A 443885-nucleotide genomic window follows, 5' to 3' on the forward strand; every position below is an offset into this window, starting at 1 on the left:
ACGCGGCCGGGGACGCCGTCTGGGTGGCCGGCGACGGGGGCGCGCTGGGTCGCCTGGCGGGAGCGACCGGTCGCCACACCGACCACTCGGCTCCGGCGGGCGACACCACGAACCTCGTCGCCGTCGCCGCGACCGAGACGGGCGACGGCGAGACGGTCCTCGTCGCCGACGGCGGCGGCCGGGTCCGCCGTGGCGTCTTCCGGGCGGGCGAACTGGCGTGGGACGACCCCTCGACGCCCGGAAGCGGCGCGAGCGTCGCCGGCCTGACCCTCGCCGGCGAGGCGGGCTACCTCTGTGACACCGCGGGGGCCGTCTTCGAGACGACCGACGGGGGTCGGTCGTTCGTCCGGGTCGGCATCGAGGGCGTCGAGGGGACGCCGAGCGACGTGGGCGGGGCGGGTGTCGTCGCCACCGACGCCGGGGTCTGCTACCGGCACGACGGCGGCGGATGGACCCCCGACCGGCTCGGCGAGGCCGCGCTGACCGGGGTCGAGACGGGTGGGGACCGATGGCTCGCGGCGGCGGCCGACGGCGCGGTCTTCGAGCGCGACGGTGGCGGCTGGACGCGGACAGTGACCCCCGCCAGCGGACTGGCCGGGATCGCGGCCGGCGGCGAGCGAGCGCTGGCGGTCGGGGAGTCCGGGACCGTCGTCGAGCGCGGCTCGACGGTCACTCCGCCCCGTTCGTGACCTGCTCGCGTGCGGCGAGTTCCTCGATGCGGCCGTCGACCTCCTCCCGCAGCTCGCCGACCTCCGCCTCGATACGCTCGTCGACCCGTTCGTCGACGCGCTCGTCCACCCGGTCGTCCACGGCGGCGTCGAGGGTCGCGTCCACCTGGGACTCGACCGTCTCCTCGAGGACCCGCTCGTAGCGCGACATCTTCTCCCAGACCCGCAGGAGGTAGCCCGCGACCAGCCCGCCCTCGAAGGCGGCGATCCGCGGGTCGAAGCTGAACCCGAGGTAGGCGAACCCGGCGATGAACAGTGCTCCGTAGAGTAGTTCGACGTAGAACTGCGTCTGCTTGCCTCCGAATCGTTCGGGCAGCGACATCGTGTCCCGCCCCTAGCCGGGACGCGGCGGTAAGTCCGGGCCACGCAGACGCCGGGCGCTCGGCGCGACGCCCGACTGCGTGGGGGCGCGGGAGGGCGGACCCGGCGGCGCGTGGGGCCGACGGACGCACCGCGGCGACCCGCTCACTGGCCGTTCTCGACCGCGTCGCGCTCGGCGAGCTCCTCGATCCGGCCGTCGACCTCCTCCCGAAGTTCGCCGACCTGCTGTTCGACGCGGTCGTCGATGCGGTCGTCCACCGCCGCGTCGACCTGCTGTTCGACCTCGGCGGCGACCTCGTCGGACACCTGCCGTTCGACCTCGGTCTCGACCTGCGCCTCCGCGGCCTCCGAGACCGTCTCCTCGATGACGCGCTCGTAGATCGACATCTTCTCCCAGACCCGCAGGAGGTAGCCGACGACCAGTCCGCCCTCGAAGGCGGCGACCCGCGGGTCGAACCGGAACACGAGGTAGGCGAACCCCGCGATGAACAGTGCTCCGTAGAGGAGTTCGACGTAGAACTGCGTCCGTCGCTCGCGGAACGGCGTGAGCAGTGACATCGCAGCGGGTCGTTTGCCGATCGCCGGTGAAAAGTTTGACTTTCCGACAGGTTTGGGAACAGTTCCCACTCGTACGGTTTGTCGCCGCGATGGACCGGGACGCGCCGATCCAGGGGGCGGCGTATCCGGACACAATCTACAACACCCCGTATCACCCCATCACGCCGACCCGCTGGCCGGCCTCGAACGCGAGGAAGGCGACGACGCCGGCGACCGTGGGCGTCATCACCCAGGTGGCGACGACCCGCTTCGTGGTCGACGGGTCGTACAGTTCCAGTTGCTGTGCCGCCCAGGAGGAGCGCTCGGACTCGGTGAGGCCCTCGGGCCGGACCAGCGCGGCCAGGGGGACCCGCCGGCTCGCCCGCCCCCAGCCCAGCCCGATGACACAGCAGGTCAGCGTCACGGCGAGGCTCGCGGGGATCCCGGCCCAGCTGAGGCCCGTGATGATGGTGGCCGCCACGACCTCGACGAACAGCGACGCCTCCAGCGAGAGGTCCGTGATCTCCTCGCCGACCGTCTCCATCGTCCGCGAGCCGAGCGCGAACGCGCCGACGCCGATGGCGACGCTGCCCAGCACGACCCCCGGGAACATCTGTAGCTGTCCGGACCCGACCAGGGGCGCGACGGCGTTGGCGACGTTCGAGGCCCCCGCCGAGAAGGCCATGTAACAGCCGATGCCGACCACCAGCAGTTTCGCGAGCCAGTCTTCCTCGCCCGACTCGAAGTCGAGGCGGTCGACGACCTCGTCGTACAGGTACCGGCCGATGAACGCCGACACCCAGAAGGCGACGATGGGCGAGACGATCCACCACATCACGACGATCCCGACCGTCTCCCAGTCGAGGACGCCCAGCGCCGCGCCCATCCCGGCGACGGCGACGACGGCCGTCTCGCTGGTGCTGACCGACACTTTCAGCACGTTGCCGAGCAGGATGCCCAGCCCGATGAACAGCAGGACACCGACGGAGACGAGCGGCGTGAACGCGCCCGGCGGGACGAACTCCGAGCCGAGCGTCCGAACGACGTTCCGCCCGACGGTGACCCCGCCGACGAAGACGAACACCGACATCAGCGCGGCCGCGGTCCGCATCGAGATGACGCCGCTGCCGGTCGCCGGCCCGAACGCCACGCCGGTGGACGAACCCCCGATGTTCACTCCGACGAAGACGGCGACCGCTACGCCCGCGTAGAACAGTATCGACGACATAGGTTGCGTCGACACCTGCCGCTCGTCGGACAAGAGGTGCACGGTTGCAGACGCCTGGAGACGGTGTGTGATCGAATCTCAGGGGACGTACCAGATCCCCCGGTCCCCGTCCAGTACGGACCCGACGAGGACGTGTGGCAGCGCGACGATGCTGATGAAGACGCTCCAGAACGCGACGGCTCCGGGCAGCAGGGCGGTGCCGGCCAGCGGGTTCGGGACCGCCCAGTAGACGGCCGCCAGCACGCCGAACGTGGCGAGCGCGCCGGCGACCAGCACCCCCCACGCCCGCAGCGCGACCGCGCCGGCGTCGGTCCCGCCCAGCAGGTCCCAGTCGTCGCTGCCGGCGGGGTCGGCCTCGACCGCCTTCGTCCGTGCGACCTGCCGGGCCGAGTACCAGAACGGGAAGTACAGGCCGACCGCGACGAGGACGGGCACCGCGGCGAAGTAGCCCGCCAGCAGCGCCGACTCGCCGGCGTCGACCAGCCACGAGCGCCCGCCGCCACGGACGTACCCGAGCGCGACGTGGGCGACCAGCGCCGCTCCGTAGCCGACGCCGACGACCGCGCGTGTCACGTCGAAGTACTGTGTATACGGCGCGAGCGCGCCGGGTTCGACCAGCCCCACCATCAGCGCGCTGAAGGTGTGGAAGGTGTGGGGCCAGAAGACGATCGGGACGAGCATCACCGCACCGCCCCGGACCGCCGCCGCGAGGAACCGCTGGGGACGGGTCCGGAGGTGGTCGGTGCCGCTGGTCGCGGCGAGCACCTTCACCCCGCCGAGTCCCCCCTTCGCCATCGCGACGACCAGCGCCAGCGAGAGGCCGACGACGGGCGCGACGAACAGGAGTCCCACGAAGGCACCGATCGCCGCGAGGTACGCCGCGACGTAGCGCCAGCGGAACTCCGGCCGCCGCCGCCGGAGGTTCTCGAAGTGCTCGTAGCCGCCGTGGGGGAGGTTCAGCGCGACCATCCCGACGAGGTAGACGACCATCTGGGCGCGGAGCGGGACCGTGACGCCCGCGACCCGGGCCGTCAGGAACCCCACCGCCAGCACCACCAGCGCGCCCCGCGAGAGGGCCAGCGACGGGTGGGCGTCCGAGCGCCGGTGCCATCGGTCGAGCAAGCCCGGTGTGAGCGCGCGCATCGACGGACGCTAGGGACAAACTGACAATAAAGGAACTCCCGAATCCAGCGGACTGGGAACGCGGAGCGGCCCGATAAGGGACCGGTCCGTACGCGTCCCGTATGCCCGACGAGCACCCCACGGACGGGACGGTGACGGTGGTCGGCGGCGGGTTCGGCGGCCTCTCGGCGGCCGCCTACCTCGCCGACGCCGGGGCCGACGTGCGGCTGCTGGAGCAGCACGACCGGGTGGGCGGCCACGCGAACGTCCTCGAACGGGACGGGTTCCGGTTCGACACCGGGCCGTCGTGGTACCTGATGCCCGACGTGTTCGAGCGGTTCTTCGCCCACTTCGACCGCGAGCCCGGCGACTACTACGACCTCGAACGGCTGGACCCGCAGTACCGGGTGTTCTGGAAGGACGGCGACAGCGTGACGATCGAGCCGAACCGCCGGAACGTCCGCGAGGTGTTCGAGTCCTACGAGGACGGGGCCGGCGCGGCGCTGGACCGCTACCTGGCGGCCGCCGAGCGGAACTACGACCTCGCGATGGACCGGGTCGTCTACGAGGGCCGGGAGGGGCTGACCGACTACGTCGACACGGACCTCCTGCCGCTTGCGCCCCGCCTGCGCCTGTTCGGGAACATCGACGACTACGTCGCCCGGTACGTCGAGCACCCGAAGCTCCGGCAGCTGCTGGAGTACACGCTGGTCTTTCTCGGCGGGTCGCCCCACAACACGCCGGCGCTGTACAGCATCATGAGCCACGTCGACCTGAACCTGAACGTCTTCTACCCCGAGGGCGGCATCGCCGCCGTCGTGGACGCGCTGGCCGCCCTGGCCCGCGAGCAGGGGGCGGCCATCGAGACCGGCGTGGAGGTCCAGCGCGTCGAGGGCCGAGCGGGGAGTTTCACGCTCCGGACCGACGCCGGGGACCGCGAGAGCGACCTCGTGGTGAGCAACGCCAACCCCGCCCATACAGAGCGGGAGCTGCTCGACGAGTCCGCGCGGGGCCACGACCCCGGCTACTGGGACGACCGGACGTACGCCCCCTCCGCGTTCATGCTGTACCTGGGCGTCGAGGGGGACGTCGCGCCCCTCGAACACCACACGCTCGTCCTCCCGACGGACTGGGACGCCCACTTCGCGTCGATCTTCGAGACGCCGCGCTGGCCCGAGGACCCCGCTTACTACCTCTCTGTGACCTCGCGGACCGACGACACGGTCGCGCCCGAGGGCCACCACGCCGTGGTCGCGCTCGTCCCGATCGCGCCCGGCCTCGACGACGGCCCCGCAGTCCGGGCTCGCTACCGCGAGACGGTGCTCTCGGACCTCGCCGACCACACCGGCGTCGACCTCCGGGACCGCGTCGTCGTCGAGGAGACCGCCTGCGTCAGCGAGTTCGCCGACTACTACGGCGACCCGCGGGGGACGGCGCTGGGGCTCGCGCACACGCTGTTCCAGACCGGGCCGCTCCGGCCCGGCCACCGCGCCGACCTCGACGGCCTCTACTACACCGGGGCCTACACCACGCCCGGCATCGGGATGCCGATGTGTCTCATCAGCGGCGAGCACGCCGCCGACACCGTCCTCGAGGACCACCCCGAGGTCGCCGACGGGACGCTCGCCGCTTCCGACGACTGACGTCGAGTGCGGGGCGCTACCACGCCGGCAACGCCGCCGGAAACCCGGCCACTTTCCCGTCTCCGCGGCCTGCCCCGCACACTGTATGGCTCGCGTCGGCGGTTCGCTCGCGCTACTGCGGGATCGGGAGTTCGCGGCCCTGGCGGGGACCGCGTTCGCCCGCGCGCAGTCGTACTCGACGATCCTCATCGCGCTGGCGCTGTACGCGGAACTGTACGACACCGTCGGCGTCGTCGAGGGCCTGTTCGGCACCGCCTTCGCGCTCGCCCAGTTGCTCGTCGTCCTCCCGCTGGGCCGGCGGCTCGACGTCGGCGACTCCAAGCGCTACCTGCTGGCCGGCTTCGCCGTCAATCTGCTCGTCTTCGCCGGGTTCGTCTTCGTCCAGAACCCCGTCCACATCGTCCTCGTCCGGGTCCTCCAGGGACTGGGTGCGTCGCTGCTGTGGGTCACGGGGTCGACGGTCGTCGGGGAGATCGCGCCCGAGGACCGCCGCGGACAGTGGCTCGGCTCCTACAACCAGTTCGGCTCCATCTCCTCGCTGTTCGGCGACGTGGTCGGGGGCTACCTGCTGTACGCCCACGGCTTCACGCTGACCTACGCGGTCCTGAGCGGGGTGACGCTGGTGGCGTTCGTCCTCGTCTGGCTCTACCTCCGTGACAACCCCGGCGGCCGGAAGGACCCCGCCGAGGCCGGCGGCGTCGAGACGTTCCGGACGCTCCTCCGCCGGCCGATGGTCCGGGCGCTGGTGCTCTTCCGGTTCGCCTTCAGCGTCGGGAAGATGGCCGTCATCATCTTCCTGCCCATCTACGCCAAGACCGCCTTCGGGATCAACGCCTTCGCGATCGGGTGGATCATGGCCGGCGGGAAACTGACGAAGGCGCTCACCCAGGGGTACGTCGGCGACCTGACCGACCGGGTGGGCAACCGCTTCTGGTTCGTCGTCGTCGGCGCGGCGCTGTACGGCCTCGGCACCGCGCTGATCCCGCTGGCCGGCTACCTGGAGGGGACGCTCCCGCTCCTGACGCTGACGGTGGCCGGCAGCCTCTACACCTTCACGGGGCCGTTCCTCGTGCTGTTCGGCGCGTACTCCGTGTTGGGGGTCGCGGACAGCATCCGCCTGCCGGCGAGTATGTCGCTGTTCGTCAGCGAGGGGGAGGGCCACGACGCCGTCGCCTCGTCGCTGTCGCTGCGCTCGATCTCCTGGAAGGTCGGGCAGGTCGCCGGCCCCGTCTTCGTCGGGGCGGTCAAGGAGAGCGTCTCCGCCGAGGTCGCGTTCCTCACCGCCGCGGGCTTCATCGTCGTCGCCACGGGCGTGTTCGCCGTGGCGGCGACGGTGTCGACCGAGCGGGCGGGGCCGGCGGGCGCGCCCGGTGACTGAGTCGGAGCCGAACCTCTTTGTCCGCGCCGGGAGTACGCCGTCGTATGGCCCTGACGGACTACTACGACGAGATCGAACCGGTGACGATGCTGGTCGTCGGCTTCGTCCTGTTCATCATCCCCGAGCCCGCCACCTCCGCGCTGGGGGCCGGCCTGCTGCTGTTGGGCAGCGCGTGGTGGTTCTACGAGTGGAACCGCTGACTACCAGTCGAACGCCTCGTGGACGGCCCGGCCTGCCTCTGGGAGGACCGGCCCGACGACCTCCGTGACGCCGGCGAGGATCGCCGCCGACTGGACCGGCGTGTCGCCGCCGGTGAACGCGCCGATCTCGCGGCCGCTGACGCTGTAGACGACCCGGCCCAGCCCCGCGTGTCGGATGCCGCCGGCGCACATCGGGCACGGCTCCGTGCTCGTGTACAGCACCGTCTCGGCGCGTTCCTCGGGGTCCAGTTCGCGACGTGCCCGCTGTGCGAGGTCCAGTTCCGGGTGGCGGCGCACGTCGTCCTCGGTGACGACGCGGTTCGAGGCCTCCATCACGATCTCGTCGTCGCGGACGAGGACGGAGCCGAACGGTCGGTCCCCCCGGTCGGCCGCCTCGCGGGCCAGTTCGATCGCCCGGCGCATGTGCGTCTCGTGGGCGAAGGCGTCGAAGTCGGTCATTCCGGCGGCTCGACGGGGGCCTCGACCTGTGCCACGTCGACGATCAGCGTGTTGCTCGTGTCGTCGACGGCCTCGACCGTGCCGGCGACGACGAGGTGGTGGTTCGGCGTCGGGCCGGCGGCGACGGCCTGGCCCTCGGTGAAGTCGGCGACGGACTGCTGGAGGTGCAACTGGGCGCGGCAGGCCTCGGGGTGGTGGACCGACTTGAACGTGATCCGGTCGACGGTGACGTCGATGCGCTCGTACTCCCGGGCCAGCGTCACCGTCTCCGTCTCCGCGATGGGGTCGCGGTCGAGGGCGTCGTAGGCCAGCTCCGTCGGGACGTAGCCGCCCTCCGGACCGGAGAGGCTGTCGACCAGTCCCAGCTGGGCCAGGCTCTGCATCTGGTTCTGGACCGTCCCCAGACTGCGGTCGACGTCGTCCGCGACCGTCTGGCCCTTGACGGGGCCGTCGTCCGCACGGTAGCGGTTGACCAGCGCCGTGAGCGTCTGCTCCTGGCTGCTGGTCAGTTCGATCTGGACCATACCGCCCCTACCACGACCGTGGTGAAATGCGTGTGGGTCTGTCCGGACACCGGGAGTCACTCGTCGGTCAGGGCGTCGTCGCCGTGTCGCTCCCGCAGGGCGGTCAGGTACTCGCGTTGCTCGTCGATGCGGTCGGTCGGCTCGGCGTAGACGTCCGCGAACAGGTCCGTCGGGTCGGCGGCGACTTCCTCGGCCCGGTCGACGACGTCGGCGACGTCGTCCTCGATGGCCGCGTTCATCGCGTCCAGCCGCTCGGTGTCGAGCAAGCCGCGGTCCCAGAGGTAGGTACCGAAGCGCGCGAGCGGGTCGCGGTCCCGCCACGCCTCGACCTCGGCCTCGTCGCGGTAGACCTCCGGGTCGTCGGCGGTCGTGTGGGCACCGAAGCGGTACTGGACCAGTTCGAGCAGCGTCGGCCGCGCGGCCTCGCCCGGGTCCAGCGCCCGCTCGCGGGCCGCCTCGGTGGCGACGTAGGTCGCCAGCGGGTCCATCCCGTCGACCTGCACGCCGTCGAACCCGTAGGCGGCGGCCTTCTGTGCGATGGTGTCGCTCGCGGTCTGTCGGTCCCGCGGGACCGAGATCGCCCACTGGTTGTTGTTGCAGACGAACAGGGTCGGCGTGTCGAACACCCCGGCGAAGTTCATCGCCTCGTGGAAGTCCCCCTCCGACGTCGCGCCGTCGCCGAAGTGGACGACGCCGACCCGCTCGTCGCCGCGCTTCTTCGCCGCCCACGACCAGCCGACGGCGTGGGGGAGGTGGCCGCCGATGGAGATGTTCAGCGGGAAGACGTCCACGTCCGCCAGCGCCGCGTTGCCCCGCTCGTGGCCCATCCAGTACAGCAGGTACTCCCACGGGAGGCCCCGCGCCACGAGCGCGCCGTGCTCGCGGTACTGGAAGAAGACGGTGTCGTCGTCGGCCAGCGCGTACGTCGAGCCGATCTGCGCGCCCTCCTGGCCCGCCAGCGGGGCGTACGTACCGAGCCGCCCCTGTCGTTGCAGGCTGACCAGTCGCTCGTCGAACTGCCTGGCGAACCGCATATCGCGGTACATCGAGACGAGCGTCTCGTCGGCGAGGTCCGGCACGAGGTCGGGCGCGACCACCTGGCCGTCGGGGTCGAGCACCTGGAGGCGGTCGTCGGGGGCGCGGTCGAGGAGCGACGCGGGCATCCTGTCGGGTGAGACGGCCCAGGCCGGCAAAAAGGTGTGCGGCGACCCGAGCGCTCTTGCCGGTCCGGTCCCTGGTCCCGTCGATGCCGGTCGTCTCCCGGGACGAGGACGCCGACGCGCTGTTCACGCTGCGCCGGGAGCGGCGGCTGACCCGGACCCACGCGGCGCTGTGGACGGTCATCGTCGCCGCGACGGTGGCCGACGTCCTGCTGACGATGCGCGGGCTGGCGCTGGGCTACCGCGAGGGCAACGCCGTCGTCGGTGCGCTGCTCTCGACGTTCGGGCTCGCGGGGCTGTGGCTCGTGAAGTTCGCCGCGATGGTCTGGCTCGTCGTCGGCTGGGCCGTCCTCTCGGACCGCGACGCGGCCGTCTTCCTCGCGCTGTTCGCCCTCGTCACGCTCGTCGTCGTCGCCCACAACGCCGTGGTGCTCTTCGGCTGAGGGGGCCGGCCGCCGTCCCCGGAGAACACGGGGGTTAAGTACCACTGAGTGTGACCACTGGGTGATGGATAGACGGCGATTCCTCACGGCGAGCGGTGCCGCGGCGGCGGGACTACTGGCCGGCTGTACGGGCTTCGGCGGGTCGGACGAGAGCGGCGGGACCACGACCGGGACGGCCGGCGACGACGGGCCGACGCTGGTGGTCGCGACCTACGGGTCGTTCATCGACGCGCCCTCCTCCAGTCCGGGGGCGTGGCTCAAGCAGCGCTTCGAGAGCGAGTTCGACGCGAGCGTCGTCTGGCAGACGCCGACCAACGAGGTCAACCACTTCATCGAGCGCCGGAAGGCCGGCGTCGACGTCGAGGCGGACGTCTACGTCGGCCTCAGCGCCGACGACCTGGTGCGCATCGACGCCACGCTCGAGGAGGGGCTGTTCGCCGAGGCCGGCGACGTCGGCGACGGCGACGTCAAGGACGGCCTGCGGTTCGACCCCGCCGGCCGGGCCGTCCCGTTCGACACCGGCTACGTCAGCCTCGTCTACGACGGGACCCGGATGACCGCGCCCGACGGCTTCGAGGGGCTGCTGGCCGAGGAGTTCGCGGGCGACCTCATCACGCAGAACCCCAGCAGCTCCGACACCGGCCGGGCGTTCCTGCTCCACACCGTCGAGGAGTTCGGCCCGGACGGCTACCTCGACTACTGGGCGGACCTGCAGGCCAACGACGTCCGCGTGCTGGGGTCGTGGGACGACGCCTACAGCGCGTGGTCGGAGGGCGAGGCCCCGATGGTCACCTCCTACTCGACCGACCGGGTGTACGCCAACCGCTACGACCAGAACCTGGAGAAACACCGCGTCCGCTTCCTCAACGACGAGGGGTACGCCAACCCCGAGGGGATGGCCGTCTTCGCGGGGACGAACCGGCCGGACCTTGCCCGGCAGTTCGTACGGTTCATGCTCCGGCCGGAGGTCCAGGGCGAGATCGCCGTCCGGAACGTCGCCTTCCCGGCGACGACCGACGCCGCGCTGCCCGAGAGCTACGCGAAGTACGCGCTCGAACCCCCGACGCCGGTGACGTTCACCTACGAGGAGCTGCAGGGGTCGGTCGGCGGCTGGATCGAGGACTGGAGCCAGCAGTTCGCACAGAACTGACGTGGCCGACGCCACCGACGGGACGGCGTCCGAGCGCGGTCGCCACCGGCGGGTCCGGGCCGCCGCCGAACGCTGGGCGCTGCCCGCGCTGGCCGCCGGGACCGTCGCGCTCCTGCTGGTCGTCTTCTACTACCCGGTGGCCACGGTGCTCGTCGACAGCGTCCTCGTCGGCGGCCGGCTCACGCTCTCGGTGTACCGGCGGCTGCTGACCGACGTCTTCTACGCGGGCGAGTTCGCCCGTCTGTTGACGGGGACGCCGCCGTCGGTCGTCGTGCGGGCGCTGACCGACCCCGACCCCCGGCTCGGCGTGATCGGGTTCACGGCCTACCAGGCCGCCGTCTCGACGGTCGCCAGCGTCGCGCTCGGCCTGCCGGGGGCGTACCTGCTGGCGCGCTACGAGTTCCCCGGCCGGCAGACGCTGCGGTCGCTGACGATCCTGCCGTTCGTGCTGCCGCCGATCATGGTCGCCGTCGGCTTCGTCGCCACGTTCGGCCGGACCGGGACGCTCAACGGCGTCCTGACGGCGCTCGGACTGGAGCGGGTGACGCTGCTGTTCACGCTGGAGGCCGTCGTCGTCGCCCACGCCTTCTACAACGCGCCGCTGGTCGCGCGGGTGACGACGGCGGCCTGGGAGAGCGTCGACGCGAGTGCCGTCGAGACGGCCCGCAGCCTCGGTGCCGGCCCCCGGCGGGCGTTCCTGGACGTGGTGGCCCCGCAGCTGTACCCGGCCGTGCTGATGGGCGCGGCGCTGACGTTCGTGTTCACCTTCGGCAGCTTCCCGATCGTGCTGGCCCTTGGCGGGTTCCGGCTGGCGACGGTGGAGGTGTTCGTCTACCAGCTCGTTCGCGACCTCCAGTACGCCGAGGCGGCCGCCCTGGCCGTCGTCGAACTGGCCATCTCGCTGGGCCTGCTGTACGGCTACCTCCGCTACGAGGCCCGCCACAGCACGCGGGCGCGGGGCATCCGCCCGCTCCCGCGGCGGCCGCTCCGGCCGCCCTCGCTGTCGGTCGGGGAACTGCTTCCCCGGGTCGGACTGGCGGCCTACGCCGTCGCGGCGCTGGCGGTGTTCGTCGCCCCCGTCGCGAGCATGGTGCTCGCCAGCGTGACCGGCCCGGACGGGCTGACGCTGGCCCACTACCGCTTCCTCGTCGAGCGACAGTCGACGGCGGCGACGTTCCAGGTCCAGCCGTGGGACGCGGTGGTGAACTCGCTGGTCTTCGGCGTCGGGTCGCTGCTGGTCGCGCTCCCGATGGGCGTCGTCGTGGCGGTCCTGACGACCCGCGACTACCGGGGTCGGAAGGTCGTCGACGCGGTCGCGATGGCACCGCTGGCCGTCTCCAGCATCGTCGTCGGCCTCGGGCTGCTCCGGGGGCTGGTGTTCGGCGTCGAGGTGAGCGGCACCCGACTAGCCGTCGGCGGGGCCGTCGCCATCGTCGCGGCCCACGCCGTCTCCGGCTACCCGTTCGTCGTCCGCACCGTCGCGCCCGGGCTGGAGTCGCTCGACCGCTCGCTCGTCGAGTCCGCCCGCGCCCTGGGCGCGCCGCGGGCGCGGGTGCTGACCGACGTCGAGTTGCCGCTGGTCTGGCCCGGCGTCGTCGCCGGCGCGGCGTTCGCGTTCGCGCTCTCGGTCGGGGAGTTCTCGGCGACGGTGATCCTGGCGACCGGCACCGACCAGTTCACGATGCCCGTCGCCATCGAGCGGTTCATCGGCCGCCGGCTCGGCCCGGCGACGGCGATGGGCGTCGTCCTGCTGGTCGTGACCAGCGTCAGTTTCGTCGTCATCGACCGGGTGGGGGGTGCGGACGGTGGGCTCTGAGCCGCCCGCCGTCGAGCTGGACGGCGTGACCCGCGAGTACGGGGACACGACGGCGCTCGACGACGTCTCGGTGTCGGTCCGCGAGGGCGAGTTCTTCACGCTCGTCGGTCCCTCGGGCTGCGGGAAGACGACGACGCTGCGTCTGCTCGCGGGGTTCGAGACCCCCGACGACGGGCGCGTCCGGTTCGGCGGCGACGCCGTCGACGGGGTGCCACCGGAGGACCGGGACGTGGGCGTCGTCTTTCAGAACTACGCCCTGTTCCCGCACATGAGCGTCGGCGAGAACGTCGCCTACGGCCTGCGGTTCGCGGACCCGCCCGGCGGGGCGAGCCGCGGCGAGCGGGTGGCGGAGCTGCTCGACCTGGTGGACCTGCCCGACGCCGCCGACCGGGACCCGGACACGCTGTCGGGCGGGCAACAGCAGCGGGTGGCGATGGCCCGCGCGCTCGCGCCGGGCCCGGACGTCCTGCTGCTCGACGAGCCGATGAGCGCCCTGGACGCGAAGCTCCGGGAGCGCCTGCGGGTGCAGGTCCGCGAGATCCAGCGGGAGCTGGGCATCACCACCGTCTACGTCACCCACGACCAAGAGGAGGCCCTGGCCGTCTCGGACCGCGTCGCCGTCGTCGACGACGGCCGCGTCGAGCAGGTCGGGCCACCGCGGGAGATCTACCGCCGGCCAGCCACGCGGTTCGTCGCGGAGTTCGTCGGCGACAACAACGTCCTGACGGGCCGGGTCGGGGCGGTCGAGACGGGGCCGGACGGGCCGGTCGCGGCCCTGGAAGTTCAGGGCGAGCGGCTGACGGTGGGGCTGAGCGAGGGGACCGACGTGAGCGCGGGCGACCGCCTGACCATCTGTGTCCGGCCGGAGCGACTGACGCTCGGCGAGGGGACGACGACGCTGTCGGCGACGGTCACCAGCGCGGAGTTCCTCGGCGAGTCGACCCGCGTCCACCTCGACTGGCGCGGGCAGGCGCTCCGGCTGCGGACGGTCGACCCGCCGGCGGAGTCGGTGACGGTCGGTTTCGATCCCGGGGACGCCCACGTCATCGGCGTGAACGAGTAGGGGGACGACCCACGCCGCGGACGCGCTGGCCGAGGGGCACAACGTCGACGACGACCGCCGGGAGTGAGCGGACCCGGCCGCCGCCGGGCGTCAGGACTCCTCGACCAGAGAGTCCTCGAGCCGGCGGACGACCGTCCCGTCGACGGTGACGCGTCCGTCCCCGTCGATCGCCACCTCGTGGTCGTGGACGGTGACGGTGAGCGTCCAGTCGACGTTGTCCATCGCCAGCAGCTGCCGGACGGCGTCCGTGTCGACGTACTCCCCGAGGGAGTAGCCGAGCGCGTGTGGCGACGTCCCCTCGACCTCGGCGATGGCCCGCGCGAGCACGACGGTCGGGTCGTGGTCCTCGCTCATGGTTCACCCCGACGCCGCTCCTCCAGGCGCTGACACCCCTCGGTGAGCTGTGGAGGCAACTCCGTGGCGTAGTCCTGCAGCGCCGCGAACACGACCGCGACCTCCTCGAAGGCCGGCCCCCGTTCGACGGTGAACGGCTCGCGTTCCCACCGGACGTAGTCGCCGCGGGCCAGCACCGGGAGGTGCGAGTGGACGAGTTCGACGGTCAGTTCCTCCGGGTCCCGGCGCAGGTACGACGGGTTGGCCGCCTCCGGCAGCGAGAGCGCCCGGTCCGGCGGCGCTTCCTCGAGGGCGACGACGATCTGTCTGCGCGGCTCGGCCGACAGCGTCTGGAAGACCCGGTCCCAGCGGTCGATCATCGCCTGTTTGGCGTCGTCCGCCAGTTGGTTCATAGACCGTACGTAACGCCGGTGTGAGGATTATTAGTTGGTGTTCACCCACATCATCACAGTACAGTGGCGGCGCGGGTCGACACGCGAGCTCCCCACTACCCGTCGGGCGGACCGGGACACACGGACATTCAAGACCCGCCGTCGCCGATAGCCGGCGTGGCACCGACGAGGCGCTCGCTGCTCGCCGGTTCGCTGGCCGCCCTGGGCGGCTGTCTCGGCGTCGGCCCCGGAGACCGGGCGGCGTGTCCGCCGAGCGTCGACACCGACGAGCGCCGTCGGCTGGCGTTCGCCGGGGACGCGATGCTCGGGCGGAACGTCGACGACGAGTGGGACGGCCGCGACCCCGCCGGCGTCTGGGGCGGCCTCCGGGAACGGCTCCGGGCCGCCGACGGGCTCCTGTTGAACCTGGAGTGTTGTGTCTCCGACCGCGGCGAGCCGCGACCCGGCCGGACCTTCCACTTCCGGGCCGGACCCGACTGGGCGGTCCCCGCTCTGGAGGCCGCCGGGACCGTCTTCGCCAGCCTCGCGAACAACCACGTGCTGGACTTCGGCCGGGCGGCGTTCGCCGACACGCTCGCCCACCTCGACGACGCCGGGATCCCGGCGGCGGGAGCCGGCCCCGACCGCCGGGCGGCGTTCGCGCCGACGACGTTCACCGCCGGGGACCTCGACGTGGCCGTCGTCGCCGTCACCGACCGATCGCCGAGTTACGCCGCCCGCGCGAACGCGCCGGGGACGGCCTACGCGCCGCTACGGGTCGACGACACCCTGACCCGGAACTGGGTCGGTGACGCGCTCGCGCGGGCCCGCGAGACGGACCCGGACCTGCTGGTCGCGTCGCTGCACTGGGGGCCGAACTGGGAGGCCCGCCCCTCGGATGCCCAGCGGCGGTTCGCCCGGTGGCTGATCGACCGGGGCGTCGACGTCGTCCACGGCCACAGCGCCCACGTGATCCAGGGCGTCGAGACCTACCGCGGCCGGCCGATCGTCTACGACGCCGGCGACATCGTCGACGACTACCTCGTCAAGGAGGGGCTGCACAACGACCGGAGCTTCCTGTTCGAGCTGGTCGTCGACGACGGGACACTGAAGGCGCTGGACCTCGTCCCCGTCCGGATCGCCGACAACTCGGTGGGGCTCGCCGGCGAGCGCGCGGCTCGGTGGCTCCGCGACCGGATGGGCTCGCTCTCTGCGCCGTTCGGGACGACCGTCGAGCGACGTGGCGCGGGCCTCCGCATTCCACTGGGGGAGTGCTGAGGGCCGGTCGCCGGGGGGCGTCGGCCGGTGCCAGCCGCTGTCACGGAACCCATTTAACGCGGACGCCGCTCTAGCCCGTATGAACTACGACGACGCACTCGACCGAGCGTACGACACGCTCCCCGAACAGCCCGGCGAGGGCGGTGACCGGCTCTCGGTCCCCGACCCCGAGGGACAGACAGACGGCGCGTTCACCCGCCTGACGAACTTAGACGACATCGCCGACGCGCTCTCCCGCGAGCCCCAGCACCTCCACAGCGCCATCCAGCGCGAACTCGGGACCAACGGCCAGTTCGACGGCGGCGAGGCCCGCTACAACGGCTCCTTCGACACGAGCGACTTCCAGTCGGCCATCGACTCCTACATCGCCGAGTTCGTCACCTGCTCGGAGTGTGGCCTGCCCGACACGGTCCTCAAGACGGAGGACGGCGTCGACATGCTCCGCTGTCAGGCCTGCGGGGCCTTCCGTCCGGTCGAGAAGAGCGTCAACACCGGGGGCCAGCAGCAAAAGCCCACGCTGGAGGAGGGCAAGACCTACGAGGTGAAGATCACCGGCACCGGCCGCGAGGGCGACGGCGTCGCCGAGAAGGGGAAGTACACCATCTTCGTCTCCGGGGCCCGCGAGGGCCAGGTCGTCGAGGCCTACATCGACAACATCAGCGGGACGCTGGCGTTCGGCCGCGTCGCGCAGTAGTCCGCCGCGGCTCCGCTTCTCCATCAAGCACTTGCCGGTCGCCGTCGGAGCGCCGTGTATGTCACCGACGAGCGACGGGTCGGGACTTGCCGTCGTCGCGGCGCTCGCGTTCGGACTCGGCCTGGTACAGGCGGCGGCCGGCACGCTCGGCCTGCTCTCCGGCGGTCGCCCGCCCGCGCTCGTGCTGGCGGGCGCGCAGGCAGTGTTGGGCCTCTGCCTCCTCCCGACCGGCGTCGGCGTCCTCCGCCGGCGGCCCTGGGGTCGGGCCCTCGGCGTGGTCGCGTTCGGCGGCGTCGCCGTCGTCCAGTCGCTCCCGCTGCTCGCCGGCGCGACGTTCGCGGTGCCGCTGGTCGGGATCGCGCTCGCAACCGCCTGTTGGCTGTGGCTCCTGCTGGCCGGCGGGGCGTTCCCAGAGGGCGGCGACGACCGGGCGCTGACCGAGGAGACGGACCCACACGAGTTCGTGCGGTGAGCCGGCAGTGACTACGTCCAGAGGTCCGTCGAGAGGTAGCGCTCGCCGGTGTCCGGGAGGACGACGACGACCGTCTCCTCCGGGTTCTCGCCGGCGTACTCGGCGGCGGCGTGCAGCGCCGCGCCCGACGAGATCCCGACCATAGTTCCCTCTTCGGCGGCGAGCCGGCGGGCAGCGGTCCGAGCCTGGTCGGCGCTGGCCGTCCGCACCTCGTCCAGCAGGTCTGTCCGCAACACGTCGGGGACGAACCCCGGCCCGATGCCCTGGATGTCGTGGCTGTCGGGGTCGCCCTCCGAGAGCAGTGTCGAGGACTCGGGTTCGACGGCGACCGAGGTGAGGGACGCGTCCCGCTCTTCTTTCACGTACTCCGAGACGCCGGTGATCGTCCCGCCGGTGCCGACGCCGGCGACGACCGCGTCGACCGCGCCGTCGGTGTCCCGCCAGATCTCCGGACCGGTCGTCTCGCGGTGGGCGCGGGGGTTGGCCTCGTTCTCGAACTGACGAGCGCGGACGGCGTCGTCGGCCGCCGCCAGTTCGTTCGCCCGCTCGATGGCCCCGCTCATCCCGTCGTCGGCCGGCGTCAGTTCCAGCTCCGCGCCCAGCGCCGACAGCAGGCGGCGTCGCTCCTCGCTCATCGACTCCGGCATCGTCAGCACGCAGTCGTAGCCGCGGGCGGCACAGACCATCGCGAGGCCGATCCCGGTGTTGCCGCTCGTGGCCTCGACGACGGTGCCGCCGGGCGGGAGGTCGCCGGACTCGGCGGCCGCCTCGACCATGTACAGCGCGATGCGGTCTTTCACCGAGTAGGGGTTCGCGGCCTCGACCTTCCCCAGCAGGTTCTCGGCGAACGCGTCCAGTCGGACCAGCGGCGTGTCGCCGACGAGGTCGGTGACGCTCGCCGCGACCGTCGGCTCCGTCGGTGCCCGCTGTGGCTGTCGCATACCGGTCGGTAGCGGTCGGGGGCCGCTAACCACTGCCCCGAAGATGTGCGGGCAGCGTCCCGGTGTCAGGCCGACGCCGACCCGTTGGCCCAGGCGCGGTCGGGCCGCTCCGCGAACCGCTGGCAGCCACTCGACAGCGGGCTGGTCACGCTGGCCGAACAGCCGGCGTACCGGCCGTTCTCCAGCCAGAGGACGCGGTAGCCGTGCGCGTCGGGCAGCAGGCCCTCGTCGGACCCGCCCGTCAGCGTCAGCGAGAGGCGGTAGCCGACGGCGGTCTCGCAGTCGGTCGCGGCCTCGTTCCCGCCGTGGGTGTCGAGGTGGACGCGAAACGTGCTGAGGTCCGCGCCGGGCGGTGAGGTCCGCTCCGTCCACACCGAGAGGTCGGCGTCGGGACCCGCAGCCGTGACCGTCCCGCTGCTCGCGATGCGACCGCCGCCGGTGGAGCTGGCGGCGTACTGGAACTCCTCGGCACAGCCGGCACCGGCGCGCTCGAAGCTGGCGACACGAAGCTCCGTCGGACCGGTGTGATCCGAGAACCCCGGGAGGGCGTTCACCGACGGGCCGGCGGCCGCGAGGAGGAGGGCGGCGACGGCGACCGCGAGGAGCGACCGCCGTCGGTCGAGCTCAGGGGGCATACGTGAAACGAGTCCCACGGTCCGGATATGTCTTCCGTCGGCGCGCCGGCTACACCTCGACGGGGTCGATCAGGTCCGGCCGGTCGTTGGCCGGGCTGTTGACCGCCGTGGAGACGGGGTAGGCCCGCAGCGCGCCGTCGTAGGGGTCCAGCAGGTCGGCCACCTCGTCCGTGCCGCCGGTGAGCCACGTCTCCTCCTCCTCGGGGGCGAGGAGCACGGCCATCCGGTGGTGGAGGTCGGCGACCGTCTCGTTCGGTTCGGTCGTGACGACGGTGAACGTCTCGACGACCTCCCGTTCGTCGTCGCCGTAGCCACCGCCGCCGAACTCGCCCAGCCCGGTCTGTCGCTGCGGCGGCTCCCAGCGCTCGTAGAGGCCGGCCATCGCGAACAGGTCGTCGTCGGGGAGCGCGACCCGGTAGGGCTGTTTCCCGCCGTCGCTCCCGGCCCCGTCGACCCACTCGTAGAAGCCGTCCGCGGGCACGAGACAGCGTCGGGCCTCGTAGGCGTCGGCGAACGACCGCCGCTCGGCCAGGGTCTCGGCGCGGGCGTTGATGTACTGGTGGTCCGAGCGGTCGTCGGCCCACGACGGGATCAGGCCCCACTCCATCCGCTGGATGGTGTCGGGTTCGTCGTCGGTCACGACCGGGAGCGACTGGCCGGGAGCGGCGTTGTACCGGGGCTCGAACGCGAAGTCGAACGTCGCGTCGAACCGCCCCTCGATGGCCTCCGGCGGGGCGAACAGGCTGTAGCGGCCACACATAGCTCGGCGTAGGCGACTGCCGACCAAAAGCCTACGCCCATCAACATTTTTACCGCGGCGACCGAGCCGTCTGTATGGAGACTCGACCGCTCGGCGACACCGGGCAGGAGAGCAGCGTCGCGACGTTCGGGGCGATCGCGCTGAACTGGCTGGAACAGGCGGGCGCGAACCACCTCGTCGAACTCGCGCTGGAGTACGGCGTGAACCACTTCGACGTGGCCCCGACCTACGGCGACGCGGAGCTGAAGCTCGGGCCGAAGCTCCGCCAGCACCGCGGGGAGATCTTCCTCGGCTGCAAGACCCAAGAGCGGGGCTACGAGGGGGCCGCGGCCAAGATCGAGCGGTCGCTGGACCGCCTGGGCGTCGACACCATCGATCTCTACCAGATCCACGGGCTGGAGTACGAGTCGGAACTCGACGAGATCACCGGCGCTGACGGGGCGCTGGCGGCGATCCGCGACGCGAAGGACGCCGGCAAGATCGACCACGTCGGCCTGACGAGCCACGCCGATCCCGGGCTCATCACCGACGCCATCGACCGCATCGACGACCTGGAGACGGTGATGTTCCCGCTGAACCCCGTCGTCGCCGGGAAGTCGGGCGAGGAGTACGACTACGAGGCCGTCCTCGAACGGGCCGACGAGGCCGGCGTCGGGACGCTTGGGATCAAGGCCTTCGCCGACGGGTCGTGGCCGCCCGAGGACGACCTGGCCGAGGCCGACCGGCCCTACGCGAACTGGTACCGGCCGGTCGACCGGCCCGACGCGATCCGCGAGCGGTTCGACTTCGCCGCCGCCCGCGGGCTGGACACCGTCGTCACCCCGGGTGACCCGAAACTGGTGGCGATGGTGTTCGACGCCGCCGACCGCTACGAGGGGATGGACGAGTCGACACAGCGGACGCTGATCGAGCGCGCCCGCCACGACGACAGCCCGGTCCCCGAACAGCTCCACCACTGACAGTGGGACGCGACGACCAGTCGTCCGTGCCCGAGACCGTCGAGACCGCACTCGCGGACCGCCCCGTCGAGGGACGCGTCTGTCTGGAGGCCGGGGCCGGCGTCGGCAACGCCACCGCGGGCCTGCTGGCAGCGGGTGCCGAGCGCGTCTACGCCGTCACCGACGATCCCGAACACGCCGCCTCGGTCCGGGAGCGCTGTCGCGACCACGCCGACAGGCTCGTCGTGATCGAGGGCGACCTCCGCCGGACGCCGCTGCCCGACGGGAGCGTCGACCTCGTCACGGCACACGGGCTCTGTAACGTCCTCGACCCGCCGGCGCTGGAGGGGGTCGCGGCCGACCTCACGCGGGTCGCCGCGCCGGACTGTCACCTCGTCGTCGACGACTACGCGCCGCTGCCCGAGGACGCCGCAGTCGCGGACCTCTTCGCCGTCGAGAACGCCGCGACGGAACTGGCGACCGGCCGGCCGATGCTGACGTTCTACCCGGCGTCGCTGCTCCGGTACCTCTTCGACGGCCTCGGCTGGACGTTCGACCGCGAGCGGACGCTGCTCGATCCGGTCCCCTGGACCGCGAGCCACCTCTCGGCCCACGCCGCGGTCACGGTCGACGCCGCCGACCACCTCCCGGTGGCGCTGGGCGACGCCCTCGTCGAGCGGGCCGAGCGCCTCGTCGAGTCCATCGGCGAGGAGTTCACCGGGCGGATGTACAGCCTCGCGATGCGGCTCCCCGAGCAGTGACCGCCGCCCGGTTCTCGCCCCCACTACTCCGTCGGAACCCTCGGACGGTCGCCGTCGTCCCGAGCCGTCGTGCAGGCCTCCGCGACCGCCGTCGGCAGCCCGTCCACGTCCGCGACCGTCGTCCGGCGGGAGTCGACCTCGGGGACGCCCTCGCCCGCGACGGCGACGAGGCGGTCGGCCGCCGAGACGACGGGCCGGTTCCCGTCGCCCACGTCGCCCGCGACGACGACGGCGTCGGCCGCCGCGGCGAGTTCGACCGCACGCTCCCGGGACGCCGCGTCGACGCCGGCGAAGGCCGGGACCGTGACGACCTCGCAGTCCAGCTCCCGGGCGCGCTCGGCGGCGGCGTCGCCGGCCGGGACCACGCCGACGGTCACGGCGGCCCCGGCGGCGGCGAGGCGGGCGACGGCGGCCGCGGCCGCCCGCCCGGTCCCGGCGACGTGGACCGTCCGGTCGAGGGCGGTCCGGTCGGACAGCGGCGTCACCAGCGGCGCGTCGGTGGCCGGCTGGCGGGTCACGAGCGTCTCGGCGTCGAAGGCGGCCGCCAGCGTCTCGTGGGTCAGCACGTCGGCCGGCGGCCCGGCCGCCCGGACCTCGCCGCCGGCCAGCAGGACGAGCTCGTCGCAGTACCGCGCCGCGAGGTTGAGGTCGTGGATGGCCGCGACGGCGGTCTTGCCCTCGCGGACCCGCTCGCGGACGAGATCGAGCGTCCGGACGGCGTGGTTCACGTCGAGGTTCGCCGTCGGCTCGTCCAGCAGGAGGACCGGCGCGGCCTGTGCGAGCGCGCGAGCCAGCAACACCCGCTGGCGCTCCCCGCCCGACAGCGACGTCACGGGCCGGTCGGCGAAGCGCGCGACCTCGGCCCGCTCCATCGCGCGTTCGACGGCGTCGCGGTCCTCGGCGTCCGGCCGGTCGAAGCGGCCCAGGTGGGGGGTCCGCCCCATCTCGACGGCCTGGCGGACGGTGAACTCGAACGACAGCGAGACCGACTGGGGCGTGCTGGCGACCAGCCGGCCGACCGCCCGGGCGGAACAGTCCGCGAGGTCGCGGCCGGCCACCCGAACGGTGCCCGCGTCGGGCGCGAGCGTCGCCCTGAGCGCCCGCAGCAGCGTGGTCTTGCCGGCACCGTTCGGGCCGACGAGGCCGACGATCGAGCCCCGCTCGACGGTCAGGTCCACGTCCGAGAGGACCCGCTGCCCCCCGAGCGCGACCGAGACGCCGGTCGCCTCGACCATCGGGTCCGTCGACGACTCGCCCGCCTCGCCGATCACAGGTCGTGCACCTCCCGCTGGCGGAGGAGATAGAGGAAGAACGGTGCGCCCAGCGCCGCCGTGACGATGCCGACCGGCACCTCGACGGCCCCCGACCGGGCCAGCGTGTCCGTCGCCACGAGGAACGAGGCCCCGGCGACGCCGGCGGTCGGCAGGAGCACCCGGTGGTCCGGGCCGACGACGAGCCGCATCACGTGGGGGACGATGAGGCCGACGAAGCCCACGACGCCGGCGACGGCGACGCCGGCGGCGGTGACCAGCGAGGCCGTCCCCAGCAGGACCCGCTTCGTCCGCTCGACGTCGATCCCGAGGCTCCGGGCGTCCTCCTCGCCCAGTAGCATCACGTTGAGGTCGCGCGCGTACGCGAGTAACACGAGCGTCGGGAGCAGGACCAGCGGCAGCGTCGTCCACACCTCGGGCCAGGTCGCCCCCTTGAGGTGGCCCATCAGCCAGAACAGCGCCCGCCGGATGCTCTCGCCGCTGCGCAAGAGGAGAAACGAGACGACGGCCCCGAGGAACGTCTGGACGGCGACCCCGGCCAGCAGCAGCGTCGCCACCGGCGTCCGCCCGTTCTCGGTCGCGATGAGGTACACCCCGAAGGCGGCCGCCAGCGCGCCCACGAACGCGGCACCGCGGATGCCCAGACCCGTCGGGACGGCCACCGGCGCGACGATGACGCCGACCGCGCCGACGGCCGCGCCCGACGAGACGCCGATGATCGAGGGATCGGCCATCGGGTTCCGGAAGATCCCCTGCATCACGGTCCCGGCGGCCGCGAGCGAGAACCCGACGACCGCACCCAGCAGGATGCGCGGGAGGCGGACCCGCATCACGATCTGTCGGTCGACCTCGTCGACCGGTACCCGGAGGAGCGATCGCGTCGTCACCTCCAGCGTCGGTCCGGAGAGATCGACGGCCGTCGGGACCGCGACCGCGTCGAGCAGGATGGCGGCGATGTCGGTCGGCGGGATCCACACCGGCCCGACGCCGGCGCTGACGATCACGACGGCGGCGAGAAGCACCGCCAGTGCTCCCGACCGACCGAGCGCCCGTCGCCACGCGTGCATAACTACAACCCGACTTGCAGTAGGTAAATATTTATTGCTCCTGTTCCCCCGTGCTGACGATGCGAGGACGCGCACTACTACTCGTTGGAGCACTGCTACTCGCGGCCGTCGCCGGTGCGACGCCGGCAGCCGCCGCGAACGCCGGGCAGACGAGCGGGGATTGCTCGTTCCCGGTGACGATGACCGACGCGACCGGGACCGAGGTGACGCTCGAGGAACGCCCCGAGCGGGTCGTGACGACCAACCCCTCGGCCGCCCAGACGATGTGGGAGATCGGCGGGAAGGAACAGGTCGTCGGGGTGACACAGTACGCGTCGTACCTCGACGGGGCCGACAGCCGGGCGAACGTCTCGGCCGGGTTCGGCGTCAGCGTCGAGGCGGTCGTCGGAGCCGACCCCGACCTCGTCATCGCGCCCAACGCCAGCGCCGGCGACGTGCAGGCCCTGCGTGACGCCGGCCTGACGGTCTACCACCTGTCCCAGGCGACGGACATCGAGGACATCCGTCGGAAGACGACGACCGTCGGTCGGCTCACCGGGAACTGTGCGGGGGCCGCCGAGGCGAACGCCTGGATGACCGCGAACGTCCGGTCGATCGAGAACCTGACCGCCGACGTCGAGGACGAGCCGCGGGTGCTGTACCCCCTGGGTGGCGGGTACGTCGCCGCCGACCGGACCTTCATCGACGCCATCATCGGTGTCGCCGGCGCGGACAACGTCGCCGCCGGGAACTACAGCGGCTACCCGCAACTGAACGACGAGGTCGTTCTCCAACTCGACCCCGAGGTGCTGATCGTGACCGAACGCTCCAGCGGAATCGTCACGCAGGCACCGTACGCGAGCACGACCGCCGGCGAGCGGAACGCGACGGTCCGGCTCCGGACGAGGAACCTGAACCAGCCCGCGCCTCGGAGCGTCGTCAACGCCGTCCACAACGCCACCCGACAGCTCCACCCCGACCGCTACAGCGAGGACAGCTACGTCCCGCGGTCGGCCGTCCAGCGGACCGAGACGACGACTGTGACCGAGACAGCGATCACGACGGAGCCCACCGCGACACCCACCGGCGGGAGCGGACCCGGATTCACCGCCGGCGTCGCCGTCATCGCGCTCTGTCTGTCGGTACTGGCCGCCCGTCGTCGCTCGGGTCGCCGGTAATCGGCAGGAACAAAGGTGTAAAACTTTACTACAGATCAATCGTTTTGATATGATATTTCAGGTTGGAAGAGCAATCAGTAATACGCGGATAGTTGGACATAATACCCGTAACTACAGCGTGAATTTGCGCAAAATTTTTAGTTTAGGGGCGTATTCGTCATCATAGACTACGCGTGATTTCAGATGAGTGATACAAGTTCGCAGGGTCTGATGGACGTACTGTCGCGACGAAACCTTATGCAGACCGCCGCCGGTCTCGGCGTGGCTGCGATGGCAGGCTGCTCGGGGATCGGTGGCGGTGGTGGCGGTGGCGGCGGCGGCATCGACCCCGTACAGGATCGGGTGACGGTCGATCCGGCCGACATCCAGGAGGGCGGGACGTTCCGTGCCGCGCTCGGTTCCGGCGTCGACACGTTCGACCCGCCGGAGAGTTCCTCCGCGAACTCCTCGGTCCACCACAACCTCCTGTACGAGACGATGATCACGACGGACGCCTCCGGGACCATCTATCCGTGGCTCGCCGAGTCCTACGAGCAGACGGAGGTCCAGGACATCCAGCGGACGGCCTACACCGACTACATGAAGGAGGTCTCCTACGCCGAGACCGACGACGGGACCGTCTTCATCGACACGGACCAGCAGATCGTCGTCGAGCACCCGGACAACCCCTCGGACCCGTCCGCCGGCGACACCGCCCAGGTGATGACCGTCGAGGAGGCCCCCGACGCCATCGCCGACGGCACCTTCGGGATGGAGTACGAGTTCCAGCTCCACGAGGGAATCAACTTCGTCAACGGCGAAGAGCTGACCGCCGACAACGTCGTCGCCTCCTACCAGCGCCTCCGTGGCTCGGCGCTGTCCGGCCAGGTCTTCGACTCCCTGCTCGACGTCCAGAGCGACGGCGACTACACCGTCAGGCTCTACGCCCAGATCCCGGACGCTGCCTTCGTCCGTGAGATCGCCGGGTTCAGCATCTACCCGACGGAGATCACGGGCGCACCCGACGAACCGCAGAACGTGCCCCTTGGCGGGATGGACCCGCGCGAGGAGCACGAACCGCTCGGTACCGGTCCCTTCCGGCTGACCGACTACGAGAACGAGAACTACGCGACCTACACGAAGGTCGACGACTACTGGTTCGACACGGAGATGAAAGACTGGTTCGACGGGTCCAGCGAGTTCCCCAACGGACCGGTCGTCGACAAGGTCGACATCGCGGTCATCTCCAGCCCCTCCAGCCGCGCGGCCGCGCTCCAGGAGGGCGAGGTCGACATGGCCCGGGGCCTCTCCTCGAGTACGCTGACCAACTTCCAGGAGTCCGAGGAGTTCCGGACGGCACCGACGGCGGGCGCGGGGTACCTGTTCATGCAGTTCCCCGTGACCCAGGGACCGTGGCAGAACGCCAAGCTCCGCCGCGCGGTGAACAAGCTCATCCCGCGGCCGAGCATCTCCAACAACATCTTCCAGGGCTGGGAGAACCCCGCGTGGGTCCCGCTGCCGCCGCTGGCCGCGGCGACGGGGACGACCGACTACGAGGAGCTGACCGAGGACCTGAAGCCGTACAACACCTACGAGCAGGAGGAGGCCGCGACGATGCTCGACGAGGTCGGCGAGGAGGCCGGCATCGAGTACCCGATCGAGGTCACCATCGAGACCAACTCCGACAACAAGGACCGCGTCCGGGTCGTCGAGCTCATCGCGCAGTCGATGAACCAGGAGATCGACGGGACCCAGTACTTCGACGTCTCGGTCAACACGAAGGAGTTCCTCACCTTCGTCAGCCAGCTCCTGACCGAGAACTACTACAACAAGGGCAAGATCGCCGTCATCGGCCTCTCCGGTGGGTTCGGCCCGCACGGCTACGCCAAGTCCATCCACTCCCCGGAGAACTTCGCCCAGTGTTGTAACTTCCAGAACATCGACATCGAGCGGCTCAACGAGGCGATGCGGAACGCCCGGTACGGTGTCGACGTCGCCGAGGACAAGGAACTCCGGCGTGAGCGGTACAACGACGTCTGGGAGATCGTCCTCGAAGAGAACGCGAACTCCTATATCACTCACAGCACGACCGTCGGTGTCGTCGGCACCGAGGTCAAGGGCTTCAACAGCTACCCGAGCGTCCAGGACATCGTCGGGTACGCGCTGCACAACCCGGCGGACGAACAAATTACGTACCTCGACCGCTAGGCTCGAACCAGAATGAGCCTTCGTCGATTTATCCTCAAGCGAGTGCTGTTGATCTTCCCCCTCCTGTTAGGGGTGTCTATCGTCACGTTCTCGCTGGTGAAGCTCACGCCGGGGAACCCGGTCCAGGTCGCGATCGGACTGAACCCCGACATGGGGCCACAGGAGATCGCCCGCCTCAAGCAACGGTACGGACTGACGAAGCCGGCCTGGCAGCAGTACCTCAACTGGCTGAGCGACATCGTGCTCCACGCGGACTTCGGGACGACCTACGGGGCACGCGAGCAGGAGGTCAGCGAGATCATCGTCAACAAGCTCCCCGAGACCGTCGCCCTGGGTATCTTCGGCTGGGTCTTCGCCGTCGCCATCGCCATCCCGACGGGGATCTACGCCGCCGTCCGGAAGGACGAGCTGGGCGACCACGTCAGCCGGTTCGTCGCGCTGGCGGGGATCTCCCTGCCGAACTTCTGGCTCGGGCTGATGCTCATCCTCATCTTCTCGGTGTCGCTGAACGTCTTCCCGGTGACGGCACCGCGGACGCCGCTGTGGCATCCGAAGACGCTGGCGTTCCTGCTGATGCCGGGGATCACCATCGGGACCGCGTCGGCGTCGAACCTGATGCGGATCATGCGGTCGTCGATGTCCGAGGAGATGAACAAGGAGTACGTCACCGCGGCCCGGGCGAAGGGGCTGCCCGAGCGGACGGTCGTGCTGAAACACGTCCTGCGGAACTCGCTCATCTCGGTGACGACCGTCGCCGCGTTCCTGACGGCCTCGATCGTCGCCGGGTCGGTCGTCGTCGAGACCGTCTTCGGCTGGCGCGGGCTCGGACTGGAACTGATCCGGGCAGTCAGGAACCGGCAGGTCGACCTGATACTGGGTATCACACTCTTTACGGGGACCGCGATCATCCTCGCGAACCTGCTGGCTGACATCCTGTACGCGGTACTGGACCCGCGGATCCGCTACGACTAACTATGTCTACGAAACGAGGACGCATCCAGATAACTGGATTCGACACGGAGCGAGTGACCGACCGCGAGAGCCTGTCGGCCTGGAGCGAAGGGACGGAGCAAGGCGGGACCGAGGGGCGCTGGAAGCGCGCCTGGCGGCGGTTCCGCGAGAACCGCGCGGCGATGCTGGGGGTCTACGTCGTCGCCCTCATGTCGGTGCTGGCACTGCTGTCCCAGCCCGTCGTCGTCTTCGGCATCCCCATCCAGCCGTTCTCCATCGTCCCGTACGAACCGGACCAGATCCTCTACCTGTCGGACCCGAGCCTCGAACGGTTCAACGCGCCGACGCTTGCCCACCCGATGGGGCTGGACGCCAACGGGCGTGACATCCTCTCGCGGCTGCTTGTCGGCGGCCGGATCAGCATCTCCATCGGCTTCGTCGTGGTGTTCATCACCGGCTCGATCGGGATGGCCTACGGCGCGATCGCCGGCTACTACGGCGGGTGGATCGACGAGGTGATGATGCGGTTCGTCGACGTCATCTTCGCGTTCCCCGGCCTGGTGCTGGCGCTGGTCATCGTCGCCCTGCTGGGCGGGGGCTACGTCTCGCTGGTCATCGCGTTCACCGTCCCCGGGTGGGCGAGCTACGCCCGCCTCATCCGCGGGGAGGTGCTGTCGGTCAAGGAAGACGAGTACGTCCTGGCCGCCCGGGCGCTGGGTGCCCGGGACCGCTCGGTCATCTTCCGGCACATCGTCCCCAACGCCCTGGCACCGCTGATCGTGCAGGCGTCGCTGGCGATCGGGACGGTCGTCATCGGCGTCGCCGCGCTCGGGTTCCTCGGGCTGGGCTTCCCGCCCGGCACGCCCGAGTGGGGGACGATGCTGAACCAGACCCGGTCGACCATCATCACCGGACCGGGCGGCACCATCCCCTGGTGGGTGACCATCTTCCCCGGCGGTGCCATCTTCCTGTTCGTGATGTCGATGAACATGATCGGTGACGGCATCAACGACGCGCTAGACGCACAGGAGATCAGCGCCGCCGGCGCGGGAGGTGCCGAATGACGCTGCTGGAGGTGGACGACCTCACCGTCAAGTTCTACACGGAGGACGGGGTCGTCACCGCCGTCGACGACCTCTCCTACCGGATCGAGAGCGGGGAGACCTTCGGCGTCGTCGGCGAGAGCGGGGCCGGCAAGTCCGTCACCGCCCTCTCGCTGATGCGGCTCATCGAGGACCCCGGCCGGATCGAGAGCGGCTCGATCCGGTTCAAGGGCGAGGACATCCTGGAGATGAGCGAGGAGGAGGTCCGCTCCGTGCGGGGCAACGAGATCGCGATGATCTTCCAGGACGCCCAGACCGCGCTCAACCCCGTCTACACCGTCGGCGAGCAGATCTCCGAAGCGATCCGCCACCACCTCGACTACGGCGACGACGAGGCCCGCGACCGGGCCGTCCACCTGCTCGACCGGGTCGGGATCCCCGACGCGGAACACCGCTACGACGACTACCCACACGAGTTCTCCGGCGGGATGCAACAGCGGGCGGTCATCGCGATGGCCCTGTCCTGTGACCCGGACCTGCTCATCGCCGACGAGCCGACGACGGCGCTGGACGTCACCACGGAGGCGAAGATCTTAGACGAGATCCAGGACCTCGCCGACGAGTTCGACACGGCGGTCCAGCTCATCACCCACGACCTCGGCGTCGTCGCGAAGATCTGCGAGCGCGTGATGGTGATGTACGCCGGCGAGACCGTCGAGAAAGCGTCGGTCGAGGACCTCTACTACGACCCCAAACACCCCTACACCGTGGGGCTGATGGGGTCGATCCCGCGCATCGGCGACGAGCGCGAGCGGCTCCAGACCATCCCCGGGACGATGCCGGACCTGGTCGACGTGCCGCCCGGGTGTCCGTTCCACCCGCGGTGCCCGTACGCCGAGGAGTCGTGTGCGCGGACGGAGCCGCCGCTCGTGGACCCCGACACCGGACGGGAGGCCACGCTCGACGACGAGCGAGCGGCCTCCTGTCTCGCCTACACCGGCGACCTCGACGGCGACCTGGACTACGAGGTCCACGTCGAGGGCGAGGAGCCGGTCATCACCGAGGAGGGAACCGATGTCCAGTGACGACCCCATCCTCCGCGTGGAGGGGCTGAAGAAGTACTACGACGCCTCCAGCGGGTTCATCGACGGCCTGCTGGGCGAGTCGCGTGACGTGAAGGCCGTCGACGGCGTCGACATCGACCTCGCCGAGGGCGAGACGCTGGGCGTCGTCGGCGAGTCCGGCTGCGGGAAGACGACCCTGGGCCGGGCACTCCTGCGGCTGACCGAACCCACCGAGGGGTCGGTGTACTACCGCGGCCAGGACCTCACCGAGCTGGGCTCCAGCGAACTCCGGGACCTCCGGAAGGACCTGCAGTACATCTTCCAGGACCCGTTCGCCAGCCTCAATCCGCGACTGACCGTCGGGGACATCATCGGTGAGCCACTGGACATCCACGACATCGCCGACGGCGAGGAGCGCCAGCAGCGCATCTACGACCTGCTGGAGACGGTGGGGCTGAACGCAAGCCACACCAACCGCTACCCCCACGAGTTCTCCGGCGGCCAGCGCCAGCGCATCGGCATCGCCCGCGCGCTGGCGGTCGACCCGGAGGTCATCATCTGCGACGAGCCGGTGTCGGCGCTGGACGTCTCCGTCCAGGCACAGATCCTGAATCTGCTGGAGGACCTGCAAGACGAGTACGGCCTCTCGTACATCTTCATCGCCCACGACCTGAGCGTCGTCGAGCACATCTCCGACCGGATCGCCGTGATGTACCTCGGCGAGATCGCGGAGGTCGGGACGACCGAGGAGATCTTCGAGCCGCCGTACCACCCGTACACGGAGGCGCTGCTGTCGGCGGTGCCCGAACCGGACCCGGCCTGGGAGGGCGAGGAGATCTTCCTCCCCGGGACGGTACCGTCGCCGATGAACCCGCCGTCGGGCTGTCGGTTCCACACCCGCTGCCCGCAGGTCATCCAGCCCGCCGAGTACGACCTCGAACAGCCCGCCTGGCGGTCGGTGATGGACCTGAAACTGCGCGCGGCCGGTGCCGAGGACGTGGACTCCCTGACCGCCGTCACCGAAGACAGCGTCGACGACCCGGTGACGCTGGGTCGGGAGCGGATCGGCGAACTGGTCCGCGAGGAGTTCGACCTCCCCGACCGGCTGTCGGACCCGGCTGCCGAGGACGAGCTCTCCTCGGCCATCGACCGGCTCTCCGACGGCGACATCGAGGGGGCGGCGGCGACGCTCGACGAGGCGTTCGTCTCGCCCTGCGAGCGGGACGAACCCCGCGACGTGGCGATGAGCGACAGTCACGCCATCGCCTGTCACCTCCACGACGACGAGTACGTCGACGACCCGGCCGAGAACGGCGGGACCGACGACGCCGTCGCGGACGACTGACCGACGAAACGTTTTCGCTTCTCCCGCCCGAACGGCCGGTAATGCGCCGCATCTACGAGTCGGACGCCATCGCGCGTGACGACGACGACTCGTTCGCCCCCAACGAGCGCGACGACGACTACTCCCCGTCGGCGATGCGCTCGCTCCCGAGCAGCTCGCTCAGCGGGCTGTTGCTCCCGACGCGGCTCCGACACCGCGCGCTCTCCGTCACCGTCGAGACGCCGGCGTCGACCTACGGAGTGGGCGAGGAGATCCCCATCCGCGTGACCCTGCGGAACCGCTACCCGTTCCCCGTCGTCCTCCGGACGCCGACGCCGCGGCTCTGGAACTGGCACGTCGACGGCGCACCGGAGGCCTCTCGGGTCCCCGAGGCGGTCCCCGAAGAGCCGCGCGAGTTCACGTTCGACCGGAGCGAGCGCAAGCAGTTCCACCGCCGCTGGCGACAGCTGTTCAAGGTGACCGACCGGGAGTGGGAGGACGCCGCCCCCGGGGAGTACACCATCGGGGCGTACCTCGACGTCGACGACCCCGAGGAGAAGGGCCTGGCCGACGAGACGACCGTCCGGATCGAGCGTTAGGGCGACCGCGTGCCGACCGCTCCGCGGTGGGACCGGTCGTCGCGCTCGGCGCGGGGATCGTCGGGAGGCGCGGCGAGCCGGACGGTGACGGTCGTCTGTGCGGCGTCGGCGGTCGTCACGGTGCCGCCGAGGCCGGTGACGATCCAGTCGACCAACCGGAACCCCAGACCGGTCCCGTGTTCGAGCTGTGTCTCCCGGCCCGTCTCCAGCGCGAGTCGCTCCGTGTCCTCGATGCCGTCGCCGGCGTCCCGGACGTGGATCGCGACCCGGCCGCCGTCGCGCTCGACGCGGAACGTGACCGGCGGTGCGCCGTGTGTCGCGGCGTTCTCGCCGAGCTCACGGAGGACGGTGCGGAGCCGGTCGGTCGCCATCACGGCGCAGTGGTCGGGCGCGTCGACGCGGATCCCGACCTCGGGGTGCTCCTCGCTGAGTTCGGCGGCGACGCTCGTGACGTCCGCGACGGCGTCGCGCTGGTCGAGTGGCTGAGGGTCCGTCACCGCCGCCTCCAGAGTCCGGGCCTTCTCGCTGAGCGCCGTGAGGTCCGCGGCCGTGGCCTCGATCCGTCTCGCGATGTCGGCGGTCTCGCCGTCGGTCCGCTCGGCGAGCACCTCGGCGTACCCGCCGACCACGGTCATGTCGTTGCGGAGGTTGTGCCGGAGCACACGGTTCAGGACGCCGACGAGCCGCCGCCGGCGCTTCCGGACGGTGACGTCCCGCTGGAAGCCGACGAAGTGGGTCACGTCGCCGTCCTCGTCCGTGACGGGCGCGAGCGTCACCTCGTTCCAGAACGGGGTGCCGTCGGCGCGGTAGTTCAGTAGCTCCGTCCGGACGGGCTCGCGGTCGGCGATCCCCGCGCGGAGCTCCGCGACCGCCGTCTCGTCCGTGTTCGCGCCCTGCAGGAACCGGCAGTTCCGGCCCAGCACGTCGTCGCGGTCGTAGCCGGTCAGGCGCTCGAACTCGGGGTTGGCGTACACCACCGGCAGGTCGTCGTCGGTCGCGTCGGCGATGGTGATCCCGACCGAGGCCGCCTCCAGCGCCCGGCTCTTGACCCGGAGCTCGCGCTCGCGTTCCCGACGGTCGGTGACGTCCCTGACGATGGAGTGGACGTATTCGTCCCCGTCGAGTTCGACGACGTTGGCGCTGATCTCGACGGGCACCGCCGTCCCGTCGCGGCGGGTGACGACGAGCTGTCGCCCGTCGACCCGATCCCAGGTCCCGTCGTCTTCGGTACACCGTTCGAGGACACGCTCGTAGCGCTCCCGGTCGTCGTCCGGGTGGAGGTCGAAGACGGTCCGTTCACGGAGGGCGGCGCGGTCGTAGCCTGTCAGCTCCGCGGCCGTCTCGTTGGCCTCGACGACGGCCCCGGTCTCGGGTTCGATCAGGAGGATCGCGTTCGGTGCCGTCTCGAGCAGGGAGGCGTACTTGTCCTGCGTGTCGCTGAGTTCGCGCTCGCGGGCCGCGAGTTCGCGCTCGTGGGCCGCGCCGTCGAGCGCGCGGCCGATCAGCCGCGCGACGAGCTCCACCAGCAGCTTCTCCTCGGCGTCGAACTCGTCGCCGCGGGCCTCGCGGGAGACGAAACAGACCGTCCCGTAGGTCTCGCCCCGGACGAAGACGGTGGTCCCCAGGTAGCAGTCGAGCCCGTGCTCCTCGTAGGCGGGGTCGTCGGCCCACCCCTGCGCCGGGGCGTCCGAGAGCGCGACCGCGGCGTCCCGCTCGACGGTGCGCCGACAGTAGGTCGTGGTGTGATCGAGCGTCGAGTCCGGCGGGAACAGGTCCGTCGGCCCGCCGACGCTCGCGACGACGGTGTGGGTCCCGTCGGCGTCGAACCGCTGGACGTGCCCGTTCTCGACGCCGAGCGCGTCCCGCGCGGTCGCGAGGAGCCGGCGCTGGGTCTCCGCCAGCGTCAGCTCCTCGTCCTCGACGACCTCGTACAACTGCCGGCGGACCGCCTCGCTGTCTGTATCGGAGGGCATACTGTGGTGGCCCGGTACCACAGCAAAGGGATCGCCGCAAAAACGTCTGGTGCCTAACTGCTATGTGTCCAGCAAACGGCGTGACCGCCCGGCCGGCGGAGGGCCCGTCGACCCTACTCGCTCCCCCACTCGCGCTGGGTCTTGGGCCGCTCGTCGATGGCCTGGACCGACAGCGGCTGGTCGGCGGCGTTGATGGCCTCCAGGGCCGCCTCTGCGCTCTCCAGCGTCGAGAAGTAGGTGACCGTCTCCTCGACGCAGGCCTCGAGCACGTCCCGGTCACGCGAGATCACGAGGTCGATCTCGCCGTCCTGGATGGCCTGGACGACGGCCTCGGTGTCCGCGTAGTCGTCGAGGTCCTTGGTCTCGAAGTGTTCCTCGAAGCCAAGCACCGGCAGATCGACGAGAGCGGTCCCCTCGAGCGGGATGGGCTTGCCGACGCTCATCTGTGCCTTCTGGTAGGCCTTGCCGAAGGAGCCGGCGGTGCCCATCACCTCGCCCGTGGACTTCATCTCCGGCCCCAGCCGCGGGTCGGAGTCCGGCAGGCGGTCGAACGGGAGGACGACCTCCTTGACCGAGACCTGGTCGGGGATGTGCTCCTCGGCGTCCAGCTCGTCCAGCGACGCGCCGGCCATCACCTGCGCCGCGAGCTTCGCGATTGGGACGCCCGTCGTCTTCGAGATGAACGGGACCGTCCGCGAGGAGCGGGGATTGGCCTCCAGGACGTACACCTCGCCGTCACGCACCGCGAGCTGGACGTTCAGCAGGCCGACCGTCTCCAGGGCCTCGGCGATGTCCTCGACGACCTCGCGGATGCGGGGCATCACGGCCTCGATCTCCTGGGAACGGGGCGGGATCATACACGCCGAGTCTCCGGAGTGGACGCCGGCGGTCTCGACGTGTTCCATCACGCCGCCGATGAGGACGTCGTCCTCGTCGGCGACGGCGTCGACGTCCAGCTCGACGGCGTCGGCGAGGAACTCGTCGACGAGGATCGGCTTGTCCGGGGAGACGCGGACGGCCTCCTCGATGTAGGTCTCTAAGTCCTCGTCGTTGTAGACGACGTCCATCGCACGACCACCGAGGACGTAGCTCGGGCGGACCAGCACGGGGTAGCCGATCTCGTGGGCCAGCTCCAGGGCCTCCTCCTTGCTGGTCGCGGAACCGCCCTCGGCCTGTGCGATCCCGAGGTCCGCCATCAGCCTGTTGAAGCGGTCGCGGTCTTCGGCGAGGTCCATCGCCTCGACGCTGGTCCCGAGGATCTCACAGTCGAGGTCACGCCGGTCGAGTTCGTCCTCCAGGGGCTCGCCGATGTCGACGGAGGTCTGACCGCCGAACTGGACCATCACGCCGTCGGCGTCGGTGGACTCGACGACGTCGGCGACCTCCTCGGCCGTGATCGGCTCGAAGAAGAGCCCGTCGGAGGTGTCGTAGTCCGTCGACACCGTCTCGGGGTTGTTGTTGACGATGTGGGCGTCGATGTCGAGCTCCTCCAGAGCCCGCACCGCGTGGACCGAACAGTAGTCGAACTCCACGCCCTGGCCGATGCGGATGGGGCCGCCGCCGACCACGACGACGCTCTCGACGTCGGGGTCGATCTGCAGTTCGTTGCGGTCGATGCCCGAGATCGGGTCCCGCGTCGAGTAGTAGTACGGCGTCGTCGCCTTGAACTCGCCGGCGCAGGTGTCGACCAGCTTGTAGTCGCGGTCGGTCGTCTCGCTCTCGACGTCCTCGACGGCGATCCCGGAGCCGTCGGTGGCGGCCTCGACCGCCTGGCCGTCGCCGTCGTCGGCGTCGAGGGCGGCGGGCAGCCACGAGCGGTGGGTGTCGTTGAACTCGCCGCCGGCCAGCGCGGTGATCTCCTGGTCGGTGAAGCCGGCCTGGGCGGCCGTCTCGAAGTCGCCCTCCATCGCGGCCTGGGCGGCGTCGGCGATCTCGCCGAACCGCTCGACGTACCACTCGTGGATGTCGGTCAGCTCGACGACCTCCTTCGTGGTGTAGCCGCGCATAAACGCCTCGAAGATGGCGTAGGGACGGTCGGGGCTGGGGCGTTCGAGGTACGCCGACTCGAGCTCGTCGTCGTCGACCTCGTCGAAGTCGACGGCGGGGTCGTACTCCGAGGAGCGCAGCGCCTTCAGCATCGACTCGGGGAAGGTCCGACCGATGGACATCGCCTCGCCGGTCGACTTCATCGCCGTCGAGAGCTCGAACTCCGTGTCGGTGAACTTGTCGATGGGCCAGCGGGGCACCTTCGTCACGACGTAGTCGATCGCGGGCTCGAAGGCGGCGGTCGTCTCGCCGGTGATCTCGTTGTCGATCTCGTGGAGGCGCTTGCCGAGGGCGACCTTCGCGGTGACGCGGGCGATGGGGTAGCCCGTCGCCTTCGAGGCCAGCGCCGAGGAGCGGGAGACGCGGGGGTTGACCTCGACGACCCTGTACTCGCCGCCCGGCGTCCCGTCGTCGCGCCAGGCGTGCTGGATGTTACAGCCGCCCTCGATGCCGAGCTCGCGGATGACCTTCAGCGCGGAGTCGCGCATCTCCTGGTGGCCCTCGTCGGGGATGACCTGCGAGGGCGTCACGACCGTCGACTCCCCGGTGTGGATGCCCATCGGGTCGATGTTCTCCATGTTGCAGATGATGATACAGGAGTCGTCGGCGTCCCGCATCACCTCGTACTCGAGCTCGACCCAGCCGTCGATGGACTCGGTGATCATCACCTCGTTGTTCCGGGAGAGGCGCAGCCCCTTCCGGACGCGCTCTTTGAGTTCGTCCATCTCGTCGACGACGCCCGAACCCTGTCCGCCCAGCGTGTAGGTGGTCCGCATGATGACCGGGAGGCCGCCGACCTCGTCGACGGCGTCCTCGACCTCGTCGACGCTGTTGATGGTGACCGAGCGCGGGACGGGCTCGCCGATCTCCTCCATCCGCTCGCGGAAGAGGTCGCGGTCCTCGGTCGCGTAGATGGTGTCAAGCGGCGTGCCCATCACCTCGACGTCGTGTTCCTCGAGGACGCCCTCCTCGGCGAGCTCGGCGGTGACGTTCAGCCCGGTCTGGCCGCCCAGGCCGGCGATGACGCCGTCGGGCTGTTCCTTCCGGATGATCTCGCTGATGGCCTCGGTGTTGATGGGTTCGAGGTACACCTTGTCGGCCATCTCCGGGTCGGTCATGATGGTCGCCGGGTTGGAGTTGACCAGTACGACGCGTGCGCCCTCCTCCTGGAGCGCCCGACAGGCCTGTGCGCCGGAGTAGTCGAACTCGGCGGCCTGTCCGATCTTGATGGGGCCGCTCCCGATGAGCAGGATCGTGCGGTCTTCCTCGGCTGTCATTGTCCGACCGGAGTCTACACATCGTAATAAGCCCGGCGAAAAGATACGAGTCTCGAAGTCGGATTTCGAATATCGTAATGCGACGGGTTCACACGGGGGAGTGTCCCACCCGCGATCGCTCACCGACGGCTGTCCGTCCGGTCCTGCTCGACCGCGCGACGGCGTGGTGTCGGACCGGAAGGTCGGTGCCGCGATCAGTTGTCGCCGTCGGAGAGGCGGTAGCGGTACGGCTGGTCCTGGATGACCTCGACCTCGCCGGTCTGGGCGCGACGACCCAGTACCGTCGCGACGCGGTGGGCGCTGTCGAACTCCTCGTCGTGTTCCTCCAGCACGCGGAGGATCTCGCGTGCGGTCATCGGCCCGTCGGCGTCGGCGTCGTCGAGCACGGCGCGGATGCGCTCGAACTCGCCGTGGCGGATGGCCATACCTGTCTTCAGTACCCCAAACCTCATATAACACCGTCAGACAGCCGTCAGACGGCGTTTCTCGGGAAATCACCGGACTGCGCGGTGTCCGCCGGTCGTCACCGACTGTCATACGTCATCGCCGCCCGGTCTCCCGAATCGTCCGCCGTCTATATAGCCGTCGCCTCAGTCGACGGGGGTCGCGGTCGGCGTGACGGCCGATGCGTTGCCCCACTGTTCGTCGACCCACGCGGGACGCTCGACGCTCGTCTCGCCGACGGCCGAGTACCGAAACCGGTAGCTGATCGAGACGTCACGGGTCTCGTCCCGGAACGCGAGCGTGAACGACCGGACAAGCCCCGCGGGCGTCACCGACAGGCCGACCGTGTAGTTCTCCAGTCCCGCCGCGTCCGCGGGTGGCCGTGCGACCGTCACCGCCACCCCACCCTCGCGTTCGCCGACCTGCGCCGGACCGGTCGGGAGGTACGCCTCGATCAGCCGCCCGGTGATGCGACCGAAGCCGTCGGTCCCGTCGGTCGGCCCCTCGTACTCGTACCTGACGCCGAGGGGCCGCTGCTCGCGGCGGTACTCCGCCCGCCCGTCAGAGAACACCGTCTGGCTGTACCGCTCGCCGAACCGCTCCCCGCGGTACCGGAACCGGCCGTCCCGACCGACCCGGAGGGCGAACCGACGCTCGCGGTCGCCCACCCGTTCGACGAGGGTCAGCGTGTAGGTGGTGTCCGCGAGCGCGGCCTCGTGTGCGCTCGCGAGGGCGGTCGGACTGACGACCCCGTCCGTGGTGACGCCGGGCGCGACGGTCCGGGTCTCCGGCACCGGCGCGGGCGTGACCGTCGCCCGGTCCCCGGCCGCGAACCCGCCACACCCCGCCAGCAGGAGGCAGGCGACGACGGTGACGGCGCGGCGGTCCATACCGGACAGTCGGACCAGAGCGAGAAGAGCGTGCTGCCGGTCGGGCTGGCGTGCCCGGGGCGACTCACACCGCCGAGTCGTGCCGGTCGTCGAAGCGCCGGGAGACGTGTCTCCCGAGGTTTCGCCCGCGTGGTTCGCGGGTCACGTCGTTCCCCGCTCACACCGACGCGCGAAACTCCCGCTGGAACTCCGACTCGGGCACGACTCACACCGCCGAGTCGTGCCGGTCGTCGAAGTTCCGTTCCGCGCGGTACTCCTCGACGAACGCGCCCACGTCGAACTGGAGCATCTGCTCCTCGAACTCCTCCATCACGGCGTCGTCCTCCGCGTGGCTGACGGCGTGTTCCATCAGTTCGACCAGCAGTTCCACGACGATCTCGTGGAGCCGGCGGGAGTCGAAGTCCGTGACCCACGCCATCGAGAAGCCGACCGCGCCGTCCTCGGAGCTGTCGATGGCCGCGACCTTCTCGGGGAACTCCTCCATCACGATGCCCATCAGGTGGGCCGTGGTGAACTCGTCGTGGTCGTCCGTCGGCTCGACGGTCTCGTCGAGCACCTCGACGAGGAACTCCGGCACCCACCGGGCCAGCGGGTGGGCGTCCAGCACGACGGCGTGACGCTCACCGCAGTCGCAGTCGTAGGCACGGATCCCCATGTGGAGGTCGTCGTGGGTGTCGACGACCTCGCCACAGGGGAGTTCGAGCTCGGACTCGCGCCCGCCGGGCACGCGCGGTTCTGCCATTACCCGTTGTAGGCCCGACGCGAGGTTAAAGGCCGCGGTACGCGAGCCGAGCCGCCGCTCACCAGTCCTCGTGTGGGTCGGCCGTCACCTGCCGGTAGGCGTCGGTGACGACGGCGATGCCGAAGACGGCGACGACCTGTCCGAGGACGGTGGTGACGACCGTCGTCAGGGCCGGGGGCAGCGTCACCGGGAGGAACTGCAGCGGCAGCGTCACGACGATGCCGAGGACGAACAGGACGACGACCAGCCCCGTAACCGGGAGCAGGGCGTCCGAGACCAGCCCGACGCTGTTCCGGACCGCGTCCAGGACGCCGCTGTCGTTCAGTGCGACCTCCTGACGGACGAAGGTGAAGAGGACGGCGACGACGATGCCCGGGATGACGAACAGGACGCTGCCGATCAGTAGCGCGCCGACTGTAACGACGGCGGCGAGGACGGCGGTCAGGGCGGTCGAGCCGAAGTCCCGCGTCACCGTCGACGGCAGCGGTGCGGCTGCCCCGCTCGCGAACGCGCGGATGGCGACGACGCGGAGCAGCTCGGTGACGAGAAACAGCACCAGCACGCCCGCGACGGCACCCGCGAGCGGGACGTCGACGGCCAGCCCCGCTTGCTCGGAGACGGCCTGCATCGCCTGTTCGCGTGCCTGTGCGTCACCGGGGAGTGCGGCGAACAGCCGCCGGTAGAACGCGACGGTGAGCGACTGCGTGACGACGGCGTTGACCAGTCCGAAGAGGACGAACGCCGCGACGAACAGCGCGCCGCGTTCGGACAGGAGGTCGTCGACGCCCGACTGGAGGGCGGAACCGATGTCCAGGGACATATTCGGACGCCCGGTCGGCTGTGTGATAAATCCGGCTACTCCGCGAAACTGCCACGCAGCGGCCGCCGTCGTCCGCTCAGGCGCACTCGCTGCCGTCCGTCACTCCTCGACCGTCGTCTCGACGCCGACCGCCACGTCGAGCCCGTCGGTGTCCAGCGTCGCCGTCGCGTCCCGGGGCCGCCGGAGTTCGACCTCGAGTTCCTCGTCGTCGACCGCGACCTCCACCTCGACCTCGAGGTCGAGACTGTCGTCTGTCATACCCTCGACTCGGAGCGCCAGCGAGAAAAGTCCTCCCGCTCAGGGCCAGTCGTCGCGCTCGTCGCCGTCGTCGTCGCTCGTCGTCGCCTCCGGTGGCTGTGGCTCGCCCAGCTCCCAGCCGGCGGCGTCGGCGGCCTGTTCGACCGGGAGGTACTCCCAGCCGGCCGCCTCCGCGAGGTCGGCGTCGTCCCCGTCGGTCCCGACGAAGACGTGCCGGTCGGTGTCGAACTGCTCGCCGACGTTCTCCAGGCTCTCCTCGCGGCCCCGCGGGCCGGAGAAGAAGTCCTGTCTGATGCGGTGCTTGCGCGTGAAGTTGGTGACGACGTACGTCGGCTGGTCGGAGATGACGCCGACGTACTCCGACCACTGCCGAGCGTCGTTGAACACGCTGTCGGGCTCGGCCAGCTCCTTCAGCGCGTCGAGGTCGAACGCGAGGGTCATGTCGCCGCTGCCGCCGTCCATACCCGGAACTCGGCTGTCGCCGGAAAAAAGCGCGTCGCTTTGACTACCGTCGGCGGCGGTCCTCGTCGCTCAGGGTCTCGGCCTGCTCGCGGATCTGTGCCAGTTCGCGGCTCGCCTCCGCACCGGAGGTGTCGCCGTGGCTCCGGTTGACAGACCAGTCCAACAGCGAGCCGGCGAACCCGTCGCCGTCCGCCGTCTCGCGGTCGCGTCCGGTGCCGTCGTCGCCACTCGCGTCGTCGCCGCCGCCCACGACCCGTCCGAGGAACCGCCGGAGTCGCGAGAGCATACGTCGTACTTACCGGGGAAAGCGGAAAAAACCGAGGGTAGGTCGGGGGGTTACTCCGCGGGCGCGGCGGTCTGGGCCTTCACTTCCTCGAGGTCGACCTCCTTCTCCAGCAGCAGCTCCTTCTTGTCCGCGACCTGTCGCTCCTCGCGGATGAGCTGCTTGAACGCGGACTGCTGGGAGAGGTCGCCGATGAGCACGCCGCCGACCAGCTGGCCGTCCTCGAAGGCGAGCCGCCGCCACTCGCTGTCGGAGTACTTCCGCTCGGCCTCGTCGTCGCCCCGGGTCGGGTGACCGAACGAGAGGAACGGGAAGTCGAAGTGCGTGATGGAGTACGAGGAGACCCACCGGAAGGTGTCCTCCTCGGCGTCGGCGACCATATTGGTGCCGGCGACCGACCCCTGCTCCTTGGCCGAGCCCCACGCCCCGTTCTGCGCGCGGTCGTCGAGGATGGTGTCGTAGAACTGCGTGATGTCGCCGGCCGCGTAGACGTCCTCGAGGTTGGTCTGCATGTGCTCGTCGACGACGATGCCGTCGTCGAGTTCGATGCCCGACCCCGCGAGGAACTCCGTGTTGAAGTCCAGCCCGATGGCGACGCCGGCCCAGTCGCCCTCGTAGCGGTTACCGTCCGGGTCGACGGCGGCCGTGATGTGGCCGTCGTCGTCGACCTCGAAGTGGTCGACGCCGGAGTCGAACACCGGCTCGACGCCGTTCTCGCGCAGGGCGTCGTGGATGATCTCCGCCCCGTCCTCCGAGAGCGCGTAGCGCCACCAGCGGTTGCCACGCATCAGGTACTTCGCGTCGACCCCCTGTGCGCCACAGACGGCGGCGAGGTCGATACCCAGCAGGCCCGCGCCGACGATGATGCCCTGATCGGCGTCCTCGGCGTTCTCGGCGATCGAGCGGGCGTCCTGGAACGTCCAGAAGTGATCGACGCCCTCGGCGTCGCTGTGCTCGACGGGCAGCTGGGCGGGCGTACCGCCGGTCGCGACCAGCAGCTTGTCGTACTCGTAGGTGTCGCCCCTGTGGGTGTGGATCTCGTGGGCCTCGGGGTCGACGTCCGTGACGTGTGTGTTGAGCTGGAGGTCGATGTCCCGTTCCTCGTACCACCCGGGTTCGTGGATGGAGATCGGAGCCTCGGGCAGTTTCCCCTTCGCGAACTCCTTGATGAGAATCCGGTTGTACAGCGCTTCCCCCTCGTCGGTGATGACGGTCACGTCAGCGTCCGGGTCCGCTTCCCGAATCGTCTCGGCCGCGGACGCACCCGCGATGCCGTCACCGATAATCACGTGCGACGTGCTCATATCCGGTGGGTAGGCAATCGTGCCTAATGTGGATTGCTATCTGCGTATCGCCGCTGTGAGCCGGGTTCCGGACCCGGTATCGGCCGCCAGCCGGGGTATTGAAGGCGCTCGCGCCCCGACGGATACGCGATGAAGCTCCGTCAGAACGTCAAGCACTTCGCGGCCAAGCAGGCGCTGACCCTCCCCGTCGTCGGACAGGCGGTCAACGACCGGCTGGTCGACCTCCACACGAACGTGTTCGCCGAGAAGGCCGACGAGGCGCGGGCCGACGAGCGCAGACCGCACCTCGACGACTTCTTCGACGCGACGATGGACACCTACGTCGCGGCGCTGGACGCCGGTTTCCCGGAAGCGGAGGCCCGGGAGATCACACACGTCCAGGCCAACTTCGACTTCTACAACCACGGCTGGACGGAGATGATGGAGTTCCCCGCCGACGAACTCGAAGTGCACTACGAGCGATACGACGAGTTCTTCGAGGCACACGGCATCACTATCGACGACCCGCTGGGCGAGTTCAGGCCCGCCGACGGCGTCCGGGAGGCCCCGTCGACGCCCGAGAAGCTCGACGATCCCGACCACCCCCACGCGGAGGGCGGCTTCGCCGACGACGTCTACGTCGAGACCGAGGACGGCGAGGTCGTGGTCGGCGGGCAGGCGGAACCAGACGAGGTCGACGTCGACGAGGCCCCCGGCGTCGACGGTCGCGCCGACGACTGAGGGCGACGGCTCCCCAGCGGGGCACACTCACTCCGCACCGGCGACGATCGCGACGGTCGCCGCCAGCCCCAGTCGCGGCCCGCCGGTGAACGCGCCGACGACGCCGAACGCGTAGTGCCCCGTCGAGAGGGGCAGCGTCACCTCGTGGGGAGCCTCGACGCTGCCGTCCCCGCCGTCCCCGCCGCCGGGACCGAGCGCCCAGGCGAACTCGCCGCCGGGCGCGACGCTCGTCGGCCGGTCCCCGTCGCCCCAGTCGATGACCGTCCAGCGGCCGGGCTCCCGCCGTGCGAGCACCCAGCCGTCGCGGGCGGTGTGGAAGAAGTCGTCCGTCCCGTTTCGGAGGGCGAACCGTGCCCGCGTAGTCGCCTGCCGTGTCGCGGCGACGGCGACCGTCTCGCGGACGGTCCGAAGGCCGACTGTCGGCCCCGTTCGCTCCGCCGGCGGCGTACAGTAGACCCGGTCGACGTCCCGGAAGAGATCGGGACACTCGGGTTCCGGCGTGGCCGTCGCCGTCGGCGTGGCGGTGGGGACCGGTGCCGGTGTCACCCCGTCCCCGCCGGCGTCCCCGACCGAGGTCGACTGTGCCGGGCAGCCGGCCAGGCCGCCGAGGACACCCGCGAGGCCGGCGAGCGCCTCCCTGCGTCGCATAGCCGACGTACGCACTCGCGGGACAAGAGTCCGTGGACCGACTCGGGCAGCCACGAACTATATGTGTGCGTCTCGCGTTGGCCCGGGTATGCTCCCCGTACTGCAGTTCGGCTCGCTCGGGTCGCCGCCGGCGCTGCTGCTCGGCTTGCTCGCGCTCGCGGTGGTCCTGTTCGTCGGCCGGTTCGTGATGAAGTTCGCGTGGAAGCTGGTGTTGATCGCGCTCGTCGTCGTGACGGTGCTGTGGGTCCTGGGCATCCAGGTGGCCCTCTGACCGTCAGACGCCGGCGAGGAAGTTCCGGACGACGTCGTGACCGACGGCGGTCAGCACCGACTCCGGGTGGAACTGCACGGCCTCGATGGGGTACTCGCGGTGGCGCACGCCCATCACCAGTTCGGTCCCGTCGTCGGTGGTGGTCGTCGCCGTCACGTCGAACGACTCGGGCACCTCGCTGGCGATCAGCGAGTGGTAGCGTCCGCCCTGGAACCCCTGTTCCAGCCCTTCGAAGACGCCCTGCCCGTCGTGGTCGATGGGGAAGGCCTTGCCGTGGATCGGTTCGGGCGCGCGCCCGACCGAGCCGCCGTAGGCGTAGACGGCCGCCTCCAGGCCGAGACAGACGCCCAGCGTCGGCACCTCGGGGCTAACCTCCCGGAGGACGTCCATCGTCACGCCCACGTCGCGGTCGTTCTTCGGGTGGCCCGGCCCAGGCGAGACGACGACGGCGTCGGGGTCGAACGCCCGCACCTCGTCGAGCGTCGCCGTGTTCCGGACCACCTCGGTCGCGGCGTGCTCGGAGACGTACTCGACGAGGTTGTAGGTGAACGAGTCGAAGTTGTCGATAAAGAGGACGCGCCGGTCCTCGCCGGCGACGCCGCTCGTGTCCGTCGCCCGCCCGGCGCTCATCGGTCCACCCCCGCGGGGGCCTCGGCCCCGTCCGGCCCGGCGTCGTCGGCCTCGATCCGCTCCAGCGCCGCCAGCACGCCGTCCATCTTCTGCTCGGTCTCGACGTACTCGCTCTCTGGGTCCGAGTCCGCGACGATGCCGGCCCCCGCCTGGACGGTGATCCGGTCGGCGGTCCCGTCGGCGTCGGGCAGCGCCGCGTCGGCCTCGACCGTCGCCGAGCGGATGACGATGGCGAAGTCGGCGTCGCCGCCCCAGTCGACGTAGCCGACGCCGCCGCCGTAGGGGCCGCGCGGCGACCGCTCCAGCTCGTCGATGATCTCCATCGCGCGGATCTTCGGCGCGCCCGAGAGCGTCCCGGCGGGGAAGGTCGCGCGGGCGGCGTCGAAGGCGTCACGATCGGCGGCCAGCGTCCCCGTGACGGTGGACTCGATGTGCTGGACGTGGCTGTACTTCAGGACGTTCATGAACTCCTGGACTCGTACGGAGCCGGCCTCGGCCACTCGGCGCACGTCGTTGCGCGCGAGGTCGACCAGCATCGTGTGTTCGGCCCGCTCCTTCCCGTCTGCGAGCATCTCGCCGGCCAGCCGCCGGTCCTCGACGGGGGAGTTCCCGCGCTGGCAGGTGCCGGCGATGGGGTTCGAGACGACGTGGTCGCCGGCGACCGACACCAGCGTCTCGGGGCTCGCGCCGACGATGTGGAGGTCGTCGTACCCCAGCAGGTACATGTACGGCGAGGGGTTCACCTCGCGCAGCGCCTCGTAGAACCCCAGCGGGTCGACGTCGCCGTACAGCTCGCGGGTCCGCGAGACGACGCCCTGGTAGATGTCCCCCGAGAGGACGTACTCCTTGGCGCGCTCGACGGCGTCCTCGTACTCGTCCTGCGGCCCGGCGACCTCGGCCTCGCGGCGGAAGCCGCCGGTCGCGGGGGTCTCGGCCTCGCGCAGCGCCCGCTCGACGCGGTCGACCTCGGCCAGCAGTTCGTCGTAGCGGGCGTCGGCGTCCTCGCCCTCGCGCAGGACGGGCGTGAAGACGAGTTCGACGCGGTCCTCGAGGTGGTCGAACCGCAGCGTCGCCGTCGAGAGGACGAACTGGGCGTCCGGGAAGCGGGAGTCGGGTCGCTCGAGACCCACCTCGTCCAGCCAGAGGTCGTAGACGGCGTCGTACGAGAGGAAGCCGACCAGCCCCCCTTCGAGGTGCTGGCGGTCCATCTCCGGGAAGTGCCGGCGCTCGACGTCGGGCATCGCCGCCCGCAGGTCGTCGAGCACGTCGCCGCCGTTCGTGCTCACGAGGTCGGCGTAGCGGTCGTCGAACACCTCGACCTCGCTGTCGTCCCCCGTGACCGTCACGACCGCGCGCGGTTCGTAGCCCACGAAGGAGAACCGGGCGTGGCGGTCGTCCGTCTCCGGGGCGAACGCGCCGTCGGGGTCGCTGGAGGCCACCTTCTCGGCGCTCTCCAGCAGGAAGGTGTAGTCGCCCGCCGTCACGTCGGCGGTCCGGCCCGAGAGGGCGGCGTAGGCGTCGAGCGGGTCGACGTCGGCGTCCAGCGTCGCGGCCGCGCGGACGACCACCGGCCGGTCGGCGTCCCCGGCGGCCGCGACGAACGCCTCGCGGTCGACGTCGAGGGTCACACCGCCACCTCCGGGCGAGTCGCCTCGGCGACGAACCGCGCGACGGCGTCGTGATCCTTGACGCCGCCCGACGCCTCCACGCCGCTGGCCACGTCGACGGCGAACGGCCGGACCGTCTCGACGGCCGCGGCGACGTTCCCGGGCGTGAGCCCGCCCGCGAGCACCACGGGCACGTCGACGGCCGCGACCAGGTCGCGGGTCCGTTCCCAGTCGTGGGTCTCGCCGGTGCCGCCGGCCCCCTCGGCGTCGACGGAGTCGACGAGGACGGCGTCGGCGCGGGCCGCGTAGTCGGCGACGGCGTCGCCCTCGGGGTCGACGACGGCGATCACCTGCTGGTCGATCCGCTCGGCGAGCGCGCCCAGTTCCGCCGGCGAGAGCCCGTCGTGGACCTGGACGGCGTCGGGGCCGACAGCCGCGACGCGGTCGACCGCCTCCTCGACCGTCGCCGGCATCGTCACCAGGACGCTGGTCACCAGCGGCGGGACGCCGCCGACGAGCGACGCCGCGGTGGCCTCGTCGACCTCCCGTGGCGTGTCGACGGGGACGCCGTGGACGACCCCGACCGCGTCGGCCCCGGCCGCGACGACGGCGTCGCGGTCCGCGGCGGTCGTCACGCCACACACCTTCGCGCGGGTCATGCCGCGACCAGGTCCTCCAGCTTGGCGGCGGCGTCGCCCGACTCGATGGCCTCCCGAGCCAGCTCGACGCCCGCCTCGTGGCTGTCGGCGACGCCGGCGACGTAGATGGCCGCGCCCGCGTTCGCGAGGATGATGTCCCGCTTGGCCCCGCCGACGCGACCCTCGACGATGCCCCGCAGGTCCTCGGCGTTGGCCTCCGGCGAGCCGCCCGCGACCTCGGCGATGTCCCGCGTCTCCAGCCCCATGTCCTCGGGCGTGATGGTGTACTCGGAGATGGAGTCGCCGGTCACCTCCGCGACGACCGTCTCGCCGTGGATGGCGATCTCGTCGAGGCCGCTGCCGTGGACGACCAGCGCCCGCTCGACCGGCAGGCGGGCGAGCGCCTCCGCGAGGATCGGCACCAGATCGGGGTCGTAGACGCCGACGACCTGCGCGTCCGCGCCGGCGGGGTTGGTCAGCGGGCCGAGGATGTTGAACACGGTCCGCATCCCCAGTTCCTTCCGTGGCCCGATGACGGCCTTCATCGCCGGGTGGAAGACGGGTGCGAGCATGAAGCCGATCCCGTCCTCCTCGATGGTGTCTTCGACGGCCGGCGGCTCGGCCTCGACGTCGACGCCGGCCACTTCCAGGACGTCCGCGCTCCCGGAGGAAGACGACACCGAGTAGTTGCCGTGCTTGGCGACGGGGACGCCCGCACCCGCCGCGACGATGGCGCTCGTCGTCGAGACGTTGATCGTGTCGTAGTCGTCACCCCCGGTCCCGCAGGTGTCGACCAGCCCCTCGCGGTCGGGGTCGATCGTCCGGGCCGCGTCGCGCATCCCCTCCGCGAAGCCCGCGATCTCGGCCTCGGTCTCGCCTTTCGCCCGGAGCGCGGTCAGCAGCGCCCCGATCTGGGCCTCCGTCGCTTCCTCGAAGACGAGCGTCGCGACCTCGCGTGCCTCGTCCTGTGTCAAGTCCTCGCCGTCCGTGACGCGCTCGATGTACTCCTGCATAATATTCACCGATGGGCAATAGCGTGTTGTGATGTACAAATTCGTACACCGACTTAAGCCTATCGGGGACCGTATGTGTCGAACCAACAGACGACGCGCGGCCGGAGATTCGAAACCTTCAATTGTGCCCCCGGGCAACTGGTGAGTGTACGCGACAGCGAGGGTTCGTGGTCTAGGTCGGTTATGACACCTCCTTGACATGGAGGAGGCCGGCGGTTCAAATCCGCCCGAACCCACTACGCTTCTCTCGACGCTCGGCTTCCGGCACTCCACATCCGCTAGCGGTGCTCTGCTGCCAGTTCCGGTCCTCTCAGCCTGGTTCCGGCCGTCGTCGACGCCTCCCGTGACAGTGAGACACGACGACGGCCGAACGGTGCGGTAAGCCGACACAACCTGCTCTGGACGGCGATACGACGTTCATACCAAAGTATTCTCTATACTACATCCAGTGAGATGACAGACACTGACGACAGCGAGCGGACGACACGACGACGCCGTGACGTGCTACGTGCGCTGGGAACCAGCGGTGCGGTGAGCGGACTGTTCGGAGCCGCCGTCGGGAGCGGGAGCGCACGACCGGGACGTGGTCGTGGCCGTGGCGACCGCGGCGGCGGTGGTCCCGACGGCAGGGGCGTCGGCCCGTGCACGTGCGAGTCGGCCTGTCCCGACGGGACCTTCTGCGGGAAGGTCGACGGCGTCCCCGAGCAGGGGGAGACGTACACATTCTCGGAAGACGGCGAGCGCTACAGCGTCACCGTCGAGACCGTCGAGACCGTCGAGGGCGAGGAGAAGGGGTTCTCGTTCTCGTCGTCAGACGACATCGAGCGGGTCTGCATCAAGGGCGGGCCGGAGGTCGCGTCCTACGAGGCCGACGGCTCCAAGGTGTATTACGCCCCGAACAACCCCAACAGCGGGAAGCGCTACCAGATCAGCAACTTCTCGTTCTGCGGGAGCGGGAGCGAGGGCGGATCCACTTACTACCAGATCGACCTGATCGAGGGCGACGTCATCTGTGGGGAAGACCTCAGTATGAACAACAGATACCACGGCCGACTCCTCGCCGTGCTCGCGGTCAACGGAGAGACCGGCGATCACACCCAGAGCAACACGAATCCGAACAACGACTCGTGTGACTGCCTCGACCTCTCCTCGCAACCCATCTCGTACGAGTCGTCGACGCGGACGGCGACGGTGGACTTCGCGGACATCGCCGACGGCGTCCCGAGCGACCAGCGACACGCGCTGGCCGCCTACGAGATCCTCGACCCGGACGCGACGACGTTCGCCGAGGACGAGGCCGACGGTCCCATCGAGCAGCGGCTGGTGGCCTGTGACGTCGTCGACGGGGAAGAGAAGGACACGCTCACCGTCGACCTCGACGACGGTGGGTGCGAGGTCTGCTGAGACGGCCGGTACTCCGGTCCCTTCGCTCGCCGTCATCCCCGTAGTCGCCGCCTAACGCGCCGCTCGCGTCCCGCCGTGAACCGCTCGACGAGGGGCGGGCCGACTCGGCCGGACCACCGGCCGGACGCGGTAGTGCCGCTCGACACCGCCGGCGAGGCGTACAGTGAGCGTAACAATAGCCGTCAGTCACGTGGACCCGTACATGAGCCTCAGTAGCACACAGATCCTCGTGGCGGCCGCCGTCGTCGTGACCGGTGCGGTGGCGGTCGGAGCGACGACGACCCAGCTCGGGTCGTCGCCCGCGGCCGACGAGCCGGTCGCCGCCGACGGGACGAGTGACGCCAGCGAGACGGCCCTGGTCGTCGACTCGACGCTGCACCGCGAGACAGTCCGCTCGACCGACGGGCTCGGCGTCGACGTCACGCTGAGTAGCGAGGGCGACGAAGCGGTGGACAGGTCGGTCTCGATGCTGTTCGACGAGGACGGCGACGGCGTCTACGAGACGACGGTGGCGGAGCGGGCGGTGACCGTCCCCGCGGAGGGGCAGACGACGGTCTCGTTCGACGTCGCGGGCGACGCCGTGTCCCCGGGTACGCTCGGGTTCAGCGTCGTGACCGAGGCGAACCGGACACTCACGACCGGGACGGTCCGCGTGCTCCGGCCGCCGGAACTCTCGCTGTCGGCCGAGCGCCGGTCGGTGACGACGCTGGCCGGGCGCAACGCGACGCTCTCGCTGTCTGCGACGAACGACGGCGACTACGCCGGGACGGAACCGCTGACGGTTCGGTTCGCCGGTCCCGGAGCGGAAAACGACACGGTCGACCGCGTGACCGTCTCCGCCGGCGAGACGCGGTCCGTCGAAGCGACGCTCCCGACGGCCACGCTCGATCCTGGGACCTACGACTACCGGCTGACGCTCGGGAACGCGACGACCACCGGGACCGTCACCGTCCAGCAGCCGGCGACGTTCCGCGTTGCCGACGTCGACGCGGAGCCGGACGTCGTCCGCGGGACGGCGGCGACGACGAACGTGTCGGTCCGGAACACGGGCGACGTGAGCAGCAGTGCCGTCGTCACGTACGCGGGGCCGACGACCACCGTGAACCGGACGGTCGAGCTGGGTGGCAACGAGACGACGAGGCTGACCTACCGGACGAACACCACGTCGCTCGCCCGCGGGAACTACACCCGCCGCGTCGACACGCCCGACGACGGGGCGAACGCGACGCTCCGGGTGCGGGACAGCGAGTTCGTCGTCCGGAACCTCCGCGGCGTCGAGACGATCTCGATCGGCGAACCGATGGTGTTCAGGGCCACGGTGAAAAACACGGGGGACGCGAACGGCACCGAGCGCGTCGAGCTGTGGATGGACCTCGACGGTGACGACCGACCGGAGCCACACGGGATCGGCGAGCGCGTGTCGCTCGCGCCCGGCGAGACCCGGACGGTCGTCTTCGAACCCGACTACACGGACGACAGCAATCCGCTCAACCGGGACCTCGAAACGAAGTTCGTCCCGTTCGAGCTCGGGACGTTCGTCTACGGCGTCTACACCGACGACAGCAACCAGACCGGCGTCTTCGTGGTCGAGCAGCGGAACGCCGACGGCGGAGCCGACGGGGCCTCGGACGACGGGGGCTCGGACGACGGGACGACCGGAGCGACCCTCGACGAGATCACCGTCGAGAAGTACGGCATCTACTACGAACGCCTCAGCGCGGAGACGAGACGACAGATCGACGAGATCCACGCGCGCCAGCCGTTCGCGGACGGGCTCGTCATCACGGAGGTGCGGACCCGGGAGGAGATCGCCCGGCAGAAGTACGGGCTCGACGTCAAGCGTGGCGACAAGTTCGACTTCCACGGGCTCCCGATGGAGTACCAGCAGCGGATCGAGGCCGACTTCGACGCGCAGTTCCAGTCCGACAGGGGCGACAGGGTCGAGTCCTACGACGAGATCGCACGGGCTGAGTACGGCACCGAGTACGAGAACCTCTCGGCGGCGCGGCAGGCCGCGGTCGAGGAGGCCTACGACGAGCAGTTCGACTGACGGACCGACCCAACTGTTTTGCGCCCGGCCGCCCTCCCCTCCCGTATGACGGACCTGCTATCCGACGCGGAGATCGCGGAGCGCGTCCCCGACGGCTGGGAGCGCGACGGGGACGAGATCGTCCGGACGTACGAGTTCGACGCCTACCTCGACGCCGCGGGCTTCCTGGGGGCCGCGGCGGGCGTCGCCGAGGACGCCTTCCACCACCCGGAGATGACGATCACCTGGGGGGAGGTCGAGGTCCGTCTCACGACCCACGACGCCGGCGGCATCACGGAGAAAGACATCGACCTGGCCGAGCGGTTCGACGGCATCTACGACTGACCGTGCAGCCGGCCGCGCCCGCCGACGCACCGGCCCACTACGTCTTCGGGGTCACGTTCCGGCTGGCCCCCGAGCGCGGTGTCACGGTGGACCCGGACCGCTTCGAGACGACGCTGTACCGCGCGGCCGACCCGCCGGGGGAGGACGGCTGGCTGTTCTTCCGCGACAACCTCTGGCGAGGGAAGCTGGCCGACGAGGCGGAGTTCCGACGGCTGGCCGGGGACGCGCTGGGCGTGCCGGTCGAGTCGGCGTCGTTCAGCGAACTCCGGACGACGCCCGGCCACCTCGACGACCTGAAGGCGGCCATCGCCGACGACCTCGGGGCGTTCAACGCCGACGACGTGACCGAGGTGCTGTCGAAGTACCTGGGCTCCTCGATCCGGGTCGTCGACGCGGAGTGAGCTCACCGACGCGGTATCCCCTCTCTAGGCCCGCGTTATGGACAGAAAGACTATACGGCGCTCGCGCCTACCGTTGTCTCCCCTATGGCCCGTGACTACGACTTCTGGCTGTTCGACCTCGACGGCACGCTCGTCGACGTCGACCCGTCGTACCCCGTCGACGTGATGACGCGAGTCGGCGACAGGCTCGGTCACGGGTTCACCGACGAGGAGTCGCTGACGCTGTGGTACGGCCAGGGCGACGCCCGCCGGTCGGTGCTGTCCGACCGCGGCGTCGATCCCGAGCGGTTCTGGTCGGTGTTCCACGAGGAGGAGGACCCCCAGGCACGGGCCGCGGCGACGTACCTCTACGACGACGCCGAGCGGTTCGTCGCCGCCCGCGAGGAACCGGTCGGGCTGGTCACGCACTGCCAGGACTACCTCACCGCGCCGGTGCTCTCACACCTGGGCATCGACGACTGGTTCGACGCCGTGGTCTGCTGTGACGACGACGTCGGCTGGAAGCCCGACCCCGAGCCCGTCCACCGGGCGATGCGTGACATCGGCGTGGCTCGCGACGGTCCCGCCGGCGCGCTGGTCGGCGACAACCCCGGCGACATCGGCGCGGCCCGGAACGCGGGCCTGGACGGCATCCACATCCAGCGGGAGTCCGTCCTCGCCCGGGACCGCTGCGTGCGTGGCGACCGGCGGGTCACCTCGCTGTTGGACCTCTAGGGGAGGTAGTCCCAGTCCTCGACGGTCCCCTGCTCGCCGGCCGCGGGACCGGTCTCGCCGACCGGCACCGGGAGCCAGCCGTCGGCCGCGGTCGCCGTCCCGAGGTCGGTCCCCGACAGCGGCGTCGCGGCGTCGGGGGCCAACTCGACCGGGACGAACGCGTCCGCCTCGGGGTCGGTCTCGACGTCGCCGACCAGCGTCGTCGTCCGACTCGGGTGATCGCGCAGGGGCGCGCCGCTGAAGGACTTCAGCAGCGGGCGGAGCAACTGGACGGCCCCGACGCGGGCCGCCATCGGCGACTCCGGGAACAGCAGCACCGGGCGGTCCCGGACGACGGCGAGGCCGATCTCCCGGCCGGGCGAGACGGCCACGCGGTCGGCGAAGAGGTCGCCCAGCTCCCGCACCACCTCGCGGACGGCGTCGCCCGGTTCCGTCCCGGTGACGACCACCACGTCCCGGGTGAGATCGCGCTGGACCGCCATCCGTAAGGCGGGCGCGTCGTCGGCGACCACGTCGCGGTACGTGACCTTCCCGCCCCAGCGGTCGGCGTACTGCGAGAGCGTGAACCCCGCCGTCTCGACGCGCTCGCCGGCGGCGGCCCCGCGCTGGACGAGTTCGTCCCCGGTCGGCACGATCCCCACCTGCGGGCGCTGGCGGACGAGCAGTTCGTCGACGCCGGCGGCCTTGAGCAGCCCCACGTCGGCCGGCCGGACCTGCCGTCCGGACTCGAACACGGGGTCGCCGGGAGCGACGTCGGCGTCGGGGACCGCCTCGCGGGCGCTGGCGTCCGTCGCCAGCACGCGGCCCGTGGCGACCGACAGCGGGACCCGGTCGGTGCGGTCGACCGGCACGGCGTAGCTCCCCAGCTGGCGGCGGGCGGTCTCCAGACTGCACTCGTCGGTGTCTCGCGGCGCGGCCCCAGCCATACCCTGGCTTGGTGGCGCGTGACAAAAAGCGCCCCGAGTCCCGGCTCGACCGCGTCCCGAAATCCGTATGCGTTCGTCCCGCGACACCGCCGGTATGGTCCTCGTCGAACTGGTCGGCGTCGCCGCGCTGGCGGTCGGCGGCTACCTCTGTCACGCCGGCTGGCGCGAGCTCCGGACGGTGTATCACGTCCTGCGTGGCGATCCCCACCCGGTCCGCGAACTCGACGGCTACACCGGCCCGGTCGAGGTCGAGGGCACCGCCGCGGCCGACGAGGCCGGCACCGTCACCGCGCCGTTCACCGGCAGCGAGTGTCTCGCCTACACCTACGAGGTCGCGGAGCTGCGCTCCTCCGGGAAGAGTTCGAGCTGGCACACGCTCGACGAGGGGGCCGCCGGCGTCGACTTCCTCGTCGACGACGGCACCGGCCGGGTCCGGGTCGATCCCGACGGTGCCGACCTGCGGCTCGGCGAGCACAGCGTCCGCGTCTCGCCGGGGACGGAGCTGCCGGACCGCCTCGCCGAGTACGTCGCGGCGACCGACGCCGTCGACGAGCAGGACCGGACCGTGAACCTCCTCGTGACCGAACTGCACGTCGGGAACGAACAGCGGTTCACCGAGCGCCGCCTCGACGTCGGCGAGTCGGTGTACGTCTACGGCCAGGCCCGCCGCGGGGACGCCCCGGACTGGGGGAGCGACCGCGTCGACGCCGTCCTCGGGGCCGGCCCGGGCGCGCCGGTGTTCGTCGTCTCCGACACCGGCGAGCGGGCCACGGCGTGGCGCTTCGCCAGGGCGGGGCTCTGGCGCGCCGGACTCGGTGCGGTCGTCCTCCTGCTGGCCCTCCTCGGCCTCGCCTCGCTCCTGCTTTCCTGACCGCTACCGCCGGGTTTACCACGCCGCACACCCTAGCTGCGGCTATGTCAGCCCTGCGCGAAGCGTTGCGGGACCTGCCCGACGCCGTGTTCGCGGACGTACTCGAATCCGAGGACGCGTACCTGCTCGTCCTCGACCTCCCCGGCGTGACCGCCGACACGCTCGACGTCAGCGTGGAGGGCGGTCGCCTCGTCGTCGAGGGCCAGCGCGCGAAGGACGTCCCCCGGGAGTTCCGCTACGTCCGCGAGGACCGCTCGGTGTTCCTCGACGTGGAACTGCCGCTCCCGCCGGACGCGACCGGGCAGGGCGCGGAGGGCACCGTCGACGGCGGCGTCCTCGAACTCCGGCTGCCGAAGGCCAGCGCCGCCCCGAGCACGACGATCCCCATCGACGAGGGCTGAGGACCATTGAACCTCCGCGCGTACTGGCGGTTCCTCGTCGTCGCTCGCCACTTCCTGCCCCTGTTGCTCGCGTACGCCCGCGACCGGAACCGGTTCCTCCTGTTCGGCAGCGGCCGGCAGGTCAGCAGCGAGCAGCGCCGCGAGCGAGCGCGGGCGCTGCTGGACTCGCTGCTGACGCTCGGCCCGACGTTCATCAAGCTCGGGCAGCTGCTGTCGACCCGGCCGGACATCCTCCCGCCGGAGTACATCGAGGAGTTCTCGAAGCTCCAGGACCGCGTCCCGCCGGCGGACTGGGCCGACGCCGAGCGCGTCGTCGAGGCCGAACTCGGCCCGGTCGAGGAGCGCTTCGACGAGTTCGAGACGGAGGCGATCAGCGGCGCGTCGCTGGGGCAGGTGTACCGCGCCGAGGTCGACGGCGAACGGGTCGCGGTGAAGGTCCGCCGGCCCGGGATCGAGGAACTCGTCGAGGCCGACCTGCGGGTCATCCGCTGGTCGCTGCCGATCCTGATGTACTTCATCGACGAGTCGCGGTCGTTCTCGCTGGAGACGCTGGCCGACGAGTTCGCCAAGACCATCCGCGAGGAGATGGACTACGAGCGGGAGGCCCGGATGCTCGGCGAGATCCGGGCGAACTTCGCGGGCAACGACCGCGTCCGCATCCCGAAGGTCCGTGACTCCCACTCGACCCGCCGCGTGCTGACGATGGAGTACGTCCCCGGGACGAAGATCAACGACATCGAGGACCTCGACGAGCGGGGGTTAGACCGGACGGAACTGGCCGAGACGCTCCAGCGGGCCTACCTCCAGATGATCATCGACGACGGCGTCTTCCACGCCGACCCCCACCCCGGCAACCTCGCGGTCCAGGACGACGGGAAACTGGTCTTCTACGACTTCGGGATGTCCGGCCGCGTGGACCCGTTCGTCCAGGACAAGATCGTCGACTTCTACGCCGCCGTCGCCGAGCAGGACATCGACGCCATCCTCGACGCGCTCATCGAGATGGGGACCCTGAGCCCCGAGGCGGACCGCGAGGTGATGGGCGACGTGATGGAGCTGGCCATCGCCGACGCCCGCGGCGAGGACATCGAGCAGTACCGCGTCCAGCAGATCGTCCAGCAGGTCGAGGACACCATCTACGAGTTCCCGCTGCGGCTCCCGTCGAACCTCGCGCTCGTCTTGCGGGTCGCGACGGTCGTCGAGGGGGTCTGCGTGACGCTGGACCCCGAGTTCGACTTCATCTCCGTGGCGACGGACTATCTCCGCGAGGAGGGGTACCTCGCCGAGGGCGTCCGGACCTACGTCGAGGACCGCGCGACCGAGGTCCGGGACGCCGCCGAGTCGGCGGTCCGCATCCCGCCGAAACTGGAGGACACCCTCGACAAGATCGAGCGCGACGAGCTCGAACTGCAGGCCGACATCAGGGACTCCGACCGGCTGCTGGCGACGATGACAAAGCGGCTGGTGCTGGGGATGCTGCTGGCGAGTACGGCGTTCTCGACGGCGTTCCTCTACGCCGAGTCGACGGTGATCGCCGCCGCCGTCGCCGGCGTCGGCGGCGTCGCCGTCGCGGGCGCGCTCTGGTGGTCGTTCCGCTCGAAGAAGGGGGTCCGCGCGAAACCGCAGTTCACCCGCCAGAGTATGCGCGAACGACAGGGCGGCGGTGGCGGCGGTGCCGACGCCGGGACGAGCCTCGCGCCGTCGTCGTTCGACGAGGAGGACTGAGGCGGTCGTTCGGTGACGATGATGGGCGTGCCGTCCCGTCCCTCATTCGATCTCTGTTCTTCGAGGTGCGTCCGAAAGCTGCGCCGGTGTGAACGCTTATTGTACTGGTGAGAGAGTGACAGGTATGGCTCTCGACCGTTCGCCGCGACGGACCGGACTACTGGTGGCGAGCCTCGGTGTGCTGACGACCGCCGCTCACCACTTCTCGGTGTTCCTGTATCCGCAGTACTTCATCGGCACAGACGCCGCGCGCGCGGCGTATCTCGACGCCTGGTTTTCTCTGGTGAGCACGGCCGGTCTCGGTCTCCGGTTTGTCGTGATTCCACTGCTGGCCGCCGTCGGCGGGTTCTATCTCGTCCACGTCGATACGGAACCGATACGGCGAGTCGCTGGCTGGTTTCTCGTCTCGGGTTTCGTCTTCGGGCTGGGCACACTCTTCCTCGATTGGATCGTGGCAGAACCGTCCTTCCAGATGTCACCGGGTACCGCCCTGCAGTACGGGATTCTCACGATGCTCTCTGTCGCACTGCCCGCGTTGGTCGCCGCCACGATCGGGCACCTTTCGGCCGACGGTACCCGCTCGCTCTCTACCTGATCCACCAGACCCGACCGAGACGGACACGGACCAAACGGTCGGTCAGTCGAGACCGTCCAAAACAGCATCGAGAGCCGTCTACGACAGGTCGACGACGCGGTCGGCCCACTCGCGAAACCGAGCCAGCGCCGCCCGCTCGTTCTCCGAGACCGGGTCGTCGACGCCCAGCTCGTCGCTCTCGAAGGCGTTCAGGACCGCCGTCTCCGCCCGGTCGCAGTAGGCGAGCAGTCGGTCCGCCGCCGCGGCGTCGGCCTGACAGGCGATGGTCGCGTCGTTGACGAAGACGGCTCGCGGATCGTCGGGCGCGGCGTCGAACCGGGCGGCGGCCGCGGCGGCGTTCGCCTCGGCCAGCGCGAGCGCGTCCCCGGGCGAATCGCCGTCGGCCCGCGGTGCGTGGGCGTCGACGACGCCGTGGTGGACACCGTCGGGCACGTCGACGAACCGCGTGACGTGGCCGCCGAGCACCGTTCCGTCCCGCTCGACCTCGGGGGCGAAGTCCAGGATCACACAGCCCTCGGGGCCGTTGGCGTCGATCCAGCGGGTCATCGCGTCGGCGGTCTGCCGGGTCTTGCCGGCGTTGGACGGGCCGACGACGAGCGTGGTGCCCGTCAGGGGGATCTCGAGGTCGTCGGCCATCCGCTCAGTCCGCGACGACCGCCGGCTCGGGGTCGTCGGTCAGCCGGTCCCGGACGGCCATCGCCACGAGGCCGAGCATCGCCGCCGCGAGGACCCCGGCGAAGGCCAGTATCGCCAGCGACGCCGGGTCGGCGAGCCCGCCGGCGGCCACGCGCTGGACCCACTGGCCGGCGACCACCGTACTCACGCCGATCAGCAGGACGCCGCCGACGTTCTCCAGCGCGGAGTTGGTCTCGGGGACGGCACCGGGGTCGTTCAGCAGGTAGAGGACGAGCAGGAGGACGAACGGGGTCCCGACGAAGCCGATGGCCAGCGCCTGAACGAGCAGCCCGAACACCGCGCCGGGGATGAACACGCCCAGCGCGCTGACGAGGGCAAAGGCCGCGACCGTCGCCCGGTAGCGGCCGTCCTCGGTGTCCTGTCGCCACCCCATCTTGTCGGCGACGAGGTACGGCGGGACGACCGTGTTGCCACCCAGCGTCGTCACGGCCGCACCCCACAGCCCGAGCAGGAACAGCCACCGCGCGTCCGCCCCGACCAGCGGGCCGAGCGCGTTCGCGGCCCCGACGACGCCGAGGCCCGGGTCGCCGAGCACCGACGCCGCGACGAGGAAGATGGCCAGGCTGGCGATCCCGAACGCGACCAGCATCGACGCGGCCACGTCGAAGCGGGCGAGCGCCGCGTCCTCGACCGTCCAGCCGCGGGCCCGCATCGTGTACGACTGCATCGTGACCAGGGCGATGTGGACCGCGCCGCCGAGGATGCCGGCGGCCAGCAGCGCCCCCTCGACGCCGGCCGGGATCGACGGCACCAGCCCGGCGGCCGCCGCGCCCAGGTCGACGGGGACGACGAACAGCGAGGCGACGAACAGCAGGACCACGAGGCTGACAAGCACCTTCGCGCCCAGTTCCGCGTAGCGGTAGCCGCCGCCGGCCAGCCCGACCGCCAGCACGAGGCTCCAGACGACGGCCCAGACGACCGGGCCGACGCCGGTGACGGCCGCCGAGACGCCCGCGAGCGTCTTCATGATGACCAGCTGGGCGAGGCCGGCCGCGACGACGGCGTCGGCCACCAGCAGCCACGCCCACGCCTCGCCGAGGTGTTCCTCGACGACGGCGACGATGCCGGCCTCGGTCAGCAGGCCGAGCCGCATCGCGAGGTACTGGGCGGTCGCGCCCAGCACCGCCGAGAGGACGACGACCCACAGCAGCGCGTAGTCGAAGCTCGCGCCCGCCGTCACCAAGGCCCCGATGGTCGCCGGCCCGGTGGCGATCGCGCCGGCGAGCCACGTCGGCCCCATCCCCGAGAGGCGGTCCCGAAGCGACGTCGCCGCCATCTCAGACACACCCCGGGAACGACTCGCCGGTCACGTGGTACGTGTCGACCCACTCGGGCGGATCGTCGGTAGTGAGCCGCGAGCGGTTGCGCATGTAGGCGGCGATGTACGCCCGCCGCCAGTCGTCGGTCTCGTTGGGCGCGGTGTAGTGGGGCAGCAGGCAGTGCTGGAAGAGGACGTCGCCGGGCTCCATCGGCAGCGAGACCGTGTCCTCGGGGCCGTAGTCGCGCTCCGAGACGGTGATGTCGGTGTCGTACTCGACGGCCTCGTGGTCCAGCAGCCCGTCCGTGTGCGCCCCCGGGACGACCTGCATACAGCCGTTGTCCGTCGTCGACTGGTCCAGCGCCACCCAGACCGTGACGTGATCCATCGGGTGGATCGGGTAGTAGGCGGCGTCCTGGTGGAACTTCTTGGCGCTTCCGACCCGCGGCGGCTTGAGCATCGCCGCGCTCCGGAGCAGGGAGAGGTTCGGCCCCTGCAGCTCCCGGACCACCTCGAGGACGTTCTCGTCGTGGACCAGCTCCGCGAAGACGTCGTCCTCGCGGACCATCCCGACCCCCTCGAACTTCCGGACCGGCTCCCCGTCCTCGAACGCCGCGTCCTCGGCGTCCGGTTCGAGCATCCGCTCGAACCCCGTCTCCGCGCGCTCCCCGCGGACGTAGGCGTCGATGCGCTCGGTCGCGCGCTCGACGGTCGCCGCGTCGAGGCAGTCCTCGACGACGACGTAGCCGTCCCGCTGGTACTGTTCGAACTGCGCGTCCGTGAGTGGCATACCACTAGCTTCTATCTCCCGGTGATAAGTCTGTCTCACTCGGGCCGCGACCGGGAACGCGTCCGGCGGCGCGAACGACCGCGTGTGGCCATTCCAAACGGTTTATACCGGAACGGGGGCAATCCGGCCGTATGGCAAGAGAGCAGACGGAAGTTCGCGAGCTCGACGAGGGCAGCTACGTGATGATCGAGGACACGCCGTGCAAGATCGACTCCTACAGCACGGCCAAGCCGGGCAAACACGGCAGCGCGAAGGCCCGCATCGACGCCCGCGGCGTCTTCGACGGCAAGAAGCGCTCGCTCTCCCAGCCCGTCGACGCGAAGGTCTGGGTCCCGATCATCAACCGGAAGCAGGGCCAGGTCGTCTCCGTCTCCGGCGACGACGCCCAGGTGATGGACCTGGAGACCTACGACACGTTCACGATGCTGATGCCCGACGACGTCGAGCTGAACCCCGACGACGAGATCGAGTACCTGGAGTACGAGGACCAGCGCAAGATCACCCGGACGTGACGTTCCCCGGCGCGGTCGCCGACCGCGAGGCCGCCGACTACGCCCTCGTGGGCGCGCCGCTGGACGCCTCGACCTCCTTCCGTCCGGGCGCTCGCTTCGGCCCGCGCCGCGTCCGCGAGTTCGCACAGGGGTTCGACGACTACGACCACCACACCGACCGTCACTTCACCGACCTCGGGGTGTACGACCACGGCGACGTCGGCCCCTCGGCCGACACCGCCGACTACCTCCAGTTCCTTCGCAGCGCCGTCGCCGAGTTCGACCGCGATGGGGTCGTCCCGCTGCTGGTCGGCGGCGAACACACCGTCTCCGTCGCCGCCGTCCGGGCGCTCGACCCCGACGTGTTCGTCTGTCTGGACGCACATCTGGACCTCAGAGCGTCCTACGCCGGCGACGACCTCTCGCACGCGACGGTCACTCGCCACGCGCTCGACGTGGTCGACCGGGCGGTCGTGTTGGGGGCACGGACCGGCAGCGAGGCCGAGTGGGACCGGGCGAGCGAGGCCGACGTGACCGTCGTCCCGCCCGCAGAGGTGGCCGACTGGACGCCCGACCTCGACGGTCCGGCGTACCTCTCGGTCGACGTCGACGCCGCCGACCCGGGGTTCGCGCCGGGCACCGGGACCCCGGAGCCGTTCGGCCTCGACCCGACGACGATCCACGAGGCGGTCCGGACCGTCGCGCCCCACGCCGTCGGCTGTGACGTCGTGGAGGTCAACGACCGCGACGACGGCCAGGCGGCGACGCTGGCCGCGAAGCTCCTGCGCGCGTTCGTCTACGCCCACGCCGACGGCCGAGACGGCTCGTCGTAGCGGTTGCCCGGGACGCGCCGATCCCGCGGTCCGGAGGGCGTCCACGCGCTCCGGATGGGGGCACAAGATTCTTTCCGGCGACGGAAGAAGGGGCGACCGATGCGCCGCCTCGCCCTCCACGCAGCGCTCGCGCTGGCGCTCGTCCTGGCCGGCTGTTCGGTCCTCGGGAGCGACCCGGTCCGCGAACAGCGGGCCGTCGACCGGCTGAACGCCACCGAGGAGCGCGCCGAGACCGTGGAATCGTACCGCTACCGCCTGTCGTTCACCGCGACGACCGGGGACGGCGACACCCGCCTCAGCGGCTCCGGACAGGGTGCGGCGAACGTCACCAGCCGCCGCCTCGTCACGAACATGACCGTCGACGGCCGCGAGACCGCGACCTACGTCGTCGGTGACACGGCCTACACGGAGTGTGCGACGCCGGGCGCGTTCTGGGGGAAGGAGAACCTCACGACAGAGGGCGACTGGACCCGCGTCTCGCCGCTGGGCCGACAGCTGGCGCTGCTGTCGACCGGCGACCTCTACTTCAACGGGACGGAGACGGTCGACGGCCGCGAGACCGTCCACATCTCGGGCGAGCCGTCGAAGGACGCGCTCCAGGAGTACCGCGAGGGAGCCAGCAGCGGCTCGCTGTTCGGCGGGCCGAGCGTCGACCGCACTCGCCTCCACCTCTGGGTCGACGCCGAGACGAACCGGCCGGTCCGGTCGCGGTTCGTCGTCACCGTCTCCGGGAACGACGAGACGGCGACGGTCAGGCTGACGACGCGGTTCGGCGAGTACGGCGCGCCCGTCCGGGTGACCGTCCCCGAGGATGCCCGGGACAGCGCGTTCCGGGGCGGCTGTCCCGGATGAGCGGACCGCCGGACGGCCCACAGGTCGGGGCAACCGCGGCGCGACGCCCGGACCGCCGACGCAACCGTTTAGTTACGCTCCGGTGAACCGTCGCGTATGGCACGGGACGAACTCGCGGACGCCAGCGATCACCTCGAATCGGCAGCCGACGAGACCGACAGCGACGCCGCCGCCGAGCGGCTGGGCGAGCTCGCCGACCAGCTCGACCGGCTCGCGACCGCCGATCGAGGCCCGGACCACGGCCGACTGGCACGCATCCAGTCCGCCATCGACGAGGTGCGGTCGGGCGACGGCGCGGACGTGGCCGAGGCCCTCGACGCGGCCGACGACCGCATCGACGACTACCGGGCGGACCTCGAAGGGGTCTGAAACGCCGACCAACGGGCCACCTGTTGAGACTGTCACACGTTAAGGGGCCACACGCGGTAGGTCGGGTATGGACACCGCCATCGACCACGCGGCCCACGAGGAGGGGCGCGGCGGGAACTACTGGCACCTCGACCCGACGCTGCGGCGCGAACTCCGGCGCGTCCTCGCCGACGACGAGTTCGCGTGGGCCGAGTCGCGGCTCGCGGACTTTGGCGAACTCGCGGCGACGACGCTCGCGGACAACGCCGACCACGTCGACAGCGTCGGGCTGACACTCGACACGTACGACCGGTACGGCGACGTCGCCAACCGGGTGAACTACCCGGCGGAACACCGCGAGAGCGAGCGGCTGACCTACGAGTCCGGCATCGTCGCCGACGCCTTCCGCGCGCCGCCCGACCGGGACGAGCCGCTGCCGCTGTCGCACTTTCTGGGGATGCTCTCGCTGCTGTCCTACAGCGATCCGGGACTGGCCTGTCCGGTGGCGATGACCGCCGGCGCGGCGCTGGTCCTGGAGAAGTTCGACGACGGGACGCTCGCCGACTACTACGACGGCCTGACCGCCCGGGACCACGACGACCTCGTCGAGGGCGCGATGTTCCTCACGGAGCGCCAGGGCGGCAGCGACGTCGGCGCGACGGAGACCACCGCCGAGTACGACGACGACGCCGACTGCTACCGGCTGACCGGCGAGAAGTGGTTCTGCTCGAACCTCGACGCCGAGGGGACGCTGGCGCTGGCCCGCCGGCCCGACGCCCCCGACGGGACCGAGGGACTGTCGCTGTTCCTGGTCCCCCACACCACCCGCGACGGCGAGCTGAACGACCAGCTGTACCGCCGGCTGAAGGACAAGCTCGGGACCGTCTCCGTCCCCACCGGCGAGGTGGAGTTCCGCGGCGCGGAGGCGTCCCTCGTCGGCGAGCCCGAGGACGGGTTCAAGCAGATGGCGGAGATGCTGAACCTCGAACGGCTCGCCAACGCCGCCGCGGCCTGCGGGATCATCGGGCGGGCGCTGCTGGAGGCGACGGTCCACGCCGCCGACCGCGAGGCGTTCGGCGACACCGTCGACCGGTACCCGCTGATGCGGGCCGACCTCGTGGACATGACCGTCGACCACGAGGCGGCGACGGCGTTCACCTTCGAGGCCGCGCGGCTGCTCTCCGAACGCGAGCGCGCCCAGCGCGCCGGCGAGTCGGCCGACGACGAGTACCGACTCATGCGCCTGCTCGTCCCCATCGCGAAGCTCCGGACCGGCCGGATGGCCGTCGACACGACCTCCTACGCGATGGAGGTCCTGGGCGGCAACGGCTACGTCGACGACTTCGTGACGAACCGGCTGCTGCGAGACGCGCAGGTGCTGCCGATCTGGGAGGGGACCGAGAACGTCCTCTCGCTGGACGTGTTGCGGGCGCTGGATCGGGAGGACGCCCACGAGCCGCTGCTGGCCGCGATCGACGACCGCCTCGGCTCGGTCGACCACCCGGCGCTGGCCGACGCCGTCGCCGCCGCCCGCGAGGCCGAGAGCGAACTGGGGAGCGCGCTGGCGACGCTGGCGACCGCGGACCGCGACTACGCGCAGCTGTCGGCCAAGCGGCTGGCGCACTTCGTCTTCGACGTGTTCACGGCGGCGCTGCTGCTGGCGGAGGCACAGGACGCGATCGACGAGGGGAACGGCCGGCTCGCGCTGGTGGCTCGCCGGTTCGTCGACCGGGAACTCGCCGACGGCGAGGCCCGCGGGATCACCTCGGGCGACCGGCTCCCCCTGGAGTGGTTCGAACCGGTCGTCCGCCACGAACCGGTCGATCCGGCGACGCTGGCAGACGCCGTGCCCGCCGACGACTGACGGCCGGGTACCCGAGCCGGTCAGTATCGTTCGAGGTCCTGGAGGAGCGCGCCGAGGCGTGCCCGGGTCGTCGTCTCGGCGTCGCCGCGTGGCCGCGGCGCGCTCGCGGTCCCGTACCGGTCGAACGCGGTCCGGATCCGGTAGCCGACGGTCCGCTCGTCCGCGTCGACCGCCGTGTGCTCGGCGGGCGCGTACGTCACGACCCGCTCGTCGGTGACGCTCGCGAGCCGGCCCCGCTCGTCGAGGGAGACGGCGAACCGACAGCCCTCCCCCAGGGACTCGACGGGCGAGGGCAGCGTCGGGACCTGGGCGTAGGCGTCGAGCGCGGTGACCTCGTAGCGACCGTCGGCGACCCGCGTCCACTCGGCCCGGTGGGGCCGGACGAACTCGCCGAGCATCCCGGCGCGGTAGTCGGTGACCTGCTGTGCGGTGGCGTCGTCCCCGAGCCGCGGGCGCTCGCCGACGGCGGTCGTCGGTGCGTCCCAGCTCGCGACGACGGCCCCGTCGGTCAGGTGGACGACGGAGCTCCGGGGCACCTCGTCGGCATCGACGGTGTTCCAGTGGAACAGCCCGAGGATGCCGTTGAACGGGTGTGGCACCTGTCCGGGGGGCGTCCGCGTCGTCGTGTAGACGTGGGTGTGGCGGCGACGGGAGTGCTCGTGCAGTTCCCGAGCGCGGGCGGCGTCGTACCCCGCCTCACCCGCGGAGTCCCGCGTGATCTCGACCCGCGTCACCGCGCGGTGGTCGGCGGCGTAACGGTGTCGAGCGGCGGCGACGATCCGCTCGCGCGGCGTCTCGCCCGACGGCGGCTCGGGGTCGTACGGGCGGAGATCGCCCACCCGGAGGCCGGCGTAGCCGCCGCCGACGCCGACCGCTCCGGCGATGGCACCGAGGAAGCGCCGTCTGTTCATCCGTCCGCCCCCGTCGCCGGCGTCGGCCGCTCGGAGCGGCCCAGCAAGACGCTCCGATCGCCCGACGGAGCTTGCCAGACGACCCGGACCCCGGTCCCCAAGCCGAGCGCGTGTGTCAGGCTGTCGCCCGGCGAGAGCGGGAACTCGGCGGCGGCGTCGCCCTCCCCGCCGACCCAGACCGTCCGGCCGTCGGCGTCGACCGACCCCACGAGCAGTGCGCCGGTGTTCTCGGTCGTCACGCGGTTCCCGCGCTCGAAGCGGACCTCGCAGGTCGAGCCGCCGTCCCGCCAGTCGTATCCCAGCAGGACGTTCGGCGGCGAGGACGGGTACGATTCCGTGGTCGGACCGGAGGGCGCGAGCCCGCAGCCGGCCAGCGTGGCCGGCAGGGCCGCGAGGAGGGCGCGGCGGTACACAGACCGACTTTCGCAGGAGGGGACCTAAGTCTTGCCGCGGTTCGCCGGGGCCGCTCAGTCCCCGTCGCCCAGTAGCTGGTCCGCCAGGATCGGGACGAAGGTCCCGATGTCCGTGACCATCCCCACGGCCTGTGCGCTCCCCCGGTCGAGCAGTTGCGTGACCGTCGAGGGGTTGATGTCGACACAGACGACCCGCGTCGTCGACGGGAGGCAGTTCCCGACCGCCACGGAGTGCAGCAGCGTCGACAGCATCAACACCATGTCTGCCTCGTGGGCCTGCTCGCGGATGGCGTCCTGTGCCTCGACGGCGTCCGTGATCGTGTCGGGCAAGGGGCCGTCGTCGCGGATCGACCCGGCCAGCACGTACGGGCGGTCGTTCTCGACGCACTCGTACATCACGCCGGACTCGATGGTGCCGGACTCGACGGCGGCCTCGATACCGCCCTCGCGGATCACCTCGCTGATGGCGTAGATGTGGTGTTTGTGGCCGTGGCGGGCGTGGTCCAGGGTTTCGGTGTCCACCCCGAGCGACGTCCCGTAGAGGTCCCGCTCGATGTCGTGGACGGCGAAGCCGTTGCCCGCCGAGAGCATGTCGACGTAGCCCTCCCGGACCAGTCTCGCGAGGTCCTCGCGGGCCCCCGAGTGGATCAGCGCCGGGCCACAGACCGCCAGTACCGTCCCGCCCGCCCGCTTCGTCTCCTCGATGGCGGTGGCGACCTTCCGGATGGTCGACTCCGAGGGCCGTTCCGAGGAGACCCCGCCCTGCATAAACCCGAAGGCCCCGCCGGCGTCGCGGGGTCGTTCCGGCGGTTCGACCCTGATGCCGGTGTCGCCGGTGACGACCAGGTCGCCCGCCTCGACGGCGTTGAGGACCTTGGTGTGGGCGCGGGGGTCGTCGCCGTCCTCCACGACGACCGCACAGTCCATCTCCATCCGCTCGACGGGGAGCCACTCGCCGTCGTGACGGATGTACGTCGGGTGGTTCGTCGTCGAGTAGAAGCCGTGGGGGACCACCTGGTCGGCGGGCGCGGGCTCCAGCGTCGCGTCCTTCGGGTCGGCGGGGTTGGCCCCATTCTGGTGGAGTTCGTGGACGATGGACTGGAGCTGCTCGGGGTCGTCGGCCTCGACCAGCAGCCGGGCGTAGGAGGTGTCCTCCTTCCGTCGGCCGATGTCGAACGCCTCGACGGTGAACGAGCCGTCCAGGTCCATAATGATGCCGAAGCAGGTCTGCATCATCCCCGAGTCGATGATGTGCCCCTCCAGTTCGACCTCGCGGGAGACCGTCATACGGGGAGAGTGGGGACAGCCGGGCAAGACGGTTTTGGGGGCTGGGGCTCACTCGCGGGGCTCGACAACGACGCCCGCATCGCGACAGTGCGCCCGGACGCGGTCGGCGAACGGGCCGTCGCCCGGCCAATCGGCGGGCGCGCCGAGGGCGTCGGGGTCGCCGACGTAGCACTCGACGGTCTCGCCGTCGGCGTCGGCGACGGGGATCGACACGCGGACGTACAGCCCGCGGTCGACCCCCTCGTAGGCGTCGAGCGCGTCGAGTGCCGTCGTCCGCAGGAGCCGACCAGCTACCTCACCGCCGGGCGCGAGCGTCGGGTAGTCGCCGTCGACGCGGTGCAGGCCGACGAGGGTCGCCCGTCCCCGGTAGTCGACCGACGGGAGGAGCCGGTCGGCCGTGCCGGGGTCGGTCAGCGTCCCGTAGACGAAGACGGTCGCGGGCGCTGTCACGGACTCAGGCCTCCTCGACGTGGCGGTCGACCGACCAGTCGATCCCCTCTCGCTCCCGGTCCAGACGGTCGAAGAAGCGCCGCAGTCCGTCGGGTTCCGTCGTGGGCAGGACGTGGAGCCGGACGGTCCCGTCGCGGATCGCGACCCGGAACACGTCGGCCGTCTCCTCGTCGCGGACCAGCCACAGCGGCATCGGCAGGTCGTGGAAGTCGCCGAACCGGTAGGGTCCGTCGGCGAGGATGGCACCGACCGTCTCGGCCAGCGCCGCGGTCGACGCCCCGGGGTCGGGCCGGAGTTCGAACTCGGTGCCGCCCTCGTAGGCCACGCCCTCGTCGTAGGGGTAGCGCCGCCGGGGGTGGACCGGGATCGCGAACGAGTGGTCGGTCGTCACGGGCGCTCGGTGTCGAGTACGGCGGCATCGCGTTTAAAATCGCGGGCGGCGTTCGCCACAGCGGCTGGCGAGCGCTGTGCCGCGGACCGGCGCTCGTCGACGGCCACCCGACGGAAGGGCAAGACCGATACCCCCGGTCTCCCTAGCGCGTCCGTGGACGAGACCATCGCGTGGCTCCGGGATCGACCCTACTACGAGGGGCAGATCGTCGACCAGCGAACGGTCCCGGGGCGGACGGCCCGCACCGCCGACTGCGCCGTCCACGACCGGGTCGCCGGCGTGCTGGCAGACGAGGGGATCACGGAACTCTACGCCCATCAGACCGCCGCGATCGAGGCGGTCCGCGAGGGGCGCAACGCCGTGCTGGCGACCGAGACCGCCAGCGGCAAGAGCCTCGCGTACACGGTGCCCGCGTTCGAGCGGGCCCTGGACCGGCGTGCGACCACGCTCTACGTCGCCCCGCAGGTCGCGCTCATCAACGACCAGACGGAGACGCTCTCGGACCTGGCACGGGGACTGGGCTTCGCCTCCGGCGTCTCCGTCGCCCAGTACACCGGCCGACAGTCGAAATCCGAGAAGGAAACGATCCGGGAGCGCCAGCCAACCGTCCTGCTGACGACGCCGGACATGCTCCACTACGGCATCCTGCCCCACGCCCACCGGCTCTGGGACTGGTTCTTCGAGCGGCTGGAGACGGTCGTCGTCGACGAGGTCCACGGCTACCGCGGCGTGTTCGGCAGCCACGTCTCGCTGGTGTTGCGACGCCTCCGGCGGCTCGCCGAGCGGTTCGACAGCGACCCCGAGTGGGTCTGCTGTTCGGCGACCATCGGCAACCCCGTCGAGCACGCCGCCGGCGTCACCGGCCAGCCCGAGGGGTCGTTCGAGCTCGTGGACACCGACGCCAGCGCCAGCGGGCCGCGCCACTGGCTGCTGTGGAACCCGCCGGAGTACGATGGTGGAGAAGGGTGGGGCAGCGGCCGCCGACGGTCCAGTCACGTCGAGACGAAACGGCTGTTCGTCGACCTCGTCGAACGGGGGTTCCAGACGCTGGTGTTCGCCGGGTCCAGACAGACCGCCGAGCGCTACGCCGAGGAGAGCGCCGACGCCCTGCGGGACCGCGGCGAGTACGACCTCGCGAACGGCGTCGGCGCGTACCAGGCCGCGCTCACCGACGAGAAGCGTCGGGACCTCGAAGGGCGGCTGCAGTCGGGGGACCTGCGGGGCGTCTGGTCGACCAGCGCGCTGGAACTGGGCGTCGACGTGGGCGGCCTCGACGCCGTCCTGCTGGACGGCTACCCCGGAACGCGGATGCGGACCTTCCAGCAGTCGGGGCGGGCCGGCCGGGGCACCGATCCGGCGCTCGTCGTCCTGGTCGGCGGCGAGGACCAGCTGGACCAGTACGTACTGCAGAACCCGGCCACGCTGTTCGAGGAGTCCGCCGAACGGGCCGTCACCAACCCCGAGAACGAGCAGCTGTTGCCCGACCACGTCCGCGCGGCCGCCAGCGAGAACTGGCTCTCGCCCGACGACGACCGTCACTTCGGGCCGACGTTCCCGGACGTGGTGGCCGACCTCGAATCGGCCGGCCGGCTGGAACGCCGGTCGACCGACCAGGGGGTGCGCTGGCTCACCAACGGCAGCCCGCAACACGAGATGAGCCTGCGGACCGTCGACGACCGGGAGGTGAAACTGGTCGCCGACGGGGACGTGGTGGCGACCCTGCCCTTCGAAGACGCGCTGCGGGACGCCCACCCGGGCGCGATCTACCACCACCAGGGCCGCCGGTACGAGGTGACAGATCTGGACCTCGCGACCGGCGTCGCCGAACTCGACCGGACGTGGGCGGACTACTACACCCGCGTCCTGCACGACAAGACAATCACCGTCGAGACGGACCTCGACGAGCGGACCCTCCCGGCCCGCGAGGACGTTCCGGTCCGGTTCGCGTCGGTGACGATGCGCAAGCAGATCACCGGCTACGAGCGCCGGGACGGCTCCTCGGGCGAGGTGGTCGGCCGGCGGCCGCTGGACCTCCCCGAGACCACGCTGGAGACAAAGGCGCTGTACTACACCGTCCCGGAGGATCTGGAGTCGGAGATCCGCGGTGCGGCCTACGAGGGGGCCGACGCCGGGGACGCGGTCGCGGACGGCGGCGTCGCCCGCGAGGGCGCGGACGCCGGGGACTTCCCCGGTGCTATCCACGCCGCCGAACACGCGATGATCTCGATGTTCCCCTTCGAGTACCTCTGTGACCGGGGCGACATCGGCGGCCTCTCGACGCCGCGACACCCCCACACCGACGCGCCGACGATCTTCGTCTACGACGGCTACCCCGGCGGCGTCGGCCTGACGAGGGCGGGCTACGGCGACGTGGCCGCGCTGCTGGAGACGACGCTGTCGATGCTGCGCTCCTGTGGCTGTGCCGACGGCTGTCCGGCCTGCGTGCAGTCGCCCCACTGCGGGAACGCCAACGACCCGCTGGACAAGCACGGCGCGATCCACCTGCTGGAGGGGCTGACGGGCGGGGACTAGTCGGCTGGCTCCCGGATCGTCACCTCGCCCGAGAGCTCCGTCTCCGGCGCCGCCGTGAGGTCGATCCCCTCGGCGAGACAGGCGTCGTGAACGCCCCTGACGAACGCCGACCGGACCGTGGGCTGGCGGTTCTTGCGCTCGATCGGGAGCCAGATCCGCGCGGTCAGCACCACCGATCCCGCGGTCAGGTCCGTGACCTCGACCGACGGACGCGGTTTCGCGGCGACGTGGTCCAGATCGCGAGCGACGTTCCTGACGAGGCCGGCGACCTCGTCGAGGTCCGCGCCCGGGTCGACCGCGAACTGGTGTTCGATCCCGACCGGATCGGTCGCCGTCTGGTTCACGACCGCGCTGGTGGCCAGGTCCGTGTTCGGGACGACGATGCGGTCGTTGTTCGCCGTCCGGACCCGCGTGACCCGCAGGTCGATGTCGACGATCGTCCCCGTCCGGTCGTCCCAGACGATGGTGTCGCCGACGTTGAGGTCGGAGTCGGTGACGATGAACGCCCCGGCGACGAAGTTCCCCAGCACGTCCTGGGCCGCCAGCCCGACCGCGACCGTCAGCCCGGCGGCGACCAGCGTCGAGCCCGCGAGCGCCCCGGTGAACCCCGAGATCCCCGCGCCGACGGCGAGAGCGAACACGACGACCCCGAGGTGACTCGCGCTCGAGACGGCGCTCAGGAGCGTCGGGTTCACCTCGGCCCGTCCCAGCGCCCACCTGACGGCCGGTACCACGAGCAGTCGACCGACGGCGTAGACGACCGCCGCGGCCACGAGGAACTGCGCGCCGTCTTCGGCGAGCTGGACGTACGCCTGGGGGATGCTGTCGGCGAGCGGCTGGGGAGACTGCATACCGAGGGTTCGGACGCCCCAGATATGAGAGCTGTCCACCACCATCCGGCGGCCGAGCTACCGGAAGTCGTCGAGTCGCAACTGGTCCTGGTGGAGCCCCTCCGGCTCGTCAGCGCCCAGGAGCCGCGGCAGCGCCGTGGTCGCGAAGGTCAGCCCGACGACCAGCAGGATCGGCGCGAAAAAGAGCCCGTAGAAGCCCAGCACGACCGGGCCGAGCGTGTACGCGAGCATCAGCAAGCCGACGTGGGTCTCCTCGCCGCTGAGGATGGGCCGCAGGAGGAGGTCCGGGATCGTGTCGACGACGACGACGGCGACCAGGAGAAAGCCCAGCACGTACGCCAGCGTCGAGGTGTCGCCGCCCAGCAGGGCCGGCAGCGCCGCGATCCCGGTCAGCGGGACGTAGACGACCTTCATCCCGACGACGGGGATCAGGCTGGCGATCCCGGTCAGCGCGCCCGCCAGCGCCGGATACGGCACCCGCGCAGGGGCCGGGACGAGCGCGTTGTAGCCGCTGAAGGCCGCGATGGCGATGAGCGTGATCGCGAGGACGTTGAGGAGGTTCCCGAACAGCACGGCCTCCAGTTCCTCGTCTGCGGCCTCCAGGTACGTCCGGAGGACGGCGTCGTCGTCGAACCGGAGCAGCCACTCCCGGATGCGGTGCCCGTCCAGCAGGAGGTAGTACGTGACGATGGTGGTGATGAAGAGGTTCAGGAAGAAGTTCGAGACCAGCGTCGTCAGCAGCGACGCGTGGTCGCCCACGAACTCCACGACCGGCGACAGCTGTCCGGTCTGGTACGCCTCGTACAGTCCCTGGAAGGTGAGGTCCGGCATCGTCTCGACGTCGCCCAGCCAGTCGACGTGGGCCGACGCCACGTCGATGAGGGCGTACTGTTCGACGAACTGCTGGGCCTCGACGACCAGCAACACCAGCGCGTAACTCACCAGCAGGAGCAGGGGGAGCGCGAGCGAGGCCATCACGACGACGGCGCGCGCCCGGGCGGGCAACCGGAGCCGCCGGAGGAACTTGTAGTACCGCCGCGTCGAGTAGTAGAGGAACACGGACACCGTCAGCGGCGCGACGAACTGGAAGGCCAGCGCGCCGAGCACCGCCGCGACTGCGAGTCCGAACAGGGCGACGACGAGCCGTTTCTCGTCCATACAGACCCCTGATAGTCAGTAGATATAAACGTGCACACCGCTCGACGGCAGGCGCTCGCCCGATCGTGTCTCACGTTAGCATAGCTCTTATTCCGGAGCGGGACGTACTTCCAGAACGTATGGTGCTCGAAACAGTCACGGAGTTCCTTCGGCCCGACAAGACGTACACGTACGAGTGCAACGACTGCGGGGCGGAGTTCGAGACGACCGCGATGCGCCACGACGCCGAGTGCCCCGACTGCGGCGGTCCGCCCAAGCCGACCTGGCAGTCGTGACCTGTCGGCCGGTCCGTGACGTGACGTCGCCGCCCGGAACGTCGGTCCCGTTTTTACAGCGGTAGCGGGGCGAAATCCCACCCATTCGGGGTGAGATGAAGCCGACACTGCTCACGCGCCGCAGCTCTGTGGCTCGCGTGCCGGGGTCGTCACCGCTCCCGTCGGCCGCCTCGCGCGTCCAGAGTCAGCCGCACTCGGCGGATTCCGGTTCCCGAGTGATCCTACCCCACTCGCTCGTCCAGAATCAGCCTCACTCGGCGGATTCCGGATCCGCGAGTCCACTCACCCAACTCGCTCGTCCAGAATCAGCCTCGTCTTCGTACTCACGACCTCGTCCATCTCGCGGGCACGCGTGATGAGGTCGTTGACGGCCCCGGTGTCGGCGGCGTCGACCACGACCACGATGTCCTCTTCGCCCGAGACCTGCCAGACGAAGTCGACCGCCTGCCACTCGGCGATGCGGTCGGTCACGGCCGCGGTGTCCACGTCCACGTCGACACCGACCTCGATCATCGACTTGACGTTGCCGGTCCGAGTGGCGATGGTGAACCGCTCGATGACGCCGTCCTCGATCAGTTGCTCGACGCGGTTCCGGACGGTTCCCTCGGAGGTCCCGACCTCGTCGGCGATCTCCGTGTAGGGGGTGCGGGCGTCCCGGCGGAGGATCGAGAGGATCTCGCGGTCCAGTTCGTCCATCGAGGTGTGAGGGTACCGCCCCACCCGACTTGAGGATTACGAAAATCGTAACTCGGCTTCGAAAGCAACTCTTATGAACCGGAATACTGTACGCATCTCGTAATGACGGACGCATACGTAGCGCTGGAGGGCGATCGCGTCATCGAGGCGCGCTGTCGCGCTCCGGGGACCGCCCGCGGCGAAGTAGTGTTCACGACGGCGTACACCGGCTACGAGGAGAGCCTGACCGACCCCTCCTACGAGGAGCAGGTGCTGACGTTCTCGTACCCGCTCATCGGGAACTACGGCGTCCGGGAGGAGCGCTTCGAGTCCGACCGCGTCCACCCGCGGGCCGCCGTCGCCCGGGAGATGACCGACGACGTCGCCGAGTGGCTCGAATCGGAGGGCGTGCCCGCCGTCGACCACCTCGACACCCGCGACATCGTCACGGAGATCCGCGACGAGGGGGCGATGAAGTGCGGCGTCGCCGCCGGCCCCGACGTCACCGAGCAGGACGCGCTGGACGAGCTCCACCAGTGCAAGCACATGTCCGACCACACGGACATCGGCGCGCAGGTCTCCGTCGACGACGTGACCGTCCACAACGAGGGCGGCGACGGCGCGACCGTCGCGCTGGTCGACTGCGGCGCGAAGGGCTCGATCATCGAGTCGCTGGTCGAGCGCGACGCCGAGGTCCACGTCTTCCCCTACGACGCCGACGAGGACGACGTGGCCGCGGTCGACCCCGACCTGCTGTTCATCTCGAACGGCCCGGGCGACCCCGAGAACTTCCAGCAGGCCGGCGAACTGGTCGACACCTACGTCGGCGACGTGCCGCTGGCGGGCATCTGTCTCGGCCAGCAGGTCGTCGCCAGCGCGCTGGGCGGCGAGACCGAGAAGATGGAGTTCGGCCACCGCGGCGTCAACCAACCGGTCCGGGACCTCCGCTCGAACCAGGTCGTGATGACGACCCAGAACCACGGCTACACCGTCGCCGACCCCGGCGAGAAGCTCGACGTGACGCAGGTCAACGTCAACGACGACACCCCGGAGGGCCTGGAGAACGACGACCTGGACATCATCACGCGCCAGTACCACCCCGAGGCCAACCCCGGCCCGCACGACTCGCTGGGCTTCTTCGACGACGTGCTGGCGATGGCAGAGGAGTAGGGAGATTCCGAACGGAGTGAGGAATCTCCAGGAAGACGAACGGGGAGCGCAGCGACCCGTGAGGAGTAGGGAGACGCCGAGCGAAGCGAGGGACCGTCGGTCCCTCGAGCAGTCGGGCGGCACGGCCGCCCGACGACGAAGCGAGAGGTCTCCGAAACCGACGCGGCTTCAGGGCCGCCCGGGAAGGCTGACCCGTACCGTCGTGCCGTCGTCGGACGGGGCGAAGGACACGTCGCCCCCGAGCTTGGCGACGCCCCAGCGGACCACCCACAGTCCGATCCCGGTGGAGTGTTCCAGCGCCGTCTCCTGGCCCCGTCGTATCGGGGCCAGTTCCTCCGGCGTGATGCCGGGGCCGTCGTCGTGGATCGCCAGCGTCACGTCGCCGTCGTCTGACTCGACGCTCACGGTCACGTGCGAGCCGTGTTCGAGCGCGTTCTCCATCAAGTTCCCGAGGACGAGTCGGAGGATCGCCGGCTCGGTCTCGCACTTGACTGGGACCGTCGTCTCGACGTCGACGGTGGCGTCGGGGAACCGGACTCGGAAGTCGGCGACGACCGACTCCACGAACGTCGTGACGTCGACCGATTGGCGGCCGGGGGTATCGAGGACGCGCTCGAACTCGCGGGCCTTCTCGCCGGTCGCCAGGAGTCGGTCGGCGCTGCGCTCGATCGTCGACGCGGAGTCGGTGACCTGCCCGTCGTCGGCACGGTCCTCGATGACGTCGGCGTGGCCCCGAATGACGGTCATCTCGTTGCGGAGGTTGTGTCTGATGATACGGTTGAGCACGTCCAGTCGCTGCTCGCGTTCGCGCTCCTGGGTGACGTCCTGGAACACGACAGTCCGGCCGACGGTCCGGCCGCTCGGGTCGGTCAGGGCAGACACCACGACGGAGTACTGCCGCGACCGGCCGGCCTCGCGGACAGTCGCCCACTGGGTCCCGTCGAGGTCGTCGAGCGCGACGGCGACGTAGTCGGTGAGCGGGTCGCCGAGTCCGTCCCGCGTGTCGATGTCGAACAGCGACACCGCGGCGGCGTTTGGCTTGACGATGCGGCCGGCCGTGTCGGTGACCACGACCGGCGTCCGGATGTCGTCGATGGCGTCGCGCTCGGCCGCCCGCTGTGTCGTCGGGCTGGTCTCGAACATATCGCTGCTGAGGAACGCGTAACCGTCCAGCAGGACGTGGAAGGCGAAAAGCGGGGGCGCGAGGTTGAGCGCCGGGACCGGTCCGACGCCCAGCAGCCAGGGGACCAGCCCCGCGGTCGGGGGAGCGGTGCTCAGCGCGACGGCGACCGCCTCGGTCCGGTACAGCGGGCCGTAGCTGACGACCGTCTCGACAAGCAGGAGGACGGCGACGCCGGCACACGTCAGCCCGAAGAGGAGCGTGGCGAACAGCAGGGGTTGGATCCGGTACTGGACCACGGAGAGCCCGAGCGCCGAGGCGGGCTCCGCGCCGGCCCAGAGCAGCGCGTGGAACGGGTGCGTGGCGAACAGGCCGGTCGCGACGGCCGGGACCGCCAGGAGCGCCAGTCGCCGCCAGCCGCGGACGACGGCGGCACGGCCCGTGTACTGTAGACTGAACAGGAGAAACGTCGGGCCGAGCCAGTGCGCGGCGGCCAGCGACAGCGCCTCGATGTGGAGGCGCAACGGGTACGCGAACACCAGCAGGCCCACGCCGTAGGTCAGACACCACGCCGCGACCCCCACGAGCGAGACGGCGAACCACTGGACACCGGCGCTCTGTCGCTGTCGCCGGAGGTAGGTCGCCAGACCGAGTGCCCCCACTCCGGCGACGAGCGACCCACACACGACGACGAGTCCGACCGGTTCCACTGTGTGGGGTGACAGAGCGACGGGCAGACAATAGTCGTTCCGCTCGCAGTCGGAGGGGGCCCCGCCGACGGCGACGCGGGCGGCGTGGACTTTTGTCCGTCCGGATCGAACGCCCGGCTATGAGTTCGGGGTCGCTGCTGGGCCGGGTCAGGAACCCGGAGCACACCGGCGAGAACCGCTGTCGGCCGTGTACCGTGGTCAACGTCGCGATCGCCGCCCTGCTGGCGGCTGCGGCGGCGCTGGTCGCCGTGGAACTCGCCGCCGTCGTCGCCGTCGTCTCGGTGGCGGCGATCGCGCTCCGTGGCTATCTGGTCCCGGGGACGCCGGAACTGACGAAGCGGTACCTGCCCGAGCGGGTCCTGCGGGCGTTCGGCAAGGCGGAGGCTGGCGTCGCCGACCCCGACGACTTCGAGGCGGCGCGACGCGCCCGCGAGTACCACGAGAACTCGGTCAACGAGTGGCTGTTCCTCGCCGACGAGGGTGTCATCACCGGACGGGACGAGGACGCCGAGCTCACGCCGGCGTTCGCGTCGGAACTGGACGGCCACGTCCCGCCGGCCGACGCGGACCTCCGGGAGCCGCTCGCGCGGCTGTTCGACACCGACCCCGACGACGTCGAGATCGACCGCGAGGACTACCCGTCCGTGACCGTCGGCATCCGCATCCGGGAGTGGCCCTCCTGGAGCGCGCTCCGGGTCGACGTGGCCGCGAACCGGGCGCTGTCGGAGTGGACCGACCGCTGGTCGGAGCTGCCGCTCGAACAGCGCGTCGAGTTGGCCGAACGGGTGCGCTCGCTCCGTTCGACCTGTCCCGTCTGTGGCGGCCACGTCGAGCAGTCGAGCGAGGTCCAGACCTCCTGTTGTGGCGTCCACGAGGTCCAGGCCGTGGCGTGTACGGCCTGTGGCGAGCGGCTGGCGGAACTGGACCCGGAGCGACTGGCGGGGCGTATCCGGAACTGATGGACAAGCAGGCGATCCGGGAACGGGTCTGGGACGCGCTCGAAACCGAGGGCGTCGCCCGGTTCCCGTTCCCGCCGCACGGCCGCATCCCGAACGTCGCGCGGGCCGCGGACGCGGCCGAGCGCGTGACCGAGACGCGGGCCTGGGCGGACGCCGAGACGGTGAAGGCCAACCCCGACGCGCCGCAGTTGCCGCTCCGCCGGGCCGCCCTGCGGGCGGGCAAGACCGTCTACATGGCCGTCCCGCGGCTGCGCGATCGGCGGTGTTTCTACGAGCTCGATCCCGCCGAGATCGACGACGTCGAGGCCGCGCCGACGGTGTCGAGCGTCGCCGACCACGCCCGACAGGTCGGCCCCGAGGCCGTCGGGAGCGTCGACCTCGTCGTCTCCGGTTCGGTGGCCGTCACCGAGGACGGCGCACGTATCGGCAAGGGCGAGGGGTTCAGCGACCTGGAGTACGCCGTCCTCCGGGAGCTGGGCCTCGTCGACGACGGGACGCCGGTGGTGACGACGGTCCACGAACTGCAGGTCGTCGGCGGTCCCGACGGCGTCGTCGACGCCGACGTGCCGGTCGACGCACACGACGTGCCGATGGACTACGTGGTGACGCCCGAGCGGACCGTCGAGACGGACACGCCGTACGACCGGCCGGCGGGCGTCGACTGGACGGCGCTGTCCGAGGAGCGGATCGCCGAGATGCCGGTGCTGGCCGCGAGAGCGCCCGACTGAGCGGCCGAGAGCCCGGCGTTACTCGTCCAGCTCGGCCACGCAGTCCCGGATGAGCCCGTCGAGGTTCTCCGGCAGCGTCGGGTGGTAGGCCCGGTCGGGGAGGTCACGGACGTCTAGGCCCATCTCGACGACGATCTGCATCGTCTTGGCGAAGCTGTCGGCGTGGTAGTGCAGGCCCTGCCAGCCCAGCACCGTCCCGTCGTCGGCGTCGACGACGAGTTTCGCCAGTCCCTCGGGGACGTCCTTGGACTTGAAGACGCCGTCGTCGCTGGCCTGCCGCCGGGCGGTCACCACGTCGTAGCCGGCCTCGCGGGCCGTCTCCTCGTTGTGGCCGACGCGGGCGAAGGGGTAGACCCCCAGCCCCGAGAAGATGACGTGGTGGTGGACGTTCTCGTAGGCCTGCGGGGTGCCGCCGGCCTCCTGCCGGAGGATGTTCTCCGCGGCGGTGAACCCCTGCTCCTTGGCGACGTGGAGGATCGGCTCTTTGCCGTTGACGTCGCCGACCGCGTAGACGTGGTCGGCGTCCTCCGTCTGCATCGTGTCGCGGACCCAGTCGCCCTCGTGGGAGATTCCGGCCCGGTCGAGTCCGAGGCCCTCGACGGTGGGCCGGCGGCCGGTGAAGAGGAACAGCTGGTCGGCCTCGTAGGTCGCCTCGCGGCCGTCGTCGAACTCGACGAACAGCCGGACGCCGCCGTCGTCGGTCCGTTCGAGCCGCCGCTCCCGGCAGTTGGTCGGGATCGTCACGTCCCAGTTGTTCTCGTAGATGTCCAGCGCCTCGTCCCCGAAGGCGGGGTCGGCCTCGTCGATGGGCCGGTCATCGTGTTCGATCACCGTGAGTTCCATCCCGCCGGCCTCCGCGAGGTACGGGACCAGCTCCATCCCGATGTAGCCAAAGCCCATCACGATGCCCGAGTCGGGGAACTCGGTGGCGTCGAGCACCTCGGCGCTGGTCATATAGTCCACCTCGTCGATGCCGGGCAGGTCGGGGACGTTGACCGACGAGCCGGTGGCGACGACGACGTAGTCGGCCGCGAACTCCTCGCCGCCGGCCCGGACGGTGTGGTCGTCGACGAACTCGGCGGTGTCGTGGACGAACTCGACGTCGTCCCGTTCGGCCATCTCGTGGATCGAGTCCCGGCGGTGACCGGCCCAGCCCAGCGTGTGGTCGTCTTTCTGTGCGACGACGGCCTCCAGGTCGACGTCCGGGACGTCCCCGACCAGCCGGTGGTCGTGGCGAGCCTGGAACCTGTGGGCACCGGCCGACAGCACCTCCTTCGAGGGCATACAGCCTCTGAGGATACAGAGGCCGCCGCCGGGCTCGCCGTCGTCGATGAGCGTCAGTTCGATCCCGTCCTCGTCGACGAGTTCGCCGGCGACGGCCGCGCCGGCGCTCCCGTACGCACCGATGATGACGACGTGGGTCATACCGGAGGCTAGCGGGGCCGCCGGATAAAGGCTTCAGTGGCGTGTGGGCGGCGGACACGACCCGGGCGGCGGGCCGATCCGCCTCAGTCGTCCGTGTCGGCGGGCCGTCCGGGCCGGGGCTGGTCCATCCCCAGCAGGCCACGGACCGACAGCGGGCGGTTCGCCACGCGGTCCCAGACGACCAGTACGGACGGGAGGACGAGCAGCGACGTGAGGAAGGCGTAGACGATGGACATCGCCGTCAGGATGCCGAACTGGCCGATCGCCGGGAACACCGCCAGCGCCAGCACGCCGATGCCGAACGCGGTCGTGAGCATACTGCCGAGCAGCGCGCCGCCGGTCCCGCGGACGGTCCGGTCCAGCGCCGTCATCAGCGGGTACTCGTGGGTCTCGTCGGCGAACCGGTGGGTGACGTGGACGGAGTAGTCGACGCCCAGCCCGATCGTGATGGCGAGCATCGTCGCCGTGATGGCGTTGAACGGGATCGACAGCAACCGCATCGTCCCCGCCAGCAGGGCGACCGTGACGACGACGGGGACGATGTTGGCGACGCCCAAGGACGGCCGCCCCTCCAGCACGTAGTAGATGAACACGAGGAAGACGAGCGTCCCCGCGAGCGCGATAGCCAGCGACTGGACGGCCGACTCGAAGATGACGTCCGAGACGGCCTGGAACACGACGATGGAGCCGGTCGCGACGGCGTCGTAGCGGAACCGATCGGCCACGTCCCGGGCATCCGCCGTCACCTCGCCGTTGTCGGCACCGGACTCGACGGTGTAGACGACCCGCGTGCTGCGGTAGTCCTCGCTGATGTAGTTCAGCGCCTGCGACCGCGACGACGAGGAGAGCAGGTAGTCGTAGATCTCCCCGAGGTTGTCGTCGGGAACGCCGTTGCCGTCGGCGTCGTTGCGCTCGACGAGCCGGCGGAACTCGGGGTCGCGCTCGGCCCGGCTCTGGACGACCGTGACGATAGAGGTGGACTCCGCGCGCCCGTTCTCGCGGACGAACGTGTCCGGCGGGTCGTCGCCGGCCCGGTAGATCTGTTCCAGCGCCGAGTCCTGCCGCATCGGTCCCTCGACGTAGATGGTCGCCCGCCCGCTCTGGGTCGAGGAGAACTTCTCCTCCAGGAAGTTCGTCCGCTCGGTGACGGTGTAGTCGCTGGGGGCGAACGGCTCCGGGAGGTTCTCGATCCAGTCGGGGTTGTCCTCCGGCGGGAGGAAGTCCTCCTGGGAGAAGGAGGTGGAGACGCCCGTCGCGTAGACGCTCGCACCAGCCGTGAGGACCAGGACCGCGAGCAGGAAGACGACGGGCAGGCGATCCGCGACGACGACGCCGCCGCGGAGGACCCCGCCCAGCGCGGACCCCTCCGATCCGAGCGGCCGGTCGCTGATCGTCGGGATGGGGAACCGCTCGCGGAGCCGGTCCAGCTCCACCTTCGCCGCCGGCAGGAAGATCCCGAAGATGAGGAAGGTGAAGACGATGCCGATGGAGGCGATGTACCCGAAGTCCTGGATCGGTCCCAGCGAACTCGTCAGGTTGGCGGCGAACCCGATGACCGTCGTCCCGGTGACGATGAAGAAGGCCACCAGGAGCTGGTCGGTCGTGATGCGCATCGAGCGGTCGACGTCGGTCCCGGTCGCCTTCTCCTCGCGGTACCGGTTGACCGCGTGGATGCCGAAGTCGATCCCCACCGCCAGCAACAGCGGCGGGATGGCGATGAGCATCTGCGAGAAGGCGATCCCGGCCAGTCCCATGAACCCGAACGTCCAGACGATCGCCATGAACAGGGCGGCCAGCCCAAGCAGCATGTCCGCCAGGTCCCGATACGCGACGGCGAGGAAGAAGAGGATGAAGATGATCGCGGCGGGCACGGTCAGGATCAGCGAGTCGAAGACGACGTTCGAGAACTCCGCCGCGAGGATGCCCGAGCCGAACACGACGATGGTGCCGTGGCCGGCCGACTGGACGGTGAACTGCGCCTGCTGCTGGATCGCCGTCAGCGGGCTGGAGCCGCCCTGGCCGGAGCCGCTGGAGATGCCAGCGGGGATCTCGTGGGTGACGAGCCCGAGCGTCGCCGACGCGGAGGCCGACCCGCGGTTGAAGTCCTCGCTGACCAGCGTCTGGAACTGGCCGTTTGCGGCGGCCCGCCGGACGGCGGCGTCGACCTCGCTCTCGGTCGCGGATTCGAGCGTGCGGATCTGTGCGTCGGTCGTGGTCGCCGTCGGATCGAGCTGTCGGGCGACGATACTGGCCGCACTGGACGTGCCGGTCACCCGCAGGTCCTGGTGCTCTTCGAGGCGGTCCTGGGCGCGCAACATCCGGAGCATCGCGTCCTTCGAGAGGACGTTGTTGCCCTCTTGGATGAGCTGGGTGTTGCCGGTGTCCGGCGAGAACGCCGGCGAGAACTCCGTGTTGACCTGCTCGAAGGCCTCCTCGGCCGGTAGGCCGGTCGTGAACTGGGAGGTGCCGGCGTTCGTCGAGATGTTGCCCAGCCCGCCGCTGAACACCAGCGTCACGACGACGAACGCGAGGATCACCTTCCGGGAGTCCCCGACGATGCGGTCGTCGATCCAGTCGATGTACCGCTGGTGGTCCATCTTACCGGAACCTGAGGTAGCCGCCGATTGCGAACACGCTCACGAGCGCGACCGCGCCGACGGCGATCAGGGGGAGGCCCCCGCCGCCACCGCCGCGCTCGGTCACGTCGACGGCGACCCGGTACGTGTCAGAGACCGGCGTGTCGCCGTCGGGCTCGGTGTACTGGAAGTCCAGCGAGACGGGGTAGGCCTTCGCCATCGCCGTGCCGCTGGCGCTGATGCCGAACCTGAGCGTCGTCGACTCCCCGGGTTCGAGGCGATCGACGTAGGCTTCGTCGTCGCTGACCGAGATGGGCGAGTCGGCGAACAGCTTCGCCGAGATCTCCGTCAGCGGCACGTCCTCGGCGTTGGTGACGGTCAGTTCGACGACGGAGGTGCCGCCGGCCGTCACCGTCGTGTTGGCCGACTGCACGTCGAACTCGTCCTCGCTGGCCGCCACGTCGGCCCGGATCTCGAGCGGGTCGCTCTCCTTGCGGTCGCCGTTGTCGTCCCGGTAGACCGCGACGAAGTCGAACTGGCGCGGGCCGGCGTCGGCGCTCTCGCTGGCGTCGACGCCGAAGCTGACCGTCCCGGACTCGCCGGGTTCGAGGGTGCCGACTGCGTACTGGGTCTCCTGGGGCGAGAGGTTGCTGTGGTCGCTGCGCCAGTTCACCACGAGGTTCTCGACGGTTCGGGGACCCTCGTTGGTGAACGTCGCCGCCAGCCGGCCGTCCTCGCCGGCCTGGAGCGTGGCGTTGACCTCGCCCATCGAGAACTCCTGTTCGGGCTGGGGCCGGAGGCCGAGCGCGAGGCCGTCGTCGACCCCGGCGTCGCCCTCGGGGTCCTCGTACTGGATCGTCGTCGAGAGCGCGTACTCCCGCTGGTCGGCGTCGCCGCTCGCGGTGGCGTCGACGACGACGGTCTTGGTCTCGCCGGCCGCCCACTCGCCGACGTAGCGGGTCGTCGAGCCGGACCCGCCGAACGTGATGTCGGGGCTCTGTGAGCCGACGGTGACGGTGGTGTCGCTGACCGTCACCGGCCCGTCGTTGCGGAGGACCACGGTGTACTCGCCGGTGTTGTCGACGGCCACCGCGCTCGACGTCTCGACGACGGAGAACGACTGTTCGGGGTCGGGCGCGATGCCGACGGAACTGCCGACAGACTGCTGTCGCGCCCCGTCCGTGTCGTCGAACGCCACCGACAGACCGAACTGGTACGGTTCGGGTTCGGCGTCGCCGGAGGCGCTCACGCGGTAGCGGAACGTCCGCCGTTCGCCCGGGTCCCAGGCGTCGACGTACCGGGAACTCGCCGCGCCGCCGCCGACCCGGAGGGCGTCGTTCTCGCTCTCCAGCGTGACTGCGGCGTCGCGAGCGGCCTCCTCGCCGGTGTTCTCGACGGTGACGGCGACGGTGCCGGTCGAACCGACCCGGGCGTCGGACTCGACGTCGGTCACGTCGAAGGTGGCGTCGTCGGACACCCGGACGGTGACGAACTCGGTCGCCTGGACGCTCCGCTCGTCACGGCTCCCGGTCGTCTCCGAGATGTAGCTGGTGTACTCGTAGCTGAGCTTCACCGGGATCCGGTACGTCCCGGGCTCGGCGTCGTCGTCGACGCTGACGTCGAAGCTCACCGTCGTCGTCGGCCCCTGCGCGAGCGACCCGATGGATCGCTCGGAGGTCGTGACCGAGATCGGCGCACCGCCGTCCCGAACGGCGACCTGCAGTCCGCGGGCGGTCGTGACCTCGCTGTTCAGTGCGGGGTTCTGCGCGGACCCCGAGTCGACGGTGCCGGTGTTGACCAGCACCACGTCGAGGGTCGTCTCCTCGCCGGAGGTCACCGTGTTGTCGGCGAGCGTGGCGTCGATGTCCGGGCTCCCGGTGACGGCGGCGGCCGCGGTGCCGGCAGCGACGAGGAGCGCGACGAGCGTCAGCGTCAGTGGAATGCGTGTTCTCATGGGTTTTGTCGTGGAGGGTCGTCGAGATGGTGCCCCGATATCAGATCGCGACGGCCCATCCTGGGCGATGGGTCGGCGGGGCGCTCTGCCCAGCGTCTGTTCTCGCCTCGAACGAACGTTCGGTCAAACATCAACGTTCCGGTCGGCGTTCGCACGAAGCCTTTTTCCCACCCGAACGAATATTCGGTCGGGATGACCGAGGAGATGCCGTTCACCGGCGAGCCCGCCGACTCACACGAAGCCATCATGCGGGCGACGTTCTACGCGCTCCAGGAGCACGGCTACGCGGGCCTCTCTATCCAGCGGATCGCCGACGAGGCGGAGCTGAGCAAGTCGACGTTCTACCACCACTTCGACGGCAAGGACGACCTCCTGTTGTCGTTCGTCGAACACATACTCGACGAGTTCGAGCGGGTCTACCGGCTGGAGTCCAGCGGCGACCCGGCGGCGGATCTCAGGACGTTCTTCGGGCTCATACTCGGGGACTTCCCGGTCACCGACGAGATGCCCGACCAGTGGGAGTTCCTCGGAGCCTACGTCGAACTGCGCGCACAGGCCGTCAGGAACCCCGAGTTCCGCGCGAAGTTCACCGAGACGGACCGGCGGTACGCGGACCGGGTCGCGGCGATCATCGAGGAGGGGATCGAGCAGGGCGTCTTCCGCGACGTCGATCCCGACCGGACCGCACAGTACCTCCTGACCACGCTCGACGGGATCACGATGCAGGGCGTGAGCCGGACCGACGATCCCGTCGGACCGATGCGGGAGTGCCTCGAAGCCTACATCGCGGACGAACTCCTGCTCGACTGAGCCCCGCGGGACGGCGCTATCCCCGTTCGATCTCCTGGTGAGTGGCGACGATCTCGTCGAAGTCGTCCAGCTCCGCCCGGAGCTCCCACTCCAGTTCCGCCGCCCGGTCTTTCAGCGCGCCGTACTCGGCGCTCTCGGCGAGCTGGGTCTCGGCTTTCTCCGCCTCGAGGACGGCGAGCTTCGACGTGATCTCGAAGTACTCGTCGAGGCGCTCGTCCTCGCCGGCGGTGTCGAGGTGCTGGTCGAGCGTCGCGAGCAGCGTCGCCTGGTCGACCGGCTTCCGGAGGTAGTCGTCGAACGACATCTCGAGGATGTTCAGGTCCGGGTCGACGGCGGTCAGCATCACGACGACGCCGTCGTACCCCTGCTCCCGGAGCCGTTCGAGGACCTCGTCGCCGTGGACGTCGGGCATCCGCCGGTCGAGCAGGATCGCGTCGACGCCCGGCCCCGCGGCGTCGAGCGCCGCCTCGCCCCCGTAGGCGACGCTCGTCTCGTAGTGCTCCCGCAGCCGAAGCGCCTGCGTGTCGGCGACGTCCGGCTCGTCGTCGACGACGAGCACGTGGCCCCCAGTCCCGTCTGACACGGTTGCCGATACCGGGTTCAGCAGTATAGGTCTTGTCGACTACGAGCGGTGCGCTTACGGTTCCGGTGGCGTTACTCGGTCGGTATGAGAGAGCGGGTGGTCGAGCGACTCCGCGCCGTCGCCCGTCGAGCCCGCCGGATCGAGCGCCGCGAGCTGCGGGAGTTCCGCCGCTGGGCCGAGACGACCGATCACCTCGTCCACCTCTCGATGCTGGTGTTCGTGCCGCTGCTCATCGGGCTCGTGACGGCCCTGGCGAACGCGGTGGAGACGCTCACCTTCCTCCTGTTCCCGCCGCTGGCCTCCGGGACGTACACGCTGTTCGTCGACCCCCGCGGGAAGTACTCCGAGCCGGTGCGGTTCGTCGCCGGCCTGACCATCGGCGCGATGTGTGGCCTGGGGGCGCTCCGGATCTCACAGTGGCTGCTGTGGTCGCCGCCCGGCCAGTTTCAGGTGGCGGCCGCGGCGGCCGCGCTCGCCGTCTTCGCCACCGGCGTCGTCACGTGGCCGCTGAACATCGAGGAGCCCTCAGCGTACTCGACGGCGCTGCTGACGATGCTCGTCGAGCCGTCGACGCAGGTCCCGTACCTCCTGAGCATCTTCTGTGCCAGCGGCCTCGTCGCCGTCGTGTTCGTCGTCTGGCGCGACCGGTTCTACGACCGGCGGGCGACGGTGCTGTACGAGTCGACGACCGGCGACGACCACGTGCTGGTCCCGATGCGGGGGGAGGTCCCGGGACGGACGGCGATGCTGGCCGCGCGCCTCGCCGGCGCACACGAGGCCGGGAAAGTGGTGCTGCTCGACGTGGTCGACGACGCCGAGGTCGCCGAGCGGGAGCGGGCGCTGCTCGCCGGGCCGCGCGGCAACAGGCAGGTGACGCAGGCGGAGTTCGACGACGTCAGCGAGACGCTGCGCGAGCAGGTCACGCGGCTGGAACAACGCGCCGCCCGGGTGGAGACGCAGGTGGGCGTCCCCTGTCAGGTGGTCGTCGCGAGCGGGGACGAGGCCGACGCGACGGCGACCCTGCGGGCGGCCGAGGCGGCCAACTGCGACCTCGTCGTCGCCCCCTACGAGAGCCGACACGGCGCGCTGACACCGTACCTCCGGCAACTGTTCCGGGGGGACGTAGACGTACTCGTCCACCGCTCCGGGGGCGAGCGCACCCGGTGGAAGCGGGTCCTCGTGCCGGTCCGGCGGGCCAGCGACGTGGCCCACAACATGGTCGACTTCGCGACCCGACTGGCCGCCGAGACCGGACAGGTGGCCGTCGCCACCTGCATCGGGGAACGTGCCGACCGCCGCCGCGCGGAGTCGATGCTCGCGGACCTCGTCGAACCGTTCGAGGGACCGATCGAGACCCGGGTCGCGCGTACCGACATCCAGTCGTTCCTCGGGGAGGCGAGCCCGCAGTACGACCTCGTCGTCATCGGGGCGAGTCAGGACCGCAGCGCCGCCTCGCGGCTGGTGTCGCCGCCGACGTTCGAGCGCCTGGAGCGGGTGGAGACGGACGTGGCCATCGTCGACCGGCGGGGCTAGAGGTCCCGCTCGCGCTCGACGTCCAGCAGGTGGTCCGCGACGTTCTCCATCCCCTCCCGGCCCAGCGCCGACTGGACGAGCAGGTGCCCGCCGATGACGGCGGGGCTGATGACCGTGTCCGCGCCCGCCCGCCGGAGCTTCTCGACGTTCTCGCGGTCGGTCGCGGCCGCGACGATGGTGAGCTCGGGGTTGAGGTTGTTGGCGGTGAGGATGGCCAGCGCGTCCTGTGCGTCGTCGTTGGTGGCGGCGACGGCGGCGCTGGCGTCCTCGATGCCGGCCCGCAACAGCGGGTCCTCGTCGCTCGGATCGGCGGTCAGCACGGCGACGTCGCGCTGTTGCAGGCGGGCCGCCACGTCCGAGTCGGGCGTCACGACCACGAAGTCGGTCTGCCCGGTCAGTTCGTCCAGAATCGGTTCCGTCAGGTCGCCGTAGCCGAGGACCACGATGTGGTCCTCCAGCAGGTCCAGTTGTGCGTCGGTCATGTTTCCGAGTACCTCGGAGAAGCGCTTCTCGATGGCGGGGCCAAGCAGCGACCCGAGCGCGATGGCGAAACTCGCCGTCCCCAGCACGACGACGGACATCACGAACAGCCGGGCCTGCTGGGACTGCGCGCTCACGTCGCCGTAGCCGACGGTGCTTGCGGTGACCAGCGTGAAGTAGAACGCGTCGGTCAGCGACTGCACGCCGCCGAAGTCCTCCCGGAGCGCGTACGTGCCGACGGTGCCGTACACCTGCGCGCCCAGCAGCGCCGCGCCGGCGGCCAGTTGCGTCTGCGAGAGGTCCAGTCCCCGGTCGAACCGCCGCCGGTTCAACAGGAGCGTCGGCAGGGAGACGAGCGACAGCACCACCAGCGGCAGCGAGAACGCCGAGCTCTGGACGAGTCCCTGGAGGGCCGACACCGGCAGCAGGACGACCGTCAGGTACCACGCCAGGCGGAGCCGCCGCCGGAGGCCGACCACGCTCACCAGCAGCGAGAAGCCCGTCAGCGCGCCGGTGAACCCCGCTGTCCGCTGGATGCTCCGGGGGACGTACTCGGCCAGCGGGCCGGCGATGGTGACGTCGGTGATGTTGACGACGCCGGTCGCGAACGACAGCAGGGCCACCGCCGCCGGAAGGACGACCGTCGCGCGCGCACCGAGCCAGTCCCGCGGGCTGTCCATACCCCCCCTGAGTCGGTGGGTCCGTGTAAATGTACTGTCCTGTCCCGGGTCGCCGGGGGCAGGCGTGCGCGCCGGAACGACTTTGGTATCCGATACACTGGGTGGGGACATGGCTTCCCTCCCGGTCGAGATCCTGCTCGGCATCTACCTCGGCCTGCTCGTCGGCGTGGTGCCGGCGCTGGCGTCGTGGGCGCTCGGCTTCGGGTTCAAGTACTTCACCGGAGTGACGCTTCCGGGCTTTGCCGTCGCCGTGCTCGCGATCGCGCTGGCCGGCGTCAGCGGCGGCCTGCTCGCGCTTGCCGACCGATCGATCACGCAGGCCCCCGACGCCGAACGGATCGTCACGGCGATCGTTCTCGTCGGAATGGTGTCGATGTACGCCCACGCGAAGGGCGACCAGATGGGGGCGGAGTTCCCGAAACGCCTCTCGCTGAAACAGCTCCGGGAACAGCGCCTCTCGCGGGACGTGGTGGAACTGATCGGCGGCCGCGACGAGGTGCGGATCACCGTCGTCGGCGAGGTGGCCGACATGGAGGGGTACCCGCCGCTGTCGGAACCGCTGCGGGCGGAGATCCGCGGCGGCGAGTGGACGTTCCCCGCGGACCTCCGCATCGGCGAGCTGGAAGAGCGCCTGGAGGAGCGCCTGCGCAGCGAGTTCGACCTCGGGGACGTCTCGGCCACCATCGACGAGCGCGGCCGGGCGACGGTCGTCGCCGCGCCGCCGTTCTCGGGGCTCTCGAAACGCGTCGCCGACGGCCGGCACGCCGTCTCCGTCGACGCCCTGCTCCCGACCGGGCTGGCGCGCAACGACGAGGTGACGCTGCTGACCCCCGACGCACAGGTCCGTGGCACCGTCGTCAGCGCGAACTGCGCGGACGCGGGCGAGCCGAAACCGGTCGAGACGCCGGACGAGCCGGCGACCGACGCGGAGAAGCCCCCGACCGCGGTCCGGGCCCCGACGACCGACGGCGGCGAGGGACGGCTCACCGTCGCGGTCCGTCGGACGGACGCACAGCCGCTCCTGCGGGCCTCGACGGCGAAGGTCGTCGTCGAGCCGCGGGGGACCCGCCGGGAGTACGAACTCGTCTCGCTGCTCCGGCGAGCGGGCAGCCGCTTCCGCCGGCTCACGGTGCGCGAGGACGGTGCGCTGACCGACCGGACGCTGGCAGCGGCGACGGTGCGTGACACCTACGGGGTGGCCGTGCTGGCGGTCCGCTCGGACGGGACCTGGCACGTCGCGCCGGCGGGCGAGACTGCGGTCGGTGCCGGCGACGAACTGTACGCGGTCGGGAGCCGCGACGCGCTCGACGAGTTCGCGGAGGCGGTCGCGTGATCCCGCTCCAGGCCGGGCTGACGATGGACGAGCCGATCCGTCTCGCGGCGGCGCTGCTCGGCGTCGGCGTCGCGGCCGCGGCGGCCGCGGGCGGCGTCGCCGCCGGCTACCGCTGGTACGTCCGCGAGCGGGTGCCGAGCGGACTGGGGATGCTTTTCGGCCTGACCGTCGTCGCGGCGTACCTCGGGACGACCGGTGCCCTCGGGGAGGTCGTCGTCGGACAGGACGACGTGCTCGCGACGAGTCGCGTCCTGCCGAACCTCGCGGCCTTCGCCGTCGGCGCGACGGGCGCGGCCGTCGGGACCCGGACCGGCGACCGGCTCGGGACGGACATCTTCGCCGCGACCGGCGGCCGGAACGTCGACGCCGACGTCAGCGAGATCGTCCAGACGGTCGGCCGGGTCACGTCGGTCCACCTCCCGGAGGAGATCGACGACGTCGTCGGCTACGACCCGGTCCCCGACGAGACGAAGGCGAAGCTGGCCGGCCGGCGGTTCCTGTTCCCCCGGCGGCTCACCGAGTCGGAGCTGCGCGAACGCCTGGTCTCGCGGCTCCGGACCGACTACGGCGTCGGCCACGTCGACCTCGAACTGGCCGCGGACGGCACCGTCACCTACCTCGCCGTCGGGTCCCGGGCCGCCGGCATCGGGCCGACGCTCCCGCCGGCGACCAACGCCGTCCCGATCCGCGCCGACCCAGCCCACGCCGCCAGTTCGGGCGACCTCGTGCAGGTCTGGTCGACCGAGCCGCTCCAGCGCGTGCTGACGGGGGAGCTGAGGGGCGTCGCCGGCGAGGTCGTGACCGTCGCCATCGACGCCGCCGACACGCCGAAACTCGACCCCACCGAGGAGTACAGACTGGTGACGCTGCCGGTCCAGGACCGGCCCGACCGGGAGTTCGCCGCCTTGCTCCGGGCCGCCGACGAGACGATGAGCACGGTCACCGTCGAGCCGGGCAGCGACCTCGTCGGCCGGCGGGTCGCCGACCTCGGCGTGACGGTCGCGGCCGTCACCACCGAGGACGGGGAGCCGGAGACGATTCCGCCACACGACCGGGTGCTGGCGGCCGGCGAGGTCGTCTACGCCATCGCGACGCCGGACGCCATCCGCCGCGTCGAGGAGGCGGCGGCCGGCGGCGACCCGACCACCGCGGACCGAGCGGAGCCCGGTTCGTCGGCCGACGCGGACGACGAGTCCGGTGGCGAGGGCGGTGACGGCGAGGTGCCGCCGGCCGAGGGCGAAGACGAACCGCCGGGAGCGGACGACGGCCCGCGGACCGGCGATGGACCGGGCGACGAGCGGCCGGACGACGGGACGCCCGAGGGGATCGCCGGCGACGGTCGAACCGATGACCGGCGGCAAGCGGACAGCACCGGCCCGGACGAGGACGACCCCGACCGGAGCGAGGACGCCGCGGGCGACACGGATCGCCCCGACGACCGAGCGCCCGGGTCGCCCGGCGACGACCGGCGGTCCGGGAGCGACGACGGGGACGTCGAGGTCTGGGACCCCGCGGAGCGCGTCGAAGCGCCGGACTCGCCGACCGACGACGACGGCGGATCGGCGGAGCCGGACGACGAGGGGACGGGGATCGACGACGGGCAGACCGACGGCGACGCGGACGCGACCGGGCGTGATGCGGACGAGGCCGACGAGCAGTCCGGCGACGCGTCGTCGGGCCGGAACTGATCGGTACCGCCGTCCCGCGCGACCGGGCGACGGCACGACCGTAGCGGGACCGCGGCGGGCGGTCGCAATCCTCTTGTCGTCGGCCCGGTGTCTGTCGACCATGGAGTGGAAACTGTTCGGGCACCTCCGCGAGGTCGCCGGCGGTGGCGCGGTGGCCGTCGACCCGGGGACGGACCCGACGGTCGGGACGGCCCTCGACGCGCTGCTCGACGAGCGGCCGGCGCTGCGCGAGGAGGTGTTGGCCGACGGCGACCTGGCGGACCACGTCCGGGTCCTCGTCGACGGCGAGGACCCGTTCGCGACCGGCGAAGGCCTGTCGACGCCGGTCGAGACGGACGCGGAGCTGGCGCTGTTCCCGCCCGTCAGCGGCGGGTAGTCACGCCGTCGCGTCGGCCCGGGCACCGGTCACGACGATCCGAGTGCCGTCGTCGTAGCCCGTGTCGATCGTCGCCTCCCAGCCGTGGGTCTCGGCGAGCATCCGGAGGTTCGGGAGCGTCAGTCCCGCCTCGCCGTCCGGCACCGCCTGCCCGTACTCGAAGAAGGGGGCGGGGTCGTCGCGGTCCGGCGGCTCGCCGTCGTCGGTGATGGTGAACCCCTCGTCGGTGGCCGCGACGGTCACGGCGTCGGCCCCGTTGTGGGCCGCGAACGTGAGGCCGCTCTCTAGCAGGTTTCGCAGGCGACTCGGGTCCGCAGCGACCTCGCCGTCGGCGTCGACGGAGACGTCGAGGCCGTCCAGGTCCGCCGCCCGCCGCGCGTCTTCGGTGACCTCCCCGAGCGCGACCGTGTCGACCCGCTCGACGGTCTGTCCGTGGCGCGCCAGCCGCGCGAGGTCGCTGACGATGTTGGTCATTCGCTCGGCCGTCGAGGAGGCCGTGCGCAGCGACTCCCGCGCGGTCTCGACGTCGTCGTCTTCGAGCGCCTCGCCGGCGATGTTGACCCGGCCCCGGACGATCTGGAGCGTGTTGAGCATCTCGTGGCGGATGGCCGCCGCGATCCCCTCCAGTTGCTCGTTCTGCCGGGACAGCTCCCGGCGCTGGCGTTCGACCTGCGTCACGTCCGAGACGACGACCATCCGGCCGATGTCGACCTGGCCGAGCGTGAACGCGGTCGTGCTGACGAGGTGGTACCGCGTCTCCCCGTCCCGCGTGCGTTCGAGGATCTGGTCGTCCGTCTCCAGCGCCCCCGCCACGTCGGGGAGGGCGTCGCCGAGCGGCCTGCCGGTCGCGCCGTCGAGCGCCGGGAACAGGTCGGCGGCCAGCCCGTTGTACTCCCGGATCCGGCCGTCGTCGTCGAGGTAGATCACCGGGTCGTCGACGCCGTCGGTGAGCTGGACGGCCAAGAACTGCGTGTCGAAGACGTAGAGGACGCCGAGGGCGAAGACGGCCACCCCGAGCGGTTCGTAGTTGATGTCGATGAGCCGCTGGCTCGTGAACCCGACGATGTCGAGGACGACGGGGACCCCGGTGAGGCCGACCAGCGCCGCCAGCGGCCGGGTGTCGTAGTCCGCCTCCAGGAACAGCTCGTACAGCATGAAGAACCCGACCGCGACCAGCGCGTACGAGAGGCCGGTCACGACCCAGTGGAACGTCTGGTGTTCGATGGTGAGGTGTGGGAACGGCGTCGTGACGTACAGCGTCCGGAAGTAGAGCCCGTGGATCGGGTTCGTCACCTTCACCGCGACGATCGCGAGGTAGACGGTGACCGCCGCCCGGCGGTAGCGCGTCGTCCGGTGGAAGGACCGACCCGTGTAGGCCGACGCGAAGTAGAGCCACGCGCCCACGGTGGTCAGGCCGACGACGAGGCTGGCGAGGTACGCCGCGTACTTCGTCGCCGACGTCGGGGCCAGCAGGTACGCCAGTTCCAGTGCCGCCCACCCGCCGCTCCCGACCAGGAGCCCCACGAGCCCCCGTCGCGTGTCCGAATCCGAGACCCTCGTCGCCCGCGGCAGGGCGAGCAGACACCCCGCCGTGGCGAGTGCGTACGCACCGACGTACGCGAGATACGCGGTCGAGACACCGAAGACAGCCATCTACGGGTACCAGTCGCTGAACTGATTTGAGTCCTTGGGCCGACCTTCACTTCGTGATAACCGGACGGCGGTCAGGTCAGGTCCGCCGACAGCACGAAGTCCGGCCAGTCGGCCACGTCCGCACGGACGGCGGCGGCCTCCGCCACGTGCCGGGGGGTCTCCGGGATCAGGACCCGCGTGCCGTCGGCGTCGAGGGCCGCGGCGTCGGCCCGGACGGCGGCGAACAGGGCGCGGGCCGCGTCGGCGTCGGCCCACGCCCCGACCGCGTACTCCGCCAGCCGCTCGTCGGCCCCCGGGTCGACCGTCTCCCGGACCCGCGCGGCCATCCCCCGCGTGCCGTCGCCCCGGACCGCGAAGACCGCCTGCTCGTCGGCCAGCCCGTGCAGTCGCTCGCGGGTCAGCTCCGACAGCGCCCACGTCCGGTCCAGGTCCAGCGCCAGCCCCGCGAGGGCCGTCCGGGCGTCGCTGTCAGTCCAGTACTGCCAGGCTGCGTCGGGGTCGTCGGTCACCGTGTACCCGTCGGTCGCCGCGGCGTCCGGGTCGGGGGCAGGGTGGACCCAGCGGAACTCCGTCGTCGGCTCGAACCCGACGGCCAGCGACTGACCGAGGCCCGCGTCGTTCCACGAGAACACCATGTTCCGCCCGACCGTCGCGCCGCGCTCGCGTGCCCACTCGAAGAGGTGGTCGACCATCGCCGACCCGAACCCCCTCCCCCGGTAGTCGGGGTCGACGCGGATGCCCTGGAACCACGCCTCGGTGTCGGTCAGGAGGACCGCCTGACAGAGCCCCGCGGCGGCACCGTCGGCCTCGACGACGACGGTGTGCTGGTCCGGGCCGTCGGTGGCGACCCACTCCTCGAACACGTCGGGGACGTAGTCGGCGGTGTCCGGCCGGTCGGCCCAGACCGCGTCGGCGAACGCCGCCACGTCGTCGTAGTCGTCGGCCCGCGCCTGTCGAACGGTCGCGTCCATACCCGGGCGTCGGCGGCCAGCGGCAAAAACCCACGACAGGCGGCGACGGCTACTTGACCCGGGCGACCGTCGTCCCCGGCGATGGACGGACAGCGTCTGGGTGCGGTCGGAATGGCCGGCGTCGCCGTCGGGAACGCGCTGCTCGCGGTCGGGAACCTCCTCCGGGCCAGCGGTACCGCTCTCGTCGCGAGCAGCGCCGTGGCGGGCCTCTTCGCCGCCGCCGTGGCGGCGCTGTGGTGGCGTCGCGGCGGCGAGTTCGACCTCCAGTCGGACGCGCTCCGCGAGCGGCTGCCGGTGCTCGTCCTCGGCTGTGGCGCGGTCGTCCTCGTCGTCGGTGCGGGGACGCTGGCGCTCGCGGTCGGGTAGCCGTCCGCCGGCGGTCGCGGGCGCGACAGCGACCTACAGCCAGGGCGTCGACCGCCGCTGTATCTCGCCGGCCAGCGGATCGGCCATCGCGTCCTCGACGTCGCCGGCGTTGGCCAGCGCCCACATCAGCTTCACCTTCGCGGTCCCCGGGAGCATGTCCTCGCCCTCGACGACGCCGGCCTCGAGCAGGTCCCGTCCCGTGTCGTAGACGCGGTCACAGACCCGCCCCTCCAGACACTGGCTGGTCATCACGACCGGTACGTCGAGGTCCTCGATGGTCTCGATCCAGTCGGTGTTGACGTGGCCCAGCCCCGTCCCCTCGAGGACGATCCCGGCGGCCCCCTCGGCGGCCGCCTCCAGCAGCTCGGTCGACATCCCGGGCGTGAACTTCACGAGTTCGACCTCGGTCTCGACGTCGTCGTGCAGGGCGAGGTCGACGCCGCCGCGCTCGGCGTACTCGCGGCGGAAGGTGACCTCGTTGTCGCCGTCGACGCTGTAGTCCACCTCGCCGAGCGGCTTCGCGCCGACGGTCTCGAAGGCGTCCCGGCGGGAGGTGTGGTTCTTCCGGACGCGGGTGCCGCGGTGGAGCGCACACCGGTCGTCGGACTCGTCGGCGTGCATACAGACCAGCACCTCCGCGCAGTCGGACGTGGCGGCCTCGACGGCACAGACGGCGTTCATCACGTTGTCCGAGGACGGCCGATCCGCGGAGCGCTGGCTCCCCGTGAAGACGACGGGGACCGGCGTGTCGAGCATGAAGGCCAGCGCCGACGCGGTGAACTGCATCGTGTCGGTGCCGTGCATCACGACGACGCCGTCGGCACCGGCCTCGATCTCGTCCCGGACCGCCCGCGCGAGGTCCTGCCACACGTCCGGCGTCATGTTCTCCGAGAGGATGTTCGCGACCACGCGCCCGCGGTAGTTCGCCATCCCGGCGAGGTCGGGCACCGCCCGCAGCACGTCCTCGGCGTCGAACTGCGCCGTCACCGCGCCGGTGCGGTAGTCGACGGTCGAGGCGATGGTGCCGCCGGTGGAGATGAGCGACACCGTCGGCAGGTCGTCGTCGAACTCGATCTCGGACTGGCCCTCCTCGTCCTGTGCGCTCTCGACGTCGTAGACGTCCGACTCCAGCACCTCGACGTCGGCCCCGTCGCGGTCGACGCCGACGTTGTAGCCGCCGTCGAGCTTCACCACGACGTGCTCGGGCGTGCTGGACGGGAGCAGGACGCCCTCGTAGGACTGGTCCCCGCGCTCGACGCGGACCCGGTCGCCTGCGTTCATAGCCGACCGTTCCCGCCGGCGTGACTTGAACCCACTTGTTCGCGCCGCAAAGGCCATACGTCCAGCGGGCCGACTGTCACGTATGTCCGAGCGGACGGAAGAGCGGACCCGGGAGGCCGAGACCGCCGACGCGACGACCGACACCGGCGTCGACGTGGGTCGGCTGGACGGGTTCGCCACCGAGACGGACGAGACGACCGCCGAGTCCGACGACGGTGGGAGCTACGTCTCCCTGCGGGCGCTGCTGGTCGCCTTCGTCGCCGTCGGCGGCGGGGCCGCAGCCGGCAGTCTCGTCCCGCTCGTCCCGTTCACGGCCCTCCTGGGCGTCGTCGCCGGCGCGTTCGTCCACGGCCTGCTGGCGAGCCACCGCCGCTACGTCGAGACGGCGGTGGCGGGTGCGGTGACGGTCGGCACCCTCGCGGTCACGTCCCTGCTCTCGCAGTTCCTCGTCCGCAGCGTCGCCGGCGGGACCCTCGGCGTCGGCCGGCTGTTCGCCGTCGCCGCCGCCGTCGGCCTGGCCCTGTCGCTGATCGGGCACTACTTCGGCCGCGACCTCCGCGACGGGCTGACCCGGGACCTCTAGGCGAGCGCCCAGCCGTCGGGCGTCCGCTCGAGGACGTCCTCCTCCGCGAGTTCCCGCAGGGCCTCCTCGACGAGCTCCAGCGGCGCTTCCACCTCGCGGGCCACCGCCTCGGCGCTGGACTTCCCGCGGGCGACGGCGCTGACCAGTTCGGCGTACAGGCGGCCGTCGCCGTCGCCGACCTCCTGGTCGAACTGGTCGCGGACGTCGGTGACGCGGCCCTGGACCCACCGCTGGGCGAGCGAGAGTTCGTTGGCGAGCTGTTCGAGACGAGCCAGCTCCCGGGCGAGGTCGCGCAGGTCCTCGTCGTCGCCGTCGTCGACGTCGATCGAGAGGTGGCGACACGCCGAGATGTCCAGCCCCCTGCTGGCCGGATAGGCGCTCTTGGTGCCGAACTCGTAGGGGGAGACTCGGACCTCCAGGCGGAGGTTCCGCGCGATGGAGAAGTACTTCCGGCGCTGGTCGTCGGTCCGGGAGTCGACCAGTCCCGCGTCCTCGAGTTTCTTCAGGTGATCGATGACCGCCTTCGGGCTGACGCCGAGGTACTCGCTGATCTCGGTGACGTAGCAGGGTTTGTGTGCCAGCAGACGGAGGATGCGCCGCCGGTTGGCGTTCCCCAGCAGGTCGAGCAACTCGGCGGAGTCCATTCGCCCGAGGGTAGCGGGTCGCGGTAGAAAAGGGTGTCTCTCGTCGGGAGGACGGCCGGCCGGTGATCGTCCGTGTCAGCCGCCGCCCTCGCCGCTGTTCCCGGGCGCGTCCGCCGAACCGCCGGAGGCACCGTCACCCGGCGGACCGGTCCCGGAGCCGTCGTCGTCGCCCGCCGCCGACTCGCCCCCGCCGTCCCCGGCGTCTGCGTCGTCACCATCGTCCTCCTCGGACTCGTCGGGCGGACCTGCGTTCCCGCCGTCACCGCTCTCGTCGTCGGTGTCGTTCGAGTCGTTCGGTGGCCCCGAGTCGGCGGGTCCCTCACCTGGGTTCGCCGGCGGACCGCGTCGATCGGTCCCGTTTCCCGCCGCGACGTTTCCCGACGGACCGCGTCGATCGGTCCCGTTTCCCGCCGCGACGTTCCCCGGCGGACCGCGCCGATCAGTCCCGTTTCCCGCCGAGACGTTCCCCGACGGTCCACCGCGCTCGCTGGGGCCGACCGCGGACCCGGGAACGTCTCCGGGCGGGCCGCGACCACCGACGGCCACCGCGGCCACGGCAGGCCCGTCGAGTTCGCTCGCGTTCCGCTCGAGCCGCTCGATGCGGCTGTCGTTCACGTTCGCGGCCCGGGCCGCCTCGTCCGTCTGGTTCACGGCCGCCCGGAGCGCGTCGATGCGGGCCGCGAGTCGACTCGTGCGGGCGACGTAGGCGGGCTCCGGGACCGAGCCGTTCTCGAAGCCTCGCTGCAGCGTGGCGTTGCGCTCGCGGAGCCGTTCGAGGCGCTGTTCGAGGCGGTCGACACGGCTGGTCACCATCCGCGTCCGCTGGCGCTCGTCGGCACCCCGGAACCGTGCGCTCCACATCCCGCGCTCGACGCTGTCGTTGGCGGCGGCGGAACTCGACTGGAGGAACGCGGTCAGTTTCGCTCCGAGTCCCCCCTCCGAGCTGTCGTTCGCCGACGCGGTCGGCGTGGCCGTCTCGGTCGGCGTCGCGGTCTCCTGGGCCGCGACCGCGGGGAGCGCGACGAGCGCACCGACGACGAAGACGAGGACGACGACGTGCCGATAACTCATCGCTTCCCAGAAGGGGGACCTGGGGTAAAAATCGAAACATTCGTTCGCTTCGTTCAGACGGCGTCCGAGACGGCTCGAGAGAATGCGAGACCGTTTAATCGCTCCCCTCACCGAGTCTCGGCACGACGTACCACGCGACCCCGACGGCGAGGACCGACAGCGCGACGCTGGCCGCCGCGAGCGGGCCGCCGGGGTCGTACCGCAGCGGCGGGTAGTAACCGAACCCGTAGTCGAGGACGTCGTTCGCCAGCGCGAGGAGGAGAGCAAACGCCAGCGCGCCGCGGGTCGTCCGTGCGTAGTGGGGGATCAACAGCGCCTCGGCGACGAAGCCGAGGTGGGTGACGATGATCCCGAAGTACGCCCACGGGTCCGGGAAGTACGCCGCGAAGCGGAGGTTCAGCGCGACGGCCGTCCAGACGCCCATCTTCAGCAGCCAGACCAGCGCGAGCGTGTGCAGGTACGCGAGCGGCAGCGTGGCCGGGACGTCGTCCAGCGAGCGCCCGGCGAAGGGCAGCAGCGTCGCAAGCGACAGCGTCGTGAGGAACAGCGCGACCGGCGAGTCGGCGTACAGCGGCCAGAGGAACGTCGACACGGCCGGCATCGTCTCGACGTAGTAGCGCACGCCGACGAGGATGCCGACGGCGTTGACGACGAGCAGCCACACCAGGCTCGGCGTGTTCTCGAGGTAGTACCGCGCCCAGCGGCGCGGCAGCGGTCCCCGCTCGGTGTCCATACCTGCGGTGGGACGCGGTGGGGGGAAACCGCTGTCGGTCCCCGACGGCTCGCTCGCGGCGGTCGGATTGCCCGACGGCAAAAGGGTACCGGCGAAGACTTATGTGTGTTACCGATCCACATACACCCGTACCGATGTTCGAACGCTTCTCCCGCGGTTACTACCTCGGGCGTCTCTACGTCCACCCCCGCGACGGGGAGGTCCCCGCGATGTGTCGGGACCAGCACGAGCGCGTCAACGAGCAACTGTACGGTGCGGACGAGGGGCTGACACGGACGGACCTCCCGCTCGTGATGAAGCTCGGCTCGCGCCACTTCGCCGTCCGGGGCGACGAGTCGGTCCCGGCCGACACCCTCGCCGTGCCGGCCGACATCTTGGAGTCCGCGAACGTGGACAATCCGCCGACGCTCAGCGAGGTGTTCCTCGCCAAGGCCGACCACGCGGCACAGCTGCTCTCGGTGGCCGACACCACGGGCGTCCTGCCCGACAGCGCCGTCTAGGGGCAGTCACTTTTAAGCCGGTCGGCGTCGCCGCTCCAGTCGATGCTGGACCGGCTGCTGGGTCGTGCCTCGCTGAAAGACCGCATCGCGGAACTGGAAGAAGAGAACCGCCACCTCGAACGGGAGCGCGACGCCGAGGAGGAACGCCGCGCCGAGGCCGTCACCGAGCGCCAGCGGGCCGAGCAGGAGGTCAACCGGCTGGAGGACCGCGTCACCGAACTCGAGGACCGCGTCGAGCGGCTCCAGTCCGAGAGCGGCGACCGCGCGTTCCGACACGAGGAACGGCTGACCGGCGACCGCGTCGGGGCCGTGCTGGACCGCCTCGCGTCGGTCGACAGCGACCCGGAGGGCGTGTTCACCGCCTACGTCGCCGACGAGAGCGACCTCCCCGAGCCCGTCCGCGAGGCGTTCGGCGACCGGGCCGGGCTGGTCGCTCGGGCCGCACCCTGTCTCGCTGTCACGGACGACGCGGGCCTGCTGTCGGTCTGTCTCTCCGCGCCGAACCCGCCCGCGCCGTTCACGGAGTGGGACGATTCGGTCTCGCTCGACCGAGCGTGGTTCGAGCCAACGGGCCGTCACGCGGTCGCGCTGGTCCGGTCTGACCTGTTCGCACTGGGCGAGTACGACGGCCGCGAGCGGGTCGCCTTCCACGGGTTCGACTCCGAACTCAAGAACCAACACTCGAAGGGCGGCTTCTCGCAGGCCCGCTTCGAGCGGCTGCGCGATCAGCAGATCGCCAGTCACGTCGAGCGCTGCCGGGCCGCCGTCGAGGAGGTCGATCCCGACCGGCTGTTCGTCGTCGGCGAGGGCTCGGTCCTCCACGAGTTCGCCGACGCCGCCGACCTGACGGCCCCGGTCGACGCCACCGGCGACCCCGAGGACGCGCTCGCCGACGCGGTCCGCTCGCTGTGGACCGTCCGGCTCCGAGCGCCGTGACCGGAAAGGTTCAAGCCACCTGCAAGAGCCACGTGGTGTATGGGCAAGCGTATCCTCGTTCCCGTCGACGAGTCGACCCAGGCACGCACGGCCGTCGAGTTCGCCGCCGAGAACAGTCCCGACGCGACGCTGATCCTCCTCCACGTCATCAACCCCGCCGAGGCCGGCTACAGCCCCGGCGCGTCGGTCCCGACCTTCCCCGAGGAGTGGTTCGAGACCCGCAAGACCACCGCCGAGGCGCTGTTCGACGAACTCACCGCCGTCGCCGAGGAGTTCGGTGCCGACGACGTCGAGCGCGTCACCGAGGTCGGTCGGCCGACGACGGCCATCGTGGAGTACGCCGACGAGCACGACGTCGACCAGATCGTGATGGGGAGTCACGGGCGGGCCGGTGTCTCCCGGATCCTGCTTGGCAGCGTCGCCGAGACGGTCGTCCGGCGGGCGACGGTCCCCGTGACCGTCGTTCGGTGACGGCGCTGTCCGGCCGGGGCTCGGCGTGAGAGCGCGGGGCTGGGCTGCCACAGGCGTACCAGACCGCGGCTGAACTGCCCCGAGTCCGCGTACCAGACCGCGGCTGAACTGCCCCGAGTCCGCGTACCAGACCGCGGCTGAACTGCCGCGGTCAGGCGTGCCGTACGATGTGGACGTCGTACCGAGGGTCCTCCGAGACCGGCGCGCCCACGCTGGAGACCGGCGTCGACACCCGACCCGCGTTCTCGCTGCCGATGAAGACGACAGAGGCGTCGACGTCGTGGGCGACCTGTCGGATGGTCCGGACCACGTCGGTCGTGATCGAGGCCATCGAACTCACGTCCTCGGGCACCTCGAACCGGAAGTCGGCGTCGGGGGCCACCTCCCGGACCCGCGCTTCGAGTCGATCGGCGATGGTCTCGGGGTCGAACGGGTCCTCCGGGCCGAGCCAGCCCCGTTCGAGCGCGTAGTCGGGTTCGTCGGGGACGACGGCCAGCGCCAGCACCGACTCGCCGGTGTAGTCGGCGAACTCCGTCGCGCGTTCGAGCGCGGCAACCGAGAGGTCCGAGCCGTCGAAGGGGACGAGCAGCGTCATACCTCGGCCGTCGCCCGCCGGTGAGTTAAGTGTACCCGAGACGCCGCCGGCCCGTGGTCGGAACGACTGCTTACCCTGTACAAGCCGCCGATAACTATACGCTGACGACCCGGAGTCCGTCTATGGCTCTCGAAGATTCGCTCACGTACCCGACGGACGACGACGACTGGATCACGACCGTTCTCGTTGGCGGTGTGCTCACGCTGTTAGGCGTCCTGATCGTCCCGACCATCCTCGTGTCGGGGTATCTCGTCCGTGTGATCCGGAGCCGGGCCGACGGCGAGGCGGGCCTGCCGGCGTTCGAGGACTGGACCGACCTGCTGGTCGACGGCCTGAAGGCGACGGTCATCAGCGTCGTCTACATGCTCGTCCCGCTGGTCGTCGCCGGCGTCGCCGTCGGCGGAGCCCTCGTCTCGTTCGCGACCGGCTCCGACCTCGGGGCCGGCGTCGGACTGTTCGGCCTGCTGGCCGGACTCCTCGTGTCGGGCCTGCTGACGCTCGTGTTCGGCTACCTCGCCGTCGCCGGGCTGGTCAACTTCGCCTGCGAGCGGGAGTTCGGTGCCGCCTTCGACGTCGACACCGTCAGGACGCTGGCGCTGTCCCGCGAGTACGCCGTCCCGTGGCTCGTCTCTGTGGCCGTGTTCCTGGGCGCGAGCGTCGTCGTCGGCGTCCTGAACGGGGTCCCGCTGCTGGGGACCGTCGTCGGCGCGTTCGTGTTCTTCTACGCCTACCTCGTGGCCGCGGACCTGTGGGCGACCGGCTACAACGCCGCGCTCGACGACCGGCCCGAACGACAGCCCGCCAGTTCCGCGGCCGTCTGAGCGTCAGAAGATGTTCGCCTGCTGGTAGACGCTGATGCCGTCCATCGTGATCTCGTAGGGTTTGGTCTCCCGGGAGTGGTTGGCGTTGCGGATCTTCTGGATCTCGACGGCCAGCCGGGTCTCCTGGGTCTCCGAGCGGACGTACTGCAGGACGAACACGGCGTCGGTCAGGTACTCGATGATGCCGTGCCGGGAGGCGTAGGCGTTGGTCTCGCTGGCCTCGGAGGTGAACATCGTCGTCACGCCGGCGGCCTTCAGCGACCGCGTGAAGTCGAACACCTCGGTCCGGCGGCGCGCCTGGTCGTCGTACATCATCTCCAGCAGCGAGACGGAGTCCAGCACCAGCCGATCGGCGTCGAAGTCCTCGACGAGGTCCGGCAGCTCCCCCCGGATGTTGTCGAGGCTGTTGGCCATCTCGACGGGGTCGAGGTCGACGATGGCGAGGCGGTCCTCGGCCTCGTAGCGGTCGAACTCCCAACCGCGGTCGTTGGCCGTGGCCATGATGTCGTCGTGGGACTGCTCCAGGGTGATGAACACGCAGTTCTCGCCCGATTCGAGACCGTGGTGGAGGAACTGGAGGCCGAAGGTGGTCTTGCCGGTCCCGGCAGAGCCGATGGCGACGATGAGATGGCGCTCCGGGATGCCGCCCTGGATCATCCCGTCGAGGCCCTCGATGCCGACGTCGATCCGGGGGATGTCCGAGTCGAAGTCCTCGTCCTCGAACTCCGAATCGCCGCCGAGGTCCGCCTCGCCGCCCGCCGACTCGAACGCGGACCCGAAGTCGTCCTCGAACAGGCCGCCCTCGCCGTCACCGCTGTCGGCGAAGGGACTGTCGCTCCCGTCGGCCGTGCCGCCCAGCGATCCCTCACCGCCGCCCTCGAAGGGGCTGTCGTCCGCCGTGTCCGTGTCGCCGCCGAAGGCGACGTCGGTCTCGGTGCCGAAGGGGGTGTCGCCGTCGCTCCCCTCGAAGGGGCTGTCGTCCGCCGCGTCGCCGCTCTCGGCCGACGACCCGTCGCCGCCCGGGGGGCGATCGCTGTCGCCGTCGTTCCCGGCAGCGCCGGTCTCACCCTCGTCGCCGTCCTCGACGGCGCTCTCGAACCAGTCGTCGTCCTCCTCGGTCATCGCCCCGACCACCGGCCACTGACCCGGGCCATACCCCAGCGTTCTCGTGCAGACGGAAATAACCTTGCCGTCGTGGAGGGTTTAAGCCCGCCCGGCGAGAACGCCCGACCGATGAGGGTCGGACTCGTCGCCCAGCGCGACAACGACCGGGCACTCGCTCTCGCGAACACGCTGACTCGGCGACTGGACGCGGTCGGCGCGTCGGTGGTCGTCGACCCGACCACCGGCGAGGCGGCGACCGACGGCGGCGACTGGGACGGAGCCGTGCCGTCGAGCGTCGACGTCGACGAGATGGCGGCGTGTGACCTCGTCGTGAGCGTCGGCGGCGACGGCACCTTCCTCTACGCCGCCCGCGGGGCGGGGTCGACGCCGATCATGGGCGTCAACCTCGGCGAGGTGGGGTTCCTGAACTCGCTGGCACCGGAGGAGGCCGTCGAGACCGTGGTCGCGGAGGCGGAACACATCCAGAAGACCGGCAGCGCCAGGACCCGCGCGATGCCGCGCCTGCGGGCGGGCGGCGACGGCTGGGCGCTCCCGCCGGCGCTCAACGAGGTCGTCGTCCAGGGCGACCACCGGGGGAGCGGCGGCGGCGGCCACTTCCGGGTCAGCGTCGACGGGGCCACCTACAGCGAGGGCCACGCCGACGGCGTCCTCGTCGCGACGCCGACCGGCTCGACGGCGTACAACCTCAGCGAGGGCGGGCCGCTCGTCCACCCGGACGTGGCCGGCCTCGTCGTGACGGGGATGGCCGACGACGACGGGATGCCGCCGCTGGTCGTCGACGCCGACAGCGACGTGGTGGTAGAACTGACCGACGCCGAGGCCGGCGTCGCCGTCAGCGACGGGCGGGTTCGCGAAGAACGGGCGACGCCGCTCCGCGTAACGCTGTCGCGTGCCGGCGAGCCGGTCAGGCTCGCGGGACCACCGCTCGACTTCTTCACCGCCCTCGACAAGCTCGCCTAGCGGCGACCGACCGCGTACAGGACCGGTGCCAGCGCGACGAGGACGATCCCGAACATCTTGTACTGGAGCGCCGACCCGAGGACGCTCCCGGCGTTCGGTTCGAGCATCGCGGCGGGCAACAGCAGTAACAGCAGGCCGATACCGACGGTGTGAGCCCCCAGCATCCGCAACGACCGCGTCGGGAGGATCCCGACGGCCCCGACGACGAACCCCAGCAACAGGACGTCCCCGACGGTGTACCTCAACAGGAAGCTGTCGACGAGTTGCAGCGGTGGCGCGAGCATTCCTGTTCCGAAATTGACCCCGTTGCAGCCTTTAAAGTTCCGTTCCGTCTCGTCCCGGACCGGCGACGGAGAGGAAAAATAGTTATATGTGGCTGCGAAAGGAACCTGTGTGTCAGAGTCCACTGGGGACGCGACTGTACTCATCGTCGACGACGAGGAGGAGGTCGCCGACGTGTACGCGCTCCGCCTCCGCAATCAGTACACGACGGAGACGGCCTACGGCGGTGAGGCGGCCCTCGACCGGGTCGACGACGACGTCGACGTCGTCCTGCTGGACCGGCGGATGCCGGCGGTCTCCGGCGACGACGTCCTCGACCGGATCCGGGAGCGCGAGGTCGACACTCGCGTCATCATGATCACCGCAGTGGACCCCGACTTCGACATCATCGACATGCCGTTCGACGACTACCTCTGCAAGCCCGTCGAGAAGGAGGACCTCGTGGCGGCCATCGATCAGCAACTGGCCGCCAGCCGCTACGACGACCGGCTCTCGGAGTACCTGGAGGTCACGTCGAAGCTCGCGCTGCTGGAAGACGAGAAGACGCCACAGACGCTCGACGACCACGAGGATATCGAGGAACTCGAAGCGCGCGCCGAGCGCCTGAAATCCGAGATGGACGACGCGCTCGCCTCGTTCGAGGACATCGAGACGGCCTTCGAGGAGATCGACCGGAGCTCCATCTGACCACCGATCACTCCACTGGCGTGAACAGCAGGTAGCCGGTCGGCCCGGTACCGACGCTCCGGAGTCGCATCGCCGTCGTGCCCGTCGCCGTCTCACAGGTGACGACGGTGTCGAGGGTGCCGTCCGTCGCCGCCGCCGCGTCCGCGCCGGTCGCCGCCAGCGCCTCCGACAGCGGTGCGCCGGTCAGCTGGTCGACGGGCACGTCGAAGGTGCCCTCGACGGCGTCGTTGGCGGCGCGAACGACCGGGCCGTGGCCCTCGTCGACGAAGAACACCACGGGGTCTGGGTGGCCCTCGAACAGGTCGGCCGGCTCCGGCGAGGCGGGGGCCGACTCGGAGGCGACGGTCATCGTCTCGTCGGCCGTCGCGGCCCGCTCGTCGGTCCGGAAGAGGTGGAGGACCGCGCCGAGCCCGCCCCCGAGCGCGAGGCCCAGCCCCAGTGAGACCCGGCGACCGAGCGGCAGCCCGACCACCGAGTCGACCACCAGCAGGACGGCACCGAGCCCGACCGCGCCGGCCCCGATCCACCCGACGACGGCGGCCAGGCTCCCCAGTCGGCCGTCGGCGTCACCCCGGCGCGCCGCGTCGTCGGTCATCGGTCCAGCGTTGTCCGCCGCGGCGGATAACGTTTTCCAGATCGGCGAGCCCGGCCCCGGTCAGAGCCGCGTCGCCGCGTCCAGCGAGATGGCGATGGCGCGGTCGACGTTGTCTTTCGCCTTCTCCGGGAGTTCCTCGTCGTCGGTCTCGCCCTTCTGGGTGCCCTCGACGAGGTTGCCGTCGACCGTACAGATCGCGCCGGCGGCCAGCCCCTTCCGGCGGGCCAGCGTGAAGATGGCGGCGGCCTCCATCTCGACGGCCAGCAGGCCCGCCGACTCCCAGTCCGCGACGTACTCGTCGGTCTCGGCGTAGAAGGCGTCGTCGCTGGCGACGGGGCCGACGTGGACCCGGCTCGCGGCGTCGCCGCTCGCCCCGTCCGCGGCCGCGCGATCCTCGTTCGCCTCGGCCGCCTCGACCAGCGCCGACAGCGTCTCGTAGTCCGGTACCGCGGGGACGGTCTCGGCCTCGTAGCGCTTCGTCGTCCCCTCGTCTTTCGCCGCGCCCGTGGCGACGACCATGTCGCCGATCTCGATGCCCGCCTGGAGCGCCCCCGTGGTGCCGACGCGGACGAACGTCTCGACGCCGACGGCGGCCAGCTCCTCGACCGCGATGGCGGCCGACGGACAGCCGATCCCGGTCGAACACAGCGTCAGGTCGGTACCCTCGTACGTGGCGTTGACGACCTTGTACTCCCGGTTCTCCGCGACCGTCTCGCTGGCCTCGCAGTGGCCGGCGATGCGGTCGACCCGGTCCGGGTCGCCCGGCAGCAGCGCCACGTCGTTGAGGTCGCCCGGTTCGACCAGCAGGTGCGGCTGTTTCGCCATACGGAGCGGTTCGACGGGGCTCGGTAAAACCGCCGGGGTTCGCCGGAACAGTGAGGTGGGCGCACCCCTAGGTTGGGAGTATGCCACGCGAGTACTCGCCGCTGCACCCGCGGATGCGCTGGCCGGCGGCCGTCTCCCTCGTCGCCGGGTTCGGCCTCGGGCTGCTGGCGGTGGTCGCCCCGCGCCCCGGCGGGACCGAGCCGCCGGCCGTGATGGCGCTGCCGTTCGGTGCGCTGGCGGCGCTGACACTGTACGCCGTGATGTACCGGAACGTCGCGCGGACGGACTAGAGCTGTGTCACGAGCACCGGGACCACCAGCGCGAGCGTGACGCCGTAGATGAACGCCGACAGCGCCCACTGGCGGACGATCGGGTCGGCGTCCTCGCGGAAGCTCCCGCCCGCCCGCGGCAGGGCGACCCGCTCGAAGAAGGCGTAGACGAACAGCGTCACCGCGAGGACGCCGACGAGGTGCGGGACCGCGGGGACGCCGTTGAGCGGGAGGAGCGTCGGGAGGACGGCCGCGAGCGCGAACGTCAGGCCGCCGTACAGCACCGCCGCGGCGACGCCGGCGACGTGGTGTGCGACGGCCGCCGCCGCGGGCCCCACCTCACCGGGGTCGCGGCGGGTCGCGCCGGCGGCGGCGACGTAGGCCGGCCGGTACCCCTCCGGCTGGACGTACATCGGGATGTTCATCAGCACGGCCGCGAGGACGCCCGAGGCGAGGACGACGACGGCCCACTGCCCGAGCGGGAGCGCCAACATATCCGGCACCTCGGCGTCGGGACCCATCAGGGTTTGGAAGCCCCGCCGTCACACCGACGAGAACAGAAAGAGGACGACGTTGTTGGCCGCCGGGCCGAGTCCGACGGCGGCGACGAACGCGAGCAGCAGGCTCGCTTCGGCCGGTTCATCCTCGACGTACTCGTGGGTCAGCAACACGACGAGGGCGGCCACGACGAGCTTCACCGCGAGGAACAGCCAGCCGGTGCCAAGCAGCGACGCGGTCGGGAGCGTGCCGGCGAACTCCATGATGGCGCGGGGGACCGGCGATCGCTCGCTGATCCCGACGATGTCCGCCCCGATGGCCGTCGAGACGCCGTCGAGCGCGTGGGCGAAGACGACGACGGGCGCGGCGTAGCGGGTCCGGACGACGACCGGCGTCCGCCAGAAGGCGAGCGCGAGGACGATCACGGCGGTGACGACGGCGGCGGCGACGACGGCGACGGTGGACCAGACGAGGGTGAGTAGCCCCGACCGGAGCGCGGAGATGGCGGCGAGGACGATCAGCACGGTCAGGACGCCGAGGCCGACGAGGCCGAGGTTCCGGGTGATCGTCTCCGTGTGGCCCCGCTGGACGCCGACGAACGAGAGCAGGATCCACGTCGCCCCGAGCACGACGTAGGTGGTGAAGTACACCGCCGGGGCTCCGAACAGGGGCGCGAGCGTGGCGTCGTACAGTTCGATGGGCGGCTGGTGGAAGGCGTGGAGCGCGCCGCCGATGGCCATCCACGGCGCGAGCGCGACCACCACCCGCTGGTCGACCGGCGGTTCCAGCGCCACGAGCAGCGCCGTCACCAGAACCGTCCCGGCGACCAGCCCCACGACGTAGGGGACGGGCGGCAGCGCGAACCCGGAAGGCAACACCATATCACTCCCGGTGACGCCGGGAGCCGAAAAGCTTCCGGCACGGCGGCGGGATTTAGGTGGACACCGGCCGATGGGGAGGTATGGACGACGTTCCCGACCGGATCGAGCACACGGTTCTGGGGCCGGCGACGACGCCCGAGGACGTGCGTGCCTGCCTCGACGCCGCCGTCGAGCACGGGATGCGGGCCTGTATTCCCCCCTGTTACGTCTCGCTGGCCGACGACTACGCCGACGTGCCGCTCGCGACGGTCATCGACTTCCCCCACGGGCAGGGCGACACCGCGGCCGTCTGTTCGGCGGCGAAGCGGGCGTGGGACGCCGGCGCGGACGAACTCGACCTCGTCAGCAACGTCGGCCTGCTCAAGGCCGGCGAGGACGAGGCGCTGCGGGACCACCTGTCGGAGGTGGTCGCGGCCGTCCCCGTCCCGGTGAAGGTGATCGTCGAGGCCCCGCTGTTGACCGACGCGGAACTCCACCGGATCGGCGGCATCGTGGCCGACGCCGACGCGGCGTACCTCAAGACGGCGACCGGCTTCTCCGAGGGCGGTGCGACGGTGGCCGACGTGGAACTGCTCAGTCAGTACCGGCCGGTGAAAGCCAGCGGCGGCGTCGGGTCCTGGGCGACCGCCGAGGCGATGTTCGCGGCCGGGGCCGAACGCATCGGGGCCTCCAGCGGCGACGTCATCGTCAGCGAGTGGCGCGCGGAACGCGGGTCAGGGGCGTAGCTCGACCGCCACCGAGGACTGGAGCCACGCGTCCGCGTCGTCGGGGTCGTAGATGAGCAGCTCCTCGTCGACCCGCAGTGCCGCGTAGCGGTCGTCGACCGGCGTCTCGGCGTCGGTAGGTCGTTCGAGGTCGTCGCTCATCAGGTCGGCGTGTCGGTCGCGTTGCCGCCGCGGGACGTGGTTCGGGCGGGCTGTGCCGTGACGGTGCCGTCTGCCTCGATACGGACGCGACAGCCGTCGAACGAGAACTCCACCGCACACCGGGTCGCCGGGGCGAGGAGCCGCGAGGTCGCCTCCGGGTCGACCGCGTCGTACAGCGGTTCTGTCACCGCCGTCGGTCGCCTGTCGGTCGCGGCGGCGACCGCCTCGACGGTGGTCTCGACGATCCTGGTCGTCTCGGAGAGGTCGTCGATCCGTCGCTCTGCGCGGTGTCGGGAGTCGCCGGGGGTCATCACCCGAACGCACACGCCGGAGCGGCATAGCGGCGTTCACTACAAACCTACGGGCCGGTCCGTTCGACACACTATACACTTAGATCGAACGCGACGGAGTCACTCGCGTCCGTCGTACCAGCGCTCCCGACACGACTCGCTGCAGAAGTGGTGGACGCGGTACCGCTCAGCCGATGGTGCGGCGACCGGGTGCCAGGACCGGGGGTCGATGCGACTGCCACAGTGATCGCACCACCGCTCGTGGACGGCTGCGTCGTCCGGTGTGTCGCCGGGCATCGTCGTGCGTGGGCCGAGAGCGGAGTCGCCTCGTGGTGCCGGTCCGTACGGTCCGGGACGGGTAAGTGGCCGCGGCTACGTCCGTAGCGGGCGTCTCGCCGACCACACTATACATTAAACCGCCGCGACTGCTGTCCCGCTCCGACCCCGGTCGGGGCGGGACGACCGCCACTCACTGCCGGTCCTCGAGGAGCAGTTCGAACAGTTTCCGCTGGCTCGCGCGGAGGTGCCTGTTGAACGTCGGCTGGGAGACGTCGAGCGCCTCGGCCACCTCCTCGCCGGTGCTGTCGCGTGGCCACTCGAAGAACCCGCTGTGGTAGGCCGTCTCGACGGCCTCCAGCTGGCGGTCGGTGAGCCGGTCCAGCAGGTCCGCGCGGAGCTGCTGGACGGTTCTGACGGGCCGGTCGCGCTCCCGCTGTGCGTCGAGGCGAGCGCTCGGGTACCGCCGCTCGAACAGCTCGACGAACTCCCGGACGCTCCGGTCGCCCGGGAGTTCCACGACGACCTGGCCCTCGTCGCCGTCCGCACGGACGTCCTGAACCGCCCCGCCGTGGTCGAACACCCGGTCGACGAGCGCGTCGCCGACGACCGTCCACTCGAAGAGGCTCTCGGTCGCGTCGCCGGCGACGTGGCGGACCGACCCGACCGCGGCCTCGTCCGCCAGGCACGACCGGACGCGCTCGGGGTCGGCGTCTCGGACGGTGGCGAAGACGCGCGTGGGACCCTCCTCCCCGGCGAGGACGCCAGCGAGTTCGACGCGGCCGCCGACGGCCTCGGCACAGCGGAACAGCGGCGAGTCCGGGACCCCGACGGTGAACTTCAGCTCGACGCTCCGCTCGCTCATCAGCGCCGCCTTCCGCTCGACGGCGGTGATGGCGTAGCCGGCCGTCTCGGCGAGTTCGCCCAGCATCGCCTGCTCGTCCTCGTCGAGGTGGTCGGCGTCGTCGGTGGCCACCGTCAGGACGCCGTAGGTCGCGTCGTCGTACCCCAGCGGGACGGCGACGAGTCGCCGGAACTCGCGCTCGATCGCCGCCTCCTCCCAGGCCGGGAAGGGCGGGCCGCTCCGACCGGGCTCGACGGCCACTCTGTGGCCCTCCCGGAGCGCCCGCGCGGCCGGCGTGTCGTCGTCGACGGTCGCCGTGACGGCGTCGAGGTAGCCGTCCCCGCGGCCGGCGGCGGCCGCCGGGCGGATCTCGCGGCTGACGGAGTCCCGTCGACCGATCCAGGCGAAGGTGTAGGGACCGGCCGCCGCCAGTTTCCGGCAGACGACCGAGAGGACGTCCTCGCGGGAGTCCGCGCCCACGAACGCGGTCGTGATGTCGCGCATCACGGCGTTGATGCGGTCGAGGCGGTTCAGCCGCTCGTTCTTCCGTTCCAGGGTCGCCGTGCGCTCCTGGAGGCGCTGCTCGCGCTCGATGCGGTCCAGCGCCGTCTCGACGTGGGCCGAGAGGACCCGCGCCAGGTCGACCTGCGTGTCGGTGAACTCGCCCGTCGTCGCCGTGCCGGCCACGAGCACGCCGTGTTCCCCAAGCGGGAGCAGGACGGCGCTGCCCCGCGCCGACGACTCGCCGGTCCCGAGGGTCGCCTCCTCGACCACCGCGGCGTCGCGCTCGGCGAACACCCGCCAGGGCTCCCCGTCGACGGGGTCGAGGAGGAAGCCGTCGCCGACCAGTTCCGTCGCCGCGTCGGTCCGGGCCGCGCGGTCGAGCTGGCCGCGGTCGGCGTCGTACAGGTCGACGGCCGTCAGTTCGAGCCCCAGCGTCTCGCGCGCCGCGCGGACCGCCACCTCGCAGACGGCGTCCCGGTCGGCGGCCGTCGTCAGCTCCCGCGAGACCTCGTTGAGCGTCGCCAGCTGCGACTCGCGGTGAACGCGTTCCGTGATGTCCCGCCCCTCGGCGACGATCAGTTCGACGTGGCCGTCCTCGCCGGGGATGGGACGCAGCGAGAAGTCGATGGTCGCGGTGCGGTCGCGGCCCCGGACCGACAGCTCCCGCCTGACGAACTCGCCGTCGGCGGCCCGCTCGACGGCCGCCCGGACCTGCCGGCGGCTCTCCGGGTGCCCGTCGAGCCAGGGCGTCTCCCACAGCGGTTGCCCCACCACGTCGTCGCGGTCGAGACCGCCGAAGGTCAGGGCCGTCTCGTTGGCCTCCAGCAGAGTGCCGTCGGGGTCGAGCAGCCCCGTGAACTGGTAGGTCTGGTCGAAGACCGCCTCGAGGCGGCGCTGGCGCTCCCGCCGATCGGTCACGTCGGTGATGAACCCCTCGATTGCGACCAGGTCGCCGTCCTCGCGGACGCCGGTCCCCTGTTCCCAGACCCAGCGTTCCTCGCCGTCCGCCCGGCGGATGCGGTAGGTGAGCGTGAACCGCTCGTCGGCGTCCAGCGCCCGCTGGACCTCGTCCCACACGTCCTCCCGATCGTCCGGGTGGATGACGTCCTCGCCCCACGAGACCGCGCCGGACTCGATCGCCGCCGGATCGTAGCCCGTCAGGTCGGCACAGCCGTCGCTGACGAACGACATCGGCCAGCCGCGCTCGTTCTGACAGCGGTAGGCGACCCCGGGGAGGTTGCTCACGAGCGTCGAGAACATCCGGTTTCGCTCCCGGAGCGCCGTCTCGACGCGCTCGCGCTCGGTCACGTCCCGGCCCTCCGGGACGACCCCGATCACCGCCCCGGCGTCGTCGGTGACCGGCGTCAGCGAGAGGTCGACGGTGATCGCCTCGCCGTCGGCACCGACCGCCTCGGCCTCGTACCGGACCGTCTCGCCGCCGGCGGCCGTCTCGAACGCGTCCCGGAGCCGGTCGCGCGCCTCGTCGTCGTCGGCCCACCACGGCGTCGTCCAGAGGGGCGAGCCGACCACCTCGCCGCGCTCGACGCCCGCGAACTCGAGGGCCGTCCTGTTCATCTCGACGACGGTGCCGTCGGGTTCGGCGAAGCCGACGAGGTGGAGCGGCCCATCGACGGCGACGGTCCCGTACTCGCGGAGCTTGTCCGGCGACTCCGAGAGGTCCGTGAGCACGAGACCGTACCCCCGGTGCGTGCCGTTCGCCCGGAGCGCGACGACGACCGTCCGCCCCCAGAACCGCGAGCCGTCCGCCCGCACCAGCCACCCCTCGTCGACCACCTCGCCGTCGGCGTCGGCCCGCGACAGCAGACGCTCGGAGTGGTCGTCGGCCGCGTCCTCCGGGTAGAGGGCCGACAGGGGGAGACCGGCTGCTCGGTCCCGGTCGTAGTCGAGCAGTCGGGCCGCGCCCGCGCTCCAGTCGGTCACCGTCCCGTCGGTGTCGAGGGCGAGGACACCGTGGCGACCGAGCCGCTCACAGAGGAGCCGATAGCGGTCCACCGGCCCGCCCGAACCGTCCGTCCGGAGCCACCGCTCTCCCGGAGTGACGACCGGCGTCCCGTCGCCGTCGGATCGACCGAGGCCCCCGGCCCCACCTCCGCCGGTGTCGCTCGGCGTCGTCAGCATACACCGCAGGTGTGCGGCCCGCATAGTTTCAGCTTGTGGACACGCAATAATAGTACTACCCCCCGAACGGAGCGAATCCGTCGCGCTTTTGCCGACGCCGGAGTAGGGCTAGACGAATGGCCCGCTACCACATCGAGACGTACGGGTGCACCTCCAACAGGGGTGAGACCCAGCAGATCGAGCAGGCGCTCCGGGAGGGGGGCCACCACCCCGCCGACGGCCCCGAATCGGCGGACGTGGCCATCCTCAACACCTGCACGGTGCTGGAGAAGACCGAGCGCAACATGCTCCAGCGGGCCAAAGAGTTAGACGAGGAGACGCCGGCCGACCTCGTCGTCACGGGCTGTATGGCGCTGGCCCAGGGCGAGGAGTTCCGGGACGCCGACGTCGACGCCGAGATCCTCCACTGGGACGACGTGCCACAGCACGTCCTCAACGGCGAGTGCCCGACCGTGACGCCGGACACCGAGACCGTCCTGAACGGCGTCGTCGGCATCCTCCCCATCGCCAGGGGCTGTATGTCCGACTGCTCGTACTGCATCACGAAGCAGGCGACCGGCCGCATCGACTCCCCCTCGGTCGCGGAGAACGTCGAGAAGGCCCGGGCGCTGGTCCACGCGGGTGCGAAGGAGATACGCATCACCGGCCAGGACACCGGCGTCTACGGCTGGGACCGCAATCGCGGCGAGAGCCTGCTGCCCGAGCTACTGGACCGCATCTGCTCGGAGATCGACGGCGAGTTCCGGGTCCGCGTCGGGATGGCGAACCCGAAGGGCCTGCACGGCGTCCGCGAGGAGCTGGCGCGGGTCTTCGCCGAGCACGAGGAGCTGTACGACTTCATCCACGCGCCGGTCCAATCGGGCTCCGACGACGTGCTCGCGGACATGCGCCGCCAGCACGCCGTCGCGGAGTACCGCGAGGTGGTCGCGGCCTTCGACGAGGCGCTGGACTACTGGACGCTGTCGACGGACTTCATCGTCGGGTTCCCGACCGAGACCGAGGCCGACCACGAGGCCTCGATGGCGCTGCTGCGGGAGACCCGCCCCGAGAAGATCAACGTCACGCGGTTCTCGAAGCGGCCCGGCACCGACGCCGCCGAGATGAAGGGGCTGGGCGGGCAGACGAAGAAGGACCGCTCGAAGGCGATGACGGAGCTGAAGATGGCGGTGACGGGCGAGGCCTACGAGTCGATGATCGGCCGCGAGTCCGAGGTGCTGCTCGTCGAGGACGGCACCGACGAGTCGCTGGTGGGCTACGACGAGGCCTACCGGCAGGTCGTGATCGCCGACGCCGAGGAGCGCGGCCTCGAAGTCGGCGACTTCGTCGACGTCGAGATCACCGGCCACAACACCGTCTACGCGTTCGGCGAACCCGTCGAGCGGGCGCGGCTGGCGGACTGATCGGCCGGCATCGAAGCCCGCAAGTGTCGACAGCGCCGAGCCGCCGGTATGCGACGCCGACGCCTGCTGGCGACGGTGGGGACCGCCCTCGGTGCGACCGCCGGCTGTGTCACCGGCGGCGAGAGCCAGCCGCTGACGGTCGCCGGCCCGGGCGAGGACGGGCGTCTGCCGGCTCGTCACACCTGTGACGGTGCCGGAGCGTCCCCGGCGTTCGCCGTCGAGCGCGCCCCGGACCCGACCGCGGCGCTGGCCGTCGTCGCGGAGTCGAACCGCGACGCCATCATCGAGCCCGTGCTGTGGACGCTGTGGAACGTGCCGGCCGACCGCGCCGAGATCCCGGCCGGCCTGCCGCGCGTGGCGGTCCTCGACGCGCTCGACGGCGCACGGCAGGGGGTGGCACCCGACGGCGAGCACGGGTACGCGGCCCCCTGTCCGCCGGCGGACACGACCCAGAGCTACCGGTTCCAGGTGTACGCGCTGGAGACGACGCTCGACCTCCCGACGGACGTCGCGAACGACGACGCGCTGGAGGCGATCAACGGGGCGACCCTCGCCAGCCAGCGGTTCGTCCTCGACTACCGGCGGCCCGAGTGACTACTCTAAGTCCGCCAGCCGCTCGACCTCGTCGTCGTCCTTCCACTCCCCGATCTCTTTGGGGTCGACGTGGACGAACACGTCGTCGACCTCGGGGAGGTCCCGGATGCGCTCGATGACCGCCGTCTCGATGTCGTGGGCCTCCTGCAGCGTCAGGTCCCCCTCGACCTCGATGTGGAGGCTCACGTCGATCTCCGGGCCGACGTAGTGGGCGATGACGTCGTGTGCGCCCTCGACCTGCGGGTGGTCGAGCGCGCGGCGGAGGATCTCCCTGCGCAGCTCCGCGGGCGGTGCGGCCCCGACGAGGTAGGCGACGTTGTCCCGGACCACCTCGACGCCGGTGTAGAGGATGCCGACGGCCACGACCATCGCCGCCAGCGGGTCGGCAAGCGGGAACCCAAGCGACGCGCCGGCGACCCCGACCAGCGCCGCGCCGGCGGTGAGGATGTCGTTGCGGTTGTCGACGGCCGTCGCGATCAGCGCGGGGGAGTTGCGCTCCCGGCCCACGCGGCGGACGTACCGGTAGAGCCCGTACTTCACCGTCCCCGAGAGGACGAGGACGGCGGCCGCCGTCGGTCCCCGGGTGACCGCGACGTCCCCGGACAGCAGTGCGGTCCCGGCGTTCCAGAGCACGGCCCCGCCGGCCACGAAGATCCCCGCGGCGACGAACAGCGAGACGAACGGCTCGATGCGCTCGTGGCCGTGGGGGTGCTCGAAGTCCGGCGGCCGCGTGGTGAGGTAGAGGCCGGCCACGACGACCAGCGAGTAGGCGGTGTCGGCGGCGCTGTTGACCGCCTCGGACTGGACAGCGAGGCTCCCGGTCGTCCACCAGACGGCCCCCTTCAGGACTGCCAGCACGAGGTTCACCCCGAGCACGAGCAGGCCGACCCGACGGAGCGTGCCGCGGCGCGACATCTGTCCGGGAGTGTACGCTGGGGGGCCTAAAGCCCCTTCGGAGGGGCCCCGACCCGGACGGCGGCGTCCTCGTCGTCGAGCGTGGTGCCGTCCTGAGCGGCGAACGCCTGGTGCAGCCGGTCGTAGGTGTCTTCGACGGCCTCGACGATGACCTTCGTGTCGCCGACGACCGGCATAAAGTTCGTGTCCCCCTCCCAGCGCGGGACGACGTGGGTGTGGAGGTGGTCGTCGATGGAGCCGCCGGCCGCCGCCCCGCCGAGGTTCAGCCCGGCGTTGAAGCCGTCGGGGTCCATCGCCGCCTCCAGCGCGGCGAAGGTCCGCTGTTTCAGCCGGGCGTGGTCCAGTAAGGTCTCGCTATCGAGGTCGCCGTAGTCGCCGGTGTGCTCGTCGGGGATGACCATCGCGTGACCGGGGTTGTACGGGTAGTTGTTCAGGAGGACGAACGCGTGGTCGCTCCGGGCGACGACGTTGTGTTCGCGGTCGGCGTCGCCGTCGCGGAAGGCACAGAAGACGCAGTCGACGTCGGAGTTCCCGTCGTCGCGTTCGACCCACTCGATGCGCCACGGCGCGAACACCTGCTCCATACCCGACCCCCGAGTCGGGCGGCCTAAACGACTTCGGCGCTGTGGGCCCTTAAGAAACTGTCGGCCGTTCACCTCCGAGTCGGCGATTTGAGCGCCTGAGTTCGGTCGTTAAACGGTCTCCTCACCGCTCGTCGCTTCTCGCGTTCGTCCCGCCGCCCTCGGTCGATAAACGGTGTAAACCGAGCGGAACGGTTGGGGGTTTTTATGCTGTTCTCGGGCCACGGTCGAGGTAGGATGGCTACAACGAACGACGGTGTCAGTATGTCAGAGGCGTGTTCGACCTGCGAGCGGGAGACGCCCCACGAGGTCAGCGTCCGGATCAACACGGAGAGCACGAAGGCCGAGAACCGGGAGTTCTCCCGGGAGCCCTACCGTGTGAGTACGTGTCAGATCTGCGGCGCGACGACGGAGACGCGCATGAACAACGCGTAAGCCATCCTGCGAGATCTCCACCCCCTTCCGACGCCGCGTGGCACCACCCCCACACTCCTTCAATACGCCGCGTGGCACCACACCCCCTTTCGAGTGACGACCGAAGAGTGACTGGGCGGTTCAGCGACGAGAACGGTGACACGCAGCGGCGCGCGCTCGGACCGACGCTACCGCGACCGCGTCGTCACTTCGACGCCGTCCTCGGTCACGATGACGGTGTGTTCCTTCTGACTGACCAGCGCGCCGTCCTCCTCTTTCAGGACGGGGTAGCCGTGGACGATGTCCTGCTGTTTCAGGCGGCGCAGCGCCATCCCCGACCGCGGGGAGTCGAGCCAGCGGGCGGCGAAGGGCAGCGTCTTGAACTCCTCGGTGATCTGTTCGAGGACCTGCCGGGCGGTTCGGTCCCGGACGGTTCCCTCCCGTTCGAGCGCGAAGATCTCCTCGTCGGCCCCCTCCTGGACTTTCCCCCGACCGTCGGTGGCGAACGGCTCGATCGCCACCACGTCGCCGGGTTCCAGCGTCGCGCCCTGGGAGACCTCGCGGTTCGGGATGTTCGGCGCGGTGTGTTGCTCCCAGTGGCCCAGCCCGTGGCCGGTGAGGTTGACGACGGGGTTGTAGCCGTAGCCGTCGATGACCTCCTCGACGGCCGCGCCGATCTCGCCGACGTCGACGCCCGGCCCCGCGACATCCAGGGCGGCGTCCAGCGCCTCGGCGGAGGCCGCGGCGAGGTCGTCGTGGCCCGAGAGGTCGACGGTGACGGCGGTGTCGGCCAGCCAGCCGTCGACGTGGACCCCGATGTCTAAGTTGACCATCTCCTCGCCGAAGGTGCTGTCGTCGTCCCGTTCGGGCGTCGCGTGGGCGGCCTCCTCGTCGATGGAGATGTTGACCGGGAACGCGGGCTCGCCGCCCAGCTCGCGGATCTTCTCCTCGGCCCACTCGGCGACCTCGAGGTGGGAGGCCCCGACCTCGACCCGCTCGGCGGCCTCGTCGCGGACCTCCGCGAGGATCTCGCCGGCCTCGCGGCACTTCTCGTACTGCTCGGACTCGAAGTCCACGTCGCTCATAGCCGACTGGTGGGCGGCGGCGGCGGAAAGCGTTTGCGTTCGGTCGACCGGCCGGCTACTCGACGACGTACGACCGGTGTTCGCCCCGCGACTCCGTGTCGACGAAGCGGTACCGGCGGCCGTCGTCGAGCGAGCCCGCGAACGCCGCGTCCTCGGCACCGGGGGTGTCGTACACCTCGTCGGCACCCCGGAGACCGTGGTCACGCAGCCGCGATCGGACCGCGTCGGGCAGGTCGGCCTCGGGCGGCACCTCGACGACGACGAGGAGGTCGGTGAAGCTCTTGGCCGTCCACGCGTCGGCGACGCCCTCGCACTGGGAGAGCGTGTCGGCCAGCGTCCGGAGCGTCCCGTGTCGGTCGCTCATCGTCGTCGGTCCGTCGCCCGCACCGAAACGCGTGTCGCCGAAGACGTTCGCCCCGCTCAGTCCGCGTCGCCGGCCCGCGCCGTCTGCATCGCCTCGGTGTTGAACTCGCCGCCGGCGTGACCGGCGTGGTCGGCGACGATCACGCCGGCGCGGCCCCCGGTCGCGTCCTCGAACTCGGCGACGGCCTCCCGCGCGGCCTGTCGCGGGCCGTAGGTGTCCAGCAGGTCGACGGCCCGGCGGGCGAGGCCGAACCGGGCGATGGCCTCGCCCTCGCCGGTGGCGCTGGCACCGCCCCGCTCGTCGGCGTAGAAGCCCGCACCCACCTGCGGCACGTCTCCCACCCGGCCGGCGAGCGCGAACCACCGACCGGCCGTCGACGTGGCCGCCGCCAGCCGGTCGCCGTCCGTCGCGACGGCTCCGACGGTGTCGGTGCCCGCGAAGTGGTCCCGCACCCACGCGAGGTGGTCGCCCGCGTCGCCCTCGGGCGGGTCCGCGTCCTCGTACCGTGTGCGCGTCTCGTCGGTCAGCAGGTCCGCGTCCGTCTCGACGCCGCTCGCGGCCGCGAGGTCGACGGCCCGCTCCCCGGCGACGAGGACGTGGGGCGTCTCGCGGGCGACGACGTGTGCGACGTCGAGCGCGTGTGCGACGTGAGACATCGCACACGCCGCCCCGGTCGTCCCGTCGTCGGTCATCAGCCCGGCGTCCGTGCGGACGACGCCGTCGCTCTGGACCGCCCCGCCGACGCCGGCGTTGAACGCCGGGTCCGCTTCGAGCGGTCTGACGGCCGTCCGGACGGCCTCGACGGGCGTCGCGGCGTCTCGTGCCCGCTCGGCCGCCTCGCTCAGTGTGGCCTGCCGGCCGGCCGGGGCGTCGGGCGCGCTCCCGGCACCGCCGTGGACGATGACGAACATACACGCCGACAGTTGCCCCGGACCCAAAATATACCCGCGGTCCGGCCGCCCGGCCGACCATGCCGACGTTCGAGCGCGGGGAGGCCGACGAGTACGAGGTCGTCGACCGCTGGGCCGACGGCGTGAGCTGGCAGGCGTTCCCCGACGAGACCGGCGAGCGGACGAGCCACGCGATCCGGTGTGCGGACGGCGTCTGGTTGATCGACCCGCTGGACGCGCCCGGCGTCGCGGACTGCTACGCCGACCTCGGCGAGGTTGCCGGCGTCGCGGTGCTGGCGGACTACCACGCCCGCGACGCCGCCGCCTTCGCGGAGCGCCACGGCGTGCCGGTGACGGTCCCGACAGGCCTCGACCGCGTGGTCGAGCGAGTGGACGCCCCGACCGAGCGGGTGACCCACTCGCTGGCGGGGTTCGAGTTGCGGCGGCTGAACCCCCTGCGCGCGTGGCGCGAGACCGTCGCGTACCGCGAGCGCGACGGGACGCTGTACGTCCCCGACTTCCTCTCGAGCGGATCGCTGTACACCGTCGGCGGCGAGCGGCTGTCGATGACCACGCTGAGCCGCCTGTTTCCGCCCCGCGAGACGTTCGCCGACCTCGACCCCGAGCGGGTGCTGCTCGGCCACGGACCGGGCGTCCACGAGGACGCCAGCGCGGCGCTTTCCGACGCCGTCGACGGTGCCCGCCGCCGATTCCCCCGGGCGCTGCTGACACAGGCACCGAGGGAGCTGAAGGCGATGGTCGACGCCGTCCGGTAGCCGGTTGCGGTTCGTTACCACGTCTGCGCCAAAGCGGCAGTCATTTAGGCGCGAATTTCGACTCGCCGAGTATGGGCTACGACTACGAGCAAGTGGAGGTGCCCGACGAGGGCCAGCGAATCGAAGTCACCGACGACGACCAGCTCGACGTCCCCGAGACACCCATCATCCCCATCATCCACGGGGACGGCATCGGGACCGACGTCGGCCCGGCCGCCCAGAAGGTGCTGGAGGCCGCCGCCAACGCCACCGGCCGGGACATCGCCTGGATGCGGGTCTTCGCCGGCGAGTCCGCCCGCGAGAAGTACGACGAGAACCTCCCCGACGACACCGTCGAGGCCATCAAGGAGTTCAACGTCGCCATCAAGGGCCCGCTGACGACGCCGGTCGGTGCCGGCTTCCGCTCGCTGAACGTCGCGCTCCGGCAGAAGCTCGACCTCTACGCGAACGTCCGTCCGACCTACCACCTCGACGGCGTCCCCTCGCCCGTCTCCGACCCCGAGGAGATGGACATGGTCTTCTTCCGCGAGAACACGGAGGACGTCTACGCCGGCATCGAGTGGGAGGCCGGTACCGACGAGGTCCAGGAGGTCAAGGAGTTCGTCGAGGAGGACATGGGCTTCGACGAGACGATGCACGACGGCCCGCTGGGCATCGGCGTCAAGCCGATCTCCGAGTACGGCACCAAGCGGCTCGTGCGTGAGGCCATCGACTACGCCCTCGAGGAGGACAAGGACAGCGTCACGCTGGTCCACAAGGGCAACATCATGAAGTTCACCGAGGGTGCCTTCCGGGACTGGGGCTACGAGGTCGCCGAGGAGGAGTACGACGACGGCGTCATCACCGAGGACGAACTGTGGGAGGAGTACGACGGCGAGGCCCCCGAGGACACGCTCGTCGTCAACGACCGCATCGCGGACAACATGCTCCAGCAGCTCCTGACCCGCACCGACGAGTACGACGTCATCGCGACGATGAACCTCAACGGGGACTACATGTCCGACGCCGCCGGCGCACAGATCGGCGGGCTCGGCATCGCTCCCGGGGCGAACTTCGGTGAGGCCCGCTGTCTCGCCGAGCCGGTCCACGGCTCCGCCCCGAAGTACGCCGGCGAGGACAAGGTCAACCCCACCGCGATGATCCTCTCGGGCCGCCTGATGCTCGAGTACATGGGCTGGAAGGACGCCGGCAAGCTCGTCCGCGACGCCGTCGAGGAGACCATCGCCAGCGGCGACGTCACCTACGACCTCGAACGGCAGATCGAGGGCGGCAACAAGCTCGCCACCTCGGAGTTCGCCGACAAGGTCGTCGAGAATATCGAGAAGCTGGCCTGAGGCCAGTTTTTCGTGCGCCCGGAAATCTCCGATTTCCGGGAACATCGAGGAGCTCGCGTAACGGCCCCACCCCGACCACGTCTTCTTTCGCGCCGACCGACCAGCGGCGCTACACGCGCTCGCTCTCGGTCGTGTTGGCGACCCAGTCCGGCCGCTCGACGGTCGTCGCCCCGAGCCCGGTCACGCGGGCCGTCCGGACGACGTGGACCCGCTCGCCGCGGAAGGCGGCGTCGTACTCGACGCGGCGGGCGACCGCGGTCCCGTCGTAGGCGACCCGCATCCGGACCGAGACGTTCGTCACGTCGTGGACGAACAGCGGCGTGACCAGCTCGTCGCGGTCGGCCAGCCGCGCCCCCGCGAGGACGACGCCGCCGCGGTCGGTCCGGTCGACGACGGTCAGGTCCATCGCGGCCAGTTCACCCTCCAGCCGCGTCCGGTCGGACAGGTCGCGGAAGCGCTCTCCCCCGGCCGCCCAGCGAAGCAGCGTCACCTCGCCGCGCTCGTTCCGGTAGCGGGTCGCGACGGTGGACTCGTTGGCCCAGTAGGTCACGGCGCTCGTCGCGAACCCCGCCCGGTACTGGCTCACGTTCTGTCGGAACCGCCCGGCGTACCGGACCGCGCCGGGCCGCACGCGCCGCACGTGCGTCACGCGCCGCACCAGGTCGCCGTCGCGGTCCCGGAGCGTCTGTCGCGTGGTCAGCGTGTAGCTCGTCGTCTCGAGGGAGCCGGCGTGTGCCCTCGCGAGCGCGGCGGGAACGACGCCGTCCTCGGTCACGCCGGGCGGGTACTGGAGCCCGTCCGTCGGGACGGGAGCCGGCGTGACCGCCTCCTCGGCACCGCCGGTGGTGAACCCCGTACAGCCGGCCAGCACCAGCGCGAGGCCGACGGCGAGCGCGCGGAGCCACATCACTCGGACAAGGTGTGCGAGACGGAAACAGTTGTCGCGGCAGTCAGGCGTCCGTTCCCGTCTGGTTCGTCGATGTCTCGTTCCCCGCCGGGACCCACGCGGGTTCCGTGACCGTCGTCTCGCCGACGTCGACCACCGACAGGTCGAACCGGATCGTCGCCGTTCCCCCACCGCGGGACAGCGACCCCTCGTAGGTCACGACCAGCCGGCGGACGATCCCGTCCCGCACCAGGACCGTCAGCCGGCTGTCCCGGATGTCACCGAACCCGCGCGGGACCGGCAGCGATCCGGGGTCGCCGTCGGTGCCCGTCAGTCGCCGACCGGCGTCCGTCCGGGTCAGGTCGAACCCCTCGACCACGCGACCGAGGAACCGCGAGAGCGTCGGATCGTTCAGGACGAACCGGTTCCCCCGGCGGACAGCCGTCGACCCGTTGTCGAACGTCTGCCGGACGGCGGTCCCCGACGCGTCCCGCCAGAGCGTCCGGTTCGGGGCCGCCCGCGGGAAGGGGCCTGCGTACCGTCTGCTCCGCACGTACCGCTCCCCCTCGCCGACGACGATTCGGTCGCGGAGCGTCCCCGACGAGCCGTTCTCGTAGGTGGCGGTGAAGGACACGCGGATCGTGAACGTCCGGTTCCCGATGCCGCGCCGGTGGCGGCGCGCGAACCGCTCGCCGTCGACGTCGAGGTCGCCCGTCGCCGTCGGGACCGGAGCCGGCGTCGTCGGCGTGGCTGGCTGCTGCCGGTCGGCGGCGAGGGTCTGACACCCCGCGGTCAGACAGAGGACGGCACACAGGAGAACGGCGGGCCGGACGGCGGACACGTCCGAGCGTTCCGGACGGGCCGAGAAATGTCTTGTGTCAGTCGGCCCAGTCCGGGTCGGTCCGGGGCGGGCTGAACACGTCGATGCCGCTGACCGGCTCCTCGGTCCGGTTCTCGGCGCGGTGTGGCTCGCCGCCGGGGATCGCGTAGGAGTCGCCCGGGCCGACGACGAACTCCTCGCCGTCGACCGCGAAGGTGAACGTCCCGCGGACGACGTAACCGACCTGCTCGTGGTGGTGGCTGTGTTCGGGCACCTCGGCCCCGGGCTCGATGTGGAAGTGCTGGACGCTCATCGCCTCGCCGGCGGCCAGCGCCGTCAGGTGGACGCCGTCGACGGCCTCGACCGTCTCGCTGCCGGCCTGTGACACCTCGTGCATACCCGTCGTCTCCACGCCGACCCCCCTAAATCCCCCGGCGGCGACCCGAACGTTCAACCGCCGACGCGCCCTACCGGCAGGTATGTACGCGGTGGTCGGGTGCAGCGACTGTTCGGCGCTGTGGGTCGTCGAGGGCTCGCCGGAGACCACCCGGTGTCCACGCTGTGGCTCCCGGCGGCAACACGCCAAGCGCCGGACGTTCGTCGAGACGGACGACGAGGCCCACGCCCGGGAGGTGCGGGCCTCGATGCTCGCGAACCGCCAGGGCCACGGCGAGGACTACGCCGACCTCGACGACTACGAGACGCTGGGCGAACGGGCCGACGAGGCCGCCGTCGACGACGAGACCTACCTCGACGCGTCGGGGGTCGACAGCGAAGCCGTGGCGGCGGCCGGCGAGCGCGCCGAGCGGGGCGCGACGAGCGGGGGCAGCCGCAAGGAGACGGTGCTGGCGGCGCTGCGCGACCTCGACGCTCCCTCCGAGGACGAGGTGGTCGCCTACGCCGACGAGCGCGGCGTGCCCGCCGACTACACCCGGACCGCACTCGAGAAGCTGGTCCGGGCCGGCGAGGTCAGCGAGTCCCGCGGGGAGTACCGGCTGCTATGAGCACCGCGTCGCTGGACCTCGAACCCGGCCCCGCCGCGGTCGGCTCGCTCGTGGGCCTGGCGGGGCTGCTCTTCCTGCTGGTCCCCGTCGTGGGATCGGTCCCGGTCGCCGGGCGGGCGATTCCGCTGGTCGTCCTCTCGGCCGCGACGCTGGCGGTCGGGTTCGCGCTGGGGGCCCTCGTCTTCGCCCGCCGGGGTCGCCGCCTGTTCGCAATCGCACACGGCGTCTTCGGCGCGGCGTGGACGCTGCTGGTCGCGGGGCCGCTGCTGGGGAGCGAACCGCTGTTCTACGCCGGCGTCGTGGTGCTGCTCGCCGGCTGTGGCTTCCTGGCGAGCGAGTCCCGCTAGAGCCAGCCCAGCGCCCTCGCGAGGCCGACCAGCGCGGCGAGGGTCGTCGCGGCGAGCTTCAGGAGGTGGAGGAGTCGGTGCGCGTGCGCTACGAGCGACTCGGTGTCGCGCCGTGTGGGGGACATGGTGTGGCCGCGCCCGCGGGTGCTGCCCGACGGACGCGTCTCCGACTTGTGGCGCGCGGGCCATAAGCCGGAGCCACACCCGCGGAGCGGAACTGAAAGTGGAGCGGGGGCAAGATGCCGCTACTGCTCGCGCGTCACCCCGTTCCCCGCTCGTCTGCGAGGGCCGACTCCCTCGCTACCGACCGAGATCGGCGTGCGCCGACGAGAGGTGCCGCGAGGACAGCGCCGCCAGCAGGGAGAGTTCGCCCGCGAGCGCGCCGGCGGCGATGACCTCCGCGAGCGCGTCGGCGTTGCTGCCGGGCGGGTCGCCGCCGCCGCCGTAGCCCAGAACGTCCATCGCCTCGGACTGGGTCGGGAGGCCGGTGCCGCCGCCGACGGTGCCGACCTCCAGCGACGGCAGCGTCACGGAGGCGTACAGCCCCTCGGCCCGGTCGTCGACGGTCGTGATGGCGTTAGCCCCCTCGACGACCTGGGCGGCGTCCTGGCCCAGCGCGAGGAAGGCCGCGGCGACGGTGTTTGCGGCGTGGGCGTTGAACCCCAGCGACCCCGCCTTCGCCGAGCCGACGAGGTTCTTCCGGGTGTTGGCCTCGGCGATGGCCGCCGAGGTGGTGTCGAGGCGTTCCTCGACCTGCTCGTGGGGGATCAGCACGTCCGCTGCGACGGTCCGGCCCCGGCCCTCGACGGCGTTGATCGCGGCGGGCTTCTTGTCCGAGCAGAGGTTCCCCGACAGCGCGACCAGGTCCGCGGGCGTCTCGTCCTCGACGACGTCGCAGGCGGCCTCGGTGGCGATGGTGGCCATATTCATCCCCATCGCGTCCTTCGTGTCGTAGGAAAACCGCAGGAAGACGTTGTCCCCGACGACGTAGGGCGTCACGTCCTGCAGTTCGCCGTGGCTGGTCGTCGACTCGGCGGCCGCGGCCAGCTCGTCGACGTGTTCGCGGACCCACGCCGACACCTCGCCGGCCGCTGCGACGTCCTCGACCCGAAAGACCGGGGCGCGGGTCATCCCCGACTTCAGCACGCGGGCCGTCGCGCCGCCGGCCTGCCGGATGGTCGAGACGCCCCGGTTCACGGAGGCCACCAGCGCCCCCTCCGTCGTCGCCAGGGGGAGGTAGTGCTCGCCCTCGGCCGCGCCGCCGTCGATCGGCAGGGGGCCGACGACGCCCATCGGGACCTGGGCCGCGCCGACCATGTTCTCGATGTTGGGCTCCGCGTCGGCCGCGTCGAAGGCGTACTCCCCGACCGTCGAGAGGTCGGCACCCGTCTCCTCCCGCAGGAGGTGCCGGCGGGCCGCGGCGGCCGTCTCGGCGTCGGCGTGCTCTTCGAGTTCGTAGAGGCGCAACTCGCCCTCGCGGACCCGCTCGGCGAGGCGCTCGGCGTCCGTGTCGGTCATACAGGCGCGTCGGGGTGGAGGGCCCTAACAGTTGCTCCTTCGCGGCCGGGCAGATCGGGCTCACTCGTCGGACGGGAGTGCGTAGCAGGCGGTGCCGACGACCAGGTACCCGACGCCGGCGTCCCGGAGGGCCTGCGCCGTCGCGGCGGGGAGCGTCGACCCGTCCGTGTCGTAGTGTGCCCGTTCGATGGCCGCGTGGTGTGACTCGCCGAGGGCGAGTGGCGCGAGCGTGGGACAGTGCTCGTCGTCGGTCGGCCGCAGGGTGTGCACCTGCTCGTAGCCGAAGTCGGCGTGCCGTGTCCGCTCGAAGGCGTAGTACGTGCCGTTGGCCGCGAGGACGGTCCCGTTCGGCCGGTAGCCGCCCGCCGCCGAGGCGAAGGTGTACTCGCCCGACTCGATTGCCGAGCGGGCGTCCTCGCGGTGGTCGGCCGGCAGGGCCGAGACGTTCACGACGGTCTCGTTCCCCGGGTCGTCGACCGCCGACACGTCGTAGGTGTTCTCGTAGCCGCCGCCGCGCTGTTCGGTGTCGATCCGGTAGCCGGTCCCGTCGACGGTGAGACAGCCGAACGCGGCGAGGGGCTCCCAGACGCTCTCGCCGCCGACGGTCGTCGGGGCGTCGTCGGCCGCCAGCCGGACCGAGGCGGCCGCGTCGGGCAGCAGACCGACCGTGGCGGTGAACGGGACGGTGTCGGGCGGCACGGTCGAGAACGGGACGGGAGCCGGCGTGGGGGTCTGCGTCGCCGTCGCGTCGTCGCCGGGCCGGTCGAGACCGGCACAGCCGCCGAGGGCGGCGGCGAGGCTGGCGACGACCGCGCGTCTGGAGGGCATCAGCGGACCGACCGGAGGGCGGGGCAAGTGTCTTGGGGTGTCTGTGGGGAGCAGCCCCTCGCCCGTGCGGAACCGGTTCGGGCGACCGCCGCCGGACGGGTCGGAGGAACGGTTTTCTCCCCCGCCCCACTGGCTCCCGTATGGCCGATCGCGTGTTCACGAACTGCGAGGTCCGCCCGCGCCCCGGATCGGGGGAGACGGCCCGAGCCGTCGCCGTCACCGGCGATCGGATCGCCGCCGTCGGCGACCCGGACGAGATCGCACCGGCGAGCGCCGAGCGCGTCGACTGCGGCGGCGGGGTCCTCCTGCCGGGCTTCGTCGACGCCCACACCCACCTCGACGTGGTGGGGCGCAGGGCCGTCGAGGCCGACCTCGGCGGGGCCGACGGGCCGGACGACTGCGTCCACCGCCTCCTGGCGGCCGACGACGGCGACGGCTGGCTGCTGGGGTTCGGCTACGACGAGGGCGAGTGGGGCGGCCGGCGGCTCCGTGCCGCCGACCTCGACGCGGCGAGCACCGAGCGGCCGGTGGCGGCGTTCCGCGAGGACCTCCACACGGTGTCGGTCAACCACGCCGCGCTGGATCGGCTGGACCTCCCGGAGAGCGGCGTCGAGCGCGAGGACGGCGCGCCGACGGGCGTGCTCGTCGAGGAAGCCGCCGAGGCCGTCCTAGACGCCGTCGCGCCCGACCGCGAGCAGACCCGCGAGTACCTGCTGGCAGCCCAGGAGGTGGCACTCGCCGAGGGCGTCACGGCGGTCCACGACATGGTCCGGCGCTCGCACGCGCCGCGGGTGTACCGGGACCTCGATCTGAGTGGGGACCTCGCGTTGCGGGTCCGGCTGAACTACTGGCGGGACCACCTCGACGCCGTCCGCGAGGTGGGGCTGTCGACGAACCACGGGAGCGAGCGGGTCCGCACCGGCGCGATCAAGACGTTCGTCGACGGGGCACTCGGGTCGAGCACCGCCCGCCTGCGCGAGCCCTACAGCGACGGCGGCGACGAGGACGTCGGCGAGTGGCGACTCCCGCCCGCGGAGCTCCGGGAGCTGGTCGCCGAGGTGGCCGACGCCGACCTGCAACTGGCCGCCCACGCCATCGGCGACGCGGCCGTCGAGGTGGTACTGGAGACGGTAGCGGACGCCGCTGGCGACGACGCGGCGGCCGCGCGCCACCGGGTCGAACACGCCGAGGTACTGACCGGCGACCTGGTCGAGCGGCTGGCCGACAGCGACCTCGTGGTCTCCGCCCAGCCGAACTTCCACCGGTGGGCCGCGCCGGACGGCCTCTACGCCGACCGGCTCGGCGACCGGCGCGTCGAGACCAACCGCTTCCGGGACCTGCTGGACGCCGGCGCGACGCTGGCCTTCGGCAGCGACTGTATGCCGCTGGGACCGCTGTACGGGATCGAACGCGCCGTCACGGCCCCCGGGCCGGGCCAGCGACTCACCGTGGGCGAGGCGGTTCGTGCCTACACTCACGGCGGGGCCGTCGCGGGCTTCGACGAGGACCGGCTGGGGACCGTCGAGCCGGGGAAGCTGGCCGACTTCGCGGTGCTGGCCGAGTCGCCGTGGGCCGTCGGCGACGACGCCATCGCCGACGTCGACGTGACGCTGACCGTCTCCGGCGGCGAGGTCGTGTTCGACGACCGGCCCTGACCTCAGTCCAGTCGCTTCGGGGCGTACGCGTCGGCGGGACAGCGGGAGCGCGCGGCCGCCGGGCCGCGTCCGCCGAGTCGACGGTCTTGTCGACGGCGTAGGCGGTGTACGTGCAGGCCTCGGGGGTGAACTCGACGGTCGCGTACCCCCAGTCGTGGCTGTCGAAGAACGCGACGTGGGGGTTGAGCCGTCGGACGTCCCGCTGAACGAGACGGCGGACCCTGGGGTCGTCCGAGAGATCGAGCAGTTCTCTCAGGTTCTGGCTGGTGGCCGCGGGCGTCGTGAACTCGACGCCGTAGCGGCGATTCCCCTCGATGGTGCCCGCCAGCGCCGTGTGCACGTCGCCGGTCAGCGCCACCAGCGCGGCGTCGTCCTCGTCGGCGGCCCGCAGGACTCCGTCGCGCTCGACCGGGAACGCGTCCCAGGCGTTGAGGAAGTCGATCCCGGGCAGTTCGAGGGGGAAGCCCATCGCCAGCACCTCGTTGGCCCAGCCGGCCCACGTCGCGTCGCAGTCGGCCAGCCGGCCGGTGAACCACTCCGCTGGCGCTCCCCGAGTATCGTCTCGGTCAGGTCGTCGTCGGCCGCCGGGAGCGACCCCGCGGCCCGGGCGCGTGCGACCGTGCGGCGGCCGCGAGAACCGTCCGTCGGCCCTCGTCGATCCCGTCGGTGGGTCCCATACGGACCCGGTCGCACCTGTCTCGCAAAGTTGTCCGAGGGATAGCCGCGCCGTTCCCCGCGACAAGGCGAGCTTATCGGGCCGAGGCGGCGAGTCCGTGCTCCGTCGGTCTCCATCGGGGGCCATCGACCCGAGAGGGCATACACCGACCGGTATTGAAGATAAAATATTTTCAATACTGAGTTCTGAGTGACGAGTCACACACAGGTGGCACAACCGTGGCAGAAATGGAAACGGCTGAGTTCGAAACCGACCTCAGTCTCTTCAAGTACGACAACCTCGAACAGTTGCCCCCGGAGTACCGAGAGCTGAACGAAGACGAGCGAACGGAGCGCATCGAGCGGGCGCTCGGGGCGCTGGGCGACGACGTGGTCGTCCTGGGCCACAACTACCAGCGCCGCGAGATCGTCGAGCACGCCGACTTCGTCGGCGACTCCTACCAGTTGAGCAAGGAGGCCGCCGCCGCGGACGCCGACTACGTGATCTTCGGCGGCGTGACGTTCATGGCCGAGTCCGCCGACGTCATCACGGGCGACGACCAGAGCGTCATCCTGCCGTCGATGGAGGCCTCCTGCCCGATGGCCGGGATGGCCGAGGCCCTGCAAGTCGACGCCGCGTGGGCGGAACTGACCGCGGCGACCGACGAGGAGATCGTCCCGGTCACGTACATGAACAGCTACGCCGATCTGAAGGCCTTCTGTGCCGAACAGGGCGGACTGGTCTGTACGTCCTCGAACGCCGCCGACGCCTTCGAGTACGCGCTCGAACGGGGCGACAAGGTCCTCTTTCTCCCGGACAAGCACCTCGGGGAGAACACGGCCCACCGGCTCGGGATGGGAGACGAGATCGTCGAGTGGGACCCCTGGGACCCCGAGAGCACCAGCGCCGCGGAGGCCGTCGAGCACGACGTCGTCCTCTGGGAGGGGTACTGTCAGGTCCACGAGCGGTTCCGCGAGTCCCACGTCGAGGGGATTCGCGCCGACCACCCCGACGCCAACGTCATCGTCCACCCCGAGTGCCGCCGGGAGGTCGTCGAGGCCGCCGACGTGAGCGGGTCGACGGCGACCATCTGCGAGACCGTCGCCGAGGCCGACCCCGGCGACACCTGGGCCGTCGGCACGGAGATCCACCTGACGAACCACCTCCAGCGGTGGCACCCCGAGGTGAACGTCCTGCCGCTGTGTGGCGACGCCTGTATGGACTGCAACGCGATGCGACAGATCGACCCGAACTACCTGGCGTGGGTGCTGGAGGAGTTGGTCGCCGGGCGCGAGCGCAACGTGATCGAGGTCGCGCCCGAGGAGAAGGAACTGGCACAGGTCGCGCTCGACCGGATGCTGGAGATCTGACCATGGCGGACACGTCCGACGTGCTCGTCGTCGGGTCCGGCATCGCCGGGCTGGCGGCGGCACTCGCGGCCGCACGGAACGGGAGCGACGTGACGCTGGCGACGAAGGCGACCCGGCCCGAGGGCGCGTCCTCGTGGTGGGCCCGGGGCGGCATCGCCGTCTCGCGGGACGACCCCGAACAGTTCAAGCGGGACATCCTCGCGGCCAGCGACGACACCGCCGACCCCGGCGCGGTGGACGTGCTGGTCGAGAACGCGAACGACGCCGTCGAGGACGTCCTGTTCGAGACGCTCGATATCCAGTTCGACCGCGTCGAGCGACGCTCGACGGAGGCGGACGAGCGGGCGGCGACGCCCGCGAGTCGCGCGGCGCTCGATTACACCCGGGAGGCCGCCCACAGCGAGGACCGCATCCTCCACGTCGACGCGGCGACGGGCCGGCACGTCCACGTCCCGTTCCTGAACCACGTCGACGACCGCCCGGACGTCGATCTGCTGGACGACACCGCCGCGCTCGACCTGCTCCGCCACGAGGGGCGGGTCCACGGCGCGATGCTGGAGTCGGACGGCGAGGTGTGGCCCCACTTCGCCGGCGGCGTCGTCCTGGCGACCGGCGGCATCGGCGACCTCTACCCGCGGACGACCAACCCCGATCACGCGACCGGCGACGGCGTGGCGATGGCCGCGCTGGCCGGCGCGGACGTGGCGGACATGGAGTACGTGCAGTTCCACCCGACGGCGTGTGTCAGCGATCCACCCCGTGGTTCGAACGGCAGCGGTGAAGCCGCCGGCGGCGACGGCGTCGCCTTCCTCGTCAGCGAGGCGGTCCGCGGCGAGGGGGCGCTCCTGCGCAACGGCGACGGCGAGCGGTTCATGCCCGACTACCACGAGGCCGCCGAACTCGCGCCCCGGGACGTGGTCGCCCGCGCCGTCCAGACGGAACGCGAGGCCACCGGCGAGGTGCTGCTGGACGTCTCGCCGGTCGAGTTCGCCGACGAGTTCCCCGGGCTCGCCGAGCGCTGCGCGGACCACGATGTCGACTGGACCGACGGCATCCCGGTCGCGCCGGCCGAGCACTTCCTCTGTGGCGGCGTCGCGGTCGACGACCGGGGCCGGACGAGCCTCGGCCGGCTGTACGCCGTCGGGGAGTGTGCCCGGACGGGCGTCCACGGCGCGAACCGGCTGGCCTCCACGTCGCTGCTGGAGGGGCTGGTCTGGGGACTGCGGGCGGGCGAGGACGCCGCCGGCCGCTCGGTCGAGCGCATCGAGGCCCCGGACCTGCTGGAGCGGGACCCCGACCTGCCGGACGCCTTCGCCCGCGAGAAGTTCCACCGCCTGCGCCGGGTGATGGACGAGCGGTTGGGCGTCGAGCGCGACCCCGACGAGCTCGGACGGGCGATGGCCGTCCTCCGCCGGCTCAAAGGCGAGGTCGACGCCTACGTCCGCACCCGGACCTCGCGGTCGCTGTACGAACTGCGCAACGCGAGCGTGACGGCGCTGCTGGTCGCCCGCCACGCCGCCGACAACGACGAGAGCGTCGGCACGCACAACCTCGTGGACGGGGGAGCCACTCCCGCGGACGACTGATGATCCAGGACACAGACGTCGAACGGTGGCTCCGCGAGGACGTGGGCCACCACGACGTGACCAACGACGTGCCCGGCGACACGGCGGGGCGACTGGTCGCCAAAGAGGAGGGCGTCCTCGCGGGGACCGACGCCGCGCGGGCGGTGTTCGACTACCTGGGCGTGACCGTCACCGACTGCGCCGACGACGGCACACGCGTCGAGCCCGGCGACGTCGTCCTCCGGGTCGACGGGCCGGCCCGTCAGGTCCTCCGGGGAGAGCGCGTCGCCGCGAACCTCGTCGGCCACGCCTCGGGGGTCGCCACGCGGACCCGCGCGGCCGTCGACGAGGCCCGGAGCGTCGACGACGCGGTGCGGGTCGCGGCCACCCGGAAGACGACGCCCGGCCTGCGGGGGGTCGAGAAGCGCGCCGTCGCCGCCGGCGGCGGGGACACCCACCGGCTGGACCTCTCGCACATGGTGATGGTCAAGGACAACCACATCGCCGAACTGGGGCTGGAGGACGCCGTCGCCCAATTCCGCGAGCGGGCCTCCTTCGCCACGAAGCTGGACGTGGAGGTCGAGCGGCCCGCGGACGCCCCGCGTGCCGTGGCGGCGGGGGCCGACGTCGTCCTGCTGGACAACATGAGCGTCGCCGAGACCGAACGGGCGGTCGACCTCGTCGCGGCGGCCGACGGCGAGGCACTCACCGAGGCCAGCGGCGGCATCACCGTCGAGACGGCGGCCGACTACGCGGCGACCGGCGTCGACGTGCTCTCGATGGGGTCGCTGACTCACTCCGCGCCGGCGCTCGACTGCTCGTTCCGGACCGGCTAACAGTAGTTGTTAGCGCGATTTTTACTCTGGTGCGTTTCCTGCAACTGAAACGGCCGGATTGGTGCGTACAGACAATCTGCTGAGCGAATTGCGGACTCGCGACAAGTCGGTACTGCTGATTCTGGTGGCGAAATCACTAACCCAACTGAATACGTTGTATTCGATATGAGCTCATCAATCCGAATCTCGGACGAAACGAAAGCGAAGCTGGAAGCCGTAAAGCGTGAAGACGAAACGTTCGACGAGTTACTGGACCGGCTCGCAATCACTCGGACAGAGGAAGACGTTCGGGAAATGGCTGGATTCGCTGAAGAGGGCATCGAGGAACACATGAAACAGAAACGTGAGGACCTCAACGACTCGTTTGAGGGCTGGACAACGGGCCCAGAATGATTCTCCTCGACAATAATATCATCCGAAAGTACGCCCGGCCGGACCCGGATGAAGCTGTTCTCAACTATCTATCGGAGCACCGAACTGAACCGTGGGGTATCTCAGCACTCGTCCTCTTCGAATTTCTGTCCTACTACGACACGCAGTCAAGACAGCGCACGCGGCGAAGCCAGCTGACACGGGCTGTCGACAACGTGGTCAGCTTCGATGCCGACACTGCAGCCGAGGCGGCCAGCATGGAGACCTCACTCGAAGCCGCCGGTGTCTCACTCGACGATGTTGATCTGCTCATAGCCGCGACAGCGCGTCAACACCAAGCGACGTTCGTGACTGCCGACAGGGACGATTTCGACAAAACGCCGTTACACGAACTCATAGAGATCGACATCGTCAACACTTCCTAACTCCGTTTGTTTCGCGCCAATACGTTTGAGCTATCCGCTCACTACGCACGCCTACTGAACAGGCGTTTCATCCCTCTCACTGAATGAAGAAACCGTATTGGCAACTACTGCTGGACCGACTCAGAGGTCCCGGGCGAGCATCGTCTCGTCGACGAGGTCGCCGTCGAGCTCGTAGTGGTCGGCCCGGACCGCCTCGACGGTCCACCCCGCGCCGAGCAGGAACTCGATGGCCCGCTCGTTGCAGGCGGGGACGCTGTTGTACACCTTCCGGCAGCCGCGGGCGGCGGCCCACTCGACGCCCCGCTGGAGCAGGTGGCTCCCGATGCCGTGGCGGCGGTACTCCGAGAGGACGCCCAGCGTGAGTTCCGCCGTGTTCGAGAGGTGGTCGGCGTCGGGCGTCGTGACGTGGCACCAGCCGACCACGTCGTCCTCGACGGTGGCCACGAACAGGACCCGACACTCCGTCGGGTTCCGCCGGACGACGGTCTCCTCGTAGACCAGTCGGTCGGCGACGCTGCTGGCGACGACGTAGCAACACTCGTCCGTGATCGTCCGGATGACGCCGACGACGCCCGAGATGTCGGCGGGTCGGGCGGGACGGATGGTGTAGGCCACGCCGGCCTCGCGGTGCTCGACGGCCTCGCCGCTGTCCAGCGCGACGACGAGGCGGCCCTCGTCGGTCTCCGCGAGGAGCGCGTCCCGCTTGAGGATCGCGAGGTGGTGCTGGAACGACTCCGGATCGGTCCCGACGGCGTCGGCGACGACCGAGGGCTCGACCGGGCCGTGGCGCTCGACGTACCGGTAGACTGTCCGGCGTTCGTCGTCGTCCGCCAGGTCCGTGGGGGACGCCATTTGCGAGTAGTGGTCGCCCGAGTCCCATCAAACCGGGGGCTTCGCGAGGGACTTATCACCGTCGCCGACGGACGCCCGGCCGTGCCACCGACGGTCCGAGCGTGTCCCGAGCACGGCTTCTTCGCGGGCGAAGACTGCCCCGGCTGCGGCAGCGTCGGCCGCGCGGTCCTGACCGGGGATCGACGCCGCCGGCTCTCGAAGTTCGTCTCCGGCGCGCTCCGGCACTTCCCCGAGGACGCCGGACTCGAACTGGACGAGGCCGGCTGGACCGACTTCGACGCGCTGGTCGCGGCCGTCGAGTCGAAGTACGACTGGGCCGACCGGGAGGCGCTGGCCGCCGTCGTCGCGACGGACCCGAAGGGCCGGTTCGAGCGCACCGGCGGCGACGACGACCGGGTCCGGGCGGCCTACGGTCACTCCGTCGACGTGACGCTCGACGACGGCGACGGCCCCGTGCCGGACACGCTGTACCACGGGACCCCGGCCCGGAACCTCGACGCCATCCAGGAGGAGGGACTGCGCCCGATGGGTCGCCAGCAGGTCCACCTCTCGGGGAGCGTCGCCGACGCCCGCGACGTGGGCCGCCGGCACGCCGACGACCCGGTCGTGCTGGCGGTCGACGCGGCGGCGCTGGAGGCGGACGGCCACGCGGTCACTCGCCGCGGCGAGTCGACCTACACCACCGACCGCGTCCCGCCGGCGTACCTCTCGCGACGCGACTGACGCGGTCACGGGACGACGGCGGCGGCCACAGACCCGGTCGCGGGATCAGTCCTCGACCAGCGACTCGCCGGTCATCGCCGCGGGCTTGTCGACGGCAAGCAGCGCCAGCATCGTCGGGGCCAGGTCCGCGAGCGTCCCGCCGTCCCGGGCGCGCTTGCCGCCGGCGGTGCCGTCGGGGCCGAGGTAGACGAACGGGACCGGATTCGTCGTGTGGGCGGTGTGGGGGTCCTCGACGGTCCCCATGTCGTCGGCGTTGCCGTGGTCGGCGGTGACCAGGACGTGCCCGCCCGCGGCGGTGATCGCCTCGACCAGCCGGCCCAGTTGCTCGTCGACGGCCTCGACGGCGGCCACCGCGGCGTCGAAGTCGCCCGTGTGGCCCACCATGTCCGGGTTCGCGTAGTTGAGCACCAGCGCGTCGGGGTCCTCGGACTCGATGACCTCGATGGCCGTGTCCGTCACCTCGGGCGCGCTCATCTCGGGCTGTTGGTCGTAGGTGGGGACGTCCGGGCTCTCGATGATGTGGCGCAGCTCGCCGTCGAACTCCACCTCGCGGCCGCCGTTGAGGAAGTAGGTGACGTGGGCGTACTTCTCGGTCTCGGCCAGCCGGAGCTGTGTCAGGCCGGCCTCGGAGAGCACCTCGCCCAGCACGTCCGCGGGCTGGTTCGGCGGGAAGGCGACGGGCACGTCGAAGGTCTCGTCGTACTGGGTCATCGTCACCAGTCGAACGTCGGGCGGCGAGGTGTCGGCCCCCCAGTCCTCTGGACGGATGTCACCGAGCATCCGGGTGAGCTGTCGGGCGCGGTCCGACCGGAAGTTGAAGAAGACCGCCGCGTCGCCGTCGGCCATCCCGTCGTAGTCGCCGACGACCGTGGGCTCGACGAACTCGTCGGTGGTGTCCCGGGCGTAGGAGTCGGTGGCGGCCGCGACGGCCGTCTCGGCGTGGTGGTCGCCCTCGGCGTCGACGACCGCGTCGTAGGCCCGTCGGGTCCGGTCCCAGTTCTGGTCCCGATCCATCGCGTAGTAGCGGCCCGTCACCGTCGCGACGTGGCTGGTCCCGTGGGCCTCGGCGTGGGCCGCCAGGTCCGCGAGGTACCCCTCGCCGCCGGTCGGCGAGGTGTCCCGGCCGTCGGTGAAGGCGTGGGTGACCGCCTCGGTGCCGCGCTCGCCGGCGAGCTCGATCAGCGCGTGGAGGTGGTCCTGGTAGGAGTGGACGCCCCCGTCCGAGACCAGCCCCAGGAAGTGGACGCGGCCGCCGTGTTCCTCGGCGTACTCGAAGGCCGACAGGATCGTCTCGTTCTCGAAGAACGGCGGGTCGCCCGTCTCGTCGTCCCCCTCGTCGAGCTCCCCCCGCGAGCGGGCGATGCTGTCGCTGACCCGGGCGGAGTCCTGCTTGACGACGCGGCCGGCCCCGATGTTGAGGTGGCCGACCTCGGAGTTGCCCATCTGTCCCTCCGGGAGCCCGACCCGGCGACCGTGGGTGGTCAGCGTCGAGTGCGCGCCGGCGTCCCAGAAGCGGTCGAAGTTCGGCGTGTCGGCGGCGGCCACGGCGTCTCGGACGTTCTCGTCCGGGTTCAGCCCCCAGCCGTCGAGGATGACGAGCCCGACTTGCATACCTGTGGGGTCGCCCGACCCGCGTAATAGCCCTTCGGTCGCTGGCAACCCGTGACCGTCGGTGTCGGCACCGAGCGCTCCGGGTGCGGGGAGACCGACCGGGACGAGAGCACCCCCGACCGCCCGTCTCTGACGAGTCCGGCGCTGGAGTCGCGTCGACACGGACGGAGAGCGGAACCGACCGCTGGCCGCGAACCACGACGTTAAGAGGGTGGGCCGTCACCCTCCGGGCATGACGCGCAACATCCTCTCGGACGACCTCGCCGACAGCATCGTCACCACGGCGCGGACGGCGACGGGGGACTCGCTGCGGTCGGTCACCTACTTCACGCGGGCGAACTTCGAGCAACTATACCTGCGGGAGGACCTCGAACGGGACGCGGACCTCAACGACTTCGTGGGCCACGAGTGGCAGGGCTACAAACAGACCAAGAACGCCTACCAGAACTCCGAGCTCGGGGAGTACAAGTTCACCGTCCGGGCGTTCGAGAACGGCTACCTCCTGCGGGCGACCACGGAGCGACAGGGCGTGCTCATCACCACCGACGGGCTCTCGATGAACTCCTACGAGGAGATCGCCGAGGCCATCGAGCGGCTCCTGCGCGAGGAGTCGGGCAAGGAGTAGCGCTACACCAGACTCAGCGCCCAGTTGACCGCGTTCAGCAGCACGAGCAACGCGCCCTCCAGCCGCGAGAGCGTCGTCTCCGTGTAGAACAGCACCGTCACCAGCACCGTCACGCCGAGCAGCCACGCGGTCCCCTCGACGCCGACCGGCGCGACAGCGAGGGGGCTGACGATGGCCGCGAGTCCGAGCACGCCCAGGAGATTGAAGACGCAACTGCCGACGACGTTGCCCGCCGAGAGCCCGGTCCGGCCACGCCGGGCGGCCGCCATCGAGGTGGCGAACTCCGGGAGCGACGTGCCGGCGGCGACGACGGTGATCCCGATGGCCCACTCGGAGATCCCGGCGGCGAGGGCGATGTCGACGGCCGCGACGACGAGCAGGTGGCCGCCGCCGACGACGAGCGCGAGCCCGACCGCCAGTCGGACAACGTCCAGCGGGCCGGCGGCCTCCGGGGCGGCGGCGACGCCGTCGTCGTCCGCGCTCCGCGCGAGGACGGCGAGGTAGGCGACGAGACAGCCGAACAGGACCGCCCCCTCGACCGCGGCGAGGCGGCCGTCGGCGACGAACGCGAGCAGGAGCGCCGTCGACCCGACCATCAGCAGCGCGTCCCGGCGGACGAACGCCAGCGACGAGGGCAGTGCCTTGACGACCGCGACCCCGCCGAGGATGAACCCGAGGTTCAGGACGTTCGAGCCGACGGCGTTCGCCACCGAGATGTCGCTGCGGCCCGCGAGCGCCGCGTCGATGGTGACGGCGAACTCCGGCGCGGAGGTGCCGAAGGCGACGACGGTGAGGCCGACGACGACGCCGGGAACCCCCAGCCGGCGGGCGAGCCGGCTCGCGCCGGTGACGAACTGCCCGGCCCCGAACCAGAGGGCGACGACGGCGACGGCGACGAACAGAACGTCGAAGAGGACCACGTCAGTACCACCTCGAAGTGGCGAGACTGGATCGGACGTCCGGTGACACGGGTCCCGCTACCGACACCAGCGGCCTAACTGTTGTGGGCCGTGTTTAGTTAAGCGTGAAAAGTGAGGCGGGAGAATTTCTTGCTGGTCTATGGCAGAAATCGCCCGCCTCAGTGGTAGTAGAGGGTGGATTGATTTGGATTTTGTGGAGCGCGAGCGGACACCCGAGCCAGCGATGGCGCTGGGTATTCAATCCCACTTTGCGGGGTTGTCACTGTCGAATACCGTTGAATTACTCGATTGTTTGGGTGTCCAACGCAGTCGCAAAGCAATCCACGATTGGGTGCAGAAAGCCGATTTACAGCCCGAATCGGGGAAATCGCCGACTCAGATCGCGCTCGACGAAACAGTGATTCGCATCAACGACCAGCAGTTCTGGCTGTACGCTGCTGCCGATCCACAGTCGAACGACCTGCTTCACGTCTGCCTCTTTACCACAACTACGACCGCTCTGACGGAAATTTTCCTGCGCGAACTCCGGCAAAAGCACGATGTCGAATCCGCCGTATTTCTCGTTGACGGCGCGAAACACCTCCAAACTGCACTGCAACGAGCTGGCCTCCGATTTCAGATACGTCACCACGGAAATCGGAACGCCGTCGAACGGATTTTTCGAGAGTTGAAGCGCCGAACCTCGTCGTTCTCGAACTGCTTCAGCCACGTCGAACCAGAAACAGCCGAAACGTGGTTGCAGAGCTTCGCTCGATGGCTTAATGCTACTAACTAAACACTACCCTGTTGTGCCCCACCAGAGTTATGCCGGCCCCAGCGGACCCACGCGTATGACGCTGGACCCGGTACACGTCGACGGCATCGCGCAGCTGGCCGGGCAGGTGCGCGAGACCGTCGAGACGAGCGACCAGGACGCGGCCGCCGAGCGGGCCTGGACGGAGTTCCTCGACCCGCTGTACGACGAGGGCGACGAGGTGCTGACGCCGCTTGGCGAGCGGTGCCGCCGGAAGGTCGCCGTCGAGGACATCGCGCTGGCGGACCCACCCTTTCCGACCCAGCACGGGCTGGACTCGGGGACGATCAACCCCACGACGTTCAAGAACGGGCTGGTCATCGACGTGGCCCAGGCCGCGATGAGCGCGACGCCCTCCGACGTCGACCTCCACCGCGGCCGGACGATCATCATGGCCGTCCACTCAAACGACGCGACGGTCACGGTCGGCGGCGACTGGCAGGGCGGGGACCGGGGGTACGCCAAGCGGCGGGTACTGGACGTCCCGCAGGTCGACCGCTACGAGCAGCGGGTCGTCCACGCGCTGGCGCTGTACCTCGCCGAGAGCCAGCACGCCCTGACCAACGCCGAGGTGGTCGAGGACCTGTTCGTACTCGACGGCCCGATCTACCCGACCGGCCTCCTGCGGTGGGCCGACCGCGAGACGGAACTCGCGGAGGTGCTCGCGGAGGACGACCGCCCCAAGACCGTCGTCGGCAACTACGTCGAACTGGTCGAGCGGTTCGTCGAGCGGGACGTCCCGCTGGTGGGGTTCGTCAAGAACTCCTCGGCGAAGGCGATCACGCGGACCGTCCGCAAGAAGGCCAACGCCCCCTGGACGAACGACGACGCCTTCTTCCGGCGGGTGCTGGAGCGCCGGGACGACGACGGCGAGCTGCTGACCGGCTCGCTCACCTGTACCAACTGGTTCCGCTCGAAGACCGGGACCGACCGCGTGATGGCCGCCGACGGGGACGCGATGGGCATCGAGCGGAGCCTCGACCCGGAGGCCTACGAAGTGACGTTCTTCGCGGTCTACGACCCCCGGACGGACCTCGTGTTCCGCGTCGAGGCCCCCTACGCGTTCACCCGCGACGAGGAGCGCCGCGAGAGGCTGACCCGGCAGATCCTCCACGACGTGGCCGCCGAGCGCGGCCCGCCGCTTTCGGTGGCGAAGGCCGACGAGCTCGCGAGCATCGACCGGCAGGGCAGCGAGGAGCTCACCCGCCGCATCGAGCGGGAGTTCGAGACCGACCGACAGAAGAGCTACGACGACACGCGCTGGGGGGCCGTCGACGAGGCGTTCTGAGCGGCGAGGGGCGACGACCGAACGAAGTGAGGGAAGTCGGCCCTCGAAGCGACGCGGCGACCAGCGGGAGCCGCGGAGCGGGAGCGAGGCCGCGCCAGCGGGAGCCGCGGAGCGGGAGCGAGGCCGCGCCAGCGGCCTCGGGATGTCGAGCGGACGTGCCCGCGAGACAGCGACCCGCGACGCGAAACGGTGACCGCCGGGAGCGGTGAACCCCGTCGCTCAGGCGTCCGCGGCCTGGATCACCGACACCTCGACCTCGGCCTCGGGGACCCCGAGACGGGCGAACTGCGTCCGGACGTGGTCTTTCGCGGCCTCGACGGCCGTCTCGCGGTCGCGGAACCCCCGCGGGAGCGGCGACTCGAAGCCGACCCTGACCTCCCGGTCGCCGAGTCGCTGGACCTGGCCGCCGCTCTCGACCTCGTAGAACGCGTCACAGATCCAGACGTACGGCGACCCCTCGTCCGGTGCCCCGCTGAACGACGGCGGTTCCTCACCCGGTTCGTACAGCGTTCCGGTCAGTCCGGCACCCCCGGCCGTCCCGCGAACGTACAGCATACCCGGAGTGAGGCGGCCGGCGGACAAAAGCCTCCCCACGAAACGCTTTTGTCCCGTGCGTGTGGTGCGGTGCCACACGGCACACCTCGCACGGATCGTGCTGGAGCCGTCAGGGGCGGCAGTCCACGACGACCGGGAGGTGATCGGAGGCGAAGTGGTCGTCGTCGCGGTCCGTGACCGCCGCCCGGCTCCTCACCTGGACGTCGTCGCTGACGAACACGTGGTCGATGCCCATTCCGGGAATCAGGTCGTGGAAGTCGGTCCGCGTCGTCGACGGGCCGTGACGGAAGTCGGCGACCGAGCGGGCGTCCCGGAGCTCGCGGCCGTCCGGGAGCGCGTGGCCGGCCGCGCGCTCGTGGGCCGGGTCGCCGGCGACGCAGTTGAAGTCGCCCCCGACCAGCACCGGGTCCCCGCGAGCCAGTTCGTCCATCCGCGAGAGCGCGAGGGCGATCCCGCGCCGGCGCGCCCGCTCGCCCTCGTGGTCGAGGTGCGTGTTCAGGTAGAGGATCGCCTCGTCGCCGGCCCGCTCCCGGAGGCGCGCCCACGTCGCGACCCGGGGGTGTTTGGCGTCCCAACCGACGCTGCCGGGCCGGTCGGGCGTCTCCGAGAGCCAGAAGGTCTCCGTCCCGCGGCAGTCGAACCGCCCCTCGCGGTAGCCGACGGCGGTGAACTCCCCGCCGGCCTCGACGGTGTCACGCGGGTCCCCGACCCACTCGTAGTCGGGCAACAGCACCTCCAGTTCGCGGATCTGGTGGGCCTGTGCCTCCTGGAGCCCGATCAGGTCGGGGTCGTGGTAGCGGATCGTGTCGGCCACCAGCCGACGGCGGTGCACCCAACTGTCCAGCCCGTCCCCGGCCGAGTCGAACCGAACGTTGAACGACATCACCCGCAAGGGGTCCATACCGACCCTGAACCGGCCACCGTCGTAAGGCTTCAGGTTCGCCGCGGGGGGAAAAGGTGTTAGTCCCCGGCTACCCTGTTCCGGGTATGTCCGACCTCGGGGACTTCACCGAATTCGACGGTGGAGACGACGACGGCGATCCGCCGGCCGAACGGGAGTCGACCGCGGAGACCGACGCGACCGACGACTTCGAGGACATCGACACCGGACCGGCCGGCACCGACACCGGCCTGGGCGTCCTCTCGGCGTCGAACGGCCTGCGGATCAGCGAGGAGGACGACGAGTGCGTCCTCCGGGCGTACGTCACCGCCGCCAACCGCTCGGCGGTCCGCATCGGGAAGTACCTCCTCGTCCCCTACCCCGACGGGGAACGGCTGTTCTGTCGCATCTCGGCCCTGGAGTACGCCCAGGAGTTCCGGGCCGACGACGCCACCGAGATCCACGCCCGGCGGGCGATGCGCCAGCAGGGCATCGACGAACAGGACTTCAAGTTCATCGCCGAGCTGGAGCCACTCGCCGTCCTCTACGAGGAGGGCGGGGAGCTGAAGCGCCGGATGACCGACCGCGTGCCGAAGCCCGAGACGGTCGTCCGCGCGGCCACCGACCAGTCGGAGATCAAGACCGGGCTGAAGATCCCCGAGGACGGCGTCTTCCTCGGCCACCTCTCGGTCGGGGGCGAGAAGGTCCGGACCAGCGCCGAACCGCCCACCATCGACTACCGGCTGAAAGACGACTACGAAGACGGCGACCCGCTCGTGTTCCGGCACACGCTCGTCGCCGGCGGCACGGGGTCGGGGAAGACCCACGCCTCGAAGAACGTCCTCCGGCAGTACCTCGGGCGCACCTACGCGATGGGGGACGGCCGCACCCCCGAACTCGCCGTCGTCCAGTTCGACCCCCAGGACGAGTACGCCCAGATGCACGACGACAACCCCGCGATGACCGACGAGTTCGCCCGGCGCTGCGAGCGCGAGGGGGTCGCCCACGGCGGCTACGACGACACCAAGGCGTTCGTCCCGAAGGTCGCGGGGACCGACTACAGCGCCAGTCACCACCGCGCCGAGCAGGTCGAGTTCACCATCCCGTTCTCGCTGGTGTACGAGAACCCCTGGCTCATCGCCGGCTCCAGCCTCAACGACAACCAGTACGGCGCGCTGGTCAACACGTTCCTGCCCCGCTTCGAGCGCCAGTACGGCCGCTCGGGCACCTACGACGAGTTCACCACCTTCCTCGACGACCCCGCGCTGAAGGAGGAACTCCACGAGGCCGGCGACGTCCACGAGGCCACGTTCGACGCCGTCAAGCGGCGGGTCCGCGGCTTCGGCGACGTGTTCGATCAGGACGCCGAGCCGATCACCGAGCAGGTCTCACAGTTCGTCCGGGCCGGCGGCCTGACGGTCATCCCCACCTACCACATCACCGACTCCCGAACGGCCTCGACGATCGTGCTCGCGGTCGCCAGCCTGCTCATCGACCAGAAGCTCTCGAACAGCCCCCGCTACGACCGCATCAAGGAGACCCCGCTCGTCCTGGGGATGGACGAGGCCCACAACTTCCTGACCGACGCCGACAGCGTCCAGGCCCGGAAGGTCATCGGGAAGTTCACCGAGGCCGCCAAGCAGGGCCGCAAGGAGCGGCTCGGGCTGTACCTCATCACGCAGGACCCCCAGGACATCGCCGACCCCGTGTTCAAGCAGATCAACACGACGATGGTGCTCAATCTGGGCGACGAGGACGCCATCTCCGCAGTGAACATCCCCTCGAACCTCGAGTCGAAGGTGCCCTACATGGAGAAGGGCCAGCGCGTGGTCTACTCGCCGGACAACTCCGAACCGGTCGAGTGCATCGGGCTCTCGACCTGCGTGACCCGTCACGGGCGGGACTGAGCGCGGCGGTAGCGGGCGGTCGGCGCGGCCCGCTGTGGCGTCGGTCGGCGCAGTGCCGCCGTCGGGCCGGTCGTCGCGGGTCGCGGGCAAAAGGCCCATGTGTCGGAGTCGAGTTGGTCCGACCGTATGAGTGGGACCTTCGAGCAGTCGCGCGCGACGCCCGGCCGTACCGCGGACCGGAACATCACCAAGATCGTCGGGATGGGGACGGCGCTGGTCGCCGCCAACATCCTCCTGATGCTGGCGCTGTCGTACACTCCCATCGCGCCGCTGGGCGCGGCGCTGTTCTCGAACTTCTTCGTCGGCATCGCCGTCTTCGCCGTCTCCGTCGGGGGCGGCTACTGGGTCGCGAACGAGGGCCTCCAGCGGGACAGCACGGGACTGGCCGGTGCCGGCGTCGCCCTGATCCAGGCGGGCTACGGCCTGTTCGGGGCCGCCATCCTCTACGCCTTCGGGAGCGGCCTGCGCGTGCCCGCGCTGGGCATCACCACCGTCATCACCGGCCTCGTCACCGCCGGGATCACCCTCGTCGTCTTCAGGACCGACCACGACTTCTCGGGCTGGCAGCGCTACTCCTTCGGCTTCTTCATCGGGGGCATCGCCGTCGGCGCGGTCGGGGCCTTCGTCGCTCCCGTCCTGCTGTTCGTCGCCGGCCTGCTGTTCTTCCTGGGCTTCGTCGTCGACCTGACCTACGAGATCTGGGCCGTCAAGGAGAACCGCTACGCCAGCGACCTCCGGAACGCCATCGGTATCTACGTCGCCGTGATGGGCGTGTTCGTCCACGTCCTCCAGTGGGTTCTGCAGGTCCTCTCGGTGCTGGATCAGTAGCGGCCGTCGATCCTGTCACCGACTTCTCGACGACTCTCGTACCCCGAAGCTGCCCGCCGACCGGGGCTCGCCCTGTCGATCGCAGTCGGTCAGCTGCGAGCCGTCCCTTTAGGTAGCCCGGCCGCGACACTCGGCGTATGCGCATCGCCGTCCTCGCCCACGAATCGTTCCCCGACCGCGCCAAGACGGCGGTCGGACTCTTACGCTACGGAGACCACGAGATCCGCGCGGTCGTCGACCGCGAGCACGCCGGGCAGCGCGTCGCGGACCTCCTGCCGGACGTCCAGGACGCGCCGATCGTCGAGTCGATGGCCGACGTCCCCGAGGTCGACGCCCTGGTGATCGGGATCGCCCCGATCGGCGGCGAGTTCGACGAGTCCTGGCGGCCGGACGTCCGGGCCGCGCTCGAGCGGGGTTGTGACGTGCTCTCGGGGCTGCACGACTTCCTCGAAGACGACGCGGAGTTCGTCGACCTGGCCGCCGACCACGGCGGGGAGCTGCGTGACCTGCGGAAGCCCCCCGAGGACCTGACCGTCGCCGAGGGCACCGCCGGCGAGGTGGACGCCCGCGTCGTCACCACCGTCGGCACCGACTGCTCGACCGGGAAGATGACCACCGCCTTCGAGCTGCGGGACGCGGCCCGCGAGCGGGGACTCGACGCCGCCGTCGTCCCGACGGGCCAGACCGGCGTCGCCATCACCGGGTGGGGGATCGTCGTCGACCGCGTCATCGCCGACTACGCGGCCGGCGCGGTCGAGCGACTGGTCGAGACGCCCGCGGAGAAGGACGTGCTGTTCGTCGAGGGCCAGGGCGCGGTCGCACACCCCGCGTACTCCGGCGTGACGACGAGCATCCTCCACGGCTCCGCGCCGGACGCGCTGGTGCTGTGTCACAACGCCGGCCAGGAGGTCGTCCACGGCTACGAGTCGTTCGAGATCCCGCCGCTTCCCGAGTACGTCGACGTCTACGAGCGGCTTTCCGCGCCGGTCGCCGACGCCGACGTCGTCGCGGGCGCGATCAACACCAGCGGGATGGCCGCCGCGGCGGCCGAGCGGGCGGTCGCGGAGTACGCCGACGCCATCGACGCGCCGGCGACGGACCCGGTTCGGGACGGGGTCACCGACGACGTGCTCGACGCGGTGCTATGAACTGGACCGTCGCCCGCCACGACCTGCCGCTGTCGACGCCGTTCGGCATCGCCCGCGGGACCAGCGACCTGGCGGCGACGGTCGTGGTCGAACTCACACACGAGGGGACCACGGGCTACGGCGGCGTCGCGCCGTCGTCGTACTACGGCGAGACCGCCGAGACCACCGCCGACCTGTTGCCCGACCTGCTCGGGGTCGTCGAGGCGGTGGGCGACCCCCACGCCGGCCAGCGGATCGAGCGTCGCCTCCGGGAGCGGTGGCCCGACCGCCCCGCGGCCCGGAGCGCCGTCTCGGGGGCGGTGGCCGACCTCGCCGCCCGCGAGCTCGGCGTCCCGCTGTTCCGCCAGTGGGGGCTGGACCCCGAGGCCGCGCCGCCGACCACCTACACCGTCGGCATCGCCGCCCCCGAGCGGATGGCCGAGAAGGCCCGGGCAGCGAGGGAGGCGGGCTTCGGGCACCTGAAGGTGAAGCTCGGGACCGACGCCGACCGCGAGCGGTTCGACGCCGTCCGGGCGGCGGTCCCCGACGCCGCCCTGCGGGTCGACGCCAACGCCGCCTGGTCGCCCGCGGAGGCCGTCGACGCGGCCGAGTGGCTGACGTCGGGCGGCGCGACGATGCTCGAACAGCCGGTCCCGGCCGACGACCTCGCGGGCCTCCGCCGCGTCGCCGACGCCACCGCGATCCCGGTCTGTGCCGACGAGGCCTGTGTCACCGCCGCGGACGTCCCCCGCGTCGCCGACGCCTGTGACGTCGTCAACGCGAAGCTCCAGAAGTGCGGCGGCGTCCGGGCGGCCCGGCGGCTGCTCCACGCCGCCGACGCCCACGGGCTGGCGACGATGCTTGGCTGTATGGTCGCCTCGAACGCCGCCCTCGCGCCGGCGGTCCACCTCGCACCGCTGGTCGACTACGCCGACCTCGACGGGGCGCTCCTGCTGGAGTCGGATCCCTACACGGGCGTCGCCCTCGACGGGGACCGGTTCGACCTCCGGAGCGTCGCTGCCGGGACCGGCGTCGCGCCGGACCCGGCGTTCGAGGGGGAGTGACGTGGCCGTCGCGTGGTTCCGGGGGTGAGACACGTCCACACGAAAGCCGGGCGTTTTCCGTCGGGAGCGGCAACCCCGCGGCGTGCCCGAACACTGTGACAACTGCGGGACGGAACTGGACCCCTCGCAGGTCCGACACCAGCAGTACAGGGTCGAACACGCCGACGACGACGTGGCGGCGCTCGAGGGCGCGCTCTGTTCGGACTGCTTCTACGAGTTCGAGCAGTGGCTCGACGCCGAGAAGACGACGGTGTAGCGCTCGTACGGTTCGTCGTATCGGTGTACCGGGACGCGCCGACCTCGGTCGCGCGACCCGGAAACGAGCTACGACAGTCCGTATCAGGCGCTACGGACCGCGTCGAGCAGTTCTTCGTAGTCCGGTTCGTTCGTCGGATCGTCGGCGATCCAGGTGTAGCTGACCTCGCCGTCGTCGTCGACGACGAACACCGAGCGGTTCGCGACGCCGAGCAGTCCGAGGTCCTCGATGTCGATGCGCTGGCCGTAGGCCTCGATCGCCTCGCGGTCCATGTCGCTGACGAGGTCGAACGACAGGCCGTGTTCCTCGCGGAAGGCGTTCTGCGAGAACGCCGAGTCCGCGCTGACGCCCAGCACCGTCGCGCCGGCGTCGTGGAACTCGTCGATGCGCTCCTCCAGTGCGACCATCTCGTTGGAACAGGGCGGCGTGAACGCGCCCGGGAAGAACGCGAGCACGACCGGCCCGTCGCCGAGGTGGTCCGACAGCTGGAAGTCCTCAACCTCACCGTTCGCGATCGTGGCCGCGAAGTCGGGTGCGGAGTCACCTGTGGATACCATCGGTCCGTCGTTGGAGCCTCGCACTGTTAAAAGGTCGTGAGCCGGACGCGTCCGTCCCGTTTCCGTGGTCGCTCGCGGTGGGGACGCGTCGACCGGCCGCCCGTCGACCGCGAGGGGCGGGTCGGCAGCTCGACGGGAGGGCGGCGTTTAGAGCCAGTCGGCGAAGGCGCGGTGCTCGCGGCTCCGCTCGAAGTAGTCCCGCTGGGTCTCCTCGATGGCGTCCCCGAGGTCGCGGCCCTCGTCGAGGTACTCGCGGACCCGGCCGACCTTCCAGGAACTGGGCGTCTCGCCGGCCTCGTACCGGCGCTCGATGGGCGCGAGGTACTCCTCGACCTGGTGCTCCGGGATCCCCTGTGCGTCGAGCCCCTCGCGGGCGAAGCGGAACACCTCGTCGTAGACGACCTCGCGGTCGGTCGTCCGCTCGCCGTGGACGGTCACCCACGAGAGGTCGGCGTCGGGGCCGTCCTCGGCGGCGGCGTAGAAGCTCCGGCGGGCCTCCTGCCACGGCAGTTCCGCCAGCGGGTGGTCGGCCGCGACCAGCCCCCGGACGAGCCCGACGGTCAGCACCTGGAAGCCGACGATGTCGGCGACGTGGGGCTGGGTCGGCAGCGGGCGGTACTCGATCCGCAGCGATCGCTCGTCGCTGACGCCGTCGAGCGGCGTCCCGCCGACGACACAGCGGAGCCAGCGCCAGTAGGTGCCCCGCTTGTGGTCGAACTCCCAGACGTCGTCGGCCAGCGAGTCCCGGGGGGAGTCCTCGAGCCACTCCCGGAGGAACGGGGCGAACGTGTCGTCTTCGACCACGCGGTCGACGACGTCCGCCGTCGCGTCGAGGTCGCGTGGCACCCTCACCTTCGGGTTCGCGCTGGTGTTGACCGACTGCTCGAAGGCGGCGACGCGGAGCTCGTGGTGGGTCCGGTCACAGAGCCACTCGCCGTCGACGTCGTCGTACATGTCCGCCGGCAGGAACGGGGAGTTCGCCGCCAGCGCGAGCAGCGGGCCGAGCGTCCGGATAGCCGCGTTGTAGTACGCCGGGAAGGCGTCGCTGTCCGGTATCTGGAGGTGGGGCTGGATCGAGGAGGTCAGCGACTCGAAGAGGATGGTGGGGAACGACCCCTCGTAGCCCGGCACCGAGAAGGGGATCTCGCCGCCGGCGCGGGACAGCGCCTCGTTGTCCAGCGCGACGTACCGCGGTGCCTGCCGCATGTTCTCTGCCAACACGACCCCCTCGCGCTCCTCGTGGGTCGAGAGGTACGTCTCGCTGCCCTCCTCGGGGGGGACGGTCCACATCGCGTCCAACACGAGTTCGCAGTTGTGGTTGCTCGCCTGCTGGCGGGCCTGTTTCGTCTGCATCTCGACGGCGGTGGTCTGGACCTCCAGCCCCGTCTCGTCGAACCCGTTGGGCTCGGTGTTGATCTCGGCGTTGTGCAGGCCCAGTTCCTTGTTCGCCTCGCCCTCGAACACGACGTCCGGCAGGCGGGTGAGCCGCCCCGCCCACTCCTCGGGGTCCATATACGGTTCGTCCGCGTCGGCGCGGGCCTCGACTGCGGGTTCGCCCTCGTCCTCACCCTGTCCCTCGGGGCCGTCGGCCGCCAGCGGGCTGTCGGGGTCGACGTCCAGCGACGGCCCCTCCCCGGTTCCGGGCTCGCCGCCGTCGTCCGCGGCCCCCGCCCCGGCGTCGGATCGGTCGTCGGGCTCCAGCGACGCCCCGCCGTCGTCCGGTTCGAGCGACGCGCCGGTCCCGCTGTCCGGCTCCAGCGACGCCCCGCCATCGGGCGGTTCGGCGGCCGACTCCAGTGAGCCGTCCCACGCGGAACCGCCGTCCCCGCCACCGAGCTCGTCGTCGAGCGCCGCCTCGTCCGGCCCCTCGTCGTCCCCCTCGCTCTCGTCGTCGCTCGGCGGCTCGGGGACGCTGTCGATCGCGTAGGTCTCGATCTCCAGCCCCACGGAGAACCCCTCGTTGTCGAAGGCCCCGGTCGCGATGGCCTCCCGCAGTCGCGCCGCCTGCTCGTCGACCCGCTCGGCGAACTCCGCGTCGGTCTCGTCCGCCAGCGACCGGCACACCAGGTCGACGATGTCGTCCATACCCACTACTGTGACGCTCGATCCCTAATAACTGCCCCGACGCGCGCTCACTCGAACAGGTCCTCGTGGCGGGCGGCGAGGTTGGCGTAGTCGCCCGAGGAGAACGCCTCGAACACCTCGTCGGGGTCGATCGTCGTCTCCGACAGGGGCGTCACCTGCGCGGGGCTGCCGCGGACGAACGACTCGGCGGGGACCTCGTAGCCCGGCGGGACGACGGTGCCCATCGCGACGATGGAGCCCTCGCCGATGACGGCGTCGCTGACGGTCGAGTTGAACCCCACGAGCGCCCCGTCGCGCACCTCGGCGTCGTTGAGGACGGCCCCGTGGCCGACCATCACCTTCTCGCCGACGGTCGAGGCGTGGAGGACGGCCCCGTCGCCGATCGCGGACTCCCGGCCGACCGCCACCGCCCCCACGTCGCCACGGAGGACACAGCCCGGCCAGACGTTGGCGTTCGGCCCGACGCGCACGTCGCCGACCAGCGTCGCCTCGCGGCTGACGTGTGCGTACCCGTGGATGTCCGGCTCCGCCCCCTCGAACGCGTACTCGCGGCTGTCCATACCGACACAGCGTGTGGCGCATCCGAAAAGATACCGGTCAGAGAGGGGGTGTGCCGCCCGTCAGCGGCGTGCGCCAACCCGACCGTCCGCGACGACGACCTCGAACCCCGCGTCGACGAGCCAGTCGCGGGCCGCGCCGTCGCCGTGGAGCAGGACCTCCGCGAGGTCCGACGGTTCGTCGACGTCGGTCGCCAGCTTCCGGGAGTCGACCTCCGACAGACTCGCGCTCACCTCGCGGGCGATCCGGCGGTGGTCGCGGATCGACGCGCCGTGGTAGTCCACGCGGAAGTCGGGGTGGCGAGCCACGACGGCGTTGGTCCCGCCGCCCAGTCCCGGGGCCAACACCACGTCGGCGGTCGGCGCGAACAGCCGGTCGAGCGCGTCGGCGTCGGCCAGCGGGAGGTCGGCCATCACGACCGCCAGCGGCCCGTCGGCGAGGAGATCGTCGACGAGCGCGTCCAGCCCCCGGTCGTCGACCGTCACGGGCACAGCAGCGTCGACCGGTGCGGTCGAGATCACCTCGGGCGTGTGGCCGGCGCTGTCGAGCGCGTCGAGCACGTCCGCGAGCATCGCCTCGGTGAACGCCAGGCGTTCGTCGGCGTCGAGAACGGGCGCGAGCCGCGTCTTGGGGTCGGCCCCCGAGACGGGGACGACGACGCGCATCAGAGCGCGTCGTAGTCGTCGCCCTGCTGTTGCAGGAGGTAGTACCCCCCGCCGGCCAGCAGCAGCAGGACGACGAGCCCACCGCCGACCAGCAGCAGCGTCCGCGTCGTCTGCTGGCTCTGCTGTGCCTGTTCGGCGACGTTCTCGGCCTGCTCGGCGAGGTCGACGGCGTTCTGGAAGTTCTCGCTCTCGTAGGCCGAGACGGCGTTGTCGACGAGCCCCTCGGCCTCCTCGTTGCCGCCGGCGGCCTCGATGGCCGCCTGTGCGCTCTCGATGGCCGCGCGAGCCTCGCGGCTCTCCTGGGTGTAGTGGTGGGCGGTGTCGTTGCGGAACTCGTTCTCGTTGTTGCCGCTGACGCGGGTCAGCGTCGCGACGGTGTACTGCTCCCGGGGCTGGTAGGTGTAGTTCTCGATCTCCGGCGTGGTGCCGACCAGTTCGACGCGCACCTGGTCGCCGTTGTTGTTGATATCCAGCCCCTGGCTGAAGTTCTGGGAGCCGTACGTCTCCTGGCTCACCTGACTGCCGGCGCGGAGCACCGTGACGGTCCAGCTGACGTTCTGCAGGTCGGTGTGGCCCGTCAGCGTCCACTGGTTGGACGTGTCGGTGAAGGGGTCGTCGACGGTGTACGTGACCGACACCTCGGAGCCGACGGCCGACTCCTCGGGGACGCCCTCGGCGGAGACGGTGAACGCCGCGGCTGTCCCGGCGGAGACGAGCAGGCCGACGACACAGAGGATCGCGAGCGCGGCCTCAGAATAGCGGGTCAAGCTCATCCTCGTCGTCTTCGACCAAGTCCTGCAAATTGTCTTCGCTTTGCTCGCGGATGTCGTCGATGTTGTCCTGGGCCTCGATGGCCACCTGCTGGAGTTCCTTGATGCGCGGGACGTTGTGGACACCGGACAGCAGGATCGAAGCGGCCACCTTCGGCGTCTGCATCGGGTAGTCGCCCCCGCGGACCTCCATCGAACCGGTCTGTTCCTCCAGCCAGTTGCGACCCTTCTCGATGCCCTTGCGGTTGAGGTGCTCTGGCGGTCCGGCCATCACCAGCAGCGCGCGCTCGGCCCCCTCGATCTCGCAGGGCAGCGTGAGCCGGCCCAGGGCGGCCTTCCGGACCAGCGACGTGATCCGGTTGGTCGTGTTGGCGGTGTCCATCCCGTCGTCCCCGCCGCCGTCGTCGCCCTTGAACCGGGAGAGGAGCCCGCCGCCGCCGGAGCTCAGTTCGACCTCCTCGGAGGCGTAGCCGACGGTCGAGACGCCGCCGCCGTCCAGCGTGTTGATGATCTCCGAGGAGTCGACGACGCTCTCGGCGATGTTGTCCCCGGCCGAGACCTCGCCGGCCCCGAAGAGGACCCCGAACCGGCGGACGATCTCCTCGTTGATGTGGTCGTAGCCGCCCTCGACGGACTCCCCGGTCTTGCGCCAGGCGTCGTTGTCGAAGACCATGAGGTTGTCCACCTCGCGGACGAACGTCTGGAACGAGCGGGCGGCGTTCAGCGTGTAGATGCCACCCTCGTCGCTGCCGGGCAGGACGCCCAGGCCGTAGACGGGTTCGGTGTAGATACGCTTGAGATGCTTCGAGATGACCGGCGAGCCGCCGGAGCCGGTCCCGCCACCGAGGCCGGCGACCACGAGGAAGGCGTCGATCTCGTGGACCGGGACGTTGTCGATAGCCCCCTGGATCTCGTCGATGTCCTCCTCGGCGATCTCCGCGCCGAGTTCGTTGTCTGCGCCCACGCCGTGGCCCTTCACCCGGGCCTGGCCGATGAGCACGCGATTCTCCTCCGGAATGTTCTCTAGACCGAGCAGGTCGGCTTTCGCCGTGTTGACAGCGACGGCCGAGCGGACGATCCCCGAGTTCGTCCGCTCGTCGTACTCGAGGAACTTGTCCACGATTTTGCCACCGGCCTGCCCGAAGCCGATCATCGCGAGTTTCATTATAGGTACTCCGCTTGAACGTCTCAAGTAGGATTGCGCGTATAAGTTTTTTGCCCGGCTCTCAACGACGAAAGCCTCTATCAGAAACAAGAACGGAGGTCGATCGAACGCGACGGTGTCGCTGAACGGCCCGCAGGCCGGTGTTTCGCGGGTTCGGCGATCCGTCGCCGGGCCGGATCGCCGAACACCTCGTTTCAGCGACTGATTCCTGCCTGATCTGTAATGGTCGTCACGAGAGACCGAGGTGCGAACGGAACGACCGCAGCGACGACGGGTCCCGGCCGAAGGCGACCACGTCGTTGTCCGCCGGCGTGTTGTCGAAGTCCAGCCCCTCGTACTGGTCGCTGCCCATCGGGAACCCCAGGCTCCCGAGGACCGTCAGTCCGACCTTCGCCAGCGGCATCGGGAGCGGGACGACGGTGATGTCCCGGCCCTCGGACTCGAAGACGAGCTCCGTCGCCTCCCTGAGCGAGTGGATCTCCGGGCCGCCGACCTCGTACACCTGTCCGACGTGTTCCTCTCCCCCGAGCGCGTCGGCCAGCATCGGGACGAGGTCGTCGACCCAGATGAGCTGGAAGTGTGCCTTCGTGCCGCCGCCGGGCAGCGGGTACAGCGGGACGCCGGGGGCGAAGATCTGCTTGAGCCGCTTCGTGAAGTAGACGAACTCCCCGCCGTCGCCGAAGACGACCGACGGGCGGAAGATGACCCAGTCCAGCTCCGAGTTCTTCACGACCGCCTCGGCCTGCCCCTTCGCCCGGAGGTAGTGGGTCGGACCGTCGGGGTCCGCACCAAGCGCGCTCATCTGGAGGTATCGGTCGACGCCGTGTTCCTCGGCCGCCCGGACCGCGTTCTCGGTCCCGTCGAGGTGGACGCGGAAGTGCATCTCGTCGCCGCCGTCGGGCTTGAACAGCGGCGACAGCGCCGGGAGGAAGACGACCGCGTCCTTCCCTTCGAAGGCCCCTTCGATGCTGTCGTAGTCCGTCACGTCCCCCTCCTTTCGGATGACCCCAGTCGGGAGGTCCGCGTCGTGGGGGTCCCGCGACAGGGCGGTCACGTCGTGGCCGCGTTCGTCGAGTTCGCGACACAGGTTCTGTCCGATGAAGCCGGTTCCACCGACCACGAGTGTCTCCATATCCGCCCCGTCGCCGGGAATCCCCGTAAAAGTACCCCGCAACTGGTTTGGGCGGAACGGGGCGTCGGCCGCTCTCCGGGGCGCTTACGTGTCCCCGCTCCGACCCCCGGGTATGCTCGTCACGCTGGAGGGACTGGACGGCAGCGGGAAGACCACGGTCTGGGAGCGGCTCCGGGCCGACGACGCCGTCCCGAGCGACGCCGTGTTCACCAGAGAACCGACCGAGAGCTGGTACGGCGACGCCGTCCAGCGCTCCATCGACGACGACGACGCGGACTCGCTCGCGGAGCTGTTCCTCTACACCGCCGACCACGCCGCCCATCTGTCCGACACCGTCCGGCCCGCGCTCACCGATGGGCGACTCGTCGTCTCGGATCGCTACTCGGACTCGCGGTACGCCTACCAGGGGGCGACGCTCGCCGGCACCGGCCACTTCGAGGACCCGCTGGCGTACGTCCGGGACGTGCACGCGCCCTGGACGCGCCCGCCGGACCTGACGGTGTATCTCGACCTCGATCCGGCGACGGCGGCCCGTCGCAGCGGCGCGACGAACAAGTTCGAGGCCGCCGACTACCTCGCGGGCGTGCGCGAGAACTACGAACGGCTCCTCGACGACGACCCCGACCGGTTCGTCCGGGTCGACGCCACCGACGACCCCGACGCCGTGTACGATCGGGTCCGGTCGGCCCTGCTGGACCGCCTCTAGTTCGTCGAGGTCGGCAGGTCCACCTCGTCGGGAGAGGGCATCCAGACGTAGTCGAAGGTCATCCCGATCACCAGCGGCAGGGCGACGGCGACGAACAGGAACGACACCCGGTCGAGCGTGACGAACACGCCGACGGGCACCGAGAGGATCACGCCGAGGATCGTGAGTGCCACCGGACACAGCAGGACGGCGTACACGAGGCCGCCCCATCGGGTGTGCATCCGAACGCGGAAGAAACGGGTCATCAGAGCTGTCACGGCGCTGTTGACGAGGACCATCACGACGAGCCCCGCGACTCCGACGGCGCTGACCATAGGGGACCTAGCGCGTCGACGCTCTTTGCCGTGTCGGAACGGGTCCCGCGATCGCTCACTCCAGGCAGATGTAGGTGCGCGTGTCCGCGACGCCGTCGAGGTCCCGGACCCGCGTCGCCACGGACTGCATCACGTCGTAGACCTCCTGGCCCGTCGCCTCCGCGATGATGTCGTACTGGCCGGCGACGATGTGTGCCTCCGTGATACCCTCGGACTCCCGAACGGCCGTGAGCAGTTCCTCGGATTTGCCCGCGATAGTCTTTATCATGATGAACGCGGTGACCATACCGTGGTATGTGGTGCCACGTAACAAAAAGTTTCGCGGCGTCCCGCGGACGCGGTGTGACCAACAGGGGGCGCGGGGATAACGAACCGGAGACGGCTACCGCGGGCGGGATACTTTTATTCGCCCCGACCGCATACGACACCGTATGAGATTTGTTATCGTGGGTGCAGGACGCGTCGGACTCCGAACGGCGCGTGTCCTGCGTGAGAGCGGGCACGACGTCGTCCTCATCGAGACCGACGAGGGTGCCATCGAGCGCGCGCGCAACGCCGACTTCGAGGTGATCGAGGGCGACGGCGCGCTCGAAGAGACCCTCGAAGCGGCGGACCTCGACGAGGCCGACGCACTCGGCGCGCTCACGGGCGACCTCAACGACAACTTCGTCGCCTGTATGGTCGCGAAAGAACACGGCTGTCGGACCGTGATGCGCATCGACGAGGACTACCGCGAGGAGATCTACCGGCGCTACGCCAGCGAGGTCGACGAGGTCATCTACCCCGAACGACTCGGAGCCATCGCCGCCAAGAACGCCCTGCTGGGCGGGAACATCCGGGCCATCGCGGACATCGCACAGCACCTCCAGCTGGTCGAGTTCACCATCACGGAGTCCTCGCCGATGCACGGCTACACCCTCTCGGAACTGGAACTGCCCGCCGACTCGCAGCTGCTCGCACACGGGAAAGGCGAGACGGCGCTGACGATCCCCGACCCCGACGAGACGCTGGAGGTCGGCGACCACGTGGTCGTCCTCGCGGACTTCGACACGCTCTCGGACGTCCGCAGCATCGTCGCCGGCGAGTCCGGCCGCGCCACCGCACTGGGAGGTGCCTGAGATGGTCACCGCCTACGTGATGGTCAAGGCCCACACCGGGGACGCCGACCGCCTGCGAGACGAGATCGAGGACGTCGACGGCGTCGTCGAGGCTCACATCGTCGCCGGCGACGTCGACCTCATCGCGAAGGTCGAGGTCGACACGCCCGCGGAGGTCAAAGACGTCGCCGCCACTCACATCCAGGACATCGAAGGCGTCGAGAGCACGCAGACGTACATCGCGATGGACTGAGCGGGCACCGCCCACTTCGGGGGTGGGTCCCGCTCCCCCCACGAGAACGACGGGGCCGTCGGTCGCACGAGTCGAGACCCCTACAGCGGCGTCCCGCCGCGGCTCCCCTCGCTGCCACCGGTGCTCGCGGAGTCCATCAGCCCCGCGACGGTCCCGACGTAGTCGTAGCCGGGGACGATCCCCTCGACGTAGGTCCCCTCGACGTACTCGACGAAGGCCTTCGCCGCGTCGGCGGCCTCCCGCTCGCCCCCGAGGCTGAACCGGTAGGTGACGACCACGTCGTCGCCGTCCCGCGCGACCGTGTACGCGTCGAGCTCGACGGCGACGCGGGTCGACTTCGGCGCGTCTTCCAGCCGGCGCTCCAGCGTGTCGAGCCACCCCTCTCGGACGGCCTCACCCACCTCGTCGGCCGTCGCCGCGGAGAGCGACGGGACCCGCACGGTCACCTCGTAGTCGGTCCGCCAGTCCTCGCGCTCGCTCGCGGTCACGCGGCCATCGAACGCCGTCGTCTCCAGTTCGTAGCCGTCGCCGTCGGCGATGAATCCCTCGCGGCCGTCGAAGACGTCCGCGACGTCGGCAGGTACGTCGGTCATACGCCCTGTGTAGCCGTCTTGCGCGGAAAAGCACGTCGTTCGGTACCGTCGCGGATGCGAGGGATGGGATTCGAACCCGATGCAAACGCTCGCTTCGCTCGCGTTTCCGTGCTTCGAACCCATCCAGACGATTCGGCGCGGCGCGCCCTGCGCCGCGCACTCATGCGAGGGATGGGATTCGAACCCATGGACCCCTACGGGAGCGGGTCTTAAGCCCACCGCCTTTGGCCAGGCTCGGCTACCCTCGCGCACCTCCCTCTCGTCGGTCCGACGGAAAACGGGTTTCGGTTACCAGTCGACCGACAGCGTCCCGTCCCCGTTCGGGTCGGGGGCGATCTCCTCGTCGGTCCGGCGGTCCACGACGTGGATGACGCCGCGGTCCTTCTTGGCCGGGCAGGCCTCTGCGGCGGCGACGTTGTGGTCCAACTCCTCCTCACCGAAGAAGTACGTCTCGGGTTTGGCGATGCCGGTGTCGAGGCTCAGCGACCAGTTCGCCGACACCTCGGCGCACTTCCCGGCCCCGAAGCACTTGTTGGCCTCGAAGATGATCTTGTAGGGCTTCTCCTCGACGGGCGGGGCGTCCTGCTCGCCGACCGTACCGGGGTCGACCGGTTCGTCCGCGTCTGCCATTACCGGGCGTTCGTGACGGGCGACCTTTCGGTTGTCGGTTCCCGCAGGGACCCGTCACCCGCCCCAGCCGCCGCGGACGTCGTCGCCGATTCGGGTCCGCCAGTCGTCGAACGCCCCGTCACAGTCCGGCCGGTCGTCGAGGTGGTCGACGAAGCCGGCCCCCGGCGACGCGAGTTCGGTTCCACAGAACGGGCAGGTCGTCGGATCGCTCCACTGGTGGCTCGCTCCCATACCCGACGGTGGCCGACTGCGACGTATCAATCCTGTCGCTAGACAATATACAGCCCCCTAACACACTATATCCACCTTATACGAATCTCTGAGATATGGATCTGTTTCACCCGGCGGCCGTTTTCACACCGCTGCGACGAGGTGTCCGCGCCTCGTCCCCGCCGACAGGCCGCTAAACAGCCTTATATTGTCGTGTCAATATTAGAAGAATCCTCTTGTACGGCGGCTGCCTCCCCTCGTGTATGGCAACGAACCAACAGAGCGGTCCGGTAACGTACACCTGTCGGCGCTGCGGGCACTCACTGACGGTCACCGTCGGCTCGTGGAGCTGTCCCGACTGCGGGTACGCTCCGCGTCACGGGGCGGACTGAGCTCACTCGACGACCGTCACCTCGTCCCCGACGGCCAGCGTCGCCCCGCGGTCCCGCTCGGGGACGCGAGCGATCAGCATCAGCGTGAAGTAGTGGTCGAAGGCCTCGGCGTCGGCCCACTCCGGGAACGTCGCCTCGCGCCGCTCTAGGAACCGCTGGCGGAACTCCGGCGTGGGGTCGCCCGTGTCCGGGTCCCGTTCGGGGACGACACAGCGACCGCAGGGGGTGACGCCCTCGATCCGGACCCCGCCGGCCTCGAAGGCGGGCGCGTCCTCGCCGACGAACCGGTCCTCCCAGAACGCCGGCACGCCCCCGACCTCGACGTTGGCCCGGAGTCGGCGGCGCGCGCCGTCGACCGTCAGCTCCTCGAACCAGCCGGCCAGTTCCGCCACGGTCGCCGTGCTGACCACCGACGGTCCCATCTCGCGGCGGTCGACGTACCCGAGGTCGGTGTCCCGGCGGAGTTCGACCTCGGCGTCGAACACCTCACCGAACCACTCGGCCGCGGCGGTCCGCCCGGCCTCGGTCCCGAGGGCGAACTGCTCAGTCCCGTGGTCGGGAGCCGCCGCCCGGAGCGTCCGCTCGCCGGGATCGTAGTCGGTCTCGACGTCGTGGACGCGGGCGGTCCGCTTGCCGTTCACTACGTCGCCGTCGGCGTCGAACAGCGCGAACTCCCGGTCGTGGGCGAGCGTCCCGCCGGGGAGGACCCGCGCCCGCTCGCGGTCGACGCCGTCGAGTGCCTTCACGGGGTAGACGGTGAGTCGCTCGACGTGTGCCATACGTGGTGCCAGCGGCCCCGCGAGCAAAGCCGTTCTCCCTCGGGACGGGCCGGCGGCTGCCGAACCGACGGGACAGGGGGACCCGATGCCGACGTGGTGAGCGGTCCGTCGGGCCGGCTTGCATCTTCAGGCAGCCCTTTCCTACGGTGGCGAAAACTGGGGTGATACCCCTTCAGCGGCGGGCAGTGGCCCCGAGTCCGATGGCGACAAGGTTACGTGTCGGGTGGTCGAACGCGGTTGCAGACAGATGGTAGAACACACGCGCACCCTCGACTTCAAGATCGCGTTCGCGATCGGCCTCGGCACGATGATCGCGGCCGGGATCTTCTCGCTGTCGGGGACTGCCGTCAACCAGATCGGGTCCAGCGCGGTCATCGCGTTCGTCATCGCCGCGCTGGTCGCGGGGGTGACGGCGGCGGCATACTCCGAGTTCGCCTCGATCTACTCGGAGAACGGTGGCGGCTACCTCTTCTGTTCCCAGACCTTCGAGGACCGCGACCTGCTGACCTACGGCATCGGGATGTCGCTGTTCCTGGGCTACACCGGGACGACGGCGTTCTATCTCGCGACGATGGACGAGTGGATGTTCAAGTTCGTCCTCCCCGAGTGGCTGCACTTCCTGCCCCACGGGACGACGGGCGTGATCGCGGCGCTCCTGCTGGGTCTGCTCAACGCACAGGGGACCGAGGAGTCCGGCGGCTTCCAGCTGCTGGTCACCGGGGCGAAGGTGGCCGTCCTGTTCGGGTTCATCGGCGGGGCGGTCTCGTTCGCGGGGCCGGCACAGGCGACCGGCGAGTTCGCGACGAGCTTCCAGGGCGGCCCCATCGAGATCCTGAGCATCTCCGCGCTCGCGTTCATCACGTTCTTCGGCTTCTCGGCCATCGCGGCCAGCGCCGGCGAGATCATCGAGCCACAGAAGACGGTCCCGAAGGCCATCGCCGCGAGTATGATCACCGTCACGATCCTCTACACGCTGGTCATCATCGCGATGGTGAACGTGCCGGCGGCCGAGGCGGACCTGCTCACCCAGGGCGAGACGGCGATGGGCGAGGTCGCGGCGGTGTTCCTCGGCCCCATCGGCCGGTCGCTGATCGTCGCCGGGGCCATCTTCTCGATGGTCTCGGCCTCGAACGCCTCGATCCTCGCCGCCAGCAGCATCGGGTCGCTGATGGGCCGACAGGGGCAGGCCCCGCGGCGCTTCTCGCGCATCCACCCCGACTACGGGACGCCGTTCTGGAGCGTCCTCACCGCGACCGGGACGATAATGGTGCTCATCGTCGTGTTCATTATGCTGTTCCCGGCGGAGGGCGGCCTCCTGCCCATCCTCGGCCTCGGCCTGAGCGCGCTGACCGGGTTCGCGACGCTGAACCTCCTGCTGCCGCTCGCGGTGGTCAACGTCGCGCTCATCTACTCCCGGCGGAAGTTCCCCGACATCGAGCGGGGGTTCTCGGTCCCCGGCGTGCCGGTCGTCCCCGTCATCGGGGTGCTCGCGAACATCGGCCTCATCTACAACCTCCCGCCCCGCGGGGTCGCCTCGGGGCTCGCGCTGACGGCAGCGATGATCGTCGTGTACCTCGCGTGGGGCGGTGCCCCGGAGACGGAGGACCTGCTGCGGGAGGTCGTCCCCGAGTCGGCCGCCACGCCCAACGGCGGCGAGGACGTCGACGAGGAGTCGGTCTACCGGGTGCTGGTCCCCGTCGCGCGCCCCGACCGGGCGCTGCGCTACCTCAAGCTCGCGGGCGCGATCGCGTCGGCCTCGGAACGGCGGCCCGTCGTCCACGTGCTGAACGTCACGCAGGTCCCCGACCAGACGCCGTGGGAGACGGTCCAGGACACCGCGCAGGCCCGCACCGAGCGCATCCAGGAGGAGCTAGAGGGTGCCGACGTCGACGTCGACTACACGGTCGAGGGCCACACCTGCCGGGACGTGGCCTTCGACATCGTCCAGTCGGCCCGCGACGACGACGCCGACCTCGTCCTGATGGGGTACCCGACCCAGCACCGTGACGTGACCGAGACGGTCGAACGCGAGGCCCCCTGTCCGGTGTTCTTCGCCGGCCAGTCCGTCTCCGCGGCGGACCTCGACGTCATCAACATCGGTGCCGGCGGCGGCCCCCACCACAAGGACGTGTTGCCGCTCGTGAACGCGCTCGGCCAGCAGGGCAGCGAGGTCCACCTCATCAACGTCACCTCCGGCGAGGAGGGGACCGACGAGACGCCCGGCCCGACGCTTGACGCGCTGGAGGGGGTCGAGACGACGCAGGTCCACAACGTCGCCGCCGAGTCCGTCGCCGAGGGACTCGTCACGACGGCCGCGGAGAACGGCGGCGTGCTCGTCCTGGGGGCCTCCCGCGACCGCTGGCTCCGCCAGGCGCTGTTCGGCAGTACGCCCGATCAGGTCATCCAGCTGGCCGAAGAGAGCGACGTGCCGGTGCTGGTCTACGCCAGCGAGACCGGCGTCTCCGGCCGGCTGAGCGAGCGGCTGTTCCCGATCGTCCGCTACGTCAGAAAGCGGTTCCCGCGCCGCGGTTCGACCGGCGGCGGGAGCCCCGAGCGGAACCTCTAGCGGTTGATCTCGACGGACTCGAGCACGATGTCGCTCGTCGGAGCGTCGTTCCGGTCCGTCGCCGCGTCGCCGATGGCCTCGACGACGTCCATCCCGTCGATCACCTCGCCGAAGACGGCGTGGTCGCCGTCGAGGTGGGGCTGGGCCGCCAGCGTGATGAAGAACTGCGAGCCGTTGGTGTTCGGGCCGCGGTTGGCCATACTGACGATCCCGGCGGAGTCGTGGCTCAGATCGTCGTGGAACTCGTCGTCGAACGTGTAGCCCGGCCCGCCCCGACCGGTGCCGGTCGGGTCGCCCATCTGGATCATGAAGTCCTCGATGATCCGGTGGATCTCGATGTCGGTGTACAGCGGGTCGATGCGCTTCTCGCCGGAGTCGGGGTCCTCCCAGGCACCCGTGCCGGGGCCGACCTCGGTGCCCTCGTAGTCGTTCGCGCCCTCGGCCAGCCCGACGAAGTTCTCGACGGTGGTCGGGACCTTCTCGTCGAACAGGTCGATCTCGATGTCGCCCTCTGTCGTGTGCAGCGTCGCGGTCAGGTCGCTCATAGCCGTCCCGACGGCACGGGCGGGGAAAAGCCTGCCCACTACCGGTCGAGGTGCGAGCGCAGCAGGTCGGTCACCCGCTCGGGCGCGTCGAACTGCACCCAGTGGCTCGCGTCCGGCAGTCGCTCGACCCGGCAGTCCGGGACCCACCGCGTCAGCCCCTCCGTCAGCGAGGGGTCGAGCATCCCGTCCTGCTCCCCCCAGACGAGCAGGGTGGGTGCCGCGACCCGCGCGTCGCCGACGCCGCCCTGTGTCAGCGTCAGTCTCGCGTTCCGGCGGAACGCGGCCCGGTAGTAGTTCACCGCCGCTGTCAGCGCGCCCGGGCGGTCGAGGGCGCGCTTGTAGCGCTCGACGTCCGCCGCGGAGAAGGCGTCGGGCCGCACCGGCTGTTCGCGGAACAGCCGCTCGAGGGCCGCGTAGTCGTCCCGGCAGATGGCCCACTCCGGGAGCCGCGGGAGCTGGAAGGCACCGACGTACCACGACCTGACGAGCTGCGAGAACGACGAGCGCAGCGCCCGCTCGTAGGCCGAGGGGTGGGGCGCGTTCAGGACGGCCAGCCGGTCGACCACCTCGGGGCGGTCGATCGCCGTCTGCCACGCGACGAGACCGCCCCAGTCGTGGCCGACGACGTGGGCCGACGCGCGGCCGGCGGCGTCGACGAGGCCGGCCACGTCGGCGACCAGTTCCTCGACGCGGTAGGCCGACACGCCCGCGGGCTTCGCCGAGCGGTTGTAGCCGCGGAGGTCCGGCGCGACGACGCGGTAGCCGGCCTCGGCCAGCGCCGGTATCTGTCGGTGCCAGGAGTACCAGAACTCCGGGAAGCCGTGGAGCAGGAGGACGAGGTCGCCGTCGGTGGGGCCGGCGGTGACGGCGTGGAGGTCGACGCCGTTGGTCGCGACGGTCTCGTGGGTCCAGACCGCGTCCTCGTCGGCGACGGTCGGGTCGGCGGCCACCCCGGTCTCTGTCATACCCGAGCCTCGGGGGCAGACGCGCAAGTGTGTTCGGGAGCCGGCGGGCGACACCTACTTGTCCGCGGCCGGGGACGGAGGGAGTATGACTGACCGGCCACGGGGCATCCTCTCGCCGGCGGACCGGGCGTACCTCCGCGGCGAGGCCGACCACGGGAGCGAGCAGGCGGAGTACGACGCGCGCTACCGCATCCGCGAGCGGGTCCACCACGCGATGCTGGACTTCGCGCTGCTGTTCGAGCGGCTGGCCGACGCCGACCGCCGGCAGGTGTTCGCCCCCGACGACGCCGAGCGCGACGCGTTCACGGAGGGGGTCGTCAACGCTGTCGCGTTCTGTTACCTCGGGCTGGCCGACTTCGACGGGTCCCGCGAGGCGCTGTTCGAGGAGGGGATCCGGCGGGCGGTCCAGCGGGAACACGGCGGCGACGGGGTCTGCACCGTCCGCATCGGCGTCGACCGGCCGACGCCGGCCCGCCTCAGGCGGATCGTCGAGGCCGTCGAGGCCGGCGCGTACCACGAGCTCGACGAGAGCGACCTGCGGGCGCTGGCGTGTTTCCTCCACCGGGGCGAGCGCGCCCCTGAGGACGTGCTCGACCGGCTGAAGGCCGCGCTGGAGGAGACCTGACTACCGCGGTGGCGGGCCGCGCCGACCCTTCCGGCCGCCTCGACCGTGGTCCCGCCGGCCGCCTCGACCGTGGTGACCCTTCCGCCGGTGCCCGCCCCCGCGGCCACGCCGCCGGTCGCGGCCGCGTGGACGGGACCCGGGGACCGGGCGCTCGCCGAGCGTGAGCGTCACCGTGGTCTCCCGGCCGTCCCGGCGGACGGTGAGTTCGGCGGTGTCGCCGGGACTGGCCTCGGTCAGGAGGTAGCTCGTCAGCTCCTCGGTCGAGCGCACCGACCGGTCGTCGACGGCGACGATGACGTCGCCTCCGGTGGGGACCTCCCGGCCGCGCACACGGACGACCCGGTCGCAGCCACGGAGCGTCCCCGCGGCGTCCTCGCCGACGTCGACGACGAGCACGCCCGTCGTGTCGTCGAGTCGGTTGGCCTCGGCGACGGTCGGGGAGACGTCGACGGTCCTGACGTTGAGGTAGGCCGGCCGGAACACGCCGTCCTCGATGAGCGCGGGCACGACCCGCGAGAGGATGACCGGCGCGATGGCGAACCCGATGTTGTCCCCGCCCTTCGCGCGGTTGACGCCGACGACGGTGCCGTCGAGGGTCAGCAGCGGCCCGCCGCTGTTGCCGGGGTTGACCGCCGCGTCGGTCTGGATCGTCTCGGGGATCGTAAAGCCCGTCCCGGTCGGGTTCGAGCGGTTCGTCCCGCTGACGTAACCGACGGTGATGGTGCCGTCCAGTCCCATCGGGTTCCCGATGGCCACGACGCGCTCACCGGGCTCGGGGTTGGCCTCGGCGACCGGGAGGGGGTCGGCGTCCTCGGGCAGGTCCTCGACGGCGACGACGGCGAGGTCGGTGTAGGGGTCGGTCCCGACCACCTCGCCAGTGAGCCACGTCCCGTCGTGGAGGCGCAGTTCGACGTACTCCTGCTCGCCGACGACGTGCTCGTTGGTGACGACGTGGTGGTCGTCGTAGACGAACCCAGACCCGGCACCGCGTCCGGGACCGCGGCCGTCGTCGGTGACGTAGACCGAGACGACCGACGGGATCGTTCCCTCGTACAGTTCTCTGATGGTGGTGTCTTCTGACATCTGTGGGTGGACTGCGCGACCGGGGCACCGCCCCGGGGCAGACTAACCCGTGGTAAGGGGTGACAGTATTTGACTGTTTTGCCGTATCGGACTAACTTCCGTTTTTTCTATCCTGTAATGGCTTCCCTCACTCCCGGAGGAGCCGGAAGCCGATGTCTCGGCCGTGATCCCGGCTGAGGTCGATCCACAGCCGCGCGAGGGCTTCCAGGCGCGTGGCGGCCCCGAGGGCCCCGGCCTCGACGGGGTCGAAGCCGAGGTCGCCGGCCAGCGTCGCGACGGTCTCGCGGGCCGCCCGGTTGTCGCCAGCGACGAACATCGTCGCCCGCTCGCCGCCGATCTCGGGGTCGGTCATCCGGTTCGCGCCGATGGTGTTGAACGCCTTGACTACCCGCGCCTCGGGGGCGGCGTCGGCGACGCGGGCGGCCAGCGACCGCTCGGCCGTCGCCTCGGGGTACTCGTTGGTGGCGTCGACCAGCGGCTTCGCCGCGAGGTGGGTGGCGAGGTCGGCCGCGACCGAGGGCGCGGCGCTGCCCGGCACCGCGAGGACGACGGCCTCGCCGCGCTCGGCGGCCTCACCCCGCGGCAGGACGTCGATCGCGTCGCCGATACCCCCTCCGGACTCCGCGGGCGTTCGCGAGCCCAGGACGACCGCGTGACCGGCCGCGTCGAACCCGCGGGCGAGCGCCGTGCCGACGCTGCCGGTGCCGATGATCCCGATTCGCATACCCGGAGTACGTGTCGGTGGACCAAAACGTTCGTGGCGGGTCCGTTCGGTCGGTGCCCCTCGCCGCCGCGGCGGTGGCTTTATGCGGCGGTCAGTCCCACCGTCGCGTATGCAAGTCGGAGTCCTGACCGTCCCGCTGGGCGGCGAACCGCTCGCGGACGCCCTCGCCTACCTCGACGACCTCGGGGTCGGCGCGGTCGAACTGGGCTGTGGTGGCTTCCCAGGCGACGACCACCTCCCCCGGGACGAGTACCTCGACGACGAAGACGCACAGGCCGAGCTCCGGGACCTGCTCGACGACCACGGGCTGACCGTGAGCGCGCTGGCGACGCACAACAACCCGCTCCACCCCGACGACGAGCGGGCCGACGAGGCCGACACCGAGCTCCGGGAGGCGATCCGGCTGGCCGACCAGCTGGGCGTCGACGCCGTCACCTGCTTCTCGGGCCTGCCGGCGGGCGGCCCCGACGACGAGGTACCGAACTGGATCACCGCGCCGTGGCCCACCGAACACGCCGACGCCCACGAGTACCAGTGGGGCGTCGCCGAGGAGTACTGGTCGGACCTGGCCGACCACGCCGCCGACCACGGCGTCGACGTCGCCATCGAGATGCACCCCAACATGCTCGTCTACGAGCCCCGGGGGATGCTGGAACTGCGCGAGCGCACCAACGACCGCATCGGGGCGAACTTCGACCCCTCGCACCTGTACTGGCAGGGCATCGACGTCACCGAGGCCATCCGCCTGCTGGGCGAGCACGACGCCATCCACCACGTCCACGCCAAGGACACGAAGGTCTACGACGCCAACGCCAGCGAGAAGGGCGTGCTGGACACCACTCCCTACACCGAGGAGGCGGACCGCTCGTGGCTGTTCCGCTCGATCGGCTACGGCCACGGCGAGGCCCACTGGAAGGACGTCGTCTCGACCCTGCGGATGGTCGGCTACGACGGTGCCCTCTCCATCGAACACGAGGACTCCCTGACCAGCGCCCGCGAGGGCCTGGAGAAGGCCGTCGACGTGCTGGACCGCGCCGTCTTCGAGACGCAACCGGGCGAGGCATACTGGGCTGAGTGACGATGACGGACGAACCACTCGACATCGGCGTTCTGGGGTACCGCTTCATGGGCAAGGCCCACGCAAACGCCTTCGCGCGGCTCCCGATGTTCTTCGCGGACGCGCCCGACCTCAACCGCGCGGTGCTGGTCGGCCGCGACGAGGCGGCGCTGGCCGACGCCGCCGACGAACTGGGCTTCGCTCGCACGGCGACCGACTGGGAATCCGTGGTCGACGAGGTGGACGTCTTCTACAACCTCGGGCCGAACCACGTCCACGCCGAGCCCTCGATCGCGGCGCTCGAAGCGGGGACGCCGGTCTTCTGCGAGAAGCCGCTCGCGCCGGGGCTGGACGACGCCGCGGCGATGGCCGAGGCGGCCGCCGACGCCGACGTGCCGGCCGGCATCGCGTTCAACTACCGGTTCATCCCGGCGATCCAGTACGCGAAGAACCTGATCGAGGCCGGCGAGCTGGGCGAGCTCCGCCACTTCCGGGGCCGGTACCTCCAGGACTGGCTGGTCGACCCCGAAGCCCCGTGGTCCTGGCGCAACGACGAGGAGCTGGCCGGCAGCGGCGCGCTGGGCGACCTCGGTGCCCACACCGTCGACCTCGCGCGGTTCCTCGTCGGCGACGTGGCGGCGGTCAGCGGCCACCTGCGGACCTTCGTCGACGAGCGGCCCGTCGACGGGGAAGACGAGACCCGCCCGGTCACCGTCGACGACGCCTACTCCGCGCAGGTCGCCTTCGAGGACGGCACGATGGGCACGCTGGAAGCGTCCCGGTTCGCCAACGGCCGGAAGAACGACCACACCATCGAGATCGAGGGCTCGAAGGGGAGCCTGAAGTTCTCGCTGGAGCGGCTGAACGAGCTGGAGGTCCTGCGCGAGGACTCGCGGGGCTACGAGACGGTCCTGGTGACCGACGAGTCGGACCCGTACATCGACCACTGGTGGCCGCCGGGGCACGTCATCGGCTGGGAGCACACGTTCGTCCACGAGAACTACGAGTTCCTCTCGGCGGTCGCGGAGGGCGGGGACTACGAGCCGAGCTTCGCCGACGGCCTGGCCGTCCAGCGGGTGCTCGACGCCGTCGAGCGCAGCGACGACGAGCGGGCGTGGATCGAGGTCTGACCCACGACCGTATCAGAACGACCGCAGCGATTCGAGGGCGTCGGCGGCGCTCCCGTCTTCGACGGCCGCCCGGGCCTGGTCGAGCCCGTCGCCGATGCTGTCGGCGTCCTCGCGGGCGTAGATCCGCAGCGCGGCGTTGAGCGCGACGGCGTCGGCGAAGCCGTCCTCGCGCTCGCCGGCCAGGACCGCTTCGGTGATCGCGGCGGACTCGGCGGCCACGTCGTCGACCCCGAGGTCCTCGCTCGTGACGTCCATCCCGAGGTCGCCGGTCCGGATCTCGAAGTCCGCGATGTCCTCGTCGTCGGACTCGTCGCCCTCGATCGGCCACTCGGCGACGACCGTCTCGCCGGGGCGGACGTCGTCGTACCCCTCCATCCCCTGGAAGAACAGCGCCCGGTCGACGGTGCTTGACTCGGACTGCTTCAGGGTCCGGACCATCTTCTTGGCGAACGGCAGGTGGTAGAAGCTCCCGAGGTGGACGTCGGCGTTCGCCGGGTTGGCGAGCGTCTCGACGGTGTTGACGAACGTGCGGACGCCCATCGTGTCCCGGCGCTCGAACAGGTCGTCGATCCCGGGGTTGAACCGTGGCTGGTAGTAGAAGCCGAAGCCGACGTCGTCGACCATCGCGGCGCTCTCGGCCGGGTCGAGGTCGGTCCGGACGCCGAGTTCGTCCAGCACGTGCTTGTAGGCGTCCTGCTTCTGGGTCGGGACCCGATCGCCCGAGTGGACCACGACCGGCGTGCCGGCGGCCGCGGCGACCAGCCCGGCGGCCACGCCCAGGATGGCCGACCGGCCCTTGCCGTCGTAGTTCGCGCCGCAGTCGACGGGGTCGGCGTCCGGTTCGGCGGCGACGACGGACTCCTCGTGCATCACGTCGACGTAGGCCCCCAGTTCCTCGGGGTTGTTGCGCTTCCAGCGGTTGGCGAGCCAGAACGCCCCCAGCGTCGTGTGGTCGGGTTCGCCGCCGAGGATGCGCTGGAACGCCTCCCGGGCCTGCGCCCGCGACATATCGTCGGCGGACTTGTGTCCGGAGCCGACGACGTCGGTCATCAGGCGCTTCAGCGGCCACTCGCCGTACTCGCGGGTCGCTCGTGCCATACGAACCCGTTCGGGTGCGAGTTCAAAAGCCCCTGCGCTTTTCCTGCCGCCCGAGAATCCCGGCGACGCCCGAAACCCATACACCACTCCGACCCTAATCCGGGGTGATGAGCCTCCAGTCGGGCGACTGGCGCGAGCGCATCGACGACGTGGACGCCGCCCTCGTCGACGGCTACCAGAGCGGGTTCCCCGTCCGGGAACGTCCATTCGAGGCCGTCGGCGCGGACCTCGGGATCGCGGCCGACGACGCCCTCGAACGGGTCGAGCGCCTGCGCGAGGACGGTATCTTCCGGCGGTTCGGTCCCGTCCTCAATCCGCCGGTCATCGGCTCCTCGACGCTGGCGGCGGTCTCGGTGCCCGACGCGGAGTTCGACGACGTGGCCGCCGTCGTCAACGGCTACCGACAGATCAACCACAACTACGCCCGCGACCACGAGTGGAACATGTGGTTCGTCGTCACCGCCGGCTCGCGCGCGAAGCGCGACGAGATCATCGCCGACGTCGAGCGACGGACCGGCCACGAGGTGCTGGTCCTGCCGATGCTGACCGACTACTACATCGACCTGGAGTTCCCCGTCGTCAACTCGGACAGGTTCGCCCGCGAATCCCTCGACGGCACGGACGCCAGCGCCACCCGAATCAGCGAGGACGCGGCCGCCGACCTCTCGGCGCTGGACCGACGGCTCCTGCTGGCGACCCAGGAGGGGTTCCCGCTGTCGGCGACGCCGTACCGCGACGTGGCCGACGCCGTCGACGCCGACGTGGGGGACGTGCTGGCGGCCGTCGAGCGGCTGCGCGCGGACAACTGCATCAAGCGGATCGGCTGTGTCGTCAACCACGTGACGACGGGGTTCGACAGCAACTGTATGGTCGTCTGGGACGTGCCCGACGACAAGCTGGACGCGTGGGGCCAGCGGGCGGGCGAGCTCCCCTACGTGACGCTCTGCTACCACCGACCGCGCCGGCCCGACCAGGACTGGCCGTACAACCTCTTCACGATGATCCACGGCCGCGACGCCGACGCGGTCGACGCCAAGATCGACGAGCTGGCCGCCGACTACCTCCCGGTCGTACACGAGCGCCTCTACTCGACGGCGACGCTGAAACAGACCGGCGCGCGCTACGACGACATCGTCGGCGAGTCGCGGTAGCGAGCGGGGGCGGAGACCGCGCCGTTCCGGCCGGGACCACGGGTTCCGAAAGCACTAACCGAGTCTCTTCCTTAAGACGGGTCAATGAGTCAGCAACTCCCGGACGTGCAGGCGTCGAGTCCGGACGTGACAGTCGGTCTCAACCGCGTCGGCGTGACGGGCGTGGAGAAGCTCGTCAAACTCGGCCGGCGGGACCGCGATCCCATCGTGCTGATGGCGGAGTTCGAGGTGTACGTCGACCTGCCCTCCTGGCGGAAGGGCGCGGACATGTCCCGGAACATGGAGGTCATCGACGAGACGCTGGAGACCGCCGTCGGGACGGAGGCCTACCGCGTCGAGGACGTCTGTGGCGACGCCGCCGAACTCCTGCTGGAGAAACACGACTACACGACCAAGGCGGAGGTCCGGATGGAAGCGGAGTACGTCACCCACGAGTCGACGCCGGAGAGCGGGATGGCGACCCAGTCGACGGCCGACATCATCGCCTCCGCGACGGCCACCGAGGAGGGGACCCGCGAGGAGATCGGTGCCCGCGTCACCGGGATGACCGTCTGTCCCTGCTCGCAGGGGATGTCCGCCTCCCGCGCCCGCGACACCCTCCGCGGGATGAACGTCGAGGACGAGGTCATCGAGGAGTTCCTCGAGACGATGCCCCAGGCCGGCCACTCCCAGCGGGGTCACGCCACGCTGACCGTCGAGAGCGAGGGCGCGCCCGAGGTCGACCTCAACGACCTCATCGAGGTGGCGCGTGACTCGATGAGCGCCCGCATCTACAACCTCGCGAAGCGGCCCGACGAGGACCACATGACCTTCGAGGCCCACAAGGACGCGAAGTTCGTCGAGGACTGCGTGCGGGCGATGGCCGAGGGCGTCGTCGACGCGTTCCCGGACCTGCCGGAGGACGCGATCGTCACGATGAAACAGTCCAACGACGAGTCGATCCACCAACACAACGCCCACGCGGAGCGGGTGGCGGAGTTCGGCGACCTGGTCGGCGAGGTCGAGGAGTAGGGCGGCGAGCGGGGACCTGGTCGGCGAAGTCGAACCGACCGGTCAGGGCGGATTGATGGTCGTCGCCTCGGCCCAGTGGTCGTCGAACGCGCGGCTGATGTCGGCGGTGAAGTCGGGGTCCTTGAGGTCGATGACGCCGAACGTCTCCTCGCGGCCCATCGGGTGGGGGACCTCGATACACACCTCGACGTCGTCGATGAGTTCGAACGTCGTCGAGACGGCGGGGCTGGCCCGGGCCTGGTAGTTCTCGTAGGGAGCGAGCCGCTCGTAGTACTCCTCGTTGGCCGCCTCCGGGAGGTTCTCGAAGAGGTCGGGCCGGACCAGCAGCGACACCTCGACGCCGCGGTCCAGCGCGGCGACGAGTTCGTCGACGATGCGCTCCGTCGCCTCGACGATGTCGACCTGCCGGGCCGGCGAGGAGCCGACCATCACGATCCGGGAGTCGGCCGCCGCGAGCCGCTCCAGCAGGAGGTCGAGCGTCTCCTCGGGGCCGACCGCGGCCGTCCAGAACGGCTCGTCGACCGGTTCGGCGGTCTCCAGTTGCTCGGCGAGGTCGTCGACGATGTCCTCGTACTGGCTGGCCTTCTCCTGGAGTTCCTGCTTCTTGTCGTCGAGCAGGCGGTCCAGCGCGGTGTCGGGCTCGACGGCGACGTACTTCTTCGGTCGGCTGGCCGTCTGACTGCGGACGAGATTGTACGTCTCCAGGCTGTTGAGCACGTCGTAGATGCGACCCATCGGCACGTCGCTGGCACGTGACAACTCCTTGGCCGTTGTCGGCCCCGTCTCAAGCAGGGACCGATAGGCTCTCGCCTCGTACTCGGAGAGGCCGAGGTCTCTCAGGCTCGCCATACTGTCTCATCCCGGGCCTGCGACAAAAACGAATCGGCTGTTTACCGTTTGTCACCGTTGCACGCTGTCGCCGGCCGGGCCCCACCGCTGGTCGGGTCCCACCGCCGGGTCAGCTTCCGTCGGTCAGGGCCGCCTCGAGGTCGGCGGGGGTCGTCGCCTCGGCCGTGACGGTGCCGTCCTCGTACCGGCGTGCGACGCCGTCGCCGTCGGGGTCGGGGACGACCGTCGTCTCGTGGTCGGCCAGCCGGAGCGCCGCCCGGTGGAGGTCGCTGCCGGCCTCGGTCCCGACGACGATCCGCTGTGGGTCCCGCAAGCGGGCCGCGACCGTCGCGTAGCCGGCCACCTCGACGCCCATCCGCTCGGCCGCGCCGGCGAAGGACTCGACGGCGGCGGTCGCGGCCGCGCGGTAGCGGTCCTGGCCGGTGAGGTGCGCGAGATCGACCAGCGCGTCGGCCAGTTCGACGGTGGCGTCGAGCGGGTGCAGCGACCGGCCACAGAGTCCCGCACCGCTGTCGGGGCCGTCACGGAACGCCCCCGAGTCCTGCTGGCGGTGCTCGATCGTCCAGTCGGCGACGGCCGCGGCCGGCCCGCCCTCGCCCAGGACCTGCCAGCTCGTGGTCAGCCCCTGGAGGAGCCGGGCCTGGTCGAACAGGAGTCCGGCCTCACTGTCGGGGTCGTCGTAGTGGCGGACCGCGCCGTCGTCGACGAGGGTCTCGCAGACGTGCTCGCGGGCCCGCGTGGCGTACTGCTTCGCCCGGTCGCTGTCCGTGTAGGCGTGGACCCACAGCAGGCCGTCGACGGCCAGTCCGTTCCGGTCGGCGAACACCGTGCCGTCGACGTGTGGCGCGTCGGCGTCCTCCCGGTCGGTCGCGCCCAGGTGGTAGTAGTCGTCGTCGCCGGCCTGGCTCCCGGCGAAGCCGTCGCCGGTCCAGAGGTCCGTGGTGAGGTACTCGACGGTACGCTGGGCGGCGTCGCGGTAGGGCTCCCGACCGGTGTACCGGTAGCCGTGGGCGAACGCCCGCACCAGCGCGGCGTTCTCGTCCAGCAGTTTCTCCCGGCGGGGGTTCGACCAGTCCCGGGCCGTCGCGTACCGGAAGAAACCGCCGTCGTAGGTGTCCAGCAGGTGCGTCTGGATCGCCTCCAGGGTCCGGGTCGCCTGGTCGCGGGCCCGCACCAGCGCGAACTCGACGGTCCGGGGCAGCGGGAACTTCACGTCCGACCCCCAGCCGCCGAACTCCTCGTCGAACGCGCCGAGCAGCTGCTCGACCATGTGCTCCTCGATGCGCGCTCGCAGGTCGCCCGCGGGCGGGGCCTCGTCCTGGAGCTGGCGGGGCACCGACCCCGCGTCCGTGCCCTGTGCGTCCCAGGACTCCCGGACGCTGTCGAGGATCCCCCGGAAGCCGTCGGGACCGAGGAACGTCGCGCCGGTGATGACCTCCCCCTCGGGCGTGAGGAACACCGTCGACGGGAACCCACCCATCGTGTACCGCTCGCGCACCCGGGGGTTGCGGTCGGCGTCCACCCTGACCGGGACGAACCCGTCGTTGATGTTGGCGGCGATGCGTGGCTCGCCGAAGGTCCGGCGGTCCATCGCCCGACACTCCGCGCTCCAGGGGACCGTCAGCGACAGCAGGAGCGGCTTCCCGCTCCCCGCGGCGCGCTCGAAGGCCTCGGACCCCCACTCGCGCCACTCGACTTTCGTGTCCGCCGCGAACTCGTCCATACGCCGGTCTCGGAGGTGCGCGTACAAAGGCCCTCGTACTTCCGGACCGACGCCAGGGCCGGAGCCGGTGAGCACCGCCGGGACACACATCAGCGCTTCGCAGCGTCGCAGACCCAGCGACGCGACGAAAGACGGATTTGCGCGACCCGCCAAGGTCGAGTATGGGCACCGACCAGCCCGCCCACGACCACCGCGGTCCCGTCACGCCCGGCGACCGGCCGCCCCGGCCCGGCCGCGTCCCGCTCCTGGACAACACGCTGGCGATGTTCCGGGACCCGCTGGGCTTCTACGACCGCGTCGGCCGGATGGACGCCGACGTGGTCGGGTTCAACGTCGCCGGGACGACCGGCTACTTCGTCACCCACCCGGACCTCGTCGAGCAGGTGCTGGTGACCGACGACGCCCGCTACGAGAAGGGCCAACTGCTGCGGGACGCCCTCGGGGAGTTCATCGGCGAGGGCCTGTTCCTGCTGGAGGGCGAGGAGTGGCGCGAGCAACGCACCGCGCTCCAGCCAGCCTTCTACCGAGAGACGGTGGCCGCCTACGGCGAGACGATGACCGACTTCGCCCGCCGGACCGCGGACGGCTGGGACGACGGGCAGCGGCTCGCCCTCCTGCCGGCGATGCAGACCTACACGCTCCGGGTGCTGGGCAAGACGCTGCTCGACGTCGACATCGAGCGGACCGCCGAGGCGCTGGAGCCCCTGCTCTCGTCGCTGCGAGTCCGGACCGACCCCGGCTCCGTCTCCGCGTACACGCCGCTGTGGGTCCCGACCCCCACGAACCGGGAGGTCCGGCGCGCCCGCGCCGACTTCGAGGCGACGCTGGACGACATCATCGCCGCGCGCCAGGCCGAATCCGCCGACGAGCGGGCGGCCCGCGACGACGTGCTCTCCCTGCTGCTGTCGCTGGACGAGGCGACGATGGATCGGGAGCGGCTGGGCCACCAGCTGCTGACCTTCCTCGTGGCCGGCCACGACACGACGGCGCTGACGCTGACCTACGCGCTGTTCCTGCTGGCGAACGACTCCGGAGCCCAGCGCCGTCTCCACGAGGAACTCGACGCGACGCTGGACGACGACCCGACGCCGTCGGACCTGTTCGACCTGCCGTACCTGGACCGCGTGCTGACGGAGGCGCTGCGGCTCTACCCGCCGGCGTTCACCACCTTCCGCCAGCCCACCGAACCGGTTCGGCTGGGTGGCTACGACATCGAGCCGTCGGCCCAGCTCACCATCCCCCAGTACCTCGTCCACCGCGACGAGCGGTGGTACGACGACCCCGACGCCTTCCGCCCGGACCGCTGGACCGACGACTTCGAGGCCGAGCTCCCCGACTACGCCTACTACCCGTTCGGCGGCGGCCCCCGTCACTGCATCGGGATGCGGTTCGCCCGGATGGAGGCGAAGCTCGCGCTGGCGACCCTGTGTCGCCGCTACCGCTTCGAGGCGGTCACCGAACCGCCGCTGGAACTGGGGATGCGCATCACGCTCTCGCCGACCGAACCAGTCGAAGTCAGGGTCCGCGAGCGGGACTGAGCGGCCAGGCCACGCTCCTGGCGGTGTGTCCCCGACCACTCGAAAGGCGTTTGGGCGCGGGTCTGCAATCGTGGGTATGCTCCGGGTCATCGGGCTGCTCCTGCTCATCCCGCTGTTCGACATCGTGCTCCTGGTGGCGGTGGCCATCCCCTACCTGGGTCCGCTCGTCACCGTCGCCCTGGTCGTCCTCACGGCGCTGGTGGGGATGCTCCTGGTGCGTGCGGAGGGGCGCGCGACGCTCCGTGAGATCCAGCGCAAGCTCGCGACCGGCGAGGTGCCGACCGACGAACTCATCGACGGCGGCCTGCTCGTCGCCGCCGGCGCGTTCTTCCTCACGCCCGGCCTGGTGACCGACTTCGTCGGCCTCCTGCTGGCGGTGCCGCTGACCCGCTACCCGGTCCGGGCGGCGACGCGGCGCTGGGTCGTCCGCCCCTACATCGACGCCAAGACCGGCGGCTTCGCCTCCGGCCAGGTGTACGTCGGCGGCTTCCCGAACGAGGACGGCGGCCCGGCACCCGGTCCGGGCGGCCCCGGCTCCGGCGACGGCGGTCGCTCGGGGTCCGGTGGCTTCGATCCCGACGACGCCACCGACGTCGACTTCGAGGAGTCAGACAACTGAGCCCTGCGGCGGTCTCACACCCGACCCGTGAAACGTTACCCTTTTCTATGGCCCTCGGATACGTTGGAATGCGCTCGCCTGGGCCAATAGCTCAATCAGGTTGAGCGCTCGGCTGATAACCGGGAGGTTCGCGGTTCAAATCCGCGTTGGCCCACCTCCCTTCCGAACGGACTTCAGCCGTTCGGGATTTGGGGCCGCAACTCCCCTACGTTCCAATCTTCGGGTAATAACGATTCTGAGGGAGGGGGTACAAAACGTAATCCGAGTAGTTTCACTACTGGACCCCCTCACCACGTTCGGGACGGTCGCTGGCCCAGCCGGGTCCGTCCGGCTCCCGACCGGACAGCGCTCCCTCGGCGCGCTCACGGCAGGAGGAGCCACACCGTTCTCCCGGTAGCGAGTCGAAGCGCGTAAGACGCCCCTCCGAGATTGGTACGGCATATGAGCAACGACGCGGGCGACGCGCACCCGAACGCGGAGCAGGACGTCATCGCGGTCGACGCCGACGACAACGAGGAGGGGCTCGTCAACCGACTCGACGCCCACACGGGCGAGGGCGTCCGGCACCGGGCGTTCACCGCGCTGCTGTTCGACGAGGACGACCGGGTCCTGCTGGCCCAGCGGGCGGCCGACAAGCGCCTCTGGGACACCCACTGGGACGGCACCGTCGCCTCCCACCCCGTGGAGGGACAGACTCAGGTCGAGGCGACCCGGCAGCGACTGGAGGAGGAACTGGGGGTCACGCCCGACCAGTACGACGACCTTCGGGTGACCGACCGCTTCGAGTACAAGCGCTACTACGAGAACGCGGGGCTGGAGTGGGAGGTCTGTGCGGTGTTGCAGGCGACGCTGACCGACACGTCGCTGGATCCCAACCCCGAGGAGGTCGACGGACTGCTGTGGGTCCCCTACGAGCGCCTGCGCGAGCACCCCGAGTACTACCGACAGCTGCGCCTGTGTCCGTGGTTCGAGATCGCGATGCGACGCGACGACGAGCGGTAGCGCCGAGCGACGGCGAGACACCTCGGCGCACACGGAGCGGGCCGCTCACTCGGAGTGGACGGGGTCGGCCCGACGCGCGCGCTCCCCGTCGGTCGACTCGGGCCAGGGGTCGTCCCGCCCGGGCTCGGCGGCGGGCAGGTCGATCGTGACGACCGTCCCGTCGTCGACCTCGAAGCCGACGGTGCCGCCGACGCCGCGGACCACCCACTTGACCAGCCACAGGCCGACGCCGGAGCCGTGCTGGAGCGGCGTCTCCTCGCCGGACGTGATCACCTCCCGCTCGTGGGCCGCGATGCCGGGACCGTCGTCGCGGACGCGGACGACGACGCGGTCGTCGGCGGCGTCGGCCTCGACGGTCACGGCGACCGTCGGGTCGCCGCCGGCGTGTTCGACGGCGTTGTCGAGCAGTTCCTCGAAGGCGAGCGTCAGCGACGGGCCGCCGGTGATCCAGCAGTCCGCGGGACAGGACAGCGAGACGTCGGCGGCGGGCGCGTCCGCCTGCGTCCGCTCGACGACGGGGACGAGCAGCGTCCGGAGGCGGATCGGCCGGGCGTGCTCGCTCTCCAGGGCCTCCGAGACCCGGCCGATCTTGTCACTGCGGTCGACGATCTCGTCGACGGTCCGCTCGATGCGCTCGATGCGCTCCCGGCCCTCGGGACCGACGCTGTCGGCCAGCAGGTCGGCGTTGCCGCGGACGACGTTCATCTCGTTGCGGATGTTGTGGCGCAGCAGGCGGTTCAACACGTCGATGCGCTGCTCGCGCTGGCGGCGATCGGTCACGTCCCGCAGGCTGACGAGGTGCCCCGAGACGACGCCGTACGCGCGGTACAGCGGCGTCACCCGGACGTCGAAGTAGCGGACCGCGCCGTCGCGGTCGAGTCGTGTCACCGTCTCCGCGTCCTCGCCGGCGTCCGGGACGACGTCGGCAAGCGTCGGCAGTTCGTCCGCGAGCGACCGACCGACCAGCGCCTCGCGCCCGTCCGCGAACAGCCCGGTGGCGGCGTCGTTGACGTCGACGATCCGTCCGCCCTCGTCGACGATGACGACGCGGTCGTCCATCTCCGCGAAGACCGCCTCCCGACCGAGTTCGCGGGTGACCGGGGCGACGTCGAGGAGCCGGCCCCGAAGCAGCGCGACCGAGAGGACGACGCCGGAGACGACGTAGCCGACGCTGGTCGGATCGACGACGGGGAAGAAGAGGTCCAGCGCGTGCAGGGCCTGGGCGACGGTCGGCACCGTGATGGCGAGCAGGAGGGCGACCCCCTGTCCGCGGAACGACCGGTTGCTCCGGAGGATCATCCGCATCAGGAGGAGGCCGCCACCCAGCACCAGCGCGAGCATGTACGCGAGGTGCGCCCAGCGGGCCAGTCCCCAGGCGGGAGCGAGCGAACTGGTGCCGCCGGCGACGGTCGTCGTGGAGCCGGCCCAGACGAGGTGGTGGCTGCCGTTCGACCAGACCAGCGTCACGAAGACCGCCGGCTCGATCAGCAGGAGAGCGAGCCGCCGCCTGGTGAGCCAGTGGGGCTCGCCGGTGTACTCAAGGACGGTCGCCAGCCAGGCGACGGGGACGATCACCGAGAGAGTGAGCTGGATCTGCAGCAGCGAGACCATCGTCGGGATGTCCGCGACGGCCAGCTCCAGCCCGTGGGTGACGGTCCAGAGGCTCGCGGTGACGACGAACGCGGCCAGCGGGCCGGCCCCCGGCCGGTCGCGGTGGAGCCAGACGAGGAAGGCGACCCCCATCCCGACGACCGCCGCCAGCAACACGAGGGAGAGCGAGGGGTGGACCATCCGTCCGCAGGGTGGCACACCCGAATCATAAACGTTCGCGGCCGAGTATCGCTGACGATACTACCGGCGGGCCCGCAGTGCCGACCACACCGCGACGGCACCCAGCAGGAAGGCCGGCACCAGCGGGAGCGCGAGGTACGCGGCCCGCAGGGTCAGTCCCAGCGATCGGACGAACCCCTGTGCGGCCGGGAGGACGAGGAGGGCCGCCGGGACCACGAGGAAGCCGACGACGACCGTCGCGACCAGCGCCCACCCCTCCCAGCCGAACTCGTCGCTGGGATCGGCGCGCCGGGGCGGCTCGCCGCTGGGGCGGTGGACGTGGCCGTCGTCCGTGGACGAGTCGGCCGTCGGGTCCTCCCCCGGCGTGACGGTCACCGTCTCACCGTCGCCGCCACCCTCCGCGGTCGCGTCCTCGGTCATCGTCCGCACCGTCCGGGACGAACACGACCTCGCCGAACCCCGCCAGTCCTTCGCGCGGCTCGTGGCCCCGGGCCGTCTCGCTCGTCGGGAGCGTCCCCCGCCGCTCGGCGGTCGCCCGCTTTTCGCCGGGACCGGAGCTCCCCGCGGGCGATCGGCATCCGCCAGGCGGTCTGGAAGACCAGCGCCTCGTCCCGGCCGACGGTCGGGTCCGGGACCTCCTCGTAGGTGACGACGTCCGTCCCGCCGTGACCGGTGTACTGGACGGCGTACATACCAGTCGCTGGGGTCAGCGCGCGCAAAACGCTGGCGGTCCCGTCGCGGGCGGTACCGGCGATCCGGGCGGCCCCCGGTCAGACCGTCTGCGGACCGGAGCCGGTGGTCGGTTCCGGCCGCTCGATCTCCAGGAGGCTGACCCGGTGGCCCTCGTCGCGCTCGTGTTCACCCCGCTCGTCGGCCGCGACGCCGCGTCGCTCGTACAACCCCTCGAACGTGCACTCGTGGCACGTCACGTGGTACACCCCTTTCATACCGAGACCCTGCTCCAAGACCACAATAAATCTTCTGTCGATAACGGGCCCCCGCTCGGGTGGCCGGAACCGTTTACCCGGACGCGACCGACGGCCCGATATGGTCGATTTCCAGTCCCGCGACACGCGTCGGGGAGTCGACGACGACCAGCCCGAGGGCGAGGACGAGAGCGAGGACGAAACGGACGCCGACGAGCAGGCGGCGGAGCCAGCGGACGCCCGGCAGCCCGCGGACGGGGCGGACACACGGGAGGCCGAGGTCGACGGCGACGACGAGGGGGCGGCGGCCGCCAGCGACGCGGACGGGGAACCGACCGACGACGCTCCGGCGGCGGAGACCGCCGACGACCCGCTGGCCGAGCCGGGGAGCGAGCAGGGGACCGACGGACCGGGCGACGACTCGCCGGCCGACGGGCCGCCCGCGGCCGGTGCGGCGGGGTCGAAGGTCGCCGGCGGCCGGCCGGAGGCGACCGCGTCGCCGGACGACGACGCGGCCCCCGCGATCGACGTGGCCCTGGTCGGCGTCGGGACGGAGGACGGCGGGGCACTGGAGACGGCGGCGGCGGCCGTCGAGTCCTGTGGCCACGCCGTCGCGACGCGCGAACGGCTCCGGCCCGACTACGACGGCGTCCAGCAGTCGGTCGACGCGCTCGTCGGCCGCGACGACGTCGACGCCGTCGTCACCGTCGGCGGCGTCGGCATCACCCCCGGACAGGTGACCGTCGAGGCCACCCACCCGCTCTTCTCCAAGGCGTTGCCGGGGTTCGGCGAGGCGTTCCGCTCGCTGCTGTTCGAGCACATCGGGACCGGCATCGTCGCCGAGCGGTCGACCGCCGGCATCGCCGACGGGACGGTCGTGTTCTGCCTCCCCGACGACCCGGAGGCCGCCCGCCTCGGGATCGAGGAGATCGTCGCCACCGAGGGACCGCGGCTCGTCGACCACCTCTCGGAGTGAGCGCGGCCCGGGACAGCGGATTCGCCGCCGCCGTCCCGACGGCCGTCGGTGCCGAGACCGTTCACACCGGGGTTCCGGGTTCGCCCCACCGGACCGCCGAAGTCTTGCGATTTCATTCGTTTTACGCGAATTAACCGGTCGTCGAGTGGCGCGCTCTCCCGACCGGGAGCTCCGAACGTACGAACGCTGCAGCACCGAATTTGGGGCCGTTCAACGGTCTAAACGGACGTAAAGCGAGCTTAAGCGCTTCCCCCCTTCAAGTGCAACCGGCCACACGCCCCAGATGCAATGTCCGATCGCGAAGCCACCCGACGTGGCGTGCTCAAGGGTATCGGCGCTTCAGTCGCTGCGGCGATGGGCACCGCGGCCCTCTCGGGCTCGGTGGCCGCCGGCAGTCCCTGGGAGTCCGTCGAGTCGCCGACGGGCAACACCGTCCACGACGTGGAGTACACGGCCGCGGGAGCCTACGCCGTCGCCGGCGGCGGCGTCGTCCTCGAACGGACGGAGCTGGGCTGGAAGAAGATCGTCGACGGCGGCCCGACCGGCAACGGCAACAACCTCTACGGCGCGGACGTGACCGACGACGGGAAGGCCCTCTGGTTCGTCGGCAGCTCCGGTGCGATCGGCGAGTACGACGTCGAGTCCGGGGTCCTGACCGACCACAGCGCGCCGATGGACGTGACCAACAACTTCAACGACGTGTCGGTCACGGGCGCGGCCGGCGAGGCCGACGTCTACGTCGCCGGCGACTCCGGGAAGATGTACTACTCCTTCGAGAACGGCGCGAGTCAGACCTGGGAGTACGTCACGCCGGGCTCCGGGTCGGCCATCAACGCCGTCGACTTCTTCGACGACCGCAAGGGCCACATCGTCGACGGCAACAAGTCCGTCTTCGCGACGGCCGACGGGTCGACCTGGGACAAGATCGGTCTGGCCGACGCCAACGTGAACTTCTACGGCGTCGACTCGGACGGCTTCGACGACGTGTGGATCGCCGGCGGCGGCGGGATGATCTTCCACTGGGACGGCGTCGAGTGGACCCCCGCCGACACCGGCGACGCGAGCCTGCGCGACATCGAGGTCACGGACGCCGACGACGACGGCTACGCGGTCGGCGGCGGCGGGAAGGTCTACGACCTCGACGACCGCTGGACGCAGGAGCAGACCCCGACCGGACAGAACCTGAAGGCCGTCGTCCGGGGCTCGACCGACATCGCGGTCGGCTCCGGCGGCACGATCGTCGAGAAGTGACGCCGCCTCGCTCCCGCTGACCGCCACACGCTCCCCCCGATCCCCGCTGGCCCCGAGGGCGGTCCCCCGCCGCCGTGCCCGCGGCTCCCCGCCGACTGTCAGCGGTACGCCCCACGCCGTCCGGATCGGGTCCCCCCGCCGTGCCGCCACCGTCGTTTTGCCCCTCGCCCCCGAACTGGGGCTATGGAATCAGTACAGGTGCAGGGCACCTCGGTCCCCGCGATCGGCCTGGGCACGTGGCAACTGACGGGTACCGACTGCCGGGAGACGGTGCGGACCGCGCTCGAACTGGGCTACCGGCACGTCGACACCGCACAGGCGTACGGCAACGAGCGGCAGGTCGGCCGGGGGATCGCGGCGGCCGACGTCGACCGCGAGGACGTCTTCCTCACGACGAAACTCGACGGGGGCAACCGCGATCCGGCGAGCGTCCGCCGGTCGGTCCACGAGAGCCTCGCCAAGCTCGGCACCGACTATCTGGATCTCCTCCTCATCCACTGGCCGAACGCGCCGTGGATGGTCGACAACGGCGAGACGCTGCGGGCGATGGACCGCCTCGTCGACGAGGGCCTCGTCCGCAACGTCGGCGTGAGCAACTTCCCGCGGGACCTGCTCGACGACGCCCGCCGGCAGTCCGACGCCCCGATCATCACCGACCAGGTGCAGTACCACCCCTACTGGGACCAGCGGGAGCTGCTCGACTACTGTCGCATCCACGACGTGTTGCTGACGGCGTACAGCCCGCTGGCCCGCGGCGGCGTCCTCGACGACCCGGCGCTGGTCCAGATCGGCAACCGCCACGGCAAGTCCCCCGCACAGGTCGCGCTCCGCTGGCTCGTCCAGCAGGACGGCGTAGCGGCCGTCCCGAAGGCGTCGAGTCGCGACCACCTGGCGGCGAACCTCGCGGTCTTCGACTTCGAGTTGACCGACGCCGAGATGGAACGCGTCAGGGACCCCTCGAAGGTCACGACCGGCTATCACTACGCCCGGTCGATGCTACCGTTCTGAGGGGGGTCCGTCGGCCGCCGCGTCGCTCGCCCGCCCGTCGGCCACCGCCTGCCCCTTTCCCCGGTAGTACAGCCAGAACAGCACCGCCAGCGTCAGCGGGAACAGGACGACGGCGGCGACCGCCAGCGGCGGGAAGAGGAGAAAGAGGACGAGCGTGCGCCACGAGACGACGGTGTCGCGTGCCATACCGGCCGTCCGGTCGGGACCGGCACCTGTCTTGTGGTCGCCGGGGCGGTTTTCCGGGTCGGGACCCAACGGTCGGGTATGCCGACCCCGCTGACCGACGGCGTCTGGTGGTACGACCTCCCCGGCACCAACGCCTACCTCGTCGACGACGGGGGGACGCTGACGCTGGTCGACGCCGGGATGCCCTGGCACGGCAGCCGCCTCCTGACAGGCATCAGGGAGGCAGACTTCGCCGTGCAGGCGCTGGACCGGGTCCTGGTGACCCACTACGACCTCGACCACGTCGGCGGCCTGTCGGCGTTCGACCACGTCGACCTGACCGTCCACGTCGGCGCGGCCGACGCCGACCTCGTCACGGGAGAGCGCGCGCCGCCGCTTGGCAACCACAAGGGCGCGCTCCAGCGGCTCACCGGGCCGCTCGTCTCGGCCCCGGACAACCCCGTGGAGCCGGTCGCCGACGGCGACACCGTCGGCAGTTTCACCGTCCACGAGACCCCGGGCCACACGCCCGGCCACGTCTGTTTCGTCAGCGAGGCGCTCGACACGGCGTTTCCCGGCGACCTCGTGCGCGAGGACGGCGGGCAGTTCGTCCCGTCGCCGTGGTTCATCAGCTACGACACCGACGCGGTCCGGCGGAGTATCCGGGAGTTCGCGGAGCGCGCGCCCGACTTCGGGGCCGCCGGGACGGGCCACGGCGTCCCGTTCTCCCGCGGGGGCCGCGAGCGGTTCGACCGGCTGGTCGGGCGGCTCTAGAGCTCCTCGGCGACGGCCGCCGAGGAAAGCAGGTTCGGGTCGACGACGAGGTCGGCCTGCCGGGCGGCGAAGTCCGGCAGCGACCCCTCCGCGTAGACGACGACGCGGACCCCCTCGTTGAGGTCCTTCGCGACGGCGATGGAGGTGGCCTGGCTCATCTCCGTCAGGAGGTAGACGTCGGCCTCGTGGATGCCGGCCTCCTCCAGGCCGGGGCGGTTGCCCACGTCCGCCACGGTGGCCTCGTGGCCCTCCGCCTCGAGCGCGTCGACGATCCCGTTGCCGTTGGGCTCGGCCCCGACGATGACGACCCTCATTCGTACTCGATGGTCGCGGGCGGTTTGTGGGTCACGTCGTAGACGACCCGGGCGACGTTCTCGTGTGCCCCGGTGATGCGGCTCTGGATGCGCTGGAGCGTGTCCCAGTCCAGTTCCTGGGCGCGGGCGGTCATCCCGTCCCGCGATTCGACCGACCGGACGGCGACGACCCAGCCGTGGACGCGGTTGTCGCCCTTGACGCCCGTCGCTTTGCCGATGACCGCCGCGAGCGCCTGCCAGGGCTCGTACTCCTCTAACTCCTCCTCGACGACGTGGTTGGCCTCGCGGGCCACCTCCAGTTTCTCCTCGGTCACCTCGCCGATGATGCGGACGGCGAGGCCGGGGCCGGGGAACGGCATCCGCTCGGAGATGATCTCCTCTAAGTCGAGCTCGCGGGCCACCTCGCGGACCTCGTCCTTGTAGAGGTCCCGCATCGGCTCGACGATGCCCTCGAAGTCGACCACGTCGGGGAGGCCGCCGACGTTGTGGTGGGACTTGATCGTCCCCTCGCTCTCGATGCGGTCGGGGTAGATGGTCCCCTGGACGAGGTACTCGGCCCCCACGTCCTTCGCGACCGTCTCGAACTCCCGGATGAACTGCTCGCCGATGATGTGGCGTTTCTCCTCGGGGTCGGTCTCGTCGCCCAGCGCGTCGAGGAAGCGGTCCTGTGCGTCGACGATCCGCAGCGAGTCCATGTAGTCGAAGGTCTCGCGGATCTGTTCGGTCTCGCCTTTCCGCATCAGGCCGGTGTCGACGTAGACGGGCGTGAGCTGGTCGCCGATGGCCTCGTAGGCCAGGGCGGCGGCCGTCGAGGAGTCGACGCCGCCCGACAGCGCGATGACGGCCTCGGCGTCGCCGACCTGCTCGGCGATCTCGGCTTTCGCATCCGTGATGAAGGAGTCGACGTCGACCATCAGTGGCTCACCTCCCCGGTCTCGACGCCGTGTGGGTCCTCGCCCAGCACGGCCTCCAGCAGGCCGACGAACGGCGGGCTGGCACGCGTGGGCCGGGAGCGGAACTCGGGGTGGAACTGCGTCCCGATGAAGTACGGGTGGTCGTCGGGCGCGAGTTCGAGGATCTCCATACGGTTGTCAGAGCGCCCGGAGAACTTCAGCCCCGCGGCTTCGAGGTCGTCGATGTACTCGGGGTTGACCTCGTAGCGGTGGCGGTGCCGTTCCGTGCAGGACTCGCCGCCGTACAGCGTCGCCGCCAGGGTCCCGGGCTCGATGTCGGTCTCGTGGGCACCGAGCCGCATCGTCCCGCCCATGTCTTCGACCTCGTACTGCTCGGGCAGGATGTCGATGACCGGGTGGGGCGTCTCCGCCTCCAGTTCCGTGGAGTGGGCACCCTCCAGGCCGAGGACGTTCCTGGCGTACTCGATGACCGCGAGCTGGAAGCCCAGACACAGGCCCAGATAGGGAACGTCGTTCTCGCGGGCGTGCTGGATGGCGTCGATCTTCCCCTGGGTGCCCCGCGTGCCGAACCCGCCGGGGACGACGATGGCGTCGGCGTCCTCCATCCGGTCCTCGTGGTGGTCGGGCATCTTCTCGGAGTTGACCCAGTCGACGTTGACGTCGACGTTCTTCTCGAGGCCGGCGTGTTTCAGCGCCTCGTGGACGGAGATGTAGGCGTCCTCGAGGTCGTACTTGCCGACCAGCGCGACGTCGACCTCGCCCTCGGTCTGCTGGGTGACCAGTTCGCGCCAGCGGTTCTCGCGCTCGGGTTCGGGCAGGGCCTCGTCGGCGATGTCCAGCTCCTGCATCACGTACTCGTCTAACCCCTCCTCCTCGACCATCAGCGGGACGTGGTAGATGTCCTCGACGTCGGGGTTCGAGAAGACGGCCTCGGTGGGGACGTCACAGAACAGCGCGATCTTCTCCCTGGTGTCGATGTCGAGCTTGTCCGAACAGCGGCCCACCAGGATGTCGGGCTGGAGGCCGATGCTGCGGAGCTCCTTCACGGAGTGCTGGGTGGGCTTGGTCTTCTGCTCGCCGTTCTTCGAGTAGGGGACCAGCGTCACGTGGGTGAAGAGGATGTCGTCCTCGTCTTCCTCGTGGGCGAACTGCCGCAGCGCCTCCAGGTAGGGCATCCCCTCGATGTCGCCGACGGTGCCGCCGACCTCGATGATACAGACGTCGTTGCCCTCGGCGGCCTCGCGGATGCGGCGCTTGATGTCGTCGGTGATGTGGGGGATGATCTGGACCGTCTTCCCCAGGTAGTCGCCGGCCCGCTCCTTCTCGATGACGTGCTGGTAGGTCTTGCCCGTGGTGACGTTGTGGTCGAAGGTCATGTCGATGTCGAGGAACCGCTCGTAGTTCCCCAGGTCGAGGTCGACCTCGCCGCCGTCTTTCAGCACGTACACCTCCCCGTGCTGGAAGGGGTTCATCGTGCCGGCGTCGACGTTGAGGTACGGGTCGATCTTGACCGCGGTCACGTCGAACCCGGCGTTCTTGAGAAGCCTGCCCGTGCTGGCGGCGGTGATGCCCTTCCCCAGGCCCGACATCACGCCCCCGGTGACGAAGATGAACTTCCGACCCAGCTCCGGGTCGTAGTCCGTTTCGGGTTCGGTCGGCATACCGACGGTGAACCCCGTGCCATCAAAACGGTTTCGGGACCCACGCGCCCGCGGGAGCGACTCACAGTCACCGGACTGGACGGACGGTCACTCGTCGACGGGCTCGGTGACCGACTCGACCACTCTCACTCCGCCAGCGTGGGTCCGTCCCGGTGACCGGCCAGCACGAACTGGCCCGCCGCGCCGGTCCGCTGGGACACCGTCGCCACGCGGACGACGTAGGCCGCCAGCAGCGCGAAGGGGGCGTAGCCGACGGTGTGGGCAGCGATGACCAGCAGGTGGACGTCCGGCAGGTCGTTGAGGTGCATCAGGACGAACGCCAGCAGGGCGATGACGGGGACGGTGACGTACACCAGCCGCTTCGAGAGGGTGGCGAACTCCCGGCCGAAGTACAGCGTCTTGAAGTACTCGCGGGCGGTCCCGAAGTACTCCAGCAGGTCCAGCAGCGTGTCGATGGTGTCGACCGCCTCCTCGGGCAGGTCGTCGTACTCCGCCCGGATGCGTCGCAGGTCGTGGCGCATCCCGCCGTAGTCGTAGGCCAGCGTCGTCCGGACGATGTCGAAGCTGTTCTCGGACTCCGAGAGGCCGTCGCTGACCCGCTCGGTCTGGTCGGCCACGCCGTCGAGGAACTCGCGGACGTCGGCCTGCAGTTCGGCGTCGGCGTCGGCCAACTGATCTTCCAGCGTCTGGACCGTCGTCAGCACGGTGCCGGTCAGCACCGAGAGGAACTGCGCGGGCTTCGTCGGCGTGACCGCGGTGTCCGCCGTCGCCTCCAGCTCCCGGCGGAACTCACCCACCTCGCGGATACGGTCGAGTTGCTGGCCCAGCGGTCGTTGCTCGTTGGAGACGAACAGGGAGTTGATCGAGACGACGATCGAGACCAGCAGGAAGACGCCGCTGAGCTGGGTCGTGAACAGCGGCGAGAGCGTGTGCGTCTCCGTCAGCCCGCTCCCGCCCTGCGTCGAGAGGGCGTGCCCGATCGGCCCGAGCAGGACGTAGAGGACCGCAAGCAGCGCGAGCGTGACGGCGCTGCGCCGGCCGTCGAGCAGGACCCACTCGCGGAGGCGGCGGAGTGGCGTCGGGGTGTGACTCATCGACCGTCGAGAGGGCAGGGTCGGCCGAAAGGCTGTGGGTTTCGGCAGCGCTCGTCACCGGCGGAGGCTCCGGCTGACCGCGACCACGGCGGCGGCCGCCAGCGCCGAGAACACGGCGTCGTCGGTCGCGGCACCGAGCGCGACGAACACGGCGAGCCCGGCGACGAACCCGCCGACCAGGGACAGCACGCTCCGGCCGGCGCGGTGGGCGACGTCGCGTCGTTCTGCGATCGCGATATACCACTATTTTCAGTTACGGGTAGATGAAGACGGGACCAGCTGGTACGGACGACGCTCGGTGGGGTCAGCGGCGACCGCGGAGGAACGACGCCGCGAGTTCGCCGAGCCGGTCGTCCTGGCCCAGGAAGTGGTGGTCGGCCGGGAGCGCCTCGACGGCGTGGCCGAGTTCGCGCGCCCGCTCGACGACCGGCCGCCAGTCGACGGTGTCGTCTCGGTCGCCGTATACGATCTGCACCGGACAGTCGACGTCGGCGAGCGCCGCGACGACCGCCCGATCCCCGGGCGGGGCGAGGACGGAGACGGCCGCGGGTGTCGCGTCCGGATCGGCCGACGCCGCCGTCCGGAGCGCCACGCCGGCCCCGAAGCTGTAGCCGAACAGGGCGACCGACGCGAAGCGGTCGGCGGCCCAGCGGAGCGCGTTCTCGGCGTCTGCCCGTTCTCCCCGTCCCTCGTCCCACTCGCCGTAGTCGAACCGCAGACACGCCACGTCGGGCGCGAGCGCGTCGCTCACCGCCCGGAGCCGACGGTCCGACCGCGAACCGCCGTACTGCGGGTGGGGCGGACACGCGACGACAGCGCGGTCGGCGTCGGGCCGGTCGAGGGTCGCGACGACCCGCCGGCCGCCGGGAACGTGGACGCGTTCGGTCACGGTCGAGCGGTCGGCGGCACCGGCCCTGAATCTGTCGCCGAAGTCGCCAGCTACGTATCGGGGCGGTCCGAACGCGTGGGTATGAGCGACGACACCGACGACCCCGAGTCGCCCGCCGACGGCCGTCCGGAGCGCTACTCGGCCGTCTCCCGCTCCGACCGCCGCCGTCGCAGCGTCCGCCAACTCCTGTTCGTCATCGCCGGGGCTCACACCGGCGCGTTCGTCGGCAGCGTCGTCCCGACCTTCGGCCTGCCCGGCGACGTGGTCTCGGTGGGGCTGGTCGCCGTGCTTCTGGCGCTCCCGTTCGTCGTCGACGCGAAGTGGGACGTCATCGAGGGGGTTTGGCTCGGCCTGGTCGGCGGCGAGACGCCGTGAAAGAAATTTAAGGCGTCCGGCCCGGAGTACCACCTATGGGAATCCTCTCGCGCGCGTCGTACGTCATCCGGTCGAAGGTCAACGCCATCCTCGACCGGTCGGAAGACCCCGCCGAGACGCTGGACTACAGCTACGAGCAACTGCAAGACGAGCTCCAGAACGTCAAGCAGGGAATCGCGGATCTGACGACCCAGAAGAAGCGACTGGAGATCCAGAAGCGGCGGCTGGAGGAGAACGTCGAGAAGCACAACGAGCAGGCCCGCCAGGCCGTCGAGCAGGACCGCGAGGACCTGGCCCGACAGGCCCTGGAGAAGAAGAAACAGAAGATGAGTCAGATCGAGGACCTGGAGGGACAGATCGCCGACCTCCAGAGCCAGCAGGACCAGCTCGTCGAGCAGAAAGACGAGCTCCAGCGTCAGATCGAGCAGTTCCGCACGAAGAAGGAGACGATGAAGGCCCGCCACGAGGCCGCCAAGGCCTCCAAGCGGGTCAACGAGGCGATGACCGGCGCGGGCGACGAGATGCAGGACGTCAACCGCGCCATCGAGCGCGCGGAGGAGCGCACCGAGGAGATGGAGGCCCGGTCGCAGGCGATGGACGAGCTCCGCGAGGACGGCGTCCTGGAGGACCAGATCTCCGACAAGAGCTCCCTGGAGAAGGAGCTGGAGGACATCGAACAGCAGGGTGAGGTCGACGCCGAACTCGACACGCTGAAGTCGGAGATGGGGAAGGCCGACGAGCCCGAGTCCGGCGAGTCGCCGTCTGCTGACGCGGACGGCGATACCAGCGAGGTCGAGGCCGAACTCGAACAGGAGCTCCAGGACGACGCGACCGACGTCGAGGTCGACGAGAGCGAAGTCGAGGCCGAGCTCGACGAGATCAAGGACACGGAGAACAGCTAGGGCGGCCACAGCGCCGCGACCGACGGGGTCGTGACCGCACCAGCGGCAGTTGCAGGGGCGCGCCGACGCGGGCGTCGCCGGTGAACCGGTCGCCGCCGGGGGTGAGGAAGGCGGTGGCGACGGCGAACGTGACCGCGAGCAGGGACGGGAACCAGTCGAGACCGACGCCGCGTGCCGCGCGATGGGCGCGAGGGGGACGGCCGTCGCCACGGGCGTGGTGACGCCGGCTCGCTCAGTCCCAGCTCACGTCCACCGACCGATCGGTGTCCCGGAGGATGAACGGGCCGATCGAGAGGGTCCGCTTGGTGATGGTGACGATCCGGAGGATGTACGCCAGCAAGACCATGAAGGGCACCAGCGCGATGGTGGTCGTCAGCGAGACCAGCAAGAGCGCGTGGCTGACACCGAGCGTCGCTCCGGGGAGGCCGCGGGGATCGAGAAACAGCAACGCGGCGATGCTGACCGTCAGCGCGGGGATGGCGACGTACAGCAGCGTCCGCGAGAGGTTGGACAGCTCCCACTGGAAGTACAGCGTCTTGAAGTGCTCGCGGGCCGGGCCGAACAGCTGCAGCGTCTCGACGAGCCCGTCGAGTTTCGTCCGCACGTCGTCCGAGAGGTGGTCGCCGTACTCCTCGGTGATGCGCCGCCCGGCGTAGATCTTCCAGGAGTAGTTGTAGTTGAGCGCGGCCTTCACCACGTCGAACTCGCCGAAGCTCCCCCCCTCGAGCTGGTCCGTGACCGTCTCGGCGTTGCCGACGATCGAGTCCAGATACGTCGAGACGAGGTCCTCGACGCTCTGGTCGTCGAACCCCTCCGCGTCGACGGTGTCCTGGATGTCCTCGGCCTGTTCTTTGGTCGCCCGGACCAGCGACCGGAGGAACGCCGAGGGCTCGGCCGGGCTGACCGCGGCGTCGACCGTGTCGGCGACGTCACCCCGGAAGCTCATCGCTCCCTCCATCCGGTCCTGCTGGTCCCCGGCGGCCCCCAGTTCCTGCGAGAGGACGAGCTGGCTCAGCGTCAGCACCAGCGTCACGCCGGTGATGGTGCCGGTGATGAGCGCCTGGTACAGCGTCTCGCCGGGGTCGCCCCGGACGAGCAGCGTCTGTGCCGGCGTCGGGTGGAGGCTCCCGCCGACCAGCAGCGCGACGAACAGCACGCCCGAGAAGATGGTCGCGACGACCCAGCGGTCGGCGTCGAGCAGGAACCAGACGAAGCGCGTGTCCTCCGAGACGCGCTCGCGCATCGTGTCGCTGGGCTGGTCCCGATCCCTGTCGCTCATACCCGCCCCGTCGCCGGCCTCGCATAAAAACGCACGCACCCCCGCGGACCCGCGCCCCGCTACCGTCCGGCGAAGAAGGTCACGTCGGTCCGCTGTTGCTCGACCTCCCGTTCGAGGTGGTCCCGGAACTCGGCGAGGTCGATGTCTTTCTCTTCCCGTTCCCTGCGGTCCCGCACCGAGATGGTACCGGCCCCTTCCTCGTCGTCGCCGATGATGAGCATGTACGGCACCCGGTCGTCGTGGGCCTGCTGGATCTTCCGGCCGACGGTCCAGGAACGATCCTCGATCTCGACGCGGAAGTCGTCGAGCTCGGCGGCCAGCTCCTCGCAGTAGTCGATGTTGTCGTCGGAGACCGGGAGGATCCGGACCTGCTCGGGGGCCAGCCACGGCGGGAACTTCCCGTCGTAGTGCTCGGTCAACACCATGAAGAACCGCTCGTAGCTGCCGTACAGCGCGCGGTGGATCATCACCGGGCGGTGGTCCTCGTTGTCCTCGCCGGTGTAGGTCAGGTCGAACCGCTCGGGCATGTTGAAGTCGAGCTGGACCGTCGGCCCGTCCCAGTGCCGGCCCAGGGCGTCCTCGAAGGCGAAGTCGATCTTCGGCCCGTAGAAGGCCCCGTCGCCGGGCTCGACCTCGTAGTCGATGTCCTGCTCCTCCAGGACCGCCTCCAGCTGGGACTCCGCCCGCTCCCAGATCTCGTCGCCGCCGACGGACTTCTCGGGGCGGGTGGCGAACTGGACCGTGTAGTCGAGGTTGAAGGTGTCCAGCGTGTCGAGGATGATGTCGACCGTCGCGAGCACCTCCTGCTCGATCTGGTCGGGGCGGACGAACAGGTGGCCGTCGTCGATGGTGAACGCCCACGTCCGGGACAGGCCCGACAGTTCCCCGCGCTGCTCCTTGCGGTAGACCTTCCCGTCCTCGAAGTACCGCACCGGGAGGTCCCGGTAGGACCAGGACTTCTGGTCGAAGATCGTCGCGTGGCCCGGGCAGTTCATCGGCTTCAGCCCGTACTCCTCGTCGTTGACGTCGAGCAGGAACATGTCGTCGACGTAGTTCTCGTAGTGACCGGACTTCTTCCAGAGCTCCGTCCGGAAGACGTGGGGCGTCTCGACCTCGTCGTAGCCGGCGTCGCGGTTCAGGCCGGCGACGTACTCCGACAGTTCGTTGAGGATCTGCTTGCCGTTGGGCTCGTACAGCGGGAGGCCCGGTCCCGTGGTGTCGTCGATGGAGAACAGGTCCATCTCCTGGCCGATCTTCCGGTGGTCCCGCTCCTGGGCCTTCCGGCGGCGTTCGAGGAACTCCTCGAGTTCGTCCTCGGTCGGGAAGGCGGTGCCGTACACCCGCGTGAGCGTCTCGTTGTCCTCCTCGCCGCGCCAGAAGGCCGCCGAGATCTCCAGCAGGGCGAACCCGCCGATCTCGCCGGTCGACTCGACGTGGGGACCCTGACAGAGGTCGTAGAACTCCGCCTGCTCGTAGAAGGAGACGGGGTCCTCGTCGGCGGCCTCGGTCTCCAGGATGTCCCGCTTGAACGGGTTGTCCTCGTAGCGCTCGAAGGCCTCCTCGCGGTCGAGGAGTTCCCGCTCGATGTCGTAGTCGGCGTCGATGATGTCCTGGGCCTCGGCCTCGATGGTCTCCAGATCGTCCTCGTCGAGGTCGACGTCGGCGACGTCGTAGTAGAAGCCGTCGTCGGTCCACGGTCCGATGGTCAGTGTCACCTCGGGGAACTCGCGCTGGAGGGCCTGGGCGAACACGTGGGCGGCCGAGTGACGCAGCACGTCCACGTACTCGTCGCTGCTCGGTGTGACGATCTCGAGTGCGACGTCGTCCTCGATGGACGTGTGCTTGTCGACCAGGTCGCCGTCCACGACGCCGGCCACCGTATCGGACCCGAGCCCCGGCCCGATTTCGTAGGCGACGTCTTCGACCGTGCTGCCGGCGTCCACCTGGAGCGTGGACCCGTCCGGCAGCGTGACCGTGACCGTACTCATACCCGTGGATACGATAGCGGCCGGGGATAAGTGTATTGAGACGCGCTCACTCCGAGGGGATCGGGCCGTCCTCGGACGCGACGGGATCGGGGACGCTCCCGCCGCGATCGGGACCCCCCGTCTCGGTGCGCTCCAGCGGCGAGAACTCGGTCCCCGTGCCGGCGTCGAGCGCCGCGAGCCGGTCGGCGACGGTCGTGACGCCGCCGTCGCCGGCGTGGGGTGTCACGCAGACGAGGCGGCCGTCGGCGAACTCCGCGAGCGTGACGGCGGGCACCCGCATCGCCCGGTACTGCTCGCCGCTGATCGAGTCGTCGACCTCGCGGACGGCGAAGGCGGGCGCGAGCGACACCCCGTTCTTCGCGGCCCACTCGCGGAACGCCGCCACGCGGGCGACGATTCCCTCGCCGCGCGCCGAGCGGACCGCGGCCCGCGTCGCCGGCACCTGGTCGCCCCAGACCTCGACGGACCTGGCGTCGAACGTGCCGTCCGCGACGAGCGCGTCCACGCGGTCGAGGCGATCCTGCTGTTGCCGGTGGTACCCGTCCGGGAGCAGCGACCGGACGAGCAGCTCCACGCGGCGACGCCCCACCGGGTCAGTCCCTTGCATAGTGTTACCACAGATACGCCGCCGTGAGCAAAAGTATTCTCGTTGACAACTGCTGGTAGACTGCCGCTCGGCTCGAACAGTGTAAACCGCCGGTCCGCCGTGGGGGACTTCCGGCCAGCGCCGGCGGGTCCGACAGGGAGTACTATGTGGGGGCGGGACACACAGAGCGAGTGACGATGTACGACAACGTACTCGTGGCGACCGACGGCAGCTCGGGGACGACGGAGACGCTGGAACACGCCGTCTCCATCGCCCGGGACAACGACGCGACGCTGCACGGCCTCTACGTCGTCGACAAGCGCCGCTACCGCGCCGCGGAGAAAGACGTCCAGGACGACGTCCGGCAGTCCCTGGAGGAGGAGGGGGAGGTCGCGCTGGACGACGTCACCGTCCGCGGCGAGGAGGCCGGCCTCGACGTGACGACCCGACTGGCCGAGGGGATCCCGGACACGGTCATCGGGGAGTACGTCGAGTCGGCGGGGATCGACCTCGTCGTGATGGGGACCCACGGCCGGACCGGGGCCGAGCGGGTCGCCAACCTCGGCAGCACCACCGACCGGGTGCTGGAGAGTTCGACGGTCCCCGTGCTGGTCGTCCACATCGAGTGAGCCGGGCGGTCCCGCGGGCGGTTCTCGCAGGTGATACTCCGGCACCACACCTATACCGGAGCGGGACGGACTGTCGGGCAGAGATTCGATGCCAGTCGCCACCGGCAGTGAGACCCTGGACAGCATCCTCGACGGCGGACTCCCGGCGGAGCGAACGGTCCTGGTCACGGGCGGCCCGGGAACCGGGAAGTCCACCCTCGCGATGCAGTTCCTGCAGGCGGGCCTCGACGCGGGCGAGGACTGCCTGTTCATCAGTACCGAACAGACCTTCGCGGAGCTGACCGACGCCTTCGCCGACTTCGCGTTCGACCTCGACCACGAGAACCTCACCGTCACCTCCGTCCACGCCACTCCCGGGGAGACGGTCGAGGGGGACGAGGGGCGCGAACTCACGCTGGAGACCCTGGAAGGCGGGCAGATGCTCGGCGGCGACTACTCGGCCCCCTTCGAGTCGAAGTACATCACCCGCTACCTCGAACGGTTCGCGCCGGCCGACCGCGTGGTGCTCGACTCCGTCTCGGGGCTGTCGGCCATCGGCGAGGACCAGGACGTGTTCCGGCGCACGCTGCTTGACTTCATCCGCCTGCTCAACGACGAGTTCGGCGCGACGGCGATCTTCACCGCCGAGGAGTCACAGCCGGGACTGATGCAGGACGACGTCAAGACGGTCGCGGCCAGCGACGCCGTCCAGTTCAACACCCACGGCGTCCTGCGGCTCTGGCGGGAGAACGTCGGCGGCGACTACCACCGCTTCGTCGAGGTCGTGAAGATGCGTGGGGTCGACCACGACACGCGCGTCCACGAGGTGTCGTTCACCCACGAGGGCATCCGCGTCTCGCCGCGCCTGCGGACCCACCCCGGGGAGTTCGTCCCCTCCGATCACATGTCGACGGGCATCCCCGGCCTGGACCACCTGATGGGTGGCGGGATCGTCACGGGCGGGACGCTCCTGCTGGAACACGACGGACGGGCCAGCCCCCACTCGATCCTGACGAACCTGATGACACAGGCCGTCGAGGAGGGGATGGCACTGACCATCGTGCCGCCGGTGGAACTCCCGCCCAAGCGCCTGCGGAGCATCATCGACGAGCGCATCGGAGACATGGAGACGATGCTGGCCGACGACCGGCTGTTCCTCGTCGACTTCGCCAACATCTGGGAGAACACCAAGCGGAACGTGTTCAAGCCACAGGAACACGACACCGACAACCCCGCGTCGGTGTTCCGGACGATCGACGACCGGCGCGGCGACCAGCCGATGTTCTCGGCGCTGAACGTCGAGGCACAGCTGCCGGTCCTCGACGAGGACGAACTCAAGCAGATCCGCTTCTGGGAGGAGGAGAACCTCTTCAGGGAGGACGACACGTCGATGTACCTGTTCAATCCGGCGACGCTGGACGACGGGCTGGCGGCGTTCTACGAGAACGGGGCGTGGCAGACCCTGAAGACGTGGCTGACCGACAACGGCCTCCAGTACATCGAACTCCAGAAGTCCCCGAGCGGCTACATGGGATCGACCCGGCTCGTCGAGTACGTCGAGGACGAGCCGTATATGCGGGTCCAGCAGCCCCCGGGTGCCGGGTCGACCGTCGCGACGATGGACGGCGACGGAGGGGACCTGTAGATGGACGCCCGCTTTCAGCCGGGGACGAACGTCCTCGTGACAGCGCCGTCGCTCAGCAGCGAGAAGCGCACGACCTGTCACGACCTGCTCGACGCGGGACCGGCGGGATCGCTGGACGTGCTCAGGGTGACGTACTCGGGCAGGCCCGCCGAACTCGTCGCGGAGTGGCGCGAGCGCCACGGGTCGCTCCCGGGGCGGATGGGGATCGTCGTCGTCGGCGACCAGGCCGGGATGGCCAGCGACGGGGAGACCGACCTGCCCGAGTCGGTGTTCGTCACGACCGCGAACCCGAACGACATCACGGGGCTCGGGATGCGGCTGAACAACTACCTCAGCGACCGGGAGAGCGACCGACAGCTCGTGGCCTGTTTCGACTCGCTGACCGAACTGCTGCAGTTCGCCGACATCCAGTCGGCGTTCAAGTTCCTCCACATGTTCGCCGGACAGTTGCGCGAGGTGGACGCCGTCGGGCACTTCCACATCGACCCGGCGGCCCACGACCGGCAGACGCTCAGCCGGCTGAAGCCGTTGTTCGACGACGCCGTCGACTGCACCTGAGCCCGCGAACTGGAGCCTTTTTGCCGGCCGAGGCCGGAGGGGGAGACGTGATCCCCGGGGCCGACGAGTACGGCGTCGACGTCGACGTCCGCGCGGACGACATCGAGCGCCTGCTGTCCGTGACGCCGGCCGACGTCGACGCGGCCGACGAACTCTCCTTCTGCCGGAACGTGTTCGTCCCGCTGACGACCGCCTGCCGGTACACCTGCACCTACTGCACCTACTACGACCCGCCGGGACAGGCCGACCTGATGACGCCCGAGGAGGTCCGCGAGACCTGCCGCCGGGGGGCCGACGCCGGCTGTACGGAGGCGCTGTTCACCTTCGGCGACGACCCCGACGACCGCTACACCGAGATCCACGACCGGCTGGCCGAGTTGGGCCACGACTCCATCCACGAGTACCTCCGCGAGGCCTGCGAGATCGCGCTGGACGAGGGACTCCTGCCACACGCCAATCCCGGCGACCAGACCCGCGAGCAGATGGCCACCGTCGCCGACCTGAACGCCTCGATGGGCGTGATGCTGGAGACCACGGCCGACGTGCGGGCCCACGGCGGCCCCCGGGCGAAGTCGGCGGGCCAGCGGCTCGCCACCATCCGAACCGCCGGCGAACTGGGCGTCCCGTTCACGACGGGCGTCCTCGTCGGGATCGGCGAGGACTGGCCCGACCGGGCCGAGAGCCTGCTGGCCATCCGCGAGCTCCACGAGCGGTACGGCCACGTCCAGGAGGTGATCGTCCAGCCGGTCGTCGAGAACGAGCGCTGGGACCGCGGCTCGCCCGACCTGGCGACGATGCGCCGCGCGACGGCGATGGCCCGCGCGGCCCTGCCCGACGAGGTGTCGGTCCAGGTGCCGCCGAACCTCGCGCCCGCCCGGGAGGTGACCGACTGCGGCGTCGACGACCTGGGCGGGGTCTCTCCGGTGACCGTCGACCACATCAACCCCGAGTACGAGTGGCCCGCGCTGCGGGAACTCCGGGCCGTCGCCGACAGCGCGGGCGTGCCCCTGCGTGAGCGGCTGCCGGTGTACGAGCGGTTCGTCGACGCGGGACGGCTCCCCGAGCGGATCGCCGCGGCCATCGACGCGGACGACGACGCCGGCCGGCGGTTCCGGTCGGTGTTGGCCGACGGCGAGAACCCCGCCGACGCGTGAGCCGTTCGGCGGTGCCGAACCGGCCCAGTTCGTCCGACGATCCCGGACGACCTAGACGGCTAGGTGAAGAGGTTTTGTTCACTGCCACCCAACTCACTGGATGCCCGGGGCGTGCCTCTGACAGCCAACCCGGGACGACGCCGTCACGGGCCGGTCTCGGCCCGGTTTTTCACCGCTCCCGCTCGACCAGTGGCGTCCCGTCGGCCTTCGGTCCGAGCCGCGGCCCCAGCACGTCGGCGTCGGGGTCGACGGTGCGACGCCGCTCGTAGTCCGTCGACCGCTCGACCGGCGTGCGGCCGACGGCCGAGATCATGTCCGCGTACTCCCTGACGGAACGGAACTCGCCGTAGTCGCCGCCGGCCCGTTTGGTGATCTCCTCGGAGAGGATCGTCCCCATGAAGTCGTCGGCCCCGCAGGTCAGCATCTTCAGCCCCTGCGCGTCGCCGTACTTCACCCACGAGGACTGGATGTGCGTGACGTTGTCGAGGAACAGCCGGGAGACGGCGATCATCAGCTCGTCCTCGTCGGCGCTGGCTCCCCCCGAGACCATCCCGCGCTCGTACAGCGGCGTCGCCTCGTGGACGAACGACAGCGGGACGAACTCCGTGATCGCCCCGGTCCGGTCCTGGAGCTCGCGGACCCGCCGGAGGTGTTCGACCCGGTGGCGGGCGTTCTCGACGTGACCGTACATGATCGTCGCCGTCGTGTCGAGGCCGACGGCGGCGGCCGCCTCCATCGCGGCGATCCACTCGTCGGTCCCGATCTTCCCGGGACAGATGACCTCCCGGACCTCGTCGACCAGGATCTCCGCCGCGGTGCCGGGGACGCTGTCCAGGCCCGCGTCGGCGAGTCGTCCGAACACCTCCTCGTAGCTCCAGTCGGTGCCACGGCGGGCGTGGTAGGCCTCCTCGGGGGTCATCGAGTGGACGTGGACGCCGCCGACGGCCATCGCCCGGATCTGCTCGCAGTAGGTGCCCGGGTCCGTGTCGTACTCCGCCGGCGGCCGGTAGTTCAGGTCGCCCCGGTCGCTCGTCTCGAGGACCTCGCGGTGCTCGTCGTCCAGCGCGAACGCCGGGTGCAGGCCCGACACCGAACACACCTCGTAGATGCCCCGGTCGACGGCGTCCCGGACGATCTCGCGGGACTCGGCGGGCGTCTTCGTGAACCCGTCGTGGGCCTCCTGGTACTCCGACCGGAACTGCTCGGAGCGGTCCTTGAAGTTACAGAACAGACAGCCGGTGTTGCAGGCCGTCGTCACGTTGTTGTTGAGGTTGGCGACGAACGTGACCTCGTCGCCGACCACCTCGGCCCGCCGGCGGTCCGCGGCCTCCAGCACCTGCTCCTTGCGGGCGGGGTCGATCCCCGAGGTGTCGGTCCCGGTGGTGATGAGTTCGACGCCGTCGTCGACGGTGAGACGGTCCCCGGCCCGAGCCTTCGCCAGCGCGTTCTCGAAGGACTGGTCGCTGACGGCGCGGTGGGCGAAGTCGAACTCGCCGTCGGGGACGGCGTCGGGTGCGTCCGCCATCACTCGGGCGAAGGGAGAGGACGGGCAAAAGCGTGCGGGTCGGCGGCGAAACCGGCGGGTGTCGGTGACGCTCAGGCCGACGGGAGGACACCGGTCACGACCCCGGCGGTCTCGGCGACGACCCACGCGAGGAAACCGACGTAGGTCGCGACCAGCAGGTACGCCTCCCGGTCGCTCAGTTCGAGGTCGGTCCGCAGGACGGTAAAGAGCAGGACCGTCGCGCCCGTGAGCACGGCGAACATCGGGACGGCCATCGCGAAGTCGACGAGCTCGGGGCCGGCGATGAGCACGCCAACCGGCACCGCCACGAGCAGGTCGAACGTGTTCGAGCCGAGGACGTTCGCCAGCGAGGCCACGGCCCGGTCGGCCCGGGCCGCGCGGACGCTGACCAGCGTGTCCGGGAGGCTGGTCGCCGCCGCGAGGACGGTCACGCCCAGCAGGAACTCCGGGACTGCGAAGGCCTCGCCGAACAGCCGGAGCGCGTGGACCAGCCGCTCGACGGCCACCAGGATGACGGCCAGCGCGGCCACGAGGAGGGCCCACTGCCGGCCGACGGCGATCTCGTCGGGATCGTCGGCCGGTCGGTGGTCGGTCGTGTCCTGGTACTGGATGAAGACGTAGAGCCCGTACAGCGCCAGCGGGACGAACGCCAGCGGCCGCGTCACGGTCCCCGTCAGCGTCGCGTCGCCGGGGTAGTAGATGACCGCCAGCGCGAACGTCACGAGCAGGACCGAGACCGCGAGCATGTAGAACTGGGCCTCCTTGTACACCAGCGTCCGGTTGGACTCGACGTGCTCGTCGGTCGCGATGCCGGCCACCGCCGGGATGACGAGGACGTTGAAGATGGCCGACCCGACGATGGCACCGACCCCGAGCGCGAGCGACCCCCCAAGCGCCGCGACGACGACGCTGGCCAGCTCCGGGAAGCTCGACCCGACGGCGACGACGACGGCCCCCTGTACCACCTGCGGGAGGCCGTAGTGGGTCGCCAGCCGCTCGCTCGACGCCTCCAGCCAGTCGCTGCCCTTCCAGATGGCGGCGGTCGCGGCGACGATCACGACCCCCTCGACCAACAGGTTCGCGGCCATACAGGGGACCGTCGGGGGACCGACAAAAGTGGTTCCACTCGGTCAAGGACCCTCCAACACTCCCGCAGTCACCGGACACCCGGTAGGTGTATTAGGGGCAGCGTTTACTTCGGCCGTCGCCGCAGTCGGGGCGTGACCGACCACGGACGACGGACGTTCGCAGGCGAGTTGCCCCGCACCGACTTCCCGGCGACGGCGACGGTCGTCGATCGCATCGGGTCGTTCATCCGCGACCGCGTCGCGGCGGCCGACGCCAGCGGCGTCGTGGTGGCGATGAGCGGCGGCCTCGACTCGACGGTGTCGGCGGCCCTGGCCGCCGACGCGCTCGGTGCCGACCGGGTGTTCGGCCTCGCGCTGCCGTGTCACAAGACCGACGCGACGGCCGCCGCCGAGGCGGGCGCACTCGCGGAGAGCCTGGGGATCGAGTTCGAGCGGGTCCACCTGCGGCCGCTGGTACACCAGTTCAGACAGACGGTCGTCCCGGCGCTCGCAGCCGACGACGGCGGGCCGGCCCCCACCGTCGACCGGGCCGTCGGCAACGCCGTCGCCCGGTTCCGCACCGTCTGTACCTACTACGCGGCCAACCGACGGGACCGGCTCGTCCTCGGGACGGCGAACCGCTCTGAGCGACTGCTGGGCTACGTCACGAAACACGGCGACGCCGCCGACCTCCAGCCGCTCGGGGACCTCTACAAGACCGAGGTCCGCGAGGTGGCCGACTACCTGGGCGTGCCCGAGGAGGTCGTCGAGGCCCCGCCGTCGGCCGGCCGGTCTCCCGGTCAGACCGACGCCGACGACCTGGGTGCGACCTACGACGTCGTCGACCCGTTCCTCCGGCGGGTCGTCGACGACCGGGTCCCGGTCGACGCCGCCCTCGACGGCCTCGCGCTGGATCGAGAGACCGCCGGCCGCCTGCACGCGATGTGCCGCGCGACCGCCCACAAGCGGGCCGTCGCGCCGACGCCCGGCGTCGTCGACCGGCCGAGCCGGCCGTTCGCCCCCGAGTGAGAAACGTCTTTGCCCCCGGCCGACAAGCGCCGGTGATGACGAGCGTCAAGGAGTTCCGCGTGGACGAGCGCGCGACGGCCACCGACCTGGGCCGTGGCGCGTTCGTGTTCACCGACGACTACTCCGTCTTCGACTGGGGGAAGATGCCCGACGAGATCCCCGACAAGGGGGCGTCGCTGTGTACGATGGGGGCGTACAACTTCCAGCTGCTGGAGGAGAACCACGTCCCGACCCACTACGAGGGCGTCCGGATCGACGGCCACGACGGGACGCTGGACCTCGGCGAGGCGCTGTCGACCGGAGCCGTCCCCGAGGAGATGGTCATCTCGCTGACGCAGGTGCCGGACCTGCCCTTCGCCGACGGCTCCTACGACTACGACGCCTACCACGACGCGGCCGGGGAGAACTACCTCGTCCCGCTGGAGATCGTCTTCCGGAACCGGGTCCCGGTCGGGTCGTCGCTGCGCTCGCGGACCGACCCCGCCGACCACGGCCTCGACTTCGAGGAGTGGCCCGACGACGCCGTCGACCTGCCGGAGCCGGTGGTGGAGTTCTCCACCAAGTACGAGGAACAGGACCGCTACCTCGACCGCGAGGAAGCCGACCGCATCGCCGGCGCGGCGAGCATCGACCGCCTCGAAGAGCTGGCCCTGGCCGTCAACCACGTCGTCACCGACCGGGCCGCCGAGGCCGGCCTCGTCCACGAGGACGGGAAGATCGAGTGTCTCTACCACGGGGGGCAGCTGCGCGTCGCTGACGTGGTCGGCACCTTCGACGAGAACCGGTTCTCCCACGACGGCCAGCAGGTCTCCAAGGAGGTCGTCCGCCAGTACCACAAGCGCACCCAGCCGGAGTGGGTGGAGGCCGTCGGCGAGGCCAAGCGCCGCGCCGATGCGGAGGGCGTCGCCGACTGGAAGGCGCTGTGTGAGCGCTCGCCGGAACCCCTCGACGAGGCCGTGATCGCGGCCGCTCGCGACCTCTACTGTGCCGGCACGAACGCCTACGTCGGCGGCGACGTGTTCGACGCGCCGTCGCTGGACGCCGCCGTCGACGCCGTCCGGGACCTCTAGGCGATGTCGCGGCTGGTGTCGACGACGACCCGTTCGGTCAGTTCCAGCGCCAGCGTCTCGGTCAGCGCCGAGCCGCCGCGGAACTTCGGGACCGCCAGCAGGGACTCGACGCCGTCGGCGTCGACCGTGGTCCGGAGCGACAGGACCACGTCGGCGACGTGGGTGGTCCGATCGCGCTGGGCCGGCGGATCGGTCCCGTCGAGGCAGTGCAGCACCGCGACCCCCTCGGTGTCCGCGGCCCAGCTCTGGAGCGCCGCGAGGAACGCCCGGTAGCGCCCGGGGTCGCGGCGTTCGAGGACGTCCACGGGGTCGACGACGACCGATCCCACGGCCACCCCGTCGACGATCCGCCGGACCGACCGCAGCGGCGTCTCGTGGTCGACGGCGTGGACCTCGACCCCCGCGAGGTCGACGCCCGCGGCCCCGAGAGCCGTCCGTACCGAGCGCGCGGTCCGCTCGGTCGTGACGTAGTGTGTCTCGCGCTGCGTGGCCAGTCGAGAGAGGAGCAGTTCGGCCTGGCTGTCCGGCGGCGCGGTGAGTGCCACCACCGTCCCCCCGGGGAGACCCCCGCCCAGTTTCCGGTCCAGCGCCCGGACCCCCGTCCGGTGCCGGTCGCGTTCGTGTGACACGGCACGCCGGACTCGGCCCCTCAGGGCCTTTGTAACGCGTCCCGTACCCGTCGCCACGACGCGAGCAAAGAGCGTGAGAACGATCCGTAGGCGGTCGCTTCCGGGCGCGCCGCGTCCCAGCGGTACCGCCCCGGCTCAGTCGTCGGCTTCCGGCTCGGGCTCGTCCGCCACGAACTCGCCGAGGCCGTCGATGGGTCGGTCGGGGTTGGCGTCGTCCAGCACCTCGGGTGCCCCCAACTGTGCGTCGGTCTCGTCGGGGTCGCGGAGCTTCGTGCGGCCGCGGTGGACCGTCACCTCGTCGTCGAGGTGGAGCCCGATGGCCTCGACGAGCGCCTCGGCCTCCAGCGGTTGGCCGATCCGCTGGAGGTCCGCCTCGGTGGCGTCGTCGGGGACGTTGAACGCCCGCTGGGTGATGATCGGGCCCTGGTCCAAGTCCGTCGTCACGTAGTGGGCGGTGACGCCGGCGATGCGGACCCCCTCCTCGATGGCCTGCATGTACGCCGACGCGCCGGGGAAGGCGGGCAGCAGACTCGGGTGGACGTTGATGATGCGGCTCTCGTAGCGGAAGACGACGTCCGGCGAGAGGATGCGCATGTAGCGGGCCAGCACGACGAGGTCGACCTCGTACTCGCCCAGCAGCTCCAGCAGGCGGTCCTCGTCGGGCGTCCCCTTCTCGTCGCCGATGTCGTGGAACGGGACATCGTACTTCTCGGCCAGCGGTTCGAGGTCGTCGTGGTTGCCGATGACCACCTCGATGTCGGCCCCGAGGTCGCCGTTGGCCCACGCCTCGAACAGCGCCTCCAGGCAGTGGGACTCCTTCGTGACCAGGACGGCGATGGACTGGGTCTCCCGGTCGGCGGGGAACCGGACCTGCACGTCGACGCCCAGTTCCTCCCCCAGTTCGTGGAGGTCCTCGCGGAGTTTCCCCTCCGTGGTCACCATCTCCGCGGTGTCGACGTGCATCGTCATCCGGAAGACCCCCTCGCGGACCGCCTGATCGAGGTCCTCGATGTTGATGCCGCGCTCGAACAGCAGCGACGTGACCTCGGCGATGAGTCCCGTGTCGTCGTCGCCGACGACGGTGATCTCCGTGAGGCCGTGTGTCACGCCTGCCACCTCCGGACGGTGTGACGGCTCATTACCACTCGGTTCGGCTGAGGCGATGCAAAAGCCTTCGTTTTCCGCCGCCGTGGCGTCATCACTATACTGCTCCGGTGCAAGGTCGGAGGTGTGAGTGCCGACAGCCCGACTGTTGTCTACGCCGACCCCGACGAGACCGGCCGCGAGACGACGGCCGCGGCGTTGACGGACGCCAGTCTGCAGGTAGTGACGACGCCGACCGTCGCCGAGACGGAACGGGCGCTCGCCGAAAGGCCCGACTGCGTGGTCACGGCCGCGACGTTCCCCGACGGCGACGCCGCCGACGTTGTCACGGCCGTCCGCGACGCGGAGCCGGACTGCCCGTGTGTGGTGTACGCCGCGGAGTCGCCGGCCGACCTCCCCCGCGGCGGCCCCGGACAGGTCGTCGAATACGTCCCACGGACGGTCCCGAACGCGGCGGAGCGACTGGCCGAGATCGTCGCGGCGGCGGCCAGCGAGCCGACACAGGCCGCCTACCCCGTCCCGGCCGACGAGGCCGAGCGACTGGCGGCCCTCCGACAGTACGACGTCGAGTCGCTGTCGGCCGCGGAGACGTTCGACCGCCTGACCGCACTGATCGCCAGCCACTTCGACATCGACGTGGCCTTCGTCGGCCTGGTCGACGAGCACGAGGAGCGGTTCGTCGCCTGCGAGGGCGCGAACTGGCGGACGCTGGCCCGCGAGGACACCATCTGTACCCACACCATCCTCACCGAGGAGGTGATGGTGGTCGAGGACACCCACGAAGACCCCCGGTTCGACGGGAACGAGCGGCTCGACGAGCTCGACATCCGCTCGTACGCCGGCGCTCGGATCACGGACGGCGAGGGCCGAGCGCTGGGCGCGGTCTGCTGTACCGACGACGAACCCCGCTCGTACACGCGCGCCGAGCGGGACGACCTCCGTCGGTTCGCCGACGAGGTGGCCGAACAGCTGCAGCTCCGGCGGCGGCTCGACGGAGGTGCCGGCTGAGATGGCGGCCCAGAAGCCGTCGCCCTACGAGTTCGCCGACCTCCCGCTGTCGCCGGTCGACCCGGGGACGAACCTGCTGGTGGCCGGACCCACGCTGGGCGGGACCCGCGAGGTCCTCCTCCGCCTGCTGCTTGGCGGCGACGGCGTGGTCGTCGTCACCGCCGACACCGGCGCTCGCCAGGTACTGGAGGCCTTCGAGGGGCTGGGCGGCCGGCGGACCGACGGCGTCCGCGTGGTCGACTGCACGCAGGAGGACACCAGCGGCCTCGGGAGCGGCGTCGCCACCGTGGGGACCCCGGCCGACCTCACCGGTATCGGCATCGAGTACTCCAACCACTACGAGCAGGTGTACGCCCGCGGCTACGACGCCGTCAGGACGGGCATCCACACGCTGACGCCGCTGCTGGTCTACAGCGACGAGGTCCGTCCCGTCTTCCGGTTCGTCAACACCGTCACCAGCCGCGTCCGGACCGCCGACGGGCTGGGCCTCTGTGCCATCGACCCCGAAGCCCACGACGACCGCGTGGTCGGCAGCGTCACCCAGCCCTTCGACGGCCGGATCGAGGTCCGCGAGGGCGAGACCGGCCCGGAACTGCGCGTCCAGGGCCTCGAGGACCAGCCGACGACGTGGACGAGCGCCGACGCGCGGGCATAACGCAAGCGTTTTCTCCGGGCCACGCCGCCACGTCAGTAATGACCGCTTTCACCGCCACCGTCACCGTTCGGCTGAAACGGGGGGTCCTCGACCCCGAGGCCGAGACCACCCAGCGCCAGCTCGAACGGCTCGGGTTCGAGCTGGAGGACCTCCGGTCGGCCGACCGCTTCGAGATCGACCTGGCGGCAGACAGCGCCGACGCCGCCGCCGAGCGCGCCGAGGAGATGGCCGAGCGGCTGCTGGCGAACCCGACCATCCACGACTACGACGTGGAGGTAGCCGAGCGGGAATGATCGCAGTAGTGCAGTTCGGGGGCTCGAACTGCGACCGCGACTCCGTACAGGCCCTGACGTCGCTGGGCTTCGACGCCGAGCTCGTCTGGCACGAGGACGGCCTGCCCGCGGACGTCGACGGCGTGATGCTCCCCGGCGGTTTCTCCTACGGCGACTACCTGCGAGCGGGCGCGATGGCCGCCCGCTCGCCCATCGTGGAGGAGGTCCGCGACGCCGCCGCGGACGGGACGCCCGTCCTCGGGGTGTGCAACGGCGCACAGATCGGCTGCGAGTCCTCGCTCACGCCGGGGGCGTTCACGACGAACGAGAGCGCCCGGTTCCAGTGCGAACACGTCCACTGCCGCGTCGAGAACGCCGACACCCCCTGGACCAGCGGCTACGACGAGGGCGAGGTCGTCGAACTCCCAATCGCCCACGGCGAGGGCCGCTACGAGATCGCCGACGATCGGCTCGACGAGCTGGAGCGCGACGACCGGATCCTGTTCAAGTACTGCGACGCCGAGGGCGAGGTCACGCCCGAGGCCAACCCCAACGGCTCGAAACACGCCGTCGCCGGCGTCACCGGCGACGACGACCACGTCGCCGTGATGATGCCCCACCCCGAGCGGGCGTCGCTCGACGACCTCGGGCGTACCGACGGCGAGCGCGTGCTCGACGGGTTCGGGCACTGACCGGCCGAGCGGGCTTCCCGTGACGCGACCGCCGTAGCCGCGGCTGGCGGGGTCACAACAGGGAGGATAGGATGGGTGGGGCCAGTGGAGCGTGTGACGTTCGTCCGCGGCCCCTACGCCCACGTAGTGGCCGATCGGGGATAAACGCCAGCCTACCGGAGTGAAAGTGAAAGTGGCGGACGGAGTGGGTGTGTGGTGCCGTCACACTCATCTCACGGGCACGATTAGTCGTCCGTATGACCTCCGAGGGGGCGGACGACGAGAGCGTCAGGGTGTGGCTCGTCGAGCGGACCTACGGCGACGACGAGCAGAACCTCGTCATCCTCACCTACGCGACGCCGGACGGCCGCCGCGAGTTCCGCAGGGAACGGGCGCTGACCTCCTTCACCGGCGACCACCGCGAGACGCCCGTCTCGCTGGTCGTCGATCCCGGGAACCTCGGGACGGTCGGCGAGGCCGAGACCCGCGAGCGCTACGCCGCCGAGGTCGAGCGGATGCGCGAGAAGCACGCCCCCGACGGGACGCTGTAGTCAGGGCGACCGGAACACCCGGATGGTGTCGCGGTCGGTCGGCTCCCGGATGAGCTGTGCGAGGCCGTGCTCGGCGAAGACGGACTTCCAGTTCCGGTGGTACAGCGGGAACTCGTCGTCGACGTAGCTCACGTCCGTCTCCGCGCGCCCCCGGTCGGGGCTGTTGCCCTCGTTCTCGGCGGTGATCAGCAGGTCGCCGGCGACGCGGGCGACCTCCCCGAACACCCAGGCGTCGTCGGGGTGGACGTGCTGGAGCGTCTCGACGGTGTAGACCACGTCGAAGGCGTCGTCGGCGAGATCGGGCAGGTACGACTCCAGAGCCGTCGTGTGGAAGGTCCCCGTCTCGGCGAGCCGGGGGTAGTGGTCGGCCATCACGTCGAAGGAGTCGTCGTTGATGTCGACGCCCGTCAGGTTCTCGTAGCCCAGGTCCAGCAGGTGCGCGAGGTGTCGGCCCGAGCCACAGCCGAGTTCGAGGATCGCCGCGTCCTCGCCGGCGTAGTGGCCCAACACGTCGCCCAGCGTCTCGCTGACCTCGTTGGGGCCGATGTCGGCGTAGTAGGCCGGCGAGAAGCGGCCGGAGCGGTCGGCCCAGTCCCGCCGGACGTCCTCGGGGTCCATACGTGGGGACAGAACGCGGCGACGCTAAACGGTTTCCGGTCGGCGGCGGCTCGGCGACGGGGCGCTGGGCCCCGGCCGGCGTCAGGGCTCGAACTCGGCCCGCACCTCGAAGTGTCGCACGCGGTCGTCGTACCGCGAGAGGAGGTCCCGGGCCGTCGGCGGGACGTGCGCCTCACCGTAGTCCTCGCCGGCGAACCCCTCGACGGCCTCGATGGACTCGAACCGCATCGCCGTGACGAACTCGACCTCGCCGTCCCGGGACCGCCGCAACACGCGGCCGCCGCGGTAGCCGTCGACGGTCTCGGCGACCTCGGGGAAGAGCTCCCCGGTCAGGAACCGCTCGTACTCGTCCGCGTCGTCCGGGGCCGTCCACCCGTGCCAGATCCGTTCGATCATACCGCCCCTGGACGGCGCTGGACCGTGAAGGCTTGGCCGGTGTCGCCGAGCCGGCGGCTACCGCGCAAGCGGCATCGCGTAGCTCGTCTCGCGGGCCAGCACTTCGTCCCAGGTCCCCTCGCACTCGCAGTCGACCTGCTCGAAGACGCTGGGGTCCTGCCGAAGGTCGAAGTCCTTGATGGCCCGCTGGACCCGGTCGTCGCAGTCCCCGCAGTTGTGCGGGCCGCGGTCGCTGCCGTGGCCGACGGGGTCTGAGACGACGATGACGTCCGCGTCGGCGGTCGATTCGAGCACCTCGGCGACCGACCAGAGCCACGGCGGCCGGTAGCCGCCGTCGTGGTACAGCTCCTCGACCATCGTGTACCGCTGGACGTTGCAGGGGTTCATCGAGACGGTGTGACACCCCTCGACGCCGGCACAGCGGCGCACCGACCGCTGCATGTCCGCGAGGGCCTCGGCCTCCGAGAGGAAGGGCGGTTTCATCAGCAGGTACGCCTTCACGCCCGCGCCGGCCTCGCGGGCCTCGGCACAGGCGGCCTCGAAGTCCGCGAAGTCGAAGTACTTGTTCACGCAGTCGTGGCGCACCCGGTCCGTGGCGGTCTCCAGCCCGACCGCCACGTCGGTCTCCAGGCCGGCGTCGACGAAGTCGGCGACCCGCTCCTCCTCGACGAAATCGGGCAGGGACTCCACGACGATGCGCTCGCGGTCGCTAAAGGTGTCGGCGATGGCCTGCCGGGTCTCGGCGGGCACCTCCCGCTCGTCGAGGAAACTCCCGGAGGTGTAGATCTTGATCAGGCCCGACCGCTCGTCGGCGTTCTCCGCCTCGTGGTCGAGACAGTGCCGGACCTGGGCCATAAGGTCCTCGTGGGCGACGCTGCCGCCCTCGACGCTCTCGGCGACGTAGCCACACATCGTACAGCCGCCGGCGCGGGCCCACCGGCAGCCGCCGGTGTTGAGGATGATCGTCAGGCTCTGGTACACCCCGTCGGGGGTGTTGTCCTCGTCGATCCAGACGCGGGTCGGCTCGCGCGGATCGTAGGTCGCGTCGTTGCGCGACCGCACCTCCCGCATCACCGCGTTGTGGGCGTCCATCCCCTTCCCCGCCTCGTAGACCTCGGGACTGGGCTTGCTCATCACGCCGCTGTTGCCGACGGGCGCGTATATCGCCTTCGTTCGCTAAGGGGTCGCCCGGGCGACGCCTCACGGGTGTCCGAACGCCAGCAGGCGACCGCCGACGGCGGCGTAGGCGGTCCCCTCGGCACCGGCCACGTCGAAGACCGTGTCCTCCGGTCGGTAGACGGCGATCGGCTCGCCGGACCGGTCGTCGACGGCGTAGAGGCTGGTGAAGTCGGCCTCGTCGGGCGTGATCGCCTCCGCGACGGCCATCGTGTCGGTCGCGCCGGCCGGCCAGCCGTTGTTCGAGGGCGTCGCCCAGCGGAAGCGGCGACCGCCCCCCGGCACGTCGAAGGCGTCGACGGCGTTGGCGCGGACGGCGGCGCGAGCGTACAGCGTCTCGCCGTCGGGGGCCAGCAGCGGCCAGTCGCTGTACCCCGACACCCGCCACCGGACGGTGCCGTCGGCGTCGTAGGCCACGGTCTCGTCGCCGAGGCCGTACAGCGTGTCGCCGTCGGCGAGGAACGACTCGACGGGGCGGGTGTCCCGCCAGCGCTCGGTGCCGTCGGGAGCGAACGCCCGCAGCGTCGAGCGGTCGTCGTCGGCCGCGGCGACGACGGCGGCGTCGGCGAGCGGGACGATCTCGCGGGGCTCGTCGGTCGCCGTCGACCACCGCTCCGCCCCGTCGACGTCGAGGCCGGTCACGGTGTCGTACTGGCCGACGGCGACGCCCCCGGCGTACGTCGTCGCGGCCTGGACGCCGGCGAACGACTGCGACCAGCGCACCTCGCCGGTGGCGGCGTCGACGCCCAGCAGCGCCGTCGACAGCGGCTCCTCGGGCGTGTCGTGGGTCGACTCCGGGACGAAAAAGTCCCGCGCGCCGGCGACGACCGTCCCGTCGCGGACGCCCGCGACGGCCAGTTCCCGCTCCCGCCGGAGCGACCACCGTATATCGCCGCTCTCGCGCTCCAGCGCGTGCAGCGCCGTCCAGGCGTAGTCGTCGGTGTTCCCGGCGACGACGTACAGCGTGTCCTCGGTGACGGTGAGCGCCCACTTGTCCCGGGCGTTGGTCTGCGTGAGGTAGGAGCTGGCGACCACGTCCCCGTCGAGGGCCGCCCGCCACCGGAACCCGTCGCCCGCGCGGTCGACGGCGGCGACGGCCGACCGAGAGGCGTCGTCGCTCAGGGTCGCGTAGAGGTCCCCGTCGGCGACCCGTAGTGACAGGGCGTTCCCGAGATCGATGTCGAGCGTCCACGTCGGCAGCCACGCGAGGAGCGAGTCGCGCTCCGTCGCTTCCGGCTCGGTCCGCGTCTCGCCCGGCGTGTCGGTCGCCGGACCGGTCGTGGGCGGCTCCGTCGTCGGCCGCTCGGTCCCCGGGTCCCCGTCGTCGGAACACCCCGCGAGGGCGGCCAGCGCGGCCCCGGCGGCGGTGACGAACTGTCTTCGGGAGGGCATATTCCGCCCTTCCCTTGCCGCCACAAAGGGCCTTCTGGAGGGTCAGCGACGGTTTGACCGATCGACGGCCAGCCACGCGAGGCCGCCAGCGAGGGTCCCGACGGCGTTGGCGAGCGCGTCGAGGGCGCTGGTGTCCCGCGTCGGGACCGGCCCCTGGAGCAGCTCGATACCCGCGCCGTAGCCCGCGACGGCGACGAGGACGGCCGCGAGCGCCAGCGCGGAGCGGGCGTCTCGCCCCCACGACGCCAGCCCCGCGAGCGCGGCGTACCCGAGCGCGTGGACCCACTTGTCCAGCGCGACGCCGAGCACCAGCGGGAGCGCGTCGCCGCCGCCGGTCGGGAGCGGGACGAGCGACCCTACCAGCAGGAGGACAGCGAGGGCGACCGCCGGTACCTGTCGGCGCATCGCCGGCTACCGCTCCTCGACGTGGCGGGTCTGGACCGCGATGCCGCGGGACGAGGAGCGCATCTCCGGCCCGCTCATCTGGGCGCGGCCGACGCCGAAGGCGGCGTCGCCCCGGATCACCACGTCGTCGCCGACGCGGATGTCGTCGCTGGCGTCGGTGACGCCCGGCGCCAGCACCGAGCCGTGGGGGACGAACGGGTCGATGTCGACGGTCTTGGTCGGGACGTCGCTGTCGAGCCACCGGCGCGCGCCCGCCAGCGTCAGCGAGAGCACGCCGTACTGCTGGGCCAGCGCCGCCAGCTGCTCGCCGTCGGCGTCCTCGACCCGGAGCTGTGGGTACCGGCCCGGGGTCGCGATGTCGCCGAACAGCTCGTCGCCCGCGCCGGCCCCGAACTGGTAGTCCGCGACCGCGCGGACCGTGTTGTGCTCGCGCTCCCGTTTCTGGTAGCGGTCCCAGCCCGCCAGTTCGCCCGCTAGCTCCGCCAGCGAGTCGGCCGTCGTCGGGTGGTCGCCGACGGTGTAGGTGAACTCCCGGTCCAGCGCGGCCTCGACGCGCTCGCAGATGTCGCGGTAGCCCTCGCCGGGGACGTGGGCGATGACCTCGGGGTAGTCGGTCCCCGCGAGGTACCGCTCCAGCACGTTGGCGACGAACTCGATCTCGGTGGCGGTCCACCGGCCGGTGACGACGGAGTCGTAGTGCTGGGCGGGGTAGGTGAGCTCGAGTTCCTGCGGGACGACCCCGATGGGCGAGGTCATCGAGACCATGTGTGCGCGCCACTTGACGGCGTCGTGGAACTGCTCGTGGCTCTGTGAGTCGCTGTAGGGCTTGCGGGCCGAACACGGCACGAGGACGAGCGGCCGGTCGTCGAACCGGGGGACGTACCGCTCGGTGACCCGCTCGGCGAACCGCTGGATCTCGACCCGGCGGAGGCTGTCCTCCGTCGCCGCCGACAGTTCGGCCCGCCGGATGAGCGGCGTCCGCTGTTCGAGGTAGCCGTACTCCTGGTCGAGCCGGCGCATCGTCGCGGTGAGCCAGTTCGCCTGCCGGGCCTGCCCCTCGACGTAGTCCCGCAGGCGGCCGTCCCGGACCCGCCGGCGGACCCGCCGGAGTTCGGCGGCCAGCGCGTTGACGTTGTGTTCGGCGCAGGCCGCGCGGTCGAACTCCTCGCGTGGCACCCGACAGGCCGGACACGCGCAGGGCAGTTCGTCCAGGTCCTCGAGGAAGTGGGCCTCGTCGGTCGTCAGGTAGCGGCCCTCCCGGCCCCGAACCACGGCCCTGTGCGGGTCGACGAGGTCCGCCCCGGCGTAGACCAGCGTGGCGACGTTCCTGGGCGTGGCAACCCCCGGGAGGTAGAGGGCGGTGTCGGCCGGCGTCGCTTCTCGTACCGTCGTGACGGCCTCGACGAAGGCGGCGGCGTGGCCGGCGTACCCCGGCGCGCCCGAGAGGACGGTCACGTCAGCGGGGTGGTCGGCGGCCGTCTCGGGCGCGACGACGGCGGCGCTCGGGAAGTCGACGTCGGGGGTGTCGCCGGCGAAGGCCTCGGCCACCTCGTCGGGCGTACCCGCGGGCATCCCGCGGTGGGGCAGCACCGTCACCGCTCCGTCGTCGCCCTCGGGGGGGTCGGGGTCGCCGGCCCACCGGCTCCCAGCGTCGTCGAGCACGCGGTGGACCGCGCCCGGCGTGTCGGCGTCCACGTCGTCGACCAGCGCCGGCGTCGTCACGGACTCGGCGAGGCGGAGTTCGCCGATCCGCGCGGCGCTGTCGCGCTCGTGGACCTCGAAGTAGTCGGTCATACCACCCTCTCGGCCGCGGCCGAGTAACTATCTTGCTCTTCGGCGGACAAACCCCCGGTCCGTTTCCGGGTGTGTAACGTGGTATTATACCACGGATAGCCGAAGGGGACCCTATGTCACCGACGACGCCGGACCTCGACGGCAGCACGGCCTTCATCACCGGGACGACCCGCGGCATCGGGAAGGCCATCGCGCTGGCGCTTGCCGAGCGGGGCTGTGATATCGTCTCGACGGGCAAGACCAGCGAGGCCGACGACTACGGCGAGGACAAGGACCTCGAGGGCTCCATCGAGCAGACCGCCCGGGAGGTGGAAGAACGGGGGGCGGAGGCCCTGCCGATCCAGCTCGACGTGCGCGACCCGGAGAACGTCGAGGCCGCCGCCGAAGAGGCCATCGACCACTTCGGCGAGGTGAACGTCGTCATCAACAACGCCAGCGCCATCCAGCTGGTCCCGACCGAGGAGCTGCCCCCGGACCGGTTCGACCTGATGACCGACGTGAACGTCCGGGGCACCTACCTCACCGCACGCGCCTTCGCGGACCACCTGAAGGATGTCGAGGGGGACGCCTGGGTGCTGACCAACGCCCCGCCCGTGACCGTCGACCGCGCGCCGGGCCACGCGCCGTACTCGTGGTCGAAGCTCGGGATGTCCTTCGTCACGCTGTCGCTGGCCTCGGAGCTTGGCGGCCACGACGTGGGCTGTAACGCCTTCTGGCCGGTGACGGCCATCGACACGCGGGCGACCCGCTACTTCGGGCTGGGCACCGAGGACGACTGGCGTACGCCCGACATCGTCGCCGACACGGTCCTGGAGATCCTCTCGCGGGACCCCGCCGAGTTCACCGGCAACGCCGTCTACGACGAGGAACTGCTCCGTGAGGCCGGCATCGAGGACTTCTCCGAGTACAACCTCACCGAGGGCGACCCCGACCCGATCTCGGCCCGGATGGTCGACCCCGACTACGAGCGGCCGTCGTAGCGCGCGGCTTTTCCCGGTCGGCGGCCAACGGCCCGGTATGATCGGGTCGCGGACCGTCACGGCGGCGGCGGGCCTGCTGGCGAGCCTCGCGGTCAGCGCCGCGCTCTGGTGGTACTTCGACACGCTCGCGGTCTTCCTGGTCGTGCCGTTCGTCCCCTTCCTCTCCCGCCGTCTCGGCGGGGACGAGGACCGGCCGCCGGCCCGCGAGTGCCCGGAGTGTGGCTTCCGGACGCGGTCGCCGGAGTTCGACTACTGCCCGCGGGACGGGCGGCGGCTCGGGGAGTGACCGCGACGGGGGGTTTTTGTTCCCGACGAGTGACACGACCGCTATGGACGCAGACGTCGAGGTCCGCGCGGGCGACCCGGGCGACGTGCCGGCGGTCCAGCGTGTGGCAGACCGGGCCTGGCACGCCGCCCACGACGAGATCGTCGGTCCCGAGGCCGTCGACGCGTTCCTCCAGCGGTTCTACGGGACCGACAGGCTCGCGACGGCCGTCGAGGCCGACGACCGGGTCTTCCTCGTGGCGACGCGCGAGGACGAGGTGGTCGGCTTCGCCGGGGCCGGACCGACCGACGAGGACGACGGGACCTGGTCGCTGTCCCGCATCTACGCCGACCCGGACCACTGGCACACCGGCGTCGGGACGGCGCTGACCGGGCGGGTCCGCGACCGTGGCGGCGACCGCCTCCGCCTGGTCGTGATGGCCGACAACGACGTCGGCGTCGGGTTCTACGAGGCCCGCGGCTTCGAGCGCGTCGACGACCACTACGACGAGTTCCTCGACGTCGACGGTTACGTCTACGCGAAGCGGCTGTGACTACTCCGTCGCCGGCCCACCGCGCCGCCCCAGCGCCCACCGAGCCGTCAGCAGGAGACAGACCGTCCAGAACCCGACTTCCAGGAAGAACGAGGGGGTCCACAGGTAGTAGAAGAAGAAGTCCCCGGGCGGGATACGCAGCGGGTCGGCCGGGCCGACCAGCGGCCAGCCGAGGAACAGCGCGTCGTCGGGCCGGCCGTTGACCACGATGTGGAGCGCGTCGAGGACGAGGTGCGAGGCCCACCCGACGGCCGCCGACAGGCCGGCCCGGCCGGTCAGGGCCAGCGGGACGGCGACGACCAGCAGGAGGCCGCTGTGGCCCACGGAGTGGAAGACGTCGACGACCCCCGCCGACGCCAGCGGCTTGTCGACGAGGTCCGGCAGCGCCGCGCCGGCGACGAGCCACAGCGGCGCGAGCCGCGTGTAGCGGCCGATCACGGCCGCCGCCAGCAGGTGGGTCGCGAAGAGCACGGCGGTCGTAGGCGGCCGTGACAGTTGTGTCTGCCGGCGACCCTACACGTCGACCCGCCGGAGCAGCGCCGTCCCGGCGACGAACGCCCCGACGCCGATGCCGACGCCGACGAGCGTGTCGCTCAGGTAGTGGGTCCCCAGGTAGACCCGCGAGACGGCGATCAGCGCCGCCAGCCCCGCCACGGGGGCGAACGGCAGCGTCGGCGACTCCCGGGCGACCAGGGCGTAGACCGTCACGGCGGCGGCGTGGCCCGACGGGAACGAGTGGGCCAGCCCGCCCCCGTCGGTCAGACAGACCGGCTGGGGCGGGAACGGCCGCTGGACGAGCAGCATCAGCGAGCCGACGACGACGCCGGCGATCGCCAGCGACGCCGCCGTCGCCCGGAGCTCCCGCCGCCAGCCCGCGAGACGGGCGAGGCCGAGGAACACCAGCGCGGCCGTCGCCGACCCCAGTCCCGTCACGGAGGTCATCACCTTCGTCACCGCCGGGTGGCGGGCGGCGAGCGTCACCTCCAGGGCCGCCCGGTCCAGCGCCACGACGGCGTCGACGACGGCCGTCACGAACTGGTCGACGGGACCGGTCTGGAGCGTGACGCCGACGGCTGCGGCCGCGGTCTGGATGGACACTCCCGACTGGTAGGACTCGACCGTGATCAGTCCGGCGTTCGCCGGGCGCTGTCCCGCCACAACGGGCGACAGCGGCTCCACTGGCCGACCGTTTATGCCGCTCCCGCCCAACGACTGGGTATGAGTACCGCCACTGAACCCTCGCCGTCGAACGTCGAGACGCTCGAACCGCTCCACTACGCCGGGATCGCGCTCGCGGTCGTCTCGGGCGCGATCCACCTCTGGCTGGGCGTGAGCTTCGCGCCCAGTCCGCTGGGCATCTCCTTTCTCTTCGCCGGCGTCGTCTTCGTCGCCGCCGCGGCGGGGGTCGCCGTCGGCTACCGCCGGGGGCTGCTGTACCGGCTCGGCGTCCCCTTCACCGCCGGACAGATCGTCCTCTGGTACCTGATCAACTTCGCCGCCGGGCCGAAGTCGTTCCCGGCCGACGTGGGGACCCTTGGCGCGGTCGACAAGGTCGCGCAGGTCCTGCTGATCGCCGTGCTGGTCGCGCTCGTCCGCCGGGAGTGAGTCTCAGACCCGGCACAGCAGGTCGTACTGGTGGGCGACGTAGGTGAGCTCCGCGTCGGCCAGCTGCGCCCGCCGGGTTGCCAGCCAGTCCTCGGCCCCCTCGACGCTGGCGTCCGCGAGCGACTCGGCGACGAACCCGAGGATCGTCTCGAGGAAGTACCGCTCGTCGGCCGGGTACGCGCCGTCTCGGGGCCGGACGACCCAGTCCGACGCGCCGACCGCCAGCAGGTCGCCGTCCCCGTCGCCCAGCCGGGACAGCAGGTGCCGGCCGGCGTAGGGGTCCCGCCCCTCGACGGCCGCGATGCTGTCGTGGTAGGCCCGTTCGACCCGCTCGTCGGCCGGGTGGTCGGGCTGGAACAGCGTGGCCCCGTCGAAGGTGATCGGGAGGTACGCCAGCCCGCCGGGCGCGAGCGCCCGGTCGACGGCCGCCAGCAGGTCGTCCGGCGGGACGAGGTCGGCGAACGCCTGTGCGACGAGGAGGTCCGCCGCCCCCTCGTCGACCGCCAGCGCGTCGCCGACGGTGAAGGACACGTCGAGGCCGGGGTCGGCCCCCGCCCGGAACCCGTCGTCGGTCCGCTCGACCCGATAGCCGTCGGCGGCCAGTTCGTCGGCGCGGGCCTCGCGGCCGTGAGCGACGAGCTCGGGGTCCCGCTCGACGCCGCGGTAGGTCCCGCCCGTGACCCCCCAGTCGAGGAGCCGCGGGACCGTCGCGCCGGTCCCGGGCGCGAACTCGACGACAGCGGGGGCGTCGGGGAGCCGGGCGAGGACCGCGTCCCGGACCCGGCGGTCCAGCGCACGGTCGTCGACGGTCCGCTTGGCGTCGAGGTAGCGGGTGTCGGCGTGGTCCATCGTCACAGCGGCCGCTCGTAGCTCGCCCACGCCACGTCGTCCTCCCACATCCTGACGGTCAGCGTCTCGGCCGCGTCGGGGTCGAGGCGCGCGGCCACGTCGTCGGCGAAGACGCGCGCGAACCGCTCGACGCTGGGGTTGCCCTCGACGGCGGGCACGTCGTTGAGCAGTTCGTCGCGGTAGCGGTCCGCGATCTCGTCCAGCGCCGCCTCGACGGCGTCGATGTCGACGAGGTAGCCGTACTCGTTCACCTCGGGGCCGGCGAAGCGGACGTCGGCCTCGTAGTGGTGGCTGTGGACCTCCCCCTCCGGGCCGGGGTCCGGGACGGTGAGGAAGTGCTGTGCGACGAAGTCACGGGAGACTGCGAGTTCGTACATGGCTCAGTAGGTGAACACGACCGACAGCGCCTCGCGGTCGGCCGCCAGCGTCTCGTAGGCGGTCGCTGCGTCCTCGATGGGCACGCGGTGAGTGACCAGCCGGTCGAGGGCGTGCTCGCGCACCACCTCGACGGCGCGGTCCATCCGGCGCTCCCTCGTCCAGCGGCCACGCAGCGCCGGCGAGAGCGTGCTGACCTGGCTGGACTTGAGATCGACCCGGCCCCGGTGGAAGTGGCCGCCCAGGGCCAGTTCCGCCGGCTTGGTGCCGTACCAGGAGCCGACGACGACGCGGCCGTCGTAGCCGACGGCGTCGACGGCGTCGTCGAGCGCGGCGGGTTCGCCCGACACCTCGACCGCGAGGTCCATCCCGGGCGGATCGCCGCGGTCGCCGAGCGGGGCCACGTCGCTCGGCCGCAGCGTCTCGGTCGCGCCCAGTCGCTCGGCGGCCTCGCGCCGGCGGGCGACGGGGTCGACGACGACCAGCGCGTCCAGCGGGAACGGCGACAGCACCGCCGTCGTCGTCAGTCCGACGGGGCCGGCACCGAAGACGACGACCCGCTCGCCGACGCGCGGCGTCGCGTCCAGCACGAAGTTGACGGCCGTCTCCGCCGTCGGGAACAGCGTCGCCGTCGTCGGCTCGATGTCGTCGGGCACCGGCCGCAACTGGTCGGGGGAGGCACAGAAGTGACTCTCGTGTGGGTTGAACCCGAACACCAGCCGGTCGCGCCAGTCGGGGTCGACCCCGTCGCCGACCTCGCGGACGCGGCCGACCGCCGCGTAGCCGTACTGGACCGGGTAGTCGAAGCGCCCGTCGAGCGTGTCGATGGTCTCGTCGACGGCCAGCTCCTCGGGCACCTCCCCGCGGTAGACGAGCAGTTCGGTCCCGGGGCTGACCCCGGAGACGACCGTCTCGACGAGGGCCTCGCCGGCGTCGGGGGTCGGCGGTCGCTCCTCCCGGACCGTCACGGAGCCCGGTCGGTCGAAGTAGAGGCTGCGCGTGCGGTCAGTCATCGGCGCTGGCCCGGCCGGACGCCGTCACGGGGTCCCCCGTCGCCCGGCCCGCTTCGAGTGCGTGTTTGGCCGCCGATCCCGCCCCCTGTGCCGTCTCGCCGTGGCCGACGCCGACGCGCATCTCGACGCCCGCGGCCTCGCGCACGTGGTCCAGCACCCCGTCGTAGGTCTCGGCGTCCAGCGGCGGGCAGACCGAGATGGCGTTGTCGCCGCCGACGAAGGCCGTGACGCCGCCGTGGTCGCGCATCCGGTCGGTCAGTTCGACGACCGCCCGGCGGATGGCCAGTTCGGCGTCCAGCGCGTGCTGGCTGTCGGTGTACCGGCCGGTGGCGTCGACCACGTCGAAGTGTGCGACGGCGAGCGGCCCCGACGGCTCCCCTCGCCGGTCGACGGCCAGCCGCTCGGTCCGCTCGGCGCTCTGTGCGCTGCCGGTGTCCTGCAGGGCGTCGCTGGCCCGGCCGAGCGCGGCCAGGGGCGTCTCGCCGGTCGCGACGCCGAGGCTCGCGGTCACCGGGTAGCGGTTGGCGACGAGCCGCTGGAACCGTTCGTGGTCCGCGGGGGCGAGGCGGTTCGTCACCGCGACGAGGTTGTCGTACCGACCCGGGAAGACGTAACCGTCGCGGCTGCCCACGAAGTCCGCGAGGTCGGCGTAGAGACGAGCCTGCAGGGCCTGTAACGCCGGCTCCGGGCGTGGCTCCGGCGTCACCGTCCACGGGCCGTAGTCGTCTAACTGCACGAGCGCGAGCTGGACGACCGAGTCGCGTGCCCCAGTCACATAGCGCTATTCGGCTGCGAATGTATTACTCTTCGGACTGTGGGCGCGTCACCGCGACGAGATCCCGGGCGAACACCGCCAGCGACGGGAGCAAGACCGCGGGCGCGACCAGCCGGACCAGCGGCGTCGGCGCGGCCGGGGCGAGGGCAACGGTGAGAAAGCCCATCTGCAGGGCCGCCAGCGGTCGGCGGACGCGGCTGGGCGGGAGGTCACCGACGGCCCCGCCGCGCCGGCGGTGGAGCCAGCAGCCGGCCCGGTAGACGTACCGCGCGGCCGACAGCGAGAGGTACCACGCCGGCAGCAGACCCCACGCGACGGCGACCAGCGGCGCGACGAGGAAGCCGGTCGTGTCCGTCGCCATGTCCAGCCGCTCGCCGAGCCGCGTCTCCGTGCCCACCGAGCGGGCGACGGCACCGTCGACGGCGTCGAGGGCCACCACCGCGCCGTAGCCGAGCGCCGGGAGCCAGCGGAGTCCCGCGGCGGGGTCGACGAGCGCGAACCCGGCGACGCCGGCCAGCAGGCCCGCCCGGAACAGCGTCACGTGGTTGGCCAGCCCGAGCGCGCCGAGGCGGGTGCCGTCGACGCGGGGGAGCGTCGCCCGGTGTCGCCACAGGAACCCCCCGACGTACGCCAGTACCGCGCCGGTCGGGGCGAGCCAGCGCAGCCCCGCCGACTGCGAGAACCGCCCGGAGAGCCACCAGTAGCCGGCGACGAGGCCGACGACGGCGGCGACGACGAGGACGCCGAGCTCGGCGGAGCGACGGCGGCCCGAGACCAGGTGACCGGTCGCGTCGCCGCTCATCCGTCGGTCCCCGCGAGCCGCCGGCGCTCGTCGGCCGACAGTGCGAGGCCGGCACCGGCCAGCGTCTCGACGGCCTCGCGCTCGACCACCGGGACGAGTCCGCGGCCGACGGCTCGGGCGACGGCGACCCGCTCCGGCGCGGTGTCGCGCGTCCGCGCGACGGCGGTCGCCGCCCCGTCGACCAGCGCCGACGGAGACGGGACCGTCAGCAGGACCCGACACCCGCGCTCGCGGTGGGCCGACAGCGCCGACTCGGACGGCGGACTCCCCGCAGCGACCAGCGGGGCCCGTCGGGTCGCCGCCGCGGCCGACTCGACGGCCTCGCCGAGCACCCGGACGTCGCCCCGGTCCCGGGCGCTCTCGGCCGCGTCCCACCGCTCCGCCCGGGCGTCGGCGACCAGCAGCGAGTCGAGCGCGCCGCCCCCGAGGCCGGTCAGCAGTCGCTCGACGGCCGCGTCGACGGGCGTCCGCCACGGCACCCGGCCGGCGACGTGGACCGCCTCGCGGGTCGGTGCGCCGTGGGCCGACAGCGCGTCGCCGACGGTCGCCGCCGCCGCCGGGTCGACGACGAGGAGCCGACAGCCCGCGTCCAGCGCCCGCTCGGCCGTCTCACGGTCGTCGGCCGGCGGGGCGACCCCGACCCGCGGGAGTCGCAGGCTCGCGGGGGCGCTCGGGGGCGACGGCGGCGGTCGCGCGACGGGGAGCGCCGTCGGCGTCGCCGTCGCGCCGCGGGCCGGTGGCTCGGCGGCCTCGCCCGTCTCGGCCGCCCGTTCGACGGCCTCGCAGACGGCGGCGACGTGTGCCCCGCGGCGGGCGGTCCCGCGGTCGGGGTCGCCCCGACGCACCGACCGTGCGAGCGCCGCGGGCCCGTCGGCGTACGACCCCTCGCGTTCGGGGAACTGCGGGGGAGCCGGCGCGTACTCCCGGCCGGACCGGCCGACCCGGACCCGGTCGGCGGCGTCGGCCTGCGCGCCGGCGTCGTCGAGGTACAGCGACCCGTCGTCCCCGTGGAGTTCGACGCCGTAGAACTCCCGGCCCCGGTGAGGGGTGTACAGGCTCGCGGTCAGGCGCACCCGGGGGCCGTCACGGTGGTCGAGGACGGCGTCGACGTGCGAGTCCGCCGTCGGCCCCCGGTCCGCCCGGTCGGGCCACGGCCCCGCGGCGTCGGCCGAGCGGACCCGCTCGACCGGACCGAACCAGGCGACCAGCAGCGTCAGCGGGTAGACGCCGCCGTCCCACAGCGGCCCGGCCTCGAGGAACGCCCCGGGGTCGTCGTGCCACTCCGTGACGCGGCCGACGTGGGCGTCGGCGTAGGCCACCCGGACGGTGCCGAGGCGGCCGTCGGCGAGCAGCCGCGCGGCCCGCCGCTGGCCCGGGTTCCCGGGGTTCGTCGGCGCGCAGGCCAGGCCGAGGCCCCGCCGCGCCGCCAGCGCCACCAGCTCGTGGGCCGCGGCGGCGTCCATCGCGAGGGGTTTCTCGGAGAAGACGTGCCGGTCGGCCCGCAGCGCCGTCCGTGTGACCGACTCGTGGGCGGCGTGGCCCGTGAGGTTGACGACCAACGGCGCGGGCTCGGCGTCGAGGGCCGCCGGCAGGTCGTCGTGAGCCGCCGCGTCGTACTCGTCGGCGGCCCGCCGTGCCCGCCCGCCGTCGATGTCACAGACGGCGGCGACGTCGAGATCGGGGGCGGCCGTCAGCGCGTCCAGGTAGCGGCCGGCGACCGACCCCGCGCCGACGACGAGACAGTCCATACTCGCGGTTGGGGCGCTGTCGGAAAAAGCGCGCACCCTACAGAGATGGGGTTTTCCCGCTCGGCCCCCGAGCGAGCGGTATGGCCCGCGTGGCGGTGGTCCACAACACGCTCGACCTCCGAGGGGGGGCCGACGCCGTCTGTGCCCACGTCTGCGAGGCGCTCGACCGCGATCACGAGGTGGTGCTGTTCACCGTCTCCGAGACCGGGCTCGGGACCCTCGACGACCTGTTCGGGACCGACGCCGACGTGCCCGTCAGGACCCCGCCGGGGACCGCCGTCGCCGCGCCGCTGTTCGCCCGCGCCGACGACGCGTTCGGCCCGCAGCTGGCCCCCCGAAGCGTCGTGTTGGCGCGGTGGCTCCGCCGGCACCTCGCCGCCTTCGACTGCGCGGTCAGCACGGCCAACGAGTTCGCGTTCGGGGTGCCGTCGGTCCAGTACGTCCACTTCCCGCAGTTCAACGGCCACGTCCCGGGTCCGGAGGGACCGGACGGAACGAGCGGCGACGCCGGCGTCGCTGACCGCCTGTGGACACGGCTGTCGGGGCTGGCCGACCGGCGGCTGCCCGCGGACGCGACGCTGCTGGCGAACTCCGGGTACACCGCCGACCACGTCGCGGCCCGGTACGGCCGCCGGCCCGCCGTCGTCCACCCGCCGGTCGATCCCATCTCAGGGGAGCCGTGGGCCGAGCGCGAACGGGGAGTGGTCACGGTCGGCCGGATCGCCCCCGACAACCGGACGCTGGACGCCGTCCGGGCGGTCGACCGGGCGCGCGAGCGGGGCGTCGACCTCCACCTCCACCTCGTCGGGTCGACCAGCGACGCCTACCGCTCGTACGTCCGGCGGGTCGAGCGCGCCGTCGCCGAGCGCGACCACGTCCGCCTCCACCGCGGGGTCTCGCGCGACCGGCTCGAAGCGCTGCTCGGGAGCCACCGCTACGGGCTCAATCCCAAGCACGGCGAGCACTTCGGGATGGCGCTGGCCGAGTACGTCGCCGCCGGGATGGTCGCGTTCGCCCACGACTCGGGCGGGCAGCGGGAGGTGGTCGACGGGGCACCCGACCGCCTGTTCACCGACCCCGCGTCGGCCGCCGACCGGCTCGTCGCGGCCGTCGAGACCGACGCCCGGCCGCGGCTCCCGCCCGACCGGTTCGGAAGCGAGCGGTTCCACGACCGGATTCGGGCGGCCGTGGCGGCTCGGCTCGAGCGGCGGTAGGCGGCGGCGAGTCCCCGCTCAGTCCTGGCGCTCGGCGACCAGCACGCCCACCTGATCGCCGACCATCTCGACCGCCGTCAGCGCGTAGCCGGCGTCGGTGAACGCGTCTACGAGGACGCCGACGGTCGCGGGGTCGTCGACCTCCGGGCTGTAGAACGGCTCCTCGGGGTTCGGTTCGCCGAAGAACATCACGTCGCCCAGCACGATCCGGCGCGGACCGAGGGCGGCGATCGTGTCGATGGCCTCGCGCTTCTCGTCGTCGCCGAGGTGGTGCATCGCGAAGTTCGAGGTGACGACGTCCACGTCGACGCCGTCGGGGACCTGCGGGTCGCGGAACCGGCCCTCGCCGAAGCCGACGTTCCCGACGCCGCGGTCCGCGGCCTTCTCGCGGGCTCGGTCCAGCATCCCCTCGCTGATGTCCCGGCCGACGACCTCGCCGGCGGCGTCGGCGAGGCCGAACGCGATCGCGCCCGTCCCCGTGCCGAGGTCCAGCACCACGTCGTCGTCGGCGGGGTCGGCGTGGGCGACGACGAGGTCGGCGCAGGCCCGGTACTCCGGGGAGTCCTGCTCCTCGTCGTAGTCGGCGGCGTGCTCGGAGAAGCGGTCCGCGTGCTCGTCGAGTGACTTCTTCATACGGGGGCGTTGGCGGCCGGACCACAAGTACGGCGCGGCTCGCGGACACGGCTGTCGATACGAACAGCGGATATTTATTTACGTATTACTAACCAGTTCGAAACGGAGGGTCGGCCGGGCCGTCGCGTGGTCGGCCGGGGGTTCGTAAGATGCTCATCGCGACGACGATCGTGCTACTGGGGTTGCTCGCCGGCATCGCAGCGGCGCAACTCCGGGGGCTGCGGATGGGGGGCGTCATCGTCGTCCCGCTGGTCGCGGTGTATCTCCTGCGGAGTTTCGGCACCTTCCCGGTGTTCGTCATCAGCATCCTCGCTGCGTACGTCGCGATCGGGTTCGTCAAGCAGCGGGTGCCGCTGTACGGCCGCCAGCTGTTCGTCCTCTCCATCCTCGTCGGCGCACTGGTGCCGGTGACGGCCTTCGAGCTCGTCGCGTTCGGCTTCGACTTCCGGGGGGCGGTGGCCGGCGTCGAGTTCGTCGGCAGCATCCTCCCGGGGATCGCGGCCTACAACTTCCACCGCCTCGAACTGGAGGAGCGGGTCCTCGACGCCGTGGTGAGCCTCGCGACGCTGCTGTTCCTGACGGTGGTCGGCATCGGGCTGACCATCTTCGTCGGGCTGACGCCGCTCTCGGAGGTCCTCTCGCCGCTGTTGCTCAGTCCCGAGTCGGACATCGCCATCGCCTTCGGCCTGACCGTCGACCGGCCGCCGCTGCCGGTCATCGCCTCGAACCGCCTGACGCTCGGCCTCGTCGCGCTCGGGATGGCGATCGCCGAATTCCTCCGGGCGCGGTACGGCCTCCGGGTCGCCGGCGTCATCGTCCTCCCGCTGGTCGCGCTCATCGCGTTCCGAAACGTCTGGCTGTTGCCGGTCTGGGTCGTGACGAGCGTCCTCGTCTACGTCGGCGTCCGGTTCGTCCACCGGTGGACGCTCCTGTACGGCCGGGTCCTCCTGGCGGTCGGGATCATCCTCGGCCTGCTGGCGACCATCTCCCTCTCGGTCGTGGTGCCGACCCGGCACGGGCTCCTGCCGTTCTTCGTCGGCCTGTTCGGCGGCATCACCGCCTACAACGTCCACGTCGTGCCGCCGGCGGAGCGCCCGGCGACGGTGGCCGCCACGCTCGCCGTCCTCGTCGTCGTCACGTTCGCCGCGCGGCTCGCCATCGTCCCGCCGCCGAGCGGCGTCCTCCAGGACGTCCGGCAGGTCCACCTCGCGGCGGGCGCGCTGGCGACGGTCCCGGCGCTGGTGGCGATCTACCGGCTGGAGCGGATCCGACCGGACGGCCTCCGCGGGAGCGGGCTCGACGATCACGGGTCCGGGACCGAGAGGGGGGCCGGTCGGCAGTGAGCCGTGACTGGCGGGAGGCCGTCGCCGAGTTCCGCGAACTGGCGTCGGCCGCCGCCGACCGGGCGGAGCTGGCGCGGTTCGCCCGGCTGGCCAAACGGGGCGTCGGCGAGGCGCTCGGGGCCGGCCCGCTCCACCGGCAGCGCCTGGCCGACATCGACACCCGGATCGCCGTCACCGGCGTCCGCGGGAAGTCCTCGTCGGTCCGCTGGCTCCACGACGCCTTCCACGGGCGCGGCTACGACACCCTCGCGAAGGTGACCGGCGACCAGGCCCGCGTCATCCACAACGGGACCACGCGCGAGGTCGGACGGGGGTCCCAGGTCCGCCTCTACGAGAACGAGCGCATCCTCGCCGCCGTCGCCGACGAGGACGTCGAGGTGGCGATCTTCGAGAACCAGGGGATCCGCCAGTACACCACGCGACTCGTCAACGAGCAGTTCGTCAGCCCCGACGTGATCTTCCTGACGAACGTTCGGGAGGACCACCTCGACACGCTGGGGAGCGACCGCGTCCAGATCGCGCGGTCGCTCGCCCGCAGCGTCCCGCAGGGGACCCGCGTCGTCTGTGGCGAGCCCGACGAGCGGCTCCGGCGGTACCTGTCGGCCGAACTCGACCGCCGGGACGCGCCGGTGACGTTCGTCGACCCCCCCGAGCGGGTGCGGTCGGTCCCGGGAGCCGAGATCGTCTACGGACTCGACGAGGTGCTCGCCGCGGTGGGTGAGCCGCCGATGCCGGAGGCGAGGCTGACCGAGTACGTCGAGTCGCTGCGGCCCTCGTGGCGACGCCTCCCGAACGGGCGGGTGTTCAACGCCGCCGCCGTCAACGACGTCCAGAGCACGGAACTCGTCCGACGCGAGCTGGTCGGGGCCACGGGGACGGTGATCGAACCGCTGCTGAACCTCCGGGCCGACCGGCGCGGTCGCACGGCGTCGTTCATCCGGTACCTCACCGCCCTGTACGAGTCGGGGGACATCGAGCGGACCCACGTCGTCGGCGACAGCCAGCGACTGTTCGACCTGAACACGCCGTTTCCCGTCCGGCGACACGACACCGAGCGGGAGTCGGCACCGGCCGTCCTCGACGACGCGCTCGCCGCCGGGCACCCGGTCTTGCTGATGGGCAACACCGTCACCGAGTTCATGCGCGACCTCCAGATGACGATCGACGTGCGCGCGCTCGACGTGGACGGCGAGCGGTCCGAGACGGCGACGGTCGAGGACGACGACGGGTCGGGACTGTTCGGGCAGCCCGAACCAGAGGCCGCCGACGCCGAGGACGACTCGGTGCCCGACGACGTGGGCGACCTCCCGTGGGGTGACGACTGATGCCCGGGGACCGCCGACGGTTCCTGCGCGCGCTCGGTACCGGTGTCACCGCCGGCCTGGCCGGCTGTGCGCGACTGACCGAGGTGTTCCCCGAGTCCGGTCGCGTCGAGGGCGTGCCACAGGCACCCGGCGGTCCGCTGACGGGGCGAGTCCGGGACACGGCCGGTGACCCGGTCGGCGGCGCGCGGGTGGCCGCGCTCGGGGCCGGCGGGCGGTCGCTCGGGGAGACGACCACCGACGGCGACGGGTGGTTCTCCCTCGACACGGGCCGGCCGGTGTGGCTCCGTGTGACGGCGAGCGGCCACGTCGAGCGGGTCGTCGCGGCCACGCCCGGGACCGACGGGGAGGTGGTCCTCGTCGGCGCGGACGGGACCGCCGCGCTCGCGTTCGGCGGCGACGTGATGGTCGGCCGGCGCTTCTACGAACCGCCCTCCGACGACCTGAACCCGCGCGGGTACGTCCGCCCGTCGACCCGGCGGGCCGACCACGAGCGGACGCTCGCCCCGATCGAACCGCTGCTGGGCAGCGCCGATCTGACCTCGATCAACCTCGAATCGCCGCTGACGACCGCGTCCGTGCGCCACCCCGAGAAGTCCTACACCTTCACCTCGCATCCCGTCGCCGCCGACGCGTTGGCCGGGGCCGGCGTCGACTACGCCGCGCTGGGCAACAACCACGCGTTCGACGCGCTCCACGTCGGGCTCGCGGACACGACGCGGACGCTCGACAGCGCCGGGATCGCCCACTCCGGCGCGGGACAGACCCCACAGTCGGCGTGGGAACCCGCGACTGCCGACATCGCCGGCGTCTCCGTCGCGCTGCTGTCCTGTTCGGACCTCGTCGGCGGCCAGTACGACCTCCACTGGTCGGCGGACCGGTCCCGGGGGCGGCCCGCGACGATCACCTCGGACGGGCAGTCCGACACCGTCCCCGCCGGCGCGGGGGTCGCGGAGGCGGGCGTCACGCGCATCGGCCGGCGCGTCGAGCGCGCCGGTGAGCGGGCCGACGTGGTGGTCGTCCAGCTCCACGGCGGCGAGCAGTACCGCCACCGGCCCACCGACCGGATGCGGCGGCTCACCGACGCCGCCGTCGACGCCGGTGCCGACCTGGTGGTCAATCACCACCCCCACGTCGTCGGCGGCGTCGAGCGCCGCCGCGGGGCCGTCGTCGCCTGGTCGCTGGGCAACCTCGTCTTCGACCAGCGGCTCTGGCCGACGTTCCCGACGTACCTGCTGACGGCCTACGTCACCCGCGAGGGCGTCGTTCGGTGGGTGGTCGACCCGCTGCTGATCGACGGGTTCGTCCCCCACGGCGTCGTCGGCAAGCCCAACCGAACGGTGGCCTGGCGGACCGCCGGCCGGTCCGGGGAGCGCGCGCGGGTGACGGCGTCGGGGCTGGCCGGCGGCGGCGGGACGGCCCCGCCCACGACGACGACGGTCTCCCTCGACGGCGGCGCGGTGTACGCCCGGCGGAGCGGGTGGATCCGCGGCGTCGAGACCGGGACCGTGCGGCTCGGTCGGGACCTGTTGCCGACGGGCACCTTCGAGAGCGTCGACGTCGACGAGACCGGCTACGACGGTCCCCTGTGGCGGTTCAGTCGGAACCCCGGCGCGAGCGGTGCGACCTTCGGCGTCGACGGGAGCGGCGGGGTCCGCCTCCGGCGCATCTCCGGGAACTCGGCCGACGTCGTCCTCTCGAACAGCCGCCGGATCCCGGTCGACGGCCCGCTGACGGTGGCGGCCCGCTACCGCACCGACGCGACCGCCGGGCTCGAACTCGACGCCGCGTGGTACGCCGGCACGAGCGGGTCGTCGATCGAGCGAGACACGTGGACGCTCGCCCCGACCGGCGGCGAGTGGGGCGTCGTCGCCCGGGACCTCGTCCCGCCCGACGACGCGACCCACGCGAACGTCGTCTTCTCGCTGTCCCCGCCCGACGCCGGCACGCGCACCGCCTACGTCGACGAGGTCCGGCTCGTACAGTGGGCGGACCGCGACGCGTCCGGCGGCCGCTCGTTCGACCACGTCCGGACCGAGGCCGACGCGACGGTGACGGTGGGCGTCCCGGCGGGCGCGACCGCCGACTGGCGGCGGCTCGACGGCGTGTGACGGCCCGACGGACCGAGAGCGGGCCGCGGCGACCCCTACGGTCGATCCGGCACCGCACACCCCAGCCCGTCGAGTTCCGCGAGCGCGGCGTCGAGGTCCGCCTCGTCGACGAGGACGTGGTCCGTCGAGTACGCCGAGACGACGAAGACGGCCACGTCGGCCTCGGAAAGCGCCGACGCGACGGCCGCGAGGAACCCCACGAGATCGAAGGGGAGCTCCAGGTCGAACGTGAGCCGCCGCCAGCCGCCGGTCGCGGCCTCGGCCGCGGCGACGGCCGGGTGCGACTCCGGGACGACGGCGGTGGTCTCCGACTCGTCGCGGACGACCGCGAAGGCGTCGGCCGGCGGGTCGTCGGTCCGGCAGACGGCGTAGGTCGGGGCCGCGACCCACACGGTCGCGCCGTCGAGGTAGTCGGCGGCGTCCACGCGGCTCACGCCCCCGTGTGGAGGTCCCGGACCGTCACCCGGTCGGGGACCCGGGCGAGCGCCGCGTCGGGCCAGTCGTCGTGGGCCAGCGTGAACTCGGTGTCCGGGTGGAGTTCGACGAGTCGGGCCACGCCGTCGGCGGCCGCCTCGTGGGCCTCGCGGGAGAGGCGCTCCGGCGTCGACGCGGTCAGGGGGTACGTGTCGGCGATCTCCTTGGGATACGGGCCGAACGGCGGCTTGACCCCCCAGGACTCGTCGTAGCGGTCGTCGCTCCCGCCCTCGGTCAGCAGGACGGTGTCGGCCTCGACGGCGAAGCGGTCGAGCCGCTCGTGGTGGCGCACCACCTCCGGCCGGCGGGCGCTCTCCGCGGAGACGTGGAAGAAGGTGTCCTTCGAGACGCGGTCGGTCCGCTCCAGTTGCCCGGCGTGGTCCAGGAGCGTCCGGTAGCCGTCCAGCATCGCGGGGTGACCTCGCGCCCGGGCGTCGACCAGTTCCAGCAGGCTCCCAGAGCGGATGGCCTGTCGGACCCGCCGGATCTCGCCGTAGGTGACGTGGAGGTTGTGCCGGGCCAGCAGCTCCTCGCGCGGGCGCTCGTCGCGGGCCCGCAGGTCGGCGGGCGCGTGCTCGGCACACACCGGGCACTCGCAGGGGAAGTAGTCGAGGTCGTCGACCTGTTCGGTGCCCCGGACCGTCAGGTAGCGGTCGTCGCGGGCGTACAGCGCGTAGGCGGCGGAGTCGAACAGGTCACAGCCCAGCGCCGCCGCCAGCGCGAACATCATCGGGTGGCCGGCCCCGAACAGGTGGACCGGCCCGACCTCGCCGAGGCCGCGCTTGCAGGCGCTGACCACGTCCACGAGGTCGGCGTAGCGGTACTCGTTCATCAGCGGGACGACCGCGCCAAGCGGGAAGACGTCCAGCCCCGTGGCCTTCGCCTCGCGGCCGGCCCGTTCCCGGAGGTCCGGGTACGTCGACCCCTGGACCGGGGCGCTGACGAGCATCTCCCCGGTGTCGACCTCGGTCGCCCGGTCGAGGCGCTCCCGCGTCGTCGCCAGTTCCGCCTCGGCCCGCTCGCGGTCGACGTCCGGCGGCGTCGGCACGTCGACGGGCGTCCCGATGTCGCTGCCGATCTCGCGCTGGAACTCCAGGATCTCCTCGGTCGTCACGTCGATCTCGCCGTACTCGGCGAGCTGGAAGGAACCGGAGTCGGTCATGATGGCCCCCGAGAAGTCGAGCAGGTCGTGCAGCCCCCGCTGTACGGCCGGCTCCCGGAGGTCGTCGGAACCGTGGAGGATGTAGCTGTTCGTGATGAGGATCTCCGCACCGAACTCGGCTTCGAGCGTCGCCGGCGCGACCGTCTCGACGTGGGGGTTGACCACCGGCAGGATCGTCGGCGTCTCGACGGTGACGCCGGCCCGCGGGACCTCGAGTTCGCCGAGGCGGCCCGCCGCGTCGTACGTGCGGACCTCGAAGTTCGTCATAGGCGTCGTCGGCGGGGACCGCGCCTAAGCGTTGTGTTCCCGACTACAGGTCGCCCGGGTCGGTCCGGTCGACGAGGCCGTCGAAGTCGTCGTCGAAACTGAGGACCGTGTCGACGTCGTGTTCGCGAGCCTGTGCGACCAGCGTCGCGTCTGTGAAACTCAGGCTCCGGTCGTCGTGTCGGTCGAACACGTCGACCGCATCGGCGAAGAGTTGCGGCGAGACGTGGAGTATCTCGTAGGTATCGGGATACGAGCCGACACCGCGTACCCGCTCTCCCAACCGTCTCGCCGAGTCGTGGGACCCACCGCGCTTGAGTGTCAGGGTGACAGCCTCGTCGTACACGTACTCGCTGACGAACGGGTGTCCGAGCTCGCCGTCGTACACGGCGTCGAGCGCACCCCTGGCGGTGTCGTGTCTCGACGCGTCGATGTCGTGATCCGCGTACAGAACGCCCGTATCGACGAGGACGGTCATCCGTAGAGGATGTCGTCGATGTCCTCTTCGTCGGTCTCGACGCCGGAACTGAACCGGCCGCGACGCATCGCCTCTTTCTCTGCATCGGTCAGCGGAACGCTCGTCTCCCGGAACGAGTCGACGACCGCCTCGCAGTCGGCGTAGGCGTCGTCGATGAGTCGCGAGAGCAGTTCCTGCTGGGTGACCTTCCGACCGGTCTCCAGTTTGATCTCGGCCTGCAACCGCTCGAGGCGGTCTTTGGCCTCCTCGTCGATCTTGACCGGTGTCGACATCACTACGTAGTAGCGTTCGCTACTGGATAAGTGTTGGTCGCCGCCGTCGCTCGAACGGCGCGTCGTCACCGCTCGAACAGCGCGTAGTACATCACGCCGACTGCGGAGCGGCCGTCCCGCAGGTCGCCCGACCGGACCGCGTCGAGCAGGTCCTCGAAGGACGTGGTGGTGACGCTGATGGACTCGTCGAAGTCGAGGTCCTGCCCCCCGTTCCGGGTACACCCCTCCGCGAGGAAGTAGTGGAACGTCGAGTCGGCGTAGCCGTTGGCCGGTTCGGCCGTGTAGAGGTGTGTGACGGTGTCGGCCTCGTAGCCCGTCTCCTCGCGGAGTTCCCGGTCGACGGCGGCCCGCGGCGCGGGGTCGCCGGCCTCGACGGAGCCCGCGGGGAGCGCGCGGTTGACCCGCTTGACCGCCTGTCGCCACTCCTCGATGACGACCACGTCGCCGTCGCCGGTCAGCGGGAGGACGACGACGCTGTCGCCCTCACGGAGGAAGTCGAAGTCCGTCTCGGTGCCGTCGGGCAGGCGGACGTCCTCGTGGACGACGTCGAACCCCGGACAGGTGTAGGCGGTGTCGGCCGCGAGGGTCTCCCACGCGAGTTCGTCGGACATACGCACCCTGGGGTCGGCGGCGGCATACCGGTGACGGTGCAGGCACAAGACGTACCAGGCTCGGCGGCGAACTCCCGTCCCCGATGCGCGTCTCCACCATCGTCATCCTGTTCGGCGCGGCGCTGTTCGTCCTCCCGATCCCCGGCACGTTCGTCGCCGGTGCACTGGTCCTCCTGGCGGGCGCGGCCGCCCGCTGGCTCGGCTCGTGACCCGCCGGTCGGGAGTCCCCGGACACCCCATCGCAACGGCGCTGCCGGCCGCCGCGACCCCGCGGGACCGCCGAGCCGGCCGTCCGACCTAGAGTTTCTCCATCTCGCGGCCCTGTTCGGTGCGGCGCTGTGCCTGCTCCAGCCGGTTCCGGGCCGCGGCGGTCAGCGGGTCGCCGAGCGCGTCGCTCGCCCGCTCGATGAGCGTCGCGATCCGCCGGAGGCGATCCGCGACGGTCGCGAGCTGCTGGTCGGCCCCCGCGGCGTCGCCGGCGCGCGCCCGCTCGGCGGCGCGCTCGGCCGCGTCGACGACGGCCCCGAGCGCCTGCGAGAGTCCCCTGACGGCGTTGGCCCGCCCCCGCAGCCCCTCGGCGGCGTCGAGGAACGCCGCGACGTCGGTCTGGGTCTCGCGGGCGACGGCGACGAGAAACGTCGCGATGGAGGCCTTCCCCGTCGAGGGGTCGTCGATGCGGACCGCCCCGTCGGCGGCCGGGTCCGGGTTCACGCGGTAGGCCCCGACCGCGTCGTCGCTGTCCCGGACCGCGGTCGTGTACGCGCCGCCGTCGTGGACGTACAGCGTCTCGCTGTCGGCCGGCGGCACCTCGTACAGTCGGCCCCCGAAGTCGTCCTCGACGGCCAGCCCGGTGAGGTCGCTGTCGGCCGCGCCCGCCTCGACGGTGAGCTTCCGGGCGCGCTCGTTGGCCACGAGCGGGACCCGCCCGTCGACGCCGGCCAGCGTCCGGCCGCCGCCGGCCGTGCCGCTGTCGCCGGCCGTCCCGCCCTCGGTCGCGGTCCCGTCGCCGGTGGCCGTCTCCGGGCCGCTCTCGTCGCCCACTCGGACGGTCTCGCTGTAGGGCGCGGTTCCGGCGCGGTTGACCGTCAGCCGGTGGTCGCCGGCGGGCACGTCCCGGACGGCGGCGACGCCCCGGAACGTCGGGACGGCCTCGGGGTCGCTCTCCAGCAGCGCGACGCCCTCGACGCCGGACTGTTCGGTCGTGACGCCCGCGTCCTCGGGCGCTGCCGGATCGGGCACCGTCTCGGCGAGGCTCGCGACGACGGTGTTGACCTCCGGCGGGGCGGCGATGGCGTCGTAGCTGTCCGCCAGCGCCGCCCGGTGGTTCGGTTCCGTGATGTCGGCCGCGGGGTTGTCGTAGCGGGACTGGTTCCACGGCGCACCGGTGGTCGTGATGTGGCTCGCGACGGCGTCCTCGGCCGCCTCCGGGACGGCGAACTCGAAGCTCAGCTGCGGCCCGGTGAAGTCCGCGATGTCCTCGATCTCTGCGGTCGGGACCAGGTCGTACTCGATGTCGGCCTCCGCGCCGCCCTCGCGGTCGGCGTGCTGGAACACGAGCCCGTTCTCCCGGGTCGGCAGCGCGGACGGCGGCGACGACAGCGCGTCGAACGACCGCACCGTCAGCTCGGGCGGGACGAGGTCCGACCGCTCGACCGCCGGGAGCCGGTCGTGCTCGTAGAGTGGCTCGCCCTCGTACTCCGGGATCACGTAGGGCAGCGCCGCCCCCTCGTCGCGCGGCAGGCCGTAGGCGAACGGGATCGTCGCCACGTCCGCCAGCGTCTCGATCGGGTTGTTGGTGATGTCGGCGAGCAGGTCGCCCTCGGCCAGCCGCGTGAACTGGTCCGGGATCTCGTTGATCGACAGCGCGCTGGAGTGTGACCCCAGTTCCGAGAGGATGCGCGGCGTCCGCTCGGGGTCCGGGTCGAGGAACTCGTTGTTGGGGACCTTCCGGGAGTGCGAGCTGGCGACGTGGAGCCGTGGCTCGCCGGTCTCCGTGTCGACGAAGACGTGCAGCACCTCCCAGTCGTGCCAGTGGAAGTTCGTCGTGAACTGGTCGAACGCCGAGTAGAACCAGAACTGGACGACCGACAGCGGGGAGTCCTCGTAGGCGAGCGCCCGGTAGAACACCGTCGGCTCGGGGGGCTGGTCGCCCGAGAACCGCTCGTGGTAGCCGTTCAGCGCGTCGAACCCGTCGACGATCGTCTCGCCGTCCCGCTGGCTGGTGTAGGGTCGGGGGTCCGTCGGGAACCACCGCTCGGCGGTGTCGAAGTACAGCGTCGGCGCGAACCGCTCGGCCAGTTCGCGGGCCCGTCCGTCGTCGACCGGTGTGGCCGTCCCGTCGCCCTCGCTGGCGTCGCTCCCCAGGATCGAACAGCCCGCCACGCTGGCCGCGCCGGCCCCGGCCAGTGCCCCGAGCACCGCTCGCCGGTCGAGTGGCTCGTCGGTCATCGCCGCTCAGCCTCCACCGCCGCGGTCGTCCCGGTCCATCGAGGTCATACCCCGATGGTGTGTGGCCCGGGAGAAATGTCTTCGGGCGGCTACGGGCACGACTCCTCCGACGCGTCGCCCGTCCTGAACCCGTCGGTGTCGAGGTAGCTGTGGGCCACGGTGATGGCGTGGTCGGCGTGGAGCGCGCGCGGCCCCAGCGAGAGGCGACGGTCGGCGGCGTCGGCGAGCAGGTCGGTCTCCGCCGCGGTGAAGTCGTGGTGGTCCGAGAGGACGAACACCGGATCGGCAGGCGGGTCGACGGCGGTGGCCGGGTCGCCGTCCTCGTGGAGTTGGACGACGGTCCCCTCGCGCGCGACGGCGTCGAGCGTGCCCGCGAATCCCCGCCGGGTGAGCGAGACGCCGGGCGACGTCTCGACGGGGACGTGGCCGATCGCCTCCGCCCGCTCGGCGAGCGCGTTCCGGATCAGCGCGGCCGTCGACCGCTCGTCCGGGTTCAGCCGACGGAGGTCGCTCCCCTCGAAGGTGACCGTGTACTCGTCGGCCAGGACGAGGTGACACCGCACGTCCTCGCGGATCGCGTGGCTCAGGAAGAAGGCGCTGTTGACACACCGGCAGAGCACGTCGAGTCGGCCCGCGCCGCCCGCGAGGTCGTCCAGCGAGAACTCGTCGGTGGTGGGGGCGTCGTGGCCGACGACGACGAACTGGCGCATACGAGCAAGAGCGGGGTCCCGTACTTATGTGCGTCGGCGCTCCCGCGGCGTCGTGTTAAGATAAGGATGAGGCGGTCGGTGTTTCGAATGTTCTATGCCCGAAATCGACCGCCTCACCGGTGATAGCGACTGGATCGATTTGGATTTTATGGAGCGAGAGCGGACACCGGAGGGGATCGTTGAAGTGGGTATTCAGTTGCATCTGGCTGGTCTATCGCTTTCGAATACCAAACAGTATCTTGAGAGGTTGGGTGTCAAACGCAGTCGAACGGCGATCCACAACTGGGTGCAGAAGGCTGATCTACAGCCAACCGGCACGAGATCGTCGAATTACATCGCGGTCGATGAGACTGTAATTCAGCTCGGAACCGAGCGCTACTGGCTGTACGCCGCTGTCGATCCCAAGACCAACGAGTTCCTCCACGTACGGCTGTTTCCAACGACAAACTCAGGTCTAACACACGTGTTTCTGCGTGAACTCCGCGAGAAACACGCCATCGACGATGCGGTGTTTCTCATCGATGACGCCGACCATCTCCAAGCTGCACTGTCGCGGTTTGGACTCCGATTTCATATTCGTCGCCACGGAAATCGGAATAGCGTCGAACGTGTCTTTCGTGAGGTAAAACGACGAACATCCTCGTTCTCAAATACGTTTAGCAACGTCGAGCCGGCGACAGCAGAATCTTGGCTCGAAGCATTCGCCGTCTGGTGGAACCGATGCCAAAGTTAACACGACGCTCCCGCGGGGCGCTCAAACGTCGATTGAAGCTACCGCAACGACTCTTTCCCTCCCCCTCCCACACTCAGGCGGGCATCAGGTCCCCGCTGACCTGACCGCCCTCCACAAGACGCAGGCGACGCGAAGCGACAGCCAGTTCTCAGCGCCATGGGTAGGCCGGGCTGTCCGCCTGCGTGCTCTCCACGACGTGCCGTCGTTTTGCCGGCGTGAGACGGGCTCGGCACCAGCGTCGCGTTTGTTTCTATCGGTAGCTACTAAGACCTACGTTGAACCCTACAGAAAGCATATATATACCCCGCGGCTACGACGAGGTGTACCCCTGCCCAAGGTGCCAGCAACGAGTACGCTGGAGCCAGTCCCCGTGCAGGCGTGGTCCCTGCTCCCCTCCACACGGACCAGGTCGACACCGGCGTCACGCCGGTCAGGCAGCTGCGAGCCCCTCCACGCAGTCACGGTGGCCGTCTCCCGCTGAAAGTCGCTGGTGCCGTCCCCGATACAAACTATGACAGAGACAAGCGACAAAATCCGCAGCCTGTTCCTGACAGCGCTGATGGTCTGCTCCGTCGTCGGAGGGACCGTCGCGTTCGCCGGGAGTGCCGCTGCGGCGACCGGCGTCGGGAACGTCTCCGTTTCCGACACGCCGGTGAGCGAAGACAGTACAGTCACGCACAGCAACGTCCAGTTCGACCTCGAAGGGCTGAACGGCGACAGCAGCGACCAGTCCGTCGAGGTCACGCTCTACCTGACGGAGGGCGAGATCCAGGGCGTGAGCACGGTGAACGGCAACCCCGTGAGCGCCTCGAACCAGAACGTCCAGAACGGTAACCTGACGTTCACCCTCCAGGGCGACGAGGGGACCGGTTACGAGAACACCATCACCCTCGGTGACCTCGACGTCGCCTACCCGGCGGTCGAGGGAGACACCTCGACGGAGCTCCGCGTCGACGTCGACGACACCGGTGGCGACGACCTCGACACCGAGGTTTCCTCCTACACCATCGAGGAGTCCGGGGCCAGCCAGGCGGGCGCTCCGGACGTCCGGAAGGCGACCCACTACGTCGACTCCACCGAGGGCGCGATCGTCGAGATCGCGTTCACCGAGAGCGTGAACGCCGACGATCCGTCCATCGAGGTCCTTGACGAGGACGGCAACGTCGTCCTCGACGAGGGCGACATCGACAGTAGCGCCACGAATCTCGACAACGGCCGGCTCGTGCTCGGCGCGAGCGGGACCATCAACGACGTCGAGAACGTGACCGTCTCCGGCTACGAGGACGACGCCGGGAACGCCCTCGACGAGACGACCGTCGACGTCACCTTCGCCCCGACGACCGTCGACACCCGCAACGACGGGGCAGACGGCGTCAACGACGAGGCCTTCCAGGGCGCGTTCGTCGCGCTCGAGGGCCAGCAGGGCGACGAGTTCCAGATCGAGGGACTCGAGGACGGGAACAGCGACGTCGACATCACCCGTGCGACCGGCTTCGGGAGTCAGATCTACGCGCTCGACACCGACGCCCTGGACGCCGGCGACTACGACATCGAGAACACGGACGCCGGGACCAACCGGACCCTCCGGCTCAACGACCTCGGCCTGAGCGTCGACCCCGACGAGGAGACGTTCCAGACCGACGAGAACGTCACCGCGACCGTCGAGTCCGACGCCATCGACCGGCCCGTCGACCTCGATCTCGTCGACGAGGACGGCGAGGTCGTCGAGGAGGTCGAGGTGTCGATCGACGCCGACGGGAACGTCGAGGCCGACCTCGGACAGGCCGAGGCCGGCAACTACACGATCACCGTCGAGGACGTCAACACCGGCGTCAACACGACCTCCGACGAGTTCAGCGTCGTCGAGGCCGGCGACGCGTCCGTCTCGTTCCGCGACAGCGTCTACACGGAAGAGGTCGGCGACGTGGCGGAGATCGTCGTCGAGCTGGAGAACACCGACACCGCGACGATCCAGGTCGGTGACTACACCAACGACAACTACAACATCACCGCGGAGATCGAGGACGGCGACGGCGACGGCCGGGTCACCGTCCAGTTCAACAGCTACACCGCCGGCGTCCCCAACAGCGGTGGTTCGGACGCGCCGAGCACGACCGTGCTGACCGTCGCCGACAGCGACGACGAGATCAGGAACGTCTCGCAGGGCGGGACCTTCACGGGTGCGAACGACCCGCTCGGTGACAACGTCCTCGAGGACAGCGACTACGACGTCCTCCTCGAACAGGGCGACAAGGACGCCTCCGTCGTCGAGTCCGAGGAGGCCGTCGCGACGCTGAACCTCCGGGAACGGTCGACCGAGGCCGCGCGGGTCTGGACGGCACCCGAGAACGACCTCGACGACCTCGACGAGGCGAACGCCTCCGAGGTCTACGGCTACATCGCGTCCGACGAACTCACCCAGACCTCGACGGTCGCACAGAGCGACGCGGTCGTGGTCGAGGTCGAGGCGTCCGGACTCGAGGGCGTCCTGGCGGCCACCGGCGCGGACACCACGCCGGCGTACCTGTCCCGGTCCGGAGCCACGTACCCGTTCTCGCTGACCGTCGAGCAGGTCGAGGACGAGGCGAACGCCGTCTCCAGCGGCATCAACGTCGACGCGCTCGACGACAACGACGTCTCGGTCGTCTACGACGACGCCAACGAGACGCACTTCGTGGTCCTCGACAGCGACGCGGTCACCGAGGAGTTCGACCACGAGAGCGGTGACGAGTACGTCGCCAACTTCACGGTCTACGACGACTCCGAACTCAGCGAGGACAACGTCACGGTCAACGACACGTTCGGTGTCGAGGACCGCGACGCGACGCTGAACGGCGGCAACGACGTCACCGTCTCCGCGGCGGACAACCAGACCATCTCGGGCACGACCAACCTCGCGCCCGGGAGCGAGGTCACCGTCCGCGTCGAGGACGACGAGGACGACACGGCGTTCCTCAAGCAGCCGACCGCGATCGTCCAGCCCGACGGGACGTTCGTGGCGTCGACGTCGTTCACTGACGTCAGTCTGGGGACGAACTTCACCGCACAGACCCGGATCAGCGCGAACGACGTCGGCGACGCCATCGATGGCCGGGTCGTCCAGGGACCCGTCGCCTCGGTGATCGTCACCGACCAGGAGTCCGACGGTGAGACCGTGACGGTCGACAGCGTCACCCTCTCGGAGGGTGGCTTCGTCGCGATCCACCTGAACAACGCCAGCGGCGACGTGATCGGTGCCTCGGAGTACCTCGAGTCCGGGACCCACGAGGACGTCGAGATCACGCTGGACAGCACTCGGAGCGAGGACTTCACCGCGGTGGCGATGCCGCACCTCGACACCGACGGCGACGAGACCTACGACTTCCCGGACAACGACGGTCCGTACACGGCTAACGGCTCGGCGGTCACGGACGACGCGGCGATCACCGTCATCGACGACACGACGGAGACGACGGAGCCGCCGACCACCGAACCGACGACGGAGCCGCCGACCACCGAACCGACGACGGAGCCGCCGACCACCGAACCGACGACGGAGCCGCCGACCACCGAACCGACGACGGAGCCGCCGACCACCGAACCGACCGACGCGAGCGGCCCCGGCTTCACGGCCGTCCTCGCGCTGGTCGCACTGCTGGCGGCTGCGCTGCTCGCGGCTCGGCGGAACGACTGACGGGCACGTCCCGTTCCCGACGACGAATTTTTTTCGACGGCGCGCACCGGCAGTCACTGGTGAGCCCAGCGACGACCGGTCGGAGTCGTCACACCGGGTCGTCGGACGCACCGTGGCTGGGAGGCCCGGCCGGTAGCCGACGCGGTCCGAGAGATCGGCCGCGTGGTGAGTCGGACCCGGCGTCGGCCGCGTGACGGAACGCCGCGACGGGACGCGAGGACCTCACTCGGGACCGTCCGGTTCGACCTCGACCCAACCGGCCATCCCGACCCGGACCAGCGTCCCGTCGTACGCGAACGACACCACGACGGAGTCGTCCCCGCGGAGCGCGTTGAGCGCGGCCACGTCGACGTGGGTCGCGAGCGACGGCAGGTCGGTCGGGTCCCGATCGCGCACGATGCCGACCGTCCGGGTCACGACCACGCTCGGCTTGAGCGCGTCGAAGTCGGTCTCGACGCGGTAACACTCCGCCTCGGGGTCGTACTCGACGGACGGCGGCCCGTCGTCCGAGGAGTCACTCATCCCTCGTCGCCGTCGGCGATCCCCGACCCGAAGTGATTGAACGGCTGGGTGTAGCTCTCCTTGATGATCTTCGTGTTCACGACGTCGAGCCCGATCCGCGTCAGTTCGTCCGTGATCCGGGCGACGTCGTCGGACGTCGTCCCGACGGCCTCGATCTGGATGTTCTCCTGGCCGTTCAGGACCTCCCGCACGGCGATGACCCCGCCGACGTCGAGCGCCGCCTCGGCGAGTTCCTCCCGCTGTGGGTTCGGCGCGCTACAGATGATCTGGACGTACAGCTGAAACCCCGCCCGGTCGTAGTCCACGATCGGTTGGTAGCCGCGGACGACCCCCTCCGACTCGAGCCGTTCAATCCGGTTTCGAACCGTGCTGGCGGAGACGTCGACGTGCTCGGCCATCTCCTGTATCGTGAGGTCGCGGGCGTCCCGCTGGAGGAGAAAGAGGATGCCCTTGTCGATGTCGTCTAGGTCCATACCCACCCAACGACGAGTTCGTATTTTATTTTTTCTAATCTACACGATCTATATTCGTCATACATTCGTATTTCGTTATCTGACTGCGGATATCGCAAACGTATAAACGATTTGTCCCTCTCGGCCGAGTCGTCCCTCGATCGGCCTTGACGTCCCTGCTCGTCGCGGACTGCGGCGGGACGGGGCTGATCGGGGAACGGCGAGCGACCACGAACGGATCAGCGTCGCTCGCCGGTCGGAACCGAGTGAAGAATGGGCCGGCGCGAATTCGAATCGCGGTTACGGCCACCCGAAGGCCGAAGGATACCAGGCTACCCCACCGGCCCGTGCGATAGCAACAGGAGCAAGGGGGAGGGGCGGTTTAACGGTTGCGAATCGGTAGGGGCTTGCGGGACCGCCCCCGACCGCGACGTATGGAGGTCCGAGACGAACGACTCCCGGAAGCGACGTTCGCGACCTGTCTGGAGAACATGCCCCAGCCCTGTGTCGACCTCGTCGTCGCGTCCGGGGACGGCGTCCTGCTGACGCGCCGGCAGAACGAGCCCGCGAAAGGCGAGTGGTTCTGGCCCGGCAGCCGCCTCTACAAGGGCGAACGCCTGGACGACGCGGCCCACCGGGTCGCCGAAGAGGAGCTGGGACTGGCCCCGGTCGAGGTCGAACGCCTCGGCGTCAGCGAACACTTCTGGGACACCGCGTCCGTCGACGGCGTCGACTCGCGGCACACGATACCCGTCGTCTACTGGGTGGAACCGGTTGGCGACCAGTCGGTGACGCTGGACGAGCAACACGACGAGAGCCGCGTCGTCACCGAGCCGCCGGCCGACGCCAACGAGTACGTCGTGGAGTACTTCGAGCGGTTCGACCTGTGACGGGACAGAAGATATTTACCCGAGGACAGTTACTCACGAGCTGAGTAACTATGAGCGTCCTCGTCACCGGCGGCGACGGCTACCTCGGGTGGCCGACCGCCCTGCGCATCGCGAACCGAACCGACGACCGCGTGCTCCTGGTGGACAACTTCGGTCGCCGCGACTGGGTCGAGGAGGTCGGCGCGACCAGCGCCACGCCCGTCGCCGACCCCGAGGAGCGCATCGCCGCCGCCGGGGAGACACACGGGGTCCACAACCTCTCGTTCGTCGAGGGCGACCTCACCGAGCGGAGCTTCGTCGACGAGCTCCTGCAGGTCCACGAGCCCCACACCGTCGTCCACACGGCCGCCCAACCCTCCGCGCCGTACTCCCAGATCAACGGCGAGCGGGCCAACTTCACGCAGCACAACAACATGCAGGCCACCCGCAACCTCGTCTGGGGGCTGGAGGAGAACGGGATGACCGACACGCACCTGATCGAGACGACGACGACGGGCGTCTACGGCGCGCCGGAGTTCCCCATCCCCGAGGGCGGCGCGACGATGGAGAACGACGGCGAGCGCGACGACGTCCCCTTCCCCGCGATGGCGGGCTCGTGGTACCACCTGACCAAGTCCCACGACGCCGCGAACCTCCGCCTGGGCCACCAGCAGTTCGACATCCCGATCTCGGACGTGCGGACGGCCATCGTCTACGGCACCGAGACCGAGGAGACCCGCGCCGACGACCGCCTCAAGACGCGGTTCGACTTCGACTACTACTTCGGCACGGTCGCGCATCGCTTCGCGGCCCAGGCCGTCGCCGGCTACCCCGTGACGGTGTACGGCAAGGGCGAGCAGCGCAAGCCGTTCGTCTCGCTGGAGGACGCCGTCGAGGGGCTCGCCCAGTTGGCCCTCGGTGACCCCGACGACCGGCCCGACGGGCTGACGGTGTACAATCAGGTCACGCGCGCCATCAGCATCGTCGAGATCGCCGAGACCATCGCCGACGTGGGAAGCGAGTTCGAGCTCGACGTCGCCGTCGAGCACTTCGAGAACCCCCGCGACGAGGACGAGACCCACAAGATGGAGATCGAGAACGACCGCTACGCCGACCTCATCGGCGGGCAGGACCAGACCTTCGAGGCCGGCGTCCGGGACATCTTCGAGACGCTGACCCGCTACGCCGACACCATCGAGGCCCACGAGGACCGGTTCCTGCCGGGCGTCCTGGAAGACGAGACCGACGGATGACGGCCGACGTCCTCGTCACGGGCGGCTGTGGCTACATCGGCAGCGACCTGATCCCCCGCCTGCAGCGCGACGACGCGGTGGGCGAGGTCGTCGTCCTCGACAGCCTCGCCTCGGGGTCGCCGCGGGCCCTGCTGGGTGCCGTCGACGACAACCTCGAGTTCCGGCGGGGCGACGTCCGCGAGTACGGCGACGTCGAGAGCGCGATGCGCGGGGTCGACACGGTCATCCACCTCGCCGCGATCACCGGGGCCGACAGCACCCACGACCGCCGCGCGGAGACCTTCGCCGTCAACTACGACGGCACGGAGAACGTCCTGAAGGCCGCCGGCAAGCTCGGCGTCGAGACCGTCGTCTTCGCCTCCTCGTGTAACGTCTACGGCCGCGCGACCAGCACGGACATCGACGAGACGGTCGACCCCGACCCCATCAACCCCTACGCCGAGACGAAGCTCCAGTCCGAGACGCTGCTGGCCGACTACTGCGCGGAGTTCGGGATGGACGGGACCGCCCTGCGGATGGCGACGAACTTCGGCTACTCGCCTGGCGTCCGCTTCAACCTCGTGGTGAACTACTTCGTGTTCCGCGCGCTGACCGGCCGCACGCTGACGGTCTACGGCGACGGCTCGAACTGGCGGCCGTTCGTCCACGTCTCCGACGCCGCCCGGGCGTACGAACACGCCGCCCTCCACCCCGAGGCCTGGGACGAGCTGGTCTACAACGTCGGCAGCGGCGACGGGAACTACCGCATCTCGGAGATCGCCGAGATCGTCGACGAGGAGGTCGGCGCGGTCGACATCACCTACCTGGAGGACGAACACCCCGGACCGTCCTATCACGTCAACTTCGACCGGCTGGAGAGTACGGGTTTCGAGCCCGAGACGACCCTCCGCGAGGGGGTCCGCGACATCGCACGGAGGTTCACCGATGCCTGAACGAGAGCTCGACACGCCACACGTCGCCGTCACGGGCGCGGCCGGCTACATCGGCAGCCGCGTCCTCGCCGAACTGCAAGCACAACACCCCGACTGGGAGCTCACCGCACTGGACAACTTCTACCTGGGACAGGTCCGGTCGGTCGGCGACGTCGACGTCCAACACGTCGACGTCCGGAACCGCGACCGGCTGGAGGACGCGCTGTCCGGCGCGGATGCCGTGCTCCACCTCGCCGCCATCTCCGGCGTCGACGACTGCGAGGAGCGGGCCGACCTCGCCTACGAGGTCAACGTCGAGGGGACCAACAACGTCGCGTGGTTCTGCCGGAAGACCGGCGCGGCGCTCGCCTTCCCCTTCTCGATGGCCGTCATCGGCGACCCCGAGGAGTTCCCGATCACCGTCGACCACCCGCGGGACCCGATGAACTGGTACGGCCGGACGAAGCTGCTGAGCGAGCGGGCCATCGAGGACTTCGCCGCCGGCGCGTTCCCCGCCCACCAGTTCATGATCTCGAACCTCTACGGCGGCCACGAGGTCGACGGGCGGACGGTCTCGAAGGGGACCGTCATCAACTTCTTCGTCGGCCGCGCGCTGGCCGGCGAGACGCTGACGGTGTACGAGCCCGGGACCCAGTCCCGGAACTTCGTCCACGTCAAGGACGTGGCCCGCGCGTACGTCGACAGCGCCGAGCGACTGGTCGAGCAGCTGGCGGCGGGCGAGACCGGCGTCGAGAAGTTCGAGATCGCCAGCGACGAGGACCCGAGCGTGATGGAAGTCGCGGAGCTGGTCCGGTCGGTCGCGGCCGACCACGGTATCGATGTCGACATCGAACTGACTGAGAACCCTCGTGGGGATGACGAGACACTCGTCAGCGAGTTCGGTGTCGAGACCGGTCGGGCTACCGATCTACTGGACTGGGATACTGAACACTGCGTTGAGGAGAGCGTTCGCGAACTGCTTGGCGACCAGTGACTGTCACCGATCGTGGATTTCCGCAGCGTCCCTACCGGTTTGTCACCCTCGTCTCGAGGGGAGCCTGATCGCTCGTAGTCCACTCTCTTGTGAGCATTCACATTCCTGCGTTACTGCTTTCTAGGGGAGCTGTCTTGGGGCCTAAATGACGCGTCTCTACCAATTCCCCGGTGAAGTACCGCGGCAAGATTCCGCGATTCTACTTGATGCTGCTAGAGAAGCGTTGCCGATCAACGGTTGGAACGGCCGATGTTGAACGAGGGCACCGGGAGAAACTGCGAGCAGCAGTGGAGTCAGGGGGTCCCCGAAGCCAGGTCGCCCGAGGTCACACAGGTCGACACCGCACTCGGATTCGATCCGAAAGCGACGCTCCGATCGGATATCGAGTGGCAGCCGTCCCGGTTCGGTCTAGAGATTATGCTCCGTCAGCTGAGGTGGATCCCGCCGGTTATGACATTTCCGACTCAACCAATCGTGAGTGTCCGGTAGACGGTCAGGGTTTCCTCGACCATCTGGGACTCGGTAAATGTCTCCGAGACACGCTCGCGGGCCTGGGCTCCGAACGCCGCCCGCAGGTCATCATCTGACAGCAGTCTCTCGATGGCATCGGCGAGCGCCGATTCGTCGCGCGGTGGGACAGTCAGCCCTGTCTCGCCGTGTTCACTCACCCACGGCACGCCGGTCGGGAGGGCTGTGTTGACGATGGGGAGACTGCGGGCCATCGCCTCAAGCTGGACAATGCCAAACGCCTCGCTCCGCTCAACCGACGGGAATACGAAGATATCGGCGGCCGAGTAGCAGGTCGCCAGTGTCTTGTCGTCGACCCAACCGGTGAAGGTGACACAGTCGTCGACCCCCAGCGACCGCGCGAGGGATTCGAGGGCATCCCGTCGTGGTCCGTCTCCGACGACGAGGAACGTCGCCTCGGCGTCAACTTCGGCGGCCGCACGGACGAAGTACTCGATGCCCTTGTAATAGTTGAGCCGTCCGACCGTCAGGACGACGGGATGGTCGGTCCGGGGTTGGAGGTTGGTGTCAGCTTCTACGTCGGCGTCGCTTCCGTCGGTGTTGACGGCGTCAAGGTCGATTCCCAACGGGACGATCGTCGTCTTGTCGGTGTGAGGCGCGAGAAACGGCGAAGAGTCACGCAGCCGTGGTGATGTCGTGACAATACGATCGACATCAGCCAGCATTCGCTCCAGCAGCGGCTGGTACACCTTCAGCGCTCGTGACTGGCGGACGATGTCGCTGTGGTAGGTGACGACCGTCGGCGCGTCCGGACGGACGAGCAGGTGGCTGACCACCCCTATGGGGTTCGGGAGATGGTAGTGAACGATGTCGGCATAACTTGCGTCCCGGGCCAGCTGGATCGGGAACGTCGGCGCAAGTGGCGTTGACAGCACGGTCCCGAGACTACTCACCCGCCGCACACGGACATCGTCCCTCGTCTCAACGCCACCCCGACCGCGTTCGGTCGCGACGAGGACACGGGCGTCGTGGCCGCGCTTGGCGAACCCCTCGGCGAGCTGGCGGACCACGTGTTCAACGCCGCCAATAACCGGCGGGTAGAGTTTGTTCACCTGAAGTAATCGCATCTGGATGGAACAGTCGATATGGTGTGGCGACTGGGGCAAAACGCTTCGGGTAGCCGTCCGGGCCGCAAGGCGACGCGACCGGGCCGACTGCGGTGATTATATATCGGTGCACGGAAACGGGTGTGCAAGACCAGTATGAGCGACGAGGATATCGGGCAGCGGACGCAACTCCGCGCGCTCTTCCGGACAGCGACCTTCCGTCCAGTCCTGGCCACGGCGGTCGTACTCACGAGTCTCGTCGCCGCCGTCTTCGAAGGTATCGGGCTGGGCTTTCTGATCCCAATCATCCAGACAGCACGCGGGGGCAGGGACGTCGGCGGTATCGCCGGTGTGTTCATCGACATTTATCAGGCCGCCGGCGTCCCGGTCACGCTGGAGTACATCATCGCGGGCGTCGGCGTGGTAATGGCTCTCCGGTACTTCTTTCGGTTCCTCGTTGGGTGGCTGCGAGCTATCCTCCGAGCGACCTACAGCCAGCACCTCCAGACGCGGTTGTTCGACGCGACGCTGGACGCCCGGATCAGCTACTTCGACGACCAGGGTTCCGACGAGATCCTGAACGCGATCCTCACGCAGGCAGGCCAAGGCGGCCAGACCATCGAACAACTGGTCCACATCGTCGAGCAGTCGCTGCTCTGTCTGATGTACTTCACCATCGCCTTGATGCTTGCACCGCGGCTAACGGTCATCTCTGCAATCGTCCTCGGTGTATTCTTGTTCGGACTCAGATCGGTCATCGAATCCGGCTACGACGTCGGCGAGCGTGTAGCCGACGCAAACGAGCGCCTCCAAGAGGCTGCTCAGGCGGGCACCCAAGGTGTCCGCGATGTCCGACTGTTCGGGCTCCGCGAGGAGCTGTACAAGGACTTCCGGGACGCCGTGACAACCGGAGCCGAGTCGGCAATCACCCTCCGGCGCAACCAGGCTGGGATCAACGCCTCGTACCAGTTCGTCGTCGCCCTGACGGTCTTCGGCCTGATCTACGTCGCGCTAGTGTTCACACCACTGTCGCTGGCCGAACTCGGCGTCTTCCTGTTCGCTATGTTTCGGCTCGGCCCCCGAGTGAGTATGCTCAACGACCGGATCTACGATCTAGAGGGGACGCTCCCGCACCTCGTCCGGACCCAGCGATTCCTCGACGAACTGGAGGATACCCGGGAAAAACGCGGGGGCGACCGATCGGTCCCGGCACCGATCGAGCACATCGCCTTCGAGGACATCTCGTTCAGCTACGACGACGAGGAACAGATCCTCAAGAATATCTCTTTCGATGTCGAGCGGGGCGAGTTCGTTGCGTTCGCAGGCTCGTCGGGGGCCGGCAAGTCTACCATCGTCTCGCTGATCGCGCAACTGTACGAACCCGACACCGGCCGGATTACTGCCGACGGCGTACCGATCGGAGAAACGCCAATCGACGAGTGGCGCGACCGTATCTCGATCGTCCGCCAGGATCCCTATATCTTTGACGATAGTCTCCGGTACAACCTCACGGTCGGCAACCGCGACGCCGACCAAGTGGACGTCGAGCGGGTCGCCGAGATCGCTCGGGTGACGGAGTTCCTCAACGACCTCCCCGACGGCTACGACACGAAACTCGGTGACGAGGGCGTCCGGCTCTCGGGCGGCCAGCGCCAGCGCGTCGCCATCGCCCGGGCACTCCTGAAAGAAGCCGATCTGCTCGTGCTGGACGAGGCGACCAGCGACCTCGACAACCGACTGGAGCGGCAGGTGCATAAGGCAATCGAGGAGATGGACCGCGATTACGCGACACTAGTCGTCGCCCACCGGCTGTCGACCATCGTCAGTGCCGACCGGATCCACGTGATGGAGGACGGGCGCATCGTCGAGTCTGGTACGCACGAGGAGCTGCTGGCCAGCGAGGGGCAGTACGCGTCCTTGTATCAGTGATGAGGGGGGCAAGGGGACTCACGTCCGGGAGTGGACCTAACCGAGGAGCCAGCGCGGCACGATGATACAGTAGTGGACGCGAGCAGCCAGCCCAGCAGCGCGGTTGCCAGCACGCCCCCGCCACCAGTGAGAATACCCGCTCAATCAAGCGGTTCGAGTGTCATACCAACGAGCGTGATTAGCAAACATCCCTGCCGCAGTAAGGCTGGGACGTGCCCTGCGGTGGCCATTAGATCATAGCTCGTTGCCAGCACACTACCCGCAACGACCCCAACCGTCGTCAGCGGCGAGGTGCGCCTCGTGTCCACGAACAGTGCGAGGTTGAGCAACGTCAAGCTAAGGCCGACATCGGACTGGAACGGTGCCTGATCGGACCGGGGCCTGAACAGGCGTTACCAACGTCGGCAGCGGGAGCGGGTAGCGGACTGGCCATCCGAACCGCTCCGAACTAGGCCAAGCTCACGAACACACTGACGACCTGTAGCTCTCTGACTCAGAATAAGACGCTGATTATCTTCTGAACGCCGCTAGATAGTGTCTCGAAGAGGAGAAAACGAATTCGAAAGACGCTATCGGCTGTCTGGGGCTCCATCAGTAGGCCGGCGGGTGGCTCGTTGATGTCCGGGTCGTCAGCCCCATAGGGCAGTGCCGGCGTCAAATAAATGGTGGCGGTGTTATCCTGCTCGCTGACGACGACCACGTGGTTGTTTTGGGAGTCGGTGGGTATCGTGTGCGCTTAGGGCGTCAGTCGACGTTCCGCGACCAGACGAACCCGATCCCACTGGCCGCCCGGGCTCCAGACGACGGGCCAGCGGCCGTCGATGTTATGAAGTTCGACGACGCGGTTGCTCTCGGTGTCGGCGACCTTCACCGCGCCGAACCTGAGCCACTGGGCGTTGTACCGGTGGTTGAGGAGATATGGAGAGCGGTTCTGGTTGACGGCATCGGCCACGCCGCCACGACTCCAGTTCAGAACGAGCAGGTGTTTCGCGTTGCGGACACTGACGAGGAAGAGTTCGCCTCCGAGGTGGTCAACATTATTGATGTAGAGCCGGTCGATCCAGATCGGGTCGACGGGTGCGTCGTAGTACTGGGAAGGGCTCCACTGCCAGACTATTCACTCGGTTGAACTATTCAGGAGAAGTATCTTTTCGGCGTCTTAGCGAGGACGAGGTTGCGCGGAAGTAGCAGTTCCACGTCGTGAACTCCCCTGTTGAGTCTCATACGAACGGGAAAGTCCACTACCGACGACGTAGGGTTCTGAATCGGGTTCAGTAACTTGGTAGTCAGTCCGGGGACACGGACTCGGGTAGGGTTCATAGTTACTCTGGTGACCGGTTATCATCGCTGTCAGTACCCCGCGATCGTCTATCACTGTGACATCGTGATAGGCGACATCCTCCTTGTAGCGCTACTGTTCGGTGTCGTTGGGGTCGTAGTCAACGATCAGACTGTCTCCGGAGGGGATCTGAACCTGACAAGCGGGCGGTCAGCCTCAGTCTACTGGGCCGGCGTGAGCGTCCAGATACCACACTGATGCGACGAAAAGGAGTGGGGTGAGACCGATAAGGGTAGGGCCTGTTCGGGGGGCCGTGTTTAGTTAAGCGTGAAAAGTGAGGCGGGAGAATTTCTTGCTGGTCTATGGCAGAAATCGCCCGCCTCAGTGGTAGTAGAGGGTGGATTGATTTGGATTTTGTGGAGCGCGAGCGGACACCCGAGCCAGCGATGGCGCTGGGTATTCAATCCCACGTTGCGGGGTTGTCACTGTCGAATACCGTTGAATTACTCGATTGTCTGGGTGTCCAACGCAGTCGCAAAGCAATCCACGATTGGGTGCAGAAAGCCGATTTACAGCCCGAATCGGGGAAATCGCCGACTCAGATCGCGCTCGACGAAACAGTGATTCGCATCAACGACCAGCAGTTCTGGCTGTACGCTGCTGCCGATCCACAGTCGAACGACCTGCTTCACGTCCGCCTCTTTACCACAACTACGACCGCTCTAACGGAAATTTTCCTGCGCGAACTTCGGCAAAAGCACGATGTCGAATCCACCGTATTTCTCGTTGACGGCGCGAAACACCTCCAAACTGCACTGCAACGAGCTGGCCTCCGATTTCAGATACGTCACCACGGAAATCGGAACGCCGTCGAACGGATTTTTCGAGAGTTGAAGCGCCGAACCTCGTCGTTCTCGAACTGCTTCAGCCACGTCGAACCAGAAACAGCCGAAACGTGGTTGCAGAGCTTCGCTCGATGGCTTAATGCTACTAACTAAACACTACCGTTCGGGGTGGGCACATAACATATTGGCATCGGTAGTTGGCAAGAGCCGCGGACTGAGAATGAAAATACAGCCTTGCTAACTAATCTTTTTTTTTTTATTTACGTTGATATCAATATTCAGGGTAGTACGGGTCGTCCAGCAACTTCATTTGACTACTTAAACTTGCGGAGTTGAATCGTTGGTGGATAACCAGCCCTTCGGAGGGTAACTCTCGGTATACCCTTTTTAATGCTCTGAAGAGCCTCCTTCTGAATATACCTCAGCCGTATATCGGATATGGTCAACTGTTTTATACCGGCACTGTCTAGTTGAGAGATTGAGGAGCGAGGAGGTTGTAGCGAGAAGTGTCCATGCAACTCGCAAACCTCCTCAAAGAGGAGTTAGAGATAGAGAATCAAGACGCTTGGGAGAACGAGCGCACGCCGACACCCGTGCGCTGTTTCGCGGTTCGACTTCACTCAATGGGGTTGTCGTTGCGTGAAGTCGAGGCTGTTTTGGGCTGGCTGGGTGTCGATCGCTGCCATCAAGCGATTTGGAATTGGAAGGAGACGCTGGCCGAGACACAGAGCGACCCGCCAAGGATTTCGCCGACGTTTGTCGCGGTCGACGAAACACAGATTGAGATCGATGGCGAGAAACACTGGCTGTTCGCTGCGATCGACACCAACTCAAAACTGCTCCTGGACGTCGATGTCTACAGCCGCCGCGGCACCGATCCTGCGGCGGCGTTCCTCCACCGCCTCACCGAGAAACACGATGTCGACGAGACGGTGTTTCTGGTTGATGCTGGCGGCTACCTGACTGCCCTCTCTCGTCACGATTTGAGCGGGTGGCTCGACTACCACGACCGAAACTACATCGAGAAATGGTTTCAGACCCTCGCAATGCGGCTCACCCGCTTCCATTCGTACTGGCGGGGCAGTCAGGCCAGCGCGACACGCTGGCTCAGACGCTTCAGACACTACTACAACCGACATCGGCCGAATCAAGCGTTAGATGGACGCACTCCTGCTGAGGAGGTCCAGAACTAGACAGTGCCCAAGAAGACAGGTTCCAACGAAGAATATATTATCAAGTGCCTAATCTCAAATATAGATGGATCTACCCGACAAGCCGGTCCGAAAAGCGATTAGAAACCCCAAAGCAGCGTGCCGCCACGTACGTGAACGAATAGAAATCCAGAACCCGCGACTGTTCGCACGAGCAATCAACCGAAAATTCTATACACGGTTTGGAATGTGGGAATACAATCGGCAGGGAGTAGATATTTTCGAGGAAGAGTGGGATAATCTTATAATTCTTGACGCCTGTCGTCTGGACTTATTTGAAGAGGTGTGGGATTCTCGTGGGCAGTTGAACCAGAAAATATCACGAGGAGCTAACACAGTTGAATGGCTAAAAGCTAATGTTCGCGGACGGACACTGCATAACACGGTTTATATTACAGGCAACGGCCAGATACATCATCAGCGTGAACAGATACAGCCAGATTTTCACGACGTCATTCCGATTTTTGCGTTCGGTTGGAACGAAAGTTCAGGAACAGTAAATCCCGAAGCGGTCACAAGAGAAGCTATTAAAGCCGCTTCAGAATATCCTCACAAGCGTCTTCTAATACACTACGTGCAACCGCATTTCCCATTTATCGGTGCAGATACCGAAGTAGATGAACGGCCTCCCGGAAAACGTCACTACCCCTTTTGGGAGCGTGTATTCACTGGAAAGTATAATATATCCCGGCAAAAACTGTGGAATGCATATCAACAGACACTCGAAATCACAATTCCTTATGTGGAAGAGTTAGTCAAAGAGTTGGACGGTCGGACTGTTATTTCCTCAGACCACGGGAATATGTTCGGAGAGCGTCCCCGACCGATACCGATCCGAGAGTGGGGCCATCCCCCCGGTATCTATACCCGAGAACTCGTTCGTGTACCTTGGTTCGTAATTAATGACGAGAGGAGGAGGGTACACTCCGACGAACCCAAGACGTGGTACGGAGATCTTGATCGGGTCTCTACTGAGTCGAAACTCAAAAATCTAGGATATCTATCATAAAAGAGTTGCGCACAGAAACGATTGTCGTAGTTGCGATTCGATTAGGATGAGAATCTGGTTCAATCTAGGAACTGTTGGTTGTAATAATCAAACAACTTTTCAGATATATTATCCCATCGTAGATTCTCGATTGCAAACGTTCGGGCTCGCTGGCCCAAGGCTCGTCTTAGTTCGGCATCGGAAGATAACTCTTTAATCACATCGGGGAAAGAGCCAATATCAGAGGTTAGAAATACATCATCTGTTCCGGACTCAAACCCCCTGGAACCAAAGGGGGTAGAGACAACCGGCAAGCCATACGCGAGATACTCAGCGAGTTTAATATTCGACCCCCCACCGAGCGTTGTCGGATTGAGACCTATATCGGCTCCCAGTAAGTACGGTTCCAGCTCATCGACAAATCCACAGAGGTGAACGTTCTCTGGCGTATCAGTGTACCTCTGACAGACGCTCCCAAGAATTTCAATATGAATATCATCGCTAGCGAGTTCACCAGCGAAGGAAATTATCTCGTCAATAGCGACGCGATTTGGTTGATGATCCGTTCCGACGAAAATACAAACCACGGAAGCATCATTAATATCCCCTACTCTAAGTCCATTAGATGGGTCAGCAGAATTAGGCACACGAGGTGTACCGTTTCGGCAAACAACGTGCTCCCCGACCTTCCAGCCCCGATCTTGATATCGGCTGATATCACGCTCCGATACGACGACAACGGCATCGCTTTTCTCTACCGCTGCACGCTCTCGCCTTTTTATTGTCCATTTTATATACCGTCCAGGCAGCGAGTCTGGAAGGTAGTTATGATACTCGACCTCATCGTTATGTGAGGAATATATGATTTTTGTTTTATTTTTCTTATTTCGGAAGAAGTATGGAAACAACCAGGGGTACTCTATCTGAATGATATCCGCTTTATTCATAAGGTCGTCTAAATTCGAGTCGTCAGAGATGTGCTTTAGCAGCCGATACTCATTAATAACGAGACACAACCCAATAAGATCGTTATCTATATCAGTTCTGGCTATTTTTTCGTGGATGTTATTATGGACTCGCTTTCTCAGGCCGGAATAGTATATTAGTTCGGTGTAATCATCGCCGATTTGTTTTTTATGTATACCCTCTTTCTCACCGTCCGGTGAGTGTTGAAAAACCCACCTCGTCTTATCGAATCGACCATCAGCACTCAATAATCCGTGAACCCTGTGTTCGCCTCCCGAAGTCGGGGGATACGCTGTATGGTGAGAGATCTGTAGTATTTTCGGCTTTCGCATATTACCGTTTTTCAGCTAATAGATGTACTTCAGTATCTCTTCGGTTTGTTTTGACGATATCGAATCCCAACTCTTGAATGCGAGATTCAAATTCTTGGATGGTCCAGCCGTGGTCTCTGATAGACGAGATGGAATTTTCCGACGGTAGGTGGACTTCTACTGATAAAAGCCGACAGTCTTCACGGGCCAGTGTATTCTCTAGTCCATCAACTACTAATGGTTCTGCCCCCTCTACATCAATCTTCACAGCGTTCGGAGGAGATAAATCCTCACGCTCAATAATCTCATCTCCGCGAAATGTATTGATGACCTCCTCACCATTATCAGAGAGACTCAACATCTGCATACCAGTGTACTCGTGACTCGGAACACGAACTGTCATCATCCCATTCTCATCAGACAACGCCACCTCGTAGACGTTTGCCGATAGATCATTTAGCTCCAGATTCCGTTTGAGCTGCTCAACATTCGGCGGATACGGTTCGAATAGATATGCATTTCCCTCCGTCAGATATTTCGCTGCAAAAACTGAGTAAAATCCTAAATGAGCACCGATATCGTAGAATACATCATCACGGTGAAGGCGGGAGAGCAGATCTGCAAGTTGGTCCCGTTCACTAGACGACGTATTTGCCGAGTACATATTTTTCAGATCTTGACCACCAACTTCGTCTCTAGTGTCGAACCGGCAGGCTAGCCCGTTTATTATGAATTTTTCCCATACTACGTCATCGGTCCACCCCAATCGATCCCCAATTTGGGTATAGATGTATTGTGCCGCTGCTCGCGGATTACGCATACCTTTTCGAAGAGCCTTATCAGGAAGCATAGACGTTCATAAAGGAACGAAACAACGGGCAGTCATCTGTTTCACGCTATCCGTATGGGTGAGAAGATCGACTCACATATAAGCACTTGTGACCACAGTTTGATATCAAAGAGTATCTATGGTTCAAATCTGTATCATACATCCAGATATTAAAGCAAAGGGAGGTGCTGAATTTGTCTTTACAAACGTTCTGCAGGCGCTAACTGAGGAACACAGCCTGACAGTCATTACGGAGCGCGATGTCGACGCCGATTTCTTCCGGGATTACTACGGCATTACCCTCAACGACTTCGAGGTCATTCAGATCAAGGGCGGACTGAAGCTGTTCACCGAGATTTTTAGACGGCGGATCACGAGCGACCGTATCCCCGACTTCAATATGTTCAAAAAGGCGTTGTTCGACCGCTACGCCAGCAATCGGGGACAGGACTTCGACCTCCGGTTCAGCACCTACAACGAGTACGTCCTCGCGCCGCCGTCGATTCTCTACATCCACCACCCAAACTACTACCCGGGTACATTCCCGGACTCGCCTGAGCGCGACGGTTTCAAACGGCGCCTGTACGACGACTTCTCGCGCTGGGTCGCCGGCTTCGACTTCGACGAGCTGGCCGACAGTCGCCTACTCGCCAACTCCGAATGGACGGCTGAGCGGTTTGCGGACCACTACGGTCACCGGCCTGAGGTTCTCTACCCTCCGGTCGACACTACCGGCCTCGATGGACTACCCTGGGATGACCGCGAGGACGGTTTCGTTGCGATCACCCGCATTTCTCCGGACAAGCGCGTCCTCGATGGCATCGAGATCCTCGACGAACTCCGCGAGCGCGGCCACGACCTGCACCTCCACGTCGTCGGGTCGATCACCCACGAGAAGTACTACGAGGAGGTTCAGGCCATCGCGGCCGAAAGACCCTATGTCACTGTCGAGGGCGAACTTCCACGTGAGGAACTCACCGACCTCGTCGGCTGCCACAAGTACGGCTTGCACACGAAGCCGGCTGAACACTTCGGCATCGCGGTAGCGGAGCTCGTCGCTGGTGGGACCGTTCCGTTTGTCCCGGAAGAGGGCGGCCAGCGCGAGATCGTCAGTGTTGACGATCTGAGCTGGAAGTCCACCGCCGAGGCCGTCGACGCTATCGAGGCGGTCGTCACAGATCCTTATCGGCAAGCCGACCTCAGGGCACGGTTGCCTGATGTCGAGGAGCGGTTCGGCTGCGACCGGTTTCGCGACGCGATCAGAGACATCGTCGCAGAGGAACTGGAGCGGACTGGCGAGCAGTGAGCCCTGCCCAAGCAACGTAATTATATACCGACCCGCTGTACGGCAAACGAATGGCCTCTATCGCCGTCTTCCACCCTAACCTGGCGTCGCGTGGCGGCGGCGAAGCCGTCTGTATGAACGTTCTCCAGACGTTGCAGAACGACCACGATCTCACGTTAGTCACTGTCTCGGAACCAAACCTGTCAGCTCTGAATGACTACTACGACACCGATGTCCGGGAGGGGAATGTCGAGATTGACAGAGCCAGGCTCGCAGACTCAGCTATCGACCGGTTGGCGTCTCTCGCGTCGCTCCCTGAGACACGGCTGTGGAAGCTCCGAAGCGCCCTCCTCAAGCGAGTCTGGGAGCCATCGCCGTACGATCTCGTGGTCAGTACGTACAACGAGTTCACCTTCGATATACCGGCGGTCCAGTACATCCACTACCCGAACGCGGCCGGACCGCGCCGGGAACTGGCCGAGTGGGCATACCTCCGTACGGTAGAGTCAATCGATGGTCACGACCCCGAACAGATCCGGTCGTCGATGCTGTTGGCAAACTCCGGATGGACCGCGAGCGTGACCGACGACGTCTACGGCGTGCATCCCAAGATCATCTACCCCCCGGTCGACACCAGCGGGTTCGACCCCCTTCCGTGGACCGAGCGCGAGAACGGATTCGTCGCCGTCGGTCGGGTCGAGCCCACGAAGAACATCCTCCGGTTGGTTCGGATCATCGAACGGGTCCGCAGTCGGAGTCACGATGTCCACCTCCACATCGCCGGACCGCTGGCCGACTCCGCGTATGCACGCCGAGTTCGCCGCCAGATGTCGCACTTGGAGTTCGTCACACTCGAAGGCGAGTTGGATCGGGCAACACTGTGTGACCTGATCGCTAGTCACCGGTACGGTATCCACGGCAAGGAGAAAGAGCACTTCGGGATGGCTATCGCTGAGTTGCTGGCCGGGGGCACTGTCCCATTCGTTCCGGACAGTGGGGGCCAGCGCGAGGTCGTCGACGAGACCGATACGGTGCTGTACCGCTCAGCGACCGACGCCGTCGAAACCATTTGTGGAGTCCTCTCGCTTCCGGACGGCGGGGAACATCTGCGGTCGACGCTCCCCGATATCGACGGCCGCTTTGGCCGTGAGCAGTTCCGCGAGCAAATCGCAACGGTCGTTGATCGGGTACTAACAGAGAACAGTGGATGAGGGGAGACGTCGAGGCTGCTCTCTGGTTCTTGATTCGATCTGGATTGGCTTGCCTGTCACCGGTTGACCGTACACGGCCAGCGACATACCGCTACGTGAGTCGGTCGGTGGTTTTCCGTTCGGGTCTACGCAAGGTGTATGCCTCACGCCTACTCTCCCCAACTTGGGGTGAGAAGATCGTTGCCCGACCTGTCGAGATATTTCTCCGGCGGGAAAGCTGAAAACCGCAGGTGGAGTCCCCACCGGTTTTGTTTTCATCGTCGGTAGACAGGAGATCGATGCCTGATTTACCAAGTCAACCCCTCGTAGGTGATCCCCGCACGCCGCTCGACGATCCGCCGGCCGTCCACGACCACAGGATCGGCCATCGCGTCGAACGCCTCGTCCAGCGCCGCGAACTCGTCCCAGTCGGTCACCACGACGGCACCGTGTGCGCCGTCCAGCGCCTCACCAGCCGAGTCGGCGTACTCGATATCGGGGTACCGCTCGCGCATCGCCTCGACGGCGACGGGGTCGTAGGCGACGACCTCGGCACCGCGTTCGCGCAGCCCCTCGATGACCGGCACCGCGCGCGTGTTCCGGATGTCGTCGGTCCCGGGTTTGAACGCCAGTCCCAGCACCGCGACGCGCTTGCCTGCCACGTCGACGTGCTCGTCCAGCAGTGCCAGCAACCGCTCGGGCTGGGCGTCGTTCAGTTCGACGGCCGCCGAGAGCACCGTCGGGTCGTAGCCGCGCTCGCGAGCCGCGGCGATGATCGCGTCCGTGTCTTTCGGGAAGCAGTTGTGGACTACCAACCCATCAGTCGTAACGAAGGTGTGATTCTCGGCGACTTCCAGTGAATACACGTCGGTCGACGCTTCGGTAACAGTAACATCCGTGATCTTGACCGTCGTGTGGATTCCACCGTCGGTATGGCCGGTCGGTTTAATGTCTCGGTCGTAGGCATCCAACCGTTGCTGAATTTTCTGCTGTTCAGCAGACAGAAACATATCTTTCAAGAGTGCGATCTGTCTCTTCGAACTCACACGGAGGAAGTGCGCTGGCTTCGTGGATTTTGCCGACTGTGACGTTTTGTAACTGGGCACGATACCGAGACTGTGAAGCAGGAACTGCATTCCCTGAATCAAATCCTGACTGACGGAACCGTAATCGTACACAACAGCGTTGGAGTGGCTCGTGTATTCGATATGCCCGTCGCCCCGGAACAGGCCTGACAGGAGCGCTTTCCGGTGGTCGGTTGGCTCTTGATAGGCGAGGTCCGGGATCGCCGCCGTGTACGACCCTGTTCCACACCCGAGCCATTCGAGCAGGTATGCAAAAACTCGACTCGAAACCTCAATTTGTGTCGCTGTGTCTTGCGTCTCGGTCCGATAGCGGATTCCGAGGCGCTCGTAGAACGATTCGACTTCTGAGACGTACTTGTGTTCGTCCGACGGGTGGAAGCTCAGGAAGACGCGCTTCCGAACGTTCGATCCCCGTGTAGAGTCGTCTTCGTGGATGTGGCCCTCACTCAGGTAGTAGCCGATGAACCGCCAGAACTCATCGTCCGCATCAATTATCGCGGGGACGTACGTTTGTCCGCCCCCGACTGTTGTGTAGAGAGACAGATCTTCGCGGTCGATTGGCAACTCGTCTTCATAGGTGAGGAATACGTCCAGTGGGAGGTAGTTACTCCGTACGAGGTCGTGGAGTTTCGAGTAGTCGAACTGTCGGTTGTACTCCGCCAGTGCAGCGCGGAACTCGTCGTCGATAGTCGCCAGTTCGAACGACGGTTTCAGATAGACACTTGAGTTGTCGAATCGGTCGGAAGATGCCACTAGTTCGAGCAAATCAACCGAACCAATCGGGTCGACAGGGAGACTCGTCTGTACTGGGAGGTGGTCGCCAGGCGACAGCGCCTCGGCCTCACGAATCGCCGTTTCGCCGCTCTCGACGGTCACCATCGGATGGTCGCTGGTGACGGTGACCTCCTTGTTCATCTTCGTCCGAACTGTGTAGAGTTCGTCTTCGTATGGGCGCCGCGTTGCCGCCTGGACTGGCTTGAACTCGAAGGTTCCCTGCTCGTCACAACTAAGCACGGATACCTCCTCGACGGCACCGTCAGAAACGTACTGATCAAAGAACTCCGCGAGTGTGAGTAACCTCGTGCCATCCTCGTCTTTTGCCATCACTCGCTGATCGCCAGTGAGGCAACTCCCGCCCCACCCCACGCCGCTCCGCAGGAACCGCTCGCCGATGCGGTCGTCCAGCCCGATGGCCTCGGCCACCTCGTAGGCGTCGACGCCGAACTCCTTGCAGACGTTGCCGATGTCGTTGATGAGGCTGACCTTCGCCGCGAGGAAGGTGTTGTTGGCGTATTTGATCATCTCGGCCTCGGCGATCCCGGTCTCGACGACCGGGACGTCGGCGTCGGCGGCCTCGCGCAGCGGCGCGTACAGGGCGTGCAGGCGCTCGAAGGCGCGGTCGTCGTCGGCACCGAAGACGAGTTTGTCGGGCTGTAAGAAGTCCGCGACGGCGGTCCCCTCGCGCTGGAACTCGGGGTTCGCGGCGACGAGGAAGTCCGCGCCGCGCGTGAGGCCGGCCTCGGCGATGCGGGGGGCGAGCCGCTCCTCGGTCGTCGTGGGGATCACGGTGGACTTGGTGACGACGAGGTGGGGGTCGTCGCCGCCCTCGCCGGCCGCCAGTGCTTCGCCGACCGACGCCGCGCCGGCCTCCATGTACTGCAGGTCGATGCTGCCGTCCTCGTTCGAGGGCGTGGGCAGGGCCAGCATCGTCAGGTCGGTCTCGCGGACCGCGTCGTAGTCGGTGGTCGCGCGCAGGCGGTCGCCGCCGTGGGTCGCGACCAGCTCGTCCAGCCCGGGCTCGTGGATCGGGGCCTCGCCGGCGTTGATCGCGTCGACGATCCCCTCGTCGATGTCGATCGTCGTCACCTCGTGGCCGAGGTCGGCGAGACACGCCGCCACGGTCGTCCCGACGTAGCCGCTCCCGACGATGCTGACGTGCATTGGGGGAGGGTTGGCCACCACCGGGTTTGAGAATTGGGGTCCTACGTCGGCCGTCGGCGACCCTCGGGCCCGGTTCCAGTCCCGGTGCCCTCGGGGAACAACGGCGGGCTTACCAGACCGGGAGAGTGCGTCGGACGGAGATAGCGTCCCTATAACAAGGCCCGACTCCCCCCGAGCCGGGAGCAGTACGAGGCCGTCTCCCGTCACCGTATGAACCACCATAGAGCCGTGTCGGTCGTCACCGCGCTGGCCGTCGTCGCCGCCCTGCCCGTCGCGGCGGCGGCCCTGGGCGGCACCGTGTCGACCGACCCCGCGGACGCCGTCGACCTGGACTTCGAGGAACTGAATCTCGGCGAGGGTCAGAGCCGCGAGGTCGCCGAGGCCGTCCAGCGTATCCACGATCAGTACACCGGCGAGGGCGAGCCCGACGAGACGACCGACGCGTCCGGAGGGGGCGAGCGCGACCGGTCCCGATCGCAGGACGGCCGGGGGCAGCGACAGGCCCAGCAGTCCGCAGACGGCGGCCAGTCCGCGCAGGGGAGCGACGAGTCCTCCGGACTGCGGCGAGTCCCGACCGAGCCGGGCCCCGACTGGCTCCTCGTGGCCGCCGTGCTCGCCGGGCTGGTCGGGGCGGGCGTGGGCTACCGCTACCGCGGGCGACTGGCCGGCTGGCTCCGGAGCCCGAAGGAGGGGGCCACGACCCACCGCGTCGCCAGCCCGTCGAACACCGTCGAGCGGGCGTGGGCGGAACTGCTCGCGGAGGCCGGGGTCGACGACCCCTGGACCCGGACGCCGCGGGAGTGTGCCCAGCGCGCCGTCGAGGCCGGCTACGACCCGGCGGTCGTGACCCCGCTGCGGCGGGCCTTCGAGGACGTCCGTTACGGCGACGCCCCGCCCGAGGGCGAACGGCAGCGGATCGCGCGCGCGGCGCTGCAGGCCGTCGACGAACGCGAGCGGGAGGAGGCGGTCCTGTGAACCGGGCCGGGACTGTCCTTCGACGCGGCGGTCGCACCCTGCTGCTCGCCGCCGGCGTGGCGATCCTCGCCGCCGCGCTGGTGCCCGGCGTCGCGTCGTCGCTCCCGGTCGCGTGGGCCGTCGCCCTGCTGGGGAACGACTTCTGGCTGGTCGCCGTCGTGGCCGCCGTCGCGGCCGTCGTCCTCGGCGTCCTCGCCGCCCGACGGGCGGTCGGGTCGGTCGAGCAGGCCGACCCGCCGGCACCGGAGACGGTGCCCGAGACGCCCCGGCCGGGCGACGACTTCGACGCGTTCGTCGGCGGCGTCCTCCCGCGCGTCCGCGGCCACACGGCCGACACCGGACGCGTCCGGGACGAACTACGGACTGCGGCGGTCCGGGTGCAACGACGGAACGACGGCCAGACCCGGGCCGACGCGCAGGCGCGGGTCCGGACGGGGGCCTGGACCGACGACGACGTCGCCGCGGCGTTTCTCGCCGGGGCGTCCGACCGGCCGACGCTGATCGACCGGGTCGGCCCGCTCCTGTGGGGCGACACCTGGACCCAGTACGCCGCCCGACGGACCGCGCGAGCGCTGCTCGCCGAAGAGGGGACGGCCGACGGCGAGGGGGGCGACCGACGGTGACGACGGTCCGGACGACAGGCCGCTGGCGCGGCATCGCCGTCGTGGCGCTGTTCGCCGTCGCCGTCGGCGTCCTGGCCGACCGACCGGCGGTCCTGCTGGCCGGCGTCGTGGGGGCCGGGTTCGCGGCCTACCCGCACCTCACCGGGCCGCCGACGGTCGACCTCGCGCTCGAACGGGCGGTCAGCGACAGCCGGCCCGGCCGCGGCGAGGCGGTGACGGTGACGACGCGGCTGACGAACACGGGGTCGAGCACCCTGACGGACGTGCGCGTCCTCGACGGCGTCCCGGCCGTGCTGTCGGTCACGGACGGCAGCCCGCGCCACGCAGCGGTGTTGCGGCCCGGCGGGACGACCGAGTTCACCTACGCCGTCGACGCCGGCGGCGGCCGCCACCAGTTCGACACGGCGACCGTCGTCGTCCGGAGCCTCTCGGGTGCGCACGAGGTCGAGACGACCGTCGCCGCCGAGACGGAGCTGGCCGTCGCCGCCGACGGCACGGACGCGCCGCTCCGGCGACAGACCGACCGCCACACCGGCCGCCTGCCGACCGACCGGGGCGGCAGCGGCGTCGAGTTCCACGCCGTCCGCGAGTACCGTTCCGGGGACCCGCTCTCGCGCGTCGACGCGAAGCGGTGGGCCCGGACCGGCGAGCGGACCACCGTCGAGTTCCGCGAGGAGCGGCGGGCCTCGGTCCTCCTGCTGGTCGACGGGCGCGAGCCCGCCCACCGCTCGCGGGCGGCGGGCGAGCCAAGCGCGGTCGCACACTGCCTGGCCGCCGTCGAGCAGTTCGTCGCGGCGCTGTCGGACACCCGCGACGCCGTCGGCCTCGCCGCGGTCGGCCCGGCGCTGTGCTGGGAGGCCCCCGGGACCGGCCCGGACCACCGCCGGCGGCTCCGGACGCAGCTGGCGAGCCACCCGAGCCTGTCGGCGCGGCCGCCCGCCCCGGATGCTGGGGGTGAGCTGGCGACGCAACTGGAGACGCTCCGCGAGCGCCTCGACGGCGGGACGCAGCTGCTCGTCTGCTCGCCGCTGCTGGACGACGACGTCGCGGCGGCGATCCGGGAACTCGCGGCCGCCGGGCACCGGACGACGGTGGTCAGCCCCGACGTGACCGGCGACGGGACGCTCGGCCGGCGGACGGCCGGGCTGGCGCGCTCGCTGCGGCTCACCGACCTGCGGGAGGCCGGCGTCCGGGTCGTCGACTGGGACCCCGAGGAGCCGCTGGGCGCGGTGCTGCTGGCGGACGCCGAACGGGGGGTCGGCGCGTGAGCCGGCCCGTCGACCACCGCCCGACGCCGCTGGGGAGCCTGCTGGCGGTCCTGCTGGCCGGCGGCGCGGTCGGCGTGCTCGCGCCCGCCGCCGGCCAGCGGCTCCCGCTCGCCGGGACGGTCCTCGGGCTGGCCTGCCTCCTCGTCGGCGGCCGCTGGGCGAGCCTCCTGGACGGCAGCCGCGTCGTCGGCCTGGGGCTCGCGGGTGTCGGCGCGGTCGTCGTCCTCGCGTCGCTCGCTCTGGCCGCCACCGCCCCGCTGTCGGCCGGCCGGCGGGCGGCACTGCTCGCCGGCCTCGCCGGCGTCGTCCTCGTGGGGCTGGGCGTCTCTCCCCTCCGCGGGCGGCTCGCCCGCCGGCTCCTCTCGGCGGGCCTCGGTGCGCTCGTCGTCGCCGTCGCGCTGGACGGGGTCTTCCAGCGGACCACCCCCCTCCCGCTGCTGGTCGCCACCGCGGCCGGCGTGGTCGCCTGGGACACCGGCGAGCACGCCGTCGGACTCGGCGAGCAGCTCCGGACCGACGCCGCCACCCGGCGGGTCGAACTGCTCCACGCCGCCGGCTCGGCCGGCTACGGCGCGGCCCTCGTCGGCGTCGCGCTCCTGCTGTTCGAGCGCGGCCCGACCGGCCTCCCGCTGGCGACGCTCCTGCTCGTCCTCGCCGGTGCAGTGGTGCTGCTGGCGGCGCTGTATCGGTGAGCCGACGCGCGGTCGCGACTGCGAGCCGACCGGGGACAACTCACTTCCGACAGGCGGTCACAGGGCCGCCCGTATGCTCGAATCCGACTTCGAGGTCTGTACGGACTGTGGCAACCTCCACATGGAGGGCGGCGCTGCGCCGGATCACGTCGACGAGTGTGCGGTCTGTGGCGGCCGCCTGGCCGAGGTCGAGCTCGACGACCTGATCGGGCTGTAGGCCCGGTCTCGGACGCCGCGGCTACACCGGGTCGGTGTAGGCGACGCTCGGTACCTCGACGCGATCCAGCAGGTCCTCAACGACCGCTCGCGCGTCGACGTCGTCGACGCGGGCGTCGGCGGTCAGGACCAGCCGGTGTGCGAGTACGGCCGGCGCGACGCCGGCGACGTGGTCCGGCGTGACGTACCCCCGGCCCTCGACGACGGCCAGCGCGCGGGCCGCCTCGAACAGCCGCTGGGTCGCCCGCGGCGAGACGCCGGTCGCGACGCGGTCGGCCGAGCGGGTGGCCCGCGCCAGCCGCACGACGTAGTCGCGGACCTCGCCGTCGACGTGGACCGCCTCGGGCACGCGCCTGAGCGCCGCCGGCGAGACGTTCGTGCGCCGCTGGACCGTCGGCGTGGGGTCGTCGCGGGCGGCCCGGCGGTCTACCAGTTCCCGCTCGCCGGCCGCGTCGGGGTAGCCCAGACTCGTCTTCACGACGAAGCGGTCGACCTGCGCCTCCGGCAGCGGGAAGGTCCCGTCCTGCTCGATGGGGTTCTGCGTGGCGATGACGAAGAAGGGGTCGGGCAGCGCGTGGGTCTCCCCGTCGATGGTCACCTGGCCCTCGGCCATCGCCTCCAGCAGCGCGGCCTGGGTCTTCGGGGAGGCGCGGTTGATCTCGTCGGCCAGCACGACGTTGCCGAAGACCGGGCCGGCGCGAAAGTCGAACTCGCGGTGCCGCTCGTCGAAGACGTACGTCCCCGTGACGTCGGCGGGCAGCAGGTCCGGCGTGAACTGGATCCGGGAGAAGGAGAGGCCGAGCGCGGCCGCCAGCGAGCGCGCGGTCAGCGTCTTGCCGGTGCCGGGGACGTCCTCAAGCAGGACGTGCCCGCGGGCGAGAAAGCCGGCGAGCACCGTCGCCAGGGTCTCGCGGTCGACCACCACGGCGTCCGAGACCGCGTCAAGGACCCTCTCACACTGTTCGGCCGCCGCCGCGACGTCCGTCTCCGAACTCATTACCGACCAGACCGGAAGCCGTGGCTTTGTTATCGCCGTCTTATCTGGATACGGGGACGGGTCGAGCCGGTGGCCCCGGGCGTGTCGCGTCCGGGCTCACTCGGGGCGAAGGGCTCACGTGTCGGGTCGCGAGACGGGCCCGCACAGCGCCTCGAGCCCCTCGCGGACCGACACGGTCGGCTCGTAGCCGAGCAGGTCGCGCGCGTCCGAGAGGTCCGCCTCGCTCCGCTCGACGTCGCCCTCGCGGGCCGAGACGTGCTCGATCGGCACGTCAGCGCCCGTGACGTCCCTGACCGTCTCGGCGAGCCTATTGATCGAGACGCTCCGGCCGGTCCCGACGTTGAACGGGCGGCCGGTCGCGTCCGTCGTGGCCGCGAGGCGGTTCGCCCGGACGACGTCGTCGACGTGGACGAAGTCCCGCGTCTGCTCGCCGTCCCCCTCGACCGTCAGCGGCTCGCCGGCCCGGCACTGCCGGAGGAAGACGGCGATCACGCCGGCGTACTCCCCGCCCAGCCCCCGCGGGCCGTAGACGTTGAAGTACCGCAGCGGGACCGTCGGGAGGCCGTACGTCTCGTCGTAGAACCGCGCGTACTGCTCGTTCAGCCGCTTCTCGAACCCGTACGGGCTCTGCGGGTCGGGCGGGGCGTCCTCGTCGACGGGGACCGAGTCCGGGTCGCCGTACACCGCGGCGCTGGACGCGAGGACGACCCGCGCGTCCGCGCGCCGGGCGCTGTCCAGCAGCGTGAGCGTCGCCGACCCGTTCAGCTCGTGGCAGTCGACCGGCTGCTCGACCGACTGGGGGACGCTCACCATCGCGGCCTCGTGGAAGACGAGGTCGACGCCCTCGACCGCTTCGGCGACCGTCGCCGCCTCCCGGACGTCGCCCTCGACGACCGTCACGCCGTCCGGGAGGTTCGAGCGGTCCCCCGCCGAGAAGTCGTCGAGGACCCGCACGTCGTTGTGCGGGACGAGTGCCGCCGCGAGGTGGCTGCCGACGAAGCCGGCCCCACCGGTGATCAGGATCTGACGGCCACTGACGGGCTCTGAGGGCATCTCGGTCGGGGACAGACGGGTCCGACGCTAAGTTATTCACGGGCCTACGGCCGATGCCCGTCCCTAACCGTTCGGTCGGCTCGCGGCGGCCGTCGGTCGCGGACCGGCCGGTGTCGGGCCGGGCGACTGCCGGCCGCGCGTCGGGTCCGCGGGAGCGCGGCGCGTCCGACCGGCGTCTCCGATCGGGGCCCCACCCTGGCGGTCCGGAGGCGACGCTGCCGTCGGCCGGACCCCGTCGGCGCGTTCGGGCTCGGTTATTCGTCGCTTTTCCGACCGCTCACGGGCCGAGAGCCGCTGTCGTGGCAGGCGAAGCACGGCCGACGAGCGCGCCGCGGCGTCGCGGGGTAAGGTCCGTGTTCTCCGAGCGAGCGGCGCGGGAGTGATCCCCGCTGCCGGAAAGCCGGTCGTAACAATACGCTGACTCGAACATACGACTGACGACAGCGGAGGGGACAGCCCCCTCACTGACGAAACGATGACCCAGACACACGCATCCGAACGTGCCGGTGGTCGCGCCGGAGAGCCGGGTCCGGCCGCGTCTTCGGCGACGATCGAACCGGCGAGGGAGACGGCGGCCGGTGAGCGCCCCCGCCCACGACCGCCGACAGCGGTCCCGAGACAGGCCTAGTATGTCGGGCGAGATCCAGCCGTCGGCCGGTGTGACCGAGGCCGGCGAGATGGCGACGAACCTGCCGGCGGTCGGACTCGTCGCGACCGAGTCGAACGCCGAGTGGATCGCCGCCGAGGTCCTGCGCGTCCACGCGCGCGGGCACCGGGCGATCGTCACCGCGGAACGCGACGCGGACCTCCGGGGGCTGACCTTCGCTCGACTGCTCGACGCCGAAGTGGTCGACCCGCCGGCGGACTGTGCAGCGGCCGAGAGCGCCCGCGAGCGGCTGCGGGCGTTCGCCCGCCAGTCCGGCTATCCGGGCCTGGTGTATCACGACGGGCGGGCGGACCCGGTCGACCTCCCCGCGAGCTGTGCGGCCCTCGAGAGCGCCGACGAGTTCGCGGTCGACGCCCGGCTCGCCTCTCCCGTCGAACCGGAGCCGACGGTGCTGGTGGGGATCCCCGCGTACAACGAGGCGTCGACGATCGGAGCGGTGGTCGAGGCGGCGGCCGAGCACGCCGACGCGGTCCTCGTCGTCGACGACGGCAGCGACGACGACACCGTCGCCGTCGCTGAGGCGGCCGGCGCGACCGTGTACGAACACGAGCGAAACGTCGGCTACGGCGGTGCGCTGAAGAGCCTCTTCGAGCAGGCCCGGCGGTGTGGCGCGGATCACCTGGCGATCGTCGACGGCGACGGCCAGCACGACCCCGGCGACATCCCGGCCCTCGTCGACCGGCAGCGGGAGACCGACGCGGACCTCGTCATCGGCTGTCGCTTCGGCGAGACGACCGAGACCGAGATGCCCCGCTACCGGCGGCTCGGGCTGTCCTGTGTCAACCTCTTGACGAACGTCAGTCTCGGCGCGATCAGGCCGTCGACCTGGATCCGGGACACTCAGAGCGGGTTCCGGGTGTACAGCCGGGCGGCCATCGAGTCCCTCGCCGCCGCCGACTCGCTCGGCGAGAACATGGACGCGAGCACGAACATCCTGTACCACGTCCGCTCGAACGGCTACCGGATCGAGGAGGTCCCCACCACCATCGACTACGACGTGGAGGAACACAGCAGTCAGAGCCCGATCGAACACGGGCTCACGCTCGTCGGGAACATCGTCCGGACCGTCGAGCGCGAACACCCCATCCTGACGCTCGGCGTGCCCGGTCTCCTCTGTGTCCTCGTCGGTGCCGTCTTCGGCTACCTGACGGTCTTCAACTACGTCCAGTCGGGGAGCTTCCCGCTGGGGCACTCGATCGTGACGGTCGCGTTCCTGCTCGTCGGCGTCTTCTCGGCGTTCACCGCGATCATCCTGCACTCGCTCCAGCTGTTCCGGGAGTGATGCCGATAAATATTCGCTTACTTACTGCTAATACACGGAAACAGCGCTCCCCGTTCGGGTAACACGTGTCGAAATCAGTATTGTACACACTCCTATCGTTCCGCTCGCTCGAGACATATACAGTATACCGGAGGCTGATCTAGTCGCTATCCGGGACGAGACTCCACTGCTCCGTGGTTTCGGTGGGAGATCGCGCCCAGGGGGATCCCCGTCAGACGGACAGGCCGCGGGCAGCGAGCGGATCGGCGGTTCGGTCGTCCACGCACACGCGAAAGTCGTTCATAACAAATTACATCTACAGACCACTCCGGAACAGACTCGCTGTGACACCCACTGTCCACCCCGCTCCGTGGAGTGAGTCGGCGTGACGGCGACCGCCGCCTTCGTCCTCGGGACGCGTCCGGAGATCATCAAGCTCGCGCCGGTCATCACCGCCTGTGACCGGCGCGGAGTCCCGACCCACGTGATCCACACCGGCCAGCACTACTCGGAGTCCCTCGACGAGGTCTTCTTCGAGCAGCTCGACCTCGATCCGCCCGACGTGAACCTCGGGGTCGGCTCCGGGTCGCACGGCCGCCAGACCGGCGAGATGCTGATCGGCATCGAGGAGCAGCTGCTGTCGGTCGAGCCCGACGTGCTGTTCGTCCAGGGCGACACGAACTCGACGCTGGCCGGGGCCATCGCGGGGAGCAAGCTCGACGTCGAGGTCGCCCACGTCGAGGCCGGGCTGCGGAGCTTCGACCGCGAGATGCCCGAGGAGCGCAACCGCGTCCTCGTCGATCACGCGGCCGAGCACCTCCACGCGCCGACCGAGGAGACGGCGACGCGACTGTGCCACGAGGGGCTCCCCGACGACCGCATCACCGTGACCGGCAACACCGTCGTCGACGCCGTCCGGCTGTCCGACGAGCGGGCGGCGGCGACGAGCACCGTCCTCTCGGAGTTCGGTCTGACGGCCGGCGAGTTCGGCCTGCTGACCGCTCACCGGGCCGAGAACGTCGACGGCCGCGACCGCTTCGCCGACGTGCTCCGCGGCGTGGCCGCCGCCGCGGAGGAACTGGGCATCGAGGTGGTCTACCCCGTCCACCCCCGGGCGGCCGACCGGCTGGCCGAGTTCGACCTCGCGGTGCCCGAGGCCATCACGACCGTCGAACCGCTGGACTTCTTCGACTTCCTGCGCCTGGAGAGCACCGCCGCGCTCGTGTTCACCGACTCCGGCGGCGTCCAGGAGGAGACCTGCATCCTCGGGACGCCCTGCGTGACGCTGCGGTACGGCACCGAGCGCCCGGAGACGGCGTTCGTCGGGGCCAACTGCGTTGCTGGCTGTCGCCCCCGGGAGATCCGCGCCGGTGCGCGCCGGATGTACGGGAAGGCCGGCGACTGGGACTCGCCGTTCGGCGACGGGGACGCGGCCGAGCGGATCCTCGACTGCGTCGGCCTCGACGGTGAGCCGGCGGGACCCGACAGGCGGGAGCGGACGGTCGAGCCCGGGGAGTAGCGACGCCGGCGTCGTTCGAGATCGTCACAATCGTCGTCGACGGACCGAGCACGCCGTAGCGCTCGGTTTGGGGTCGTCGCGACCGTCGTGGCGATTTCACAGGCGTGAGGGTTCCGCAGACACCGGACGGGACAACGACCGAGTCGAGCTATGGAGAGCCAGGGATCGATCCAATTCTCCGATACGCAGGCGAGCACGAGACTGTGAACCGGCGACTCTTTGGGGATGTACATCGCTCCTCCGGATCGGGTTCTCGTCACTGCGAGACCAATCGTAAGGTGCTATCGGGACGAGATTCGATCCCTGCTCGTGTGCCGAGCCGACCGGGTTCCCAGTTCGTTCGTCGGGTGAGCGCGATACTCTCTTTCGGGCGGTAAACCGGATATGAAACTCATCCATCGGTTGAGAAGAGTAGCACGTTGATTCGCCCGAGAGACGGCGAGACAGCGTATGAACACTGTGTGGTGTGGTCAGTTCGGGACTGATGGAGGCCGGACGCGAGTATCCTCTCGGCTGGTCGTCCCGACACGAGCGACCGAATCCGAAACCGTGGCCAGTAAGTACCGAGCCCGGGAGAACTTAGCACGACTGCCCCGACCGAGTGGGGGCGGCTCACTGCCACGGGGAACACGCCACGATGAGTGATTCCGAGCGGGACGTCACGACGGGCTTCCTTTCGATTCTCTCCGGAGAGTTCGGTGCGCTTCTCGTCGGACTCGTCATCACCCCCGTTCTGGTCCGGGAACTGGGGAGCGCACAGTACGGTGCGTATGCCTTCGTCATCTCCGTGCTGTCCGTCCTGCTCGTCGTCATAAACGGTGGCATATCCGATGGCATCCGCAAGTTCATCGCCGAGAAGCGGGACCGCGAGTGGCAGGTGAGCGTTCTCGGGTTCTACACTCGCATCGCGCTGCTCGCCGGAGTGGGCCTCGGAGTGGTTCTCGGGGTCGCAGTGTGGAGCGGCCTCGTCGCGCGGCTCCTCGGCGGCCGATTCGAGCCGTACGTTCTCTCGCTCGCCGTCCTCCTCGTGGCACGCCAACTGTTTCTCACCGCTCGTAGCGCGCTGATGGGGCTCGGCCTCGAATCGCAGAGCGAGCCCCTGGCAGTCGTCCAACGGATCCTGTTCGGGGTGGTGGGACTCGCCCTAGTCTCGCTCGGCTACGGTGTCGTCGGCGCACTCGCCGGACACATCGTCGCGACACTCGTCGTCGGAGTCGTCGCGTTCGCACTGGTCACGAGACGGCTCGAGATCGGCGTCTCGCAGGTCGGGCAACCCGGGGACGTCCCGCGGCGGGAGCTGCTCTCGTTCAACGTGCTGAGCGTGGTTCTGACGCTGCTCATGACCTCGCTCTACCACGTGGATATCCTGCTCCTCCAGCCGCTCGCCGGGAGCCAGGTCACCGGGTACTACCGGGCTGCACTGCTCATCGCGGAGTTCGTCTGGTTCGTCCCGTTCGCGCTGCAGATGGTACTGCTGCACTCGACCGCCGAACTGTGGGCGGACGATCGAACCGACGAGATTTCACGGCTCGCCGCACGCGCGACGCGGTACACGGTCGCGCTCGCGCTGCTCGTCACACTCGGGATCGCCAGCCTCGTCGACGCCTTCGTCCCGCTGTACTTCGGGTCGGAGTTCGCCGTCGCGAGCGACGTGGTCCTCCTGCTGTTGCCGGGTGCCTTCGGGTTCGCGGTCGCCCGTCCGATCTTCGCGATCGGACAGGGGAAAGGCGACCTCCGCACTCTCATCGTCGCGACGGGGGCGGCTGCGCTGCTCAATCTCGTGCTGAACCTGCTGCTGATTCCGCCCTACGGTATGACCGGCGCAGCCGTGGCAACGAGTGTCGCCTACGGTTCGATGCTCGTGTTGCACGTCCTGAGCGCGCGTCGTATCGGGTTCGATCCACTCGGGGACCTTCGACTCGGTGCGGTGACCGTCGCGGGACTCGTGACCGCAGGGGCCGTGTTCGGGTCGGCGGCCGTCCTTGCCTCGCCCCTGCTGTCGTTGCTCGTCGTCCCGCCCGTCGGCGCTCTCGTGTTCTCGTCCGTCGCCGTCCGCGCGGGCGTCGTGACCGGGTCGGAACTCGAGCCGACCCTCCGTCGGGTCCCCGAACCGCTCTCGTCGTACCTGGCACGCGGGATCGACGCGATCGAGGCGGGGTAGTCGCGGCGCGCTCGCTCGGGATGAAACCCTTATTACCGGACGGGGTCGTTCGTCAAGCACACATCTATGGCCGAGCCGTTGCGGACTCGTCTGTCTGCCGGCCTCCTCTCGATCGTCGACCGCGAGGCGGCGGGCTGGGACCGTCGGAGGGTCGGGTACGCGGCGGTGCTCGGGCTCATCGTCCTGCTCGGGCTCTACCTCCGACTCAGACGGCTGGGCGCGGCCCCGCTCTGGATCGACGAGGCCTACACCGGCTGGGCCGCGCGGAACTATCTGAACGGGCTCGGGTTCTCCGACCCGATCGGTCCCTCCTCGCCGTATCGTCGCGCCTGGCTGACGACCTCGCTCCCGATCGCGAAGTCGTTCGAGTATCTGGGCGTCTCCGAGTTCACCGCCCGACTGCCGAGCGTCGTCTACAGCACGCTCTCGATCGGCGTCGGATATCTCCTCGGCCGCCGGTACCACACCCTGCTCGGGTACCTGCTGGCCGCGTTCCTCGCGTTCGACCCCGTCATCCTCGTCTGGTCGCGCGAGGCCCGGATGTACGCCCCGCTGCTGTTCTTCTATCTGAGCTCGGTGTACGTGCTGGTGGTGTGGGTCTCCGAGGCGGACCTGCGGTTCACCAGCGTCTATCCGTATCTGCTGGTCGGGCTCGTCGTGCTCGGGTACGAGACGCAGCGGAGCTACCTCGCACTCGGTGCGAGCACGCTGGCGTTCTTTCTGTTGGTGCTCGGGTCACGGCTCCGTCGTCGTGACGAACGCGAGGTAGCACGGCTCGACACAGAGACCAAGCGCCTCCTCATACTCGCAACCGGGGCGCTACTCGCTGCCGGTGCGTACGTCGCCGTCAGAGGCATCCCTGGCGTCTTACTCGCACCCATCCCCGAGACGTGGCCGGACCGCGGACCGCTGTACTACGGGAAGGTGGTCGTCGTCCACTATCCCGTTCTCGGCGCCCTCTCGTGGCCGGGGATGGCGTACCTGTGGCGACGATACGAGGACGGGCCGCTGCTGGTGCTGGCGTTTCTGCTCCCGCTCGGTGTCGCGACGATCACACCGCGGAAAGCACCACGGTATATATACCATCTCTACCCGCTGCTCGCGCTGTTCGGCCTGACTGTCATCGTCCTCGGTCTCGAACGCGGCTGGCGGGCCGTGACGGCAGACGGGTCGCCGTCGACCGCCGACTCGGCCATCCGCTCTGCATCGCTGCTCTTCGTCGTTCTCCTCGTCGCCTCTCCCGTCGCCGCCTATGGTGTCACGACGTCCCTGTACGACCCGCCGACCCACCCAGAGCGCTCGGACTGGGAGAAGGCCAGCGAGTGGGTCCGTGAGCGGGCAGACGAAGACGACATCATCGTCTCGACGCGGCCGGAGCTCTCGATGTGGTACTACGGTGAGACGGACTACTTTTTCAGGCAGCACGGGGTCAGCTCCGCCGAGTTTCAGAACGGGCGGTACATTCATACTCGCACTGGAGCCGTATACCTCAACGAAACGTCAGACGTACGACAGTTACTCAGCGGTAGTCAAGACGTGTGGCTGTTCGCCGGGAAGAAGTATTATCAGCGTTTCACCAGTCCGGACGCACGCCAACTTGTGCAGTCAGAGTTTCAGAAGCACGAGAATCCTTTATGGGTTAATATGGAAGTGTACCACTACGACGTGACGAACAAGAAGGCTTGACTGTAACCGCAAGACGTTACGATCCTATCGATCAAATTATTTTACTCTGGGCAATATGACAATTACGATCCTTAATAAGGTCTTGATATGCAGTTGCTCCGAATCCATTTCAACCAAATATCGGATTTCATCAGACGGGCGATCGCGTGCTCTTAATCGTAGGAATAAAGCCACGGATTAGTTGATAATATAAATCTAACAACCATAGAAACACATATCGATAGAGTGATTTCAGGGATAGTAGTATCTTTAGATATGATAGACGGTGTGGAAGTCCGGGACCTCCAAGTGAACGCCGACGAGCGAGGCCACCTCGTCGAAATGTTTCGTGAGGACTGGGATGATTACGATCCAGAGCCGGCTATGTCATACTACTCACTCAGTTATCCGGGTGTGACTCGAGCGTGGCATCGTCACACGCGTGGACAGATCGATCACTTTGTTTGCCCGAGTGGACGTATCAAAGTCGGCATCTACGACGATCGCGAAGATTCCCCGACGCAGGGTGAAGTAAACTCGTTTGTTATCGGAGAGCACAATCAACAGGCAATTCGAATACCCGGGGCCTGTTGGCACGGTTTCGCCGTTGTCGGCAACGAACAGGCCATTCTCATAAACTTCCCGACGAACCTCTATGACTACGAAGACCCCGATGAAGAACGGCTTCCGCCGGATACAGACGAAATCCCTATGAACTGGGACGAGATGCCTAACTAACGATGAAAGGCCTCATCCTATCCGGAGGTACTGGGTCGCGGCTTCGGCCGATAACCCATACCGGACCAAAACAACTCGTTCCGGTTGCCAACAAGCCGGTAATTGAGTACGCCGTCGAAGACCTGAAAGAGGCTGGAATCACCGAAATCGGTGTCGTCCTCGGTCACAAGGGCCGTGAAGAAATTCAAGAGCACCTGGGTGACGGCTCAAAGTATGGCGTCGATATCACCTACATTATCCAGGGCAATCCGCTTGGACTGGCCCATGCCGCTGGGACCGCTCGGGATTTCGTCGGCGATGACGACTTCGTAATGTATCTCGGTGATAATATCCTCAATCAGGGCATCTCCGAGCTAGTCGATAGTTTCGAGACCGGTGACTACGGTGCCGGCATCGCGCTGCAGCGAGTCGACGACCCACAGGCTTTCGGTATCGCAGATGTGGACGTGGACGGAAACGTTACTCAGTTAATCGAGAAGCCTGATGATCCGCCGACGGACCTCGCGCTCATCGGCATCTATGTGTTTTCGCCGGCCATCTTCAACGCCATCGAGCGCCTCGAACCGTCCTGGCGTGGCGAGGTAGAGATCACTGACGCCATTCAACTGCTCCTCAACGAAGGCCACAATATCGACTCCCACACTGTCGAGGGGTGGTGGAAAGACACCGGCAAACCCGAAGACATCCTCCACGCGAACAGACTCGTCTTACAAGACTTTGACGCCTCGGTCGACGGTACGGTCGAAGGCGGCGCCGAGATATCCGGTCCAGTCGAACTCGCGGCGTCGGCAACCATCGAGGACGGTGCCGTCGTCAGGGGCCCCGTCTCTATCGACGCCGAGGCGACCATCGAAACCGGCACCTATCTTGGGCCGTACACATCGGTCGGGTCGTCCTGTCGAATCGCCGGCGTACACATCGAGAACACCGTCGTCGTGGGCGAATCGGAGATAACCTGCGACGAGAAAATCGTCGACAGCCTCATCGGCCGGGCGACGACCATTGGGGGCGCGGACGAACTCCTCCCCGAAGGTCGACGGCTCGTCGTCGGCGAGAACTCCGATCTTAAATTCTGACCATGCGTATCATCACACACACCTGTCCGACCTGTGGTACTGTCGTCTCAGCGAACGAACTGGAAGGGAACCGCGTAATGAAGTGTCCGCGGGTTGACTGTGACGAGGTACTCCGATTCGACGATCTTCCCGAGTCAGAGCGGGAGTTCTTCCTCGAAAATATCGACCAGTACCGCCTCTGAGGCCTTACTGGAACGCCTCGGCTATTTGTTCAAGGTCTTCTGCCAACGTGGGCTGTGGTCGTCCCAGCGCTGACTCAACCGTCTCGACGGAGAGACACGTCTCTTTCGGGCGTTTCGCTGGGCGGTCCACGTCGGCCATACTTCCTTCGTTGAGCAGCGCTGGTGAAGTGCCCATCAGTTCACAGATTTGTTCCCCGAACTCGTACGGCGAGACACAGGACCGGCAGGCGACGTGGTAAGTCCCGGTTTGAATGACCTGGCTCAGGTCAAGCAGCGTCGCGGCGGCCTGGCCTGCTCGCGTCGGAGTTACCGCCTGGTCGGTGAACAGCGGTACTTCTTCGCTCGCGTCGAGTCTGTCTCGGACCCAGGCTGGAAAGCCAGTGAGTGCTCCGTTGCCCCCGTGAACTCCGTAGACGAACGAGAGCCGAACGATAATCGGGTCTGGATGCTGCTCTCGAACTGCACGCTCGCCAGCCAGTTTGCTCTCACCGTAGACCTGTATAGGATCCGGTGGCGCGTCTTCCCGGTACGGTGATCCGTCGACGCCCTCAAACACATAATCCGTCGAGACGTGGACGAAATCGATATCCCGGTCGGCACAGGCCGACGCAACCATCCCTGGTGCTGTCCCGTTGATTGCCATCGCCGCTTCAGGATCCGATTCACAACCATCTACGTCCGTCATCGCCGCGCAGTTGACGACGAGGTCGGGTGCCATCTCATCAAGCAGCGTAGCCGTTCCGCTCTCGTCTCTGATATCCAGTTCGTGACACGGCACGCCGATATCGGGTGGGGAAGTGTGGTATGTTCCAACGATGTCGTGTTCCTTGAATTGACATTCTTTGAGGACGTTGCTTCCTAGCAGCCCGTTAGCACCCAATACGAGGAATCGCATACCGGAGATGAGTTCTGAAAAACATAAATACGCACGGTCACACACACGTGGCAATGCGGTTGTTAGTCACCGGGGGCGCTGGATTCATCGGCTCGAACTTCATCCATCACGTTTTGGAAGAGACCGACCACTCCGTCGTAACGCTGGATTCGCTCACGTACGCTGGGTCGAGAGATAATCTCGAAGGGGTACTTGATCATCCGGACCACGAGTTTATCCAAGGCGATATCCGGGATCGGGATCTGGTTTCGGAACTGGTCGCAGACATCGACGGCATCGTCAACTTCGCCGCTGAGTCCCACGTTGACCGGGCTATCGACGGTGCCGAACCGTTCGTCTCAACAAATATTCAGGGGACACAGGTGCTTCTCGATGCCGCGCTTGACGCCGACATCAACCGATTCCTCCAGATATCGACCGACGAGGTATACGGTGAAATTTCAGAGGGGAAATTTAAGGAATCTGATCCACTTGCTCCACGGAACCCCTACGCGGCGACGAAAGCCAGTGCCGACTTGCTCGCCCAGAGTTACTACACGACCCATGGTCTTCCAGTTCTCATCACTCGTACCTCAAACAACTATGGCCCGCGACAGCACAGTGAGAAGCTGATTCCTAAATTCATCCAACGTGCGGCCGCGGGGAAATCACTGCCCGTGTACGGGGACGGCTCGAACGTCCGGGAGTGGATATACGTGGAAGACAACTGTCGGGCGTTGGAGACTGTGCTCGAGTCCGGTTCGGTCGGTGAAGTGTACAACATCGGGAGCGGTGAAGAACTGACGAACCTAGAAGTAACAAAACGGATTCTTGACGCTGTCGGGGGGTCGAAAGACCAGATAGAGTTTGTCGAGGACCGGGCCGGGCATGACCAGCGATACGCCATTAACGCGTCGAAGACGACTGCGCTCGGCTGGGAGCCTGAGTGGTCCTTTGAGGACGGGCTCGAAGCGACTGTCGAATACTACCTAAATGAATAATGTATCATAGAATATGAGGATATGTTTACTAATATAAGGAGCGATATGAGTCACATACAAAAAATAGCTAGACAACTGCTTAGTAAATATGGATTCTGAGTACATAAATGACATAGACGAATTAGTTGAAGAAAAGCCAGAAATAAAAGATGATTTAGAATCAATACTCAAAATAGATAAAAAAGAAAATGATTGGGATTTTGATGATGTTAATGTAGACTCCGGGCATTTCGGCGAAATTGTTTCAAGAGGAATAGTCGCTAAAAACGACGGTGGGTATGAAGTAGTACACCAGGAATTATTATACGATTATCTTAATAACAATATTGGAGATCACAATAACAATACAACATCTGAGCAGATCCAAAATATAAAGGAACACATCAAATTACCAGAAATAAGTATTATTTCCCTTGTTCTCACAGGATTCTTTCTTCGGTTTCAAAAATTGAATGATGCACCGTTCTGGATAGATGAGAGCTTCAGTGTGAGCGTTGCAAGGGGATTTGCAAAATATAACGAATTTGTCCTACTCGGTTCTCAAAACCCATATGCACGTGCACCATTTAACACAATAATTGTATATACATCAATCTCAGTATTTGGAACAGGAGAGTTTGCAGCACGCTTGCCGAGTGTTATATTTGGAACACTCACTATCATTATAATATATTTAATTGGAAAGAGAATAGATTCAGTGGCTACTGGACTGATAGCTGCATCATTTTATTCTATTGCATATTTCGAGATTGCTTGGGCGAGACAAGCACGAATGTATGCACTGTTTCAATTTCTGTTCGCACTCACAATATTCGTGTTTTTGTTGTATTTACATTCTGAATCTGACAGAAATAATATGGTTTACTTAGCAATAGGTGCGATCGTCGTTCTCTTAATGTCACAAACTCATAAAGCATGGATAATTATTATGCCTATTCTGGTGTTCAGTTCAGCGTTATCTATCGTGCCAAAAAATGAAAAGCTCATTTATATACGGTGGGTCTTTTTCAGCTTTACTCTATTTTATGCATTTATATTGGTTGTAGTACAAAACCCTATATTTCCACAATCGATCTACGGTATCGTCGGAATCGATTCATCAAAGATTGGGTATGTAAATGAGGTTCCAATGTTTTTCGTTACGCATTATCCGGTAACTTCCATATTTTGTGTATTTGGCTTGTTCTCCTCCGTCTATTTGAAACGCAGAATTCGTTCAACAGTCCTTATTAGCTTCTGGTTAAGTCTTGGAATGCTTAGCTACTTTATATATTCAATCCAGCCATTCTTCTGGCCACGATATATACATTTTATGACGCCGCTGTTCTTTTTAAATGCCTCGATAGGCCTCAAAGATTCGTTTCAATTCATTACAAAAAATTATCACCTGTCCGACAGTGTTATTCCTGATCGAGATAGCCTTGAATTACGTGTAATCATATCGCTTACGTTCATCGCTATATTGGTATTAGTACTACCCGGATATGGCATAGCAATCGAATCTCCATCCAGTATTCATGAACCTCAGCCGGATTACCGGCAGGCAGCTGATTATTTAGAGAATAATGGATATAGTAAAACTGATACGGTTATATCCACCCGGCCTAATTTATTGTATATTTATGGTATCGATGTAGATTATGTTATGTCTCCCCATCGGGATGAAAGTCAAGACTACTACACTAATGCGTCAACAATAAGAAGTAGAAATGAAGTAGAATCTATTGTTGAACAAAACCAACACGGGTGGATAATTATAAACACGTATCGAGATATCCCTGGCGAACTTTGGATCAAAGAAAATCTTGAATTGGTAAACACGATTGAGCCATACCCTCCTTTTGATTCAAGAAATTATCAGCTATCTTCTGCTCCAGATACAAATGAAGAAATAGTGTACATATACCGATGGGGTTAATAAATAATCGTATCGGAAAATAGCTAATTTATATTATTTGTTTTGGCGATCTCGTTTCATACCCGACTGTAGTTCAGGAAAAGACTCTGGTTGGAATTTAGTTTTCACTTACCAACACATATTACCCATTCAGGCGGGCCGCGCGAATGCAGACGACTTCTCAGTGCAGCTCTGGCAGTACAAGTACTTCAACGACGATACGGGGGCCTCGGACAGAATTGTCGAACTCCTTCAGCGACAGGAGATCGGAGCCGTGGTCGTCAAGCGCTGCACAGAGGTCATAACAGTCCTCGGTAATCCGGTCCAAATTCGTAACTTCGTAGCGGTTGGATTGCTCGGTATCAAGGAGGTCGCTAAGCGAGCTGATGAAGCGTCGGCTTTGACAGTGCTGTTAGAAAATTGTGGTTTTTACAGACGAACTACACCGATTCCTGCCCACGTTTGTTTTGGATGAGAAATAATCTCTTCTGTATCATATTCCTCAACTAACTCAGTCCAAAACTGGTCAACATTACAGTCGGGAGCACTTTCACCCCACGAGAGATGGCGCTCTTCAATATCTTCCACATTCTGTCGTCGTCTTTTGACTACTTCCTCATTATTTGGGTGAGTGACAATATCATGTAGCGCGATAATGCCACCTTCGGAAACTAACTCACTATACATCTCAAAGTCCTGTTTGACTCCTTCATACGTGTGATCTCCGTCGATAAATAGAAAATCAATACCGCCATCAACAAGATCAGAAACTTCATCATATGTGGCAGATTGATGTGAGTCAGCCCTTACGAAATCCATTTTCTTAGAAGGTGAGAATTCCCGGAAGATCTCGGTCTTTTGCTCATCATATCCACCACCAAACCTTCCACCTGGCAAATCCAGGCTTATTAGTCTATTAACGCTGTCAAGATGGCGACTCCAGATGTAGAATGATCCCCCCTTTGCAGTACCGATTTCCAAGACGCTCTGAGGTCGTTCTTTCTCAACGAGGTTAGTTAGGGTCTTGATCTCGTCTCTCAATTGCATCGTGAAAACCTCATAGGGGGGGTAACCGGGTTTGACATCTAACACAGTATCTAAAATATCCTCCAGCCCCTCCTCGGCGTCCATTCGCTCCCGGATCTGGTCCTTCGATTTTTCATATAAAATCTGTCTCCCGGCAGATGTTTGTCGAGCCAGAAAGAGTGAGGTCTTCTGAGCGAGAGGGACCGGCCCCTCCTGTTGTAGAATCTCTAGGGCGGAGTTCACTTTGGATGGCATAACTGGAAGATTGTGTTGTAACCCAATATAAGTACCTGGATTACTCTCTTTCGCATCCTACGTGTTTTATAATGGCTAGCCGACGATTTTCAGGAAATGTCGGACGATGACCTATTCAACGGGCTCGACGTCTCGTGGGAGACTGGCGATTCGTCCGACGCTGAAGACAACTTCGTAGCAGGCACCAATCTAAAGAAGACTTCTGACGAGAGCGTCTACGGCGACCAGCCCGACGTCAAGGTCGCTACGCTTGGTGACCCAATTCCGATTGAGGAGCAGCTACGCGACGCCCTCCAGCGCGGTCTCTCCCCGCGCGAAGCTGTCGCCCGTATCGGGGTGTTCCGCACTACTCGGTTCGAACTCGGTGTTGACGGCCTCGCCCGTGACCTCACCGACACCGAAGCCCAACGTCTGATTCTCGGCCAAGAACTCACTGGTACGCCGTCCTACAGGCTCGAAGAGCAGATGGACGACCACGCGGTCCACGAGGAGATGAATGTCTCCGAGCGCGTCAGTGAGCGCACCATCGACAACATCCGGGACCGCATTCCCGACGAGAAACTCGCACGCTTCGAAACCGCGGCGGAGAACGTCGCGCGGTGGGCCGAAGACGAGAGTGTTGAGATGGCCGATCTTCGTGACGCGCCTGACCCAGAGGCCGTGGCCGACGGCATAGACGCGCCGGAACTCGTGAAGCTCACGCGGGCAATGAAGACGACTGGCTACGCCTGCATCCAACTTGGCCGCACGGACCCGTACTACGACAAGTGGGAGGTGTTCAAGCCGTACGAACTCGCGTCCCACCATAACATCCACCCGAACAACGCCCGTGATAGCCTCCAGCAGAAACCGTACTACTGGGCGCGGAAGACACCGACCTCGAAGGCACTCTGGAATCAGGTACGAGAGTCCTCACGCGGCCAGTTTCGGGCGATGTTCATCTGTGCCTTCGAGCAGTATCTGGACCTGCTCGACCGCTACAATCTGCTTCCCGGCCGGCCCGATCTTGCCGTAGACCTCACCGGGTGGCCGTGGTTCGGAAAGATTGACGACGAAGACATGCCGGACGAAGAATGCGAACAGCCCGGTGCCGTCGAAGGGACGAAGCCCGGCCGGAACTACTCGCACTCGTGGCAGTTCGCCACCGTCTCGCTCGTTGGAACGCCGGTGCCGATGACGTTCGCCGCGCGGTCGGTCGAACGTCGAAACCGCCGGGCCTACCACTTGAACCAGCTACTGAACTACTCGGAAGCGAAGTTCGATGTCGGGCGCGTGTTCCTCGACAAGGACTTCTACACTACGAAGGTCAAGGACGAACTGAAGGAGCGTGACCAAGACTTCGTCATCACCGCGCCGCGGAACATAGGCGCGTTCAAGGACCTCATCGTAGGCACAGAACTCCGAGAGGACTCGTGGAACTCTCAGCCATACGAAGTCGGAATCGGCGCGTCCGACGCCGCCGACCACTATCTGTTCGTGAACCCGTCGGAGAAGCGGCTGAAGCGGGCCGACACCGGCCTCGAAGACCCGAAGAACTGGGAAGCGTTCTACACGAACATCGACCCGGAGAGTGTCGATGGTGGCGGTGCGGCGCTGGCCGCCGACTACCGACTCCGGTGGGGTATCGAAACAGCGTATCGGATGCTGAAACACGACTTCATGCCGAAATCAGCGACGCCGATGCAGAACCAGCGCGTGTTCCTGTTCAACTGGGCGATCCTTCTGAACAACATGTGGATGGGCGCGAACGTACTCGCGGCGGCGAACAAGCGGGACTACGTCCCCCACGAGGCTGACGAGCCGTTGCGAGTGAAGGACGACCAAGGGAACTACGAGTACACGGCGAACGAATTCATGACCGCGCTCGTCAATGATCTTCACCCGACGGACATCGGTGAAGTGGACGACCTCTCAGAAAAGAGTGACATCTTAGCGGACGCCAGCGGCCTTGATCTGTCCACCTGATTCGCCCCCACGAATCGTCGTTTCGAAGTTACGAATTTCGATCCGATTACCGAGAACTGTTATATGGACCCACACTATCCGTTTGTTCCTGATGGCGTCCCTGACAGCGAACTGGAGTTAGATGTGTCCGATACAGAATTGAGCCGCATCAACGAGGCGTTTACCGATAGGGAAAATATCGGGGATGATATGATATATTATATATAATATATGAAGAAAAGATTCGGTTTCTGGACCGTGAGATTGCCAGATTCTTTTCGGGATTGGAAACGTCAGGTCAGTATGGCGACGCGCTGGTAATCGTGGTTTCCGACCACGGGGAAGGGTTCGGACAAAAAGGTGTGCAGAGCCATCAGTAGGATGCCGATCCCATCGATGAATTGGTTCATACACCGCTGCTTATCAAATATCCCAACCAGGAACACGGTGGTAAACACATCTCACATCTCGTTCAACATGCGGATATCCACTGGTGTGTGGCTAACCACGTGGGCCGGTAAACTGATTCTCCGGGGAGAAACCCACTCAGCGATATAAATCGCGCAGTCGTTTCGAAATCGAATACTGCAATTCGTGTTACTACAAAAGGGGGTATGCGATTCAGCGGTACGATGGAACACAAGAGGTTGAGGGGACCATTTCACCGGAAGCACAGTCGACACTCGATGATACATCCTATCCTTCAGTCGAGACACTCGAAGGTGATATACCGGGACTCGACGATAGAGATGCGGTCAAAGTAAAGGACCAACTGGACGCTCTGGAATACAAATAACCGATGTCCTGGCTCGCTCAAGCGGCTTCCTCAATAACCTCGGTGAGCCGTGGCGCCATAGCCTCGTAGCTGTACTGCTCCACACAACGCTCTCTGGCCTTTCGCTCGAACTCGGCCCGCAGGTCCCCGTCGTCTAGCAGCATCTCGATGGCCGAAGATAATTCAGCCGGCGATTCGGGGGTGACCAGCATCCCAGCGTCGGCCAGTATCTCTGGAACGTCGGAAACGGCCGTGGCCACGATTGCTTTTCCCATCGCCATCGCATCGAACAGCTTCGCGGGAAGCTGTCCCTTGGTGCTAAAGACATCTTTCTGTGGAATGGCGAAGACGTCAGCCGCAGCGATCCACTTCGGGATATCCTCGAACGGTTGCTGGCCACGGAATAGCACCTGGTCTCCGGCCCGTGACCGCAACTCCCGTACGTAGTCTGAATCGCTTGCCCCGACAATCAGCAGCGACGCATCCGGCCGCTCCAACTGCTCCATCGCTGTTATCAAATCGTCGAGACCCTTGTGAGGGCGTGGCGTCCCGCTGAACAAGACAAGCTGTTTGTCAGCTGGTAACCCGAACTCAGCTCGGAGTGCCGCTTTATCGTACAGACCAGGGTTGAAAGCCGCTGTATCTCTGACGTGTGGAATCACCGTTCCGCCGAACTTGTCCTGCAAGAAACTGTTCGATACCGTCAGTTCGTCCGCATAGGTGGATAGCCGCTCCAAGACCCGATTGTAGTTCAGCGAGTTCAGATCTGCAAGATGGGGGAAATATTTGATGTGCGACAGGATGCGAGCGTGGTCACGGTCATAGTAAAATCCAGATTCCCAGTCATCGATGTCCAGTACAAGCGGTTTTCGTTCACGGACCACGTGTACCAGTCCCCACCCGAAGCTCGTCATCCTTGGTTTCGACGCGTAGACCACATCACCCGTGATTTGCTTCGATATCGCTGGATATTTTCTCACGAAGTTGTACGCGAACTTGCTCATCGGGACCGATTTATATTTATACTCGTCTGCCACGGGTTCCCAGATTCCGCCGCCGAGTTCCGGGCCGATTATCTCAACTTCGTAGTCCTGCTCAAGCAGTTGCGCGAGGAGATACGCCCGACCGAGACCGTTCTCAGAGAGGTCCGGTGAGAGAATAGAAATCTTCACTTACTACCTGCTTTTGCGTCCTTATACATTTATGAACTACGAAATCCGATACGTATTACAGTGTTCTAACAGCTAAGACTCTGCATCACTGTGCCTTTCGTGACCCGTCTCTCCATACCCAATTTCGCAATCTACAAACCCATACTCGGATATCCTTGAAGATGTTCGTATGAATCTCGTTCGTTCAGCGTTGAAGATCTTTTCAGCGAACGTTGTCTCCTCTGTCCTCTCGTTTCTAGCGATTGTGCTTTTCTCTCAAGAACTGGGTGCGGCACCGCTCGGGACGTATTATCCGTTTCTCGCGTTGCTGGGTCTGCTCGCCATACCTGCGGACTTCGGAATCAGCGCCGCTACGGAGAAACGTCTCAGCGAGGGGAGTGATCCGGGGTCATTCCTTAGTACGGCCTTAGTGCTGAAGCTGCCACCGCTAGTACTCATCGGTACTCTCATTATCCTCGCCCAGACCCAAATAAATCAGTATCTCGGCGAGGATATTGCCCTGTTACTTGTCGTCGTCTTATTCGTGCAGGAAGGGGCCAACATGTCGCTGTCCGTCCTTCGTGGTGAACTCCGGACGGGACAGACGGCTCTCGTACGGATACTCAGACCAGTCGGGTTCCTCACAGTCGGCTACCTCCTCATCGCGCAGGGGTACGGTCTCATAGCCCTCATCTACGGTTATCTCGCTGGCACCGTCGCTATGCTCGTTGCTGGCTGGTGGCGCGTCTCAACGTCGTTCGCCCGGCCGAAGATATCGCACGCCCGCTCGCTGTTTGATTACGGAAAGTTCAGTGTCGTCTCGTCACTCGGTGGCTACTTCTACAGCTGGATGGACGTGGCGATTCTCTCCTTGTTCGTCTCGCTAGAACTAACTGCTACTCGCGCTGATATTGGGGCCTACGAGAACGCTTGGCGCGTTTCGATGATTGTCCTGCTGCTCGGCCGCGCAATCGCGACGACTATTTTCCCCCAGATGAGCAAGTGGGACGCCGAAGACGCGACTGACCGAATAGAAAACGTACTCCCGACGGCTATGCTTCCGGCACTGCTTATTGTCATTCCAGCCTTCGCAGGCACTATCGTCCTGTCCGATGAAATCCTTCGGATACTCTTTGGTCCGGAGTTCACCACGGCGTGGCTCGTGTTGATTATCCTGATGGGTGAGAAAATATTCCAGGCAGTCCACATAATGCTGGGCCGGTCACTCCAAGCACTTGACAACCCAGATCTCGCGGCCTACGCGACCGCCGTCGCGATTACCGTGAACCTAGTCCTGAACGTCGTCCTGATCTGGCAGTTCGGTATCGCCGGCGCCGCGGTGGCGACTGCCATCTCATTCGTGGTCAACACCGGCCTGCATACCCACTACCTGAACAAGTTCATCACCGTTGATTTCCCCGTCGCCGAAATGCTCTGGTCCGTCGCTGCGTCCGTCGTGATGGCATTCGTACTATACAGAATCCAACTCCTGATGACGATCACCGATATCGTTGAACTGTTAGCCGTCGTGACCTGTGGCGTGGTTATCTATGGGCTCGTACTGTTCTCCTCCGAGACGATTCGCGTAAGAGTGTCAGACGCGCTCCGACCCGTGGTAGACGGACTGACGTAACGACGGTTTATCGATACTCAGGTTGACTGGGTGAGTATCTCAGACCGGATAATAGAATATATTTTCGACGCGTATGCTTCCTTCGTAAAGTTATCTCGGACGTGCTCCAGCCCATTGGCCGACAGTCTCTGTGGCAGCGTATCGTCGGTCCGGAGCTCGTCGATGTGGTCCAGAAGTTCAGTGATAGTTGTGTAAAGAAGTCCCGTCTCACCGTGTGTGATTAGTTCGGGTAACGCCCCCGCATCACGCGCGAGGACAGGCGACCCGTAACTCATCGCTTCGACGACAACTCGCCCGAAGGCTTCGGACTTGGATGGGACCAGCGTGACGTCCGTCTCCCGGTAATAATCAGCTACCTCGTCCTGATATCCTTCCCAGTGGACCTGATCCGAGACGCCAAGTTTGTCGGCGCGCGCCTGGCAGCTTTTGATGTACCCGCTGTCGCCATCCCCAACGATAGTCAACTCGATATCAATATCGCGCTCCGCGGCCTCGCCGAGCATTTCGATGGCTTCTATCTGGTTCTTTCCCTGGCGGATGGACCCGACTATTACTATGTCAACTGGACCGGCGATTCCAGACGTTCGAATATTACGCTCATCCAGTTTGTCAGCAGATATTGGACCATTGTAAACAACGCGCTCTCTGGGGTCGTCGAAAAACGAGGTGTACTTGCGCTCAACCGCGTTCGAATTGTAAACAACCGTGCTGGAGCTCCGCTCAATAAACTCGGTCGTGATTCTCTTTCCGAGATCGAACCAGCGGTTGTGGTCTTCCTCAACGAACTCTCGAATGTGCCAGATGTTAGGTACTGAGAGATACTCGGCTACGAGACCGCCCATCGGTGCTGCAATCGTATTCGTGTACACGACATCGATATCGTACTCCTCAAGTGACGACCGCATCAATAGATACCCGATTAGATTTTTCGCCAAATGGGCAGGTCCGAGAACTGGGAAGAATTTCGGCGGGGAAATCCACAGTGTGTATGGCACCTTCAGGTAGTCTACGTCCCTGCGTTCTAATCTTTTAGTTAGTTTCCCCTCCGACGGGACTAGTACTATCGGCTTGATATCCGCTGGACACATCGATATCAAGTCCAGTAAGGAACGCTCTCCCCCATATAGACCAGAAGAATGAGACACAAAGAGGACGGTCTGCTGTTCGGTTTTCACACCGAATCAAACCCATAAGAGGAAAAAATATTGTCGATACTGCGGCCTTCTGAGGGCTGCCCGTCTCAGTTTGGAGCCGAACGCTGTGTTCTGATATCCCGCAGAATTACTGCTAACTCTCTGGCCTTGTCTTCAGCCCAGAAGCCGCGTTCGTCAACGCGAGCGGCGGCTTCGTCCCCCATCGTCTGGCGGAGCGTTTCGTCACTGACGAGCTTGTTCAGGTAGGTTTCCCAGTCCGTACTATTCTCCGCATGGAACCCCGACTTCTTGTGTTCTACTATCTCTGAGAGCATCCCGACTGGCGTAACGACGACTGGCAGTGCGAGTGCCATCATCTGAATCACGGATGTGAATCCGCCTTTGCTCCGTGTCCACCTGTCTTCTGATAACGGCCGGATACCAATATCTGCTTCCGAGAGCGCGTCTAGCCCGGTATCTACACTCCACTCTCGATACTCGACATCGTCGCGGTCGGCAAGTGGCTTCGTTGGAAAAGACCCTGCCGTTATGATGAGGAGCTTCGTGTTCTCGCTGTCCTGTAGCACTCTTTCGAGCGATTCCGAATGTGCCTCCAGATAAATAAGATTTTCAGGATTTCCAATCCATCCGATCGTCGCTTCGCCATCGGCCGCTCGCTGTTGTCGACTCACGTGGGGATCTCGGGGAATTCCCGTGGGGAGTGTGAAGACATCGTCGGCGTACTGCTCTGCGTATGTCCGAAGTTCCGCACTCCCGGCCACTACTGCCGTCGAAGCCGACAAACAACTGTCCAAGAGTGGTTTCCACTTGCTTCTGCCGCCTTCCGATGGTTTCGTCACAAAGAGCGCATCGTCGAAATCATATACAACAGGCGTGAAAAGCCGGAGGAACCGGACGTAGAATCCTGGCAGCGGGACCTTCTGGATAAAGACGATGTCGTAGAATGGGGCCCGAGCGGTCAACAGGAACAGTGCAACCGTGTATCCGACAGCGTTCGGACCAAGGACACGCTTGGTCATCCCTGACAACGACAGCACATCGGTGACAATACCACTACCTTCCAAGGTGGGAAGAAGGTTTAGCACGCGGAAGCGACTACTCGCACGTTCTCTGTCACCGGCTAGAAAAAATAGAACATCCATATGTCTAAGAATCTATGTGGGGGTATTTATTTTGTGTTATTTGAAAGCGATATCGTCGTAGTGTCGTTAAGATACTTTGGTGATCAACGGGTATATTATTCTATGGAACGTATCCGTGGTAACCGATGCATATTGCGATGGTTGCGCCTTTCAGCTATAATAAGAAGGGCACAGTCCGGGCTCGGATGGTTCCTATCGCTTCTATCCTTTCTGAACGCGGTCACGAAGTCAATATCATCGTCCCTCCCTGGGACAACCCCGACGAAGGGGGGCAAATTTATGATAGCGATGGTGTCACAATCCGTCACCTCTCCGTTCCTTGCCAGAACTCACTCAAATTCCCGATTTTAGCCCGTAAGACAGTCGATGTGGTATCGAAACTGTCGCCCGAAGTGGTCCACGCTTTCAAACCAATCGGTATTTCCGGTGCCGTCGCAGCGTATTTCGCTGCTCGCCGGGGCACTTCAGTTGTCCTCGATACTGACGACTGGGAAGGGAATGGTGGACAGAATAGACGTCGAGAGTGGGGGTCAGTCATCAAACGTGTTCTTCATTATCAGGAGGTGTTCACACCCCACGCGGTAGACGCTGTAACAGTAGCCAGCAGGACGCTCCAGACACAGGTCTGGGGACGCAGTGTGCCAGCTGCCAAAACGTTCTACGTCCCGAACGGACAGTCCAGAGACCGAGTCAATATCGAGGACAGAACCGGTAATAAAATTATGGAACGACTCGGGCTAAGTGATGCCCCAGTCGTACTGTTGTACACGCGGTTTTTCGAATATGACATTAGCCGGCTTATACAGATATTCTCACAAATAAAGGCTATGCATCCGTCGACAGTGTTCGTGGTTATCGGAAAAGGAAGAGACGGTGAACACGATGACTTTGCCGCAGAGATTGACCGGGCCGGATTGGCTGATTCGACGGAAATGCTGGGGTGGGTGAAGTTTGACGCGTTACCAGACTATTTCGCCGCTTCTGACGTGGCTGTGTACCCTTTTGCTGATTCACTGATAAACCGCGCCAAATGTCCGGCCAAATTGACCGAGTTGCTCCTTGCTGGACTCCCCGTCGTCGCCGACAAGGTCGGGCAGATATCCGAATATATCCAGCACGATGAATCCGGATTACTGGTCCAGCCCGACACCGTTGACCCGTTCGCCGACAAGGTCACGGCGCTGCTCACAGACGAGAGCAAGCGAGATCAGATCGGTACTACGGCCCGAGAGCGGATACTATCTGAGTACTCCTGGGGACGGCTCACTGACACAGTGGAAGCGGCATACGATTACGCTATCTGAGCCGAGAGCGTTAATCAAGCACTTCTCGAACCCGATACGGCTCCTCGTCCTTCGCGTGCTGGTACCCCTTGATCCCGATGTCGGCCAGGATCCCGGAGATGAAGAACTGGACGCCGATCATCACCATAAACACGGCGAACAGCGGCAGCGCCGTGTCCGAGAGGTTCGCGCCGGCCCCGAACTTCAGCCACGCCGAGTACAGGCCACTGGCCGTGCCGATGACCATCGACAGGATCCCCAACCCACCGAAGATATGCAGCGGTCGGCCGGAGAACTTCTGCCAGAACCAGACGTTCACCAGGTCAAGAAAGCCCTTAGGGAGCCGTTGCCAGGAGTACTTCGTCTGGCCGTTCCGGCGGGGCCGGTGGTTCACCTCGACCTCGGCGATGCGGTAGCCCCGCCAGTTCAACAGCGCCGGGATGTAGCGGTGCATCTCCCCGGAGAGGTCCATATCCTTCGCGGCCGGTCGGCGGAACGCCTTCAGCGTACAGCCGTAGTCGTGGAGGTCCGTCCCGAGGAAGAGCTGCCGGAGTCCCGAGGCGAACCGCGAGAAGAACCGCTTGGTGAAGGGGTCGTCGCGGTCCTTCCGCCATCCGGAGACGCAGTCGTAGCCCTCGTCGAGTTTCGCGACGAGCTTCGGGATGTCCGCGGGGTCGTTCTGCCCGTCGGAGTCCATTGTGACGACGACGTCGCCCTTGGCGTAGTCCAGTCCGGCGTCGATCGCCGGGCTCTGGCCGAAGTTCCCGCGGAACTTCACGACCTTGAATCGGGCGTCGGCGTCGTGGATGTCGGCGAGCGTCTCGTAGCTCCCGTCGGTCGAGCCGTCGTCGACGAAGACGACCTCCCAGCGGTCGTACTCGTCGTCGAGGACCTCCGACAGCTCCGAGGCGAGTGGTTTCAGGTTCCCCTCTTCGTTGTAGACGGGGAGCACGACCGAAACCTGAATCTGCCGCGTCTCGGCGTCCGATCGCTCGTCGGGAGCTGTAAGGGCGCTCACGCTGTGGACACATTACATAACGCCTAACTTATCTCTATTGGTACGAACCGACAGGGGCGGACGGGACGACGGATGAGTTGTGCCAGACGACGATGCGTTCGACGGCGGGTGAGTGGATGAGCGAGCGGCCGCGCCATCGACTCCTGGCGGTTGGTATATTGCTGGCAGTGATCGGTCTGGCGCTCGTGTGGTTCGGGAGCCTGCCGCCGGCACCGGAAGCCGGCGTTTATCCGGAGAACAGTGACGTGGTGGGTGACTACGATACGTACGTCGGTGATGAGGTCGGATTGTGGGGCCCTGTCGTCAGTTCTGACCCGATCCGAATCCGCGTCACCGCCTCGTCGGGTGCGTCGGTCGTCCTCACAGTCGAGGGGGTCGACAGAGAGGTGGCACGGGGTGACGTGCTCTCGGTGTACGGGACGCTCCGACCGGACCAGCAGGTCGAGGCGATCGAGACCGTCCGCAAACCCCAAGATAGCTACTGGCGGACGCGAGTCATCTCGGCACTCGCTGGTCTGTGGGTTCTCTGGCGCGGGCTCCGGGCGTGGCGGCCGTCGCTGGCCCGGGCCGTGATCGAGCGACGGCCGCGTCCGGTCACACCGCTACGAGATTGGATGAGACGCGTCGACAGGGAGGGCGACGATGCCTGACCTCCTGACCCACGTCCTGCTCGCGTACGCGCTCGGGACGCTGCTGGCGGCCCGCCACGACTGGGTGAGGCCGGCGTACGTCACGATGGCGATGGTCGGCGCGCTGGTACCGGATCTGAATCACGTGAGCGCGCTGGTCGCGGACGCGACGGTGTCGGAGATACTGGGCGTCCCCTTCGACTGGGGTGGCCTCCAGACCGGCGGCGGCGTAACGCTCGTACTCCTCGTCGGGGTTACCATCGCCGAACCCGGCGAGCGGTACCGAGTCGGGCCGCTGCTGGCCCTCGGCGCGGTCTCTCACCTCGTCGCCGACGCGTTCATCCGACTCCCGGACGGGCGCTCGCAGTCGGTCGTCTGGCCGCTGGCGCGCTACCAGCCGCCGAGTCCGGGGCTGTATCTCAGCACGGACCTCTGGCCGCTCGTCACGACGGCTGCGCTCGCCGCCGTGGCGTGGTACGCGGTCCGGCACCGCCCACGGACGGAGTGAGCGAACAGAACGCCTATACCCGCGACCGGCGACATACCCACACGACGGATGGCAACAGAGCCGGCGGAGGAGACGACGCACGCGCTGTCGGCCGACAGCGACGCGGCACCAACGCTCAGTGTCGTTCTCCCGACGAAGAACGAGGCGGCCGGTATTGAGGCCTGCCTGACAGCTATCGAAGACGCTATCGCGGAGTTGGGCGTCACCGCGGAGGTCATCATCAGCGACAGCTCGACCGACGAGACGCCGGCGATCGCCCGCGAACACGGCGCGACGGTCGTCGAACCCGACCGGGGCGGCTACGGCTACGCGTACCGGTACGCCTTCGAGCGGGCCCGCGGCGAGTACGTCGTGATGGGGGACGCGGACACGACCTACGACTTCCGGGAACTCCCGAAGCTGTTCGAGCGGGCCCGGGAGACCGACGCCGACCTGGTCCTCGGGAGCCGGTTCGCCGGCGAGATCAAGTCGGGTGCGATGCCCACGCTCCACCAGTACCTGGGCAACCCCGCGCTGACGGCGTTCCTGAACCACTTCTACGACGCCGGCGTCACCGACGCCCACAGCGGGTTCCGCGTCGTCAGGCGTGAGGTCCTCGGAGAACTCGACCTGGAGACCGACGGGATGGAGTTCGCCAGCGAGATGATTATGGCCGCGAGCGCACGGGGCTACCGGATCGAGGAGGTGCCGATCACCTACCACGAGCGGGTCGGCGAGGCGACCCTGAACAGCTTCCGTGACGGCTGGGAGCACCTGCGATTTATGCTCGTCAACGCGCCGGGGTACCTGTTCTCCGTCCCCGGCGGCGTGCTCGCGACGGCGGGCGTCGTCGTGATGGCACTAGCCTTCTTCGACATCCAGCTCGTCGGCCCCGGCGGCGGCCCGGTCTGGTTCGGGATCCGGTCGATGGTCGCCGGCAGCCTGCTGACGATCGCCGGCTACCAGGTGGCCAGTCTCGGGATCTTCTCGACGATGACGACGGACCCGATCCGCCGTCCGTCGGACCCGACGACTGAGTGGGTCCTCGACCACCTCACTCTCGAGCGGGGGCTGGCGACCGGCCTCCTCCTGTTCGGCGTCGGGGTGGCCTACGCCGGTTCGCTGGTCGTCCGATGGCTGCTCGCCGGGTACAACGCGCTGCCGGCGTTGACACACGACATCCTCGCGTTCACGGTCGTCGTCATCGGCATCCAGACCGTGTTCGGCTCCTTCTTCATCGGGTCGATCCGAGACGAAAAGCCCTAGTCGAGCACGCGCCGGTAGACCGTCTCGGCCCGATCAGTCACGTTGTCCCAGTCGAACGTGGCTGCCCGACTCGTCGGCGCGACTGGGGGTCGTACACCAGACAGCGCACGCTCCAGTTCCGTCGACAGCGACTCGACCGTCGGCTCGGCGAGGAACCCCGCGCCGTCGACGACCTCCGTAGCGGCCGAGTTCGGGTGGTCGACGGCCACGACCGTGCAGTCAGCGGCCATCGCCTCGACGAGTGTGATACCGAACCCCTCCCGGACGGACGCCGTCGCGAACACCTCGGCCGCGCGCAAGTGCGCCAGCACGTCGTCGTACTCCTCAAGGAATCCGAGAAACGAGACCCGGTCGGCGATCCCGAGCGACCCCGCGAGCGATTCGAGTCGGTCCCGCTCGGGACCGTCGCCGACGATGCCAACCGCCGCATCCTCGACCGTCGCGGCGGCCTCCAGCAACAGATCCACCCGCTTGGCCTCGACGAGCCGGCCGACGAACAGGACGTCGAACGACGTGTCGGCGGGCTCGATCGCGCGGATGCGCTCGACGTCGACGCCGTTCGGGACGACGTCGATACTGTCCCGGGCCGGCCCGATCCCGGCGAGCCGGTCGGCGGTCACCGAGGAGACGGCGACCGGGTGCTGGGGTACCGCGGCCGTCGCTCGTTCGACGCCGATCCCGGCGATCCCCAGATACCCGAGGTACTCCCACCAGTACTCCCGCCAGCACTCGTGCCACGTCGTCACGAGCGGCACGTCGCGTCGCCACGTCGCGGCCCCCGCGGCGAGCACCGGGAAGTACGGGAACACCGACGCGACGACGACATCGTGGGCATCGAGATTGCGCCGGAGCGGCCCGAGGAGTCGCAGTCCGAACTCGATGGCCTCGCCGATCGACCGGCGATCGTCGGTGTACAGCACTCGTTCGTCGGCGACGGCTCGAAGTCGCAACCCATCGTGAGTCGTCTCCGCTGAGCCGTCCCAGAAGTGCCGACCGTACACTGTCACGGTGTGACCGCGGTCGGTCAGCCGCGTCCCGATCTCGTAGACGCGCTTCTCGGCCCCGCCCGTGACGAACGGATAGACAACGTTCGTCACGAACGCGATATCCATACTGTCACCGTCCAGCCCGCCACGGTAAGGGCGTTCTGGTCCGCCAGCGGCGCTCCTCGAAACTGATTTCCGACCGCGAGGGGTCCACCCAAGCGAACCCTGCCCGCTATGCACGTGTTGCTCGTCGCTCGTGAGTTCCCGCCCGACGTCGTCGGCGGCGTCGCCTACCACGCGTACAACCTCGCACGGGCGCTCATCGAGACGGGACACCGCGTCACCGTTCTCAGTTCGACTGCCGGCGACTACGCCGACGAGACCCACGCGACGCTGCCCGAGGTCGACGTGGTGCGGCTGGACTGTCGGAAGCACGTGAGCCCGCGTGCGTGGTTCGACCGCGCCGTTCGATCAGCGCTCGCCGCCAAACCACCGTGGCTCGACGACATCGACGTCGTCCACAGCCACGAGTATATCCAGTTCGGTCGGCTCTCGCTCGTCCAGCCGGTCGTCCAGAAGATCCACTTCAATCTCGGGCGGAAGTTCGATTTCTTCCCGTTCCGGCGGTACCCGGCGCCCGTTCGGCCGTTCGTTCGAGCTGGCCTCTCCCACGGTGTCCGCCCGCTGGAACGCCGGGTGGAGCGCAACGCGCTGGCGAGCGCCGACGGACTGGTGTTCGTCAGCGATCTCACGAAGCGAATCCAGGAGCAAGACACAGGTTTCTCGGGTCCGACGACGGTGGTCCACAACGGCGTGGACACCGAGCAGTTCAGTCCCGGACCCGAAAGCTATGGGTCGTACTTCCTGTTCGTCGGTGGCGACCAGGCCCGGAAAGGGTACGAGACGGTCGTCGACGCGTTCGCGGCGACCGAGCGACCGCTCCGGATCGCGGGGACGACACGGCCAGCAGGCGATAAGACACCTTCGAACGTCGAGTTTCTGGGCTACGTTGAACAGTCCCGGCTCCCGGAGCTGTACCGCGGTGCGCGAGCGCTGGTGCACCCGGCACAGTACGAACCGTTCGGGAACATCGTCCTCGAATCGCTAGCGTGTGCCACGCCGGTCGTCGTCACCGGGCCCGACCACTGCGGGAGCGCGGAGGTCCTCACCGACGAGGTCGCACGAATCGTGCCGCCCGGCGATCCGGTAGTGCTCGGGGACGCGATCGAGAGCTTCGACGCCAGCGCGTACAGTCCACGAGCCTGTCGACAGCTCGCGGAGCAGTACACCTGGGAGTCGGTCGCCGACCAGACGCTGCAGTTTGCCCGCTCACTCATCGAGTGACCCGTCGGTACAGCGTTCGGTGCTCGTCGGCGGCTGCCGAGAGCGAGTGCTCCCTCGCGTACCGCTCGACGGTGGACGCCAGCCTGGCTCGTTCGGCCTCGTCGTCGAGCAACCGTCGCAGCCGCTGTGCAGCGTCGTCGAGATCCGCGGGATCGAACAGCCACACCGCGTCCCACTCCGTGTGCAGACTGCGGAAGTGTGCGCAGTCGCTCGCCAGTACCGGCACGCCGTAGGCGGCACACCAGTTGAACACGCCGCTCTGGTTGACCGCGTTGACGATGCCGGTCTGCTCGGTCTCGTTGTACGGGAGGACGACGAGGTCAGCCGCGACGAACGCGGCGTGGAAACGGTCGTCGTCGAGGTGGCCGGTCACCCGGAGATTCGGCGGTGCGTCGCCACGGATCGACTCGAAGAACGCCGTGTGTCGCTCGCGTGGCGGCCCACCCGCGAGGAGGAACTCGACATCCGGACACCGCCGTGCGAGCGACAGGAACAGATCGCTTCCCTTCCGGGGACTGACGTACCCGGGTTCGACGACCAGCCGTGTCTCGGCGCCGTATCCGAACGCCCGCTTGGCGTCGGCCGTGTCCATCTCGCGCGTCTCGGTCCGGTCGGCCCCGTGAGGGATGTGGTGGAACGGGCCGTCGCCGACGCTGACCTCGAATCGGTCCTCTGCCTCCCCCGACAGGAAGACCACCCCATCGGCCGTTCGGGCGATCAGGCGATTGATGAGGCGAGCGTACAGGGCCTTGAGCGGGGCCAGCGGCGGTGTGACCAGCGCCCCGTTGAGGGCCTCGTGCATCGTCACGACCAGCGCGAACCCTTGTCGACGCGCCCGCAGCCAGAGCAGCGGGAAGACCAAGAGCGTGTACAACCCCAGGGGCCCGAAGAGGACGTAGTCGAACTGAACGTGGACGACGTCGGTCTCCCCGTCGCCGGCTCGTATCGCCGTCGAGACGAAGGGGATCGGGTTCGCACCATCGAGCGGGAGATATTCGTGGGTCACGCCGTCGTCGTCGGCCAGTTCGTCGCCGAGCGCGTCGGTGTACTGTCCCGTCCCCGACGTGGTCTCCGGCGGCGTCGACACGAGCGTCACGTGCATCGGATCTGGTAGCCGTTGGCCGTCGACGGGCAAAACCGTACTGACGCGCGTCGCGCGAAAGAGGCATAGGGCCGCTCCCAGTACCGTGACCCGATGGCAGACATTGGGGTCGTCCACGCGTCGATCACCGCCGGTGGCGGTGCGGAGGCGGTCGGTGTCCACACCGTCGCGGCACTGATCGAGGCGGGTCACGACGTGACGCTGTACACGACCGACGCCCCCGACTTCTCGGCGCTGAACGAGCGGCTCGGGACGACGGTACCGGGCACCGTAGACATCGTCACGGTCGATGGGGCGACCGTCGCCGCAGTCGAACTCGCCCGACGGGCCGCCCGCCCACTCGGCGTCACGGACTTCCCGCTGCTCCGGCAGACGGTGTTCGAGCGCATCGTCGCCGACCGGTATCAGTCCGCCCACGACACGCTCGTCTGTACGCACGGGGAGTTCTCGATCGGCGACACGGTCGAGTACGTTCACTTCCCCTACTTTTCGCCCGCGGCGATGCGACAGTACGGGACCCGGTTCGAGGAGTCGCTCTATCCGCCGTACCACCGACTCTGTCGGGCGCTCAAGCGACGTGATAGCGGCGGTACCAGGACGACGCTGACGAACTCCACCTGGACGGCGACCGTCATCGCGGAGACGCTCGGCCGGGACGCACGCGTCCTCCACCCACCCGTCGATACTGACGCGTTCGATCCCCCCGAGTGGGAGGCGATGGAGTCCGGCTTCGTCTCCGTTGGTCGGATCCACCCCCTGAAGCGCCAGCAGCTCGCCATCGACATCGTGGACGCGCTGCGTGCCAGCGGTGTCGACACTCACGTCCACATCGTCGGCCCCGTCGGTGACGAGTCGTACCACGCCGACCTCGCGGATCGTGCGTCGACCAGACCGTACGTCCATCTGGAGGGCGAGCTGCCGCGATCGGATCTGACGGCGCTACTCGAGTCCCACCGGTACGGACTCCACACCCGTCGGTACGAACACTTCGGGATGGCGGTCGCCGAGATGGTCGCGAGCGGGTCGCTCCCGTTCGTCCACGCAAGCGGTGGTCAGCAGGCCGTCGTCGGGAACATCGACGAACTCTGTTACAGCGACCGGGCCGACGCCGTCGAGAAGATCGGGACGACGCTGAGAACCCCCCAGTCACACCAGCGGCTACTCGAGGAGCTGTCACAGCGGGCCCAGTTCAACAGTCGAGCTCAGTTCCGAGAGGAGGTGGTGGCCGCAGTCGAAGCCCACCTCACCAGCGAGTAGCAGCCGGCCCCCACCGGCACAGCTCAGTCCTCGACGGTTCTGCCGTTCCGGACGGCCGCCTCCGAGACCGTGACCGTGGAGTTGCCGACGGTGTACGTGCCCGCGTACGGCGTCGTGAACTGGTAGGTGCCGTTTTGACTGACGAAGACCTGTCGAGCGTAGGTCGACTCGGTCCCCTGGGGTGGCAGTGTGACTGCGGTCTCGGCGGTGATCGTCTGTCCGGGCGACGCAGTGCCCGTCACCGTCGCCCCGGGCACGACCTCGAACGCGACGATGTCACCCCCAGTGGAGTGGTACAGGGCACGGTAGTGCGTCAGAGCGGGACGCTGGCCGGTCCGACTGCCGTAGTGGTCGTGCAGTTGCGAGTGGACCGATCCGTTCGCGGACCCCGCCACTGGTCGAACGATGATGAAGCCCACGTCGTCGTTCCTGAACTGCTCGTACCAGCCATCGCCCGTCTGCGAGCGAGCGAACCGCTCGTAGTTCTCCAGAGCATAGCCGTAGGATTCGGTCTCTCCGTTCACGAGGTAGTTATCGGGACGGTTGCTTCCCCAGCGGCTCAACACGTAGTTGTCGGGATACGTCATCCCGCGGTCGTCAGCATACTCACCGACCCACGACGCAGTTTCGTACTCCGCGTCGTTGACCGCGATCTGCTGCATCTTCACCGACGACTGGACGATGCCAAGTCCACCGACCAGCAGGAAGAGGACGACAAGATAGCCGATCGTCCGGTAGTCGAGCCGAGAGAGGGGCTCGATCCCACCGTCCGCTGCAGCACCAACGTCTTCGCTCCTGTCAGTAAGAGAGAGCGGCTGTAAGATGTCGGTCCACGCGGCGAGATGGACGAACGCGATGCCAGCGAACACGGCAAAGAACGGGGACAGCTCACCGGTGAATCGGTTCTGGACGATCGCGAGACCGAAGAACCACCACGCGTACGACGTGACGAGGAGCCAGTCGGGCCGTCGCGCCTGAGAGACCTGTCGCCACGTCCCCCAGACGAGGTACGGTAGCGCGATGAAGAACAGCAGGCCGAAGAGGAATATCGGCGCGACGATGTTCCCCTGACTGAACAGCGACTGTGTCTCGGCGATATCGCTCCGCCCATATCGGGCGAGATAGCTCCCGAACTCGGTCACTGCCCGTGCAACCGGCGGGACGACAAGCGGGACGAGGCCGATCCCAGCGGCACCGATGCCGGCAGTCCCCGCAAAGACCGTCCAGGCGGGGAGATCGAGCTGATCGACGACCACCGCGATGGTGACGACGGTCACGACGCCGACGAGCAGGAGTGCAGGTGCGAGTGCGCGGTAGGGCTGCAGCCAGCCGAGACCTGCGTGGACGCCGTACGAGAGGACGGTCCCGATAGTGAGCAGCCCGATCAGGGGGCCAGTGGTCCGGAGCGGCCGTGCGTCGGCGCGAAGATCGAAGTACGCCCGCGCCACGGCGTAGAACGCGATCGGTAGCAGCAACAGTGGCCCGCCACGCCACGCTGCGGCTTGTGCGGCGACGGTAATGCCACCGCCGACGATCGCGGTCCAACCCGTCAGTGACACGCCGAGTCGTGGGCGGTCGCGATCGAAGCGCTCGTCGACGACCACGAGGACGGCAAGAGCGGTGAGTGACAGCAGCATAAAATCGAACGCGTGATGATCTGCGTAGCCGAGGGCAGTGCGGTAAGCGTGGGCAGGTGTGACCGCGAGCATAACGACCGATGCGATGGCACACCGCACGTCGCCGGTCAGACGGTGCGTGATCCCGTAGGTCGCGGCCGCCGTGACGAGCGCTGCCAGTATCGGATACCACGCGAGGACCGTACTGACTGCCGCTGTGGTCCCACCGAGCGTCGCCGCTCCCCACCACAGCGTCACGATGAGAAGCGTGTCGTGGGTCCGGATCTCCGACGAGAGAAACTCGATAGCGAGGTCCGAGAGGCCACCGAGCGTGAACGCGGACGGTCCCTCCGAGAGGAGTATCTCGACGGCCTCGTGGTACATATACGGATCGTTCCCGGCGAGAACGATCGTTCCGTCCCGGAATACCGCCGGGTATATCAGGGCAGTGCGAACGAGCGCGACGAACAGCAACGCGGCGGCGAGGGCCCCGAGTCTGCGAGTATCGAACGACACGTCGATGTCCGACAGCACGGAAATTCCATCACCGGTGTCGTCGATACCTGAGTCGTCCGGTGCATCCAGCACCTGTGAGAGCGCATCCGGGTCGCGAACCCGGTAGCCGTCGTCGGTCTCTTCGACCAGTTCCGCAGAGACGATCTCGCCGAACGCACCGGAATCGACTGGAACGTCCTGGAACGACCACGGACCGTGTTCGTCCTGTTCGAGAATGGCACGCAGATCACTCCGGAGTTCGGGGCGGTCCTCCAATAGCGTCCGCGCCTGCTCCCGTACCTGCTCGTCCATCGGTTCGTATCTGAGGTAGACCGGTGGAGCATAATAGAGGTACGGTTCCGCGAACGGGAGCGGTCCCAGAAGGCAGCATAAGTAGCAAGTACTTTAGCATCCACTAAAAAACGTGTCTGATATGAAAGCTGTCGTACTCGCCGCCGGGGAAGGCACTCGTCTCCGCCCTCTCACCGAGGACAAGCCCAAGGGAATGGTCGAGGTCGCGGGCAAGCCCATCCTCACGCACTGCTTCGAGCAACTCATCGAGCTCGGGGCCGACGAACTCCTCGTGGTGGTCGGCTACAAGAAACAGGCCATCATCAACCACTACGAGGACGAGTTCGAGGGCGTCCCCATCACCTACACCCACCAGCGCGAACAGCGGGGGCTGGCCCACGCGCTCCTCACTGTGGAGGAACACGTCGAGGACGACTTTATGCTGATGCTGGGGGACAACATCTTCGAGGCGAACCTCCAGGATGTCGTCAACCGCCAGCGGGAGGACCGGGCCGACGCGGCCTTCCTCGTCGAGGAGGTCCCCTGGGAGGAGGCCAGCAGGTACGGCGTCTGTGACACCAACAAGTACGGCGAGATCACCCAGGTCGTCGAGAAGCCCGATGACCCGCCGTCCAACCTCGTGATGACCGGCTTCTACACGTTCACGCCGGCGATCTTCCACGCCTGCCACCTCGTCCAGCCCTCCGGCCGCGACGAGTACGAGATCAGCGACGCCATCGACCTGCTCCTCCATTCGGGCCGGACCATCGACGCCATCCGGATGGACGGCTGGCGTAACGACATCGGCTACCCAGAGGACCGCGACCAGGCCGAGAAACGCCTCCAGGGGGAAGTCGACCCCGAGCTCGCGGCCGAGAACATCGCTAACAGCGATTGAGCAAGCCTAGGAGTCGCTGGACGGCCGACGGCACCACCAGACTGCCGCGCGCGGAGCCATCGGTCGTCGTTCTCGGGGCGGCTCGTGGCGACCCGACGGCGCTCCGAACCCAGAGTCGGCACTCGATCCGCGTTATAGGAAAGATCGGGTTATCGGCGTAACGGCTGTGTTACTATGCCTGTCGTCGCTGGGTGACCGGTATGGGCAAGCTTGGGGCCGTGTCGGCGATCGTGCTGGTCTGTACCGCCGTCGTCGCGGGAGCAGGCGCCGTCGCGGGCGCCCAGACCGCCGGGAACGACGAGACGGCGACCGCCGACATCGAGGTCACCGACGCCGCGGTCGACCAGTCGACGGTGCAGTCGGGGGAGGCGGTCGGCGTGTCGGCGACACTCGAGAACACCGGCGACGCGAGCGGCAGCTTCACCGCCGAACTCCGGATCGACGGCGAGACCGTCGAGACCCAGCGCTCGGAGGTTGACGGCGGTGGGTCGACGGCGGTCGGGTTCAGCTACACTTTCCAGGAGGCAGGTGAGTACGATGTGGCCGTGAGCGGCACGCAAGCGGGAACCGTGACGGTCCGGGACCCGGCGACGTTCGACGTCGAGTCCGTCTCGGTGTCCGAGTCGACGGTCGAGACGGGCGAGCAGGTCGGGATCGACGTCACCGTCGCGAACACAGGGGATACGGCGGGCGAGACCGACGTCAGGCTAGCAGCGAACAGAGACCAGATCGGCTCCCGGACGGTCTCGGTCGCCAGCGGTGAGACGGAGACGGTCTCCTTCGAACAGACCTTCGAGGAGGCCGGGACCTACACGCTCACCGCCAACGGTCAGGCAGAGACCACGCTGACGGTCACCGAACCCGCGGCGTTCACGGTCGAGAGCGCCAGTCTGGGAACCTCCTCGGCCACGACCGGCGAGCCGGTCGAGGTGAGCGCGACCGTCGGCAACACCGGCACCGAGGCCGATGAGTTCACCGCCGAACTGCGGGTGGACGGCGAGGTCCGCGAGACGCGGTCCGTCGCACTCGACGGTGGCGAGACGACGACGGTCACGTTCACGCCGACGTTCGACGCGGCCGGCGACTACACGGTCGCTGTCGGAAACGCGTCGGCCGGCACGGTGACGGTCACGTCGCCGACCGAGAGCGACGGTGACAACGACGAGCCAAACAGCGGGTCCAGTGACCCCGCTGACGACGAGGACGATGCCGACGAGGGGGCGGACGACGCGACGGAGACCCGGACACTACAGGAGGAGACACCGCCTCCGGTCACGGGGCCGCCGACGGTCACGCGGGCGACGAGCGACGGGCGCGTCAGCCTCGGCATCGCCGACGTCCCGGCCGGGACGAGCGTCAGCGAGTCGCTGAACCTCTCGGTCGGCACGACGGAGTCGGTCGCGCTGTCGGCCGTCGAGCTCACGTTCGACACCGACACGCGACAGTTCAACGCCACGTTCGCAGCGCCGGACGACGGCCCGACGGTCCGCGACCGAACGCTGGGCTACGTCGTCGCCGACGCGACGGTGAACGGGTCGTCGGTGTCGGAGGTGCAGTACACCTTCGAGACGACCGCGGCGAGCGACGAAGGCGGGACCGTCCAGGTGTACCAGCGTGCGGACGACGGCTGGACGAAGGTCGAGACCACCCGAACCGGTACCACGGTCATCGCGACGACCACGGGGTTCGCACCGGTGGCCGTCGTCGCGTCGTCGACCGCCCCCCAGAAAGCGACCGACCCGACGGAAGACGCCAGTCAGCAGCCGGGCGAGACGAGCCAGCTGACTGTCACCTCGGCGACGGTCCCGGCCGACTTCGTCCGGCGCGGATACGACGCCACCGTCCGCGCCACCGTCGAGAACCCGACCGACAGCGCGGTGACCGAGACGCTCGCCGTGACCGTCGACGGAGAGCGAGTGACGACCCGGAGCGTGCAGGTCGACCCCGGCGAGCAGCGGACCGTCCGGATCGAGTTCCCGGCCACCGCGGGGAGCGTCAGGGTCGACGGCGTCTCGGCCGGGCAGGTGAGCACGCTTCCAGCGAACGGGACCGCCGAGACGACCAGCGGGAGCGGCCCCGGCTTCGGATGGGTGGCCGTCGTGGTCGCGCTGGGTCTGCTTCTCCTGTCGGGGGCGCGCCGGCAGTGAAACCTGCCGGGGAGAACCCAACGGTTTTTACTTGTCCGGTGGTCCGAACAGAGTGATGAATATTCTCGTCACCGGCGGCGCGGGCTTCATCGGTGGCCACCTCGCCGAGCGGTTCGCGGCGGACGGTCACGACGTCGTCGTGCTGGACAACTTCGACCCGTTCTACGCCATCGATATCAAGCGACACAACGTCGAGGCGGGACGACAGGCCGCCAGTGCGAGCGACGGGAGCTACGAACTCGTCGAGGGCGACGTCCGCGACGCCGACCTCGTCGCCGACCTCGTCGCCGGCGCCGACCACGTCTACCACCAGGCCGCACAGGCCGGCGTCAGACCGAGTGTCGAGGACCCCCGGAAGTACGACGAGGTCAACGTCGACGGGACGCTCAACCTGCTCGACGCCTGTCGCGACGAGGGGGTCGAGCGGTTCGTGATGGCCTCCTCGTCGTCGGTGTACGGCGTGCCCCAGTATCTCCCCTACGACGAGGAGCACCCGACGACGCCCGTCTCCCCCTACGGGGCGTCGAAGCTCGCCGCCGAGCGGTACGCCATCGCCTACAGCGAGGTGTACGACTTCCCCGCGGTCGCGCTGCGCTACTTCACCGTCTACGGCCCGCGGATGCGGCCGAACATGGCCATCTCGAACTTCGTCTCTCGGTGTCTCGACGGCGAGCCGCCGATCATCTACGGCGACGGGACCCAGACCCGGGACTTCACCTACATCGAGGACGTCGTCGAGGCGAACGTCACCCTGCTGGAGGAAGACGCCGCCGACGGCGAGGTCCTCAACGTCGGATCGACGGACAACATCGCGATCAAGGCGCTCGCCGAGGAGATCCGCGACCAGCTCGCGCCCGAACTGGAGTTGGTCTACGAGGCGCGCCACGACGCCGACGCCGAGCACACCCACGCCGACACGACCAAAGCGGGGGAGCTGCTCGGGTACGACCCCGACCACACGATCCGGGAGGGGGTCGGGAAGTTCGTGGAGTGGTACCGGGAGAACCGCGACTGGTACGAGCCGCTGGTCCGGGGTTCCTGACCGTCCGGGGCCGGGCACGCGACACGGCGCCACCGGTGACGGACGAGCACAGAACGGCTGGAGGCTGACCGCCGTCGGTAGCGAACGGAAGCCACATACCCCCGTCGGCCGTACCCGAGTCCGATGTGGCCCTGGGGACACGCCGCCGTCGGCTACCTCGTCTACTCGCTCGGCGTCCGGGCAGCCGGCCGGACGCCGCGGGACCGACCGGTGCTCGCGCTGGCGGTGGGCACCCAGTTCCCGGACCTCGTCGACAAGCCGCTGGGGTGGACGCTCGGCGTCCTGCCGGGCGGTCGGTCGCTGGCACACTCGCTGCTGACGCTGGCGGTGGTCGGGGTCGTGCTGGCCGCGCTCGTGCGACGGCTCGGCGGCCGCGACGTCGCCGTGTCGTTCGTCGTCGGGGCAGTCAGTCACACGCTCGCCGACGGGGTCTCGGCCGTCGTCGCCGGCGAGTACGGGCTGCTCACGTACCTGCTCTGGCCGGTGCTGGCGATGCCGGAGTACTCGACCGAGCCCAGTTTCGCCGCCCACCTCGCGACGCTCGGCCTGGACGGTGCGATGGCGGCGGAGCTGGCCCTCGTCGGCCTGGCCGTCGTCAGCTGGCAACTCGACGGCCGTCCGGGACTGGGCGCGCTCCGGGCGGTCGGGGACCGCTGGCGGTACTGGCGGTCGAGCGCCGAGTAGTCGGCGCTCGACGCCGTTTTCACGGACGATAGCCGGGGCGGTGGACTTATTTTCCGAGCTACGAGAGCGGTAGGTGATGAGGTCCGGGTGGCGATACCGGCTGACCGCCGCAGTCGGGACGGTGGTGTGGACGACCGCCGCCGTCTCGCTGGCCTACCACCCGCTGGTCCAGGCGGGCGTCGGCCTGCTGCCGGTCGTCGGGGACCTCCCGATCGAGTCCGCCACCCGGCAGGAACTCCTGCTGGAGATCGCCACCACGACGGCGGTCGTCGTCGCCGCCTTCGCGCCGCTGTACAAGCCCCAGCCGAGACGCATCCTCGACGTGTGGATGGCCGGGGTCAAGCGGACCGGCGTCGCCGTCCTGGCGCTGGCGACGGTCGGCTACTTCGACTACACCTACCAGCTCCCACGGTCGACGCTCATCGTCGCCGGAGCCACGCTCTGTACCTTCCTGCCGCTGTACTTCGTCGCCATCCGCCGGCGACCCGACAGCGGCGGCCGGACCGTCGTCGTCGGGGACTCGCCCGACCGGGTCGCGGACGTCCTCGAAGACGTCGAGGACGACGTGCTGGGCTACGTGGCTCCGTCGGTGAGTTCGGCCCGACAGCAAGACCGCCAGCTCCTCGCGGGAGCGACCGACGGCGGTCGGCCGGTCGGCCTGGCGGACGTGGACGTGCTGGGCGGCCTGCCGACGCTCGGAACGACGCTGGTCGACCACGACGTCGACACCGCCGTACTGGCGTTCGACCGCCCGGACAGGGCCGCCTTCTTCAGCGCGCTGACCGTCTGCCACGACCACGGCGTCACGGCGAAGGTCCACCGGGACTACGCCGACGCCGTCCTGACCCGCGACATCGGGACGGACCCGCTCGTCGAGGTGGACCTGAACCCGTGGGACGTCCAGGACCGCGTGTTCAAGCGTCTGTTCGACCTGACGTTCGCGGCGACCGCGCTGCTCGCGCTCTCGCCGGTCGTCCTGGCCGTCGCGGTCGCGATCAGACTCGACGACGGCGGCCCCGTGCTCTACCGACAGGAGCGGACCGCCACGCTCGGCGAGACGCTGACCGTCGCGAAGTTCCGGACGATGGTGCCCGACGCGGAGTCGGACTGCGGGGCGGTCGTCTCGCCGGCCGACGACGGCGGCGTCGACGCACGCGTCACCCGCGTCGGCCGCGTCCTCAGACCCACCCACCTCGACGAGGTTCCCCAGCTGTGGACGGTCCTGCGCGGCGAGATGAGCGTCGTCGGCCCGCGGCCCGAGCGCCCGGAGCTCGACGCCGACATCGAGACCGACCTCCACGAGTGGCGGAGCCGCTGGTTCGTCAAGCCCGGGCTGACCGGCCTCGCACAGATCCGTGACGTGACCGGCCACGAACCGCGGCGCAAGCTCCAGTGTGACATCGAGTACATCCGGAACCAGTCGGTGAGTTTCGACCTGAAGATCGTCGTCCGGCAGCTGTACCAGGTCGGGCAGGACGCGCTCCGAGTCCTCGACGGCACAGAGCGTCTCGGATAGCCGGGCAGTACACACCGTGGCGGACGCTACTCCCTGGGAGCCAGCCACGGGAACGACGCACCGGATGCCGATACGGCACCACTATGCCCCGCCGGCGCGTAGGAGGCTGCGGATGGGCGTCACCATCGAGGGACGGACGGGGCGAGCGCGCGTGTTCGAGGGAGTCGTCGTCCTCGTCCTGTTGGCGGCGTTCGAGCTGACGCAGGCGGGGACGAACTGGCTGGGAGTCGGGGCCGCCGCGACCGCGTTCGTCTGGCTCCGCCTCGCGATCGACTACCTTCGCCACCGCCTCCCGTACGGGTGAGAGCGGGCCGACCCTACTCCACGGTGACGCTCCTGGCGAGATTCCGCGGCTTGTCGATGTTCCGGCCCAGTATGTTCGCGACGTGGTACGAGACCAGCTGGAGGGGGGTTCGCAAGGGCGGCCGCCACCCGCTGGTGGGGCGCCGGAATCCAGCACGTGGTCGGCGTAGCGGGCGACGTCGCTCACTGTACCATCCGGGAAGATGTCGGGAGTTCGTCGGCTGGTGTATCAGTTGTAGTCTGCTCAGCTTCAACTCCGATTGAGATAGGCTCAGTATGATCGTAAAGTCCGAAGCTCGATTGCCGAATGGGTCCCCTGTCGGCGTCACCGTCGAATTGCGCTGTAGCCGACAGTTCGTGCCGGGGAGATGTCGCGTCTACCACTGGACACGCGGAGATACGTAAAGCGAATATATCAAATTGATATTACTTCGAGGCTGTTGTCGGCCCAATAACTCTCATCGATGGCGTTGACGGGATCGATGACTGTCTGACCATCGAGCTTCTCTGCAATCCAGGAGGGATCGATATCGGCAAACTCAGTATGTGCGGCACCGAAGATTACCGCGTCAGCACCCTCAATCGCCTCTTCAAGTGAGACGAGATTAAGGGTCGAGTCGGTGGCACGCGGGTCGTGGATAGCCACTGAACAACTGTCACGACCCCCGTCGGTTAGTTGAGGGGTCGCCTCTTTTCTATTGTCGACAAGACGAGCGATCTCCAGTCCGGGACTGTTCCGTGTATCACTGACGTTTCCTTTGTAGGTGATGCCGAGTACAGCGACCGTTTTGTCATCGAGTACGCCAACCTCTCTTTTCAATAATCTAATAATGTGTCTCGGCATTCGGTTATTTATATCACGGGCCGTTTCAATCAGGACTGTCTCATCTGAGCCATCACACAGGAACAACGGGTCAACAGGGAGGCAGTGACCACCTACGCCGGGCCCGGGATCAAGGATATTTACACGCGGATGATTATTCGCGAGGTCGATGGCCGATCTGCTATCAATATTATATTCGGCTGCCACAAGTGAGAGCGTGTTGGCGTATGCGATCTCAACGTCTCTGGCGGCATTTTGTGCCAGTTTTGCGAATTCTGCGGTCGTCGGATCAGGAGCAGCGTGAACTTCTCCACCCAGTATTGGTTCATAAAGTTCTCGGATGGCCGCAGTGGAGCGATCATCGATGCCGCCAATAATACGGTCGTTGTTCCGGAGTTCAGTTAGCGTGTTTCCCGGCATGATTGTTTCAGGGGTATAGCCGAGTCCGAACGCATCACCGTTTATTGTGCTCATATTCGAAAGAATGGGCTGCACGACCTCAACCGTCGTTCCGGGTGGAACCGTCGACTCCACGACGACTGTATCACCTTCCTGGAGGATACCCGATATGTTCTGAGCGGATGATCTGATATATGATAGATCGGCCTGTTCCTCGTTATCGTCGTAGGGTGTGGGAACACAGATTAGATGATAATCTGCTGGTTCGGGTTGTCGACTAGGTGTGAGTGAACCATCGAGCGCGTCCTGAATGTACGCCTCAAAATCAGATTCGCCGACTTCGGGCTCACCGAACTCCAGTTTTCCGATCAGCTCGTCGTCTGGATCAAAACCGATAACCTCGCGATCGTTGTTCGCAAACAGGGACGCGGTTGCCAGCCCAACGAAGCCAAGACCGTGGACGCAGATAGTCATAGGATACAACTGTCCCGGACTTTCTGACCGGTACAGACCTGACCAGTTGGAAATGATGGTTTCAGTGCCTGTAAATGGACAGTCTGTATTTCGAGCATCGCCTGAGAGGTGGGGGATATCAGACTTTGTTATGCAGAAGTTGTTTCGAATGTACAGATAGTCTGTATATTTCTACTGCCGCTTTGAATGTGGAGTAAGACCGGCTACGAGGCCGAGTTCATACCGAAGGTAAACCTATCTGAGTTAGCTGACTAGAGTCCGGATGCATCTATCGGTCGAGTGTCGCTGCACCCCGTCTGACTCGAAAGCGGGCGACAGCTCTGCTGCCGGTAGGGTCGCTCCGCCTCAATAAGGACCACCTTCCGGCCTCAGGTCGTCTAATAACAGCAATCGACGACCGTCCAGTCCAGGGAGTCTCAACTTCACGTACTGACGGACTCGCCGAATGAAGTCCGGCTACGAAGCAGCGCTGGGTATCAACGTAATCCTGTTCTCCCAGGCCGACACCGTATAGTTCTGCGGAACTTATCAATTCTCGTCTTGGAGCACTTTTCGATCCTAATCCACGAACATTCAAGTTATGTGATAGATATCGTGTGGACTCCGAATTACACAGCAGAACGTCTCTCGTCCCGTTTCTCGATTATGCCAACTGCTCCGAGCGATCGTTCGACGGTAGCTTCGCCCGTTGACCCCGACGCTGTCGACGGGTTCTGCTCAACTAGACAGTTTCTCGAAACCTCTCTTCTTGAGTTCTGGATGTCCTCTGTGCCGATTCGCGTATTGTATGGACGTTATTGTCATAACCTTTTATTTTATAATTTATAAATATATACCTGAAAATAGCTACCTAAAGTGGTGTGAGACGGGAACAGGCCATTTCTCACAGTATGCAGTAACTACTTATTGGCTGACACTGACGAGGAGAGGTTATGAGCGAGGCCCCGGTCAACGTCGTTTGGATAACGCTTGAGAGCGTTCGCGCAGCGAACGCGTCTGTGTGTGGATATGAGCGAGAAACGACACCGAATCTCCGTCGTATTGCCGAATCTGACGGTGGCGTGTCCTTCGAGAACTGTTTTTCGGGTTCGATATGGACGCCTGCTTCCAGTGCATCTCTTCTCACAGGTACACACCTGTTTGAGCACCGCGTCGGCTATGATGGGAAGGCGGAGGAACCGCTCCCATCAGAATTTGCTACGCTTCCAGGGTTACTCCGGGAGCGTGGTTACCGGACCGCTTGCCTCTCGCCGAACTCATATATCAGCGAGCCAACCGGTCTCGACAGGGGATTCGATAAGTTTCACCTCCTACTACAGCGGAAGGCACCGTTCGATGGGGAGACTGCCCTCCCGACTCTAAAGTATCTCCTCCGGTCACGAACGTATGGCCCTGGGTTTTCTTTGGATATCGACAAGCACAATCAGACCTATGTGATGCTCAAGACGCTCGAATCGTGGCTGGATTCGTTGGCGTCGGACCCTGCTCCGTTCTTCCTCTATGTCCACTGCCCGAATCCGCATCTTCCGTACACACCACCACAGAAGTGGATTGACAGCTTTACTGACGACATCACGCTCTCTCCGCGCGAGGCGCTCCAGCTCTCGCTGGACACATACGCTGATAGGGACCAGATGATTGGGAGTATCGCCAACGGGTGCCAGTTCACCGGGGACGAATGGGCGGCGTTACGAGCGATGTACGACGCCGAGATCGCGTATGCCGACGAGTTTGTGGGTTCGCTGTTCGACCGGGTTCGAGAATTGGACACGGGGAATACAATATTCGTGGTTACCGGAGATCACGGAGATCTGTTCGGAGAGCGTGGTCTCCTGGGTCACAATCTCGTTCTCCACGACCATCTGACGAACGTCCCGCTAATCATCCACGGCTTGGAAGGGGTCGAACGCGCCAGCGACTCTATGGTACAACACGTGGACATCACGCGAACTATAGCCGAGGCGCTCGGAGTCACTGACAAACAATTCAGCGGCGTCGACCTTCGTAACGGAGGACTGGAATACGCGATCAGTCAACGCGGCTTCGCACACTTTGATGAGTATTTGAATGCCAACCCGTCGTTCGACACGTCGCAGTTCCACAGTCAGCCGACGACTGCGCTCAGGTCTGACTCGTTCAAGTTTGTTAGGAGCGAGGACAAGTCGGCGCTTTACGAGCTGCCCGACGAGGATACCGACACCAGCGACGAGTACCCGGTTGTCCGCGATCGTTTCAACACCCGACTTGACGAGGCGCTCAATAGTATGACGTTCCGGGATGAGTCTGGCCGGGGCGCAGAATACACCGACGCGATGGAACAACAACTCTCGGATCTCGGTTACAAGTAGCAAGTTCCAAGTTGAGCGGCCCTTCGTGCCACTCACATCGGTAAGTCGGACAACGGCTCTATCTGACCGTCAACGGTCTCCACCGCTACCGGTAGACCGTCCTCAGTCTCGAGTTCGGCTCCCCCGCCACTGTCCGACGCAGTCAATAGGTAGCCGAGTGAAACAGGATGGTCTGTGGTCGGGTCTGCCCAGAGAGCGAACGTCGACCGCTCTTGCGCGATGCCAAACCGGGGATAGTACTCCTGGTTCTCAAGCGCGGTGTCGTCGAACGCTACGGCTCGTAGACGCAGTGAACGTGGTGCTGATTCCGCAGTGTTCTCGATTGGTACCTCGATGCGACCGTCGGATATATCGCCCGTGACCGAGACATCTGGATGGAAATGGAGCCGGCTGGTGACCGGTGTCGTCTCGGTGTCCGGACCACCAACTCGGTCCCAGACCAGCCACCAATCGTCCCCGGCGATAAAGAACCGACGGTGCCAGTAGTCTGCTGGTGCCCTCCTGGCAGTTTCATAGTACCCCTCAAACACGTCAACCTCGCCATATCGCACGTCAACGTCGGGGTCGGTTCGAGCCCCCATTAGGTATCGACCGCCGATCTCGATTGGATTTGATGTCCCGACCTGCACGGTGTTGTGTCCCTCAACCCCGCGTGCGTATTGGCGTCGGTTCCCCGCCGCATAGCTGTACGCGCCGGTGTCGGTAATCGTCCGTTGGCCACCGACCCAGAGGACGAAACTGAACAGGTCATTATGAGAGTGGCCCGGGAGGTGCGGAGGGCCGACCGCCCCCCCATCAACAAGCATTCGACCGGATCGGGTGTCGAGCCAACAGTATCCAGACGTCTCTGGGACCTCCTTACATTCGAGACGCACATCCGTCACAGGGACGCCGACTGCACTTGCGTAGTTTAGGCACGCGTCGAGCGGCAGCGCCTGTTCAAACACAGCGTCGTTGAAAAGCGGAATCCGATCGTCCGGTGGATGGATCGCCTGGAGGAACGCTGTCGTACGTCTGCTCGCGTCGCGCAACCAGTCCGGAACCGGTCTGTTACTGGCCGCCAGCAGCGTCCGCGACGCTAGTAGTCGCTCGGTCACTATCGCGTGGTACATCGGGCTCCGCTCAAAGTGACATCCGTCCGCGAGCAATTGTCGTTCTGTCGTACGTGAGAGAACGTCCTTACCTTGGTCGAGGAAATCCTGACCACTGTTGGGGAATAGGACGCCGGCACTGAGAAGCGCAGCACCGTTCTCAATTAGGTGGTTTCCACCGACACCCCACTCGACGTTATCGGACAGAAACAGCGCGTTCTTGAATAGTTCTTCGAGGAGCGGGCGTAACGTGTCGTATGAGCCTGTTGTAGACTCCTCTGCCTCAGCTCCCTCCTTCCAGGCTGCGTATCTTGCCCATATCTGGATCCTGAGCGAGACGGCCCAAGGCGTCCACGTCTTCCGAAGGTAGCCCGGCTCCCCAATATGCGTGGTTGCTATCCAGTCGTCCAACCACGCGTCAAACGTCTTGACCACCCCCGGAGGTGCTTCACCTGGCCCCTCAAACCCCAGAACCGCCCACTTGAGTGGTTCAAATGCGTATAATTTCAGCCGCCAGAGGGCCGGGACGTCGTCGAATCGAGTATCGAACCAATCTATCGCCTCGGCAGGCTGGACACGGATAGTCCGACCGATGAATTCCAGATCTCCGGCTGCCGCACGTCTTGCTCGCTCGCGGAACCGTTCGCGGGTGTCACTGGACAGGCTTGAGCGAATCTGTCTCAGATCAAACTCGAACGGATCGAGATCCACCACAGGGGCTGATGGTACGTCTAGCTCGTAGCGACTGTCAAGAGCGATCGGGAGCCGGGAAAGCAGGGACTCTCGGAACTTCCGCTTTCCCATACCGGCGATCTGAGCGTGCTCCATTCGCGCCAGCGTGTGTCCGTACAATCGGAGCTTTTTCTCACACATATGTCGTCAGCTTTCAGAGGGGGAATCTTGACCAGCGCGACCGCGACTGCTATTTTCAAACTGGTGCAACTCTTCACGGAGTCGACCTGCAATACGCTTCCTGTCATATCTGTCGCTGACGTATTGACGACCCTCGAGGCCCATTTGACTCCGCCGTTCATCGTCCTCGAGAAGTCCATCGAGCGCCGCCGCGATTGCTTCCGGTTCGGCTTCGGTGTGGATTCCGCCGCCCGACTCCCGAACGAACCGTTCAATTTCGCCGCGTCCGGTGACGAGTACCGGTAGCCCACAGGCGAGGTACTCGTAGAGTTTGGTCGGCACAGCATATCTGAGTTCGTCTGTTTCGCGCAGCGGTGCGAGCCCAACCTCGGCGTGGTTGAGAATGTCAGGGATTTCCTCTCGGTCAACAAGTCCGACAAACTCGACGCGGTCGGAGATGCCAAGTTCCTCGACCAGGGCTTCCAACTGAGACTTTGCATCACCATCGCCGACCAGTCGCAACACTGCGTCGTCTCGCGAGACGTGAGTCATCGCTCTGATACACGGTTCCAACGCCTGTGCACTGCCAAGGTTACCCGTGTACACGAGCACCGGTCCGCTGTCCTCACTATCACCGGTACTCGGTGAGGACTCCTGTGGGGCGAACGAGTCTATGTCAGCACCGTTGGGAACCTGACGCAGTTTCCCTTTCAGCTGTGTACCATAGGACTCGACTAGCGCCGCACCCAACGTCGGAGTCATCACCAAGATCCGGTCTGCAGTGTGCAACACGAACCACTGGAACCAGCGACTGATTTTAACCAGTATACTATCTTCGTCGATATATCCCAGCGAGACCGAATTGTCGATCCAGCGGTCGCGCACGTCGACAAAAACCGACTTTCCGAACACGCTGGCAGCGGCACCTGGAATTCCCGTGGTTATTGGAGGTGTCGACGTGAGAACGATGTCGAATGAACGGATGTTGAGTAGCAGCCAGAGGAGCGAGTGCAAGGCAAAGACCAGGTAATACAGCAGTCGGCGCGCAAGGGCGGGATTCTCCTGTCTCGGTTGATAAGTCCACAGTCTGACCACACGAACGCCATCGACGAATTCCTCGCTCGAACGCGTCCAAGACCACTCGAAGTTTCCTGGTGGGTAGCACGGTGTCGGTGCGAGAACCGTGACGGAGGTCTCCGAATCGACGAGATTCACGGACATATCGCTGATCCGTGAGGCGTTCCCACCTTTCTCCGGGGGGAACCGCTGGGTGACTACGACCACGTTGAGTGATTCTGGCATCGTCATCGGAGGAATTGGGCCAGGAGCGGTTCACTACCAGTCCCACCAGCCAGGACTTGCCAGAGCGTACTTACACCGGGCTTAGTCTGGAACAGCCACATTAAACACACGTGTACACCCGGGCAATTTGAATTAGTATAGGTGTCCTACTGCCAGTGGTTGGATGAGGATCACAGCTGGCGAATCGTCTTCCAGTAGCCTGCCTCGGCGTAGGGGGAGTCAGAGAACGATTACACACCAGAGAGCAGGACGAGCGCTGAGCTGTGGGAGTTCACCGTGTTTTCGCTGAAGTTCGCGGAGAGATATCCCCGTGCGGGTGGTCGTAGTCGTCGCAAACAGGCGGATCTGAAGCAGTCGGTTCGTTTCCGGATCGGCGGCGTACAGCTAGAGTTGCTTATCGTTGATGCGAATCCCCGTTTCGTCGAGCGTGACCTGATTCGGAGGTCGCTCAGATTCTGGCTGTAGATCGGCTTTCTGCACCCGACCGTGGATGGCTTGCCGCGACCGTTGGCAACCCCAGAGATCGAGCAGTTCGACGGTATTCGACAGCGACAGTCCCGAAACGTGTGATTGAATACCCAGCTTCATCGCCTGCCCGGGTGCCCGGTCGCGCTCCACAGAATCCAGATCAATCGACTCTCCACGACCGTTGGGGCGGGCGAGTTCTGCCATAGACCGCCAGGAAATTCTCCCGCCTCACGTTACGGTTAACTAAACGCTGCCCGTCTCGCCCTCACAAACACTATCGACAGAGGTGGAAACAATTTCGGCAGTACTCGGTCACCGTGTGTGAGGCTTCTATAGTTCCAATTTACTGACGCTGTCTGCGCCAGTGAGTTACCAACCCGGACACTCGTCCGGAGAATCGCATAAGTGTCCGACCAGTTCTGGCAGCTGCTACGACTGGCGTTCGTCCGAGGTAATTCCAAGGGTCGAAGAGCGGATTAACTACTCGGCGTAGTTTCTCTGTCTTCGAAATTCCCTCTTTGTCCCAGCAGTACGGCGCCTGACGTTCAAGTCTGTGCTGTTTCTTCCAGAAGTCCACTAGTGAGTCGGCATAGGGGTGATAGACGACGAGGTTTGGATCGTAGTATATATCAAATTCTTCGATGACCCGCCTGGCGAGGTCTTTTTCCTCGTGACCCCAGCCAATATTCTCGTCCCAGCCGCCGACTGCTTCGAACACCTCTTTCCTGACACCCATATTATTCCCCCAGAATCGGTCAACGTACCCTGGCTCGTCCCCGAAACTGTAGTGTCCCGTGAAGTGCGTGGCGAAGATGTCGTCTCTGGGATGTATGGTCCGCCCTGCGAAAGCCATTTCGGACTCCAAGATTTCAGCAGCCAGTGACAAATAGCCGGGTTCCACTTCCGAGTCGTCGTCCAGGAAAATAATCTTGTTCGCCTTGGCTCGCGCTATTCCTTCATTACGGGCTTTCGTCACCGGCTCATCATCACGGAGTATTAGCTCGTAGTCCTCGAACGAACACGCCCTGAGAGTCGACGTCACCGGGATCTCTTCTTCTGTCTGTAGCGTCGGAACGACGACAGTAAGTTCGGGCCGCATTCTCTGTCTCGCCACCGGTTTGTAATTCCTCTCAATATATTATTATACGGACGCAATCACAGTAATCATTTTTTACTATAGATGGGCTTGAGAGGGGGGTCCGAGTGTAACGCGTATGTTTAGAGGCACGGACCCGACGGACTGATCTCTGGAACGGTCTTGACTCCCACTCAGTAGATACGCGTACGGTTCTCACCCTGTGACGTGGTACCGGTTTGACCTCCTCTGTTAGATTTCAACCACCGCGTCGCGCGTTTCATCCTATCGCTAGTCGGCACGAGAGGCCAAAGAGACCTATTTTATGTATTAAACGCGGGACGCGGGCAGTTTCTCCGCGCCAACGTTTCGCTCGTAAATTGACCCGGACGGAGTATCTCACATAGCTGATTGGCTACTGCAGAACAGGAACGACTCGTTGAATCATAACGAAAGTGAATGCTACGTATCCAGCAACTCGGATCAGACCGATCCATTTCCACCACCCTGCGTCGGACAGTTGCGGTGCGAACACTTCGCTCATAGCCAGAAACCAGAGGAACCACGCGACAAATATCGTCTCCGGATCGAGCAACCCGAACAATCTCAGGAGCAGCGGTGCGATCGCGAGGAATCCCAGCTGGGAGAGCAGATAGAGCCAGAACTGTTGTCGGACGCGTGATGCGGCCTCGGTGTTCAGTTTGTTCACCATATGTATCGCTGAAGAAGGTCTTATTTACAGACACGTGGTAGGTCAGAGGACTTAGTAACGTCGGACGTGCGGTCTGTCGGACCGAGGTAGAAACCACGTAATTGGAAAAGTGCGTTCGGAATTTCGCTTCGACCTTCTGTCCGCACTGCAGATCCCTCAGGCCAGGTGTCAGATGACTGCATCGACGATCGACCTGAGGTTCTCCTCGATATTCCACTCAAATTTGAATGCGAATACTCCGACTAATGCAGTGTAAACCACGGCGCCGACACCAACGAGGGTCACGAACTCGAGGATTCCTGCTCCACCGGGGAATAACTGGTCAACCCGTCCGACAGCAACAAACATCCCGATGCTGGCTACCAGCGGATACACGATTTCTTCGGCAAAGCGTCGGTACGACCCCTCTATTGAACGAATAATAAGATACGTGTCGATAGGCAGCATCGGGAAGAGATACACCGCCGAAACGAGGAACGCAGTCCCCTCGATGCCAAACCGATTGGTCATCGGAATGACCAAGACCGCGAGGATAGCGACTCTGAGTGCAGAGAGCTTCGTCACGTAGTCGGGGCGGCCAATCGCCTTCCAGAGCGGCCCCATCGTCTTCCCGAGTGCCCTCATAAGCCCGTACCCCGCGAGCAGTTGCATAACGACCACCATCGCGATCCACTCCTCGCCAATAAATGTCAGAATGAATACCTCTGCGACAGCCGCTATGCCGAACGCCATCGGGCAGGCGATGAACATCGTCATTTGCAACATCCGGTAGTACGCCTCACGCATCGCAGCGATATCTTCCTGTAAGGTCGAAAACGCGGGGAACATCACGTTCGCAATCACCTGGGTGATTTCTGTCGCCGGGGCGTTCGACAGTCGGTAAGCTGTCTGGTAGAATCCCAGCGCGGTTGACGTGAGTAGCCATCCGACGACTGCGTCATCGCCCTCGCTGTATAGGAAATAGAGTATCGAGTTTGCCGTAATCCACTTTCCGAAGTTAATGAGTTCCTTTGCGTACTCGATATTAAACTCTGGCCAGGGACGGTAGTCGTGCGCAAGATACGAGAATACGATCCTGAGAAACCGGGCCGAGAGAAGTCCAGCGACCAGTGCCCAGACCGTTGGAGAAACTATCGCCCACGCAAGCGAGACGACAAACCGGGTAATAGATCCGCTCATCTGATAGAGAAACTCCATATGGAAGTTCATATTCTTCTGGAAATACACGACAGCGGGATTCCGAGCGGCTTCCAAAAGCGGTGAGAGAGCGAGAACTTGGACGACGAGAACTGCACGCGGTTCGTTGAATACGGAGCCGACAAGCGGAGCTATCGCGATCATTATCCCCGCGATGAGCGCCCCGCGGCTGAGTTGCATCAGCCACATCGTGTTTATATAGTGGTCGATATCGTTTTCCTTGTCCTGAATTACTGCCGCGTCAAGACCCAGCTTAGAGAATTTGTTGAGTCCGCTCAAGACCAGCAAGGCGATTCCGAGCAGTCCGAAGTCACTTGGATCCAGGAGGTTCGCGAGGATGACGACCATCACCAACTGGAGGCCCCGTCCGACGAAGTTCATAGCCCCCATCCACGCGCCGCTCAGAACTGTCTGCTCAACGATACCTCCGGTCGGGAGTAGTCGTCGGACGAGCGCCCGCAGTTTCTCTTTCATACCTGTCTGTGGATGTCTCGTGCTGGTTCAGCTCCGACGGTGGTCTGGCTCGGAGCTGGCACGGATCGGTGAGTCGATAGGCCAGTCAAGCCTGATCTTTTTAGTTCGGTACGCCACTCAAGTGAGGACCCAGTTTCTTCGTAACCCCGATTCATATCGTATTGTACCAGATATCCACGTGGTGGTCTGGGCCGTACGATTTCCCGACAATATCCGGAAGTCCGTTGCCGGTCAGGTCAACTGCACTCGCTTCGTGTGTCTCGATCCCAGTATAGACAGTCCGCTCCGTGAACTCTCCGTCACCGCAGTTTGCAAAAATGACGTGCCTAGGCTCTTCCTGTTTCCCCAGCCCCATCTCGGCAACGTAGATGTCGAGCCGGCCGTCACCGCTGAAATCCGCAACTTCGAGCGTGTGTGGACAAAAGAAATCGTCTCCCAGCACGTGCTCATCCCATTCAGGCGGGTCGAACCAAGCGACCCGTCCCGGATGTGTCCCTAGATGCGGAGAGTCTCCCTCCGAGAGCACCACCTCTAACTCCCCGTCGTTGTCGAGGTCCGCGACGGCGAGGCGGGTGTTGTCCCACCCAGATGCGATCTGCTCCCGGCGCCAGCCAGCTGCGGTGTCTGGGTCACGGTGGAATATGTGAGGGCCGGCAATAATCTCGGTCTGTCCATCACCGTCGATGTCGACAACCGCTACGCCCTCGACTTCGAGGGTGCCGTCAACTACGTGCAGGCATCGATCCGGCCACGGTTCTTCGCGGGGGTTTGACGGGATATCGTAGTAGAATACCGTCTCATCCTCTTGTGAGAGGCCGACAACTTCGGGGTCCCCGTCGTTATCGACATCGGCGACGAGCAGATCGTGGTACTTTTCGAACCTGCTCGTGAGCAGATACCGGTTCCAACGCGTGCGTGGGTCTGAACCTGGCTCAAACCAGTATACATCCGTGTTGTTCAGTCCCTGTCCAGCCACCACATTAGGACTCCCTGAACCCGTTATATCGCCGACTGCGCCGCCAACGTCAAGCGCGGGAGTGAACGAGACTTCGTGGCGCTCGAACCCCGGGTTTTCATACCAGAATAGATTGGACTCGTCGATCCCGAGCCCGGAGCGGAGCGAACCCGTGGGAACACCTGCTTGCTCGGCGCGCCAGAGATACTCTTTCCCGGGGAACCCGTCACCGTACCCGCCGACGACGATGTCATCACAGCCGTTCCCAGTAAGATCGACCGCGAGACAGAACCCGAGTTTTACGCAGGGTGGTTGGTCGTCGACTCTCTCGTGTCTGAATTCCACCATTATATCGGTACTCACCAACAACTTCAGAGTAGACGCGTAATCAGTAGTCGCCTCCTATATCTAGATCGGCGGGCAGTCCGCTGTCTGCGATGTTATCCATATCCAGTTCGCCGTTCAGATATTGAAAATATTATATGGCGAGTCTTCGACTGTCCGCAACCCGATTACTGTGCTGGATTCGGCTATGTAGCCGGTCATATTATACGTTGTATTTCCCCTCAATTGAACCGACATAATATACTCGGCGGGGACATACTATCTAGTTGAAGAGATGTGGATTCTCAGATCGCTACTGATCAGGACCTCAGTGGGGTCCCGACTGTGAATCATTCAGTCGGCATAGCCGAGTTCCTTTAGACGGTCCTTGACGACACTGTTGTCGACATTCACTTCATTCTCCGACTCTGCGGCGACGATATCCTTCCGCTGACCGGTTTCGTGGATCAGCCACGGCACCTCGACCAGTTCATCGGTGTATATACCTGCGGGGTGTCCGAAACAGCGACTCAAAGTCGGGCCGCTACGCTCTCCGAGGGCCTGCCCGTGGTCTGACGTCACGACAGTTTTCCCCTCAAGTCGCTCGATCAACTCCTTCACGTAGGGTAACGCAAGCTGCAGGTTCTCACGATAGGCTTCGCTAATAACATCTTTCGAAACCGATACTTTCCCGTCCCTGACTTGCTTCCAGAATGCGAGGCTATCGAGGTTAAAATGCTTTTTTCCCGTTGGTCCAATAAAGGGGTAGTGGGGTTGAATGTAGTGAACAACTAAACGCTTGTTGGGGTACTCGTCTGCAGCCCGTCTCGCGTACTCCGTGACAGTCTCGGGCATTACGGTCCGATAATCATCGTTCCAGCCGTTTTCGTCCCAGATATTCACCGTTGCGTGTAACGAGGGAGAAATAGAGTCGTGCCTGTAGAGCTGCGGGTTCGCAGTTACATAGACAACATCGTTCAGCTCCCGATGGCCGAAGTTCGCTTTTAAAAACTCGACAGTGCTTGAGCCGCGAGACTGGCGGCTCTCAAGAGAGCCCGGCAGTGTGTTCTCATCTTTAAATAAGTCGTATCGGCACGCGTCAAGAATGAGGATGTTGTCCCAGTCGGCCGCAAACACGTCAATCCCGTCTCTGTTGTACTCCCACGTGTAGAGCCGTCGGTAGTAAAGCCGGTTCAGTTCACGGCGGAGGATATCGGGATTCCGGATTCCCGTCAGGATCTGGTTCAGTGAGTACATTAGCGAGCCCTATGCCGGCGCGTGGTTATTATAATATCATTCTTAATTGAGACAGTCTGTTGCTGATTTCCGGGGATCTGACTCACCCTTTTTGTACGGTAGATCCGCAACGGACCCTACATCTCCGCACCTACTGTCACGTCTGGCACCGATCCTGGTCGTTAACGGGTGAGCGGTGTCCTCGTACTCAGCTAGGGCTCAGGTACCTCACTCGTCGTAGCCAAGCTTCCGCAATCGGAGTCGGACATCCTCGGTAACTTCGACGTTTGAATCGTTGCTCTCTCTTTGCGTGACCGTCCGCAGGTGTTCGTCGAGTTCCGACCGAAGGGTCGTATATACGTTGTTATACTCTTGCGTGTGGAGCGTGACTTCTGTCTCTTCCCGTCGTCGGTCGTACAGTGACTCCTCACCCGTCTCGAGATCCCGTATCAACTTATACCGGCCGTCGGTTGCCATCACACCACCATCGGTCTTGTCGTAGCTCTCAACGAACACGACTCTCTCCCCCGACTGTTCTTCAATCGACGACAGATCGATTCCAACAGTAGACGCGGGTGGCTTGACCCCAGCAGCCCTGAGTATTGTCGGAACTATATCAGCGTTTGTAACGGGAGTCGACACTTCAATCGGTTCGATGTCAGTGCCTCGGACCAGTAGTGGGATGTGAACGTTCTCCTCGTAGAGCGCACTGCCGGGATGAAAGACGTACTCGTGTTCGTTGAACGCTTCTCCGTGGTCTGAGGTGAAAACAACGAGCGTATTGTCGAGTCCGAGCGTCCGGTCAAGACGGTCCAGCAGGTCCCCGAGTTCCCGGTCGAAATATTCGATCTCTCCCCGGTACAGTCGTTCCAGCGTGGCGATGTCTTCGTCGTCGGCATCGCTGCGCAGGTCGTTGACCTTATGGAACAACTTTACTGCTTTTCGACGGCTGATATTCTCGCTGACGGTCCCCTCGTGTGGGTAGTACGGGTTATGTACGTCCATATAGTGAACCCAGGCAAACACAGGCCGCGAGCACTGTTTTACCCAGTCAATAACGGCGTCGTTGAGTTCCGAAGCCGGTTTATAGAGGTTGCTCCCCAGCTGAACCCCGAGCTTCTTTCCGGCGTTTTTGTACGCCCAGAAGATGGCTCGTGAGAGCCCTCGCATCGTTACCGCCCGTTCAACCATCGTACTGAATCTGGCGCTCACCGCGCTCTCGGTATCGGAGATCCCCCCTGTGTCCCGGCCTAAATAGTAGTCAAATCCACGGTCGTAATTGTATGTCGGACTGAGGTATGTATTCGTATGGAACCCTCCCGTGACATAGCCTGACTCCGACAGTAATTCTGCCACGTGAGGCCTGTCTTGTTCGAATCCGTCTTCCGGTGAATCAAACGTCCACGGATATGTCCCACTTAGGAGCGATAGAAAGGACTGCTTCGTGTAGGGGGCGTTCGCGAACGCGTTTGGAAAACTACGCCACTGATCGCTTATCGAGGAGAGAGTCCCAATCGAGTCCGGCGCACGTGGACCGAAGACGTAGTCCGCTCGCAACGAATCTACCGTGATGAAAACAATATTCTTCATTCGTATCGGCTGTCTGTGTGTTTGGGGATCCCAGTCGTCTCGGCTGATGCCTGAATCGGTATTCCGGATTTTGTCGACTGGAACCGAGGGGTCACAGGCCGTTAGATATCCCCGAGGCGTTTAATAATGCGGATGCTAATCCACCGAGGAGCGCGGATTTCGAGTTATACTCCCCGCCACTACAGGTGCTTACTCCCGGCTGGCGAAGTGGTAACTGCGTATTACCACCAGACAATTTTTGGGCGATATCACCTCTCTCCCGACTTTCGCTACGCTTCTACCAGTGTCGTAGTCGAACAGGAGCGGTCCCCGGGTAGTATATCATTACTGCATTATTAACTGGTAACTAAATAAAGGTAAAACGTCCCTATACTGGTCATTTTTGCGAGTGTGTGGTAGGAACGACTTATTCAAGGTCTCCTTACCTCAGACACTGTATGCAAGAAGACCAATCGCCGAAAGAAGTCGCCACTGCAGACTCCCAAGTGACCCGTCGGCGCGACGGATGTTACGGTAATAAGGAATCCGCCAACGTCGATAAGGACGACCTTACCCGCCGAAATTACTTGGTGGTCGGAGTGATGTCTATCGTGTCGGCGCTCGGGTTCAGTTCCGGACTGGTCGCGACCTCCACGCCTGTTAGCGCACAGTCTGAAACCCACACTCTCGATTTCAGTCGCTACGCACAATGAGTACCGAAAACATCTCAGATTTCGGTGCTGTGCCGAACCCAGATGACCCTGATTTCTCGTCGGCGAAGCAGAATTGGCGAGCAGTCTTAGACGCAGCGAATGCCGCTGGAGATAATGGGACAGTGTACGTGCCCGCTGGCACCTATTATTTCGCGCGCGACAACCGCTCCTCGTTCTTCGAGTTCGGTGGTGCTGAGCCACGCGGTATCTCAATCCGAGGCGATGGACCCAAGAAGTCGACACTCGCGGTCAGTCGACACACCGACGACGACGCCTATCCGATCCAGACGGGCTTCTACTACGCCGACGGAGTCGACCACGGAACTGTCGAGATAGCTGACGTCCGCCTCGACGGAAACTACGAGAACCTCTCGAATCTCCGGGCGAAAGGCGGCGGCTCGCGCTGCATCAATATGAAGGGAGCGGGTGACGCCCATCTCACTCGGGTCCACGTGCGCGGATGGTATCAAGAGGCCATCCTGGGCCGGGATATGCTACGGTCAGTGGATTATTGCACGTTCGAGGAGACAGCCATCGCGGACCATAATTACTCGAACGGTGGTCACATCGGTCACCACATCTCCACCCACGCATCGAAGGGAAACCCTCTCGAAGTGACGAACTCGCTATTCGTCGACTGCTCGGGCAGCGCTATCGACGTCCGTTACAACGAGGGCGAGATCCGAATGCACGACTGCTACGTGTCGGGAACCGGCGCGAACCTCTGTAAACTGAGCGCGAGTTCGCGCTTCGACGTCCGACGCGTCTACCACCGCGCCAACACCCCGTCGCTCGAATCCAAACTCGACGCGATCGACGGCGAAAACTTCTACGGCCGGTGTTTCGTCCAGCGCATCTCCGACCGAGCCGACGCAACACCCACCCTCTACCTCCAGAACGTGGAAACCCGCGATCATATGGGCTATGCGATTCAGGCCGGCGCTGGACAGCTGGTTCTCGAGGGAGATATGGTCGCAATCCACAACTCGACGTTCTCGATCCCCGACGAAGTCCTCCGGGATCACAGCGATAGTTATTTCACGAACGTCAGCGTGGACCGGCTGTCGATCCACGACTGTAAAGAGAACTTGTTCGGGACACAGCACTCCGACGGGACCATCGCCACGCTCACCAGGGATAATAACCAGAGCGGACTCGGGAGTCCCGGAAACATCACCATCAAATCTGACAATCCCGGTGGGACTCCCTTCCAGCCAGCCACCCCTGCAGCGAGCGAGGTCGGAATAGCCGCCAACACCGACGGGTCACCATCGGTTTCCTGGCAGTCACCGACGAACAGCGTCACAGAGGGTGACGTGGTTCATCTTCAAGTGGAAGCGAGCGACAGCGAGGACAGCGACGATTCGCTGACGGTCGAATACCGAACCGATGGCGGCTCCTGGTCGACGATGGCCTACGATTCGAACACCGGGACGTACGAGGCCGACTGGGACACCGCGACGATCTCCGACGGCACGCACACACTAGAGGCCCGGGCAACCGACTCTGCGGGTAACAGTGCAAGCGCAAAAATCGAGATAGCTGTCAGGGGTCCGGTTTTCAACGACTGGACGCCACGCTGGGAGAGTTCCCACGACGACTGGAGTATAATTTCCGGCTCCGAGTTCACTGGCGGGTACGCTCTCGCGTTCGAACACAGCGGGGGCAACCGGACACGCTACGGCGCGTCCTACGACACGGTCGGCAAGCCCGCCGACGTCGAACTGCTCGACAAGTTCCGCGTTCCTGTCTTCAACTCCGACAGCGACCTCGGCTTCCACGCCCGGGCGTACCTCCGTGCGTCGGTTTCCGGCGGGAACGAAAACGGCTACTGGATTGAAGTGGAGAACCGGCGGAACGCCTTCCGACTCGGCAAGTACACAAACGGAAGCACAGCCACCCTCAAACGGTTCGGAACGCCGGTAGAAGATACGTTCTACTACCGACGGTTCCGAGTGGAGGGAGACACGGTGAAAGCGAAGATTTGGCAGGCTGATCAGTCCGAACCGGCCGACTGGGACGTCACCCTAACCGATACGGACCACTCGAACGGCTGGGTCGGACTGGGATCGTACGATGCCGGTCGAGTCGAGACGGACGTGTTCAGTGTCGCGACAGGCGGTGCCTCGGCGCAGTTTGCCGGCGGCGACGAAACGACCAAGCAAGACGAAAGCCCCTCGATCTCGTGGCAGTTCCCGTCAAGTGGGAGTACGCTCGGTGGTACAGTGAGTCTGCGAGCGACGGCAAGCGACAGCGAGGACAGCGACGATTCGCTGACGGTCGAATACCGAACCGATGGCGGCTCCTGGTCGACGATGGCCTACGATTCGAACACCGGGACGTACGAGGCCGACTGGGACACCGCGACGATCTCCGACGGCACGCACACACTCGAGGCCCGGGCAACCGACTCTGCGGGTAACAGTGCAAGCGCAAAAATCGACGCGACGGTCAAAAACGCGCCAGTCGTCGAAGAGTTCAGCGTGACTCAGACGAAAAACCAGGACTGGAACGAGTACGAGATCGACTGGTCGGTCGCGGATTCGAGCGCGGACCTCGATATGGTCGTTTCCACGCTCCGACACAACGGTGCAGTCGTGTCGGCACAGAGCACCCGAATCAGCGGTGACAGCGCGAGCTACCTGCACGCGCTGCGTGACAGGGGCACCGCTGACGAGATTCGACTCACGGTCAACGACACCGAAAACCGGACTCACACCGAGAGCAAAACCCTCTGAAATCGCGCGAACAGCTCGCTTTCGGGACGGAGCATCTGATTACACCCTACGGAGCGTCCGTCTTCGTGACACAACCAATCGTCGTGATCCGGAACACGTGAGCCAAGCTCGAACGAGAGGGGATGCTCCTTCCGCTGGTCCGCGGTCGGTTCACCGTGTTACCGTTATTTGACGCCAGCAGTGACGGATCTGAGAGTATCTAGTCTATACTTTTTCTACTCGAGGAAGATTTGCGGTATATGTATCACGCGGTCATCAGCGCGGCGAACCACCCTGACCCGTTCAATCCGTATCTGGGCGTGTTCAATTACCGTTCTATAAAATCTCTCAGCGAGACGGGCGTCAGAACCGACGTGATCTCCCCGCGTCCGACTGCCCCGCCAGTCGGGCCGTACTCGGAGTTCGGCAACATCCCTGCGAAGTACAGCTATGACACACACGAGGTACACTACCCGCGGTTCGCCTACCTGCTGCCGCAGAAACTGTTCAAATACACACTGTCGTCGTGGTCGATCTCGAGAATGGTGCCAAAGTTCACCGAGCGAGAATTCTCGACGCCAGATATCTGTCACGCTGGCCACATCCACTACGACGGGTATGCGCTGCTCCCATACTGTCGAGATCACAACATCCCGTTGACTGTTATGGGTCGAGGAAAGATTCTAAACAATTACCACACCCTCTCCGAAATCAGTAAGCGGAAAGTCAGGGAGACGCTCGACTATGCGGACCGGATTCTCTGTGTGAGTGAGTCACTTGCCAAGATAGCGGAAGACATCCTCGACGAACCGAAGGCTGTTGTCCTCCCGAACGGGGCCAACCCATCCCGGTATCCGACAGAGAGAAAGGCGCAGATACGTCGCGAGCTCGGGGTGAAGCCAGAGACGACACTGATCCTGTTCTGCGGCGGCTACACCGAGCGGAAGGGAATTCACGAAATCCGTGCGGGGCTGGACCAGATACGGCACGAGGACGTCCAGTTCGTGTTCGTCGGCCACTATGGCGACCTCCGAACTCGTCTTATCGAGGCGCTCGAGACAAGTTCACACGAGGGGTACCAGGTACTCTGGAAGGTTCCGCCGCTGGCCCTGCGGAGGTGGTTTACTGCTGCGGACATCTTTATCCTCCCGAGCCGCGCGGAGGGCAGGCCCAACACTGTATACGAGTCGATGGCTAGTGAGACAGCCGTCATCGCCTCGGATGTATCGGGCATCCCGGAGCAGGTCGTGGACGGGGAAACTGGAACGCTGATCCCGCCTGAAGACCCTAACGCCCTCGCGACAGCTATCAATAACCTCATCAATAACCGAGAGATGCAGAAGCGTATGGGGGTTAATGCCCGGGAGCGACTCGTCTCCGAAGGCTGGACCTGGGAGGCACACGCTGAGCGGCTATCCAGTATCCATAGGTCGATACTCGAGGAGGGTGAGCGACCGTACCCGAGAGAAGAAGGCGAGCGTTCTAGCCCCAATTCACCGCGGTGAGCGGAAGCGACACACCGGACCCCCTCTAGAATTCATTCAGTAAGGGGGCGTAATATATTATCGGTATGAGCCGAGGCATCGGGTCAGGTCCGTGTAACGTGTTTCTGAATGAACCGTTCATACTCGTCAAGCACTGCGTTCGGGGCGAAATCGTTCGCTCGGTCGCGCAGTCTCTCGCTCCCACCGGGGTCGGCTAGTGTTTCCACGACAGCATCTGCCAGTCCAGCGGAGTCACTGACTGGTACGAGCCGCCCGTAGTCCCCGTCGTCAAGGATCTCGCGCGGCCCGCTTGGGCAGTCGGTGGAGACGACCGGACACCCGACCGCTAGCGCCTCGATCAGCACGGTCGGCAATCCTTCGTACCGTGAGGAGAGGAGAAACACGTCCGCCTGATTCATATATTTATATGGATTTTGGACAAAGCCTGGCACGGACACGACATCCGAGAGGCCGCGCTCGTCAATAGTCGTCAGCAACTCCTCCCGGTGCGGCCCCTTTCCCACGATTACCGCCCGGGCACTGGGAACCTGGTTGTGCACCTGTTCGAACGCTCGAAGCCATATTCCAAGATCTTTCTGTCGTGCGTGCCTGCCAACGAATAAGATGACATCGGTGTCGTCATCCATTATAAACTCGTGGTCAACCGGTTCCTGGGCGCTCTCCCTGATCGCAGCCACATCAACAGGATTGTGCAACACAGACAGGTCCTCACTCTCGACTGGTGTCCGGTCGACGATGCTGTCGCCAACGCCACGCGAAACGGCGACAATCCGATCAGCCGCGGGATATAGCCGCGGCACAAGCCGATTAACGACGACATCTTTCGTGGTCCCGTTAGTGCCCTCGCCGAACGCCGAGTGGTGAGTTGGAATTATAGCTGTGTCGACATCCATATATCTATTTATCGCGAGACACACCACGCTCGGATGCGCCAACTGTGGGAACAAGACCGCCGGCTCGCTACGACGGAGATATGTGACGATTGCCGGCAGGTGAGCGGCGACCCCCAGCACGGGGGTCCGAGATGGGGGCAATTCAACGACTGTCACCAGCTCCGAGAGTTCGGACCGCAGTTCACCCTGCAGTCGCGAGACGAGCAAGTCAACCTCGTATCCACGGGTAACGAGGCCATTCACGATCGTGACGGTGACCTGTTCAGCCCCACCGACAGACAGGTCAGGAATGAAAAACGCGAGTCGCGGTCGGTCTTCACCCGTCAGCTCCGCCACTGGCCTCGTCTGGCAGTCCGTGTCGGAGGAGGGCTGGTCTGTGGCGTCCCGGTCACTTGTCGCTGGCACCTCCTCATCCGTGGCGGCTGCCAAACGCCGCAGGGCTGTCAGGAAGGAGCGCTCACTACAGTCTGTTCGGTTTGAGGGAGGACACGTCTTTTCATTCCGAGATCCCGTGATGTTCATTCTCAAAATAGTACGCTCAATAGGGCTTGGTTATAGACCAGTTAGTCGTCGAAGCGGCGTCACAGTCGTAGTGGGCGAGGGTTACGATCACCGCTTACCGAAGGAGTGAGCGGACGTGGTCCAGCGACCGACGTACTAGACCAGCAGTTTCGTACGTCCACTTACCACCGAGCGATGCGACGAGGTGTGCGTGGACTGGCCGATGCAACGGATTTGCCAGAAATGCCAGTACGAAAAATTTTCGTGCCTCGCGGTATCTCCCCGCTCGTGCTGCGGACCGGGCCAGCGACCTGCGCATCGAAGCGAGAAACGTCTGGGTATAATAGAAACCATGTTCCTCGGCCAACGAACGGTGCTTTGCTACGAACAGCGGATATGCAACGTCGCGCTTCTGCTCAAATTTCTTTGTGATGCTGTCCGGTAGGTCGGTCTGGCGGTGGGTTAGCGGGTCTGAGACGGCGGCGAATTCACAGTGCTGGGCCAGCCGGAAAAACCATTCACGGTCCTGCCAAGCGGGAAACCGCTCGTCCGGCAGTCCGGCGGTACTGATGACATCAGTGTCAACCATTACCGACGAGAACTGCCCAAAAGTCTTGCCTGTCAACAGCTCTTTGACAACGTTCCCTTCCGCCGTCGGCCTGGTGACAGTGGTCCCCGTCGGTGCCTCCTTCCGCACGCCGGTGTAGACAACACCCGTTTCAGGGCCAGCCCGCTCGAATGCACTGACTTGCCGGCTGATCTTCGTCTCCACCCACCAGTCGTCGTCGTCCAAGAACGCGATGTACTTCCCCGTTGCCGCACGAATTCCGCTATTACGGGCGACATTCGCTCCCCGATTCTCGTGGTGCCGGACGAACGTCACGGCTTCGAGACGGTCGAAGTCCATCCCCGCCAGCGTCTCCGAGACCGGCGTCGGCGATCCATCGTCGACGATATACAGTTCGATGTTCTCGTACGTCTGGTCGAGAACGCTCTCGATCGCTCGCTCGACATATTCGTTCCGACCGTAGGTCGGAAGGACGACACTCACGAGCGGCCGTCCCCCATCTGCCGATACGCGACGTACGGTCATTGTACTACCGTTTCGGACCCAGGTATTTGAGTAATTCATAGTTACCCGAGGATTCTAATCGTACGGACCGTCGTGTGAGATGTCAGAGGCGAATGAACTTGACACCTAGTTGGATACGATCCACATCTGATTGACTTCCGTGTATTCCCGTACTACGGTCCAAGTATGTTGTTTCTGTTTTATCACGTATCCTCAGCCGTTTCATCTCTTCATAAATATGTGATATATAACTATACGAGACGCCGTCGAACGTATGACGTGCCAGCGGTGTTAAGTCAGTTCCCTCTCGTAAGTAGCCCGACCATAGACTGTGCTATGAACTCGTGTCTTGGCTGAAAATATGGAGGACGATACGGAGTCAATCAGTGATCTCAGCCGCCGAAAGATTCTCACCCTCATCGGCACGTTGTCAGCCCTTCTGGCCAGTATCGTGTTGTTTTTTGACGAGGTCCCGTATGTCGGCGATACTGAGCCGGGTACTGATTCAGAAACTGAAACGCCCGACAAGCGCAACCCAACACGGACGGAAACGCACGAACCAACCCAGACACCAAGCGGCCCACCCGGCGCTGTGAGTATTCGGGAGCACGGCGCAAGGCCAAACCCTAATGATCCGAGCTTGAGCGCCGCGGTGCGGAACTTACGTGCAATCCGGCGCGCGGCTGATGCCGCCGGCGCAAACGGCGATATTTATATTCCAGCCGGAACGTTTTATTTCGGCGCCGAGGAGGAGGGATTCTCGCCGTACGTTATCTTTGGGAAGGAGGATAGGCTACCTCCAGGAATCTCCATCTACGGCGAGAGTGCAGTAAAGTCGACACTCGCGGTCAGTCGACACACCGACGACGACGCCTATCCGATCCAGACGGGCTTCTACTACGCCGACGGAGTCGACCACGGAACTGTCGAGATAGCTGACGTCCGCCTCGACGGAAACTACGAGAACCTCTCGAATCTCCGGGCGAAAGGCGGCGGCTCGCGCTGCATCAATATGAAGGGAGCGGGTGACGCCCATCTCACTCGGGTCCACGTGCGCGGATGGTATCAAGAGGCCATCCTGGGCCGGGATATGCTACGGTCAGTGGATTATTGCACGTTCGAGGAGACAGCCATCGCGGACCATAATTACTCGAACGGTGGTCACATCGGTCACCACATCTCCACCCACGCATCGAAGGGAAACCCTCTCGAAGTGACGAACTCGCTATTCGTCGACTGCTCGGGCAGCGCTATCGACGTCCGTTACAACGAGGGCGAGATCCGAATGCACGACTGCTACGTGTCGGGAACCGGCGCGAACCTCTGTAAACTGAGCGCGAGTTCGCGCTTCGACGTCCGACGCGTCTACCACCGCGCCAACACCCCGTCGCTCGAATCCAAACTCGACGCGATCGACGGCGAAAACTTCTACGGCCGGTGTTTCGTCCAGCGCATCTCCGACCGAGCCGACGCAACACCCACCCTCTACCTCCAGAACGTGGTATCGCATAACCTGACAAGCTACGCAATCCAGTGTCGTATTGGTGAGTTGATGGTAGAGGGTGATCAGGTACTCATTATGAACTCCAATATGCGGAACGATGATGAAGTGTTGCGCGACAGGAACGGCGGTAAATTCAGGGACGTAGCTATCAATCGGCTTTCTGTTCATAACTGTAACGGAAAGGTGTTTGAGACAGAACAGTCCGGAGGGATTGTGAAACGTCTTTTCCGCAGTGGTAATTCCGGGGGCCTCGGTGATCCAGGTGAGATAGTTATTGAGTCAGACAATCAGCGTCCGACACCGTTTGACCCGACTGTTCCCATCGTAGCGGATGTCGGCGTTACGGGATACTACCGTGGTGCCAGTTCACGCTCCTGACGGTGACTCCGTTTTGAGCCGATGAACGGTTCTCGAACTCGATTAGTTTCTCACTCTGTTGCTGTACCGTTGACGAAGTACAGCGTGTAGTCCCCATTATCGTAGATGCGGTTCGTAGTTCGATCACGTTCGAGTCTTCTGAACTCTCCAGGCGTGAACCGCCATTTACTTCTATAATCGGGAAACACCGTTGGATAAACAATACGTCCTTTCCGTGTTATTGTGAGATATACGTCGCTCTCATAGCTTGCACCCAGATACGTGTTGTTCCGATAATTGAAATGGGCTGGAACCGGCTGTCTTGTGAAGTTATTCGATGCACGAACGCCGAACTCGGCATCGTGGTAGCGCTGGTGCGGAATTCCAATAACAGCAAGGTTTTCCGTTCTGTTCCCATTTTCCAGTAGCCACTGCGTCCCCTCAAGTTCCATTTCGGTGACCTGCGGGTTTCGCTCCGATCCAAGGGGCGATTTATACACGCTGAAGGTCGACAACGCAGCTGTCAGTAGCAGCGCAACTGTGATGATAGTCCAGAACCCCGTCTCTGTCCCGGGCCACCGATCGGTCCAGTCGATGTACTCCCAAAGGACATAGAATAACGGTCCCGTAAGCGTGATGGCGCAGATCTTCGCTATCTGGAATGCCCGGCCCGGTCCGACGATCAAGTCCATCAATAGGAATAAAAACCCGCCGACGCCGAAGATAAACAGCGTCCCCGAGAGAATGAGTGAGTACGTGTCGAGGATCATATTTCTCCGGAACATCAGGAATACTGCGGCCGCAACGAAAGCAAGGCCAAAACCGATCAGTAAGAACTCTATGCCGTACTTGAACGTCGCAACCCGAAGTATGTCAATCAAAGGTGGCGAGGCTTCATTTATTGTCGATCGATATCGCGATGCTGGCGTAACGCCGCTGTTGGTCCCCAACAGCGTGAAGTAGAGCTTCCTGAAGCGGACTATAATTCCAACAAAGTTGAAATACCAGGACAGGAATAGTGCAAGTGAGAGCGAAAGAACGTTCGTCGGGCTGGCATATCGCTTCCGTATTCGAGGCGCGTGCCTGCCTGCCAGGGACAGCATAAAAATCCCTATTACGAAAACCGCAGTCAGTGGATGGTACAGCAGCTGCGCAATCAAGACGATAACGAAGGCAACCCGTACCGACCGTGTGGGAGTGCGCTGACCCTTGAAAAAGAGATATAGTGTGAGAGGAATCAACATAACACTCAGGTCGAACGGCCGCATTCCAAGATGTGCAAACCGAAGAACGGGCAGCATCGCGAACGGGAGCCCAAGTAGCACCTCTTTCCTGGATGTAAATAACGTAACGAGCAGATAGAACAGCGACCCGAAATACAACAGCGAGAATACCACCGGGAGGAGCATAGCAACCGTCATCAGATCGAGTCCCGTCGCATCAGCAACAGCAATCGTGAGGAGGTGGGCCGGCGGATATATGTTCGGTCCTATCTCCCCATATGAAAATATATCTATTACGAATCCAATATGTGACATCGGGTCAGTTCGCCCGTACATCGGGTATCCACGGACAAACGGTAACAGTAGGATCAAGAGGTTTGTAAGAATTATAATAGGCAGCCCTAACAACCAGGAGTGATCCTGCTCCGACCTCGCGCTCAAGGCTATCGCAAGGGCCCCAGTGGTCAGCGCGCCTATGATCAGCACCCAAAAGTGTACAGGGTAAGCGGCGTAGAGGGATATCTCGTACTGCTCTGCTGGAGGAGTGACTATCGCGATGGCAGTCGCGGCGAGTAGGAACGTGAGTCCGACGAACGAGAGCCACCTCGATATCCTCAACTGCATATTCCTATTCAGTCCTCTGAGTTTCCTTCACTTGACTGCGGGCTCTCGACCCAGACGTGGACCTGCCGGTAGGCGCGGTCTGAAATCACTCCACCCGTCTCTCCTCTCGGAGGTGGTCCCTTGAACAATAAATACGAGAGTCTGGCGTCATCTTCGGCCGATACTGGACCAACTGTATGCGTGAGCTTAGTCTCCTCGCCAGCCGCGAGACGAATATCAAACGTCTGTAACTGTCGGAACGCGCGGACATTACCCTCTTCGAGCAGCTCTAGTACGGCGACGACTGTGTACTCCGTCTCTCGTCCCTCATAATTCGAAATTCCGATCTGCAGTGTTTCAGGTTCCGCGAGCGTGATTGGGTTCGAGTCGGCACCATCGTCCCCACCGCCGGTAGTGTCGGTGATGAGGTAGAACTCGGTGAACTGTTCTCCCGGGTGGGAGGTTGTCGCCGCATATCCGATACCGGCCCCCGCAATCAGGATGCCGATCGAAAACACGACAGTCACTGATGACGCTCGTCGGTATGCTGTAAGTATACTGGCCCCGTCAGGAGTAGGCCTGATAATTCCGGTCGTAAACCGTTCTGCCGGTGTGACGTTCGTACGTCGAACCGCCGCAACCACCGCTAATGTCATCGTCACTATTCCGATGGTGCTGAGGAAAGTCTGCGGTTGCACCCCCAAGGGGCTGGAAATGAGCACGAGACCAACAATTGGAACTAGACAGACGCTCAACCCAATACTAAGAACCAAGCGTTCAACGATCGAAATTAGGTGCCGTGGTGCCGGTCGCTGGTTTCGCTCTTCGCTGAAATAATATCCGACGCTGTCAAAGGCGTCAATCCCGATATGATGCCCCGGAAAAAGAGCTGATACAACGGCATACCCGGGTATGAACAGGATTGCCAGTAATCCGAGCTCGAACCTAGCCGGTGAACCGCCGATCAGTCCGAGTCCAATACCAGTCGTCCACACCCCGAGTAACGCCACGACGACAAGGTCAAGCGGAAAAAACCTCGAATTTCCCGCCGGTTGCGAGCTTTCTGCCATCACAAATCCACAGCACACACGGCCTCAAGAGTAATTGCCTGTTAATGCTGGCAATCGGAACGGCAGCGGCAGTACGCAAACGATCGTTTACCGTTGAACCATATGTGATTTCCAACTATATGTAATATTTTCGCTTAGTGTTATTTCAACTGAAATTTGCGATGGAACTGTGGTTGTACTCGAGGTCCGTCAGAGGAGGGTTCGAAATTTATGCGTCCATAACAATAACTGTGGGTGAAATATGTTCTATACTGATAATATGAGCATAATAGATAAAATGACGAGACAGACCAAGTCCCGGTTGGGACAGCAGGCGCTTCGATACTACGCTCAGTCTGGATGGCTGGGACTGGTATCAAAATCTACTCAGTTTACGATGACTGACCTACTGAAATTCGATATTGACAGTTATCTCGATAAAAGATGTCTGAGTAGAGACGATATATTTGAATCTTTATCAGACGATAAATTTATGTACTATCATTCAGATGAAGAAGTTCAAATCGGGAGCCCGATCCATCCAGGACCGATACCGAAGGAATTTCGCAACAGGGTAGGTACCTGCCAGCGAGAGCGGCCGTTTGTCTGTGAATTACGAGATATTGACATCACGGGACCGACAGCAAACGTTAAAACGGCGGATGGTAAATATGTCCCCGAGGCTCAAGGAACAAGTAACGTACAGCTGTTCCAGAGCATTCTAATCGAAGAGATATCGAGAGTTGGTCCTTCTCCACCAGCGGATAATATTGACCTAGGTGTTGTTTTCGACAACTCTCGGGCCGATAACTATGCTCACTGGGTTATGGATTTTCTACCGCGGTTGAAAGGTGTAGAGGAGTATATCGAACAAGCAAACAGGGAACCCACAATTATCATCGGTGCCGAGCCGCCGGATTGGAAGCTTGATTATCTAGAAATTTTTGGATACGAATCAGGAAATATATTTCAGTATGACGGTGGGAAATTACATATTGATCGATTGGTGGTCCCGTACGGAAAACGGTATAAGTTATCACTAATTGAGTGGGTGAGAGACAGAGTGCTAGAAAATATAGATATCGATGCAGGGAACTATCCATCTAATATATACATATCTAGAGATGATGCTCTCTGTCGGAGGGTGATCAACGAGAGAGAGCTCATGGAACTGCTGTACAACGAGGGATTCGCAAAGGTTGAACTCAGTAAAATGTCGCTGGAAAATGCAATTCGGTTGTTCGTACAGGCGGAGAAGATTATAGCCCCACACGGGGCTGGACTGGCGGATATTATTTATTCAGATGATGTTTCGATCATCGAACTCTACGGGGCGAAACACAAGCCGTGCTTCTTTCACCTCGCAGAGATTCTCGGACACAGGTATGGCTGTGTTCCGTGTGTGGCACACGGAGAAGATCTGATAGCGAATATAGATCAAATAGAGGAGATGATACAACAAGTGTGAGACTGAGCACGCTACTGCTCACCGGGACGCGATTTAACTCTTCATCAACTTGTATTGAGACAGTTTCAGCCTAGTATCGCAAACGGAAGTTTGAGCTGGAACCAATTAGCGGCCGCTGACAGTGTTGAATCGGCCACTCTATCTCAGCCCGGTTCACTCCACGGTGACGCTCTTGGCGAGGTTCCGCGGTTTGTCGATGTTCCGGCCCAGCTTGTTCGCGACGTGGTACGAGACCATCTGGAGGTGGGCGTTCGCGAGGACGGCCGCGGTCCGCTGGTGTGTCTCGGGGATCTCCAGCACGTGGTCGGCGTAGCGTTCGACGTCGCTCCGCCCGTCGGTGACCGCGACGACGGGGGCGTCGCGGGCCTCGACCTCCTTGACGTTGCCGACGGTCTTGCGGGCCTGCTCGCCGTCGCCGGTGACGACGGCGAACACCGGCGTCTTCTCGGTGACCAGCGCGAGCGGGCCGTGCTTGAGTTCGCCCGAGGCGAACCCCTCGGCGTGCTTGTAGGTGATCTCCTTCATCTTCAGCGCGCCCTCCAGCGCGACGGGGTACTGGTAGCCCCGGCCGATGAAGAAGTAGGCGTCGGAGTCGACGTAGGTCTCGGCGACGGCCTCGGCCGCCGACTCGTCGAGCACCCGCTGGAGGTCGCCGGGCAGGTCCCGCAGCGCGGCGATTATCTCGCGCGTGTCGGTCGTGCTCGTGGTGCCAAGCGCCAGGAGGTTCAGCGCGGCCAGCTGCGAGGAGAAGGTCTTGCTGGCGGCGACGCCGATCTCCGGCCCGGCCCGGATGTAGAGGGCGTGGTCGCACTCGCGGGCGGCCGTCGAGCCGACGGTGTTGGTGACGACCATCGTGCGCGCGCCCCGCTTGCGGGCGGCCCGCAGCGCCGAGAGCGTGTCGGCGGTCTCGCCGCTCTGGGTGACGCCGACCACGAGCGCGTCGCCGATGGGCGGGGTCGCGGTGGCGTACTCGCTCGCGAGGAACGCCTGGGCGGGGATGCCCGCGTCTCGGAACAGGTGGGCGCCGTACATCGCGGCGTGGTAGGAGGTCCCGCAGGCGACGAACTGGACGCCCGTCGGCGAGAGGTCCCCCAGGTCGTCGATGTCGACCGAGCCGGCCATCTCGTCGACGCGCCCGCGCAGGCACTGCCGCAACGCGCGCGGCTGCTCGTGGATCTCCTTGAGCATGAAGTGGTCGTAGCCGCTCTTGCCCGTCTCCTCGGGGTCCCAGTCGACGGTGTCGACTGTCTTCTCGACGCGGTCGCCCGAGTGGTCCGTCACCGTCCAGCCGTCGCCGTCGAGGCGAGCGAACTCGCCGTCGGCGAGGTAGACGACGCGGTCGGTGAAGTCACGGAACGCGGGCACGTCGCTGGCGAGGTACGTGGCTCCGTCGTCGATTCCCAGCACCAGCGGGGAGTCGTTGCGGGCGGCGAACACCGCTTCGGTGCCGGCGACGACGGCGGCGATGGCGTAGCTCCCCTCCAGTCTCGAGACGGCCTCGCGGACGGCGGCCTCGGGGTCGTGGCCCGCCTCGAGGGCGTCCTCGATCAGGTGGGGGACGACCTCGGTGTCCGTGTCGGAGGTGAACGTGTGGCCCGCGCCGACGAGCTCGTCGCGCAGGCGCTGGTAGTTCTCGATGATCCCGTTGTGGACCACCGCCACGTCGCCGTGACAGTCCTGGTGGGGGTGGGCGTTGCCGTCGGTCGGCGGGCCGTGCGTGCTCCAGCGGGTGTGGCCGATCCCGACCGAACCGGCGAGAGACCGGTCGGCGAGTGCCCCGCGCAGCTCGTCGATCTCCCCGGCGGTCTTACAGAGGGCGATGCCGTCGCCGGCCATCGCGACCCCGGCGGAGTCGTAGCCGCGGTACTCCAGTTTCGAGAGCCCGTGGACCAGCGTGTCCAGCGTCTCCGCGCCGCGGCCGACACAGCCGATGATGCCACACATCAGCGGGTCACCTCAGCGCCCTCGGCGACGTTCCCGCGGACCGTCACGCCCGCGTCGAGGGTCACGTTCGGGCCGACCAGGGCGCCCGGCTGGAAGCTCACGTCCCCGCGGGCGCGTGCACGGTCGGCGATGACCGCACCGAGCCGCTGGGCCTCGTAGACGCGGGTGCCGACCTGGACGTCCCCCGGGCCGCCGGGGACGACGGTGGCCGCGCCGAGGTGGACGTCCTGTCCCGTGACGGTGTCCAGCAGCGTCGACCCGGCGTCGACGCGCGTGTCGTCGTCGAGGACGCTCCCCTCGACGACCGCGTCCGCGCCGACGGTGACGTTCGCGCCCAGCGCCGTGTCCGGGCCGACGACGGCGTTCGGGCCGACGGCACAGTCCTGTCCGACCACGACCGGCGGGCGGAGGACAGCCGCATCGTGGACCCGGGCGGAGTCGGCGACCCAGACCTGCTCGTCGACCGCGGTCTCGATCGGGCGACCGCGGGCCAGCACCTCGCGGGCGACCGTCAGCAGGTCCCACGGGTAGGTGGCGTCGACCCACAGCCCGTCGACCTCGACGCCGCGGACGCCGCCCGTCTCGACGAGGTTGGCCAGCGTGTCCGGGAGCCCCAGCTCGCCGTCGGTCCGGGGAGTCTCGTCGATGGCCGCGAAGATCCCCTCTGGGAAGGCGTAGACGCCGCCGTTGATGAGGCGATAGTCGCCGTCGCGGGGCTTCTCGACGAGGGCCGTGATGTACCCGTCCCGCACCTCGACGGCCCCGTAGCGGCTGGTGTCCTGTCGCTCGACCACCGCCAGCGCCGGGTCCCCCGAGTCCGTGTGGGCGTCGGCGACGGTCTCGACGGTGCCGGCGTCGATGAGTCGGTCCCCGTTGAGGACGAGGACCGAGCCGTCGACGCTCTCGCGGGCCTGGGACAGCGCGTGGCCGCTGCCGAGCTGCTTCCGCTGGACGACGTACGTGATCGGAACGCCTCGGTACGAGGGGCCGAAGTGGTCCTGGACGCGGTCGCGCTTGTAGCCGACGACTGCGACCAGTCGCTCGACGCCTGCCTCGACCAGGGCGTCGAAGACGTGCGAGAGAATCGGGCGGTTGCCGGCGGGGAGCATCGGCTTGGGCCGGTGTCGCGTCAGGGGCCGCAGCCGGGTCCCCTCGCCCGCGGCGAGGACCACTGCCGTGTCGATGTCCATACCCGTATCTGTGTGACGAGGGATTTGAATATGGCGACGTTACCGTCTTTTCCATATCTCACCACCACCGACCACGTCAGTCAGGCCGCGAATAATCGACACACCAGCTATTATATGAGTTGAAAGCACCCAGACGTTGTTTTACAGTCGCGTTTCGTACACGATCGGTACGGTCGCGGCTCCGCTCGGTCTCGGGGGCACTCGCCGCGTTCGGTCCCACTCGACCGCCCGTGAGGCTTCCCCTCGCGTCGCTCAGTGCCGCCCTACTTCCACGGCTCCCGTCGGTCGCCGTTTCGCCTCGCGGGCCGCTCACTTCGTCGTAGGGCGGCGAAGCCGCCCGATTGCCCGAGGGACCGGCGGTCCCCCGCTGTTCGCGCCCCTCGCTACTGCTCTCCCATCTTGTCACCGGCCACCCGCCGGCCCTTGGTCGTCAGCGCCACCTCGGTCCGCTCGCGGACGACGCTGATGACGTCGAGTTCGATCAGCCGGTCGAAGATCTCCTCGGTCTTCTCGACGTCGATGCCGACGAAGTTCGGGATGTCGAACGGGGAGACGCCGGAGTGTAAGGCCATGATGACCCGCTTCTCCGTCGAGGAGAGGTCCAGATCGGCGCGGTTCCGCTCGGCGCTGTCCTCCAGCATCGTCCGCAGGACCGTCGCCTGGAACTCGTCGCCGGCGAGGTGGGTCTCGACGCTGATGTCGGCCTCGCTGTGCTCGACCTGGATGACGGTCCGCTCCTCCCCGGCGACCCGCTTCTCCTCGACGGTCAGACCCCCGATGTCCGTCCGCTCGACGGTGACGGCCTGGCCGTCGGCCAGGGCCAGCCGGAGCGCGTCGTCGCTGACCTTCAGCCGCCCCTTCGTCCACTCCGTGTCCTGGACGACGCCGCCCTCCAGGGCCGGGTGCTGGACGAGGACGACGGCCCCGTTCAGGCTCGCGCGGTAGAAGTCCGTCTCGAACGCGGCGTGGTCCGACGCCGAGACGAGCAACACGTCGTCGCCGACGTGGAACCCGATGTAGTCGGAGACGCCGGCGCTCTGCTGGTTCACGTCGAAGCGGTCGGCGATGCGGTCGATGTCCGAGAGCGCCACCTGCCGCTTGTCGTCGGCGATGACGGCGATCCGTTCGGTGGTGAGGACGAGCCGACAGGTCTCCCACTCGGCGTCGGTGAGCCGCTGGCCGCCCGAGACCGCCTGCAGGTACTGGCCCCGCGTGTCGGCGATCTTCTTCTCGGTGTCGCTCATTCCCGGACCGGCCTCTCGGATGGGAGTGGTCGAGGGCGGCTAATATCCCTTTCGCCGCCAGTCTCCCTCCTGAGAACGGCGGGGGCTATCGTGGTTAGCGCCAACACTTATCACCGCGCCACCGAAGGTTCGAACAATGACAGACGGCGATGGGTCCGGTCGCGACGCGGCGGTCGGCGGGCGGGCGACCATCGACCCGCCGGCGTGGTTCGCCGACCAGGCCAACGTCGTGGACCCGGGCATCTACGACGACTTCGAGCGGGAGTGGCCCGACTGCTGGGGGCGGGCCGGCGAGCTCCTTGACTGGGGTCGGGGCTACGACGCCGTGTTCCGCGGCGGGGAGCGCCCGCCCTTCGAGTGGTTCCCGGGGGGGCGACTGAACGCCTCGTACAACTGCGTCGACCGGCACCTCCCCGAGCGCAAGAACCAGCTGGCGCTCATCTGGGAGGGGCACCTGGGCGAGGCCCGGACCTACACCTACCGGGAGCTGTACCGCGAGGTCAACGCCGTCGCCGCGGCGCTGCGAGCGCAGGGGGTCGGCGAGGACGACGTGGTGACGGTGTACCTCCCCGTCGTGCCGGAACTGCCCATCGTGATGCTGGCCTGCGCGCGGCTGGGTGCGGTCCACAACGTCGTCTTCGCGGGCTTCTCGGCCAGCGAACTCGCCGAGCGGATGGAGCGGACCGGCTCGGAGTTCCTCGTCACCTGTGACGGCTACTACCGGCGGGGCAGCGCCGTCGCCCAGAAGAACAAGGCCGACAACGCCCGCATCGCCGTCGAACAGGACGTCTCCGTCGTCGTGCTGGACCGGCTGGGTCGGGACGTCCACCTCGGCGACGACTACCACGACTACGACCGCCTGCGGGCGGCCCACGAGGGCGAGGAGGTCGAGCCGGTCCCGAGAGCGGCGACGGACACCCTCTTTCGCATCTACACGTCCGGGACCACCGGCGAACCGAAGGCCGTCGACCACACGACCGGGGGCTACCTCGCCCACGTCGCCTGGACCGCGCGGTCGGTGCTGGACGTGAAACCGGGGGACACCTACTGGTGTTCGGCGGACATCGGCTGGATCACGGGCCACTCCTACATCGTCTACGGCCCGCTTGCTCTGGGGACCACGACGATGCTGTACAACGGGACGCCGGACCACCCCGACAAGGACCGCCTCTGGGAGCTGATCGAGCGCTACGCCGTCGACGTGTTCTACACCGCGCCGACGGCCGTGCGGACGTTCATGAAGTGGGGGGCGGAACACACCGAGGGCCACGACCTCTCGAGCCTGCGCCTGCTGGGGACCGTCGGCGAACCCATCGACGAGCGGGCCTGGCACTGGTACCACGACCACATCGGCGGCGGGGACTGCCCCATCGTCGACACCTGGTGGCAGACCGAGACCGGGGCCATCCTCGTGTCGACGCTGCCCGGCGTCGACGCGATGAAACCCGGGTCGGCCGGCAAGTCCCTGCCCGGCGTCGCCGTCGACGTGGTCGACCCCGCCGGCGAGGCCGTCGACCCCGGTCGGGCCGGCGAACTCGTCGTCACCCGCCCGTGGCCGGCGATGCCCCAGTCGCTGCGGACCGGCGAGGGCTGGGGGAGCGACGCCGACTACGGCGAGGAGTGGCGCTACTACCCCGAGGACGGCGCGACGATCGACGAGGACGGTTACGTCACCTTCCTCGGCCGGGTCGACGACGCCATCAACGTCTCGGGCCGGCGCTTCTCCACGATGGAACTGGAGCGGATCGTCGCCGGCGTCGAGGGGGTCGCCGAGGCCGCCGTCGTCGGGGCCGACCACGAGACGACCGGGACGGCCGTCTACGCCTACGTCGCGCCGGAGGGCAACTGCGCCGAGGCGGACCTCCGGGACCGCATCCGCGAGGCCATCGAGACGGAGATCGGCACCCTCGCCATCCCCGAGGCGGTGATCTTCACGCCGGACCTGCCGAAGACCCGCTCGGGGAAGGTGATGCGCCGCCTGCTGACCGCCGTCGCCAACGGCGACGAACTGGGCGACATCAGCGCCCTGCGCAACCCCGAGATCCTGGGCGAACTCCAGTCGGCGACCCCGAAGTGACGGCGACTTCGTGTTCGCCCGTGCTTCCGAAACGGCCGGCGGCGGGCGCGGCCGCGGTGCCGATCGAACCCTGCGGTCCGGGCCGACCACCCACTACTATGGGTCCACCGGTCGACGTCCCGGGACAGGGATGGCCCGGACGATAGACCTCTCGGGGGCGTGGCTCGTGTCCCTCTTCTACGCGGTCTCGCTGGCCGCGTTCGTACCTCTCCTGCTCTCGGTGGCGCTACCGCTCGATCCGGGCGGCCTCGTCCTGACCGCTCTGCTCCTGTCCCTGCTGGGGGCGGCGCTGATCGGGCTGTGGCGACGGCGGGCCGGCAGGGACGGGGAGCACCTCGGGACGGACGAGGACCTCGCGTACGACCCGATCGCGTACCCCGGACAGGCGGCCAAACACAGCTGGGCGAAGGCGGTCCGTCGCCTCCCCGGCGGCGGTGACGAGGGGGACTGAGCGCTCGCCCCACCCCACAGCCTTATTTCGGATAGTTGCGAAACACCGAAACGAGATGGGCACCGCGCGCGACCGGCTCGGCTCGCGGGGGTACGACAGGCTCCGGCGAGCGGCCACTACGCACCGCGAAGACCTGGTGATCCGGCTGGGCGGCGAGGTCGGACTCCGGCCGGCGGAGATGACCCGCGTTCGCCTCGCGGACGTCGACGAGACGACCGACCACTACTTCCTGACGGTGCGGGACGAGGACGGGCCGACGCGGGAGGCGTACCTCCCGGCCGGGGTCGAGCACGACCTCCGGAAGTACGCCAGCGGGACCGACGCGAGCGCCGACGAGCCGCTGCTGTCGGTGTCGTCCCGGCGGGTCCAGATGCTCGTCCGCGAGGTGGCCGAGCGGGCCGCGGCGGACGCGCCCGGCCTCGCGGACGTCTCCTCGCGGGACCTCCGCTGGCGGTTCGCGGCGGCCCTGCTTGACGACGGCGTCCCGGCACACGTCGTCTGCGAGCTGGGCGGGTGGGAGCGCCTGGAGCGGCTCGAACCGCTGCTGTCGGACCCGGACCGCGAGGCGGTCGTGCGGGCCGTCGAGGACGCCGGCGAGGTCTCCGCACCGGCCCGCCTGCGGCGGACGATCGGCGTCGCCGCGGACGTGGGCGAGACGCTCGCGGGCGCGGCCACCGGCGAGGAGATCGAGCGGACCGTCTGCGAGCGGCTGGCCGACACCGACGGGTTCCGGTTCGCGTGGGTCGCGGAGGCCGCGGGCGAGGAGCTGACCCCGCGGGCGACCGCCGGCGTCGCCGGCGAGCGCGCCCTCGACGACCTCGGCGACTACGCCGACGCCGCGAACGGGGCGATGGAGAGCCACGAGGTCCGGACCGTCGACGGGCGGGACGGGCCGGTCGCACTGGTCCCCATCGTGCGGGAGGACGCGGCCGCGGGCGTGCTGGCTATCGGCACGGACGTCCCCGTCGCGGAGCCCGAGCGGGACCTCCTGGCGGCGCTGGGCGCACAGGTCGGGGCGGCGCTTGCGGCCGTCGAGCGCAAGCGGCTGCTGCTCGCCGACACCGTGACGGAGCTGAGCTTCGAGTGCACCGACCGCGGGGCCTTCACGGTCGAACTGACGGCCGAACTCGCCTGCGCGCTGGAGCTGTCGGGCGTCGTCCCCGTCGGGGGCCGCTCGCTGCTGTACTACCTCGTCGTCGAGGGTGCGCCGGCCGACGAGACGCTGGCCTACGCCGCCGACCACGACGCCATCGAGGACGCCCGTCTCATCGAGGACTACGGCGACGGGGCGCTGCTGGAGGTTGTCGTCGCGGCCGCGCCCGCGCTGGCGCTGGTCGAACACGGTGCGCGCATCCGCGACCTCGTCGCCGCCGACGGCACCGCCACCGTCACGGCCGAACTGGCCGGGGACGCGGACCTGCGGGAGACGGTCGACGCCGTCGTCGACGCCTTCCCGGAGACGACGCTGACCGCGAAACGGGAGACGGAGCGCCCGGTCGAGACCGACACGGGCTTCCGCGAACGGCTCTCTGACAGGCTCACCGAGCGCCAGGGGACGGTGCTTGAGGCGGCCTACCACAGCGGCTACTTCGAGTGGCCCCGCGGGACCACCGCCGAGGAACTGGCCGACTCGCTGGACGTCTCCTCGCCGACGTTCCACAACCACCTCCGGAAGGCCCAGCAGAAGCTCCTGACGGCCTTCTTCACCGGCGCACCCACCGACCAGCCGGAACGGCTTCGAGAGTAAGTGTCAGCCGGTTATTGAGACAGTTAGACCCCCCGTTTATCAGTCCCCCGTCGGTTGTGGGTGATAGACTATGTCAGACGACGACGTCCAACTGGAGGCTCGACTCGCTGAGCAGGACGTGTTCGAGCCGCCGGAGTCCTTCGTCGAGCAGGCCAACGTCACCGACGAGGGGATCTACGAGGAGTTCGAGGAGAACTGGCCGGAGTGCTGGGAGGGGGCTGCCGATCTGCTGGACTGGGATTCGGACTACGATCAGGTGCTCGACGACTCGAACCCGCCGTTCTACGAGTGGTTCACCGGCGGGTCGCTGAACGCCTCGGCGAACTGTCTGGACCGCCACCTCGACGAGCGCGGCGACGAGGCCGCCATCGAGTGGGTCGGGGAACCGACCGACGAGGACGATATCACGTACACCTACGAGGAACTCCACCGCGAGGTCAACGAGTTCGCGGCCGCGCTGCGCGACCAGGGGGTCGGCGAGGACGACGTCGTCACGATGTACATGCCGATGATCCCCCAGCTGCCCATCGCGATGCTGGCCTGTGCCCGCATCGGCGCGCCACACTCCGTGGTGTTCGCGGGCTTCTCCGCGGACGCGCTCGCGACGCGGATGAACGCCGCCGACTCGGAGTACCTCGTCACCTGTGACGGCTACTACCGCCGCGGGGACCCGCTCGACCACCTCGACAAGGCCAACGAGGGACTGGCCGGCGTCGACCACGACGTCGAGACGGTCGTCGTCGCCGAGCGCCTGCGCGAGGGCGACGGCTTCGACCACGACTACGCCGACAACCAGGTGGCCTTCGACGACCTCCAGAGCGAGCACGCGGGCGCGTCGGTCGACCCCGTCTCGCGGGACGCCGAGGACATGCTCTTCCTGATGTACACCTCGGGGACCACGGGCGAGCCCAAGGGCGTGAAACACACGACCGGCGGCTACCTCGCGTGGTCGGCCTGGACCTCCCAGGCGGTGCTCGACATCAAGCCCGAGGACACCTACTTCTGCTCGGCGGACATCGGCTGGATCACGGGCCACTCCTACATCGTCTACGGCCCGCTGGCGCTTGGCACGACGACGATGATGTACGAGGGGACGCCGGACTACCCGGACAAGGACCGCCTCTGGGAGATCGTCGAGGAGTACGAGGCGACCCAGCTCTACACCGCGCCGACGGCCATCCGGGCGTTCATGAGGTGGGGCTCGGAGTACCCCGACAGCCACGACCTCTCCAGTCTCCGCCTGCTTGGGACCGTCGGCGAGCCCATCAACCCCCGGGCCTGGAAGTGGTACTACCAGAACATCGGCGACGAGGAGTGCCCGGTCGTCGACACCTGGTGGCAGACCGAGACCGGCGGGATGATGGTGACGACGCTGCCCGGCGTGAAGGACATGAAACCCGGGTCCGCGGGACCGCCCCTGCCCGGCGTCGACGTCCAGATCGTCGACGTCGACGGCGAGGAGGTCGAGGCCGGCCGCGCGGGCTATCTCACCGTCCAGAAGCCCTGGCCCGGCATGCTCCGGACGCTGTACAAGAACGACGAGCGGTTCATCGACGAGTACTGGCGCGAGTACTCCGACGTCGACAGCGACGACCCCGAGGACTGGGTCTACTTCCCGGAGGACGGCGCGAAGATCGACGACGACGGCTACATCACCGTCCTCGGGCGCGTCGACGACGTGATCAACGTCTCCGGGCACAGACTGGGGACGATGGAGATCGAGAGCGCCATCGTCGGCGTCGAGGGGGTCGCCGAGGCCGCCGTCGTCGGCGGCGACCACGAGATCAAGGGCGAGGCCGTCTACGCCTACGTCATCACCGAGGACGGGGCCGACGAGGACGAGGCCCTGCGCCAGGCCATCATCGAGGGCGTCGAGGACGCCATCGGTCCCATCGCCCGGCCGGAGGCGGTCATCTTCACGCCGGAACTCCCGAAGACCCGGTCCGGGAAGATTATGCGGCGGCTACTCGAGGACATCGCGAACGGCGAGGACCTGGGCGACACCAGCACGCTGCGCAACCCCGACGTCGTCAGCGACATCCAGGCGAAAGTTAGCGACGACTGAGTGGGGGGCGACCCCGCTTTTCCACCGGCGATCACAGCGACAGCCACAGCACACGCAATCTATGACAGACGACGACACGCACGACGAGACGGCGACCGCGTCGGTCGAGACCGACGGCGGCACCGTCACGGACGCGGCACAGCAACACCGGAACACCGACTACCTGCAACAGGAGGTGAACCTCCTCTCGCCGAGCACGGCGTTCATGCGCGACCACCTGCGGGTGGTCTGGACCGGGTTCATCGCCTGGGCGCTCATCGTCTTCGGGCCGGTGACGCTCACCGCGATCGCCCCGGAGACGATGACGTCGATCACCGTCCCGCCGGGGTTCCCGCTGCACTACTTTTCGGTGGCCTTCGCCGGCCCGACCGGCGCGCTCGTGCTGGCGTTCTGGTACGCCCGCAAACGGGACGCGCTCGACGAGAAGTACGGCATCGACCCCAGCAGCGTCGAGACGAGCAGCCAGGGCGGCAGCGGTGACACCGACGCCGGCGACGCCGCCGCCACCGACGGGGGTGTCGAGCAGTGATCCCCCTGCAGGCGGAGGCGCTTGACATCTCGTTCAAGCTCCTGCCGGCCGTCATCGTCTTCCTGATGATGGCCTCCTTCCTCGTCATCGGCTACGTGTTCAAGGTGGCCGACACCGAGGGGATGTGGGTCGCCGGCCGCGGCATCGGCAACATCGAGAACGGGATGGCCATCGGCGCGAACTGGATGTCGGCCGCGTCGTACCTCGGGCTGGCCGGGCTGGTCGCCCTCTCGGGCTTCTACGGGCTGGCCTTCATCGTCGGCTGGACCACCGGCTACTTCGTCCTGCTCATCTTCCTGGCGGCACAGATGCGCCGCTTCGGGAAGTACACCGCGCCGGACTTCGTCGCCGACCGGTTCAACTCACCCACCGCACGCGCGCTGGCGGCCTTTACCACGCTGCTGATCGCGTACGTCTACTCGGTCGGGCAGGCCCGCGGGATGGGGCTGGTCGGCCAGTACGTCTTCGGGCTTGACATCGTCCCGATGATCGTCGTGATGATGACCATCACCGTCGGGTACCTCGCGCTCTCGGGGATGCTGGGCGCGACCAAGAACATGGCCGTCCAGTACGTCATCCTCATCGTGGCGTTCCTGGCCGGCGTCTACGTCGTCGGGTTCACGCAGGGCTACTCGACGATCCTGCCACAGATCGAGTACGGCGCGCTCATCGACGAACTCAGCCGGCAGTTCTCCGCGCCCTTCGAGAACTCCTCGTACTACGTCTGGATAGCGACGGCGTTCTCGCTCATCTTCGGGACCTGCGGGCTCCCGCACGTCCTGGTGCGGTTCTACACGGTCGAGAACGAGCGGACCGCGCGCTGGTCGACCGTCTGGGGGCTGTTCTTCATCATGCTCCTGTACTGGGGCGCGCCCGCGATGGCCGCCTTCGGCGTCGACCTGTTCGCGGCGGTGAACAACATCTCGCCGGAGGCGGTCTACACCGGCGAGCAGGCGATGTCCGGCGCGGAGGGCGACGTCATCGTCGTGCTGGCGGCGCAGTTCGCGAACCTGCCGCGGTGGTTCGTCGGCCTCGTCGCCGCCGGCGGGATGGCCGCCGCCATCGCGACGACGGCGGGCCTGTTCATCACGGCCTCCTCGGCGGTCGCCCACGACATCTACTCCGAGCTCATCAACCCCGACGCGACACAGCGACAGCAGGTCCTCATCGGCCGCGCGACCATCGTCGTCGTCGGCGCGCTGGTGACGGTGACCGCGTTCAACCCGCCGGCGCTGATCGGCGAACTGGTCGCCTACGCGTTCTCGCTGGCCGGGACCGTCCTGTTCCCGATGTTCTTCCTCGGCCTCTGGTGGGAGAACACCAACCGGCAGGGCGCGCTGGCGGGGATGTCCGTCGGCCTGCTGCTGTGGATCGGCTCGATCTTCAACAGCGTGTTGCCCAGCTACGTCGGCTTCCTCGCCGACGTCGCCGGCGGCCCGAGCCAGGCGATCATCCCGATCTACGCCCAGTTCGTCCCCCCGATCGGGGCCGCGCTGGTCGGGACGCCGCTTGTCTTCCTCGTCACCATCGCGGTGTCGATGGCCACGCCCGAACCGCCGCTGGAGACCAAGCAGATGGTCCGGCAGTGCCACAGCCCCGAACCGATGGGCCAGCAACAGACCGCCGAGGACATCGTCGCCGACGACGGCGGCAGCGGCGGCACCCCTGCTGACGACTAACGATGTACGACACGATCCTCATCCCCACGGACGGTAGCGACACGGCGAACGCCGCGGTCGACCACGCGGTCGACCTCGCGAAACAGTACGGCGCGACGCTGCACGCGCTGTACGTCGTCGACATCGACGCCGTGAACTTCGGGCTCGGCACCGAGCAGGTCGACCGCATCAGACAGGGCAACTTCGGCGAGATGACCGAGTTGGAGGAGAAGGCCGACGCGGCCACCGCCGCGGTCGCGGAGGCCGCCGCCGAACAGGGCATCGACGTCGTCGAGGAGGTCCGGGTCGGCACCCCCCACGACGTGATCGCCGGCTACGCCGACGCCGAGGGCGTCGACCTCGTCGTGATGGGGAGCCACGGCCGCTCGGGCGTCCGGCGGGCGCTGCTCGGTAGCGTCACCGAGCGCGTCCTCCGGTCGACCCACGTCCCGGTGCTGGTCGTCGACGAACACGGGGCGGAGTGACCGCGATGTCGACCAAGGGACTGCTGGAGACGGTCGGCGACCACATCCGGGAGCACCGCTCCGGGATGGTCGTCGACTTCGTGTTCGCGCTGGTCTGGGTGACCGTCGTGACCGTGGTGTTCGACCTCCTGCCCGGCGGGCCGCAGTGGCTCTACTACCTGACGCTGCTGGGCGGCGTGGTCGCCTACTACGGGTTCTTCTGGTCGCTCGAGGCCGTCCGCGAGGGCGAGTAGCCGGTCCCCGGTCGCACGCTCCCGCGGGTCGTCGTCGGCGAGCGGCGACGCTGAGGCTCCCGCTCACGGCTCGCTTCCTTCGCCGTTTCGCATCGAGGTTTCTCGCCGTCGCCCGGAACCTCGCTACGACGCACGGCTCACTCCGTTCGCCGTTCGTGTCTCGTGGTTCTCGCTCGCTTCGCTCACTGCGGACCACGCTACTCCCCGCTCATCGCCTCGCTCGCCATATTCCGGCCCTGGGCGTTCAGCACCACCTCGGTCCGGGTCCGGACCTCGTCGACAGCGCCGATGTCCAGCAGCTTCTGGTAGACCTCCTCGACCTCGTCGGGCGTGGTGCCGACGAAGTCGGCCATCTCGAACGGGGAGACGCCCGAGTACAGCGCCATCAGGACCTGGCTCTCCATCTCGGTGAGCTCGTAGTCGTCCTCGCGGTCCTCGACGACGGCGGCGAACAGGGTCCCGAGCGCGTCCGCGTGGTGGGCCGTCCCCGAGAGGTGGGTCTCGACGCTGCGGTCCTCGTCGTCGGTGTGTTCCACCTCGACGACGGACCGCTGCTCGCCCAACACGGTGCTCTCGCTGGTCTCGACGGTCCCCACGTCCGCGGTGTCGAACGCGGTCGAACCGCCACCGGGAAACTGCAGGCGGACCGCCCCGTCGTCGAGGCGGAACCGGGCCTTGCTCCACTCGGCGTCCTCCTGGACGACGCCGCCGACGACGGCGGGGCTGCGCGCGAGGATGACCGCGCCCAGCAGCGCCGCACGGCAGTACTCGACGGCGAAGTCGTCGACGTCGGCGGCGTCGACGAGGAGGACGTTGTCCCCGACCGACAGCGGGGTGGCGTCGGCGGGCGCGCCCTCCGGCACCGCCGTCCCGTCGGCGACGGTGATCGTCGAGTGCGGGAGGGACTGCTTGTCCCCGTTGGTGGCCAGGAGCAGTCGCTTGTTGGTGACGACGATGCGGCAGGACCGCCACCGCGGGTCCGCCACCTGCTCGCCGTCTCGGACGACGTACTGGAAGTCCCCGGACGTGTCGAGCACCTTGCGTTCGTCACCACTCATAGCCGCCCTAGCCGTCCGTTGTCGCCGAGTCGTATATAAATCCCGCCACGGTCGCCGACGCGCGGATCACTCCGCGGACGGGACAAGGAGCGGCCGGTGGTCGGCGACGTGGTCGTACACCGTCCCGAACACGGGGGCGGAGGCGAGATCGCCGGCGAGCGTCACCGCAATCGTCGGCGGACCCGTCGTCAGATCCCGCCGTTCCCGCCGAAGCCGCCGGCCTCCGCCTTCATCTCCCGCTCCCGCCGGGACTCCTCGTCCTCGTCCTCGTCGTCGCGGTACTGGCCCCACCGATAGAGGAGGGCGACCGTTCCGACGCCGGCGGTGGCCGCGAGCGCGAGCGTGAGTCCGCCCAGTCCGGACGGCGCGAACAGCGCTGCGAGCAGCGCGAGCGCGGCACTCACGATCGTCCCCTTCCACAGCCACAGCGGCGCGACGTCGGCGGCGTCCACGTCGCTCATACCCGTCCGTTCCGGCGGGAGCGTCATATACCCGGCGGCCCGCTACGCCGCCACCAGCAGCCCGCCGACCACGCCCAGCGTCCCGAAGAACGTACAGACCGCCCAGAACGGCACTCGGCGCACGAGTCTGACGAGCGCGTCGACGGTGAGGTAGCCGACCACGGCGCTGACCGCGAGCGCGACCAGCGCGGGGCCGGGGTCGATGGCCGGCAAGCCGGTGTCGAGCAACACCAGCGTGTCGGCGGCGACGACGGCGGGGATCGACAGCAGGAAGGAGAGCCGCAGCGACGACTCGCCCTCGTGGCCGCGCAACAGCAGCGCCGAGACCGTCGTCCCCGAGCGGGAGACCCCGGGGAGGATCGCGAAGCCTTGGAGGCCGCCGACCAGCAGGGCGTCCAGCCAGTCCGGCCGCGTCCGGTCGCCCAGCGAGAGCGCGGCGGCGAACCGCTGGAGCAGGCCCGTCACCACGAGCAGCCCGCCGACGAAGGCGACGAACAGGCCGCCCTGCAGGTCCGAGACGACGGCGTCCAGCGCGAGGTAGGCGGGCAGGCCCGTGACGCCGGAGGCCAGCGTCGCAAGCACGAGAAAGGAGAGGTCCGCCGTCTCGTCGGCGAAGGGAGCCCGCGTCAGGTCGCCGACCGAGGCCAGGATCTCTCGCACCTCGGCCCGGAAGTAGCCCACCGCGGCGACGGCGGTCCCCGCGTGGAGGAACAGGGCCAGTCGGGTGCCGGCGGCGGAGTTCACCCCCGTCAGCGCCGTCGAGGCCAGCGCGACCGCCCCCTCGCTGGAGACCGGGACCCACTCCAACACGCCCTGCAACAGCCCCAGCAGGACGGCGATCAGTAGTTGATTCACACTCGCCCGAGGGACGTGTGGGGACAAAGGCGGTTCGGTCGCGGCAGGCCGTTTCGGTCGCCGGTCGCCCGTTCCGCGAGCGACCGGGGGGTGCAGTTTATCTCGTCTGCGGGCCAACGGGAGATGTGCAATCGGGTGATCTCGCGGCCTCGCTGGCCGGGCTGCCACGCGTACGTCAAGGTCCCCTGAGCCCGACCCGGAGGTCGAAACGCAGTTACGGGCCGGCCGCGTCGGGCCGGTAATGAGCGTACTGGACGACGCCCGGGCCGCCCTCGACACGGGGCCGCTCTGTGACCCCTGCCTCGGGCGGCTGTTCGCCGACCGGAGTTTCGGGCTGACCAACGCCGAGCGGGGCCACGCCCTCCGCGTGACCCTCGCGCTCGAGGCCGACGAGGACTTCGAGGCCGGCGGGGACTGCTGGGTCTGCGAGGGGGAGTGCGCACGCGTCGACTGGTGGGCCGAGCAGGCCGCCACCGCCGTCCAGGGGTACGACTTCTCGACCTACCAGGTCGGGACGAAGGTGCCGCCCCTGCTGGAGGAGAACGACGCCCTGCTGCGCGAGGACGCCGGCCTCGACCCGGATGCCGGGGAGGCGCTGAAGACCGAACTCAACCGCGAGGTGGGCAAGCGCGTCGGCCGCCTGACCGACGCCGAGGTGGAGTTCGGCCGCCCCCACGTCCAGTTCACCCTCGACCTGGCGACCGACGAGGTCGACGTGACCGTCAACTCCGCGTTCGTCTACGGCCGCTACCGGAAGCTGGAGCGGGACATCCCCCAGACGCGGTGGCCCTGCAACGACTGCAACGGCACCGGGCTCTGGCAGGGCCAGCCCTGCGAGGGCTGTGACGGCACGGGCTACCGCTACGACGAGAGCGTCGAGCAGCTGACCGCGCCCGTCGTGAAGGAGGCGATGGACGGCTCCGCCGCCACCTTCCACGGCGCGGGCCGCGAGGACGTGGACGCGCTGATGCTGGAGTCGGGCCGGCCGTTCGTCGTCGAGGTGGATCAGCCCCGGACCCGCGACGTGGACACGACGGCCCTCGAACGCGAGATCAACGAGTTCGCCGACGGGAAGGTCGAGGTCGAGGGCATCCGGCTGGCGACCCACGAGATGGTCGAGCGCGTGAAGGAGCTGGACGCCTCCAAGACCTACCGGATGGACGTCGAGTTCGCCGAGCCGGTGACCGAGTCGGCCCTCGAGGACGCGCTCGCGGAGCTGACCGGCGCGACCGTCGAACAGGAGACCCCCCAGCGGGTCGCCCACCGCCGCGCGGACATCACGCGGACCCGGGACGTGTACGAGGCCGGCGGCGACCTCGTCGACGAGACCCACGGAGTCGTCCGCATCCACGGCGAGGGCGGGCTGTACGTGAAGGAACTGGTCTCCAGCGACGGCGGGCGCACGGAGCCGAGCCTCGCCGGGCTGCTGGGGGTCGACGCCGAGGTGACGGCGCTGGACGTCGTCGACGTGCAGGGCGAGAGCGAACCGTTCGCGAAGTCGGAGTTCCTCCTCGACTAGTCCTCGACCGCCGTCCGCTGCTGGAGCCGTTCGAGGTTCTCGCGAACCCTGTCGAGGACCTCCCCGCAGTCGTCGGCCGCCGACACGAGGTCGTCGTCCTGATCGTAGCTCACCAGCCCGCACTCCTCCAGCGTCGGGACGTGGCTGTGGTACAGCGAGAAGTAGGTGTCCGTGACCCGTTCCTCGGGAATGTCGGCGATGTCCGCCCCCGTCTCCGCCTCGGCGACCAGTTCGGCGAGGTCCGCGAGCGTGATCGTCCGGTGTCGCTGGAGTTCGACCAGGGCGAGACGCCGCTCCTCTGCGGCCAGCGCGCGATAGACGGCGTCCAACTCGGGCATCGTCAGTTGGGTATCTCGCTCCAGCACCTCAACCTTTCGTGTAGCGTTCGCCTGTCGAGCGCCCGAGCGAGAAAGCTCACCTTTCGGCCCGGGCCGAACCCGCCGGGCCGGAGCGGCGGCAACCCCGGCCGGGGGTCCTGACCGACGACCGACCGCAACCGTTTTCGGAGCGTCCGGCGACCCACCGGCTATGCGATTCGGCGTCGACGAGGCCGGCAAGGGGCCCGTGCTGGGGTCGATGTTCGCCGCCGCCGTGCGGGCCGACCCGGCGGCGCTGCCCGACGGCGTCGGGGACTCGAAGGACATCCGCCCCGACCGGCGCGAGGAGTTGGACGCGGCCGTCCGCGCGGCCGCCGACGCGGTCGCCGTCGCCGAGGTCCCCGTCGCCCGCATCGACGACCCGTCGACGGACATGAACACGCTGACCGTCGCGGCCCACGCCGAGGCGCTGTCGGGGGTCGCCACCGACGGCCTCGCCGGCACCGTCGACGCGGGCGACACCGACGCCGAGCGGTTCGGTCGCCGGGTCGCCGACCGGGTGGGAGCGGACGTCGACGTGACCGCCGCACACGGGGCCGACGGGACGGACCCGCTGGTGGGCGCGGCCTCCATCGTCGCGAAGGTGGCCCGGGACGCTCACGTCGCGGCGCTGGCCGAGGCGTACGGCGAGGTCGGCTCCGGGTATCCAAGCGACCCGACGACCCGCCGGTTCCTCGCGTCGTACGTCGAGACCCACGGCGACCTGCCCGACTGCGCCCGGGGGTCGTGGTCGACCTGCGAGGACGTGCTGGCGGCCGCCGAACAGTCGTCGCTCGGCGAGTTCTGAACGGCAAAATTCCGCGAACGCGGCTTGGACCCGGACGGGAGCTGTTTTCGACAGCCCGTACGGCCCTTCCGACACCGGTGCCGGCTGTAGCCGGGTTCCCACCGGCCTTGCCCTCGCGGGCTTTGTCTGGGCTTTCACCAGCGTTTGCCGGCGTGTCGGGTTCCCGAACGCCACTCACGTGACGTCCGGTACTTGGCCTTCGCGCTGCCCCGGCCGGCCGGGACAGAGGTGGGCTGTGGCGGTTCTCCTTCGGAGCGTCGACCTCGGAGCCCTGTTATGAGCCGCTCGGTTGTTGCCCCCAACGCATCCCTTCGCACCCTGATCGGGCGCTCTGAGATGCGTCGTCCGGTGTGTCCCCGCGCTTGCGGGATGTGAACGTACGGCACCGGGGGTAATAAGCTAATCTGAGGAAATGTGGTACTCCCTAGCATACGACGGTTCTCCGCGAGAGACGAACCTGAGAGCTCCGGGCCGGTTCACTCCTCGTCTAACACGAGGTTCCGCAGGATGTCGCCGTAGGCCGGCCGCGTGATGAGCACGCCGATGAGCACGCCGACGATGGTGATGATGGCGAACCCGGAGAGGTCGCCCAGCGACAGCACCATCAGCGGGCTCATCGCGACGATGGTGGTGGCGGCGGCCGCGCCGATGACCCAGAACGCCTTCCGGAACCGGCTCTCGAACACCCGGCCCGTCTCGACTTTCCCCTGCTGGAGGATCTCGTCGGCGATGATGATGAGGTCGTCGACCCCCGTCCCGATGACGGCGATGAAGCCGGCCAGGTGCGAGAGGTTCAGCGGGTACTGGACGAACGCGACGAAGCCAAGTAGCAGGTACACCTCCGAGAGCGCGGTGACGATCATCGGCAGCGCCACCTCCGGCCGGCCGTAGCGGGCGTAGACGACGCCGCTGACCGCGAGCACCGCGAGCAGTCCCGTCACCAGCGAGTTCTGCTGGAAGCGGTCGGCCAGCGCCGGGTCCAGCGAGAACTGCTGGGAGCTCTCGAAGTCCAGCGGCGCGGGGAGGCGACCCGCCTTCAGGCTGAGCGAGAGTTCGCGGGCGTCGTCCAGCCCGCCCTCGCTGACGAGGCCGGTCGACATCCGGAAGCTGGGGTCGTTGGCGAAGGTGCCGTCGGCGAACGACTGCGAGAGGCCCGGCTGGATGCCGCCGATGAACACCGGTTCGCCGTTCAGCGTCGCCACCAGACAGGTGGAGTTGATGCTCTCGACGGTGTCGTGTTCGCCGCGGCTGGCCGAACACCGGACCCCGCTGCCGTCGGCGAACCCGACCCGGCGCATCTCCTGCTGGAACTGCTCGGCGGCCCGCTGTTCGAGCGTCACCGGGACGAACGCCTCGGGGTTGGCTCCCTGTGTCTCCTGTGCGGTCCCGATGCCGGCGAAGTCACCCTGCGAGATGACCTGGTCGTGCTGCCAGGTGCCGTTGGCCCGGTGGACGGCGTAGACCCGGACCACGCCCCGCTCGTCGAGGATGTCGCGCAGCTCCGCCGGTTCGCGGTCCGGCGCGGTGATGCTGATGAAGTTCCGGCCGCCCGGCGCGGAGACCGACTGGACGCGACCGCCGCTGAGCGCGGAGGTCGAGATCTTCTCCTCGATGCTCTCGACCATCGCCGCCCGCGTCTCGGCGGTCACGCCGTCGCGGATCGTCGGCGAGCCGTACCCCTCGGCCTCCAGCGCCGCGCGGAACTCCTGTTCGGTGACGTTGCGCGTGAACACCTCGACGGTGCCGTTCTCGCCGGGTGCGCCGCGGCGCACCTCCACGTCGATGGGATCGACGCCGAGTTGCCGGGCCATCGACAGTTCCGCGCTGGAGCCGTTGGCGGTGATCTGGACGCCCTCGGCGGTCATCCCGACCACGGGCGCACGGATTCGCGTCCCGCCCGACAGCTGGATGCCGTACTGGAGGTTCGTCGACGTGGTGGCGTTGCCGGCCCCCTCGTCGGCCGACAGCCCCGGCGGCGCGCCGGGGACGAACAGCGCGACGGTGCTGACCAGCAGCAGGACCACCAGCAGGGCGATCCGCCAGTTCTCGCGGAGGGCGCTCATCGGTTGACCCCCTCGTACTTGTACCAGCGCAGCAGGGAGACGTTGAGCATGTAGGTGTTCATCAGGTCCGCAGTGAGCCCCAGCACCAGCACGATCCCGATGGAGGCCATCAGCTCGATGCCGAAGATCGTCGCGGCGACGGCCATCACCGTCATCGCGGCGATGGAGGTGACGGTCATCGTGACGCCGGTCCGCATCGCCCGGTAGGTGGACTCGTAGAAGCCGCCGGACCGACGGAGGACGTGGTTCGTCAACAGGATGTCGGAGTCCACCGAGTACCCGATCAGCATCAGCAGCGCCGCGACGGTCCCCAGCGAGAGCTTGATGCCGACGAGGTTCATCACGGCGATGGGGATGACGATGTCCGAGAACGCCGAGACGACGATGGCGAGGCTGGGGACGAACGTCCGGAACAGCCCGAACGCGAGCAGGCTCATCCCCAGGAAGGCGACGCCGAGGCCGACGACGGCGAGGCGCTGGTTCGACGCGCCGAAGAGCGGGGAGGTGGTCCCGCTGGACAGCAGTTCCATCTGCCCGCTCTCGTCGGCGGTCCCCCGAATCGCGTCGATGTTCGAGGAGTCGAACGTGACGATGTACTGGTTCGTCCGGCCCTGTACCCCCTGCACCGACGTGACCGGCTCGTCGAAGGTCTGTCGGATCTCCGACGGGGAGAGCGTCGTCTCGACCGTGACCTCCGATCCGCCCGTGAAGTCGACCCCGAGGGCGACGGGCGAGCCCGTCATCGCCCACCACGCCGCCAGCACCAGCAGCGCGACCGCCAGCACCGCCAGCGGCACCGCCAGCAGCTGGCGGTTGGAGTACTGGGTGTAGTCGACCTCCGGGACCTCGAACGCGACCATATGGGCGTGGGTGTGGCGTGGCCCCGAATAAGCCTTCTTAATCTGCGAGGGGCGACGAGCGAGCGAAACGAGCGAGTCGGCCCTCGAAGCGGAGCGGGGAGTGCGAGGCGCGAAGCGCCTTGAGGGCGAGCGGCGACAGCCGCGAAGCAGCGACCCGCGGAGCAATACGGACGTGTGGCGACCGACCCGAGCGAGTCGCCCCTCGGAGCGACGCGGCGACTGCGAGGCGCGAAGCACCCCGACGGGGAGCGGCGATAGCCGCGACCGCTCAGTCCGGGAGGTAACGGACGCTCACCACGCCGTCGCTCGTCCGGACCTCGACGCGGTCGACGCCCAGCCGGGCGGCCCGTTCGAGGGTCCCCTCGTCGGCGACCACGTCCTCGGCCGCCTCGTCGGTCCCGTCCTCGGGCACCGTCAGGACGTGGAGTTCCCCCTCGCCGGCCCGCTCGACGGTCGTCACCTCGCCCACGGGCTGGTCGGCGGCCAGCTCCGTGGCCTGCGTCGTCGGTTCGAGGTCGGTCCGCTCGACGGGGACGGTCCGCTCGGCGCTCACCTCGACCACCTCGTAGGTCACCTCCATCGGCGGCTCGGCGGCGACGGTGGCCTCGACGACGGCCCCCTCCTCGAAGCCGGGGTTCTCCGAGAGCGTCAGCACCTGTGCGTCGACCACGTCCCGCAGCGTCGCCGACTCGCCGTCGGCGTGCGTGACCAGAAACGTTCCCTCCTTGGGCATAGGCGGCGGTAGACCGGCCCCACCCTTCCCCGTTTCGACCCGGCGCTACCGGAGGAGTCGGTGAGCGACGTAGACGCCGGCGGCGGCCAGCAGCGGCGGGACCAGCCCGGCCAGCTGCGGGAGCGCGTACAGCGCGGCCACGACGGCGTTGCCGGCCGGGTCCCGCGCGCCAGGCGGGGCAGAGATGACCAGTCCCACGTACAGCGACAGGACGAACAGGACGCCCGACAGCGCCAGCCCGCGGTCGTAGGCCACCGACGAGCCGGTCCGGCGGTGGCGGCGGGCGACCAGGAGGACCGGGGCCAGGAGCGGCGCGACGACGAGCAGGCCGACGAACAGGACGAACGATCGCGAGAACGTGAACGTCCCGCCGCGCGCGCCGGCGGTCGCGCCCAGCACCGTGATCAGCCCGAAGACGAACACGAGCGTGATCGCCAGCGACAGCAGGAGCGCGGCGACGAGGTACGCGCGGAACAGCAGCGAGTCCGAGGCCCGGAGCGCGTAGACGAACGCACCCGGGAGCCCGTTGTAGGCGTCGTCGCCCCCTGCCTCCGTCGTCGGCGTCGACATACCCGGGCTTGGGCGACGGCAGGGTTAAGCGCCCCGTTCCCGAGCGGCGGGCCGGGGGGCTCGCGAGTCGGCCACCCCGGCGAGCGCGACCCCCCGAGACCTATGTACGAGGCGGGCGAGCGGACGTCTATGTACGTCGACATCGGCCCCGCGCTCGGCAGCGTCGCCGAGCCAGGGGTCGACGAGGACGCCCTCGACGCGCTGGACGAGCGGGTCGCGGACGCACACGGGCGCATCGCTCGGGGCCGCGAGGCCGACGAGTTCGGCTACGCGGCGCTGAACCTCCCGGACCGGACCGATCCCGGTGCGATCCGGGCGGCCGTCGCCCCCGTCGCCGACGCCGAGTACGTCCTCACGGTCGGTATCGGCGGGTCCGCGCTCGGTGCCAGGACCGTCACGGCGGCGCTGGCCGACGACCCCGACCGCCACGTCGTGCTGGACAACGTCGACCCGGAACACGTCGAGCGGACGCTCGCGGACCTCCCGCTCTCCGAGACAGCGGTCAACGTCGTCTCGAAGTCCGGGACGACGGCCGAGACGCTGGCGAACTTCCTCGTCGTCCGCGAGGCCTACGAGGACCGCGGCGTCGACTGGACCGACCGCACCGTCGTCACGACCGGCGAGGCGGGACCGCTCCGGGCGCTGGCCGACGCCGAGGACCTGCCCACGCTGCCGGTGCCCGACGGCGTCCCCGGTCGCTTCTCCGTGCTCTCGGCGGTGGGGCTGGTGCCGGCCGCGATCCTCGGCCTCGATATCGAGGGGCTGTTGCGGGGGGCCGCCGAGGCGGCCGACGACCTGGGCCCGTCGCTGCACGACTCGCCGGCCTACGCCTACGGCGCGGTGACCTACGCGCTGGAGGAGCGGGGCGCGACGGTCAACGCCGTGGTCCCCTACGCCGAGCGGCTGGAGCCGTTCGCCGAGTGGTTCGCACAGCTCTGGGCCGAGAGCCTCGGGAAGGACGGGCGCGGGCAGACGCCGGCGCGGGCGCTTGGCGTGACCGACCAGCACTCACAGCTCCAGCTGTACCGGGCCGGCCGCAGAGACAAGGTGGTGAGCGTCGTTCGGGTCGGCGACCAGCCAGCGGTGGCGGTCCCCGACGCCGGCCACGAGTCGCTGTCGTACCTCTCGGGGGCGGACCTGGGCGAGCTGCTCGCCGCGGAGTGTGACGCCACCGTCGCAAGCCTCTCGGCGGCCGGTCGACCCGCCGTCGAGATCGAACTCGACCGGCTGGACGCCCGCGGCCTGGGCGAACTGCTCTACTCGATGGCGGCCGCCTGCGTCCTCGTGGGGGAACTGGCCGGCGTCGAGACGTTCACCCAGCCGGCCGTCGAGTGGGGCAAGCGGGCCGCCCGCGCGCTGTTGCGGGGCGATGACACCGAGGAGACGCGGGCCGTCGCCGAGCGGCCGACCCGGCGGATCGGCAGCGACGGCGCGTAACCGAGGGGGTCTTGAACCGCGCCGCCCTACCGGTCCCCAACGGTCGTATGTCTCTCGCTCCCCCATACGTCGACGTCGCCGACGGCCGGACCGTCGTCACGAGCGTCGTCCGTGCCCTGGCGGTGGTCGCGGCCGCGTTCCTGCTCGCCGCCGTCATCGGCAGCATCGCGACGTCGCTCGCCGGCGTCGAGGAACTGGACGCCACGCAGGTGTCGGCCCCGCTGTACGCGCTGTTGAACGGGCTGGCGTTCGTCGGCTTCCTCCTCGCCGCCGTCGGCTTCGTGCGGCTGCGCGACGAGCCCGGGCTCGTCCACGTCCGGTCGCCCTCCGCGTCGACGGTCGGGTGGGCGCTGGTCGGCGTCGTCGCCGTCCTCCTGAGCGCGGTGGTGATGGACGCCGTCGTCGCCGCGCTCTCGGCGCTCGTCGAGTCGCTGTTCGGCGTCGGCGTCGAGACCGGGCAGAACAACATCGTCGAGCAGGGGCGTGCCAACCCCGAGCTGTTCCTCTGGATGGTCCCCGTCTCGCTGCTGCTCGTGGGGCCGGGCGAGGAGCTGGTCTTCCGCGGGGTCGTACAGGGGCTGTTCCGCCGGTCGTTCGGCGTCGTCCCGGGGATCGTCCTCGCGAGCGCGCTGTTCGGCGTCGGTCACTACGCCGCCGTCAGTTCCGGCAGCGCGTGGACCTACATCCTCGTCGCCGGGTCGCTGGGGCTGGTGCTGGGCGTCCTCTACGAGTACACCGAGAACATCGCCGTGCCGGCGCTGGCCCACGGGCTCTGGAACGCCGGGCTGTTCGTCGTCAACTACTACACCGTCACGGCCGGCGTCCCGGTGCCCGGCTGACCGCGTGTGACAGCCGTCTGACGGGAGTTTATCTATCACGCTGTCCGAGAGAGTGGTATGTCGACCCGGTACACGGTCACGTGTGACGACGACCAGGCCCGGGCGATCGCGGTGCTGGCGCGCCGCTACGGCATCAGCGAGGAGGCAGTCATCAAACAGCTCATCGACCGCGGACTGGACGACGTCGAGGAACAGCGGGTCTGAGCCGGGTTTCAGGCGGGGTTCTTCCGCGAGAGCGAACTGCCACAGACCGGACAGCGGTCGTGGTTCTCCTCGAACTCCCGGCCACAGCCCGCACACTGGAACAGCCAGTCCCGCTGCTCGGTGATCCCGTCGCGGTCGATGACCTCGACGGCGACGTCGAGCTTCTCCGCGACGTTCTGCATCGCGTAGTCGTCGGTGACGAGGTGCCCGTCGAGTTCGAACGCCGCCGCCACCAGGCGGACGTCCGTCTCCGAGAGTTCGTCGAGGTCGCCCGTCTCGCGGGCGGCGCGCTCGATGCGCTCGACGGTCTCCTCCTCCGGGATGTGGAGGTGCATCCCCGACCCCTCCAGCGCGTCGAATCGGTACGCGGCCTCGTCTTCCAGTTCCTCGCGGACCAGCGGGATGGTCGCGATCTGCTCCTCCGTGTGGTACTCGTTGATGAACGCCGACGAGTCGAGAACGTACATCTACCGGTCGACGATCATGTGGTCCTTGACTGCCGTCACCTGTTCGACGGGGACGAGCAGGTGGCCCTCCTCGCTGTACTCGAAGTCCGTGGTGTGCAGGGAGTCGGCGGGCTCGATGACCAGATGGTTCAGCGCCCCCGAGGAGAGGTCCATCGTGATGTTGTAGAGGCTACCCAGTTCCTTCCCGTCGCTCCCCATCACGTCCTTTCCGGAGAGGTTCTCGGCGAGTATCTCGGGCATACGCGCCCTTCCGCGCGAGATACCATAAACGCCACGGGGCGTCCGACGCCCGTCAGCCGGGTGTTGCCGGCCCCGGCGACACCCACCGTTATCCGGGTGGGACCCCCAGGGAGAGTGATGACGGACTCTCGACGGCAGTTCCTCGCGGCAGTCGGTGCCGGCGTGACGGGCCTGTTAGCCGGGTGCGGCGGGGGCGACGGTGGGGGCGGGACGGCCACCGACGCGCCGACGGACACCCCGACACCGACCGACACCGCGACGGAGACGCCGACCACCACCGCGACGGAGACGTCGACCGCCACCGCGACGGCGACCGATACCGAGACGCCGACCGCCACCGCGACGGCGACGCCCGCCGGCGACCCGGACCAGCGGGTGGCAGTCGCGCCGGACGGCTTCGTCTTCGAGCCCGAGACGTTCGAGATCGCGGTCGGCGACACCGTCCAGTGGGTGTGGGAGGGCGGCGGACACAACGTCGAGCCGACGGCGACGCCGTCGGGCAGCGACTGGCGGGGGACCCCCGGCGACGACACGTACCCCGAAGGGTACACCCACTCGCACACCTTCGCGGTCGCGGGCGAGTACGAGTACCACTGTGTCCCCCACCAGAGCCTCGGGATGGACGGGTCGTTCGCCGTCACCGAGTGACACAGAACCGGCGGGAGCGCCGGATGACGACGAACTTAACTACCGTCGCCGACAGGTTCCGGTAACTTCTGGGGCCATCTATGTCTGACACCGACGCCACCACAGAGACCGACCACAGCCTCCGGACGCCCATCGTCGCGGTGCTCGGCCACGTCGACCACGGGAAGACCAGCCTGCTGGACCGCATCCGCGGGTCGGCCGTCACGGCCGGCGAGTCCGGCGCGATCACCCAGCACATCGGCGCGACGGCGGTGCCGCTGGAGGTCATCTCCGAGATCGCGGGCGAGCTCGTCGACCCGACGGACTTCGACCTGCCGGGCCTGCTCTTTATCGACACGCCCGGCCACCACTCGTTCTCGACGCTGCGGGCTCGCGGGGGCGCGCTGGCCGACATCGCCGTCCTCGTCGTCGACGTCAACGACGGCTTCCAGCCCCAGACCCTGGAGGCCATCGACATCCTCAAGCGGACCCAGACGCCCTTTATCGTCGCCGCGAACAAGATCGACACCGTCCCGGGCTGGAACCCCAACGAGAACCAGCCCGTCCAGCGGACGATGGACGCCCAGTCCGACCGGGTGCGGTCGGACCTCGACGAGAAGCTCTACGAGATCATCGGCCAGCTCTCGGACAACGGGTTCTCGGCGGACATGTACTGGCGCGTCCAGAACTTCCAGGCCAACATCGGCGTCGTCCCCGTCTCCGCGGAGACCGGCGAGGGCGTCCCGGACCTGCTGACGGTGATGATGGGCCTCTCCCAGCGGTACATGAAAGAGGAGATGGAGATCGACACCACCGGCCCCGGCGTCGGCACCGTCCTCGAGGTCAAGGACACGCAGGGCTTCGGGACGACGCTCGACGCCATCGTCTACGACGGCTGCATCCGCCCGGACGACACCATCGTCGTCGGGGGAATGCAGGGTCCCATCGTCACCGACGTCCGCGCGCTGCTGCGGCCCCGACCCCTGGAGGAGATCCGCACCGAACAGGAGTTCGAACAGGTCGACGAGGTGGCGGCCGCCGACGGCGTGAAGATCGCCGCGCCCGACCTCGACGACGCGATGGCCGGCGCGCCCATCCGGGTGGTCCGCGGCCAGGACGTCGAGGCGGTCGAGGAGGCGGTCCGCGAGGAGCTGGCGGAGATCTCCGTCACGACGGAGGAAGAGGGCGTCGTCGTCAAGGCCGACACGCTGGGCTCGCTGGAGGCCATCTCCAACACGCTCGAGGAGGAGGAGATCCCCATCGTGCGCGCCGAGGTCGGTGCCGTCGCGCCGCGGGACGTCCGGGTCGCCGACACGGCCAACGAGCCGACCAACCGCGCGATCCTCGCGTTCTCCGTCGAGGTGCTCGACGACGCGCGCGACCTCGCCGACCAGGAGGACGTGAAGCTGTTCGAGGACGACGTCATCTACCAGCTCGTCGACGAGTACGACGAGCACGTCACGTCCATCGAGGAGGCCCAGCAGGAGCAGATCCTCGACAACATCACGCGCCCGGCGAAGTTCCGCGTCCTCCCGGACCACACGTTCCGTCAGTCCGACCCCGCCGTCGTCGGCATCGAGGTGCTGTCGGGCGAACTCCGGCGCAACGTCAACGTCGTCAAGTGGAACGGCGACGAACCCGACCGGGTCGGCCAGCTCAAGAGCCTCCAGGACGAGGGCGAGGACGTCGACGCGGCCCGGACCGGCGAGCGGCTGGCGGCCTCGATCGACGGGCCGACCGTCGGCCGGCAGATCCGGGAGGGCGACGACCTCTGGGTGGAGATCCCGGAGAAACACGCGAAGATCCTGGAGCAGGAACTGAAGGAAGACATCTCCGTCGACGAGCGCGAGGCGCTGTCGATGTACCTGGAGAAACACCGGAACCGCGACCCCTTCTGGGGGAAGTAGGCGATCCGGGACTGCGGTCGGACCGTCCGCCCGCGACGACCTCGGCCCGGTCGGCCGCGTCTCACGTCCCGGGCGGCGTTCTGACGTGGTGCCCACACTTCGGGCACTGTCCCTCGTTCATAAATTCCGAGGGGCCGGTCCCGGTCGCCTCGTTGTAGCTGAAGCTGTGGCCGCAGTTCGGGCAGGTCTCCGAGCGCCGTGTCATACGGGACCGTTGGCCGCGGACACACACGAGCCTGGTCCTCGCGTCCGCCGTGCGGTCGCCGGGGTCGCGCCCCGGTAGACGGCGTGTGCGGCCACGGATATTTTGTACTCTGCACCCGTTGCGGGACCCATGAGCGTCTCCGTCGGGAGCCCGATCCGCGTCCTCTGTGTCGACGACGACGAGGCGATGGCCGACGTGACGGCGCGCCGACTGGCGGCGGAGGACGGGGCCTTCGAGCCGGCGACGGCGGTCGGGGCCGACGCGGCGGAGGCACACATCGACGCCGAACCGGTCGACTGCGTCGTCAGCGACTACGACATGCCCGGCCGTGACGGCCTGGACCTGCTGGCGGCCGTCCGCGCCGACCACCCGGACCTCCCGTTCATCCTCTACACGGCGAAGGGGTCCGAGGAGGTCGCCAGCGACGCCATCTCCGCCGGCGTGACCGACTACGTCCAGAAGGACGTCAGCGGCGACCCCCACACGCTGTTGGCCAACCGCGTCCGGCAGGCCGTCGACCGGGCCCGCACCGACCGGGAGATGACGTGGTACCGGACCGTCGTCGAGGCCGTCGACGACTTCGTCTACGCGCTGGACGACGACGGCGTCTTCCAGTTCGTCGCGAACGCGGAGGGCCTGACCGGCTACGAGCCCGAGGAGCTGCTGGGCGAGCGCGTCTCCCTCCTGATGGACGAGGACAGCCGCCAGGCCGCGCGGGACCACATCGACCTCCTTCGGGAGGCCGACCACCGCACGTCGATCCAGTTCGAGCGGGAAGTGACGACCGCCTCGGGTGCGACCGTCCGCTGTGTCGACCACATGGCGTTGCTGCCGGCACCCGAGGGGGAGTTCCGCGGGACGGCCGGCATCGTCCGTCGGCTCACAGACCAGGCCCGCCACCGCGAGGAGCTCCAGCGGGTCGCCGAGACGGTCGCGGCCGACGTGGGCGCTGATCTCGACCGGCTGCGGGCCGCGCTCGACGACGCCGGCGACGGCGACGCCGTCGCGGAGGCCCGCCGGATCGCCGACCGGCTCGACGAGAGCGTCGCCGACCTGGTCGAGACGGTGGAGGCCGAGCCCGAGTAATAATATTTAATTAGCCGGCGCTGCTGCGTGTCGGTACAGTGATCGGAGTCGCCCCCTTCCTCTCGACGGCCGACCTCGTCCTCGCCAGTATCGCCCTGTCGATGCTGCTGGCGGCGTGTGGTGCCGTGGTGACGTCGCTGTCGGTCGTCGGCGCGCTGGCCGCCGGGAGCCTCCCGGCCGGCGGGTCCATCGGCTACGCGCTGTTCTACGATCCGCCGGTCGCCACGGAACGGTAGGTCGTTACTGTGCCGTCGGCGTCGTCTCCTCGCCCATCACCTGCTTGACCTGCAGAGCGGCGGAGGCAGCGATCCCCTGGGCGAGGTCGTCGCGCTCGTCGTCGGAGATGGTCGCGCTCTCGGGGTCCTCGGGCGTGTAGTCGGCGCTGACGACGGAGCCGACCGGCGGCTGGACGGCGATCCTGGCGCGGGGTCCGGCCTCGCCCTCGCTGATCTCGGACCCGACGACGAACTCGCCGGGCAGCAGCTCGCGGGTCCGGGCGGCGACGCCCGCGAGATCGCGGCGCAGCGCCTTCCGTTGGTCCTGCGTGAGCGTCACCGCCTCCGTCTCGTTGCCGAACGGCGTGTTCCCGTACATCGGGGTTCCTGTCCCGGTATGCGGCGTGGTGGTATAAAGCCCGTGGCTCCCGCGAGGGGCTGTCGGTGTCGGCGGTGGAGACGGGACGTCTTCGGACGGCCAGCCGGTGCGCTCCGACTCCCGCCCGGGTGGAAGCGAGTGAGACGCGGGCGCGTTCTCCCCGACCGGCCCGGCGTCTCAGACGACGGGGTGGCTCTCGCCGTAGGTCGCCAGCACGGCCGCCGTGGCGTGGTCGTCGTCGGGCGCGACCGACCGGACGTGGATCTCCTCCTCGACGAACTCCCAGTCCCGGAGGGCCCGGCCAGCGGCCAGCCCCTCGCGGATCTCCGCCCGGACCGCGTCGGGGTCGACACCCTCGACCTCGTAGAAGATCCCGGGGCCGTCGCCGGTGCGCGCCCAGCCGACGCCGGCGGCCGCGCGCTCGCCGGGCGCGGCGGTGGCCGCCGACTGGACGACCTCCAGGGCCTCGCCGGGCGGCCCGAGGTCGGGGGCCGTCCCGACCACCTCGACGGCCGGGCCGGCGGGGATGACCGACGAGAGGGTGAGGAGGTTGTAGTTGTGGACCCCCGCCTCGGCGAGCGCGGCGTCGTAGGACGAGAGTGCCGTCGGGCCGGTGGCGGTCCCCCAGACGACCCGGATGGTGCTCATACCTCGCACTCGACGACCCGGGCGGTAAGGGATTTCGCTTCGCTACGCCGGCGTGAGCGCGTAACACATCCCCGGCCGGTCGGGGTCGCCGTCGACCGCCCGCTCCGTGTAGTAGATCGCGTCCGCCGTCACCAGCGGGGCGCTGCTGACGTGGCCGCGGTTCTCGACGGCCCACGCGAGGTCGCCGGTCGCCCGGTCGACGGCGTAGAGGTGCGTGTCGTAGGACCCGACCAGCACGTGGTCGGGCGTGGCGACGACGCTGCCGATGAGCCAGCCGCCGGTCTCGAAGCGCCACTGCTCCTCGCCGGTGTCCCGGTCGAGGGCGTAGAGGTGGTCGTCGTGGCTGCCGACGTAGACGGTGCCGTCGTGGACCGCCGGCGCACACATCGCGTCCGCGCCGGTCTCGAACTCCCAGCGCATCGAGCCGTCGGTCACGTCGACGGCGGTGATCGTCTCGGCCCACGACGGGACGACGGCGACGCCGTCGTCGACGGCGACGGGAGCCTTCACGTCGTCGCCGGTGTCGTAGGTCCAGGCCCGCTCCAGCCCGGGGAACGTCCACGCGTAGACGCGGCCGTCGTTCGAACCGAAGAGGAGGACGCCGTGCTCGCGGTCCAGCGCCACCGTCGAGTGGGGGTGGTTCGTCGGCCGCGTGTCGCGCCACTGGACGCTGCCGGTGGCGGCGTCGACGGCCGCGACGCTGCCGCTCGGGGCCGCGTGTTCGACCGCGACGTACAGCACGCCGTTGTAGTAGGTCGGGCTCGCGCCGATGGCGTCCCCGAGCTCCGTCCGCCAGCGCCGCCGGCCGGTCTCGACGTCGATGGCCGACACCGCGCCGTCGTAGGCCCCGATGTAGGCCGTGCCGTTGGCGACCGCCGGCGTCCCGTGGCTCCCGCGACCCGCGTCGGTGAACGTCGTCGCCCACCGGACCTCGCCGTCGGTCGAGAGCGCGCGGATGCGGCCGGTGTCGTCCGCGACCAGCAGGTCGCCGGTCGGGGCCAGCACCGGGCTCCCCTTCGCGGCCGTGTGGTCGCCCCGGTTCGTCGGGAGCGACCACCGCTTCTCGACGGCCGCGGGGATCGACCGGTCGGTGTACCCCCGGTTCAACAGCCCCTGCCGGAACTGCGTGGCCGCCGTCTCGTCGAGCGCCGTGTCCGCCAGGGGGTCGAACCCCGACTGACAGCCCGCGAGCGACCCGGCGACGGCGGTCCCCAGGCCGGCGAGGAACGTCCGCCGCGTGTGGTCGTCTGCGTGCACGCCCTGCCGTACCGCGCCGGCCCGCTTAAATTGCGCGACGGCGGCGGTCGCTCAAACCGCGCCCGACCGTCCAGAAAGGGTTTAGAACGGGCACGCGACGACGCACCTATGCGACGACGCGCCCTCCTCGCCGCGCTCTCGGCCGGCGTGTCCGGCCTCGCGGGCTGTTCGTTCGGATCGCCGGGCGACGATCGGGCACACACCGCCGTCGATCCCGCCGAGACCGACACGCCGACACACTCGCAGCCGAACACGGACGCCGACGGCGGAGCACGGACCGGCGACCCGCCACGCCCCGAGGACCCCCGACACGTGGTCGCCCTCGACACCGGCCCCCGGACGTACGCGCTCTCGCCGTACATCCGGGTCGACGACGGCGGCCGGGTCGCGCTGTGGTTCGACCGGACCGCCACGGCCGACCACCCGGCCCGCCTGCGCGGGTGGCTCCGGAACGGCAACCCCTACGAGAACACCTTCGAGGTCCAGTGGATTCCGGCGGTCGGCGACGTCCACGCTCGTCAGCCGCGGGGCCACGACCACGAGGCCGCCCTCCACCTCGCGCCCACCGAGGACAACGCGCTCGCGGCGACGGTCCCCGACGTCACCCGCGACGAGAGCGGCTACTGGCGGGCCGAAGACGTCGGGCCGTGGCTGGTCGAGACCCACCGCCTCGCCCCCGGGGAGTGGGTCCCGCTAGCGTACGACGTGGTCGGCTCGCCCGGGATGTCCGGCCGGCCGACCGGGACCTACGAGTTCGGCGACGGCGCGACCCTGACCGTCTGGGACGCCGCCAGCCCCGGTCCCGACGGCGACTCCCGGTTCGCCGGGCGGTCGGTCCCCGCGATGGACGGCGAGGGGAGCGTCGCGTGGTTCCACCAGGCCGGCCCGGAGACGACGGCGTTCGTCCGGCCCTCTGCCGAGCGCGTCGCGCTGGACGCGCAGGTCGCCTTCGAGATGGTCAACCACAGCCACGAGCGGTTGCAGTGTGGCCACTGGAACCTCCACAAGCTCGTCGACGGCGAGTGGTTCCACGTCGGGCCGACGGTCCACACCTCCGACTGTCGGCTGCTCCCGCCGGGGGGCCGAAAGGAGTGGCACCTGCGGGCGTTCAACGCCGACGCCGTCGGCGGCTGCGACGAACCGGGGCTCACTCGCGGCTACCTCGGCGGCGGCACCTACGGCGTCGTCGCCGGCTACGGCACCCCCGAGCCCGAGAGCGGCGCGCTCGTGGACCTGGTCGGCGACCCGGTCGAGGTGGTGCCGACCGACGACGCCGACGCGACCCGCGACGGCGACACCGTCACGGTCACCCTGCCGGAGTACGGCGACGGGGAACACCCGCCGGACGCGGCGGTGACGCTCCGCCGGGCCGACGCCGCCGACGAGCGGGTCATCGCCGAGCAGGTGATGCGGACCGGCGGCTTCCTGTCGAGCGGGCGGGGCCTCCGGAACTGCCTGCCGTTCCTGACCGAGGGCGTCGCGCGGGTCGTCCTCCGGGCCGACGGCCACGTCGCCGACGCCGTCCTCGGCCACGACGCCGACGGCCGGCGGTTCCGGTTCCGCGGGCGGGCCTACGCCGTCGAGCGCGGGACGGGCCGAGGCGACCGGTGAGCCGTCGTGTTAAGATAAGGATGAGGCGGTCGGTGTTTCGAATGTTCTATGCCCGAAATCGACCGCCTCACCGGTGATAGCGACTGGATCGATTTGGATTTTATGGAGCGAGAGCGGACACCGGAGGGGATCGTTGAAGTGGGTATTCAGTTGCATCTGGCTGGTCTATCGCTTTCGAATACCAAACAGTATCTTGAGAGGTTGGGTGTCAAACGCAGTCGAACGGCGATCCACAACTGGGTGCAGAAGGCTGATCTACAGCCAACCGGCACGAGATCGTCGAATTACATCGCGGTCGATGAGACTGTAATTCAGCTCGGAACCGAGCGCTACTGGCTGTACGCCGCTGTCGATCCCAAGACCAACGAGTTCCTCCACGTACGGCTGTTTCCAACGACAAACTCAGGTCTAACACACGTGTTTCTGCGTGAACTCCGCGAGAAACACGCCATCGACGATGCGGTGTTTCTCATCGATGACGCCGACCATCTCCAAGCTGCACTGTCGCGGTTTGGACTCCGATTTCATATTCGTCGCCACGGAAATCGGAATAGCGTCGAACGTGTCTTTCGTGAGGTAAAACGACGAACATCCTCGTTCTCAAATACGTTTAGCAACGTCGAGCCGGCGACAGCAGAATCTTGGCTCGAAGCATTCGCCGTCTGGTGGAACCGATGCCAAAGTTAACACGACGCCGGTGAGCCGCGGACGACGCCACCGCTACCGCCCGTTCAGGAGTCGGTCGCCAGCCGCCGCCGGAGCGCGCGCGCCGAGTCCGTCCGGTTGATCGGTGCCGTCGCGAACACGGGGAACCCGGCCTCCGTCTCCGCGTACAGGCGCAGGTACCGCGTCTCGGGGGTGACACCCATCTCGTCGACGGGCACTGTACAGACGAGTTCGTCCACACCGTCGCCGTCCACGTCGCGGTGGGTGTGGTCGCTCGGAGTCGCGCCCCGGCCGGTGTTGACCGCACGCCACGACCCGATCCGGGCCGTCGCCGGGTCGACGTCGGTCGGGCCGCCGTACTCCCGGGGCTGGTCGGTCGCCGGGTCCCGCTCGTAGCCGTCGGGCAGCGTCGGCCCCTCGTCGCGCCAGTCCTCGACGAGCCCGCGCAGCCCGTCGAGCCCGACCGCGTCGTCGCGCCACGCGCCGGCCGCCGTCGACAGCGCCGCCTCGGAGACCGCCGCGTCGCCGGCCCCGAGGGCGACCTCGATCGTCTCGTCCGTCCCGTCGACCGACGGGACCCCCCCGGTCCCGGGTTCGACGAGGAGCGGCGGGCGGGCCGCACGGGCCGGCGGGAGGCCGCGCAGCGTCAGCGGCGGGACGACGTAGTTGCCACGACGGGTCGTCTCGAGGAAGTTCGCGATGCCGTTCGCGTCAGGCGTCACCTCGTCCCGGATGTCGTCGTGCTGGATGCGGGCGTCCCCGGTCAGGCCGAACGCCTTCGAGTCGAAGGCGACCCCGTTCATCGCCTGCCGCATATACGCCATATAGGGGTTGAACCGCATCAGCGCCACGAAGAGGTTCCCCGGGCGGTTCTGTTCGACGGTGTCGACGTCCCGCCGGAGGATGACCTGTTCGGCCTCCTGTGGCCCGTCGTGGCCCGGCAGCGTGTCGTAGTCGGTCCCCGACTCCGTGGCCTCAACCTCCTGCCGGAGCGGGTCGTCCTCGGGCAACGCGTCGGTCAGCCGCTCGTTGAGGTCGAAACGCGCCCGAGCGGTCTTCTGGACGTGGCCGACGACGCCCTCGGACTCGGCGTCGGCCTCGGTCGCCTCGGCGACGTCCCGGTCGTCGCTACTGACGTCCCGCATCGGCCGGTCGCCCGGCGCGTTGGAGTTGCCCAGTTCCTCGCCGACGACGCCGGTGTTGTCGGCGTCGTGGTGTGGACTGAACATCCGCTCGCGGCGGCCCTGCGTGTCGTAGTCGTACCACGAGTCGAGGTCGATGTCCAGTTTCGAGACGTGTGCGACGGTCCCCTGGGCGAAGACGCCGGGCGGTTTCGGTTCGACGAGGCGTTGCTCCTCGACCATCGTGGCGTTGGTCTCCCGCGGGACGCTGTTGCGGAACAGGTCGTTGAACCCCATCGAGAGCTTCGCCGCCGGATGGTCGCCCTCGGCGTCCTCGTCGGGGATGTCGGAGGGGTAGACGCCCTCGGGGTCATCCTCGCCGCCCTCGGCTTCGAGGTTGTCGTGGCCGGTGAAGCCGACGCGCCGGGCGGGGTAGTCCGTGGGCTTCGAGAACACGCCCGAGAGGTCGGCGTCGAGCGACCGCGTCTCCCCGCCGACGTCGACCGTCTCGCCCCACAGCAGCGCCTCGGCCGCCAGCAGCACCTCCTCGTGGTCGCTGGCGAGGTGGACGACGGCGTCGTAGCTGTCGGCGACGGGGTCCTCGTGGGGGAGCGTCACCCCCGGCGTGTCGATGAGTGTCTCGGGGCGAAGGAGCCCCGGCTTGGCGAACCCGCTGTCGGGGTCCAGCCCAAGCGGGAGCGACTCGGCGTAGCGGTCGAAGTACGCCGCCGAGTAGCCGACGGTGAACAGCAGTCCCTCGTCGCGCCAGTCGAAGGTCGCCTCCAACTCCCGGAACGCCGCCGTCGCCGCCCGCCGGTCGGCCTCGGTCGGCCGGCCGTCGCCCAGGTAGTCCAGGTGCAAGAGGAGGTGGCGACCCGGCGGGATCGACGTCTCCCGGGTCGGGTCGTACTGCTCGTAGGCGTCCCAGGCGTGCTGGCGGTTCGCGCGCTCGGCGACCGTCACCGGGTCGTCCGTCGTCGCGGCGGCGACGGCCCCCGCCGACCCGTCGAACAGCCCCATCGCGGACTCCAGCGCGCCGACGCCGCCGATGAGCAGCGCCGACTTGAGGAACGACCGCCTGTCGACTCCCGCCGGCGGCCCGCCGGACGAGTCGCCGTCACCCGCCGGCGTCGCGTCGCCGCCGTCTTCCGGATCGCTCGCTCCGTCGTCGGAGTGGAACGGACAGCCCCCCACGTCACTCACCCCCCACGGTCACGTCGGCCGCGCCCGTCCGGACGGTGTCGGCCTCGCTGTCGACGACCGTCGGCGCGAGCGTGTACGTCCCCTCGTCGTCGGTCACGGCCACCTCGTAGCGGAGTGCGAGCGTCCCCGGCCCGATCCCGTCGAAGAGGACGAGCGCACCGCCCGGTGCCACGTCCGCCACCGCCGGCGTCACCGACAGGCCGTCGACGGTCGCGTCCGTCAGCGTCGGCTCGCCGAGTCCGGCCGGGAGCCGCTCGAAGACGTCGACCGGCTGGCGCTCCCCGAGCGTGACGCGAGTCGTCACCCGGAGGCGCTCGCCCGGGTCGGGGGCCGTCGTCGAGAGCCGGCGCGTCGCGTCGAACGACGGGGTCGTGCCGCCGTCGCCGCCCCCGTCTCCCGCACCCGTCTCCGCACGCGCGGCCGCCAGCGCGTGGACGGTGAACGACTCGACGAGCGGGCCGTCCTCCGGCGTGTCGCGCGTGTCGATGGTGAAGCCGACGGCCGCGCTCCCGCCCGTCGGCAGCCGGACGGCGTCTCCCTCGCTCTCGACCGGGCCGCCGTCGGCGTGGAACTCGACGTGTTCCGAGTCGTGTGTGATCCAGAGGACGACCGGCTGTGTCCCCTGGTTCGTCGCGCGGAACGCTCGCTGGACCACCGTGACGGCGTCGTCGTTGACGCCCTCGCCGGCGACGGCGTCGTTGGACGGCGAGAGGTCCAGCGCCAGCTCCCCGTCGTCGACCGTCGCGTACGCCCCGTTCGGCCCCGTGGCCGGTTCCAGCGCCAGGTACGCCGACGCGTCCCCGACGACCGACACGTCGACCGTTCGCTCGGCGGCGACGCTGCTGAACGCCTCGCTGCCGACGACTGTGCTCCCGAGTGCCGACGCTCCCCCGAGCGCCAACAACAGTTCTTTCCGTGACATACAACCCCCGTTTCCCTACCACCCCCTCAGGAGTTTCCTCGGATAAAGGAGTCAGACCGTTCATCGGAGACGGCGGCCGCGGTCTGCGAGCAAACGGTCGTTGAACCAGGCGAGCGGGGCGAAAAGACCGATTGAACCCCGCGCTCCGTCGGACTGCTATATAGCTCGCCGTCCGTCGCTCAGGCGAACGCGACGGGCTGGCTGCCCGTGTCCTCGTCCTGTTCGACCTTCTCCAGCGCGTCGAGGAGGTCCCCCTGCCGGACGGTCGTCCGCCCGTCGCGGATGGCGAACATCCCGGCCTCGGTGGCCAGCGAGGCCAGTTCCGCGCCGGAGAGCCCGTCGGCCTCCATCGCCAGCGCGTACAGGTCCACGTCGTCGCCGAGGCTCATCTCGCCCGTGTGGATGTCGAGGATGCGCTCGCGGCCGTCGACGTCGGGTTTCGGCACCTCGATGAGGCGGTCGAACCGGCCCGGCCGGAGGATCGCGCGGTCGAGCATGTCGAAGCGGTTGGTGGCCGCGATGATGCGGATCTCGCCGCGGTCGTCGAACCCGTCCATCTCCGAGAGCAACTGCATCATCGTCCGCTGGACCTCCGCGTCGCCGGAGGTCTTTGACTCGGTGCGTTTCGCGGCGATGGCGTCGATCTCGTCGATGAAGATGATCGCCGGCTGGCGCTCGGTCGCGAGCTCGAAGAGGTCGCGGACGAGCCGCGCCCCCTCACCGATGAACTTCCGGACGAGCTCGGAGCCGGCCATCTTGATGAAGGTGGCGTCGGTCTCGTTGGCGACGGCCTTCGCGAGCATCGTCTTGCCGGTGCCGGGCGGCCCGTGCAACAGGACGCCGCTGGGCGGGTCGATGCCGACCTCGCGGAACTGGTCGGCGTTGACCAGCGGCTCCTCGACGGCCTCGCGGACCTCGCGGATCTGCTCCTCGAGGCCCCCGATGTCGCCGTAGGTGACGTCCGGCGAGCGCTCGACCTGCATCGCCTGGGCGCGGGCGTCGGTCTCCGGGTCGAGGATCTGCTTGACCGAGAAGGAGTCGTTGATGGCGACCCGGTCGCCGGCCTCCAGGGAGTCCCGGATGGTCGGGGAGACCTCCGTCAGGACCTCCTGGTTGTTGCCGTGTTGCTTGACGACGACCCCGTCGTCGGTCAGCTCCTCGGCGGTGGCGATGTACAGCGAACTGGTCTTCAGCGTCTCGTTCTCCCGTTCGAGCTGGTCGACCTCGTCGGTGAGGTTGTCCCGCCGCTGGCGGGCGCTGTCGAGCTGTTCCGAGAGCTGCTCGTTGACGCGGACGAGCTCTTCGAAGTGGTCCCGGAGCGCCTCGAGCCGCTCCTCTGGAGACATATCGGGGTCCAGATCCAGCCGAGGGCGTTCCGGGAGCGAAGGACTACGCGACATCTGACTGCACGGGTCTACGCGACTGAGACACAAAGTGCCTTTGGGTGGGTCGACTGGTGAAACGTATTTATGCCCTCGGACGCGGGCCGCTCCCGTCCCGCCCTCAGAGCAGGCCGGCGAACTCGTCGAGGTAGTCACCGTACGTCGAGAGCGCCGACTCGACGGGGTCGGGGCTGGCCATATCGACGCCGGCGTCCCGCAGCAGTTCCAGCGGGTACTGTCGGGAGCCACTGGAGAGGAAGTCGACGTACCGCTGGGCGGCGGGCTCGCCTTCCTCCAAGATGCCGTCGACCAGCGCCACGGCGGCGGAGATGCCCGTCGCGTACTGGTAGACGTAGAACGCCCGGTAGAAGTGCGGGATTCGCATCCACTCGCGGGCGATGCGGTCGTCCAGTTCGGCGGGTGCGTAGTAGTCGCCCTTCAGGTCGGCGTAGAGGTCGTCCAGCCGGTCCGGCGTCAGCGGCTCGCCGGCCTCGCTCATCTCGTGAGTCCGGTGCTCGAACTCCGCGAACATCGTCTGCCGGTACAGCGTCGACCGGAACCGCTCGAGGTACTCGTTGAGGACGTGCCGGCGCAGGCGCTCGTCCTCGACGGTCTCCAGCAGGTGATGGGTCAGCAGCGTCTCGTTGACGGTCGAGGCGACCTCGGCGACGAAGATCTCGTAGTCCGAGTAGACGTACGGCTGCTCGTCGCTGGTGTACTCCGAGTGCAGCGAGTGGCCCAGCTCGTGGGCCAGCGTGTACATCGACTCCACGTCGTCCTGGTAGTTCATCAGGATGAACGGCTGGGAGTCGTAGGTCCCGCCGGAGTAGGCCCCGGACTGCTTGTGCTCGGTCTCGTAGACGTCGACCCACCGCGACTCCAGTCCCTCGGCCAGCCGGGACTGGTAGTCCTCGCCCAGCGGCGCGACGGCCTCGGTGACCCACTCGCAGGCCTGCTCGTACTCGACCTCGGGGGACTCCCCCTGGACCAGCGGGACGTAGAGGTCCCACATCCGCAGCTCGTCGGCCCCGATGGCCTCCCGCTTGAGGTCGGCGTGGCGGTGGAGGTGGTCGAGGTTGTCCCGGACGGTGTCGACCAGCGTGTCGTACACCTCGACGGGGACGTTCGGCCCGTCCAGCGCCGCCTCGCGGGCGGTGTCGTAGTTGCGGGCGTTCGCCAGTTTCACGTCGGTCTTGACGGCGTTCTTGTGGGCCGTACCGACGGCGTTGCGCACGGTCGCCCACTCGTCGTAGAAGGCCTCGTACACCCGCTGTCGGAAGGCGCGGTCGGGGTGTTTCTGGAGCGTGGTGAAGTTGTTGAGCGTGATCGTCCGGTCGCCACCGTCGGGTCCCTCGACGGTCGGGAACTCCATGTCGGCGTTTGCGAGCATGTTGTACACCTCGCCGGGCGCGCCGGTGACCTCGCCCAGTTCGGCGAGCAGGTTCTCGACCTCCGTCGAGCGGGTGTGGGGTTTCATCCGGAGCACGTCGTCGAAGAAGTGCTCGTACTCTTCGAGGGCCGGCTCCGCGTCGATCATCGCCTCGATGTCGTCCCACGTCAGGTCCTGGAGTTCGGGTTCGAGGAACGAAGCGGCCGAACTGGCCTCCGAGGACAGCGACTGGGCGCGGGCGGTCAGCGCCTGGTAGGTGTCGTCGGTCGTGTCCTCGTCTTTCCGCATCCGGGCGTAGGAGGCGACGTTCGAGACGGTCCGCATCAGCTCCTCGTAGGTCGCCAGCGTCTCCCGGAGGGTGGCGGCGTCCTCGGTGGCCCGCCCCTCGTAGGCTTCGAGGTCGTCGATCAGCTCCTCGGCCCGCTCGTAGGCGGCCTCCCAGTCCTCGTCGGTCGCGTAGAGGGACTCGAGGTCCCACTTGTAGGCCTCGTCGACGTCGCTCCGCTCGGGTACCGAACTCATAGCCCCGGCTTGGCGGTCGGCCGAAGTAAGCCTTTCCGGGCTACGGCAGGCGGTCGGCGACACAGCCGGCAACACTGGCCGCCGCACGGCGCTCGGCCCGCAGGGCGGCGAAGACGGCCCGCGCGTCGGCGGCCGCGTCGGGGTCAGCGTCGAAGGTCACGCCCGGGTAGTCGACGCCGGTCAGCACCAGCGGGGCCGCCGGGGCGGGCGCGACCCCGTCCGGGCCGTCGACCTCGTCCGCGCCGAGGACGCGGTCGACCTTCGCCGGCGGCGCGTCGCCACGCGCCACCGCGGCGACCAGCCCGACGACCCGACGGACCAGCTGCCGGGGGAACCCGCCGGCCCGCAGGTCGACGACGAGAAACGGACCGTCGCGGGTGAACGACCCGTCGAGGACCCGGACCGTCCCCTCCCCGTCGGGCGTGAGGTTGTGGAAGTCGTGCTCGCCACACAGGGCCGCGAGCGTGTCGCGGGCTCGGCGGTCGTCCACGTCGGGCGCGTGCAAGAAGTACCTGTAGCGCCGCTCGACGGCGTCGTGGGTGGCGTGAAAGTCGTCGCCGACGGCCGCGCTGGCCCAGACCCGGACGTCGTCGGGCAGCCGGCCGTTGAACGCCGACGGCGAGAGCCACTCGGGGGCCTCGAAGGCGACGGTCTGTGCCAGCGCCGAGACGCCGGCGTCGGTCCGGCCCGCCGCGGCGTACCCCGGCGGCGGCCCGTCGGCCCGGTCGCGGACGCCGAGCCGTTCCAGCGCGTCCAGCAGCGCGTCCTCGACGGTCGGGACGTCGGGCTGGCGCTGGAACCCGTTGTAGGGTCGGCCGTCGTACGCGACCCGGTAGGCGCGCATAGGCCCCGTTGCCCGCCCGCGCACTTGGCTGTCCCGACTCCCCGTTCCCGCGGACTGGAAACGACGGACGGATTTAGGCGGCTCGGGCGTCTACGGTCGGTATGGACCAGCCCCCCGGGTCAGTTCGGGAGTTCCCCAGGCCGCCCCGCGAGGCGACCGACCGCGAGGGCCGGACGGTGACCGCCGAGGCCTACGACGGCGACGCCGACCCGCTCGTCGAGATGTACACGGAGTTCGACGCGGGCTCGCGCTCGCAGGGCGTCCCGCCCCGCACCGAGTCGGCCATCCGCGAGTGGGTCGCGGGCCTGCTGGAAGACGGTCTGAACGTCGTCGTCAGACACGCGGGGCGAGTCGTCGGCCACGCCGTCCTCGTCCCCCACGACGACGACGCGGAGCTGGCCATCTTCGTCCACCCCGACTACCAGTCGGCGGGCAACGGCTCCCTCCTCATCGAGGCGCTGTTGGGCTACGGCCAGGAACACGGTCTCGAACACGTCTGGCTGACCGTCTCCCACGACAACCGCATCGCGATCAAGCTCTACGACAAGGTCGGCTTCGAGACGCGGATGCGCGACCGGACCGAGTACGAGATGGAGCGGCCGCTCTAGCGGTAGCCCGGATTCCGTATCCGGAACCGTCGGCGAGCGCGTCCGAGCACGGGGTCGCTACTCCGGCGGCATCCGTCCACTGTCGTCGGCCGTGAGTACCTTCTCCGTCCACTTGGTTATCGGATCGTCGGTCGCCGTCATCCAGTCGAGCAGGGTCGCCTCGAGGTCGTCCCGAACCGACTGGTACTCCGGGTGCTCGGCGAGATTCCGTAGTTCGTCGGGGTCGTGTTCGAGGTCGTACAGCTCGTTCCTGTCGGGCGCGTTGTGGACGTACTTGTACCGGTCGGTCCGGACCATCCGCTGCGAGTAGAGCCCGAACTCCTCGCCGTGATACTCCGCGAACACCGACTCGGGCCAGTCCGCCGGCGTCGTCCCCTCCAACAGCGGGACGAGGCTCCGACCGTCGACGTCCGCCGGCGGTTCGACACCGCCCATCTCGAGGAACGTCGGCATCAGGTCGAGGAGCCGGACGAACTCCGTGCAGTTCGATCCGGGTTCGACGGTCCCGGGCCACCGGACCAACATCGGGATGTGGTACACCTCCTCGTACATCATCGGTCCCTTGTTGAACTGGCGGTGGCTGCCGGTGAAGTCCCCGTGGTCCGCCGCGTGGACCACGGCCGTGTCGTCCCCGAGGTGCTCCTCGATGGCGTCGAGGATGCGGCCGATCTGCTCGTCGATGAACGTCACGAACCCGAAGTACTTGCTCACTGCCTCGGCCCACGTCTCCCAGTCGATGTCCGCGACGCCCCGGTACTCGAGGAACTTCTCGTGGACGCGCGGTTTCCCGTCGAAGGTCTCGTCGAAGTTCCCCCAGCGCTCGATGTCGGCCGGATCGTACATCGAGGCGTACGGTTCCGGGACGAGGTAGGGGTGATGGGGCCCCACGAAGTCCGTCCGGTGAAAGAGCGGCTCGTCGTCCTCGTCGGCGCGCTCTATCCGCTCGATGGTCTGTTCGGCGAGGTAGTACGTCCGGGTCGCCTCCTTCGGTATCGTTGTCTCGCCGGCTATCAGTACCGGGTCGGTTCCCTGGTCGGTGTATATCGGGTCCCGGATCTCGGCGTCCTCGGGGGAGACGCCGAGTTCGCGCTGGTACTCCCGAAAGTCCGTGTCCTCGTCGTCGTGGCTGCCGTCGCCGCCCCCGAGGTAGTCGAACCCGAAGTCCTCCGGGGTCTGGGTGCGGCCGACGTGCCACTTCCCGGCGTAGGAGTTGTCGTATCCGTTCTCCGCGAGCAGTGTCCCGAACGTCGGTAGGTCCGTCGAGAGGTCCTCCTCGATCGCGTCGGGCTCGTGACAGTTGTTGAGCATCCCGTGGTTGTGGGGATACAGGCCCGTCAACAGCGACGCGCGTGCGCTGGTGCAGATGCCGATGGGAGTGTACGCGCGCTCGAAGGTCATCCCCTCCGCCGAGAGGCGGTCGAGGTTCGGCGTCGCGACGCGGTCCCGGTCGCCGCTTGCCACGTCGTACCGTTCCTGATCCGTGAGCAGCAAGACGATGTTCGGTCTGTCGGCCATATCCGGTACGTGCCGGTGAAAGGGAATAGGTGTTCTTACCACGGAGGTAGTACGACGCTATTTAATACGGAGAGACGAACGGGAGCCTATGGATCAGGAGGCGCTCCAGTCGGTCCTCGAGGAAGGTGGCCTCTCGGGGTACCAGGCCGACGTGTTCGTGAGCCTGCTGTGGCTGGAGGAAGCCACCGTCAGCCAGCTGCTCGACAGCTGTTCGGTCCCACAGCCGCGGATCTACGACGTGATCGACGAACTGGAGAGCGAGGGGTACATCGAGACCTACGAGGAGGAGTCCACCCGGGCGCGAATCCACGATCCGTCGATCATCCAGACCGAACTGACCGAGCAGGCGGACCGACTGGAATCCGCCGCGGAGCGGATCGGTACCGTGTGGGAAGAGCCCCCGTTCGGGCGGCACGAGATCAGCGTGCTCAGCGACTTCGACCACGTGGTCGACCACGCCGCGAGCAGCATTCGGAACGCCGAGAACAGCGTCCAGCTGTCGCTCGACGTCCGAGTTTACGTCGACCTGATCGACGAGCTCCGGCGGGCCAAGGACAACGGCGTCCACGTCGAACTCTCGCTCGAAGAGACGGAGTCGTTCCGGTTCGGCGTCGACGACGTCGACGAGTACTTCGAGACGACCGCCTCGGAGGTGAAGCGACGTCACAGCACCGCGCCGTTCATCGCGCTGATCGACAGCCGGGAGGTGTACTTCGGCCTCAGACAGCGTCCGGTCGACAGCTACGGGCTGGTCATCAACGACCAGGCGATGTCCTCGATGCTGTACTGGTTCTACCAGAACTCGCTGTGGGAGATCTGGGAGACGGTCCACTCGGACTCGACGGACCGACGGGCAGCGGAGTACACCGAGATACGACGTTGTATCCGAGACGCCACGACCCGGCTCGAGGCGGATGAGACGGTCGCCGCGACGGTCTACGGGTACGACAGCGAGCAGGGCCGCCAGCGAGAGGTCTCGGGGGAAGTGACCGACGTCGTCTCGCCGAGCGACCCGGGCGACGCGGACATCCAGAGCGACGTGTTCACCGGGCGTGCGACGGTCTTCCTCGATACCGGTGACGCCGAGTACAGCGTCGGAGGGTTCGGGGCGATCCTCGAGGACATCCGGGCGACGCGGATCGTGCTCCACGAGGGACCCGCGGCCGAGTAGTCGTCGGCAGCCGGCCGGCAACGCCGGGACCGCCAGGATCCCCGACGGCCGTCAGGCGAAGTCCTCGAAGGTGGGCCGCTCGCGGTCCCCGGGGAAGTCGTCGACCGGGACCGACACCTGCTCGCCCTCGTCCATCTCCTTGAGCGTCACCTCGTCGTTCGCGAGGTCCTGCTCGCCGACGATGACGACCGTCTCGGCGTTGATCCCGTCGGCGTAGCCCATCTGCGCGCCGAACGACCGGTCGGCGACGTCGGTCTCGACGACGTGGCCCCGCTCGCGGAGGTCGCGGGCGATGCGGGCCGCCGTCGCGCGAGTGTCGCCGACCTGCAGGACGTAGTAGTCCGTCGACAGCTCCTCCGCGGGCCAGGCCCCGGCCCGCTGGCAGAGCAGCTGGAGCGTGGCGTGGCCGACCGCGAACCCGACCGCCGGCGTGGGCTGGCCGCCGAACCCCTCGATGAGGTCGTCGTAGCGGCCGCCGCCGAACACCGAGCGGGAGACCTCGCCCGTCGAGTCGAAACACTCGAAGACGACGCCGGTGTAGTAGTCCAGCCCGCGGGCCGTCGTCAACGACAGCGCGAGGTGGTCCCGGACGCCGAAGTCCCCGGCGGCCGCCAGCACGGCCTGGAGGTTCCCGACGGCGTCGGCGACCGCCTCGGAGCGCTCGGCCAGCGCGTCGAGGTCGTCCTCGCCGACCTGGAGGAGGTCGTCGAACTCGCGGGCCTGTTCGGTCGAGAGGCCCGCCTCGAACAGCAGGTCGAGGTACTCGTCGCGGTCGACCTTCGCGCGCTTGTCGACGGCGCGGATGGCCTCGCGGGTGTCCACCTCGGCGTCGAACGTCGCCAGCAGCCCCGAGAGGATGTCCCGGTGGGAGACCCGGATCTCGAAGTCCGCGCTCGTCAGGCCGAGGTCCGTGAGCATGTCGACGGCGACGGCGAGGACCTCGGCGTCGGCGTCGGGCTCCGAGGAGCCGAAGACGTCGACGTTGGTCTGGTAGAACTCCCGGAAGCGGCCCTGCTGGACCTGCTCGTAGCGCCAGAACGGGCGCGTCGACACCCACTTGATGGGCTTGGAGAGCTCCTGTTGCTTGGCGACGACCATCCGCGCGACGGAGGGGGTCAGCTCGGGCGTGAGCGCCACCTCGCGGCCGCCCTTGTCCTCGAAGCTGTACAGTTCCTCGACGATCTCCTCGCCGCTCTTGTCGACGTACATCGCCGTCGGTTCGAGCGCGGGCGTCCCGATCTCGCGGAAGCCGTAGCGGCGGGCCACGTCCTCCAGCGCGTCCGTCGCCCACCGCCGGGCCTGCATCTCCTCGGGGTAGAAGTCCCGGAACCCCTTCACGCGGTCGTACATACTGCCGGGTACAGGCAGGGCGCGCTTGAACCTGTCCGTTCGGCCGCGACGGTCAGCGACGGCCCCTGACACGGGACTGCGTGTGGTCGGGGAACACCTCGTCGATCGCCTCCTCGCCGTACTCGTCGGCCAGCAGCGCCCGTAGCTCCACCTCGTAGTCGGCCTTCGGTACGTCGGCGCTGGGGCCGGTCTCGACGTCGAGCGCCCGGGCGGCCATCGCGTCGATCGCGCCGCGGCCGACGCCCGCCAGTGGCGCGAGGTAGTCGACGCCGAAGCGGTCCTCGACGCTCTGGGCGGTGGGGCGCTCGATCGTCGGGACCCGGTCGTCCCGCCGGGTGCCGTCGGCGACGGCGGCGAGGTCGTCGGTCCAGTCGCCGCGGGCGACGACCTCGACGGCGTGCTCGTGGACCTGCTGGATGCCGTTGCGGGGGAACCCGTCGTCGCGCATCCGCTCGACGGCGGCGTGGGCCACCTCGGGATCCAGGTCGACGGTCTCGTGGGCGAAGCCGACCGACGCGGCGGCCTCGCGGGCGGGGGCCGGGTCGACGACGCCGAACGTGCCGCTGACGAGGGTCACGTCGTAGAAGGGGGCGAGCAGCAGCGCCGCCAGCGTCGAGTCCTTGCCCGCGCTGTACAGCAGGCCGCAGTGCATCCCGGCCTACCGGCGCTTGATGTCGAAGCTCTTGGAGTCCGGGGTCAGCTCGGACAGCAGCTCCTTCATCTGGTCCTCGTCGATCTGTCCCTGGACACGCCCGCTGCGGGCCAGCGCGACGACCTGCTGTTCGATCTGTTCGCCCACGTCGGGTTTCGACATCTTGACGGTGTTGAGCCGCTTGCGGGCACCGTCGGTGAGGTGCTGTCGCAGGACGGCCTTCTTCTGTGCCTCGGCCTGCTGCTGGGCGGCCTCCTGGGCCTCGGCGTCGCCCTCCTGCTGTTCTTTCAGCTGCTCCATCTTCTTCTCGCGGAGCTCCTCCAGTTCTTCCTCGCTGGGGTCGCCACTCATAGTTGTGAGTAGCTACCGGCCTGTGCCGGAAAACGATTACGGAGCCGCCGATCAGGCGTACCGCTCGAGCTCGGGGCGGTCGAGGTCCTGGATGACCTCGCCGGCCGTGTCGTCCAGCAGGCTGCGGCCCTCGCCGGTGACCCGTCGGCCGTCGCTCTCGCTGGTCTCGACGTAGCCGGCGTCCTCGAGCTGCTGGAGCGCCGTGCGGATGACGTTGCCCGAGCCCTCGGCCTTCTGCTTGGGCCGGACGCGGTAGCGGGTCGACCCCTGCTTTGAGCTGCCGTAGGCGGTCCGGAGGCTGTTGACGCCGACCGGGCCGTCGACGGCGACCTTCCGGAGCAGGCTGGCACAGCGGCGCTGCCAGAAGTCGTCCTGCTCGGGCGGGAGTTCGCGGTCGACGCCGGTCTTGGCGACGGCCACCCAGTCGGGGGCCTCGATGTCGTCCTCGGCTGCGAGCTTCTCGGTGAGGGCCTCGATGAGGTCCTCCGCGGGCGCGTCGTAGAGTGTCGTCATTACGTCTCGATTCCCGGCGGCGTCATTTAAGCGCGTCGTTCCCGGGCGCTGGGCGGCACCGGATCACTTCCCGACGTGGGCCGTCGCCGTGTCCGCCCCGAGGAAGCTGGCGACCACGCCGCCGACGAGCATCGGCAGGAGGTACGTCGCCCCGCGGTGGACCAGCACCGCCGAGGTGGCCGCCGCCGCCGTCAGCGGTCCCACCGTCGAGACCAGCAGCGTCACCAGCACCGCCTCGATGGCTCCCGATCCACCCGGGAGCGGCGTGATGCTGGCGACGTTGCCCAGCGGGACCGCCAGCAACACCGCCGCCACCGGCACCGTGTAGCCGACGGCGTACAGCGACGTCCACAGCGACGCCGTCAGGCAGGCCCAGCCCAGCGCCGAGAGGCCGAGCGTTTGGGCCAGCGTCTGTCTGTCGGTGGCGATGCGGTCGATGGCGACGAAGAAGCCCTCAATCCGCCGCTCGATCGAGGCCGCGGTCGGCGGCGACCGCCACGGTAGAACCCTCCCGACGACCCGGACGATCGGGGTGAACACCCGGACGACGGCCTCCTCCAGTTCGTAGCGGTAGCGCCAGCCGAGATACGCCGCCAGCGGGAGTCCGACGGCGAGGGCGGCGACGGCCCCGGCGGCGAAGACCAGATTGCGGCCCAGCCGGATCGCGCCGGCGGCGACGAACGTGAACCCGACGACGGCGTAACCGATCGACGGGACGAAGTGGACGGTGTCGACGCTGGCGATGGCCGCCAGCCCCGTCTCGTACTCGCTGTCGGCCGCCGAGGAGATCAGCAGCGCCGACAGCGGCTCGCCGCCGGCCTGCCCGAACGGGGTGACGTTGTTCGAGAAGACGGCGGCGACGTAGACCAGGATCGCCGTGTGGGCCGCGACCGGCGTTCGCAGCGCCCCCAGTACCGACCACAGCGCCAGTCCCCACGCCGTCATCCAGAGCGCGGCGATGCCGACGACCAGCGCCAGCGTCGGCGGGTCCGCCCGGGTCAGCGCGGCGATCGTCCGGTCGACGCCGACGAACCAGACGAGGCCGGCCAGGACCGCCAGCGCACCGACGAACCCCAGCACCTGTGCGACGCGGTTGCCGTCCATACCGGGTCGTCGTGTCTCGCGCGTTTGAACCCACCGACAAAGCCACGCGCCGGCAGCCACCGGGGTTTTGTCCCGGGCGGCCGACCGACGGGTATGGACGAGCAGGCGGCGCTGGCGCTGATCGGCGACCGGCTCCCGGCGGCGGGCGACGACTGTGCCGTCGTCGACGGGCAGGTGGTCACGACCGACATGCTCCACGAGCGGACGGACTTCCCCGACGGGACGAGCCGCTACACCGCCGGCTGGCGGGCGGTCGGGGCGTCCCTGTCGGACGTGGCGGCGATGGGGGCCGACGCGACGGCCGCGGTGGCGGTCTACGCGTCACCGGCGTTCGACGAGACGGACCTCACGGCGTTTCTCGACGGCGCGACCGAGGTCTGTGCGGCCGTCGACGCCGAGTACGTCGGGGGAGACCTCGACGGCCACCGGGAGTTCACCGTCGCGACGACGGCCCTGGGGGAGACCGACGATCCGGTGTTGCGCTCTGGGGCGTCGCCGGGCGAGGCGCTGTGTGTCACCGGGACGCTCGGTCGGTCGGCCGCCGCGGTGCGGCTGTTCGAGCGCGGCGAGCCCGAGCGGGCCAACGACCTGTTCCGGTTCACGCCCCGCGTGGCGGCCGGCGTCGCGCTGCGGGAGTACGCGACGGCGATGCTCGACTCCAGCGACGGCCTGGCGCGGTCGGTCCACCAGCTCTGCCGGGCCAGCGACTGCGGGGCCGATCTCTCGGGGCCGCTCCCGGTCGACGAGGCGGTCGAGGCGGTAGCCGAGGACGCCGACGACCGCCGGGAGCTGGGGGCGTTCTTCGGCGAGGACTTCGAACTGGTGTGTGCGGTTCCGGAGGCGGCGCTCGACGCGGCGCGGGACGCGACGCCGTGTGCGCTCCACCGGGTCGGCACCGTCACCGAGGCCGGCGTCACGCTGGACGGCGAGCCCCTGCCGGACCGCGGCTACTCGCACTGAGGCGGCGGGTCACTCCGGGCGGGGGTGGTCGGCGTCCAGCGCCGCGGCGACCTGTCGGGCCGCGCGGTCGGCGGCGCTCGCGCGCTCGTGGTCGGAGAGGGCGGCGGACCCGGTACCGGGTCCGTCGTCGGTCGTGGGAGGGCTGTGGGCGGGCATCTGTACCCGTCCCTACGACCCACACCCACGTATAAACCCCCGACGCTTCGCCCGTTTTCGCGGATTTTACGGCATTTTACGCCGGTCGGCGGGCTACGCGGCGACGATCTCGAAGGGGACGGGGGTGAAACAGGCGACGCCCAGCGCGAACGTCAGCACGCCCAGTGCCGTCCGGCGCGGGCCGAGGCGCTCGTCGACGGTGGGCCGGGCGGGGCCGGCGTAGGCCAGCCCCGTCGAGATGAGCCCCCAGAACACCCACAGCGTCCAGACGCCGAACCCGATCGGCGGCGCGTCCCGGGTCAGGTAGAGGAAGCCCGCCAGCGCGAACAGCGCGCCCGGCACGGCGGCCGCGATGGTCTCCTGGCGCGGCCCGACGATGGCCCGGACGACGTGGCCGCCGTCCAGCTGCCCGACCGGCAGGAGGTTCAGGAAGGTGAAGAACATCCCCGCCCAGCCGGCGAAGACGACGGGGTGGACCGCCTCGCCGGGGCCGTACGTGGCCGCCAGTCCGAGCGCCTCCACGAGCGCGCGCAGGGCCTGCATCAGCAGCGGCTCGTGGAAGTCGATGGCGAAGCCCGTCCCCGCGTTCGCCACGCTGTCGGGGACGGCGATCGGGTCGAGCGTGAACCCGATCACCGTCACCACGGCCGTCGCGACCAGCCCCGCCAGCGGCCCGGCGACGCCGATGTCGAACAGGGCGCGCCGGCTCGGGATGCGCCCGCGGATGTTGATGACCGCGCCCATCGTCCCCAGAAGCGACGGGAACGGGATGAAGAAAGGCAGCGTCACGTCGACGCCGTGGTACCGGGCGGCGACGTAGTGGCCGAGCTCGTGGATGCCCAGCACGCCGAGCATCGCGACGACGAACGGCCACGCCTCGAACAGCCGCAGCGGCTGTTCCGTGACGGGGATGTAGTACCAACTGCTCGCGCCGACGTACAGCGTCGAGGCGATCGTCGCGACGAGGAGGACGACGTTGAGCCACGGGATCCCGTCGTCCGCCGCGGGTTCGGCCACGAGTGCGTACCGCCGCGGGACCAGGCCGCCGACCTCGCGGCCGCCGTCGGTCCGCTCGGCACCGTCCTCCAGCCGGAGGTCGTAGCCGCGCTCGGCGAACAGCGGGCGGAGCTCGTCGACGACGGCGTCGGGCGGGACGAGCGGATCGCCGACGTAGCGAACCGTCCCGCCGTCCTCGCGGACGGCGGTGACGTGGAACACGCCCGCGAGCGCGTCGGGACCCGGCGGCTCCTCGGAGGGGCGACTCATCGACTCGCGATAGGTGATGCGGGCACAAGTATTCCGTGCCCGCGAGAGGGAGTGGGGACCAGAAACGTGATTACGCGGGTTCGACGCGCCAGGTCGTCGCGCTCGTGTACGACCACTTCTCGACTTCGAGATCGGTCGCGCTGTCCTTGAGCTTCACCATCAGCGCGCCGATCTCCTTGGGGGACAGGCCGACCTCGTCTGCGATGAACTTGCTCTTGAAGTACATCTCGCCGTCGGCCGCCTTCTCGGCGAGATAGGACTTGAGCTGCTGTTCCTTGGACGGCGCTTCGTCACCGGAGGGCTTCGTGGTAGCGCTCATATCTGATACCTCACTCACCCCTTGTGACGCAGGGTGCATATAAAGGGGCGAAGCTTCGCGTCGCTTCGGAGCCTTTCACCCCAGATCCCCGTGAAACGGACGTTTTACGAGCGGCTGAGAAATATTTAGACGTTTTATACGACTATCTGAGTGGGTCTTCGGGGAGTGGGCCGACTCCGTCTCGGCGACCGCTTCGCCCCCACGACGCGATGATTTCAGCCGGTATTTTCGGGAATTGTTGCCGCTATCGTCAGACGATACCGTTCGTTTTTCGGCCGCGACCCCGCCGTTTCCGGCCGTGGAACCGTCTGACGGGGCTCTCGGTCCTGGCGCTGTGGCGTGTGGGCCACTGGCCCACCGAGCGGGCTTGACAACCCTTAAGAGCGCGTCGCGGGTACGCCGGGCTAATGAAAGTCGTCGTCTCAGTGGGCGGGAGCGTCCTCGCGCCCGACCTCGAACCGGACCGGGTCGCCGACTACGCGACCGTCCTCCAGGACCTCGACGACCGCGGCCACACGCTCGCCACCGTCGTCGGCGGTGGACCGACGGCCCGGGAGTACATCGGGACCGCACGCGAACTGGGGGCCAACGAGATCGAACTCGACCAGCTCGGCATCGCCGTCACCCGGCTGAACGGCCGCCTGCTCATCGCCGCGCTTGACGACCGGGCCGCACCGACGCCCGCGGAGAGCTACGAGTCCGGCCGCGAGGCCATCCGCCGCGGGGACATCCCCGTCCTGGGCGGGGTCGTCGCCGCACAGACCACCGACGCCGTCGCCGCGGCCTTCGCGGAGTACGTCGACGCCGACCTGCTCGTCTACGCCACCTCCGTCCCGGGCGTCTTCGACGCCGACCCGAACGAGGACGCCGACGCGACCCGCTTCGACAGCCTCGGAGCCGACGAACTGGTCGACATCATCGCCGGTATGGAGATGGACGCCGGGAGCAACGCCCCCGTCGACCTGCTGGCCGCGAAGGTCATCAAGCGGTCGGGCATCCGGGCGGTCGTGCTGGACGGCACCGATCCCGAGCGGGTCGCCCGGGCCGTCGCCGACGACGAGTTCGACGGCACCGAGATCCGACCGGGGGCGTAGGATGGCCGAGGACCCCTACGAGGTCGGCCGCGAGGACGGGCGGGCGTTCTGGGCCGACGCCGTCGCCGACGCCGTCGAGGCCCGCGACCCCGACGACCCCATCGTCATCAAGGGCGGCGTCTCCCCCTCCGGCGTGCCCCACATCGGTCACTTCAACGAGATTATGCGGGGCTACTTCGTCGCCGAGGCGCTCCGGGATCGCGGCCACGAGGTCCGGCAGGTGTTCACCGCCGACGACAAGGACCGCCTGCGCAGCGTGCCCCGACAGCTCGCCGACCTCGACTGGAACGTCGTCGGCCTCGGCCAGGTCGACGCCGGGGCGCTCGGCCGGAACCTCGGCAAGCCCTACACCGACATCCCCGACCCCTTCGGCTGCTGTGACTCCTACGGGGCACACTTCACCACCCTGCTACAGCAGAGCGCCGAACTGGTCGGGGTCGACGTGGAGTTCGTCTCGAACACGGAGCTGTACGCCGACGGGGAGTTCGAGCCGATCACCCGCCGCGTGCTCGAACGCGCGGACCGCGCCCGCGAGGTGCTGGCGAAGTACCAGAACAAGGTCGACGACGACTACGTCCCGTTCGTCCCCCAGTGCGCCGAGTGTGGCCACCTCACCGAGGGCGTCGCCGAGGTCGACCTCGACGCCGGCGAGGTCCGATACGTCTGTTCGGACGTCGAGGCCGGCGACGACACCATCGAGGGCTGTGGCCACGAGGGCGTCGCCACCCTCCGGGACGGGAAGCTCCCCTGGCGCTTCGAGTGGGTCGCTCAGTGGGACCTACTCGGGGTCGACTTCGAGCCGTTCGGGAAGGACCACGCCGAGGGCTCCTGGCCCTCCGGCGAGGACGTCGCCGAGAACGTCCTGGACGTCGAGCCGCCGGTCCCGATGGTCTACGAGTGGTTCACGCTGGAGGGCGAACCCCTCTCCTCGTCGTCGGGCAACGTCGTCACCGTCGACGAGGTGCTCGAAGTCCTCGAACCCGAGGTGTTCCGGTACTTCTTCACGAAGAACCCGCGCAAGCAGCGGGACTTCTCCGTCGAACGGCTCGACCAGCTCGTCGACGAGTTCGACCGCTTCGAGCGGGTGTACTTCGGCGAGACCGAACCCCGCGACGAGGACGAGAAGGCCCTGGTCGAGCGGGCCTACCCGATGGTCGTCGACGAGGTCCGGGAAGACCGGGTCCGCATCCCCTACACGTTCGCCGCCGTGCTGGGGATGACCGACGACCCCGCCCTCCGGGAGGAGATCGCCCGCAAGGAGGGGCACATCCCCGACGACGCCCCCGAGTGGGCCGTCGAGGACGCGCTGGCCCGGGTCGAGCGCGCCCGGGCCTGGGCACGCCGGACCGGCAACGAGTTCGACTACGAGCTCAAGCGGGCCGAGATCCCGGAGACGGACTTCGACGCCGCCACCGAGGCGGCGCTGGACGACCTCGCGGACTTCGTGGCCGAGGGCCACGACGGCGAGGCGATCCAGGGCGAGATCTACGAGACCGCCAAGCGCCACGACCTCGACATCGGCGAGTTCTTCGCGGCCGGCTACCGGCTGCTGTTCGACGACACCGAGGGGCCACAGCTGGGCCCGTTCGTCGCGAAACTCGACCGCGACTTCGTCGTGAAGCGGCTGCGCCGGGAGGCGTGAGCGGGCCGGCTGTGTCGGTCGCCGTCCGGTTCGGGATCGACCGCTCGTGAGGCCGCCGGTCGGTGTGCGTACCGACCGCTGACGATCCCGCAGTAGTGCCCGGAGAGCTACGCGCCGCTTCGGGCCGCGAGCGGGACGAGACGGCGGCCCCGGCGAACGACGACCCCGGCCGCGAACGCGACGACGCCGAGCGACAGCGCTACGGGCAGCCACATCGCCCACGCGCCCTGTCCCGCGAACGAAAGCGGGAGGGTGACCGGAGTGGGTCGTCCGAGCGAGAGCCACCAGAAGTACGTCAGCCGTGCCACCACGGGACCCGAGACCAGCGCCACACTGACCACGAGCCCGCTGTTGTCGTACGCCCACCAACTCGCCAGCCCGAACCCGACGATCACGAGGCCCGGCTCGACGACCGCACCAGCGGCAACCGGGAGAAACGAAACGACCAACACGAGCAGAGAGAGTCCCACCGCGACGAGCACCCCCTGCAACGACCGGTCCAGGTCGGCCCCGAGTGCGGCGGCCCGGAGGTCGGTTCCCATACCCGACCATCGTTCTCGGCGTGGCATATGTCTTGTTCCGGGACCGCCGAGACGGGGATCGCCCGTCTCGGGCAGTCGGCGAGAGCGAGACCGGTCACGGGGAGTGAGGCGAGCCCCCGTCGACGTGCGCCGGGGTACCCAGGCGGGCGCGCTCGAAGAGCGACCGAAGGAGGGGCGACGAGAGAGGGCGAACCCGAACCCTCTTGCTTTGCTGGCCCCACGGTCCGACAAATGGTGAGTACGCTCACGTGGGTTCTCGCCGGCCTCGTCGCCTACACGCTCGCGGCGATGGCGCTCAAGGCCCGCGGCGTGGTCCCCGACTACATCCGGTTCAGCGGTCCCATCACGACCATCCACACCCAGCGTGGGAAGGTCCTCCTCGACCGGCTGGCCCGCCCGAGGCGGTTCTGGCGGGCGTGGGGGAACCTCGGTGTCGGCGTCGCGCTCGTCGTGATGGTCGGCTCGTTCCTCCTCTTCGTGTTGGGCGCACAGCAGGCGATCGTCAACCCCCAGCCGACCGCGCTGAACGAACCGCGGAACGCGCTGGCGATCCCCGGCGTCAACGACTTCCTCCCGCTGTCGGTCGCCCCAGAGATCCTGCTGGGGCTCCTGCTCGGACTGGTCGTTCACGAGGGGGGCCACGGCCTGTTCTGCCGGGTCGAGGACGTCGGCATCGAGTCGATGGGCGTGGCGCTGCTGACCGTGCTCCCCGTCGGGGCGTTCGTCGAGCCCGACGAGGACGAACTGCTCCGCTCGGACCGGGGCACGCAGATCCGGATGTACGCCGCCGGCGTCACGAACAACTTCGCGCTGGCGATCGTCGCGCTGGTCCTCCTCTTCGGCCCGGTCGCCGGCTCCATCGCCGTCGTCGACGGCTTCCCGGTCGGCGGAACCCTCCCCGGGACGCCCGCCGCCGAGGCCGGCATCGGCTCCGGCGACGTCATCACGGCCGTCGACGGCCGGCAGGTGTCGGACCCGGCGGAGCTCCGGGAGGTGCTGTCGTCGACGGACGCACAGCGCGTCGAGGTCACGCGCCGGGACGCCGAGGCGGTGACCGTCCAGCGCGAGGTGGTCGTCAGCAGCGCCGTCGCCAGCGCCCCGCTGACGGGCGGCGACACGATCGTCAGCGTCAACGGGACGAACGTCTCGACGAGCGACGCGTTCGTCCGGGCCGCCGCCCGGCACCCGGTCGCCGAGCTGGCGACCGAGGACGGGCGGACGGTGACGATGCCGACGGGCGGGTACGTCCTCGTGGCCGAGGACGGCCCCCTCGACGACGCCGGGGCCCCGGCCGGTGAGGGCGTCGTCGTCACGGCCGTCGACGGCCGGCGGACGGTCAACGGCACGGCGCTGGCCGCCGTCCTGGCCGACACCGACCCCGAGCGGACGGTGCCCGTCGTCGCCTACGTCGACGGGCAGCGACAGGTCTACGACGTCGACGTCGCCACCAACGAGCGGACCGGCGGCGCGCTGCTGGGCGTGACCCTCGAGCCGGGCGTCAGCGGCATCGAGGTCAACGACTTCGGCATCGACGCCTACCCGGCCGCGACGTTCCTGAGCGTCATCGGCGGCGACTCCGGCGGCGCGGAGACGCCCGACCTGGGCTTCGCCCGCCGGATCTACTTCACGTTCCTCCTGCCGGTCATCGGCGCGGCCCCGGGGACCGGCTTCGCGTACAACTTCCCCGGGTTCACGAGCTTCTGGACGAACTTCTACACCGTCGAGGGGCCCCTGGGCGCGCTCGGGAAGACGCCGGTGTTCCTGCTGGCGAACGCGCTGTTCTGGACCGGGTGGATCAACATCGTCGTCGGGCAGTTCAACTGCGTGCCGACGTTCCCGCTGGACGGCGGGCACATCCTCCGGGCGACGACGGAGTCGGTCGTCTCCCGGCTCCCGGTGCCCGACCGCCGACAGGTGACCACGGCCGTCACCGTCGCCGTCACGCTCTCGATGGTGGCGAGTCTGTTCCTGATGGTGTTCGGCCAGCGGCTGCTGGCGTAGGTTCGTTACCCTCTTACTGCCCGCCGCGAGAGGTGACGGTATGTTCCTGCAGCTCCGCGCGGAGGTCGAGGACGCGCTCGCCGCCGCGCTCGCGGACCTGGACCTCCCGACCGACGACCTCGGCATCGAGGAGCCGCCCGCCGACGTCGACGCCGTGCTGGCCTCCTCGGCGGCGTTCCGGCTGGCCGGCGAGGTGGGCGCGCCGCCGCCGGAGGTCGCCGCCGATGTCGCCGACGCCGTCGACGCCGACGACCTCACCTACGTCAGCGCGGTCGAGACCCAGGGGCCGTACGTGAACTTCCTGCCCAGCGACGCCTACTTCGCGGAGACGCTCGACGCCGCCGGCGACGACGACTACGGTCGCCTGCCGGCCCGCGAGGAGCGCGTCGTCGTCGAACACACCTCGGCGAACCCGACCGGGCCGGTCCACGTCGGCCGGGCGCGCAACCCCATCATCGGCGACGCCGTCGCCCGCGTGCTGGACTACGCCGGCTACGACGTCGACCGCCACTACTACGTCAACGACGCCGGCCGACAGATCGCGGTGTTCACGTGGGCCTACGAGACCTTCGACGAGAGCGACCTGCCCGAACCCGAGCGCGACGCCCCGGAGTACGAGATGGTCCGCTACTACCGCAAGGGCAACACGTTCCTCGAGGAGGCCGACCCCGACCGCGTCGAGACCGCCGAGGCCGAGATCCAGGCCATCCTCCAGGGCCTAGAGGAGGGCGACGAGGAGACCTACGAGCGGGTCGCCGAGGTCGTCGACACCGTGCTGGGCGGGATGGTCGGGACCCTCGAACGGCTCCCCGCGGAGTTCGACGAGTTCGTCAAGGAGACGCGGTTCATGCGGGACGGGTCGACCGACGCCCTCGTCGACCGGCTCAAGCAGCTGGACTGTGCCGTCTACGAGGACGACGCCTGGCAGCTGGACCTTCCGGACTTCGAGAAGAACCTCGTCTTCCTCCGGTCGGACGGGACCTCGCTGTACACGACGCGGGACCTCGCCCACCACGAGTGGAAGTTCGACAACTACGACCGCGCGGTGACGGTCCTGGGCGAGGACCACAAGCTCCAGGCCGACCAGCTCTCGGCGGCCCTGGAGTTGCTGGGCAACGACACCGACGACCTCCGGCAGGTGTTCTACTCGTGGGTGAACCTCCCCGAGGGCGGGATGAGCACCCGCGAGGGGACCGGCATCGACCTCGACGACCTGCTCGACGAGGCCGTCGACCGGGCCCGCGCGGAGGTCGAGGCCCGGCTGGACGATCGGTCGCGGGGCGACCTCGACGAGGCGGACGTCGAGCGAATCGCCCACCAGGTCGGTATCGGCGCGGTCCGCTACGACGTCGTCTCGAAACAGCCGACGAAGGGGATCACCTTCGAGTGGGACCGGGCGCTGGACTTCGAGGCGCAGTCGGCCCCCTACGTCCAGTACGTCCACGCGCGGTGCTGTGGGATCCTGAGCGAGGCCGACGACGCGGAGCTGGCGGCCGACTTCGACGCCCTCGACGAACCCGAGGAGCGGGACCTCCTGCGCGTCCTGGCGCGGTTCCCCGCGGTGATCGACGAGGCCGCCGCCGACCTGGAGCCCCACACGGTCGCGACGTACACCCGCGACCTGGCGGAGACGTTCAACGCCTTCTACCGGGAGTGCCCGGTGCTAGACGCCGACGACGGGACGCGGGCCGCGCGGCTGGCGCTGGTCGCTGCCACCAGACACACGGTCGCGAACGCCCTGGACGCCGTCGGGGTCGCCGCGCCGGACTCGATGTGAGCGGCCCCGCCGTCAGTTGAACAGGCCGAACATCCCGCCGGAGGACTCCTCGTCGTCCTCGTCCGCTCCGGCGGCCGCCTCCTCGTCCTCGACGAACCAGCTCTCCTCGACGATGGTGTCGACGTCCTCGGCCACGGTCTCGCCCTGGAAGAACACGCCCTCCAGGGCCTCGGTCAGCCGCCGGTAGGCGTCGGCCGCGGGGCTCTCGGCGTGGTTGAGCACCAGCGGCTCGTGCCGGGTCGCCTGCGTGTCGTCGGGGACGACCGCGAGCAGCGGGAACTCGAACCGCTCGGCGATCCCGGCGACGTCGGTGTGGCGCGTGACGCGGTTGATGAGCGCGCCGATCACCTCGCCGTCGATCTTCTCGGCCAGCTGTGCGGTCTTGACCGTGTCGCCGACGGCCACCTCGTCCGGCGTGGTCACGAGGACGATGCCGTCGGCCAGCCCCAGCGGCACCGCCACCTCGTGGCTCAGGCCCGCGCCGGTGTCGATGAGCACCACGTCGTAGGCGTTGCGCAGCGTCTTGATGACCTTCCGGAGCTTGGCGGGGTCGGCGTCGGCGAAGGCCTCCAGCGACTGCTCGCCGGGGATGACCGTCAGCCCGCCGGCGGCGTCGGTCAGCGCCTCGCTGACGGCGGCGTCGCCTGCGAGGATCTCGTGGAGGCTCTTCTCGGGCTCGACTTCCAGCATCGCCCCGAGGTTCGCCATCCCGAGGTCGGCGTCGACGACGGCGACGTCGTACCCCATCTCCTCGAGGCCCGCGCCGAGATTGACCGCTGTCGTCGTCTTCCCGACGCCGCCCTTGCCGCCCGCGATGGTGCACACGTACCCCGCCATTCTTTGACTGTCTGACCCCAAGACTGGGAGTCACATAAAGCCGCCTGTCACCTCTCCCCGGGCGGCCCGCCGGGCCTCGCACCGGCGGTTCCGGTCCCGGCCCCCGCCTCGGCCGTCTCGGGACGCCCGTCTCTCGGCGCTCGACGAACCGCGGACGGCTCCCCCCAGTCTCACTCCTCGCTGCTCGCGGCTCGTTCCTCCCCGCTCGACCGTACGGCGGCGCTCCCTTCGGTCGCGCCGCCCTGTCAACAGGTTCTTACACAGCCTCGGCCAACACGAGGTAATGAGTGAGCAGGAACAGGAGCAGTCGGACAAACAGAAATACGAGTTCCGGAAGGTCATCGAGGAACTCAAGGACTACCGGGGATCAGGAACACAGCTCGTCTCCATCTACGTCCCCGAGGACAAGCAGCTGAGCGACGTCGTCGCCCACGTCACTCAGGAACACTCCGAGGCCTCCAACATCAAGTCCAAGGACACCCGGACGGCCGTCCAGGACGCGCTGACCTCGATCAAGGACCGGCTCCGGTACTACGACACCGCCCCGGAGAACGGGATGGTGCTGTTCTCCGGTGCCATCGACCAGGGCGGCGGCCGGACCGACATGGTGACGAAGGTCCTGGAGGGGCCGCCCGATCCCATCCAGTCGTTCCGCTACCACTGTGACTCGGAGTTCCTCACCGAGCCGCTGGAGGAGATGCTGGCCGACAAGGGGCTGTTCGGCCTCATCGTGCTCGACCGGCGGGAGGCCAACGTCGGCTGGCTGAAGGGCAAACGCGTCGAACCCGTCAAGTCCGCGTCCTCGCTGGTCCCGGGCAAGCAGCGCAAGGGTGGCCAGTCCGCACAGCGGTTCGCCCGCCTGCGGCTGGAGGCCATCGACAACTTCTACCAGGAGGTCGCGGGGATGGCAAACGACCTGTTCGTGCCCGAGCGCCACGAGCTCGACGGCGTCCTCGTCGGCGGCCCGTCGCCGACGAAAGACGAGTTCCTCGACGGCGACTACCTCCACCACGAGCTCCAGGACATGGTGCTCGGGAAGTTCGACGTGGCCTACACCGACGAGTCGGGCCTGTACGACCTCGTCGACGCCTCGCAGGACGTCCTCGACGAGTACGAGATGCTCCAGGACAAGCAGGTGATGGAGGACTTCTTCAAGGAGCTCCACGACGGCGACCTGGCGACCTACGGGTTCGACCAGACCCGACAGAACCTCAACATGGGGGCCGTCGAACAGCTGCTCATCTCCGAGGACCTCCGGAAAGACGTCGTCACCTACACCTGCGAGAACGGCCACGACGAGTACGAGCTGATCGACAGCTCGGCGGCGACCGACGATCACGACTGCAGCCGGTGTTCGGCGACCGTCGACGCCGACGACGCCGAGCGCGAGGACGCCATCGACCACCTGATGGAGCTGGCCGAGCAACGGGGGACGGAGACGGTGTTCATCTCGACGGACTTCGAGAAGGGCGAGCAGTTGCTCACCGCCTTCGGCGGCGTCGCGGGCCTGCTCCGGTACTCGACCGGCGTCTAAGCGGTCGGTTCGGTGCCGTCGCTCCGGGGTGTCGAAGTGGGAGTGGGAAGTGGGGACGGGGGTCGACAGCACGTCGTCGGCCCGAGTGTGTGATGCACACCTGGCCGCGTACTACCGTAGCCGCGTCGGGGGTATAGTCTCTGCACCTAACCACATAGGTCCGGTCAGAGCAGCTGTTCGAGCTGCCGGCGGCGGGCCGCGAGGTCGACGTGGGCGTCGTCGCCGTAGCTGTCGGCGAGCCGGTCGACGACGAGCAGCGGGTCGGTGCCCGCTCGCTCGACCCGTTCGAGGAGGGCGGTGATCTCGGCGCGGTGGAGCGCGAGCGAGTCGAGCAGTCCCACCAGCAGGACCATCGGGACCGCCGCCGCGTCGTCGGCCGGCATCGCGTCGTCGACGGCCGTCAGGTCGGGCGGCGACGCCGGCGGGTCCTCGGTCGGCCGCATCGCCAGGCAGGCTCGGCAGACGGTGACGGCGGGCGCGTCGCCCGGGAGGTACTCGCGAAGGTCGGACGGGACGGGGACGGCGACGGTGTCGCCCCCGCAGGCTGGACAGGACATACCGACGCGAGCACGCGCAGAGAGAAAGAACCGTGGGTCCGCACACGGACTGTCGTCGATCGTCTCCGGACCGCGCCGACCTCGGGATCGGCGCGCCCCGGTACGTCGCTACGACAACCCGTGTCAGTCGTCGGCGGCGACCGGCTCGACTTCTTCCTCCTCGTCCTCGTCGAGGGTCGGGTCGTCCTCTTCGGCCTCCTTCTTGGCCTTGATCTTCTTCATCCGGAAGATCTCCTCGCGCTCCTGCTCCTCGAGTTTCTGCTCGATGTACTCCTTGTTGTCGTAGAGGTCGGGCAGGAGCTTGAACTCCAGGGCGTTGACGCGGCGCTTGGTCGTCTCGATCTCGTCGAGCATCTTCTTCATCGCCGTCTCGACCTCGGCCGCGAGGATGATGTTCTCCAGCAGCTCCTCGTATGCGTCGGCCGCCTCGTCGATGCGCGCGGAGGTGCCCATCACGCCGTAGCCGCGCTCGTCCAGGGACTTCTGGACCTTGCTGGACTCGATCTGCGGGACGACGACGCCCATGATGTTCTTCGACTGGGTTGTGAGCTCGGGGTGCTCCTTCAGCGCGGAGGCCGCGCCCCGGACCGCCACGTCGCCCTCCATCGCCCGCGCCATGTCGATGGCCTGCTGTGCGCGTTCGTAGGAGTCGTCGAGGTCCTCGCGGACGTCCTGTGCCTGGTCCAGGATGTCCATAAACTCCATGATGAGGCCGTCACGCTTCTTCTCCAGCGTGTCGTGCCCGCGCTCGGAGAGCTCGATGCGGTCCTCGATCTGCATCAAGTTCTTCCGAGTGGGTTTGACGTCCTTCGCCATTACCGGGCCGTTTCGGGCCGAGGCAGTTAACCGTTTTCAGTCACCCTGACCGCGACAGCCGTCGCTGACGGAGCCTGTGCCGAAAAAACGGGGCTGCACGTCGCGTGGGTCGGCACCCGACCCACTCGGTTCCCGCTCGCGTCAGTCGTCGGCCGGCGTCGCGCCGGTCGTCGTCTCCGCAGCGCCGTCGAGCACGCTGTGGCTCTGCAGGAGGATGAACCCGAAGCCGACCTTCGCGACCAGGTCGATGACCATGAACCCGGCCGTCTCGATGCCGATGCTGACGAGGCCGATCCCCTCGGTCCCGACGAGCCACCAGACCGGGTAGATCAACCAGACCACGGTCACGAGGTTGCGCAACGTCTTGAACGTGCTCTGGGTGTCGCTCGGCAAGTCGCTGACGCGGCCGGACAGCGAGCTGAACAGGAAGTACAGCAGCACCAGCAGGAACGCGGTGCTGATGCCCCACCAGACGAGGCGGGTCGCACCGACCGAGAGGACGGTGTTCCCGGCCGACAGCGTCGCGACGACGCCGGTGCCGATCATCAGCACGTCGAGGCTGACGAGCGTCGCGATGGTGTTGCGGTCCGCACCGGCCAGCAGGCCGAGGTCGTACAGCAACAGCGGCGTCGTGAACAGCCAGTCGGTGTACCGGGCCCAGTAGATCGGGGCCTCGGGATCGTTGGGGAGCTCGACCAACGTCAGGCCGAACCCGAGCGCCATCGCGAGGTAGTTCACGAACGCGATGGCGGTGATCAGTATGGTCGCGATGTAGAACTTCTGCCGCCGTTCGTCGGTCTCGCCCCATCCCCGGCCGATGAAGTACAGCATGCCGAGGAACATCCCTGCTGTGCCGAGCCAAAGCCAAATCGATTCGCTTCCTGGTTGTGGCATAGTACATTCTCAGTTTAGGCTGCACAAGTAAAGTTTACACTACCCAAACGATTGGGTATCGGCCGGCAAATATCGCGCGGATCCGAGCGAGGTGCCGATCGCGTCCGGGACGCGTCGGCTACGCTTCGGCCTCGACGGCCTCGTCCTCGGCGCTCTCCGCGGTCTCGTCCTCGCGGTAGTGCTCCTCGATGAGGTCCTCGTCGATGCGGTTCAGGGCGTCCTTGGGCAGCATCGACAGGAGGTCCCAGCCCAGCTCCAGCGTCTCGTCGATGTCCCGGTCGGTGTCGAAGCCCTGGTCGACGAACTCGTCCTCGAAGCGGTCGGCGAAGTCCAGGTACTTGTTGTCCAGTTCCGACAGGGCCTCGCGGCCGACGATGTTCACGAGGTCGCGCAGGTCCTCACCCTCCGCGTAGGCGGCGAAGATCTGGTCTTTCACGTCGGCGTGGTCGGCGCGGGTCAGGCCCTCGCCGATGCCGTCGTCCATCAGCCGCGACAGGCTCGGCAGGACGTTGATCGGCGGCTCGACGCCCTGGCTGTTGAGGTCGCGGTCGATGTAGATCTGCCCCTCGGTGATGTACCCCGTCAGGTCCGGGATGGGGTGGGTGTCGTCGTCGCCCGGCATCGTGAGGATCGGGATCTGGGTGACGGAGCCCTCGCGACCGTCGATCCGGCCGGCCCGCTCGTAGAGCTGGGCGAGGTCGGTGTACATGTAGCCGGGGTAGCCACGGCGACCCGGGACCTCCTCGCGTGCGGCACCGATCTCGCGCAGCGCCTCGCAGTAGTTGGTCATGTCCGTCAGGATGACCAGGACGTGGTACCCCTTGTCGAAGGCGAGGTACTCCGCCGTGGTCAGCGCCAGTCGCGGCGTGATGGTCCGCTCGACGGCCGGGTCGTCGGCGAGGTTCATGAAGACGACGCTGCGTTCGAGCGCGCCGGTGCGCTCGAAGTCGTCCATGAACTCGTTTGCCTCCTCGGCCGTGATCCCCATCGCGCCGAAGATGACGGCGAACTCCGAGCCCTCGTCGTCGTCGCCCTCCTCTTCCTCCGGGACGGAGGCCTGCCGGGCGATCTGGAGGGCCAGGTCGTTGTGGGGCAGCCCCGACGCCGAGAAGATGGGGAGCTTCTGCCCGCGGACGAGCGTGTTCATCCCGTCGATGGCCGAGACCCCCGTCTGGATGAACTCCTCGGGGTACTCCCGGGAGTAGGGGTTGATCGCCGCCCCGACGATGTCGCGGCGCTCGTCCGGGACGATCTCCGGCCCGCCGTCGATGGGCTGGCCGGTCCCGTCCATAACCCGCCCGAGGAGGTCCTCGGTGACGGGCATCTTCATCGTCTCGTCCTCGAAGCGGACCGAGGCCTCGCGGTCGATGCCCTCGGTCCCCTCGAAGACCTGGATCGCGACGTAGTCGCTGGCCGACTCCAGCACCTGGCCGCGGCGAATCTCGCCGTCGCTGGTCTCGATCTCGACGATCTCGTCGTAGCCGACGGGTTCGTCGGTCTCGACGAACACCAGCGGACCGCTGATCTCCGTGATGGTCTGGTATTCCTTGGTCATTAGTACTTCTCCCGGAGCTGGGACGTGATGTCCTCCTCCAGTTCGTCGATGTACTCGTTGTAGTCCTCCTGGACGCCGATGCGGTTCAGCCGGGGTGCCGCGTCGATGTCGGTGATCTCCTCGACGGGGACGCCGGCCTCGAGTGCCTCGAAGGCCTCGTCGTTGTACGTCTGGATGGCGTCCATGATGCGGTACGTCTTCTCGGGCTCACAGTACGTGTCCACGTCGTGGAAGGCGTTCTGCTGGAGCCACGCCTCGCGCAGGTAGCGGGCGATCTCCAGCGTGAGCTGCTGGTCTTCCGGCAGCGCGTCCTTCCCGACGAGCTGGACGATCTCCTGGAGCTCGGCCTCCTCGTCGAGCGTGTCGATGGCCCACTGGCGGGTCTCGGGCCAGTCCTCGCGGACGTTGTCGACGAACCACGGGTCCAGCTGGTCCCGGTACAGCGAGTAGGACTCGTTCCAGTTGATCGACGGGAAGTGCCGCCGTTCCGCGAGGTCCGCGTCCAGCGCCCAGAACGTCTTGACGATCCGCAGCGTGTTCTGGGTGACCGGCTCCGAGAAGTCCCCGCCGGGCGGGGAGACCGCGCCGATGACCGACACGGAGCCCTCCGTGTCGTTGATGTTCTGGAAGTAGCCGGCCCGCTCGTAGAACTCGCTGAGGCGGGCGGCCAGGTACGCGGGGTACCCCTCCTCGCCGGGCATCTCCTCCAGCCGCGAGGAGATCTCCCGCATCGCCTCGGCCCACCGCGAGGTGGAGTCGGCCATCAGCGCCACGTCGTACCCCATGTCGCGGAAGTACTCCGCGATGGTGATTCCCGTGTACACGCAGGACTCGCGTGCCGCGACGGGCATGTTCGACGTGTTGGCGATGAGGCAGGTCCGGTCCATCAGCGCGTTGCCGGTGGTCGGGTCCTCCAGCTCGGGGAAGTCCTCGATCACCTCGGTCATCTCGTTGCCGCGCTCGCCACAGCCGACGTAGACGACGATGTCCGCGTCGGCCCACTTGGCGAGCTGGTGCTGGGTGACCGTCTTCCCGGAGCCGAAGGGACCCGGAATCGCGGCCGTCCCGCCCTTCGCGATGGGGAACAGGCCGTCCAGCACGCGCTGGCCCGAGATGAGCGGCTCGGTCGGCGTCTCCTTGTCGACCGTCGGCCGCTGCTCGCGGACCGGCCACTGCTGGCGCATCTGGATCTCCTCGCCGTTGTCCAGCTCGACGACCGTCTCCTCGACGGTGTAGTTGCCGGACTCGGTCGAGATCACTTCGCCGCCCTCGTAGTCGGGCGGGACCATCACCTTGTGTTCGATGCTGGGCGTCTCGGGGACGGTCCCGACGATGTCGCCGGGCTCGACCTCGTCGCCGGCCTCGACGGTCGGCTCGAACTCCCAGGTCTTCTCCAGGTCGATGCCCGGCGCGTCGACCCCGCGGTCGAGGTACGCCGAGCCCATCTTCTCCTCCAGGACGTCGAGCGGGCGCTGGACGCCGTCGTAGATGGCGTCGAGCATCCCCGGTCCGAGGTCGACCGACAGCGGCGCACCGGTCCCCTCGACGGGTTCGCCCGGCGAGACGCCGGAGGTCTCCTCGTACACCTGGATGGTGGTGATGTTGCCTTCGATCTCGATGACCTCGCCCATCAGCCCTTCCTGCCCGACGTAGACCACGTCGTTCATCCGGGCGTCGAGGTCTCGCGCCGTTACGACCGGTCCCGAGACGCTTTCGATGATGCCGTCCTCTCGGACGTCGGATTCTGTTGCTTGACTCATAGTTAGTCTTCGTCCATCAGGTCGATCCCGATGGCTCGCTTGATCTGCTCGCGTAGGTTCCCGCTGCCGGTGCCGCCGCCGAGCGTCACCAGCACGGGCTCGACGCTCGTCTCCGCATCCTGTCGGACGCCACGAGAGAGATGCGACAGGTCGTCGTCGTGCATCACGACGATGCCGACGTCGTCGTCGGTGAGCATCTCCTCGACGGCGTCGTCGAGCTGCTCGTCTTTCTGGTCCTGTGGGACGTCCGCGAACTTGCGGACGCCCGCCAGTCGAAAGCCCGTGGTGAACTCCGGGCTCCCGACCACGCCGATCTCCTGGCTCATAGTATCACCAGCTCCTGTTCGATCTCGTCTGGTCCGAGTCCCGCCTCGCGGCCGCGCGCGATGGCGCGGATGTTGTCCACCTCGCGCTCCTTGGCGAGGATGTAGGAGAACACCGGACAGACCGACAGCGGGTAGCGGTTCGACAGCTTGTCCGCGTACTCCAGCAGCGCCGCGTCGAGCGCGCGCTCGAACTCGATGAGGTTGTCGGCCTCGGCCAGCGCGTCCAGTGCCGCGTCGAGGTCGTCCGCGTACGTGCTCTCGCGGACTCGCGAGACGAGTCCCTCGACGTTCGTGGCCAGCTGTGCGAGGCTGTCCTCGTCGAACAGCTTCCCGCCCTCGATGTAGTACTCCGAGGGGTCGAGGTCCGCGCCGCTGCGGGCCAGCCGGAGCGCGTTCCGGAGGTTCCGGAAGTCGACCTCCGCCGTGAGGAACTCGACGTAGAGTCCGGTCGGGCTGTCGATCTCGGGGTTGTCCGGGAGCCCCTCCAGCAGCGTCTCGTAGAACGCGCGGTCGACGGCGTTCTCCAGCGGGACGAGCGTCTCGGTCTCCTCGTAGACCTCGTAGGCCGCCGCCAGCCCCTCGCCGAAGATGGTGTCGTCGAGCAGCTCGACGACGTCCTCGACGCTGCCGGCGTTCAGCAGCGCCTCGATGCGCCGGTCCTCGAACTCGCCGGCGCGGATGAGGTCGTCCTCGACGTCCGAGGAGTCGACGCCGGAGTAGAGGCCGCGGAGGACCGTCTTGACGTTCCAGGCGTCGAACTTCCGGAGGTAGCGGGCGACGTAGTCGTACAGTCGGCCCTCGGACCAGTCCAGCAGGTCGTCGAAGTGCTTCGCGAGGTTGCGGTTGAGCGCGTACTCGATGAGGTCGACGCCGGAGTGGCGCGCGCCGAGGGCGTTCATCTCGGTCTCGTACTCCGTGTCCTCCATGAAGCGGGCGATCTCGCCCGTCCCCATCCGGACCAGCTTCCGGTAGTCGTCGTCGTCGAACAGCGACGAGCGACGGGACCGAACCCGAGCGATGACGTACTCGTAGTTGCTTCCTTGGCCGCTCTGTGCCGTCGTTGGCCCGCTCATTGGTCGTCGAACAGTCGGTCGCTGATTTCCTTCAGGTTGTCTTCCCAGACCTGTTCGAGGACCGAGTCGAACGTGTTGTTCACGCGGACCCGGGCACCCTCGCTCTCGACCACCACGCCGCCGAGGCAGTCGTACTCGCCGGCGAACGTCGCGTCGTCGTAGTCGGTGAGGATGTCCTCGATGAGGCCCTCGTCGGCGGCGCGACCGCGGACCTGCAGGCTGGCACCGTCGTCGAACTCCGCGACGGCACCCTCCAGCAGTTCGCGGGTCAGCTCCTCGCGGCGGTCGCCCTCGAGGTCGGCGATGGCCTGCTCGGCCTCCTCGCGGACCTCTTCGAGGACGTCCCGCCGGGCGTTGAGCCGGGCCTGCTTGGCCTCGAGCTTCGCGGAGGAGAGTCGCTGTTCGCGCTCCCGCTCGATCTCCCGCTCGACCTCGGCCTGTCGCTCCTCGCGGATCTCCTCGGCGTCGGCCTCGGCCTCGGCGACGATCTCCTCGGCTCGCTCGTCGGCGTCGTCCCGAATCTCCTCTGCACGCGCGCGGGCCTCGTCTCGGATGTCCTCTACGACTGTATCAAGGCTCATTATTGGAAAAGGGGGGAGTGTTTAGACGACGAAGACGACGACCAGCGCCAGGATGACGAGTGTCTCCGGCAGGACCGTGAGGATGAGGCCACGGCCGAACATACTGTCGTCCTCGGCGATAGCGCCGACGGCGGCGGCACCGATCCCACGCTCGGCGTACCCGGAGCCGAGGGCGGCGAGCCCGACGGCCAGGGCGGCCGCCGCGGAGGCGGGGATGGCGGGTGCGGCGCTACCTTCCTGCAGTACAGCGTTGACAACGAGTGCGATGTTCTCGATCATATTGAAGTCCTCTCTGGGGTTGCTCGTGTCCGAACAGGCGTATGTGACCCCACGGAGTTCATAAAGCTTCCCAAAAGCGTTCGTCAGCGTCCTGTTCCGCCCGTTTAGCCCCTCTCGTACCGACGAGTGGTACGCGGTGACAGTCCACTGATCGCGGCCCACAGGAAGGGATTCCCGGCAGACGAACGGACGGGACCGACGATCAGTCGTCGGTGGTGTAGTTCCGCTCGTAGCCGAACGGGTTGTAGGCCTTGCCGCCGCCCTCGAAGAACTTCCCGAAGAACTCGACGTACTCAAGACGCACGCCCTGCAGGCCCGCACTGGTGACCCCCAGCACGAGGACGAGGACGTGCCCGAGGACCAGCACCAGCAGGCCGCCGACGACCCCGGCGATGCCGGAGTGCATCAGTCCGGGGAACATAACGGCCTCCTGCCCGTACTCGGCGATGGCCCACTCGGGACCGTGGCCGATGAGGAAGTGGAACTCGCCGTCGTGCGTGTACGCCCCGAAGAACAGGAGGTTGACCACGAAGGCCATCCCCGCCTTCGCCAGCAGCACGGCCGCGAGCCGGGTGTACGACAGCACGTTCACCAAAACGTTCAGGAACTCCACGACCTCGATGATGTCGGCGAGTCCGAGCAGGACGAGCCCGGCGAAGAACGGGAGCAGCCACGCCGAGAACGGCGCGCCGATGACCGGGATCTCGAAGAGGTTGAACGCGGGTACGCCGGCGAAGCCCCAGGCGTAGGGGTTCCCGGCGAAGACACCCTCCTCGGCGGTGTAGAGGAAGTTCGGTGCGGCTCCGTTCGCGCCGGAGAACACCCAGCCCCACAGGCCGAAGAGCATCAGGAGCCACGACCCGCTCTCGGTGATCGCGTCCCAGAGCCCGTGGCCGAGGTTCTCGACGAAGTCGAAGATCCAGCCGGCCGCGAGGTGGACCATCCCGGCCAGCAGGCTGAGCGTCAGCCACGCCAGCGCGTAGTTCGCGTAGGTGGGCTGGAGCCCCTTGTGCATCGGCGGCTTGCCGTTGAACAGCACCTCGCCGACGGTGTGCAGTCCGAAGATCTCGCCGTAGAGGATCCCGAACAGCGCGGTGAACCCACCGGCCCACATCGCGACGCCGCCGAGGCTCTTCAGCACGTCGCTGTCGACGCCGGTGTAGAGTCCGTAGCCGGCCAGGAAGTAGAGGATACCGTACCCGAGATCGCCGATCATGAACCCGTAGAACGCCGGGAAGGTGAGGAAGAACGCGACCGTCGGGTCGAACTCGCCGTACTTCGGGCGGTTGACGACCTCGACGAGGTCCTCGAACGGCTTGACTCCGCGGGGGTTGTCCTGGATGACCGGCGGGTCGTCGGCGCTCATCGTGACGACGCCGCCGTCGGCGACGGCCTCCTGGGAGTCGTCGGCCTCGGTGTCGCCGACGGTGACGTCGCCGGTGTCGTGGTCCTGCGCCCCGGAGTCGATCTCCTCGCGGGAGTGGACGTGGCCCTCGTCGTCGTACTCCGCGACTTCGGTCCGGTCGATGTCGATCGCCGCCCCGACGGCCTCGGTGACGGTCTCCTTGAACTCGGTGTACCTGTCGTTGGGGATCCAGCCCTCGGCGACGAAGGCGTTGGCCGTCGTCGCGAACGAGAGGGGAGCCTCGGCCTTCTGGACCTCGATCGCCAGCTGCTCCTCGGCGGCCAGCAGGAACTCGTCGTAGTCCAGCCGGAGGTCGTCGAGCTCGTCCTCGACGGTGTCGAGCTTCGACTCCAGCTGCTGTTTCTCGTGGCGCAGCTCCTCGAGGTACTCCGTCGGCTCGCCCTCGCCGTCGGGGACTTCGAGCGCGGAGAAGTCCGCGCCGACCAGCGCGTCCTGGAGGTCACTCTCGTCGGCCCGGGCGAAGACGGCGACGACGCCGTCCTCGCTGAACACCTCGAAGGGGGCCAGGTCGGCATCGACGACGGCGTCTCGGACGTCGCCGGCGTCGCCCTCGCCGACCGCGACCGAGAGCGTGTCGTAGTCGCGCAGGAGGTCGAGGTCGATGCCCAGCGTCACGAACGGCTCCATCGTGTCGATGCGCTCCTCGACGTCTCGGAGCTCCGCCTCCAGCTCGTTGCGACGGTCCTCGAGCTCGGTGACCTCCCGGCGGATCTCCTCGAGCTTGCCGTCGAGCGCGTCGTCGGGGACGAGCTGCGAGGAGCCGGCGTCGTCCTCGTCGACGCCCAGGATGGACTGCAGCGACCGGACGGTGACGAGCTTGTCGGCGGCCTCGTCGGCACCCTCGACCGGGTCGCCCGGCTCGAACCCGTCCCACGAGCCGTCGTACTCGGTGACGTGGAGCATGTCGAGGCCGTGGACGGCCTCGATGGTGTCGTCCATCACGCGCTTCGACCCCGTCACCGAGACGCGGCACATCTTCTCAGGTCTGAGCATGTACCGCCTCCTCGAACAGGTCGACGACGTGGTCGACCACCTCGTCGCGGTTGCCGGCGGCCTGCTCCTCGAGTTCCGCGCGGGCCGCCTCCCCCTCCTCGATGAGCTCCTCGCGCTCGGCCTCGATCTCCTCGCGTTCCTCGTCGAGGCGCTCCTGTGCGGCCGCGTCGGCCTCCTCGCGGGCCTGCTCGCGGATCTCGTCGGCCCGCTCACGGGCCTCCGCGATGCGCTCCTCGCGGTCTTCCTCGGCCTCGGCGACGATCTCCTCGGCCTCCCGCTCGGCCTCTTTGATCTCCCTGAGAACGTCTTCCTGTGGCATTTGCTAATCGTGTCTCCCTTGCCTCACGGCCTATTTGGTAGTTGCGAAACTCGCGCGCACACGAGCGGGGCCCGGCGTTGTCGGGAATCCGGGGAATTATCACCGCGAACGCCCAACGAACGGGTAATGGGAGTCCTCGAGAACAAGTCCCGCGCCCGGACGTTCTACAAGTACCTCTCGAAGGTGTACGACCAGGTCAACCCGTTCATCTGGGACGAGCGGATGCGCGACGAGGCCATCGGGATGCTGGACCTCGACCCCGACGACGCGGTGGTCGACATCGGCTGTGGCACCGGCTTCGCCACCGAGGGACTGCTGGAACACGTCGACACCGTCTACGGCCTCGACCAGAGCCAACACCAGCTCTCGAAGGCCTACCAGAAGTTCGGGAAACACGGCGACGTCCGGTTCCACCTCGGCGACGCCGAGCGGCTCCCCTTCAAGGACGACACCTTCGACGTGGTGTGGTCGTCGGGCTCCATCGAGTACTGGCCCAACCCCGTCGACGCCCTCGAGGAGTGCCGCCGCATCGCCAAGCCCGGCGGTCGGGTCCTCATCGTCGGCCCGGACTACCCGAACTCCAGCGTGTTCCAGAAGCTCGCCGACGCCATCATGCTGTTCTACGACGAGGCGGAGGCCGACCGGATGTTCCGCGAGGCCGGGTTCACGGAGTTCGAACACCACATCCAGCAGTCGCGGCCGGGGAGTCCGCGGGCGATCACGACCGTCGCCGACGTTCCCGAGTGAGGCGGCTCCGAACGCAGTGAGGAGCGGCTTTTTCGCCCACGTTTTTCGAGGAGTGGTCGCCGCGGGCGACCCGACGACGAAAAAGGTGGTCCGGCAGTCGCGGCCGGGGAGTCCGCGGGCGATCACGACCGTCGCCGACGTTCCCGAGTGAGACGGGACCGAGCGGAGCCAGCGGAGGGGTCTGCCTCGGAGGTTTATGCGTCGATGGGGACCGAGACGTCGGCCCCGCCGCTGGTGACGTTGACCGTCGCCGGCCCGCGGGGTTCGACGATCCAGAGCGCGCCGTCGGAGCCGGTCCGGCCCACCTGGCGGCCGTCGACGGCGACGCGGGCGTCGACGGCCTGTCCGGTGCCGTTGTCAGACACCGTCACCCGCATCGGACCGGTCTGGTAGGACCGTTGGACGACGACCCGGAGGCCGTCGTTGACGACCGGATCGCCGGTGGTGGTCCTGACCGTCGCGAGGTCGTGGTGCTGGAGTTCGTAGAAGACGTTCGTCGTCCCGCCGTCGAGGTACGCCGTGAGACGGCCACCGGGATAGTCGGCCGACAGCCGGTAGATCCCCGAGGTCCCGTAGGTGAAGAAGCTCGGTCGCTGGCGGTCGTAGAGCCAGTCGTACAGCGTCGAGGCACGCTCGTCGGCGACGTCGAGCCGACTGGTGCCGGGGTCGCCCTCGGCGGCCGCGGCGAACTCGTCGGGCAGACTGGGCGCGCGCTCGTCGCCGAGGCGCGTCTCCCGGACGTACTGGCCGTCGTCGATGACGGCCACCGTGTAGCCGGTCTCGGAGGCCTCGACGTACGCGACGTCGGGCTCGTCGGCACCCCCGAGCGTCGACGCGAGTCGGTCGCCGACCGGCCCGTACAGGACCCTGACGTTCCCCTGCACGTTGTCGAGTCGGGTCCCCATCCCGTCGGTCATACTGTAGTCGGGCGCGATCCGGACGGTCCGCTCGATCGCGGAGAGGTAGCCGGACAGCGCCCGGGCCTCGGTGTCGACCAGCGCCCGGGTCCGGAGGAGGTCCGAGGCCGTCGTCTCGCCGGCGGCGTAGCGTTCGAGCGCCCGCTGCTGGCTGCGGTCCAGCTCGGCCTCCCTGGTCTCGATGGCGGACAGCGTCGAGCGGAGGAGCTGTCGGCGCTGAGCCTCGGACTCCAGCCGGCGGAACTCGGTCGTGAACGCGGCGGCCTCGTGTTGCTGGTGGAGATCGCGGGAGCCGACGGCGACGGCGGCACCGACGTCGATCCCGCTGTCGTTGTACTCGGCCGCCCGGACCTGGTCACCGGGGATCGCGAGGTGGTTGGTCGTGTTCGAGATCTCCGCGATCCTGGGTGCCGGCCCGGACGCTGTCGTCGTGGTCGCCCAGCCAGCGGCGGGCGTGGCCGTCGCACCGACCAACAGGAGTGCGACGAGGAGGGCAAAGCGGGGGCGCATCGTTACTCGGTAGACCACCGCGGTACAAAAATCCCCCTATTGTCGTGAAACGAACGGACGAGCGAGAGGTGCTTAGACGTTTCAAAACGTAATCTGACGTTTCACCGTCGGATAGAAAGGGTTTTCCCGTCGGCAGGACGACAACCGCGTGGTTATGTCCCCGCGGCTCTCCACCGCCCTCTTCGCACTCCTGGTCGCGGCGTTGCTGGTGCCCGCCGCCGGCGGCGCGGTCACCACCAGCGCGTCCGACGTGGGCGTCGCCCAACAGGAGACCCCGACACCCGTCACCGAGAACACCACCTTCTACCTCCAGCTGGAGCCCAACGGGGACGCACGGTGGACCATCACCGACACGTACGCGCTCGAGGACGCCAACGACACGGACGCCTTCGAGCAACTCGGTCAGCGGTTCGAGGACGGCGAGACCGACGCCGGGTGGGAGCGGGCCTTCCGGCAGGCAAACCGGGCCGCGGTGGAGGCCACCGGGCGCGAGATGAACATCACGGGCGTCGAACGTGACTACGTCGTCGGGGAGCGGCGCGGCCAGCTCGTCCTGACGTTCACCTGGACGAACTTCGCGACGGTCGAGGGGGACCGACTGGTCGTCGACGACGCGTTCAACACGAGCGACGGCACGTGGTTCGACGGCCTCACCGCCGACCAGCGCCTGGTGATCTCGGCACCGGCCGGCTACGGCGTCCAGAACTCGCCGCCACAGACGGCCGTCGTCGACGGTGAGTTGCGGTTCGAGGGTCCGCGGGAGTTCGACCCCACGTTCCTGGAGATCGTCTACACCGGCGACCAGGAGCGCACGACCTCGCCGGCGACGGAGACGCCCGACGGGGAGGGACTGCTCGGTTCGCTCCCGCCGTGGCTCGGCGGGGCGCTGGTCCTCGTCGGCCTCGGGGGGGTCGTCTGGTACCTCCAGCGACACAGCGACGCGGACCTGCCGTCGCCGGCCGCGACCGACGACGGGGACGGCGACGACGGCGACGGTCCCGACGACGACGAGCCGACGCCCGCCGCCGAGGGCGCGAACGGCGACACCGAGGCGGTGGACGTGGAGCTGCTGAGCGACGAGGAGCGGGTCGAGCGCCTCCTCGAGGAGAACGGCGGGCGGATGAAGCAGGCCCGCATCGTCAAGGAGACCGGCTGGTCCAACGCCAAGGTGTCGCAGCTGCTCTCATCGATGGACGAGGCCGACCGGATCGACAAGCTCCGCATCGGCCGCGAGAACCTCATCTCGTTCCCCGACGAGGACGTGGCCGACATCGACGAGTAGCTCCCCTGCCACAACACCGATGGTGTTGTTTTCGGTTCGGAAACGTTTATTCGCCGGCCGGACCGACACCGAGGTATGAAAGTCCTTGTCACGGTGAAGGAGGTGGCCGCCGTCGACGACGAGTTCGAGATCGACGGGCTGACCATCGACGACCGCTACGTCACCGCCGACCTCAACGAGTGGGACGAGTACGCCGTCGAGGCGGCCGTCCAGATACGGGAGGCCGGCGACGACGTGGAGGTCGTCGGCGTGACGATCGGCGACGCCGACACCGAGGAGACGATCCGGCAGGCGCTGGCGAAGGGGGTCGACCGGGCGGTCCGCGTGTGGGACGACGCGCTCGCCGACGCGGGGCTGCTGGACCCCGAGACGAAGGCCCGGGTCCTGGCGGCCGTCGCGGCGGAGGAGGACCCCGACCTCGTCCTGACGGGCGTGCAGTCGGCCGACGACGGGTTCGGCGCGACGGGGGTGACGCTGGCCGAGAAGCTCGGGTTCGAGTGGGCCGCGGTCGTCAACGACCTCGACCTCGACCGGGACGCCGGCGTCGCACACGTCCACCGTGAACTGGAGGGCGGCGTCGAGGAGCTGACCGACGTGGAGCTGCCGGCGGTCCTGACAATCCAGACGGGGATCAACGAGCCGCGCTACGCCAGCCTGCGGGGCATCCGGCAGGCCCAGAGCAAGGAACTGACCGAGTACACGCTGGCGGACCTCGGTCTGGACGCCGGGGACGTCGACAGCCCGCTGGAACAGACCTCGCTGTACGAGCCCGAGAGCGAGGGCGACGCCACCGTCTTCGAGGGCAGCGCCGAGGAGACGGCGGCCGAGCTTGCCGGCGTTCTCCGTGACAGGGGGGTGGGTCAATGACGGTCTTGACCGTCGCCGAGCACCGGCGGGGCGAGCTCCGGGACGTGAGTCGGGAACTGCTGACCGCCGGCCGGCAGGTGGCCGACGCGACCGGGGGCGAGTTGCACGCGGCGGTCGTCGGCGGCGACGTCAAGGCCTTCGCCGACGACCTGAACCGCGATGGCGTCGACCGGATCCACACCGTCGACGACGGCGCGGAGTTCAACCACGACGTGTACACGCAGGTCGTCACGCAGCTGGCCGAGGCCGTCGACCCCGACCTGCTGCTCCTGCCCAACAGCGTCAACGGGCTAGACTACGCGCCGGCCGTGGCGAGCCGGCTCGACCGGCCGCTCGTGACCGACGCCGTCGGCCTCTCGATGGGCGAGGAGCCGACCGTCACCCGCGAGCTGTACGGCTCGAAGGTCGAGACGACCATCGACGTCCACGCGGAGCGGGCGGTCGTCACGGTCCGGCCCGCCGAGTGGCCCGCCGCCGAGGGGACCGGGGACGCGACCGTCGAGCCCTTCGACGCCGAGATCGACGAGTCGGCGGTCCGCTCGACGGTCACCGGCTTCGAGGAGGTCGGCGGCGGCGAGGTCGACATCACCGACGCCGACGTGCTCGTCTCCGTCGGCCGGGGCATCGAAGAGGAGGAGAACCTCGACCTCATCTTCGACCTCGCGGACGCGCTGGACGCCACGGTGTCGGCCTCCCGCCCGATCATCGACAACGGCTGGCTGGAGAAGGACCGGCAGGTCGGGCAGAGCGGGAAGGTCGTCACCCCGGACGTCTACATCGCCATCGGCATCTCCGGCGCGGTCCAGCACGTCGCCGGGATGAAGGGGGCAGACACCATCGTCGCCATCAACACCGACCCGAACGCCCCCATCTTCGACATCGCCGACTACGGCATCCACGACGACCTGTTCGAGGTCGTCCCGGCGCTCATCGAGGAGTTCCGGTAGCGCCGGGCCGTCGTCTTCGCTCTCTTCTGCCTACCCTCGGTACGGCTACCCGGACGGGTCGCTGTCTGTCGCGACCGTCGAGACCGCGTGCGATCCCGGACCGTCGTCGCGTCCACCGCTCGTCGGTGACGGCTGGTCCGCTCACCGACCGCACTCGCGCACGCCAGCGCGCCGTGTGACAAGGTACTTTTCCGTGCGGTCCCGAGCGTGGACCGATGGAGTACCTCAAGCGGCGTCGCGACCGCGTCGAGGAGCGGCTGGAGGCGGTGCTCGACGGCGTCGAACCGTCGGAGCTGGCCGAGGAGGTCCGCCACGTCGCGCTCTCGGGCGGGAAGCGGGTCCGGCCGACGGTGACGGTGCTGGTCTGCGAGGCGCTGGGCGGGGAGCCGGCCGACGCCGTCGACTTCGCCGTGGGCATCGAGCTCGTCCACAACGCGTCGCTGGTCATCGACGACATCATCGACGAGTCGGAGCTCCGCCGGGGGAACCCCTCGGCGTGGGCGGAGTACGGCCACGGGCCGGCGATCATCGCCTCCGACGGCCTGCTGGGGGAGGCCTTCGCCCTGTTCTCGGCCGACGAGCGGGCGATGCAGACCGTCTCGGAGGCGATGGTCGAGCTCGGCGAGGGCGAGGCGACCGAACTGGTCGCCCAACCCACCGACGAGGGAGAGTACATGCAGCTGGCCCGCCGGAAGACCGGGGCGCTGTTCCGTGCGGCCGCGGAACTGGGCGCGATCGCGGCCGACGCCGACGCCTACGCCGTCGAGGCGATGGGCGAGTACGCCGAGCGGGTCGGCGTCGCCTTCCAGATGCGCGACGACGTGCTCGACACGACCGCCGACGCCGAGACGCTGGGCAAGCCGACGGGCCACGACGCCGAGATGGAGCGGCCCTCGCTTGTCGAGGTCACCGAGATGACCGCGGCGGAGGCCAACGAGCGCGCCCGCGCCGAGTCCGACGCCGCACTCGAGGCGCTGGCGACGGTGGACGCCCCCGACTCCCAGTCGATGGAGTACCTCCGGGACCTCGCGGAGTTCGTCGTCGTCAGGGACCGGTAAGCCGGGCGTACCCCGGCAAACCGACCACAGGGTTATCTATCCTGACAACGACCCAATAGTATGGCAGACGACAAGCGAGGCCGGGAGCGACAGGCCAAGGCCGAGGAGCGGCGACAGCGCGAGCGCGAGATCGCCGAGGCGATCGAGCGCGGCGACGAACCGGAGCCGCCGGTAGAGGTGGCCGATCTGGCGGCGTTCGAGACCGAACTCGACGACGTGTCGTTCCCGGCGACCGCGGCCGAGGTCGTCGCGGCCGTGGGGGAGTATCGGCTGGACACCGGGACGGGGAGCCACGCCGTCGAAGAGCTGCTGCCGGACACGACCCGAGACCGCTTCGACAGTCCGGCCGCCGTCAGGGTGCGGGTCCAGCGGCCGAGCGTCGCGGCGGCGGTGAAACGCGTCGTCGAGGCCGCCGACGGCCTCCAGGACGCCGACTTCGGGGCGTCCCGGCGCGAGGCCTACGAGAAGACGTTCCGGGCGCTGGCGGCCGTCACCGGCGACGACGAGGACGAGGGGATCGAGGTCGTCGCCGACTGGATCGTCGAGCAGATCCGGGCCGAGGCGAAACTGCCGGAGTCGCGGGCGGTCCGCCAGCGCGCCGCGACGTTCTGCCGACGGAACGGCTACGAGGTCCGGGACGACGAGTGGCTCGGGAAGTAGCCCCGGCGGTCGATCTCTCGGGCCACACGCCGGGCGGCGAGCGACCGTCCGCCTGGAACGCTAGGGCTTAGTGTGCCGGCGGGCAAGAGGTCGCTAATGACAGTCATCGGTATCGTGGGACTCCCGGGCAGCGGCAAGAGCGAGGCGGCCAACGTCGCCGCCGACGCGGGAGTGCCGGTGGTGACGATGGGCGACGTCATCCGCCAGGAGTGTCGCGACCGCGGGCTGGACCCGGCGACCCACCACGGCGAGGTGGCGACGGCGCTGCGCGAGGAGAACGGCCCCGGGGCCATCGCCGAGCGGTCGCTCCCGGTCATCGAGCGGGCACTGGACGACAGCGACACCGTCGTCGTCGACGGCATCCGGTCGGACGTGGAGGTCGCGGCGTTCCGGGACGCCTTCGGGGAGTCGTTCGTCCTGGTGGAGATCGACGCGCCGTTCCAGCTGCGGGCCGAGCGACTCGACATCCGCGGTCGGGACGCCGGCGGCGACGAGGGCGGCGAGAGCCTCGAAGCCCGCGACGAGCGCGAGCTCGGCTTCGGGATGGGCGAGGCGATGGCGATGGCCGACCTCACGGTCGACAACACGGAGTCGCTGGCGGCGTTCCAGCGGAAGATCCGCACGCTCCTGCGGGACGGCCCGGAGGCGTTGCGGCGATGAGCGCCGTCTACAGCGTCGACGTGCGGATCGTCGCGCCGGTCGCCGACACGGAGGTCACCGACCGCGTCGCCGACGCCATACGGAACCTCTTCCCCGAGGCCGACCCCGAGCAGCGGCCCGGCGAACTCGTCGCCGAGGTCCACACGATGGAGGGGTTCTCGGAGGAGCTCCACCGGGCGGAGATCCTGGACACCGCCCGCTCGGTGTTCTTCGACAGCCTGTCGGGGGACACCTTCGCGTTCGACCTGAAGAAGCAGGCGGCCTTCGAGGGCCGGGTGAACTTCGCCGTCGGCGACCCCTCCGAACTGGGCGACATCCACGTCGAGGTGACGGTCCGCGAGCCCGACGCCGAGAGCTACGTCGACTACGTCGCGCCGCCGACCGAGGACGGGACCCCGGTCGACGTGGACGGCGACCGGAGCCCGGAATGAGCGGCGCGACCACCGCACTCTGTCTCGACCTCGACGGGACGCTCGTCCACCTCACGCGCCCGTACAGCGAACTGGTGCTGGACACCTTCGCCGAGCACGGCCTCCCGAGGGACCCCGAGCTCGAGGCGTTCGCGGACGAGCGCTTCGCCGAGGCGTTCGCGGCGATGGACCCGGACGCCCACGAGACGGCCTTCGCCGCCGTCGTCGAGCGGGCGGGTGCAGACGCCGACCCGGCGGCGATGGCCGAGACGCTCCGGGAGATCGAGTACGAGGCCGGGACCGTCCCCGGGGCCGCTCGGGACAGCCTCGAGACGCTGGCCGCGGACAACGCACTCGCCGTCGTGACGAACGGCACCCGCGACTGGCAGCTGGGGAAGCTCGACCACCACGGCCTGACCGACCTGTTCGACGCCGTCGTCGCCTCCTACGAGGCCGGCGCGCACAAGCCCGACGCCGCCGTCTTCGACCTCGTCCGCGAGCGCGTGCCCGCCGACGAGTACGTGATGGTCGGCGACGACTACGAGGCCGATGTCGAGGGCGCTCGCGCGGCCGGGTTCGTCCCGATCCACTACGAGCGTGGGGACGGCGACGGGCCGGGGCTGTGGTCGACCGTCGACGCCCTGCTGTAGGTCAGACGCCGCTGACGAAGATGGCGAGCCACTCGCCGAGTTCGCGCCGGCGGGTCACGCGGACCTCCTCGACCCACTTCACCCACTGGAACCCCCGGCGACCGGGCGCGACCAGCCTGAGCGGGAAGCCGTGGCCGTGAGAGAGCCGCTCGCCGTCGACGTGGGTCGCCAGCACGGCGTCGCGGGCCTCCGAGAGCGGGAGGCTCCACCGGTAGCCGGTCACCGACCGGAACTGGACCCACGCGGCCGCGTCTGCGGTCCCGGCGGCGTCGAGCAGGTCCCCGACGGCGACCCCTCGCCACTCGTGGCCGGAGTACCACCCGCTCGTGCAGTCCAGGATCGCCTCCTCGCTGGCGTCGCCCGGCACGTCGGCGAGCGTGTACGACCGGGCGGTCCCGACTCGCCCGGTGACCGAGAGCCGCCACTGCCCGGCGTCGACCGGGTCGGGATCGTCGGCGACCCAGCTGGTGACCGGGAAGCGGTTGCCGTCGCCGGAGCCCTCCTCGCGGGAGCCGGTGTAGCGGCGGTCGGCCCCCGCCGTGTCGATGGCGTCGTTGACCGGCCGCTGGACGCGCCACAGCAGCGCCCCCGCCGTGACCAGCCCGGCGTACCGCAGCGCGTCCCGGCGGCCGTGGCGGGTCACGTTGCCCGGCGAGTGAAAGCGGTAGCGGAGGTGCCACAGCAACAGCGGCGGGACCAACAGTCCGAGGCCGACGTGGAGGTGAAAGAGGCCCCACGGCCCCAGGTCGAGCGTCCCGCCGAAGATCCACCAGACGCCCGTGGCCAGCGCCGCCGTCGCGTCGACGGCCAGCACCAGCGAGAGCATCCGCCGACCGGTGAGCCGGTCGGGCGCGACCCGGCGGCGCACCCGCCACAGCTTCACGGCGACGAGCGGCAGGAGAACGACCCCCGCGACGGCGTGGAGGTCGATGACCCACGCCGTGCTGGGCGTGCCGGTGAACATCGTCGCCACCCCCGTCGCCAGGAGGACGGCGACGGCGGCGAACAGCCCCCAGTCGACCGCGCGGGCGGAGGGGGCGTACCGGCCGACGTCCATAGGCCGTGTTGGCGCTCGACGCGCTTATACTGCCGGCCACGGCTGCCGGCGAGCGCGGTGCTGGTGCGTCACTCAGTGACCCGTAGACAGGTGTCTCGCACGGCTTATCCGCGGTCGGTCCCGAGTGCGTGTGATGACACTCCAGACGCGCCTCCTCGGCCTGACGGCGCTCGCGCTGGCGGGGGCACTGGCCGGGGACCTCCTCGGTAGCACCGCCCTCGCGGCCGCCGGGTTCGCCCTCGCCTTCCTCGCGCTCGCGGTCCTGTTCGCCGCGATGACTGGTGCGCTCGCCCGCGGCGTAGCGGCCGCCCCCCGGAGCGCCATACGCGAGCCTCGGACCGGCCGCTAACCCGCGCTCAGTACGACCGCTCGGCGACCACGTCGCCGTCGGCGTCCCGGACGGTGACGGTGTCGCCGCCGTTGTTCCAGATCGCGCCGCTCGCGCCCCAGTAGCGCTCGGTCTCGGTGTCGGTGCCGCTGCCGGTGTACAGCGTCAGCCGCTCGCCGGGCGCGAGCGTCGCGTTCTCGAAGGTGTAGCGGTGGTCGGCGGCGTCGGAGACCGTCCACCCCGAGAGGTCCAGCGACGCCTCGCCGCGGTTCGCGAGGACCACGTACTCGCCGTTCAGGTTCTCGTTGTCGTTGCCCGCGGCGTCGGCGTGGACCTCGCTGACGACGAGTCCGGACTCGCTGGGCGTCTGTGTCGCGGTCGCCGTCGGGGTGACCGAGTCGGGGTCGGCACAGCGCCAGAGCCCGCGGCGGGCCGCGCGGGCGTCGGTCTCGGCCCGGAGGAACCGCTCCTTCCGGGAGAAGTCGCTCTCGGTGTAGACGCGGGCGTGCCCGGTCGCCACGAGCCGGTGGTTGAACAGCTGGCCGTCGACGAGGACGTAGGCGAGCAGGCGGTCGTAGTAGCCCCGCCGGTCCGTGTTCGGGTCGAAGGCGATGCCGACCGTCTCCCCGAGCAGGCGGTCCTTGGCGACGTTCGAGGCGGCGACGCCGGCGTCGCCGAGACAGTCCGCACCGGCCGCGGTGTCGGGGACCCCCTCGAACTCCGCCGGGTCGTTCTCGGCGTTGACCTCCGGTGTGTCGACGCCGACCAGCCGGACGGTGTCGCTGGTGCCGTTGTCGTAGGTGATCCGGACCGTGTCGCCGTCGACGACGGCGGTGATCGACACCGTCGCCGCCCGCTCCGGGAGCGGGCCGGCGGTCGGTAGCCCCCGGGCGGTCGTCGCCCCGCCGTCCCCCGCCGTCGGTTGTGCGGGCGCGGAGAGCCCGGCACAGCCGGCGAGCACGAGTACGAGCGCGAGGCCGGCGGCCCGGAGCGGTCGTTCCATCGTCCGCACCTCGGCCCCCAGCGGCACAAGTCTACCGGGCGCAGCTTCTTGTGACTACACCGAGAGGAGTGAGACGATGCTCGTCCCACTGCCCGTCAGGGATGTGATGCAGTCCCCCGTCCAGACGATCGACCGCGACAGCCCCGTCGTGGCGGCGGCGCGGCGCTTGCGCGACGAGGGCATCGGCTCCCTCGTCGTCACCGAGGACGGAGCCCCCGTCGGTATCATCACCGAGAGCGACGTCGTCGCCGTCGCGGCCGCGGAGGGCGACACCCGCAAGCTCACCGTCGCGGACGTGATGTCGACCGCGCTGGTGACCGTCGGCCCCGACGAGGAGATCGACGCGGCCGTCGAGCGGTTCCGCGCCCACGGCATCAAGAAGCTCCCCGTCGTCGAGGACGGCGATCTCGTCGGGATGGTGACGACCACCGACGTCTCCAACTACGTCCCGCACGTCGCCCGCTCCGCGCCGAAGCTGGGCGACCGGCCCGAACGCCGGCGGTTCACGCGCCCGGACACCCTCTACGAGAACGCGGACTGGGAGTTCGAGAGCTACGGCGTCGCCGACGGGATCGACGTGGGCGACCACGTCCGGTTCAGCAAGACCCTCTCGGAACAGGACGTCGAGCGGTTCGCCGAGGTCAGCGGCGACACGAACCGCCTCCACCTCGACGACGAGTTCGCCGCGGGGACCCGCTTCGGCCGTCGGATCGTCCACGGGACGCTCGTCTCTGGGGTCATCAGCGCCGCGCTCGCGCGGCTGCCCGGGCTGACGATCTACCTCTCGCAGGAACTCAGCTACCGCGGCCCCGTCGACGTTGGGGAGCGCGTCACCGCCCACTGCGAGGTGGTCGAGCAGTTGCGCGAGGACCGCTTCCGGCTCTCGACGGCCGTCGACGACGCCGACGGGAACTGCGTCGTCGAGGGCGACGCCGTCGTCATCTCCGACCCGATCCCGGAACGATCCGGGTGAGTGTATGTGTCGTGTTACCTAGTAACAATAATTAAGCCGCGGCCGACCCCACCACAGATATGGACGCAGTCGAACGGCCGTCGTTCGAGTCGAGCGCGGCCAGGGCGGTCTACCAGTACGTCGAACGCCACGGGACTGCGGCGCGCCACCGGGTGCGGGCGGCGACGGACCTCGACACCGACGAGTTCGGCGAGGCCGTCGATCACCTGCTCGCGAAGGGGTACATCGAGGACGACGGCGGGACGCTCGCGCTGTCGCTGAACGTCGGTTCCGTCGAGGGCTACACCGCCGACAGCTTCAGCTACACCATCCGGCCGGCACGCCCCGACGACTTCGAGGCCGTCGTCGCCGCGATCCGGGCCGTCTCCGAGGAGAGCAGCTACGTCGTCGCCGAGAGCGTCGCCGAGCAACTGCTGTACGACGACGCCGTCACGCGCCACAACACGGTCGAGTCGCGGGTGTTCTTCCTCGCGACGGTCGGCGACGACGAGGTGATCGGCTGGTGTCACCTGGACCTCCCGCAGGTCGAGAAGCTCCGCGAGACGGCCCAGCTGACCGTCGGCGTCGTCCCCGACTACCGCGGCGAGGGGGTCGGGTCCAGTCTGCTGGACCGCGGCGTCGACTGGGCGCGAGCCAACGGCTTCCGGAAGCTGTACAACAGCCTCCCGGCCACCAACGAGCGGGCGATGGCGTTCCTCGGCGACCACGGCTGGCACACGGAGGGCATCCGCCGGAACCACTACACCGTCGACGACGATCGGGTCGACGAGGTGACGATGGCGTACACGTTCGAGGAGTGAGCGACGCGGGAGGGTGGCGGCCGGGACGCTGCCGTCCGGCGTAGCCGCCCCGGCGTGGCTCCGACTGCGCCGCGCTCTCGGCGCGACGGCAAGCCTTTACCCGCGTGGTCGCGTACCCGCTGACAACAATGGTACTCGACGATCTCGGGAGTTCGCTCCGTGGGACCCTCGACGACCTCCGGGGGAAGTCCCGCATCTCCGAGGAGGACATCGAGGACGTCGTCAAGGAGATCCAGCGGTCGCTGCTGCAGGCCGACGTCGACGTCTCGCTGGTCCAGGAGCTCTCGGACAACATCGAGACCCGCGCGCTCGAGGAGGACCCGCCGGCCGGCACCACTCCCCGCGACTGGGTGTTGCGGATCGTCTACGAGGAGCTGGTCGATCTGGTCGGGGAGTCGACGGACCTCCCGCTGGAGGAACAGACCATCATGCTGGCCGGCCTCTACGGGTCGGGGAAGACGACCACCGCGGCCAAGATGGCCTGGTGGTTCTCGACGAAGGGGCTCCAGCCCGCGATCGTCCAGACCGACACGGACCGGCCCGGTGCCTACGACCAGGCCAGGGAGATGGCCGAGCGCGCCGAGGTCGACTTCTACGGCGACCCCGACAGCGACGACCCGGTCGAGATCGCCCGCGAGGGGCTCGCAGAGACCGAGGACGCGGACGTGCGCATCGTCGACACGGCGGGTCGCGACGGCCTCAACGAGGAGCTCATCGAACAGATCGAGCGCATCGAGGCCGAGGTGAACCCGGACCGGAACCTGCTGGTGCTGGACGCCGCGATGGGCCAGTCCGCCAAGAGCCAGGCCGCCGACTTCCAGGACGCCATCGGTATCGACGGCGTCGTCATCACGAAGCTCGACGGGACCGCGAAGGGCGGGGGCGCACTCGCCGCGGTCGACGAGACGGACTCGACCATCGCCTTCCTCGGGACCGGCGAGACCGTCAAGGACATCGAGCGGTTCGAGCCCTCCGGGTTCATCTCCCGGCTGCTCGGGATGGGCGACCTCAAGCAGCTCACCGAGCGCGTCGAGCGCGCGATGGAGGAGACCCAGGAGGGCGAGGACGACTGGGACCCCGAGGACCTGATGGAGGGGCAGTTCACGCTGAAGGACATGCGCAAGCAGATGGAGGCGATGAACAACATGGGGCCGCTCGACCAGGTGATGGACATGATCCCCGGCCTGGGCGGCGGCCTGATGGACCAGCTGCCCGACGACGCGATGGACGTCACCCAGGAGCGGATGCGTGACTTCGAGGTCGTGATGGACTCGATGACCGAGGCGGAACTGGAGAACCCCCGCGTCGTCGGCCAGTCCCGCACCGAGCGCATCGCCCGCGGCTCGGGCAAGCCCGAGGAGCGGGTGCGGGAGCTGCTCCAGCAGCACAAGCAGATGGAGCAGATGCTCAAGCAGTTCCAGGGGATGGGCGACGGCGACATGGAGCGGATGATGAAGCAGATGCAGCAGGGCGGCGGCGGTGGCGGGATGGGCGGAATGGGCGGCGGTGGCGGCGGGATGGGTCCGTTCGGGGACTGATCGCCCTGTTTAGGGGGACGAATTAAGGGTTCGGCGCGCGCACCTCCCGGTGATGTACACCGTAGTCGCTGGGATCGACGAGAGTACGGACCGTGCCAGAGAGATCGCGACCGAGATCGTGGACATCCCGATGGACGCCTCGCAGGTCCGCGTGACGCTGCTGCACGACTTCCAGGACAACCCCGAGGGCGCGACGGTCGAGCAGGTCGCCTCCGTCCGCCGCGCGCGGGAGATCCTGGAGGAGGCCGGCATCGAGGTGTCCCTGTCCGAGTCCAGCGGCCGACCGGCCGACGCCATCCTCGAACTCGCCGACGAGGAAGACGCCGACATGATCGTCGTGGCGGGCCGCAAGCGCACGCCGACCGGCAAGGTGCTGTTCGGCAGCGTCACACAGAGCGTCATCCTCGGGACCGAGCGCCCGGTGCTGGTGTGTAGCGGCCGCGAAGCCGACGACTAACCGTACACCTCGCCGACCCGCTCGGCGAGGGCGTCGGGGTCGGTCCGGCCGGTGATTACCTCGACCGGCTCGCCGTCCGCGAACAGGACGAACCCCGGCGCGGCGTTGACGCCCGCGGCCCGGCAGAAGTCCGGACACACCTCGCCGTCGACGCCCCCGACCGGCGCGTCGTCCGGGAACGCCGCCAGCACCTCGTCGAGCTGTTCCTTCATCGCCTCGCAGGGCTCGCAGAACAGCTTCCACACCGTGACGACGGCCCGCTCGCGGTCGACGAACGCCGCCCACGTCTCGTCGTCGAGGTGTTCGACGCCGTCCGGGATCGGCGTCGAGGGACCGATCTCCGTCGCCAGGCGGGCCAGCTCGGTCAGTTCCTCGGTCTCGTAGCCGTCGAGCGTCGCCCGCAGGGTCAGGAAGGTCGCGAACTCCGTGCGGGTGACGCCGAGCTCCGCGACCCGCTCGGCCGCCGCCTCGGCGGAGGGGAGCCCGAACACGTCCGCGACGGACTCGTGGAACTCCTCGTCGGGCATCGTGGCGTACGTGTCGTGGTACACCGCGCGGTCGGCCTCGAACTCGTCGGTCGTGCTGACGCGGTCGGTCTCCGGGTCGACGGCGACCACGTCCTCCGCGACGAGCGTCTCGAGCAGGTCCTCGGGGGAGCGTTCGGCCGCCATCTCAGACCCCCAGGTACCGGTCGCGGGTCTCATCGTCGGCCCGGAGCTCCTCGGCGTCGCCGTGGAAGACGACCTCGCCCCGGTCGAGCACGTAGCACCGGTCGGCGATGTTCATCGCGGCGACGGCGTTCTGTTCGACCAGGAGGACGGTCGTCCCCTCCTCGCTGATGCGCTCGATGGCGTTCTCGACGGCCTCGATGATCTGTGGCGCAAGTCCCTCGTAGGGCTCGTCGAGCATCAGGAGGTCCGTGCTCTGGTGGAGCGCGCGGGCGATGGCCAGCATCTGCTGCTCGCCGCCCGAGAGCGTCCCGGCCTTCTGCCCGCGGCGCTCGTCGAGCCGCGGGAAGAACTCGTAGATCTCGTCGGTGGACATCCCCTCGTCGCGGAACTGCAGCTTCCGCCCCCAGGTGTTCGACTTGTTCCGGACCGTCTCCGCGAGGTGGAGGTTCTCGGCGACGGTCAGGTCGGTGAACACCCGCCGCTCCTCCGGGACCAGCGAGATGCCGCGGACGGCGATGTCCTCCGGCGGCTGGTTCGTGATGTCGGTCCCGTCGAACCGGATGGTGCCGTCCCGTACCTCCGGGGGCGTCGCCCCGGAGATACACCGGAGCGTCGACGTCTTGCCCGCACCGTTGCGGCCAAGCAGCGCCGTGATCTCCCCCTCGTCGACGGTCAGCGAGACGTCCTGGACGATGTGGCTCTCGCCGTAGTAGCCGTCGATGCCGTCGACCTCGAGCAGCGTCATTCCTCGGCACCCCCCAAGTAGGCGTCCTGGACGGCAGGGTCGTTCTGGACCTCCGACGGCGTGCCGTGGGCGATGACCTGCCCGCGGTTCAGCACCACGATGCGGTCGGAGATGTCGAAGACGATCTCCATGTCGTGTTCGACCAGGAGGAACGTCAGGTCCAGTTCGTCCTTGAGTTCCTTGATGAGCGCGACCGTCGACTCCGTCTCGTCCGGGGACATCCCGGCGGTCGGCTCGTCCATCAGGAGCATGTCCGGTTCCGCCGCCAGCGCGATGCCGATCTCCAGCCGGCGCTTGTTCCCGTAGTCGAGGTTCTTGGCGGTCGTCTCCCGCTGCTCGTACAGCCCGACGGAGTCGAGCACCCCCTCGGCCAGGCCCCGCACCTCGGGGTAGGCGTCACGGTGCCGGAGGAAGTTGAACCGGAACGAGCCGTGCTCGGCCGCGAACGCGGCGATGATAGCGTTCTCCTCGACGGAGAGGTCGGGGAAGATCGAGGCCGTCTGGAACGACTTACTCATCCCCCGCTGGACCACCTCGTGGGGGTCCAGGTCGAGGATCGACTCGCCGTTGAACTGGATGTCGCCCTCGCTGGGCTCCAGCTGTCGGGTGACGAGGTTGATGAACGTCGACTTGCCCGCGCCGTTGGGGCCGATGAGGCTCACGCCCTCCCCCTGGTCGATGCTCATGTCGACGTCGTCGACGGCGGTCAGCCCGCCGAAGCGCTTGGTCAGCCCGTCGGTCTGCAGGACCGTCATCAGCGGTCACCCCCGACGTAGTCGCGGATGGCCGTGATACCGCCCCAGATGCCGTCGGGGAACAGCACGACGACGATGACGAACACGAGCCCGAGGATGAGGTGCCAGAACGGGCCGACGACGTCCATCCCGCTGACGATGAACTCGATGTAGAGGTACACCGCCGCCCCGAACAGCGGGCCGAACAGCGACCCGACGCCGCCCAGCACGGTCATGATGACGACCTCGCCGGAGGTCGTCCAGTACAGCGAGCTCAGGGGGACGTAGTTGCCCTCGATGGTGAACAGGCTCCCGGAGATGCCGGCGAACAGCGCGGAGATGACGAACGCCATCAGCTTGTACCGCCAGACGTCGAGGCCGACGAACTCCGCCCGGGACTCGTTCTCGCGGATCGCCTTGAACACGATGCCGTAGGGCGACTTCAGGATGCGGTTCGCCAGCGCGATCGACAGGACGGTGACCGCGCCGACGAACAGGTACAGGGTGTTGCCCGGGAGCATCCCGAGCGGTCCGCCCAGCGACCCGTGGAGGTCGAGGACGCCGAACAGCGGGGCGATGCTGACCGACGTGAAGCCGTTCTCCCCGTTGGTGAGGAACGCCAGCGGCGACGAGGAGAGGTAGAACGCCATCTGTCCGAACGTCAGCGTCAGGATGGCGAAGTAGATGCCGCCCCGGCGCAGCGAGAGGAACCCGACGATCCAGGCCATAAGGACCGCCACCAGCGTCCCGAAGAGGATGACAAGTACCGGCTGACCGCTGACGCTGGCGCTGAAGATGCCGGCCGCGTAGGCCGCGCCCCCCCAGAAGAGCGCGTGGCCGAACGACAGCAGGCCGGTGTACCCGAGCAGGATGTCGAACCCGAGCGCGAAGATGCCCCAGACCAGCACGAGCGTCGCGAGCTGAGTGTAGCCGTTCAGCAGGTTGTTGAACACGAGCGGGAAGACGAGCACGCCGACGGCGGCGATCCCGACGACGGCGAGTTCGCTGTCCTGCAGCGCCGCCAGCCGGTCGCCGAACCCTGGCTCCTCGGACACCTCGGCGGCCGTCGCCGCGTCGCCCGGTTCGTCGCTCATTCGACGCTCACCTCCGACCCGAGCAGCCCCTGGGGCCTCACCAGCAGGATGAGCGCCGCGAGGACGTAGATGCCGACCCGGTTCCAGGCCGCGAACCCGGTCTGGATGAGCACTACCTGTAACGTTCCGAGCAGGAGCCCGGCCAACACCGCGCCCTCGATCTTCCCGACGCCGCCGATGACGACGGTCAGGAACGCCGGCACCAGCTGTTCGGTGCCGATGTTGGGGTTGACGTTCGCGAGCGGGCCGCCGACGACGCCGGCGACGCCTGCCAGCGCCGCGCCGATACCGAACACGACCAGGTACGGGCGATCGAGCCGGATGCCGAGCAGCCGGACCATCTCGCTGTCCATCGTCCCCGCGCGGACGATGAGCCCGAAGTCGGTGTACTCGACCAAGGCGTACACGAACAGCACGAGCACCGCCGTGATGACGATGACGCCCAGCCGCCAGCGCGGGAAGTTCCCGATGATCGGCAGCGCGATGGGACCCGAGGCCCACCCCGGCTGCGGGAGAGACTGGCTGTCACCGCCGATGAGCGCCCGCAGCGCCTCCTGGAAGATGACCGCCAGCCCGAACGTGACCAGGATCTGGTCGGTGTCGGGGCGGTCGTAGAACGGCTGGGCGACGAACCGCTCCATCGCCAGCCCGACGAAGAACGTGACGATCGGGACGACGACGAGCGCGGCGAGGAAGCCGAGCCCGATCCCGAACGTCGTGATCCCCCACTCCGGGAGCATCCCGTTCGTCAGCTGGATCTCCGTCGTGATGAACAGCCCGAGGTACGCACCCAGGAGGTACAGCGCCCCGTGGGCGAAGTTGACGAACTTCAGCGTCCCGAGGATGATAGAGAGCCCGACGGCGAGCAGGACGTAGATGGCACCCTGCTGGAGTCCGTTGAGCAGTATCGTCAGTACCTGCGAGAGCAGGCTCATCGTCGTTCCCCTCCGTGGCTGTCAGCTATCTTGATAGTTTTACACATGAGTATCGGTGTCGTGTGGCATCACACACTTCATAGAGATAAATGCTGATGGATTCTCCGCAGTGCCGCGTTACTCGTCCCCGTACTCGCCGAGTTCGCACTCCGCGGCCGGACCGGAGTCACAGCTGTAGCCGACGTCCTCGCGCGCGGTCAGTTCCACGATCTCGATGAAGTTGCCGCTGGACTGCTCGCTCTCGGGCAGGCCCCGTGCGACCGGAATCGCCCGCTGTGCCTGGTGGTCGCAGGCCCGCATCAGTTCCTCGCCCATCCCGATGTTGCTGTACTCGTAGCCCTCGAGTTCGCGGATGACCTCGGGCGGGTAGAACGTCTCCGCCCGCTCGACGGCCGCCGCGTACTGCAGGGTCTGGGCGTAGGCGAGCTGGGCCGGCCCCGAGGGGACGCGCTCGTACTCCTCCTCGAACGCCTGCGTGAAGCTGTTGGACGGCTCGTTGTCGATCTGGGAGTCCCACGCGATAGTGCCGAACACGCCCTCGATGGCCCCGCCGGCGGCCTGTGCCATCGGGCGGTTGTACAGCGGGACGACGATCTCCATATCCTCGTCGAGCCCGGCGTCGACGGCCTGGGAGACGGAGTTCGCGCCGTCGAGCCCGTAGTGGTCCAGCAGGAGCACGTCGGCGTCGCTGTTTGCCGCCTCCGAGAGGTACGACGAGAAGTCGCTGGTCCCCAGCGGCGTCGGCACGCTGTCGATCTGCTCCCAGCCGATCTCCGTGAGGAACTGGTTCATCGACTCCTGGACCGTCTGCCCCCAGCTGTAGTCGGCGTACAGCTGGTAGAACTGGTTGTCCGAGCCGTACTCGCGCTCCAGGACCGGTGCCAGCGCCTGTCCGGTCATGTAGGCGTTGAACATCTCACGGAAGCCGTACCTGGCGCAGTCCTTCCCGGTGGTGTCGTTGGAGTGGGTCAGACAGGCCATAAACATGACCTTCTCCTCCTGACAGAGCCCCTGGACGGCGATGGCGACGGCGCTGGAGGAGCCGCCGGAGATCATCACCGCGTTGTCACGGTTTATCATCCGCTGTGCGGACTGCCGGGCGGTGTCGGCGTCCGTCGCGGTGTCACCCTCGACGGATTCGACCGTCTTGCCGAGTACGCCGTCGCCGCTGAGGTCCGGGAACGAGTCCACCCAGCCCCCGCCGTTGTTCAGGTGGTCCTTCGCGAGGTTGTACGCCCGGAGCTCGTCCTGGCCCTCCGAGGAGTACGGACCGGACGTCGGGACGTTGAACCCGAAGGTGACGGTGTCGCCCTCCACGGGGAAGTTCCCGAGCGCCGGATACTCCGATCCCCCGCCGCCCCCGCCGCCCCCGCCGTCGCCGGAACATCCGGCGAGACCGGTGAGACCGATCGTGCTTGCCGCGCCAGCCGTCTTGAGCAGTTGTCGCCTGCTCACGGAACCACGTTCCGAAGGCATAGCAGTATACAGCGGAGAGTCTATCATAATAGTTCTGCAAAATAAAATACCGATATTGCGCTGTTCGAGCGCTCTTCGGATTATTCCGAACATATTCGGTCAAGAACAATACGATTATCCCGGCCGAACGCGAACTGAGTTGGTATGCACCCCCACACACGGGCGGTCCTGGCGGTTCTCGTCGCCCTGACGGCCGGTTGTGGCGGGTTCGGTTTCGCTGATATCGATAGTTCCGAAACAGAGACGGTGACGCCGGTCGCCGTGCCGGACGACGCCCGCGGCGCGTACCCACCGGGAGTCGGGCCGACGGGCGTGACCGACCCGGCGGCACTGGGCTGGGCCCACGCGAACCGTCTGGAGAACGCCAGCTACACGCTGGTCGTGAACCGGACCGAACGGTACCGCAACGGTACCCGACACTCGCAGCTCCGGACCCGCGTCCGCCTGGCGGCCGACCGCACGTACCTGACCGACGTCGCCGTCAGGGGCGCGGGCGGCCCGGTCCTGTTGGGTCGCCCGCCCGCGAGCGCGACGTTCTGGTCCGACGGCGACCGGTTCCTGCGCCGCCTCACTCGGGACAACCGGACGGTGTACAACGAGTACACGCCGCCGGACAGCTACGCGGGGACCTGGCCCTACTGGGTGCGGGCGGTCGCGCTCGACGGACGCCCCTCGCGGGACGTCTCGGAGACGGTCGGAGAGTTTCGCACAGAGACGGAGCGGCGAAGCGGCGATCCGGGCGTGGTCGTGGTCGGCGACGGGCTCCGGGACGACCGGTTCCGGGGCGAGCGGGTCACGGAGCCGGCCGACGCGACGCTGGTAGCGCGGGTGACACCGGACGGGTTCGTCAGGCGGTATCGGGTCACGTACGCCGCCCGCACGGACGACGGGACGCCAGTGCGGGTGACCCGGTCGGTCCGCTTCTCGGCGGTCGGTAACACGACGGTCGAGCGCGCCCCGTGGTACGAGCGGGCCGTCGAGGGGGCCTGACTGTCCTCAGTCGCGAGTCGTGTCCCGACCCAGCGCCGCGTTCAGGCCGCAGAAACACGTCGTCGCGTTGAAACCCGCGCCGACGGCACCGAGGGCGGCCAGCAGCGCGGTTCGTCGTCGCCCGCCGGCGAGCGCGCGGACGGCGAGGACGGTCAGGACGACGGCCAGTGCGGCGCGACCGAGGCGGTCGACGCCGCCGACGTTGCGGTCCATATCCGCCCCTTGGACTGTGGCCAGTTAGCTCCTGTCCCGCTCGCGGGCCACCGCCCGCGCGTCCTCGTTGTCGTTGAAGCCGGCGACGACCGCGTCGAGGGCGGCGGACTCGACGCCGCCGGCGCGGGCGACCATCGGCGAGACGCTCACCTCGCACTCGACGAGGGCGCGGCGGTCGCTCCCGACCGGGTAGCGCTCCCGGAGCGCGTCCCGGTCGTGGGCGTCGAAGGGGTTCTCCCAGCCGACGGTGTCGGGCCAGACCACGTCCTGCAGGGCGATGTCGCCCTCCGTCCCGGTGTTTGCCTTCTCGTCGACCCCGCCGTCGGGGGCGTGGTCGACCTCGAGGTCGTAGTCCGCGAGCGGTTCCGTGACCCGCATCCGGGGTTCGGGCTCGTCGACGGGGACGTTGACGTTCAGGAGGTCCGCGTGCTCGAAGGTGTCCCCCGACAGCGCCCGGACGACGAGTTCGGCGGTGACCCGCCCGGGCCGGTCGTAGTCGTAGTCCTCCGGCGGCGACGTGAACAGGTCCCGGGAGTGGTACGCGGAGACGGCGATCCCGGGGACGCCGAGGAAGGCGGCCTCGACGCAGGCACCGACGGTCCCCGACCGGCCGACGACGTAGTTGCCGGTGTTGGGGCCGTGGTTGCAACCCGAGACCACCAGATCGAAGTCGTCGTCCAGCCCGCGCAGCCCGTAGGCAACGCAGTCGGCCGGGGTACCGTCGAGGGCGTACCCCCAGGGGTGGGCGTCGCGGGCGGTCCGGTGGCTCCGCGTGCGGCCGACGCCGCTCTGGTTCTCCCGCGGCGCGACCACCGTCACGTCCGCGACGGCGGTCAGTTCCTCGTAGAGGCTCGCGATCCCCGGCGCGTCGACGCCGTCGTCGTTCGTCAGGAGGACCCGTGGCTCGTCCATCGGGTGGACGTTCGACCGACGGGCGGTGAACGCTTCGGTTTACTCGCAGCGGTACGCGCGGCCGCTCCGTTTCGCCGGCACCAGCTCGTAGGCCGTCAGCGTCTCCTCGGGCCGCAGGTCGCTCCAGACGACGGGATCGGGCGTCCGTTCGGCGCTCTCGGTCAGCGCCGCCACGGCCCTCGGGGCGTCCTGGTAGGCGACCTCCCGCAGGTCGCCCTGGACGAGGACGCTCCGCCAGCGGTCGTCGGTCCTGTCCTGGACGGCCAGCCCGACCTTGCCGTCGCGGGAGCGCCGCCGGTGTTTCTCGCTGTCGGGGCCGCCCTCCAGCTGGACGACCAGCCGGTCCGTCTCGGCCGCGTAGCCGAGTGCGACGGGGACCGGGTAGGGATAGGTGCCGCCGCCGAAGGCCAGCACCCCGACGTCGGCCGCGTCGAGGACCGCCGCGAGTTCGTCGTCGGTCAGGGCCCGGGTGCCGCCGGACTGTCGCTGTGGTGCCATAGTCGACCGTCCGACCCGGACCGACTCAAGCGGCGGTGTGCGTTCTCAGTCGCCGGGAACGGGCCGGCCACCGGCGGCCTTTTGTGAATCGCCGCGGTCACACGAGACGATGACCGTCCGCGAGGTGGCCGCCGAGGCCTATCGGGAGTCGCTGCCGGTGCTGGCACTCAGCGGGGTCGGTGGCCTGTTCGCGGGCGTCGTGCTGGGCGGGATGGACGCGGAGCTGGCCCGGGTGGCCGGCCTGCTGGTGCTGGTGCCGGCGCTGCTCGCGACCCGCGGGAACGTCTACGGGTCGCTGGGGGCGCGGCTCGGGTCGGCGCTGCACCAGGGACTGGTCGAGCCGCGGTTCTCGCCGGCCGACGAGCGGGTCAACGCCGCCGTCGCCGCGGCGCTGGCCAACGGCGTCCTCGTCAGCGGGCTGGCGGCGGTGCTGACCGTTGCGCTGCTCGGGGCGCTCGGGCGGCCCGCAGCCCCGCTGTGGACGCTGCTGGCGATCGCGCTGCTTGCGGGGCTGGTGTCTGGCCTGCTGCTGGCCGTCGCCGTCGTCGCCGTCGTCTTCGTCGGCTACCGGCGCGGACTGAACCCCGACACGCTGGCCGGCCCCGTCGTCACGACGACCGGCGACGTGGTCGGCGTGGCGACGCTGCTGGCGGCGACCCGGGTCGTCCTGGCCCTGGGGGGTGGCTGAGTGGCGAGCGAGTGGTCCGTCCGGGGGATCGTCCGGCGGATGCTCCCGGTGCTCGCGGTCCTGACGGCGATCGAACTCGGGAGCGGGCTCGTGCTGAACACCTTCGAGGCGACGCTCCTGCGGTACCCCACCCTGCTCGTCCTCGTTCCGGTCACGATCGGGATGGCCGGGAACCTCGGGAGCATCCTCGCCGCGCGGCTGTCGACGGCGTTTCACCTCGGCCTGCTCTCGTTCGCCCCGACGGACGACCGGCTGGCCGGCAACGCCGTCGCCACCGTCGCGCTCGCGGTGACGGTGTTCCCGCTGGTCGGGGCCGGCGCGTGGCTGTTGCAGGCGCTGGTGGGCGGCGCTCGGCTCTCGCTCCCGACGGTCGTCGCCGTCGCGCTCGGCAGCGGCGTCGCGCTGGCGGCGCTGGCCGTGGTCGTGACGGTGGCGACGACGTACGCGGCCTACCGCTTCGAACTCGACCCCGACGACGTGGTCGTCCCCGTCGTCACCAACGTCTGCGACGTGCTGGGCGTGCTCGTCCTGTTCGGGGCGGTCCGCGCGCTCGTCGGCTGAGCGGGTGTCAGTCGGCGCTCGGGAAGCGGAGTTCGACGGCGGTCCCGCCCAGGTCGCTGTCGGCGGTGACCGTCTGCCCGCCGGCCATCGTGACCAGCCACGTGACCAGCCAGAGCCCGAGTCCGGTGCTGTGTTCCAGCGCCGTCTCCGTCGCGCCCGCGAGGACGGCCAGTTCGTGGTCCGGCAGCCCCGGGCCGTCGTCGGCCACCCGGACCGTCGTCTGCTCGTCGCCGGCGTCGACCGACACGCTGATCGTCGGGTCCGAGACGTGCGTGGCGGCGTTGGTGAGGAGTTCAGCGACCGCCCGGTCCACCGACGGGGTGGCGACGACGGGCGCTCGCGCGGGCAGGTCACAGTCGACGGCCGCCCGGTCGGCGGCGGACCGCTCGATGCCGCGGTCGACCGCGGCCACGAGGTCGATCCGCTGGCGGGCGGGGCGCTCCCGGAGCAGGGACTCGGCGCGGTGGGCGCGCTCGCTCGCCTCCGAGAGCTGCGCGGCCGCCCGCTGGACGGTCCGGGCGCTCTCGATGATCCCCTCGTCGTCGCCCGCCTCGGCGATGTGTTCCGCCTGTGCCAACACGACGGTCAGGCGGTTGCGGACGTTGTGTCGCAGGACCCGCGAGAGGACGGCCAACCGCTGCTCTCGCAGGCGCTCGTCGGTGATGTCCCGGCCGATCCCGGCCAGCCCGACCACCTCGCCGTCGGCGTCGGTCAGCTGGCTGCCGGTGAACTCGTAGGGGGTCCGGTCGCCCTGCTTGGACAGCAGCGCCGACCGAACCGTCCGGTCCGCGTCCTCGGTGACGACGTCGTCGATGACCTCGGCGACCCGCTCGTGGTGTTCGGGTGGGATGACCGCAAGCGCGTGCATCCCGTCGAGCTCCGCGTCGGTGTAGCCCGTGACCGAGGCCAGTCGGTCGTTCCAGCGGACGAACCGCCCCTCGGTGTCCAGCACGTAGAAGACGTCGGTCAGCGTGTCGATGACCGTGTCGACGAACTCCCGCTCGGACTCCAGTTCCCGGCGGCGCTCGACCCGGTCGGTGATGTCCCGCACGACACAGACGAGGCCGCCGTCGTCGAGCCGTGTCAGCGACAGCTCCTGCGGGAACGTCGATCCGTCGGCCCGCATACCGGTCGCCTCCCCGCGCCACTCGCCGCTCTCGGCGATCGTCGGAAGGACCTCCGACTCGAAGCGCTCGGTCTCCTCGGATTCGTACAGCGTCCGCCAGTGTTCGCCGATCAGCGCCTCGGGGTCGTCGTAGCCGTAGATCGCCGCGTGGGCCTCGTTGACGAGGTCGAAGCGACCGTCCTCGTCGAGCAGCGCGACGCCGTCCATCGACTCCTCCAGCGCGGTCGCGACCCGGTCCAGTCGCTCGGTCCGCGCCTGCTGGTCGGTGATGTCGCGCAGGACGGCGGTGAAGAGGTGGTCGTCACCGGCCGACCGCTCCCCGAAGGAGACCCCCAGCGGGAACTCCGTCCCGTCGCGGCGCTTCCCGGGGAGTTCGATCCAGTCCCAGTCGAGGGCACGGTCCCCGGTGTCGAGGTACCGGTCGACGGCCGCGTGGTGGGCGTCGTGGAACCGCTCGGGCATCACCGCCGTCAGGGACCCCCCTTCCAGTTCGGCGGGCGCGTAGCCGAACAGGTCCTCGACGGCGTCGCTCGCGAACCGGACGGTGCTGTCGCCGTCGATGGTGACGACGGCGAACTCGGTGTTCTCGGTCAGCGCCTCGAACCGCGCCAGCGTCTCCCGGTGGTCGCGTTCGAGTTCCGCGGCCTCGACGACTCCGTCGATCCGGGCACCGAGCAGCGGGGCGCGGTCGGGACCGCCGGCCGTGACACAGTCCGTCGCGCCGGCGTCGAGGGCCGCCGACGCGATCCCCTCGGCCCCGTCGGTCGCGACGAGGCGGGGCGTTTCCGGGGCGCGCTCGGCCGCTCGCTCGACCAGTTCGAGGGCGTCGTCGTCGGGGTCGCGGCAGACGACCACGAGACAGTCCGTCGCCGGGAGTTCCGCCAGTGCCCGCTCCGGGTCCGCGACGGCGGTCACGTCGAACCGGTCCGGGAGGTCCGGGGCGAGCGCCGACGCCACGTCGGGCCCGAGGTCGGCGTAGCACACGGCCGGCGACGGGTCGGTCACGCCCGTCCCTTTCGGGTGCCGGTCCGAAAAACTGTCGGGCGTTTCGACGGCTCTAACTGCTGGCGGCCCCGAGCGTCGACCGTGCAGTCCTTCGTCCCGGCCGGTCCGGTCGTCGCGCTGCTCGCCGCGGTGGCGGCCCGGGTGGCCCGCATCGCGGTCTTCGTCTCGCTTGGGGTGTTCCTCGCGAACCTCGCCGTCGCCTTCGGCCTCGTCGACCGGATCGCCGCCGTCTCCCGGTACCTCACCGGACCGGCGAACCTCCCGGACGAGGTCGGCACCGCGATCCTGACGACGACGGCCTCGCCGACCGCCGGCTACGGGATGCTCGCCGACTTCCGGGAGTCGGGGCTGCTCTCGGACCGGGCGACGCTCGTGGCCGTGACCATCAACACGTTCTTCGGCTTCGCCCAGCACATCGTCACCTTCTACGCGCCGATCCTGGTCCCGATCCTCGGGGCTCGCGTCGGCGTGCTGTACGTCGCGACCCGCGGGCTGGTGGCGCTCGCGATCACGCTGACCGGCATCGCCGCCGGGCGGGTGCTGCTGTCCGGCCACGGCGACCCGGCCGGCGACTGGACCGCCGGCGGGGAGGGCGCGACCACCGACGGCGGGACCCCCGACGCCGTCGGCGAGGACCGGCCGGAAGGCCGGACGGCGGCGGTCCGCGAGGCCGCCACGGAGACGATCGCGAAGGTCCGTGAGATCCTCCCGCGGCTCGCTGCCATCTACGTCGCCGTCGCCGTCCTCGTCGAGTACAGCGACGCGCTGCTCGCTGCCGCGGGCGCTGGCGGTGCGAGCGTCACGAACGCGGCTGACGGCCTGGCGGGGCTGCTCGGCCTGCCGGGCGCGGCCGTCCCCGTGGTCGCCGCGTTCGCGCTGGACACCACCTCCGGGGCCGTCGTCCTCGCCCCGCTGATCGAGAGCGGCACCTTCACCGCCCGGACGGCGGTGGCGACGATGCTGGTCGGCGGCATCGTCTCCTTCGCGGTGACCACGTTCAAGCGCTCGATCCCCTTCCAGTACGGCATCTGGGGCCGGGAGTTCGGATCGAAGGTCGTCGCCGTCAACACCGCGCTCAAGGTCGTCTGGATCGCGGTCGCACTGGTCGTGTTGCTGGTCTGAGCGCGACGAATCCGAAGCCTGAAAGCGCCGACCCGACGACGGGCGGACATGGACCCAGCGGCTCGGTTCGCCTACCTCCTCGGGATGCTCGTCGTCGGCGTCGTCGCCCGGCAGGTCGGCCTGCTGGACGCTGTGCGGACCGAGCGGCTCAACACCGTCGCCTTCTACGTCGTCTTGCCGTCGCTCATCTTCGTCTCCACGTACGACCGCCCGCTGGCGTCGCTGCTCTCGCCGGCGCTGCTGGTCGGCGTCCCCGCCGTCGTCACGGCCACCGCCGGCCTCGCGTGGCTCCTGAGCCGACGGCACGCCGACCCCGGCCGGCGCGGCGTCGCCGTCGTGCAGTCGTACCACACCAACCTCGGCTATCTCGGTTTCCCGCTGGTGGCGGCCACCTTCGGGGCCGACGTCACCGCGACGGCGGGCCTGCTGCTGGGGCTCATCTCGCTCGTCCAGATCACTATGACCGTGCTGGTGCTGGTGACCGTCGCCGACGCCGAGGTGTCGCTGCGCGGGCAGGCCCGGGAGCTGTTCACGAACCCGGTCCTCCTGTCGCTCCTGCTCGCCGTCGTCGTCGGGTGGTACGGGCTCGCCGTCCCCGGGCCGGCCGTGGCGGGCCTGTCGGCCGTCGGCGACCTCGCGCTCCCCCTGGCGCTCGTGCTCGTGGGCGCGTCCTTAGAGCCCGACGTCGGCGACCTGGAACCCGCGGCGACGGGCACCGTCGTCGCACTGAAGCTCCTGTGGATGCCGCTCGTGGCGTGGCTCGTCTTCTCCGCGCTCGGGGTCGAGGCCGCCGTGCTGACCGCCGCGGTGGTGATGCACGCGATGCCGACCGCCGTCTCGACGTTCGTCTACGCGACGGAACTGGGCGGGGACGCCGAGTTCGCCTCGCTGAACGTCCTCGCCACGACCGTCGCATCCCTGGGAACGGTGTTCGTGCTCATCACCTGGTTCGGGTAGCGGTAGCGATTTCCCGGCCGGCGGGCTACCGCCGGTATGGGCTACCACCACCTCGCTCCCGACGACCTCCCCGAGACCGAGGACTACCCCTGCGACCGACGGGGCCTCTCCGACGCGGCCGAACTGCTCTCGCTCCACGCCGCCACCTACGCGATGGCCCCCGGCGAGCAGCTGGCCCGGCAGTACCACTACCACGAGCGCCGCGAGGAGCTGTTCTACGTCCGCTCCGGAACCCTCCACGTCGAGACGCCCGACGGCGAGTTCGTGGTCGAGGAGGACGAGGTCTTCGTCGCCGACCCGGAGAGTCCACACCGCGCGTACAACCCCGCCGACGCCGACGGGTCGGTCCGGGTGCTCGGCGTCGGTGCGCCCAAGTCCGACATCGCGCTGCCGTACGACCCCGACTGACGGCATCCACCCACGCTTTTGCCCCCTCCCCCCGCAGGGTCGGCTATGACGAGCAAACAGGCAGTCCAGCAGGAACTCGTAGACAGCGGCGTCACGGCCGTCCTCCGTGACATCCCCGAGGAGCAGATGGTCGACGTGGCCGAGGCGATCCACGAGGGCGGCGTGACGGCCCTGGAACTGACCGCCGACGCCAAGCGCTGTTCCGACATGATCGCCGCCGTCGACAAGGCCCTCGACGACACGGACGCGATCATCGGTGCCGGCACCGTGATGGACGCCGCCGCCGCCCGCAACGTCATCGAGGCCGGCGCGGAGTTCGTCCTCGCGCCCAACCTCAACGAGGAGGTCATCGACGTCTGCAACCGCGAGGGCGTGCTCGCGATCCCCGGCGTGATGACGCCGACCGAGGCCGCCGACGCGATGGAGGCCGGCGCGGACATCCTGAAGATGTTCCCCGCCTCCACCGTCGGTCCCGGCCACATCGGCGCGCTCCAGGGGCCGCTGGGCGACGTGCCGATCATGCCGACCGGCGGCGTCTCCGCGGACAACGTCGCCGACTACTTCGACGCCGGCGCGGTCGCCGTCGGCGCGGGATCGGCGCTGGTCAACTACGAGGCCATCGAGAACGGCGACATGGAGGGCGTGCGCGAGCAGGCCGCCGAGTTCGTGGCAGCGGTCGAGGACGCGCGGGCGTAGCGAGGGGCGCGCGGAGCGCGGCCCTCGGAGCGCGACCGGGGAGGGACGACCCGCGAGCGGCGAGATGCCGAGCGAAGCGAGGGGGCTCGGGCCGGAACGGCGACCGACGGGAGCCGACACACGAGCGACACGCCGTCACGGACGATCGGGACGACGAGTCACCGCACACGGCCGGACGAGGGAAAGAGAGGTGCGGACGAGGCCGGTCTTCGGAAGCGTCGAACGCTACGCTTCGCCGGTGTTCGTCTCGGTCCCGTGCTCCCCGGTCTCGTTCTCCCCGGTCTCGTTCATCCCGGGCTCGTTCATCCTGGTCTCGTTCGCTCCGGGCTCGTCTTCCGCCGCGGCGTCCTCGGCGGCGGCGGTCTCGTCCGCGCCGCCCTCGCCGGCGGTCGTCTCCTCGGACGCCGACGTCGGCTGGTCGTCGGCAGTGGTCTCGTCGCCGCCGTCCTCGGTCTCCTCGCCGTCGCCGCCACAGCCGGCCAGGGCGGCCAGGCTGCCCGCGGCGACTGTCAGTACGTCTCGTCGGTTGAGTGGTCGTCGTGACATCGCAGTCGACGCGACTCCCCGCCGGTCCGTTACCAGTCGTGCGTTACCGAACTTGTGCTCGGGCTACTCCGAACACGGGTGAGGGTCGGGACTCCCCGAACCGGCCCGGTCGGAGAACCGCGGGACAGCGACGGAGACGGGGGGATCAGGTGCGGCCGGCTGTCGTAAGTCGGACTTGCGTCGGACACCGGGGCGGGGACCCTGTCGGATATCGCTCCGTGGCGGGGGTCGCGACGCTGGTCGGGTCCGATCACGCGCCGGCCCTCCGGAGGAGCCGGCGGCGGGCTACTCGCCGAGCAGGCGGTCGACGATCTCCTCGGGGTCGAACGGGTCGAGGTCGTCGTAGTCCTGCCCGGTCCCCAGGAAGAGGATCGGCTTGCCCGTCACGTGGGCGATGGAGATGGCCGCGCCGCCCTGGGGGTCGGCGTCGGCCTTCGTCAGCACGGCCCCGTCGATCTCGGCGGCGTCGTCGAACTCCCGGGCGCGGTTGACCGCGTCCTGGCCGGCGACGGCCTCGTCGACGAAGACCGTCATGTCGGGGTCGATGTTGCGGTCGATCTTCTCCAGCTGGGCCATCAGGTCGCTGGAGGTGTGCAGCCGGCCGGCGGTGTCGCCCAGCACCACGTCGACGTCGTTGGCCTTCGCGTACTCGACGGCGTCGTAGACGACCGCCGTCGGGTCCGACCCCTGCTCGTGGGCGATGCACTTCTTGCCGAGGTTGTCGGCGTGTTTCCGGAGCTGTTCGTTGGCCCCGGCGCGGTAGGTGTCGCCGTTGGCCAGCACCGTCGAGAGGCCGCGGTCCTCGAAGTAGCGGGCGAGCTTGGCGATCGTGGTCGTCTTGCCGACGCCGTTGACGCCGGTGAAGACGATGACGACGGGCTTGTCGGCCTGCTGGACCCGCTCGTCGAAGTCGAACTGGCCGACGCTGATGACGTCGTACAGCGCCTCCCGGACGGCGTCCCGGACGAGGTTCCCCGTGCTGGAGAGCCGCCGCCGGGTCTGTCCGGTGAGGTTCGCCTCGACGCCGTCGAGGATCTCGTTGGCGACGCTCATCTCCACGTCGCTGGCCAGCAGCGCCAGCTCCAGGTCGTCGAGGTGCCCCTCGAGATCGTCCTCCTCGATGACCGTCTTGCCGGTGGCCATAATCTTGGCCCGCTCCGTGAGACTCCGACCGCCGTCGTCGGCCTCGGCCTCAGCGTCGGCGTCGGGGGCGTCGGTGCTGGCCGCTGTCGCGTCGTCGCCCGCGTCCCCCTCGTCGGGCTCGGAGGGCGACGCGGACGCGTCGGTAGCAGTTTCCGCCGTGGCCGTCTCGGCGGGGTCGCCGGCGTCTGTGGGTGCCTCGGCGTCGGCGGGTTCGTCGACCGCGGCGTCCCGGGATTCGGCCTCCGGGGGTTCGTCGACCGCGTCGTCGTCGACGTCTTCCTCGACGTCCTCGGTGAACCCGCTGAGTTTGTCCTTCAGTCCGTCGAACATCGCGGCCTTACTCGTCGTCCTGCTGCTCTTGTTGCTGCTGCATCATCTGCTGCATCTGCTGTTGTTGCATCTGCTGGGCCTGCTGTTCGAGCTCCTCCTTCTCGGTCTCGACCTCGGCGATCTCGGACTGGAGGTCCTCGATGCGGTCGTCCAGCGTCTCCTTCTTCGTCTCCAGGGAGCTGACGGCCCCCTCCTGGTCGCGCTCGGCGGCGTAGCCGCCGCCCAGCGAGACGACGACCTCGTCGATGTCGTCGACCGTCGCGCGGATGTAGGCGTCGCCGCCGACCGGGACCTGGACCGTCGAGCCGGACTCCAGCGTCTCGATGGCCTCGATGGCCTCGTCGGCCTCGGTCTTCTCCTCGCGGAGGCTCTCGATCTCCTCCTCGATGGCACCGATCTCCTGTTCCATCTGCTCGATCTCCTGGGAGATCTGCTGCATCTGACCGCCACCGCCGCCGCCACCGCCCATCATGCTGCCACCTCCTCGATGGTGATCTGGGTGCGCTTGAGGTTGTGGTGGGAACCGAAGTCGCTGTAGACGTGCTCCTCAGCCACGTCCTCGTTCGGTGCGTCGACCTCGACCTCGAAGTCCTGAGGCCCGTCGCGGGCCGGGAAGTGACCGCGAACAGTGTACGTGCTCATATCCTCCGGTGGGTGCAGGACAGGGAAGTATCTTCCCCTTCCGTGTCTCGTCGGGCCGTCAGTCAGTGCTACCGGCGTTCGGCCCCGTCGGGCCGTGGCTCGATCGGGCGTCGATCCATCCCCTCGCGGACCCGTATCGGGACACTCGCGGACGCGAGTGTCGGAACGACAATCGTTATCCCCCGCCCGACCGTCGTGACTGTCGTGTCGGGGGTGGACGGCGGTCCGTGGTCGTTCCCGCCGGAGCGTCCGCTCAGCGAGTCGCACGCGGTGCTGTGGAGCGTGGTCATCCTCGCGTCGATCTTCGACGTGGTGACGACGATGGTGGGACTGGGGCTGGGACTGGCGGAGGGCAACGCCGTCGCGCGGGCGTTCGTCGCCACCTACGGGACGACGGGGATCGGCCTGCTGAAGTTCAGCGCGCTGGTGGTGGTCGCCGTCGCGTGGGCGGCGTTCGAGGACCCCCGATCGACGGCCGTCCTCGCCGGGTTCGCGGTCGTCTCGCTGGTCGTCGTCGCGCTGAACGCCGTCACGCTGGCGGGGCTGTAGTCACCCCTCCGTGGCGTACATCATATCGCCGCCACACTCCGGACAGGACGACCGGACCACGTCCGTCGTGTAGTCGCACCGTCGGCAGGCGAGCCGCCGTGTCGTGTCGGACTCCCGCTGGGCCATACGCGACCGTACGGTGTGGGTCGTCTTAACAGTTGACACGTCCCCTGACAGCTCCGGGTCTCGACGGCCGGAACCGTCTCGTAGCCGGCGACCCTACCGTCGTCTATGGTCGTGACCCACCGCTGTGTCTGTGGCGCGACGCTGCGGTACCGGCAGGACATGACCGGAACACGCGGCGGGACGGGGCGGACGTGGCAGTGTGCGGACTGCGGGACGCCGGTGCCGGGCCGGGTCGCAGAACAGTTGCGCCACCAGCACCCGTCCTGATCGGATCGAGAGCGCCGAGGCGCGGCGAATCGGGGAGTCAGTCGATGAAACCGAGGGCGGCGTCGATGCGGCCCAGTTCCGGGCCGGAGGTGTCCGAACCACAGACGTAGCCGTGGTCGTTGGCGACCAGCCCCGAGCCGACCAGCGGGCCGCCGTAGTTGATCGTGCCGATGTCGGCGGGCACGTCCAGCAGTTCCTCCAGCGCGTCGAGTTCGCCGTCGGTGGCCTTCGGGTGACAGAGGACGCCCGCGTTGGTCGCGACCGCGGCGGTCCCGACCGTGTTGACGCCGGCGATGACGCCCCGCTCGACGTCGACGCCGAGGCCGTCCCGCACGGCCTGGACGGCCTCGCGGGAGAGGTCCGGGTGGACGTAGGCACCGGAGTCGTTACAGCAGACGACGTTGCCGGCGGCGTTGATCCGTCCCGGCAGTTCCGTGACGGGCACGTCGACGACGTCCCGGATGCGCTCGATCTCGTGGTCGCGGACCCGCGAGGAGACCAGCAGCCCGTTGCCGTTGCCGGTCGCGAGCGCGCCGACGGTGGCCGACTCGCCGACCGTCGTCGGGACCACCGGCGCGTCGAGTTCCGCGCCGAGATCCGCCTGCAGCGACTCCTCGACGTCGGGGCGGACCAGCACACAGTCGTCGGTCGCACGCGCGAAGACACCGACGTACGACGACCCGGAGAACGCTGCGCGGAGCAAGATTTACTCTGCGGTCTCGGCCTCGACGACCGCCTCGCCGTCCTCCTCGAAGCGGGCGGCCCGCACGCGGAGCTTGCTCGGCGGGTTCGAGCGGCCCTTCGCCCACGTCGCCTCGTTGATGGAGGTGTCGATGCGGACGGCCGACTCCTCGACGGAGAAGTGCTGGGCCAGGTGCTCCCGGACGAGCGTCATCGCCTTGTCGGCGCGCTCGTGTTTCGGTTCGGCCTTGGCGTCGCGGAGCGGGACCGTGACGACCCGCTCCTCGAAGTCTCCGGCGCTCATTATTCGTCGGTGTCGTTGCGCCGCCAGTGGCGTCGCTTGTGGTTGCGCTGGACCTCCCGATCGGTCTTGAGCATGACCCAGGCCGGGACGCGGCTGTTCTGGTTGTCGAGCTTGGCCAGTCGCTTCTTCTTGGCCTTGGACTTCTTGCTCATACTGGTCCGTGCCTACCGCGTCGCTGCTTAAATTCCTTCCTTTTCCCGGCGCGATCCGCTCGCGCCGCCGGCACCTTTCGTTATCAGGGTTTGTAACCGGGGACGTAGAGTTAAGTGACAGAATCGGGGGAGTATCGAGCGATGAGACGCCGTGCAGTGTTGCGGTCGCTGGGTGCCGGTGTCGCCGCCCTCGGGAGCGGCTGTGTCGGCGGGGCCGGGGAAGTGATCGTCAGCGTCCAGCGGGACGTGACCGTCGAGCCGGGGCGTGCGTGGACGAGAGAGGACATCCCGGACCTCTCGGCGTCCGGCGGCGGCATCGAGTACATCGTCCGCGCCGACGAGCCGTTCGACGTCTACTTCTTCGCCGACGAGGACGCGTTCGAGCGGTACGACGCCTACATCAAGGGTCGCGAACCGGACGAGACGCCGGCGGGCCACCCGGAGTTCAGTCAGACGGCGTTGCCGAAGGACGGATCGGACCTCTACGAGGCGACGACGAGCGACGGCGGCGCTCGCGAGTCGGTCGAGGCGACCGGGCCGTACTACTTCGCGGTCGACCACTCCAGCTATCGGATGGAGACCCGCGTCGACGAGTACGACGAGCCGCTGACGGCCTTCGTCGACCTGAAGGTCGTCCGGCGGCGCTCGCCCGTCTAGACGAACGCCAGCGGGACCATGGCCAGCGCCCCGACGACGACACCCGCCGTCAGTTCCGGCTTGCCGCCGTGCTCGAGCTCGCGACCGTGCTCCAGGGCCTCGGGGACGAACTCGGTGACGACGAGGTAGACCATCGCGCCGGCGGCGAAGCCGAACCCGAACGGCAGGAACGCCTTCGCGAGCGTCACGAAGTAGTAGGCGACGACCGCTCCCAGCGGTTGGGGGAGCGACGAGAAGATCGCCCACCAGACCATCCGCCACTCGCTGACGCCCAGCGACCGCAGCGGGATGGCGATGGCGGTCCCCTCGGGGACGTTGTGGATGGAGATGGCGACGGTCATGAACACGGCCAGCACGGGGAGTGTCACCCCGTAGACGACGACCGTCTCCGCCGGCGGGACGCCCGCGAGCCCGAGCTCGGCGAACGAGACCCCGACGGCGACCCCCTCGGGGAAACTGTGGACGGTGAGGATCCCGAGGATGAGCAGGAGCTTCTTGTAGCCCGCCTGCTCGAACTGCTTGGGGCTGTGGTCGTACCCCGCCAGGAGGCGGTCCGCGGCCTCGACGAGCGCCACGCCGGCCAGGACCCCCGGCACCAGCAGGGCCGCCGATCCGTAGGCCAATCCCTCGCGGACCAGCCCGAACAGCGACGCCGCGACCATGATGCCGGAGGCCAGTCCCCAGAGCGCCACGTTCCACCGGTCCGAGAAGTCGTCGACGAGGAAGAAAGGGAGCGCACCGAGCCCCGTCGCGATCGCCGTCAGGAGGCCGGCGACGAACACGAAGGCGACGTTCTCGATGGCGACCATACCGGGGGTTGGCCGCTCGCGGTGAAAAGAATTGTCACTTTCGTTACGTATTCGGCCGGCCTAAACCGGTCTAGCTACCTAATACACGTCCGTCGTGCTAGACGGTGATTGAAGGAACGTTTACATACTACTTCGGCAAATAACTTCGTATGTCGGTCGATACCCGGAGAAAGTCACTCGATTCGTACATCATCGACGCGAAAGACGGGACGGACGTCGAACTGGAGCTCGTCGACCCGACCACGGGCGAGACGTACCCGGTCGTCGGCTACGCGGACCGGCTGCTGGCGGAGAAACTCGACGTCTACGACGTGGGCTGTTCGGTCCGCGTCGACATCGCACCGGTCGACGAGGCCCGCGAGCGCTGGGAGGTCACCCGGATGGTTCCGGGGTCGCCGCCGCGGTCCGGCATCGGTCGTTAGTCGAGCGACACGGCCGCGAGCGTGCTGTACTCGGGGCCGTCCGCCCGGAGGACGCTCTCGGTCAGGCGGACCTCCTCGACCCGGAGCGCCCCCACGTCGGGGTCGGCCTCCCGGACGACGCGCTGGACCCGTTCCTTGCCGCCGGCGTGGTCCAGCCGCGCGACGGTCGCGTGGGGGGTGAACTCGTGGTCCTCGGGGTCGAAGCCCATCGCGACGGTCCGGTCCTCGATCGCCTCGTGCAGCGCCGTCAGCTCCGCGTCGCCGTGGCCCTCGCGGACGCCGACCCAGACGACGCTGATGTAGTCGAGCGACGGGAACACGCCGAGGCCGCCGATCCGGGCCTCGAAGGGGGCGACGCCGCTCTCGTCGACCGCGCCTTCGAGTGCCGCCACCAGCTCGTCGACCCGGTCGGCGTCGGTGTCGCCGAGGAACTTCAGCGTGACGTGGGCCTGCTCGGGGTCGGTGAGACGGAGGCCGTCGGCCCCCGCGAACCGCTCCTGGACGGATCGCACGCCGTCGGCCAGCCCGTCGAGGTCGACGCCGACGAACAGTCGCTTGCCCATACCGGACCAAGCGCCCAGCGGTCCCTGAATCCACCGGCCGCGGGACTTACCTCGCTGGCGGCCACAGCGGCCC

Annotated in this window: 453 protein-coding genes, 4 tRNA genes and 4 pseudogenes (1 of these 461 running past the window's edge); 218 read left to right on the top strand and 243 right to left on the bottom strand. The window is 68.4% G+C overall.

Translation table 11 applies throughout. From position 1 onward, the window contains the following. Nucleotides 1–689, top strand: the 3' portion of a protein-coding gene (locus P0592_RS02395) for a hypothetical protein (protein ID WP_276272668.1). The gene continues 469 nt to the left of window position 1, outside the view; 689 of the gene's 1158 nt are visible here — the last part of the coding sequence; its start codon lies off the left edge, out of view; it ends in the stop codon at nt 687–689. Here the strand turns inward: P0592_RS02395 and P0592_RS02400 are convergent. From P0592_RS02400 to P0592_RS02415, 4 genes are all read right to left on the bottom strand, one after another. Further along, the gene (locus P0592_RS02400) at nt 670–1050 is read right to left on the bottom strand and encodes a hypothetical protein (RefSeq protein ID WP_276272669.1); all 381 of its coding nucleotides are present in this window, start codon (nt 1048–1050) and stop codon (nt 670–672) included. The genes P0592_RS02395 and P0592_RS02400 overlap by 20 nt on opposite strands. A 143-nt stretch (nt 1051–1193) precedes the next feature. Then, on the bottom strand, nt 1194–1607 hold the full coding sequence (locus P0592_RS02405) for a hypothetical protein (RefSeq protein WP_276272670.1): 414 nt from the start codon (nt 1605–1607) through the stop codon (nt 1194–1196). Between the two features lie 151 nt (nt 1608–1758). Further along, nucleotides 1759–2814, bottom strand: coding sequence for an inorganic phosphate transporter (locus tag P0592_RS02410; protein WP_276272671.1), 1056 nt, complete (start codon nt 2812–2814; stop codon nt 1759–1761). A 78-nt stretch (nt 2815–2892) separates the two neighbouring features. Then, nucleotides 2893–3957 carry a Brp/Blh family beta-carotene 15,15'-dioxygenase gene (locus tag P0592_RS02415; RefSeq protein ID WP_276272672.1) on the bottom strand — a complete coding sequence of 355 codons (1065 nt, stop codon included), beginning with the start codon at nt 3955–3957 and terminating at the stop codon, nt 2893–2895. 101 nt (nt 3958–4058) lie between these two features. Between P0592_RS02415 and P0592_RS02420 the strand changes: the two genes are divergently transcribed. The 3 genes from P0592_RS02420 (at nt 4059) to P0592_RS02430 (ending at nt 7157) form a co-directional block, all read left to right on the top strand. Then, nucleotides 4059–5579, top strand: coding sequence for a phytoene desaturase family protein (locus P0592_RS02420; protein ID WP_276272673.1), 1521 nt, complete (start codon nt 4059–4061; stop codon nt 5577–5579). An 85-nt stretch (nt 5580–5664) separates the two neighbouring features. Then, a complete protein-coding gene (locus P0592_RS02425) occupies nt 5665–6957 on the top strand; it encodes an MFS transporter (protein WP_276272674.1) in 1293 nt (430 codons plus the stop codon). 44 nt (nt 6958–7001) lie between these two features. After that, nucleotides 7002–7157, top strand: a complete 156-nt coding sequence (locus P0592_RS02430) for a hypothetical protein (RefSeq protein ID WP_276272675.1) — start codon at nt 7002–7004, stop codon at nt 7155–7157. Here P0592_RS02430 and P0592_RS02435 read toward each other — a convergent pair whose 3' ends face one another. The 3 genes from P0592_RS02435 to pdhA are packed head-to-tail and all read right to left on the bottom strand — an operon-like array spanning nt 7158 to nt 9303. Beyond that, entirely contained in the window at nt 7158–7616 is a 459-nt protein-coding gene (locus tag P0592_RS02435; protein ID WP_276272676.1) for a nucleoside deaminase, read from the bottom strand. It abuts the gene before it with no gap. Next, entirely contained in the window at nt 7613–8140 is a 528-nt protein-coding gene (locus P0592_RS02440; protein WP_276272677.1) for a TrmB family transcriptional regulator, read from the bottom strand. The genes P0592_RS02435 and P0592_RS02440 overlap by 4 nt, the downstream gene beginning before the upstream one ends. A 56-nt stretch (nt 8141–8196) precedes the next feature. Next, a complete protein-coding gene (gene pdhA, locus P0592_RS02445; RefSeq protein ID WP_276272678.1) occupies nt 8197–9303 on the bottom strand; it encodes a pyruvate dehydrogenase (acetyl-transferring) E1 component subunit alpha in 1107 nt (368 codons plus the stop codon). A gap of 83 nt (nt 9304–9386) precedes the next feature. Here pdhA and P0592_RS02450 point away from each other — a divergent pair, with 83 nt between their 5' ends. The 4 genes from P0592_RS02450 to P0592_RS02465 all read left to right on the top strand — a co-directional run bounded on the left by P0592_RS02450 (nt 9387) and on the right by P0592_RS02465 (nt 13772). Continuing rightward, the gene (locus tag P0592_RS02450; protein ID WP_276272679.1) at nt 9387–9743 is read left to right on the top strand and encodes a DUF5658 family protein; all 357 of its coding nucleotides are present in this window, start codon (nt 9387–9389) and stop codon (nt 9741–9743) included. A 64-nt stretch (nt 9744–9807) separates the two neighbouring features. Then, nucleotides 9808–10893, top strand: a complete 1086-nt coding sequence (locus P0592_RS02455; protein ID WP_276272680.1) for a thiamine ABC transporter substrate-binding protein — start codon at nt 9808–9810, stop codon at nt 10891–10893. A 1-nt stretch (nt 10894) separates the two neighbouring features. Beyond that, entirely contained in the window at nt 10895–12709 is a 1815-nt protein-coding gene (locus P0592_RS02460; RefSeq protein ID WP_276272681.1) for an ABC transporter permease, read from the top strand. Next, on the top strand, nt 12699–13772 hold the full coding sequence (locus P0592_RS02465) for an ABC transporter ATP-binding protein (protein WP_419181112.1): 1074 nt from the start codon (nt 12699–12701) through the stop codon (nt 13770–13772). The genes P0592_RS02460 and P0592_RS02465 overlap by 11 nt, the downstream gene beginning before the upstream one ends. Before the next feature lie 90 nt (nt 13773–13862). Here the strand turns inward: P0592_RS02465 and P0592_RS02470 are convergent, their stop codons facing one another. Both P0592_RS02470 and P0592_RS02475 read right to left on the bottom strand, forming a co-directional pair. Then, nucleotides 13863–14126: a HalOD1 output domain-containing protein gene (locus P0592_RS02470; protein ID WP_276272683.1), complete on the bottom strand. Its 264-nt coding sequence runs from the start codon at nt 14124–14126 to the stop codon at nt 13863–13865. After that, nucleotides 14123–14518 carry a hypothetical protein gene (locus P0592_RS02475; protein ID WP_276272684.1) on the bottom strand — a complete coding sequence of 132 codons (396 nt, stop codon included), beginning with the start codon at nt 14516–14518 and terminating at the stop codon, nt 14123–14125. Before P0592_RS02475 ends, P0592_RS02470 begins: the two co-directional genes overlap by 4 nt. Nucleotides 14519–14674: 156 nt before the next feature. Between P0592_RS02475 and P0592_RS02480 the strand changes: the two genes are divergently transcribed. The 3 genes from P0592_RS02480 to P0592_RS02490 all read left to right on the top strand — a co-directional run bounded on the left by P0592_RS02480 (nt 14675) and on the right by P0592_RS02490 (nt 16941). Next, entirely contained in the window at nt 14675–15775 is a 1101-nt protein-coding gene (locus P0592_RS02480; RefSeq protein ID WP_276272685.1) for a CapA family protein, read from the top strand. A gap of 79 nt (nt 15776–15854) precedes the next feature. Continuing rightward, the gene (locus P0592_RS02485) at nt 15855–16469 is read left to right on the top strand and encodes a translation initiation factor IF-2 subunit beta (protein WP_276272686.1); all 615 of its coding nucleotides are present in this window, start codon (nt 15855–15857) and stop codon (nt 16467–16469) included. A gap of 58 nt (nt 16470–16527) precedes the next feature. Continuing rightward, a complete protein-coding gene (locus P0592_RS02490; protein ID WP_276272687.1) occupies nt 16528–16941 on the top strand; it encodes a hypothetical protein in 414 nt (137 codons plus the stop codon). An 11-nt stretch (nt 16942–16952) separates the two neighbouring features. On the opposite strand, the gene cysK is transcribed toward P0592_RS02490, so the two are convergent. The 3 genes from cysK to P0592_RS02505 all read right to left on the bottom strand — a co-directional run bounded on the left by cysK (nt 16953) and on the right by P0592_RS02505 (nt 19277). Continuing rightward, nucleotides 16953–17882 (bottom strand): cysteine synthase A, encoded by a 930-nt coding sequence (gene cysK / locus P0592_RS02495; protein WP_276272688.1) that lies wholly within the window; start codon nt 17880–17882, stop codon nt 16953–16955. 65 nt (nt 17883–17947) lie between these two features. Beyond that, nucleotides 17948–18517, bottom strand: a complete 570-nt coding sequence (locus tag P0592_RS02500) for a hypothetical protein (RefSeq protein WP_276272689.1) — start codon at nt 18515–18517, stop codon at nt 17948–17950. Nucleotides 18518–18566: 49 nt separating this feature from the next. Beyond that, the gene (locus tag P0592_RS02505) at nt 18567–19277 is read right to left on the bottom strand and encodes an SOS response-associated peptidase (protein WP_276272690.1); all 711 of its coding nucleotides are present in this window, start codon (nt 19275–19277) and stop codon (nt 18567–18569) included. Nucleotides 19278–19351: 74 nt separating this feature from the next. Here P0592_RS02505 and P0592_RS02510 point away from each other — a divergent pair, with 74 nt between their 5' ends. Both P0592_RS02510 and P0592_RS02515 read left to right on the top strand, forming a co-directional pair. Then, the gene (locus P0592_RS02510; protein WP_276272691.1) at nt 19352–20236 is read left to right on the top strand and encodes an aldo/keto reductase; all 885 of its coding nucleotides are present in this window, start codon (nt 19352–19354) and stop codon (nt 20234–20236) included. 2 nt (nt 20237–20238) lie between these two features. After that, nucleotides 20239–20976, top strand: coding sequence for a class I SAM-dependent methyltransferase (locus tag P0592_RS02515; protein WP_276272692.1), 738 nt, complete (start codon nt 20239–20241; stop codon nt 20974–20976). Between the two features lie 23 nt (nt 20977–20999). On the opposite strand, the gene P0592_RS02520 is transcribed toward P0592_RS02515, so the two are convergent. After that, entirely contained in the window at nt 21000–22211 is a 1212-nt protein-coding gene (locus P0592_RS02520) for a heme ABC transporter ATP-binding protein (RefSeq protein ID WP_336406670.1), read from the bottom strand. A gap of 32 nt (nt 22212–22243) precedes the next feature. After that, nucleotides 22244–23314, bottom strand: a complete 1071-nt coding sequence (gene btuC / locus P0592_RS02525; protein ID WP_276272694.1) for a vitamin B12 ABC transporter permease BtuC — start codon at nt 23312–23314, stop codon at nt 22244–22246. Nucleotides 23315–23373: 59 nt separating this feature from the next. Here btuC and P0592_RS02530 point away from each other — a divergent pair, with 59 nt between their 5' ends. The 7 genes from P0592_RS02530 (at nt 23374) to P0592_RS02560 (ending at nt 31639) form a co-directional block, all read left to right on the top strand. Then, nucleotides 23374–24471: a PGF-CTERM-anchored ABC transporter substrate-binding protein gene (locus P0592_RS02530; RefSeq protein ID WP_276272695.1), complete on the top strand. Its 1098-nt coding sequence runs from the start codon at nt 23374–23376 to the stop codon at nt 24469–24471. A 270-nt stretch (nt 24472–24741) separates the two neighbouring features. After that, a complete protein-coding gene (locus tag P0592_RS02535; RefSeq protein WP_276272696.1) occupies nt 24742–26658 on the top strand; it encodes an ABC transporter substrate-binding protein in 1917 nt (638 codons plus the stop codon). A 12-nt stretch (nt 26659–26670) separates the two neighbouring features. Beyond that, nucleotides 26671–27630 (top strand): ABC transporter permease, encoded by a 960-nt coding sequence (locus P0592_RS02540; protein WP_276272697.1) that lies wholly within the window; start codon nt 26671–26673, stop codon nt 27628–27630. A 2-nt stretch (nt 27631–27632) separates the two neighbouring features. Further along, nucleotides 27633–28673, top strand: coding sequence for an ABC transporter permease (locus P0592_RS02545; protein ID WP_276272698.1), 1041 nt, complete (start codon nt 27633–27635; stop codon nt 28671–28673). Beyond that, entirely contained in the window at nt 28670–29737 is a 1068-nt protein-coding gene (locus tag P0592_RS02550) for an ABC transporter ATP-binding protein (protein WP_276272699.1), read from the top strand. Before P0592_RS02545 ends, P0592_RS02550 begins: the two co-directional genes overlap by 4 nt. Further along, nucleotides 29727–31061, top strand: coding sequence for an ABC transporter ATP-binding protein (locus P0592_RS02555; RefSeq protein WP_276272700.1), 1335 nt, complete (start codon nt 29727–29729; stop codon nt 31059–31061). Before P0592_RS02550 ends, P0592_RS02555 begins: the two co-directional genes overlap by 11 nt. Nucleotides 31062–31102: 41 nt before the next feature. Beyond that, nucleotides 31103–31639, top strand: coding sequence for a DUF7974 family protein (locus P0592_RS02560; RefSeq protein WP_276272701.1), 537 nt, complete (start codon nt 31103–31105; stop codon nt 31637–31639). Here P0592_RS02560 and P0592_RS02565 read toward each other — a convergent pair. The 10 genes from P0592_RS02565 to P0592_RS02610 all read right to left on the bottom strand — a co-directional run bounded on the left by P0592_RS02565 (nt 31636) and on the right by P0592_RS02610 (nt 42138). Next, nucleotides 31636–33612 carry a PAS domain-containing protein gene (locus P0592_RS02565; RefSeq protein ID WP_276272702.1) on the bottom strand — a complete coding sequence of 659 codons (1977 nt, stop codon included), beginning with the start codon at nt 33610–33612 and terminating at the stop codon, nt 31636–31638. The two genes, P0592_RS02560 and P0592_RS02565, sit on opposite strands and share 4 nt — an antisense overlap. A 113-nt stretch (nt 33613–33725) precedes the next feature. Further along, nucleotides 33726–36935 (bottom strand): carbamoyl-phosphate synthase large subunit, encoded by a 3210-nt coding sequence (carB, locus tag P0592_RS02570; RefSeq protein WP_276272703.1) that lies wholly within the window; start codon nt 36933–36935, stop codon nt 33726–33728. A gap of 194 nt (nt 36936–37129) precedes the next feature. Then, nucleotides 37130–37360, bottom strand: coding sequence for a hypothetical protein (locus P0592_RS02575; RefSeq protein ID WP_276272704.1), 231 nt, complete (start codon nt 37358–37360; stop codon nt 37130–37132). 165 nt (nt 37361–37525) lie between these two features. After that, entirely contained in the window at nt 37526–38269 is a 744-nt protein-coding gene (locus tag P0592_RS02580) for a DUF7537 family lipoprotein (RefSeq protein ID WP_276272705.1), read from the bottom strand. 205 nt (nt 38270–38474) lie between these two features. Beyond that, nucleotides 38475–39011: a DUF5815 family protein gene (locus P0592_RS02585; RefSeq protein WP_276272706.1), complete on the bottom strand. Its 537-nt coding sequence runs from the start codon at nt 39009–39011 to the stop codon at nt 38475–38477. Between the two features lie 58 nt (nt 39012–39069). Beyond that, complete coding sequence (locus tag P0592_RS02590) at nt 39070–39831, bottom strand: DUF7847 domain-containing protein (protein ID WP_276272707.1); 762 nt, start codon at nt 39829–39831, stop codon at nt 39070–39072. A gap of 99 nt (nt 39832–39930) precedes the next feature. Beyond that, complete coding sequence (locus tag P0592_RS02595; protein WP_276272708.1) at nt 39931–40089, bottom strand: hypothetical protein; 159 nt, start codon at nt 40087–40089, stop codon at nt 39931–39933. 39 nt (nt 40090–40128) lie between these two features. After that, a complete protein-coding gene (locus tag P0592_RS02600) occupies nt 40129–40551 on the bottom strand; it encodes a DUF7124 domain-containing protein (protein WP_276272709.1) in 423 nt (140 codons plus the stop codon). Between the two features lie 43 nt (nt 40552–40594). Beyond that, nucleotides 40595–40837, bottom strand: a complete 243-nt coding sequence (locus tag P0592_RS02605; protein ID WP_276272710.1) for a hypothetical protein — start codon at nt 40835–40837, stop codon at nt 40595–40597. Between the two features lie 50 nt (nt 40838–40887). After that, a complete protein-coding gene (locus P0592_RS02610) occupies nt 40888–42138 on the bottom strand; it encodes an NAD(P)/FAD-dependent oxidoreductase (RefSeq protein WP_276272711.1) in 1251 nt (416 codons plus the stop codon). A gap of 129 nt (nt 42139–42267) precedes the next feature. Here P0592_RS02610 and P0592_RS02615 point away from each other — a divergent pair, with 129 nt between their 5' ends. Continuing rightward, nucleotides 42268–42858 carry a DUF6149 family protein gene (locus P0592_RS02615; protein ID WP_276272712.1) on the top strand — a complete coding sequence of 197 codons (591 nt, stop codon included), beginning with the start codon at nt 42268–42270 and terminating at the stop codon, nt 42856–42858. Between the two features lie 27 nt (nt 42859–42885). Here the strand turns inward: P0592_RS02615 and P0592_RS02620 are convergent, their stop codons facing one another. Further along, on the bottom strand, nt 42886–43506 hold the full coding sequence (locus P0592_RS02620; protein ID WP_276272713.1) for a hypothetical protein: 621 nt from the start codon (nt 43504–43506) through the stop codon (nt 42886–42888). Between the two features lie 88 nt (nt 43507–43594). Between P0592_RS02620 and P0592_RS02625 the strand changes: the two genes are divergently transcribed. Next, the gene (locus P0592_RS02625; protein ID WP_276272714.1) at nt 43595–43777 is read left to right on the top strand and encodes a DUF8029 family protein; all 183 of its coding nucleotides are present in this window, start codon (nt 43595–43597) and stop codon (nt 43775–43777) included. A 3-nt stretch (nt 43778–43780) separates the two neighbouring features. Here P0592_RS02625 and trpG read toward each other — a convergent pair whose 3' ends face one another. The 4 genes from trpG to trpD are packed head-to-tail and all read right to left on the bottom strand — an operon-like array spanning nt 43781 to nt 47665. Next, nucleotides 43781–44407, bottom strand: coding sequence for an anthranilate synthase component II (gene trpG / locus P0592_RS02630; RefSeq protein ID WP_276272715.1), 627 nt, complete (start codon nt 44405–44407; stop codon nt 43781–43783). After that, a complete protein-coding gene (trpE, locus tag P0592_RS02635) occupies nt 44404–46035 on the bottom strand; it encodes an anthranilate synthase component I (RefSeq protein ID WP_276272716.1) in 1632 nt (543 codons plus the stop codon). The genes trpG and trpE overlap by 4 nt, the downstream gene beginning before the upstream one ends. Further along, entirely contained in the window at nt 46032–46673 is a 642-nt protein-coding gene (locus tag P0592_RS02640) for a phosphoribosylanthranilate isomerase (protein WP_276272717.1), read from the bottom strand. The genes trpE and P0592_RS02640 overlap by 4 nt, the downstream gene beginning before the upstream one ends. Next, nucleotides 46670–47665, bottom strand: a complete 996-nt coding sequence (trpD, locus tag P0592_RS02645) for an anthranilate phosphoribosyltransferase (protein WP_276272718.1) — start codon at nt 47663–47665, stop codon at nt 46670–46672. Before trpD ends, P0592_RS02640 begins: the two co-directional genes overlap by 4 nt. A gap of 161 nt (nt 47666–47826) precedes the next feature. On the opposite strand from trpD, the gene P0592_RS02650 reads away from it, so the two are divergent. The 6 genes from P0592_RS02650 to P0592_RS02675 all read left to right on the top strand — a co-directional run bounded on the left by P0592_RS02650 (nt 47827) and on the right by P0592_RS02675 (nt 52558). Continuing rightward, nucleotides 47827–47901, top strand: a tRNA-Val gene (locus P0592_RS02650). 217 nt (nt 47902–48118) lie between these two features. Continuing rightward, entirely contained in the window at nt 48119–49069 is a 951-nt protein-coding gene (locus P0592_RS02655) for a hypothetical protein (protein ID WP_276272719.1), read from the top strand. A 202-nt stretch (nt 49070–49271) separates the two neighbouring features. Further along, on the top strand, nt 49272–51119 hold the full coding sequence (locus tag P0592_RS02660) for a hypothetical protein (protein WP_276272720.1): 1848 nt from the start codon (nt 49272–49274) through the stop codon (nt 51117–51119). 45 nt (nt 51120–51164) lie between these two features. Beyond that, nucleotides 51165–51443, top strand: a complete 279-nt coding sequence (locus P0592_RS02665) for a 4a-hydroxytetrahydrobiopterin dehydratase (RefSeq protein ID WP_276272721.1) — start codon at nt 51165–51167, stop codon at nt 51441–51443. After that, on the top strand, nt 51440–51844 hold the full coding sequence (gene lwrS, locus P0592_RS02670; RefSeq protein WP_419181124.1) for an LWR-salt protein: 405 nt from the start codon (nt 51440–51442) through the stop codon (nt 51842–51844). The genes P0592_RS02665 and lwrS overlap by 4 nt, the downstream gene beginning before the upstream one ends. An 84-nt stretch (nt 51845–51928) precedes the next feature. Next, nucleotides 51929–52558, top strand: coding sequence for an HAD family hydrolase (locus P0592_RS02675; protein WP_276272723.1), 630 nt, complete (start codon nt 51929–51931; stop codon nt 52556–52558). On the opposite strand, the gene P0592_RS02680 is transcribed toward P0592_RS02675, so the two are convergent. Next, nucleotides 52555–53484 (bottom strand): molybdopterin-binding protein, encoded by a 930-nt coding sequence (locus P0592_RS02680; protein WP_276272724.1) that lies wholly within the window; start codon nt 53482–53484, stop codon nt 52555–52557. The genes P0592_RS02675 and P0592_RS02680 overlap by 4 nt on opposite strands. 94 nt (nt 53485–53578) lie before the next feature. Here P0592_RS02680 and P0592_RS02685 point away from each other — a divergent pair, with 94 nt between their 5' ends. The 4 genes from P0592_RS02685 to P0592_RS02700 all read left to right on the top strand — a co-directional run bounded on the left by P0592_RS02685 (nt 53579) and on the right by P0592_RS02700 (nt 57076). Continuing rightward, nucleotides 53579–54355: a GIDE domain-containing protein gene (locus P0592_RS02685; protein ID WP_276272725.1), complete on the top strand. Its 777-nt coding sequence runs from the start codon at nt 53579–53581 to the stop codon at nt 54353–54355. A 44-nt stretch (nt 54356–54399) separates the two neighbouring features. Next, on the top strand, nt 54400–54756 hold the full coding sequence (locus P0592_RS02690) for an Hsp20/alpha crystallin family protein (protein ID WP_276272726.1): 357 nt from the start codon (nt 54400–54402) through the stop codon (nt 54754–54756). Nucleotides 54757–54762: 6 nt separating this feature from the next. Beyond that, on the top strand, nt 54763–56481 hold the full coding sequence (locus tag P0592_RS02695; RefSeq protein ID WP_276272727.1) for an ABC1 kinase family protein: 1719 nt from the start codon (nt 54763–54765) through the stop codon (nt 56479–56481). A 124-nt stretch (nt 56482–56605) separates the two neighbouring features. Then, complete coding sequence (locus tag P0592_RS02700) at nt 56606–57076, top strand: hypothetical protein (protein ID WP_276272728.1); 471 nt, start codon at nt 56606–56608, stop codon at nt 57074–57076. A gap of 78 nt (nt 57077–57154) precedes the next feature. Here P0592_RS02700 and P0592_RS02705 read toward each other — a convergent pair whose 3' ends face one another. The 3 genes from P0592_RS02705 to P0592_RS02715 are packed head-to-tail and all read right to left on the bottom strand — an operon-like array spanning nt 57155 to nt 59820. After that, a complete protein-coding gene (locus tag P0592_RS02705) occupies nt 57155–57712 on the bottom strand; it encodes a hypothetical protein (protein ID WP_276272729.1) in 558 nt (185 codons plus the stop codon). Nucleotides 57713–57716: 4 nt separating this feature from the next. Beyond that, a complete protein-coding gene (locus P0592_RS02710; protein WP_276272730.1) occupies nt 57717–59048 on the bottom strand; it encodes an NRAMP family divalent metal transporter in 1332 nt (443 codons plus the stop codon). Between the two features lies 1 nt (nt 59049). Continuing rightward, on the bottom strand, nt 59050–59820 hold the full coding sequence (locus P0592_RS02715) for a phytanoyl-CoA dioxygenase family protein (protein ID WP_276272731.1): 771 nt from the start codon (nt 59818–59820) through the stop codon (nt 59050–59052). A gap of 131 nt (nt 59821–59951) precedes the next feature. On the opposite strand from P0592_RS02715, the gene P0592_RS02720 reads away from it, so the two are divergent. The 5 genes from P0592_RS02720 (at nt 59952) to P0592_RS02740 (ending at nt 64208) form a co-directional block, all read left to right on the top strand. Further along, entirely contained in the window at nt 59952–60332 is a 381-nt protein-coding gene (locus P0592_RS02720; protein ID WP_276272732.1) for a translation initiation factor IF-5A, read from the top strand. Further along, nucleotides 60329–61144: an agmatinase gene (gene speB, locus P0592_RS02725; protein ID WP_276272733.1), complete on the top strand. Its 816-nt coding sequence runs from the start codon at nt 60329–60331 to the stop codon at nt 61142–61144. The genes P0592_RS02720 and speB overlap by 4 nt, the downstream gene beginning before the upstream one ends. 99 nt (nt 61145–61243) lie before the next feature. Beyond that, complete coding sequence (locus P0592_RS02730) at nt 61244–61996, top strand: LolA-like protein (protein WP_276272734.1); 753 nt, start codon at nt 61244–61246, stop codon at nt 61994–61996. Nucleotides 61997–62092: 96 nt separating this feature from the next. After that, nucleotides 62093–62365, top strand: a complete 273-nt coding sequence (locus tag P0592_RS02735; protein WP_276272735.1) for a DUF7553 family protein — start codon at nt 62093–62095, stop codon at nt 62363–62365. A 67-nt stretch (nt 62366–62432) separates the two neighbouring features. Beyond that, on the top strand, nt 62433–64208 hold the full coding sequence (locus P0592_RS02740) for an acyl-CoA dehydrogenase family protein (protein ID WP_276272736.1): 1776 nt from the start codon (nt 62433–62435) through the stop codon (nt 64206–64208). A gap of 20 nt (nt 64209–64228) precedes the next feature. On the opposite strand, the gene P0592_RS02745 is transcribed toward P0592_RS02740, so the two are convergent. The 5 genes from P0592_RS02745 to P0592_RS02765 are packed head-to-tail and all read right to left on the bottom strand — an operon-like array spanning nt 64229 to nt 67660. Further along, on the bottom strand, nt 64229–65119 hold the full coding sequence (locus P0592_RS02745) for a hypothetical protein (RefSeq protein WP_276272737.1): 891 nt from the start codon (nt 65117–65119) through the stop codon (nt 64229–64231). Beyond that, nucleotides 65116–65532, bottom strand: a complete 417-nt coding sequence (locus P0592_RS02750; protein WP_276272738.1) for a hypothetical protein — start codon at nt 65530–65532, stop codon at nt 65116–65118. Before P0592_RS02750 ends, P0592_RS02745 begins: the two co-directional genes overlap by 4 nt. A gap of 54 nt (nt 65533–65586) precedes the next feature. Continuing rightward, entirely contained in the window at nt 65587–66819 is a 1233-nt protein-coding gene (locus tag P0592_RS02755) for an ornithine cyclodeaminase, nickel-pincer nucleotide-dependent (protein WP_276272739.1), read from the bottom strand. A gap of 48 nt (nt 66820–66867) precedes the next feature. Beyond that, nucleotides 66868–67269 (bottom strand): gamma-glutamylcyclotransferase family protein, encoded by a 402-nt coding sequence (locus tag P0592_RS02760; RefSeq protein ID WP_276272740.1) that lies wholly within the window; start codon nt 67267–67269, stop codon nt 66868–66870. A gap of 4 nt (nt 67270–67273) precedes the next feature. After that, nucleotides 67274–67660, bottom strand: coding sequence for a hypothetical protein (locus tag P0592_RS02765; RefSeq protein WP_276272741.1), 387 nt, complete (start codon nt 67658–67660; stop codon nt 67274–67276). 153 nt (nt 67661–67813) lie between these two features. Between P0592_RS02765 and P0592_RS02770 the strand changes: the two genes are divergently transcribed. Next, a complete protein-coding gene (locus P0592_RS02770; protein WP_276272742.1) occupies nt 67814–70192 on the top strand; it encodes a DEAD/DEAH box helicase in 2379 nt (792 codons plus the stop codon). Here the strand turns inward: P0592_RS02770 and P0592_RS02775 are convergent. Together P0592_RS02775 and P0592_RS02780 are read right to left on the bottom strand one after the other, a co-directional pair. Next, nucleotides 70189–71043, bottom strand: a complete 855-nt coding sequence (locus P0592_RS02775) for a mechanosensitive ion channel family protein (RefSeq protein ID WP_276272743.1) — start codon at nt 71041–71043, stop codon at nt 70189–70191. The two genes, P0592_RS02770 and P0592_RS02775, sit on opposite strands and share 4 nt — an antisense overlap. A 57-nt stretch (nt 71044–71100) precedes the next feature. Then, entirely contained in the window at nt 71101–72201 is a 1101-nt protein-coding gene (locus P0592_RS02780) for an AI-2E family transporter (protein ID WP_276272744.1), read from the bottom strand. A gap of 119 nt (nt 72202–72320) precedes the next feature. On the opposite strand from P0592_RS02780, the gene P0592_RS02785 reads away from it, so the two are divergent. Continuing rightward, complete coding sequence (locus P0592_RS02785; RefSeq protein ID WP_276272745.1) at nt 72321–72476, top strand: zinc ribbon domain-containing protein; 156 nt, start codon at nt 72321–72323, stop codon at nt 72474–72476. A 282-nt stretch (nt 72477–72758) separates the two neighbouring features. Here P0592_RS02785 and P0592_RS02790 read toward each other — a convergent pair whose 3' ends face one another. Next, on the bottom strand, nt 72759–73172 hold the full coding sequence (locus tag P0592_RS02790; RefSeq protein WP_276272746.1) for an Lrp/AsnC family transcriptional regulator: 414 nt from the start codon (nt 73170–73172) through the stop codon (nt 72759–72761). Nucleotides 73173–73274: 102 nt separating this feature from the next. On the opposite strand from P0592_RS02790, the gene carA reads away from it, so the two are divergent. Then, on the top strand, nt 73275–74321 hold the full coding sequence (gene carA, locus P0592_RS02795) for a glutamine-hydrolyzing carbamoyl-phosphate synthase small subunit (protein ID WP_276272747.1): 1047 nt from the start codon (nt 73275–73277) through the stop codon (nt 74319–74321). Between the two features lie 168 nt (nt 74322–74489). Here carA and P0592_RS02800 read toward each other — a convergent pair whose 3' ends face one another. Next, nucleotides 74490–76151: a histidine kinase N-terminal 7TM domain-containing protein gene (locus P0592_RS02800; protein ID WP_276272748.1), complete on the bottom strand. Its 1662-nt coding sequence runs from the start codon at nt 76149–76151 to the stop codon at nt 74490–74492. Nucleotides 76152–76270: 119 nt separating this feature from the next. Between P0592_RS02800 and P0592_RS02805 the strand changes: the two genes are divergently transcribed. Further along, nucleotides 76271–77110: a DUF8054 domain-containing protein gene (locus P0592_RS02805; protein WP_276272749.1), complete on the top strand. Its 840-nt coding sequence runs from the start codon at nt 76271–76273 to the stop codon at nt 77108–77110. Continuing rightward, nucleotides 77110–77838 (top strand): 5-formyltetrahydrofolate cyclo-ligase, encoded by a 729-nt coding sequence (locus tag P0592_RS02810; protein ID WP_276272750.1) that lies wholly within the window; start codon nt 77110–77112, stop codon nt 77836–77838. Before P0592_RS02805 ends, P0592_RS02810 begins: the two co-directional genes overlap by 1 nt. Nucleotides 77839–77856: 18 nt before the next feature. Here P0592_RS02810 and P0592_RS02815 read toward each other — a convergent pair whose 3' ends face one another. From P0592_RS02815 to P0592_RS02825, 3 genes are all read right to left on the bottom strand, one after another. After that, on the bottom strand, nt 77857–79263 hold the full coding sequence (locus P0592_RS02815; RefSeq protein WP_276272751.1) for a dihydrolipoyl dehydrogenase family protein: 1407 nt from the start codon (nt 79261–79263) through the stop codon (nt 77857–77859). Between the two features lie 83 nt (nt 79264–79346). After that, nucleotides 79347–81860 carry an efflux RND transporter permease subunit gene (locus P0592_RS02820; RefSeq protein WP_276272752.1) on the bottom strand — a complete coding sequence of 838 codons (2514 nt, stop codon included), beginning with the start codon at nt 81858–81860 and terminating at the stop codon, nt 79347–79349. A gap of 1 nt (nt 81861) precedes the next feature. Further along, nucleotides 81862–83793, bottom strand: coding sequence for a COG1361 S-layer family protein (locus P0592_RS02825; protein ID WP_276272753.1), 1932 nt, complete (start codon nt 83791–83793; stop codon nt 81862–81864). A 192-nt stretch (nt 83794–83985) separates the two neighbouring features. Between P0592_RS02825 and P0592_RS02830 the strand changes: the two genes are divergently transcribed. Beyond that, a complete protein-coding gene (locus P0592_RS02830; RefSeq protein WP_276272754.1) occupies nt 83986–84603 on the top strand; it encodes a TetR/AcrR family transcriptional regulator in 618 nt (205 codons plus the stop codon). A 16-nt stretch (nt 84604–84619) separates the two neighbouring features. Here the strand turns inward: P0592_RS02830 and P0592_RS02835 are convergent, their stop codons facing one another. Then, nucleotides 84620–85162, bottom strand: coding sequence for a HalX domain-containing protein (locus tag P0592_RS02835; protein WP_276273905.1), 543 nt, complete (start codon nt 85160–85162; stop codon nt 84620–84622). A gap of 108 nt (nt 85163–85270) precedes the next feature. On the opposite strand from P0592_RS02835, the gene P0592_RS02840 reads away from it, so the two are divergent. Then, nucleotides 85271–86719, top strand: a complete 1449-nt coding sequence (locus P0592_RS02840; RefSeq protein ID WP_276272755.1) for an HPP family protein — start codon at nt 85271–85273, stop codon at nt 86717–86719. Here the strand turns inward: P0592_RS02840 and P0592_RS02845 are convergent. Next, entirely contained in the window at nt 86716–87879 is a 1164-nt protein-coding gene (locus P0592_RS02845; protein WP_276272756.1) for an NAD-binding protein, read from the bottom strand. The two genes, P0592_RS02840 and P0592_RS02845, sit on opposite strands and share 4 nt — an antisense overlap. Nucleotides 87880–87913: 34 nt before the next feature. Between P0592_RS02845 and P0592_RS02850 the strand changes: the two genes are divergently transcribed. The 3 genes from P0592_RS02850 (at nt 87914) to P0592_RS02860 (ending at nt 91276) form a co-directional block, all read left to right on the top strand. Then, on the top strand, nt 87914–89212 hold the full coding sequence (locus tag P0592_RS02850; RefSeq protein ID WP_419181125.1) for a potassium channel family protein: 1299 nt from the start codon (nt 87914–87916) through the stop codon (nt 89210–89212). Further along, nucleotides 89209–90900, top strand: a complete 1692-nt coding sequence (locus P0592_RS02855) for a DUF8167 domain-containing protein (protein WP_276272758.1) — start codon at nt 89209–89211, stop codon at nt 90898–90900. Before P0592_RS02850 ends, P0592_RS02855 begins: the two co-directional genes overlap by 4 nt. Nucleotides 90901–91000: 100 nt before the next feature. Then, on the top strand, nt 91001–91276 hold the full coding sequence (locus tag P0592_RS02860; RefSeq protein WP_276272759.1) for a ubiquitin-like small modifier protein 1: 276 nt from the start codon (nt 91001–91003) through the stop codon (nt 91274–91276). Here the strand turns inward: P0592_RS02860 and P0592_RS02865 are convergent, their stop codons facing one another. After that, nucleotides 91277–92929: a histidine kinase N-terminal 7TM domain-containing protein gene (locus P0592_RS02865; protein ID WP_276272760.1), complete on the bottom strand. Its 1653-nt coding sequence runs from the start codon at nt 92927–92929 to the stop codon at nt 91277–91279. A gap of 71 nt (nt 92930–93000) precedes the next feature. Beyond that, on the bottom strand, nt 93001–93939 hold the full coding sequence (locus P0592_RS02870; protein ID WP_276273906.1) for a GNAT family N-acetyltransferase: 939 nt from the start codon (nt 93937–93939) through the stop codon (nt 93001–93003). Between the two features lie 42 nt (nt 93940–93981). On the opposite strand from P0592_RS02870, the gene P0592_RS02875 reads away from it, so the two are divergent. Next, nucleotides 93982–94266 carry a hypothetical protein gene (locus P0592_RS02875; protein WP_276272761.1) on the top strand — a complete coding sequence of 95 codons (285 nt, stop codon included), beginning with the start codon at nt 93982–93984 and terminating at the stop codon, nt 94264–94266. A gap of 33 nt (nt 94267–94299) precedes the next feature. On the opposite strand, the gene gatD is transcribed toward P0592_RS02875, so the two are convergent. Next, nucleotides 94300–95547, bottom strand: coding sequence for a Glu-tRNA(Gln) amidotransferase subunit GatD (gatD, locus tag P0592_RS02880; RefSeq protein WP_276272762.1), 1248 nt, complete (start codon nt 95545–95547; stop codon nt 94300–94302). Nucleotides 95548–95629: 82 nt separating this feature from the next. Between gatD and P0592_RS02885 the strand changes: the two genes are divergently transcribed. After that, complete coding sequence (locus P0592_RS02885; protein ID WP_276272763.1) at nt 95630–96130, top strand: hypothetical protein; 501 nt, start codon at nt 95630–95632, stop codon at nt 96128–96130. Here the strand turns inward: P0592_RS02885 and P0592_RS02890 are convergent. The 3 genes from P0592_RS02890 to P0592_RS02900 form a co-directional block, all read right to left on the bottom strand. Next, nucleotides 96127–96774, bottom strand: a complete 648-nt coding sequence (locus tag P0592_RS02890) for an ArsR/SmtB family transcription factor (RefSeq protein WP_276272764.1) — start codon at nt 96772–96774, stop codon at nt 96127–96129. The genes P0592_RS02885 and P0592_RS02890 overlap by 4 nt on opposite strands. A 75-nt stretch (nt 96775–96849) precedes the next feature. Beyond that, on the bottom strand, nt 96850–97845 hold the full coding sequence (locus P0592_RS02895; RefSeq protein WP_276272765.1) for a hypothetical protein: 996 nt from the start codon (nt 97843–97845) through the stop codon (nt 96850–96852). Between the two features lie 94 nt (nt 97846–97939). Further along, nucleotides 97940–98578, bottom strand: a complete 639-nt coding sequence (locus P0592_RS02900) for a DUF1405 domain-containing protein (protein WP_276272766.1) — start codon at nt 98576–98578, stop codon at nt 97940–97942. A 134-nt stretch (nt 98579–98712) separates the two neighbouring features. On the opposite strand from P0592_RS02900, the gene P0592_RS02905 reads away from it, so the two are divergent. From P0592_RS02905 to P0592_RS02915, 3 genes are read left to right on the top strand one after another with little or no spacing between them, the layout of a single operon-like run. Beyond that, nucleotides 98713–99078 (top strand): DUF5802 family protein, encoded by a 366-nt coding sequence (locus P0592_RS02905; RefSeq protein WP_276272767.1) that lies wholly within the window; start codon nt 98713–98715, stop codon nt 99076–99078. A 42-nt stretch (nt 99079–99120) separates the two neighbouring features. Next, a complete protein-coding gene (locus P0592_RS02910) occupies nt 99121–100014 on the top strand; it encodes a Vms1/Ankzf1 family peptidyl-tRNA hydrolase (RefSeq protein WP_276272768.1) in 894 nt (297 codons plus the stop codon). Between the two features lie 39 nt (nt 100015–100053). Beyond that, nucleotides 100054–100485 (top strand): universal stress protein, encoded by a 432-nt coding sequence (locus tag P0592_RS02915; RefSeq protein ID WP_276272769.1) that lies wholly within the window; start codon nt 100054–100056, stop codon nt 100483–100485. A gap of 151 nt (nt 100486–100636) precedes the next feature. Here P0592_RS02915 and P0592_RS02920 read toward each other — a convergent pair whose 3' ends face one another. Continuing rightward, entirely contained in the window at nt 100637–101080 is a 444-nt protein-coding gene (locus P0592_RS02920; protein ID WP_276272770.1) for a universal stress protein, read from the bottom strand. Nucleotides 101081–101202: 122 nt separating this feature from the next. Between P0592_RS02920 and P0592_RS02925 the strand changes: the two genes are divergently transcribed. Beyond that, nucleotides 101203–101901: a DUF4013 domain-containing protein gene (locus P0592_RS02925; protein ID WP_276272771.1), complete on the top strand. Its 699-nt coding sequence runs from the start codon at nt 101203–101205 to the stop codon at nt 101899–101901. A 3-nt stretch (nt 101902–101904) separates the two neighbouring features. Here P0592_RS02925 and P0592_RS02930 read toward each other — a convergent pair whose 3' ends face one another. Further along, nucleotides 101905–103023, bottom strand: a complete 1119-nt coding sequence (locus P0592_RS02930; RefSeq protein ID WP_276272772.1) for a KaiC domain-containing protein — start codon at nt 103021–103023, stop codon at nt 101905–101907. 111 nt (nt 103024–103134) lie between these two features. On the opposite strand from P0592_RS02930, the gene P0592_RS02935 reads away from it, so the two are divergent. Continuing rightward, nucleotides 103135–103986, top strand: a complete 852-nt coding sequence (locus P0592_RS02935; protein ID WP_276272773.1) for an NAD(+)/NADH kinase — start codon at nt 103135–103137, stop codon at nt 103984–103986. Here the strand turns inward: P0592_RS02935 and P0592_RS02940 are convergent. Then, nucleotides 103983–104270, bottom strand: coding sequence for a DUF8006 family protein (locus P0592_RS02940; protein WP_276272774.1), 288 nt, complete (start codon nt 104268–104270; stop codon nt 103983–103985). The genes P0592_RS02935 and P0592_RS02940 overlap by 4 nt on opposite strands. Nucleotides 104271–104379: 109 nt before the next feature. On the opposite strand from P0592_RS02940, the gene P0592_RS02945 reads away from it, so the two are divergent. Continuing rightward, the gene (locus tag P0592_RS02945; RefSeq protein ID WP_276272775.1) at nt 104380–104955 is read left to right on the top strand and encodes a response regulator transcription factor; all 576 of its coding nucleotides are present in this window, start codon (nt 104380–104382) and stop codon (nt 104953–104955) included. Nucleotides 104956–104962: 7 nt separating this feature from the next. Here the strand turns inward: P0592_RS02945 and P0592_RS02950 are convergent, their stop codons facing one another. Then, nucleotides 104963–105550, bottom strand: coding sequence for a hypothetical protein (locus tag P0592_RS02950; RefSeq protein WP_276272776.1), 588 nt, complete (start codon nt 105548–105550; stop codon nt 104963–104965). A gap of 60 nt (nt 105551–105610) precedes the next feature. After that, complete coding sequence (locus P0592_RS02955) at nt 105611–106375, bottom strand: nucleoside phosphorylase (RefSeq protein ID WP_276272777.1); 765 nt, start codon at nt 106373–106375, stop codon at nt 105611–105613. An 80-nt stretch (nt 106376–106455) separates the two neighbouring features. On the opposite strand from P0592_RS02955, the gene P0592_RS02960 reads away from it, so the two are divergent. Next, complete coding sequence (locus P0592_RS02960) at nt 106456–106665, top strand: hypothetical protein (protein ID WP_276272778.1); 210 nt, start codon at nt 106456–106458, stop codon at nt 106663–106665. On the opposite strand, the gene P0592_RS02965 is transcribed toward P0592_RS02960, so the two are convergent. Then, the gene (locus tag P0592_RS02965) at nt 106662–107138 is read right to left on the bottom strand and encodes a hypothetical protein (protein WP_276272779.1); all 477 of its coding nucleotides are present in this window, start codon (nt 107136–107138) and stop codon (nt 106662–106664) included. The genes P0592_RS02960 and P0592_RS02965 overlap by 4 nt on opposite strands. 48 nt (nt 107139–107186) lie before the next feature. After that, nucleotides 107187–108023 carry a DUF63 family protein gene (locus P0592_RS02970; RefSeq protein WP_276272780.1) on the bottom strand — a complete coding sequence of 279 codons (837 nt, stop codon included), beginning with the start codon at nt 108021–108023 and terminating at the stop codon, nt 107187–107189. Nucleotides 108024–108103: 80 nt separating this feature from the next. Here P0592_RS02970 and deoC point away from each other — a divergent pair, with 80 nt between their 5' ends. Then, nucleotides 108104–108748 carry a deoxyribose-phosphate aldolase gene (gene deoC, locus P0592_RS02975; protein WP_276272781.1) on the top strand — a complete coding sequence of 215 codons (645 nt, stop codon included), beginning with the start codon at nt 108104–108106 and terminating at the stop codon, nt 108746–108748. On the opposite strand, the gene P0592_RS02980 is transcribed toward deoC, so the two are convergent. The 4 genes from P0592_RS02980 to P0592_RS02995 form a co-directional block, all read right to left on the bottom strand. Further along, on the bottom strand, nt 108737–108889 hold the full coding sequence (locus P0592_RS02980; protein WP_276272782.1) for a DUF7331 family protein: 153 nt from the start codon (nt 108887–108889) through the stop codon (nt 108737–108739). The genes deoC and P0592_RS02980 overlap by 12 nt on opposite strands. Further along, nucleotides 108889–109200 (bottom strand): HalOD1 output domain-containing protein, encoded by a 312-nt coding sequence (locus tag P0592_RS02985; RefSeq protein WP_276272783.1) that lies wholly within the window; start codon nt 109198–109200, stop codon nt 108889–108891. Before P0592_RS02985 ends, P0592_RS02980 begins: the two co-directional genes overlap by 1 nt. 99 nt (nt 109201–109299) lie before the next feature. After that, a complete protein-coding gene (locus tag P0592_RS02990) occupies nt 109300–109476 on the bottom strand; it encodes a DUF7576 family protein (protein WP_276272784.1) in 177 nt (58 codons plus the stop codon). Between the two features lie 172 nt (nt 109477–109648). Next, entirely contained in the window at nt 109649–112966 is a 3318-nt protein-coding gene (locus tag P0592_RS02995; RefSeq protein WP_276272785.1) for a PAS domain S-box protein, read from the bottom strand. A 92-nt stretch (nt 112967–113058) separates the two neighbouring features. Here P0592_RS02995 and P0592_RS03000 point away from each other — a divergent pair, with 92 nt between their 5' ends. Next, nucleotides 113059–114342, top strand: coding sequence for a tRNA (N(6)-L-threonylcarbamoyladenosine(37)-C(2))-methylthiotransferase (locus P0592_RS03000; protein WP_276272786.1), 1284 nt, complete (start codon nt 113059–113061; stop codon nt 114340–114342). 48 nt (nt 114343–114390) lie between these two features. Next, the gene (locus P0592_RS03005) at nt 114391–114936 is read left to right on the top strand and encodes a YbhB/YbcL family Raf kinase inhibitor-like protein (protein WP_276272787.1); all 546 of its coding nucleotides are present in this window, start codon (nt 114391–114393) and stop codon (nt 114934–114936) included. On the opposite strand, the gene P0592_RS03010 is transcribed toward P0592_RS03005, so the two are convergent. Together P0592_RS03010 and P0592_RS03015 are read right to left on the bottom strand one after the other, a co-directional pair. Continuing rightward, a complete protein-coding gene (locus P0592_RS03010) occupies nt 114937–115851 on the bottom strand; it encodes a cation diffusion facilitator family transporter (protein WP_276272788.1) in 915 nt (304 codons plus the stop codon). Between the two features lie 26 nt (nt 115852–115877). Further along, complete coding sequence (locus tag P0592_RS03015; protein WP_276272789.1) at nt 115878–116435, bottom strand: HIT family protein; 558 nt, start codon at nt 116433–116435, stop codon at nt 115878–115880. Between the two features lie 234 nt (nt 116436–116669). Between P0592_RS03015 and P0592_RS03020 the strand changes: the two genes are divergently transcribed. Then, nucleotides 116670–116867, top strand: a complete 198-nt coding sequence (locus tag P0592_RS03020; RefSeq protein ID WP_276272790.1) for a DUF7835 family putative zinc beta-ribbon protein — start codon at nt 116670–116672, stop codon at nt 116865–116867. A 167-nt stretch (nt 116868–117034) separates the two neighbouring features. On the opposite strand, the gene map is transcribed toward P0592_RS03020, so the two are convergent. The 3 genes from map to P0592_RS03035 are packed head-to-tail and all read right to left on the bottom strand — an operon-like array spanning nt 117035 to nt 119206. Next, nucleotides 117035–117931: a type II methionyl aminopeptidase gene (gene map, locus P0592_RS03025; protein WP_276272791.1), complete on the bottom strand. Its 897-nt coding sequence runs from the start codon at nt 117929–117931 to the stop codon at nt 117035–117037. A 55-nt stretch (nt 117932–117986) separates the two neighbouring features. Then, nucleotides 117987–118295, bottom strand: a complete 309-nt coding sequence (locus P0592_RS03030) for a hypothetical protein (protein ID WP_276272792.1) — start codon at nt 118293–118295, stop codon at nt 117987–117989. Between the two features lie 56 nt (nt 118296–118351). Continuing rightward, entirely contained in the window at nt 118352–119206 is an 855-nt protein-coding gene (locus P0592_RS03035; protein WP_276272793.1) for an isoaspartyl peptidase/L-asparaginase, read from the bottom strand. A gap of 59 nt (nt 119207–119265) precedes the next feature. On the opposite strand from P0592_RS03035, the gene P0592_RS03040 reads away from it, so the two are divergent. Continuing rightward, nucleotides 119266–119961, top strand: a complete 696-nt coding sequence (locus P0592_RS03040; protein WP_276272794.1) for a hypothetical protein — start codon at nt 119266–119268, stop codon at nt 119959–119961. A 71-nt stretch (nt 119962–120032) separates the two neighbouring features. Then, the gene (icd, locus tag P0592_RS03045) at nt 120033–121295 is read left to right on the top strand and encodes an isocitrate dehydrogenase (NADP(+)) (RefSeq protein WP_276272795.1); all 1263 of its coding nucleotides are present in this window, start codon (nt 120033–120035) and stop codon (nt 121293–121295) included. Nucleotides 121296–121404: 109 nt separating this feature from the next. Here icd and P0592_RS03050 read toward each other — a convergent pair whose 3' ends face one another. The 3 genes from P0592_RS03050 to P0592_RS03060 are packed head-to-tail and all read right to left on the bottom strand — an operon-like array spanning nt 121405 to nt 123398. Further along, nucleotides 121405–122202: a DUF7537 family lipoprotein gene (locus P0592_RS03050; protein ID WP_276272796.1), complete on the bottom strand. Its 798-nt coding sequence runs from the start codon at nt 122200–122202 to the stop codon at nt 121405–121407. 43 nt (nt 122203–122245) lie between these two features. Next, nucleotides 122246–123022: a hypothetical protein gene (locus P0592_RS03055; protein ID WP_276272797.1), complete on the bottom strand. Its 777-nt coding sequence runs from the start codon at nt 123020–123022 to the stop codon at nt 122246–122248. Nucleotides 123023–123059: 37 nt separating this feature from the next. After that, nucleotides 123060–123398 carry a cupin domain-containing protein gene (locus P0592_RS03060; RefSeq protein WP_276272798.1) on the bottom strand — a complete coding sequence of 113 codons (339 nt, stop codon included), beginning with the start codon at nt 123396–123398 and terminating at the stop codon, nt 123060–123062. Nucleotides 123399–123480: 82 nt separating this feature from the next. Here P0592_RS03060 and P0592_RS03065 point away from each other — a divergent pair, with 82 nt between their 5' ends. Continuing rightward, nucleotides 123481–124005, top strand: a complete 525-nt coding sequence (locus P0592_RS03065; RefSeq protein ID WP_276272799.1) for a DUF5817 domain-containing protein — start codon at nt 123481–123483, stop codon at nt 124003–124005. Then, nucleotides 124002–124352, top strand: coding sequence for a hypothetical protein (locus tag P0592_RS03070; RefSeq protein WP_276272800.1), 351 nt, complete (start codon nt 124002–124004; stop codon nt 124350–124352). Before P0592_RS03065 ends, P0592_RS03070 begins: the two co-directional genes overlap by 4 nt. Here P0592_RS03070 and P0592_RS03075 read toward each other — a convergent pair. The 3 genes from P0592_RS03075 to P0592_RS03085 form a co-directional block, all read right to left on the bottom strand. Beyond that, the gene (locus P0592_RS03075; RefSeq protein WP_276272801.1) at nt 124349–124477 is read right to left on the bottom strand and encodes a hypothetical protein; all 129 of its coding nucleotides are present in this window, start codon (nt 124475–124477) and stop codon (nt 124349–124351) included. The two genes, P0592_RS03070 and P0592_RS03075, sit on opposite strands and share 4 nt — an antisense overlap. Before the next feature lie 175 nt (nt 124478–124652). Then, complete coding sequence (gene hmgA / locus P0592_RS03080; protein WP_276272802.1) at nt 124653–125870, bottom strand: hydroxymethylglutaryl-CoA reductase (NADPH); 1218 nt, start codon at nt 125868–125870, stop codon at nt 124653–124655. A 60-nt stretch (nt 125871–125930) separates the two neighbouring features. After that, a complete protein-coding gene (locus P0592_RS03085) occupies nt 125931–126698 on the bottom strand; it encodes a hypothetical protein (RefSeq protein ID WP_276272803.1) in 768 nt (255 codons plus the stop codon). 140 nt (nt 126699–126838) lie between these two features. On the opposite strand from P0592_RS03085, the gene P0592_RS03090 reads away from it, so the two are divergent. Next, on the top strand, nt 126839–128353 hold the full coding sequence (locus P0592_RS03090) for an amidohydrolase (protein WP_276272804.1): 1515 nt from the start codon (nt 126839–126841) through the stop codon (nt 128351–128353). A gap of 118 nt (nt 128354–128471) precedes the next feature. On the opposite strand, the pseudogene P0592_RS20195 reads toward P0592_RS03090, so the two are convergent. Next, nucleotides 128472–128879: pseudogene (locus tag P0592_RS20195) on the bottom strand (alkaline phosphatase D family protein); the annotation flags it as partial. A gap of 377 nt (nt 128880–129256) precedes the next feature. Between P0592_RS20195 and nadA the strand changes: the two are divergent. The 5 genes from nadA (at nt 129257) to P0592_RS03115 (ending at nt 133576) form a co-directional block, all read left to right on the top strand. After that, nucleotides 129257–130378, top strand: coding sequence for a quinolinate synthase NadA (gene nadA, locus P0592_RS03095; protein ID WP_276272805.1), 1122 nt, complete (start codon nt 129257–129259; stop codon nt 130376–130378). A gap of 2 nt (nt 130379–130380) precedes the next feature. Further along, on the top strand, nt 130381–131964 hold the full coding sequence (locus P0592_RS03100) for an L-aspartate oxidase (protein ID WP_276272806.1): 1584 nt from the start codon (nt 130381–130383) through the stop codon (nt 131962–131964). Next, nucleotides 131964–132779, top strand: a complete 816-nt coding sequence (gene nadC / locus P0592_RS03105) for a carboxylating nicotinate-nucleotide diphosphorylase (protein ID WP_276272807.1) — start codon at nt 131964–131966, stop codon at nt 132777–132779. The genes P0592_RS03100 and nadC overlap by 1 nt, the downstream gene beginning before the upstream one ends. A gap of 165 nt (nt 132780–132944) precedes the next feature. Continuing rightward, the gene (locus P0592_RS03110) at nt 132945–133172 is read left to right on the top strand and encodes a DUF7557 family protein (protein ID WP_276272808.1); all 228 of its coding nucleotides are present in this window, start codon (nt 132945–132947) and stop codon (nt 133170–133172) included. Beyond that, a complete protein-coding gene (locus P0592_RS03115; RefSeq protein ID WP_276272809.1) occupies nt 133169–133576 on the top strand; it encodes a type II toxin-antitoxin system VapC family toxin in 408 nt (135 codons plus the stop codon). Before P0592_RS03110 ends, P0592_RS03115 begins: the two co-directional genes overlap by 4 nt. 120 nt (nt 133577–133696) lie before the next feature. On the opposite strand, the gene P0592_RS03120 is transcribed toward P0592_RS03115, so the two are convergent. Beyond that, on the bottom strand, nt 133697–134428 hold the full coding sequence (locus P0592_RS03120; RefSeq protein ID WP_276272810.1) for a bifunctional helix-turn-helix transcriptional regulator/GNAT family N-acetyltransferase: 732 nt from the start codon (nt 134426–134428) through the stop codon (nt 133697–133699). An 81-nt stretch (nt 134429–134509) separates the two neighbouring features. On the opposite strand from P0592_RS03120, the gene P0592_RS03125 reads away from it, so the two are divergent. Then, nucleotides 134510–135151 carry an RNA 2'-phosphotransferase gene (locus P0592_RS03125; protein ID WP_276272811.1) on the top strand — a complete coding sequence of 214 codons (642 nt, stop codon included), beginning with the start codon at nt 134510–134512 and terminating at the stop codon, nt 135149–135151. 45 nt (nt 135152–135196) lie between these two features. Here P0592_RS03125 and gpmI read toward each other — a convergent pair whose 3' ends face one another. Continuing rightward, complete coding sequence (gpmI, locus tag P0592_RS03130; protein ID WP_276272812.1) at nt 135197–136762, bottom strand: 2,3-bisphosphoglycerate-independent phosphoglycerate mutase; 1566 nt, start codon at nt 136760–136762, stop codon at nt 135197–135199. Between the two features lie 232 nt (nt 136763–136994). On the opposite strand from gpmI, the gene P0592_RS03135 reads away from it, so the two are divergent. Beyond that, nucleotides 136995–137387, top strand: a complete 393-nt coding sequence (locus P0592_RS03135; RefSeq protein ID WP_276272813.1) for a DUF7522 family protein — start codon at nt 136995–136997, stop codon at nt 137385–137387. A gap of 2 nt (nt 137388–137389) precedes the next feature. On the opposite strand, the gene P0592_RS03140 is transcribed toward P0592_RS03135, so the two are convergent. Continuing rightward, nucleotides 137390–138307, bottom strand: coding sequence for a calcium/sodium antiporter (locus P0592_RS03140; protein WP_276272814.1), 918 nt, complete (start codon nt 138305–138307; stop codon nt 137390–137392). A gap of 139 nt (nt 138308–138446) precedes the next feature. Here P0592_RS03140 and P0592_RS03145 point away from each other — a divergent pair, with 139 nt between their 5' ends. Both P0592_RS03145 and P0592_RS03150 read left to right on the top strand, forming a co-directional pair. Continuing rightward, nucleotides 138447–139082, top strand: coding sequence for an IS6 family transposase (locus P0592_RS03145; protein ID WP_276272815.1), 636 nt, complete (start codon nt 138447–138449; stop codon nt 139080–139082). A 55-nt stretch (nt 139083–139137) separates the two neighbouring features. Beyond that, on the top strand, nt 139138–140388 hold the full coding sequence (locus P0592_RS03150) for a DNA double-strand break repair nuclease NurA (RefSeq protein WP_276272816.1): 1251 nt from the start codon (nt 139138–139140) through the stop codon (nt 140386–140388). A gap of 219 nt (nt 140389–140607) precedes the next feature. Here P0592_RS03150 and P0592_RS03155 read toward each other — a convergent pair whose 3' ends face one another. Both P0592_RS03155 and P0592_RS03160 read right to left on the bottom strand, forming a co-directional pair. After that, complete coding sequence (locus tag P0592_RS03155) at nt 140608–140943, bottom strand: DUF7113 family protein (protein WP_276272817.1); 336 nt, start codon at nt 140941–140943, stop codon at nt 140608–140610. Between the two features lie 109 nt (nt 140944–141052). After that, on the bottom strand, nt 141053–141844 hold the full coding sequence (locus tag P0592_RS03160) for an endonuclease/exonuclease/phosphatase family protein (RefSeq protein WP_276272818.1): 792 nt from the start codon (nt 141842–141844) through the stop codon (nt 141053–141055). A gap of 86 nt (nt 141845–141930) precedes the next feature. On the opposite strand from P0592_RS03160, the gene P0592_RS03165 reads away from it, so the two are divergent. The 5 genes from P0592_RS03165 to P0592_RS03185 all read left to right on the top strand — a co-directional run bounded on the left by P0592_RS03165 (nt 141931) and on the right by P0592_RS03185 (nt 147005). Further along, entirely contained in the window at nt 141931–143730 is a 1800-nt protein-coding gene (locus P0592_RS03165; protein WP_276272819.1) for an ATP-binding protein, read from the top strand. 126 nt (nt 143731–143856) lie between these two features. Beyond that, nucleotides 143857–144558 carry a Bax inhibitor-1 family protein gene (locus tag P0592_RS03170; protein ID WP_276272820.1) on the top strand — a complete coding sequence of 234 codons (702 nt, stop codon included), beginning with the start codon at nt 143857–143859 and terminating at the stop codon, nt 144556–144558. A gap of 137 nt (nt 144559–144695) precedes the next feature. After that, nucleotides 144696–145706, top strand: coding sequence for an N-acetyltransferase DgcN family protein (locus tag P0592_RS03175; RefSeq protein ID WP_276272821.1), 1011 nt, complete (start codon nt 144696–144698; stop codon nt 145704–145706). Then, nucleotides 145703–146749: a dipeptide epimerase gene (locus P0592_RS03180; RefSeq protein WP_276272822.1), complete on the top strand. Its 1047-nt coding sequence runs from the start codon at nt 145703–145705 to the stop codon at nt 146747–146749. Before P0592_RS03175 ends, P0592_RS03180 begins: the two co-directional genes overlap by 4 nt. A gap of 82 nt (nt 146750–146831) precedes the next feature. Continuing rightward, nucleotides 146832–147005, top strand: coding sequence for a hypothetical protein (locus tag P0592_RS03185; RefSeq protein WP_276272823.1), 174 nt, complete (start codon nt 146832–146834; stop codon nt 147003–147005). A gap of 83 nt (nt 147006–147088) precedes the next feature. Here the strand turns inward: P0592_RS03185 and P0592_RS03190 are convergent, their stop codons facing one another. The 7 genes from P0592_RS03190 to P0592_RS03220 all read right to left on the bottom strand — a co-directional run bounded on the left by P0592_RS03190 (nt 147089) and on the right by P0592_RS03220 (nt 153937). Next, entirely contained in the window at nt 147089–147562 is a 474-nt protein-coding gene (locus tag P0592_RS03190) for a redoxin domain-containing protein (RefSeq protein WP_276272824.1), read from the bottom strand. Between the two features lie 147 nt (nt 147563–147709). Beyond that, complete coding sequence (locus P0592_RS03195) at nt 147710–149647, bottom strand: glutamate-cysteine ligase family protein (protein WP_276272825.1); 1938 nt, start codon at nt 149645–149647, stop codon at nt 147710–147712. A gap of 47 nt (nt 149648–149694) precedes the next feature. After that, nucleotides 149695–150207, bottom strand: a complete 513-nt coding sequence (locus P0592_RS03200) for a gamma carbonic anhydrase family protein (protein WP_276272826.1) — start codon at nt 150205–150207, stop codon at nt 149695–149697. Nucleotides 150208–150267: 60 nt separating this feature from the next. Then, nucleotides 150268–150870 carry a 2-phospho-L-lactate guanylyltransferase gene (cofC, locus tag P0592_RS03205; protein ID WP_276272827.1) on the bottom strand — a complete coding sequence of 201 codons (603 nt, stop codon included), beginning with the start codon at nt 150868–150870 and terminating at the stop codon, nt 150268–150270. Beyond that, nucleotides 150870–151643, bottom strand: coding sequence for a hypothetical protein (locus P0592_RS03210; RefSeq protein WP_276272828.1), 774 nt, complete (start codon nt 151641–151643; stop codon nt 150870–150872). Before P0592_RS03210 ends, cofC begins: the two co-directional genes overlap by 1 nt. Then, on the bottom strand, nt 151621–152805 hold the full coding sequence (locus P0592_RS03215; protein WP_276272829.1) for a tubulin/FtsZ family protein: 1185 nt from the start codon (nt 152803–152805) through the stop codon (nt 151621–151623). Before P0592_RS03215 ends, P0592_RS03210 begins: the two co-directional genes overlap by 23 nt. A gap of 229 nt (nt 152806–153034) precedes the next feature. Beyond that, nucleotides 153035–153937 (bottom strand): complex I NDUFA9 subunit family protein, encoded by a 903-nt coding sequence (locus P0592_RS03220; RefSeq protein WP_276272830.1) that lies wholly within the window; start codon nt 153935–153937, stop codon nt 153035–153037. Nucleotides 153938–154049: 112 nt separating this feature from the next. Here P0592_RS03220 and tmk point away from each other — a divergent pair, with 112 nt between their 5' ends. Beyond that, entirely contained in the window at nt 154050–154643 is a 594-nt protein-coding gene (gene tmk, locus P0592_RS03225) for a dTMP kinase (RefSeq protein ID WP_276272831.1), read from the top strand. On the opposite strand, the gene P0592_RS03230 is transcribed toward tmk, so the two are convergent. Both P0592_RS03230 and P0592_RS03235 read right to left on the bottom strand, forming a co-directional pair. After that, entirely contained in the window at nt 154640–154957 is a 318-nt protein-coding gene (locus tag P0592_RS03230) for a DUF7991 family protein (RefSeq protein WP_276272832.1), read from the bottom strand. The genes tmk and P0592_RS03230 overlap by 4 nt on opposite strands. 55 nt (nt 154958–155012) lie before the next feature. After that, a complete protein-coding gene (locus P0592_RS03235) occupies nt 155013–155243 on the bottom strand; it encodes an Lrp/AsnC family transcriptional regulator (protein ID WP_276272833.1) in 231 nt (76 codons plus the stop codon). A 145-nt stretch (nt 155244–155388) separates the two neighbouring features. On the opposite strand from P0592_RS03235, the gene P0592_RS03240 reads away from it, so the two are divergent. Both P0592_RS03240 and P0592_RS03245 read left to right on the top strand, forming a co-directional pair. Beyond that, on the top strand, nt 155389–156075 hold the full coding sequence (locus P0592_RS03240; RefSeq protein ID WP_276272834.1) for a potassium channel family protein: 687 nt from the start codon (nt 155389–155391) through the stop codon (nt 156073–156075). Nucleotide 156076: 1 nt separating this feature from the next. After that, entirely contained in the window at nt 156077–156307 is a 231-nt protein-coding gene (locus P0592_RS03245) for an Lrp/AsnC family transcriptional regulator (RefSeq protein ID WP_276272835.1), read from the top strand. A gap of 80 nt (nt 156308–156387) precedes the next feature. On the opposite strand, the gene P0592_RS03250 is transcribed toward P0592_RS03245, so the two are convergent. The 5 genes from P0592_RS03250 to P0592_RS03270 all read right to left on the bottom strand — a co-directional run bounded on the left by P0592_RS03250 (nt 156388) and on the right by P0592_RS03270 (nt 158911). Further along, nucleotides 156388–156900, bottom strand: coding sequence for a DUF5813 family protein (locus tag P0592_RS03250; RefSeq protein ID WP_276272836.1), 513 nt, complete (start codon nt 156898–156900; stop codon nt 156388–156390). Between the two features lie 163 nt (nt 156901–157063). Then, a tRNA-Leu gene (locus P0592_RS03255) sits at nt 157064–157148 on the bottom strand. 40 nt (nt 157149–157188) lie between these two features. Continuing rightward, complete coding sequence (locus tag P0592_RS03260; protein WP_276272837.1) at nt 157189–157530, bottom strand: ferredoxin; 342 nt, start codon at nt 157528–157530, stop codon at nt 157189–157191. A 54-nt stretch (nt 157531–157584) separates the two neighbouring features. Then, nucleotides 157585–157761 carry a DUF7501 family protein gene (locus P0592_RS03265; RefSeq protein ID WP_276272838.1) on the bottom strand — a complete coding sequence of 59 codons (177 nt, stop codon included), beginning with the start codon at nt 157759–157761 and terminating at the stop codon, nt 157585–157587. A 373-nt stretch (nt 157762–158134) separates the two neighbouring features. Then, nucleotides 158135–158911 carry an MOSC domain-containing protein gene (locus tag P0592_RS03270; RefSeq protein ID WP_276272839.1) on the bottom strand — a complete coding sequence of 259 codons (777 nt, stop codon included), beginning with the start codon at nt 158909–158911 and terminating at the stop codon, nt 158135–158137. 247 nt (nt 158912–159158) lie between these two features. Here P0592_RS03270 and P0592_RS03275 point away from each other — a divergent pair, with 247 nt between their 5' ends. Then, complete coding sequence (locus P0592_RS03275) at nt 159159–161477, top strand: amino acid permease (RefSeq protein WP_276272840.1); 2319 nt, start codon at nt 159159–159161, stop codon at nt 161475–161477. Here P0592_RS03275 and P0592_RS03280 read toward each other — a convergent pair. Beyond that, a complete protein-coding gene (locus P0592_RS03280) occupies nt 161474–162022 on the bottom strand; it encodes a peptidylprolyl isomerase (RefSeq protein ID WP_276272841.1) in 549 nt (182 codons plus the stop codon). The two genes, P0592_RS03275 and P0592_RS03280, sit on opposite strands and share 4 nt — an antisense overlap. A 38-nt stretch (nt 162023–162060) precedes the next feature. After that, entirely contained in the window at nt 162061–162987 is a 927-nt protein-coding gene (locus P0592_RS03285) for an alpha/beta fold hydrolase (RefSeq protein WP_276272842.1), read from the bottom strand. Nucleotides 162988–163072: 85 nt separating this feature from the next. Here P0592_RS03285 and P0592_RS03290 point away from each other — a divergent pair, with 85 nt between their 5' ends. Continuing rightward, nucleotides 163073–163612 carry a DUF8102 family protein gene (locus P0592_RS03290; RefSeq protein WP_276272843.1) on the top strand — a complete coding sequence of 180 codons (540 nt, stop codon included), beginning with the start codon at nt 163073–163075 and terminating at the stop codon, nt 163610–163612. Here P0592_RS03290 and P0592_RS03295 read toward each other — a convergent pair whose 3' ends face one another. Both P0592_RS03295 and P0592_RS03300 read right to left on the bottom strand, forming a co-directional pair. Then, complete coding sequence (locus P0592_RS03295; protein ID WP_276272844.1) at nt 163613–164695, bottom strand: S1C family serine protease; 1083 nt, start codon at nt 164693–164695, stop codon at nt 163613–163615. It lies immediately after the preceding gene. 127 nt (nt 164696–164822) lie between these two features. Continuing rightward, nucleotides 164823–165419, bottom strand: coding sequence for an NADPH-dependent F420 reductase (locus P0592_RS03300; RefSeq protein ID WP_419181113.1), 597 nt, complete (start codon nt 165417–165419; stop codon nt 164823–164825). Between the two features lie 109 nt (nt 165420–165528). Between P0592_RS03300 and P0592_RS03305 the strand changes: the two genes are divergently transcribed. Both P0592_RS03305 and P0592_RS03310 read left to right on the top strand, forming a co-directional pair. Then, nucleotides 165529–166497, top strand: coding sequence for a sugar phosphate isomerase/epimerase family protein (locus P0592_RS03305; RefSeq protein ID WP_276272845.1), 969 nt, complete (start codon nt 165529–165531; stop codon nt 166495–166497). A gap of 2 nt (nt 166498–166499) precedes the next feature. Further along, nucleotides 166500–167606 (top strand): Gfo/Idh/MocA family protein, encoded by a 1107-nt coding sequence (locus tag P0592_RS03310; RefSeq protein WP_276272846.1) that lies wholly within the window; start codon nt 166500–166502, stop codon nt 167604–167606. A 12-nt stretch (nt 167607–167618) separates the two neighbouring features. On the opposite strand, the gene P0592_RS03315 is transcribed toward P0592_RS03310, so the two are convergent. After that, nucleotides 167619–168704, bottom strand: a complete 1086-nt coding sequence (locus P0592_RS03315; RefSeq protein WP_276272847.1) for an anthranilate phosphoribosyltransferase — start codon at nt 168702–168704, stop codon at nt 167619–167621. 107 nt (nt 168705–168811) lie between these two features. Between P0592_RS03315 and ahbB the strand changes: the two genes are divergently transcribed. Both ahbB and mptA read left to right on the top strand, forming a co-directional pair. After that, the gene (gene ahbB, locus P0592_RS03320; RefSeq protein WP_276272848.1) at nt 168812–169855 is read left to right on the top strand and encodes a siroheme decarboxylase subunit beta; all 1044 of its coding nucleotides are present in this window, start codon (nt 168812–168814) and stop codon (nt 169853–169855) included. Nucleotides 169856–169939: 84 nt separating this feature from the next. Further along, nucleotides 169940–170866: a GTP cyclohydrolase MptA gene (mptA, locus tag P0592_RS03325; protein ID WP_276272849.1), complete on the top strand. Its 927-nt coding sequence runs from the start codon at nt 169940–169942 to the stop codon at nt 170864–170866. Nucleotides 170867–170908: 42 nt separating this feature from the next. On the opposite strand, the gene P0592_RS03330 is transcribed toward mptA, so the two are convergent. Next, complete coding sequence (locus P0592_RS03330; RefSeq protein ID WP_276272850.1) at nt 170909–171715, bottom strand: TrmB family transcriptional regulator; 807 nt, start codon at nt 171713–171715, stop codon at nt 170909–170911. Between the two features lie 109 nt (nt 171716–171824). After that, on the bottom strand, nt 171825–173438 hold the full coding sequence (locus P0592_RS03335) for a DUF255 domain-containing protein (RefSeq protein ID WP_276272851.1): 1614 nt from the start codon (nt 173436–173438) through the stop codon (nt 171825–171827). A 161-nt stretch (nt 173439–173599) separates the two neighbouring features. On the opposite strand from P0592_RS03335, the gene P0592_RS03340 reads away from it, so the two are divergent. From P0592_RS03340 to P0592_RS03355, 4 genes are all read left to right on the top strand, one after another. Continuing rightward, on the top strand, nt 173600–174976 hold the full coding sequence (locus tag P0592_RS03340; protein ID WP_276272852.1) for a cytochrome P450: 1377 nt from the start codon (nt 173600–173602) through the stop codon (nt 174974–174976). Between the two features lie 76 nt (nt 174977–175052). Continuing rightward, the gene (locus P0592_RS03345) at nt 175053–175595 is read left to right on the top strand and encodes an FxsA family protein (protein WP_276272853.1); all 543 of its coding nucleotides are present in this window, start codon (nt 175053–175055) and stop codon (nt 175593–175595) included. Nucleotides 175596–175675: 80 nt separating this feature from the next. After that, nucleotides 175676–175749, top strand: a tRNA-Ile gene (locus P0592_RS03350). Nucleotides 175750–176036: 287 nt separating this feature from the next. Continuing rightward, nucleotides 176037–176597, top strand: a complete 561-nt coding sequence (locus P0592_RS03355) for an NUDIX hydrolase (protein WP_276272854.1) — start codon at nt 176037–176039, stop codon at nt 176595–176597. Nucleotides 176598–176642: 45 nt separating this feature from the next. Here P0592_RS03355 and P0592_RS03360 read toward each other — a convergent pair whose 3' ends face one another. The 4 genes from P0592_RS03360 to P0592_RS03375 form a co-directional block, all read right to left on the bottom strand. After that, nucleotides 176643–178388 (bottom strand): histidine kinase N-terminal 7TM domain-containing protein, encoded by a 1746-nt coding sequence (locus P0592_RS03360; RefSeq protein WP_276272855.1) that lies wholly within the window; start codon nt 178386–178388, stop codon nt 176643–176645. A gap of 60 nt (nt 178389–178448) precedes the next feature. Beyond that, nucleotides 178449–178808: a DUF7977 family protein gene (locus P0592_RS03365; RefSeq protein ID WP_276272856.1), complete on the bottom strand. Its 360-nt coding sequence runs from the start codon at nt 178806–178808 to the stop codon at nt 178449–178451. Then, complete coding sequence (locus P0592_RS03370) at nt 178805–179080, bottom strand: hypothetical protein (protein ID WP_276272857.1); 276 nt, start codon at nt 179078–179080, stop codon at nt 178805–178807. The genes P0592_RS03365 and P0592_RS03370 overlap by 4 nt, the downstream gene beginning before the upstream one ends. A 78-nt stretch (nt 179081–179158) precedes the next feature. Continuing rightward, on the bottom strand, nt 179159–179335 hold the full coding sequence (locus P0592_RS03375) for a hypothetical protein (protein WP_276272858.1): 177 nt from the start codon (nt 179333–179335) through the stop codon (nt 179159–179161). Between the two features lie 100 nt (nt 179336–179435). Here P0592_RS03375 and P0592_RS03380 point away from each other — a divergent pair, with 100 nt between their 5' ends. The 3 genes from P0592_RS03380 (at nt 179436) to P0592_RS03390 (ending at nt 182549) form a co-directional block, all read left to right on the top strand. Beyond that, on the top strand, nt 179436–180290 hold the full coding sequence (locus P0592_RS03380; protein ID WP_276272859.1) for a molybdopterin-binding protein: 855 nt from the start codon (nt 179436–179438) through the stop codon (nt 180288–180290). Between the two features lie 288 nt (nt 180291–180578). After that, on the top strand, nt 180579–181541 hold the full coding sequence (locus P0592_RS03385; RefSeq protein ID WP_276272860.1) for a WD40/YVTN/BNR-like repeat-containing protein: 963 nt from the start codon (nt 180579–180581) through the stop codon (nt 181539–181541). Between the two features lie 183 nt (nt 181542–181724). Then, nucleotides 181725–182549, top strand: coding sequence for an aldo/keto reductase (locus P0592_RS03390; protein ID WP_276272861.1), 825 nt, complete (start codon nt 181725–181727; stop codon nt 182547–182549). On the opposite strand, the gene P0592_RS03395 is transcribed toward P0592_RS03390, so the two are convergent. Beyond that, nucleotides 182538–182735: a hypothetical protein gene (locus P0592_RS03395; RefSeq protein WP_276272862.1), complete on the bottom strand. Its 198-nt coding sequence runs from the start codon at nt 182733–182735 to the stop codon at nt 182538–182540. The two genes, P0592_RS03390 and P0592_RS03395, sit on opposite strands and share 12 nt — an antisense overlap. Nucleotides 182736–182813: 78 nt before the next feature. Between P0592_RS03395 and P0592_RS03400 the strand changes: the two genes are divergently transcribed. After that, nucleotides 182814–183488, top strand: coding sequence for an MBL fold metallo-hydrolase (locus tag P0592_RS03400; protein WP_276272863.1), 675 nt, complete (start codon nt 182814–182816; stop codon nt 183486–183488). On the opposite strand, the gene P0592_RS03405 is transcribed toward P0592_RS03400, so the two are convergent. The 6 genes from P0592_RS03405 to P0592_RS03430 form a co-directional block, all read right to left on the bottom strand. Next, the gene (locus P0592_RS03405; RefSeq protein WP_276272864.1) at nt 183485–183802 is read right to left on the bottom strand and encodes a DUF7126 family protein; all 318 of its coding nucleotides are present in this window, start codon (nt 183800–183802) and stop codon (nt 183485–183487) included. The genes P0592_RS03400 and P0592_RS03405 overlap by 4 nt on opposite strands. Beyond that, nucleotides 183799–184716 (bottom strand): glutamine-hydrolyzing GMP synthase, encoded by a 918-nt coding sequence (gene guaA / locus P0592_RS03410; protein WP_276272865.1) that lies wholly within the window; start codon nt 184714–184716, stop codon nt 183799–183801. Before guaA ends, P0592_RS03405 begins: the two co-directional genes overlap by 4 nt. Further along, nucleotides 184716–186377, bottom strand: coding sequence for a CTP synthase (locus P0592_RS03415; protein WP_276272866.1), 1662 nt, complete (start codon nt 186375–186377; stop codon nt 184716–184718). The genes guaA and P0592_RS03415 overlap by 1 nt, the downstream gene beginning before the upstream one ends. Before the next feature lie 125 nt (nt 186378–186502). Further along, complete coding sequence (locus P0592_RS03420) at nt 186503–187471, bottom strand: DUF7972 family membrane protein (RefSeq protein WP_276272867.1); 969 nt, start codon at nt 187469–187471, stop codon at nt 186503–186505. Nucleotides 187472–187525: 54 nt separating this feature from the next. Next, entirely contained in the window at nt 187526–187660 is a 135-nt protein-coding gene (locus P0592_RS03425; RefSeq protein WP_276272868.1) for a hypothetical protein, read from the bottom strand. Between the two features lie 115 nt (nt 187661–187775). After that, the gene (locus P0592_RS03430; protein ID WP_276272869.1) at nt 187776–188360 is read right to left on the bottom strand and encodes an alpha/beta hydrolase; all 585 of its coding nucleotides are present in this window, start codon (nt 188358–188360) and stop codon (nt 187776–187778) included. Between the two features lie 81 nt (nt 188361–188441). Between P0592_RS03430 and P0592_RS03435 the strand changes: the two genes are divergently transcribed. Both P0592_RS03435 and P0592_RS03440 read left to right on the top strand, forming a co-directional pair. Next, on the top strand, nt 188442–188735 hold the full coding sequence (locus P0592_RS03435; protein ID WP_276272870.1) for a hypothetical protein: 294 nt from the start codon (nt 188442–188444) through the stop codon (nt 188733–188735). 35 nt (nt 188736–188770) lie between these two features. Then, a complete protein-coding gene (locus P0592_RS03440) occupies nt 188771–189637 on the top strand; it encodes a PspA/IM30 family protein (protein ID WP_276272871.1) in 867 nt (288 codons plus the stop codon). Nucleotides 189638–189869: 232 nt separating this feature from the next. Here the strand turns inward: P0592_RS03440 and P0592_RS03445 are convergent, their stop codons facing one another. The 3 genes from P0592_RS03445 to P0592_RS03455 are packed head-to-tail and all read right to left on the bottom strand — an operon-like array spanning nt 189870 to nt 193511. Then, nucleotides 189870–190916 carry a DUF7972 family membrane protein gene (locus tag P0592_RS03445; protein ID WP_276272872.1) on the bottom strand — a complete coding sequence of 349 codons (1047 nt, stop codon included), beginning with the start codon at nt 190914–190916 and terminating at the stop codon, nt 189870–189872. A 59-nt stretch (nt 190917–190975) separates the two neighbouring features. Next, nucleotides 190976–192904, bottom strand: coding sequence for a threonine--tRNA ligase (gene thrS, locus P0592_RS03450; protein WP_276272873.1), 1929 nt, complete (start codon nt 192902–192904; stop codon nt 190976–190978). 46 nt (nt 192905–192950) lie between these two features. After that, nucleotides 192951–193511 (bottom strand): HTH domain-containing protein, encoded by a 561-nt coding sequence (locus P0592_RS03455; RefSeq protein WP_276272874.1) that lies wholly within the window; start codon nt 193509–193511, stop codon nt 192951–192953. 176 nt (nt 193512–193687) lie between these two features. Here P0592_RS03455 and P0592_RS03460 point away from each other — a divergent pair, with 176 nt between their 5' ends. The 4 genes from P0592_RS03460 to cofG all read left to right on the top strand — a co-directional run bounded on the left by P0592_RS03460 (nt 193688) and on the right by cofG (nt 197455). Then, the gene (locus tag P0592_RS03460) at nt 193688–194119 is read left to right on the top strand and encodes a universal stress protein (protein WP_276272875.1); all 432 of its coding nucleotides are present in this window, start codon (nt 193688–193690) and stop codon (nt 194117–194119) included. A gap of 88 nt (nt 194120–194207) precedes the next feature. Beyond that, entirely contained in the window at nt 194208–195743 is a 1536-nt protein-coding gene (locus P0592_RS03465; protein ID WP_276272876.1) for an ATPase domain-containing protein, read from the top strand. After that, on the top strand, nt 195744–196301 hold the full coding sequence (locus P0592_RS03470; RefSeq protein ID WP_276272877.1) for a DUF7504 family protein: 558 nt from the start codon (nt 195744–195746) through the stop codon (nt 196299–196301). Nucleotides 196302–196348: 47 nt separating this feature from the next. After that, nucleotides 196349–197455, top strand: a complete 1107-nt coding sequence (gene cofG, locus P0592_RS03475) for a 7,8-didemethyl-8-hydroxy-5-deazariboflavin synthase subunit CofG (protein WP_276272878.1) — start codon at nt 196349–196351, stop codon at nt 197453–197455. 169 nt (nt 197456–197624) lie between these two features. On the opposite strand, the gene cofH is transcribed toward cofG, so the two are convergent. Next, nucleotides 197625–198980: a 7,8-didemethyl-8-hydroxy-5-deazariboflavin synthase subunit CofH gene (cofH, locus tag P0592_RS03480; RefSeq protein WP_276272879.1), complete on the bottom strand. Its 1356-nt coding sequence runs from the start codon at nt 198978–198980 to the stop codon at nt 197625–197627. A 71-nt stretch (nt 198981–199051) separates the two neighbouring features. After that, nucleotides 199052–200068: a sodium:calcium antiporter gene (locus P0592_RS03485; protein ID WP_276272880.1), complete on the bottom strand. Its 1017-nt coding sequence runs from the start codon at nt 200066–200068 to the stop codon at nt 199052–199054. Nucleotides 200069–200200: 132 nt separating this feature from the next. Between P0592_RS03485 and nadE the strand changes: the two genes are divergently transcribed. Together nadE and P0592_RS03495 are read left to right on the top strand one after the other, a co-directional pair. Further along, entirely contained in the window at nt 200201–201076 is an 876-nt protein-coding gene (gene nadE, locus P0592_RS03490; RefSeq protein WP_276272881.1) for an NAD(+) synthase, read from the top strand. A 35-nt stretch (nt 201077–201111) separates the two neighbouring features. After that, nucleotides 201112–202146 (top strand): phosphoribosylaminoimidazolesuccinocarboxamide synthase, encoded by a 1035-nt coding sequence (locus tag P0592_RS03495; protein WP_276272882.1) that lies wholly within the window; start codon nt 201112–201114, stop codon nt 202144–202146. On the opposite strand, the gene P0592_RS03500 is transcribed toward P0592_RS03495, so the two are convergent. Both P0592_RS03500 and P0592_RS03505 read right to left on the bottom strand, forming a co-directional pair. Next, nucleotides 202143–202775, bottom strand: coding sequence for an RAD55 family ATPase (locus P0592_RS03500; RefSeq protein ID WP_276272883.1), 633 nt, complete (start codon nt 202773–202775; stop codon nt 202143–202145). The two genes, P0592_RS03495 and P0592_RS03500, sit on opposite strands and share 4 nt — an antisense overlap. Before the next feature lie 135 nt (nt 202776–202910). Next, complete coding sequence (locus tag P0592_RS03505) at nt 202911–203882, bottom strand: formyltetrahydrofolate deformylase (protein ID WP_276272884.1); 972 nt, start codon at nt 203880–203882, stop codon at nt 202911–202913. Nucleotides 203883–204005: 123 nt separating this feature from the next. Between P0592_RS03505 and P0592_RS03510 the strand changes: the two genes are divergently transcribed. From P0592_RS03510 to P0592_RS03530, 5 genes are all read left to right on the top strand, one after another. Continuing rightward, on the top strand, nt 204006–204887 hold the full coding sequence (locus P0592_RS03510) for a GAF domain-containing protein (RefSeq protein ID WP_276272885.1): 882 nt from the start codon (nt 204006–204008) through the stop codon (nt 204885–204887). Nucleotide 204888: 1 nt separating this feature from the next. Continuing rightward, nucleotides 204889–205542 (top strand): DUF7504 family protein, encoded by a 654-nt coding sequence (locus tag P0592_RS03515; protein WP_276272886.1) that lies wholly within the window; start codon nt 204889–204891, stop codon nt 205540–205542. 38 nt (nt 205543–205580) lie between these two features. Then, nucleotides 205581–205835 (top strand): phosphoribosylformylglycinamidine synthase subunit PurS, encoded by a 255-nt coding sequence (gene purS, locus P0592_RS03520; protein ID WP_276272887.1) that lies wholly within the window; start codon nt 205581–205583, stop codon nt 205833–205835. Further along, complete coding sequence (gene purQ / locus P0592_RS03525; protein ID WP_276272888.1) at nt 205832–206506, top strand: phosphoribosylformylglycinamidine synthase I; 675 nt, start codon at nt 205832–205834, stop codon at nt 206504–206506. Before purS ends, purQ begins: the two co-directional genes overlap by 4 nt. A gap of 236 nt (nt 206507–206742) precedes the next feature. Next, nucleotides 206743–207036: a DUF7967 family protein gene (locus P0592_RS03530; RefSeq protein ID WP_276272889.1), complete on the top strand. Its 294-nt coding sequence runs from the start codon at nt 206743–206745 to the stop codon at nt 207034–207036. Here the strand turns inward: P0592_RS03530 and P0592_RS03535 are convergent, their stop codons facing one another. The 6 genes from P0592_RS03535 to arcS all read right to left on the bottom strand — a co-directional run bounded on the left by P0592_RS03535 (nt 207037) and on the right by arcS (nt 212817). Next, complete coding sequence (locus P0592_RS03535; protein WP_276272890.1) at nt 207037–207654, bottom strand: class I SAM-dependent methyltransferase; 618 nt, start codon at nt 207652–207654, stop codon at nt 207037–207039. It abuts the gene before it with no gap. An 81-nt stretch (nt 207655–207735) separates the two neighbouring features. Further along, nucleotides 207736–208050, bottom strand: a complete 315-nt coding sequence (locus P0592_RS03540) for an antibiotic biosynthesis monooxygenase family protein (protein ID WP_276272891.1) — start codon at nt 208048–208050, stop codon at nt 207736–207738. A 57-nt stretch (nt 208051–208107) separates the two neighbouring features. Further along, nucleotides 208108–209184 carry an archaeosine biosynthesis radical SAM protein RaSEA gene (locus P0592_RS03545; protein ID WP_276272892.1) on the bottom strand — a complete coding sequence of 359 codons (1077 nt, stop codon included), beginning with the start codon at nt 209182–209184 and terminating at the stop codon, nt 208108–208110. Between the two features lie 66 nt (nt 209185–209250). After that, nucleotides 209251–210618 carry an outer membrane protein assembly factor BamB family protein gene (locus tag P0592_RS03550; protein ID WP_276272893.1) on the bottom strand — a complete coding sequence of 456 codons (1368 nt, stop codon included), beginning with the start codon at nt 210616–210618 and terminating at the stop codon, nt 209251–209253. Between the two features lie 42 nt (nt 210619–210660). After that, nucleotides 210661–211023, bottom strand: coding sequence for a VanZ family protein (locus P0592_RS03555; RefSeq protein WP_276272894.1), 363 nt, complete (start codon nt 211021–211023; stop codon nt 210661–210663). 6 nt (nt 211024–211029) lie between these two features. Beyond that, nucleotides 211030–212817, bottom strand: coding sequence for an archaeosine synthase subunit alpha (gene arcS / locus P0592_RS03560; protein ID WP_276272895.1), 1788 nt, complete (start codon nt 212815–212817; stop codon nt 211030–211032). Nucleotides 212818–212930: 113 nt separating this feature from the next. Between arcS and P0592_RS03565 the strand changes: the two genes are divergently transcribed. Genes P0592_RS03565 through P0592_RS03575 form a run of 3 tightly spaced genes read left to right on the top strand, consistent with a single transcriptional unit; the run spans nt 212931 to nt 214615 of the window. Further along, nucleotides 212931–213797, top strand: a complete 867-nt coding sequence (locus P0592_RS03565) for an SDR family oxidoreductase (protein ID WP_276272896.1) — start codon at nt 212931–212933, stop codon at nt 213795–213797. A 37-nt stretch (nt 213798–213834) separates the two neighbouring features. After that, on the top strand, nt 213835–214083 hold the full coding sequence (locus P0592_RS03570) for a hypothetical protein (protein WP_276272897.1): 249 nt from the start codon (nt 213835–213837) through the stop codon (nt 214081–214083). Nucleotides 214084–214126: 43 nt separating this feature from the next. Beyond that, nucleotides 214127–214615, top strand: coding sequence for a GNAT family N-acetyltransferase (locus P0592_RS03575; protein ID WP_276272898.1), 489 nt, complete (start codon nt 214127–214129; stop codon nt 214613–214615). Here P0592_RS03575 and P0592_RS03580 read toward each other — a convergent pair whose 3' ends face one another. Both P0592_RS03580 and P0592_RS03585 read right to left on the bottom strand, forming a co-directional pair. Continuing rightward, nucleotides 214616–215086 carry a metal-dependent hydrolase gene (locus P0592_RS03580; RefSeq protein ID WP_276272899.1) on the bottom strand — a complete coding sequence of 157 codons (471 nt, stop codon included), beginning with the start codon at nt 215084–215086 and terminating at the stop codon, nt 214616–214618. A 42-nt stretch (nt 215087–215128) separates the two neighbouring features. After that, nucleotides 215129–215647, bottom strand: coding sequence for a phosphatase PAP2 family protein (locus tag P0592_RS03585; protein ID WP_419181126.1), 519 nt, complete (start codon nt 215645–215647; stop codon nt 215129–215131). A gap of 186 nt (nt 215648–215833) precedes the next feature. Between P0592_RS03585 and P0592_RS03590 the strand changes: the two genes are divergently transcribed. Then, a complete protein-coding gene (locus P0592_RS03590; protein ID WP_276272901.1) occupies nt 215834–216220 on the top strand; it encodes a hypothetical protein in 387 nt (128 codons plus the stop codon). Between the two features lie 3 nt (nt 216221–216223). Here P0592_RS03590 and P0592_RS03595 read toward each other — a convergent pair whose 3' ends face one another. From P0592_RS03595 to P0592_RS03620, 6 genes are read right to left on the bottom strand one after another with little or no spacing between them, the layout of a single operon-like run. Beyond that, nucleotides 216224–217069, bottom strand: coding sequence for a class I SAM-dependent methyltransferase (locus P0592_RS03595; RefSeq protein WP_276272902.1), 846 nt, complete (start codon nt 217067–217069; stop codon nt 216224–216226). A 2-nt stretch (nt 217070–217071) separates the two neighbouring features. Next, complete coding sequence (locus P0592_RS03600; protein ID WP_276272903.1) at nt 217072–217446, bottom strand: 6-pyruvoyl trahydropterin synthase family protein; 375 nt, start codon at nt 217444–217446, stop codon at nt 217072–217074. Nucleotides 217447–217449: 3 nt separating this feature from the next. Beyond that, nucleotides 217450–218457, bottom strand: coding sequence for a zinc-dependent alcohol dehydrogenase (locus tag P0592_RS03605; RefSeq protein WP_276272904.1), 1008 nt, complete (start codon nt 218455–218457; stop codon nt 217450–217452). Next, entirely contained in the window at nt 218450–219232 is a 783-nt protein-coding gene (locus P0592_RS03610; RefSeq protein WP_276272905.1) for a GTP cyclohydrolase IIa, read from the bottom strand. The genes P0592_RS03605 and P0592_RS03610 overlap by 8 nt, the downstream gene beginning before the upstream one ends. A 25-nt stretch (nt 219233–219257) precedes the next feature. Then, complete coding sequence (locus P0592_RS03615; protein ID WP_276272906.1) at nt 219258–220034, bottom strand: CDP-alcohol phosphatidyltransferase family protein; 777 nt, start codon at nt 220032–220034, stop codon at nt 219258–219260. Next, on the bottom strand, nt 220031–221782 hold the full coding sequence (locus P0592_RS03620) for a Gfo/Idh/MocA family protein (protein WP_276272907.1): 1752 nt from the start codon (nt 221780–221782) through the stop codon (nt 220031–220033). The genes P0592_RS03615 and P0592_RS03620 overlap by 4 nt, the downstream gene beginning before the upstream one ends. 80 nt (nt 221783–221862) lie before the next feature. On the opposite strand from P0592_RS03620, the gene P0592_RS03625 reads away from it, so the two are divergent. Beyond that, nucleotides 221863–222996 carry a glycosyltransferase gene (locus tag P0592_RS03625; RefSeq protein ID WP_276272908.1) on the top strand — a complete coding sequence of 378 codons (1134 nt, stop codon included), beginning with the start codon at nt 221863–221865 and terminating at the stop codon, nt 222994–222996. An 18-nt stretch (nt 222997–223014) separates the two neighbouring features. Here P0592_RS03625 and P0592_RS03630 read toward each other — a convergent pair whose 3' ends face one another. Then, a complete protein-coding gene (locus tag P0592_RS03630) occupies nt 223015–223629 on the bottom strand; it encodes a class I SAM-dependent methyltransferase (protein ID WP_276272909.1) in 615 nt (204 codons plus the stop codon). Nucleotides 223630–223778: 149 nt separating this feature from the next. Here P0592_RS03630 and P0592_RS03635 point away from each other — a divergent pair, with 149 nt between their 5' ends. Genes P0592_RS03635 through P0592_RS03645 form a run of 3 tightly spaced genes read left to right on the top strand, consistent with a single transcriptional unit; the run spans nt 223779 to nt 228405 of the window. Next, the gene (locus tag P0592_RS03635; protein ID WP_276272910.1) at nt 223779–224972 is read left to right on the top strand and encodes a poly-gamma-glutamate biosynthesis protein PgsC/CapC; all 1194 of its coding nucleotides are present in this window, start codon (nt 223779–223781) and stop codon (nt 224970–224972) included. After that, nucleotides 224969–226297 carry a Mur ligase family protein gene (locus P0592_RS03640; RefSeq protein WP_276272911.1) on the top strand — a complete coding sequence of 443 codons (1329 nt, stop codon included), beginning with the start codon at nt 224969–224971 and terminating at the stop codon, nt 226295–226297. Before P0592_RS03635 ends, P0592_RS03640 begins: the two co-directional genes overlap by 4 nt. Continuing rightward, nucleotides 226297–228405 carry a CapA family protein gene (locus P0592_RS03645; RefSeq protein ID WP_276272912.1) on the top strand — a complete coding sequence of 703 codons (2109 nt, stop codon included), beginning with the start codon at nt 226297–226299 and terminating at the stop codon, nt 228403–228405. The genes P0592_RS03640 and P0592_RS03645 overlap by 1 nt, the downstream gene beginning before the upstream one ends. Before the next feature lie 35 nt (nt 228406–228440). Here P0592_RS03645 and P0592_RS03650 read toward each other — a convergent pair whose 3' ends face one another. The 5 genes from P0592_RS03650 to P0592_RS03670 all read right to left on the bottom strand — a co-directional run bounded on the left by P0592_RS03650 (nt 228441) and on the right by P0592_RS03670 (nt 231666). Beyond that, complete coding sequence (locus tag P0592_RS03650; RefSeq protein ID WP_276272913.1) at nt 228441–228839, bottom strand: ACT domain-containing protein; 399 nt, start codon at nt 228837–228839, stop codon at nt 228441–228443. Continuing rightward, complete coding sequence (gene tgtA, locus P0592_RS03655) at nt 228836–230308, bottom strand: tRNA guanosine(15) transglycosylase TgtA (protein WP_276272914.1); 1473 nt, start codon at nt 230306–230308, stop codon at nt 228836–228838. The genes P0592_RS03650 and tgtA overlap by 4 nt, the downstream gene beginning before the upstream one ends. 43 nt (nt 230309–230351) lie before the next feature. Continuing rightward, on the bottom strand, nt 230352–230783 hold the full coding sequence (locus P0592_RS03660; RefSeq protein WP_276272915.1) for a type II toxin-antitoxin system VapC family toxin: 432 nt from the start codon (nt 230781–230783) through the stop codon (nt 230352–230354). Further along, on the bottom strand, nt 230780–231055 hold the full coding sequence (locus tag P0592_RS03665; RefSeq protein ID WP_276272916.1) for a hypothetical protein: 276 nt from the start codon (nt 231053–231055) through the stop codon (nt 230780–230782). The genes P0592_RS03660 and P0592_RS03665 overlap by 4 nt, the downstream gene beginning before the upstream one ends. A 65-nt stretch (nt 231056–231120) precedes the next feature. Then, nucleotides 231121–231666 carry an NUDIX hydrolase gene (locus tag P0592_RS03670; protein ID WP_276272917.1) on the bottom strand — a complete coding sequence of 182 codons (546 nt, stop codon included), beginning with the start codon at nt 231664–231666 and terminating at the stop codon, nt 231121–231123. A gap of 83 nt (nt 231667–231749) precedes the next feature. Between P0592_RS03670 and P0592_RS03675 the strand changes: the two genes are divergently transcribed. Next, nucleotides 231750–231875, top strand: a complete 126-nt coding sequence (locus P0592_RS03675; protein WP_276272918.1) for a hypothetical protein — start codon at nt 231750–231752, stop codon at nt 231873–231875. Between the two features lie 88 nt (nt 231876–231963). Here the strand turns inward: P0592_RS03675 and P0592_RS03680 are convergent, their stop codons facing one another. Further along, nucleotides 231964–234114: a hypothetical protein gene (locus P0592_RS03680; protein ID WP_276272919.1), complete on the bottom strand. Its 2151-nt coding sequence runs from the start codon at nt 234112–234114 to the stop codon at nt 231964–231966. A gap of 89 nt (nt 234115–234203) precedes the next feature. Next, the gene (trmY, locus tag P0592_RS03685; protein ID WP_276272920.1) at nt 234204–234824 is read right to left on the bottom strand and encodes a tRNA (pseudouridine(54)-N(1))-methyltransferase TrmY; all 621 of its coding nucleotides are present in this window, start codon (nt 234822–234824) and stop codon (nt 234204–234206) included. Nucleotides 234825–234918: 94 nt separating this feature from the next. Between trmY and P0592_RS03690 the strand changes: the two genes are divergently transcribed. Both P0592_RS03690 and P0592_RS03695 read left to right on the top strand, forming a co-directional pair. Beyond that, complete coding sequence (locus P0592_RS03690; RefSeq protein WP_276272273.1) at nt 234919–235557, top strand: IS6 family transposase; 639 nt, start codon at nt 234919–234921, stop codon at nt 235555–235557. A 511-nt stretch (nt 235558–236068) separates the two neighbouring features. Next, nucleotides 236069–239230 (top strand): DUF7282 domain-containing protein, encoded by a 3162-nt coding sequence (locus P0592_RS03695; RefSeq protein ID WP_276272921.1) that lies wholly within the window; start codon nt 236069–236071, stop codon nt 239228–239230. Nucleotides 239231–239452: 222 nt separating this feature from the next. Here P0592_RS03695 and P0592_RS03700 read toward each other — a convergent pair whose 3' ends face one another. From P0592_RS03700 to P0592_RS03710, 3 genes are all read right to left on the bottom strand, one after another. After that, the gene (locus tag P0592_RS03700; RefSeq protein ID WP_276272922.1) at nt 239453–239752 is read right to left on the bottom strand and encodes a HalOD1 output domain-containing protein; all 300 of its coding nucleotides are present in this window, start codon (nt 239750–239752) and stop codon (nt 239453–239455) included. Further along, entirely contained in the window at nt 239749–240225 is a 477-nt protein-coding gene (locus P0592_RS03705) for an Lrp/AsnC family transcriptional regulator (RefSeq protein ID WP_276272923.1), read from the bottom strand. The genes P0592_RS03700 and P0592_RS03705 overlap by 4 nt, the downstream gene beginning before the upstream one ends. Nucleotides 240226–240478: 253 nt before the next feature. Continuing rightward, nucleotides 240479–240551: transfer RNA gene (locus tag P0592_RS03710), tRNA-Pro, on the bottom strand. A gap of 87 nt (nt 240552–240638) precedes the next feature. Here P0592_RS03710 and P0592_RS03715 point away from each other — a divergent pair. From P0592_RS03715 to P0592_RS03730, 4 genes are read left to right on the top strand one after another with little or no spacing between them, the layout of a single operon-like run. Then, complete coding sequence (locus P0592_RS03715) at nt 240639–241094, top strand: NUDIX domain-containing protein (protein ID WP_276272924.1); 456 nt, start codon at nt 240639–240641, stop codon at nt 241092–241094. 50 nt (nt 241095–241144) lie between these two features. After that, a complete protein-coding gene (locus tag P0592_RS03720) occupies nt 241145–242326 on the top strand; it encodes an NAD-dependent epimerase/dehydratase family protein (protein ID WP_276272925.1) in 1182 nt (393 codons plus the stop codon). Continuing rightward, nucleotides 242323–243258 carry an NAD-dependent epimerase/dehydratase family protein gene (locus tag P0592_RS03725; RefSeq protein ID WP_276272926.1) on the top strand — a complete coding sequence of 312 codons (936 nt, stop codon included), beginning with the start codon at nt 242323–242325 and terminating at the stop codon, nt 243256–243258. The genes P0592_RS03720 and P0592_RS03725 overlap by 4 nt, the downstream gene beginning before the upstream one ends. After that, on the top strand, nt 243251–244231 hold the full coding sequence (locus tag P0592_RS03730; RefSeq protein ID WP_276272927.1) for an NAD-dependent epimerase/dehydratase family protein: 981 nt from the start codon (nt 243251–243253) through the stop codon (nt 244229–244231). Before P0592_RS03725 ends, P0592_RS03730 begins: the two co-directional genes overlap by 8 nt. 464 nt (nt 244232–244695) lie before the next feature. On the opposite strand, the gene P0592_RS03735 is transcribed toward P0592_RS03730, so the two are convergent. After that, nucleotides 244696–245811: a glycosyltransferase gene (locus P0592_RS03735; protein ID WP_276272928.1), complete on the bottom strand. Its 1116-nt coding sequence runs from the start codon at nt 245809–245811 to the stop codon at nt 244696–244698. A 150-nt stretch (nt 245812–245961) separates the two neighbouring features. Between P0592_RS03735 and P0592_RS03740 the strand changes: the two genes are divergently transcribed. Beyond that, nucleotides 245962–247734, top strand: a complete 1773-nt coding sequence (locus P0592_RS03740) for an ABC transporter ATP-binding protein (RefSeq protein ID WP_276272929.1) — start codon at nt 245962–245964, stop codon at nt 247732–247734. A gap of 493 nt (nt 247735–248227) precedes the next feature. Here P0592_RS03740 and P0592_RS03745 read toward each other — a convergent pair whose 3' ends face one another. Beyond that, nucleotides 248228–248434 carry a hypothetical protein gene (locus P0592_RS03745; protein WP_276272930.1) on the bottom strand — a complete coding sequence of 69 codons (207 nt, stop codon included), beginning with the start codon at nt 248432–248434 and terminating at the stop codon, nt 248228–248230. Between the two features lie 126 nt (nt 248435–248560). Between P0592_RS03745 and P0592_RS03750 the strand changes: the two genes are divergently transcribed. The 4 genes from P0592_RS03750 (at nt 248561) to P0592_RS03765 (ending at nt 252078) form a co-directional block, all read left to right on the top strand. Continuing rightward, nucleotides 248561–248863 carry a hypothetical protein gene (locus P0592_RS03750; RefSeq protein ID WP_276272931.1) on the top strand — a complete coding sequence of 101 codons (303 nt, stop codon included), beginning with the start codon at nt 248561–248563 and terminating at the stop codon, nt 248861–248863. 512 nt (nt 248864–249375) lie between these two features. After that, the gene (locus tag P0592_RS03755) at nt 249376–250011 is read left to right on the top strand and encodes an IS6 family transposase (RefSeq protein WP_276272932.1); all 636 of its coding nucleotides are present in this window, start codon (nt 249376–249378) and stop codon (nt 250009–250011) included. A gap of 359 nt (nt 250012–250370) precedes the next feature. Beyond that, nucleotides 250371–251051, top strand: a complete 681-nt coding sequence (locus P0592_RS03760; RefSeq protein WP_276272933.1) for an IS6 family transposase — start codon at nt 250371–250373, stop codon at nt 251049–251051. 64 nt (nt 251052–251115) lie between these two features. Further along, nucleotides 251116–252078, top strand: coding sequence for an alkaline phosphatase family protein (locus P0592_RS03765; protein ID WP_276272934.1), 963 nt, complete (start codon nt 251116–251118; stop codon nt 252076–252078). A gap of 59 nt (nt 252079–252137) precedes the next feature. On the opposite strand, the gene P0592_RS03770 is transcribed toward P0592_RS03765, so the two are convergent. After that, nucleotides 252138–253355: a glycosyltransferase family 4 protein gene (locus P0592_RS03770; RefSeq protein WP_276272935.1), complete on the bottom strand. Its 1218-nt coding sequence runs from the start codon at nt 253353–253355 to the stop codon at nt 252138–252140. A 1-nt stretch (nt 253356) separates the two neighbouring features. Continuing rightward, nucleotides 253357–254154 (bottom strand): FkbM family methyltransferase, encoded by a 798-nt coding sequence (locus P0592_RS03775; RefSeq protein WP_276272936.1) that lies wholly within the window; start codon nt 254152–254154, stop codon nt 253357–253359. 148 nt (nt 254155–254302) lie between these two features. Here P0592_RS03775 and P0592_RS03780 point away from each other — a divergent pair, with 148 nt between their 5' ends. Both P0592_RS03780 and P0592_RS03785 read left to right on the top strand, forming a co-directional pair. After that, the gene (locus P0592_RS03780) at nt 254303–255469 is read left to right on the top strand and encodes a glycosyltransferase family 4 protein (protein ID WP_276272937.1); all 1167 of its coding nucleotides are present in this window, start codon (nt 254303–254305) and stop codon (nt 255467–255469) included. Between the two features lie 50 nt (nt 255470–255519). After that, entirely contained in the window at nt 255520–256659 is a 1140-nt protein-coding gene (locus tag P0592_RS03785) for a glycosyltransferase family 4 protein (RefSeq protein WP_276272938.1), read from the top strand. Nucleotides 256660–256946: 287 nt separating this feature from the next. Here the strand turns inward: P0592_RS03785 and P0592_RS03790 are convergent. Beyond that, nucleotides 256947–257441 (bottom strand): annotated as a pseudogene (locus P0592_RS03790) (UDP binding domain-containing protein); the annotation flags it as partial. A 3-nt stretch (nt 257442–257444) separates the two neighbouring features. After that, a pseudogene (locus tag P0592_RS03795) lies at nt 257445–259664 on the bottom strand (nucleotide sugar dehydrogenase); the annotation flags it as partial. 210 nt (nt 259665–259874) lie between these two features. On the opposite strand from P0592_RS03795, the gene P0592_RS03800 reads away from it, so the two are divergent. The 5 genes from P0592_RS03800 to P0592_RS03820 all read left to right on the top strand — a co-directional run bounded on the left by P0592_RS03800 (nt 259875) and on the right by P0592_RS03820 (nt 263439). Next, nucleotides 259875–260639: a DUF4129 domain-containing protein gene (locus tag P0592_RS03800; protein ID WP_276272939.1), complete on the top strand. Its 765-nt coding sequence runs from the start codon at nt 259875–259877 to the stop codon at nt 260637–260639. Next, the gene (locus P0592_RS03805) at nt 260636–261262 is read left to right on the top strand and encodes a DUF7269 family protein (protein ID WP_276272940.1); all 627 of its coding nucleotides are present in this window, start codon (nt 260636–260638) and stop codon (nt 261260–261262) included. The genes P0592_RS03800 and P0592_RS03805 overlap by 4 nt, the downstream gene beginning before the upstream one ends. Next, on the top strand, nt 261259–262530 hold the full coding sequence (locus tag P0592_RS03810) for a DUF58 domain-containing protein (protein ID WP_276272941.1): 1272 nt from the start codon (nt 261259–261261) through the stop codon (nt 262528–262530). The genes P0592_RS03805 and P0592_RS03810 overlap by 4 nt, the downstream gene beginning before the upstream one ends. Next, on the top strand, nt 262527–263222 hold the full coding sequence (locus P0592_RS03815; RefSeq protein ID WP_276272942.1) for a DUF7519 family protein: 696 nt from the start codon (nt 262527–262529) through the stop codon (nt 263220–263222). Before P0592_RS03810 ends, P0592_RS03815 begins: the two co-directional genes overlap by 4 nt. Before the next feature lie 73 nt (nt 263223–263295). Continuing rightward, a complete protein-coding gene (locus P0592_RS03820; RefSeq protein WP_276272943.1) occupies nt 263296–263439 on the top strand; it encodes a hypothetical protein in 144 nt (47 codons plus the stop codon). Nucleotides 263440–263460: 21 nt separating this feature from the next. On the opposite strand, the gene P0592_RS03825 is transcribed toward P0592_RS03820, so the two are convergent. Both P0592_RS03825 and P0592_RS03830 read right to left on the bottom strand, forming a co-directional pair. Further along, nucleotides 263461–264435 carry an AAA family ATPase gene (locus tag P0592_RS03825; protein ID WP_276272944.1) on the bottom strand — a complete coding sequence of 325 codons (975 nt, stop codon included), beginning with the start codon at nt 264433–264435 and terminating at the stop codon, nt 263461–263463. A 114-nt stretch (nt 264436–264549) separates the two neighbouring features. After that, complete coding sequence (locus tag P0592_RS03830) at nt 264550–265488, bottom strand: NAD-dependent epimerase/dehydratase family protein (RefSeq protein ID WP_276272945.1); 939 nt, start codon at nt 265486–265488, stop codon at nt 264550–264552. 629 nt (nt 265489–266117) lie between these two features. Here P0592_RS03830 and P0592_RS03835 point away from each other — a divergent pair. From P0592_RS03835 to P0592_RS20200, 7 genes are all read left to right on the top strand, one after another. Next, entirely contained in the window at nt 266118–267437 is a 1320-nt protein-coding gene (locus P0592_RS03835) for a glycosyltransferase family 2 protein (protein WP_276272946.1), read from the top strand. Between the two features lie 364 nt (nt 267438–267801). Next, nucleotides 267802–268935, top strand: coding sequence for a non-hydrolyzing UDP-N-acetylglucosamine 2-epimerase (gene wecB, locus P0592_RS03840; protein ID WP_276272947.1), 1134 nt, complete (start codon nt 267802–267804; stop codon nt 268933–268935). 637 nt (nt 268936–269572) lie between these two features. Beyond that, nucleotides 269573–271096, top strand: a complete 1524-nt coding sequence (locus tag P0592_RS03845) for an oligosaccharide flippase family protein (RefSeq protein WP_276272948.1) — start codon at nt 269573–269575, stop codon at nt 271094–271096. Between the two features lie 66 nt (nt 271097–271162). Then, nucleotides 271163–272782 (top strand): glycosyltransferase family 39 protein, encoded by a 1620-nt coding sequence (locus tag P0592_RS03850; RefSeq protein ID WP_276272949.1) that lies wholly within the window; start codon nt 271163–271165, stop codon nt 272780–272782. Between the two features lie 255 nt (nt 272783–273037). After that, nucleotides 273038–273499, top strand: a complete 462-nt coding sequence (locus tag P0592_RS03855) for a dTDP-4-dehydrorhamnose 3,5-epimerase family protein (protein ID WP_276272950.1) — start codon at nt 273038–273040, stop codon at nt 273497–273499. Between the two features lie 2 nt (nt 273500–273501). Then, nucleotides 273502–274575, top strand: a complete 1074-nt coding sequence (locus tag P0592_RS03860; RefSeq protein ID WP_276272951.1) for a glucose-1-phosphate thymidylyltransferase — start codon at nt 273502–273504, stop codon at nt 274573–274575. A 2-nt stretch (nt 274576–274577) separates the two neighbouring features. Continuing rightward, nucleotides 274578–274757 (top strand): hypothetical protein, encoded by a 180-nt coding sequence (locus P0592_RS20200; protein WP_419181114.1) that lies wholly within the window; start codon nt 274578–274580, stop codon nt 274755–274757. Between the two features lie 4 nt (nt 274758–274761). Here the strand turns inward: P0592_RS20200 and rfbD are convergent, their stop codons facing one another. Beyond that, complete coding sequence (rfbD, locus tag P0592_RS03865; RefSeq protein WP_276272952.1) at nt 274762–275652, bottom strand: dTDP-4-dehydrorhamnose reductase; 891 nt, start codon at nt 275650–275652, stop codon at nt 274762–274764. A 53-nt stretch (nt 275653–275705) separates the two neighbouring features. Here rfbD and rfbB point away from each other — a divergent pair, with 53 nt between their 5' ends. Together rfbB and P0592_RS03875 are read left to right on the top strand one after the other, a co-directional pair. After that, on the top strand, nt 275706–276632 hold the full coding sequence (gene rfbB, locus P0592_RS03870; RefSeq protein WP_276272953.1) for a dTDP-glucose 4,6-dehydratase: 927 nt from the start codon (nt 275706–275708) through the stop codon (nt 276630–276632). An 88-nt stretch (nt 276633–276720) separates the two neighbouring features. Next, complete coding sequence (locus tag P0592_RS03875; protein WP_276272954.1) at nt 276721–278550, top strand: ArnT family glycosyltransferase; 1830 nt, start codon at nt 276721–276723, stop codon at nt 278548–278550. 408 nt (nt 278551–278958) lie between these two features. Here the strand turns inward: P0592_RS03875 and P0592_RS03880 are convergent, their stop codons facing one another. Then, entirely contained in the window at nt 278959–279810 is an 852-nt protein-coding gene (locus P0592_RS03880) for a class I SAM-dependent methyltransferase (protein ID WP_276272955.1), read from the bottom strand. Nucleotides 279811–279906: 96 nt separating this feature from the next. On the opposite strand from P0592_RS03880, the gene P0592_RS03885 reads away from it, so the two are divergent. Together P0592_RS03885 and P0592_RS20205 are read left to right on the top strand one after the other, a co-directional pair. Then, on the top strand, nt 279907–281775 hold the full coding sequence (locus tag P0592_RS03885) for a transposase (RefSeq protein WP_276272956.1): 1869 nt from the start codon (nt 279907–279909) through the stop codon (nt 281773–281775). Nucleotides 281776–281996: 221 nt separating this feature from the next. After that, nucleotides 281997–282134, top strand: a complete 138-nt coding sequence (locus tag P0592_RS20205) for a sulfatase-like hydrolase/transferase (protein ID WP_419181127.1) — start codon at nt 281997–281999, stop codon at nt 282132–282134. Between the two features lie 433 nt (nt 282135–282567). On the opposite strand, the gene P0592_RS03890 is transcribed toward P0592_RS20205, so the two are convergent. Beyond that, a complete protein-coding gene (locus P0592_RS03890) occupies nt 282568–283701 on the bottom strand; it encodes a glycosyltransferase family 4 protein (RefSeq protein ID WP_276272957.1) in 1134 nt (377 codons plus the stop codon). A gap of 169 nt (nt 283702–283870) precedes the next feature. Between P0592_RS03890 and P0592_RS03895 the strand changes: the two genes are divergently transcribed. Further along, entirely contained in the window at nt 283871–285313 is a 1443-nt protein-coding gene (locus P0592_RS03895) for a flippase (RefSeq protein WP_276272958.1), read from the top strand. Between the two features lie 17 nt (nt 285314–285330). Here P0592_RS03895 and P0592_RS03900 read toward each other — a convergent pair whose 3' ends face one another. Continuing rightward, a complete protein-coding gene (locus P0592_RS03900; protein ID WP_276272959.1) occupies nt 285331–286488 on the bottom strand; it encodes a glycosyltransferase family 4 protein in 1158 nt (385 codons plus the stop codon). A gap of 65 nt (nt 286489–286553) precedes the next feature. Further along, nucleotides 286554–287486, bottom strand: a complete 933-nt coding sequence (locus P0592_RS03905) for a glycosyltransferase (RefSeq protein ID WP_276272960.1) — start codon at nt 287484–287486, stop codon at nt 286554–286556. Nucleotides 287487–287746: 260 nt separating this feature from the next. Between P0592_RS03905 and P0592_RS03910 the strand changes: the two genes are divergently transcribed. Beyond that, the gene (locus P0592_RS03910; RefSeq protein ID WP_473092231.1) at nt 287747–288913 is read left to right on the top strand and encodes a glycosyltransferase family 4 protein; all 1167 of its coding nucleotides are present in this window, start codon (nt 287747–287749) and stop codon (nt 288911–288913) included. Nucleotides 288914–288923: 10 nt separating this feature from the next. Here the strand turns inward: P0592_RS03910 and P0592_RS03915 are convergent, their stop codons facing one another. Continuing rightward, on the bottom strand, nt 288924–289910 hold the full coding sequence (locus P0592_RS03915) for a glycosyltransferase family 2 protein (protein ID WP_276272962.1): 987 nt from the start codon (nt 289908–289910) through the stop codon (nt 288924–288926). 116 nt (nt 289911–290026) lie between these two features. On the opposite strand from P0592_RS03915, the gene P0592_RS03920 reads away from it, so the two are divergent. The 3 genes from P0592_RS03920 to P0592_RS03930 are packed head-to-tail and all read left to right on the top strand — an operon-like array spanning nt 290027 to nt 292292. After that, the gene (locus tag P0592_RS03920; RefSeq protein WP_276272963.1) at nt 290027–290560 is read left to right on the top strand and encodes an OB-like fold-containing membrane protein; all 534 of its coding nucleotides are present in this window, start codon (nt 290027–290029) and stop codon (nt 290558–290560) included. After that, entirely contained in the window at nt 290553–291047 is a 495-nt protein-coding gene (locus P0592_RS03925) for a metal-dependent hydrolase (RefSeq protein ID WP_276272964.1), read from the top strand. The genes P0592_RS03920 and P0592_RS03925 overlap by 8 nt, the downstream gene beginning before the upstream one ends. 48 nt (nt 291048–291095) lie before the next feature. Continuing rightward, nucleotides 291096–292292, top strand: coding sequence for a glycosyltransferase family 2 protein (locus tag P0592_RS03930; RefSeq protein WP_276272965.1), 1197 nt, complete (start codon nt 291096–291098; stop codon nt 292290–292292). Here P0592_RS03930 and P0592_RS03935 read toward each other — a convergent pair. Beyond that, a complete protein-coding gene (locus tag P0592_RS03935; RefSeq protein ID WP_276272966.1) occupies nt 292289–293404 on the bottom strand; it encodes a glycosyltransferase family 4 protein in 1116 nt (371 codons plus the stop codon). The genes P0592_RS03930 and P0592_RS03935 overlap by 4 nt on opposite strands. Nucleotides 293405–293512: 108 nt before the next feature. Here P0592_RS03935 and P0592_RS03940 point away from each other — a divergent pair, with 108 nt between their 5' ends. After that, nucleotides 293513–294622: a glycosyltransferase family 4 protein gene (locus tag P0592_RS03940; protein WP_276272967.1), complete on the top strand. Its 1110-nt coding sequence runs from the start codon at nt 293513–293515 to the stop codon at nt 294620–294622. Here P0592_RS03940 and P0592_RS03945 read toward each other — a convergent pair. Continuing rightward, entirely contained in the window at nt 294612–295724 is a 1113-nt protein-coding gene (locus tag P0592_RS03945; protein WP_276272968.1) for a glycosyltransferase family 4 protein, read from the bottom strand. The genes P0592_RS03940 and P0592_RS03945 overlap by 11 nt on opposite strands. A 93-nt stretch (nt 295725–295817) precedes the next feature. On the opposite strand from P0592_RS03945, the gene P0592_RS03950 reads away from it, so the two are divergent. After that, the gene (locus tag P0592_RS03950) at nt 295818–296981 is read left to right on the top strand and encodes a glycosyltransferase family 4 protein (RefSeq protein WP_276272969.1); all 1164 of its coding nucleotides are present in this window, start codon (nt 295818–295820) and stop codon (nt 296979–296981) included. A gap of 23 nt (nt 296982–297004) precedes the next feature. Here the strand turns inward: P0592_RS03950 and P0592_RS03955 are convergent, their stop codons facing one another. Then, entirely contained in the window at nt 297005–299404 is a 2400-nt protein-coding gene (locus tag P0592_RS03955; RefSeq protein ID WP_276272970.1) for an STT3 domain-containing protein, read from the bottom strand. A gap of 121 nt (nt 299405–299525) precedes the next feature. On the opposite strand from P0592_RS03955, the gene aglF reads away from it, so the two are divergent. From aglF to P0592_RS03985, 6 genes are all read left to right on the top strand, one after another. Beyond that, a complete protein-coding gene (gene aglF, locus P0592_RS03960; RefSeq protein WP_276272971.1) occupies nt 299526–300281 on the top strand; it encodes a UTP--glucose-1-phosphate uridylyltransferase AglF in 756 nt (251 codons plus the stop codon). 200 nt (nt 300282–300481) lie between these two features. After that, nucleotides 300482–302428 (top strand): CARDB domain-containing protein, encoded by a 1947-nt coding sequence (locus P0592_RS03965; protein WP_276272972.1) that lies wholly within the window; start codon nt 300482–300484, stop codon nt 302426–302428. Nucleotides 302429–302483: 55 nt separating this feature from the next. After that, nucleotides 302484–303470 (top strand): SDR family oxidoreductase, encoded by a 987-nt coding sequence (locus tag P0592_RS03970; protein ID WP_276272973.1) that lies wholly within the window; start codon nt 302484–302486, stop codon nt 303468–303470. Between the two features lie 123 nt (nt 303471–303593). Next, the gene (locus tag P0592_RS03975; protein WP_276272974.1) at nt 303594–304154 is read left to right on the top strand and encodes a metal-dependent hydrolase; all 561 of its coding nucleotides are present in this window, start codon (nt 303594–303596) and stop codon (nt 304152–304154) included. A gap of 76 nt (nt 304155–304230) precedes the next feature. Then, nucleotides 304231–305670 (top strand): sugar transferase, encoded by a 1440-nt coding sequence (locus P0592_RS03980; RefSeq protein WP_276272975.1) that lies wholly within the window; start codon nt 304231–304233, stop codon nt 305668–305670. A 112-nt stretch (nt 305671–305782) separates the two neighbouring features. Beyond that, entirely contained in the window at nt 305783–305974 is a 192-nt protein-coding gene (locus P0592_RS03985) for a hypothetical protein (RefSeq protein ID WP_276272976.1), read from the top strand. A 414-nt stretch (nt 305975–306388) separates the two neighbouring features. Here P0592_RS03985 and P0592_RS03990 read toward each other — a convergent pair whose 3' ends face one another. Next, nucleotides 306389–307669 carry a nucleotide sugar dehydrogenase gene (locus P0592_RS03990; protein WP_276272977.1) on the bottom strand — a complete coding sequence of 427 codons (1281 nt, stop codon included), beginning with the start codon at nt 307667–307669 and terminating at the stop codon, nt 306389–306391. Nucleotides 307670–308601: 932 nt separating this feature from the next. Between P0592_RS03990 and P0592_RS03995 the strand changes: the two genes are divergently transcribed. Then, on the top strand, nt 308602–310017 hold the full coding sequence (locus tag P0592_RS03995; protein ID WP_276272978.1) for a sulfatase: 1416 nt from the start codon (nt 308602–308604) through the stop codon (nt 310015–310017). 32 nt (nt 310018–310049) lie between these two features. On the opposite strand, the gene P0592_RS04000 is transcribed toward P0592_RS03995, so the two are convergent. The 9 genes and pseudogenes from P0592_RS04000 to P0592_RS04040 form a co-directional block, all read right to left on the bottom strand. Then, nucleotides 310050–311981, bottom strand: coding sequence for an alginate lyase family protein (locus tag P0592_RS04000; RefSeq protein ID WP_276272979.1), 1932 nt, complete (start codon nt 311979–311981; stop codon nt 310050–310052). A 6-nt stretch (nt 311982–311987) separates the two neighbouring features. Continuing rightward, complete coding sequence (locus P0592_RS04005) at nt 311988–313262, bottom strand: glycosyltransferase family 4 protein (protein WP_276272980.1); 1275 nt, start codon at nt 313260–313262, stop codon at nt 311988–311990. 276 nt (nt 313263–313538) lie between these two features. Next, a pseudogene (locus tag P0592_RS04010) lies at nt 313539–313934 on the bottom strand (IS6 family transposase); the annotation flags it as partial. A gap of 139 nt (nt 313935–314073) precedes the next feature. Beyond that, a complete protein-coding gene (locus tag P0592_RS04015) occupies nt 314074–314829 on the bottom strand; it encodes a glycosyltransferase family 2 protein (protein WP_276272981.1) in 756 nt (251 codons plus the stop codon). 391 nt (nt 314830–315220) lie between these two features. After that, nucleotides 315221–315517 (bottom strand): DUF8044 family membrane protein, encoded by a 297-nt coding sequence (locus P0592_RS04020; protein ID WP_276272982.1) that lies wholly within the window; start codon nt 315515–315517, stop codon nt 315221–315223. Between the two features lie 168 nt (nt 315518–315685). Next, nucleotides 315686–317188 carry a lipopolysaccharide biosynthesis protein gene (locus P0592_RS04025; protein ID WP_276272983.1) on the bottom strand — a complete coding sequence of 501 codons (1503 nt, stop codon included), beginning with the start codon at nt 317186–317188 and terminating at the stop codon, nt 315686–315688. Between the two features lie 151 nt (nt 317189–317339). Continuing rightward, nucleotides 317340–318491 carry an FG-GAP repeat domain-containing protein gene (locus P0592_RS04030; protein ID WP_276272984.1) on the bottom strand — a complete coding sequence of 384 codons (1152 nt, stop codon included), beginning with the start codon at nt 318489–318491 and terminating at the stop codon, nt 317340–317342. A gap of 330 nt (nt 318492–318821) precedes the next feature. Further along, nucleotides 318822–319724 (bottom strand): alkaline phosphatase family protein, encoded by a 903-nt coding sequence (locus P0592_RS04035; RefSeq protein ID WP_276272985.1) that lies wholly within the window; start codon nt 319722–319724, stop codon nt 318822–318824. 207 nt (nt 319725–319931) lie between these two features. Continuing rightward, nucleotides 319932–321293: a sulfatase-like hydrolase/transferase gene (locus tag P0592_RS04040; protein ID WP_276272986.1), complete on the bottom strand. Its 1362-nt coding sequence runs from the start codon at nt 321291–321293 to the stop codon at nt 319932–319934. Nucleotides 321294–321730: 437 nt separating this feature from the next. Between P0592_RS04040 and P0592_RS04045 the strand changes: the two genes are divergently transcribed. The 3 genes from P0592_RS04045 to P0592_RS04055 all read left to right on the top strand — a co-directional run bounded on the left by P0592_RS04045 (nt 321731) and on the right by P0592_RS04055 (nt 326207). Then, the gene (locus tag P0592_RS04045) at nt 321731–321985 is read left to right on the top strand and encodes a hypothetical protein (RefSeq protein WP_276272987.1); all 255 of its coding nucleotides are present in this window, start codon (nt 321731–321733) and stop codon (nt 321983–321985) included. Beyond that, a complete protein-coding gene (locus P0592_RS04050) occupies nt 321982–324723 on the top strand; it encodes an Ig-like domain-containing protein (RefSeq protein ID WP_276272988.1) in 2742 nt (913 codons plus the stop codon). The genes P0592_RS04045 and P0592_RS04050 overlap by 4 nt, the downstream gene beginning before the upstream one ends. 239 nt (nt 324724–324962) lie before the next feature. Beyond that, entirely contained in the window at nt 324963–326207 is a 1245-nt protein-coding gene (locus P0592_RS04055) for a glycosyltransferase family 4 protein (RefSeq protein WP_276272990.1), read from the top strand. An 83-nt stretch (nt 326208–326290) separates the two neighbouring features. On the opposite strand, the gene P0592_RS04060 is transcribed toward P0592_RS04055, so the two are convergent. Both P0592_RS04060 and P0592_RS04065 read right to left on the bottom strand, forming a co-directional pair. Then, complete coding sequence (locus P0592_RS04060) at nt 326291–327529, bottom strand: glycosyltransferase (RefSeq protein WP_336406668.1); 1239 nt, start codon at nt 327527–327529, stop codon at nt 326291–326293. Between the two features lie 187 nt (nt 327530–327716). Then, nucleotides 327717–328652 carry a glycosyltransferase family 2 protein gene (locus P0592_RS04065; RefSeq protein WP_276272991.1) on the bottom strand — a complete coding sequence of 312 codons (936 nt, stop codon included), beginning with the start codon at nt 328650–328652 and terminating at the stop codon, nt 327717–327719. A gap of 382 nt (nt 328653–329034) precedes the next feature. Here P0592_RS04065 and P0592_RS04070 point away from each other — a divergent pair, with 382 nt between their 5' ends. Then, entirely contained in the window at nt 329035–330555 is a 1521-nt protein-coding gene (locus tag P0592_RS04070) for a right-handed parallel beta-helix repeat-containing protein (RefSeq protein WP_276272992.1), read from the top strand. Between the two features lie 50 nt (nt 330556–330605). Here P0592_RS04070 and P0592_RS04075 read toward each other — a convergent pair whose 3' ends face one another. Continuing rightward, a complete protein-coding gene (locus P0592_RS04075) occupies nt 330606–332381 on the bottom strand; it encodes a hypothetical protein (protein WP_276272993.1) in 1776 nt (591 codons plus the stop codon). A gap of 8 nt (nt 332382–332389) precedes the next feature. Then, nucleotides 332390–333430, bottom strand: coding sequence for a DUF1616 domain-containing protein (locus P0592_RS04080; protein ID WP_276272994.1), 1041 nt, complete (start codon nt 333428–333430; stop codon nt 332390–332392). A 259-nt stretch (nt 333431–333689) separates the two neighbouring features. On the opposite strand from P0592_RS04080, the gene P0592_RS04085 reads away from it, so the two are divergent. After that, the gene (locus P0592_RS04085; protein ID WP_276272995.1) at nt 333690–334877 is read left to right on the top strand and encodes a glycosyltransferase family 61 protein; all 1188 of its coding nucleotides are present in this window, start codon (nt 333690–333692) and stop codon (nt 334875–334877) included. Between the two features lie 153 nt (nt 334878–335030). On the opposite strand, the gene glmS is transcribed toward P0592_RS04085, so the two are convergent. From glmS to P0592_RS04100, 3 genes are all read right to left on the bottom strand, one after another. Continuing rightward, nucleotides 335031–336821 (bottom strand): glutamine--fructose-6-phosphate transaminase (isomerizing), encoded by a 1791-nt coding sequence (glmS, locus tag P0592_RS04090; RefSeq protein ID WP_276272996.1) that lies wholly within the window; start codon nt 336819–336821, stop codon nt 335031–335033. Then, a complete protein-coding gene (glmU, locus tag P0592_RS04095) occupies nt 336821–338011 on the bottom strand; it encodes a bifunctional sugar-1-phosphate nucleotidylyltransferase/acetyltransferase (RefSeq protein ID WP_276272997.1) in 1191 nt (396 codons plus the stop codon). The genes glmS and glmU overlap by 1 nt, the downstream gene beginning before the upstream one ends. A 383-nt stretch (nt 338012–338394) precedes the next feature. Continuing rightward, nucleotides 338395–339255, bottom strand: a complete 861-nt coding sequence (locus tag P0592_RS04100; RefSeq protein ID WP_276272998.1) for a CheF family chemotaxis protein — start codon at nt 339253–339255, stop codon at nt 338395–338397. Nucleotides 339256–339391: 136 nt separating this feature from the next. Here P0592_RS04100 and P0592_RS04105 point away from each other — a divergent pair, with 136 nt between their 5' ends. The 8 genes from P0592_RS04105 (at nt 339392) to P0592_RS04140 (ending at nt 348500) form a co-directional block, all read left to right on the top strand. Further along, the gene (locus P0592_RS04105) at nt 339392–341332 is read left to right on the top strand and encodes an acetate--CoA ligase (RefSeq protein WP_276272999.1); all 1941 of its coding nucleotides are present in this window, start codon (nt 339392–339394) and stop codon (nt 341330–341332) included. Nucleotides 341333–341462: 130 nt separating this feature from the next. Then, a complete protein-coding gene (locus P0592_RS04110) occupies nt 341463–341783 on the top strand; it encodes a DUF8000 family membrane protein (protein WP_276273000.1) in 321 nt (106 codons plus the stop codon). 55 nt (nt 341784–341838) lie between these two features. Beyond that, nucleotides 341839–343530 carry a bacterio-opsin activator domain-containing protein gene (locus P0592_RS04115; RefSeq protein ID WP_276273001.1) on the top strand — a complete coding sequence of 564 codons (1692 nt, stop codon included), beginning with the start codon at nt 341839–341841 and terminating at the stop codon, nt 343528–343530. Nucleotides 343531–343600: 70 nt separating this feature from the next. Further along, nucleotides 343601–345595, top strand: a complete 1995-nt coding sequence (acs, locus tag P0592_RS04120; protein WP_276273002.1) for an acetate--CoA ligase — start codon at nt 343601–343603, stop codon at nt 345593–345595. 61 nt (nt 345596–345656) lie between these two features. Continuing rightward, a complete protein-coding gene (locus P0592_RS04125) occupies nt 345657–346124 on the top strand; it encodes a DUF4212 domain-containing protein (protein WP_276273003.1) in 468 nt (155 codons plus the stop codon). Between the two features lie 65 nt (nt 346125–346189). Further along, nucleotides 346190–347803 (top strand): sodium:solute symporter family transporter, encoded by a 1614-nt coding sequence (locus P0592_RS04130; RefSeq protein WP_419181128.1) that lies wholly within the window; start codon nt 346190–346192, stop codon nt 347801–347803. Nucleotides 347804–347805: 2 nt separating this feature from the next. Beyond that, on the top strand, nt 347806–348267 hold the full coding sequence (locus P0592_RS04135; RefSeq protein WP_276273005.1) for a universal stress protein: 462 nt from the start codon (nt 347806–347808) through the stop codon (nt 348265–348267). A gap of 5 nt (nt 348268–348272) precedes the next feature. Next, nucleotides 348273–348500 (top strand): DUF8119 family protein, encoded by a 228-nt coding sequence (locus P0592_RS04140; RefSeq protein WP_276273006.1) that lies wholly within the window; start codon nt 348273–348275, stop codon nt 348498–348500. A 197-nt stretch (nt 348501–348697) separates the two neighbouring features. Here the strand turns inward: P0592_RS04140 and P0592_RS04145 are convergent, their stop codons facing one another. The 3 genes from P0592_RS04145 to P0592_RS04155 all read right to left on the bottom strand — a co-directional run bounded on the left by P0592_RS04145 (nt 348698) and on the right by P0592_RS04155 (nt 350874). Beyond that, a complete protein-coding gene (locus P0592_RS04145) occupies nt 348698–349558 on the bottom strand; it encodes a CheF family chemotaxis protein (protein WP_276273007.1) in 861 nt (286 codons plus the stop codon). 188 nt (nt 349559–349746) lie between these two features. Continuing rightward, nucleotides 349747–350019 (bottom strand): hypothetical protein, encoded by a 273-nt coding sequence (locus tag P0592_RS04150; protein WP_276273008.1) that lies wholly within the window; start codon nt 350017–350019, stop codon nt 349747–349749. 42 nt (nt 350020–350061) lie between these two features. Continuing rightward, nucleotides 350062–350874: an undecaprenyl-diphosphate phosphatase gene (locus P0592_RS04155; RefSeq protein WP_276273009.1), complete on the bottom strand. Its 813-nt coding sequence runs from the start codon at nt 350872–350874 to the stop codon at nt 350062–350064. A gap of 241 nt (nt 350875–351115) precedes the next feature. On the opposite strand from P0592_RS04155, the gene P0592_RS04160 reads away from it, so the two are divergent. Then, nucleotides 351116–352393 (top strand): tRNA pseudouridine(54/55) synthase Pus10, encoded by a 1278-nt coding sequence (locus P0592_RS04160; RefSeq protein WP_276273010.1) that lies wholly within the window; start codon nt 351116–351118, stop codon nt 352391–352393. Here the strand turns inward: P0592_RS04160 and P0592_RS04165 are convergent. Further along, entirely contained in the window at nt 352390–352731 is a 342-nt protein-coding gene (locus tag P0592_RS04165) for a DUF7344 domain-containing protein (protein ID WP_276273011.1), read from the bottom strand. The genes P0592_RS04160 and P0592_RS04165 overlap by 4 nt on opposite strands. A gap of 190 nt (nt 352732–352921) precedes the next feature. Here P0592_RS04165 and rnhB point away from each other — a divergent pair, with 190 nt between their 5' ends. Then, nucleotides 352922–353557, top strand: coding sequence for a ribonuclease HII (gene rnhB, locus P0592_RS04170; RefSeq protein WP_276273012.1), 636 nt, complete (start codon nt 352922–352924; stop codon nt 353555–353557). Between the two features lie 476 nt (nt 353558–354033). Here rnhB and P0592_RS04175 read toward each other — a convergent pair whose 3' ends face one another. The 4 genes from P0592_RS04175 to P0592_RS04190 form a co-directional block, all read right to left on the bottom strand. Then, on the bottom strand, nt 354034–355620 hold the full coding sequence (locus P0592_RS04175; RefSeq protein ID WP_276273013.1) for a preprotein translocase subunit SecD: 1587 nt from the start codon (nt 355618–355620) through the stop codon (nt 354034–354036). After that, complete coding sequence (gene secF, locus P0592_RS04180; RefSeq protein ID WP_276273014.1) at nt 355617–356480, bottom strand: protein translocase subunit SecF; 864 nt, start codon at nt 356478–356480, stop codon at nt 355617–355619. The genes P0592_RS04175 and secF overlap by 4 nt, the downstream gene beginning before the upstream one ends. A gap of 268 nt (nt 356481–356748) precedes the next feature. Further along, complete coding sequence (locus P0592_RS04185; RefSeq protein WP_276273015.1) at nt 356749–357213, bottom strand: DUF5812 family protein; 465 nt, start codon at nt 357211–357213, stop codon at nt 356749–356751. Between the two features lie 45 nt (nt 357214–357258). Then, entirely contained in the window at nt 357259–357783 is a 525-nt protein-coding gene (locus P0592_RS04190; RefSeq protein ID WP_276273016.1) for a DUF8056 family protein, read from the bottom strand. 129 nt (nt 357784–357912) lie between these two features. On the opposite strand from P0592_RS04190, the gene P0592_RS04195 reads away from it, so the two are divergent. The 3 genes from P0592_RS04195 to P0592_RS04205 are packed head-to-tail and all read left to right on the top strand — an operon-like array spanning nt 357913 to nt 360263. Continuing rightward, on the top strand, nt 357913–359220 hold the full coding sequence (locus P0592_RS04195; protein ID WP_276273017.1) for a glucose-6-phosphate isomerase: 1308 nt from the start codon (nt 357913–357915) through the stop codon (nt 359218–359220). Between the two features lie 47 nt (nt 359221–359267). Beyond that, on the top strand, nt 359268–360059 hold the full coding sequence (locus P0592_RS04200) for a CPBP family intramembrane glutamic endopeptidase (protein WP_276273018.1): 792 nt from the start codon (nt 359268–359270) through the stop codon (nt 360057–360059). 57 nt (nt 360060–360116) lie between these two features. Then, nucleotides 360117–360263: a ribbon-helix-helix protein, CopG family gene (locus tag P0592_RS04205; RefSeq protein WP_276273019.1), complete on the top strand. Its 147-nt coding sequence runs from the start codon at nt 360117–360119 to the stop codon at nt 360261–360263. A gap of 8 nt (nt 360264–360271) precedes the next feature. Here P0592_RS04205 and P0592_RS04210 read toward each other — a convergent pair whose 3' ends face one another. Further along, nucleotides 360272–360730, bottom strand: a complete 459-nt coding sequence (locus P0592_RS04210) for an NOB1 family endonuclease (RefSeq protein ID WP_276273020.1) — start codon at nt 360728–360730, stop codon at nt 360272–360274. Next, complete coding sequence (locus tag P0592_RS04215) at nt 360731–360970, bottom strand: PRC-barrel domain-containing protein (RefSeq protein ID WP_276273021.1); 240 nt, start codon at nt 360968–360970, stop codon at nt 360731–360733. It abuts the gene before it with no gap. A gap of 117 nt (nt 360971–361087) precedes the next feature. On the opposite strand from P0592_RS04215, the gene P0592_RS04220 reads away from it, so the two are divergent. Both P0592_RS04220 and infB read left to right on the top strand, forming a co-directional pair. Continuing rightward, nucleotides 361088–361618 carry a plastocyanin/azurin family copper-binding protein gene (locus P0592_RS04220; protein ID WP_276273022.1) on the top strand — a complete coding sequence of 177 codons (531 nt, stop codon included), beginning with the start codon at nt 361088–361090 and terminating at the stop codon, nt 361616–361618. 80 nt (nt 361619–361698) lie between these two features. Beyond that, nucleotides 361699–363504, top strand: coding sequence for a translation initiation factor IF-2 (infB, locus tag P0592_RS04225; RefSeq protein WP_276273023.1), 1806 nt, complete (start codon nt 361699–361701; stop codon nt 363502–363504). A 61-nt stretch (nt 363505–363565) separates the two neighbouring features. Here the strand turns inward: infB and P0592_RS04230 are convergent, their stop codons facing one another. Further along, nucleotides 363566–363709, bottom strand: a complete 144-nt coding sequence (locus P0592_RS04230) for a hypothetical protein (protein ID WP_276273024.1) — start codon at nt 363707–363709, stop codon at nt 363566–363568. Nucleotides 363710–363838: 129 nt separating this feature from the next. On the opposite strand from P0592_RS04230, the gene P0592_RS04235 reads away from it, so the two are divergent. After that, on the top strand, nt 363839–364795 hold the full coding sequence (locus P0592_RS04235) for a response regulator (RefSeq protein ID WP_276273025.1): 957 nt from the start codon (nt 363839–363841) through the stop codon (nt 364793–364795). 38 nt (nt 364796–364833) lie between these two features. Further along, nucleotides 364834–365031 (top strand): DUF8015 family protein, encoded by a 198-nt coding sequence (locus P0592_RS04240; protein ID WP_276273026.1) that lies wholly within the window; start codon nt 364834–364836, stop codon nt 365029–365031. A 4-nt stretch (nt 365032–365035) separates the two neighbouring features. On the opposite strand, the gene P0592_RS04245 is transcribed toward P0592_RS04240, so the two are convergent. The 3 genes from P0592_RS04245 to P0592_RS04255 form a co-directional block, all read right to left on the bottom strand. Further along, nucleotides 365036–365389, bottom strand: a complete 354-nt coding sequence (locus P0592_RS04245) for a DUF5811 family protein (protein ID WP_276273027.1) — start codon at nt 365387–365389, stop codon at nt 365036–365038. Nucleotides 365390–365566: 177 nt separating this feature from the next. Continuing rightward, nucleotides 365567–366037: a pyruvoyl-dependent arginine decarboxylase gene (locus P0592_RS04250; RefSeq protein ID WP_276273028.1), complete on the bottom strand. Its 471-nt coding sequence runs from the start codon at nt 366035–366037 to the stop codon at nt 365567–365569. A gap of 42 nt (nt 366038–366079) precedes the next feature. Then, nucleotides 366080–367294, bottom strand: a complete 1215-nt coding sequence (locus P0592_RS04255) for an outer membrane protein assembly factor BamB family protein (RefSeq protein WP_276273029.1) — start codon at nt 367292–367294, stop codon at nt 366080–366082. A 108-nt stretch (nt 367295–367402) separates the two neighbouring features. Here P0592_RS04255 and P0592_RS04260 point away from each other — a divergent pair, with 108 nt between their 5' ends. Then, on the top strand, nt 367403–368905 hold the full coding sequence (locus P0592_RS04260; protein ID WP_276273030.1) for a hypothetical protein: 1503 nt from the start codon (nt 367403–367405) through the stop codon (nt 368903–368905). 48 nt (nt 368906–368953) lie between these two features. After that, nucleotides 368954–369592: an IS6 family transposase gene (locus tag P0592_RS04265; protein ID WP_276272273.1), complete on the top strand. Its 639-nt coding sequence runs from the start codon at nt 368954–368956 to the stop codon at nt 369590–369592. A 44-nt stretch (nt 369593–369636) separates the two neighbouring features. Here P0592_RS04265 and P0592_RS04270 read toward each other — a convergent pair whose 3' ends face one another. From P0592_RS04270 to truA, 5 genes are all read right to left on the bottom strand, one after another. After that, nucleotides 369637–371895: a DUF7405 family protein gene (locus P0592_RS04270; RefSeq protein WP_276273031.1), complete on the bottom strand. Its 2259-nt coding sequence runs from the start codon at nt 371893–371895 to the stop codon at nt 369637–369639. Beyond that, nucleotides 371888–372817 carry a DUF1102 domain-containing protein gene (locus tag P0592_RS04275; protein ID WP_276273032.1) on the bottom strand — a complete coding sequence of 310 codons (930 nt, stop codon included), beginning with the start codon at nt 372815–372817 and terminating at the stop codon, nt 371888–371890. The genes P0592_RS04270 and P0592_RS04275 overlap by 8 nt, the downstream gene beginning before the upstream one ends. A 179-nt stretch (nt 372818–372996) precedes the next feature. Then, on the bottom strand, nt 372997–374217 hold the full coding sequence (pan2, locus tag P0592_RS04280) for a proteasome-activating nucleotidase Pan2 (RefSeq protein WP_276273033.1): 1221 nt from the start codon (nt 374215–374217) through the stop codon (nt 372997–372999). A gap of 103 nt (nt 374218–374320) precedes the next feature. Further along, nucleotides 374321–376111 (bottom strand): oligoendopeptidase F, encoded by a 1791-nt coding sequence (gene pepF / locus P0592_RS04285; protein WP_276273034.1) that lies wholly within the window; start codon nt 376109–376111, stop codon nt 374321–374323. Nucleotides 376112–376151: 40 nt separating this feature from the next. Then, nucleotides 376152–376955 (bottom strand): tRNA pseudouridine(38-40) synthase TruA, encoded by an 804-nt coding sequence (gene truA, locus P0592_RS04290; RefSeq protein WP_276273035.1) that lies wholly within the window; start codon nt 376953–376955, stop codon nt 376152–376154. Nucleotides 376956–377056: 101 nt separating this feature from the next. Between truA and P0592_RS04295 the strand changes: the two genes are divergently transcribed. Beyond that, complete coding sequence (locus tag P0592_RS04295) at nt 377057–377563, top strand: GNAT family N-acetyltransferase (RefSeq protein ID WP_276273036.1); 507 nt, start codon at nt 377057–377059, stop codon at nt 377561–377563. Nucleotides 377564–377620: 57 nt separating this feature from the next. Here P0592_RS04295 and P0592_RS04300 read toward each other — a convergent pair whose 3' ends face one another. Beyond that, nucleotides 377621–379078: a sulfatase family protein gene (locus tag P0592_RS04300; protein ID WP_276273037.1), complete on the bottom strand. Its 1458-nt coding sequence runs from the start codon at nt 379076–379078 to the stop codon at nt 377621–377623. Between the two features lie 88 nt (nt 379079–379166). Between P0592_RS04300 and P0592_RS04305 the strand changes: the two genes are divergently transcribed. Then, the gene (locus tag P0592_RS04305; protein ID WP_276273038.1) at nt 379167–380249 is read left to right on the top strand and encodes a TrmB family transcriptional regulator sugar-binding domain-containing protein; all 1083 of its coding nucleotides are present in this window, start codon (nt 379167–379169) and stop codon (nt 380247–380249) included. A gap of 51 nt (nt 380250–380300) precedes the next feature. On the opposite strand, the gene hisS is transcribed toward P0592_RS04305, so the two are convergent. The 5 genes from hisS to P0592_RS04330 all read right to left on the bottom strand — a co-directional run bounded on the left by hisS (nt 380301) and on the right by P0592_RS04330 (nt 384219). Further along, nucleotides 380301–381599 (bottom strand): histidine--tRNA ligase, encoded by a 1299-nt coding sequence (gene hisS / locus P0592_RS04310; protein WP_276273039.1) that lies wholly within the window; start codon nt 381597–381599, stop codon nt 380301–380303. 52 nt (nt 381600–381651) lie between these two features. Next, on the bottom strand, nt 381652–382251 hold the full coding sequence (locus P0592_RS04315; RefSeq protein ID WP_276273040.1) for a DUF7411 family protein: 600 nt from the start codon (nt 382249–382251) through the stop codon (nt 381652–381654). Nucleotides 382252–382257: 6 nt separating this feature from the next. Continuing rightward, the gene (locus P0592_RS04320; protein ID WP_276273041.1) at nt 382258–382602 is read right to left on the bottom strand and encodes a DNA-binding protein; all 345 of its coding nucleotides are present in this window, start codon (nt 382600–382602) and stop codon (nt 382258–382260) included. 51 nt (nt 382603–382653) lie between these two features. Beyond that, nucleotides 382654–383115: a 30S ribosomal protein S19e gene (locus P0592_RS04325; protein ID WP_276273042.1), complete on the bottom strand. Its 462-nt coding sequence runs from the start codon at nt 383113–383115 to the stop codon at nt 382654–382656. Between the two features lie 63 nt (nt 383116–383178). Next, nucleotides 383179–384219, bottom strand: coding sequence for a lysylphosphatidylglycerol synthase transmembrane domain-containing protein (locus tag P0592_RS04330; protein WP_276273043.1), 1041 nt, complete (start codon nt 384217–384219; stop codon nt 383179–383181). A 93-nt stretch (nt 384220–384312) separates the two neighbouring features. Here P0592_RS04330 and thiL point away from each other — a divergent pair, with 93 nt between their 5' ends. Further along, entirely contained in the window at nt 384313–385179 is an 867-nt protein-coding gene (gene thiL / locus P0592_RS04335) for a thiamine-phosphate kinase (RefSeq protein WP_276273044.1), read from the top strand. Nucleotides 385180–385188: 9 nt separating this feature from the next. Here thiL and P0592_RS04340 read toward each other — a convergent pair whose 3' ends face one another. From P0592_RS04340 to P0592_RS04350, 3 genes are all read right to left on the bottom strand, one after another. After that, entirely contained in the window at nt 385189–385335 is a 147-nt protein-coding gene (locus tag P0592_RS04340) for a hypothetical protein (RefSeq protein WP_276273045.1), read from the bottom strand. 93 nt (nt 385336–385428) lie between these two features. Beyond that, the gene (locus P0592_RS04345) at nt 385429–386601 is read right to left on the bottom strand and encodes a site-2 protease family protein (RefSeq protein ID WP_276273046.1); all 1173 of its coding nucleotides are present in this window, start codon (nt 386599–386601) and stop codon (nt 385429–385431) included. A gap of 70 nt (nt 386602–386671) precedes the next feature. Next, complete coding sequence (locus P0592_RS04350) at nt 386672–386920, bottom strand: DUF7123 family protein (RefSeq protein WP_276273047.1); 249 nt, start codon at nt 386918–386920, stop codon at nt 386672–386674. Nucleotides 386921–387327: 407 nt separating this feature from the next. Here P0592_RS04350 and pyrH point away from each other — a divergent pair, with 407 nt between their 5' ends. Together pyrH and lysS are read left to right on the top strand one after the other, a co-directional pair. Then, entirely contained in the window at nt 387328–388014 is a 687-nt protein-coding gene (gene pyrH, locus P0592_RS04355) for a UMP kinase (protein WP_276273048.1), read from the top strand. A 1-nt stretch (nt 388015) separates the two neighbouring features. Continuing rightward, nucleotides 388016–389656 (top strand): lysine--tRNA ligase, encoded by a 1641-nt coding sequence (lysS, locus tag P0592_RS04360; RefSeq protein ID WP_276273049.1) that lies wholly within the window; start codon nt 388016–388018, stop codon nt 389654–389656. Between the two features lie 107 nt (nt 389657–389763). Here lysS and P0592_RS04365 read toward each other — a convergent pair whose 3' ends face one another. Further along, complete coding sequence (locus P0592_RS04365; RefSeq protein WP_276273050.1) at nt 389764–390198, bottom strand: hypothetical protein; 435 nt, start codon at nt 390196–390198, stop codon at nt 389764–389766. Between the two features lie 231 nt (nt 390199–390429). Between P0592_RS04365 and P0592_RS04370 the strand changes: the two genes are divergently transcribed. Further along, nucleotides 390430–392199, top strand: coding sequence for a site-2 protease family protein (locus P0592_RS04370; RefSeq protein ID WP_276273051.1), 1770 nt, complete (start codon nt 390430–390432; stop codon nt 392197–392199). Nucleotides 392200–392239: 40 nt separating this feature from the next. Continuing rightward, nucleotides 392240–393976, top strand: a complete 1737-nt coding sequence (gene argS, locus P0592_RS04375) for an arginine--tRNA ligase (protein WP_276273052.1) — start codon at nt 392240–392242, stop codon at nt 393974–393976. A 12-nt stretch (nt 393977–393988) separates the two neighbouring features. Here argS and P0592_RS04380 read toward each other — a convergent pair whose 3' ends face one another. After that, a complete protein-coding gene (locus P0592_RS04380; protein ID WP_276273053.1) occupies nt 393989–394813 on the bottom strand; it encodes a MinD/ParA family ATP-binding protein in 825 nt (274 codons plus the stop codon). A 283-nt stretch (nt 394814–395096) separates the two neighbouring features. Between P0592_RS04380 and prf1 the strand changes: the two genes are divergently transcribed. Further along, nucleotides 395097–396347, top strand: a complete 1251-nt coding sequence (prf1, locus tag P0592_RS04385) for a peptide chain release factor aRF-1 (protein ID WP_276273054.1) — start codon at nt 395097–395099, stop codon at nt 396345–396347. Between the two features lie 164 nt (nt 396348–396511). Here the strand turns inward: prf1 and P0592_RS04390 are convergent, their stop codons facing one another. From P0592_RS04390 to ahaH, 11 genes are all read right to left on the bottom strand, one after another. Continuing rightward, entirely contained in the window at nt 396512–396904 is a 393-nt protein-coding gene (locus P0592_RS04390) for a DUF6276 family protein (RefSeq protein WP_276273055.1), read from the bottom strand. 123 nt (nt 396905–397027) lie between these two features. After that, nucleotides 397028–397720, bottom strand: a complete 693-nt coding sequence (locus tag P0592_RS04395) for a V-type ATP synthase subunit D (protein ID WP_276273056.1) — start codon at nt 397718–397720, stop codon at nt 397028–397030. 141 nt (nt 397721–397861) lie between these two features. After that, on the bottom strand, nt 397862–398614 hold the full coding sequence (locus P0592_RS04400; protein WP_276273057.1) for a bacteriorhodopsin: 753 nt from the start codon (nt 398612–398614) through the stop codon (nt 397862–397864). A 118-nt stretch (nt 398615–398732) separates the two neighbouring features. Then, nucleotides 398733–400169, bottom strand: coding sequence for an ATP synthase subunit B (locus tag P0592_RS04405; protein ID WP_276273058.1), 1437 nt, complete (start codon nt 400167–400169; stop codon nt 398733–398735). Beyond that, nucleotides 400169–401929 carry an ATP synthase subunit A gene (locus P0592_RS04410; RefSeq protein ID WP_276273059.1) on the bottom strand — a complete coding sequence of 587 codons (1761 nt, stop codon included), beginning with the start codon at nt 401927–401929 and terminating at the stop codon, nt 400169–400171. The genes P0592_RS04405 and P0592_RS04410 overlap by 1 nt, the downstream gene beginning before the upstream one ends. 2 nt (nt 401930–401931) lie before the next feature. Next, complete coding sequence (locus P0592_RS04415; RefSeq protein WP_276273060.1) at nt 401932–402255, bottom strand: V-type ATP synthase subunit F; 324 nt, start codon at nt 402253–402255, stop codon at nt 401932–401934. Then, nucleotides 402252–403328 (bottom strand): V-type ATP synthase subunit C, encoded by a 1077-nt coding sequence (locus tag P0592_RS04420; protein ID WP_276273061.1) that lies wholly within the window; start codon nt 403326–403328, stop codon nt 402252–402254. Before P0592_RS04420 ends, P0592_RS04415 begins: the two co-directional genes overlap by 4 nt. Further along, on the bottom strand, nt 403325–403909 hold the full coding sequence (locus tag P0592_RS04425) for a V-type ATP synthase subunit E (RefSeq protein WP_276273062.1): 585 nt from the start codon (nt 403907–403909) through the stop codon (nt 403325–403327). Before P0592_RS04425 ends, P0592_RS04420 begins: the two co-directional genes overlap by 4 nt. A 21-nt stretch (nt 403910–403930) precedes the next feature. Continuing rightward, a complete protein-coding gene (locus P0592_RS04430) occupies nt 403931–404188 on the bottom strand; it encodes a F0F1 ATP synthase subunit C (protein ID WP_276273063.1) in 258 nt (85 codons plus the stop codon). Between the two features lie 202 nt (nt 404189–404390). Next, nucleotides 404391–406607 carry a V-type ATP synthase subunit I gene (locus P0592_RS04435; RefSeq protein WP_276273064.1) on the bottom strand — a complete coding sequence of 739 codons (2217 nt, stop codon included), beginning with the start codon at nt 406605–406607 and terminating at the stop codon, nt 404391–404393. Continuing rightward, the gene (gene ahaH / locus P0592_RS04440; RefSeq protein WP_276273065.1) at nt 406594–406926 is read right to left on the bottom strand and encodes an ATP synthase archaeal subunit H; all 333 of its coding nucleotides are present in this window, start codon (nt 406924–406926) and stop codon (nt 406594–406596) included. Before ahaH ends, P0592_RS04435 begins: the two co-directional genes overlap by 14 nt. A 126-nt stretch (nt 406927–407052) precedes the next feature. On the opposite strand from ahaH, the gene P0592_RS04445 reads away from it, so the two are divergent. Further along, a complete protein-coding gene (locus P0592_RS04445) occupies nt 407053–407673 on the top strand; it encodes a methyltransferase domain-containing protein (RefSeq protein WP_276273066.1) in 621 nt (206 codons plus the stop codon). A gap of 194 nt (nt 407674–407867) precedes the next feature. Here P0592_RS04445 and P0592_RS04450 read toward each other — a convergent pair whose 3' ends face one another. Then, the gene (locus P0592_RS04450) at nt 407868–409100 is read right to left on the bottom strand and encodes a DUF7096 domain-containing protein (protein ID WP_276273067.1); all 1233 of its coding nucleotides are present in this window, start codon (nt 409098–409100) and stop codon (nt 407868–407870) included. Nucleotides 409101–409254: 154 nt separating this feature from the next. Between P0592_RS04450 and P0592_RS04455 the strand changes: the two genes are divergently transcribed. From P0592_RS04455 to P0592_RS04490, 8 genes are all read left to right on the top strand, one after another. Continuing rightward, a complete protein-coding gene (locus P0592_RS04455; RefSeq protein WP_276273068.1) occupies nt 409255–410382 on the top strand; it encodes a helix-turn-helix transcriptional regulator in 1128 nt (375 codons plus the stop codon). A 75-nt stretch (nt 410383–410457) separates the two neighbouring features. Then, complete coding sequence (locus tag P0592_RS04460) at nt 410458–411249, top strand: electron transfer flavoprotein subunit beta/FixA family protein (protein ID WP_276273069.1); 792 nt, start codon at nt 410458–410460, stop codon at nt 411247–411249. Next, a complete protein-coding gene (locus P0592_RS04465) occupies nt 411246–412196 on the top strand; it encodes an electron transfer flavoprotein subunit alpha/FixB family protein (protein WP_276273070.1) in 951 nt (316 codons plus the stop codon). The genes P0592_RS04460 and P0592_RS04465 overlap by 4 nt, the downstream gene beginning before the upstream one ends. 215 nt (nt 412197–412411) lie before the next feature. After that, on the top strand, nt 412412–413254 hold the full coding sequence (locus P0592_RS04470) for a polyprenyl synthetase family protein (protein WP_276273071.1): 843 nt from the start codon (nt 412412–412414) through the stop codon (nt 413252–413254). A gap of 60 nt (nt 413255–413314) precedes the next feature. Then, entirely contained in the window at nt 413315–413914 is a 600-nt protein-coding gene (locus P0592_RS04475; RefSeq protein ID WP_276273072.1) for a DUF5789 family protein, read from the top strand. Between the two features lie 96 nt (nt 413915–414010). Further along, a complete protein-coding gene (locus tag P0592_RS04480) occupies nt 414011–414574 on the top strand; it encodes an AAA family ATPase (RefSeq protein WP_276273073.1) in 564 nt (187 codons plus the stop codon). Continuing rightward, nucleotides 414571–415005 (top strand): RNA-binding domain-containing protein, encoded by a 435-nt coding sequence (locus tag P0592_RS04485; protein WP_276273074.1) that lies wholly within the window; start codon nt 414571–414573, stop codon nt 415003–415005. Before P0592_RS04480 ends, P0592_RS04485 begins: the two co-directional genes overlap by 4 nt. Then, a complete protein-coding gene (locus P0592_RS04490; RefSeq protein ID WP_276273075.1) occupies nt 415002–415634 on the top strand; it encodes an HAD family hydrolase in 633 nt (210 codons plus the stop codon). Before P0592_RS04485 ends, P0592_RS04490 begins: the two co-directional genes overlap by 4 nt. Nucleotide 415635: 1 nt before the next feature. Here P0592_RS04490 and P0592_RS04495 read toward each other — a convergent pair whose 3' ends face one another. Beyond that, entirely contained in the window at nt 415636–416691 is a 1056-nt protein-coding gene (locus P0592_RS04495) for a molybdopterin-dependent oxidoreductase (RefSeq protein ID WP_276273076.1), read from the bottom strand. Between the two features lie 133 nt (nt 416692–416824). Between P0592_RS04495 and P0592_RS04500 the strand changes: the two genes are divergently transcribed. Continuing rightward, nucleotides 416825–417040, top strand: coding sequence for a hypothetical protein (locus tag P0592_RS04500; protein WP_276273077.1), 216 nt, complete (start codon nt 416825–416827; stop codon nt 417038–417040). A 7-nt stretch (nt 417041–417047) separates the two neighbouring features. Here P0592_RS04500 and P0592_RS04505 read toward each other — a convergent pair whose 3' ends face one another. Beyond that, on the bottom strand, nt 417048–418022 hold the full coding sequence (locus tag P0592_RS04505) for a lamin tail domain-containing protein (protein WP_276273078.1): 975 nt from the start codon (nt 418020–418022) through the stop codon (nt 417048–417050). A gap of 76 nt (nt 418023–418098) precedes the next feature. On the opposite strand from P0592_RS04505, the gene P0592_RS04510 reads away from it, so the two are divergent. The 4 genes from P0592_RS04510 (at nt 418099) to P0592_RS04525 (ending at nt 421790) form a co-directional block, all read left to right on the top strand. Continuing rightward, on the top strand, nt 418099–418995 hold the full coding sequence (locus P0592_RS04510) for a CBS domain-containing protein (RefSeq protein WP_276273079.1): 897 nt from the start codon (nt 418099–418101) through the stop codon (nt 418993–418995). A 59-nt stretch (nt 418996–419054) separates the two neighbouring features. Continuing rightward, the gene (locus tag P0592_RS04515; protein ID WP_276273080.1) at nt 419055–419795 is read left to right on the top strand and encodes a GNAT family N-acetyltransferase; all 741 of its coding nucleotides are present in this window, start codon (nt 419055–419057) and stop codon (nt 419793–419795) included. Between the two features lie 128 nt (nt 419796–419923). Next, nucleotides 419924–421333 carry a signal recognition particle protein Srp54 gene (locus tag P0592_RS04520; RefSeq protein ID WP_276273081.1) on the top strand — a complete coding sequence of 470 codons (1410 nt, stop codon included), beginning with the start codon at nt 419924–419926 and terminating at the stop codon, nt 421331–421333. 52 nt (nt 421334–421385) lie between these two features. Continuing rightward, nucleotides 421386–421790: a universal stress protein gene (locus P0592_RS04525; RefSeq protein ID WP_276273082.1), complete on the top strand. Its 405-nt coding sequence runs from the start codon at nt 421386–421388 to the stop codon at nt 421788–421790. Here P0592_RS04525 and P0592_RS04530 read toward each other — a convergent pair. The 6 genes from P0592_RS04530 to P0592_RS04555 all read right to left on the bottom strand — a co-directional run bounded on the left by P0592_RS04530 (nt 421787) and on the right by P0592_RS04555 (nt 427445). Further along, a complete protein-coding gene (locus tag P0592_RS04530; RefSeq protein WP_276273083.1) occupies nt 421787–422461 on the bottom strand; it encodes a thioredoxin family protein in 675 nt (224 codons plus the stop codon). The genes P0592_RS04525 and P0592_RS04530 overlap by 4 nt on opposite strands. Nucleotide 422462: 1 nt before the next feature. Continuing rightward, nucleotides 422463–423206 carry an ABC transporter ATP-binding protein gene (locus P0592_RS04535; RefSeq protein WP_276273084.1) on the bottom strand — a complete coding sequence of 248 codons (744 nt, stop codon included), beginning with the start codon at nt 423204–423206 and terminating at the stop codon, nt 422463–422465. Then, on the bottom strand, nt 423203–423961 hold the full coding sequence (locus tag P0592_RS04540; protein ID WP_276273085.1) for an ABC transporter ATP-binding protein: 759 nt from the start codon (nt 423959–423961) through the stop codon (nt 423203–423205). Before P0592_RS04540 ends, P0592_RS04535 begins: the two co-directional genes overlap by 4 nt. Then, nucleotides 423961–425034, bottom strand: a complete 1074-nt coding sequence (locus P0592_RS04545; protein WP_276273086.1) for a branched-chain amino acid ABC transporter permease — start codon at nt 425032–425034, stop codon at nt 423961–423963. The genes P0592_RS04540 and P0592_RS04545 overlap by 1 nt, the downstream gene beginning before the upstream one ends. Continuing rightward, nucleotides 425031–425969, bottom strand: a complete 939-nt coding sequence (locus P0592_RS04550; protein WP_276273087.1) for a branched-chain amino acid ABC transporter permease — start codon at nt 425967–425969, stop codon at nt 425031–425033. The genes P0592_RS04545 and P0592_RS04550 overlap by 4 nt, the downstream gene beginning before the upstream one ends. A 117-nt stretch (nt 425970–426086) precedes the next feature. Further along, a complete protein-coding gene (locus P0592_RS04555; RefSeq protein WP_276273088.1) occupies nt 426087–427445 on the bottom strand; it encodes a substrate-binding protein in 1359 nt (452 codons plus the stop codon). A gap of 144 nt (nt 427446–427589) precedes the next feature. On the opposite strand from P0592_RS04555, the gene P0592_RS04560 reads away from it, so the two are divergent. Then, nucleotides 427590–428435 (top strand): hypothetical protein, encoded by an 846-nt coding sequence (locus P0592_RS04560; RefSeq protein ID WP_276273089.1) that lies wholly within the window; start codon nt 427590–427592, stop codon nt 428433–428435. Between the two features lie 6 nt (nt 428436–428441). On the opposite strand, the gene P0592_RS04565 is transcribed toward P0592_RS04560, so the two are convergent. The 3 genes from P0592_RS04565 to P0592_RS04575 are packed head-to-tail and all read right to left on the bottom strand — an operon-like array spanning nt 428442 to nt 430058. After that, nucleotides 428442–428648: a YgaP family membrane protein gene (locus P0592_RS04565; protein ID WP_276273090.1), complete on the bottom strand. Its 207-nt coding sequence runs from the start codon at nt 428646–428648 to the stop codon at nt 428442–428444. A gap of 24 nt (nt 428649–428672) precedes the next feature. After that, nucleotides 428673–429560 carry a 5'/3'-nucleotidase SurE gene (gene surE, locus P0592_RS04570; RefSeq protein WP_276273091.1) on the bottom strand — a complete coding sequence of 296 codons (888 nt, stop codon included), beginning with the start codon at nt 429558–429560 and terminating at the stop codon, nt 428673–428675. 39 nt (nt 429561–429599) lie between these two features. After that, nucleotides 429600–430058, bottom strand: coding sequence for a pyridoxamine 5'-phosphate oxidase family protein (locus tag P0592_RS04575; protein ID WP_276273092.1), 459 nt, complete (start codon nt 430056–430058; stop codon nt 429600–429602). A gap of 109 nt (nt 430059–430167) precedes the next feature. On the opposite strand from P0592_RS04575, the gene P0592_RS04580 reads away from it, so the two are divergent. After that, complete coding sequence (locus P0592_RS04580) at nt 430168–430746, top strand: magnesium transporter (protein WP_276273093.1); 579 nt, start codon at nt 430168–430170, stop codon at nt 430744–430746. A 39-nt stretch (nt 430747–430785) separates the two neighbouring features. Next, nucleotides 430786–431307, top strand: a complete 522-nt coding sequence (locus P0592_RS04585; RefSeq protein WP_276273909.1) for a magnesium transporter — start codon at nt 430786–430788, stop codon at nt 431305–431307. Between the two features lie 7 nt (nt 431308–431314). Here the strand turns inward: P0592_RS04585 and P0592_RS04590 are convergent, their stop codons facing one another. Beyond that, on the bottom strand, nt 431315–433438 hold the full coding sequence (locus tag P0592_RS04590; RefSeq protein ID WP_276273094.1) for a PAS domain S-box protein: 2124 nt from the start codon (nt 433436–433438) through the stop codon (nt 431315–431317). Between the two features lie 81 nt (nt 433439–433519). On the opposite strand from P0592_RS04590, the gene P0592_RS04595 reads away from it, so the two are divergent. The 4 genes from P0592_RS04595 to P0592_RS04610 are packed head-to-tail and all read left to right on the top strand — an operon-like array spanning nt 433520 to nt 436621. Further along, the gene (locus P0592_RS04595; protein WP_276273095.1) at nt 433520–434560 is read left to right on the top strand and encodes a nucleoside recognition protein; all 1041 of its coding nucleotides are present in this window, start codon (nt 433520–433522) and stop codon (nt 434558–434560) included. Nucleotides 434561–434608: 48 nt separating this feature from the next. Further along, nucleotides 434609–435517 carry an AEC family transporter gene (locus P0592_RS04600; protein ID WP_276273096.1) on the top strand — a complete coding sequence of 303 codons (909 nt, stop codon included), beginning with the start codon at nt 434609–434611 and terminating at the stop codon, nt 435515–435517. A 36-nt stretch (nt 435518–435553) separates the two neighbouring features. Beyond that, nucleotides 435554–435925: a cupin domain-containing protein gene (locus P0592_RS04605; RefSeq protein ID WP_276273097.1), complete on the top strand. Its 372-nt coding sequence runs from the start codon at nt 435554–435556 to the stop codon at nt 435923–435925. 45 nt (nt 435926–435970) lie between these two features. After that, nucleotides 435971–436621 carry a bifunctional 4-hydroxy-2-oxoglutarate aldolase/2-dehydro-3-deoxy-phosphogluconate aldolase gene (locus P0592_RS04610; RefSeq protein ID WP_276273098.1) on the top strand — a complete coding sequence of 217 codons (651 nt, stop codon included), beginning with the start codon at nt 435971–435973 and terminating at the stop codon, nt 436619–436621. A 225-nt stretch (nt 436622–436846) separates the two neighbouring features. Here P0592_RS04610 and P0592_RS04615 read toward each other — a convergent pair whose 3' ends face one another. From P0592_RS04615 to rpl18a, 4 genes are all read right to left on the bottom strand, one after another. Continuing rightward, entirely contained in the window at nt 436847–437167 is a 321-nt protein-coding gene (locus tag P0592_RS04615) for a hypothetical protein (protein ID WP_276273099.1), read from the bottom strand. A gap of 285 nt (nt 437168–437452) precedes the next feature. Then, nucleotides 437453–438640 (bottom strand): signal recognition particle-docking protein FtsY, encoded by a 1188-nt coding sequence (gene ftsY / locus P0592_RS04620; protein ID WP_276273100.1) that lies wholly within the window; start codon nt 438638–438640, stop codon nt 437453–437455. A gap of 7 nt (nt 438641–438647) precedes the next feature. Then, nucleotides 438648–439112: a prefoldin subunit alpha gene (gene pfdA / locus P0592_RS04625; RefSeq protein WP_276273101.1), complete on the bottom strand. Its 465-nt coding sequence runs from the start codon at nt 439110–439112 to the stop codon at nt 438648–438650. Then, the gene (gene rpl18a, locus P0592_RS04630) at nt 439109–439282 is read right to left on the bottom strand and encodes a 50S ribosomal protein L18Ae (protein WP_276273102.1); all 174 of its coding nucleotides are present in this window, start codon (nt 439280–439282) and stop codon (nt 439109–439111) included. Before rpl18a ends, pfdA begins: the two co-directional genes overlap by 4 nt. A gap of 204 nt (nt 439283–439486) precedes the next feature. Here rpl18a and P0592_RS04635 point away from each other — a divergent pair, with 204 nt between their 5' ends. Beyond that, on the top strand, nt 439487–439831 hold the full coding sequence (locus P0592_RS04635) for a DUF5658 family protein (RefSeq protein ID WP_276273103.1): 345 nt from the start codon (nt 439487–439489) through the stop codon (nt 439829–439831). Here the strand turns inward: P0592_RS04635 and P0592_RS04640 are convergent, their stop codons facing one another. Continuing rightward, a complete protein-coding gene (locus tag P0592_RS04640) occupies nt 439832–439957 on the bottom strand; it encodes a hypothetical protein (protein ID WP_276273104.1) in 126 nt (41 codons plus the stop codon). Between the two features lie 105 nt (nt 439958–440062). Between P0592_RS04640 and P0592_RS04645 the strand changes: the two genes are divergently transcribed. Beyond that, a complete protein-coding gene (locus P0592_RS04645) occupies nt 440063–440224 on the top strand; it encodes a hypothetical protein (protein ID WP_276273105.1) in 162 nt (53 codons plus the stop codon). Nucleotides 440225–440261: 37 nt separating this feature from the next. Here P0592_RS04645 and P0592_RS04650 read toward each other — a convergent pair whose 3' ends face one another. Genes P0592_RS04650 through P0592_RS04660 form a run of 3 tightly spaced genes read right to left on the bottom strand, consistent with a single transcriptional unit; the run spans nt 440262 to nt 441361 of the window. Beyond that, a complete protein-coding gene (locus P0592_RS04650) occupies nt 440262–440927 on the bottom strand; it encodes a translation initiation factor IF-6 (protein WP_276273106.1) in 666 nt (221 codons plus the stop codon). A gap of 3 nt (nt 440928–440930) precedes the next feature. After that, nucleotides 440931–441209 (bottom strand): 50S ribosomal protein L31e, encoded by a 279-nt coding sequence (locus P0592_RS04655; protein ID WP_276273107.1) that lies wholly within the window; start codon nt 441207–441209, stop codon nt 440931–440933. Further along, nucleotides 441209–441361 carry a 50S ribosomal protein L39e gene (locus tag P0592_RS04660; RefSeq protein ID WP_166966678.1) on the bottom strand — a complete coding sequence of 51 codons (153 nt, stop codon included), beginning with the start codon at nt 441359–441361 and terminating at the stop codon, nt 441209–441211. Before P0592_RS04660 ends, P0592_RS04655 begins: the two co-directional genes overlap by 1 nt. Nucleotides 441362–441502: 141 nt before the next feature. Here P0592_RS04660 and P0592_RS04665 point away from each other — a divergent pair, with 141 nt between their 5' ends. Continuing rightward, on the top strand, nt 441503–442018 hold the full coding sequence (locus tag P0592_RS04665) for a hypothetical protein (RefSeq protein WP_276273108.1): 516 nt from the start codon (nt 441503–441505) through the stop codon (nt 442016–442018). On the opposite strand, the gene P0592_RS04670 is transcribed toward P0592_RS04665, so the two are convergent. Beyond that, nucleotides 442015–442827: a ZIP family metal transporter gene (locus P0592_RS04670; RefSeq protein WP_276273109.1), complete on the bottom strand. Its 813-nt coding sequence runs from the start codon at nt 442825–442827 to the stop codon at nt 442015–442017. The two genes, P0592_RS04665 and P0592_RS04670, sit on opposite strands and share 4 nt — an antisense overlap. Nucleotides 442828–442976: 149 nt before the next feature. On the opposite strand from P0592_RS04670, the gene P0592_RS04675 reads away from it, so the two are divergent. Beyond that, entirely contained in the window at nt 442977–443249 is a 273-nt protein-coding gene (locus P0592_RS04675; RefSeq protein ID WP_276273110.1) for a DUF7999 family protein, read from the top strand. Here the strand turns inward: P0592_RS04675 and thpR are convergent. Next, nucleotides 443246–443812, bottom strand: a complete 567-nt coding sequence (gene thpR / locus P0592_RS04680) for an RNA 2',3'-cyclic phosphodiesterase (RefSeq protein WP_276273111.1) — start codon at nt 443810–443812, stop codon at nt 443246–443248. The genes P0592_RS04675 and thpR overlap by 4 nt on opposite strands. Nucleotides 443813–443885 lie beyond the last annotated feature (73 nt).

This window comes from Haloarcula litorea, assembly GCF_029338195.1.
GTDB lineage: Archaea > Halobacteriota > Halobacteria > Halobacteriales > Haloarculaceae > Haloarcula > Haloarcula litorea.

Coding starts and splice junctions, on each gene's coding strand:
- P0592_RS03250 (WP_276272836.1), bottom strand. CDS start 156,900: ATGACCGACGTACCTGCCGACGTCGCGGACGTCTTCGACGGCCGCGAG.
- thpR (WP_276273111.1), bottom strand. CDS start 443,812: ATGGGCAAGCGACTGTTCGTCGGCGTCGACCTCGACGGGCTGGCCGAC.
- P0592_RS02555 (WP_276272700.1), top strand. CDS start 29,727: ATGTCCAGTGACGACCCCATCCTCCGCGTGGAGGGGCTGAAGAAGTAC.
- P0592_RS04435 (WP_276273064.1), bottom strand. CDS start 406,607: ATGCTCAGACCTGAGAAGATGTGCCGCGTCTCGGTGACGGGGTCGAAG.
- hmgA (WP_276272802.1), bottom strand. CDS start 125,870: ATGACCGACACGGACGCCGAGCGCCTCGCCGAGCGGGTCCGCGAGGGC.
- P0592_RS04660 (WP_166966678.1), bottom strand. CDS start 441,361: ATGAGCAAGAAGTCCAAGGCCAAGAAGAAGCGACTGGCCAAGCTCGAC.
- P0592_RS03160 (WP_276272818.1), bottom strand. CDS start 141,844: ATGGACCCCTTGCGGGTGATGTCGTTCAACGTTCGGTTCGACTCGGCC.
- P0592_RS04250 (WP_276273028.1), bottom strand. CDS start 366,037: ATGAGCACCATCCGGGTCGTCTGGGGGACCGCCACCGGCCCGACGGCA.
- map (WP_276272791.1), bottom strand. CDS start 117,931: ATGAGCGACGTGGACTTCGAGTCCGAGCAGTACGAGAAGTGCCGCGAG.
- P0592_RS04455 (WP_276273068.1), top strand. CDS start 409,255: ATGTCCCCGCGGCTCTCCACCGCCCTCTTCGCACTCCTGGTCGCGGCG.
- deoC (WP_276272781.1), top strand. CDS start 108,104: ATGGACGACGTTCCCGACCGGATCGAGCACACGGTTCTGGGGCCGGCG.
- P0592_RS03630 (WP_276272909.1), bottom strand. CDS start 223,629: ATGAAGAAGTCACTCGACGAGCACGCGGACCGCTTCTCCGAGCACGCC.
- P0592_RS03280 (WP_276272841.1), bottom strand. CDS start 162,022: ATGAGCGACCTGACCGCGACGCTGCACACGACAGAGGGCGACATCGAG.
- P0592_RS03765 (WP_276272934.1), top strand. CDS start 251,116: ATGGATCTACCCGACAAGCCGGTCCGAAAAGCGATTAGAAACCCCAAA.
- P0592_RS03295 (WP_276272844.1), bottom strand. CDS start 164,695: ATGTCAGAAGACACCACCATCAGAGAACTGTACGAGGGAACGATCCCG.
- P0592_RS03235 (WP_276272833.1), bottom strand. CDS start 155,243: ATGGTCACCGCGTTCATCATGATAAAGACTATCGCGGGCAAATCCGAG.
- P0592_RS02440 (WP_276272677.1), bottom strand. CDS start 8,140: ATGGTCCAGATCGAACTGACCAGCAGCCAGGAGCAGACGCTCACGGCG.
- P0592_RS03635 (WP_276272910.1), top strand. CDS start 223,779: ATGCTCATCGCGACGACGATCGTGCTACTGGGGTTGCTCGCCGGCATC.
- P0592_RS03675 (WP_276272918.1), top strand. CDS start 231,750: ATGCGCGTCTCCACCATCGTCATCCTGTTCGGCGCGGCGCTGTTCGTC.
- P0592_RS03845 (WP_276272948.1), top strand. CDS start 269,573: ATGAGTGATTCCGAGCGGGACGTCACGACGGGCTTCCTTTCGATTCTC.
- P0592_RS02705 (WP_276272729.1), bottom strand. CDS start 57,712: ATGGCCGACGACCTCGAGATCCCCCTGACGGGCACCACGCTCGTCGTC.
- P0592_RS03645 (WP_276272912.1), top strand. CDS start 226,297: ATGCCCGGGGACCGCCGACGGTTCCTGCGCGCGCTCGGTACCGGTGTC.
- P0592_RS03245 (WP_276272835.1), top strand. CDS start 156,077: ATGGTCACCGCCTACGTGATGGTCAAGGCCCACACCGGGGACGCCGAC.
- P0592_RS03150 (WP_276272816.1), top strand. CDS start 139,138: ATGACGCTGGACCCGGTACACGTCGACGGCATCGCGCAGCTGGCCGGG.
- P0592_RS03955 (WP_276272970.1), bottom strand. CDS start 299,404: ATGGACGAGCAGGTACGGGAGCAGGCGCGGACGCTATTGGAGGACCGC.
- glmS (WP_276272996.1), bottom strand. CDS start 336,821: ATGTGTGGCATCATCGGCTGTGTCGGCCGCGGCGCGGAGACGCTGGAC.
- P0592_RS03590 (WP_276272901.1), top strand. CDS start 215,834: ATGAGTACCGCCACTGAACCCTCGCCGTCGAACGTCGAGACGCTCGAA.
- P0592_RS04305 (WP_276273038.1), top strand. CDS start 379,167: ATGGATCAGGAGGCGCTCCAGTCGGTCCTCGAGGAAGGTGGCCTCTCG.
- P0592_RS03465 (WP_276272876.1), top strand. CDS start 194,208: ATGCCAGTCGCCACCGGCAGTGAGACCCTGGACAGCATCCTCGACGGC.
- P0592_RS03760 (WP_276272933.1), top strand. CDS start 250,371: ATGCAACTCGCAAACCTCCTCAAAGAGGAGTTAGAGATAGAGAATCAA.
- P0592_RS02425 (WP_276272674.1), top strand. CDS start 5,665: ATGGCTCGCGTCGGCGGTTCGCTCGCGCTACTGCGGGATCGGGAGTTC.
- P0592_RS02730 (WP_276272734.1), top strand. CDS start 61,244: ATGCGCCGCCTCGCCCTCCACGCAGCGCTCGCGCTGGCGCTCGTCCTG.
- P0592_RS02690 (WP_276272726.1), top strand. CDS start 54,400: ATGTCAGCCCTGCGCGAAGCGTTGCGGGACCTGCCCGACGCCGTGTTC.
- P0592_RS04325 (WP_276273042.1), bottom strand. CDS start 383,115: ATGACGACACTCTACGACGCGCCCGCGGAGGACCTCATCGAGGCCCTC.
- P0592_RS03305 (WP_276272845.1), top strand. CDS start 165,529: ATGCAAGTCGGAGTCCTGACCGTCCCGCTGGGCGGCGAACCGCTCGCG.
- P0592_RS02505 (WP_276272690.1), bottom strand. CDS start 19,277: ATGTGTGGCCGCTACAGCCTGTTCGCCCCGCCGGAGGCCATCGAGGGG.
- P0592_RS03615 (WP_276272906.1), bottom strand. CDS start 220,034: ATGAGCGGCGACGCGACCGGTCACCTGGTCTCGGGCCGCCGTCGCTCC.
- P0592_RS03875 (WP_276272954.1), top strand. CDS start 276,721: ATGGATTCTGAGTACATAAATGACATAGACGAATTAGTTGAAGAAAAG.
- P0592_RS03455 (WP_276272874.1), bottom strand. CDS start 193,511: ATGCAAGGGACTGACCCGGTGGGGCGTCGCCGCGTGGAGCTGCTCGTC.
- P0592_RS02920 (WP_276272770.1), bottom strand. CDS start 101,080: ATGACGCTGCTCGTCCCCTTCGACGGCTCGGACCTCTCGGTTGCCGCG.
- P0592_RS04655 (WP_276273107.1), bottom strand. CDS start 441,209: ATGAGCGCCGGAGACTTCGAGGAGCGGGTCGTCACGGTCCCGCTCCGC.
- P0592_RS02575 (WP_276272704.1), bottom strand. CDS start 37,360: ATGGCCATCCGCCACGGCGAGTTCGAGCGCATCCGCGCCGTGCTCGAC.
- P0592_RS04480 (WP_276273073.1), top strand. CDS start 414,011: ATGACAGTCATCGGTATCGTGGGACTCCCGGGCAGCGGCAAGAGCGAG.
- P0592_RS03270 (WP_276272839.1), bottom strand. CDS start 158,911: ATGGCACACGTCGAGCGACTCACCGTCTACCCCGTGAAGGCACTCGAC.
- P0592_RS03265 (WP_276272838.1), bottom strand. CDS start 157,761: ATGGGAGCGAGCCACCAGTGGAGCGATCCGACGACCTGCCCGTTCTGT.
- P0592_RS03555 (WP_276272894.1), bottom strand. CDS start 211,023: ATGCGCCGACAGGTACCGGCGGTCGCCCTCGCTGTCCTCCTGCTGGTA.
- P0592_RS03700 (WP_276272922.1), bottom strand. CDS start 239,752: ATGAGTGACTCCTCGGACGACGGGCCGCCGTCCGTCGAGTACGACCCC.
- P0592_RS03770 (WP_276272935.1), bottom strand. CDS start 253,355: ATGCGAAAGCCGAAAATACTACAGATCTCTCACCATACAGCGTATCCC.
- P0592_RS02930 (WP_276272772.1), bottom strand. CDS start 103,023: ATGACCGAGGAGGACGACGACTGGTTCGAGAGCGCCGTCGAGGACGGC.
- P0592_RS04230 (WP_276273024.1), bottom strand. CDS start 363,709: ATGACACGGCGCTCGGAGACCTGCCCGAACTGCGGCCACAGCTTCAGC.
- P0592_RS03415 (WP_276272866.1), bottom strand. CDS start 186,377: ATGCCGACCGAACCCGAAACGGACTACGACCCGGAGCTGGGTCGGAAG.
- rfbD (WP_276272952.1), bottom strand. CDS start 275,652: ATGCGATTCCTCGTATTGGGTGCTAACGGGCTGCTAGGAAGCAACGTC.
- P0592_RS03690 (WP_276272273.1), top strand. CDS start 234,919: ATGCCCGAAATCGACCGCCTCACCGGTGATAGCGACTGGATCGATTTG.
- icd (WP_276272795.1), top strand. CDS start 120,033: ATGGGCTACGACTACGAGCAAGTGGAGGTGCCCGACGAGGGCCAGCGA.
- P0592_RS04055 (WP_276272990.1), top strand. CDS start 324,963: ATGTATCACGCGGTCATCAGCGCGGCGAACCACCCTGACCCGTTCAAT.
- P0592_RS04475 (WP_276273072.1), top strand. CDS start 413,315: ATGGCAGACGACAAGCGAGGCCGGGAGCGACAGGCCAAGGCCGAGGAG.
- P0592_RS02985 (WP_276272783.1), bottom strand. CDS start 109,200: ATGACCCCCGGCGACTCCCGACACCGCGCAGAGCGACGGATCGACGAC.
- P0592_RS03755 (WP_276272932.1), top strand. CDS start 249,376: ATGGCAGAAATCGCCCGCCTCAGTGGTAGTAGAGGGTGGATTGATTTG.
- rpl18a (WP_276273102.1), bottom strand. CDS start 439,282: ATGAGCACGTACACTGTTCGCGGTCACTTCCCGGCCCGCGACGGGCCT.
- P0592_RS04425 (WP_276273062.1), bottom strand. CDS start 403,909: ATGAGCCTTGATACAGTCGTAGAGGACATCCGAGACGAGGCCCGCGCG.
- P0592_RS03940 (WP_276272967.1), top strand. CDS start 293,513: ATGCACGTGTTGCTCGTCGCTCGTGAGTTCCCGCCCGACGTCGTCGGC.
- pfdA (WP_276273101.1), bottom strand. CDS start 439,112: ATGATGGGCGGTGGCGGCGGCGGTGGCGGTCAGATGCAGCAGATCTCC.
- P0592_RS02520 (WP_336406670.1), bottom strand. CDS start 22,211: ATGGTCGAGGCGACCGGCGTCTCGGTCGCGCTCGGGGGGCAGCGGGTC.
- P0592_RS03925 (WP_276272964.1), top strand. CDS start 290,553: ATGCCTGACCTCCTGACCCACGTCCTGCTCGCGTACGCGCTCGGGACG.
- P0592_RS04035 (WP_276272985.1), bottom strand. CDS start 319,724: ATGTACTCACTGAACCAGATCCTGACGGGAATCCGGAATCCCGATATC.
- P0592_RS03180 (WP_276272822.1), top strand. CDS start 145,703: ATGAACTGGACCGTCGCCCGCCACGACCTGCCGCTGTCGACGCCGTTC.
- P0592_RS02540 (WP_276272697.1), top strand. CDS start 26,671: ATGAGCCTTCGTCGATTTATCCTCAAGCGAGTGCTGTTGATCTTCCCC.
- P0592_RS03720 (WP_276272925.1), top strand. CDS start 241,145: ATGAGCGTCCTCGTCACCGGCGGCGACGGCTACCTCGGGTGGCCGACC.
- P0592_RS03670 (WP_276272917.1), bottom strand. CDS start 231,666: ATGTCCGACGAACTCGCGTGGGAGACCCTCGCGGCCGACACCGCCTAC.
- purQ (WP_276272888.1), top strand. CDS start 205,832: ATGATCGCAGTAGTGCAGTTCGGGGGCTCGAACTGCGACCGCGACTCC.
- P0592_RS04395 (WP_276273056.1), bottom strand. CDS start 397,720: ATGGCGAAGGACGTCAAACCCACTCGGAAGAACTTGATGCAGATCGAG.
- P0592_RS04100 (WP_276272998.1), bottom strand. CDS start 339,255: ATGAGCGACACCGAGAAGAAGATCGCCGACACGCGGGGCCAGTACCTG.
- P0592_RS03725 (WP_276272926.1), top strand. CDS start 242,323: ATGACGGCCGACGTCCTCGTCACGGGCGGCTGTGGCTACATCGGCAGC.
- P0592_RS04490 (WP_276273075.1), top strand. CDS start 415,002: ATGAGCGGCGCGACCACCGCACTCTGTCTCGACCTCGACGGGACGCTC.
- P0592_RS02585 (WP_276272706.1), bottom strand. CDS start 39,011: ATGGCAGAACCGCGCGTGCCCGGCGGGCGCGAGTCCGAGCTCGAACTC.
- acs (WP_276273002.1), top strand. CDS start 343,601: ATGTCAGACGACGACGTCCAACTGGAGGCTCGACTCGCTGAGCAGGAC.
- P0592_RS04665 (WP_276273108.1), top strand. CDS start 441,503: ATGAGACGCCGTGCAGTGTTGCGGTCGCTGGGTGCCGGTGTCGCCGCC.
- P0592_RS03355 (WP_276272854.1), top strand. CDS start 176,037: ATGAGCAACGACGCGGGCGACGCGCACCCGAACGCGGAGCAGGACGTC.
- P0592_RS03705 (WP_276272923.1), bottom strand. CDS start 240,225: ATGGACCTAGACGACATCGACAAGGGCATCCTCTTTCTCCTCCAGCGG.
- P0592_RS04565 (WP_276273090.1), bottom strand. CDS start 428,648: ATGGACCGCAACGTCGGCGGCGTCGACCGCCTCGGTCGCGCCGCACTG.
- P0592_RS03895 (WP_276272958.1), top strand. CDS start 283,871: ATGAATCTCGTTCGTTCAGCGTTGAAGATCTTTTCAGCGAACGTTGTC.
- P0592_RS02845 (WP_276272756.1), bottom strand. CDS start 87,879: ATGGACAGCCCGCGGGACTGGCTCGGTGCGCGCGCGACGGTCGTCCTT.
- P0592_RS04275 (WP_276273032.1), bottom strand. CDS start 372,817: ATGTCACGGAAAGAACTGTTGTTGGCGCTCGGGGGAGCGTCGGCACTC.
- P0592_RS04510 (WP_276273079.1), top strand. CDS start 418,099: ATGCTCGTCCCACTGCCCGTCAGGGATGTGATGCAGTCCCCCGTCCAG.
- P0592_RS02820 (WP_276272752.1), bottom strand. CDS start 81,860: ATGGACCACCAGCGGTACATCGACTGGATCGACGACCGCATCGTCGGG.
- cysK (WP_276272688.1), bottom strand. CDS start 17,882: ATGCGACAGCCACAGCGGGCACCGACGGAGCCGACGGTCGCGGCGAGC.
- P0592_RS03100 (WP_276272806.1), top strand. CDS start 130,381: ATGGCGGACACGTCCGACGTGCTCGTCGTCGGGTCCGGCATCGCCGGG.
- P0592_RS03345 (WP_276272853.1), top strand. CDS start 175,053: ATGCTCCGGGTCATCGGGCTGCTCCTGCTCATCCCGCTGTTCGACATC.
- P0592_RS03005 (WP_276272787.1), top strand. CDS start 114,391: ATGCGACGCCGACGCCTGCTGGCGACGGTGGGGACCGCCCTCGGTGCG.
- P0592_RS02710 (WP_276272730.1), bottom strand. CDS start 59,048: ATGGCGGCGACGTCGCTTCGGGACCGCCTCTCGGGGATGGGGCCGACG.
- P0592_RS03660 (WP_276272915.1), bottom strand. CDS start 230,783: ATGACCGTCCTCGTCGATACGGGCGTTCTGTACGCGGATCACGACATC.
- P0592_RS02905 (WP_276272767.1), top strand. CDS start 98,713: ATGTTCGAACGCTTCTCCCGCGGTTACTACCTCGGGCGTCTCTACGTC.
- cofC (WP_276272827.1), bottom strand. CDS start 150,870: ATGCGCGTCGTCGTCCCCGTCTCGGGGGCCGACCCCAAGACGCGGCTC.
- P0592_RS04330 (WP_276273043.1), bottom strand. CDS start 384,219: ATGGACGGCAACCGCGTCGCACAGGTGCTGGGGTTCGTCGGTGCGCTG.
- P0592_RS03495 (WP_276272882.1), top strand. CDS start 201,112: ATGACGAGCGTCAAGGAGTTCCGCGTGGACGAGCGCGCGACGGCCACC.
- P0592_RS04295 (WP_276273036.1), top strand. CDS start 377,057: ATGGACCAGCCCCCCGGGTCAGTTCGGGAGTTCCCCAGGCCGCCCCGC.
- P0592_RS04470 (WP_276273071.1), top strand. CDS start 412,412: ATGGAGTACCTCAAGCGGCGTCGCGACCGCGTCGAGGAGCGGCTGGAG.
- P0592_RS02805 (WP_276272749.1), top strand. CDS start 76,271: ATGAGTTCGGGGTCGCTGCTGGGCCGGGTCAGGAACCCGGAGCACACC.
- P0592_RS03830 (WP_276272945.1), bottom strand. CDS start 265,488: ATGCCCTCAGAGCCCGTCAGTGGCCGTCAGATCCTGATCACCGGTGGG.
- P0592_RS03290 (WP_276272843.1), top strand. CDS start 163,073: ATGACTGACCGGCCACGGGGCATCCTCTCGCCGGCGGACCGGGCGTAC.
- lysS (WP_276273049.1), top strand. CDS start 388,016: ATGGCCGAGGACCCCTACGAGGTCGGCCGCGAGGACGGGCGGGCGTTC.
- P0592_RS03085 (WP_276272803.1), bottom strand. CDS start 126,698: ATGCCCTCCAGACGCGCGGTCGTCGCCAGCCTCGCCGCCGCCCTCGGC.
- P0592_RS04185 (WP_276273015.1), bottom strand. CDS start 357,213: ATGCCCAAGGAGGGAACGTTTCTGGTCACGCACGCCGACGGCGAGTCG.
- pyrH (WP_276273048.1), top strand. CDS start 387,328: ATGAAAGTCGTCGTCTCAGTGGGCGGGAGCGTCCTCGCGCCCGACCTC.
- ftsY (WP_276273100.1), bottom strand. CDS start 438,640: ATGTTCGACGGACTGAAGGACAAACTCAGCGGGTTCACCGAGGACGTC.
- P0592_RS02490 (WP_276272687.1), top strand. CDS start 16,528: ATGTCACCGACGAGCGACGGGTCGGGACTTGCCGTCGTCGCGGCGCTC.
- P0592_RS03820 (WP_276272943.1), top strand. CDS start 263,296: ATGCTCGAATCCGACTTCGAGGTCTGTACGGACTGTGGCAACCTCCAC.
- P0592_RS02990 (WP_276272784.1), bottom strand. CDS start 109,476: ATGCCCGGCGACACACCGGACGACGCAGCCGTCCACGAGCGGTGGTGC.
- P0592_RS03155 (WP_276272817.1), bottom strand. CDS start 140,943: ATGCTGTACGTTCGCGGGACGGCCGGGGGTGCCGGACTGACCGGAACG.
- P0592_RS03570 (WP_276272897.1), top strand. CDS start 213,835: ATGATCGGGTCGCGGACCGTCACGGCGGCGGCGGGCCTGCTGGCGAGC.
- P0592_RS02675 (WP_276272723.1), top strand. CDS start 51,929: ATGGCCCGTGACTACGACTTCTGGCTGTTCGACCTCGACGGCACGCTC.
- P0592_RS03020 (WP_276272790.1), top strand. CDS start 116,670: ATGGCTACAACGAACGACGGTGTCAGTATGTCAGAGGCGTGTTCGACC.
- P0592_RS02420 (WP_276272673.1), top strand. CDS start 4,059: ATGCCCGACGAGCACCCCACGGACGGGACGGTGACGGTGGTCGGCGGC.
- P0592_RS04190 (WP_276273016.1), bottom strand. CDS start 357,783: ATGTCGACGCCGACGACGGAGGCAGGGGGCGACGACGCCTACAACGGG.
- P0592_RS04350 (WP_276273047.1), bottom strand. CDS start 386,920: ATGAGCGCTACCACGAAGCCCTCCGGTGACGAAGCGCCGTCCAAGGAA.
- P0592_RS03040 (WP_276272794.1), top strand. CDS start 119,266: ATGCCGACGTTCGAGCGCGGGGAGGCCGACGAGTACGAGGTCGTCGAC.
- P0592_RS04260 (WP_276273030.1), top strand. CDS start 367,403: ATGCGACGACGCGCCCTCCTCGCCGCGCTCTCGGCCGGCGTGTCCGGC.
- P0592_RS04550 (WP_276273087.1), bottom strand. CDS start 425,969: ATGAGCCTGCTCTCGCAGGTACTGACGATACTGCTCAACGGACTCCAG.
- P0592_RS03420 (WP_276272867.1), bottom strand. CDS start 187,471: ATGAGTCACACCCCGACGCCACTCCGCCGCCTCCGCGAGTGGGTCCTG.
- P0592_RS03175 (WP_276272821.1), top strand. CDS start 144,696: ATGCGCATCGCCGTCCTCGCCCACGAATCGTTCCCCGACCGCGCCAAG.
- P0592_RS04610 (WP_276273098.1), top strand. CDS start 435,971: ATGACGAGCAAACAGGCAGTCCAGCAGGAACTCGTAGACAGCGGCGTC.
- P0592_RS04315 (WP_276273040.1), bottom strand. CDS start 382,251: ATGCACTGCGGCCTGCTGTACAGCGCGGGCAAGGACTCGACGCTGGCG.
- P0592_RS02475 (WP_276272684.1), bottom strand. CDS start 14,518: ATGAACCAACTGGCGGACGACGCCAAACAGGCGATGATCGACCGCTGG.
- P0592_RS03860 (WP_276272951.1), top strand. CDS start 273,502: ATGAAAGGCCTCATCCTATCCGGAGGTACTGGGTCGCGGCTTCGGCCG.
- P0592_RS03060 (WP_276272798.1), bottom strand. CDS start 123,398: ATGCACGAGGTGTCACAGGCCGGCAGCGAGACGGTCGAGGCCGTCGAC.
- P0592_RS03215 (WP_276272829.1), bottom strand. CDS start 152,805: ATGAAACTCGCGATGATCGGCTTCGGGCAGGCCGGTGGCAAAATCGTG.
- P0592_RS02700 (WP_276272728.1), top strand. CDS start 56,606: ATGGCTCTCGACCGTTCGCCGCGACGGACCGGACTACTGGTGGCGAGC.
- rnhB (WP_276273012.1), top strand. CDS start 352,922: ATGCGATTCGGCGTCGACGAGGCCGGCAAGGGGCCCGTGCTGGGGTCG.
- P0592_RS03930 (WP_276272965.1), top strand. CDS start 291,096: ATGGCAACAGAGCCGGCGGAGGAGACGACGCACGCGCTGTCGGCCGAC.
- thiL (WP_276273044.1), top strand. CDS start 384,313: ATGGACGAGCAGGCGGCGCTGGCGCTGATCGGCGACCGGCTCCCGGCG.
- P0592_RS03695 (WP_276272921.1), top strand. CDS start 236,069: ATGACAGAGACAAGCGACAAAATCCGCAGCCTGTTCCTGACAGCGCTG.
- P0592_RS04580 (WP_276273093.1), top strand. CDS start 430,168: ATGACCGTCCGCGAGGTGGCCGCCGAGGCCTATCGGGAGTCGCTGCCG.
- P0592_RS02655 (WP_276272719.1), top strand. CDS start 48,119: ATGACAGACACTGACGACAGCGAGCGGACGACACGACGACGCCGTGAC.
- P0592_RS03530 (WP_276272889.1), top strand. CDS start 206,743: ATGACCTCCGAGGGGGCGGACGACGAGAGCGTCAGGGTGTGGCTCGTC.
- P0592_RS03075 (WP_276272801.1), bottom strand. CDS start 124,477: ATGTCCCCCACACGGCGCGACACCGAGTCGCTCGTAGCGCACGCGCAC.
- P0592_RS03195 (WP_276272825.1), bottom strand. CDS start 149,647: ATGGACGACATCGTCGACCTGGTGTGCCGGTCGCTGGCGGACGAGACC.
- P0592_RS02500 (WP_276272689.1), bottom strand. CDS start 18,517: ATGCCCCCTGAGCTCGACCGACGGCGGTCGCTCCTCGCGGTCGCCGTC.
- P0592_RS04135 (WP_276273005.1), top strand. CDS start 347,806: ATGTACGACACGATCCTCATCCCCACGGACGGTAGCGACACGGCGAAC.
- P0592_RS02940 (WP_276272774.1), bottom strand. CDS start 104,270: ATGCTCGCGCCACCGCTGCAACTCGTCGACAGCTTCCTGTTGAGGTAC.
- P0592_RS04020 (WP_276272982.1), bottom strand. CDS start 315,517: ATGGTGAACAAACTGAACACCGAGGCCGCATCACGCGTCCGACAACAG.
- P0592_RS04025 (WP_276272983.1), bottom strand. CDS start 317,188: ATGAAAGAGAAACTGCGGGCGCTCGTCCGACGACTACTCCCGACCGGA.
- P0592_RS03405 (WP_276272864.1), bottom strand. CDS start 183,802: ATGAGGGTCGTCATCGTCGGGGCCGAGCCCAACGGCAACGGGATCGTC.
- P0592_RS03445 (WP_276272872.1), bottom strand. CDS start 190,916: ATGAGCGACAGGGATCGGGACCAGCCCAGCGACACGATGCGCGAGCGC.
- rfbB (WP_276272953.1), top strand. CDS start 275,706: ATGCGGTTGTTAGTCACCGGGGGCGCTGGATTCATCGGCTCGAACTTC.
- P0592_RS03170 (WP_276272820.1), top strand. CDS start 143,857: ATGAGTGGGACCTTCGAGCAGTCGCGCGCGACGCCCGGCCGTACCGCG.
- truA (WP_276273035.1), bottom strand. CDS start 376,955: ATGCGCGCCTACCGGGTCGCGTACGACGGCCGACCCTACAACGGGTTC.
- P0592_RS03395 (WP_276272862.1), bottom strand. CDS start 182,735: ATGGCACGCGACACCGTCGTCTCGTGGCGCACGCTCGTCCTCTTTCTC.
- P0592_RS03285 (WP_276272842.1), bottom strand. CDS start 162,987: ATGACAGAGACCGGGGTGGCCGCCGACCCGACCGTCGCCGACGAGGAC.
- P0592_RS04200 (WP_276273018.1), top strand. CDS start 359,268: ATGTCTCTCGCTCCCCCATACGTCGACGTCGCCGACGGCCGGACCGTC.
- P0592_RS03330 (WP_276272850.1), bottom strand. CDS start 171,715: ATGGCGAGCCTGAGAGACCTCGGCCTCTCCGAGTACGAGGCGAGAGCC.
- P0592_RS04640 (WP_276273104.1), bottom strand. CDS start 439,957: ATGGCCCAGCGGGAGTCCGACACGACACGGCGGCTCGCCTGCCGACGG.
- P0592_RS04175 (WP_276273013.1), bottom strand. CDS start 355,620: ATGAGCGCCCTCCGCGAGAACTGGCGGATCGCCCTGCTGGTGGTCCTG.
- hisS (WP_276273039.1), bottom strand. CDS start 381,599: ATGTACGACCGCGTGAAGGGGTTCCGGGACTTCTACCCCGAGGAGATG.
- P0592_RS03595 (WP_276272902.1), bottom strand. CDS start 217,069: ATGGACCACGCCGACACCCGCTACCTCGACGCCAAGCGGACCGTCGAC.
- P0592_RS04030 (WP_276272984.1), bottom strand. CDS start 318,491: ATGGTGGAATTCAGACACGAGAGAGTCGACGACCAACCACCCTGCGTA.
- btuC (WP_276272694.1), bottom strand. CDS start 23,314: ATGCACGCGTGGCGACGGGCGCTCGGTCGGTCGGGAGCACTGGCGGTG.
- P0592_RS04110 (WP_276273000.1), top strand. CDS start 341,463: ATGGCCCGGACGATAGACCTCTCGGGGGCGTGGCTCGTGTCCCTCTTC.
- P0592_RS03905 (WP_276272960.1), bottom strand. CDS start 287,486: ATGACCAAGCGTGTCCTTGGTCCGAACGCTGTCGGATACACGGTTGCA.
- P0592_RS03010 (WP_276272788.1), bottom strand. CDS start 115,851: ATGTCGCGCCGCGGCACGCTCCGTCGGGTCGGCCTGCTCGTGCTCGGG.
- P0592_RS02550 (WP_276272699.1), top strand. CDS start 28,670: ATGACGCTGCTGGAGGTGGACGACCTCACCGTCAAGTTCTACACGGAG.
- P0592_RS02600 (WP_276272709.1), bottom strand. CDS start 40,551: ATGGACGGCGGCAGCGGCGACATGACCCTCGCGTTCGACCTCGACGCG.
- ahaH (WP_276273065.1), bottom strand. CDS start 406,926: ATGCCACAGGAAGACGTTCTCAGGGAGATCAAAGAGGCCGAGCGGGAG.
- P0592_RS03200 (WP_276272826.1), bottom strand. CDS start 150,207: ATGGACAGCCGCGAGTACGCGTTCGAGGGGGCGGAGCCGGACATCCAC.
- argS (WP_276273052.1), top strand. CDS start 392,240: ATGTTCCTGCAGCTCCGCGCGGAGGTCGAGGACGCGCTCGCCGCCGCG.
- P0592_RS03310 (WP_276272846.1), top strand. CDS start 166,500: ATGACGGACGAACCACTCGACATCGGCGTTCTGGGGTACCGCTTCATG.
- P0592_RS04195 (WP_276273017.1), top strand. CDS start 357,913: ATGTACGTCGACATCGGCCCCGCGCTCGGCAGCGTCGCCGAGCCAGGG.
- P0592_RS03980 (WP_276272975.1), top strand. CDS start 304,231: ATGAGGTCCGGGTGGCGATACCGGCTGACCGCCGCAGTCGGGACGGTG.
- nadA (WP_276272805.1), top strand. CDS start 129,257: ATGGAAACGGCTGAGTTCGAAACCGACCTCAGTCTCTTCAAGTACGAC.
- P0592_RS03565 (WP_276272896.1), top strand. CDS start 212,931: ATGTCACCGACGACGCCGGACCTCGACGGCAGCACGGCCTTCATCACC.
- P0592_RS02830 (WP_276272754.1), top strand. CDS start 83,986: ATGACCGAGGAGATGCCGTTCACCGGCGAGCCCGCCGACTCACACGAA.
- tmk (WP_276272831.1), top strand. CDS start 154,050: ATGCTCGTCACGCTGGAGGGACTGGACGGCAGCGGGAAGACCACGGTC.
- glmU (WP_276272997.1), bottom strand. CDS start 338,011: ATGGACATCGACACGGCAGTGGTCCTCGCCGCGGGCGAGGGGACCCGG.
- P0592_RS02680 (WP_276272724.1), bottom strand. CDS start 53,484: ATGGCTGGGGCCGCGCCGCGAGACACCGACGAGTGCAGTCTGGAGACC.
- P0592_RS02840 (WP_276272755.1), top strand. CDS start 85,271: ATGAGAGAGCGGGTGGTCGAGCGACTCCGCGCCGTCGCCCGTCGAGCC.
- P0592_RS02865 (WP_276272760.1), bottom strand. CDS start 92,929: ATGGCTGTCTTCGGTGTCTCGACCGCGTATCTCGCGTACGTCGGTGCG.
- P0592_RS04145 (WP_276273007.1), bottom strand. CDS start 349,558: ATGAGTGGTGACGAACGCAAGGTGCTCGACACGTCCGGGGACTTCCAG.
- P0592_RS03620 (WP_276272907.1), bottom strand. CDS start 221,782: ATGGACTGTCTCGTCGTCGGCGCGGGGTCGGTCGCCGGCCGCTACCTG.
- P0592_RS03190 (WP_276272824.1), bottom strand. CDS start 147,562: ATGGTATCCACAGGTGACTCCGCACCCGACTTCGCGGCCACGATCGCG.
- pdhA (WP_276272678.1), bottom strand. CDS start 9,303: ATGCCCGCGTCGCTCCTCGACCGCGCCCCCGACGACCGCCTCCAGGTG.
- P0592_RS04220 (WP_276273022.1), top strand. CDS start 361,088: ATGACGGACTCTCGACGGCAGTTCCTCGCGGCAGTCGGTGCCGGCGTG.
- P0592_RS02780 (WP_276272744.1), bottom strand. CDS start 72,201: ATGGACGAGAAACGGCTCGTCGTCGCCCTGTTCGGACTCGCAGTCGCG.
- tgtA (WP_276272914.1), bottom strand. CDS start 230,308: ATGACGAACTTCGAGGTCCGCACGTACGACGCGGCGGGCCGCCTCGGC.
- P0592_RS04150 (WP_276273008.1), bottom strand. CDS start 350,019: ATGAGCGACGTGGACGCCGCCGACGTCGCGCCGCTGTGGCTGTGGAAG.
- P0592_RS03210 (WP_276272828.1), bottom strand. CDS start 151,643: ATGAGCTTGACCCGCTATTCTGAGGCCGCGCTCGCGATCCTCTGTGTC.
- P0592_RS20200 (WP_419181114.1), top strand. CDS start 274,578: ATGCGTATCATCACACACACCTGTCCGACCTGTGGTACTGTCGTCTCA.
- P0592_RS02895 (WP_276272765.1), bottom strand. CDS start 97,845: ATGAGTTATCGGCACGTCGTCGTCCTCGTCTTCGTCGTCGGTGCGCTC.
- P0592_RS03485 (WP_276272880.1), bottom strand. CDS start 200,068: ATGGCCGCGAACCTGTTGGTCGAGGGGGTCGTGATCGTCGCCGCGACC.
- P0592_RS02535 (WP_276272696.1), top strand. CDS start 24,742: ATGGCAGGCTGCTCGGGGATCGGTGGCGGTGGTGGCGGTGGCGGCGGC.
- P0592_RS02415 (WP_276272672.1), bottom strand. CDS start 3,957: ATGCGCGCGCTCACACCGGGCTTGCTCGACCGATGGCACCGGCGCTCG.
- P0592_RS02910 (WP_276272768.1), top strand. CDS start 99,121: ATGCTGGACCGGCTGCTGGGTCGTGCCTCGCTGAAAGACCGCATCGCG.
- P0592_RS04585 (WP_276273909.1), top strand. CDS start 430,786: ATGCTCCCGGTGCTCGCGGTCCTGACGGCGATCGAACTCGGGAGCGGG.
- P0592_RS03000 (WP_276272786.1), top strand. CDS start 113,059: ATGGCCCGCTACCACATCGAGACGTACGGGTGCACCTCCAACAGGGGT.
- P0592_RS04045 (WP_276272987.1), top strand. CDS start 321,731: ATGCAAGAAGACCAATCGCCGAAAGAAGTCGCCACTGCAGACTCCCAA.
- P0592_RS04500 (WP_276273077.1), top strand. CDS start 416,825: ATGACACTCCAGACGCGCCTCCTCGGCCTGACGGCGCTCGCGCTGGCG.
- P0592_RS02665 (WP_276272721.1), top strand. CDS start 51,165: ATGACGGACCTGCTATCCGACGCGGAGATCGCGGAGCGCGTCCCCGAC.
- P0592_RS02580 (WP_276272705.1), bottom strand. CDS start 38,269: ATGGACCGCCGCGCCGTCACCGTCGTCGCCTGCCTCCTGCTGGCGGGG.
- P0592_RS03775 (WP_276272936.1), bottom strand. CDS start 254,154: ATGCGTAATCCGCGAGCAGCGGCACAATACATCTATACCCAAATTGGG.
- P0592_RS03885 (WP_276272956.1), top strand. CDS start 279,907: ATGTCGGACGATGACCTATTCAACGGGCTCGACGTCTCGTGGGAGACT.
- P0592_RS03780 (WP_276272937.1), top strand. CDS start 254,303: ATGGTTCAAATCTGTATCATACATCCAGATATTAAAGCAAAGGGAGGT.
- P0592_RS03835 (WP_276272946.1), top strand. CDS start 266,118: ATGTCGGGCGAGATCCAGCCGTCGGCCGGTGTGACCGAGGCCGGCGAG.
- P0592_RS04005 (WP_276272980.1), bottom strand. CDS start 313,262: ATGCCAGAATCACTCAACGTGGTCGTAGTCACCCAGCGGTTCCCCCCG.
- P0592_RS04545 (WP_276273086.1), bottom strand. CDS start 425,034: ATGAGCGACGAACCGGGCGACGCGGCGACGGCCGCCGAGGTGTCCGAG.
- P0592_RS03110 (WP_276272808.1), top strand. CDS start 132,945: ATGAGCTCATCAATCCGAATCTCGGACGAAACGAAAGCGAAGCTGGAA.
- P0592_RS03385 (WP_276272860.1), top strand. CDS start 180,579: ATGTCCGATCGCGAAGCCACCCGACGTGGCGTGCTCAAGGGTATCGGC.
- P0592_RS03970 (WP_276272973.1), top strand. CDS start 302,484: ATGAATATTCTCGTCACCGGCGGCGCGGGCTTCATCGGTGGCCACCTC.
- prf1 (WP_276273054.1), top strand. CDS start 395,097: ATGAGTGAGCAGGAACAGGAGCAGTCGGACAAACAGAAATACGAGTTC.
- P0592_RS02755 (WP_276272739.1), bottom strand. CDS start 66,819: ATGACGGTCTCCCGCGAGGTCGAACTGGAGGGGCACATCATCGACTCG.
- ahbB (WP_276272848.1), top strand. CDS start 168,812: ATGAGCCTCCAGTCGGGCGACTGGCGCGAGCGCATCGACGACGTGGAC.
- P0592_RS02950 (WP_276272776.1), bottom strand. CDS start 105,550: ATGACCGACGACGCGGCGCGCCGGGGTGACGCCGACGGCCGACTGGGG.
- P0592_RS02810 (WP_276272750.1), top strand. CDS start 77,110: ATGGACAAGCAGGCGATCCGGGAACGGGTCTGGGACGCGCTCGAAACC.
- gatD (WP_276272762.1), bottom strand. CDS start 95,547: ATGAACGCAGGCGACCGGGTCCGCGTCGAGCGCGGGGACCAGTCCTAC.
- P0592_RS04410 (WP_276273059.1), bottom strand. CDS start 401,929: ATGAGTCAAGCAACAGAATCCGACGTCCGAGAGGACGGCATCATCGAA.
- P0592_RS04445 (WP_276273066.1), top strand. CDS start 407,053: ATGGGAGTCCTCGAGAACAAGTCCCGCGCCCGGACGTTCTACAAGTAC.
- P0592_RS03460 (WP_276272875.1), top strand. CDS start 193,688: ATGTACGACAACGTACTCGTGGCGACCGACGGCAGCTCGGGGACGACG.
- P0592_RS02735 (WP_276272735.1), top strand. CDS start 62,093: ATGGCACGGGACGAACTCGCGGACGCCAGCGATCACCTCGAATCGGCA.
- P0592_RS03730 (WP_276272927.1), top strand. CDS start 243,251: ATGCCTGAACGAGAGCTCGACACGCCACACGTCGCCGTCACGGGCGCG.
- P0592_RS02925 (WP_276272771.1), top strand. CDS start 101,203: ATGGCTCTCGAAGATTCGCTCACGTACCCGACGGACGACGACGACTGG.
- P0592_RS03985 (WP_276272976.1), top strand. CDS start 305,783: ATGGGCGTCACCATCGAGGGACGGACGGGGCGAGCGCGCGTGTTCGAG.
- P0592_RS03600 (WP_276272903.1), bottom strand. CDS start 217,446: ATGTACGAACTCGCAGTCTCCCGTGACTTCGTCGCACAGCACTTCCTC.
- P0592_RS04450 (WP_276273067.1), bottom strand. CDS start 409,100: ATGCGCCCCCGCTTTGCCCTCCTCGTCGCACTCCTGTTGGTCGGTGCG.
- P0592_RS04460 (WP_276273069.1), top strand. CDS start 410,458: ATGAAAGTCCTTGTCACGGTGAAGGAGGTGGCCGCCGTCGACGACGAG.
- P0592_RS04535 (WP_276273084.1), bottom strand. CDS start 423,206: ATGACGCTGCTCGAGGTCGACGGCATCGACGGCTACTACGGCGAGAGC.
- P0592_RS03090 (WP_276272804.1), top strand. CDS start 126,839: ATGGCCGATCGCGTGTTCACGAACTGCGAGGTCCGCCCGCGCCCCGGA.
- P0592_RS04140 (WP_276273006.1), top strand. CDS start 348,273: ATGTCGACCAAGGGACTGCTGGAGACGGTCGGCGACCACATCCGGGAG.
- P0592_RS04485 (WP_276273074.1), top strand. CDS start 414,571: ATGAGCGCCGTCTACAGCGTCGACGTGCGGATCGTCGCGCCGGTCGCC.
- P0592_RS04085 (WP_276272995.1), top strand. CDS start 333,690: ATGAGCATAATAGATAAAATGACGAGACAGACCAAGTCCCGGTTGGGA.
- P0592_RS04165 (WP_276273011.1), bottom strand. CDS start 352,731: ATGCCCGAGTTGGACGCCGTCTATCGCGCGCTGGCCGCAGAGGAGCGG.
- P0592_RS03825 (WP_276272944.1), bottom strand. CDS start 264,435: ATGAGTTCGGAGACGGACGTCGCGGCGGCGGCCGAACAGTGTGAGAGG.
- secF (WP_276273014.1), bottom strand. CDS start 356,480: ATGGTCGCGTTCGAGGTCCCGGAGGTCGACTACACCCAGTACTCCAAC.
- P0592_RS03575 (WP_276272898.1), top strand. CDS start 214,127: ATGGACGCAGACGTCGAGGTCCGCGCGGGCGACCCGGGCGACGTGCCG.
- P0592_RS03275 (WP_276272840.1), top strand. CDS start 159,159: ATGGTAGAACACACGCGCACCCTCGACTTCAAGATCGCGTTCGCGATC.
- P0592_RS03800 (WP_276272939.1), top strand. CDS start 259,875: ATGAACCACCATAGAGCCGTGTCGGTCGTCACCGCGCTGGCCGTCGTC.
- P0592_RS04670 (WP_276273109.1), bottom strand. CDS start 442,827: ATGGTCGCCATCGAGAACGTCGCCTTCGTGTTCGTCGCCGGCCTCCTG.
- P0592_RS02935 (WP_276272773.1), top strand. CDS start 103,135: ATGAGGGTCGGACTCGTCGCCCAGCGCGACAACGACCGGGCACTCGCT.
- P0592_RS04265 (WP_276272273.1), top strand. CDS start 368,954: ATGCCCGAAATCGACCGCCTCACCGGTGATAGCGACTGGATCGATTTG.
- P0592_RS04575 (WP_276273092.1), bottom strand. CDS start 430,058: ATGGCACCACAGCGACAGTCCGGCGGCACCCGGGCCCTGACCGACGAC.
- P0592_RS03135 (WP_276272813.1), top strand. CDS start 136,995: ATGACGCGCAACATCCTCTCGGACGACCTCGCCGACAGCATCGTCACC.
- P0592_RS02660 (WP_276272720.1), top strand. CDS start 49,272: ATGAGCCTCAGTAGCACACAGATCCTCGTGGCGGCCGCCGTCGTCGTG.
- P0592_RS04505 (WP_276273078.1), bottom strand. CDS start 418,022: ATGGAACGACCGCTCCGGGCCGCCGGCCTCGCGCTCGTACTCGTGCTC.
- P0592_RS03120 (WP_276272810.1), bottom strand. CDS start 134,428: ATGGCGTCCCCCACGGACCTGGCGGACGACGACGAACGCCGGACAGTC.
- P0592_RS04605 (WP_276273097.1), top strand. CDS start 435,554: ATGGGCTACCACCACCTCGCTCCCGACGACCTCCCCGAGACCGAGGAC.
- P0592_RS02775 (WP_276272743.1), bottom strand. CDS start 71,043: ATGCAGTCTCCCCAGCCGCTCGCCGACAGCATCCCCCAGGCGTACGTC.
- P0592_RS04420 (WP_276273061.1), bottom strand. CDS start 403,328: ATGAGCGGGCCAACGACGGCACAGAGCGGCCAAGGAAGCAACTACGAG.
- P0592_RS02610 (WP_276272711.1), bottom strand. CDS start 42,138: ATGAGCACGTCGCACGTGATTATCGGTGACGGCATCGCGGGTGCGTCC.
- P0592_RS04365 (WP_276273050.1), bottom strand. CDS start 390,198: ATGGGAACCGACCTCCGGGCCGCCGCACTCGGGGCCGACCTGGACCGG.
- P0592_RS04515 (WP_276273080.1), top strand. CDS start 419,055: ATGGACGCAGTCGAACGGCCGTCGTTCGAGTCGAGCGCGGCCAGGGCG.
- P0592_RS03165 (WP_276272819.1), top strand. CDS start 141,931: ATGTCCGACCTCGGGGACTTCACCGAATTCGACGGTGGAGACGACGAC.
- P0592_RS04615 (WP_276273099.1), bottom strand. CDS start 437,167: ATGTCACGACGACCACTCAACCGACGAGACGTACTGACAGTCGCCGCG.
- gpmI (WP_276272812.1), bottom strand. CDS start 136,762: ATGCAAGTCGGGCTCGTCATCCTCGACGGCTGGGGGCTGAACCCGGAC.
- P0592_RS04245 (WP_276273027.1), bottom strand. CDS start 365,389: ATGTACGGGAACACGCCGTTCGGCAACGAGACGGAGGCGGTGACGCTC.
- P0592_RS04105 (WP_276272999.1), top strand. CDS start 339,392: ATGACAGACGGCGATGGGTCCGGTCGCGACGCGGCGGTCGGCGGGCGG.
- P0592_RS04390 (WP_276273055.1), bottom strand. CDS start 396,904: ATGTCCTGTCCAGCCTGCGGGGGCGACACCGTCGCCGTCCCCGTCCCG.
- P0592_RS02605 (WP_276272710.1), bottom strand. CDS start 40,837: ATGCTCTCGCGACTCCGGCGGTTCCTCGGACGGGTCGTGGGCGGCGGC.
- P0592_RS04000 (WP_276272979.1), bottom strand. CDS start 311,981: ATGTGTGAGAAAAAGCTCCGATTGTACGGACACACGCTGGCGCGAATG.
- P0592_RS02715 (WP_276272731.1), bottom strand. CDS start 59,820: ATGCCACTCACGGACGCGCAGTTCGAACAGTACCAGCGGGACGGCTAC.
- P0592_RS04345 (WP_276273046.1), bottom strand. CDS start 386,601: ATGAGTCGCCCCTCCGAGGAGCCGCCGGGTCCCGACGCGCTCGCGGGC.
- trpD (WP_276272718.1), bottom strand. CDS start 47,665: ATGCAGGAGTACATCGAGCGCGTCACGGACGGCGAGGACTTGACACAG.
- P0592_RS04235 (WP_276273025.1), top strand. CDS start 363,839: ATGAGCGTCTCCGTCGGGAGCCCGATCCGCGTCCTCTGTGTCGACGAC.
- P0592_RS04075 (WP_276272993.1), bottom strand. CDS start 332,381: ATGCAGTTGAGGATATCGAGGTGGCTCTCGTTCGTCGGACTCACGTTC.
- P0592_RS02825 (WP_276272753.1), bottom strand. CDS start 83,793: ATGAGAACACGCATTCCACTGACGCTGACGCTCGTCGCGCTCCTCGTC.
- P0592_RS02890 (WP_276272764.1), bottom strand. CDS start 96,774: ATGGACTCCGCCGAGTTGCTCGACCTGCTGGGGAACGCCAACCGGCGG.
- P0592_RS03935 (WP_276272966.1), bottom strand. CDS start 293,404: ATGGATATCGCGTTCGTGACGAACGTTGTCTATCCGTTCGTCACGGGC.
- P0592_RS03855 (WP_276272950.1), top strand. CDS start 273,038: ATGATAGACGGTGTGGAAGTCCGGGACCTCCAAGTGAACGCCGACGAG.
- P0592_RS03145 (WP_276272815.1), top strand. CDS start 138,447: ATGGCAGAAATCGCCCGCCTCAGTGGTAGTAGAGGGTGGATTGATTTG.
- P0592_RS03550 (WP_276272893.1), bottom strand. CDS start 210,618: ATGCCCTCCCGAAGACAGTTCGTCACCGCCGCCGGGGCCGCGCTGGCC.
- P0592_RS04400 (WP_276273057.1), bottom strand. CDS start 398,614: ATGCCACAACCAGGAAGCGAATCGATTTGGCTTTGGCTCGGCACAGCA.
- P0592_RS03230 (WP_276272832.1), bottom strand. CDS start 154,957: ATGGTCAGCGCCGTCGGAGTCGCGGGGCTCGTCGTGATGGTCCTCGTC.
- carA (WP_276272747.1), top strand. CDS start 73,275: ATGACGGACGCATACGTAGCGCTGGAGGGCGATCGCGTCATCGAGGCG.
- P0592_RS02860 (WP_276272759.1), top strand. CDS start 91,001: ATGGAGTGGAAACTGTTCGGGCACCTCCGCGAGGTCGCCGGCGGTGGC.
- P0592_RS03535 (WP_276272890.1), bottom strand. CDS start 207,654: ATGGACCCCGAGGACGTCCGGCGGGACTGGGCCGACCGCTCCGGCCGC.
- P0592_RS04415 (WP_276273060.1), bottom strand. CDS start 402,255: ATGAGCCAGGAGATCGGCGTGGTCGGGAGCCCGGAGTTCACCACGGGC.
- P0592_RS04530 (WP_276273083.1), bottom strand. CDS start 422,461: ATGGCGGCCGAACGCTCCCCCGAGGACCTGCTCGAGACGCTCGTCGCG.
- P0592_RS04600 (WP_276273096.1), top strand. CDS start 434,609: ATGGACCCAGCGGCTCGGTTCGCCTACCTCCTCGGGATGCTCGTCGTC.
- P0592_RS03880 (WP_276272955.1), bottom strand. CDS start 279,810: ATGCCATCCAAAGTGAACTCCGCCCTAGAGATTCTACAACAGGAGGGG.
- P0592_RS02970 (WP_276272780.1), bottom strand. CDS start 108,023: ATGGTGTTGCCTTCCGGGTTCGCGCTGCCGCCCGTCCCCTACGTCGTG.
- P0592_RS04340 (WP_276273045.1), bottom strand. CDS start 385,335: ATGCCCGCCCACAGCCCTCCCACGACCGACGACGGACCCGGTACCGGG.
- thrS (WP_276272873.1), bottom strand. CDS start 192,904: ATGAGTACGGTCACGGTCACGCTGCCGGACGGGTCCACGCTCCAGGTG.
- trpG (WP_276272715.1), bottom strand. CDS start 44,407: ATGAGCGCCGGGCGGGCGACGGACACGAGCGGCGTCGCCGGCGAGGAC.
- P0592_RS03740 (WP_276272929.1), top strand. CDS start 245,962: ATGAGCGACGAGGATATCGGGCAGCGGACGCAACTCCGCGCGCTCTTC.
- P0592_RS03015 (WP_276272789.1), bottom strand. CDS start 116,435: ATGGAGCAGGTGTTCGCGCCGTGGCGCATCGAGTGGGTCGAACGCGAC.
- P0592_RS03515 (WP_276272886.1), top strand. CDS start 204,889: ATGGCGGCCCAGAAGCCGTCGCCCTACGAGTTCGCCGACCTCCCGCTG.
- P0592_RS04210 (WP_276273020.1), bottom strand. CDS start 360,730: ATGTACGTTCTCGACTCGTCGGCGTTCATCAACGAGTACCACACGGAG.
- P0592_RS03300 (WP_419181113.1), bottom strand. CDS start 165,419: ATGCGAATCGGGATCATCGGCACCGGCAGCGTCGGCACGGCGCTCGCC.
- P0592_RS04115 (WP_276273001.1), top strand. CDS start 341,839: ATGGGCACCGCGCGCGACCGGCTCGGCTCGCGGGGGTACGACAGGCTC.
- P0592_RS03220 (WP_276272830.1), bottom strand. CDS start 153,937: ATGGAGACACTCGTGGTCGGTGGAACCGGCTTCATCGGACAGAACCTG.
- P0592_RS03965 (WP_276272972.1), top strand. CDS start 300,482: ATGGGCAAGCTTGGGGCCGTGTCGGCGATCGTGCTGGTCTGTACCGCC.
- P0592_RS04520 (WP_276273081.1), top strand. CDS start 419,924: ATGGTACTCGACGATCTCGGGAGTTCGCTCCGTGGGACCCTCGACGAC.
- P0592_RS02615 (WP_276272712.1), top strand. CDS start 42,268: ATGAAGCTCCGTCAGAACGTCAAGCACTTCGCGGCCAAGCAGGCGCTG.
- P0592_RS02590 (WP_276272707.1), bottom strand. CDS start 39,831: ATGTCCCTGGACATCGGTTCCGCCCTCCAGTCGGGCGTCGACGACCTC.
- P0592_RS04320 (WP_276273041.1), bottom strand. CDS start 382,602: ATGAGTGGCGACCCCAGCGAGGAAGAACTGGAGGAGCTCCGCGAGAAG.
- infB (WP_276273023.1), top strand. CDS start 361,699: ATGTCTGACACCGACGCCACCACAGAGACCGACCACAGCCTCCGGACG.
- P0592_RS04465 (WP_276273070.1), top strand. CDS start 411,246: ATGACGGTCTTGACCGTCGCCGAGCACCGGCGGGGCGAGCTCCGGGAC.
- purS (WP_276272887.1), top strand. CDS start 205,581: ATGACCGCTTTCACCGCCACCGTCACCGTTCGGCTGAAACGGGGGGTC.
- P0592_RS03975 (WP_276272974.1), top strand. CDS start 303,594: ATGTGGCCCTGGGGACACGCCGCCGTCGGCTACCTCGTCTACTCGCTC.
- P0592_RS03910 (WP_473092231.1), top strand. CDS start 287,747: ATGGTTGCGCCTTTCAGCTATAATAAGAAGGGCACAGTCCGGGCTCGG.
- P0592_RS04380 (WP_276273053.1), bottom strand. CDS start 394,813: ATGGCGGGGTACGTGTGCACCATCGCGGGCGGCAAGGGCGGCGTCGGG.
- P0592_RS02955 (WP_276272777.1), bottom strand. CDS start 106,375: ATGGCGAAACAGCCGCACCTGCTGGTCGAACCGGGCGACCTCAACGAC.
- P0592_RS03050 (WP_276272796.1), bottom strand. CDS start 122,202: ATGTGGCTCCGCGCGCTCGCCGTCGGCCTCGCGCTGGTGCTGGCCGGC.
- P0592_RS03315 (WP_276272847.1), bottom strand. CDS start 168,704: ATGGCACGAGCGACCCGCGAGTACGGCGAGTGGCCGCTGAAGCGCCTG.
- P0592_RS03665 (WP_276272916.1), bottom strand. CDS start 231,055: ATGTCGACACCGGTCAAGATCGACGAGGAGGCCAAAGACCGCCTCGAG.
- P0592_RS02875 (WP_276272761.1), top strand. CDS start 93,982: ATGGACGGACAGCGTCTGGGTGCGGTCGGAATGGCCGGCGTCGCCGTC.
- P0592_RS02545 (WP_276272698.1), top strand. CDS start 27,633: ATGTCTACGAAACGAGGACGCATCCAGATAACTGGATTCGACACGGAG.
- P0592_RS02595 (WP_276272708.1), bottom strand. CDS start 40,089: ATGACAGACGACAGTCTCGACCTCGAGGTCGAGGTGGAGGTCGCGGTC.
- P0592_RS04540 (WP_276273085.1), bottom strand. CDS start 423,961: ATGACGGTCCTGCAGACCGACGGGCTGACCAAGCGCTTCGGCGGGCTG.
- P0592_RS03470 (WP_276272877.1), top strand. CDS start 195,744: ATGGACGCCCGCTTTCAGCCGGGGACGAACGTCCTCGTGACAGCGCCG.
- mptA (WP_276272849.1), top strand. CDS start 169,940: ATGAGTCAGCAACTCCCGGACGTGCAGGCGTCGAGTCCGGACGTGACA.
- P0592_RS03340 (WP_276272852.1), top strand. CDS start 173,600: ATGGGCACCGACCAGCCCGCCCACGACCACCGCGGTCCCGTCACGCCC.
- cofH (WP_276272879.1), bottom strand. CDS start 198,980: ATGGCGGACGCACCCGACGCCGTCCCCGACGGCGAGTTCGACTTCGCC.
- P0592_RS02405 (WP_276272670.1), bottom strand. CDS start 1,607: ATGTCACTGCTCACGCCGTTCCGCGAGCGACGGACGCAGTTCTACGTC.
- P0592_RS02720 (WP_276272732.1), top strand. CDS start 59,952: ATGGCAAGAGAGCAGACGGAAGTTCGCGAGCTCGACGAGGGCAGCTAC.
- P0592_RS02435 (WP_276272676.1), bottom strand. CDS start 7,616: ATGACCGACTTCGACGCCTTCGCCCACGAGACGCACATGCGCCGGGCG.
- pan2 (WP_276273033.1), bottom strand. CDS start 374,217: ATGTCGCGTAGTCCTTCGCTCCCGGAACGCCCTCGGCTGGATCTGGAC.
- P0592_RS02640 (WP_276272717.1), bottom strand. CDS start 46,673: ATGACCCGCGCGAAGGTGTGTGGCGTGACGACCGCCGCGGACCGCGAC.
- P0592_RS02885 (WP_276272763.1), top strand. CDS start 95,630: ATGTCCGAGCGGACGGAAGAGCGGACCCGGGAGGCCGAGACCGCCGAC.
- P0592_RS03365 (WP_276272856.1), bottom strand. CDS start 178,808: ATGACCGAGGACGCGACCGCGGAGGGTGGCGGCGACGGTGAGACGGTG.
- P0592_RS04070 (WP_276272992.1), top strand. CDS start 329,035: ATGGAGGACGATACGGAGTCAATCAGTGATCTCAGCCGCCGAAAGATT.
- P0592_RS02400 (WP_276272669.1), bottom strand. CDS start 1,050: ATGTCGCTGCCCGAACGATTCGGAGGCAAGCAGACGCAGTTCTACGTC.
- P0592_RS03070 (WP_276272800.1), top strand. CDS start 124,002: ATGAGCACCGCGTCGCTGGACCTCGAACCCGGCCCCGCCGCGGTCGGC.
- P0592_RS02470 (WP_276272683.1), bottom strand. CDS start 14,126: ATGAGCGAGGACCACGACCCGACCGTCGTGCTCGCGCGGGCCATCGCC.
- P0592_RS03440 (WP_276272871.1), top strand. CDS start 188,771: ATGGGAATCCTCTCGCGCGCGTCGTACGTCATCCGGTCGAAGGTCAAC.
- nadC (WP_276272807.1), top strand. CDS start 131,964: ATGATCCAGGACACAGACGTCGAACGGTGGCTCCGCGAGGACGTGGGC.
- P0592_RS04130 (WP_419181128.1), top strand. CDS start 346,190: ATGATGGCCTCCTTCCTCGTCATCGGCTACGTGTTCAAGGTGGCCGAC.
- P0592_RS03750 (WP_276272931.1), top strand. CDS start 248,561: ATGAAGTTCGACGACGCGGTTGCTCTCGGTGTCGGCGACCTTCACCGC.
- P0592_RS03990 (WP_276272977.1), bottom strand. CDS start 307,669: ATGACTATCTGCGTCCACGGTCTTGGCTTCGTTGGGCTGGCAACCGCG.
- P0592_RS03370 (WP_276272857.1), bottom strand. CDS start 179,080: ATGTACGCCGTCCAGTACACCGGTCACGGCGGGACGGACGTCGTCACC.
- P0592_RS02790 (WP_276272746.1), bottom strand. CDS start 73,172: ATGGACGAACTGGACCGCGAGATCCTCTCGATCCTCCGCCGGGACGCC.
- P0592_RS03400 (WP_276272863.1), top strand. CDS start 182,814: ATGCCGACCCCGCTGACCGACGGCGTCTGGTGGTACGACCTCCCCGGC.
- P0592_RS03260 (WP_276272837.1), bottom strand. CDS start 157,530: ATGGCAGACGCGGACGAACCGGTCGACCCCGGTACGGTCGGCGAGCAG.
- P0592_RS04040 (WP_276272986.1), bottom strand. CDS start 321,293: ATGAAGAATATTGTTTTCATCACGGTAGATTCGTTGCGAGCGGACTAC.
- P0592_RS02960 (WP_276272778.1), top strand. CDS start 106,456: ATGCCACGCGAGTACTCGCCGCTGCACCCGCGGATGCGCTGGCCGGCG.
- P0592_RS04215 (WP_276273021.1), bottom strand. CDS start 360,970: ATGCCCGAGATACTCGCCGAGAACCTCTCCGGAAAGGACGTGATGGGG.
- P0592_RS03680 (WP_276272919.1), bottom strand. CDS start 234,114: ATGACCGACGAGCCACTCGACCGGCGAGCGGTGCTCGGGGCACTGGCC.
- P0592_RS02745 (WP_276272737.1), bottom strand. CDS start 65,119: ATGAACAGACGGCGCTTCCTCGGTGCCATCGCCGGAGCGGTCGGCGTC.
- P0592_RS04370 (WP_276273051.1), top strand. CDS start 390,430: ATGGTGAGTACGCTCACGTGGGTTCTCGCCGGCCTCGTCGCCTACACG.
- P0592_RS02685 (WP_276272725.1), top strand. CDS start 53,579: ATGGTCCTCGTCGAACTGGTCGGCGTCGCCGCGCTGGCGGTCGGCGGC.
- P0592_RS03715 (WP_276272924.1), top strand. CDS start 240,639: ATGGAGGTCCGAGACGAACGACTCCCGGAAGCGACGTTCGCGACCTGT.
- P0592_RS04555 (WP_276273088.1), bottom strand. CDS start 427,445: ATGCCTTCGGAACGTGGTTCCGTGAGCAGGCGACAACTGCTCAAGACG.
- P0592_RS02620 (WP_276272713.1), bottom strand. CDS start 43,506: ATGCGACGCAGGGAGGCGCTCGCCGGCCTCGCGGGTGTCCTCGGCGGC.
- P0592_RS03850 (WP_276272949.1), top strand. CDS start 271,163: ATGGCCGAGCCGTTGCGGACTCGTCTGTCTGCCGGCCTCCTCTCGATC.
- P0592_RS02530 (WP_276272695.1), top strand. CDS start 23,374: ATGCGAGGACGCGCACTACTACTCGTTGGAGCACTGCTACTCGCGGCC.
- P0592_RS03435 (WP_276272870.1), top strand. CDS start 188,442: ATGAGCGACGACACCGACGACCCCGAGTCGCCCGCCGACGGCCGTCCG.
- P0592_RS02980 (WP_276272782.1), bottom strand. CDS start 108,889: ATGAGCGACGACCTCGAACGACCTACCGACGCCGAGACGCCGGTCGAC.
- P0592_RS03240 (WP_276272834.1), top strand. CDS start 155,389: ATGAGATTTGTTATCGTGGGTGCAGGACGCGTCGGACTCCGAACGGCG.
- P0592_RS04560 (WP_276273089.1), top strand. CDS start 427,590: ATGCACCCCCACACACGGGCGGTCCTGGCGGTTCTCGTCGCCCTGACG.
- P0592_RS03545 (WP_276272892.1), bottom strand. CDS start 209,184: ATGAGCAAGCCCAGTCCCGAGGTCTACGAGGCGGGGAAGGGGATGGAC.
- P0592_RS02740 (WP_276272736.1), top strand. CDS start 62,433: ATGGACACCGCCATCGACCACGCGGCCCACGAGGAGGGGCGCGGCGGG.
- P0592_RS02410 (WP_276272671.1), bottom strand. CDS start 2,814: ATGTCGTCGATACTGTTCTACGCGGGCGTAGCGGTCGCCGTCTTCGTC.
- guaA (WP_276272865.1), bottom strand. CDS start 184,716: ATGGTCGACGTCGACTCCTTCATCACGGATGCGAAAGCCGAGATCGCC.
- P0592_RS02915 (WP_276272769.1), top strand. CDS start 100,054: ATGGGCAAGCGTATCCTCGTTCCCGTCGACGAGTCGACCCAGGCACGC.
- P0592_RS02455 (WP_276272680.1), top strand. CDS start 9,808: ATGGATAGACGGCGATTCCTCACGGCGAGCGGTGCCGCGGCGGCGGGA.
- P0592_RS03950 (WP_276272969.1), top strand. CDS start 295,818: ATGGCAGACATTGGGGTCGTCCACGCGTCGATCACCGCCGGTGGCGGT.
- P0592_RS02625 (WP_276272714.1), top strand. CDS start 43,595: ATGCTCCCCGTACTGCAGTTCGGCTCGCTCGGGTCGCCGCCGGCGCTG.
- P0592_RS03380 (WP_276272859.1), top strand. CDS start 179,436: ATGGTCGATTTCCAGTCCCGCGACACGCGTCGGGGAGTCGACGACGAC.
- P0592_RS02560 (WP_276272701.1), top strand. CDS start 31,103: ATGCGCCGCATCTACGAGTCGGACGCCATCGCGCGTGACGACGACGAC.
- P0592_RS03995 (WP_276272978.1), top strand. CDS start 308,602: ATGAGCGAGGCCCCGGTCAACGTCGTTTGGATAACGCTTGAGAGCGTT.
- P0592_RS02785 (WP_276272745.1), top strand. CDS start 72,321: ATGGTGCTCGAAACAGTCACGGAGTTCCTTCGGCCCGACAAGACGTAC.
- P0592_RS03030 (WP_276272792.1), bottom strand. CDS start 118,295: ATGAGCGACCGACACGGGACGCTCCGGACGCTGGCCGACACGCTCTCC.
- pepF (WP_276273034.1), bottom strand. CDS start 376,111: ATGAGTTCGGTACCCGAGCGGAGCGACGTCGACGAGGCCTACAAGTGG.
- P0592_RS02900 (WP_276272766.1), bottom strand. CDS start 98,578: ATGGACACCGAGCGGGGACCGCTGCCGCGCCGCTGGGCGCGGTACTAC.
- aglF (WP_276272971.1), top strand. CDS start 299,526: ATGAAAGCTGTCGTACTCGCCGCCGGGGAAGGCACTCGTCTCCGCCCT.
- P0592_RS02565 (WP_276272702.1), bottom strand. CDS start 33,612: ATGCCCTCCGATACAGACAGCGAGGCGGTCCGCCGGCAGTTGTACGAG.
- P0592_RS04080 (WP_276272994.1), bottom strand. CDS start 333,430: ATGGCAGAAAGCTCGCAACCGGCGGGAAATTCGAGGTTTTTTCCGCTT.
- P0592_RS03390 (WP_276272861.1), top strand. CDS start 181,725: ATGGAATCAGTACAGGTGCAGGGCACCTCGGTCCCCGCGATCGGCCTG.
- P0592_RS03065 (WP_276272799.1), top strand. CDS start 123,481: ATGTACGCGGTGGTCGGGTGCAGCGACTGTTCGGCGCTGTGGGTCGTC.
- P0592_RS03785 (WP_276272938.1), top strand. CDS start 255,520: ATGGCCTCTATCGCCGTCTTCCACCCTAACCTGGCGTCGCGTGGCGGC.
- P0592_RS03335 (WP_276272851.1), bottom strand. CDS start 173,438: ATGGACGAGTTCGCGGCGGACACGAAAGTCGAGTGGCGCGAGTGGGGG.
- P0592_RS04050 (WP_276272988.1), top strand. CDS start 321,982: ATGAGTACCGAAAACATCTCAGATTTCGGTGCTGTGCCGAACCCAGAT.
- carB (WP_276272703.1), bottom strand. CDS start 36,935: ATGACAGCCGAGGAAGACCGCACGATCCTGCTCATCGGGAGCGGCCCC.
- P0592_RS04525 (WP_276273082.1), top strand. CDS start 421,386: ATGTACACCGTAGTCGCTGGGATCGACGAGAGTACGGACCGTGCCAGA.
- P0592_RS02995 (WP_276272785.1), bottom strand. CDS start 112,966: ATGCGGGCCGCACACCTGCGGTGTATGCTGACGACGCCGAGCGACACC.
- P0592_RS04300 (WP_276273037.1), bottom strand. CDS start 379,078: ATGGCCGACAGACCGAACATCGTCTTGCTGCTCACGGATCAGGAACGG.
- P0592_RS03605 (WP_276272904.1), bottom strand. CDS start 218,457: ATGACTGACCGCACGCGCAGCCTCTACTTCGACCGACCGGGCTCCGTG.
- P0592_RS03035 (WP_276272793.1), bottom strand. CDS start 119,206: ATGTTCGTCATCGTCCACGGCGGTGCCGGGAGCGCGCCCGACGCCCCG.
- P0592_RS03540 (WP_276272891.1), bottom strand. CDS start 208,050: ATGATCGAACGGATCTGGCACGGGTGGACGGCCCCGGACGACGCGGAC.
- P0592_RS02815 (WP_276272751.1), bottom strand. CDS start 79,263: ATGACCCACGTCGTCATCATCGGTGCGTACGGGAGCGCCGGCGCGGCC.
- P0592_RS04405 (WP_276273058.1), bottom strand. CDS start 400,169: ATGACCAAGGAATACCAGACCATCACGGAGATCAGCGGTCCGCTGGTG.
- trmY (WP_276272920.1), bottom strand. CDS start 234,824: ATGCGCCAGTTCGTCGTCGTCGGCCACGACGCCCCCACCACCGACGAG.
- P0592_RS02485 (WP_276272686.1), top strand. CDS start 15,855: ATGAACTACGACGACGCACTCGACCGAGCGTACGACACGCTCCCCGAA.
- P0592_RS03945 (WP_276272968.1), bottom strand. CDS start 295,724: ATGCACGTGACGCTCGTGTCGACGCCGCCGGAGACCACGTCGGGGACG.
- P0592_RS04645 (WP_276273105.1), top strand. CDS start 440,063: ATGGTCGTGACCCACCGCTGTGTCTGTGGCGCGACGCTGCGGTACCGG.
- P0592_RS02510 (WP_276272691.1), top strand. CDS start 19,352: ATGGAGACTCGACCGCTCGGCGACACCGGGCAGGAGAGCAGCGTCGCG.
- P0592_RS04015 (WP_276272981.1), bottom strand. CDS start 314,829: ATGCGGCCCGAACTTACTGTCGTCGTTCCGACGCTACAGACAGAAGAA.
- P0592_RS04205 (WP_276273019.1), top strand. CDS start 360,117: ATGTCGACCCGGTACACGGTCACGTGTGACGACGACCAGGCCCGGGCG.
- P0592_RS02430 (WP_276272675.1), top strand. CDS start 7,002: ATGGCCCTGACGGACTACTACGACGAGATCGAACCGGTGACGATGCTG.
- P0592_RS04675 (WP_276273110.1), top strand. CDS start 442,977: ATGTCGGTCGATACCCGGAGAAAGTCACTCGATTCGTACATCATCGAC.
- P0592_RS04125 (WP_276273003.1), top strand. CDS start 345,657: ATGACAGACGACGACACGCACGACGAGACGGCGACCGCGTCGGTCGAG.
- arcS (WP_276272895.1), bottom strand. CDS start 212,817: ATGACCGACTACTTCGAGGTCCACGAGCGCGACAGCGCCGCGCGGATC.
- P0592_RS02965 (WP_276272779.1), bottom strand. CDS start 107,138: ATGTTGGCGCTCCCGCTCGGGCAGTGGGCCGTCGTCGTCCTCGCCTCG.
- P0592_RS04160 (WP_276273010.1), top strand. CDS start 351,116: ATGAGCGTACTGGACGACGCCCGGGCCGCCCTCGACACGGGGCCGCTC.
- surE (WP_276273091.1), bottom strand. CDS start 429,560: ATGGACGAGCCACGGGTCCTCCTGACGAACGACGACGGCGTCGACGCG.
- P0592_RS04430 (WP_276273063.1), bottom strand. CDS start 404,188: ATGATCGAGAACATCGCACTCGTTGTCAACGCTGTACTGCAGGAAGGT.
- P0592_RS03375 (WP_276272858.1), bottom strand. CDS start 179,335: ATGAAAGGGGTGTACCACGTGACGTGCCACGAGTGCACGTTCGAGGGG.
- P0592_RS04495 (WP_276273076.1), bottom strand. CDS start 416,691: ATGGACGTCGGCCGGTACGCCCCCTCCGCCCGCGCGGTCGACTGGGGG.
- P0592_RS03625 (WP_276272908.1), top strand. CDS start 221,863: ATGGCCCGCGTGGCGGTGGTCCACAACACGCTCGACCTCCGAGGGGGG.
- P0592_RS03115 (WP_276272809.1), top strand. CDS start 133,169: ATGATTCTCCTCGACAATAATATCATCCGAAAGTACGCCCGGCCGGAC.
- P0592_RS03920 (WP_276272963.1), top strand. CDS start 290,027: ATGAGCGAGCGGCCGCGCCATCGACTCCTGGCGGTTGGTATATTGCTG.
- P0592_RS03360 (WP_276272855.1), bottom strand. CDS start 178,388: ATGGTCCACCCCTCGCTCTCCCTCGTGTTGCTGGCGGCGGTCGTCGGG.
- P0592_RS02450 (WP_276272679.1), top strand. CDS start 9,387: ATGCCGGTCGTCTCCCGGGACGAGGACGCCGACGCGCTGTTCACGCTG.